We start from the raw sequence: 339,766 nt of genomic DNA, 5'->3' as shown, positions 1-339,766 counted from the left end.
GGCGTCGTCCTTGACCCCAGCGGCCTCCTGCGCCGCGGTGTCCTTCACGGCCCGGCCGGCGTCCTTGGCATCACCGGCCACGTCCTGGGCCGCACTCTTGGCCTGATCTGACTTGGCCTGATCTGACCTGCCCTGCTCGGATGAGCCCTGATCTGATGGGCTCTGGTCTGATGTGCTCTGGCCAGTGCTGGGCCGGCTCGCGCTGGCCGGACCGGACCGGAACTGGTCGGTCGTGCCCGTGGTCTGTCGCGATGCGTGGGGTATGCCGGAGCGGGGGGTGACGTCGCCCGCGCTCTCCGGGAATTGGCGGTTCTGTGAAGTGTTGGTGGAGTCAGTCATGACTGCCTTTCGTTGTGATCTTCGACGAGGCGATGAGCGGGGTGGGGCTCAGACTGGGCGTACCTGGTGCCTCAGTGTGCAGCTTTGGCGCCGCGGATGTGATCATGGGTGCGATCGTTGTCGTCGCCCTCGATCTCCTTGGCCAACAGACCCGAGCCGATCGCCCAGATGGCTGCGCCGATCAGTCCCAGCCACACGCCGAGCTCGATGGAGAGGTTGTCACCGCGTTCCAGCGCTCCCATGGGTTCCATGGCGAAGGCCAGGCACTGCGCAGCAGCTGCGATGCCGACGGCCATCGAGACCAAGGTCAGACCGCGGTGTTGGCCGCGTCGAGCACGTCCGCGGGCAAGGAACAGGGCGACCAGCAGACCCACCCCCAGGTAGGCGATGAACGGAATCAGGGAGTCCGTCTCATAACCGCTGTAGGACTCGGAGTCTTCGGTGGTCACCCAGTCCAGGAACGGCGCGATGTTGAAGAGGAGCACGCCCACCACGGTGACGATCAGGCCGGTCGCGGCGGCGCGCCGCTGCTTGGGGGCCGGAGCATGATCGGTGCGATCGGTTTTGGGCCGGTTCGCAGCCGGAGTGTTGGGGCGGGATTCAGGGGTGTACGAGTTCTGCGTCATTGGGGATTCCTTCGTGTAGGGGGGGGGATTGAACCAGGGAAATCGTGGTGTCACGGCTCGCCGGACAAGCCGAGGTTCCAGTCGGGCATGTCTCCTCTGCTGGCCAGAGCGGCTAGCTCTTCCAGGACCGCCGGCCGGTGCTGTGCGCACCATGGGAAGACCGTGGTGGGTTCGAGAACACCGATGAGTTCTCCCTCGTCGCGGACCAGCAGGGGTCGGACTCCGTGAACCTGGAGCGTCGAGACATCGACGTCGAAGGAGTCTTCTGGGTGCAGAGAGGGAACGGGGATCTCGATCAAGTCCACACATCTCGTCGATGACGAGACCTCCGGGCTCAGCGGGCGAAGGGAGTCGCGGAGGTTCTGTTCGGTGCCGCTGACCAGCGGAATCACCGTGCGGCTTCGCGATGGAGCGCCCGGATCCAGCCCTACGTCTGCCTCGGTGAGTGTCATGAGACACCTGCCATGTCCGAGGACGTGGGGAGGATTGACGGGGGATGGTCCGCGTGCTTCTCGAACGGGGACGGCTCATGTCCGACGAAAGGGGCGTCCCGGCGCGGAGACGGCGAAGCTTGCTCGTCGCCTCGGGAAGGAAGCTGGATGCGGTCCTGGGTCAGACAACCATCAAGATCGATGGGGAGAGGACCGGGAAGAAGTTCGACGGCTATACCGGTACGTAGCGTGTGCTCCATCATTACCTAAACAGATCGGTAGGAGGAGTCCGCTACTTGAACTCTGCTCCGAGACTACGGGCTATTCCCTCAGAAGCAAACCGTTCGCAGCGACTGAAACTCGAAAGACCTCGCACAGACAGCTCGCGTGGAAACTCATCTCAGCGACAGAGAGGCGAGAGCGAACTGTGTGCTGCATGCGGCGATGGATCGGTGAGCTACGCTGTGGCCATAGCTCAAGAAGATGGGTTCTTGTTTCTTCAGACAAGGGTGCCCCATGGAGCACATTTCCCGAGTAGTCATCAGCACCTCCGGGCTGTCTGGACCGATCACCGTGGAGGTCGTGGGATGCCTGACCTTGGAAAGCTTCTCGGCAGCGTCTGCAGTCCTTGACCAGTTGCTGGCCGTCCGTTCGTTTCCGGATCTGATCGTCGACCTGCGGGGCACGGCGCATATCGAGCCCGTGGGGCTGGCGGCGTTGGAGATGTACTTCGCTGGCCACCGTGTTCCCCAAGGTCTTCCAGAGATATCTCTGGCGACACCGCGTTTTCCGCGGCCGTGCGTGGCCGATGAGTCTGCTGCCATGAGAACTCGGGACCCGCACTGGGACTCCCGCTCGCGCTCGGAACCGCGGTCTGAGAACACCTACGAACGGCGCCCGTTCCTTCGCTGGCGTTCATCGAAGAGTGCTGTTCTGCGCAGTCAAGAGGACCTTCACCCCGTTTGAGTAAGCAAGAAGCATCCCGTAGCTGCTGACATGAGGCCCGCAGCCCAGGGGCTGCCAGGTGGTCCATGGCGCATACTGCCCGTCGTTGGGAACATGTTCAGGTATCCGGACCAGCCAGAAGAAGCCTCATGGTTCTGCAGAACAAGCTCTGCGTACTACGCAACGCCCGAGAAGCCAGACGCCGTCTACGCCCGCAAACTCCAGGAAGTCATAGGTGGTCAGTACGGAGAGATCACCGTGGCCATGCAGTACAGCCTTCCAGGCATGAAACGCCCGCATTCCCGGAAAGTACCGGGACCTGCTATGGCTGACGGTTCGTGGGCCTCGGGACCCAGCCCGGACGGACTCGGTGAGTTCAGCTATGTGGAGACCCCGCCACCGAGGTGCCGAACATCGTGGAGAAGACGGCCGGTGCGGTGGCAGGACAAGCTGAGGAAGGAGTAGCCACGACCTGCTCACGCGAGGCGAGATCGCGCCATGGGTGGGGCCCCGCCTTGTGCGGACCGCACAGGTTGAAGGCGTATGGTTGCCCTCACGGAGGAGGGCCGTCGAGTGGTTGCAGGACAGGGCGCAGAGCAGCCGGATCGATTTCACAGTGGCGCAACAATGACCGCAGGTCAGGTGCGTCCGGTGAGTTCCGTGCCATTCCCACATCCACCCGTGAGCAGGACTCCACGCTCACGTGTGAAGCTCTCTTCGAGCCGGGGACTGGATCAAATCTTGTCGGTGTTGCGTTCTGCGCGCGTCACCGGTGCCGCCACAGGGAGATGATGATGCCAACCGAACTGCCACTGGACGAATTGTCGCTGGTGTTCGCCCGCGTCAATGGCATGTTGCTCAGTGAAGAAACCGTCGAACGCGCGGTTGAACTCCTCGCCCAGGCGGCGAAAAGCACTGTTCCGGGCGCGATCGGCGCCGGTGTGACGTTGATCAGCGATGCAGGGAGCAAGGAGAGCGCCGGCAGCACTGACCGGGTGGTCCGCGAGGCCGATGATCTCCAATACGTGACAGGGGAGGGCCCCTGCCTGAGTGCTTGGGCATCGCGCATGGTTGTCAACGTCCAAGACGTCCAGTCCGATCCCCGCTGGCCTGACTGGTCCGCGGCCGTCGTCGGGCTGCCAATTCGGTCTGTGCTCAGCGCGCCGCTGCAGCATCAGGAGATCGCCGTCGGCGCCATGAAGGTCTACTCCGCCGCGGACTCCGCCTTCACCTCGGAGACCGAACGGCTGTTGACGATGTTCGCCGTTCCGGCCGCTGCGCTCTTGTCTCATGTGCAGACCAAGGACCTTCCGGTGAAGCTCAGCGGATCCTTGCGGAACGCCATGGGCCGGCGCGACATGATCAATATCGGCAAAGGCATCCTCATGGCCCAATCCGGGTTCGACGAGGAAGCCGCGACCCTGCGCCTGATTCAGGTCGCCCGCGCCGAACGCATCACTGTGCTGGAGGTCGCCGAACACATCATCGCAGACGGCCAGCGCCAGGGCGGTAATCAGTTGTGAAGGATCCCAATCCACCGAAGCCTTCACGGCCTGAGGGCGACCTGCCCTCCGGTGGTTCGGGGGAGTCGCAGCGCCGAATCCTTGGCCGGGCGGTGCGCCATTCGGCGCTTCCACTGAAAGGGCTGTGGCTGCACTACTTCAGCATGGGCGGCACGGCCGGTGAGTACGAGCTCGATGCCTACATCAACGCCTCGTACTCGTTGCCTGATCTTCAGCAGGACATCTTGGCCCAGGCCGTGAACGAGATGATCGACATGCTCCCGCCGCCGCCCCGGGCGTCATACAGCGATGACACGGACGACGGCGGCCCGCCGACGAAAGAACTTCAGGGGTAAGACATCATGCAGAGCGTAGAAGAAATCCGGACGCAGGCGAACACAGAACAGGGACAGCCTTCCGCGCACGACCAAGGAAGCTCTGCCGGGGCGCATCAGCTGGCCTCACAGCTCGGCGATCTGGCCCGATCCCTCAACCAGGAGAGTCCGGAGGCCGTTCTCGAGCTCGTGGTGGCCGCCGCCATCGAACTCATCCCCGGCGTCGAAGAGGCCTCTCTGAGCATCGTGACCGGGCGCAAGGAGGTCGAGACGGTGGCTCCCTCCAGCGAGCTGCTCAGACGATTGGACGATCTGCAGGTGGAATTGACCGAAGGTCCTTGCCTCGAGGCGATCTACTCGGAACGAACCATCCGCGTGCGCGACATGGCGACCGAGACCCGGTGGCCCAGCTTCGCCCGGAAGGCGACCGAAGCCGGAGTGGGCAGCATGTTGGCCTTCCAGCTCTTCGTGGTGGGAGACAACCTGGGCGCGCTGAACCTGTACTCCAGTCAGGTCGACGCGTTCGACGATGACTCTGAGCATGTCGGGCTGATCGTCGCCTCACATGCCGCGGTTGCCCTCGCCGACGCCCAGCAGGTCAGCCAGCTCCACGAGGCGGTGCAGAGCCGGGACGTGATCGGACAGGCCAAGGGAATCCTGATGGAGCGCTACAAGATCACTGGACATCAGGCCTTTCTGCTGCTGGCCAAGGCCAGTCAGCACACCAACAAGAAGCTGCAGGTCCTTGCCGAAGACCTGGTCAACAGCGGAGAACTTACCGGCGGCAAGACCTGAGCGGAAGCGCAAGATGGGGAGCTTCGACTCGCCTGCTTGACGCCAGCTGCGCTCCGGGATGTCGAGAGATCGACATCCCGGAGTCGCTGGACGCGGTATTCGCCAGGGGGTTCCGTCGTTCTCCTTTGAACGGCAGGGGTCACCCCTGAAGCGAATCAGTTCTTGATGTAGCCGTTGGGATTGAGCACGAACTTCTTCGCCGCGCCTGCGTCGAACTCTGCGTATGCAGCCGGCGCCTCATCAAGTGGTATCGCAGTGGCGCTGACGGCCTTGGCGATCTGCACCTTCTCTTGAAGGATCGCCTGCATGAGGTGACGGTTGTACTTCATCACCGGGCACTGACCGGTGGCGAAGGACAGGGACTTGGCCCAGCCCAATCCCAGACGGATCGAGAGGGATCCTACTTGGGCTGCCTCGTCGACTCCGCCTGGATCTCCGGTGACGTACAGGCCGGGAATTCCGAGCGCGCCGCCCGCTTCGGTGAGGTCCATCAGCGAGTTCAAGACGGTTGCAGGTGCCTCCTGTGCTGAACCAGCGCCGTGTCCACGGGCCTCGAAGCCGACTGCGTCAACGCCGCACTCGACCTCCGGCACCCCGAGGATCTGCTCGATCTGGTCGCGGGGATCGCCCTTGGAGACATCGACGGTTTCGCACCCGAAGGAACGGGCTTGAGCCAATCGCTCCTCATTGAGGTCACCGACTATCACCGCACCTGCGCCCAGCAGCTGTGCACCGACGGCAGCGGCCAGTCCGACGGGGCCAGCACCGGCGATGTACACGGTAGATCCGGGTCCGACACCGGCAGAGTAGGCGCCGTGGAAGCCGGTCGGAAAGATGTCCGAGAGCATGGTCAGATCAAGGATCTTCTCCAATGCCTGGTCCCGGTCTGGGAATTTCAGCAGGTTCCAATCGGCATAGGGCGTCAGCACATACTCCGCCTGCCCTCCGACCCACCCTCCCATGTCCACGTATCCGTAGGCGCTGCCAGGGCGGTCTGGATTCACATTGAGACAGATTCCGGTCTTGCGTTCCTTGCAGTTGCGGCACCGCCCACAGGAGATGTTGAACGGCACTGAGACGATGTCGCCGACCTTGATGAATTCAACATCAGGGCCTACCTCCACCACTTCACCGGTGATCTCATGTCCGAGAACGAGCCCCGCGGGGGCGGTGGTCCGGCCTCGCACCATGTGCTGGTCGGAGCCACAGATATTCGTGGCCACTGTCCGGAGGATGGCGCCGTGCGGAACTTTGCGTCCGATGTTGGCGGGATTGACGCCTGGCCCGTCCTTGAGCTCGAACTCGGGATAAGGAGTATCTACGACCTCCACCACACCCGGACTCTTGTACGCGATTGCACTGTTTGCAGACATTGCTATCCTCTCGTTGGACCATGGCGGGTGGGTTCCGCCACATGCATCAAGTCTCTATTTGGGCGTGAGTCTTCTCAATGACCCTTGAGGTTGGTTACACCTCTACCTTCGGGTAGGTCACATCAGTAGTATTCGGAATATGGAACGCGTCACATTTTCCGACGATCTGCTCCACCGGCTCTTCGAAGTTCTCGGCTCGCCGCTCGGCTCGATCGCTCGCGGGCTCTCTGAGCTGCTGGGCCCGCTGGTGTCGCACTCAGCATTGGTCATGTTCACCGCCGACATCAGTGGCGGCCGTTCTCAGTATTCTGGCGATCCGGCTGTTCACCGCGGTGTGCGTGGACTGGACCTTGATCAGATCCGGAGAACGATCGGCAGTGTCGAGGGCGTCCACCAGACCACGCTGCGGGTCGGGGAGGATGAGCGCTCGACACTGCAGGTTCTGGCCCGCAACGGTGCGCTCTTGGTCATCACTGATCCAGGCCCGGTGTCTGATGTCGAGCGACTGCTGGACATCTGGAACATCGTCTCGCTGCACGTGCAGGAGCGCGCAGACGAAGCCGCGCCGGACTATCTCCGCCATGCACGGTCGACTGCGGGGGTCCGTCTCCAGGCGCTGAGCGAGATCAGAGACGAGTACTCGGCGATTTTGGACAGCATCCTTGTTCCGCTCAGATCAGGACAGCTTTCTGATGCCTCAGCGCGAGACGCTGCCATTGCCCGATCCGCCGCAGGACTGACTCGACTTCACACCATGACCGGGCAGGCGCGCACCGTAGCAGAGGAGCCGGTGGCCAGGTCCTTCGCGCGTCTGAAAGAAGAACTTTGGTCCGCCGCGCGCTACTGGCACGTTGAACTCGAGTTCATAGAACCGCCTGAGGGTGACCACCTGGTCTCCGATGACATCGCTCGTGGAGCCAGGGCCGTGGTCCACCGAGTCATTCTCAGCCGGATGGAGAGTTCTGAGATCAGCCGTGTGCGCGTGCAGTGGGACTGCGACGGCACCGATCTCATCGTCAATGTTCGCGATGATGGCGATGGTGGGACCGCCGATGCAGATACCTTGCTGCAGATTGCTCAGCAGCGCGTCCATGCACTCAGGGGGCAGATTTCGGTGAATTCGACATCAGGTTGGGGTGCAGAGCTCAAGGTGGTCCTTCCGCTGGATCCTCCCCCGGTTCTGCCGTCCACGGCAGCGATCGCCGGCCTCCGGCCACGGGAGATGCAAGTAGCGAACCTTCTGGCGTCAGGAAGCAGGAATCGTGCCATCGCTGATGAGCTGGGGATCAGCGAGAACACGGTGAAGTTTCACATCTCTCGGATTCTGCACACGCTGAAGGCCGACTCCCGCGCGGAGGCCATCGCCGCGCTCCTGGCTGAACAACGGGCCTGAGGAACCCATAGATCGTGGAGTTCGCTCGTACGAGATTTCGCCCTGGACTATTCCGCCAGCGCCTCATCGAGGATCTGCGCCTGGGGCAGCGAGAAGTGGTCCTCTCCCTCCGGATACTCGGCCCGCACCTGCTCGAACCCCTGTTGGCGATACCAGGCTGAGCCTTTCTGGGCGGCCGTCACTGCGTCGAATGGTGCGTAGGCGACAGTGCCGTCATCCAAGGTGCCCGTCACCCAGAGCAGTTCAAGGGACTCCCGCTGCGCCGATGTGGGTTCTGCGACGGCGGCCTGTGGAGCTCCTCCGCCGCCGATCATCACGGCGCCCCCGGTCACAGCTTCAGGGGTCCGGGGGAGCACGCCATAGGTGATCATCTCGGCACCCCCCGAGTACCCCATCCACCAGACGCGCCCGGCGTCGACGGCGTAGGGTTCCAGCACGCGTTCGTTGAGCAGATCGCGCAGCCAGGGAAGGTTCGTCGAGATGTCGTTCCACCAGGTCACTTCGCCTTGCGCATCCGGGGTGAGCGGTGCCAGCAACATCATGTTGTGCGATGCGGCGACGGCGGCGAGACAGTTCAGCAGCCCGTCGGGGTCCTGATGTTCGGCCCCGCCGTCGCCATGGAGCCTGACCACCACGCCTACCGGCTCGTCGAAATTCACGCCCCTGGTGTAAAGGTGGTAGCTGCTGGTCGAATAGCCCGAGGTGAACTCGCGAGCGAGCTGCACAGAGTCCACTGCATCCCCAGACTCGCCGCCGCTGACGGGATCGGGGTTCGCCCGCGGGTCGGGTGGCGCGATCCCGTGTGCTTCACATCTGGCAGGGGACTCCTCAGCGGCCTCCGTGTCCTCCTCTTCACCCAAGAGCATGCTCAGCATGAAGAACCCGACGAGCACGGCGAGCACGGCTACCCCCATTCCGGACAACAATGCCCAACGCTTCGTCATAGCTGCATTCCTCGTGGTTGCGCCGGGCGTCGGCTCCGAGGGTTCTTCGGAGACGCCGGACGGTGGATCTGATGGGGTTCGTGCATCGGCATGAGTGGCTTCTGCGAAGAGTGTATGAGATACGGGGCCGCAGTTGAGCGCAAATGCGTGAGGAACCCGGTGTCCACTGATGGAAGCGCTGCTCAGGGCAGGCGGGGGAGTCGCGGTTCGAACAGCCAGGCGTGCAGCAGTGACCGTATCGGCTGGCCTGAGACTCGCTCGGCGTGGTCGAGAAAACCAGCGGTGGACACCGTGCGGTATCGGTTCTCTGCCGTCCATGAGCGCAGCACCCGGAAGAACACGTCATCCCCCGTGAGGGAACGCAGGGCGTGCAGCGTGAGCGCACCGCGCATGTAGACACGGTCGTCGAACATGCCCGGGCCGCCGGGATCGGTGAGCACGATGTTCTGCGGCAGGGTCGCCAGTCGATCGTGCGCCTCGCGTGCGTGGGTGTCGATGCCGCGCTGGCCGGAGTCCTCCGACCACAGCCACTCCGCGTAGGTCGCGAAGCCTTCGTTGAGCCAGATGTCAGCCCATCGATGCGGGGTCACCGAATTGCCGAACCATTGGTGAGCGAGCTCGTGGGCGACCAGGCGCTCCCTGCTCCAACCAGGCCTGAGATGATTCGAGCCGAGTATCGACAGCGGCTGGGATTCCAGCGGCATCTCCAGCGCCTCGTCGGTCACGACGACCGTGTAGGAGCCGAAGGGGTATTCCCCGAAACGCCGATCGAAGACCGTCATCATCGCGTGCTGCTTGCCCAGAGAGTCCTGCGCCTGCTTCCACAGATGATCCCCGCAGGCCAGCCACAGGGGAACTCGTGCGGGCGCGTGTCCGGCGGGTGAGATCCGGTCGCGTCGATACGCGCCGATCTGCACCGTCGCGAGGTAGGTGGCCAGCGGGTGTGCGGATTCCCAGGTCCATGCCGTCCGGCTGCCATGACGGGTCACCTCCAGCAGCTCGCCGTTGCTGATCGCCGTGTAGTCCGAATCGACCAGAACTGTGCAGCGGTAGGTGGCCTTGTGGCTGGGGTGGTCGTTGCACGGAAACCAGGTGGCCGCTCCATTCGGCTGGCCTGCCACCAGCACGCCGTCGGAGAGCTCCTCCCAACCGACGTCGCCCCAGGTGCCGCGCTGTGGTCGGGGTTTTCCGGCATAGCGCACGTCGATGATGATCGGCTCATCCGCGGCGAAGTGTGAGTGCAGCACCAGCTTGGTGCGAGTCTGCTTGAACCGGGTCTTGGTGTCGTTGAGCAGCACCTGGCTGACCTTCAGCCCGCACAGATCAAGTTCGATGGTGGACGCCTCGGCGAGCACCCGGCCGTGGAGCACTGCTCGGCCGGTGAGTCGGTTCGGCCGGATCTCGTAGTCCAGATCGAGGTCGTAGTGGTCGATCTGGAGATCCGTCGATCCAGAGGTCGGAGTATAGGAATCGAGCTGGCTCATGGGAGAAACACACGTCCTTCTGCAAGATCGTCCGATTTCGGTTCGCGACCCTCGTGCGCAGTGAAACGGTGTGAGAATGAGCTGATTCGATCAGGTTCAGTGTTCACCGCGAGTCAGGGTTTCGGGAGGTGGTTCGGTGGAGTGGACGTATCGTTTCGGCAGCGAGGTGGACTCGGTCGTCCGCGCCCTGGTTGCCGAAACCTATGGTGTCGAGCCGGCACGGGTGGAACTGCCGCGCAAGCGTGGAGCACCGGAGGCCAGGATCGAGGGGCAGCGGATAGAGGTCTCCAGGTCCCGCTCGCAGGGATATGTCGCGGCGGCCTGTGCCGGTCCAAGTGAGAAGTTCTCCTTGGGGATCGACATCGAGGCGGTGAGGCCATTTCTGGCTTCGGCGACAGAGCCACGCCGTTTTGCGGAGGTGGTGCTGGCGCCGGAGGAGATCCGGTGGTTCCTCGCGACCAGACGTGTCGCTGAGGCGCAGCGACTGTCCTGGCTGTTGCGAACCTGGGTGCGCAAGGAGGCGGTGCTGAAGTCGTTGCATACGGGCTTCGACACCAGCCGCGGCGGCATGCCGCCCACTGCCGTGGTGCTGAACGAGCCCTGGGAAGCCCCCGCGTGTCTCAGCCACGCCCTGGTGACGTTGACCGACCTGCCCACCCGGGACGACGTCGGGGACTCTGGGCCCGTGATGCTGGCTCTGGCCCAGAACACAGGCCCGGTCAGGCGCCCGCGCCGGTGAATCCTCGGGCGGAAGACGGCCCGATCCGACGATGCTACCTGCGTCGGCCCTCGGAGGACCGCCCGGGCTCGGCGGCGTCACCGGGCGTTCCGGCGCTGTCGCACTTGCGCCGCCATCGTTCCTTCACGTCCTCGGGCAGATCTTCCCATGGCTCAGCCTCCGACATCATCAGACCGGCAAGCATCTTCCTTCGTTCGTCGTACAAGGATTTGCCCGCCTCGTCCCGGTTACTGCGCACGTACCCCTCCAGCACCGTGGAAAACAAAAGACAAGAAGGCGTGCGCATATGGCAACGCCTGATTCTCGGAGACAGTCTAGTGGACCGAGAACTGCAGGCGTCTCTGCATCGCTACCCCGGTGTCCTTCCCCGCAGCCGAGTCTCGACCCGGCCCCGCACGATCCGGGCGGCCGTCGAGACCCCCCGCTCCAGCGGGCCCGGCCCCTTGAAGTGCAGCCAGACTACGGCGAACGCGATGGCCGCCATCGTCTGGACGATGAGCGAGACCCAGGGCGCGTCCGCAAGGAATCCGGTGGCCAGCAGGAGCAGATGCGCGCAGTACAGCGTCAGCGTCATGCCTCCGATCGCCGCCAACGGGTGCAACATCCGCCTCGCCGATCGAGCGATCAGCAGCATGGCTCCGAGCACCGCCACCGCGATGCCGAGTGAATGGAACACCTCGAACGGCGTCGATGTATAGGGGGCCAGAACAGTCAGCCACCACCATGTCGTCGTCGGAAGGTCCGGGGGCGGACCCCAGGTGAGGAACTCAGTCATCTCCCGTGCTGACCACGGGGTCGCCGCGAGCAGCCGTTCCCGGCCTCCCAGCGGTCCCTGGAGCAGAGATGAGGTCAACCAGGCGCCGACGGCGATCAGTGTGCCGGTGAGGAACAGTCGAAGCCCGGTGCGCCGGTTCCTCAGGTCCAGGCGACCGATAGCCAGACCTGCGCATACGTACGCCATCCACGGGATGACAGGGAAGCTGCCGGTGAACAGCACGACGCTGACGAACGTGATCGGCTCGGTGAGAAGGGTGGTGAAGGTGGGATCGTAGCCGTCGAGGTTCGGCAGGGCGTTCTGCGTCAGATGGACCATGACCGGACCCAGCACCGCGATGCCGACTGCGACGCCCACCAGTGCCCTGACGGAGAGCCGGAGCAGCGGGATGGCCAGGAGGAACATGACGCCGTAGTAGACCAGGATGATGGATGCCGGCGGATCGACGTAGGCGATCAGAAGTCCAAGGACGGCGATCAGCGCCGCCCGGACGCCCAGCGCCGCCCGGGAGGCGGTCAGCGCGGGGCCGTGCGGCGGACGAGTGCCGCCCGTCATGAATGCCAGAGCCAAGCCTGCCAGCAGGGCGAAGAGCGTGGCCGACACACCTGAGAATGCAGTCCAGATGAAGGTCGGCTCACCATTGTCCGTCCAGGATGGAAGGATATGGATGGCCATCATGCTGATCAGCGCAAGGCCTCGTGCTGCATCGACCCCGATCAGACGACGTCTGCGCGTGTCCCCGGGTGCGGATGTCTGCGGCGAAGTGCCGGAGACGGAAGCTCTGAGGACACCCCTCACGGCAGCCGCAGGCTCAGAACAGGTCGCGACTGACCGGACTGCGACACCGTGGCCTCGGCTGACACCAAGCGTCGGCTCGGCATCGATCGATCCGGGATGCCGGATGCCGTCAGGTCCTGAGACAGCTGCTCCCGCTGCGCTTCGTCGAGCTCCACCAGGGGCATCCGCACCGGACCGGCGGGCAGCCCCCGCATCGCCAACGCCGCCTTGACCGAAGCGGCTGCGGGCGAGCGGAACATGCCCTCATAGATGGCGAGCAGCTGACGGTGGATTCCGGCAGCCTGTGCCGTTCTTCCCTGCTGGTGGCAGCGGTGCAGATGGCGCAGCAGATCCGCGGCGACGTGCCCGACTACTGAGACGAAACCCGTCGCCCCGATCGAAAGCAGCGGCAGGTTCAACACATCATCGCCTGAGTAGTAGGCGAGATCGGTGTGCCTCATGACCCAGGAGCTCGAGGCCAGATCACCCTTGGCATCCTTGACCGCGACGATCTGCGGGTGTTCCGCGGCCGCGACGAGAGTCTCCCGGCGGATCTCAACGCCGGTGCGCTTCGGGATGTCATAGAGCATGACGGGCAGCGAGGTGCTGTCCGCGATGGCCGTGAAATGCCGCAGCAGGCCCGCTTGGTCGGGACGGCAGTAATAGGGCGCGACCACCATCAATCCATCGGCGCCGGCCGCCGCGGCAGCCTGGGCCAGCTCGATGCTGTGCTGGGTGTCGGCCACCCCGACTCCTGCGATCACTGTCGCCGTGCCGCCGACCGCGGCGGACACCGTCCTGATGATGGCTGTCTTCTCGGCGTCGGTGGTGGTGATCGACTCGCCGGTGGTGCCGTTGACGACGAGTCCGTCGTTCCAGCCGTCACGGGTGAGCCAGCGGGCCAGGTCTCTGACCCCTTCGAAGTCCAGCTGCCCGGATTTGTCGAAGGGTGTCACCATGGCCGTCATCACTGTGCCGAACTGGGGTGTGATCCGAAACCTGAAGTCTTGTGCCGAGTCCATTGTGTCTCCTTCTTCTGGGTTCTCAACCTTGTGCCGTCTCAACGGAGCGTTTCGGCGGTTTCGAAAGACTTTCGGGTGTCTGCAGCGTCGTGGGTCCGCCGAATGGGGTTGCCGTTCCACGTGGTTGATGCAGGGATGCTCTCCGAACGCATCACCAGTGAGCCGGCGCCGACGATCGCATGCGCCCCCAGGGAGCTGCCGGGGAGCACGATGCTGTTCGCCCCGAGCGAGGAGCCCTCCTCGAGACGGACCCGATCCAGCCGCATGATGCGGTCATGGAAGAGGTGTGTCTGCAGGACGGTCCCGCGATTGACCGATGCGCCTTTGTCGAGCTGGATCAGATCGAACTCGGGCAGCCACCAGGTTTCGCACCAGACTCCTCGACCGATTCGCGCTCCCATGGCGCGCAGCCAGAGGTTCAGCAGCGGAGTGCCCAGGCTCATTCGGATCAGCCCCGGCACGGCGAGGGCTTCGGAGAAGCAGTCGGCCAGCTCGTTGCGCCAGACGAACGAGCTCCACAACGGGCGTTCGGATGCTTTGAATCGACCGACGAGCAGCCACTTGGCGGTCACCGCGATCAGCGCGGCGACGATCCCGCTTGCCAGCAGCACGGGCCCGGAGAGCAGCACTGCGAGCCCGAATCCGTAGTTGGTGTACACCATCGCGAGCACCCAGACCGTGACCAGCGCCAGCCAAGCGGTGATGAACATCGGCAATATGCGGCACAGTTCGATCGTTGCCCGGGCGACCTTGAGCCTGCGGGGCGGATTGAAGGTCAATGATGTGTCGACCTCCTCCACGGCTCGCGGCAGCTCGATCGGAGGGTTGCCCAGCCACAGGGAGTTCAGCGGCATGTCCTTCGGTGCCGAAGACAGCACGGCGACGAGTGAGTTGGAGGGCATTCTCTGGTTCGGACCGAGGATCGCCGAATTGCCCAGGAAGGCCTTCTGGCCGACGCTGCCGCTTTCGAGTTTCAGCCAGCCGCGACGAACGTACTTGGAGGAGGCCAGCGAATGGTCGGCCAGGAAGGACTTGTCACCGACGCTGGTCAGATGTGGGATGGCCTCAACGGTGGCCGCCTCGACGTCCTTCCCCACGTGGGCACCGAGCAGGCGAAGCCAGACGGGGGTGAGCATGCTGCTGTAGAGCGGATACATGTTGGTCAGCGATTTCGACATCAGCTGACCGGACATCCAGGCGGCCCACGCGGGAACACTGTGCACCGAATAGGTGCCGCGAGGCATCAGTCGGCCCATCAGCCGGACGGAACCCGCCAGCAGGCCGAGGTATGCAATCACCGAGATGATGATGAACACCGGTGTCCAGGCGGCGAGCGTCCACAGCGCAGGGACCAGTGCTTCGTAGTCTGAGATCAGGTAGAGCATGAGTGCCGCTCCGGGCAGAGATGCCAGCAGCCCCAGCAGCCCCAGCAGGACGAGCCCGAGCGGGTACAGCAGATCGATGCCGCGGGAGCGGTGCTCCTTGGCCTCCTCAGTGTCCGGCCAGTCCTGTCCGGAGACGCCGACCAGTTCCAGCGGGGAACCCGCCCAGTGCTCATTCGCCGGGACCATGCCGGTGACCACGCTGGCGGGGGCGATCTCTGCGTTGTCACCGATCACTGCCCCGCCGAGCAGGGTCGACCTGGTGCCCACGCGGGCGTCCTGGCCGATTCGGACCACGCCGATGTGCAGCTCGTCGCCCTCCAGCCAGTGGCCGGCAAGGTCGACGTCGTGTTCGATGGAGGCGCCGGACTCAATCGCGGCGAGGCCGGTGACCGGCGGGAGCGCGTCCAGGTGGACGTCCTTGCCGACCCCGGAACCCATGGCGCGGGCAAGTGCCGGGGCGAAAGGAGTCCCCATCAGCCCGTCCAACTGGCAGAAGGTCATGATCCGTTCCGCGGCCCAGAGACGGACGTGTATCTGCCCGCCTCGCGGGTAGATGCCCGGTCTGACCTTGAAAAGCAGCAAGCGGGCAGAGCCGATCGCGGCCACCGCCCTGGCGGGCAGGCTGAACAGGACCAGCCAGGCGATCAGTGTCGGCACCAGCGGCGGGTTCGGGACCCAGGGTGTTTCACCGATCTGGAAGAGCACCAGGCAGACGATCGCGATGCCGGTCACGTAGCGAAGGCCAGTGATGCTGTAGAGGCCCGCGATCAGCGGCATCTGCAGGAAGCCGGTCCATCGTGGCGTGGGACGAGTCGTGCGTTCCACGGCGCTTGCCGGATCCAGCTGTCGAAGGTGTGAGGACATCGCGGAAAGTGTGGGATGAGCGTAGAGGTCAGCGATAGAGACGTCCGGGTAGCGCTTGCGCAGCGTCGAGACGAGCTGTGCTGCGGTCAGGCTCGATCCGCCCATGGCGAAGAAGTCGCTGTCCGCGCTCAGCGGGACCGGTCCCAGCAGGCTGGTCCACTTCTCTGCCAGCCAGACGAAGTCGGTGTGCAGCGCGGTGGCTGCGGCTGCTGCGCTCGGGTCGGCGGGCAGGGGCCAGGGCAGCGCCTTGCGATCGACCTTGCCGGAGGTCTTCACCGGCAGTTCATCGATCACCGCGAGTGCGGGGATGAGCCGCCCTGGCAGCTGCTCGCTGAGCTGGGCGCGGGCCTCGACAAGGTCGATGGTTCGGCCCGCTGCCGGCACAAGGTATCCCGCGAGGATGCCATTGCCGTCCGGGCTGCTCTGCACCGCGCTGGCACCCGCGGCAACGTTCGGCAGGTGACTGAGGGCCTCATCAACCTCGCCCAGCTCAACACGCTGACCTGCAAGCTTGACCTGATCATCAGACCTGCCCACGAACATCAGCCCCTCGATCTCGGCTCGGACCAGATCGCCGCTGCGGTAGGCCCGAGGCCAGCCGAGCGTCGTCATCGGAGCGTACTTCTCGGCATCCTTCTGCGGGTCCAGGTAGCGTCCCAGCCCGACCCCGCTGATCACCAGTTCTCCGACTTCGCCCCAGGCGACAGGCTGATCCTCGGCATCCACCACGGCCAGCTGCCAGCCCGGAAGGGGGAGGCCGATGCGCACCGGCATGGACTCGTTGACCAGAGCGGCGGTGGAGACCACGGTGGCCTCGGTTGGGCCGTAGGTGTTCCAGACCTCCCGGCCGGAGGTGGCCAGGCGGGCCACAAGTTCCGGAGGGCAGGCCTCGCCTCCAAAGATCAGAAGTCGGATGTCTTTCAGGAACTTCGCCGGCCACAGCGCAGCCAGCGTCGGAACGGTCGACACGACAGTGATGCCGCGTTCAGTCAGCCAGGGACCGAGGTCTTCGCCGGAGCGGACGACGTCGCGTGGTGCAGGCACCAGGCAGGCTCCGTAGCGCCAGGCCAGCCACATCTCCTCGCAGGAGGCGTCGAAGCTGACGGAAAGGCCTCCCAGTACTCGATCCCCGGGTCCAAGCGGTGAATCGACCCAGTACACAGAGGCCTCGGCATCCACGAACGCCGCCGCCGAGCGGTGCGAGATGGCGACGCCCTTGGGCTTGCCGGTGGAGCCGGAGGTGAAGATGATCCAGGCATCGTCATCACCGGTGGGAGGACGATCCGCTCCACGCGGGGGTGACTCGGGCCTGAGGTGAACATTCAGTCCAGATTCCACCACGGCGGTGACGTCGGCCTCTGTCCACACCAGCCTGGCGCGATCCTCCGGTTCGTCGTGGTCCACCGGAACGTAGGCGGCGCCGCGGATGAGGGCCGCAAGAATGGCGATGTAGAGGTCCGCAGTTCCTGACGGCACCCGGATGCCTACGCGGTCACCCGTGCCGATGCCGGATTCCCTCATGGTCAGCGCCACCGATTCGATGCGGCCCAGGAGATCCATGTAGGTCAGCGCGACGACACCGTCGTCGATTGCGATTGCATCGGGATAGTTGTCCACGGTGTGGAAGAAGATGTCCAACAGGGTGCGCGGAGCGGGCACAGTCCCGCCGGAGTACACGGCGGTCGACGGCGCGAAATTGCCTCTGTACTTGGAGGAGCCTGCCGGAGCGGTCAGTGCCAAGACCTCATGGGGTGTCTCTTCTCGGCGGACTGGGACTGAGGAAGTCTTGAGTGCAAGGTCCGGGGCCAGCGAGGGGAGGGCCTTCGGCGAGCCTTCGTATAGAACCATGAATCACCTTTTCGGATGGAAATGTCAGCGTCTCTTCGGTATCAGGGCGCGACCGATGGTTTCCGGTCCGTATGGCGGAACGGTTGTGAATAGGGATACGGGAGCATCCGTCGCAACGTTCAATGAAGTTTCAAAAAGACTGCGCACATGGATGCAGGGGGAGGTCGTGCACACAGGGTCAAATTGGTGAACAGGGCTGACGACGTCTTGGGTCACAGCGCGCGGCGAAGGGTGCAGCTCGACAGTGACTTGTTGCTCAGGGCGCGCGTCCCGGTTCATGTGCGGATCGCGTCCGGAACGCCGATGTGATGCGAATGCCAGCGTTCTGTAGAAGGGCAATCAAGCTCCTCACCCGCGGCGCAGGGGGGGGCAGGGGAGCAGGCGGGGCGCACGAGACGCTCTGCCGACAATGTGAGTTCAACCACATCTTGTGGAAACCAGGACTCCCCGGCTATTCTGCTAGAGGCTTCAGTACTTAAGGACCGTCCCCGGGTCACTTCCTTGCACCGGACGCGCTCGGGGACCAGGAAGGTGAGTTCTTATGCCTATCTCCCCAACCGTTCCACGCAGCACCGCTGGGAAGATGGTTTCCACCACGGCGCAGCCCCCTCGTGAGCCTGATTCGCCCTCGCTGACCCCTCTGGTACAGCGGCCTTCGGCGCTGGTGAGGGTGTTTGAGTCAGGCGTGAGCATCGCACCTCCATCTGGACGTCGCCAGCTGATCACGCGGACCTTTTCATTCGATGGCAGCTCATCCGTATTCCCGAGCCCTGGCTCGCGAGGGGGTGTCTTCGATGGACCCCGAGGATGACAAGCCCTTCGATGTACGGGAAGCCTTTGCCGAACACGGAGGAGCCCTCTTCTCCTTCGCCCTCAACGCGCTGGGTGATCGAGCCGAGGCGGAGGACTGCGTGCAGGAAGCGTTCATCCGAGCCTGGCGGAACCGAGAGCGATACAGCAGCTCGCGCGGCTCGGTGCGGACCTGGCTGTTCGCCATCGTGCGGAACCTCGTCATCGACTGCCTCCGGGCGCGCGCCCGGCGCCCGGCGCCCTCGGACGCGGAGAAGATCGAATGGGCGAGCGAGCCGGTGACGGAAGACCTGCTCATCGTGGAGCGGCTCGTCCTGTATGAGTCCCTGGCCACCCTCACCTTCGAGCACCGGGAGGTCATTGCCGCTGTTCAACTGGACGGCGTAGGCTATCAAGAGCTTTCGGAACAGACGGGGGTTCCGGTCGCGACCTTACGGACGCGGATGTACTACGGGCTCAGATCACTGCGGATGGCACTGGGGGGGAATGCTCACGATGGGGGAGATTCCTTCGCGGCGGGAGGAGCTCATCGCCGGGGCGCTGACGGGCGATCTCAGTGACGCTGAGTGGCAGGAGTTCGACCAGGCCCGGGCGGCAGACCCGTCGATCGACGTGGAGCTCGCGGAGCTTCGCGCAACGGCCGCTCGTCTTGATGCGGCGAACGTGACCTGGCAGGAGGAGGCCCCACCTCCAGGCCTTGAGGAACGGATCCGCAGATCAACCTTCGAAGCTGACCGAGATTCAGACGGCGAAGATGGACGGTCGAGGTCGTACTCGCCGTCCTGAAGCATGGCTGACGCCAGCCTCGTGTTTCATGGCCGATGGCGGCGTGATGCGAAGGCTGTTGAGCAACCCGAGATACCAGGCTGACCTGCGTAGATGATGATCGCCGGCTCAAGGTCTCTGCGCCCGATCCTCCACGTGGGGGATCAGGCGCCGTCGTCGTCCAAGCAGGTCTAGCGGTACCGCGTCAGTTCAGCTCGACCACCACGGGGGCGTGGTCGGAGGCGCCCTTGCCCTTGCGCTCCTCGCGGTCGATCGAGGCAGAGGTGACACGCTCGGTCAGGGCGGGTGAGCCGAGCACGAAGTCGATGCGCATGCCTTCCTTCTTCGGGAAGCGCAGCTTGGTGTAGTCCCAGTAGGTGTAGACCCCGGGGCCTGGGGTGTGCGGCCGCACGACCTCGGTGTAGCCGCTGTCCAGGAACCCCTGGAACGCCTCGCGCTCGGGGGCGGAGACGTGGGTCAGGCCCTGCTCGCGGAAGAAGTCGATGTCCCAGACATCCTCGTCCTGCGGGGCGATGTTGAAGTCGCCCATCAGCGCGATCTGGGCCTTGGGGTCCTCGCCCAGCCAGGACTCGGCGTGCTCGTTGAGCTGTCGCAGCCAGGCCAGCTTATAGCTCATGTGCTCGTCCTCTAGGGAGCGCCCGTTGGGCACGTAGAGGCTCCAGATGCGCACTCCGCCACAGGTGGCGGCGATGGCGCGGGCTTCCTGGATCGGGTCCTTGCCGCCCTTGCCGAAGACCGGCTGGTCCTGGAAGGTCCGCTCCACGTCCTTCATGCCGACCCGGGAGGCGATGGCGACGCCGTTCCACTGGCTGAGTCCGAAGTGGGCGACGTCGTAGCCGTTGGCCTCGAAGAGCTCCCAGGGGAAGTTCTCGTCCTTGCACTTGGTCTCCTGGATCGCCAGGACGTCCACCTCTGATCGATCCAGCCAGGCCTCGACCCGGTCGGCTCGCGCTCGCATCGAGTTCACATTCCATGTCGCAATCCGCATGGCCCAAAACTACCAGCGGCGCACTGATGCTCCCTGCGAGGTGCTCAGCCGTGGCGCCACCAGTCATCCTGGATGGACACCGGGACGGTGCGCTTGTGCCGGGTGCGCAGGTAGTGCTCTTCGAGGACCGCGGCCTCGCTGTCCGGGATCGCACGACCCTCGAGGTAGTCATCGATGTGGTCGTAGCTGATCCCGAGCTCGGTCTCATCGAGCTGACCGGGCTTGTCATCGAGCAGATCCGCGGTAGGCGCCTTGGACCAGAGCATCTCGGAGGCGCCGAGGTGCTTCAGCAGCTGCCGGACCTGGCGCTTGTTCAAGGTGAAGAGCGGCAGCACATCTGCGCCGCCGTCGCCGTACTTCGTGAAGAAGCCGGTGATGGATTCGGACCCGTGATCGGTGCCGGCGACCAGCAGGTTGTTCTCGCCGCCGATGGCGTACTGCACGGTCATCCGCAGCCGGGCCTTCACATTGCCGCGGTGATAATCCTGCATGGGGCGGCCCAGGGCCTCGTCGAAAGCGGCGTTCACTCCGGTCACGGCCTTCTCGATGTTGAAGGTGTGTGTCTGGTCTGGGGCGATGAAGTCCAGGGCGGCATCGGCGTCGTCGGCGTCGTGCTGAACACCGTGGGGCAGCCGCACCGCGTGGAACTCGGCCTCGTGGCCTTCCTCGCGCAGCTTCACCACCGCGAGCTGGCAGAGCTTGCCCGCCAGCGAGGAATCCACTCCGCCGGAGATGCCCAGCACGAAGCCCTTGGCCTTCGCGGTCTTGGCGTATTCCACCAGGAAGTCCACGCGCCGGCTGACCTCCTCTGCGGGATCGATCTCGGGCTTGACGCCCATCTCTTCCACAATGTCTGTCTGTAGCTCACGCATGATCCGAGTCTACTCAGGAGCAGGTTTCGGTCAGGTCACTGGAGCCTGTGTGTCCGCTGCACCGGGGCGCAGGCGCAGCAGGAGACCGACGCCGAGGCGGAGGCCGGCGGGGCGGCGAGTCGTGCGCAACCCTCCGGCGCTGAACCCTCCGGCCCGGCACCCTCCGGCCCGGGACCCTCCGGCCCGGGACCCTCCGGCCCGGAACCCTCCGGCCCGGGACCCTCCGGCCTGGCGGCTTCGAGAAGACCGTAGAAGGACCTTCCCGGGTGCGCGAGGCATGGCTGTCGAGATGGGCGGCTCGGTACGCTGAGGCGACACCACCCCGCAGGGCGAAGGGGGAACACTCTGATGGCACCAGAAGAGGCATCCGAACCCGTGGTCCTGGGAAGACGGGAGCGGTCCAAGGCTGACTTCGGGGCCCGTTATCAACGCTGGGACAAGGCCACGGAGCTGCCGATGGCGATCGTGGCGCTGGCCTTCCTCGTCGTGTATGCCTATCTGGTGCTCGCGAACACCAGGCCCACCGATGTCTCCTGGCCGCCGATCTTCCTCATCGGAGTCTGGGTCGTCTTCGCTCTGCACTACGTGATCAGCCTGGTGCTGGTGCGGAATCGAGGACGCTGGTTCGTCACCCACCTGCATGAACTCGCGATGGCGGCGCTCCCCTTCCTCCGTCCGCTTCAGCTGCTCCGTCTGGTCAAGGTGGTCGCGGTGATGCATCGGACGATGGGCTCTGCGCTGCGCGGAAAGGTGTCGGTCTACGTCGCCGGCGTCTCGGGGATGTTGGTGCTGGTGGCCGCGCTGGGAGTCCTCGATGCGGAGCAGAACGCCGAGGGCGCCAACATCACCAGCTTCTCAGATGCGCTCTGGTGGGCCTTCGTCACCATCAGCTCGGTCGGCTACGGCGACTACTATCCAGTCACCGGTCTGGGGAGGCTCATCGCGATAGGCCTCATGATCGCCGGCATCGCGCTCATCGGTTCGATCACCGCCACGATCGCCTCGTGGTTCGTGGAGCGGATCACCGAGGCCCAGCGCCAGGTCACCACCGGCCAGGAGAGCGGACCGGGCGGCCCGGCCGGACCGGGCGGCGGGGCTCGACCGAATCCCAAGGAGGCCGAGCCGCAGCCGGGCCCATAGCTAGGATGGTCACATGACTGAGACCGCCGCCGGAACCCCGCAGCCCGCCGACCATGCCGCCGATCGCCAGCGCCTCCAAGAACTCATCAGCGAGCTCGCCGTGGTGCGCGGCAAGGTCACTCTGTCTTCAGGCAAGGAAGCCGATTATTACATCGACCTGCGTCGGATCACCCTCCAGCATGAGGCCGCCCCGCTGGTCGGGCGGGTCATCCGGATGCTTCTCGCCGAAGCTGGCATCGACTACGTCGCCGCGGGCGGGCTGACCATGGGCGCGGACCCGGTGGGCACCGCCGTGATGCACGCTGCCGCGCAGGACGGTACCGCCACGGACGCCTTCGTGGTGCGCAAGGCGCAGAAGTCCCACGGCATGGGCCGCCAGGTCGAGGGCCCCAGCGTGGACGGAAAGAAGGTCGTCGTCCTGGAAGACACCTCCACCACCGGAGGCTCCGCGCTGACCGCCGTCGAGGCCGTGCGTGGCGCCGGCGGGATCGTGCAGGCGGTGGCGGTGATCGTCGATCGCGACACCGGCGCCAAGGAGCACATCGAAGCCACGGCCGGCGTGCCCTACCTGTTCGCGTACTCCAAGAACGACCTCGGACTGGACTGAGCCGGGCTGACCCCGGCCCGGCGCAGTCCGCGACACTGATCAGGTGCACCCCTCCAAACGGGCGGTCCTCCTCGGGCTGTGCCTCACCCAGATCACCTCCTGGGGGGGGCTCTTCTACGCGTTCCCGGTGCTGCAGCCGCGCATCGCTGCTGACACCGGCTGGTCCGCCACGGCGCTGACCGCGGCCTTCTCTGCAGCGCTGGTGATCTCTGGACTGCTCGGGATTCCACTTGGACGGGTGCTGGACCGACGCGGTCCCAGGCTGATCATGACCATGGGTGCGGCGCTCGCAGTCCCGGGGCTGCTGGCAGTGGCCGCCGCGCCGTCGTACTGGGTGTTCCTGCTGGGCTGGCTTCTCCTCGGCGTCGCGATGTCCGGGACGCTCTACCCGCCCGCCTTCGCAGCGCTGACCCGGTGGTACGGACGGCGGCGGATCTTCGCGCTGACCATGGTCACCCTCGCCGGCGGCCTGGCGAGCACGGTGTTCGCGCCGGTCACGGAGGCGCTGGCCACCCAGCTGAGCTGGCGAGAGACCTACGTGGTGCTGGCGGTGGTGCTCGGTGTGCTGGTGGTCCCGGTGCACGCGGTGGTGCTGAGCCGGCCCTGGCCGAAGGAGCAGACAGGTGAGTCCGCCGACGTCGTCCCGGGTGCCGCCGACGCTGCCGCCGCCCCCGTCAGCGCCACCGCTGCGGAGCTCCCGCCCCAGCCATCTCCGCGGGACTACGCCGCCACGATCATGCGCAGCCGCCCCTACATCCTGCTGGTGACCGGTATGGCACTGGGTGCGGTGGCGATGTATGCCGGGCTGATCAACCTGGTGCCGATGCTGGTGGAGCGCGGGGTCTCCCCGATGGTGGCCGCCTGGGTGCTCGGCCTCGGTGGGGTGGGGCAGGTCATCGGCCGCATCTTCTATGCCCGGCTGGATCGCGGGACCAGCGTGCGGCAGCGCAGCGTGCTCATCTACGCGCTGCTCGCCCTCACCACGGCGGCTCTGGCCTGGAACATCACCGCCGCGGTGCTGTTGATCATGATCTCGATGGCGGCCGGCGTCGCGCGCGGGATCGTCACGCTGCTTCAGGCCACCGCGGTCACCGACCGGTGGGGGATCAGGGATTACGGCCGCCTCTCAGGGGTGCTCAACGGGCCGATGATGCTCGCCGTGGCGGTCGCGCCCTTCGTGGGCGCGATCCTGGCCGACTGGCTGGGCAGCTACGAGGCGATGTTCGGCGTCCTGGCGGGACTGGCGGTGCTCGGCCTGGGTGCGATCGCGGCCAGCATCCCCGCGCAGGCGTCCCGCGGCTGAATCACGGATCGCCCTCTTCGACCCGTGTCCCCTCCCGCCCGCCATCTACTGTGCAATATGAGGGGAAATGGGGGCCGAAACGGAGGCAGAATTCCCTCAAATCGCCCAGTAGATGTGACGGTGTGGAAAACCAGAGGGTTGTTCGGGGACTTTGGGCACACTGACCCCATGTACCCGCTGCCGCAGGAGCTCACCGGAGGGGCGTTCACCGCGGCCGAGGCCCTGCGCAAGGGTGTGCCGCGAGAGCGACTGCGGCGCAAAGACGTGGTGGCGCTCGGGGCAGGCGTCTACGCAGTGCAGACGCTCGCAGATGCACGCACCCCACTGGAAACGCTCCAGCTCAAAGCGGCCGCACTCCTTCGCGAGCGCCCAGACGCGTGGATCTCCCACTCGAGCGCCGCACAGATCCATCGGCTATGGCTTCCCGGCGGGCCCTTGACGGATCAGCGCCTGCACCTCTCTCATCCACTGGAACCAGGCCTTTGGACTCGCCGACGGGGTGTCTGCGGACACCGGGTATCGCTGCGGCCCCAGGACATCACCACGCGTGAGGGCCTCCGGCTCAGCACCCCAGCGAGGACCTGGCTCGACGTCGCCAGGGTCTGCAGCGTGCGGGAGCTGATCATCATGGGAGACCTGCTCGTGCGCCACCCGTACCCGCGGTTCGACGCCCGAACCACCCCGCACACCACCATCGATGAACTGCGAGACCTCCTCCAGGCAACCCCTGGAGCAGCGGGACGACGACGCTGCCTCACGGCCCTGACCTGGATTCGGGTGGGCTCTGATTCCGTGCAGGAGACGCTGCTTCGACTCGCGCTGATCCGGGCGGGACTACCTGAACCTGAGCTGCAGGTACCCGCGCAGCCGGGATTTCGCTGGTCTCCCCGCGCGGATCTGGGCTACCCGGCCCTGAAGGTCGCGATCCAATACGAGGGTGACACCCATTTCACACCGCAGCAGCAGCGCGCGGATCAGCGACGCGACAACGTCTTTCTCACGGAGGGCTGGCGGGTGCTGCGGTTCAATGCAGAAGACTCCCGGGAAGGGTTCCAGCGGGCCGTGACGCAGGTTCGCGCGGCGCTCGCGGGAGGCTGAGCCGATGCGCGCCGGGTCTGCACCCGCAGCAGCAGCCCCCGACCTAGCTCCCCAGTGAGCGCTGCATCAGCACGGTGCTCAGCGTCTGCCCGCGCTTGACCCCGACATCGGCCAACCGCCCCACCTGGGTGAACCCGAGTTTCAGGTGCAGCGCGTAGGAGGCGCGGGTGGAGACGTCGTCGGTGAGCACCGCGATCACCTGCCGGTGCCCGGCGGCCTCGCACCGGGCCAGCAGCTCGGTGAGCAGCGCCCGCCCGACCCCACGGCCCTCCGCCCCGGGACGCAGATAGATCGTGTCCTCCACGGTGTACCCATAGGCGGATTTCCGCCGCCAGTGCCCGGCGTAGGCGAACCCGAGAACGACCCCGGCCTGCTCCGCAAGGAGGAACGGATGATTCGCCGCGCGCTTCTCCTCCAGGCTCTCAGCCCAAGCCGCCAGGCTCAGCGGCTCCTCGCTGAAGGTGGTGACCGTGTGGTGGGCGTAGTGGGTCTGGATCTCCACCACCGCGGGCAGATCGGGCAGCTCTGCATCGCGGATCCGCACCGGGGAGGCGGGGGATGCGAGGGAGTCGGCATCAGGCATAGCAGGAGCATAATCCCCGCTCCCGCCCCTCCTCAGGACACACGCCTCCTGGTGCCCAAGACCATTCCCGGCCTAGGGTGCTGGCATGGTCACAGCACACGATGATTTCGCAGCCGTCGACGCCTACCTGATCGATCACCTGGTGCACGAGGACCAGGCGCTCGCGGACACCCGGCTCAGCTCTGCGGAGACCGCCACCCCGGGGATCGATGTCACCGCGAACATGGGCGCCTTCCTCGCGCTGCTGGTGCAGATGACCGGCGCCACCCGCGTCCTGGAGTTCGGCACCCTCGCCGGGTATTCCAGCATCTGGATGGCCCGAGCCATGGACGACGACGGCGCCGTGGTCACCTTGGACATCGACCCGGCGGCAGCGCAGGTGGCCCGGCGGAACTTCCATGCCGCCGGCGTCGCAGAGCGCATCCAGCTGCGCATCGGCCCCGCATTGGAATCCGCGCACGCGCTGATCGATGAGGGAACCCACCCCTTCGACCTGGTGTTCATCGACGCCGACAAGGCGAACACCCCGCACTACCTTGAAGCTTCGCTGACGCTGTCGCACCCGGGCACGGTGATCGTCATCGACAACGTGGTGCGCTCCGGTGCGGTGCTCGAGCAGGACAGCGCCGACCCGGACATCCAAGGCATCCGCACCTTGATGGAGCTGATCCAGGCCGATGAGCGGCTCAGCGCCACCGCTCTGCAGACCGTGGGGCTCAAGGGTTGGGACGGGTTCCTCCTGGCGCGCGTGAACTGATCCTGCACGCCCCGCCACGCACACTCTGCTCGGCACGTTGAGCCCCGGACCCCCGCCCGCAGACCACCGAATCCTGACACCCCACCGGTGGGATAGCCTCGAATCCATGGATCAATCTGGGCAGCCCACCGAACGTGAGATCGGCCTGGGCCCGTGGGAGGGACCCTGGCCCTCAGGTGAGCACTACGACCCAGAGCTGCTGCGCGCGGGCGACCGCCGCAATGTGGTCGACGAGTACCGCTACTGGTCCCATGAGGCGATAGTCGCGGACCTTGATTCCCGCCGGCACGACTTTCACGTGGCCATCGAGAACTGGCAGCACGATTTCAACATCGGCACCGTGGTGCGCACCGCCAACGCGTTCATGGCCAAAGAGGTCCACATCATCGGGCGCCGCCGCTGGAACCGCCGCGGCGCGATGGTCACCGACCGCTACCAGCACGTCCGCCACCACGCATCGGTGGAGGACTTCGTGGCCTGGGCCGAGTCGGAGGGACTGCCGGTGCTCGGCGTCGACCTGTTCCCGGACTCGATGCCGATTGAGACCTATGAGCTGCCCAAGCGGTGCGTGCTGGTCTTCGGCCAGGAGGGTCCGGGGCTCAGCGACGAGGTGCGGGAGGCCGCGCTGGACACGCTGTCCATCGCGCAGTTCGGCTCCACCCGGTCGATCAATGCCGGCACCGCGGCCGGGATCGCGATGCACGCCTGGATCCGGCAGCACCGCTTCGACAGCTGACCGGCTCCGCAACGACATCACTTTCACCGCTGGAACCTACGACGTCTCACCGCGGCCGGCCTTGGTGGTGGCGGGGTCTGCGGCCCAGCGGCTGAGGAACTCAGCACCCGCTTCGTCATGGATCGCGCCGGTGGAAGAGGTGAGCACCTCATATGCGGTCTCGGGGATCCCGTCCTCGGGACGCACGTCCACGTGGGAGACGGGCAGGCCGCGCTCGTGCAGCCAGGTGGCCATGGCGTAGTCGGTGCGGGAGTCACCCATGGTGAACCAGGTCTCCGCGGTGATGCCGCGGGCCTTGAGCAGATTCAGGCAGCGCTCGGCGCCGAGGTCCTTGCCCACGCGTTCGTGCTCCACGTCGGTGGAGATGATGGTGGGGTCGATCCGCACATGTTCCAGCTGGTGCTTGCTCAGCAGGCCGGGGATCGCGGCGTCGAACTCCTTCTGCGCTTCGAGGTAGTCCTTGTTCTCGACCTCGGTGGACTGCTCCACAGAGATCATGGCGCGCTTGGTCTCATCGAAGAACATGTGCGCGCTGAAGCGTTCGGTGACCAGGGTCCGAACATCGTCGGAGAGGCCGGTGGTGAGCTTGAGCTCCTCGTCGATGTGGATCTCGCCGAGACCCTCAGGGGTGACCTCGGCCCACACCGCACCCTTCTCGCTGATGGTGAAGACCGGGGCGTCGGGGAGCAGGCCGGCGGCGCGCATCGGTGGGATCACCTGTCGGGCGATGAAGTCGTCGGATCGTCCGGTGTTGAAGATGACCGGGATGCCCTGGTTGGCCATCGCCGTGAGATCCCGGGCGATGGACTCGATGGCGACGGTGCGGCTGACCGGAGAGGCGATGGGCCCGTCCACGTCGAGCAGCAGACCGAAGGGCGGGGTGGGATTGAAGGCCGCAGCCTCAGCAGTGGAAGTCACGTGTCCATTATCCCGCAGTCGGTGACCCCGCGGGTCGGCGTGGCGGGGAGGTTCGGTTCTGACGCTGAGTGGTGGGCGCAGCAGCATTCGTTCTGCCGAGCGCTCTTGGAGCGACTCCTGGCCCTGCAGAGGACGGCACGCAGCAGAGCTACCCTCGCGGAGGCGGTGCGGGCGCGCCCTCGGGTGGGGCAATCTTTGGATACTGACCGTGGGCGTCTGCTGCGGGAGTGTCGATCGAGGCCCGTTCTCCCTGGTCGGGCCGATTGGGCGATGGGTCCCAGTTCCGGTCTACGACGCGACGCTGCACCAGGATCGCAGCACCAAGAATCACCAGGCCCAGGGCCGAGACGACCACGATGCCGGCGACAGAGCCGATGCCTGCTCCGTAGCCGACTAGAATCCCGAACCAGCCGAAGTCAGTATCTCCAAACGTCGTGTTGGCACTTCCAAAGTCTCCAAGGACCAGGAGCAGAAGTGCGGGCAAGAACGTGATGAGGAGCCCATTGACAAAGCCTCCTGCGATTGCTCCGCGCCGACCACCAGTCGCGTTGCCGTATACACCGGCTGCGCCGCCGGTGAAGAAGTGCGGCACCAACCCCGGCAGGATCAGGGCCAGTCCGAGTGCCGGGTTGAGCCAGAGGGTCAGCGCCGCGAGTCCCACCAATCCACCGGTGAAGCTCGAGAGGAAACCGATAAGCACTGCGTTCTGCGCGAACGGGAACACGATTGGAGCATCGAGGGCCGGCTTGGCGCCCGGCACGATCTTGGCTGCGATGCCCTGGAACGCGGGGACGATCTCTCCGAGGATGGTGCGGACACCGAAAAGTATCACTGCTACCGCAATGCCGAACTGCAGCCCCTGCGTCACCGAGAGCATGATGAAGTTGCCAAGATTCTCGGCTCCACCGTCGAATGCCTCGTAAGCCGCTTCACCTTCGCGGGCGAAGAAGATCAGTGCCACGACGACGTACATGATCACCATAGACAGAGCAGTCGCGACCATGGAGTCTCGGAGGAACCGCAGGCCTTCAGGCAGTTTCAGGTCTTCAGTGGATCGACTGGACTTGCCGCCGACCAGGCGACCCACGGTTCCTGCCGCGATGTAGCCAGCGGTGCCGAAGTGCCCCATGGCGATGCTGTCATCGCCGGTGATCTTGCGGGTGAAGGGCTGTGAGAAGGCCGGAAGAGAGACCATCAGGATGCCCAGCAGAGCCCCGCCGAGTCCTACGGTGAGTGGCCCGGAGTACCCGGCAGTGGCCAGCACGATAGTCAGCAGCGTCGCCATGAAGAGGATGTGGTGGCCAGTGAGGAAGACGTAGCTCAGCGGGGTGAAGCGCGCCAGCACCAGACTGATGGCGAATCCCAGGATCATCAGCCACGCCACCTGGGCGCCATAGGTCTCTTGGGCGATGCCGACGATCGCTTCGTTTGTGGGGATGACGCCCTGGGCGCCGGTGGCCCCCTGGATCATGATCCCCAGCGGGTCCAGAGATGCGACGACGAGCCCGGCTCCCGCACCGATGAGCAGAAATCCGAGTATCGCCTTCATCGCGCCACCGATGATCTGTCCGGTGGGTTTCTTGAGCGCGATCAGTCCCACGGCGACGATGATGCCGATCAGGAACGCCGGGACGGAGAGGATCTCGTTGACGAGGAATTCGGCTATTGCGACGAGCCAGTCCATGTGAGTTCCTCAGACGTTGTAGATTTCGCGCAAAGCGCCGTCGAGCTCGTCTTTGCTGGTGAAATTCTCGATGACCTTCACCGGGATGCCGACGTCGCCGAGGGACTTGGCGATCTCTCCGGAGGTGAGAATCGCCTTCGCCTCTGAAGCCCGTCCGCGAGCCGAGATGGTGTCGGTGGCTTCAACGTTGAGATACCGACCCCAGCCCCACGTGTCCAGAACACCTTCAAGAGTGTTCTTCAAGAACAACGAGGTCCCGAGGCCGTTGCCGCAGACGGTGAGAATCAGGTGCTGTTCGTTCCCGCCCGACGACCGGGTCGCCGGGCCTGCAGACTTAGGGGGCTCGTCTTCTCCTCGAAGGATGGCGGAGATGGCTGCGGGGGACGGGGCGGCGTCCAACGCGGCCCGGGTGTCCTCATCGCCCAGGACGCCACTGAGCTCGGCCAGGGCATGCGTGTGGTGCTTGGAATCTACGGCAGCAAGTGCCACGACCAAGGAGACCGGGTCGTTGTCCCCACTTCCGAAGTCGACCGGCTCCTTCAGCCGCACCCAGGACATGCCGGTGCGCTGGACAGCCTCGGAGGGGCGGGCATGCGCGAACGCGAAGCCGGGTGCGATCACGATATAGGGACCGTTGTCGACGACGTTGTCGATCATCGCCTGGGTGTATTGAGCAGACGCGACGCCTGCCTGTTCCAAGAGGCCACCTGCTAGGCGCACGGCGGATTTCCAGTCGGCTGCTTCCGCATCCAGCAGAATCGAGTCCTGGTGGATGAGTCCAGGGAGAGATGAGGACATTGTTGATCCGTTCTGCTCAGACCTGCTCGTGTCGCTGCTGGCGCAAGTGCTACGGAGGGTCAGAGACGTTACCACGGGCTGGGGTGGAGACCCTAGGGCGTGGGATCGGCGGCGGCAGCCTCAGCAGCCGGAGTCTCATGTCCATTATCCTGTAAGGGCCGACGCCGCGGGTCCAGATGGCCGGAGAAGTCTGGTCTGCAGCGCGGCGGCAGGGCGCGGGGCTATAGCTCAGCTGGTAGAGCGCGTCGTTCGCATCGACGAGGTCAGGGGTTCGACTCCCCTTAGCTCCACTCTTCGACGTCGAGGTGCAGCAGCTGCACGGGAGGGATCTGATGTGAAGCTGCTGGGTTCGCTGCGACGACGGTTCATCCACGCGCTCAGGGCACTTCTGCCCATCCTTCTGGTCGTCGTCCTCTTCCAGGCCGCGGTCTTCCGACAGGTCCCGGAGGGGGCCGGCTCCATCCTCATCGGGCTGTTGATCGTCGCCGCGGGGATCGCGCTCTTCCTCGAGGGACTGGAGCGCAGCGTCTTTCCGGTCGGGAAGTCGATCACCAACAAGCTGGTGAAGACGGCGTCGTTGTGGAAGCTTCTTCCCTTCTGCTTCTTCATCGGGTTCGCAGCGGTCATTGCCGAGCCGGCGCTGATCTCGGTCGCAGATCAGGCGGAGCTGGTCAGCGAGGGCCGGATCAACAGCATGACGCTGCGATTCGTGATCGCGCTGAGCGTGGGGCTTGTGATGGTGATCGGCGCGCTGCGCGTGTTCCTGGGCTGGGCCCTGCACAGAGTCCTGCTCATCGGCTACACCGTCGTCATCGGGCTGACCCTGATCTCACCGGAGGAGGTCGCCAGCCTGGCCTACGACTCCGGTGGGGTCACCACGAACATCGTCACGGTCCCGCTCATCGCGGCGATCGGCATCGGGATGGCTGCCTCTATCACCGGCAGGAGTCGCCTCGGAGACGGATTCGGTCTCGTGGCCCTGTGCGTGATGGTTCCGATGATCAGCGTCCAGCTCTACGGGATCGTGGTCTATCAGTTCGGAGATGCCGCGGCCGTCGTCTCGACTGACTCAGCGGATGAAGCGGCATGGTGGCTGGATCTGCTGGTGGGCCTGATGACCGTTGTTCGCGACGTGCTTCCGGTGATCGCCGTGGTGCTGTTCTTCCAGTTCGTGGTGCTGCGCAGGAGACTCGGAAATCCCATCGGGGTCACTGTCGGCTTCGCGATGGTCGTCCTCGGCCTCTACGGGTTCATCGTGGGGCTGCAGATCGGACTCCTGCCGATGGGCAGTCGGATGGCGGAGCAGCTCATCGAGACGGACCAGGTCCTGCTCATCGTCGCCTTCGGCGTGCTGATCGGGTTCGCCACGACCATGGCAGAGCCTGCGCTGATGGCCATCAGCGAGGAGGCACAGGAGATCTCCGAGAAGCGTCTGAGCGCGAACACGCTCAGGGTCCTGGTGGCCTGCGGCGTCGCGGTGGGCATCGGAGTAGGCGTGCTGCGGATCTTGACCGGGGGGTCATTCGTGGCGATCATCATCGGGCTGTACCTGCTCGCGCTGCTCCTGCTGCTGCTGGCGCCGAAGGACCTGGTTCCGCTCTCCTTCGACCTCGGTGGAGTCACCACCAGCGAGATCACCGTCCCGCTGATCACCGCTCTGGGAATCGGCCTGGCTACGGCGACGCCCGGCAGGGACATGCTCATGGACGGTTTCGGGCTCATCGCGTTCGCCTCGGTCGGTCCGGTCATCGCGGTCCTCGCCTATGCTTGCGTCGTGAGATTCGCCGCCACGGCGCAAGCTCGAAGATCCTCATCGACCGCCCCCAAGGAGACCTGATGCCGCACCGAGTCGTCTTCGTCGTGATCCCGGACGATCAGGAGGAGAGAGCCATCTCGTTGGTCGAGGACGCCGGAGCCACCGGCGTGACAGCACTGTCGGCCCGAGGCGTGGGCGCTCATCCGCACAAGACGTTCTTCGGGGTCCGCTTCACGGGCGCGCAGTCGGTGCTCATGATGGTCGTGCAGGAGGAAAAGGTGCAGCCCATCACGGACTCCCTGCATCAGGTCCTCTTCAAGCGCGGGGAGTCTCACGGCATCTGCTTCTCGGTCCCGGTGGATCAGATCTCGGTGCCGGGCCTCTCACACCACGAGTGAACACGAGGAGACCCGCGCGACTGAGGGAGACCCTCCTCCTCGAACCCCCAGCCCGGTAGGATCGCTCCAACGCCGCCACAATGAGGTGGCGGCGCCACGAAGTGAGGGAGACCGCAGTTATGTTCTCGAAGATCCTGGTCGCCAACCGCGGGGAGATCGCCATCCGCGCGTTCCGCGCCGGCGTCGAACTCGGCGCGCGCACCGTCGCCGTGTATCCGCATGAGGACCGCAACTCCTTCCACCGGCAGAAGGCCGACGAGGCCTACCGGATCGGCGAAGAGGGCCACGCCGTCCGCGCCTACCTGAACATCGAAGAGATCATCCGCGTCGCCAAGGACGCCGGCGTGGATGCCATCTACCCCGGCTACGGCTTCCTCTCCGAGAACCCTGACCTGGCCCGAGCCTGTGACGAGGCGGGCATCACCTTCATCGGTCCGCCTGCCGACGTCCTGGAATCCACCGGAGACAAGGTCAAGGCCCTGCGTGCCGCGAAGAAGGCCGGAGTCCCGGTGCTGCAGAGCTCCGAGCCCTCCAAGGACACCGAAGAGCTCATCAAGGCCGCCGAGGAGATCGGCTTCCCGATCTTCGTCAAGGCCGTCGCCGGCGGCGGCGGACGCGGCATGCGCCGGGTGGACAAGCGTGAAGACCTCGCCGAATCGCTGCGCTCGGCCATGCACGAGGCCGAGACCGCCTTCGGCAACCCCACCGTCTTCCTCGAACAGGCTGTCCTGCGTCCCCGCCACATCGAGGTCCAGATCCTGGCCGACGGCGAAGGCAACGTGGTCCACCTCTTCGAGCGCGACTGCTCGCTGCAGCGCCGCTACCAGAAGGTCGTGGAGATCGCCCCGGCCCCGCACCTGGACGAGGACATCCGCCAGGCGCTGCACCGCGACGCCGTCGCGTTCGCCAAGGCCATGAACTACCGCAACGCCGGCACGGTGGAGTTCCTCGTGGACACCGTCGGTGAGCGCGCCGGGCAGCACGTGTTCATCGAGATGAACCCGCGCATCCAGGTGGAGCACACCGTCACCGAAGAGATCACCGACATCGACCTGGTCTCCGCTCAGATGCGCATCGCCGCAGGGGAGACCCTCGAAGACCTCGACATCCGGCAGGAGGACCTGCGCGTGCGCGGCTCCGCCATGCAGTGCCGGATCACCACCGAGGACCCGGCCAACGAGTTCCGCCCGGACATCGGCACGGTCACCGTCTACCGCTCCGCCGGCGGCTCCGGCATCCGGCTCGACGGCGGCACCGTCTACGCCGGCGCCGAGATCAGCCCGCACTTCGACTCGATGCTGGTCAAGCTCACCGCCCGCGGCCGCAACCACCAGACCGCCATCGCCCGCGCCCGTCGCGCGCTCTCGGAATTCCGGATCCGCGGGGTCGCCACCAACATTCCGTTCCTGCTCAACGTGCTGGATTCGCCGGAGTTCCTCGCAGGGGACGTGGCCACCGACTTCATCGACGCCCACCCCGAGCTGGCCAAGATCAACCGCTCCCAGGACCGCGGCTCCAAGGCGCTGCAGTACCTGGCCGACATCACGGTGAACCAGCCCTACGGCCCCCGGGTCGAAGGCATCGACCCGCGCGACAAGCTCCCGCACTTCCCCGGCGACAAGCGCGACGAGCCGGACCGCAGTCCCTTCGACGGCCCCTCGGACCACCCCAAGCCCGACGGTTGGCGCCAGGTCCTCATCAGCGAGGGCCCCGAGGGCTTCGCCCGGAAGCTCCGCGAACAGACCGCGCTGGCGGTCACCGACACGACCTTCCGTGACGCGCACCAGTCGTTGCTGGCCACCCGGGTGCGCACCCGAGACCTGCTCGCCGCCGCGCCGGCGGTGGCCCATGTGACCCCGGGGCTGCTCTCGGTGGAGGCCTGGGGCGGTGCGACCTACGACGTCGCGCTGCGCTTCCTCTCCGAGGACCCGTGGGACCGGCTGCGTCTACTGCGTGCGGAGCTGCCGAACATTCCGATCCAGATGCTGCTGCGCGGGCGCAACACTGTGGGCTACACCCCCTACCCGCTGGAGGTCACCGATGCCTTCGTGGCCGAGGCCGCCGCGACCGGGGTGGACATCTTCCGGATCTTCGACGCGCTCAATGACGTGAACCAGATCGTCCCGGCCATCGAGGCGGTGCGCAAGACCGGCACCGCCGTGGCCGAGGCCGCCATCTGCTACACCGGCAACCTCACCGACCCGGATGAGGACCTCTACACCCTGGAGTACTACCTCGGCCTGGCGCAGCAGATGGTCGACGCCGGCGCGCACATCCTCGCAATCAAGGACATGGCCGGGCTCCTGCGTCCTTCCGCGGCGAAGACTCTGGTCACCGCTCTGCGTGAACGCTTCGAGGTGCCGGTGCACCTGCACACCCACGACACCGCCGGTGGACAGCTGGCCACGCTGCTGGCCGCCGCCGAGGCCGGGGTCGACGCCGTCGACGTCGCGGTGGCCTCGATGGCGGCGACCACCTCGCAGCCTCCGGCCTCGGCGCTGGTGGCGGCCCTGGAGCACACCGAGCGCGACACCGGGCTGGGCCTGGAAGCCGTGGCCTCCATGGAGCCCTACTGGGAGGCCGTGCGCTCGATCTACACGCCCTTCGAATCAGGGCTGACCAGCCCCACCGGCCGGGTCTACCGGCACGAGATCCCGGGTGGTCAGCTCTCGAACCTGCGCCAGCAGGCCATCGCGCTGGGCCTGGGGGAGCGGTTCGAGAACATCGAGGACATGTACCACGCAGCCGACACCATGCTGGGCCGGCTGGTGAAGGTCACCCCGTCATCGAAGGTGGTCGGGGACCTGGCGCTGCAGCTGGTCGGCATGGACGTCGACCCCAAGGAGTTCGAGGCGAACCCGCAGAGCTTCGACCTGCCGGATTCGGTGATCCAGTTCCTCGCCGGACAGCTCGGAGACCCGCCAGGCGGGTGGCCCGAGCCGTTCCGGTCCAAGGCGCTGGAAGGTCGCACGGTCAAGCCGCTGGATCAGGATCTCACCGAGGAGGACTCCGCAGCGTTGCGCTCCGAGGACGCCGCCGTGCGGCGTCGCACGCTGAACCGGCTGCTCTTCCCCGGCCCGACCAAGGACTTCGAGGCCGCCCGGGACAAGTACGGCGACGTCCAGGTGCTGCACACCCGGGACTTCCTCTACGGAATGCGCACCGGCTACGAACACGTCATCTCGCTGGGCAGAGGTGTGCGGCTGCTGGTCACGCTGCAGACCGTCTCAGACCCTGACCCCAAGGGTGTGCGGACCGTGATGTGCACGCTCAACGGGCAGGCCCGCCAGGTCGGCGCCCGGGATGACTCCGTGGAAGCCACCGTGGCGGTCGCCGAGAAGGCCGACGCCTCCAAGTCGGGCCATGTCGCCGCACCCTTCGCCGGAGCGGTCACGCTCACGGTCGAGGAGGGTGACACCGTGGAGGCCGGACAGAACGTGGCCACCATCGAGGCGATGAAGATGGAGGCCGGGATCACCACCCAGGTGGCGGGCACCGTGACCCGAGCGGTGATCAGCGGGGTGCAGCAGGTCGACGGCGGAGATCTGCTCGTCGTCGTCGAATAGTCAGCACGCGAGCACCTCACCCGCTGCTCGACGCCGCCGACCGCGCAGCGTCACCTGAGCCACCTCCGGGCCTACAGGTGACGCTGCGCGTGCCGCGTCTCCGCGTCCCGCGCGAAGCGAGCCGAGATGTGGGGGAGTCGACAGTCGCATCTCGCACGTCCACCCAAGCCTGGGAATCTGCTACAAATTAGAAATACTCGAGCGCAGTACAGTGTCTTCGTCAGATGTCTTCGACGCAGGGATCAACACCTGCCGGTGAAGGCCGAGGTTATGCCCGAACGGTGCAGCGTTTCGTGCCATGTGGCGCGGCGCAGCGTCTAGGTACGGCGGGAACGATAGCGAGAAGACGTGAAGAACAAGACTCAGCAGGGGCGCAGCCGCACCCAGCCCGGCTGGATCCGGATCCTGATCCCCGCGATTCTGGTGCTGGTCTGGCTCGGGGTGACCGCCGTGGGCGGTCAGACCTTCGGGAAGGTCAGCGAGGTCACCACCAATGATCAGACCACCTTCCTTCCCGCCGACGCGGAGTCCACCGAGGCGCTCGAACTCAGCCAGGGCTTCTCCGACGATGACTCCGTCCCGGCGACCCTCATCGGTGAACCCGCCGGCGGTGAGGTCGATGAGCAGGCGCTCGTCTCCCTGGAGGCTCTGGTGGGTGAGATCAACGAGCTCGGCGGCGTCGACCGCTCCCTGCCCCCGCAGGTCTCCCAAGATGGGGAGGCCTTCCAGGTGCTGGTCCTCATGGAAGAGGCCGCGGTCGAGGACGGTGCTGTCGAAGAGCTGCGCAACCTCGTCGATTCCGAGCTCACGGAAGATGAGTGGACCACCCACGTCACCGGACCGGCGGCGCTCTCCGATGACTTCGCCAACGCCTTCGCCGGGATCGACGGGCTGCTCCTGCTGGTCGCCGTGATCACGGTCTTCGTCATCCTGGTGGTGGTCTACCGCTCGGTGCTGCTGCCCTTCCTGGTGCTGCTCTCCTCCATCGCCGCGCTCTCCAGCGCCATCACCGTGATCTTCCAGATGGCCAAGTGGGAGTGGATCACGCTCAACGGCCAGGCCCAGGGCATCCTCTCGATCCTGGTCATCGGCGCCGCCACCGACTACTCGCTGCTGCTGGTCGCCCGCTACCGCGAAGAGCTGCTCGCCCGAGAGAACCGCTTCGATGCGCTCTGGGAAGCCTGGCGCCGCTCCACCCCTGCGATCCTCGCCTCCGGCGGCACCGTGGCCGCCGCGCTGCTCTGCCTGCTCTTCTCCGATCTGAACTCCAACCGGGCACTGGGCCCCGTGGCCAGCACCGGCATCGTCTTCGCGATGCTCGCCACGCTGACCTTCCTGCCCGCGATGCTCGCGCTCTTCGGCCGCCCGGTCTTCTGGCCCAAGGTCCCGCATGCGCCCAAGCCCGCCGTGGAGGAGGCCCTGGCCGCGAACCCAGACCTGGAGACGCGCCGCACGAAGCACACCTCGCGGCGTCGGACCCTCTGGGCCGTGGTCGCGGAGAAGGTCCGCGCCCGTCCCCGGTTCATCTGGCTCGTGGTCACCGGCCTGCTGCTCATCGCCTCGGTGGGCGTGCTGGATCTGCGCGCCGAGGGCGTCCCGCAGTCGGAACAGGTGCTGGGCCAGACCGACGCCAAAGATGGCCAGGCGATGCTCGAGGAGCATTTCGATGCCGGCACCGGCGCCCCCGCGAACGTCTTCGTGCCTGCGGATGAGCTTGCCGCGGCACTCGAGATCGTCGATGCCCGCGACGGCGTAGGCGAGGTCTACGCGGTGGCCGAGAACGGCGCACCGGCCCAGGGACCTGAGGATGCCAATGAGGTCGACGGCTACAACCAGCTCTCGGTCACGCTGACCGACTCCGGGGACTCCCTGGAGGCTGAGCGCACCATCGGGGAGCTCCGCGAGGAGCTCAACGCGCTCGACGGCGAAGCGCTGGTCGGCGGCACCACCGCCACCCAGCTGGACACCAACGAGACTGCCCAGCGTGACCTGATCACGATCATCCCGATCGTGCTGCTGGTCATCCTGGCCTTCCTGATCGTGCTGCTGCGCTCGGTGACTGCCCCGCTGATCCTGCTGGTCACCACGGTGCTCTCCTACACCGCAGCACTGGGCATCTCCGCGCTGGTGTTCAACTACATCTTCGGATTCCCAGGAGCCGACCCGACGGTGCCGCTGTTCGGCTTCGTCTTCCTCACCGCCCTGGGGGTGGACTACAACATCTTCCTGGCCACCCGAGCCCGGGAGGAGACCATCCGCCGCGGGCCGAAGGAGGGGCTGCTCTACTCACTGGTCATCACCGGCGGAGTCATCACCAGCGCCGGCATCGTGCTGGCCGCGACCTTCGCCGCTCTGGGCGTGCTGCCGCTGATGTTCATGGTGCAGCTGGCCTTCCTGGTCGCCCTGGGCGTGCTGATCGACACCTTCATCGTGCGTACCCTGCAGGTCCCGGCGATCGGCGTGGACCTCGGTCACCGGTTCTGGTGGCCCTCGAAGATCGGCAGAGGCGACCGCTGGAGCAACGACCCTGTGACCACGTCGGGACCTGAAGATTCTGCAGATCGAGCGAAAGATTCCTCGGCTCTGGCGGCTCAACCCCGATAGGATGACGGCAGCGCACCAATGACGTTGCCGTCTCTGACTTATGCAATAAGGAGCTCACACGTGGCTATCGCAACCCCGGACAAGTACAACCAGATGATCGATTCCGCGAAGGCTGGCGGCTACGCCTACCCCGCGGTGAACGTCACCAGCTCGCAGACCCTGAACGCCGCCATCCGCGGCTTCGCCGAGGCCGAGTCTGACGGCATCATCCAGGTCTCCACCGGCGGTGCCGCGTACTGGTCCGGCGCCAGCGTCAAGGACATGGTGGTCGGCTCCCTGGGCTTCGCCGCCTTCGCCAAGCAGGTCGCCAAGAGCTGCGGCGTCAACATCGCGCTGCACACCGACCACTGCCCCAAGGACAAGCTCGACGGGTTCGTGCTGCCGCTGCTCGAAGCCTCCGAGGCCGAGGTCAAGGCCGGACGCGACCCGATCTTCAACTCCCACATGTGGGACGGCTCCGCAGAGACGCTCGAGGAGAACCTGCGCATCGCCGCCGAGCTGCTTCCCCGCAGCGCGGCCGCCAAGCAGATCCTCGAGGTAGAGATCGGGACCGTCGGCGGCGAAGAGGACGGTGTGGAGAACGCGATCAATGAGAAGCTCTACACCACCATCGAAGACGCCACCGCGACCATCGAGGCGCTCGGCCTGGGCGAGCACGGCCGCTACATGACCGCGCTGACCTTCGGCAACGTCCACGGCGTGTACAAGCCCGGCGGCGTGAAGCTGCGCCCGGAGATCCTCAAGGCGATCCAGGAGGAGGCCGCCGTGAAGTACGGCAAGGCGGCACCCTTCGACCTGGTCTTCCACGGCGGTTCCGGCTCCTCCGAGCAGGAGATCTCCGACGCGGTCTCCTACGGCGTGATCAAGATGAACATCGACACCGACACCCAGTACGCCTTCACCCGCCCGGTGGCCGGTCACATGCTCGCCAACTACGACGGCGTGCTGAAGATCGACGGCGAGGTCGGGAACAAGAAGACCTACGACCCGCGCGTCTGGGGCGCCAAGGCCGAAGAGTCCATGGCCGCCCGCATCGTGGAGGCCTCCCAGCGCCTCGGCTCCGCCGGCAAGTCCATCAAGTAATACTTCTCGCTCAGCGTCCCGCGCCGAGCAACGACGACGACGGTGGCCGTCCCTTCTCGGCGAAGCGGCGGCCGCCGTCGTCGTTCCCAGCCGACCGGGCCGCTGACTGATCCCGAGCGTGGGAATGGCCGCGCCCTCGGTAGGGTTGAGCCTTGGGAAATCGTCTTCAACGGCCGCCGTCTCAGGCGGCCGGACGTCCCCAACAGGTCGGAGAACCTCATGAACATGTCCACGATCGCGCTGCGCACCGTCCCCGGTGCCTTCATCCTCAACGCCGGGATCGGCAAGCTCGGCCTTGATGCCGATTCCGCCGCCGGCATGCAGGGCATGGCCGCCACCGGCGTGCCCGCAGTCAAGCAGCTCTCGCCGGAGCAGTTCGGCAAGGCTCTGGCATGGGGAGAGATCGCCCTCGGCGGCGCGCTGCTGGCACCCTTCGTGAGCAACCGGGTCGCAGGTCTCGCACTCGGCACCTTCACCGCAGGCATGCTCAGCATGTATTTCCGCAATGACGGCATGACCCAGTCCGACGGCGTCCGCCCGACCCAGGACGGCACTCCGCTGGCAAAGGACGCCTGGCTCGCTGCGATCGCCATCGCCCTCGTCGACTCCGGCAAGAAGTCCAGCCGCAAGAAGAAGTGATCCGCGCAGCCACATCAGGCGGCGGCCCGCTGGAGTCCACGCGGGCCGTCGCCGGGCTCCGGCCGAGATCTTCACGTCGAGAGGGCCGCACAGCCCGTGCGGGAGCGGCTTTGGATGCGAATCCCGGTGAGGAATCTTGGCAGTAGGATGTGGCCATGAGCATCGTTGGTCAAAATTTGATGGAGCCGGAGCCCACGCTGCTTCCGGCTGAACCCGAAGTCTCCGAATCGCTGGCCACCGGCGAGGAGCCCGTGGATCTCGCGGCGAAACACCCGGAGTCCTCCCTGGTCTGGGCGCTGCTCGCAGAGGACGCGCTGGACCAGGGATACACCGTGGAGGGCTACGCGTACGCCCGGGTCGGCTACCACCGCGGCCTCGACGTGCTGCGCCGCTCCGGCTGGCGCGGTGCCGGCCCTGTGCCGTGGAGCCACGAGCCCAACCGCGGCTTCCTGCGTTCCCTGGGCGCGCTGGGCCAGGCTGCGGCCGCCATCGGCGAGACCGCCGAGGTTGAACGCATCACCAAGCTGCTGCGCGACTGCGACGCTTCCGCACCCGAGGCGATCAGCCGCCTGCGCTGAGCCCTGAGCTGTCAAAGCCGAAGGGTTCTTCTGAGAATGGCTAAGCTCTACTTCCGCTATGGCGCGATGAACTCGGGCAAGTCGACCGGGCTGCTGCAGGCCGCGTTCAACTATGAGGAGCGCGGTCAGCGGGTTCTGCTGGCGAAGCCCCAGGTAGACACCAAGGGCGAGGACGAGATCGTCTCCCGTCTCGGCGTGACCCGCAACGTGGACTTCCTGATCCCGCCGCAGGCTCCGCTGCGCGACCTGGTGGCACAGCATGCGGCGGGGACCACGCCGGGAACGTTGCTCGATGACATGGAAGCGGAGTCAGGGGCGCTGAACCGGCAGATCAAACCCGTGGCCTGTCTGCTCGTGGATGAGGCCCAGTTCCTCACCCCGGCGCAGGTGGAGGACCTGCTGCGCATCGCCGTGCTCGATGACGTTCCGGTGCTCGCCTACGGCATCCGCACGGATTTCCGGACGATGGCGTTCCCCGGGTCGGCGCGGCTGATGGACCTCGCCCATGCACTCGAGGAGCTCAAGACCATCTGCCGCTGCGGGCGCAAGGCGGTGTTCAACACCCGACGCGCCGGTGACGCGATCATCTTCGACGGTGATCAGGTCGCGATCGACGGCACCGACATCTGGTACGAATCCCTCTGCGCCGCCTGCTATCTCGAGGCTTCGGGCGGTCGACTGGGCTGACTGTGTCAGGACCAATCCTGGTTTCGGTCGACGTTGGTAGGATCTACAAGGACGCCTTTGCGGTTGCGGGTGCTCCCAGACCAGCTCAGCTCGGGAAAGGACTGCCATGCCAGCCATTGTGATCGTCGGAGCCCAGTGGGGCGACGAAGGTAAGGGCAAAGCCACGGACCTGCTCGGTTCCCGGGTCGACTACGTGGTGAAGCCCAATGGCGGCAACAACGCAGGTCACACCGTCGTCGTCGGCGGCGAGAAGTTCGAGCTCAAGCTCCTTCCGGCCGGGATACTGTCCCCGAACGCCGTGCCGGTGATCGGAAACGGCGTCGTCGTGAACCTGGAGGCGCTCTTCCACGAGATCGATGGCCTCGAGGCGCGCGGCGCCGACACCTCGAAGCTGAAGATCTCGGCCAATGCGCACCTCGTCGCGCCCTATCACCAGACCATGGACAAGGTCACCGAGCGGTTCCTCGGAAAGCGCGCCATCGGCACCACCGGTCGCGGCATCGGTCCCACGTACATGGACAAGGTCGCCCGCCTCGGCATTCGGGTCCAGGACATCTTTGACGAGTCGATCCTGCGGCAGAAGATCGAAGGGGCGCTGCGGCAGAAGAACGAGCTCCTGGTCAAGCTCTACAACCGCCGAGCCATCGCGGTCGATGAGATCGCCGAGTACTTCCTGGACTTCGCCGAGCGACTGCGGCCCATGGTCGTGGACACCACCATCCTGCTCAACGACGCGCTGGACCGCGGCGAAGTGGTGCTGATGGAGGGTGGTCAGGCGACCTACCTCGACGTCGACCACGGCACCTACCCGTTCGTGACCTCCTCCAACCCGACCGCGGGCGGCGCGTCCGTCGGGTCCGGCATCGGGCCGACCCGGATCACGCGCTCCATCGGCATCGTCAAGGCTTACACCACACGCGTCGGTGCCGGCCCGTTCCCGACCGAGCTCTTCGACGAGTGGGGCGAGTACCTGCAGAAGACCGGCGGCGAGTTCGGCGTCAACACCGGACGCCCGCGGCGCTGCGGCTGGTACGACGCGGTGATGGCGCGCTACGCCTCCCGCATCAACGGCTTCACCGACTTCTTCCTGACCAAGCTCGACGTGCTCACCGGCATCGAAGAGATCCCGGTCTGCGTGGCCTACGAGGTCGACGGCGTCCGTCAGGACGAGATGCCGATGACCCAGACCGAGTTCCACCACGCGAAGCCGGTCTTCGAGAACTACCCCGGCTGGACCGAGGACATCTCCGGCGCCCGCACGCTGGAGGACCTCCCGGAGAACGCACGGAACTACGTGCTCGCGCTGGAGAAGCTCAGCGGCTGCCGGATCTCGGGCGTGGGCGTGGGGCCTGGCCGCGACCAGGTGATCGCGATCCACGACCTCATCGAGGACTGAGCAAGACCGGTCAGCATCACTCCACTGAGGTATGGCGCGGCCGGTGCCGTGGAGGCGGTGAGGCGGGAGCAGGGGAAGGCGCAGCGGAGCTGCGCGGTCGATCTTCTTCTCGGGGCCAGAAGGTCCAGCCCACGCCAGCCGCCGCCACGACCGTGATCAGACCCAGCAGGTAGGGGTTGTTGAGCTGGTTGACCGCGTTGGCGATGTGCGGGATGTGGAACAGCGAGAGTCGCGCTTCGGTGATCGTGTACGGGTGAGGATCCTCCGTCTCGTTGGCGTCTCCCTGCATGCGGATGACGCGCTCAGCGGACCCGGCTCCGGGTTCGATGCTCGTCACACGGTGCGTCACTGGAAGCTGGTCGTCTCGGTCGACCGTCAGGATGTCGCCGACCTCCACCTCCTCGGCTGAGATCTCCTGGACGACGGCGACAGCTCCGGTGGGGATCGTCGGTTCCATCGACCCGGTGCGGAACATGATCAGTGAGATGTTCATGGCCCACCCGAGGACGACCAGCAGGATCGAGATTCCGCCGAGGACCGCAGCCAGCCACAGGAAGAGTTCGCCCAGAAGGTGGAGGGCGCGTTTCATGAAGCGCTGGACGCCCATCAGCAGTTGGGCTGCAGGTTGGCGCCCGCGGATCGACCGGGCAGCTGGACGCGAACGATGCCCCGATGGACCGGTGCATCGGCGCGAATGAGGTCGAACTCATCGTTTTGGGAAAGTCTGTAGGAGAACCGATGCCCGGAATCATCCAGGGCAGTCACCTCGCCGCCCTGCCAGCGGAGGGTCGCGTCGTCCAGGAACTCGGGGCAGACGATCTGGGACAGATCTATGGTGATCGCCCAGGGAATGTACGTCTCCACTGGAGTCTGCACGTCTGCGCTGATGCCAAGTGACCATCCGCCATCATTGCTCAAGTCCCAGGTGAACAGCGCTGTGTCAACCTCGGGGTATGGCACGGAATCGCGCAGCGTGCAGAAGCGGATTGCCATATCGGCCCCGGGCTCAATGGTGCGAGTGTCACCGAGCCAAGACTGCCGAGCGTCAGATCTGAAGTCTTGCCCGCGAATGCTCCAGATCGATGAGGTTGTATCGAAATCGCCGGTGAAGGCCCCCTGTCGAGGGTTTCCCTGGGTCTGGAAGCGTGGTTCCCCCGATGTGGCGTAGGGAGTCCAGCCCCAGAGCGGTGCCTGAGATGTGTCGAACTCCAGCTCCCATTCCACGGGCTCTTCAGAGGAGTTGCTGATTGTGAAGTCGTGGCAGAAGTCGAGTGTGCGTCCTCCGAGGGGGGTCACCGAGGTGGTCTGGAAGGTCAGCCCCATTGCGGCGAGGTCATTCTTGGGTTGCAGGGCGGGGAGTGTGTTGATCTCGTCGACGCGGGCTTGATCCACCTCGGCGCCACCGTCTGCGATGGGAACGTCGGGGGTCTCTGGTTCGCCCTCATCTGGGTCTTCTGGGTTTGGGGAGGAGTCGGGGTCTTCGGGGTCTCGGGGGTCTTCGGGTTCCGACGGATCAGCAGGGTCTTCGGTCTCGGAGGGATCCTCTGGCTCGGTGGGCGCGTCAGATTCCGGGGGCTCCTCCGTCTCCTCAGGCTCAGGAGCTTCATAGCGCAGCTCTGCCGCCGCATATTCGGAGTCGGTCCAGGACGCTTCGGTGAGCTCGGCCGGATGGTGCACGGAGGCCAGAGCCAGCGCGGCCACGCCGAGGATCGCGGCCCAGGCGCTGAGCATGCGGGGGTTCGATGTCATTGGTTGCTGCCAGTTCCATTCGCGGTTCCTGCCAGCTCCCACGAGGCCTCCACTGAGGTCGCGTCGGGGCTGGGGCTGATCTCGGGCGGCAGAGTGATGGCGAAGCAGAAGTCGACCTGGTCGGACCCCTGTGCCTGAAGTGCCTGTTCACTGCCCGGACCGCCGCCATCGGCCAAGGATGACCCGAGCGGGACGACCGCAGTCTCACTGGCTGTGAAGCTGTCGGCATTGCAGGAAGGGGGGCCGGCCGGACTCGGGGGGAGCCGCTGGACTCCGTAGGTCAGGTGCGCGCCCAGTCCCGTGATGTTGTCCGGGTGAGCCAGCAGGGCGACTGCGCCGCCGACCGAACCCTCATCAGTGCTCACGCTCAGCAGGGCGTAGACCGGAGATCCAGGGATCATGTCCACTTCTGCGGCATCGATGAACAGTGGAGCCGGGGCATCGGGGCTGTACTGAGAGAAGTCTTCACCATTGGTCGAACTGGTCAGTACGAACTCCCCCGCGGTCAGCGTGCCGGTGGCATCCTGTTGATCAGTCCAGGATGCCACCGTGGCGAACGCGCCCAGACCCAGAACGCTGCCGCTCGCCAGCAGGGCTCGCAGCTTCGCGAGACGCCTGCCACGTGGGAAACATGCGCGGTCATGCGTGGGGCCAGCGGCGGACATCTTCATTGACTGAGCTTATCGGGGCTCAGGTCAGTCTTCGACGGACTCGGTCTGCACCTTCCATGTGGCGGAAGCCTTCGCTTTGGGCTCCAGGATGTTCTCGTCAGCGGCGGTCACCTGGAAGCAGAGCTGAACGGAGGTGCCTGCGGTGTCGGACTCGCCGTTGACCAGACGGATTTGCTCATCCTTGCTAAGCGCGCCCTCGAGCTCTCCGAGGTGGGCTCCAGTCGCGATGACGTTGCCGGAATTGCTTCCTGCGGCGCAGGTGCCACCGGTCACTTCCAATACCCGGACATCGACGAAGTTCTCAACCTGGCCAGTGCCCACAGATGTGATGCCGGTGATCATGCCGTCAATTGTGGTTTCCTCATCAGTGCGAAGCCAGAGGGGGGCCGCAAACTTGTCGCCCGGGGCCGCGTTGGCCGCCGAGAACTGCAGCTGTGCGGGTTCGCCTTCGGGGTGCTCTGCAAAACCGTTGCCGTCTTCGGAGCTCTCTACGTTGTATGACCCGGCGCCGAACAGGCCTTGGGCGAATTCTGAGTCGTTCCAGGTCGCGAGGGTGGCCACGGCGCCGATGCCGAGGACGGTGCCTGCGGCGACGACGGCTTTGATCTTGCGGCGGCGTGAGTGAGCGCGGGTCTGGGATTCGAAGGTTTCTGGGCGTGAGACAGGGGGTGTTGCAGTCATGGATGATCTCCTGGGCGCAGGCATGCTGTACCGGATGAATCCACGGCACAGTGGACGGGAAAGTAAACGGACAAGGGTGGAGCGAAGTACTCGCGCATTCGCTGCTGGTGACAGATCCAAGCGGTGCAAGACGCTTAGACGTTCTAACTAAAACACAATCAAGTGCAGTATTCAAGGTTTTGAGGAAAATTACAGGTAACCGCAACGCGGTGTAGTGATATGACTCACAAGAGCTGCTGGCCATTCCGACTAGATCTCCCGCGCGGTAATGCGTACACGCGTCCGCATAAGGATGAAACCAGGTGGGGCGCAAGGGGGATTCTGGGTGATTGTCCGCAGTCTTCCGAAGAAAGTCTGGTGACTCGTCGAATCGTGCGCTCTCGAGGGTGTGATACGCACCAGTAACTTGTTGCTTATTTCAAGTATCTTCTAGTAGAAAGACTAGATTTTTGGCGCGGTAACTGGGACTGATATCAGTGAAGCGGATGGCCATATGTCGACGTTTCTCAGATTCCATGATCTATGCAATTCCATCAATGATCTATTTTCTCAGGCGACCAGAAGGTCTTTAGTAGCTGGGCATAGTGTCTAGATGTCGCGTGGTTGCATCGGGGCGACACCGTCGAGCATCGCGTGTAGGCCTTCAGGTGAGGCAGAAGAATGAGGCCCCGGCCTTCAGCGTCATCGGGGCCCGGGAAGATCCGCGAAGCAGAGGAAGACATCTCTCGCCAGCTGGGTGACCCCATCGCGGCCTTTGCCGATCTTTCCACTGCCGTGACAGTGTCCCCGGATGCGAGGATGCCGGGGTCTTTGTCGCGAACCTGACCTGGGCCTTGATTTCGATCAGTCGGAGCCAGTGCGACGACGCCGAGCCCATGATTGCCGAGATCACCGCCGTGCGCCGGGAATCCGGAGTGCTGGTCTCGGCCGGGCAAGAGCGATTCCATGCCTGGAGGCCATCGTGGAGCCGGGTCATAAGCAGGTCGTGAAGCACCTGTTGCGTCTTCGAGGCGAGTCCGGGGCGTGGTGGAACGTTGGAGCAGATTTGATGCTGCTCGTGGTGCGGGCCGCGCACTCAGCCGATCCATTCCGCGCAGCACGTCTCGGATTTCGGCGCCCACCGCGTATTTCGGGCGTTCAATTTCCTTGCCCTGGGAACCTTGGATCTCACGCGCGCAGGAGACGGCTCCGCTCCGACCCTCAGCGGTGAAATCCGTGGAGACGCCCCCGCAGGAAGCTTGCGCCGAGGTCGCTGTCGATGGGGCAGGAGTCTTGGAGGGGCTCTCGGCGTGAGAGCGCCAGGCCGCCGTGCTCATCACTGACGGCTGGACAAACAAGGAGATCATCGAGGCGCTGGGGGTTGTCCTTGCGCACCGTAGATTTCCATGTGCGCAATGCGATGACGAAGGTCTACGTCTCGTCCCGCTACGAGATTCGGCACCGACTGCGTGATGCCTCACCCGGCACGCGGCCGCTCGCGGCGGGCCCTGCGGGGAGCCTGCTGCCCCGCGCTCACGGGCAGCGCTTCTCTTGCAGCTCATTCATCTCTGCGGGGTCAAGACAAAACAGGTCGCCAGGCCGTGGACGAACCTGTCAAATCGTGACTGACCTTGGCTTCTCCCGCGAAAAACCCTTCTCGATTCGCATTCTGCACCGTAATCTAAGTCTGTAGCCGTCGTTTCTCTACAAGAGCAGGTTTCTCAATGGAGCTCCAGCAATATGTCCGAGTCCTCAAGCGAGGATGGCTGACCCTGGTCCTGGCCGTGGTCGTGACCGTCGGTGCCGCGGCCGCGCTGGTCGCGCTGCTGCCGGCGACCTACGAGGCGGAGACGCGCATCTACGTCGCGGTGGAGGATGCTGAGGCCTACGACCTGAGCCAGCGGTCGATCTACAGCCAGGAACTCGTAAGGAGCTTCGTCGAGCTCGCCCGGAGCTCAGCCGTTCTTGGACCTGTGGTGGAGGACCTGGAGCTTGAGGACACCCCGCGAGAGCTCGCCGAACAGATCACGGTGGCCGCGCAGACCGGCACGGTGATCCTGGAGGTCACCGTCGCCGACGAGGATCCTCAGCGGGCCGCCGCAATCGCGACGTCGATGACTGCTGCGCTCGATGATGTGGTCCAGGGTCTCACGACATCGACGGAGGGTGACGGAAACGTCACGTTGACCGCCGTGGAAGAACCTTTCGTCCCGGATGCTCCCAGCTTTCCGCAGCCGATCAGCATCCTGGGACTCGGACTGCTGGCCGGCTTCGCCATCGGGATCGTGATTCTGGCGCTGCGCGAAGTCCTCGACACGAAGGTCCGCAGCGAGCAGGACATCACGGAGGTCACCGATCAGGCAGTGCTGGGAGGCGTGCAGTTCGACCGGGAGCTGCAGAAGGGTCGGCTCATAGCCCAGGCAGATGTGGGCAGTCCGCTGACCGAATCCTTCAGCACGCTCGGGACCAATCTGCAGTTCCTGGCCGTGGGACAGTCGGCGCGCAGCTTCGTCGTCACCTCCTCGATCGAGGCGGAGGGGAAGTCATCGGTAGCGGTCAACCTCGCCATCAGCCTGCGCGCCGCAGGCCACCGGGTTCTGCTGGTCGATGCAGATCTGCGCAGGCCCATGGCCGCCCAGATGCTCGGACTCGAGGGCGCGGTGGGACTCACCGATGTGCTCAGCGGACGCGTGGAGCTGCCCGACGTCATCCAATTCTGGGGACCCGATAACCTGGAGATGCTGCCTGCCGGGACGGTGCCTCCGAACCCCATCGAGCTCCTTGGCTCCGAGGCCATGGAAGAGCTGGTCGCGGCGCTTCAGCGTGAGTACGAGATCATCATCTTCGACGCCCCGCCGCTGCTGCCGGTCAGCGACGCCCGCGTGCTGGGCGCCCTGTGTTCCGGAGTGCTTCTGGTGGTGGCGGTTGGCAGGGTGCACAAGCCGCAGCTGCAGAAGGCCATCGAGGCGATGCGCATAGTGGACGTGACGCTGTTCGGAGTGGTGCCCACAATGCTGCCCCCGAAGGCAGTCGACGGCTACAGCACTCCATACCGTCAGCAGGTGGGGGTGGTTCCGCGATGATGCCGGTCCGTGACGACCCGTTCAGGGTCCTGGTGGTCTGCACCGGGAACATCTGCCGCTCGCCCCAGACTGCGCAGCTGTTGCAGGCCGCGGTTGCGCAGGCCGGGGAGTCCTGGCGCTCGGCGGTGGTGATCGCCAGTGCGGGGACCCGAGCCTTGGAAGGAGCCCCCATGGATGAGCAGGCGGCAGCGCTCTCCGTGAGACTGGGAGCCGATGCCACCGGCCACACAGCCAGGCAGCTCACCCCGACCATGGTCGAGGAAGCCGATCTCGTCCTGGGCATGGCGCGTGAACACCGCAGTGAGGTGGTTCGCGCTGCACCACGGGCGTCACGCAAGGCATTCCTGCTGACCGAGTTTGCCGACCTTCTCGAAGGTGTCGAGCGGGCGTCGGCTCATCGGTTCCAGCCGCTGCCCTCACCTCGCTCGGGTCTCGCGTCGCCGCTGCTGCCGGACCAGCTGCGCCAGGGAGTCGAGCGTGCGGCTGCCCAGCGCGGGATGATTCCACCCCGTGATCCGGACACCATGGACGTGCTCGACCCCTACGGGCATGCCCCGAAGGTCTACCGAGCGTCCGCCGAACAGGTCCAGGAGTCGCTGGCGCGCATCCACGGATCGGTGCGGAAGCTCGCGCAGGGAGTGCCTTGGTGAGGTCGCTGCGGACCTGGTTCTTCTATGTCTACATCGCCTGCACCCTCGGGGCGAATGCCGTCATCCTGATCTCGTACGACCCCGCCGGTGGCGTCGTGGACAACTCGATCTTCTCCGCAAGCTGGGTCCTGCTTCACCTGATCTCGGTGCTGGTCCTGCTGACCTCACGGTCACTGAGCCCGGTGCCGATCACGATCGCCGTGAGTATCGGGGGACTCGTGGTCCTCAGCGCCGCCTGGTCCGTCTCTCCAACGGATTCACTGGTCTATGGAGTCATGGCCGCCGGAAACATCCTCGTCGCGTGCATGCTGGCCGCCGAATACTCATTGCAGCAGATTGCCCGGGTGTTCCTCCGAGTGCTGACCGTGCTGGTGCTGGCAGGCATGGCCTTCGCTCTCGTCGGCGTTGACCAGGTGCTGTACATCGATCCGCATGGCCGCGCTAACCTCCTCGGCGGAGATCCGATCCGCGGCTTCTTCCAGCACAACATCATGGCCGGCTTCTACGGGGCCACCGGCGCTGTCCTGGCCATGACGCTGCTGCGCGGTCTTCGCCGGGTGCTGGTGCTCGCGGCGTTCATCCTCTTCGTCCTCTGGGCCGGCTCCGCCACGGGGGTCCTGCTCGCGGGCGCCGCAGTGATCATCGTGCCGCTTGCCCAGCTGTTGGTCCCGCGCATCCCGCTGGGAGGCCTGCTCGCCGTCCTGGTGCCGGTGGGCGTGGCCGCTGGGGCGGTGCTGAACCAGGTCTGGGTGCCTCTGCTGGAGGCGATCGGGCGCGATCCGACGCTGACCGGACGCACGGTGCTCTGGGAATGGGGCTACCGCGCGATCGCCGAACGGCCGGTGACGGGGTGGGGCTTCACCGGCTACTTCCACTCGCCTGAGGGTGAAGTTCCCAGCCTGTATGTGCCGCAGTTCGACGACTACGCCATCGCGCACTTCCACAACTCCTATATCCAGACCGGCGTCGACCTGGGTCTGCTGGGCCTGCTGCTGCTGATCCTGGTGCTGGGCTGCACCACCGGCTGGGCGTATCTCTACGCCCGCAGCACAGACACGCGCACCGGTGTGGGACTGCTGATGGTGATGGTCATCTTCCTGATCGCGTCACCCACAGAGTTCCTCTTCATCAACTACAACCACTTCGGCAGCTTCGCGCTGTTCGCGCTGTTCTTCGGGCTGCTGCAGCACCGACGGACGAGGGCGCGGCACCCGGAGACGGAGTCCCTCAGTGCCGCGCCCTCGAAGCGTGTCTCACTCAGCGGTCGATGATCTGCCGCTTCGCAGAGATGACACCGGTGTTGAAGCCGGCGAGGTGAAGGTTGCCGTGGAAGCGGCCGTGCTCGATCTTCAGGCACCGGTTCTGCACCGCGTTGAGCCCGGCGTCCTGGGCCAGCTGCATGGCCTGCTCAGTCTCGATGCCGAGCTGGGCCCAGATGGTCTTGGCGCCGATCTCGGCAGCCTCCTGGGCGATGTCGGGAACATCCTCGGCTCGGCGGAAGATGTCCACGATGTCGGGGACCTCGGGGAGATCCTTCAGTGAGGCGTAGACCGGCTGGCCGAGCACCTCTTTGAGTCGCGGATTCACGAAGTAGACCGTGTAGCTCGAGGAGCTCAGCAGGTAGGTCGCCACGAAGTAGCTGGCCCGGGCTGGCTTGTCCGACATGCCCACGATCGCCACCGACTTGGCGCTGCGCAGCAGCTGCAGCCGGCGGGAGGGCGACGGCGCTTCCCAGCGGCCGTGGGGATGTTCGGCCGTGGCCTCGTCGTGGTGCTGCAGGGTCTGCTCGCTCATCACTTGTCTCCTTCGACTGCGGTGCTCAGCGCCTGGTCCAGGTCCCAGATGATGTCATCGACGTCTTCGATGCCGACCGAGATGCGGATCAGGTCCTCCGGGATCCCGGCTGCGGCCATCTGCTCCGGGGAAAGCTGCTGGTGGGTGGTTGATCCTGGGTGCAGGATCAAGGTGCGCACATCCCCCACATTAGCCAGGTGGCTGGCCAGCTGCAGGGACTCGATGAAGCGGGCGCCGGTCGCCCGGCCTCCGCGGATGCCGAAGCTGAACACCGAGCCCACACCCTTGGGCAGCATCTCCTTGGCCCGGTCATGATCGGCGTGGGAGGGCAGACCGGCGTAGTTGACGTAGACCACCCGGTCATCGGCTTCGAGCCATTCGGCGACCTTCTGGGCGTTGGCGACGTGCTCGTCGATACGCTGCGGCAGGGTCTCGATGCCCTGGATGAGGTTGAACGCGGCCTGCGGGCCCAGTGAGGGTCCGATGTCGCGCAGCTGCTCGGCGCGCAGCTTGGTCAGGAAGCCGTATTCGCCGAAGTTGCCCCACCAGGAGAGCCCGCCGTAGGAGGCCACCGGCTCGGTCATCGCGGGGAAGTTCCCGTTGTCCCAGGGGAACTCGCCGGATTCCACGATCACTCCACCCAGGGTGGTGCCGTGGCCACCCATGAACTTGGTGACCGAGTGGATCACGATGTCCGCGCCGTGTTCGAACGGGCGGATCAGGTACGGGGTGGTCAGGGTGGAGTCCACCACCAGCGGGACTCCGTGCTTGTGCGCGACCTCTGAGAGTCCGCGCAGGTCAGCGATGTCAGAGCTGGGGTTCGCGACGACCTCGGTGTAGAGAACCTTGGTGTTCTCCTGCATCGCGGCCTCGTAGTCCTCCGGTTCCAGGGAGTCCACGAAGGTGGTCTCGATCCCGAAGCGGCGCAGCGTGACGTCGAGCTGGGTGATCGTGCCGCCGTAGAGCTTCGAGCTCGCCACGATGTGGTCCCCGGAGCCGCAGAGTGCGGCGAAGACCAGGAACTCAGCACTCATCCCGGAGGCGGTGGCCACCGCGCCGATGCCGCCCTCCAGCGACGCGACGCGCTCCTCCAGCGCCGAGACGGTGGGGTTGCCGATCCGGGAGTAGATGTTCCCGTACTTCTGCAGCGCGAAGAGGTTCGCGGCGTCGTCGGTGTCCTTGAACACGAAGGAGGTGGACTGGTGGATGGGCACAGCACGCGATCCGTGGACGGCATCGGGGACGGCCCCGGCGTGCAGGGCGCGGGTGCGGAAGCCGAACTGGCGATCGCTCATGTAGCTACCTCTTCTCTTCTCGGCGCGGTTCCGCGCCGTTGGCAGATCTCTTCGATCTTCGGTACACAGGGTTCATTCTGCAGGCTTGTGGTGTCTCCCAGGGTCTCGCCGTCATGCAGCTGGGTCAGCAGCCGGCGCATGATCTTCCCGGAGCGGGTCTTGGGCACCTCGGGCACGGGGATCACCGTGCGTGGTTTGGCCACCGGGCCGATCACCTCGCCCACATGGCTGCGCAGCGTCCCGAGCAGCTCCCGCTCGGCCGCGCTGCCCGCACCCCCCGCGGCGTCGAGGCGCTCGCGGGCGGCGGTGGTCAGCACGGTGAACGCGACGGCCGCGTGACCGGTCATGGCATCGAAGACCGGGCAGACCCCGGCCTCGACCACATCGGGGTGGGAGATCAGCGCCGATTCGATCTCAATCGTGGAGAGCCGGTGTCCGGAGATGTTGATGACGTCATCGATCCGGCCCAGGATCCAGATGTCCCCGTCCTCGTCCTTCCGCGCCCCGTCCCCGGCGAGGAACCATCCCTGCTCCGCGTACTTCTCCCAGTAGGAGGTGAAGTACCGCTCCGGGTTGCCCCAGACGGTCCTGGCCATCGAGGGGCCGGTGTGGGTGAGCACGATGTTGCCCTGCGTGCCCGCGGGCACCTGCTGGCCGGCCTCATCGACGACGGCGGCGCCCCAGCCGGGAAGTGCACGGGTCGCGGCCCCGGGCTTGAGCCCTGGGTGCGTCGACCGGGCGTCCTCGGGCCGCGGGGAGAGCACCGTGGACCCGGATTCGGACTGCCACCAGGTGTCCACCATGGGAAGCGCCGGTCGGCCGGCGTCGTCGGTGGTGTCGCGGCCGATCTCGCGGCGGATCCAGTGCCAGGCCTCGGGGTTGACCGCCTCGCCCACGGTCCCGGCGAGCCGGATCGAGGAGAGGTCATACTGCGCCGGAACACCGTCGGGGAACCAGCCCATCAGGGAACGCACCAGCGTGGGGGCGGTGTAGTAGGTGGTGACCTGGTGGCGTTCGATGATCTCGAAGTGGCGGCCCTCATGCGGAGTGTTCGGCGTGCCCTCGAAGATCACCTGGGTGGCGCCGGCGGCCAGCGGGCCGTAGATCTCATAGGTGTGCGCGGTGACCCAGGCCAGGTCGGCGGTGCACCAGTGGACGTCCTGGGTGCGCCGCTCCGGGTCAGGGTGGGCGAAGAGCCGCAGGTAGGTGTACAGGGCCCCGGTGAGGTAGCCGCCGGTGGTGTGGACGAGTCCCTTGGGCTTGCCGGTGGTCCCGGAGGTGTACATGATGAACAGCTCGGTCTCGGCGTCGAAGAACTCCGGGGTGTGCTCGGGGGAGGCGGTCTCGACCACCTCGTGCCACCAGAGGTCCCGCTCCGGCGTCCATTCCACGGGGGAGTCTGTGCGGTTGATCACCAGGACGTGTTCGAGGTTGCCGCCGTGCTCGGCGGTGGCCTCGACGACGGCGGCATCAGCGTTGGCCTTCACCGGCACGGCCCTGCCGCGGCGGAACTGACCATCGGTGGTGACCAGCAGCTTCGCCCCGGTGTCCTCGACACGGAACTTCAGCGCCTCGGCGGAGAATCCGCCGAAGACCAGCGAGTGCACCGCGCCGACCCGGGCGCAGGCCAGCGTGATCACGATGGTCTCCACCAGCACCGGAAGGTAGATCACCACGCGGTCCCCGCGGGTGATGCCCATGCTGGTCAGCGCGTTCGCCGCCTGGTTGACCCGACGGCCCAGCTCGGCGTAGCTGACGTCCTCGCGGTCTCCGGGCTCGCCTTCGAAGTGCAGCGCGATCTTCTCCCCGCGTCCCGCGGCGACGTGGCGGTCCACGCAGTTCACCGCGGCGTTGAGCGTCCCGCCCTCATACCAGCCGATCTTCGGACCGCGCTGGGTGACCGGGTTCGGCGGGGTCCAGGAGTGGGTGGTCTCCCACGGGGTCGACCAGTCCAACAGGGTGGCGGCCGCGGACCAGAATGCCATGCGCTGGTCCTCGTCCTGCGGGTCCGTCCAGGCGTGCACGTCGGCGCTCAACGGATCCGAGGGCACGATCGCGGAGCGCTGGTCCTTGCACGAGGGTGTTGTTTCGGGGGTGTCGCGGTGCGTCGGGTCTTCGGGAGTGGCCGCGGCTGCGGGCACGGTGGATCGAGGGTGGATGCTCAACAAGGGTCCTTCGGGTCAGCTCAGGGTGGTCAGGGTCTTGAACTCGTGCTGGTGGAAGACCAGCCCAGGAGCGCCCTCGGTGAAGCCCAGGTCCAGGATCTCCAGCACGATGATGTCGTGGTCCCCGGCGCGGACCCGGTCGTAGATCCGGGTGCGCAGCCACATCGGGACCCCATCGAGCAGCAGCGCCGAGCCGTGGAGCTGGTAGTCCACCCCGGTGAATCGGTTGGCGCGGTCCTTGGACGCGATCTGCCTGCACAGCCCGTTCTGATCGCGGCCGAGCACCGAGATGCCCAGTTCGCCGCCGCTGCGCTCAAGCTTCGGCCAGGTGGAGGAATCGTGCTGCACCGCCAGGGTGACCAGGGGCGGCTCCAGCGAGACGCCCACCGTGAAGGTGGACGCGATGATCGCCTCAGGTGTCCCATCGACCTCCGCGCCGACGGCGACGACGCCCTGCGGAAACTGTGCCAGGGCGTGGCGCAGCGCAAAGGAGTCCACACGGGACGCGGCGGTGGGGTTCTCAAGGGTGCGAGCAGGAACAGACATGCAGATCAACTCCATCGGTCCTGGCGTTAGCACCCGGCGAATCCGGGTTGCTGCGGCGTCTCTGAGCCAGATCTCTCAGCCGCTCGGGATGGTGACACCTCAACGCTACGCGTCGTCTCGCCGACCAGCAAGAATCGTTCGCACTGTGAGACGCCATATGACATTCGGCGCTGGTGTCACCACCGAACGTGTCCTTGATCTGCTGGATGAACACACCTGGTCACAACGGAGGTCAGGGTGGACGACGTTCATGGATATGGTTCGCCCGGCTCGGCGCTGGTCCGTCAGTCGGAGTCTGGCTTCCGCCGTCGTCCGAACTTGACGGATGAGCCCCTGCATCCTCTATATTGAGCCTCATCACCATCCAGAGCGACCGAGGGATCTGGCCCGAAGACGTCGCAGCAACCCGGGCATGCCGGGTGCTACCGCCAGAATCGATGGAGGAAAGAATGAACATTAAGCTGCCTGTGCCCCAGAATCTGCGCGACGCCATTGAGCGTGTCGGCCTCTCCGCGCTCGACCGAGAGCGCAGCCGTGAGCTCGCCCGCGATGAGGTCACGGACCTCGTGGCAGGTGGCATCGGACGGCTTCGCGTGCCGGAGCCGGCTGGTGGATACGGCTTGGACTGGGTGCAGACCACCGAGGTCCTCCTGGAGCTCGCCGCCCAGGACAGCAACATCCCGCAGGTGCTGCGCGGCCACTTCGCGGTCCAGGAGGATCTGCTGTGGCGCTGCGACGCCCGACCTGACTCCGCCCCTGACTCCGCGCCTGACGCCCGGCCCGATGCCCAGCCCGATGCCCGGCGCGTCGTGCAGCGCTGGCTCGCCAGGTTGGCCGCAGGGGAGCTGGTCGGCAACGCCTGGACCGAACCGGGCAAGGGCGGCTTCCACCAGTCCGGCACCATGGTCAGCGAGACCGACGACGGGCCCAGGGTCACAGGGGTGAAGTACTACACCACCGGTGCGATCTTCGCGGACTGGCTCGACGTCACCGCCCGGGACGCCGCGGGCAATGAGCTCGCCGTGCTGGTGCGCCGGGACCAGCCCGGAGTGCAGATCGACGACGACTGGGACGGCTTTGGACAGCGCACCACCGGCTCCGGCACCGCGCGGCTGACCGACGCCGTGGTGGAGGAGTCGGAGCTGCGCGGACTGACCGATCGCTTCCCGTACCAGACTGCGCTCTACCAGCACTTCCTGCTGATCGTGCTCGCCGGCGTCGTCGAGGCCGCGGCACGGGACGCCGCAACGCTGCTGCATGAGCGCTCGAGGACCTTCTCCCACGCCAACACCCGCACCCCACGCACCGATCCGCAGCTGCTCCAGGCCGTCGGAGAGGTGGATGCCGTGGCGGCGCTGGCGCGTGCGCAGGTCCTCGCCACCGCCGCGAGCCTCGATGCCGCCTTCGCCGCGCGAAGCGCCACGGAACAAGCCCAGATCGAGGCGGCCAACGCGGTGGAGCTTGCCACCGGACGCGCCCAGGTGGCGCTGCATCGGCCCGTGCTGGAGGCGGTCACCCGGATCTTCGACGTCCTCGGCGCCTCCGGGGTGAGCCAGTCCCGGAGTCTCGACCGGCACTGGCGCAACGCCCGCACCGTCACCAGCCACAACCCCTGGGTCTACAAGGCCCGGATCGCCGGGGACCACCGGGTCAACGGCGCCGAGCCGGTCCGGCTGTGGAGCGTCGGCGAACCGGACACCGCGAGTCAGTCTGCGGTGGCCAGCCCGCCAGCGACCCCGATCGGCGCGTAGAAGAACGCCGCGAAGAACGCCTGAGAACCGGCCCCACCCGACGAGCTCCGATGCTGCACCTTACGCGCAGCCTCGACGCGCAGACATCGATGCCAACCACTGAGTCGAACCTCAAGGAGAACTGCACATGACCTACCCGACCACCGAGTCCGGCAAGCGCGAGATCCTGTTCAACGCCTTCGACATGAACTGCGTGGTGCACCAGTCCCCGGGGCTGTGGCGGCACCCGGAGGACCGCGCCCGGGAATACAACACGATCGGGTACTGGACCGAGGTCGCGCAGATCCTCGAGCGAGGCCTCTTCGACGGACTGTTCATCGCCGATGTGCTGGGCCCCTATGACGTCTTCGGCTCGAACCCGGAGGCCGCGCTGCGCTCCGGGGCGCAGATCCCGCTGCAGGACCCGTTCCTGCTGGTCTCGGCGATGGCCGCGGTCACCAAGAACCTGGGCTTCGGCATCACCGCCGGCACCGCCTACGAGCACCCCTACCCGTTCTCCCGACGGCTGGGCACCCTGGACCACCTCACCGGCGGCCGGGTGGGCTGGAACGTGGTCACCGGGTACCTGCCATCGGCCGCGCAGAACATGGGCCAGGACGATCAGATGGAGCACGATCGCCGCTACGACCATGCCGATGAGTACCTCGACGTCGTCTACAAGCTGCTCGAAGGATCCTGGGAGGACGACGCCGTCCTCGCCGACAAGGCCTCCGGGGTATTCACCGATCCGGCGAAGGTGCACCGGATCGAGCACCACGGCGAGTTCTTCAAGACCCCCGGGATCGGCGTGGTGGAGCCCTCCCCGCAGCGCACCCCGGTGATCTACCAGGCCGGGGCCTCCGCCCGCGGCCGGGCCTTCGCCGGCAAGCACGCCGAGGCGGTGTTCATCAATCCGCCCACCAAGGAGCTCGCCAAGGCCTCGGTGGCCAAGATCCGCCAGTCGGTGGCCGAGGCGGGACGGGACCCCTACTCGGTGAGGATCTTCGCGATGCAGACCATCGTCACCGGACCGGACGACGCCGCCGCGCAGGCCAAGTACGACGACCTGACCCAGTACATCGACGCCGAGGGCGGACTGGTGCTGATGTCGGGCTGGATGGGCATCGACCTGAGCCAGTTCGATCTCGACCAGCCCATCGGCGACGTGAAGTCCAACGCCATCCAGTCCACCGTGGAGACCTTCCAGAAGGCCTCCGGTCGGGAGGATGAGGTCTGGACCGTCCGGCAGCTGGCCGAATGGGTCGGTGTCGGCGGCTTCGGCCCGGTCATCATCGGTGGCGGCCCGACGGCGGCGCAGCAGCTGATCGAATGGCAGGAGGAGACCGATGTGGACGGCTTCAACCTGGCCTATCACATCACCCCTGGCACCTTCGTGGACGTGGTCGAACACGTGGTGCCCGAGCTGCAGAAGCTCGGCCGCTACAAGACCGAGTACGCCCCGGGCACATTGCGCAACAAGCTCTTCGGCGCCGGCGACCACCTGCCCACGGAGCACCACGGGGCGCAGTTCCAGCTCCGCCGCAGGAGCTGATCCCGCCGGCAGGAAAACTCAGCGTCCCGCAACACAGAGGACCGGGGCCTCCGCATGACACCTGGCCGATGATTTGGCCGGCGTGATGCGGAAGCCCCGGCAGAACCCCGAACTGGGGGAGCGGCTAGGCCCAGGTCTTGAGCGCCTTGCGCTCGAGCACCCCGAGCAGGGTGTCGGTGAGCTTGCCCAGCAGCGCCAGCAGCACGATCGCCAGCAGCAGCCGATCGGTGCGACCGTTGTTCTGCGACTCGGTGAGCAGGAAGCCCAGTCCCTCGGCGGCCGCGAGCAGCTCTGCGGCGACCAGGAAGAGCCAGGCCTGCGCCAGGCCGAGCCGGAGTCCGGAGAAGACGCTGGGCACCACGGCGGGCAGCTGGACGGTGCCCAGCAGCCGGAGGCCGTGGAACCCGAAGGCGCGGCCGGCTTCGACCAGCTGCGCGTCCACATGCCGCAGCGCGGAGTGGATCGCGGTGAACACCGGGAAGAACGCGCCGATGGCGATCAGGATGACCTTGGAGTCCTCACCGATCCCCACCCAGAGCAGCAGCAGCGGCACCCAGGCCAGCGACGGCACGGCGCGGAAGGCTCCCACCGTGGGGTTCAGCAGCTTGTCCGCGAGTCCGGAAAGCCCGAGCAGCGAACCCAGCGCCAGGCCGAGCCCGGCGCCGATGGCGAAGCCGATCAGCACGCGCTGCAGCGAGATCCCCATGTGCTCGAAGAGGTCACCGGACTCGAAGAGCCCGATCCCAGCGGTGAGGACCGCCTGCGGGGGAGGCAGCTGGACCGCGGTGAAGGTGCCGGTGACCTCGGTGACCAGCCACCACAGTGCCAGCAGCAGCACCGGGACGACGGCGCCGATCAACAGCCCGCCGCCGGGCAGCCCGCGCCGGGTGCGCCGCTCAGGGGAGCGCGCGGCCCCATCGGCGGGCTGTGCCGCCGTGGAGCTGAGTGCGGTGTCTGTCACTCTTCGACCTCCTCGATGTCAGCCTCGTCTGCGGCGTTCTCGGTGCCCTCGGCGTCGGTGGCCTCGCGGTTCTCGGCGAACTCGGTGTAGAAGAGGGACTCGAGCGCCTCATCCACCGCGTCCTGGCTGTCGACGTCGCCGTTCTCCACGAAGAACGGTCCGGCGGCCTCCATGGCGGCGTAGACGTCATCGCCGGGCACCGGGTCCACCTCGAAGTTGGTGCGCTCGGTGATGACCGCCTCGGCGATCTCCAGCTCGATCCCGGCGTACTCGGCGAGGATCTCCGCAGTTCCCTCGGGGTTCTCGTTGGCCCATTCGCGGGCCTGCTCGTAGACGTTGACCACGATCTGGGCCACATCGGGGTGGTTCTCCACGAAGTCCCCGGTGGCGTTGATGACCGAGTAGGTGTTGAAGTCCACGTTGCGGTAGAGCAGCTCCGCGCCCTCGGCCTCGGCGCCGGCCATGATCGGATCCAGTCCGGCCCAGGCGTCGACGTCGCCGTTCTCCAGCGCCTGGCGGCCGTCGGCGTGCTGCAGCGCCTGGACCTCGACGTCGTCCACGCTCAGCCCGGCCTCCTGCAGCGCGCGCGCCATGAAGAAGTAGGGGTCGGTGGCCAGGGTGGCGGCGATCGAAGCTCCCTCGAGATCCTCCACGGACTCGATGTCGGAGCCTTCCTGGGTGACCAGAGCGGACCACTCGGGCTGGTTCTCGATCATGATCGTGTGGGTGTCGGCGCCGACGGCGCGGTTCAGCAGCGCGGCCGAGCCGGCGGTGGAGCCCACGTGGATGTTGCCCGCGCGCAGGTTCTCGTTCGCGCGGTTCGAGCCCTGGGACTGCACCCACTGCACGTCGACGTCGAGCTCTTCGAGCTCTTCCTCCAGCCAGCCGTTCTCCAGGATGATCAGGCTCAGCGGGTTGTACGTGGCGAAGTCGATGTTCAGCGTCTCCAGCTGCTCGTCCTCGCCGCCATCACCGCCGCAGGCGGTGGCGAGCAGCGCGACGGCGGCGGCTGCGGAGACAGCTTTGACGGAGGTGCGGCGGGAGCGCGGGGAGCGGGAAGCGGAGGTGCTGGGCATGGGGAGGGCCTTTCGGTTCTTCAAGGATGGACATCGTGTTCGAGGTTCATGGTCGTGCGTGTCAGGCAGAAGCGGCAGAAGGCTCCTGGCATGTTCGGCATGTGGGGTCAGGCAGGAAATGGGCCCCGGAGGTGGTGATCCGGCAGTGCGGGGACCGCGTCGGCGGAGCCCCGCTGGTCAGGTCAGGACGAGCGGAGTCGGCCCGATCAGCTGCCGGGACGAGTCAGTGGCTGTGCGAGTCGACGCCGAGGCCGGAGAAGAGCTCCCCGCGCAGAGCGGCAAGCTCCGCGGAGGCGCGATCTCGCGGACGTCGCCCGGGCACGCTCAGCAGTCGGGCGATCGTGGCACCTTCGGCGGGATCGGGGTCCGCCGGGTCCTGCCCGAGGAGCAGCACGCGGTCTGCCAGCTGCAGCGCCTCATCCACGTCGTGGGTGACGAGCAGCACCGTGGTGCCGGTCTGCGCATGCAGATCCAGCAGCAGGTCCTGCATCTTCAGCCGGGTGAGCGCGTCCAGGGCGCCGAAGGGCTCGTCGAGCAGCAGCACGCCGGGGCGGCGAGCCAGTGCCCGGGCCAGCGACGCGCGCTGCGCCATGCCTCCGGAGATCTCCCGGGGTCGCAGCGACGCGCGGTCGTGCAGACCGACCAGCTCCAGGAGCTCGTCCACGCGTTCACGCCCCTCGGCCTTGGACAGGCTGCGCGGCAGCCCCAGGCTGACGTTCTTGTGGATCGAGCGCCAGGGCAGCAGTCGCGGCTCCTGGAATCCGACCGCGGTGCGCTCGTCGTAGCGCTGCACCGGGGAACCGTTGATCAGGATCTCGCCGGTGCTGCCGGTGTCGAGACCACCGACGGCGCGCAGCAGCGTGGACTTGCCGCAGCCGGAGGAACCCAGGATCGCGAGCACCTCACCGGGAGCGATCTGCAGGCTGACGTCGCGCAGCACGGTGCGCGATCCGAAGGCGCGGCCGACGCCGGAGAGCTGGACATCGAGTGACGTGTACTGCTGCCGGCCGTCAGGCTTGGCGGCAGCCACGGAGGTGGCGTCTGAGGGCACGGCAGGGCCGGCAGCGGTTGTTGCGGTGTAGTCGGTCAGGGTGGAGGCAGGCGAAATCATCAGAGGATACTCCCATCGATCCTGGCGGTAGCACCCGGCGAAAAGACACCCTTGCAAAGGTGCCCCTCCCTGGGTTGCTGCGGCGTCGACGAGCCAGATCTCTCGGCCGCTCGGGATGGTACGCGGATCAGACTACGCCCAGGCGGGGAATCCGATCAATGTCGCGTTCAGCAAATGAGACAAAACGCAACACATATCGCGACTTGACTTTCTGCCCACGTTCACCATTACAGTGAAGGCACTCAACCATCCAGAGCGACCGAGAGATCTGGCTCGAAGACGTCGCAGCAACCCGGAGGGCTTCACGGCCTCCGCCGGGTGCTAACGCCAGGACCGATGGAGTATGCCCCTTGATTTCCCTGTCCCATGTCTCGACGACCTTTGCCGCCCGCGGCCACGAGCCGCTGACCGCGGTCGATGACGTCAGCCTCGAGGTGCCGCGCGGCAGCATCCAAGGCATCATCGGGTTCTCCGGCGCCGGCAAGTCCACGCTGCTGCGCAACATCAATCTGCTCGAGCGCCCCACCTCGGGCCAGGTCAGCGTCGCCGGCACCGAGCTGACCGGCTTGGACGATGCGGCGCTGCGCCGGGCCCGGCACCAGATCGGCATGATCTTCCAGGGATTCAACCTGGTCAACAACCTCAGCGTCGCCCAGAACGTCGAGCTGTCGCTGAAGTTCGCCGGGGTCAAGGACCGCCGTGAACGTCTGCGGCGGGCGGCCGAGGCGCTGGAGATCGTGGACATCACCGACAAGGCCTCCGTGTATCCGGCTCAGCTCTCGGGTGGTCAGAAGCAGCGCGTGGCGATCGCTCGGGCACTGGCGACCAAGCCTGAGGTGCTGCTCTGCGATGAGCCGACCTCTGCGCTGGACCCCTTCACCACTGCCACCGTGCTGCAGTACCTCGCGGATGTGAACCGTGAATTCGGCATCACCGTGGTGATCGTGACCCACGAGATGGAAGTCATCAAGGCTCTCGCCGACAACGTCGCGGTGATGGAGGATGGGCGGGTCGTCGAGGAGTTCCCGGCGAGCGAGCTCCGCCGAGAAGGGTTCAATCCGCGGACCTCGATCGGAAAGTACCTGCTCAGCGATGGGATACGGCTGGACCGCAGCGGCCCGGCCGCGCATGGGTCGGAGTCCGGCGAGCAGAAGTCGGGTCAGTCCACGCGACGCTCCCCGCAGCACGCGGAGTCTCAGGATCAGGGTCAGACGCGCCGGTCAGAGCACGCCGCCCTGGCCGGCTCGGCAGGGGGTGTGCGCTGATGGACCTCGTCATCGAGCGGCTTCCCGAGATCAACCAGGCCATGCTGGAGACCTTCGCGATGATCGGGGTCGCCATCCCGGTGGCGGTCCTGCTGGGCACCCCGCTGGGGATCTGGCTCTTCGTCCACGCTCCCGACGGACTGGCGCCGCGGCCACGGTCTCATGCGATCGTCTCCGGGGTGGTGAACATGATCCGGTCCTTCCCGTTCCTGATCCTGCTCATCGCCATCATCCCGTTCACCCGGTTCGTGGTCGGCACCTCGGTGGGCACCGCCGCGGTGATCGTCCCGCTGACGATCAACGCCATCCCCTACTTCGCCCGTCTGGTGGAGCAGAACATCACCCAGCTGGGCTCCGGTGCGGTGGAGGCGTCCCGGGCGATGGGCGCCACGCGCGGGCAGATCATCCGCAACGTGCTGCTCGTCGACGCCAAGCCCGGACTGATCGGCTCCATCACCATCACCACGGTCAGCTTCATCTCCTATTCGGCGATGTCAGGGCTGGTCGGCGGCGGGGGCATCGGTGACCTGGCGATCCGCTACGGCTACTACCGCTATGAGACCCCCACCATGATCGCCGCCATCGTGCTGATGGTGCTGCTGGTGACCCTGGTGCAGTTCGCCGGCACCCGGCTCGCCCGCGCCTCGGACCGGCGCATCACCGCCTGACCGCGATCACCGCATGACCGAGATCCTCGCCTGACCGAGATCACCGTCTGAGCAGGATCTTCGCCTGACCCGCGCATCCGCGGAACGGCAACACCGCCCCGCATCACCTCACTCCGCTGCCAGGGCTGGCGTCCGACGTCGCGCCCTGGTCATTCCCGCACACCCTCTGGGCGCATGTCGCCCAGCCAGAGAAAGCAGCCCAAACCCATGAACGCTCTACGCCCCGCGATCCTCACCGGCGCAGTCCTCTCCGCCGCAGCCCTGAGCCTGACCGGCTGCGGGCTGGTGGAGGATGATTCCACCATCAGCATCGTGGTCACCGAATCCGCGCCCTTCCAAGAGCCCGCCGAGATCGCCGCCGAGCTGCTCGCGGAGCAGGGCTACGAGCTGGACATCACCTATATGACCGATATCGTCCAGCCCAACCAGGTGGTCAACCAGGGCGAGTTCGAGGGCAACTACTTCCAGCACCTGGCCTATCTGAACAACTTCAACCAGTCCAACGACACGCAGGTCGAGCCGCTGTTCTCGGTGTACTACGCCCCCGCCGGGCTGTTCTCACTGGAATACGACTCCCTCGAGGAGCTGCCCGACGGGGCCGAGATCAACCTGCCGGTGGATCCCTCGAACAACGGCCGGGCGCTGCAGCTGCTCGCCGATGAGGGCCTGATCGAGATCGACGAGTCCGTCTCGATCATCGAACTGACCCAGAACGACATCACGGAGAACCCCCGGGACTTCAAGTTCGTGGAGACCGACCAGCAGTCAGCTGCGCAGGTACTGCCCGACGTCGACGCCGGCTTCGCCTTCGTCCGGCTGATCGCCGAGGCCGACCTGGACCTCGAGGAGACCACGCTCAGCATCGAGGACGGACGCGAAGAGGTGCGCACCCCGTTCACCTGCGTGGTCGCCGTCGGACCGGACGGGGTCACCGATGAACAGGCCCAGGCGCTTCAGGACGCCTTCCAGTCCGAAGAGGTCGAACAGTGGTTCGAGGAGTACCAGGGCGGGGTCATCGACTTCGAGGACTTCATCACTATCGACAACGCCGAAGAGATCTGGGCGGACTTCAGCGCATGAGCACATCCAGCGCCCCCACGCTCTCCCGGCGTCGAGTATTGAGCGGTTCACTGGGCATGGCCGCTCTGCTCGGCGTCGGGAGCCTCACCTCGGGATGCGGCCTCGCCGGCGGGGCCGGCGCCGACCGCAGCCTGCGCCTGGTGGTCACCGAGAACGCCCCCTTCCAGGAGCCGACCCGCATCGCCCAGCGCATCCTGGAGGCCGATGGCTGGGAGTTCAACGCCACCTACGTCACCGACATCATCCAACCCAACCACGCGGTGAGCAACGGCGAATACGACGTCAACTTCTTCCAGAACATCAGCTATCTGCGCCAGTTCAACGCGGACAACGACCTCGACATCGAGCCGATCTTCTTCATGTTCGAGCAGCCCTCGGGGATCTACTCCGCGCAGCACGACTCGCTGGAGGAGCTCCCGGACGGCGCCCAGATCGCGCTGCCGGTGGACACCGCGAACAACGGGCGCGGGATCCGGCTGCTCGCCCGCGGAGGTCTGATCGAGATCGATGAGTCCAAGCCTGTCGCCGCGCTGAGCGTCCGGGACATCACCGCCAACCCCAAGGACCTGCAGTTCATCGAGGTGGACCAGCAGTCGGTGGGGCAGATCTACGCGGATGTCGACGCCGTCTTCGGCTTCGCCCGGCTGCTGGCCGAGATCGATGTGCTCCCCGACGAGGTGCTGATCATGGAATCAGCCGAGGAGGCGCTGCCCTTCGCGCTCGCGGTCTGCGCGCGCCCGGGCTTCCGCGAGGAACAGCCCGAGCGCTTCGAGGCGCTCAAGGCCGCCTACCACTCCGCGGAGGTGCGTGAGTGGTACGGCGAGTACCTCGACGGTCTGCTCAACCCCGCCTTCGACCGAGACATCGACGCCGCATGGAAACAGGTGAACGACGCATGAGCCGCACCATCCCTGAAGAGCTCCTGACCCGCATCCGAGAAGGCGCCGTACAGCGTGAGCTGGAGCGGATCCTGCCCTTCGAGCAGGTCGGCTGGCTCGACGACGTCGGCTTCGGCGCGCTGCGCGTGCCGACCGAGTTCGGCGGCGAGGAGCTCAGCATCGAGGGGCTCATCGCCGAGGTGATCGCGCTCGCCGAGGCAGATTCCAACATCGCCCACCTCTACCGCGGGCATTTCGGGTTCGTCGAGTCGCTGCGCTTCCAACCTGCGCCGGTGCGCGAGCTCTGGTACGCCCGGGTGCTCAAGGGCGGCACGGTGGGCAATGCCTCCACGGAGAAGGGCGGCAACGCGCTGGGCAGCCTGAACACCCGATTGGACCGCGACGAGCATGGCGCGGCGCTGCTCACGGGGGAGAAGTACTACTCCACCGGCACGATCTTCTCGACCTACACCCGCGTCTCAGCTTCTCAGGCCCAGGAAGGGGAGGGGCGACGCTTCGCTGTGGTGCCCACAGACGCCGCCGGGGTGACCCTGCTCGATGACTGGGACGGCTTCGGGCAGAAGCTCACCGGCACCGGCACCACGCGGCTGGACTCCGTGGCGGTGGAGGACCTCGCGGTGCTCGGACGCAGCCCGGGCGATCACGAATCCGTCCACGAGGCGGCGTTCTTCCAGCTCTACCTGCTCGCCGTCCAAGCAGGAATCGCGAAGGCGGCCCTGGCAGATGCCACGTCCACACTGGCCCGGCGCACCCGCACCTTCAACACCTCCACCGCCGGGCAGGCCTTCAGCCAGGATCCGCTGATCCAGCAGGTGGTCGGGACGATGTCCTCGAAGGCCTTCGTGGCCGAGGCCGCCGTGCTGCAGGCGGCCCGCACCCTGGACCGGGCACTGGCAGCGGGCCTGCAGGCCGGCACCGGCGGCCCCGAGTTCCATGGCGAACCACCGGTTGAGATCCATGATGCGGAGATCGCCGTGGAGAAGGCCCAGATCAGTGTGCCGGAGCTGGTCCTGGCGGTGACCTCGGAGCTGTTCCAGACCGTGGGCGCCTCCGCCACGCTGCGCACCAAGGCGCTGGACCGGCATTGGCGCAATGCGCAGACCATCGCCACCCACAACCCGGTCGTCTTTCGCGCCCGCTCACTGGGCGACCATGAGATCAACGGCACCCTGCCCCAGGGGCTCAACGCGATCGGCGAGGCCAAGGAGAAACCATGACCATCCATTTCAACGCCTTCGACATGCTGGTCCCGGTGCATCAGTCGCCGGGCCTGTGGCGCCACCCAGAGTCGCGGATCGCAGAGTTCGACACGCTCGAGTACTGGACCGAGCTGGCCCGCACCGTGGAGCGGGCAGGCTTCTCATCCTTGTTCCTGGCTGACATCCCCGGGGTCTACGACGTCTACGGCGGCACCGCCGAGGCAGCTGCCCGCGGTGGAGTGCAGTTCCCGCTGCTGGACCCGCAGGTCATCGTGCCGGCGCTCGCCGCGGCCACCACACACCTGGGATTCGGGCTGACCGCCTCGGTGACCTATGAGGCTCCGTACGCCCTTGCTCGGCGCTTCGCCACCCTGGATCACCTCACTCGGGGCAGGATCGCGTGGAACATCGTGACCAGCTATCAGGACTCCGCGGCGCGCAATCTCGGACTTGCCACACAGATCCCGCATGACGAGCGCTACGACCGCGCAGACGAGTACCTCGAAGTGATGTACAAGCTCTTCGAGCACTCCTTCGAAGACGACGCGGTCCTCGCGGACAAGTCCACCGGGGTCTTCGTGGATCCGGAGAAGGTCCACCCGATCGACCACCAGGGGGAGTGGTTCACCGTGCCCGGGGAGATGCTCACCCACCCAGGACCGCAGCGCACCCCGCTGCTCTTCCAGGCGGGGTCCTCCGCGCGGGGACAGAAGTTCGCGGTGGACCATGGCGAGGCGATCTTCGTGGTCAGCTCGTCCCCGCAGCGGCTGGCTGTTCAGGTCTCCGAGACCCGCAGGGCACTGTTGGAGGCCGGGCGTGATCCCGAATCTGTCCGGTTCTTCGCCATGGCCACGATCATCGTGGCCGAGACCGAGGAGCTGGCACAGGCGCGGCTTGCCGAATACCGCGAGTATGTGGACACCGCCTCGGCACTGACGCTCTTCGGCGGGTGGACCGGGGTGGATCTCTCGGATCTGCGCGAGGACGACGTCGTCGCCGATGTGCAGACCGAGGCCAATCAGTCGGCGCTGGCGATGTTCACCAAGGACCCGTCCAAGCACTGGACGGTGCGAGATGTCGCGGAGTTCATCTCCATCGGTGGGCGCGGGCCGCTGATCGTGGGAGACCCGGTGCAGGTCGTCGATGAGCTGGTCCGGTTCAAGGAGCTCTCCGGGGTGGATGGGTTCAACATCTCGGCCGCAGTGCGGCCCGCGGACTTTGAACGCTTCGAGACCTTCGTGACTCCGGAGCTGCGCCGACGAGGTCTGCTGCCCCAGCGCCCCGAGACCCCGGTGACGCTGCGCGAGGCGCTGTTCGAAGATGGACCGCACCTGCGCGCGGATCATCCCGCGCGCCGGGCTTCTCAGCGTGAGGCGCGCAGCAGGATCTCGTCGGCGATCGCGCCGGCGACGTCTCTCGGCTCTCCGTAGGCGGGCAGGTGGGCGCGGCTGATATCGGCGTCCGGCAGCACCGCCAGGACGACGGCGCCCTCGGCCGACTCGAGGTCCGGAACCCGCAGATCGACCGCGGCCGCGAAGAGTCCCGGCACCGCCATGACCGCCTCCACCGCAAGCTCGTGCAGAGCATCGGGCAGCACCGTGGTCACATCGATGGTCAGCCCGCCCGCCGAGATCTCCAGCGAGTCTTGCAGCTGCACGGGGACACCTCGTGCGGGCACGTCGTCGGGATCAAGGCCCCGGCTGCGCAGCTGGTCCTGCGCAGCGGGGGTCGAGCCGTCGGCAGGGACGGGCACCGCGGTGCCGGCGAGCAGCGCGTGCCGACTGCGCGCCTGGGCATCGGCCTGCATCAGCTGGCTCAATGTTGAGCTGCCGTCGCCGAGGACCGTGGCGGGCAGTCGCAGCAGGGAGGCGCAGACCCGCTCGCCGACGACGAAGGCGCGGATCGCGGAAGGCGCTGGGCGCACGACGGTCGTGCCAGGATCAGCGGCGCCCTGGTCGCCTGTGCGCTGGTCACCCGAGCCCGGATCAGCGTCAGCCTGATCTGTGTGAGTCTGATCGGCATCGTTCTGCTCCGCTGGCAGCGGCACCTCTTGGAGCTGCAGGTGCCGACGCAGGAGCTGCGGATCCGCAGTGATCCGGCGCGCGTGGGCGCTCACCAGTGTCGTCACCACCGAGTCCATCCCGCCGACGACCACGCCGCCGAAGACGAAGACCTGGCTGTGCTCGCCCACAGGCTTCAGCGTCACCCGCCTGCGCCGCAGGGCTCGGCGCAGAAGCTGGTCATGGCGCGGGGCCTCGGGGTGTTCGTTCAGTGTTCGGGTGCCGAGGGTCTCGACGATCAGTCGGGCGGCGGATGTCTCAGTCGGCATAGGTCTCAGGATATAGGTTGGCCGTGGGACCGCCCCCATTCTCAGAGGCGAGCACCCACGGCCGTCACTGCTTGTCAGTGCCTGAAGTCAGCGTCCGTTGCTCCCGGAGGGCTTGGTGGACGAGTCGGTGTTGCTGCTCGAGGACGAGTCGGTGTTGCTGCTCGAGGACGAGTCGGACGAGCCGGTGCCGCCGGAGGACTCGCGGGCCTTCTCATCCGCCGCGTCGGCCTGCTTCTCGACCTTCTCGGCGGCCTCATCGACCAGCTTCTCGGCGCTGCTGCCGGCCTTCTTCACGGTGTCTTCGGCGCGCGCGGCGGCGTCGATCGCCACGTCGGCCACCGGAGTGGCGGCGTCGTTGGCGTGCTTCTTGACCGAGTCGGCCACGGTGGAGACGTACTGCTTGGCAGTCTCTCCGGCCTTGGTCACGGTCTCCTGGACCTTGGGGTCCTTCCAGGTCTCCGCGGCGTTCTTCTTCACGGCGTTGAGGCTCCGCTCGAATTCTGCCTTGCCGCGCTTGCTGCCGATGATGTAGCCGATGGCTACGCCGGCGCCCAGTGTGAACAGTCGCATGGTCAACTCCGTTCTGACGGTGGATGAGTCTCTCGTGTCTTACGAGTCCCTTTAGAACTTAGTCTGCTTTGCACGCCGATGTCACGGTCATGACCCCTGATGGACCCTGATTCCACCCTGATTCAGCACCCGGCTCCATCCCTGGTTCGCGCCGCAGGGGTCGCCTGTTCGAGCTCAGACCGGAGCCTCGGATCGGCGGCTCAGCCGAGCGTCGCGGTGCGCGGGTCCAGCTGGTCCGTCGCGCCCGGCACCGGCTCGGCCGGGTCGTGGCCGAGCGCCACGATCCGGTTCTCACCGTCCACATGGACCACCTGCGGCTCGTGGGAGGCGAGCTCGAGCGCGTCCAGCATCACGTAGCTGATCAGGATGATCAGGTCCCCTGGATCCACCAGGTGGGCGGCGGCGCCGTTGATCCCGATGACACTCGATCCGCGCGGACCAGCGATGGTGTAGGTCTCCAGGCGTGCACCGTTGGTGATGTCGACCACCTGGACCTTCTCGCCCTCGACGATCCCTGCCGCGTCGAGCAGATCGGCGTCCACGGTGATGGACCCCACGTAGTGCAGGTCCGCGTGGGTCACGGTGGCGCGGTGGATCTTGCCGCCCATGACGGTCCTCAGCATGCTCGGCTCGCTTTCGACGAAGGAAGGGTGCTCATGACGTGGTCCATTATCCAGCGTCCGAGCCGAGCCCGGTATTCCCGGGCGCGGGCCGCCGTGTGGTCAGCGCCGTGACGGCCCGGCTCCCGACCTCGACGAGCCCGCAGCCCAGGATGCTGGAGACGATCGCCGCCACCAGCAGCTCGGTCGAGGGCATCACGAAGAGGTGGTACTGCACAGATATGGGGAGCAGAAGCACCGCGGCGAGGAGCAGGTACATGGTCCCGATCAGGGCCACCCGCGGCCACGTCAGCGGGCGCAGCGCCACATTGAGCACCCAGAGGCCCACCGCGGTCAGGCACAGCGTCGTGGCGGTCTGGATCGCCGCGGAGGGCGCTTCGAGGTAACGGCCGAAGGCGCTGACCGTGACCACTGCGAGCACGATCGCGATCGCCGTCGGGATGGAGAAGAGCATCGAGCGGCGGAGGAACCCCGGTCGGTAGAGCCGCGGATTGGGCATCAGGGCGAGGAAGAACGCCGGGAATCCGATCATGAGGAAGTCCACGGTCGAGAACTGACGGGGAAGGAACGGGAACTCCCAGAAGAGCAGCCCGTAGATCAGCCCGAGCAGGATCGCATAGGCGGTCTTGGACAGGAACAGGTGCGCCACCCGCTCGGTGTTGGCGATGACCTTGCGGCCCTGTTCCAGCACCGAGGGGAGCCGGTCGAAGCGACCGTCGAGCAGCACCATCCGAGAGACCGCCTTGGTGGCCGGTGCGCCGTCGCCCATGGCGATCCCCAGGTCAGCCTTCTTCATGGCCAGGGCGTCGTTGACTCCGTCGCCGGTCATCGCCACGACGTGTCCGGCAGACTTCAGCGCCTCCACCATGGTGCGCTTCTGCTCGGGGGAGACCCGGCCGAACACCGAATGGTGTTCCAACGTCTCGCGCAGCGCCACGGGGTCTTCTGGCAGCGCGGAGGCGTCCACGGCGTCGCCTTCGATGACCATGCCCACCTCGCGGGCCACCGCGGCGGCCGTCTTGGGGGAGTCGCCGGAGATCACCTTCAGCGCGATGTTCTGCTCACGGAAATACTGAAGCGTGGCGTGGGCCTCGGGACGGACGTTCTCCTTGAAGGTCAGCAGCGCCACCGGGACCATTCCCTGCGGCAGTCGCTGCCCCCGGCCGAGCGGCCCGGTGTCGCCGTCGATGATCGGGCCGTCCAAGGGCGCGTGGGCGAGCAGCATCGTGCGCAGTCCCCGGCTGGAGAGCTCCTCGGTGCGGTTCAGCAGCTGCTCCGTGCGCACCTGCGGGTCGGTGGAGTCCCCGCGGAGGATCTCCGGGGCGCCCAGCACCCAGTGCCCGGCGAGACCGCCGGCGTCCGCGGCGAAGCTCACGGCGGAGAAGCGCCTGGCCGAGGAGAACTGGACCTGACTGGCCACCCGGTGCCGAGGCAGGGCCGTGTAGGGTGCGCGCAGCGCCGCCGCGGTGGCGTTCGCGCCCTCATCGGCGCCGAAGAAGGCCAGCACCTGCTCCCACTCGGCGGTCCCCTCCAGCGCGGTGGACCCCGGGTCGCGGCGGGCCGGGGCGGGAAGCCCGCGCGGACTCAGCGCGGTGGCCCGGTGGAAGGCGATGGTGCCGTCGGTGAGCGTGCCGGTCTTGTCCAGACAGACCACATCCACCCGGGCCAGGATCTCCACGGCCGGCTGCTCCTGGAGCAGCACGTTCTCCCGGGAGAGCTTCACGGCGGCCACGGCGAAGGCGATGGTCGTCATCAGGGCCAGCCCCTGGGGGATCATCGCGGTGACCGAGGACACCGAGGTGACCAGCGCGTCCCGCCACTGGCCCGACTCCCAGGCGGTGTTCCAGCCGCCGAAGGCCTGCATCTGGCCGTTGAGCACCACCGCCACGATGGGCAGCAGCACCATGGAGAGCCAGAAGGCGATCTTCTCCATCGCGCGGCGCAGCTCCGAGTTGATCTTCTGATATCGCTTCGCCTCGGTGGCCAGCCTCACCGCATGGGCCCGTTCCCCCACGGCAGTCACCCGGAATCTTCCGGATCCCGCCACCACGGCGGTCCCGGAGAGGATCCGGTCGTCGCGGCGCTTGGCCACGGCATCGGACTCCCCGGTGAGCATCGATTCGTCCACGTCGAGCCCCTCGGAGCTGAGCACCGCGCCGTCGGCGGGGATCTCGTCGCCGCGGCGCAGCTCGACGACGTCGTCGAGCACGATCTGTTCGCGGTGGATCTGCAGGAGCATCCCGTCCCGCAGCACCCGCACATCGTCCTGGTGCAGCAGCGCGATGGCATCAAGCTTGCGCTTGGCGCTGTACTCCTGGAAGAGCCCGATGAAGACGTTGGCCACCGCTGCGACCGCGAAGAGCAGATCCAGCCAGCGTCCCAGCAGGATGATGGCCAGTGCACAGAGCCCGATGATGAGATTGAACAGCGTCATCAGGTGGGTGCGCAGAATGTCGGTGATCGAGCGCGAGGTGGTGCGCGGCTGGACGTTCGCCAGTCCCAGCCGGTTTCGCTCCAGCACCTGCACCGAGCTCAGACCAGCGGTTTCGAGCGTCTTGGGGTCCACGGCAGACCTTGTCTCCGCGGTGTCGCGGATCGCAGTCCTCTGGGCAGCCACAGGGCCAGAGTCTACAGTTCGGATCAATCGGAGCCGGAGACCGCGACGATCAGCTCCTCGCCGCTGGCACCGACCTCGATGCTGAGCGCGAAGTCGACCTGGTGGCTCTCTTCAAGGCTCGCCCCATCGTGGAAGTGCCGCGAGTCGAAGGTGACCGTGGCCGACATGTCGGCGCCGGGGGTCTCCCAGCCCTCCTCGGCGAAGTCGAGCGTGAGGCCCTCGGGCTCAGGCATCCGCCAGCTGATGGACTCGGTGACCACCTGGTTGGGGGTGTTGATGCCCATGGGGCATCCGGCGGGCATCAGCACCTGCTGATCGGCACAGCCGTCCAGATAGGCCCCGACCTCTTCCTGGAGCAGGTCCTGGGCGGCCTCGGAGGCCTGGAGCTCCAGCGTGATCTGGTGGGCCTGGCCGTCGTCGTCCCCCTCCCCGGCGTCCTGGACCACCACGTAGCGAGAGGCGCCGACCAGCCATTCGCTGTCCACGGCGATCTCCACCACGGCCGGGACATAGGTCCGCAGCGTCGCGGAGTCGTCTTCGAGGTTCACCGGCTCACCGTTCACGGTGATCTGCGCGATGCCGCCGGCCGCGGCGCCGGGCACATCGATCTGCAGCTGGCTCATCGACGCCGCCGTGAGCTCCCAGTCCGGGAAGAAGGCCAGCGTGTTCTGCTGGGATTCCATGGGCAGCTGGGTCTCGAAGCTCTCACCCTCGATGTCGAACTGCATCATCGCGCGTCCCTGCTGCCCGGGGTCTTCCTCGAACCTGGTGTTCTCGATGCCTGCGGCGCTGCGTGCAAGCGCGTCTCCGTCCAGCAGCAGGCTGTCCATCGGGGCGCCCTCCGCCGCGTCCAGCGCGGCGGGGTCGAAGAATCCCAGCGCCTCGGATCCGCTGCCTCGGGTGATCGAGTCCCAGTACTCCTGCGCGGTGTGACCCGGGGTGTAGATCCTCTCGCTGACCTGCCAGATGGCGACGCCGCCGGCCGCCAGCGCCAGGACCAGCGCCGCCGCCCACGCCACCAGCAGTCCGCGGCGGGAGCGGGTGCGCCCGGGCGCCCCGGGTGGGGGCGGCGGAGGGGAGTGGGGGGCCTGCGACATAGGGTTCAGCGTAGCAATGCCCTGACCCTCCGCCCGTCGCTCGGCTGCCGCCCCGCAGGGGCCGCCCCGGTCGCCGGTTCGGTGATCGGTCGGGTCTGCGCTGATCAGCCCAGCAGCACGGCGACCAGCACCACGGTGGGGATCGCCGCGATGGTGGTCAACAGGACGGTGTCGCGGGCGATGACCTCCCCGGCCTGATAGCGCACGGCAGTGACCAGCACGTTCTGCGCGGTCGGCAGGGCTGCCATGACCACCGCGACGAGCACCTGATGCGCATCGAGTCCGAAGACGAAGGACGCGAGCAGCCAGGCGAGCACCGGGTGCAGGATCAGCTTCAGGCCGGCGGCGAGGAACACGTCACGACGCCGGGCGGAGGCCCTGCTCAGCGGCCGGCTGCCGACCAGGGAGAGGCCGAAGGCCAGCAGCATCAGCGGGATCGAGGCGCCGGCGAGGAGCTCGATCGCCTCCTGCACAGGGGTGGGGAAGCTCAGTCCCTGCCAGGAGAAGAGCAGGCCGAGAGCGGCGCCGATGATCATCGGGTTCACCGCCGACTGCCCCAGGCTGCGCAGCACCGCGATGCGGGGGCGGGGCCGGACCTTCGGCGTCGTGCCCGCGTCGCGGGTCAGCAGGTCCAGTGCGGTGACGTAGATCGGGGTGTAGATCGCCAGCTGGAACATGATGATCGGCGCGGCGAGCGCGACGTCGCCGAGCACATAGGCCGCGATCGGGAAGCCGAGGTTGGCGCCGTTGACCAGCGACCCGCTCATTCCGCCGATCATCAGATCAGACCCGGCGCGGCCCTTGAGCAGCAGGAGTCGGCCGAGCAGGATGAACGCGACCAGGGTCATCAGCGCACCGATGGTCGCGATGGCGAACTGCGGCCCGAGCACCTCGCGCAGCGAGGATTCGGAGATGGTGACGAAGAGCAGGCAGGGGGAGGCCACGAAGAACGCGACGCGGCTCATCACCACGCGCGCATCGGGGCCGAGCACCCCGAACCTGCCGATGCTCCAGCCGACCGCGATGATCAGCCAGATGATGGTGAAGCCGGAGAGGACCGCGCCCACGACACTCCTCCCGGCTCCTGCAGCAGATTCAGCTCAACACTCTAGCCCCGGCGGGGGCGGTGCGAGCGCTGCCGCTCAGCGGAGGTCAGCTCATTGCTGGGCTTCGGCGTCCTCGGCAGGGCTGATGAAGTCGGTGCGGATCCGCTCCACGCCCTCGGCGGAGATCTGGAAGCCATGCTCCTGGCCGGCGTCGATCATGATGCCGGCGCCGGTGATCGACTGCACGATGGCGACCCCGGGGGCCTCCACGGCATGCGGAGCGTGCTCCTTGTAGTCATCGGGAATGTTCCCGCTGGTGCTGAACAGCGCGATCAACGGGTTGCCCTCGTTGTCCTGCAGCGTCAGCGGATTCACCGAACCGGTCTCGTCGTTGACCTCCTCGGGGCTGAGGAAGAAGACGCTGCTGGTCAGGAAGGTCCGGATGATCTCGCCGGCCTGCGCGGTGCCGTCCTTGCCCTCGATCAGGACCTGCTCGAGCGTGGCGGCGGGGCCGACCTGCTCGGCGGCTGCGTCGGTGGCGGGAGTCTGCTCTGGCTGGGTATTGGGAGTCTCGGTCATGTCTCTACGCGATCACGGACTCGCGCAGAATGCAATGCGAACGGGCCCGGCTCGTCTCCGGCAGTGCTGTGCTGAGGTACTTTGGGCGAGTGCTGCTATCTGACCGAGACATCCGAGCCGAGATCGACGCCGAGCGGATCAGGCTGGACCCGCTGGACATCTCGATGATCCAACCCTCAAGCGTGGATGTGCGCCTGGAGCGCATGTTCCGGCTCTTCGACAACCACAAGTACGCCCACATCGACCCGGCGGCGGACCAGCCGGATCTGACCCGGCTGGTGGAGGTGGATCCCGAGGAGCCCTTCATCCTGCATCCCGGGGAGTTCGTGCTCGGCGCCACCTATGAGTCGGTCACCCTGCCCGACGACGTCGCGGCCCGGCTGGAGGGCAAGAGCTCACTGGGCCGGCTGGGACTGCTGACCCACTCCACCGCAGGGTTCATCGACCCCGGGTTCTCCGGGCAGGTCACCCTGGAGCTCTCCAACATGGCCACGCTGCCGATCAAGCTGTGGCCCGGGTCGAAGATCGGTCAGCTCTGCTTCTTCCGGCTGAGCTCTCCGGCCGAGCACGGCTACGGCACCGGGGCGCATCAGTCCCGCTATCAGGGCCAGCGCGGACCCACGGCCTCGCGCAGCCACGCGAACTTCCACCGCACGATCATCAGGTAGCCCGAGGCCGGGTCAGCTCGGGGCCACTCCGCCCCGCCTCAGCCCTCAGCTGCGGTTCAGCACCCGATGATCGCGCATCTTCGCCGGACCGGTGGGGTTGTGCACCAGGGTCAGGGTGAGAAGCCCGATGCTCAGGATCACCACCACGCCGATGATGATCGCCTTGTCGCTGCCGCCCGCGCTCCACAGCAGCAGCGCGATCAGCCCCGGAGTCAGGAAGGACACGCTGCGCCCCGCCGTCGCGTAGAGCCCGAAGAGCTCACCGGCCCGGCTCGGCGGTGCCAGCCGGGCCAGGAACGCCCGGGAAGAGGACTGCGCCGGGCCCACGAACACGCAGAGCATCAGCCCGAAGACCCAGAAGGCGCCCGTCGGGGTGACCACGAAGCCGCCGAAGCTGCGCTCCACGTCGAGGAAGTACAGGATTGCGGCGGTGATGATCAGCGCGGTCACACAGGTGGCGATCACTCGGCGCGGACCGACCCGGTCGTCGAACCAGCCGCCGATGAACGCCCCCAGCGCCGCGGCCACATTGCCGGCGATGCCGAAGAGCAGGATGTCGGAGGTGGTGAACCCGAAGACCGTGACACCGAGGATCGCGCCGTAGGTGAACACCGCGGAGAGCCCATCACGATAGATCGCGGAGGAGACCAGGAACCAGAAGGTGTTCCGGTCCTCACGCCAGAGTCCGATGACCAGCCCGACGAGCCTGCGGTAGGACTCCAGGATGCTGACCCGTTCCTGAATGACCTCCTGGTCGGCGGTCTTGAGCGGCGTCAGCAGCAGCGGCAGCGAGAAGATCAGGAACCAGGCGGCAGCCACCAGCGCCACTGCCCGGACGTTGACCATCTCATCCTCTCCCAGTCCGAACAGGTGCGGCGGCTCGCCGGCGACCAGACCGAAGTAGACGATGGCGAGGATCACGATCCCGCCGAGGTAGCCCGAGCCCCAGCCGATGCCTGAGACTCGGCCCATCCGTGGCGAGTCAGCGATGTCGGTGATCATGGAGTTGTAGTTGAGGTTCGCGAACTCGTCGAAGAGCGTCATCGTGGCCATGAGGGTCACGCCCAGGACCAGGTAGGCCTGGTCGGGCTTCACGAAGAAGCATGCCGCGACCAGCGCGATGACGATCAGGGTGTTGACGGCGAGCCAGCGTCGTCGTCGGCCGCCGTTGTCCGCCCGCTGCCCGATGACCGGGGCGGTGAGCGCGATGACCAGCCCGGCGATGGTGTTCGCGGTGGTCAGATACTGCGTGCCCTGCCCGCCCGGCCCGACCGCGTCGGCGATGTAGGTGCCGAAGACGAAGGTCACCATCACCGCGCTCACCGTGGCATTGCCCCAGCTCCACAGGCTCCAGACCGCGATCAGCCGCTTCTTCAGCGGAGCGAGGGAGGAGGCCGCGACGGGCTCGATGCTGGTCATTGCGGCATAGTAACCCTGGTTTGTTAACATTGAGAGGATTGCCACCGCAGAACCTGGATCCAGGAACTCGCAGTGAGGCGTGTGAGGCTGATGACTGGAGAGGAGCGGGGTACATGATCATTGGGATGCTGGCTGTGCTGTTCGCGCTCAGCATCCTGACCCCCTTCCTGTACCACCGGTTCGGCCGCCGCACCTTCTTCTTCCTCGCCGCGGTCCTGGCTGTGGCCATGGTCGCGATCCTGAGCTATGTGCCCGCGGTGCTTGAGGCCGATCAGGCCGCCGGCATCGGCGAGCCCAACGCTCCTCCGGCCGAGGTGATCGAGTGGATCCCGCAGTTCGGCGTGGAGCTGGCGTTCCGCATCGACGCCCTGGCGCTGGCCATGTCGGTGCTGATCCTCGGCGTCGGGGCCCTGGTGATGCTCTACTGCGCCCGCTACTTCGCGTCCTCCGAGCGTGCGGCGGGCCCCTTCGCCGCGGAGCTCTTCGCCTTCGCCGCCTCGATGCTGGGTCTGGTGCTCGCCGATGACCTGGTCATGCTCTTCGTGTTCTGGGAGCTCACCACGATCCTGTCCTTCCTGCTGATCGGCTTCTCGGCACACCGGATCTATGCCCGCCGCTCAGCGATCCAGGCGCTGCTGGTGACCACCTTCGGCGGACTGGCGATGCTGGTGGGTCTGCTCTGGCTGGGCCAGCTCACCGGCAGCTACCGGCTCTCCGAGATCCTCGCCGCCGCCCCGGAGCTGGTCTCTGACCCCGCGACGGCGACCGCGGTGGACATCGCGGTGGCGCTGGTCCTGCTCGGCGCGCTCTCGAAGTCCGCGCTGGTCCCGTTCCACTTCTGGCTCCCCGCAGCGATGGCGGCGCCGACTCCGGTCTCGGCCTATCTGCATGCCGCCGCGATGGTCAAGGCCGGCGTCTACCTGGTGGCCCGGTTCGCCCCGGGCTTCCACGAGACCACCTTCTGGCTGCCGCTGGTGCTCGGGCTCGGGCTGCTCACCATGCTGGTCGGCGCCTGGCGGGCGCTGCGCCAGACCGACATCAAGCTGGTGCTCGCCTACGGCACGGTCTCCCAGCTGGGCTTCCTGATCATGATCAACGGGCTGGGCACCGAGGACGCGGCGCTGGCCGGACTCGCCATGCTGCTGGCCCACGGGTTGTTCAAGGCGGCGCTGTTCATGGTGGTCGGGATCATCGACCACCAGTCCGGCACCCGCGATCTGCGCAGGCTCTCCGGGCTGGCCCGGACCCAGCGCCCATTGTTCATCGTCGCGCTGATCGCCACCGCCTCCATGGCAGGCCTGCCGCCGCTCTTCGGCTTCGTGGCCAAGGAGGTCGTCTTCGAGTCGTTCTTCAGCTACGCCGAAGCCACCGACGGGGGCTCGGCGCTGACCTGGGGCTGGCTGGTGCTGGTCGGCGTCGTGCTGGGCTCCGCGCTGACCGTTGCCTACTCGGCCCGGTTCCTCTGGGGAGCCTTCGCCACCAAGCGCGAAGCCTCCGGCGCTGCGGCGGCGCCCATCGTCTTCAAGGGCCCGGTGCCGCGGGTCTTCCTCGCAGCTCCGATGATCCTCGCCGCGGCGACCGTGGGCCTGGCGCTGTTCCCGCAGCCGGTGCAGGCGCTGGTCGAACCCTGGGCCACCCTGTTCGCGCCGGTGGACCCCGCGGTCGAACCGACCTATCTCGCGCTCTGGCACGGACTGACCCCGGTGCTGGGACTCTCCGCGCTGACCTGGGTGCTGGGCTACGCGCTCTTCCGCCTCCGCGAGCCTTTCGCCCGCGTCCAGACGAAGGTGCCTCCGGTGTTCGACGCCGAGCGCGGCTACCGAGCCACGGTGCGCGGGGTCGACATGCTCTCCTCCTGGGTCACCGCCCGCACCCAGCGCGGTGCGCTGGGCTGGTACCTGTTCATCATCCTCGCCGTGGCGACGCTGGTGCCGCTCAGCGTGGTGATCTTCGGCGGCCCCGGAGGCGCCGGGGTCTCAGATCGCTGGATGGTGGACGACTTCATCATCGCCGAGCAGCCGCTGCAGGTGGTGCTCGCGCTGATCATCCTCGGCGGAGCCTCCGGCGCTATCTGGGCTCCCAAGCGCTTCATGGCGGTGCTGATGGTCTCGCTCTGCGGCTGGGGGATCGCCGGGATCTTCGCGCTGCAGGGCGCCCCGGACCTCGCGCTGACCCTGCTGCTGGTGGAGTCCATCGTGCTGGTGGTCTTCGTGCTCGCGCTGCGAAGCCTGCCGGCGGGCATCTGGACCCAGACCCCCACCCGGTTCAAGTTCGGCCGCGCGGCGCTGGGCATCGGCTTCGGCGTGGTCATGATGGCCGTCGCGGCGATGTCCATGAACGCCCGCACCGCCGATCCGGTGTCCGTGGAATACCCCTGGATGGCCTATGAGGTCGGTCAGGGCGCCAACATCGTCAACGTCACACTCGTGGACATCCGCGTCTGGGACACCTTCGGTGAGATCACCGTGCTCGCCGCCGCGGCCACCGGCGTCGCCTCGCTGATCTTCGTGAAACGCCGTGACGTGCAGCGCCGGGAGCTCCATGAGGTCCCCAGCGGCACCGTCGGACGGGTGCTCTCGGACAAGGCGCTCTCCCCGCGCCAGGTCCGCGAGATCAAGGTCGCCCGCTCCTTCGCCACCGTGGCCCGTGAGGCCTGGCTGGTGGCGGGCCGCACGGTGGCGCCGGAGCACCGCAGCATCGTCTTCGAGGTCATCACCCGGCTGATGTTCCACGGCATCATCATGATCTCGCTCTACCTGCTGCTGGCCGGACACAACCTGCCAGGCGGCGGCTTCGCCGGCGGCCTGCTGGCGGGACTCGCCTTCGTGCTGCGCTACCTGGCCGGCGGCCGCTACGAGCTCGAAGCCGCGATCCCGTTCTCCGCCGGCGCCATGATGGGCTGGGGCCTGGCCATCGCCTGCTTCACGGGCATCACCCCGCTGATCGCCGGCGGGCAGGCCTTCCAGTCCTTCGACTTCTACCTCACCCTCCCGATCTTCGGCGAGCACCACTTCGTCTCGGCGATCCTCTTCGACGTCGGGGTCTACCTGGTGGTCATCGGCCTGATCGTGGACATCCTGCGCAGCCTCGGCTCGGAGATCGATGTGCGCAGCGAACGTGAGGGCCAGCGCGCCACCACCACCGCGCACGGCATCCACGGCGAGACCTCTGCGGGGGTGGCCCGATGACCGTCAACCTGACCCTTCTGGTGCTCATGGGCGCGCTCTTCGCCATCGGCATCTACCTGCTCCTGGAGCGCTCACTGACCCGGGTGCTGCTCGGGATCATCCTGATCTCCAACGGGGTGAACCTGCTGCTGCTGCACACCGCCGGCCGCGCCGGACTCGCCCCGATCTATGATCCCGACATCTCCGCCGAGGAGTACCTGGACCCGCTGCCGCAGGCGCTGCTGCTCACCGCGATCGTGATCGCCTTCGCACTGGTCAGCTTCATGCTGGCGCTGATCTACCGGTCCTGGGTGCTCGCCCGGCAGGACGAGCTCGCCGACGACGAGGAAGACCGCCGCATCGCCTCCTACGCCAACGTCCATGACACCGAGGAAGACGCTGAGCTGGCCACCGAGACCACCGAGTTCGCCGATGACACCGACTCCTCGGGGCGCCAGCTGCTGAACCCGCGCCGCGGGGTGGATGAGGTGACTGGGACGGATGCCGCAGATGAGGCGCCCGCGTCCGGAGCGATGCACGCAGACCAGCTCGACGTCACCATCGGAGCCGGACGCGCCGACGGGCCGCCTCGGCAGGTCCCGGCAGATCCCGACGTCGAGCCGACGGCGGAACCTGACACCGATCCGGCTGAGGATCCAGACCCGACCGAAGGAGGTCAGCGCTGATGAACACCGAGTTCCTCAACTTCACCCCGCTGGCCGTGCTGATCCCGTTCTTCGGCGCGGGCTTCGCGTTCGCCTTCTACCGCAACAAGTCCGCCCAGCGGGCGATCACCATCGGCGCGCTCGTGCTCACCGTGATCCTCGAGGTCACGATGCTGAGCCACGTCTGGAACGGCGGCGCCCACGCCATCCACCTGGCCGGCTGGCCGGCGCCCTTCGGCATCGTGATGGTGATCGACCGGTTCGCGGCGCTGATGCTGGTGGTCTCCTCGATCATCACCCTGTGCGTGCTGCTCTACGCGGTGGGCCAGGGCGCCGCCGAGGAGAAGGACGACTCCGGTCCGGTCTCGATCTTCTACCCCACCTACCTGATCCTGGTGGCCGGCGTATCCAACGCGTTCCTCGCCGGTGACCTGTTCAACCTCTACGTGGGCTTCGAGATCTTCCTGACCGCCTCCTATGTGCTGCTGACCCTGGGCGGCGGTGAATCCCGGATCCGTGCGGGCGTCACCTACGTGGTGGTCTCGATCGTCTCCTCGATGCTGTTCCTGATCACGATCGGGATGATCTACGCCGCCACCGGCACGGTGAACCTGGCCGATCTCGCGCTGCGCCTGGCGGACCTTGATCCCAGCACCCAGCTGACCCTGCACGTGATGCTGCTGGTGGCCTTCGGGATCAAGGCCGCGGTGTTCCCGCTGGCCTTCTGGCTGCCCGACTCCTACCCCACGGCGCCGGCCCCGGTCACCGCGGTGTTCGCCGGGCTGCTCACCAAGGTCGGCATCTACGCGATGATCCGCACCGAGACGCTGCTCTTCCCGGGGGAGCGGATCAACACCGCGCTGATGATCGTCGCGGCGCTGACCATGATCGTGGGAATCCTCGGTGCGCTGGCGCAGGCGGACATCAAGCGCATGCTCTCCTTCACCTTGATCAGCCATATCGGCTATCTGGTCTTCGGGCTCGCGCTGAGCTCGATCATCGGCATGGCCGCCACCATCTACTACGTGGCCCACCACATCACCATCCAGACCACGCTGTTCCTGGTCACCGGACTGATCGAACGCCGGTCCGGGACCTCCAACGTGCTGCGCCTGGGCGGGCTGGCGAAGATCTCCCCGGTGCTGGGACTGCTGTTCTTCATCCCGGCGATGAACCTCGCCGGGATTCCACCGTTCTCCGGATTCGTCGGCAAGCTGGGCATGATGCAGGGCGGCATCGCGGAGAACACCTGGATCACCTGGACGCTGGTGATCGCCTCGGTGGTGACCTCCCTGCTCACCCTGATGGCGGTGGCCAGGATCTGGACCCGCGGCTTCTGGCGCAAGCCTGAGGACGCCGATGAGACTCCCGAGCGCCAGCTGATGTCCAAGACGCTGGCGCACTCCCGCGCGGCGAACAAGCGCTACCTGCCGATGTCGATGGTCGCCCCGACCGCGGCGCTGGTGGCGATGTCGCTGGCGTTCAGCGTCTTCGCCGGCCCGCTGATGGACTTCTCCCGGGCCGCCGCGCAGGATATGTATGAGCGCACCCCCTACCTGGAGGCCGTCTTCGGCCCCGACCGGACCGAGGGCGTGCGCGACGAGCTCGAGGAGTTCGCCGCCACCTTCCTGATCGACTATGAGCTCGACGACGGCGGCGCGGCCGAGCACGCTCCGGTGGAGACCTCCCTGCAGCCCGATGACGAAGCGGCCGACGTCGTCCCGGAGATCACCGACGGGGATGATCAGTGATGAAGAGACCCAAGACTCCGCTGAAGCTGGAGCTGCCGCTGATCGCGTTCCTCGGCTTCTTCTGGATGGCGATCTGGCAGGACTTCACGATCGGCACGTTCATCATCGGGGCGGTCTATGCCACGATCATCGTGCGGGTGTTCTACCTGCCGCCGCTGCGCGGCAGCGGACGGCTGAACCCCTGGTGGGGACTGGTCTTCACCGGTCGCTTCCTGGTGAAGATGGTCGCCGCCTCGTTCCAGGTCTCCTGGATCGCCGTCGTCGTCGGACCGAGGGTGAAGAACTCGATCATCTCGATCCAGCTGCGCAGCCATGACGACCTGATCGTCACCCTGACCGGGCATGCGCTTGCGCTGGTGCCGGGCTCCCTGGTCCTCGACGTCGACCGCACGACGGCGACGCTCTACCTGCACACTCTCGACATCAATTCCGATGAGGATGCCGAGAAGATCCGCCAGGACGCGCTGAAGACCGAGGCGCTGCTCATCCTGACCTGCGGGAATCGCTCGGACGTGGCCGTGGTCAAGGCGGAGAAGCGCCTGGGCAGGATGTCGGGCTTCTCCAAGACCGAGCGGGAGGCCCCGTTCATCCATCGCGGCGACGGTCCCAGCGAGGCCGAGCGGGACGCCGAACGTGCCGCGGGACGCGCCCCCGAGCGTACCGACATCGATGCCGGCGCCGATTCTCCTGAGCGGACCACGATCGAGGAGGTGGAGCACTGATGCTGGACATCGCCGTGCACATCACCCAGGTGCTGCTCGCCATCGGCGCCATCGGCAGCGTCTACCGCATCTATAAGGGCCCCTCCGTGCTGGACCGGGTGATCAGCCTCGACGTGATGCTCATCATCGTGGCCTCGATGATGATCGTGGACATGGTGGTCAACGACCACCAGGACTTCATCATGTTCGTCGTGATCACGGCCGTGATCGGCTTCCTCGGCGCGGTGGCCATCGCACGCTATGTGGTCGTGCGCTCTCCCGAAGAGGTGGCCAGCGAATCCTCCGAGCAGGACCCATACCCTGCGCCCCCGCTGGCCCCGGCCATCCCCGGTGCCGCTGCGGAGAGCGAGCCGGAGGCCCCGCACGACCCGGTGAGCACCCCCAGGATGCCCGGGATCGAGGTGGAGGAGGGCGAGGACGAGTCCACCTCCTGGTTCTCCGCCCTGACCCGCTCCGGGTTCACCCCGCGCCGCCACGACGACGCCCCCGCAGACGACGACGCCAGCGCCGACGCGGAGGAAGCCCCGAGTGCTGACACCGCTGCTCGCCCGCCCGCACAGAAGCCATCGAAGCAGGAGGATCGTGATGCTTGAGTCTCTCGACGCGGACCTGATCCTCGATGCGGTGGCCTCGGTGCTGCTGGTGATCGGTGGGCTGATGTCCCTGGCCGCCGGCGTCGGCCTGGTCCGGCTGCCCGATCTGCACTCGCGGATGCACGCAGCGACCAAGCCACAGGTGCTGGGGCTGCTCGCGCTGCTGCTGGCCGCGGCGATCAGCTGGCGGTCCTGGGAATGGGTCGCCATCGTGCTGCTCGCCTGGGGCCTGCAGCTGCTCACCGCGCCGGTCAGCGCGCACGTGGTGGGCCGCTCCGGCTACCGCACCAAGCACATGCGCCGGGATCTGCTCACCCATGACGAGCTCGCCAGCGCGGTCGAGCGGATCAGCCGGGACATCCCTCCCTCCCGCGGCTGAGCATGGACCCGCTCAGGTCCAGACGAAGTTCCATGCTCCGGCGAGGACCGCCGCGGTCACCGCCAGCGCCCCGATTCCGGCGCCGCCCAGGATCACCGGCAGATCCGCCGCGCTGAACCGCGCCGGGCGCGCCCAGCTGCGCGGTCCCGCGCCGAACCCGCGCGACTCCATGGTCACCGCGAGCCTGGTGGCCATCCGGATGGCCTGGACCAGCAGACCGAAGGCCTGCGAGGCCGTGCCGCGCATCCGTGCCGTGAGCCCGCCGTGCGCACCCACGCCGCGGGCTCGGCGGGCGTGCCCGATCGTTCTCCAATGCTCCGCCAGCAGACCGAGCAGCCGCATCGCCGCCAGCGCACTGAGCACGAAGCGCGCGGGCAGCCGCAGCTGCTGCGCCAGGGAGTCCGCCAGATCCGTCGGATCCGTGGTGGAGAAGACGATCACCGAAGGCAGCACGATCGCGAACGCACGGGCGCCCAGCGCGAGCCCCAGCGTGATCGATCCCTCGCTGATCGTGGTGAACCCCAGGTCAGCGAGCACACGACCGGACTCTTCGGCGGCGATCGCCGTGCCCCAGGCGGCCACCACCGCGCCCGCGGCGAAGGGCCAGACGCGTCGCAGGAAGCCGCCCGGTCTGATCCCGGCCAGCGGCAGCAGCGCGAGGCTGGCGAGGATCACGACGCCGGAGCTCACCGCGTCGATGGTCATCACCAGCGCCGCCGTGATCAGGAAGACCGCGATGAGCTTGGCCAGCGCATTGCGCCGGCCCAGCCAGGACAGCGACCGCTCAGGCCCGAAGAGCTCCCCACCCGGGGGGTCTGAGCGCTCCCCGCCCCGCTGCTCGTCCGGGGCGACCGGTTCTTCTCGCCGGACCTGGTGCTCACTCGCGTGAAGTCCGCGCAGGAAGGCGGCATCGTGGGTGACCGCCAGCACCGTTCCGCCGGAATCCACATGCTCGCGCAGCAGCGAGATGAGCTCTGCGAAGGTGCGGGCATCCTGGCCGAAGGTGGGCTCATCGAGCATCAGCACCTCAGGTCCCGCCGAGAGCACAGTGCCCACCGAGAGCCGGCGCTTCTCCCCGCCCGAGAGCGTGAACGGGTTGGCCTCGGCCAGCTCCGTGAGTCCGAGCCGCTCCAGCAGCCGGGCGACCCGGTCGTCGATCTGCTGCTCGTCGAACAATGGGTCCGTCGTGCCGGGGACCTCGGCCTGCTGCGCGCCCAGGGCGAGCTCCTCGCGGACGGTGCTGCGCACGAACTGGTGCTCCGGCTCTTGGAAGACCACCCCGATCCGGGCGACCAGGTCAGCGGAGCGCCACTTGTGCGGGTCCTCCGCCAGCAGCGCGCCAGCGCCCTTGAGCTCCGCAGTCGCCGAGACGCTGCCGGCGTGGGCGGGCAGCAGCCCCGCGAGGGTCAGCAGCAGCGTGGACTTCCCCGCGCCGTTGGCGCCGGTGATGCCCAGGGTCTGACCTCGGCGGATCACCAGATCGAGATCCTTCACGGTCGGCGGCGCCGGCTGCGCGCGCCGCCAGCCGGGTTTGGGGGAGTGGCGTCCGACGGCGAGGCCCTCGGCCAGCAGCAGCGGTTCGGCCTGCTTCCGCCCAGTCCCGCCCAGCCGCTCAGTCCCGCCCAGCCGCTCCGTACCACCCCTCCACACCGGCAGATCCTGCAGCGGATCCCGTCCGGGAACCCAGAGCCCCATGCCGGCCAGCTCCTCGCGAAGCGCAGCATCGGTGAAGATCTCCGCGGCGGGACTGCTCCTGCGGATCCCGCCGCCGGTCTCGAGCACCAGCAGGGTGTCCATGTGCTCCGCCCAGACCTCGAGACGATGCTCCACCAGGATGACCGTGGCGCCGGTGGCCTCGGCGGCGGCGAGCACCGCGTCACGTACCTGCCGGACGCCCTCGGGGTCCAGGTTTGCGGTGGGTTCATCGAGCAGCAACAGGCCGGGGCGCATCGCGAGGATCCCGGCCAGGGCCAGCCGCTGCTTCTGTCCTCCGGAGAGCTTCGCGCTGGGATGATCCAGGTCGAAGCTTTGCAGTCCGACATCGGTCAGTGCGGCCCGGACCCGCTGCCAGATCTGCTCCCGCGGCACGGCGAGGTTCTCGGCGGAGAAGGCCACGTCGTCGCCGATCCGCGAGAGCACCACCTGGGACTCCGGGTCCTGCTGCATCAGGCCGGCCCGGCCGCGGGCCTGCTCAGGGTCGACGCCGTCGAGCAGCAGCCGGCCGTGGACCTCGGCCTCATCATCATGCAGCACCGCGGCCAGCGCGTGCAGCAGGGTGGACTTCCCCGCCCCCGAGGGCCCCGCGAGGAGCACCTTCTCTCCCGGAGAGATCTGCAGGTCAAGGCCCGCCACAGCAGCACGCTCGCGTTCGGCATGGGTCCAGGACCATCGCTGCGCGGTGACGGCGACCCCGCGCGCAGGGTGCGCCCGGGTCGCGGAGCCGGGCTCAGGGACCGGGGTGCCGGCGAGATCACCAGCCCCGGCGTCGACCCGTTCACCCATGTGCTCGCCCGAGGCTCAGCCGTGGCTCCCGGTGCGCTCGCCGAGAGTTCAGCGGCCCCAGCACCGAGGCCGCCGCCAGTCCACGGGTGGCGAGCCAGGGGAGCACCCCGGCGATGATCGCCCCGGAGAGCGCGAAGCAGGTGATGTGGATGATGGTCTCGGTGGGGGCGTAGGCGTACATCGGGACGATCCAGTGATAGGTGATTCCGCCGGTGAGCCCGGAGGCGGCGCCGGCTGCCATCGCGAACTCCAGGGAGAAGCGGCGATAGGCCACCGCCAGGAAGATCAGCTCGGCGCCGAGGCCCTGCATGAACCCGGAGGAGAGCACCGTGAGTCCCCACTGGGAGCCCAGCAGGGCGGAGACCGCCGCGGCGACCATCTCGCAGTAGATCGCGGCGCCGGGCTTGCGGATCACCAGGGCCCCGAGGACGGCGGGGAAGAGCCACATCCCATGCACCAGGGTCTCCACCGGCGGGTAGAAGACGAAGAGGTTCCCGATCAGGTGGTAGCTGAGGTTCCAGCCCCAGAAGATGACTCCGGAGGCGACCGCGAGCACCGAGGCGACCACGATGTCGGAGACCGACCAGCGCCATGATCGGGCGGGGGAGTGTGCGCCTGTGCCGCGACCGGAGGTGGCCGCGCGTTTGCTGCTGCTCATGATGCTTCTCCCTGGATGAGGGCGGACCAGAAGCACGCAGGAGGAGAGCTCGAGCCGGAGCTCGAGCATCCGAGTGAAGATTCTCGACTTCCTTCGCAGGTCCTAACCTGATCAGGTGCGAGGGTCTGGGCCTTCAGCCCACTCTCAGCGCCCTGCCGGCGGAATCATGGCTTCTCAGCCGCGTTCTTCCGTCGAGGGGCGCTCCCCTGTCGTGTCTCAAATGACGTGCACTAGAGTAACACCAGGACATCGACCCACCCCCTGAGGAGAACATTGTGGACAAGCTTCTGGACAAGGGCATGGCCCTTGGCATCTCACTTGCAGGCGGCTTCGTCGCCACCCGAATCTTCGACTTCGTGTGGAAGAAGGCCACCGGCGACGACGCCCCGCGCGTGGGCAACGACGAGATGACGCTCAAGCGAGCCCTCGCCTTCTCCATCGGTTCCGCGGCCGTCTCTGCGACCGTGCAGGTGCTCTCCCAGCGGGGCGCAAGCTCTACGGTGAAGAAGCTCCGCAGCAAGGTCGGAGATCGCGCGGAGGTCTGATCGATGCGCATCGCTGCCGCTCAGATCACCACCGGCCCGGATCCTGAAGCCAACCTCGAACTGATCCGCGAATATGCCGCTCGCGCCGCGCAGGCCGGCGCCCGCGTCGTCGTGTTCCCCGAGGCGACCCAGCGAGCCTTCGGGCACCCGCTGCCACCTGTGGCCGAACCGGTCACCGGCCCCTGGGCCGAGGCGGTCCGCGCCCTGGCGCGCGAATTCCAGATCGTGATCGTCGCCGGGATGTTCACCCCCGGGGTTCCCAGCGGCGAGGGTCGACCGCGGGTGGTCAACACGCTCATTGCCGTGGGGCCGGCCGTTTCCGGCGAAGAGGTCGATGTCGCCTACGACAAGATCCATCTCTATGACGCCTTCGGCTTCAAGGAGTCCGACGGCGTCCAGCCCGGCCGCAGCCCCGCGCAGTTCGTGCTCGACGGGGTCACCTTCGGCCTGGCAACCTGTTATGACATCCGCTTCCCGAACCTGTTCACCGACCATGCCCGCTCCGGGGCGCAGGTGACCCTGGTGCCGGCCTCATGGGGAGCAGGGGAGGGCAAGCTGGAGCAGTGGCGGCTGCTCGCACAGGCCAGGGCGCTGGACTCCACGCAGTACATCCTCGCCTGCGGTCAGGCCGACCCCGCCGCCGCGGGGGTGGACGCGGTCCAGGGAGCGCCCACCGGAATCGGTCATTCGATGATCGTCTCCCCGCTGGGCGTCCCGCTCAGCGAGGCCGGCGGCGCACCCGAGCTGCTGGTCGCAGAGGTGGACCCGGAAGTGGTCAGCCAGACCCGAAAGATGGTCCCGGTGCTGAAGGACGCCCGCCAGCTGCAGAGCTGACGGGCGTTCTGCAGCACCGGCTGTGCCGGCGGGCTGTGGACGCGCTCAGTCCACCGGGTGATTGACCGGGAGGTCCTGGTCCAGGAAGCTGTTCAGCTGCGCGGTGAGTTCGGGGTCCACGGCGAGCTCGTGCTCATCGATCCGGTTCACCGGAGCGGCGAGCCGCACCGAGGACAGCAGCCACACGTGGTCTGCCGCGTAGAGATCCTCCGGGGTGAGCGGCCCATAGCCGAGCTTCCATCCCGCCCGCTCTGCAGCGGTGAAGATCGCGCCCTGCGTGGTGCCGGGCAGGATGCCGGTCTCCAGCACCGGGGTGATCAGCGTCGGGGGCTCGCCTGCGGCGCCCGCCTCGGCGATCAGTACCGTGGAGGTGGGCCCCTCGAGGACCTGGCCGTCGGAGGTGATGAAGATGACGTCGTCGAAGCCGCCGGCGTCGGCGTGGCGCAGCGCCGCCATGTTCACCGCGTAGCTCAGCGTCTTCGCCCCGAGCAGCAGCCAGGGCGCCCGCTCGGCGGCGGTGGAGTCATAGCCGCGGTCGAGCAGCGTCACGCCGAGCGGCTTTCCGCGGTTGGTCCGCATGCTCTCCGCCACCGGGGTCAGCATGAGCCAGTAGGTGCCGGCGAAGGCCGGATCCTCGGAGGCGGGCTCGTTCTCCACCCCGCGGGTGGCCACGAGCTTGATCGCGAGCTCCTCAGGCACTCCGCCCCGCGCGCGGTACTCCTCGAGGCCCAGCCCGACGGCGGCCTCCCAGGAGTCTCTCGGAGGGATGCCGATGTCGAGGATGCCGGCGGAGCGTCGCAGCCGGGCGAGGTGCGCGTCGAGCTTCCGCGGCGTCCCGTTGATGGCGTGCATCGTCTCGAATATCCCGTCCCCGCGAATGGCACCGAGATCGGTGATTCGCAGCTGGGGCTGGTGCGGGTCAAAGACCGCACCGGTGGGGTGTTCGGCGTCGATGCGTACGGCGACGGCGGCCACAGAGTCATCACGAAAGTGCTCAGCCATGGCTACAGCCTAGCTCCTGCGCGACCTGCCCGGGGCGATTGACGTGAGCGGACCCAGTAGGCTGTCTTGGAAGGATTGGGAGGGATGCGTTGCTGTGGCCATTTAGCGGGCTGGGACTTGACTCCCTGCCGCAGGGGATCTTCCTGAGCATCCTCGTGTTCGAGATCGGCGTACGGGTGGCTGTGATCGGCATCATCCCGTCGAACCGCCGTCCCAACACTGCGATGGCCTGGCTGCTCGCGATCTTCTTCATCCCCGCTATCGGGCTTCCGCTCTTCCTGCTCCTGGGTCGCAGCAAGCTCTCGGCTCGGCGGCAGGAGCGTCAGCAGCGGATGAACGCGGCGCTGCTGGAGGCCACCAGCCAGATGCAGCTCTCCGACCAGCTGCGCGAGCACGAGCAGCTCAGCGCCACCGTGGTGCTCAACCGCAACCTCGGCGCGTTCCCCATCCAGGAGGGGAACCAGCTCACCCTGATCACGGACTATAAGGCGTCCTTCACCTGGCTGGTCGATCAGATCGATGAGGCGCGGGAGTACGTCCACGTGCTCTTCTACATCGTCGGCGATGACCCCGAGTACACCGGCCCGGTCCTCGACGCCATGGAGCGCGCGGCCGAGCGCGGGGTCAAGGTGCGTTTCCTCTACGACCACCTCGGCACCGCCCGGGTCAGCGGCTACCGACGGCTCAAGCGCAGGCTGCGCAGCTCGAAGATCGAATGGTACCGGGTGCTGCCGATCCGCCCGCTGCGCCGTCGCTTCTCCCGCTTCGACCTGCGCAACCACCGCAAGATCGTCGTGATCGACGGCATCACCGCACTGACCGGCTCCACGAACCTGATCGAGCCGCACTACCAGCGCCCCGCGGCGGTGCGGATGGGTCGGCGCTGGGTCGAGCTCAACGTCGTGCTCACCGGTCCGGCCGTGACCGGGCTCGACATCGTCTTCGCCTCGGACTGGTATGCCGAGACCAACGAGAACCTCGGCGAGAAGCTGCTGGTGGACCTCGAGGCCGATGAGGCCGCCTCGGGCGGTTCGCTGGTCCAGGTCGTCCCCTCCGGCCCGGGATTCCCGGACGAGAACAACCTCCGACTCTTCAACGACCTGATCTACCAGGCCACCCATCGGATCATCATCTCCACGCCGTATCTGGTCCCCGACGATTCGCTGCTCTACGCGCTGACCAATGCCGCGCACCGCGATGTCGAGGTCCTGGTCCTGGTCTCCAAGAAGGCCGATCAGTTCACCATCCAGCACGCCCAGCAGTCCTACTATCAGATCCTGCTCGAGGCCGGGGTGCGGATCTTCCGCTACCCGGACCCCGATGTGCTGCACGCCAAGTTCATGATCATCGATGACCACGTCGCGGTGCTCGGCTCCTCGAACATGGACATGCGCTCCTTCTCGCTGAACCTGGAGGTCACGCTGATGATCGTCGACGCGGGCAAGGTGGCCGAGATCGAAGAGGTCTTCACCCGGTACCTGCTGCTCTCCACCGAGCTCGATCTTCAGGAGTGGGCCCGCCGGCCGTGGCACGTCCGATACCTGGACAACACGTTCCGACTGACCTCGGCTCTGCAGTAGAGCCCTTTCCGATGAGCGGATATACTCACTGCCCAGGGCGCCGGAGCGCACATTTCGGCCCCTCTCACCCTGCGCCGACGAGACCTGAGGAACCATGATCGGATTGCGTTCGACGGCTCACCGAGCCGTGCCCTGCGCGACTCGGGCCAGGGGTCTCCTTGCGCTGTCTGCGGCTGGAGCGCTCGCCGTGACTGCCACCGGCTGCTCCCCAGACGCCGAGGATGCGAGCTCGGCGCAGGATGTCGCATCCATGAGCTCCCTCCCGTCGGAGGCTGGCGAGCCTGATGGCAGCGCCGACGAGGATCCCGCTGAGGATGAGACCGGGACCGAAGAGTCAGCTGCGTCTGACGCAGACGAGCTGCTCACCCAGCGAGAGATCTCCCAGGTGCTGGTCACCGAGTCCGAGCTGCCCTTCGCCCCAGACAGCCACTCCACGCTGACCGGACTGAACTTCTTCAAGGACCAGCTCGGAGCGGCCGCAGAGGTCTATACCGAGAGCTTCGGCGAGGGCGAGTGCGCCTCGGCGATGGACCGGATCAATGCGGATCTCATCGGGGAGCGCCCGGAGCTCGGCGTGGTCCAGGAATACAAGCATGAGCTCGCCGACCGCACCGAGAGCCTCTACGTCTGGATGCTCGGTCTCGAGGACCCGCCGGAATCGGCTGTCATCTGGGACCGGGTCATCGAAGCCTGCACCGCCGAACCGCTGCGCGGTGAGACCGATTCGGTGGACGTCGAGGCCTTTGAGGCCCACGACTTCCGCGGCCTGGAGCTGAACATGAAGGTCCACGACGGGGAATCCATGGTGGAGGTCCTCGGCTTCTCGGCAAGCGTCGACTACGGCAGGCACCTGCTGATGGTCAGCGCCGCGAACATGGACGCCGAGACCTTCGATGCAATTGTGGAGCGCCAGGCAGGGAAGCTCGCGACCTTCGACCACCAGCGCACCGACTAGTTCTACTCAGCCCCGGCCGCCCGCCACAAGACGGCACGCATCGTGCGCAGGGCCCGGGTCCAGTGTTCAAACTGATGCGCCGTTGCCCGCGCCGCTGGCGCGATCCCGACCCGCACTTTGATCTGTGCTCGATCCGCGGTCGGATCTGGACGGTCGCCCTAGACGTGGCCACCCCGGGGTGCCAGCATTGAAGCGTTATCACCGGTGGATCCGGCGTCATGAAAGGACGTTGCCCATCGCACGGGTGGCACGTCCGTGGCTTACGAAGGAGTGATGGGCGATGGTGCGTCGAGGCGTTCTAGCCACATTCTTAGCAGCGGGGATCTTCGCAGGAAGCGTCACGGCCGCACAGGCCGCGCCCGTGAAACCGGACTTCCCCCTCATCACCGTCGGGTGCCCCGACGGCGAGGGCGGCTACGACATGCTACAGGTGAAGCCCCGCGGAGCTGTCGCCTTCGTCTTCGACGAGGCGGGAGTGGCCACGGGTGAGAAGCTGTTCATTCGCTCGATCGACGCCGCCCTCTTCTCCGACGCTGGCCAGCTCCTCTGGGAGTACAACAAGGCCTACGGCAAGCGGACCGGTCACGGCGAGCCGGTCTCCTGCTCCGGGTCCTTCAGGAAGGGCTCTGATGGGACGGTCTTCTTCGACGTCCTGGTGACACGCCGGTAGGAGGGACCGCTCACCCGCGATCCACTCTCGTGGATGCCCGCCGCCCCCGAGCGGACTGACCACCCTGAACTTCGAGGATTCCCCGGTCGCAGGCGAACTCTTCGGCTGGTGCAGCCACTGTGCCGGACGAGGGCCTCACTGCGGGCAGCATGGGCGCGGCATCTTCGAGACCGCCGGGTGCAGCGAGATCCCGCCGGAGACGGGGAGCAGTCGGGGCAGGTGCGCCGCGGCTTTGGTGTCGGTCTTGACCCGGTCTGCGGCTGGTCGCTGGAGCTTCGACGGGGCAGGAACCTCGCACCGGATTCCGGCCGCGAGGACTTCGTCCGGTGCCCCATGAATCTCTGTGAGTGGGGGCCCGGCCCGCAACCCCTCGCCGACCAAGGAGCTGCTATATATCGTCTAGTCCGAGGTCGCGGTCTCAGATTCCGGGAACCGGGCGCCCAGGGCCTCCAGCACCCCGCGCGACTTGGTGCGGATCTCCTCCCATTCCTCGGCAGGGTCGGAATCAGCGGTGATCGCTCCGCCCAGCCCCAGGTGGAAGCGGCGTGACTCACCCTCGCCGCTGAGCACCGCGGTGCGGATGAGCACTGCCAGGTCCGCAGCGCCGTTCGTGCTGAAATACCCCGCCACCCCGGAATAGGGCCCGCGCGGACCCGTCTCCAGCCGCTGCAGGATCTCCATGGTGGAGATCTTCGGCGCCCCGGTCATCGACCCCGGGGGGAATGCGTCAGCGACGACCCGGGCCCGCGGCACCGCATCCGGGATGCGGGCGCTGATCGTGGAGACCAGCTGGTGCACGCTGGGATAGGTCTCCACCGCGCAGAGCCGCTCGGTGCGCAGGCTTCCCGGGATCGCGTGGATGGAGAGGTCATTGCGGACCAGGTCCGCGATCATCACGTTCTCCGCCCGATCCTTGGGGTGGGTGCGCAGATCCTCGATCATGGCGCGGTCCTGCGCGGCGGTCACCCCGCGGGGTCTGGTGCCCTTGATGGGCTCCGAGCGCGCCGTGCCGCTCGCGCTGATGCTGAGAAAGCGTTCGGGCGAGGTGGAGAGGATCTCGGTCTCACCGATGCTCAGGAACTGGGTGAAGGGGGCTCGGTTGCGGGTGCGCAGGGCCGCGAAGAGCTCGATGCCGCGTGCGCGTCCCGGTGCCAGCGTCCCGGTGACCGCCGTGGTCAGGCAGATCTCATAGCTGTTGCCCTCGGTGATCTCCCGCTTCGCCCGCGCGATCGCGGCGAGATAGTCCCGGCGAGAGTCACGGACCGCGATCTCGCGGAGCAGTGCGGCGTCGGAGCCTCCTTCGTCGCAGCCTCCTTCGTCAGAGCCGTCCCTCAGCGCCAGGCCCTGCAACGTCTCGAACACCTGCTCCTTCCAAGCAGACTCCGCCGCTGCGTCCCAGCACTGAAGCTCCAGCTGCCCCTGGGCATGGTGGATGACCACGGCATGGGTGGCGCGGAACAGGCTGGCCTCCTGGGCCGGACGGTCTGCCGGCTCCAGGACCTTCTCCGCCGGGTCTTCAGCGCCGACCTCCCGCTTGAGCTCATAGCCCAGCCATCCCACCCAGCCGAGCGCGAACCGCGGGAGATCATGGCGGGTCGCGTCCGGTCCGTCAGGCTGTCCAGGTCGGTCAGACTCGGCAGGCTCGCGACCCTCGTCCGGCTGCTCTGCGGACCCGGTCCAGTTCTCCGCCAACCAGCTGAAGAACGGCTGGCGGCGCTCGATGGTCCCCTTGGGCGTGGTGACGCTGGTCTGGCCCTGATGGTGGCTGACCAGCACCGCATGGTCACCGAAGGAGAAGGCCAGGATGCTGTGGGCGCTGCGCGCGGGCTGATCGGTCCTGGCGTGATCGCTGCTGTCCAGCAGCGCAGCGGGAACCCCGGGCAGCTGCTCACACAGAGCGGCGAACAGCTGCGGTGCGAGGTCCTCGAGCGCGTCGCCCGCCACCTCGTCGAGACCTGGCAGGTGGCCCGCGGAGAGACCCGGCAGGTCCATGGGGCGGCTGGTCAACGCAGCCCTCGGGGAGTCCCGGGTGCAATGGTCATGGGTCAAGGATGGCACAGGCCGGGAATCGTCTCGGCGCGCTACGATGTCGCCCATGGCATCTGAGGCGCAGCGGGCCGAGACCGCAGAACCGCGACGGGGACGTCCGCGCAGCGAAGCCTCCCACCAGGCGGTGCTCGACGCCACGATCCGGCTGCTCCGCGTGAGCTCATATGAGGAGCTGACGGTGGAGGCCATCGCCTCCGAGGCCGGGGTGAGCAAGCAGACCATCTATCGATGGTGGAAGTCCAAGGCTGCAGTGGTGCTGGAGGTGATGCTCACCGGAGACGCCGAGATCGAGCTGGTGCCCATGCCGTCCACCGGTGATCTGCGTGCGGACTGCCTGACCTGGATCCGCGGCATGATCGTAGAGGCCTTCCGCGACACCCACGTCGGGATGGCGCGCAGTCTCGTGGTGGCAGGACTCCAGTGTGATCCCGGGACCGAGCGGCTGCTCCAGCAGGCGAGCATGTGGGATCACGGACAGCTGGCGGAACGACTGCGTGAAGCCGAGCGGGCGGGTGAGCTTCGCGCCGGAGTCGACATCTCAGCGGCCGCCTCGGCGATCGGCGACCCGCTGATCTTCCGGATGCTCATCGGCTCCGCACCGAGCCTGACCTGGGCGGAGAGCCTCGTCGACGTCGTGGTGACCGGGCTCCTGCGACCCGAGACGAACCAGACCCACAACCCGCCGCGGTGAGTTTCACCACAGTCGTCCTTCACAATCCTCTCGGTGAATTTCGAGACGCGGCGTTCCGTTTATGATCGTGTCATGGCAAAGCTCCTTTACCGCCTCGGCCTGTTCTCTGCGCGCCGAGCCAAGACCGTCGTCGCAGCCTGGTTCGCCGTGCTCGCCCTCGCCGTCAGCTCCTTCCTCGCCTTCGGCGGACAGCTGACGGATCAGATCACCCTTCCTGACCTGGAGACCACCGCGGTCGCCGATCGCCTGGCCGAGGAGATGCCAGACTCCGGCGGCGGCAACGCCTCGGCGATCATCCGCACCGACGACGGCGAGCCGTTCACCGGCGAGCAGGAGCAGCAGGTCGCCGAGTTCATCGAGGAGCTCGAGGCTGACGACATCGTCAGCAGCGTCACCGACCCCTTCGCCACCGAGGATCAGATCGCCGACGCGCGCAGCGAGATCTCCGCCGGTGAAGCTGAGCTGGAGTCCGGCCGCGAGGAGATCGAGACGAATCGCGAAGACATCGAGACCGGTCGTGAGGAGATCGAAGCCGGTCGTGAGGAGATCGAAGCGGGCCGTGGGGAGATCGAGTCCGGATTCGCCCAGCTCGACGAAGGTCAGGAGCAGCTCGACGAGGCCATCGCCGGCGCCCAGGAGCAGGGCATCTATGAGGCCGCGCGGCCTCAGTTCGAGGCTCAGCAGGCCGAGATCGATGCCAACCGGGCCGAGCTGGAAGCCGCAGAGCAGGAGCTCGAGGCCGGGGAAGAGGAGCTCAACGCCGGGGAAGAGAAGCTCAACGCCGGGGAGGAGGAGCTCAACGCCGGCGAAGATGAGCTCACCGAGGCGGCCGCCGAGCTGGAGCGCGGCGAGGCGCTTCTGGAGCTCTCCTCCGGCGCCCAGGTCGTCTCCGACGACGGCGACGTCGCCGTGCTGATGCTCAACTTCACCGAGCCGATGGAGAGCATCGGCACCGAAGACCTGGCCACCGTCTCGGCGGCCATCACCGACGCGGAGATCGACGGAGTCGAAGCACTGCCCGGCGGAGACCTCGACTTCGAGCTTCCCCACCTCTTCTCGGTTGCCGAGCTGATCGGCCTGATGATCGCCGCCGCCGTGCTGCTGATCATGCTCGGCACGCTCATCGGCGCAGGGTTGCCGCTGCTCAACGCCCTGATCGGCGTCGGAGTCGGCGTCGCCGGCGCGATGGCGCTCTCCGGCGTCGTCGAGATGATGTCGATGACCCCGATCCTGGGACTCATGCTGGGCCTGGCCGTGGGCATCGACTACTCGTTGTTCATCATCCACCGGCACCGCCGGCAGCTGAAGGACGGCATGGCCGTCCATAAGTCGATCGCCCTGGCCACCGGGACCGCTGGCAACGCCGTGGTCTTCGCGGGTGCCACCGTGGTGATCGCGCTGCTGGCGCTCAACGTCACCGGCCTGCCGTTCCTGGCCCTGATGGGCAGCGTCGCAGCCGCCTGTGTGGCCATCGCGGTGCTCATGGCGGTCACCATGACCCCGGCCATGCTCTCCCTGGTGGACCGCAGGATCCTTGCCCGCCGGGAACGACGCCACATCGGCGAGCGGCGCACCAAGGAGATCACCACCCAGATGGGCCACGGCAAGGCGATCGGCATCGCCGCCGCTGCGCTGATCGGCCTCGGCGTGCTCTCCATCCCGACCTTCGACCTGCGCCTCGGCCTTCCCGATGCCAGCTCCAATGCCGAGGACTCGGCCTCCTACCAGGCGTACTCCGCGACCGAGGAGGCCTTCGGCCAGGGTGTCAACGGGCCGCTCCTGGTCCTCGCCGACCTGCCCTCCGGGCTGGATGACACCCAGGCGCAGGACTACCAGATCGAGATCGGCACCTCGCTGCTGGAGAACGAGAACATCGCGGCAGCGGTCCCCGCCGCACTCAGCGAGGACAACACGCTCGGGGTCTTCCAGATCATCCCCGAGGAGGGGCCGGCTGCCGAGTCGACCGAGGCTCTGGTGCATGAGTTCCGCGACGGCGCTCCGCTGGCCGGCACGGACGCCGCCGATGTCGAGCTCTCCGTGGCGGGCATGACGGCCGCCCAGATCGACATGTCAGATGTGATCGCCGATGCGCTGCCGCTCTACCTGGCGCTGGTCATCGGGCTCTCGCTGCTGCTGATGATCATGGTGTTCCGCTCGATCCTGCTCCCGGTGATCGCCACCCTCGGGTTCGTCGGGTCCTTCGCCGCCGCCGTGGGCATCGTCGTGGCAGTGTTCCAGTGGGGCTGGTTCGCCGACATCGTCGGAGTCACCGAACCCGGGCCGATCGTGACCTTCCTGCCGGTGCTGATGGTCGGCATCCTCTTCGGACTGGCCATGGACTATCAGCTCTTCACCGCCTCGGGCATGCGCGAGGCCTACGCCCACGGCTCTGCGCCGCGGCTCGCCGTGCGCCAGGGACTGCATGCCGGGCGCTCCGTGGTCACCGCCGCGGCGCTGATCATGTCCTCGGTCTTCGCCGGATTTATCTTCACCGACGATCCGATGGTGGCCTCCATGGGCCTGGGGCTCTCCGTGGGCGTGCTGCTGGACGCCTTCGTGGTGCGACTGCTGCTGGTGCCCGCCCTGCTGCACCTGGCAGGTCCCGCCGCCTGGTGGCTGCCGAAGTGGATGGATCGCCTCATCCCTGACGTCGACGTCGAGGGCGCTCAGCTGGAGCGCGAGGTCCTGCCCGATGCGTCCGACCCCTCGGACGGGATCGAACCGCTGGCTCGCGAGCAGGAGCCGGCGCACCCGCGCTGACCGCTCTGCACACGCAAGAACGCCCGGCACCTCTGCGAAGGTGCCGGGCGTCTCTGCGTCTGGGTCCTACTGGGTGTCGTCGTCCCGATCTACCGGATCGTCGAGCAGCTCATAGACGCCGTCGATGATCCGATTCGGGCGGAACGGGAAGTCGGCGATGCTGGCGCGGCTGGAGAGTCCGGTCATCACCAGGATCGTGTGCATTCCGGCCTCCATGCCGGCCACGATGTCGGTGTCCATCCGGTCCCCGATCATGGCGGTCTCCATGGAGTGCGCCCCGAGGTGGTTCAGCGCCGACCGGAACATCATCGGATTCGGCTTGCCGACCACATAGGGCTTGCGACCGGTGGCCTTGGTGATCAGTGAGGCGATGGCGCCCGTGGCGGGCAGCACGCCCTCGGGGCTCGGGCCGGTGGCGTCGGGGTTGGTGAGGATGAACCGGGCACCGTTGTTGATCAGCCGGAGGGCCTTCGTGATGGCCTCGAAGCTATAGTTCCGCGTTTCACCGACGACCACATAGTCCGGATTGGTCTCGGTCATGATGAACCCTGCGGCGTGGATCGCGGTGGTGAGCCCGGCTTCGCCTATGACGTAGCAGCTGCCCTGCGCGTTGGACTCCGGGTCGATCTGGTTCGCCAGGAAGGTCGCGGTGGCCAGGGCGGAGGTCCAGATCCGCTCCTCGGGCACCACCAGTCCGGAGTTGCGCAGCCGAGCGCTGAGATCGCGGGCGGTGAAGATCGAGTTGTTCGTCAGCACAAGATAGGGGAGGTCCTGGCGCCGCCACTGTTCCAGCAGCTCTGCGGCGCCGGGCAGCGCCTCCTGCTCGCGGACGAGCACCCCGTCCATATCGGTCAGCCAACATTCGATGTTCTCACCGTTCATGTGCTGATCCTATGTCCTGAAGCTGGTGCCCTGCCAGAGGTGACCCTGGGGCCTCCCACACGCGGTGAGGCGTCGAACCTTGACCCAGCACTACCTCTATGGTTAATTAGTAGAGTAATTAACCATAGAGGTAGTGGACTCGGTATGCTGGAGCTGTTCCTCGATGAAGGGTGGATGGGTCCGTGGAAGAGGGTCGCGCACTGTTCGTGCAGATCGCTGAGCAGCTGGAGGCCTCCGTCCTGGACGGATCCCTGGCAGAAGGTGAGCGCGCCCCCTCGACCAACGAGCTCGCGTCCTTCCATCGGATCAATCCCGCCACCGCAGCCAAGGGTCTGAACCTGCTGGTGGATCGCGGGATCCTGCTCAAGCGTCGCGGCCTCGGCATGTTCGTGGCCCCGGGCGCCCGGGAGATCCTCATCGCGCAGCGCCGGCAGCAGTTCGCGACCCACTACCTCGATCCGATCATCACCGAGGCCCGTACCGTCGGGCTCTCGGTGGACACCATCATCGAGATGCTCCGCTCCAGAGCGTGAACAGCGCCCCGGGCGCTGAAGGAAGGAGGCGGTCATGGACGCCGCCATAGAACTGATCCGGGTCTCGCGTCGATACCGCAGCGCCACGGCGCTGCAGGACATTTCGCTGAGACTTGAAAAGGACGCCATCCACGGGCTTCTGGGCCGCAACGGTGCCGGCAAGACCACGCTGATGTCCATCGCGACAGCCCAGGACTGGCCCACCGCGGGCGAGGTGAAGATCCTAGGCATGCGCCCCCATGAGAACGAGCAGGTGCTCCCGAAGATCTGCTTCGTCCGTGAAGAGCAGCGCTACGTCGACGACGCGCTCGCCAAGCACGCCTTCAACGCCGCGGCCCAGGCGTTCCCTCGCTGGGACGAGGAACTGGCGGCCCAGCTTGCCCGCGAGTTCCGCGTCCCGGAGAAGACCCGGATCAAGAAGATGTCCCGCGGCCAGCGCTCCGCCGTGGGCGTGATCATCGGGATCGCCTCGCGCGCCGAGGTGACCTTCTTCGACGAGCCGTACATGGGACTCGACGCGGTGGCCCGGCAGCTGTTCTACGACCGGCTGCTCGAGGACTACGCTGCGCACCCGCGAACCATCGTGATCTCTTCGCACCTGATCGATGAGATCGCACACCTGATCGAGAATGTGGTGGTCATCGACCAGGGAAGCATCCTGCTGCAGGAGCCGGTGGAACAGCTGTGTGATCGTGCCGTCACCCTGGTGGGACGTGCAGATGCCGTGGCCGAGATCGCCGGCACCCGCGAGGTCCTGCAGCACGAGGCCATGGGCCGGATCGTGCGGACCACGGTGCTCGGGGCGCTCGATGAGGCTGAACGCAGGGCGCTTCAGGAGCGCGACGTGGAGGTCGTCCCAGTCTCGCTCCAGCAGCTCATCGTGCGGCTCACCGCACGCGAAGACACGTTGAAACAGACCACGATGGATCCATCCCAGGAGGTGGCCCGATGAGCAACGTCGCAGTTCACTCAATGGCGGCTCCGGCGGCACGGGAACAGGAAGCCCCACGTTCGAGCTTCGCCCGCGTCCCGTCCGCCTTCAAGCTGCAGTTCACCGTGCCATCGCAGATGATCTGGGTGCCGCTGAGCGTGTTCCTACTGTCATGGGCCGTGGCGATCGGCATCGGTCTCTGGCTGCGTCATGTCTCCGGCGATGGGCCGACGATCAACACCGGCGCCTCGCAGGCCACCATCTGGTGCCTGGCGTTCATCGCGGCCTATTCGGCATCTCACACGTTCCCCTTCTCCATGGCGCTGAGCTACAGCAGGCGGGTCTTCGTGCTGGGGGCCTTCTTGGCCTTCGCGACAGTCTCGGCCGGCTTCGGTGCACTCTTCTCGATCGCCATCCTGCTCGAGCGGGCCACCGGTGGATTCTGGGCCGAGAGCTACACCTTCGACATCCCAGCGGTCACGCAGAACGCAGGGGTCCTGGGGGCCGGGATCCTGGCGGGAGCGGTGTGCCTGTGGGCGATGATGTTCGGGTTCTTCTGGTCGATCCTCTACCGCCGGGTCAGCCTGGCGATGCTCTGGATCATCGCGCTGGGTCTCGTGGCCCTGCTGGCCGTCACCATCATGGTCGTCGCGCAGAACCAGTGGTGGCCCCATGTCGGGGACTGGCTGGCCGTGCAGAGCTCGTACTCCTTCGCCGGATGGGTGCTGCTGCTCACGCTGGTCCTGACTGCGGTGAACTATCTGGTGATCCGCCGGGCCGTACCCACTGCATGAGCGGCGGACCTCTCCAAGGCAGAAAGAAGGGAGCCCCAGATCGGCCAGCGTGAGGGGGACGCTGTATCGGCCGATCCGGGGCTCCCGAATCACTCGCACCTTGATGAGGTAGTCCTACCTTAGGACGTCTCCTTGGGCGGGCACTTGCGGTTTGCTGGTAAGTCACTGGAAATCGTGGCCCCAGTCCTGGCCATGAGAAGAGCCCCGAGTCGGCCAGCGTGAGGGGACGCTTTAAATGGCTGACTCGGGGCTCTGAATCACTCGCACCTTGATGAGGTAATAATGACTCTAGGCGACATTCTTGGCGTTTCCCCGTGCAGTTCCTGGGAGCTTCCTGAGTCTTAGTCTGCGACGCCTCACAGCTGCTCCGGTCAGGCGGCTGAGTCCTCGCTCGGGCGCGGTGTGCCGGGATGCAGCACCAGTCGATCTCCGTCGATCGTGACCTGATGCGTCTTCACCGGGCGCAGCGCTGGCAGCGTCTCCGGGACGCCGGTGCGCAGGCAGAAGGCTGAGGCGTGCATGGGGCACTCCAGAGTGTCTTCCTCGACATAGCCATCGGAGAGAGACACTGCCTCGTGGGAGCAGGTGTCGTCCAGGGCGTAGAAGCCGCCATCCTCGGCGTGGACCACCGCGATGTCGTCGTTCCACCCTGAGTCCTCTGCTGAGACTCGGAAGACCTCACCTTCTGGGTATTGGCTTGCGGGGCCGAGGTCGATCGGGGGGAGTGCGTCGGTGGCGGACATCTGTAGTGCCTCTCTAGCGGTGAGTATGTGCAGCCTGCATTCTTTCAGAAGCCGATCAGCCCGGGAGCTGGCCGCGGAGCTCCTCGAGCTTCCGACGTTCCCGTTTCGTCGGGCGCCCCGAGCCGCGCTCGCGCACCGGCAGGCCCACGTCGCGGGGCCTGATCCGCTCAGGCGAGTGGTCGCGGTAGGCCTTCTGGGCCACCGGGGGGCCGACTCGCTTCGACAGGGTGTGGACGACGTCGAGGATGAGCTCGTGCCCTGGACGGCGGATGTGGATCCGGGTGCCGGGAGTGACGCGCAGCGAGGCCTTCGCCGGGTTGCCATCGATCGTGACGTGCCCGGCGCGGCAGGCGGTCGTGGCCGCGGACCGGGTCTTGAAGAGTCGGACCGACCAGAGCCATGCGTCGATGCGGACCGGGCCGGTGGGGCCGGTGGGGGCGGTCTCTGTCATGGAATCAGTCTAGAGAACCGCTGTCTCGCCTGCGGCGGAGATGTCCCAGCGAATGCGCAGACCCCGCGTCCGGAGTGTGAGGGAACACTGTTCCGATACGCGGGGTCTGCTGAATCACTCGCACCTTCAAGAGGCAGTTCCTACATTAGAGAGGCTTCTTGGGCAGTCGATGGTCGTGACCTGTGAGCTGCCTGAAACTCTTGGGGCTCAGGCGTCGCCGCCTGAAGTCTGGTTGTGATATTCGCCTTCACAGAATTCAACCGTGAACCATCCGTCCACCGGTTCCGCCGCGACCAGGACTGCTTCCTCGTCGAGTGATTCAACATCGGTGTCGACCAGAGCAAGAATGTTTTCAAGCGGCTCGCGCAGTTCTACTGGGACGAGAATATAGTTCTGCTCGACCGCAGAATAGATCTCATCAAGAACCTCTTGATCTTCAACCCCTTCATTCATGTCAGTTTGCAGGCCTTCCATCATTGAACCGATGAACATGCAAGCCTCTTCTTCAGAGAAATAAGCACCTAGTTCCTCAGTTCTTTCGATGTCGATCTCATCGGGATCGGGAAGGTCGCCTCCCGGTCCTTCTCCCTGGGGAATCTCGCCAGAATCGCCGTCGTCCGGTGAGGTGTCGGGCTGCTCCTCCGGTTCCGGGGTCGACGTCTGCTGTGGCTCCTCGGACTCCTCCACGGGGGGCGCCGACTCCGAGCTCGGCTGCGTCGGAGAGCTCGGCTCCTCCTCGGCTGCGCATCCCAACAGTGCGAACGGCGTCATGGAAGCGAGTATCAGCATCCCTCGCACTCTGGTGCGGGCCATCTGGGTGCCCTGCACGGGGGCGAATTTCGAAGCTGGAGGCGGCGTCATGGGTCCAGTGTGGCACGCGCTGCGCGGCGTGAGTCACGAACGCATCACAATGGCGTGCCGCGCCGGGCGTCGGCTCGTTCCTGCTCTCCTGGAATGGGATACTTTTCCAGCGAGGGCAGTGCAGCGCCACGCGAGCATCCTGCGGTAGTGATGTTCGCCAGCTGCGCTGCCCTCCAATCATTCCCAGGCGCTCGCGGACGCCTGGACGTCGACTCGAACGCTGCTCTTGCGTCCTCCACCGTGTTCATCAACGTGTCGTGTTCTGTTCGTTTCCATGATCACAGCGTGGTTAAAGTTCAACTTGAAGCTTTTTTAAAAACTCTTGTCGCGGACAACTAATCATGGGTTACAGTTGTCCCGACTCGGCTTGCTGTACGCGTAGGTTTCCCATCTCTTAGTACGGTTCGCTGCTTCCCCAGTCGCCATATCTGCTTATGAATACTCCGCATGCACGTGTTTCGCGTGCTGGTCCTCACTCACCCCGCAAGGGGGCTCGACGGTCTCCCAGCCGATGAGCGCGAGGGTCCCAGTCGTCGACCTTCGTGCCTGGCGGGGCGTTCATGGAGCCGTTCTGTTCTGAACGACTAGTGAGGAAGCACCTGTGCCGAAGAAACTCTCGTCTGCCGTTGTCGGCACCCTGGCCGTAGGCCTGACCATGCCACTGACCGCGAATGCCGCCGCCGCGGACACCGCGCCTATGAATGTGGCCGCGCTGCCCACCGCGGGGGTGGAAGCCCCAGCGACGAATCTCTCCGGACTGAGCACGGTGGACATCTCCGCCACGCAGAACGCCACCCAGTTCCGGTACCCGCTGGCCCAGCGCTCCTATACCTACACCTCCCCGTACGGCTCGCGCTGCATGCCGACCCAGGGCGCCTCCACCGCCCACTTGGGACAGGACCTCGGTGCCGCCGACGGCAGCCCGATCTACTCTGTGGCCGCAGGCACCGTGGTGCGCGCCTTCAGCGGCAACCGGTACAACACCGGCTTCGTCGTCGTGCAGCACCAGATCAACGGCAGGACCTTCCACAGCGCCTACCTCCACATGTGGGATGCACACACCCATGTCCGCGTCGGGCAGGCGGTGCAGGCGGGTCAGACCATCTCACGGGTGGGAAGCTCGGGTGCATCCACCGGGCCTCACCTGCACCTGGAGATCTGGGAGGGTGCCTGGATGCACGGCACCTCGCACAATCCGACGACCTGGCTCGCACAGCGTGGTGTCGACCTGCGCGCCTCCGCCTCATTCGTGATGAACATCACCAACCCGTCTGCCTGCAACTACTGGACCGTGAACTCAACTCCGCTGCGCGCCACCGCGAGCAGCACCGGTTCCGTCATCATGCAGCTCGGAGCGGGCGCCACGCTGACCGCAGCCCCGGGTGACACCAGCAACGGCATGGTGCGGGTGAACGCAAACGGTCGTATCGGCTGGGTGGCGCACTCTTCACTGACGCCCTCCCGCCCGGCCGGAGGCGGCACTGTGCCTGCGGCCAACGTCCCCCAGGGCACCTCCATCACGCCCACCCAGTACCGGACCACCGCGGCGCTGAATGGCCGCAGCGGACCCGGTACCAACTACGCGGTTCTCCAGGGGCTCACCTCGGGCACCACGGTGACCGTCACCGCAACCCACGGCGGCTGGATGAAGTTCACCCGCAACGGCCAGTCGGTCTGGTCCCACAGCGACTTCCTGGACGAGGTCGTCGCTCCGACCGTTGCTGCCAGCGGGACCTACAAGGTGAAGAGCGGTGTGAGTCTTCGGGCGCGCAGCGGGGCGAGCACCTCGAGCTCGATCGTGAAGGTGCTCGATCCGGGGACCACGGTGAGCGTGACGGGCAGGAGCGGTGACTGGTTCAGCTACCGGGACGGGTCGCAGACGCTGTGGCTGCAGGGGAGCTTCCTGGATCAGGTCAGCTCTGCCAGCGCGTCGAACACGGTTTCGGCCAGTGGCACCTATCGGGTGAAGAGCGGTGTCAGTCTGCGGGCGCGCAGCGGGGCCAGCACCTCGAGCTCGATCGTGAAGGTCCTGAACCCGGGCACCCAGGTGTCCATCACCGGGCGCAACGGGATCTGGGTGAGCTACCGGGACGGGTCACAGACGCTGTGGCTGCAGGAGAGCTTCCTGGATCAGGTCAGCTCTGCCAGCGCGTCGAACACGGTTTCGGCCAGTGGCACCTATCGGGTGAAGAGCGGTGTGAGTCTGCGGGCGCGCAGCGGGGCCAGCACCTCGAGCTCGATCGTGAAGGTCCTGAACCCGGGCACCCAGGTGTCCATCACCGGGCGCAACGGGATCTGGGTGAGCTACCGGGACGGGTCACAGACGCTGTGGCTGCAGGAGAGCTTCCTGGATCAGGTCAGCTCTGCCAGCGCGTCGAACACGGTTTCGGCCAGTGGCACCTATCGGGTGAAGAGCGGTGTGAGTCTGCGGGCGCGCAGCGGGGCCAGCACCTCGAGCTCGATCGTGAAGGTCCTGAACCCGGGCACCCAGGTGTCCATCACCGGGCGCAACGGGATCTGGGTGAGCTACCGGGACGGGTCACAGACGCTGTGGCTGCAGGAGAGCTTCCTGGATCAGGTCAGCTCTGCCAGCGCGTCGAACACGGTTTCGGCCAGTGGCACCTACCAGGTGAAGAGCGGTGTGAGCCTGCGGGCGCGCAGCGGGGCCAGCACCTCGAGCTCGATCGTGAAGGTCCTGAACCCGGGCACCCAGGTGAACATCACCGGGCGCAACGGGATCTGGGTGAGCTACCGGGACGGGTCACAGACGCTGTGGCTGATGGAGAGCTTCCTCGCCCAGGCCCACAACGGGACCGGCTCAGGCCCCGAGTCCTCAAGCTCGACACCTGTCACCTCGTCCGGGATCTACACGGTCAACAGCGGGGTGAACCTCAATGCTCGCACGGGTGCCAGCACCACCAGCTCCAGTGTGAAGGTGCTCGCACCGGGCACGAGGATCACCGTCACCGGGGAGCAGAACGAGTGGGTCAGCTTCCGGGACGGCTCACGCACACTGTGGGTGCACTCGGACTATCTGACCCAGGTCACTGCGAGTGCGGACACTTCTTCCACCACCGCTGCCAGCGGCACCTATCAGGTGCAGAGCGGTGTGAGCCTGCGGGCTCGCAGCGGGGCCAGCACCTCGAGCTCGATCGTGAAGGTCCTGAACCCGGGCACCCAGGTGTCCATCACCGGGCGCGACGGGATCTGGGTGAGCTACCGCGACGGGTCACAGACCCTGTGGCTGATGGAGAGCTTCCTGACCCAGGCCGCGGCGAGCTCGGGCGCCGGCTCCAGCAGTGCGGACACTTCTTCCACCACCGCTGCCAGCGGCACCTATCAGGTGCAGAGCGGTGTGAGCCTGCGGGCGCGCAGCGGGGCCAGCACCTCGAGCTCGATCGTGAAGGTCCTGAACCCGGGCACCCAGGTGTCCATCACCGGGCGCGACGGGATCTGGGTGAGCTACCGCGACGGGTCACAGACCCTGTGGCTGATGGAGAGCTTCCTGACCCAGGCCACGGCGAGCTCGGGCACCGGCTCCAGCAGTGCGGACACTTCTTCCACCACGGCAGCCTCCGGCAGCTATGCGGTCAAGAGCGGGATCAATCTCAACGCCCGGACCGGCCCCAGCGCCACCAGCTCCAGCGCGCAGGTGCTCGCACCGGGAACTACGATCTCCATCACAGGCAAGAACGGTGAGTGGGTCAGCTACCAGGACGGCTCACGCACACTGTGGGTGCACTCGGACTATCTGACCCAGGTCACTGCGAGTGCGGACACTTCTTCCACCACCGCTGCCAGCGGCACCTATCAGGTGAAGAGCGGTGTGAGCCTGCGGGCGCGCAGCGGGGCCAGCACCTCGAGCTCGATCGTGAAGGTCCTGAACCCGGGCACCCAGGTGAACATCACCGGGCGCGACGGGATCTGGGTGAGCTACCGCGACGGGTCACAGACCCTGTGGCTGCAGGAGAGCTTCCTGGACCGGGTCACAGCATCCGCTTCAAGCGGTTCCACCACCGGGTCCACAGCGACCACGGCGGCAAGCGGCACCTTCGAGGTCAAGAGCGGCGTGAACCTGAACGCCCGGACCGGAGCGAGTGCCACCAGCTCCAGCGCGAAGGTCCTCGCGCCGGGCACGAAGATCACCATCACCGGCAAGAACGGTGAGTGGGTCAGCTTCCAGGACGGTTCCCGCACACTCTGGGTCCATTCCGCCTACCTGACCCAGGTCGCCGCATCCGCGCCCACCGGGAGCACCAGCGCGAACACCGGGACCACGGTTTCGGCAAGTGGCACCTATCGGGTGAAGAGTGGTGTGAGTCTGCGGGCGCGCAGCGGGGCGAGCACCTCGAGCTCGATCGTGAAGGTCTTGAACCCGGGCACTCAGGTGTCCATCACCGGGCGCGACGGGATCTGGGTGAGCTACCGGGACGGGTCACAGACGCTGTGGCTGCAGGAGAGCTTCCTGGATCGGGTCACCGCCTCTGCGGACACCAGCGCACCGACGAACACCGAGTCGTCTTCGAACACTTCGGGTTCGAGCACTTCCGCGAGCGGCACCTACCACGTCAAGCCCAACGTCTACCTGAATGCTCGCAGCGGCCCAGGCACCTCACATCAGGTGGTCCTGAACCTGAACCCGCTGCGCCAGTTCGAGATCACCGGGCGCAGCGGCGGCTGGGTGAGCTTCGTCTTCAGCGGGCAGACCGTCTGGGTCGACTCCACCTACATCAACGCCGGTGCCGCCGGCAGCTCCGGGTCCAGCAGCACGGGCTCCAGCAGCTCGACCCCCACCCTGGCGAACTCGACGAACAGCACGAGCAAGGTCGTCGGGACCGCCTTCACCACGGCCCAGGTGAACGTCCGGATGGGCCCGAGCACCGAGAACAGCACGATGTTCTCCGTGCGCACCGGGACGAAGGTCGAGCTGCTCGAGAAGAAGACGACCGGCTGGCAGGAGGTCAAGGTCAACGGTGCCACCGGCTGGATGTCGGCGCAGTTCCTGAGCACCTCAGCTCCGGCAACCTCCGGCTCGACCACCGGCGGCTCCACCACCGGGTCCTCCGGCAGCGGCACCTCCACCGCACCGTCGACCTCGAACATGCACAACAAGAGCTCTAACGGCCCGTACAGCTCGGCCTGGGACAAGCTGGCACAGTGTGAATCCGGTGGAAACTGGAAGATCAACACCGGCAACGGCTTCTACGGCGGCATCCAGTTCAGCCCTGAATCCTGGAAGGAAGTGGGCGGCTCCGGCTTCCCGCACCAGGCCACCAGAGCGGAACAGATCAAGCGGGGTCACATGCTCTGGAAGAAGCAGGGCTGGAACGCCTGGCCGCACTGCACCTCCCAGCTGGGCCTCAAGGGTGACCCGGGCGGCTACGGGGACGACTACTACAAGGTCCACCCCAGCGCGAAGACCGTCTCCTCGGTCTCGGCCGCAGGGACCTGGACTGCGAGCTACAGCGTGCCGCTGCGCGAAGAGGCCTCCACATCCAGCGACAAGCTCGTGCAGGTCCCGCGCGGCACGGAGCTCAAGCAGCTTCAGCGCGAGGGGTCCTGGCTCAAGGTCCAGCACAAGGTCGGCGGGGACAGCTACACCGGCTGGGTCAACACCAGCTACATCTCCCAGGCCTGAGCGTTCCGCTCAGAGCTGGTAGAGAACTCAACACGGCAGCTCGGGGAGCGGCGCCACCAGTGGTGCCGCCTCCCCGAGCTGCCGTGTTGAGGACCAAGACGCATCAGTAGGACGACGGCGGGCTCGACTCCCTCATTCGCGGGAGAGTCGCGTCCGCCGTCGTCGTCGGTAAGGCTGCCGGCGGCGGGTCAGCGGGTCAGCGAAACCGGGCCTGGACGGCGGCGCCGTGGGCCGGCAGCCCTTCGGCCTGGGCCAATGCCGAGACGTGACCCGCCACCGCGCGCAGCCCCTCCCGGTCGTACTGGATGACCTGCTGGGAGCGCAGGAAGCTGGAGACGTTCAACCCGGAGGAGTACGCGGAGGCGCCTCCGGTGGGAAGCACATGGTTCGATCCGGCGCAGTAGTCACCCAGTGACACCGGGGTGTGGGCGCCGACGAACACCGCGCCGGCGTTGTGGATCTGCTCCACGATTCCGGCATCATCGCTGGTCATCACCTCGAGGTGCTCCGCGCCGTATGCGTTGGCGATCTCCACGCCCTGCTCCATCGTGTCGACCACGAGCACCGCAGACTGGGTGCCGCTGAGCGCCTGCTTGACCCGATCCGCGTGCCGGGTGCTGCGCGCCTGCAGCTCGACCTGGGCTCCCACAGCCTCGGCGAGGGACATCGAGGGCGTCACCAGCACCGCGGCGGCCAGCGCATCATGCTCCGCCTGGGAGATCAGATCCGCCGCGATCAGATCCGCCGGCGCGGTCTCATCGGCGAGCACCATGATCTCGGTGGGGCCGGCCTCTGAATCGATGCCCACCACCCCCTGGACCGCGCGCTTGGCCGTGGCCACGAAGATGTTCCCGGGTCCGGTGATCAGCGAGACCGGAGGGCAGGCCTGCTCGCCCTGCTCGTCCCGGGCCCCATAGGCGAACATCGCCACGGCCTGGGCGCCGCCGACCGCGTAGACCTCTTCGATCCCGAGCAGGTGCGCCGCACCGAGGACAGTCGGGTGGGGAAGGCCCCCGAAGTCCGCCTGCGGGGGTGACGCGATCGCCAGCGATCGCACCCCGGCCACCTGCGCCGGAACGACGTTCATCACCACTGAGGAGGGGTAGACCGCCTGACCGCCGGGCACATACAGGCCCACCCGTCGGATCGGGGCCCAGCGGTTGATCACCCGGGCGCCGGGGCCGGGTGAGACCTCCGAGGCCTCCGGCAGCTGGGCCTCGTGCACCTGCCTGGCTCGGAGGATCAGCTCCTCGAGCGCCGCACGAACCTCAGGCTGAAGCTCCTCGGCGGCTTCGCGGAGCTTCTCCGCAGGAACCCGCAGCGAGGGCGGCCGGACGCCGTCGAACTTCTCTGAGTAGTCCAGCAGTGCGGAGACACCTTTCAGCCGCACATTCTCCAGGATCGGGGCCACGGCCTCGATGGTGGTCGAGATGTCCTGGGAGGCGCGCGGAAGCACGGAGGCGGCGTCGATCGCGCTGCCGCGCAGATCCTTGAGGGTCAGCATGGGTCTCCTAGGGGTGAGGCGATCGGGTGCTTGCCCGCTGGATCGAGGGTGAACACCCCTCTATTGTCTCCATTGCGGCAGCCTTGCGCCCACTTCGTGACGTGAGAGCCCACACACCGGACGCCCCGCGGTGTTTCAGTGCCCGTCCAGAACGGCGTGGCATGATGCTGGCCATGGTCTTTTCCCGGATGGATTTCTCGTCGAGCTTCCTGGCGCCCGCTGTGCCGCAGACCGCCGATCTCGCTCCCGAGGAGACGGCGCCCACCGAAGGGGTCGGTGACATCGTCGAGGAGAGCGTCCCTGAGGGGCTCGAAACCCTGATCGCCGAACAGGGCCCGTTCTTCGGCATCATCACCGGCCTGATCATCGCGGTGGTGATCGCCCTGGTGGTCACCGTGATGTCCTCGATGCTGCTGAAGCAGATCTTCCGGCACAACGATGGGGTCAAGCATGCGGTGAACCGGACCCGGACCCCGCTGTTCGTCACCCTGGTGCTGATCGGAACCTGGTTCACGCTGAACATCACGCTGCGCGCCGCCGAGTGGTTCCTGCCGGTCTCCTTCGTGCTGCTGGTCGCCGTGGTGATCGGGATCGCCTGGTGGGCGCTGCGGATCGTACGGATCGCCGAGGCGATGATCTATTCGAAGTACATCGGTCACTCCGAGGGTGAGCTGGATGTGGAGGACCGGCGCGGCCGCCGTCTGGCCACCCAGGTCTCCCTGATCCGGCGGATCCTCACCGCGGTCATCATCACCGTGGCGGTGGCGGCGATCCTGTTGATGATCCCGCAGGTGCGCGCACTCGGCGCCGGCCTGCTCGCCTCCGCCGGCGTGGCCTCGGTGGTGGTCGGCCTGGCGATGCAGTCGGTGCTCACCAACGTCTTCGCCGGCATCCAGCTGGCCTTCACCGATTCGATCCGCGCAGGAGACGTCGTCGTGGTCGAGGGCAACTTCGGCACAGTGGAGGACATCACGCTCACCGCCGTGGTCATCAAGTCCTGGGACGAGCGCAGGTTCATCTATCCCTCCAGCTACTTCGTGGCCACCCCCTTCGAGAACTGGACCCGGGTGGGCACCGACATCCTGGGCACCGTGGAGCTCGACGTCGACTGGCGCGTCCCGATGGATCCGCTGCGGGCCCGGCTGAAGCGGCTGCTCGATTCTGCCGACCTCTGGGACGGCAGGGACTACTCGCTGCAGGTCACCGACGCCGTGGGCGGCATGATCAAGGCACGGGTCGTGGTCTCCGCCCGGAACTCCGGGGAGCTCTGGGACCTGCGCTGCCTGATCCGTGAGGATCTGGTGAACTACCTGCGCGCCGAGCACCCCTATGCGGTGTTCACCCAGCGGATGCTGCTGACCAATGAGGAGGCGCTGGCGAAGGCTCCCGCGCCGGTGCGCACCGGACAGGTCGGCGTCGTCGATCCCGGCGCAGATTCTCAGCCGGTGACCCAGGCGGGGGAGGGGGCCTCGGTCTTCACCGGCTCGATCGCCGCCGTGCAGCGTAACCGAGAGTTCTCCGGCCCCGGAGCCGAGGCCTACCGCGAGCGGCTTGAACGGCAGGAGGAGCGTCAGGACGGCCATGAGCTCGACGCCGACGGCACCGCCTATCCCGAGGATGCCGCGCCCACGCCGGCGGTCAACCCGCTGAAGACTGATGCGCCGCAGGAACGGGACGTTTCGGCGACGCGGAAGGTGTCGGCGAACGAGGAGGGCGAGGATGCGGAGGAGGAGGCCTTCGGTGCTGCGGCGACACGGCGTCCGGGCGAGGCGCCGCCTCGGCCTGGTTCATCGCGCTGAGCTCCCGATCGCGCTGAGCTCCCGTCAGCGCTGAGGACGCCGCTGGGTTGAGGCTCCGACCGCAGGTCGGTCCTGCTCACTCCTTCGGCGGCTGGGACTCTCGGTTGGCGCTGCCCTTGGCGGAGCTCTTGGCCTTCGCCGACTTATAGGCGTTGACGGTCTTGATCGCGTCGGTGGTCGGCTCCGCGGTGCCGTCACCGGTCCCGTACTCCGCACTCACCGAGGAGCCGCGATTCGCAGCGCGGGAGTCGCTCGCCCCTGCGGTCTCGCCCTCTGAGTCCTCACCGTTTTCTGGAGACCCGGTGCGCTTGTCCACGGCCCACTGCACCACTGAGTCGGGCATGAAGCGCAGTCCGGCGGTGAGCATCTGGTAGCTGCGCGCCGGCACGCAGGTCGAGGCGCCCTGGGCATTGGCAGTCAGCGCCTGGCGGACGACGTCGTCGGCGTCCAGCCACATCCAGCGCTTGACGGACTTGATCTTGATCCCAGAACGCTGGTGGAACTCGGTGCGCACCAGGCCGGGCACGAGCGCGGTCACGGTCACCCCGCGCGAGCGCAGCTGCGAATGCAGCCCCTTGGAGAAGTTGATCACCCAGGACTTCGCCGCGGAGTAGGTCCCGGTGGAGATGTATCCGGCCGTCGAGGCCACATTGATGATCCGCCCGCCGCGGCGACGCACCATCGCGTTGGCCGCAGTGTGGGAGAGCTCCATGGTGGTCTGCACATGCAGGCGCAGCAGCTTGCGCTCGTCGTCGAGGTCCGAGTCGATGAAGTCTGTGGCCAGCCCGTGCCCGGCGTTGTTCACCAGCAGGTGCACCGGATTCGTTCGGTCGGCGAGCCGCTCCTGGACCGCCGCCACGCCGTCGTCGGTCACCAGGTCCGCGACGATGACCGAGGTCCTCACCCCGTATTGGGAGGACATGGACTCGGCCTGCATCCGCAGGCGCTTCCCGTCGCGGGCGACCAGGACGAGGTTGTAGCCCTGTGCAGCCAGCTGGCGCGCGAACGCTGCGCCGAGGCCGGCGGTGGAACCGGTGATGACGGCCGTATGGTTGCTCATGCTCGCTATCCTAGAGTGCAGAGATGTGCGGAGCGGTCAGCATTGCACGCGGCGTGCTCCGTCTGGCCTCCGCAGGAACACAACAGGAGGATCATTGCGCTGGAAGAAACGGGCCGCATGGGGTCGGCGTCCCTTGGCGGTCGAAGAGTGGGCGGTGCTCCATGCCGAGGTCATTGCCGAGGACCTGATAGCTGTGGACGACGCGGTGGAGGAGCTCACCGGGTTCATGGACCCCTTCCGTGCCGACGTCGAGGAGGGCCCCCTGGTGGGAGTCACCGACGGCCAGCTCTCTGTCGCCAAGAGAGAGTTCCACGACCAGCGGGGCCGCCGCGGGCTGAAGCTGAGCTTCTACGCCGCAGGGGCGGCGACCGGCACCGGGAACGACGCCTTCGACCGGTTGAACTCCGCGGCTTCGGCGCTGCTGGATCATCTCAATGCCGAGGGCATCACGGTGGAGTCGATCCGCTGGACCGAGGCGGACCACATGACGCGGCCGTTCTAGCGTTCAGCGTTCGCCCAGGTGTTGCAGATGCTGCAGCTGAGCCGCCGCGATCTTGGTCGTGATCCCGGCCGGAAGCCCGGCGCGTTCACCGTAGATCAGCTTTCCCAGGGTCGCCGCATCCAGCGAGGTTCCGTCATTCTCGGCGGTGCGCAGCAGCTCACGGACCTGCTCCAGGCGCTCGATCCGGTGGGCCAGATAGCGCCGAGCCGCCTCGGCCACACTGGGCTGAGCCGGACCATGAGCCGGAAGCAGCCTGGCCCGGGCGTGCTCGCTGAGCCTTCTCAGACTCTGCAGATAGTCAGTGAGCGTCCCGTCGGGGTGATCGAGCATCGTCGTGCCCTCACCCAGAATGGTGTCTCCGGTGAACATCGCCTGTTCATGGCGATCGGCGTCTCCATGCAGCCAGAAGCAGACCGAATCCGAGGTGTGCCCCGGGGTGTGCAGCACGCTCAGCCGCAGGCCGCCCAGCTCGATGATCTCGCCGTCGGTCAGCGCCGCGGCTGGCTGGTCGGGAAGCCCGATGCACTGTTCCCGGCTGTGGCCGCGCACCGGCGCCGCGAAGGCTTCGCTGAAGCTCGCGGCAGCCCCGGTGTGGTCAGCATGACGGTGTGTGACCAGGATCTGTGCGACCCGGCGAGGGCCGACGACGGCGCGCACCTGCGCCAGATGCTCCGGGTGACCGGCCGGCCCGGGATCGATGATCACCACCTGTTGCGCCAGATCGGCGCCCAGGACATAGGTGTTGGTCCCCTGCAGCGTCATCGGGGAGGGGTTCTCGCAGGTGATCCGCTGCACCGGGCTGGCCTGAGACATGATCTCAGCCTACCGATGCCGACGCGTAGGCTGAGCCCATGGCCCAGAACAGCGAATCCCACCAGCACGAGCCGCAGAAGACGGCAGGCACCGAGCACTCCACCAAGGGTGCGTATGTGACCGGGGGAGAGTTCACCCGCGACACCAACTACATCGAGGATCGTGTCGTCGCCGATCCGCAGGCCGCCCAGTCAGCGCCGCAGGAAGCGTCATCCTCCATCGGAGATCCGCGCCTGGCAGGACTCACCGAGGGCGGACAGGCCTGGCCGGTCGAACCGGGCCGCTACCGGCTCGTGGCCGCCCGCGCCTGCCCCTGGGCCCACCGCTCCATCATCATCCGCCGGCTGCTGGGCCTGGAGGACGCGATCTCACTGGGCGCCCCCGGACCCACCCATGACGCGCGCTCCTGGACCTTCGACCTCGACGAGGGCGGGGTGGACCCGGTGCTCGGCACCGAGCGGCTGCAGGAGAACTACTTCGCCCGCTTCCCGGACTACCCGCGCGGGATCACCGTCCCGGCGCTGGTCGATGTCCCCACCGGAGGGGTGGTCACCAACAACTATCCGCAGCTGACCTTCGACCTCTCCACGCAGTGGCGAGAGCACCACCGCACCGGCGCCCCGGACCTGCTCCCGGAGGACAAGCTCGACGAGATGCTGCCGGTGATCAAGCGGATCTTCACCGAGGTCAACAACGGCGTCTACCGCGCAGGCTTCGCCGGCTCACAGAGCGCCTACCAGGACGCCTACGATCGGCTCTTCACCGCACTGGACTGGCTCGAGTCCCACCTGTCCGAACGCCGCTATCTGATGGGCGAGCACATCACCGAGGCCGATGTGCGACTGTTCACCACACTGGTCCGCTTCGACCCGGTGTATCACGGGCACTTCAAGTGCAACCGGAACAAGCTCACCGAGATGCCGAACCTCTGGGCCTACGCCCGAGACCTGTTCCAGACTCCGGGCTTCGGGGACACGGTGGACTTCGACCAGATCAAGCGGCACTACTACGAGGTCCACGAGGACCTCAACCCGACCCAGATCGTCCCGGTCGGACCGGACCTGGGGAACTGGCTGGGCGAGCACGGTCGCGAGGCCCTCGGCGGTTCACCCTTCGGCACCGGTACGGCTCCGGGTCCGGTGGCCGCCTCGGAGCAGCCGGGCGGGGCCAACCCGCTCTACCGCTGATCGGTTGACGCCCATCTGGAGGTCGTCGTCCCACCTGGTGGCGTCGACCCCGCCAGGTTCAGTCCTGGCCAGCCCACCGGTAGGGTTGCTGCAGAGAGTACGCCAGCCGCATGCGAACGGGAGGGCTCAATGTCCGCATCAGATCAACTCGACGGTCCATTTCAGAAACGCTTCGTCGCCCTGGGGGACTCGTTCAGCGAGGGCGTGGCGGACATCGATCCGTCCAGCCCCAACGGGGTGCGCGGCTGGGCCGACCGGGTCGCCGGCCAGCTGATCTCCAACGACTCCTCCTGGGGCTACGCGAACCTCGCGGTGCGCGGCAAGAAGCTCCAGCAGGTCCTCGACGAGCAGCTGGACCCCGCGATCGGTCTGGGCCCCACCCTGGTGACCGTCTACGCCGGCGGCAATGACATCCTGCGCCCCACGGTCAACATCGACGCACTCATGGAGCGCTACCGCTGGGGTGTGGAGAAGCTCATCTCCAGCGGCGCCCGCGTGGTGCTGTTCACCGGGTTCGACTCCGGCCAGGCACCTCTGTTCAAGGCCACCCGCGGCCGGACCGCCATCTACAACGAGCACGTGCGCAAGATCGCCGCAGACCTCGATCTGGACCTGGTCGACTTCTGGCACATGCGGCAGTTCCAGGACTGGCGCTACTGGGACGAGGACCGGATGCACCTGGGCATCGCCGGGCACATGATGATGGCCAAGGAGGTGCTCAAGGTCCTCGGCGAGAAGGACGAGATCGAGGATCCCGAGGTCGACGACTCGCCTCTCGGTTCACTGCCTCAACGCGTCATCAGCGAGCTGACCTGGACCAAGGACTATCTCTACCCCTGGCTCAGGCGACGCGTCGCGCGCACCTCCTCGGGAGACGACATCTCACCGAAGTACCCGCAGCTGACCTCCCGGGTCTGGTAGCCGGAGGGCCGCCTCCGTCGCGCCTGAGTCTCAGGTGACGACGGCGGCCACGGCCTCCGACCACAGCGTCAGCGCCTGGTCCACCTCGGATTCCGAGACCACCAGCGCCGGGATGAAGCGGACCACCTCGCCCCAGGATCCGCAGATCAGCAGCAGCAGCCCACGACGGGCGGCCTCCTGCTGCACCGCCGTCGCGGTGGCAGGGTCCGGGGCGCCGTGCGCATCGCGGAACTCATTGCCCACCATCAGGCCCAGTCCACGCACCTCGGCGATGCGCTCCGCTGCGGCCCGGGCGTTCGCCTCGGCGGCGATCTCGCGCAGGCCCGCGCGCAGCTGCTCGCCGCGCGCCGCGCTGTTCTCCACCAGGCCCTCCTGTGCGATGACCTCCAGCGTGGCCACTGCCGCCGCGCAGGCCACTGCGTTCGCGCCATAGGTCCCGCCCTGGGAGCCCGGCCATGCCTTGCTCATCAGCTCCGCCGAGGCTGCGATCCCGGAGATCGGGAACCCCGAGGCGATGCCCTTGGCGAACATCATGATGTCCGGCAGTCGCGGCGAGCCCTCCGCCACGAAGTGGTCGTGCCCCCAGAACCTTCCGGTGCGCCCGAAGCCGGTCTGCACCTCGTCGATGATCACCAGGATTCCGTGCCGATCGGCACGTTCACGAAGTCCCGCGAAGAACCGCTCATTGCCCGGCACATAGCCGCCCTCACCCAGCACCGGCTCGACCAGGAACGCCGCGGTGTCTGCCGGGTTGGACTGTGTCTGAAGCAGCAGGTCCAGCTCATCGAGCGCGAAGTCAGTGGCCTGCTCCTGGTTCCAGCCGTACTTGCGGTAGTGGCTGGGATTGGGGAACGGCGCGACGACGACGCCGGACATCAACGGGCTGAACCCTGCCCGGAACTTCGTGCCGGAGGTGGTCATCGAGGCCGCCGCCACGGTGCGTCCGTGGAAGCCGCCCTGGAACACCACGATGTTCGGTCGTCCGGTGGCCTGGCGCGCCAGACGCAGCGCCGCCTCAGCCGCCTCGGATCCCGAGTTGGAGAAGAAGACCGAGTCCAGACCTTCCGGGAGCACCTCGGAGAGCCGCTCGGTGAGAGTCAACAGCGGCTGGTGCATGATCGTGGTGTATTGGCCGTGGATCAGGCTCCCCACCTGCGCCTGCGCGGCGGCGACCACATGCGGATGGCAGTGCCCGGTGCTGGTGACCCCGATGCCGGCGGTGAAGTCCAGATGCGGCTGGCCGGCCTCGTCGTAGAGCCACACGCCCTCACCCCGGGTCGCCACCACGGGAGTCGCCTGCTTCAACTGGGGAGACAGCGTCGCCATCGAGAACACCTTTCGGATTGTTGACAATCTTCTTGCAGTTCAGGCTAACGGTCATCGGGGCGCATTGCCAGATATGACGTCGCAGGCCGTGGCGCGCCGTGGCGCGGGACCGGTGGTCCGCCCGGTGCGACACATGGCAGCGGTGTACAGCCAGAACGCATGACCGCGTGCCGCCGGCGGCGTAGGCTGGCCTGCGAAGGCCCACGTCACGCCCATCGCACCCTCTCAAGGAGGACACATGGCAGAGCAGACCATCACCGCAGAACGCGAATCCAGCCTGATCGAGGCCGCTCCCAAGCGCCTCTACATCGGCGGTGAATGGGTGGACGCCGAAGGCGGGGCCACCCTGGATGTCAACGATCCCTCCACCGGCAGGCTGCTCTGCACCGTGGCCGACGCCTCCGCGCAGGACGGCTGGAACGCGCTGAAGGCCGCCGAGGCCGCGCAGCCCGGACTCGCCGCGATGCCGCCCCGGGAGCGCGCGAACATCCTGATGCGCGCGTTCGAGCTGATGCACGAGCGCAAGGATGATCTCGCCCTGCTGATGACCCTGGAGATGGGCAAGCCACTGAGTGACTCCTACGGCGAGGTCGCCTACGCCGCCGAGTTCTTCCGGCACTTCGCCGAGGAGGCCACCCGGATCAGCGGCAGCTACCAGACCGCCCCCGCCGGCGGCGCCCGCTTCCTGGTGACCAAGCAGCCGGTGGGCCCCGCGATCCTGATCACCCCCTGGAACTTCCCGCTCGCCATGGGGACCCGCAAGCTCGGTCCGGCCATCGCCGCCGGCTGCACCTCGGTGATCAAGCCTGCCGAGCTCACCCCGCTGTCGATGCTCGCGCTCGCCGACATCCTGCACGAGGCAGGCCTTCCCGCAGGTGCCGTCAATGTCCTGGTGACCTCCACCTCGGGCAAGGTGATGGAGCCGCTGATCCGCTCCGGCATCGCGCGCAAGCTCTCCTTCACCGGCTCCACCGGAGTCGGGCGCAAGCTGCTGGAGCAGGCCTCCGAGCGGGTGCTGCGCACTTCCATGGAGCTCGGCGGAAACGCAGGTTTCGTGGTCTTCGAGGACGCTGACCTCGACGCGGCCGTGGCCGGTGCGCTGCTGGCCAAGATGCGCAACACCGGCGAGGCCTGCACCGCCGCGAACCGGATCTTCGTCCACCGCTCCGTCATCGATGAGTTCGCGCAGAAGCTCTCCGCAGAGATGGAGAAGCTGCCACTGGGCCGGGGCGTGGAGGACGGTGTGCGCGTCGGGCCGCTGGTCGACGCCAAACAGCTGGACAAGGTCGATGAGCTGGTCACCGACGCGGTCGACGGCGGCGCCAAGGTCCTGATCGGGGGCACCCCGGTGGATCGCGAGGGCTACTTCTACCCGCCCACGGTGCTCACCGACGTGCCCGCCGGAGCGCGGATGCGTCAGGAGGAGATCTTCGGACCCGTCGCTCCGCTGACCCCCTTCGATACCGAGGACGAGGTGGTCGAGTGGATCAACTCCACCGAATACGGACTGGTCAACTACGTCTACACGGAGAGCCTGCGCCGCGGCATCCGCGTCGCCGAGGCCGTGGAGTCCGGCATGGTGGGGCTGAACCAGGGTGCGGTCTCGAACCCCGCGGCCCCGTTCGGCGGGATCAAGGAGTCGGGACTCGGTCGTGAGGGCGGCGACACCGGCATCGAGGAGTTCCTCGAGACCAAGTACATCGGCATCGCCATGTGAGCACCTTGTGGCTGCCTCTGCGGCGGCGCAGAACTCACGCGGGAATGGAATCTGTGAGGCTGTGGTTGGACCGGGAGTAGAAAGTTGAGTCACCTGCACTCAAGTCAGTTTGACACCACGTCGAGCGAGGACAAGACTTGAGTGCAGTTCACTCAACACCGCTCTCGAAAGGAGATCGCATGTCCCGCTCAGTAGGTATCGACCTCGGAACCACCAACTCGGTCGTCACAGTTCTCGAAGGTGGCGAGCCCACCGTCATCGCCAACGCCGAGGGTGCGCGCACCACCCCCTCGGTCGTCGGATTCTCCAAGTCCGGCGAGGTCCTCGTCGGCGAGGTGGCACGCCGCCAGGCCGTGTCCAACCCCGACCGCACCATCGCATCGGTCAAGCGCCACATGGGCACCGACTGGTCTACCGAGATCGACGGCAAGAAGTACACCGCGCAGGAGATCTCCGCCCGCACCCTGATGAAGCTCAAGCACGACGCCGAGTCCTACCTGGGCGAGGACGTCGCCGAAGCCGTCATCACCGTGCCGGCGTACTTCAACGACGCCGAGCGCCAGGCCACCAAGGAGGCCGGAGAGATCGCCGGCCTGAAGGTCTCCCGCATCGTCAACGAGCCCACCGCCGCGGCACTCGCCTACGGCCTGGACAAGGGCAAGGAAGACGAGCTCATCCTGGTCTTCGACCTGGGCGGCGGCACCTTCGACGTCTCCCTGCTCGAGGTCGGCAAGGATGAGGATGACTTCTCCACCATCCAGGTCCGCTCCACCTCCGGTGACAACCGCCTCGGCGGCGACGACTGGGACCAGCGGATCATGGACTGGCTCGTCGCGCAGGTCAAGGCCAAGGAGGGAGTCGACCTCTCCAAGGACAAGATCGCCGTGCCGCGTCTGAAGGAAGAGGCCGAGCGCGCCAAGAAGGAGCTCTCCTCCACCTCCAGCGCCAACATCAACATCCCCTACGCCACCCAGAACGACGGCGTCCCGGTGCACGTCAACGAGACCCTGTCTCGGGCGAAGTTCGTCGACATGACCTCGGACCTGCTGGACCGCACCAAGAAGCCGTTCAACGACGTCATCAAGGAGGCCGGGGTCAAGATCGCAGAGATCGACCACGTGATCCTCGTCGGCGGCTCCACCCGCATGCCCGCAGTCGCCGACCTGGTCAAGCAGCTCGCCGGCAAGGACGCCAACAAGGGCGTCAACCCGGACGAGGTCGTCGCCGTCGGCGCAGCCCTGCAGGCAGGCGTGCTCGCCGGTGAGCGCAAGGACGTGCTGCTCATCGACGTCACCCCGCTGTCCCTGGGCATCGAGACCAAGGGCGGAGTGATGACCAAGCTGATCGAGCGCAACACGGCCATCCCGTCGAAGCGCTCCGAGGTCTTCTCCACCGCCGAGGACAACCAGCCCTCCGTGGCGGTCCAGGTCTTCCAGGGAGAGCGCGAGTTCACCCGGGACAACAAGGCACTGGGCACCTTCGAGCTGACCGGCATCGCGCCGGCGCCCCGCGGCGTGCCCCAGGTCGAGGTCACCTTCGACATCGACGCCAACGGCATCGTCCACGTCTCCGCAAAGGACAAGGGCACCGGCACCGAGCAGTCGATGACCATCACCGGCGGCACCTCGCTGGAGAAGGAAGACATCGATCGCATGGTCGCCGACGCCGAGGCTCACGCTGAGGAGGACAAGGTCCGTCGCGAGGCCGCTGAGAAGCGCAACGCCGCCGAGTCCACCGCCTACTCCGTGGACAAGCTGCTCAAGGACAACGGCGACAAGCTGCCCGAGGAGGTCAAGACCGAGGTCCAGGCCGACGTCGACGAGCTCAAGAAGGCGCTCGAGGGCGAGGACAACGCCGACGAGGTCAACGCCGCGTACGAGAAGCTCCAGGCCTCCCAGGTCAAGATCGGCGAGGCGCTCTACGCGCAGGCCCCGGACGCCGCTGCCAATGGCACCGGCGAGCCCGCGCAGGACGAGGATGAGGACATCGTCGACGCAGAGGTCGTCGACGAAGAGGACGAAGCCGAGAAGAAGTAAGGGGGTCTGACACATGGCAGATCACAAGAACCCTGAGGTTCCCAGCGGCGAAGAGCCCGACGAGCAGGATCCCGTGCAGGACCCGCTGGCCCAGGCCGAGAAGATTCTGCAGGACCTCCCCGTGGAGGACGCCGACCCCCGTGTGGCCGAGGAGCCCGAGCTCACTCAGGCCTCCGCTGAGGACGGCATCACCGGGGGCGTCGAGACCGAGCCCGAAGAGCGGATCCAGGCGGCTGATGAGTTCCTCCGTGGCACGGAGGAGGAGACGATCGCTGACGCCGCCATGGCGATGGACCCGGAGGCGCTCCTGGCCGAGGACAGCATCCGCGAGGATGCTCCTGCCGAGGACGGCGTGCGCGAGGCCGAGCTGCAGGCTGACCTGCAGCGGCTTCAGGCCGAGTACATCAACTACCGCCGACGGGTGGAGCGCGACCGGGCGACCGAGCGCGACCGGACCAAGGGTCAGCTCATCACCGAGCTGATGCCGGTCCTGGACGACATCTCTTCGGCCCGCCAGGCCGGAGATCTCCAGGACGGCCCCTTCGCGCACATCGCCACCCGGCTGGAGTCGGTGCTGCAGAGCCAGGGTCTGGAGGTGTTGGGAGAGATCGGTGAAGCATTCGATCCCAACCAGCACGAGGCCATCATGGCTCAGCCCCATGAAGAGATCCCCGCCGACCACGTGGCCATCGTGCTGCGCGCCGGCTATCGCCACGGGAACCGCCTGCTCCGGGCGGCCCAGGTGATGGTCTCTTCCGGGCCCGAGCAGAGCTGAATCTCTAAGCAGCAGAAAGGAGGGAGGCGCCATGGCCTCACAGGACTGGATCGATAAAGATTTCTACGCAATCCTCGGCGTCTCCCGCGATGCCTCCGAGGAGGACGTCAAGAAGGCGTACCGAAAGCTCGCCCGGAAGCATCATCCCGACAAGAACCCCGGTGATGATGCTGCCGAGCAGAAGTTCAAGGACGTCGCTGAGGCTCACTCCGTGCTGGCTGACAAAGAGCAGCGCGAACAGTACGACGCCGTCCGCGCCATGGGCTCGGGCGCCCGGTTCTCGGGCGGCCCGGGCCCCGGTGGGGGAGGCGGCTTCGAAGATCTCTTCGGCAACCTCTTCAACGGAGGCGCCGGCGGTGCGCGCGGCGGCTCCGGCCGCGGCGGCGCCAGCGGCCCCGACCTCTCGGACCTCTTCGGGGGACCCGGCGGGTTCGGCGGCTCCGGCCGCTTCGGCGGAGGCGGAGCCCCTGCGAAGGGCGCCGACCGCACCGCGCGGACCACCATCTCCTTCGGTGGGGCCATCCGTGGCACCACCGTGGGTCTGCGCGAGCCCGATGGCGGCGTCATCGACGTCCGGATCCCCGCGGGGATCCGGACCGGCCAGAAGGTACGCGTGAAGGGCAAGGGTCAGCGCGGCTCCGGCGGCGCCGGTGACCTCCTGGTCGAGGTCGCCGTCTCCGGCCACAGGTTCTTCGAGCGCGAGGGCGACGACATCCGCATCCACCTGCCTGTGGCCTTCGACGAGGCGGCGCTGGGCACCGCGGTGCAGGTTCCGACGGTCCACGGCGAGAAGGTCAACATCAAGATTCCTGCCGGAGTGACCTCCGGGCGCGTGCTCCGGCTCAAGGGCCACGGCGTGCGCCGGAAGGAGAAGGGCCGCGAGGTCGCCGGCGACATGCTGGTCACGGTTCAGGTGGAGGTTCCCAAGGACCTCTCCGCCGAGGCGGTCGAGGCCGTGAAGGCCTATGCGGAAGCCACCAAGGGGCTCGATCCCCGGAAAGGCCTCGAGGCGAAGGCGGTGCTGTGATGGTGGACCCCCGGATGCGTGACCCCCGGATTCTGGACTCGCGGATGCTCGAGCCCGAACACCGGCACGCGCCGATGTTCGTCATCTCCGTGGCCGCCGAGCTCGCCGACATGCACCCGCAGACGCTGCGCCAGTATGACCGGATCGGTCTGGTCACCCCGCGGCGCCAGGGCGGGCGACATCGCAGATACTCTCCCTACAACATCGAGCAGCTCCGCCAGATCCAGCAGTTCTCCCAGGATGGGGTCTCGCTGGAGGGCATCCGCAGGATCCTCGATCTGCAGAACCGGGTGGAGGTGCTCGAAGAGACGGTGGACGCGCTGCGCCACGAGCTGCGCGAATCGCAGCGGCACTCCACCAAGCCGCGATTCTTCGCCGTGGGTCCGCACGGCGACGTCGTCACCGTCGCCCGTGGACGCCGCGCCAGGGCCAACACCCAGGCGCTGGTCCTCTGGGAGCCCGGCCCTCGTCGTCGCTGACCTGGAGACCCTTTGTGCACACCCCGCGAGTCCTGCCCGAGACGCGCCCACGGTGCCGCAATAATCAGGTCATGTCTGTCTCCTCTCGCTCCCGGCTGATCATTCCGAGCGCGGTGGGGGTCGCGGCTGTGATGGTGCTCACCAGCTGCAGCGTCGACCCGTCCGAGACCGTGGAAGAGGCCGCCGATGCGCTGGCCTCCGCGATCTCCAGCGGTGACTTCTCCGCGCTGAGCTTTGAATCCGGAGACCCCGAGACCATGACGGCGGCCGTGGAGAATCTCCACGCGCCCTTCGAGGAGCTCACCCCTGAGGTGAGCGCCGGCGAGGTCGTGCTCGATGAGCCGCCGGAGGATTCACCCCGCCCGGTCACCGCCACAGTCCCGCTTCAGCACAGCTGGGAACTGGAGGAGCTCGGCATCGAGGGCGAGGCCTGGACCTATGAGACCACCGCCGAACTGGTCTACGACCAGGAGACCGAGGTCTGGGCAGTGGAAGCCACGCCAGAGATCATCATGCCCGACTATGCCGGCACCGAGTCGATCAGCCTGGCCACCACCCCCGCCGACCGTGGCCGGATCATGGACGACGACGGACGGGCCATGGTCTACAACCGCGACGTCGTCCGGCTGGGCATCGACAAGGCCCAGCTCGCCCAGGACGGCGAGCCCGCCGATCAAGATACGCTGCGCTCCTCCGCCGAGGCGCTCGCCGAGCTGGTCGAGATCCCGGTGGACCCCTACGTCGAGAGCGTGCTCGGCGGCGGAGACCTGGCCTTCGTGGAGGCCATCACGCTGCGCCGATCCGAAGACGACGTGACCGCCACCGACGTCGAAGCGATCCCCGGCGCCTCAGGCATCTATGACCAGATGTCCTTGGCGGACTCCCGGGACTTCGCCCCGCTGCTGCTGGGCCGGGTGGGACCGGTGACCGCCGAGTCCCTGGAGGCAGACCCGAGCCTGAGCGTCGGCGACACCATCGGCACCTCCGGCATCCAGGCCTCCTACGAGCAGACCCTGCGCGGAGCTCCGGGGATGGCGATCCAGAAGGACGGCGAGCCCCTGTACTCGGTGGCCCCCGCCGACGGCGGAGACGTGGAGACCACGATGGTGCCGCGGCTGCAGAACCTCGCCCAGGAGATCGTCGAAGATCAGGACGCCTCTGGGGCGATCGTCGCCATCCGACCCTCCGACGGCGGCGTCCTGGCCGCCGCCAGCCACGACCCGGACGGCGGCCAGGTGGAGATCGCCACCCAATCCACCTACGCGCCCGGCTCCACCTTCAAGGTGGTCTCCTCGCTCGCCATGCTGCGCGACGGACTCACCCCCGACACCGATGTGAGCTGCTCGAACCAGACCACCGTGCACGGGCAGTCCTTCGGCAACTACACCGGGTTCCCCTCCGAGTACCTCGGAGACATCCCCTTCCGTGACGCGGTGGCAGTCTCCTGCAACACCGTCTTCGCCGACGCCTACGACGATGTGACCTCTGCGGAGGTCCACCAGGCCGCGCTCGACCTCGGCATCGTCGAGGAGACGCACCTGGGCGTGCCCGCACGGATGGGATCGGTGCCGCAGGACTCCGAGCTCAACCTCCATGCCTCCAATCTCTTCGGCCAGGGCGTGGTGGAGTCCTCCACCTTGGGCATGGCCACCGTGACCGCCTCGATCGCCACCGGCAGGACCGTCCATCCCCACCTGGTCGTGCCGGAGGAGTCGGAGACCCCGGAGAGCGGGATCACAGAAGCCGAGGCCGAGGACCTGCGCACGCTGATGACCGACACCGTGAACTTCGGCTCGCTGGAGTCGCTCGTGGACGTCCCGGGCGAGCGGATCTACGCCAAGACCGGCACCGCGGAGGCAGGGGACGGCGATGACTCCTACTCCCACACCTGGGTCATCGCGATGCAGGGAGACCTCGCCGTGGCGATCTTCCTCGAGGAGGGGGAGTTCGGCGGATCCACCAACGGACCGCTGCTGCAGGAGTTCCTAGAGGGGGCCTCCGCTATCCTGTAGCGGTGACTTCCCAGCCCGACATCTCCCAGCCTGACACCTCTGACCCCAAGAATTCTGACCCCGGGAACACCAATCCCGAGCACGCCGATCCCGAGCACACCGATCCCGGGGACTCCCGACCCCCGCTGCCCATGCGCCGACCGCTCTCCTTCGTCCGGCGCAGCAACCGGCTCAAGCCCAGCTACCAGCGGACCTGGGACGCGGCGCTGGGGGAGGAGCTGCTGGACATCCCGCACGGAGAGCGCGACACCTCCGTGGCCGAGGGCTTCCGCGTCGACTGGGCGGCCGAGTTCGGCCGCACCGCCCCGATCATCGTAGAGATCGGTTCGGGCTCCGGGGAGGCGGTGGCCCATGCCGCCGCCGCCAGTCCGGAGAAGGACTTCCTGGCCATCGAGGTCTACAAGCCCGGCGCCGCCCAGCTGGTCAGCAGGATCCGCCGCGAGGGGCTGAGCAACGTCCGGGTCGCCGTGGCCAATGCGCCCGAGGTCCTGGATCAGCTCTTCGCCCCCGGTCAGGTCGCCGAGGTCTGGATCTTCTTCCCCGACCCCTGGCACAAGAAGAAGCACAACAAGCGTCGGCTCGTCGATGCGGGGTTCATCGAGAGGGTCGCCAGAGTCCTGCCTGCCGGCGGAGTCTGGCGCCTGGCCACCGACTGGTCCGGCTACGCCGTGCAGATGCGCTCGCTGATCGGCGCCTCCTCCCAGTTCAGGAACCTCCATGCGGGGGAGCGGGCGGGGGATGACTCGCCGCTGACCGAGGTCCGCCTCCATGATCTGGACGCCATCTCGATGGGCAAGGAGCCGGCGCCGCTGGAGCTTCACCAGGCCCGGGACGACGACGGCGGCTGGGCTCCCCGGTTCGATGGGCGCGTCCAGACCGACTTCGAGACCAAAGCGCTGGCCGTCGGCCGCAGGATCTTTGACCTGACCTTCATCCGGGAGCCATAGCGCCAGCCCGGAACACCGAAGACGCTCGCGCCCAGTCACACCACGGCGTTCTGCCTGCCACCCTGCCTGGACCCAGGAGGAGTCACGCACGCGCTGCGGGAGAAATATGCCGCACCCGCCGGTGAGCAGCACGGTGAGCAACGTGGTGCTCGACGGCGTGCAGCGCTTCGACTTCGCCACCGGTGGGTGGGGCGGCGGCTGTGATCCGGAGACCGGCGGAGACGCTCTCGTGGGTCAGACCACCAGCCGGTAGCCGCGCTTGACCACGGTCTTGACCATCGACGGGTCAGGCAGTGATTGGCGCAGCCGCGAGACCCACATCTCAAGGGCGTGCTCTGAGCCGCAGTGCGGCAGCACCGCCAGCAGGTGTTCCCTGGAGAGCACGGCACCTTGGGCCTTCATCAGCGCGCGGAGCAGTGCCAGCGGACCCGGTGCCAGCTGGACCGGAGCCGCGTCACGATGCGGCAGGTGCAGAGTGTCGCCGCGGACCTTCATCTCCCCGGATCGGGTGTGCAGACGCAGCGCAGAGTCTCCCGCCACCGGCTGCTCGGCCGGAACCATCATCGCCGCTCCTCCCCGTGAGGCCTGGGGTCCAGGCAGCTGCTGGGCTGCCTGGACCCCAGGCTAGAGGGAGGGCGTTTCTCCGCGTTGTCGGCGGTGTGACGCTGATGTGTCCGGGACTCCTCAGCGACGCTCCTGTGAATTCTGCGGAAAGGCGCGGCGGGCGAAGATCAGCAGCCCCAGCAGCAGCAGCCCCGGCAGGATCCAGCCGGAGAGCCCCTGCAGCGTGGCCTGACGCAGGTCCACCATCTCGCCTGCGCTGGCGAACCAGAAGTGCAGGATCGCCGCGGCCGAGATCATCGACTGCGCGAACGCGGCGGGCCAGATCGAACCGGACTGCATCCGCAGCCAGGCGAGCACCCCGCCGATGATGATCGCGTAGCCGAGCATCAGCGCCAGCGCCTGGAACACCGGGGTCTGGTCATAGAAGAACCCAGCCGCCAGCAGCGGGGCGTACCAGAGCCCGGAGATCACCCCGGTGAGCACGACGGCGGCGCGAGGGCCCCAGCGCAGCTGCAGCCGGGGGAAGAGGTAGCCGCGCCAGCCCATCTCGATCCCGGCGTGGAGGAACACGCCCAGCACCGCGGCGGAGAAGATCACCCCGACCTCCACCAGCATGCCGGTGGCGATGAACTCGGTGGCGTCCTGGCCGAGCCGCGAGCTCAGGTCCTGCACGAAGATCGGCATCGAGGGGTCGAAGGGGTAGACCCCGAGCGCGCCGCCCAGCGGCAGCGCCGCGAAGCTGAAGGCGAAGAAGAGCAGCAGTCCCAGCACGGACCAGCTCAGGAGCCGGCGCACCGGGCGCAGCGGGGTGATTCCCAGCGCGTCGGTCACGCTCTGTGGTCTTAACACCCGGGCGGGCTGCGCAGTCTCCACAGAGACCGCATTCTCCCCGGGGGCCACATCCCCATGATGGCCGTAGAGCACGCCGAGCGGCTGACGGCGCTCCAGCACATAGGCGGTCACCGCGGCCAGCGCCGGGGTGAGCATGAAGAGGTTGTAGTACACACCGAGCGGTGCGCTGTTGCGCTCCTCCGGGCTCATCAGCACCATGGGCAGGGCGATCAGCCAGCCGAGCGTCAGCGCCACCAGCACGAAGGTGCTCAGGATGACGAGGGGAGTGCGCGGCGTCGTGGTCAGGGCGGAGGCAGGAACAGTCACGCGAGAACCCTACCGGCTCAGCCTGGAATGCTCAGCCGCGCCCGGTGCTGCGCCGGGCGATGAAGAACAGCCGCCGGAACGGCAGGATCGTGCCGATCCTGGTCGCCGGGTAGGCCTCGCGCAGCGCGGCCTTGTACTCCGTGATGAACTCCTCGCGCACATCGGCGGGGAGAGCCTCGAGCACCGGACGCGCCGCCGCCGCAGAGATCCAGTCGAACACCGGGTCCTCACCCTGCAGCACGTGGTGGTACCGGGTCTCCCAGGCCTCGACCTCCCATCCGGGCAGGGAGACGTCGAGCATGTACTCACTCAGCTCCGAGGTGGGCTTGAGCAGCGACTCCGGGTCGATGTGCGCGGCATAGGGGCTCTTCGCGGCGAACTGGGCGAGCAGCTGGTGGCTCGGGGCGTTGAAGTTGCCCGGAACCTGGACCGCCAGCGCGCCGCCGGCGGCCACATTGTCCATGATGGAGGGCAGCAGCTCGCGGTGCTCGGGGATCCACTGCAGCGCGGCATTGGAGACGATCAGATCCGCTTGTCGTTCAAGGTCCAGATCCCTGATGTCCGCGCGGGTATAGGAGATCCGATCGTCATCGGTCGCCTCGCCGGCTCGCTGAAGCATCTCCTCCGAGGAGTCGATTCCGGTGATCCATGCCTTGGGCCACATCCCGCGCAGCACCGGCATCCCGTTGCCGGGCCCGCATCCGAGGTCCACGATTCGGTCTGCCTGGGGGGCTCGCACACGCTGGAGCAGGTCGATGAAGGGCTGGGTTCGTTCGGAGGCGTAGGTCAGATACGCACCCGGGTTCCACTGGGTACTGGGCATGGTCCGAGTCTAAATCGGGGTGCTGGCGCGCCGCGCGGGGGTCGACACAATCCGACACCGGGTCGCGTTGGCCGCGGAGGGTGGTGTAGCCGGGAGGCGGCGTGACCCCGGCGGACAGTAATGCGAACGAGTTGCAATTAAGCTGGCTCTAAACAAGAATGATTCGCATGAACACCAGACGCCTCACTCTGCCCTCCGTCTTCATGATCTCCGCCCTGGCACTTGTCTCCTGCGCCGACGGTGCGTCCGGGGATGGCCAAGCCGCTGAGGGGGAGACCGCCGCATCCGCTGAGCCGACCGCGGCCTCCGATGTCGCCGACGACGCCGACGACACCTCCGACGGCGAGGACGAGGCGGCTGCTGAAGCTGCCGTCGTCGAGCCCTCCGACCGGGAGACCCTTGCCGCCGGCGGCCCCAGCCCACGCCTGGCGATCACCCACGACGGCGGGGTCTCGGTGCTCGACGGCGCGAGTCTGGAGGTGCTCAGCGAGCACCAGGCAGAAGGCTTTCTCCGAGTCAACCCTGCCGGCGATGGTCGGCACTTCTTCCTCAGCGAGGGTGAGACCTTCCGGCTGATCGACGGCGGCACCTGGGGCGAGCCGCATGGGGATCACAATGATTACTTCACCACCGATCCGCACCTCAGCGATGTGACCGTGGATGGTCCCGCTCCTGGGCACGTGGTCTCCCACGACGGTGTCGGCACGCTGTTCTTCGACGGCAGCGGCGAGATCCACAGCTATGAGCTCGCTGAGCTCTCCGACCTCGACCTCGGGGCTGACTCGGAGCTGGAGACCGAGGTGGCCGAGACGCAGGAGGCGCACCACGGCGTGGCCGCGGTCTTCGCCGACGGAGGTCGCTTCGAGACCCTGGGCGATGAAGATGGCAGCAACGGTGCGCGCGTGCTGGACGCCGACGGCGAGGAGGTCGCGCGCAGCGAGGAGTGCCCCGGGCTGCACGGCGAGGCGGCAGGCCCCGAGGGCATGATCGCGGTGGGCTGCGAGGACGGCGTGATGGTCTTCGACGGCGCCGAGTTCTCCAAGATCGCCGCCGCTGAAGAGTATGCGCGCATCGGCAACCTCTTCCCGGCCGAGGACTCCTCGATCTTCCTAGGGGACTACAACACGGATGAGGACGGCGAAGAGCCGATGACCCAGGTCGCACTCGTGGACGCCGCAGATGAGGAGATCTCCCTGGTCGACCTCGACGCCGCCTATAACTTCCGATCCCTCGCCCGCGGACCTGAGGGCGAAGCCCTCGTCCTCGCCGAGGACGGCCAGCTGCACGTGATCGATGCAGAGACCGGGGAGCACGCCGACCATCTGGAGATCATGGGGGAGTGGACCGAGCCGGAGGAGTGGCAGGAGCCGAGCCCGGCCATCCGCGTGGTGGGCGACATCGCCTACATCACCGAGCCCGACGCGCAGGCGCTGCACATGGTGGATCTCGGCTCGATGGAGATCATCAACTCAGCCGAGCTGGACTTCACCCCGAACGAGATCGCCGCGGTCGACGGTCGGCCGGCCGAGGGGGCGGCGGAACATGAGGGTGAACACGGGGAGGACGAGGCCCACGAGGGGCATGGCCACACCGACGACGAGCACGACGATGGTGAGCCCGCCGAAGGCGAGGATGCCGATGACGAGCACGCCGATCATGATCACGCTGAAGACCAGCCCGCCGATGACGAGCACGACGATCATGATCACTGATCCCTCAGTGTCGCGAACTCAGTCCGCTCTCCACGGCTGAGTCCACAGGAAGGGTCGGGGGCACCACGCCTCCGGCCCTTCTTCGTGCCGCCGCTGCGGTCCACCAGGCTCCGCCGATGATCATCGCGCAGCCCATCAGCTGCCAGGCGCTGGGGATGTCGGCGAAGAGCACCGCGGCCAGTGCCACCGCGAAGACCGCGGAGAGCAGCATCAGCGTGCTGGACGCGGTCTCGGAGATCGCGGTCATGGCGACGTTGAAGCACAGGTAGGTGAGCACCTGGCCCACGAAGGCCAGCGCAAGCATCGCCCCCCATCCGCCCAGCCCCTCCGGCACCTCCAGGCGACCAAGTCCGGTGGCGGCCAGCGCGGTGGTGACCCCTGCCGAGAGGCATACCAGGCTGAGGATCGTGAAGGGTGCGGACTTGTGGCGCCGAGACTCCTTGGGCGCGGTGCGCCGGATGATCGCCAGGTACAGCGCATACCCGGTGCCTGCCGCGAGTCCGGCCAGCACCCCCGCGAGCTGGACGTTCCCCAGATCCAGTGCGCCGGCGGTAAGCGCCACCCCGGCGAGCATCAGCGGGATGATCAGCGCCAGCTGGCGCATCGGCCGCACGCCCTCCATGGCCCACGCGATCAGCGGCAGGATCACGACCTGCACATTGATCAGCACGGTTGCGATGCCGGGCCCGATCATGTTGATCGAGGTGTTGTAGAAGCTGTAGTCCACGCCCAGCGCGACCCCGGCGATCAGCGCTCCGACCAGTGTGCGGCGCGAGAGCTTGGCCCTTCCCCTGCGGCGCAGCAGCTCCCAGGCCGCCAGCGGCAGCAGCATCGGCACCGCGAGCAGGCAGCGCCAGGCTGCGACGCTCAGCGGCTCGCCGTCGATCGCGGAGATCATCGCCGCAGAGGCGGCCATGGCGAGGGTGCCCACCACCATCAGGGCTACGCCGCGTGCGGGAGTCATCATAAGAGTGGTCAGGACTTCACGAGGCGGCGGATGGCTGCCGTGGCTTCCTGGATCTTCTCCTCGGCCTCATCCCCGCCGACGGCGACCGCGTCGGCCACGCAGTGCCGGAGGTGGTCTTCCAGCAGCGCCATCGCCACGTTCTCCAGCGCCGCCGTGGTGGCGCTGATCTGGGTGAGGATGTCGATGCAGTAGGTGTCCTGCTCCACCATCCGGTGGATCCCGCGGGCCTGCCCCTCGATCCGGCGCAGTCGCCCCAGGTAGCGGTCCTTCTGCGTCATATAGCCATGATGCTGCTCCTGGGTCGCAGTGTCGGCAGGGGCATTGGCAGGGATGTTGCCAGGGTCGTCGAGCGCTGCGCTGTCCATGGATCCTCCTCAGGTGGCCGAGGCCACCACTATATGAGCTGTGTTCCACAAATATACCCTGAGGGGGTATATTTGAGAATGTTCTTGCACCACCATTCGTCTGCCGAGGAGCCCATCATGACCGACACCCGCCGCTACAGCGTCACTGGAATGTCCTGTGGACATTGCGAGAGCGCCATCCGGGCAGAGGTCGAGCAGCTCCCCGGCGTCTCCGGCCTGGAGGTCAGCGCGGACACGGGGCGCCTGGAGATAGCTGTCACCGACGACGCAGTCCTCACCGACGAGACCGTCCTCGCCGCCGTGGACGAGGCCGGCTACGACGCCGTGCGCCAGCTGTGAGCTCGGTGAGCACCGGGCGCATCGAGCTCGAGATCGGCGGGATGACCTGCGCCGCCTGCGCGCAGCGCGTCGAACGAAAGCTCAACAAGCTCGACGGTGTCACGGCCACCGTCAACTACGCCACCGAGAAGGCTGCTGTCCAGATTGCGGATTCCGCAGACCGCGACGCCGCCGACCGCAGCTCCGTCGACCGCGACTCCACCGTCGCGGAGCTCATCGCGGCGGTGGAGAAGACCGGATACAGCGCCCAGGAGCCGGCGCCGCTCACCGAGGAGCCCTCCGCTGCGAGCCCGGCCGCGCGGGAGCTGGTCGGGCTGCGTCGTCGTCTGCTGATCTCCGCCGTGCTCACCGTGCCCGTGGTGCTGCTCGCCATGATCCCGGCGCTGCAGTTCCCCTGGTGGAACTGGGTCTCGCTGGCACTGACCCTGCCGGTGGTGCTCTGGGCCGGGTGGCCCTTCCACCGCGCCGCGGCGCTGAATGCGCGCGCCGGCGCCGCCACCATGGACACGCTCATCTCACTGGGCACGCTCGCGGCGCTGCTCTGGTCGCTCTACGCCATGATCTTCGGCGCTGCCGGTGACCCGCGGCTGCGGCACGAGTTCGTGTTCTTCGCCGAGCCGCCCTGGCTCTCCGACGCCGCCCACCACATGGGCGCTGCCAGCATCTACTACGAGGTCGCCGCTGCGGTGACCGTCTTCCTGCTGCTGGGCAGGTACTTCGAGAAGCGCTCCAAGTCCAGCGCCGGGCAGGCGCTGCGCTCGCTGCTCAACATGGGAGCCAAGGAGGTCTCGGTGCTGCGCGACGGCTCCGAGGTGCTCATCCCGGTGCGCGAACTCGCCGTCGGGGACGAGTTCATCGTGCGCCCAGGGGAGAAGATCGCCACCGACGGCACCGTGGTCACCGGCGCGTCCGCGGTGGACATGTCGATGCTCACCGGAGAATCGGTGCCGGTGGAGGTCACCCAGGGTGACAGCGTCACCGGGGCCACGATGAACTCCTCCGGACGACTGATCGTCCGTGCCTCGAGGGTCGGTTCCGACACCCAGCTGGCCCAGATGGCCCATCTGGTTGAGGAGGCGCAGTCGGGCAAGGCCCAGGTCCAGCGGCTGGCAGACCGGATCTCCGGGATCTTCGTGCCCATCGTGCTGGTCATCGCGCTGGTCACCCTGCTGATCTGGCTGTTCCTCGGCCCCTCTGCGGAGTTCGCGTTCACCGCCGCCGTGGCCGTGCTGATCATCGCCTGCCCCTGCGCGCTCGGGCTGGCCACACCCACCGCACTGCTGGTGGGCACCGGCCGCGGCGCGCAGCTGGGGATCCTCATCCGCGGCCCCGAGGTCCTCGAGGCCTCGCGCGGCATCGACACAGTGGTGCTGGACAAGACCGGCACGGTGACCACGGGGGCGATGAAGCTCGCCGCGATGCACTCGGCACGCGCCTGGAGCGCTCCGGATTCCGCTGACGACGACGCCGAGCTGCTCCGTCTCGCCGGCGCGCTGGAGTCAGCCTCCGAGCACCCGATCGCCCGCGCCGTGACCAATGCGGCGCGCGAGACCCTCGGCTCGACCTCCGGGAAGCTGTCTGAGGCGAGCGATTTCACGAACCACCAGGGGTATGGCGTCTCCGGGACGGTCTCCGGGCGCACGGTGACGGTGGGCCGCCGCGAGCTGCTGCGCCAGCAGGGGATCGAGCTTCCGGCCGAGGTCGCCGGGCTGCTCGCCCAGGCCGAGTCGCAGGGATCGACCCCGGTCCTGGTCGCAGTCGACGGCAGCTTCGCCGGGGTTCTGATCGTCTCGGATGCGGTCAAGGACACCTCCGCCGAGGCCGTGGCCCGCTTCTCTGCCATGGGACTCTCTACGGTGCTGCTCACCGGTGACAACGCCGGCGCCGCAGACCGGGTGGCCGCCGAGGTCGGCATCGATGAGGTCATCGCCGAGGCGCTGCCGCAGGACAAGGTGGCCGCGATCATCCGGCTCCAGGAGCAGGGACGGACAGTGGCCATGGTCGGCGACGGCGTCAACGACGCGGCCGCGCTGGCCCAGGCGGATCTGGGCATCGCCATGGGCACGGGCACCGATGTGGCGATCAACGCCGCGGGGATCACTGTCATGCGCGGAGACCTGCGCTCGGTCGTCGATGCTCTGGCGCTCTCGCGCCGGACACTTCGAGTGATCAAGTCCAACCTGTTCTGGGCCTTCGGCTACAACGTCGCCGCCATTCCGCTGGCCGCGCTGGGCCTGCTCAACCCGATGCTCGCCGGCGCCGCGATGGTGTTCTCCTCGCTCTCGGTGGTGGGCAACAGCCTGCGGCTGCGCGGGTTCAAGGGCGTCTGAGCAGAATCTCCGTGGCGTCAGGGTGCCGCGCCGCGGAACCCTGTCTAAGATGAGCCCATGTTGAAGCCATTTCGCCAGGTCGACGTCTTCGGCGACGGACCATTCATGGGCAATCCCGTCGCGGTGATCGCCGAGGCCGAGGGCCTCAGCGACGAGCAGATGCGCACCATCTCGCGCTGGACCAATCTCTCCGAGTGCACCTTCCTGCTGCCGCCGACCACGCCGGAGGCGGACTACCGGGTGCGGATCTTCGCCCTGGACAAGGAGCTGCCCTTTGCCGGGCACCCCACGCTGGGCTCGGCGCGCGCCTGGCTGGACCTCGGGCACGAGCCGCGATCAGCCGGCGTCGTCGTCCAGGAATGCGGTGTGGGTCTGGTTCCGGTGCAGATCGGCGATCACACGCTCTCCTTCGGCGCACCCGGCCTGGTGCGGTCGGGGCCGATCCCGAAGGCGGCCCGCGAGATGCTCACCGACGCGCTCGGCATCACCCCTGATCAGGTGCTGGACGCGGCCTGGGTGGACAACGGTCCCGGGTGGGTCGCACTGCTGCTGGACAGCGCCGAGACCGTGCTGGGCGTGACCCCGGATCTGGGCAGGATCACCGATCCGGAGTACCGCTTCCTCGGTGTGGTCGCCCGGCAGCCCGAGGGTGCGGACACCGCTCTCGAGCTGCGCGCCTTCTTCCCAGACGACACCGGCGCGCTGCGCGAGGATCCGGTCACCGGAAGCCTGAACGCCTCGGTGGCGCAGTGGCTGGAGTACTCGGGCAAGATGTCTCCGCCCTACGTGGCCAGCCAGGGCACGGTGCTGCAGCGTCGCGGCCGGGTGCACATCGAGGGCGAGGGCGAGTCGCTCTGGGTCGGCGGCCGGACCGATGTCGCGGTCAGCGGAACCATCGAGGTGGGGGAGCTCGGCCCATCGGTGTGATCCAGGCTCGCGGCGCGACGCTCATTCCGGGCAGGCTCGCGCTGATCGTCGGCCTGCTGGTCTATACGGGGGTGCTCGCCTGGATCGCGCTCGACGGACCAGATCCGCTGCCCGCGCATCTCGGCTTCGATGGGACACCTACACGCTGGGCGTCCAAGACCTGGGTTCTCAGCGCCGCGGCAGTCACAGGGGCGGTGGTGTTCGCGGTGGTCCTCGGCTGCCGAGTGCTGATCAGCCGCGTGAGCCCCGAGCTGCTTTCGCTGCCCTCGACCAGCGCCGAAGCGTACTGGACCACGCCGGAGCGCCGGCCGGAGCTGAACCGGCGGATGAGTTCGGATCTCGAGCTGATCTTCGGCGCCACCTACCTGCTGCTCGCCTGGATCGCCGCCGGGCTGGTGCGCGCGGCCGACGGTTCGGGTGATCCCACGCTGACCGTGGCGATCCTGGTCTACGCCGCGGTGCTCGTGGGGGTCACCCTGATGATGTTCAGGAGCCGGCGCTACCGAGCTCCGGAGGGCTGGGCTGATGACTGAGTCGACGGCGCCAGGGTCCCCGACCGCGCTGATCCGGCGGCTGCGCTGATCCGGCGGCCGCGGCGCGAGGAGGCGAATCACATCGCGGCGGCGCACGTGGCCACCTGGCAAGAGACTTACACGGACCTGCTCCCCGCCGAGTTCTTCGCCGAAGGGCATTCTCGTCAGCGCCGCGAGATGTGGGCACGGATCCTCTCCGAGCTGCGGGCCGAGTGGAGCGTCCGGGTCGCAGAGCCCGATGGCGAGATCATCGGCTTCGCGATGGCAGGGCCGGTCAGTCTCTGGGTGGCCAAGCAGAACCCGCGTGCCATGGCGTTCTACCGCCGCAATGGGTTCCGCTGCGACGGAACTGAGAAGCGGGATCCTGGCGCTTCCGCCATCACGGACATCCGGATGGTGCGTCCCTGACACGGGTCTCGCTGACCCCTCGACCCTCCTTCAAATACAACCAAAATGGCATGAACTGAACTATTGAATCTCACCCTATTAGAAGATATATTCGAATCATGCAGGTTGCACTCACTGATCCGAATGCAGAGCCGCTGCGGGAGTCCCAGCGGCAGCTGAATCGAGGTCAGGCGGAGCAGCTGCGCCTGCTTGTGGACTACGTGGAGTCCTTCCTGCGTGACACCGCGGTGATCGAGCCCGAGCTCATGCGCAGCGCTCGCGGTCATGCGACCGCCGAATCGGCGGCCATCATGAATGCGGCAGAGGCCCTGGGGGCCAGCGAGGGGCACGTGTACACCCAGTACCAACAGGCCTGTTTCGCCCGGCACCACCTGCCGCGAGTGTGGGGCGCGGTGCGTGCCGGAGATGTTCCCGTCCGTTCTCTGGTCCGTGTGATCTCAGCGGCTGAACGCCTCGTCGCTCCGGTGCACCGGGAACGCCTCGACGCCGAGGCCGCGACCTATGCACTGACCCATCGGCCGGCGCGGCTGAACGCCTGGTTGAACCGTTTTGTGGCTCGAATGGAGCCTGACCAGCATGTGCAGCGGTGTCGCCGCAGCCATGCCGAACGCCGGGTATGGCTGGAGCATCTGGAGGATGGAGTCAGCATCCTTCACGCGATGCTGCCCACTCTCACCGCTGAGGCCATCAAGAACCGGTTGGTGGATGTTGCCCGGAGCCCGAGGCAGGACGTCCCCTACGATCCCTGTGTCGAACGGCCGGTGGTGGGGAGGGTCGGCGCCGGGGGTATGACCAGCGCTGCTGGCGCTCCGGGTGGATTCGACTGGCTCGGCCTCCCGGGTGGCGGACCTGATGCTGGGTCGGACGCCGGGTGGGAGGCACCGAAGCTGGGACCCGCCGAGGACCCTGTCGGGGTGGCCGGTGACGATTCCTCAGAGCGCGCCGCAGCTCCGACGAACCGAGAAGCGGGGGATCCCAGGACCCAGGCCCAGCGGGAGGCAGATCTCGTCTCGCACTGGCTGCTCGCCGGTCAGAGTGAGTCCGGCACACCCATCAACGCCCACGTCGGAATTCTCATCGAGCCCGAGACCTTGCTGTCGGGTTCGGGCTGGGCCGCGGGCACGCCTCGGGGTGCTGGGCAGCCCGCGCTGAGCGGAAATCGGCGGCACGCCTATCCGGCAGAGATGATCCGGCGGATCATCCTCAGCGAAGAACATCAGATCACCTGGACCCCGGCGCCGGCGCCGGTCCCAGCCGCCCGGTCCGCCCCATCCGACGCCGCGCCCGCTCCACACGTGGCGGCGTTCGAGCCCCTGATGCGGGTCTATGAGAGCCGATTCGTGCCCAAGCTCCTTCGTCGGGCCATCGAGTTCCGCGATGGCACCTGCCAAGCGCCGGGATGCATGGTCGCAGCTGAGCACTGCGACATCGATCATCAGATCCCATGGCCCCACGGCCAGACCACGGCGGCCAACCTGTGGGCGCTGTGTCGCAAACATCATCGGCTCAAGACCGCAGGTTTCCTGGACGTTCCCGCCGACCGTCCACCCCCGGCGAGCCCGTAGGCCGGCCCTGATGACAGCACCCCTGGGGGAGTGTTGCCAGCGCGAAGATCCTGCCCAGGTTTCCGGTCTGCGGCCCTGTCCGATGCCCCGGTGTGGGGCTCCGTCGCCACGAAGGATCCCATGACCGACGAATATCGACATTCCGCCTCCGGCCTGACCTCCGGGTGCGAGGAGCGGCAGGTGCTGGAAAACATCAACCAGGTGCGGCGCTGCGCCTCGCATATCGTCGCGATGAAGGACGACTGCATCGCCGCCGAAGGCACCGCGTCTTCGATGTCGACTTGCGCGTGATCGAGGACCCAGGGGCCGGCGCCGCTGATGATTCCCATGGCGCCGGTGCACCGACTCACCGGCTGAGCGGCTACCGGCTCAGCCGCGACCACAGCTCAGCGTCGAAGGACTCCGGAGCCAGCGCAGACATGTGCCGTACGGCATTGTCGAGCTTCAACCGCCAGGCCCGCACTGCAGCTTCGGCGTCTCCGGCCAGCACCGCGGTCAGGATGCGCCGGTCATCGCTGACGATGCGCTCCACCGCGGGGCTGTAGTCCAGGCGCAGCACGGCGATGAACATCCGCACCCGCAGGGTCAGCGCGTGGAACCCCCGCGCGGACTGGCTCAACCCGGACGCCTCCGCCAGCTCCTGCTGAAACTGCAGATCCGCCAGACCGACATCGAACCGGGTGCCCTGAATCGCCGCCGCCTCCACCGCCCCCAGCGCCAGTCGGACCGGCAGCATCCGGTGCCGGGGCTGCACCGCGCAGGCCCTGAGCAGGACCATCCCGAGGTGCAGTCGGGCTGCGTACAGGTCGACGACGTCCGCCCCGGTCACTGCGGGAACCCTGAAGCTTCCCTGATGGAAGTCCAACAGCCCATCATCGACCAGTCGGCTCATCGCCGAGCGGACGGCGCTGCGGCCGAGTCCGAGTTGACTGCCGAGCACGTCAGGAGAGAGGCGGTCGCCCGCGAGGAAGCCCGAATTGGTGATCTCCCGGCGCAGTGCGATGGCGATCTGTTCAGTCACCGAGAGCTCCACCTGGGAGAACCAGCGGTTCCGCGGCGACCGCTCCGGGTCGGTGGGCAGCGCGGCATCTTCGGCGCCCAATTCGGAATCTGAGTCAGAAGAAAATTCGTTTTGCTGGGCCCCTCGCTGCCACTCTGTGCCGTGCAGTCCTCGTCCGGCACGTCGGGCCAGGAGATCCAGCAGGTCACCGGGAATCGCGTCGGCGGTCGGCGCACAGAGGCTGAGCAGTGCAGCTGTGCGGTCGAGGAACTGATCCCAATCGGGGGCATTGGCGTCCCAGCAGGCGCTCAGCTGGTCTGGGTCGTGAACGGCGACCTCTGCGGGGTGAGCCGCGCCGGCATCCCGGACCCGCCAGCGCGCGGCCTCCGAAGCGTGCAATGAGGCCATCAGGGCAGTGGCCCGACGTTCCGCGACGGTCTGCTGCCGGATGGCGGTTCTCGCCTGAGGGGCGAAGCGCAAGATGATTCGCGGGAACCTCACCTGCAGCTCCGTCACGACCAGGTCGCCGACCGCCGGATCCGGAGCCCCGCCGAGCAGTTCGTCCCCGCAGTCGCCATCGGTGCCCCCACCGGCCCCGCCTGCGCGGGCCCGCCGGATCCTCCGGCAGGCGCGGCTGACCAGCGTCTGGCTCAGTCCGGTGAGCTCGGCGATGCGCCGGGTGGAGAAGTCCGGTGTGCTCACCCTCGCCCCGGCCGTCGCGAGCACGCTGGCCACGATGTCATCAGCCGTGTCCTGGATCCGCGGGCGGCCCCGACCGGTGGTCTGCATGCTTGCCAGTCTCCACCATTTATGACTCAAAAGATACGGAGAAAACCCGTAATGGAGTGCTTCCCGAGTGTGTGACGACACACACTGGAAGTCAGTAGACCGAGCACTCCGACAGCTGAACCCGCATCCTTGCGTGAAATGAGGCCCCGATGTCCACTCAGAACACCGCCGAGCTCACCGACCTTTCCGAGGCCGCAGTCTCCAAGGTCACCCGCTGGCTGCAGCGCGGCCCCGGTGAGACGGGTTCCAGCAAGCCCAGCAAGCCCAGCAAGCAGAGCAAGAACCACGCCGCCGCGGACAAGTCCGCCCAGCGACTCTCCGCTGTGCTCTCCCACCCCAACGGCCTGGACTTCACGGTGGGATTCGTCGACCGGGTCATCCGCACCGAGGACACCAGGGCCGCCGCCTCCGCGCTCGCTGAGCTGGGCGGACTCGCCCCAGACACGCTCTCCTCGCTGGACCGGGCGCAGATCCGCGCCGGCAGCGCGCTGGCCAAGACGCTGCCCGACGTCGTCGTCCCCGCGGCCCGCGCGCGGATGCGGTCCATGGTCGGTCACATGGTCGTCGATGCCCGAGACAAGCCCTTCGGCAAGGCCGTGGCTTCGATCAAGCAGGACGGGCATCGGCTGAACATCAACCTCCTCGGCGAGGCGGTGCTCGGAGAGGCTGAGGCGGACAAGCACCTGCAGGACACCGTCGACCTGCTGCGCCGCGATGACGTCGACTACGTCTCCATCAAGGTCTCCTCCATCGCCTCGCAGATCTCCATGTGGGGCTTCGAGCAGACCGTGGACTATGTGGTCGCCCGGCTCATCCCGATGTACCAGGAAGCGGCCAAGGCTCCCGCGGGATCCAAGTTCATCAACCTGGACATGGAGGAGTACCGCGACCTCAACCTGACCATCGCGGTGTTCAAGACCCTGCTCTCGCGTCCCGAGCTGAAGCACTACGAGGGTGGCATCGTGCTGCAGGCCTACCTCCCGGATGCGCTCGGCGCGACCCAGGAGCTTGCTCAGTTTGCCAACGCCCGGGTCGCGGCAGGCGGAGCAGGGATCAAGATCCGCCTGGTCAAGGGCGCGAACCTGGCTGTGGAGAAGGTCCACGGCGAGATCGCCGGCTGGCCCCAGGTCACCTGTGAGTCCAAGGAGGCCACGGACGCGAACTACAAGCTCGTCCTGCACTGGCTGCTGACCGAGGAGAACATGGCAGGGGTGCGGATCGGAGTGGCCGGACACAACCTCTTCGACATCGCTTTCGCCCACCTGCTCGGCGCCGAGCGCGGTGTCACCGGGCAGATGGAATTCGAGATGCTCCAGGGCATGGCCACCGAGCAGGCCGAGGCGGTCAGCGCCGACGTCGGCCAGCTGCTGCTCTACGTCCCGGCAGTGCGCCCCGCCGAGTTCGACGTGGCCATCTCCTACCTGGTCCGCCGGCTCGAGGAGAACGCTGCCAGCGAGAACTTCATGTCAGGCATCTTCGAGCTGGAGGTGGACGGCTCCGGCCGCGGCAGCGAGGTCTTCGAGCGCGAGGCCCAGCGCTTCCGTGACTCGTTGGCGCTGCTGGAAGAGATCCTCAGCAAGCACGGCCACACCGCGCCCGGCCCGCAGCACACCCAGGATCGCAGTCTTGAAGAGCGGCAGGGTGCTGAAGTGCTGTCGAGCGCGGGCGAGCTGAAGAACGACGACGCCGCCGCCGCCCTCCCGCCCTTCGTGAACGAGCCCGATACCGATCCCGCGCTGCCGGCGAACCAGCGCTGGGCCGCGGACGCCGTTGCCCGCGCGTCACAGCCAGGCTGGCTGGAGGGTCAGTCGCTGCCGGAGAAGATCAGCGGCGAGCGCATCGATGAGCTGGTGGCCCAGGCGCGCGCGGCGGCCGAGCCGTGGGCGGCGCGCCCCGCCGTCGAACGGGCCCGCATCCTCTACCGGGCCGCAGACATCCTGGCCGCGCGCCGTGGACATCTTGTCTCGATCGCCGCGGCTGAAGTGGGCAAATCCGTGGCCCAGACGGATCCGGAGATCTCCGAGGCGATCGACTTCGCCCGCTACTACGCGCACAGTGCCCTGGAGATCGAGCAGGTCGAGCATGCCCGGTTCATCCCGGACCGCCTGGTGCTGATCACCCCGCCGTGGAACTTTCCGCTCGCCATCCCGGCAGGCGGCACCTTCGCCGCGCTGGCCGCCGGTGCCGCGGTGATCCACAAGCCCTCGAACCACACTCCGCACTGTTCGATGGCGATCCTGGATGCGCTCTGGGATGCGGGCGTTCCGCGCGAGGTGCTGCACGGGGTCTATCCCTTCGAGGGCGCGGACGGCAAGCGCCTGGTCTCCCACGACGGGATCGACCGGGTGATCCTCACCGGCGCCTCCGAGACCGCCGCGATGTTCCGCTCCTGGAAGCCCGCGCTGGCGATCAATGCCGAGACCTCCGGCAAGAACGCCCTGATCGTCACCCCCTCGGCGGACCGCGACCTGGCAGTGGCGGACCTGGTCACCTCGGCCTTCGGCCACGCCGGGCAGAAGTGCTCCGCCGCCTCGCTGGGCATCCTGGTGGGAAGCGTCTATGACTCGGAGCGGTTCCGCCGCCAGCTGGTGGACGCCGCCTCATCGATGGTCGTGGACTGGCCGAGCAGCCTTGCCGCCACCGTCGGCCCGCTGACCGAGGAGCCCAGCGAGAAGCTGCGCCGCGCGCTCACGACCCTTGAGCCCGGTGAGTCCTGGCTCCTGGAGCCCAGGCAGCTCGATGACACCGGCCTGCTGTGGTCCCCGGGAATCAAGGACGGCGTGAAGCCCGGATCCTTCTTCCACCTCACCGAGGTGTTCGGACCGGTGCTGGGGCTGATGGAGGCCACTGATCTGGACGAGGCCATCGCCGCGCAGAACCAGGTCGACTTCGGACTCACCGGTGGCATCCACTCGCTGGAGCCCGCGGAGGTGAGCACCTGGCTGGACAGGGTTCAAGTCGGCAACGCCTATGTCAACCGGGGCATCACCGGGGCGATCGTCCAGCGCCAGTCGTTCGGCGGCTGGAAGCAGTCCTCGGTGGGGCTGGGCTCCAAGGCCGGCGGCCCCAACTATGTCATGCTCTTCGGTCGCTGGGAAGATGACATGGTGGGTGCCGCGGCTCCTGCCGGAGGCTCCGCCAGGGCTGTGGTCGAGGAGAGTGTGGGGAGGCTCATGGACTCAGCCGTCAGCTCCGGGATCGTCTCCGGGGCTGATCGCTCCTGGCTCGCCGCGGCCGCCGCCGATGATCAGCGCTGGTGGGAGGCCGAGTTCGGTCAGCCCGCTGACCGCACCGGGTTGGAGAGCGAGGCGAACATCTTCCGGTACCTCGGTGAGGACGTGCTGCTGCGCGTGGGCGTGGACGCCACCGCGGTTCAGCTGCTGCGCGCGCTGGTCGCAGCCCAGCGCGCCGGGGCAGACGTGAGCATCTCGGCGTACCCCAAGCTGCCGCCCGCGACTGCGAAGGCGCTGGAGCTGGGGCGCAGGACGCTGAAGCTGACGGTGACCCAGGAGACCACGGGTCAGTTCTCCACGGCGCTTGCCGCCGGTGTGCATGACCGCGGAGTCGGGGTGCGGGTGCGTGTGCTCGGCGCCGTGGACTCCGAGCTGCGCATGCGGCTCGCGGAGCGCCCTGAGGTGGCGCTGATCGCCGATGAGGTCACCGCCTCCGGCCGTGTGGAGCTGCGCTATTGGCTCAAGGAGCAGGCGGTCTCGATGACCCTGCACCGCTTCGGAAACCCTGCGCGGGACTTCCACCGATTGGCGCAGGAGCTCAAGCGGCCGGTGGTCTGAGGCTTGACCAGGTCACTCGCCCAGGCGGATTCGCAAGGTGTACGCGGCCGACAGTTCTTCGGCCGCAGTCCGGGTCCTCGGTCCGTGCGCGCTGAGACTGCGCGCCCTGAGACTGCGTGCGCTGAGACTGCGCGGCCTGACCGAGCAGCGGCAGGAACGCCCCGCTGACGCGCAGCATCGGCGGCTCGGGCTCAGTGAACACGTCCAGCCCTGCACCGCGGGCGGCCCTGCCGTCCTGTCAAGGCTCTCCGCGCTGGTCAGCGGCTCCAGGGCGGTGAGCGCGCTGGTGTGCGTGAAGGGAGTCCTTCCACTTGGTGCGGCCGAGGCAGCTCCCTATCCTGGGGGGATGCGTCACAACCCGGATTACGCCCTCGAGGACCTCGAGGCCATCAAGGACCTGATCACTGCGCACCCCTGGTGCACCTTCGTGGCACACACCCCGGCGGGCCTCGTCGCCTCGCACTACCCGGTGATCCTCGAGGAGCAGGCCGACGACGACGGCGGGCTCGTCCTGCTCAGCCATGTCGGTCGGCCCGATGAGGCCAAGCTCGGGCTGGGTGGTGCTGGCGGGACCGAGCCGAGCGAGCTGCTCGCGATCATCCAAGGGCCGCACGGCTACATCTCACCGAGCTGGTACGGCAGCCGCCCGAATGTGCCCACCTGGAACTTCGCCGCGGCGCACCTCTATGGCGTGCCCGAGGTCCTCTCCGAGACCGAGAACCTCGCCGTGCTGCACCGCCTCGTGGAGCACTTCGAGCGCCCGCTCCCGGACCCGCACCTGCTCGACGCCACGGAGGAGAACAGCGAATACGCCCATCGGATCGTGCGCGGGACCGTCGGGTTCCGGCTGCGCGTCACCCGCATCGAGGCCAAGGAGAAGATGAGCCAGGACAAGTCCATGGAATCAGTGCGCAACATCATCGATGAGCTGCGCGGCACCGGCCCCTATGCGGACCCGGCGCTGGCAGATCGGATGTCCCGGGTGAATGAGGCGGCACTGAATGAGGCGGCACTGCGGGAGACCGCTGTGAAGGGAGATGCCCGATGAATCCAACGTCACGGCGTTCTGACTCGCTGATCCTGCGCAACGTCCGGCTCCCCGGTGGGGATGGCGCGCTGACCTCGGGCCCGGTCCTGCACGATGTGCACCTGGTGGATGGGCGGGTGGCGTCCCTGGCCCCCGCCGGGCCGGGGGCCCGGCGGGGAGGAGCTGCAGGCACCGACTCCCTGGACGCCGACGGCCGCTTCCTGATCCCCGGGCTGTGGGACCACCACGTGCACTTCACCCAGTGGGTGATCGCGCGGCGGCGCCTCGACCTCGCCGCGACCACCAGCGCGGCAGAGGTGCTGCAGCTGGTGCGCGGGGCGCTCAGCTCCGACCCGGCGCTCGCGGTGGAAGGTTCGGAACAGGCGGGCTCCGGCGTCGTCGGGTACGGGTTCCGGGATGGGCTCTGGCCCGACCTTCCCTCGCTGAGCAGCCTGGACGAGGCGACCGGTTCGGTGCCGGTGGGCCTGATCAGCGGCGATTTGCACTGCATGTGGCTCAACACCGCGCTGCAGACTCGACTGGGAGTCTCCACGGACGCCAGCGGGCTGCTGCGCGAGGCGGACTCCTTCGCCGTGATGGACCAGCTCCAGGACCCCGCCGCGCTGACCCCCGAGATCTACCGGCAGACCGCTCAGGCGGCGGCGAAGCGTGGGGTGGTGGGGATCGTCGAGTTCGAGAATGCCGACAACATCTCCCAGTGGCCGCTGCGCACCGCGGCCGGAGTGGACTCGTTGCGCGTGGAGGTGTCCGTCTGGCCCGACCGGCTGCAGTCGGCGCTGCTGGCGGGGATCTCCACCGGCGATGCGCTCGATGAGCGTGGACTGGTGACCATGGGGCCGCTGAAGGTGATCTCCGACGGTTCGCTGAACACGCGCACCGCCTGGTGCTGGGACCCCTATCCGGAGGTGGACCTGATGCATCCGCACAGCTGCGGGATGCAGACGGTGCCGATGGATGAGCTGCAGGATGTGATGCGTCAGGCCCGCGACGGGGGGATCGCCGCGGCGATCCACGCGATCGGGGACCGGGCGAACAGCGCCGTGCTCGACGCGTTCGAGGCGCTGGCCATGCCGGGAGTGATCGAACATGCCCAGCTGCTGCGCTGGGAGGACATCCCGCGCTTCGCCCGGCTCGGACTCACCGCCAGCGTGCAGCCCGAACATGCGATGGATGACCGTGACGTGGCCGATGCATATTGGGCCGGGCGCACCGATCGGGCCTTCCCGCTGGACGCGCTCACCCGCGCCGGGGTGCCGCTGCGGCTGGGCTCCGATGCGCCGGTCGCCCCGCTGGACCCGTGGGTGGCCATCGCCGCGGCGGTGAGTCGAAGCCGCGACGGCCGGGACGCGTGGCATCCGGAGCAGCGCCTGGACCCGGCCACCGCGCTCGCGGCAGCCACCCGCGGGGGCACCGCAAAGGGAAGTCACCAGGTCAGCGAGGGAGACGCGGCGGATCTGGTGCTCGTGGAGACCGATCCTCTCGCTGATCCTCAAGCCGTCGGTCTGCGTGAGATGGGCGTCTCCGCGACGCTGCTCGGCGGTCGGCTGACCTACGACGGGATCAGCTGAGCGGCTCGGAGTGAGCGAAGCGCGTCAGTCTCTCCGGGCCTGGTGCGCCAGCAGCGCCGCCAGGCAGCCGCCGTAGAGCACGATGGTGATCATCCCGACCGGGAGATCAGACTCAGGCGCAAGCAGGGCTCCTTCAGGGGCTGCTGGAAACCTGGTCGCGCCAGCTGAGCTCCGCCCGCCTGAGGGCAGTGTCAGCACCGGGCATACCGGTTCCACGCCGCCCATGGGACAATCAGTGCGATGTCATCTTCGAAGAACTCGCGCCCCGAACCGTCCAGCTCCGCGCCCAAGCAGGGGCCGGCCCGCAATGCCTCCGGGGCGCCGAAAACCGCAGCCGGCGGTCCGCCGAGAAGCTCCACGTCGGCTCCGCCCGCAGATGCCGCGCGTCCGCAGATCCGGCCCAAGGCAGAGGGCTGGAAGCAGCCCATGGACGCCGAGGGTCGACCGAAGCTTCAGTTCGCGCAGCCCAAGGTCAAGCAGCCGCCCAAGCACCTGGCGGACATGACCCTGGACGAGCGGATCGCCCGGGCCAAGGAGCTGGGCATCTCCGGCTTCCGCGCCAAGCAGCTCTCGGTGCACTACTTCCGGCACTACACCTCGGACCCGGAGCAGATGACCGATCTGCCCGCCGAGACCCGCGAACAGCTGGTCGAGGAGTTCCTGCCCCCGCTGCTCACCGAGGTCCGCCGGCTCAAGACCGACGACGGCGCCACGATCAAGTTCCTCTGGCGGCTCTTCGACGGCGCCATGATCGAGTCGGTGCTGATGCGCTACCGCAGCCGGATCACGCTGTGCATCTCCTCGCAGTGTGGCTGCGGGATGAACTGCCCCTTCTGCGCCACCGGCCAGAACGGACTGACCCGCAACATGTCTTCGGCTGAGATCGTGGACCAGATCGTCCAGGCCAACCGGGCCATCGCCGCCGGAGAGCTCGACGCGCCGAACGCCGCCGAGATCGCCGACGAGGCCGACCATGCGGCCCTGGGCGAGGAGACCGACTTCGCGGAGTCCGAGGAATCGGCAGCCGCGGGCAAGGGCGCGTCGTCGTCCCCAGGCGTGGGCCCGCAGCGGGTCTCCAACATCGTCTTCATGGGGATGGGCGAGCCGCTGGCGAACTACAAGCGGGTGATGAACGCCGTGCGCCGGATGGTGGATCCCGCGCCGGAGGGCCTCGGGATGAGCGCCCGCGGGATCACCATCTCCACCGTGGGGCTGGTCCCGGCGATCCGCAAGCTCGCCGATGAGAACCTGCCGATCACCTTCGCGCTGAGCCTGCACGCCCCCGACGACGAGCTGCGCGACGAGCTCATCCCGGTGAACTCGCGCTGGAAGGCCGATGAGGCCATCGACGCGGCGTACCACTACTACAAGACCACCGGCCGGCGGGTGTCCATCGAGTACGCGCTGATCAAGGACATGAACGATCACCAGTGGCGCGCCGAGCTGCTGGCCGAGAAGCTCAACGCCCGCGGCCGCGGCTGGGTGCACGTGAACCCGATCCCGCTGAACCCCACCCCGGGATCGATCTGGACCTCCTCGGAGCCCGACGTGATGCGAGCCTTCGTGAACCGGCTCGAGTCACTCGGGGTGCCCACCACGCTGCGCGACACCCGCGGCAAGGAGATCGACGGCGCCTGCGGCCAGCTCGCCGCCGCTGAGGACTGACACCTAAGGACTGTCTGCCCATGAACGAGTCCGCACGCCGCCACGACGTCATCGAGGTGATCGGTGCGCGGGAGAACAACCTCAAGGGCTTCAGTCTGCAGATCCCGAAGCGGGCGCTCACGGTCTTCACCGGGGTCTCCGGCTCGGGGAAGTCCTCACTGGTCTTCGGGACCATCGCCGCGGAGTCTCAACGGATGATCAACGAGACCTACAGCGCCTTCCTGCAGGGGTTCATGCCCAGCCTGAACCGGCCAGATGTCGAGGACCTGCAGGGCCTGACCGCGGCGATCGTGGTCAACCAGGAGCGCCTCGGCGCGAACATCCGCTCCACGGTGGGCACCGTGACCGATGTCAACACACTGCTGCGGATCCTCTTCAGCCGAATCGGGGAGCCGCACATCGGCTCCCCGCAGGCCTTCTCCTTCAACGTGGGAAGCATCAGCGGGGCCGGCGCGGTCAGCTTCGAACGCGGCGGAGAGACCACCAAGGAGCGCCGCGAATTCAGCGTCACCGGCGGCATGTGCCCGCGCTGTGACGGCCGCGGCCAGATCAACGACATCGACGTCGCCCAGCTCATCGATGACACCAGGTCGCTGAACGAGGGCGCCATCACCGTGCCCGGGTACAAGGCCGGCGGATGGTCGGTGCGGTACTACTCCGAGTCCGGCTTCTTCGATCCGGACAAGCCGGTGCGGGACTACACCGAGCAGGAACGTCACGACCTGCTGCACCGCGAGCCCGAGAAGGTCAGCATCGGCGGGATCAACATGACCTACCAGGGCCTGGTGCCGCAGGTGCGCAAGTCCATGCTCGCCAAGGACCGCGACGCGATGCAGCCCCATATCCGGGCCTTCGTGGACCGCGCGGTCACCTTCGTCACCTGCCCCGAATGTGACGGGACCAGGTTGAGCGCGCTCACCCGCTCGGTGACGGTCAGGGGCCGCAACATCGCCGAGGTCTGCGCGATGCAGCTCAGCGACCTCGCCGAGTGGCTGCGCGCACTGGAGGCGCCCGCCGTCGCGCCGCTGCGCGCCTCGCTGCTGGAGACCGTGGAACACTTCATCGACATCGGGCTGGGCTACCTGAGCCTGGATCGCCCCGCCGGCACGCTCTCCGGCGGGGAGGCGCAGCGGGTGAAGATGATCCGCCACCTCGGCTCGGCGCTGACCGACATCACCTATGTCTTCGACGAGCCCACCATCGGGCTGCACCCGCATGACATCGCCCGGATGAACACGATGCTGCTGCGGCTGCGCGACAAGGGCAACACCGTGTTGGTGGTCGAGCACAAGCCCGAGACCATCGAGATCGCCGATCATGTGGTGGACCTGGGCCCTCGGGCAGGGGAGGCCGGCGGTGAGCTCTGCTTCGAGGGCACCGTTGCGGCGCTGCGCGGCAGCGCGACGCTGACCGGCCGGCACCTCGGCTACCGGGCGCAGGTCAAGGACCAGGTCCGTGATTCCAGCGGAGCGCTGGAGATCCGGGGTGCGCGGACCAACAACCTGCGCGACGTCGACGTGGACATCCCCACCGGAGTGCTCACCGTGATCACCGGGGTGGCCGGATCGGGGAAGTCCACGCTGATCGAAGGCAGCCTCGCCGGACGCGAGGGGGTGGCCTTCATCGACCAGGCCGGGATCAAGGGCTCCAGCCGCTCGAACCCCGCCACCTACACGGGGCTCCTGGAGCCCATCCGCAAGGCCTTCGCCAAGGCCAACGGGGTCAAGCCCGCACTGTTCAGTGCGAACTCCGAAGGAGCCTGCCCCACCTGCGGCGGCGCCGGGGTCATCTATACCGAGCTGGGCGTGATGGAGACCGTGGCGAGTCCGTGTGAGGACTGCGAGGGCCGCCGCTTCCGCCGCGAGGTGCTTGCCTACACGCTGGGCGACCTGAACATCAGCCAGGTGCTCAACCTCTCGGTGGATCAGGCGCAAGAGTTCTTCTCCGCCGGAGCAGCCCGGCTGCCCGCCGCCACCAAGATCCTCACCCGACTCTCCGACGTCGGACTCGGCTACCTGCGGCTGGGGCAGCCGCTGAACACCCTCTCCGGAGGCGAGCGGCAGCGGATCAAGCTGGCCACGAAGATGTCCGACCCCGGCGGGGTCTACGTCCTGGACGAGCCCACCACCGGGCTGCACCTGGCCGATGTGGAGAACCTGCTGGGCCTGCTCGATCGGCTCGTGGACTCCGGCACCTCTGTGGTGGTGATCGAACACCACCAGGCGGTGATGGCCCATGCCGACTGGATCATCGATCTGGGTCCCGGCGCCGGCACCGACGGCGGGCGGGTGGTCTTCACCGGCACCCCGGCGCAGCTGATCCATGAGGCTGAGACGCTCACCGCTGAACACCTGGGGCGTTACGTGACCGGGTGAGCCCGAGTCAGGTTAGGATTTTGCAGCTGCTGTGAAGACTGTCCGATCTGGCCGCTGATACACCCATATACTCGTCACCATGACGCAGCTGCGAGTTTCACAGGTCGCCCGCCTTCTGGGAGTCAGCTCCGACACCGTGCGCCGGCTGATCAGCGCAGGGACCCTGAGTGGAGCACCTGACGCAGCCGGACGGACCGCCGTCAGCGGCGAGTCCGTGGCGGCCTACGCGCGGTCTCGTTCCGAGCCCGGCTCTGACGGGTCGCGCGTGTCCGCGAGGAACCGGCTCGAGGGCATCGTCACCGAGGTGAAGACCGACGGGGTGATGGCACAGGTCGAGGTCGCCGCAGGCGCATTCAGGCTGACCTCCCTGATGACCCGCGATGCCGCCGAGGAGATGCGCCTGGCCCCAGGCGTTCCCGCCACCGTCGTGGTCAAGGCCACCAACGCGGTGGTCGAACTGGGGGAGATCATCGATGAGCGGTAGAGGCCCGAGCGGCAGAAGGCCGCGTCGCCTGCGCGTCGGCGCAGGGGTGGGCGTCATGCTCGCGGTCACGGGCTGCGCGACGCCCGGGTCAGGCAGTTCAGGGCCGGAGACCGATCAGGGCGCTGCCGACGTGCGGGTGCAGGTCGCGGCCGCAGCCGATCTCAAGTACGCCCTCGACGAGGTGATCGATGAGTTCGCTGTCGATCATCCAGAGGTCGAGGTGGCAGTGACCTATGGCTCCTCCGGGAACTTTGCGGCGCAGATCCGCAACGGAGCTCCGTTCGACGTCTACCTCTCCGCAGACATCGAGCTGGCGCAGGATCTCGCCGAGGACGGATTCGGCGACCCGGACTCAGTCTTCGACTACGCCGTGGGCCGCCTGGTCGTCTGGGCGCCGCAGGATTCCCCCGCGGATGTCGAGGCTGGAATCGACGGGCTCGTCGCGGAGGAGGTGCGCACCGTGGCCATCGCGAATCCGGAGCACGCCCCCTACGGCGAGGCCGCCCAGGCCGCGATTCAGACAGCAGGTGCCACCGAGGAGCTGCAGAGCAAGCTCGTGCTCGGGGAGAACATCGCTCAGGCGGCGGAATTCGTGCTGAGCGGCAACGCCGATGCCGGCATCGTCGCCCTGTCACTGGCGCTCTCACCACCGATGACCGGCGCGGGCAGCCATGTCGAGGTTCCGCTGGACTCGTTCCCCACGCTGCGCCAGGGCGGGATGCTGCTCGATGATGCGACTGTGCAGGATGAAGACTTCGTGGCCTTCATCGGTTCCGAGGAGGGTCAGGCGATCCTTGTCGACTATGGGTTCTACCCGCCCTCGGGCGAGGACTGAGCAGGATGGACTGGGCAGCTGTTGAGCTGAGCATCCGTCTCGCCACGCTGACGACGCTGATCCTGCTCGTCCTGGCGGTGCCGTTGGCGGCGTGGCTGGCGTATTCGAGGCAGCGTTGGACCGCGCTCATCGAAGCGGTGGTGGCGCTGCCGCTGGTGCTGCCCCCCACGGTCCTGGGCTTCTACGTGCTGGTCGCGCTGGGGAACCGGTCGCCGATCGGGCGGTGGTGGGTGGAGCTGACCGGATCTCCGCTGGCGTTCTCCTTCAACGGGCTGCTCATCGCCTCGGTGATCTACAGCCTGCCCTTCGCCGTGCAGCCGATGGTGGCCGCCTTCGTGGGCGTGGATCGACGGCTGCTCGAGGCCTCCACCGTCCTGGGGCGCTCCTGGTCCTCGACGATCCTGCGCGTGGTCCTGCCGCTCTCACGCACCGGGATCACGACCGCCGCGGTGCTCACGTTCGCACACACCATCGGCGAGTTCGGCGTGGTGCTCATGGTCGGCGGCAACATCCCCGGTGAGACCCGGACCATCGCGATCTCCATCTATGACAGCGTCCAGGCCTTCGACTACGACACCGCGGCCACCACGAGCCTGTGGCTGCTGCTGTTCTCCGTCGTCGTCCTCGGGCTGACCTATGGGCTCAACAGCAGGGGGAGGACCATATGGCCGAGGATCTGAACGTGCGGATACGTCACCAGGTCCTCGATGTGGACCTGACCCTCCCGCTGGACGCGTGCGCACCGATCACCGGGGTGTTCGGACCTTCCGGGGCCGGCAAGACGACGCTCCTGCGCTGCATCGCCGGACTCGCCCACCCCGGAGCCGGCTCACGGGTCGCCCTGGGGGGAGAGGTCTGGCAGGGGGAACGACGCGCAGTTCCCGTCCGACGACGCGGGATCGGCTACCTGTTCCAGGACCATGCGCTGTTCCCGCACCTCTCCGTCGCCGCGAACGTCGCCTATGGGATCCCGAAGATGCCACGATCGCTGCGCGAGGAGCGGGTCCGAACGGCTCTGCAGAACGCGCGAGCCGGTCATCTCCTCGACCGGGACACCACGAGCCTCTCCGGCGGGGAGGCGCAGCGCGTGGCTCTGGCCCGCGCGCTGGCGTCCGCTCCGAAGCTGCTGCTCCTCGATGAGCCTTTCAGCGCGCTGGACGCCCCCACCCGCGACCAGCTGCGCGGAGAGCTGCGCGAGATCCTCCTCGCCACCGGCACCCCTGCGCTGCTGGTCACCCATGACCGCTCCGAGGCCTGGGCGCTGGCGGATCGAGTGCTCAGCCTCGCCGACGGCGGAGTCCAGCAGATCGGCTCCGTCGAGGAGGTCTTCAACCGTCCGAGCACGACCTCAGCCGCTCGGGCAGTGGGTGTGGAGAACATCATCCGCGGGGAGATCACCCGACGCAGCGGCGAGAACATCGAAGTCCGGGCGGGAGAGCTGGTGCTGGTCACCCGCAACCCGGAGGGGCTCGAGGTGGGGCAGTCTGCGGCGGTATGCGTTCGCGCGGAGAACATCTCCCTCACCGCGGAGGCACCCGCATCGGCGAAGGCCCCGAACCGCTTCACCGCGCAGGTGGCCGAGATCAGGGAGCGCGGATCCCTGCACCAGATCCGTCTGCAGACCGACCCGGTGATCACCGCCTATGCGCTGGGATCTGGCTCACGCAGCGCGATGCGGCCGGGTGCGCGGGTGAGCGTCGAGGTGCCGATCGAGGATTGCCACACGATCCGAACTGTTCACACGGAGCGAGTCGATAGGCTGGAGCGATGATGCCCTCGCAGAGATCACAGGTGCCCGGATTCGAGGTGATGAGCATCCTGGCCCGGATCGATGCGATGCGCGCCGCCGGTCGGGATGTCGTCTCGCTGACTGCGGGGGAGCCCGGCTCCGGCGCCCCGCCGGCGGTCAACCAGGCGGCCGCGGAGATCCACGCCGGCAACACCGTGCTGAACTACACCGCCGCGATGGGGATCGCCCCGCTGCGCGCGGCGATCGCGGATCACTATGCCCGCTGGTACGGGGTCACCGTGCCGCCGGCGCGGATCGCGATCACCACCGGCTCCTCGGGGGCCTTCATGCTGAGCTTCCTGGCGTCCTTCGACCCGGGTGACCGGGTCGCGCTGGCCCGGCCGGGGTATCCCGCCTACCGCAACATCCTCAGCGCGCTCGGCATCGAAGTGGTGGATCTGGACTGCGGGCCGCAGGAGCGCTTCCAGCCGACCGTCGCCCAGCTCAAGGAACAGCTCGACGCCGGCAACAGCCTGGCCGGCCTGATCCTCGCGTCCCCGGCGAACCCGACGGGCACCATGATCGAACGTGAGCAGCTGAGCGAGCTCTCCGACTGGTGCGCCGACCATGGGGTCCAGCTCATCAGCGACGAGATCTACCACGGCATCAGCTACGGCGCCGAGACCGTGAGCGCCACCGAGATGGGGGAGGAGGCCGTGGTGATCTCCTCGTTCTCCAAGTACTGGGGGATGCCCGGCTGGAGGCTCGGTTGGATGGTGCTGCCCGAACATCTGGTGGACCCGGTCTCCAGGCTCGCCGGAAACGTGGCGCTGTGTCCGCCGCACGCCACCCAGCTCGCAGCCGTGCAGGCCTTCACCCTCGAATCGCTGGACTTCGCCGCATCCCAGGTCAGCGGCTACGCAGCGGCACGCGAGCGGGTGCTGGGACTCATTCCGCAGCTCGGCTGGGGTGAGGTCGCGCCGGCGGACGGCGCCTTCTACGTCTACGCCCATCTGGGCGAGCAGCTCGAGCGGTTCGGGGACTCCCCGACCTACTGCGCGGCGCTGCTGGAAGGCGCCGGCGTCGCCGTCGTGCCGGGCACCGACTTCGATCCGGTGGCAGGGCATCACTGGGTCCGGCTCAGCCTGGCCCCCGGGGAGCAGGCTGTGGCAGAGGGGCTGCGCCGGATACTGGCGTTCCAGGCGGAGCAGGCGGAGCAGGCGGAGCAGACCGGATCAGTCTGACCACGATCACTCCACGCTGAACTCGATCCGGTGCTGCCCGGTCGCGGCGTTCGGGATCGGGTCGCGCCGCTCATCGGTCTGGGTCTCCCCGGCGGCGTTGATCGCGCGCACGGTCACCGAGTGCCGGCCGGAGTCGACGTCGGCGAAGGCATGTCGCCACTGCCGCCAGGTGTCGATGTTGACCTCGTCGCCCAGCTCCACGGCCTCCCAGTCGCCGTCGTCCAGGCGGACCTCGACGGCTTCGATGCCCTCATGCTGGGCCCAGGCGCTGCCGGCGACGACGAGCTCCTCCCCGCTGGCCACCCGGGCCAGCGGCCGAGGCACATCGATGCGTGAGGCGACCAGTATCGGTCCCTCGGCGTCCCAGCCGCGGTCGGTCCAGTAGGCGGTCTCGGCATCGAAGCGGGTGACCTCCAGCTCGGTGACCCACTTGGTCGCCGAGACATAGCCGTAGAGGCCCGGGACGACCATTCGAGCCGGGTAGCCGTGCTGTGCCGGCAGCGGCTCGCCGTTCATGCCCACCGCGAGCAGGCAGGCGCGGTCCTCGTCGGTGAGCACCTCCAGCGGGGTCGACGCCGTCCAGCCGTCGACCGAGCGGGAGAGCACCATGTCGGCCTCGCTCAGCGGTCGGGCCCGGGAGAGCAGCTCGCGGATCGGGTAGCCCAGCCAGGTGGCGTTGCCGAGCAGATCTCCGCCGACCGGGTTCGAGACGCAGGCCAGCGTGATGTGGTGCTCCTGAAGCGGCAGGTCGAGCAGCTCGTCCATGTCGATGGTGACCTCCTCCTCGACCAGGCCATGGATCCGCAGCGTCCAGTCCTGCGGGGCGAGCTCCGGCACCACAAGCGCGGTGTCGATCCGGTAGAAGTCGTTGTTCGGGGTGATGAACGCAGGCACCCCGTCCACGCCGACGCTGGCGCCGGCGGGGATCGCGGCAGCGCGCACCGCGGGGGAGGGGAGGACCAGCCGCGCCGCCGCCGACCCGGCCTCGCGACCGAGCGCGTTGACGGAGCGTCCGAAGGTGATCGAGCCCGCGGCGATGGCGGTGCCGGCGGCGGCCAGGCCCAGGAAACGACGCCGTGAATGGGCGCGCTCGTCCTCGGTGCTGGGGCGGGTGGCAGCGGCGCGCCGGGTATCTGCCGGTTGGTCGAGCGGAGCCGATCCGGCCCGATCCGCCTGAGCAGCCTCGGCGGCCCGGGTGAGCCCGGTGGCGGCGCCGCTGAGCAGCAGCAGGCTGAGGATCCCGAGCCCGGCGCCGACCAGCGTGGGCAGCGCATCAAGCGGGGAGCTCTCCGGGCGCAGCAGCACCACGATCAGCAGGAGCACCGCGACGGCGGAGAACAGGCCCACGGCCAGGCGCAGACTGCGTCGGGCCAGGGCCCCGATCAAGGCCGCCAGGATCATCCCGACGACGCCCATGCTCAGGTAGAGCACCAACTTGTTGTTGCTGCCGAAGTAGGAGATCGCAAAGTCCTGCAGCCAGCTGGGGGAGAGCGTGATGATCGTGGAGCCCAGCGAGACCAGCGGCGAGGAGGCGGGTCCGAAGAGCTGGGAGACCAGATCTGCCACGCCGAGGAAGATCGCGGCTGCGAGGACGCCGGCGAGCAGATGGGGGATCAGACGGCGTCGTCGTCTCGCCGGCCGGGAGGATCCGCGGCCGGCGGTTCCGGGGGTCTCGTGCACTGTCTCAGTCATATCTTCAGTTCGGAGCCGAGCCGCGGTTGGATGGGTGGACGGTGATCTCTGCAGGACCTGGGTCAGAGATCCGCGAGCACCACCGGATCGCTGGTCGGCTCTTCAGAGCCGCCCGCGGGCTCCACGGTGACTCCGAAGATCATGTCCTCATCCATCGCGAGGTCGGTCAGCAGCTCGGTGCTGGTGCCGGTCATCAGGCCGGCGCTGTGCGGGCCCTCCTCGTCGATCAGCCATAGCTGCATGGTCTGATCCGCGGGGAGCTCGGGCATGTCGTGCGGGGTCAGATGCAGCATCTGCTCGGAGACCGAGTAGGCCAGCGTGACGCGCCCGCCGCCGGTGGCCTCGGCCTCGGTGAAGGCCAGGTCCGAGGCGCTGAGCAGCCGCTGGGTGCGCTCGCGCTCAGCCTCGGCGACGGTCAGCGACTCCTGGATCTGGGTGGTGTCGTGCTGCTGGTTGATCAGCGCGCCGGCAAGCACCGCGGAGAGCAGCAGCAGCGTGGAGGCCGCTAGGGCGAAGAGCATGGTGGTCGGACGTCGAGTCTTTTCTGGGCCTGGGCCTGGGCCTGCGCTGGTGACGGGGGCCGAGGCCCCAGCCGCGGTGGGTGCAACAGGTTCCGCAGCGTGCTCAGGTGCAGTCCGCTCCGGTGCAGCCTGCTGGTGCAGCCGGGGGATGTTGAGGATCGCAGCCTCCGTCTCGGCGCTGGGGGCGACGGCATCGTCGGACCCGGCCAGCAGCCCCAGCGTCTCGCAGAAGGACTGGACCTCTTCGGCGAAGTCGGGATCAGCGGCTTCGAGGTCGAGGGCCTCGATCATCTCGGCTTCGGCCAGGGTCCCGAGGGCAAGGCCGGCTGCCAGGTATTCGCGATCGGCGTTCATCCGGCACCTCCTAGCTGAGCCCTGAGTCTTCGCATGCCGTCTCGTATTCTAGATTTCACTGTCCCGAGGGGGACATCGAGTCGCTGTGCGATCTCGGAATGGGAAAGTTCCTGGTAGTAGGCCATCGCGATGGCGGTGGCCTGCTCTTCGGGAAGCGTCTGCAGCGCTGTCTGCGCGCGGGCCGCCTCCACCTGAGTGAGGACTGAGTCCTGGACGTCGGGCTCATGTGCATGAGCCTCCTTCACCCCCTGGGTGAAGTCTCTGTTCTGCTGGGCCTGCACCGCTCTGACCCGGTCGATCGCTCGGCGCCGACACATGGTGGTCAGCCAGGCGCGTCCGCTTCCAGCCTGGACGCGGTAGCTGTGGCAGTTGACCCAGACCTCGGTGAAGATCTCTTGGAGAACCTCCTCCGCCAGTGATCTGTTCCGCAGCACCCGCAGCGCGGTGGCCAGCAGGATCGAGCTCTGTTCGCGGTAGAGCTGCTCGAAGGCCAGCTCATCGCCCTGCTGGATCTTCAGCAGCAGGGTGCCGCACGGGTCTGCGGGAGCACGCACGGGAAGCTGCGCGCGCCCCGCGGCTGACCCGGTACTTCCCGTCTCGTGCATTCCAACAGGATGCCACACCCCGAGGGGTGATTCCTGCACCGACCGACTCCTGCCGATATGCGACGGGAACCGACGAAGGCGGCGCCCCGCACCCCAACAGATGGGTGGGTGCCGAGCGCCGCCTTGGTCGTTCTTCAACTGCGCGGAAGGGTCAGCGGTGACCGTTCCCGCCGAGGATCACTCCTCCTCGGCTGCTGCCGGCATCAGGACGGCGTCGACCATGTAGACGGTGGCGTTGGAGGTCATCACGCCGCCACAGACGAGGCCGGCGTCGTCGAAGGTGAGGTCGTCGCCCTCGCCCTCGATGGTCACGGTCGCGCCGTTGACGGTCTCGTGCTCACCGGCGATCTCATCGGGAGACATCTGGCCGGGGATGACGTGGTAGGTCAGCACCTCGGTCAGCATGTCAGCGTCCTCGACCACTGCGTTGAGGTCTTCCTCGGGGATCTCGCCGAAGGCGTCATCGGTGGGGGCGATCACGGTGAACTCGTCACCGTTGAGCGTGTCGACCAGGTCGACATCGGGGTTCAGCTCGCCGGAGACTGCCGCGGTCAGCGTGGTCAGCATCGGGTTGTTCGAGGCTGCGGTGGCCACTGGATCCTGTGCCATGCCGCCGACGGAGCCGTCACCCTCGGGGACTTCCTCGGCGTAGGCCTCACAGGAGGCGCCGACCAGGTTCGCCGCGGGATCTGATTCGTCCATGGACTCTTCGTCATCCATCGACTCTTCCTCGTCCATGGACTCGGTCTCTTCGTCGGTGGCCTCGGTCTCGGTGCCCTCGGTCTCCTCGGTCATCTCCTGGTCGGTCTCTGCCGCCGGCTCCTCGGCGTTGTCGCCGCAGGCGCTGAGGCCCAGCAGGGCCACCATGCCGATTCCGAGCAGGGAAGTGGTTTTGCGCATCTCGGTCTTCATGACTGAATCTCCTGTTGGTCGCACGTTGGTCTGATTCACAGCCACTGATCGTGGTGTCGACCAGGCCATGTACGCAGAGTTCGGAACCAGAGCAGGATCGGATGGTGAAAATCTGAAAAACCTTTCCAGCCCCACCCGGACCGGGTCAGTCGTTGGCGCTCGCCTGCTCGGCATCGGCGAGGATCCGGGCCGCCATCTTCTTGAAGATGATGGCGTGGAACGGGGTGACCCCGAGCCAGTAGGCGCGTCCGGCGAGGCCGCGGGGGAAGAAGATCGCGCGCTGCCGGTAGCGGGAGCCGGTCCCCTCCGGCTCCACCGTGAATTCCAGCCACGCCTGGCCGGGCACCTTCATCTCGGCACGAAGGCGCAGCAGCCGACCGCGCTGAAGCTCCTCGACCCGCCACCAGTCCAGGGTGTCGCCCAGCGCGAGCTCGCCGCGGCTGCGCCGTCCCCGTCCCATCCCGACGCCGCCGACCAGCTTGTCGGCCAGTCCGCGCAGCGCCCAGGCGCGGGAGAGCGAGAAGTAGCCGGTCTCCCCGCCGATGCCTTCGATGACGGCGAAGACCGCTTCGGGGGAGGCGGTGGAGAGCCGCTCGCGCTCATCGACCAGCACCGAGCGTCCGGTCCATTCCGGGTCCGAGGGCAGTGACTCCGAGGGCACGTCCAGCGGATGGGCGGCGGCCCAGGTGGTCTCCACCCGGTCGGCGGAGATCTTGTCCAGGGCGAGCCGCACCGAGGTCTCGTAGTCGGTGAGTCCCCCTTCGGGGGGTTCGATGATGTCATTGATGATCTGGTCCTTGACCACGCAGTCGTGCTGGAGCGATTCCACCAGCGGGATCGCCAGGGTGCGCGGAATCGGGGTGACCAGATTGACCCACTGGGCGGCGAGCCAGGGGGTGAGCACCGGCAGCGCGATCACGTGGGGCTCGTTGAGCCCGGCGGTGCGGGCGTAGATCTTCATCAGCTGCGCGTAGGTGTGCACATCGGGCCCGCCGATGTCGGCGCGGACGCTGGAGCTCAGCTCGATGTCCATGGCGCGGGTCAGGTAGTGCAGCGCATCGCGCACCGCGATGGGCTGGATCTGGTTCAGCACCCATTTCGGGGCGGGCATGACCGGCAGCACGTCGGTGAGGTGGCGGATCATCTCGAAGCTGGCGGAGCCGGAGCCGATCACCAGTCCGGCCTGCAGGGTCAGCGTGGGGACGCCGCTGGACTCCAGCACCTCGCCCACGTGGACTCGGGAGCGCAGGTGCGCGCTGAGCTCACCTGCGCTGGTGTCGGGGTGGAGGCCGGCGAGGTAGACGATATGGTCGACGCCCGCTTCCTTCGCCGCGGTCCCCAGGACCTCGGCGCACCGCTCGTCGAGCTCTTCGAAGCTGCGGTCAGAGGTCATCGAATGGACCAGGTAGTAGGCGGTGTCAGCACCCTCGCAGAGGTCTCGGGCGGCCTCGGGGTCGGTGAGGTCCCCTTCTACGACGGTGACCTCGTCACGCCAGGGGACATCGCGCAGCGCCTCTGCCCGGCGCGTGAGCACCCGCACCTTGTGTCCTGCGCGGAGCAGCTGGGGCACCAGCCGCCCTCCGATATATCCAGTCGCTCCGGTCACCGCTGCTGTTGCCATCTGGCCCACGTCCTCGCTCGAAGATCTCCGCGGCTTCAACAGCGTGCAAGGCCGTGCCGCGGCACGTTGCGGTCAATCTAACACCGTCATCTGCGCGGACTCTGAGTAAGTCATACCGAGTCAGCTTCTGGTCATGGTCACGTCTTATCCGCGCGGCGACTGTGACGTGTCCCGCACGCGGGCGGCTTCTGTAGTTATGCTCGATCCATGACTTCAGGCTCGTCCTCGACAGAGGAACACGTTGTTCTCCTTTCGGAGGCCGGAGCGCCCGTGGGCTCCGCCCCCAAGGCCACGGTGCACACCGCTGACACCCCGCTGCATCTCGGGTTCTCCTGCTATCTCTTCGACGCCGCGGGCCAGCTGCTGCTCACCCGTCGGGCGCTGTCCAAGACCACCTGGCCGGGAGTGTGGACCAACAGCTTCTGCGGACACCCCGGCCTGGAGGAGGAGCTCACCGACGCCGTGCGCCGGCGGGCCCACGAGGAGCTCGGTGCGGAGCTGACCGAGATCCGTGCCGCGCTGCCGGAGTTCAGGTATCGCGCGGTGGACGCCAGCGGCGTCGTCGAGAACGAGATCTGCCCGGTCTTCACCGCGGTGCTGACCTCGGAGCTGGCGCCGGTGGATGACGAGGTCAGTGAGTGGCAGTTCTGCGAGCTGGACGCCGTGAAGCGCGCCGTGGCCGATGCGCCCTTCGCGTTCAGCCCCTGGATGGTCGAGCAGCTCGCCGCCCTGGAACATCTTGCCTCGTTCAAGCAGCCCGGCCGAGGTGCCACCGCGTGAGCGCCCCCGCTGATCCGGCAGAACACTTCACCTCCACCGCGCGTGCCGCCGCGGACCGGGTGATCTCCTCCTACTCCACCTCATTCGGGCTGGCCACCCGGCTTCTGGGTCCGCGTCACCGCAGCCACGTGCGCAGCATCTACGCCCTGGTCCGGGTCGCCGATGAGGTGGTCGACGGTGCCGCCAGCGCGGCCGGACTGGATTCGGCGCAGAAGGCCGAGGCGTTGGAGCACTATGCCGAGGAGACCCGACGCGCTCTGGCCCGCGGGTACAGCACCGATCTGGTGGTGCACGCCTTCGCCCGCACCGCCATCGAGGCGCAGATCGGGCTGGACCTGATCGATCCCTTCTTCGACTCGATGCGCGCGGATCTGGAACCGGCCTCCTATGGCGCCGCCGAGCACGCGAGCTATGTCTACGGCTCCGCCGAGGTGATCGGGCTGATGTGTCTGCAGGTGTTCCTGCGCGAAGTCCAGCGCACGCCCGCCGAGCGCGAGATCCTCATCAACGGGGCGCGTGCGCTGGGGGCGGCGTTCCAGAACATCAACTTTCTGCGCGACCTCGCCGAAGACACTGCGGAGCTCGGGCGCGACTACCTGGACGGCGGCGCGGGTCTCACCGAGGCCCAGCGCCAGGCGTGGGTGGACACGATCCGAGGCCAGCTCGCCGAGGCCCGGGCCGCGATGCCGCTGCTCCCGCGCGATGCGCGCACCGCGGTGCGCAGCGCCTGTGCACTCTTCGAGGCGCTGCTCGAGAAGATCGCGGTGACACCGGTGGAGGAGCTCTACCATTCAAGGGTCCGGGTCTCGAATGCCTGCAAAGCAGGGCTGGCCGCCCGGTCCGCCCTGACCACACGACTGGAGACCCACTGATGCCTCGCACCATTGTGATCGGCGCCGGAGTCGCCGGACTCGCCAGCGCCGCGCTGCTGGCCCGTGAAGGCCATGACGTCCTGGTCCTGGAGAAGGGCACCCGCACCGGCGGTCGGGCCGGGATGCTGGCCGAGGACGGCTTCCAGTTCGACACCGGCCCCTCCTGGTACCTGATGCCCTCGGTCTTCGAGCACTTCTACAACCTGATGGGCACGACGTCGGCGGAGCAGCTCACGCTGGTGGACCTGGACCCCGCCTACCGGGTCTACTCCGAGCCCGAACCCGGCCGGCCGCCGTCGGCTCCGGTGGACCTGCCCAAGGGTGCGGAGCGGGTCCGGGCGCTCTTCGAGGAGCTCGAACCAGGCAGCGGGCCGGCGCTGGACAAGTACATCGCGTCGGCCAAGCGCACCACCGAGATCGCCGAGCGGCGCTTCCTCTACAACCCCTTCAAGCGGCTGGACAACCTGGCAGTCCCCGAGGTGCTCAAGTGCGCCCCGGAGCTCGCGCGGCTGCTGCTGACCTCGTTGGAGCGCTTCGTGCAGCGTCGGTTCAAGCATCCGGTGCTGCGCCAGATCCTCGGCTACCCGGCGGTATTCCTGGGCACCCGGCCGCAGGACGCGCCCGCCATGTACCACCTGATGAGCGCCCTGGACCTCGACGACGGCGTGCGGTACCCGCTCGGCGGATTCTGGGAGGTCATCGCGAGCTTCCGGCGCCTCGCAGAAGGAGCTGGGGCCGAGATCACCACCGGCGCAGAGGTCCTCGAGATCCTCACCGAATCCGCACCTGGTTCCAGGTTCCGGACCGGCCCGCGCCGCACCGCCACCGGCGTCCGCTGGCGCGACGAGCAGGGCACGGTGCACACCGAGCGCGCCGATCACGTGGTCTCCGCGGCGGATCTGCACCACACCGAGACCGCCCTGCTCTCTGCCCAGGACCGCAACTACCCCGAGGCCTGGTGGGACAAGGTCACTTCCGGCCCCGGTGCGGTGCTGGTGATGCTCGGGGTGCGCGGGAAGCTCCCAGAGCTCGCCCACCATTCGCTGTTCTTCACCCGGGACTGGACCGCGAACTTCGAGTCCATCTTCGGAGCGAGCCCCTCCATCCCGACGCCAGCCTCCTCCTACGTCTGCCGGGCCAGCGCGAGCGAACCGGGACTGGCGCCGGAGGATCACGAGAACCTCTTCGTGCTGATCCCGGTCCCGGCTGACGTCTCCCTGGGCGCAGGCGGCCGCGACGGCGCCGGGGACCCGGCCGTGGAGCAGATCGCGCAGGCGGCCATCGAGCAGATCGGCGGCTGGGCCGGGATCGAGGACTTCGAGGACCGGATCGTGCTGCGTGAGACCGTCGGCCCCGCGGACTTCGCGGCGGACTACAACTCCTGGCGCGGCTCGGTGCTGGGCCAGGCGCACACGCTGCGGCAGTCCGCGATGTTCCGCCCGCAGAACGTCTCGCCCAAGGTGAGCGGGCTCTACTACGCCGGGGGCACCGTGGCGCCGGGAATCGGCGTGCCGATGTGTCTGATCAGCGCGGAGCTGGTGCTCAAGCACCTGCGCCGCGACTACAGCGCCGGACCGCTGAGTCCCGATTCGCTGCGTCCTGCGCGTGCAGGTGCGGCAGGCTGATCACGCGTGTCCTTCCTGTACCTGGCCGGGCTGCTGCTGGCCACCTTCAGCATGCTGCTCATCGATCGGCGCTTCCGGCTCTTCTTCTTCGCGGACCCGCGCGTGGCCGCGGTGGTGACCCTTCTCGGCGTCGTCTTCTTCCTGCTCTGGGACTTCGCCGGCATCGGGCTGGGGATCTTCCTGATGGGTCAGAGCCGCTATCTCACCGGGGTCGTGCTCGGGCCTGAGATGCCGCTGGAGGAGCCGGTGTTCCTGATGTTCCTGAGTCTGTGCACCATGATCATCTACACCGGTGCGGCCAGGTTCCTCGGCCACCGGGCCGAGCAGAGCCGACTCCGTGCGCGCAGCGGAGGGGGTTCCTAGATGGCGTATCTCTGGCTGAGCCTGGCCTTCATGGTCCCGGCGGTGCTCGCCGCGGTGCTGCTGCGCCGCACCATCCATTGGGGTGCAGCGGCGCTGACCACCGCGCTGCTGCTGGGCCTGACCGCGGTCTTCGACAATGTGATCATCGGACTGGACATCGTGCGCTACGGCCACGAACATCTGATGGGCCTCTACCTGGGACTGGCGCCGCTGGAGGACTTCAGCTATTCGCTGGCCGCGGTGCTTCTGCTCCCTGCCGCCTGGCACCTGCTGCGCCGGCGGAAGCCGACGCGCGCCGGGGGCAGCGTTGAAGCCGACCCGGGACGCGGCACGAACGAGTCGCGCGGATGAGCCTGATCCGTCAGCTGCTGCTGTCCTCGCGCCCCTTCAGCTGGATCAACACCGCGTTCCCCTTCGCCGCCGCCTATCTCTTCGCGGCGCGGGAGATCGACTGGGTGCTGGTGCTCGGCGCGCTGTTCTTCCTGATCCCCTACAACGTGGCGATGTATGGGATCAACGACGTCTTCGACTATGAATCGGATCTGCGCAATCCACGCAAGGGCGGCATCGAGGGCGCGCTGCTGGACCCGGAGCTGCACCCGACCGTGCTGTGGATCTCTGCGTTGAGCACCGTGCCGCCGGCGCTGCTGCTGATGCTCGGCGGTGGGCCCCTGACCTGGGCGGCGATGCTGGTGAGCCTCTTCGCCGTCGCCGCCTACTCGGTCAAGGGGCTGCGGTTCAAGGAGCGGCCGTTCCTGGACTCGCTGACCTCCAGCACCCACTTCGCCAGCCCCGCCGTGGTCGGATTCGCGCTCGCCCATGACCGGGTCGGCTTCACCCCGGGGCCCACTGAGCTGATCATCCTGGGCGCGTTCTTCCTCTGGGGCATGGCAGCCCACGCGTTCGGCGCCGTCCAGGACGTGGTGCCCGACCGCGAAGCCGGCATCTCCTCGGTGGCCACCGCGATCGGCGCGCGGTCCACCGTGCGGATGGCGGTGCTGCTCTGGGCCGGCGCCGGGGTGCTGCTTCTCCTCGGGCAATGGCCCACCCCGCTGGCCGCGCTGCTCGTGATCCCCTACATGGCGATCTCGCTGCCCTGGTTCAACGTCCCCGATGAGACCTCCGCCGCGGTGAACTCCGCCTGGCGGAAGTTCATCTGGCTGAACTACGGCTGCGGATTCCTGGCGACGATGATGCTGATCTGGTTCTGGTGAGGCTGCTCGTGGTGAGGCTGCGCGTGGTGCGGCTGCTCAGCGCGACGCATTGACCATCCAGGGGACCCCGAACCTGTCGGTGAGCATCCCGAAGGTGTCGCCCCAGGGGGACTTCGCCATCGGTTCGTTGATCTCCGCGCCCTCGGAGAGCTTCTCCCACCACTTCTCGAGCGTCGTGTGCTCGGCGTCGTCAGGGGCGCTGTTGCTCAGCGACACCGTGCCCAGCACGCTGGGCATGCCCGGAGGCGCATCGGCGGCCATCAGGTGGACCCCGCGCTCGATGAACAGCGACCCGTGCATGATCAGGTCCTTGGACTCATCCTCGGCGCCCATGCCCTGGGCGTAGGTCATCATCTCCAGGTCTCCGCCGAAGACCGAGTGGTAGAACTCCAGCGCGTGGCGGGCAGTCCCGGAGAACTGCAGGTAGGGGGTCAGGCCGATGGTCATGGCGAACCTTCCGTGATCAGAGTCAGGTGAACGTCGTCATTCTCACCTGACAGCGAGCACAGGGGAAGACCTGCAGCCCCCCCCTGCGCCGAGCCCCCGCGCCGAGACCCCGCGGGGGCTCGGCGCAGCGTGCTCAGCCGCAGCGTGTTCAGCCGCGGGGCGCGAACTCCACCGCCAGCTGGGCGGCCAGGCCGGTGTAGGCGCCGGGGGTCAGCTGGGCGAGCCGGGCTTCGGCGTCCTTGCTCAGGCCGAGTCCGGTGACGAACTCCTTGAGCTTCTCCGCGTCCACCCGACGACCGCGGGTGAGCTCCTTGAGCCGCTCGTACGGGTTCTGCATGTCGGCTACGCCGGCGATGGCCTCGGCGCGCATCACGGTCTGGATGGCCTCGCCGAGGACCTCCCAGTTCGCGTCGAGATCTGCCGCGATGACCTCCGCGGCGACGTCGAGCTGCTTGAGTCCCTTGCTCATATTGCTCAGTGCCAGCACCGAATGGCCCATCGCGGTGCCGATGTTGCGCTGGCCGGAGGAGTCGGTGAGATCGCGCTGCCAGCGGGACTCCACCAGCGTGGAGCCCAGCGCGTCGAGCAGCGCGTTGGAGATCTCCAGGTTGGCCTCGGCGTTCTCGAAGCGGATCGGGTTGACCTTGTGCGGCATGGTGGAGGAGCCGGTGGCGCCGGCGACCGGGATCTGCCGGAAGAACCCGATGGAGATGTAGCTCCACACATCCACGCAGAGCCCGTGCAGGATCCGGTTGAACCGGGCCATGTCCGCGTAGAGCTCGGCCTGATAGTCGTGGGACTCGATCTGGGTGGTCAGCGGGTTGAAGGTGAGGCCCAGCTTCTCCACGAACCGCTGCGCCAGAGCGGGCCAGTCGGCCTCGGGGGCGGCGGCGAGGTGCGCGGCGTAGGTGCCGGTGGCGCCGTTGATCTTGCCCAGGAACTCCTGGGACTCGATCCGGCGCAGCTGGCGACGCAGCCGATGGACGAAGACCGCGATCTCCTTGCCCAGCGTGGTCGGGGTGGCCGGCTGTCCGTGGGTGCGCGAGAGCATCGGCACCTCGGCGGCGTCCTGAGCCAGCTCAGCCAGCCCGTCCAGGGTCGTGCGGGCGGCAGGGAGCCAGACCTCGGCCACGGCGTCGCGGATCCCCAGAGCGTAGGAGAGGTTGTTGATGTCCTCGCTGGTGCAGGCGAAGTGCACCAGCGGGGTGAGCTCGCTGAGCCCCAGCCCCTCGAGCCGACGGGCGATGAAGTACTCCACGGCCTTCACATCGTGGTGGGTCTGCGCCTCGATGGCGCCGAGCTCGGAGAGCTGCTCAGGTCCGAACTCGGTGACGATGCTGCGCAGCCCGTTGACCTGCTCCGCCGTGAGGGTGGGGAGCCCGGAGAGCACCTGTTCGGAGCAGAGGTGGATGAACCATTCGACCTCCACATGGATCCGGTGCCGGTTCAGCGCCGCCTCGGAGAGGTGATCCACCAGCGGCGCCACCGCGCTGCGATACCGGCCGTCCAGGGCGCCCAGGGCGATCTGCGGCTGCGCATCAGCGAGCCGGACGCGGGTCGGAGAGACGGTGGGCGCAGCGGTGACATCAGTGGAGTGGGCCATGGCCTGATTCTTTCATGAGTTTTCCCCAGCACCGGCGACGACGACGCCGCGCGGCAGGGTGCTCCACGGGTCCCGTGACGGAGGATCACCCGCGGGTGCGGGTGCCTAGATTGGGAAGTGTCAACAGGGTCTCAGCAGGGCCGGCGCCGGCCCTCCTCTGCCAGCCCATGCAGAACAAGGATGTGAGCAAGCATGGTCTTCTCCCGGGCCGCCCAGCAGTTCGACGAGGCGGCGGAGCACTATGAGCAGGCGGCGATGCGGCTGGACGCCGTGGCCGAACGCTCCGAGGAGTGTGTGCAGGCGATCATCGCCGGGCGAGACGGGATCCACTGGCACTCTCCAGCCGGTCAGGCCTTCACCGCCGTGACCTTCCACCATGTAGGAGAATGCCGGAGACGGCAGTCCCGGCTCTTCGAGATGTCCGCGAGCGCCAGGATCATCGCAACAGACCTGCGCGAGCAGGCCCAGCGGGCGCGGCTGCTGGCCGCGGCCGTGGATGCCGCACTCGCTGCCGTCCCGGCGGCCGGCACCGAGCTCGCGACCCAGGCGCTGGTGCACGGCGCCCGGGGCGCCTCGGAGAGCGCCGAAGGTTTCCTTCGGTTCGTGGAGTCCCACGGCGGCCTTCCGCTGGCCCGCCTGGCGGCTGCGCAGGGGTGAGCTGCGGTGTTCGTCATCGCCGAGGATCACTACGGCGAACCCGCCCCGCGGAGGTATTCCGTGCAGGCCCACGGGGGGCCCACCGAGCTGAATCTGGTGCTGGAGAGTCTGCAGATGGCGGCCCAGGGGCTGACCCGCGCCGACGCCGTCGCTGAAGAGCAGCGCCGCGCACTGGGTGGCATCACGGCCGAGATCATCGGCTCGGTGGCCGGGCTCGCGCTGCATTGGCGGATCCCGATGCTGGGGGCGCAGCTGGGAATCAGCCTGGCCGAGACCTCGGTGGGGGCCTGGGCCATGGGGGAGACCGCGCGCGCCGTGCGCAGCGCGCACGATCGCTATCGGGACACCGAGGCGCTGCTGGCGCGCTCGATGGGCACCGCGAGGCATCTTGCACAGTATCCGCAGATCCACCCACACCTGATGGACCCACAGGGGGACAAGGTGCTCGCCGACGCCTGGGGTCGCACCGCCATGGTGAGCCTTGGCCAGGGGTCCCAGCTGGTGCTGAACCTGCTGGCCAGGAAGCACCCGGTGCTGCGGTCTTCCAAGGAGGCGTCCGGACTGGTGGCCCAGTCGCTGCTGGAGAGGGCCCGTCGGATCTCCCGCGAGAGCACCCAGACGCTGAAGCGGAAGACCCGTCCGCTCGCCGCGACCGAGGTGGACCTGCTCAGCGATCACCTCCAGGGCCAGTCCGAGGTCGCGACGCTCGGAGACTTCAGCATCTCCTCACGGCCCCAGCCGGGTGCGAGCACCCGGCATGTCATCCATATCCCAGGGCTTGAACTCCCCGCGGGGCTGGAAGACATGGACCTGGACGGTCTGGCGCAGGGCGAGCTGGATCTGAGTGCGGGGCGCGGGCTCAACAGTCTCCTGGACGCGGGGACCAACGAGTCGGCGCACCTGCAGGGGGTCATCGATCAGGCGCTGCAGGACTCCGGGGCCCGGCCCGGGGACGAGCTGATCATCACCGGGTACTCCCTGGGTGGGCTGCATGCACTGAACATCGCTGCCGGCGGCACGCTGGCAAGCAAGTACCGGATCTCCCAGGTCGCCACCGTGGCCGCTCCCGGCCGTGAGGGTCCGGCGCTCCCAGGAGTCAGGACCACCAGTTTCCAGGACGCCAATGACCCGGTCCCGCGGCTGCTCGGCGGGCCGAGCGAGCTCTCGGCGGATCGGGTGGAGATCACCTACGAGCATCAGGCTCCGAAGGCCGAGCCCGGGGGAGTCTTCGGCGCCAGCCACGGCTACGCGCACAACATCGACGCCATCCGGATCCTCGAGGGTCAGGCGACGGATCATCTGGATGAGGGGCAGCGTGCCCAGCTCGCGGAGCTCGACGAATCGCTGCGCGGAGCCCACGAGGCCACGGTCTATTCCACCGAATGGGACTCTGAGGGAGTGGAGAAGCTCGAGGAGGCCATCGCGGAGCTGGCGGGACGCATGGAGGAGCTTCCCTCCGGCTCAGGCCTCGAGCGGGCGCAGGATGAAGCGGTTGAGCAGCGCTGAGACCAGGGCCACCACGATGGAGCCGAACACCGCGCTCCAGAAGAAGTCCTCCACCACGAAGTGCACCGGGGTCCAGGAGGTCAGCCAGGCGGTGAGCACCAGCATTCCCGCATTGATGACCACGGCGAAGAGCCCCAGCGTCAGGCAGGTGATCGGCAGCGACAGCAGCGAGATGATCGGCTTGATGACCACGTTGACCAGACCGAAGACGGCTCCCACGAAGAGGAACGCGAGGATGGTCGCCCCGGTGCCCTGTTCGGCGCCGTCCACGTAGATTCCGGGAATGAGGAAGGCCGCCGCGGCGAGGGCCAGGGCATTCAAAATAATTGCCAGTAGGATTCTCACGATGACTATGTTCTCACGCGCCGGGTCGATCACCCCAAGGGAAAGCGTCAGCCTTCTGCCCGCCTATGCTGCAGGCAAGCCGCCACGGGCGGCCGAAGGCCTCACGCCGTACAAGCTCTCCTCCAACGAGAACCCGCTGGGGCCGGTCCCCGCGGTGGCTCACGCGATGGCCGCAGTGGACACGCTGCACCGCTACCCGCACCCCAATGCCGAGAGCCTGCGCGCCGGGCTCGCGAAGCTCCTGGACGTCCCGGTGGAAGACATCGTCGCCGGCACCGGCAGCCTGGGTGCGCTGACCCAGATCATCAACGCCTTCGCCGGCTCCAACAGCGACGGCAGCCAGGATGAGGTCATCTACGCGTGGCGCTCCTTCGAGGCCTACCCGATCGTGGTGCGCACCGCCGGCGCCAAGGACGTCACCGTTCCAGTGGCAGCAGACGGTCGCCACGACCTCGAGGCGATGCTCGCCGCGATCACCGAGCAGACCAAGGTGCTCCTGCTGTGCACCCCGAACAATCCCACCGGCCCCGCCCTGCGGCACAGCGAGGTCGAAGCCTTCCTGGCCAAGGTGCCCAGCGACGTCGTCGTCGTGATCGACGAGGCCTACCAGGAGTTCGTCCGCACCGAGGACCCGGTGGACGCGCTCGCCCTGTACCGCAGCCACCCCAATGTGGTGGTGCTGCGGACCTTCTCCAAGGCACACGGTCTGGCCGCGCTGCGCGTGGGCTACTCCATCGCCGGCCAGGAGATCACCCGCCACCTGCGCGTCGTCGCGGCGCCCTTCAGCGTCTCCACTCTGGCCGAGGTCGCGGCACTGGCCTCGCTGGAACACCTGGAGCAGGTCCACGAGCGGGTGGACTCCCTCGTCGCCGAGCGGGACCGGGTCACCTCGGCCCTGGCCGAGGCCGGCTGGAAGATCCCCGAGGCCCAGGGCAACTTCGTCTGGCTCCCGCTGGGTGAGAAGACCGCCGCCTTCGCCGAGGCGGCCGGACTCCAGGCGCTGGCCGTCCGCGGATTCCCCGGCGAGGGCGTACGGGTCACCATCGGTGAGGTCGAAGCCAATGATCGATTCATCGAGTTGTGCCGGACCTACAGATTCGAAGCCTGAGTCGAGCTGACACAATGAACGGTGGCCGTCCTCACCTGCAGGGCGGCCATCAGCGGTGCCACCGGAGAGGATCACACTGTGCAGCCACAAGAGGTGCAGCCCGTACAGCTGCTCACCCCGGATGGGAAGCTCGCTGAGAACGAGGTCTACAGCCCGTTCATCGCCGAGCTGAGCGCGGAGAAGCTGCGCGAGCTCTACCGCTACATGGCCATGGAGCGCCGGCTCGACGCCGAGGCCACCTCGCTGCAGCGCCAGGGCCAGCTCGCGCTCTGGGCGCCGGCGCTGGGCCAGGAGGCCGCCCAGGTGGGCACCATCGCGGCGATCAAGTCCTCCGACATGGTGTTTCCCACCTACCGCGAACATGCCATGGCGCTCTACCGGGGAATCTCCCCAGAGGAGCTGCTGACCATGTTCCGGGCCACCCGGCACACCGGATGGGACCCGCGCGACCACAACTTCCACGTCTACACCCTGGTGCTCGCCGCGCAGACCCTGCACGCCGCCGGCTGGGCCATGGGGATCAACCAGGACCTGCGGATGGGCAGCGTGCCCCGTGACCGCGCCGAGGACGAGATCGTCGTGGCCTGCATCGGCGACGGCGCCACCAGCCAGGGCGATGTCCACGAGTCCATGGTCTTCGCCTCCTCCTACGAGCTGCCGCTGCTCTACTTCATCCAGAACAACCACTGGGCGATCTCGGTGCCCACCCGCACCCAGTCCCGCGGCCCCCTGGTCAACCGGGCGCAGGGCTACGGGTTCGAAGGTGTGCGGGTGGACGGCAACGACGTGCTCGCCAGCTACGCGGTGGCCACCAAGCTCTCCGACGAGATCCGTGCCGGCAAGGGGCCCAAGCTGATCGAATCGGTCACCTACCGGATGGGCGCCCACACCACCGCAGATGATCCCACCAAGTACCGCAGCTCCGAAGAGGTGGAGCTCTGGGAGGGCCGCGACCCGATCCGGCGCTACCGCTCCTGGCTGAGCTCCGCGGACCACGCCGATGAGAGCTTCTTCGCCGAGGTGGACGCCGAATACAAGGACCTCGCCGCCGATATGCGCAGGTCCGTGCTGGCCATGGAGCCCATCGACCTCGAACGGGTATTCGACACCGTGTATTCGGAGCCGCACCGCCAGGTGGAGACCGAGAAGGCCTGGCTGAAGGACTACGAAGCAGGATTCGCGGAAGATCAGACGGAGGCGGGCACCGCACGATGAGCGCGATCAAAGAGATGGTCATGGCCAAGGCGATCACCGCGGCGCTGCGCGACGAACTCGCCGCAGACCAGAAGACGCTGCTGATCGGTGAGGACATCGGGGCGCTCGGCGGAGTCTTCCGCGTCACCGAGGGGCTGCAGGCCGAGTTCGGCACCCACCGCGTGATCGACTCTCCGCTGGCCGAGTCCGGCATCGTCGGAACCTGCATCGGCATGGCCATGCGCGGCTACCGTCCGGTGGCCGAGATCCAGTTCGACGGATTCGTCTTCCCCGCGTTCAACCAGATCACCACCCAGCTGGCCAAGATGCACAGCCGCACCGACGGGAACATCAAGGTGCCGGTGACGATCCGACTGCCCTATGGCGGGCACATCGGGTCGATCGAGCACCACTCCGAATCTCCCGAGGCGCTCTTCGCGCACACCGCGGGGCTGCGCATCCTCGCGCCGTCGAACCCGCAGGACGCCTACTGGATGACGCGCCAGGCCATCGTCAGCGATGATCCGGTGATCATCCTCGAGCCGAAGCGCCGGTACTGGCTCAAAGGGAAGGTCGACCTCGAGAACCCGGCGCCGGACGCATTCCGGGCCCAGGTGCTCCGTGCGGGCACCGACGCCACCATCGCCACCTACGGTCCGCTGGTGCCGGTGGCGCTGGCCGCGGCTGAGGCCGCCCGGGCGGAGAACCGCAGCATCGAAGTGGTGGACATCCGCTCGATCAGCCCGCTCGACGACGAGACCATCGCCCGCTCCGCCGCCAAGACCCAGCGGCTGATCGTTGCGCACGAGGCGCCGACCTTCGGCGGCATCGGCGGAGAGATCGCCGCACGCGTGGCCGAACGGGCCCACCATCGGCTGCTCTCCCCGGTGCTGCGTGTGGGTGGGTTCCACATGCCGTATCCACCGTCGGCCCAGGAGCATCGGTACCTTCCGGACATCGATCGGATGCTGGAAGCCGTGGACCGCAGCTTCAGCTACCAGAGGAGTGCCTGAGCATGGCTGAGACCTTCAACCTTCCCGACGTCGGCGAAGGACTGACCGAGGCCGAGATCGTCACCTGGCGGACCACCGTGGGGGCGACGGTCGAGGTCAACGACATCGTGGTCGAGATCGAGACCGCCAAGTCACTGGTCGAGCTGCCGGTGCCCTACGCCGGCATCGTCACCGAGCTCCTCGCCGCCGAGGGCGAGACCCTCGAGGTCGGGGCTCCGCTGATTCGGATCGCCGCCGAGGGGGAGGAGGTGCCCGATCCAGGTTCGGCGCCGGAGGCCGCCTCTGAGCCCGCTGAGCAGGAGAGTCCCGAGCAGCCCGCCGCCGAGGAGAAGCCAGGCCGCTCGCGCTCGGCGCGCGCGAAGAAGGCCGCAGCCCAGAAGCGTGAAGGCTCCGAACGGGGTGATCTCGAACGTGGGAACTCCCAGCGGGTCGGCTCTGCGCGAGACGAGCAGAATACCCCCACGCAGAATGAGGCCCTGGTCGGCTCTGGTCCCAAGGCGGACTCCGCCTCGAGGCGCGTCCGGACCCGTTCCACGGCACCGGACCTGGTCGACCTGGAGGGCCTTGAGATCGCCGCCCCCGCCTCGGCGTCCGGCACCTACACCGACATCGCCGACATCGTCGCGCGGGCCAGCCCTCCGGTGCGGGCCCTGGCCAAGCGCCTCGGTGTGGCCGTCTGGGAGCTCGTAGGCTCTGGCCGCAACGGACAGATCACGCGCGATGATGTGGAGCGACAGGCTCAGCAGAAGCGCGAACAGCGCGCCTCCGGCCAGATGCCGGCACCCGGGGCTCCGGCTCCGGGGCGCCGCAAGACCACTCCGGCCGAGGAGGGCCTGCTCTTCGACGGGCCGCGCGAGGAGAACATCCAGGTCCGTGGAGTGCGCAAGGCGACTGCGCGCAACGTGACTGCCTCGGCGACCACCGTGCCGCATGTCTCGGTGTTCAAGGAGGTCGACGTCACGCGCACCATGGAGCTGCGTCAGGCGTTGAAGAAGGACCCCTCCTATGCGGGGCTGAGCGTCTCACCGATGCTCTTCGCCGCCAAGGCCATCATCTGGGCGGTGCGGCGCAATCCGCAGGTCAACGCCACGTGGCATGACACGCACTACACCTTGAAGAACTACCTGAACCTCGGGGTCGCGGCCGCGACCCCGCGCGGACTGGTGGTTCCGGTCATCCATGAGGCCCATGCCTTCAACACCCGTGGTCTGGCCGCGGCGCTGACCCAGCTGGCCATCGACGCGCGCGAGGGCAGGACCACGCCGGGGGAGATGCAGGGCGGCACCGTCTCGATCACCAACATCGGCACCCTGGGACTCGACAGCGGAACTCCGATCCTGCCTCCGGGGCAGGCCTCGATCGTGGCGCTGGGCGCAGTGCGGAAGAAGCCCTGGGTCGTGGAGGGACAGATCGTGCCGCGCGATGTCATGGTGATCGGCGGGTCCTTCGATCATCGGCTGATCGACGGGGATCTCGCCGGGCGGTTCATCTCCGACGTCGCGGCGGTCATGGAGCAGCCGGGCCTGCTGATCGACTAGCGGCGCAGTCGGGCGGGGCCCGCAGGACGGGTCGGCCCTGCAGATCGGTCGGGCGCTCAGCGCTCGATCTCGTTGATCCGCAGCGGCTCCCGGTCCGCCGGGAGCCCGAGCAGCTCGGCCAGCGGCTGGCCGTCCACGGTGACCTCGCTGTAGGTGGCCCCGGTCGCGACACGGGCGGTGGTCTCGATCTGGGTCAGGATCTGCCAGGACTCGCATTCCCCGGTGGTGACCGGTTCGCCGCTCAGGGCGACGCGCACCATGTCCTGTTCAACCTCCACCGAGTCCACGCTGAGCTCTTCGGAGGCGGCGAGCGGGTTGGAGAATGCCGGCGAGCCATGGGAGAAGAGCTCGTCGTCGATCAGAAACTCCAGGGCGGCCACAGCTGGGTCCTCGGTCACCGTCGGCACGGACCGGATCACCGAGACGGTGTCGTCACAGCCGAAGGCGGCAGTCCGGGCGATCTCGATCTCCTGGGCCTGCTCGCCGTCGGGAGTCTCCTCCACCGGGCTGCCGGGCGCCTGCTCGTCCTCCAGGGTTCCCTCCCCGCTCAGCGGAGCCGCCTGGGCCTGCCCGTCAGGGCTCACCATGGCCAGCGGAAGCCGCACCGTGTCGTCGGCTTCGACCTCGGGCTGCGGGATCGTGTTGCTCGGCACCTCCGGCTCCTCCGGCTCCGGATCCGAGGAGCCGCAGCCGGCGAGCAGCACTGCGAGCCCGATGGAGCCCGCACTGACGAGCACGCGAGCGCGGGGCTGGTGGGTCGGAGTCATGGCACCAGAATAGGAGCTGCTCCCGCGCAGACCGAATCCGCGGCCGTCTGAGGAGCGCCGGGAATGCTCGGCGGTGACCGCAGAGTCGGGGGACGAGGCTCCGGGGGCACTCGCGGGCAGAAGGCGCTGTGCCGGGGGGCGGCCTTCTGCCCGCGGAATGGGATGAGGAAACCGGGTGCAGACGGGGGCGCTTGTCATGCACCCAGCCAGCAGTTCCTCCCCACAGGGCGACGACGGCCAGGAGAAACGGGGGCATCCTGAGACCGCGTCCGGAATTGACGTCCAAGCAAGGTATTTCAAACTTGAAGTGCAACCGAACTTCAGTCTGAAGCCCAGGCGGTTCGATGTCAACACCTCTGGTTCAATCGTTCGCCGGTGACCCAGAGCACCTGCCGCCTGCCGGACCGGGCTTCTCCGGTAGGCTGGAGGCATGCCCATCCGGAACCGTCGCGCGGCCGCGCTTCCCGCCAAACTCTCCCGCTCGTGGCTGCTGATCAACGCCGCCAAGGAGCAGGACTTCGCTCCCGGACTGGCCAGCGAGGCCGATTCTGTGATCTTCGACCTGGAGGCGTCGGTCCCCGATGACGGAAAGGTCGCCGCCCGAGAGGCGGTGCTGCGCGCGCTCAACGGCGGGATGACCGCCTGGGTCCGGGTCAGCCCCACCACCTCCGAGCACTGGGAAGACGACCTGGCGGCGCTCTCGCGGGCAGACGGGCTGCGCGGAGTGATGCTGGCTGAGACCGAGCATCCCGAGCAGGTCACCTACACCGCGATGCGCCTGCGCGCCGGAACCCCGGTCATCGCACTTGTGGAGTCCGCGCTCGGCGTGGAGAACGCCACCCAGATCGCGTCGGCCCCGGGCACCTTCCGGCTGGCCTTCGGCACCAATGACTTCCGCAAGGATGTTGGCGTCTCCGCCGATCCGATGGCGCTGGCCTATGCAAGGGCACGCCTGGTCATCGCCTCTCGCGTGGGTGGTCTCCCCGGGGCCATCGACGGCCCGACGGCGCCGGATGCGGACCCGCAGCAGACGGCCGAAGCCTGCCAGGTCACTGCCAGCATGGGCATGACCGGCAAGCTCTCGCTGAACCGCGCCCAGGTCGAGCACATCAACACCGGCCTGGCGCCGTCGGAGGATGAGCTGAACTGGGCCCGCGAGCTGATCGAGGCGCACGAGGCCGGCGGCTCCATCGGTGATGGCTCCTACCTCCCGCGCCTGGCGCGGGCGCAGAAGATCGCCTCCCTGGCGGACTCCTACGGTCTCTGGAACGCCTGACCTGCCTCTCCAGCGCCTGACCTGCCTCTCCAGCGTCTGATCCGGCGCCGGAGGGCTTCCCCGGCGCCGCTGTTGGGTCAGCCGCAGGGCCCCGTGTAACCTCTGTCACATGGGCAGGGAGACATATACCGGCGATGTGGCCTTTGAGCTGCGCGGACACCTCGGCATCATCACGCTGAATCGACCCCATGCGGTCAATGCGCTGACCCAGCTGATGTGTGAGTGCATCCTGGTGCAGCTGCAGGACTGGGCCGTCGATGATCGGGTGAGCCAGGTGCTCATCCGCGGCGCCGGAGACCGCGGGCTCTGTGCCGGCGGCGACGTCTCCAGCCTGTACCAGGAGATGGTCCAGCTTCAGGGGCTCGACGGCGGCGCCGTCCTCCCCGCCGGCGCCCCAGGCTACGAGGCCGAATTCACCAGCGAGACGTTCCTGGCGAATGAATATGCGCTCAACCGCACGATCGCCGAGTATCCCAAGCCCTATGTCGCACTGATGGACGGTCTGGTCCTCGGCGGCGGCATCGGGGTCTCCGCCCACGGATCCCACCGGATCGTCACCGAGCGCACCCGAGCCGGCATGCCCGAGACCACCATCGGATTCGCTCCTGATGTCGGAGGCACCTGGCTGCTGGGGCACGCCCCGGGTCGGCTGGGGCTGCACGCAGGCCTCACCGGCGCTCACCTCGACGCCGCCGATGCGATCACCCTGGGCCTGGCCGACGTCGAGGTCCCGAGTGACGTCCTCGCTGAACTGACCCAGGCACTGAGCACCGAACTCGTGGCGGATGCGCTCCCGCGCTTCACGCGCACCCCGGAAGCCTCGACGTTGGCGCGTTCGCGCAGCTGGATCGACCAGGCCTACGCCGCGCCGAATGTGGAGGCGGCGCTTAAGCGCCTGGACGAGCTGGCGCTCACCGAGGAGGCCGCCGCGGCGGCCGCCGAGTCCCTCCGGAAGAAGTCTCCGGTCTCGCTGAAGGTCGCGCACCGGGCCATCCTGGCCGCCCAGGAGCTCACGCTGCCCCAGGCGCTGGAGGCGGAGTTCACCGTTGCGGTGCACATGCTTCGCTCAGCAGACTTCAGAGAAGGCATCCGCGCGCAGATCATCGACAAGGACCGGGCCCCGCAGTGGAGCCCCGGCACGCTCGAAGCCGTGGACCTCGAGCTGGTGCAGACCTACTTCACCCCTGTCCCGGGGCACCGGCTCGCCGACCGCCAGAGCCTGTGAGCTGAGGCAGGCCGGCGACCCGGATCGTCGAAGGGTGGGACCGTCGAAGGGACCAGGCTGCCGATCAGGCCAGCACGTCGGCCGTCGCGCGATACTGCGCCCCCAGGGCCTCGGCCACCGGAGCGTTGGTGACGGCACCGGCGTGCACGTTCAGCCCGTTGGCCAGATGCGGGTCCTCACGCAGCGCCTGCTTCCAGCCCTTGTCCGCCAGGGCGAAGATGTAGCGCAGCGTGGAGTTCGTCAACGCTGCGGTGGAGGTGTGCGGCACCGCGCCGGGCATGTTCGCCACGCAGTAGTAGATCTGCTCCCCGATGGTGAAGGTGGGATCGGCATGGGTGGTGGGACGGGAGCCCTCGAAGCAGCCTCCCTGGTCGATGGCGATGTCCACCAGCACCGACCCTGGGCGCATCGCCGCGGCCATCTCGCGGGTCACCAGCTTCGGCGCGGTCGCTCCGGGGACCAGCACCGACCCGATCACCAGATCCGCGGCGGCCACCTCTTCGGTGAGGGTCAGCGTGTTCGAGGCGAGCGTGGTCAGACCGCGACCGGAGAGCGCGGAGAGCTCCCGGAGCCGTTCGATGTTCAGGTCCAGCACGGTGACATCGGCGCCCATGCCCTGCGCGGTCAGGGCCGCCTGCTCGCCGGCCTTGCCGCCGCCGATGACCACGACCTTTGCGGGCCGCGCCCCTGGAACGCCGCCGATGAGGATGCCGGGACCGCCCTGGGAGTGCATCAGGTGATAGGCGCCGACCTGGGGAGCCAGCCGTCCGGCGACCTCGCTCATCGGGGCCAGCAGCGGCAGCCCATGGGTGCCGGTGACCGTCTCGTAGGCGATCGCGGTGACGCCGCGCTCCTGCAGCGCGCGGGCGCAGTCGGGCTCCGCCGCGAGGTGGAGATAGGTGAAGAGCACCTGACCTGCGCGCATCCGCGGGAACTCCTCGGCCTGGGGCTCCTTGACCTTCAGGATCATCTCGGCGTGCTCCCAGACCTCATCGGCGCCGCCGAGGATCTCAGCCCCTGCCGCACGATAGTCCTGATCGGCGAAGCCGGATCCGGTGCCGGCGCCGCTCTCGATCAGCACCCGGTGTCCGCGGGCGGTGAGGTCCACCGTTCCGGCCGGTGTCAGGGCCACGCGGTACTCGTTGTTCTTCACTTCGGCGGGGACTCCGATGATCATGTGTTCTCCTCGGTAAATGCCAGGTGCGGCGGGTCGGCAGGGGTGAACCGGTGACGGACAAGGGGTGATGTCAGTCACCGCGGCCAGTCTTTCATGAAACCTCAGCTCGTTCTGAAGGACTGAGGGGCCGATCTGTTGTTGACTCTGGGGCTTCGCCCTAGGATCAGAGCTTGACAGTCTGTAGAGTTCCGGGATATCTGCCACGTCCTGATCAGGCAGTTCAGCAGACAGACCGGGGAGGTGCGATGGCGGGAGGAAACAGTGCCGGGCCACTGCATGAGTTCCCGATGGCCTCCGTGCACCCGGTGCTCGGGCCCGCGCTGATGATCTCCTCGCCGGTGCTCATCCTCGGCGGACCCTCCCCGGCGGCCTCGGAGCTGAGTCAGCGGCTGCGTGGGATCGATGTGAAGGTGCTGCTTGCCTCCAGCGCGGAGACCGCCCGGCAGGCGCTGCAGGTGGACGCCCCGGAGCTCTTCGTGGTGGACGCGCGCTCCAGCCGGCGAGTGGGTGACCTGGAGCGGGTCATGGAGGGTCTGCGCGCGAGCACCGAGCCGTCTGCGGTGCTGCACTGGTTCGACGCGGACGTCGAGCTGGAACGGCTGCTCGAGACCGTGCACCCGCAGGATGACCACATGGCGGGTTCAATCTCCGTTCAGGAGGCGCTGCGCCGGCTCCACCTCATCACGGCGCGGCTCCCGGAGCGGACCGAGGGTGAACGTCTGCTGGTCGGTGATCTCGAGCTGGACACCGCGGCACGCACGGTGCGCCGAGGCGGCCGAGACATAGACCTCTCCGACACGGAGTTTCGTCTGCTGCGCCTGCTGATGCGCCATGCCAGGACGGTCCTGCCCAAGGCCGAGATCCTGCAGCAGGTATGGGAGTACGAGTTCGCCGGACAGGCCAACATCGTGGAGCTCTACATCTCTTATGTGCGCAAGAAGATCGAGGCCGACATGCCCCGGATGATCCACACCGTCAGAGGGGCCGGATACGTGCTGCGCCCGGCGGATCATGGACCCTCCAGCCCGTCGTCGGCATCCTCGGCGGGCTCGCCCTGAGGGTCGAGCCCCAGGTCAACTTATTACTGACTGGTAGCTTGTGGCACACTGTGCCCATGCATGTGATATTCCGCACCCTGCTGGTGCTGCTCCAGGCCCGCCGTCGACCCACCATGACTCCCTGGGAATCCTCGGTGGTCACGATGCGCGCGCTGCCCACCGACGTCGACATCGCCCGCCACATCAACAACGGCCAGTACTTCTCACTCTTCGATCTCGGTCGGTTCGACCTCATGGCACGCTCCGGACTCTGGGCACAGATGCGTAAGCGCGGATGGTCACCGGTGGTCCAGTCCGAGCAGATCACCTTCCGACGCTCTGTGACGTTCATGACTCGGTTCGAGATTCACACCCGCATGATCGGCTTCGATGAGAAGTGCTTCTACTTCGAGCAGCGAGCCGTGGTCGACGGTGAGATCTACGTTCGGGCCCACGTCGCCGGCCGACTGCTCTCCAGCGCGGGCCCCGTGCCCAACGTCGAGATCCTCGGCGCGATCCGCGACCTCGGCCACGAGGTGCCGGAGGACCTCTCTGTCAGTGAGGAGCTCCAGACCTGGCGGCGCGATTCGGCGCTGCCGGCCGCCCGGAAGACGGCTCCCAACACCTGGTGAGGCGGCTCAGCCGGGGGAGTCGGACCGGCGAGCGGCCACGACCATCGCGGCGGCGCCAGCGAGGATCGCCACCAGCGCCAAGACGACCGCGTTGAAGGCCTGGAGGGTGTTCAGTCCGGTCGCCGCCAGCTCCGAGTCCTCGGCCAGCTCCGAAGGCGCGGCCTGCTCCGAGGCTTCGGTCGGCTGTGCGGCCGACGCGGAGGGGCTGGTGCCGGAGGCATCCCGCCCGGGCAGCGAATAGCCGGGCATTCCAGGAATCGGTGGGCCGCTGAAGGTCTCGGAGGCTTCTGCGGGGGTGCTCGCGGCGCTCGGGGTCTCGGCCGCCTCGGGAGTCTCCGGTGTGACAGGCGCCGGGATGTCCTCGCCCGCGTCGGGCTCCTGGGGTGGGGTCGGCTGCACCGCGTCGTCGGCACCCTCCGATGTGGACTGCAGACCGATGTTGCATCGGTCTGCGACCCGCTCCCCGCTCGGGGAGATTCCACGAACCGCGAAATCATCCTGTGCAGAACCAGGCGGCAGCGGTGAAGGGGCCTGATAGTAGACGACCCCGCCGTCGATCCAGATGGTGGCGCCGGTCAGGCTCGAGCCGACGGTGAGGTCGGTCAGTCCGCTGCTCATCTGCAGGCGCAGGGTCTCGGTCTGTCCCGGGGCGGTGAAGGCGGAGCCGCAGCGAAGGTAGTGCTCGCCCTCCGCGGGCGCCGAGATCTCCTCCTCCGGATCGGTCGAGAAGACCGGTGGGGACTCCTCGTCGGTGGGCTCGGGCTGGGGGAGCTCGGGGTCTGTGGACTCGGGCTCGGTAGGTCCAGGATCGGTGGGTCCAGGAGCGGTGGGCTCAGGATCGGTGGGCGCGGGGTCAGTCGGTCCAGGATCGACCGGCTCTGGCTCCGGCGTGTCCATGGGATCTGCCGGCAGGGTGGGGTCCGCCGGGGACTCGAGGGGATCCTCGCCGGGATCCTCGCTGGGATCGAGCGGCTCCGGGGCGGGCTCCGGCGAAGGTGCAGGACCCGGGTCCGCGACGTCATCGTTCGACTCCGAAGCGTCTCCATCGACCTGCTGGTCAACCGTGTCACCGGTGCCCGTGGTGGGAGCGGCGGAAGTCGACGGGGCATCGGGGGACGCGACGGCTGCGGTGGGGGCTGCGCCCACGAGCAGGGCGATGCTCACCAGGGCTGCGCCGCTGAGCGGGACCGCCCGCCGTGCTCCTCGCTTCATCCAGTCCTGCTCCCCGCGCCGGTGGTCAGCTGCGCCCATGTTCAGGCGGCTGTCCATGTCTTCAGTCCAGCGGCCAGTGTACGTTCCGGGCCACCATTTTCATAACGAAACGGTAAAGGTGACCGGATTCCGAGACGACTGCGGAGCGCGCCCGATGCGCTGCATCACCGGGCGCGCTCCGCATCGAGCCGGGGGGAGACGAGGGGTCTCTGGGGTCAGCTGATGCGCGTCTCCGGGGACTTCGTCAGGCTGGGATCCTGCTCGGCCAGATCCCCGAGCACCGCGTCGATGGCGTGCATCGCGGCGTCGTCAAGGGTGACTCCGGCGGCGGCGACGTTCCCGGAGATCTGCTCCGGACGGGACGCGCCGACCAGCGCGGAGGCGACGTTCGGGTTCTGCAGCACCCACGCCACGGCGAGCTGCGCGAGATCCAGGCCGTGGTCCGCGGCGATCGGCTTCAGGTTCTGCACCGCGGTGAGGATCTCCTGGTCCATGTACCGCTCGATGAACTTTCCTGCCTCCTTGTCCGAGGCGCGGGAACCCTCCGGAGCGGCCCGGCCCGGCAGATACTTTCCGGTGAGCACGCCCTGGGCGATGGGTGACCAGACGATCTGGGAGATGCCGAGATCCTCCGACGCCGGCACCACCTCGGGCTCGATGACCCGCCAGAGCATGTTGTACTGCGGCTGGTTGCTGATCAGCTGCACGCCGAGGTCCTTGGCCAGCGCGTGTCCCGCACGCAGCTGATCCGCGGTCCACTCGGAGACCCCGATGTAGAGCGCCTTGCCGGAGCGGACCACGTCGGCGAAGGCCTGCATGGTCTCCTCGAGCGGAGTCTCGTAGTCATAGCGGTGCGCCTGGTAGAGGTCGACGTATTCGGTGCCGAGTCGGGTCAGCGAACCGTTGATCGACTCCATGATGTGTTTGCGGGAGAGTCCGGTGTCATTGTGCCCCTTGGGGCCGGTCGGGAAATAGACCTTGGTGAAGATCTCCAGGGACTCACGGCGCTGCCCGGCCAGTGCGTCGCCGAGGACCTGTTCGGCCACGGTGTTGGCATAGACGTCCGCGGTGTCGAAGGTCGTGATCCCGGCGTCGAGCGCTGCGTGGACGCACTCGGTCGCGACATCGTTCTCGACCTGTGAGCCGTGGGTCAACCAGTTGCCGTAGGTGATCTCTGAGATTTTCAGGCCTGAATGTCCGAGATATCTGAATTCCATTCTTCGACCTTATCCCCGTCGGCCGCGCAGGACCATGGGGTGCGTGAGGAGTTCACCGAGAGGCTCTGACCAGGCGGTCCAGGGCTTCCTGCATGTGTTCCTCGATCTCCCGCACCAGCGCGGCATCGTCGCCGGAGGCGATGGCCTCGACGATGCGTGAATGCTCCGCGACCTGGTCCTCGGGATCGAAGTAGGTCCCCTGAAGCGCCGTCATGCACATCCTGGTCTCCACCATCAGGGTCTCGTGGACCCGGTGCAGCCGGGGGCTTCCGGCCAGACTCACCAGCTCCTCGTGAAAGGCGAAGTCTGCGTCCGCGAGCGCCTCAAGGTCCCCGGCTGCTGCGGCGGCGGCCATCGCGGCAGCTCGGGCGCGCAGGCGCTCGGTGCCCGGTATCACCGCCTCGCTGTGGGCCACCGCGCGGGCCGCGGCGGTCTCGATCGCGGTGCGGGTCAGGTAGAGATCACGGATCTCGGCCTCGTCCAGCTCCTTGACGAAGAGTCCGCGATTGAGCTCGCTGCGGACCAGGCCTTCCTGGACCAGGCGCTGCATGGCCTCGCGCAGCGGGCCCCGACTGACGCCGAACTCGGCCGCCAGGGCCACCTCGGAGAGCTGGGTGCCTGCGGGCAGGGCGCCTCTCATGATTCCCTCGCGCAGCTGGCGGGTGATCAGCGAGGAGGTGGACTCACGGGGGACGGGCTGAAAGCCTGACGCGGAACTCATGATATCTCCGGATTGTTGACAATCTTCACAGGTATTCATAGCATAGCCGCACTGAAGATGAAAGGTCGGCAGACCAGACATGGGCCGAGCAGGGCCGATACGACGGGCCAGGAATGAGCAGGTGAACATGACCCCAGCGAGACCGATCATCACGGTGCTGTGTCCCACTGCAGAGGCGGCACCGGAGGACGAATCACAGGACGCATCACAAGATTCAGCTCAGAATTCAGCCGAGCTCCAGCGACCCGCAGGGCTGGAGCCGATCGATCGCCTGGCCGAGGTCAGGTACACCGACGCCGCCGGGCTCGGCGCCGCACTCGAGGGCGCGCAGGCGCTCTTCCTCTGGGACTTCTTCTCCCCGGCGGTGCGACAGGCCTGGCCGCAGGCGGACGCGCTGAGATGGATCCATGTCGCCGCGGCCGGAGTGGACGCGCTGATGTTCGAGGAGCTGCGCAGCTCCGAGGTCACGGTGACCAACGCGCAGGGAATCTTCGACCGGCCGATCGCGGAATACGTGCTGGCAGCCATCTTCGCCCATGCCAAGGACTTCGCGGCAAGCCTGCGCCACCAGCAGCAGCGCCAGTGGGTGCACCGCGAGACGCTGCAGGTGCAGGGAACCTCCGCGCTGGTCATCGGCACCGGGGCGATCGGCCGGGAGACGGCGCGGCTGCTGCGCGCGGTCGGGATCACGGTCACCGGAGCCGGACGCACTGCCCGCGAGCAGGACCCAGACTTCGGCACGGTGGTCGACAGCGCGCAGCTGCCCCAGCACATCGGCGGCTTCGATCACATCATCAACGCCGCCCCGCTCACCGCGCAGACCACCGGGCTGATCGGCGCCCAGTCCCTGGCGGCCATGCGCAGCGGTGCGCACCTGATCAACATCGGTCGCGGAGAATCCGTGGACGAGCCCGCGCTGGTCGAGGCGCTGGAAGCGGGCCGCCTCGCCCACGCCACCCTCGACGTCTTCGCTCAGGAGCCGCTGCCGGTGGACTCGCCGCTCTGGACGATGGAGTCGGTGACGATCTCCGCCCACATGTCCGGAGACGTGATCGGCTGGCGCAGGGCGCTCGCGGAGCAGTTCGTGGACAACGCGCAGCGCTGGCTCGACGGGGCGGAGCTGAAGAACATCGTGGACACCGCCAAGGGATACGTCCCGCGACATTGAACTGAATCTGACCCAGCCGACGCTTCACCCACCCGACCTGCTGCACCAGACGAGTCCTCGGACTCCAGAGCTTGAGGAGGGGCGCATGACGCACCTTGCTGACCTGACCGCCGTCGAACTTCTCGCGGGCTACCGCACCGGCGACTTCACCCCGGTGGACGCCACAGAGGCCGCCCTGGAGCGGATCGAGGCGCACAACGGGGCGCTGAACGCCTTCGTGCTGGTGGACCGGGAGTCCGCCCTCGAGTCCGCCCGGGGCTCGGCACGGCGCTGGAGCTCCGGTGAGACGCTGGGCCCCGGAGACGGGGTGCCCACCTCGATCAAGGACATCTTCCCGACCGTGGGCTGGCCGACCCTGCGCGGCAGCAGGCTGATCGATGAGGCCGGCCCCTGGGATTTCGACGCACCCTGCGTGGCACGGCTGCGCGAGACCGGGGCGGTGCTGCTGGGCAAGACCGCGACGCCGGAGTTCGCCTGGAAGGGCACCACCGACTCGCTGCGGTTCGGCGCCACCACCAACCCCTGGAACCCCGCGCTGACCGCGGGCGGATCCTCCGGCGGCGCGGCCGCGGCGGTCGGGGCCGGGATGGGCCCCTGGGCGGTGGGCACCGACGGTGGCGGCTCGGTCAGGATCCCGGCCGCCTTCACCGGCACCGTGGCGATCAAGGCCACCTACGGCACCGTGCCGATGTACCCCGCAAGCCCCTTCGGGACCCTCGCCCATGCCGGGCCGATGGCGCGCACCGTCACCGACACCGCGCTGCTGCTCGATGTGATCGCCGGCTTCGACGCCCGCGACTGGTCCGCGCTGCCCTCACAGACGCGCCCCTTCTCGGCAGAGCTCGCCGAGCTCGAGGTCGACGGGGGCTCGCTCGCCGGAGTGCGGATCGGCTACTCGCCCACCCTTGGCCTCGGGAGCAATGATCCCGAGGTCGAGGCGCGGGTCGATGAGGCGGTCCAGGTGCTGGTCTCGCTGGGCGCCCAGGTGGAGCAGGTGGACCCCGATCTGGAGGATCTGATGGAGGCGTTCCACGTGCTCTGGTTCACCGGTGCGGCGAAGGTGCTCGAGGCCTATGGCCCCGGCGCGCTGGAGCATGTGGATCCAGGCCTGCGCGCGGGCATCGAGAAGTACGCCGATGCCTCGGCGCTGGACTATCTCAGCGCCACCGGGGTGCGCATGAACCTGGGGGTGCGCATGGGGGCGTTCCACCAGAAATACGATCTGCTGGTCACTCCCACCATGCCGATCCCTGCCTTCGACGCGAACTGGCAGGCTCCCGTCGGTTGGCCCTCGGACCTGTGGACCAGCTGGACCCCGTACACCATCCCGTTCAACATGACCCAGCAGCCCGCCATCTCGGTGCCCTGCGGGCTGACCAGCGCCGGGCTGCCGGTGGGGCTGCAGATCGTCGCCGCCAGGACGCGGGACCGCTCGGTGCTGCGCGCGGCCCGGGCCTATGAGCTGGCCAGCGGTGAGAAGTTCAGTGCGACGGTGGCGCCGGCCCGACAGGCCGCGCCGGTCGCCCGGGTCGACGGAGCTGTGCGATAGCCACACCGGTCAGCGTCACCGCGCCGCCGATGATCCCCAGCAGCGGCGGGATCTCTCCGAGAGTGAGCCAGGACATCACCACGACGACGGCGGGCACCGCCAGCGTGCTGGCGGCGACCTTGCCGGTGGGGAAGTGGTTCATCGCGTAGCCCCAGAACCAGAAGCCCAGCGCGGTGGGTCCGATGCCCATGTAGATGGCGCCGATGATCACCGGTGTCGAGGTGGTCTGCAGCTCTTCCCAGGTCGCGCCGAGGAAGGGCAGCAACGCGATGGTGCCCGCGGCGCAGGCCAACCAGGTGGCGGTCAACGGGTCGGTGTGGCGCAGTGCCAGCTTCTGGATCAGCATGCCGGCGGCGTAGAGGAACGCCGCGATCAGCGCGATGCCCAGCCCGATCAGGGCCAGCTGGCCGGTGGATCCGGCCACGGTGATCAGTCCGATGCCGCAGAGCGAGACCACCATCCCCATGAAGAGCCGGGTGGAGAAGGACTCCTTGAAGAACAGCACCGCGCCGACCCCGACCATCAGCGGGGCGAGATTGACCACCATCGCGATGGTCCCGGCGTCGAGGTAGTGCCCGGCGAGGTTGAACACCACGGTGTAGAGCGCGAACCAGATGACCCCGAAGAGCGCGGTGAGTCCGAGCGCAGCTCGGGTGGGCCGGTGCAGCCTCCCACGGCGGACCCAGAGCAGCAGCGCGCTCAGCGTCACCGCTCCGGCGAGCAGCCGCAGCAGCGCGAGCGGCCCGGGGGAGAGCTCCCCGGCCGACCATCGGATGAGGACGAAGGATGAGGCCCACATGAGCACCGTGGCGATGATGGCCGCCACCGGCAGTGCTGTGCGGGTGCGGGTGGCGTTCTGAGTCACGCCATGACTGTACCGCCGCCGCTCGAGCCCGATTCTCACCCGCTTTGCCGAATGGCCGAGCCCGGGCTAACATAGACAGTCGCAAGCCGTGCTGCGCTGTGCACATGCGTGTCCTCTTGGAGCGGGGGCTGTCATGGGTACCAGCGCCGGAAAGCAGCATGGCAGTTGTGAAGCCTGGATTCCAGAGCACCACATCAAGCACCACCGTCCGTTCAGCGTCTCGCTGGACGAATGAGAAGACACTTCGGTTGGATCTCACCCAGCCTGGTCCGTCCTCGCAAGTAACGGTGTCATAGCTGGTGGCGGGACCCAGAATCGGGGACCGCCCGTATACATTCACGTACTTACGCAAGAGGAGTGATCATGGCAGCACGTTGCCAGGTGACCGGAGTGGGGCCGCAGTTCGGCAACTCGATCTCCCACTCGCATCGGCGCACCAAGCGCCGGTTCGACCCGAACATCCAGAAGAAGCGCTACTGGGTTCCTTCATTGGGACGCAATGTGACGCTGACCTTGTCCGTCAAGGGCATCAAGACCATCGACGTCCGCGGCATCGACGTTGTCGTCGCCGAGCTGATCGAGAAGGGTGAGAAGCTCTAATGGCCAAGGACAAGGACGTACGTCCCATCATCAAGCTGAAGTCGACGGCAGGCACCGGGTTCACCTATGTGACCCGTAAGAACCGCCGCAACAACCCCGACCGCATCGTGCTCAAGAAGTACGACCCGGTCGTTCGCAAGCATGTCGACTTCCGAGAGGAGCGCTGATCATGGCTAAGAAATCCAAGATCGCAAAGAACGAACAGCGCAAGGTCATCGTTGAGCGCTACGCCGAGAAGCGTCTGCAGCTGAAGAAGACCCTCGTTGATCCCAACGCGTCGGACGAGGACCGCGAAGCAGCTCGCGTGGGTCTGCAGAAGCTTCCCCGCGATGCTTCCCCGATCCGCGTGCGCAACCGCGACTCCATCGATGGTCGCCCCCGCGGCACCTTCCAGAAGTTCGGGATCTCGCGCATCCGCTTCCGCGATATGGCTCACAAGGGTGAGCTGCCCGGTATCACCAAGTCTTCCTGGTGATCAGCCGCGGCTGAAGCAGAACCATCTCTGAAGGGGTGGGTCGCCTTCGGGCGGCCCGCCCCTTCGGTGGTTGTCCAATACACATTCTGCTGTAGATTGGACCCAGAGCCCGCTCGCCTCGGCGAACGAGCTCCACAAAGACCGCCACCCGTGCGGAGGCTCCTGTTCCTCACCCCCTGGAGGAACAGCATCAGTCCTCCCACGGGTGGCTTTTTGTTCGTGAGCTTTTTGTTCATATCACCCTCCCCGGCCGCCGTGCGGTGTGTTCGCGGAGCGGGAAATGCGTCGTTCTGGCCCAGGATCACGCGGTTCCATGCTGGTTCGGCCGGGCCTGCGTGGTAAGTTGCCGTTCTGAAAGCCCCACGCGGCATGACCGGTCCGGCGACGCAGAAGAGCGCGTCAATCGCGCGCATTGCGCAGGTCATGCCGGGGACTGCCACCGAATACGTCCAGGAGGACAAACACATGGCACTGAACCGCAGCGAGCTCGTCGCAGCAGTCGCAGAGAAGTCCGGAAACTCCCAGGCCGCCGTCAACGGCGTTCTGGATTCGGTCTTCGAGGTCTTCACCGAGCAGGTTTCCAAGGGCGAGAAGGTCAGCATTCCCGGTTGGCTGGCAGTGGAGCGCACCAAGCGCGCCGCCCGCACCGGACGCAACCCGCAGACCGGTGAGACCATCCAGATCCCGGAGGGCTACTCCGTGAAGCTCTCCGCAGGTTCCAAGCTGAAGGCTGCTGCCACCGGCAAATGAGCCCGATGAGCCGCGGCACTCTGTGAAGCAGAGTCGCCCCGGCCCAGCAGACGACGTCGGCCCCTCGCCCCGAGAAACGGGCGAGGGGCCGACGTCGTCTGCGCAGGCTCTTCCACACCGACTCTTCTACACGGCGTAGAATCGTTGGACGCCGAAGTCCCCAAAGACCCAAGGAAGGTGCAGCCCCGCCATGACAGCCTCACTCGCATTCACCGCGGCAGCACCTGCCGCCCCCGACCTGCCCGACTGGGCTCCGCTGGTCTTCGGCATCGGCAGCCTGCTCGTGCTGGTCCTGGTCATCGTGCTGGCCCGACGCAAGATGCAGGAGTCCGCGCGCTGGCGGCAGCGGTCCCAGGAGGACGTCGACGGCGATGACCCCCGGAAGAACCCCCGGCAGGGCCCGCAGCGGGATCCCCGGCAGGACCCGCCCAGGAACGACGACGCGTGAGCAGCTCTGTGACCTTGCCTGCCCGGCAGGCGCCGGCCCGGCTCTGGACCGCACCGCTGCCGCTGACCGCCGCCGCGCTCTGCACCGGGCTGCTGGCGCTGATCATCACCGGCGTGCTCACCGGCACCAACGACCCCAGCGAGCTCTCAGACCCCGGTGCGCTGACCCGATGGGGACTGCCGGTCGCCCGGTTCGTCCACCACCTCGCCATGGCCACCGCGATCGCCGCGGTGATCCTTGCCGCCGTGGCGGTGCCGCCGCAGGCCGGTCCGCGGCGACGCAGGAAGCTGCCGACCGACGACCCAGCCGCCGAGCATCCGCTGTTCGCCCGGACCCTGCAGATCGCCAGCCTGGCCGGGGTGGTCTGGACCGTGGCAGCGGTGGCCGTGCTGGTGCTGACCTTCTCCTCGCTCTCCGGGCTCGAGCTCTCCGCCTCGGACTCCTTCGCCGCCGGATTCTTCGGCTACGTGCAGTCCATCGCCACCGGCCAGGCCTGGGCCGCAGTGGTGCTGATCGCCGCGGTCTTCGCCACCCTGGTCACCGCCGTGCGCGCCCCGGCAGGACTGTTCTTCATCGCCGTGCTCGGACTCACCGCGATCCTCCCGATGGCGCTGGTCGGGCACTCCGCCTCCGGTGATGACCACTACGCGGCGGTCAACTCGCTGGGACTGCATCTGCTCGGCGTCGTCATCTGGTTCGGCGGGCTGGTGGTCCTGGCACTGCTGGGCCCCGCGCTGAGCCGGGAGGCCGCGGAGGCGCGCGAGCGCTCGGCCGCGACGTCGACCAGCGCCGCTCCAGCCAGCGCGAAACCGGCACCTGGGATGACCGAGACGCTGCTGCGGCGCTACTCGACCCTGGCCGGGCTGGCGCTGCTCACGGTGGCGGCCTCCGGGATCATCAACGCGAGCCTGCGCATCGAGTCGCTGGGGCAGCTCACCTCCACCAGCTATGGGCTGATGCTCTCCGCCAAGCTGCTGGCCACCCTGGCCCTGGCGGTCATCGGGTGGATGCACCGGTCCTGGATCATCCCGCGGCTGGGCAGCGGTGCGCGTCCCGCGGGGCTGCTCTTCCAGCTGATCCTCGTGGAGGTCGCAATCATGGCCGCGGTGATCGGGGTCAGCACGATCCTGGGACGCACCGCCCCTCCGGTGCCCGAGGAGCTTCCCCCCGACGCCACCCCGGCCCGGCTGCTCACCGGCTACGACCTGCCCCCCGAGCCCACCGGCAGCCTCTGGCTGACCCTCTGGCGCCCGGACTGGCTGTGGGTCGCCATCGTCGTCTTCCTCGCCGCCTGGTACGTGCTGGCGATGGTGCGGATGCGCCGGCGCGGGGACTCCTGGTCGGTGCTGCGCACGGCCAGCTGGCTCTTCGGGCTGCTGGTGCTGCTCTGGGTCACCTCCGGCGGGCCGGCGGTCTACGGGATGGTGCTGTTCTCCGGACACATGATCCAGCACATGACGCTGACCATGGTCGCCCCGATCTTCCTGGTGATGGGCTCTCCGGTGACCCTGGCGCTGCGCGCGCTGCCGGTGCGCACCGACGGGACCCGCGGCCCGCGGGAGTGGATCCTCTGGATCGTGCACTCGCGCTTCTCGCGGATCATCACCAACCCGATCGTCGCGGCGGTGAACTTCGCCGGCTCGCTGCTGATCTTCTACTACACCCCGATCTTCGGACTGGTGCTGGAATACCATGTGGGCCACGAGCTGATGATCTTCCACTTCCTGGCCACCGGGTACATCTTCGCGCTGGTGCTGATCGGCCAGGACCCGCTGCCCGCCCGGCCGGCGCACCCGATGCGGCTGATCATCCTGCTGGCCACCATGGTCTTCCACGCCTTTCTGGCGGTGGCGATGACCAGCTCGGACCAGCTGATCCAGGCTTCCTGGTTCGGCAACATGGGCTACGACTGGGGGTTCACCGCGCTGGAGGATCAGCGCAGCGGCGGTGAACTGATGTGGGCGCTGGGCGAGATCCCGGCGATCCTGATGTCCTTCGTGGCCGGGGTCATCTGGTCCCGGGAGGACAAGCGCGAGACCAGGCGACTGGACCGCGAGGCCGACCGCACCCAGAACGCGGAGCTCAACGACTACAACGACATGTTCGCCGAGATGGCCGAACGGGACGGACCACGATGAAGCCAGTGCCCCTTCCGGTGTTCGGAGCCGCCCTCGCCGCGGCGCTGCTGCTCAGCGCCTGCGGGTCAGCTCCCGACGAAGCCCCCGATGATGCCGACCACTCCGGGGTCGACGGGGATGAGGCTGCCGCCGACGGTGAGACTGACGGTGACGGTGACGGCGACGGCGAGGCGCAGGGCGACGGCGCGAGTGCCGCAGGCCTGAGCGCCCCCGACCGGCTGATCACCGCCGCCCAGGAGGGCGCCGGACGCGCGGCGAGCTTCGGCTTCACCGAGATGGGGTTCGTCTCCGACGAGGTGGCCGGCTCCTACCGCGAGCTGCTCGAGGAGAACTCCCTGGCCGGGGAGGACCCCGAGGCGCAGGTGAGCCCCGAGGCCTGCGCGCAGCCGCTGGCCGCCGTCGACTTCTCACCGCTGCTGCTCGGCGAGGAGACCGTGCGCGCCGACTACTTCGCAGACAGCTTCTCCGGGGCCGGCTCCATCGAGCTGGCCACCTTGGACGGCGAGGCCGACCAGGAGCGTGTCGCCGAGCACCTGGAGAATGTCGCGGCGCTGCTGGACTCCTGCCGGGACACCGAGTTCACCCTGGACGGGATCGACTACGAGCTGCGCATCGAGGAGCCGACGCTGCAGGACCAGGACGGGGTCTCCTCCGAGCAGGCGGAGAACACCGCGGCCTATTCCTGGGAGCGCAGCGGCGGTGAAGGAACAACTTTCGCGCAGATCCTGTTCACGCAGGTGGACGATGACATCATCATGGTCTCCTTCACCGGCGGTGAGGCGGCAGGCTCGGCGGAGTTCACCTCCATCGCCGAGGCCATCGCCGCGGAAGCATCCGCCGCGCTGGAGACCGCAGAATAGCCAGGCACGACTCAAGGGAGACCCCGCATGACTGAGACTGAGACGATTCGCCGCACCGAGCGGGTGCGCGCATCCGAGCTTCTCGGACGAGGCTGGCTGAACACCGGGGGCAAGGACGTCTCACTGGAGGACCTGCGCGGGAAGATCGTCATCCTGGACTTCTGGACCTTCTGCTGCATCAACTGCCTGCATGTGCTCGACGAGCTGCGCCCGCTGGAGCAGCGCTTCAGCGACGTCCTGGTCACCGTCGGCGTGCACTCCCCGAAGTTCGAGCACGAGGCTGACCCCGACGCGCTCGCCGCCGCCGTCGAGCGCTACGAGATCGCCCACCCGGTCCTGGACGACCCGAACCTGGTGACCTGGCAGGCCTACTCGGCCCGCGCCTGGCCGACCCTGGTGGTCATCGACCCGCAGGGCTACATCGCCGCGAACCTCGCCGGCGAGGGCCACGTGGCCGGACTGACCTCGCTGGTCGAGGAGCTCGTCACCGAGCATGAGGCCAAGGGCACGCTGCACCGCGGCGACGGCCCCTATGTCCCACCCGAGCCGGTCTCGCGCACGCTGCGCTTCCCCGGCAAAGCCGTCCCGGTCGGCCGCGAGCTCGGCGGATCCGACGCCGCACAGGGCCACTTCCTGGTCTCTGACACCGGCCACCACCGGATCGTGGAGCTCGACGCGGACTTGGCTACCGTGGTCCGTTCCTGGGGCGGGGGAGAGGACCTTCAGAAGGGCCACCACGACGGCGACCCCGCCGCCGCCCGGTTCAACGAGCCCCAGGGCCTGACCGTGCTCCCGGCCGAGCTGGCGCAGCAGGTCGGCTACGACATCGTGGTCGCCGACACGGTCAACCACCGGCTCCGCGGCATCAACGCCGAGACCGGAGAGGTCACCACCGTGGCCGGCAACGGCGTACAGCGCCTCCTCGACGCCGAGCGCGCCCGGGCCGGCGCGGTGGAGTCCGGCAGCCTGGGCACCGATCCGCTGAACGTCTCGCTGTCCTCCCCCTGGGACGTGCTCTGGTCCAACACCCTGGACCTGGTGGTCATCGCCATGGCCGGCACCCACCAGATCTTCACCTTCGACCCCGCCACCGGGGAGCTGTCGATCTTCGCCGGCACCGGCCTCGAAGGTCTCCTCGACGGCTCCGCCGAGACCGCCTGGTTCGCGCAGACCTCGGGACTCACCGAGGACGCCGCAGGCGACATCTGGATCGCTGACTCCGAGACCTCCGCGCTGCGCGTGATCCGCACCGGTGCCGCCAGCGCCGAGGACGCCACGGCGGCCGGAGCAGGCGGCACGGAAGCGCCGTCCCCGGTGGTGGAGACGCTCATCGGCGAGGGCCTCTTCGACTTCGGGTTCCGCGACGGAGCACCCGGGCAGGCCAGGCTGCAGCACCCGCTGGGGGTGACCGCGCTTCCGGACGGCTCGGTGCTGATGGCTGACACCTACAACGGTGCGATCCGCCGCTACCGCGGTGAGCACCTCGCCGCCGACGGCACCACCGTGGCGGCCAGCGTCTCGACCGTGGCGCGCGGGCTGAAGGAACCCTCCGACGTGCTGCTCGACGCCGACGGCACGAGCCTGCTCGTGGTGGAGACCAACGCGCACGAGCTGGTCCGCATCGCGGTGCCCAAGGAATACCTCACCGTGGACGAGGGCGCCACACAGAGCCAGCGCCCGTCCACCGCGGTGGCACCGGGAGAGTTCTCCCTCGCCATCGGCTTCACGGCCCCCACGGGTCAGAAGCTCGATGACCGCTGGGGCGATCCGACCCAGCTGAAGGTCTCTTCATCCCCGGAGAACCTGCTGCTCACCGGCGCCGGGAACTCCGAGGGGCTGCGCCGGACGCTGCAGCTGAACCCAGAGGTCAGCGAGGGAGTCCTGCACATCACCGCCCGGGCCGCCGCCTGCGACGGCGCACCCGGAGAAGAGATCCCGATGCACGCCGCCTGCCACCTCTACCAGCAGGACTGGGGCATCCCGGTCACGCTTGAAGTCGGCGCGCAGAGCGAGCTGACCCTGGACCTGCGCGGAGTCCGGTGATCGCGCATCTCGGTGATCCCGGCGCTCCCGCAGCGCGACCTGCGTTGATAGGCTCAGCCAAGAACATAAGTTTCTGCGAGAGGGCGGATGAACTATGACCACGATGGTCGTTGTCGCGAGCAAGCACGGGTCCACCGCGGAGATCGGCGAGCACATCGCCTCCACGCTGAAGAACCGGGGCGTCTCTGCCCACGTCAAGGATGTCTCCGAGGCTGGCCGGTGGCTCTTCGAGACCGACAACGTGGTCCTGGGCATCCCCGTCTACCGGGAGAAGCTGTGGGGCCCGGCGATGATGTTCCTCGACGCTCACCGGACCGAGCTGGGCGGCAAGCCGCTGTTCCTCTTCGCCTCCGGCGGCGGACCCAGCCTCAAGCCCGAGCTGGCCGAGACGCTGCGCAGCTACCCGCACCGCGAGGCCACCTACTTCCGCGGCGCCATCGACGCCGAGAAGCTCAGCTTCTTCGAGAAGCTTCAGCTCAAGGTGGTCAAGGCACCCGAGAACGCGGACTTCCGCGACTGGCCCGGGATCGAGGACTGGGCCGGCTCACTCATCGCCTACGGTCTGAGCTGATCCAAGCCCTTGATCCTGCTTCACCGATGATCGAATTCGATCGGGTCACCAAGAGCTACACCCGACCCGTTCGCCGAGGCGAGACGATCCACGCGCTGCACGAGGTCAGCCTCAGCGTCGGAGAGTCCGAGATCTTCGGCGTGGTGGGCGAGTCAGGCTCGGGCAAGTCCACCCTGCTGCGGATGGTCAACGCGCTGGAGATGCCCAGCTCGGGAGACGTCACCGTCAACGGGGTCAACCTCGCCGCGCTGCGCCCACGCGAGCGACGCGCCCAGCGCCGCCGGATCGGCATGGTCTTCCAGCAGTTCAACCTGCTCGCGAACAAGACCGTCGTGGCCAATGTGGCGCTGCCGCTGAACCTGCACCGGCGCCGCGGCGGCCTCGGAAGGCGCGGACCAGGATCAGCGAGATCCGGCTCCGAAGTCTCCCGATCCGAGGACCGGGCCCGCGAGATGCTCGACTTCGTGAACATGGGAGCCCACTCCCTGAAACATCCCGCCCAGCTCAGCGGCGGAGAGAAGCAGCGGGTGGCGATCGCGCGCGCGCTGGTCAACGAGCCCGACATCCTGCTCTGCGACGAGCCCACCTCCTCGCTGGACAGCCAGCACACCGACGAGGTCATGGCCACCCTGCTGCGCGTGCGCGCCGAGATGGGGACCTCCATCCTGCTGGTCAGCCATGAGCTCGAAGTCATCCGCGGCGCCTGCGACCGCGCCGCGATCCTGGAGTCCGGCCGGCTGACCGGCATCGCCGAGATCGCCCACCTGCAGGCACGCGAGAAGTTCGACAGCTATTCCGAGCGCGCCCGCCGATACCTCCAGGGGGAGCAGGAGTGAACGAGCTGGCGCGACGCCTGAGCGAATACCGGGGCGAGATCATCACCTCGATCGTGGAGACCGGCGCGATGCTGGGCTGGTCGCTGCTCGCCGCGGTGCTGGTCGGGCTGCCCATGGGCACCGGGATGTATCTGGCCCGCCGTGGCGGGCCCAAGGAGCGGGGCTGGGTCTACACCGGGCTCAACGGCTTCGTCAACGTGGTCCGCTCGGTGCCGTTCCTGCTCTTCGTGGTCGCGCTGATCCCGTTCACCCGCTGGGCGGTGGGCACCTCCTTCGGGACCACCGCCGCGGCGGTCCCGCTCTCCTTCGTCGCCGTCGCGCTCTACGCCCGCTGGGTGGAGCAGACCCTGGTGGACATCCCCCGCGACACCGTGGAGCTCGCCGACTCCCTCGGCGCCGACACGCTTCAGCTGGTCACCCGGTTCCTCTACCCGGAGGCACGCTCCGGGCTCGTGCTCTCGATGACCACGGTCACCATCTCGATGATCTCCTACTCCACGATCATGGGCGTCGTGGGCGGCGGCGGCGTCGGTGACTTCGCCATCCGCTACGGCTACCAGCGGTATGAGTACGACATCATGTACGTGACCATCGCGGTGATCGTGGTGCTGGTGATGCTGATCCAGACCTTCGGCACCAGACTCTCCATGGCGCTGGACCACCGGTCACGCTGACGCCGCACGCTTGATTCCGCCGCACCACTGACTCCGCCGCACCGGCGTGCCTGGCATAACCGGCGCGCCGACGTCGTTGAAACCATCGGGCCCGGCACGGGTCCGCCCATCCGAACGAGGAGCATCTTGACTGCCCAACTGCAGAACCGTCCCGTCCGCGCACTCAGCGGGGCCGCCGTCGTCCTTGCACTCTTCGCCACCGCGGCCTGCTCCTCGGAGCCGGGCGACGCGGAAGGTGATGACACGCTGATCCAGGTCGCCTCGCACACCACGCCGATGACCGACGTGGTCGAAGCCGCCGCCGAGGTCGCCGAGGAGGATGGCTACACCATCGAGCTCGTCGAGGTCAGCGACAACGTCCAGTACAACCGGCTGCTCGCCGACGGCGAGGTCGACGCGAACTTCGCGCAGCACCAGCCGTATATGGAGGCCTACAACGCTGAGCACGACGCCGAGCTCGCCGTCGTCCAGCCGATCTACAACGCCCGCGTGGGCTTCTACTCCCGGGACTACGACTCCATGGAGGAGATCCCCGACGGCGCCCAGGTCGCGCTGCCCAACGATGAGTCCAACGAGGGCCGCGCGCTGGCGATCCTCGCCGACCAGGGGCTGATCACCCTGGCCGAGGGCGTCGGCTTCGAAGGCACGCTCAACGACATCGAGGAGAACCCGAAGGACCTCGAGTGGGTCCAGGTGGACCTGTTGAACCTGACCTCGGCCTATGAGGAGGACGGCATCGCCGCGGTCTTCAACTACCCGACCTACATCGCCAGCCTCGGGCTGACCCCTCAGGACGCCATCGCGGTGGAGGAGAACATCGACGAGCGCTTCGCGATCTCGCTGGTGGCCCGCGAGGGCGACCTCGACTCCGAGAAGATCGAGGCCCTCGAGCGCGCCATGACCAGCGACGAGGTCCGCGAGTTCCTCATCGAGGAGCACGACGAGACGCTGATGCCGGCCTTCTGAGGCTGATCCGCCGGGCGGGCCCCGGGCTCAGGCTCGGGGCTCAGCCCGGCTCCGCGCGCTCCCAGGGCTCGATCCCGCCCGGGATGACCCGCATCATCGGGTGCGCGGCGGGGACGGCCGTCTCCCCGGTCGAGGCACGCAGGGCACGCAGCGCCTGCAGGTTCTGCTGCGCCTTCTGCGGGGAACGGGTTCGCAGCTTCGCGCCCAGGTGATCCCATTCCAGCAGCAGCTGGCCCGTCGTCACCGGCATCAGCTCCTGCTCACCGGTGCTGCTGATCTTGGTCGCGTCGAAGCGGTAGCCGCGCGCGCTCGCCTCGCTCAGCACGCCCTGCAGATACGCGCCGATCGCGATCAGCGGGTCAGCCTGCGCGCGAAAGCGCACCAGCTGCGGGTGACTCATGTACCCCTTCGTCCGGCCCTGCAGCACCGCCTGGGCGAGCAGCGTCTCCCGCCAGCAGGCGACGAGCCCCTGCCGGTCCAGATAGCCGGGGTCCAGGCTCCAGATACGCATCCCTCCAGGCTAACCGGGTTGCGCGACGTCTGGCGTAACAGAGCACGCTGACCCGGGCATCGCGGATGCTACCGTTCTGTGCCTGTCCATGACCGGACCATTGCGCGCCGGCACTCTCCGACGCTTCACCCTAGGGGCACCACCTATGACCACACGCCTGCTCTCCACCCTCGCCATCTCTGCCGCCGCGGCCCTGACGCTGGCCTCCTGCGGCGGAGGCGACGAGGCGCAGGAGGACGGTGCACCGGCCGAGGAGTCGGCCGCGGGACTCACCCTCGAAGAGGTGCAGGAGACCGGGGTGCTCACCGTGGGCACCGAGGGGACCTACCGTCCGTTCAGCTTCCATGAGGGCGGCGCCGGAGAGCTGACCGGCTACGACGTCGAGATCGTCACCGCCGTCGCCGAGGAGCTCGGCGTGGAGGCGGACTTCGAGGAGACCCAGTGGGACGCGATGTTCGCCGGCCTGGAGTCCGAGCGCTTCGACGTGATCGCCAACCAGGTCTCGATCACCGAGGAGCGCGAGGAGAGCTACCTGTTCTCGGCGCCCTACACCGTGTCCAACGGCGTGATCGTCACCCTGGCGGAGAACGAGGAGATCTCCAGCTTCGAGGATCTCGACGGCGCCACGACTGCGCAGTCGCTGACCTCCAACTGGAACGACCTGGCCACCGAATCCGGCGCGAACGTCGAGGCCGTGGAGGGCTGGGCACAGTCGGTGACCCTGCTCGAGCAGGGACGCGTCGACGCGACCATCAACGACAAGCTCACCTACCTGGACTACCAGGAGACCGAGGGCAACGAGAACATCAAGATCGCCGCCGAGACCGAGGATCAGTCGCAGGCGGCACTGACCTTCCGGCAGGGCAGCGAATCCCTGGTCGAGGCAGTGGACGAGGCGCTGGCAGCCTTGGCCGAGGACGGCACGCTCACCGAGATCTCCGAGAAGTACTTCGGCGCCGACGTCACCGAATGATCGGTGACGCGCTGCGCCCGTGGGCGGCTCGGAACTGATGGAACTGATGGACATCAACTGGGAACTGGCGATCGACTCGTTCTGGCCGCTGCTGCGAGGGGGCCTGACCGGGACCATCCCGCTGACCCTTGCCAGCTTCACCGTCGGGCTCGCGCTCGCCCTGGTGCTCGCGCTGATGCGGATCAGTGGGAATCGGCTGCTTTCGGGGATCGCGAGGGCCTACATCTCGGTGATCCGCGGCACCCCGCTGCTGGTGCAGCTGTTCGTGATCTTCTTCGGCCTGCCCTCGATCGGGGTCACCATCGACCCCTGGCCCAGCGCGGTGATCGCGTTCTCGATGAACGTCGGCGGATACGCCGCCGAGGTCATCCGCGCGGCGATCCTCTCGGTGCCCAAGGGTCAGTGGGAGGCCGGGTACACGATCGGGATGTCCCGCAACCAGGCGCTGCGCCGGCTGATCCTGCCGCAGGCGGCCCGGGTCTCGGTGCCGCCGCTCTCGAACACCTTCATCTCCCTGGTCAAGGACACCTCACTGGCCTCGCTGATCCTGGTCACCGAGATGTTCCGGCAGGCCCAGCAGGTGGCCGCCTTCAGCCAGGAGTTCATGCTGCTCTACGTGGAGGCCGCAATGATCTACTGGGTCTTCTGCCTCGTGCTCTCCACCGTGCAGGACCGCCTGGAGCGCAGATTGGATCGCTATGTCGCCCACTGACCCCGCACAGAAGGACCCGCTGCTCCGCGTCTCCGGACTGAACAAGTCCTTCGGTGAGAACGAGGTGCTGCGCTCCATCGACCTGCAGGTGCAGCCCGGTCAGGTGCTCGCCCTCGTCGGGCCCTCCGGCTCCGGCAAGACCACCGTGCTGCGCTGCCTCAACGGCCTGGAGAAGCCCGACGCCGGCACCGTGGAATTCTCCGGCGGCCCGGCGGTGACCTTCACCGCGAAGACCACCCGCCGAGAGAAGGAGTCGCTGCGGACCCGCTCGGCGATGGTCTTCCAGGGCTACAACCTCTTCCCGCACAGGACCGTGCTGCAGAACGTCACCGAGGGCCCGATCCAGGTCCAGAAGCGCCCCAAGGCCGAGGCCATCGCGGAGGCCGAGCGGCTGCTGGCCCGGGTCGGTCTCGCCGAGAAGCGCGATGACTATCCGCACCAGCTCTCCGGTGGACAGCAGCAGCGGGTGGGCATCGTCCGGGCACTGGCCCAGCAGCCCGCGCTGCTGCTCTTCGACGAGCCCACCTCTGCGCTGGATCCCGAACTTGTGGGCGACGTGCTCACCGTGATCAAGGAGCTCGCCGAGGAGGGCTGGACCATGGTCCTGGTGACCCACGAGCTCGCCTTCGCCCGCGAGGTGGCCGACACGGTCGTCTTCATGGACGGCGGAGTCGTCGTCGAGCAGGGCCCCGCCGAGGACGTGCTGCGCGCGCCGACGCAGGAGCGCACCCGGCAGTTCGTGCACCGGCTGCTCAACCCGTTCTGAGCCCCGCGGGAACGGAGCTGGGCCGCCCTGGCCTGCCCCGAGCCGCCCCTGACCGGTCATCAGGCCCGGGCGCTGACCGAGGTCGTCGCGCTGTGGGCCGAGGTGCTGCGGATGGCCACCGGCGCGCAGCGCTTCAACGTCTACGCCGACCCCGCAGGACACCCGTCCTGTCTCTGCCGGCACTGACGCTCAGCTGAATCCGCGGTCCCGGGAACAGCCTCTGTTCGAGCGTCCGCTGCTGTGACAGGCTGAGCCCATGAGCGTCATCGAGAACTCCACCCTGGCCATCGTCGGAGCGGGAAGCGTCGGCACATCCACCGCCTATGCGGCCATGATCCGCGGCTCCGCACGGCATGTGCGCCTCTATGACATCGACGCCGCCCGGGTCGAAGCAGAGGTCCTCGACCTTGCCCACGGCAGCCAGTTTACCGGCGCCACGGACATCGACGGCGGCGCGGACCTCAGGCACGTGGAGGGCGCCGACGTCGTCGTCATCACGGCCGGGGCCAAACAGCACCCCGGACAGACCCGACTCGACCTGGCCGGCACCAATGTGGACATCCTGCGCAGCATGCTCCCGAAGCTGCTCGAGCGCGCTCCGGATGCGGTGTATCTGCTGGTCACCAATCCCTGCGACGTGCTGACCGTGGCCGCCCAGCAGATCACCGGGCTGCCCAGCAGTCGGGTGTTCTCCTCCGGGACCGTGCTGGACACCGCGCGACTGCGCTGGAAGCTGGCCCAGCGCGCCGGTGTCGCGCAGTCCAGCGTGCACGCCCACATCGTGGGGGAGCACGGCGACACCGAGTTCCCGCTCTGGTCCGCGGCCAGCATCGGGGTGACCCCGCTGCTGGACTGGGAGCGTGACGGGCTGCGGGTCTTCGACACCGAGGAGCTCGAGACCCTCTCCGATGAGGTGCGCAACGCCGCCTACAAGGTGATCGCCGGCAAGGGCGCCACGAACTACGCGATCGGGCTCTCCGCGGCACGGATCGTGGAGGCGGTGCTCAACGATGAGAACGCGATCCTTCCGGTCAGCAGCGTCCTCGACGGATTCCTCGACATCAGCGGGGTGGCGCTGTCCATCCCGACCGTGGTCTCCGCCAGCGGTGTGCAGCCGGTGACGACCACCCCCTTCGCGGCGAACGAGGCCCAGGCGCTGCGTGACTCCGCGCAGGCGCTGGCCCAGGTGCAGGCCTCGCTGGGGATCTGACCCGAGACGAAGAGACCACCCTGGCATCCGCCAGGGTGGTCTCTTCGTCTCGGCCGGCGCTGGTCTGCTCCAGCGGCCGTGCTCTACTTCTCCTGGCGGACCGCTTCGGTGGCCTCACCCAGGGTGGCGAAGCGCGAGGGGATGACCGCGCTCCATGCCTCGCGCAGCTCCTCCAGGCCCAGCGTGAAGCTGTCGCCCGCATAGGGTCCGGCGACCTCGAGGTCCCCGGAGCTCGCATCCACCACGCCGATGCGCAGCGCCGCGAAGCCCCGCGCCGTGGTCATATCGGTGAAGCGCAGCTCCTCCGACCGGGGCAGCGCGACCAGGGCGCGGGCCTGGGACTCGCTGAAGAGCGCGGTGAACGGGTCCACGCCGTCGCGCTCGCAGATCCCGTCCACGGCCACCCGGGCGCCCACGCCGAAGCGCAGGCCCATCTCGGCCAGTCCGGCGGCGAGCCCGCCCTCGGAGAGGTCGTGGGCGGCGTCGATCATGCCATCGCGGGAAGCGTTGATCAGGATCTCGCCGAGCATCTTCTCCGCGCCAAGGTCCACCTTCGGCGGCAGCCCGCCCAGGTGGTCGCGTCCGCGGGCGAACTCGGAGCCGTCGAGCTCATCGTGGGTGGTCCCGAGCAGGTAGATCGCCTGGCCGTCGGCCCAGCGCTCGAAGCCCGAGGGGGTGCGCCGGCTGACGTCGTCGAACTTGCCCAGCACGCCCACCACCGGGGTGGGGTGGATGGCCCGGCCGGCGGTCTGGTTATACAGCGAGACGTTTCCCCCGGTGACCGGCACGCCGAGCTCCTGGCAGCCGTCGGCGAGGCCGCGCACGGCCTCGGCGAACTGCCACATGACCTCCGGGTCCTCCGGGGAGCCGAAGTTCAGGCAGTCCGAGACCGCCATCGGGATGGCCCCGGTGGTGGCCACGTTGCGGTAGGACTCGGCCAGCGCCAGCTGCGCCCCGGTGTAGGGGTCCAGATAGGTGTAGCGCGCGTTGGCGTCGGTGGAGAGGGCGACGCCGAGCCCGGTCTCCTCGTCCACCCGGATCACACCGGAGTCATCGGGCTGGGAGAGCGCGGTGTTGCCGCCGACGAAGCGGTCGTACTGATCGGTGATCCAGGAGACGTCCGCCATGTTCGGGCTGGTCATCAGGTCCACGACGGCGCCGCCGAGCTCCTGCGCGGTCTGCGGCAGGTTCTCGCCTGCGGCTGATGAGCGGAAGGTGTCGGCCTGCAGGGCGTCCTGCCAGTCCGGTCGGTGGTAGGGCCGCTCGTAGACCGGGCCGTCATGGGCGACGGTGCGCGGGTCGACGTCGACGATGGTCTCGCCGTCCCATTCGATGATCAGCCGGCCGGTGTCGGTGACCTCGCCCAGCCAGGAGTATTCGACCTCCCACTTGGCCATGACGCGCTCGAACTCGGCTGCGTTGGCCGGGGTGACCACTGCCATCATGCGTTCCTGGGACTCTGACATCAGGATCTCTCCCGGGGTCAGCGAGGGATCGCGCAGCAGCACGTCGGTGAGCTCCACGTGCATGCCGCCCTCGCCGTTGGAGGCGAGCTCGGAGGTGGCGCAGGAGATGCCGGCGGCACCGAGGTCCTGGATGCCCTCGACCAGTTCGGCGTGGAAGAGCTCGAGGCAGCACTCGATGAGCACCTTCTCGGCGAAGGGGTCACCGACCTGCACCGCGGGACGCTTGGAGGGCTTGGAGTCGTCGAAGGACTCCGAGGCCAGCACCGAGGCTCCGCCGATCCCGTCGCCGCCGGTGCGGGCACCGAAGAGGACCACCTTGTTGCCCACGCCCGAGGCGTTGGCCAGGCGGAGGTCCTCATGGCGCATCACGCCCACGGCCAGCGCGTTGACCAGCGGGTTGTCCTGGTAGACGGAGTCGAAGACGACTTCGCCGCCGATGTTGGGCAGGCCCAGGGAGTTGCCGTAGCCGCCGATGCCGGAGACCACGCCGGGCAGCACCCGCAAGGTGTCAGGGTGATCGATGTCGCCGAAGCGCAGCGGATCCATCACCGCCACCGGGCGGGCGCCCATGGAGATGATGTCGCGCACGATTCCGCCCACACCGGTGGCAGCGCCCTGGTAGGGCTCCACGAAGCTGGGGTGGTTGTGCGACTCGATCTTGAAGGTGACGGCCCAGCCGTCGCCGAGGTCGGTGACGCCGGCGTTCTCGCCGATGCCGACCATCAGGTCCTTCTTCATCTCCTCGGTGACCTTTTCGCCGAACTGGCGCAGGTGGACCTTGGAGGACTTGTACGAGCAGTGCTCGGACCACATCACCGAGTACATGGCCAGCTCGGCCGCCGTCGGCCGCCGCCCCAGGATCTCGACGATCCGGTCATACTCGTCGGACTTCAGGCCGAGCTCGGCCCAGGGCAGGTCGGTGTCGGGGGTGGTGGAGGCGTGCTCCACGGTGTCGATGTTGAATTCTTTGTCTGTCACAGTCGGCTCGCTCACTGGGCACCTCCGGCAAGAGATGCGATCACGGAGGTGAAGATGGTCAGTCCGTCGGTGCCGCTGCGCATCCCGGTGGCGTCATCGGGACCGTAGCCGGCTTCCACGGCGTGCTCGGGGTGCGGCATCAGGCCCACCACGTTGTGAGTCTCGTTGGTCACGCCGGCGATGCGGTTGCGTGAACCGTTGGGGTTCTCGCCCACGTAGCGGAAGACCACGCGGCCCTCGGCCTCGAGCGCCTCCAGGGTGGCCGGGTCGGCGAGGTACTGGCCGTCCTGGTTCTTCAGCGGGATCGCGATGAGCTCCTCGGGGGTGAACTGTGAGGTCCACGGGGTGGAGGTGTTCTCCACACGCAGCACCTGGTCACGGCAGAGGAACTTCAGGTGATCGTTCTTCACCATCGAACCCGGCAGCAGGTGGGATTCGGTGAGCATCTGGAATCCGTTGCAGATGCCCAGCACCGGGAGTCGGGAGCCTGAGCTGGCGGTGGCTGCCTCGATGATCTTGTTCATCATCGGGGCGAAGCGGGCGATGGCGCCGGCGCGCAGGTAGTCCCCGTAGGAGAAGCCGCCGGGGAGCACGATGGCGTCCACATTCTGCAGCGACTCATCGGCGTGCCAGAGCGGGACGGCGGTGCCGCCGCCGAGGCGGACGGCGCGCGCGGCGTCGCGGTCATCGAGGGTGCCGGGGAAGGTGACGACGCCGATGCGCGCCCCGCTCAGCGGGTTCGCGGCGGGGGCCGCATGGAAGTCCCCGATCAGAGGAGTCTCCGTGCTCATGCAGCGCCCTCATCATCGACGCGCACGCTGATGACGTCTTCGATCACGGGGTTCGAGAGCATCTCTGCCGCGGCGGTTCGGGCGCTCTCCAAGACCTGCTCGGTGACAACACCCTCGAAGGTGAGCTCGAAGCGCTTGCCCTGGCGTACGCCGGAGAAGTCGGTGAATCCCAGGTGCGGCAGCGCGGAGGCGATGGCCTTGCCCTGGGGATCGAGAATCTCTGGCTTGGGCATGACCTCGACGATGATGCGCGGCATAGGGTCTCCTGTGCGATGGTGCGAGTGGATGAGCCCGCGGGACCGCTACGAGGTGCCGTCTCACGCACCGCGCGGGTCCAGATCAGCACGGCTGGGGACGACGGCGGCACGCTCCGCGAGCTTGCCGGATCAGTCTACCGGGTGCCCGCGCCAGGGATGACGGGTGAGCCTGATGAGATGCTGGAGCGATGACCGAGAACGCATCCGCCCAGCCCGGCGCCGAGCAGCCGGACACCGACCAGCCCGGCGCCGGCCCGTCGGACACCGAGCAGCGGCATGGCGACCCGCGCTGTCCCTGCGGATCCGGCGACGCCTACACCGCCTGCTGCGAGCGCTTCCACCTGGGCGCACCGGCTCCGACGGCGGAAGCATTGATGCGGTCCCGCTTCAGCGCGAACGCGCTGCTTCACCGCGATCCAGGACGCTTCGGCGGCTATCTGCACCGCACCTGGGCCGCCGAGACCCGGCCCGCGCTGAGCGACCTCACCGCGCCAGGCCCGGACTGGACCCGGTTGAGCATCCTGGGCACGACGGCGGGCGGCCCGTTCCACGACACCGGGACGGTGGAGTTCGTGGCCACCTACCTGGACCACGATCATCAGGGCGCCGGGGGGAGGCTGCGCGAGCTGAGCCGGTTCCGCCGCGAGTCCGGCCAGTGGCTCTACGTCGACGGTGACGTGAGCTGAACCCCTGACGTGCATCCGCGGGAGCGTCTACAGTGGGCGAACGTCAAGAGATCCAGCGGGCAGAGGACCGTGGCATGGCAGCGACACGAGTGGCAGTGCTGGGAGCCTCAGGGCTGGCCGGATCGCTGGTGATGCGGCGTCTGCCGAGCCGTGGGGTGGAGACCGTGGGCGTCAGCCGGCATCTCGGTGTAGACATCGGCGATCTTGCAGCGCTGCGGCGCGCGCTGGTGGGGGCTGAGGTCGTCGTGGACTGTCTGAATCACCAGAGCTTCACGGCGCGGGCCGCGGCAGGGTTCTTCGAGCCCGCTGCGCGGAACGTGGTGGCCGCCCTGGAGGGGACGCGGGCCCGCGTCGTCTGCCTCTCGATCGTCAATGCGGGCGACCGTCGCGTCAACCGCTGGCTCGGGCACTACCGCGGCAAGGCAGCCCAGGAGAGGGTCTACCGCGGAAGCGGGCTTCCGCTGAGCATCGTGGGCACGACCCAGTGGTTCGAACTGGCCGAACAGCTCCTGAGACAGACGCGGCTGGCGGGCACGGCGTTCGTCCCCGGCCTGCTCTCGCGTCCGATCGCGGTCGCAGAGGCCGCGGAACAGCTGGTGGAGCAGGCCCTGACCCAGCAGCCTGCCGAGGTCACCGAGGTCTGCGGTCCAGAGCAGGTCGACATGGCGGAGCTGGCCAGGGCGATCAACGAGCAGGATCATGTGGCCCGCCGGGTGGTGCGGATCCCGCTGGGAGGGACCGCGCTGGGCAGCGGGGCGCTGATCCCGCCCTCACCCACGGTCATCACCACCACGACGGCCGAGCAGTGGCTCTCGCAGAGGTGAGCCGTCCTGCCGCCGGGGGCTCAGCGGTGGGGAGCCAGTCACCCGGCGGGTGGAACAAAACCGCAGCCGCTCACGTTATGCCAGGCGAAATCTTACAGTTTTTGAAGAATCGGTCCACCGCTGGCCGAGGGACGGGATCACCATGACGCAGACGCCACTGACCATCGGAGTGCTCGGTGCTGGCCGGGTCGGCACCGCCGTCGCCCGTCAGGCCGTGCGGGCCGGTCATGCCGTGAAGATCGCGACCGCCAAGCCCGCTGCAGACATCGCGCTGCTCACCGAGGTGATCGTCCCCGGCGCCGCCGCCGTGGACCGCGAGCAGCTGAGCGGCGCCGACATCATCGTGCTGGCCGTGCCGCTGCACAAGTACCGCAGCATCGACACCTCGGTGCTGCGAGACCAGGTGGTGATCGACACCATGAACTACTGGGCGCCGGTGGACGGCTTCATGGACGAGTTCGAGAACGGCACCAGCACCAGCGAGGTCGTCGCGGAGTTCCTCGGCGGTGCGCGGATCGTCAAGACGCTGAACCACATCGGCTACGGCGATCTGGAGATCGATTCCTACCCGGCCGGGGACCCGCAGCGCCGGGCGCTCGCCGTCGCCGCCGATGACACCGCAGCCAAGGCCCTGGTCCAGGACTTCGTGGACTCCCTCGGCTACGACGCCGTGGACGCGGGACCGCTCGCGGCCGGCAGGGCCTTCGAGAACGGCACCGAGATCTTCAACGGCCGCCACGACGCCGCGCGGATGCAGGAGCTGCTCAGCGAATGCAGCCGGGTGCTCGCCAACGCCTGAGGCAGGCTGCTCAGCGGTCTGATCAGGCGTTATTGCATCCGCCTGATCAGACCGGAATAGGTCAGACCGGATCCACAGGGTCAGCCAGGCGGCTCAATCTCCTCCAGCACCGCGAGCAGCTTCCCACGCAGCACCTGGGACTCCTCCGCGAAGCCCTTCTGCGCCCGGGCGTAGGCCGATCGCCCCGCGGGAGTCTCGATCGGCACCGGCTCGTAGCCCCAGTCGCTCAAGTCGTAGGGGGAGGCGCGCATATCCAGCCGGCGGATCCGTGAGGCCAGATCGAAGCACTCGAGGAGCAGGTCGCTGCTGACCGCGGGAATGAGCTTATAGGCCCATTTATAGAGGTCCATATTGGCGTGCAGGCAGCCCGGCTGCTCCATCCGGGTCTGCGATTCCCGGGTCGGCTCGAGCGCATTGAGCGGCCGCGCCGAGGGCGTGTAGAAGCGGTAGGCGTCGAAATGGGTGCACCGGATGTTCGCGGCCTCCACCACCTCGTCGGTGCCGGCGGCGCCGAGCCGCAGCGGGACCTGGTCGTGGCGCTGGCCATGTTCCACCGACTTGTACACCATGGCCCACTCGTGCAGCCCGAAGCATCCCAGCTGGGCCGGCGCGGCCGCCGTCGTGCTCAACAGGCGCCGCGCGAAACCGATCATGGAGGCCCGATCTGTGCGGAAGCCCTCGACGTCGAGGGTCACCCCGGCGGGAGTGCTGCGGTAGTGCTTCCATTCGGTCCGCTCAGTCTCCGGCGAGTCCTCGAGCGCGAATCCCGCACCCGGGTGCCAGCGGGAGAGCTTGCCGGGGGAGTGGGAGTAGTAGGTGAAGAGGAAGTCCTCCACCGGGTGCTTGGTGCCGGCATGACGGCGTGCCAGGAAGTCCTCGGTGAGGCGGTTGACCACGGCCTGGTGGGCGGCAGCTCGCTGGCGGTGCTCCTGTTCAGGAATCACGGTCAGACCGTGTGTTGCCCCGAGCGGAGCTGGTGTTTCGGTTACCATCGGGTATATCACTCGTACCAAGTGCGCAGGCGGCAGGGAACCCGTAAAGGGTACACCTGCCGCCTGTGTGCTGGTGGCGCCGATATCGGGGGGAAGCCCCGCTCAGCCCAGCTCTCGGCGCATGATCCAGCGCGGCCGGTGTCCGCTGTGTGCGGTGGTGGGCCCGGCGACCTCGAACCCGTGGGCCTGGAAGAGCTCCGTGGTGCCGACATAGCCGCTGATCACATCGACCCGCGTGCCCTCTTCGAGCTCCATCGGATACCCCTCGAGAACTGCAGCCCCGTGAGCGGCGGCGTGCCCCACGGCGCCGTCGAGGAGATCATGCATCAGCCCGCGCCGTCGGAATCCGGCGCGGACCACGAAGCAGACCACCGACCAGGGGTCTCGGTCGTCGAGGAACGGGATCGTCCGCGAGTTCATCAGCCGCCGGTAGGTGCTGCGCGGCGCCACCGAGCACCATCCGGCCGGGGTGTCATCCACGAACGCGATGACTCCCGGGCCGGGCTCGGTGCGGCAGAGCTCCTCCATGAAGGCCGGCCGGTCCGGACCCGAGATCCGGGAGTCCCGGTAGGACATGCACCAGCACCCCAGACCGCCGGGTTTCCTCACCCCGACGACCTCACCGAAGTCATCGAAGCGCCCGACGGCGGGGCGCACCACGGTGCCCATGGTCGGGTTCAGCGGCCGGTGCCGGCGTAGACCGTCGCCTCTTCGTCGGAGTCCAGGCCGAAGGCGGTGTGGATCGCCGCCACCGCACGGTCCAGCAGCTCGACGTCGGTGATCACCGAGACGCGGATCTCGGAGGTGGAGATCAGGCCGATGTTGATCCCGGCGTCGCGCAGGGCGGTGAAGAACCGGGCCGAGACGCCGGGGTGGTTGCGCATCCCGCCGCCGATCAGCGAGACCTTGCCGACCTGGGGCACGAAGTCCAGGGACTCGAAGCCGATGATGGCCTTGTGCGCGTTGAGCATCTCCTGGGCGCGCTCGCCGTCCTCACCGGGGAGGGTGAAGGAGATGTTGGTGGTCTTGGTCGCCATGGAGACGTCCTGGACGATCATGTCGATGTTGATCGCACCCTCGGCGATGAGGTTGAAGATCTCCGCCGCCTTGCCCGGGACGTCCGGGACGCCGGTGATGGTGAGTTTTCCTTCGGATGCGTCGTGAGAGACGCCGGAGATGATCGGCTGTTCCAAGGGTTCGCCTTCCTGAATCTTGACGGTGTCTTTGGGGTCGGGGATGACCCAGGTGCCTTCGAGCTGGCTGAACGAGGAGCGGACGTGGAGCTTCACGCCGAACCGGCGGGCGTACTCCACCGAGCGCAGATGCAGCACCTTGGTGCCGGCGGCCGCCATCTCCAGCATCTCGTCGCTGGAGATCTCATCGATCTTCCGGGCGGTCTTGACCACGCGCGGATCTGCGGTGAAGACCCCGTCGACGTCGGTGTAGATCTCGCAGGCGTCGGCCTTCAGCGCGGCCGCCAGGGCGACGGCGGTGGTGTCGGAGCCGCCGCGTCCCATCGTGGTGATGTCTCGGGACTCCCGGCTCATGCCCTGGAACCCTGCGACGATGCCGACGTGGCCGGCGTCGAGGGATTCCTGCACGCGCAGCGGGGAGACCTCGATGATGCGGGCCTTGCCGTGGATGGCGTCGGTGATCATGCCGGCCTGGGAGCCGGTGAAGGACTGGGCGGACTCGCCCAGCTCGTGGATCGCCATCGCCAGCAGCGCCATGGACATGCGCTCACCGGAGGAGAGCAGGATGTCCATCTCGCGGGACGGCGGTGACGAGGTGAGCTGGCCTGCGAGGTCGAGCAGGTCATCGGTGGTGTCACCCATCGCGGACACGACCACCACGACCTGGTGCCCGGCGCGCTTGGTCTCGACGATCCGCTTCGCCACTCGTTTGATGCTTTCGGCGTCTGCAACGGATGATCCGCCGTACTTCTGAACGATCAGGCTCATGACAGGTTGTCTCACTCCTGGGGATGTTTGGGAAGGTAGGTCAATTCTAAATCTGATCAGGCGTCGCCGAGCACAGCGCTGAGGAACTGCTGGGTGCGCTGGTGGCTGGGGTCCGAGAAGATCTTCTCCGGCGCCCCCTCTTCGATGACGCGGCCGCCGTCGAACATCATCACCTTATGGGAGACGTCGCGGGCGAAGCTCATCTCATGCGTCACGATCAGCATGGTCACATTGGTGGTGTCCGCGACGTTGCGCAGGATGTTGAGCACGTCTCCGACGACCTCGGGGTCCAGTGCGGAGGTGACCTCGTCGAGCAGCAGGATCTCCGGGTCCATGGCCAGCGCCCGGGCGATGGCGACGCGCTGCTGCTGTCCACCCGAGAGGCTCAGCGGGTGCTGATCGGCCTTGTCGGGCAGGCCGACCTGTTCCAGCAGCGAATGTGCCTTCGCGGTGGCCTCGGCCTTGGACTGGCCCAGCACGTAGATGGGCGCCTCGATGATGTTCTCCAGCACGGTCATGTTGGGGAACAGGTTGAACTGCTGGAACACCATCCCGATCCGGGTGCGCAGCTTCTTCTGCTCCTTGGAGGAGACGGCGACGCGCTTGCCGTCCTTCTCCCGGTGGGTCAGCGGCTCGCCGTCGACGAAGATGTACCCGCCCGTGAGCTCCTCGAGTGTCATCACCAGGCGCAGGATGGTGGTCTTTCCCGAACCGGAGGGACCGATCAGGGTCACCCGTTCTCCGCGCCGGACCGAGAAGTTCAGGTCTTTGAGCACGATGTTGTCCCCGAAGCTCTTCTGAACATCGACGAACTCGATGACCGGGACCTCGGGGTCAGTTGGCGTAGGCAAGTCGCTTCTCCAGACGGTTGATCAGCAGTGCAGTGGGGTAGCTGGCGGCGAGGAAGATCAGGCCGGCGATGGTGATCGCCTCGGTGTAGCGGAAGGTCTGGGCGCCGATGGTCTGCGCGACCCGGACCATCTCGGCCACCGAGATCACGAAGAGGAACGGAGTGTCCTTGAACATCGAGATCGCGTAGTTGCCCAGCGAGGGGATGGTGGAGCGCAGCGCCTGCGGGATGACCACGCGGCGCCATGTCCGCCCGGCGCTCATCGAGAGCGCCTTGGTGGCCTCCCACTGACCCTTCGGCACCGAATCGATGCCGGCCCGGTAGACCTCCGACATGTAGGTCGCGTAGTGGATGCCGAACACGATGAAGCCTATGGTCAGCGGATCCATCCAGGTGAAGCCGTAGTAGAGGACCAGCAGCTGGACCACCAGCGGGGTCATCCGGATGAAGTTGGCCGCCCAGCGCAGGACGAAGGCGAGCGGGCGGGGGAGCACGCGCAGCAGGATGGCGATGACCAGGCCCAGAAGCGCCGCGATCACCGTGCCCACCACGGTCACCAGGAGGGTGACCTCGATGAATGCGCGCAGGATCGCCGGAAAGATCTCGATGGCGAAGTCCCAGTTCCAGACGTTGCCGGTGGCCCCTGTGGCGGGGGCCGGGTCTGCGGTGAATGGCATGACGGGGATCATGAGGCACCTCCCGGCTGGATGCCGGAGGTGGGCACCTTGGGTGCGGGGGAGAGGATCTCCCGCATGCTGAGCCCCTGGCCGAGTCGATGCTTGGCGCGAATCTCAAGCAGCCGCATCCCCTGGGTGAGCGCCAGTGCGAAGGCGAAGTATCCGATGAGACCGACGAAGGCGTAGGAGAACCAGGCGCTGGTCACGCGGCGCAGCTGATCCAGCTCGAAGTTGAAGTCATTGAGGCCGACGATGTAGACGATGGCCGAACCTTTCAGCAGGTGCACCAGCAGGTTGGCCAGTGAAGGGATCATCAGCGCCCAGGCCTGCGGGAAGATGACCCGGCGGATCTTATGGGTCCAGGACATGGAGAGCGCCACGGTGGCCTCCCACTGCCCGCTCGCCACGGAGGTCATCGAGGCGCGGACCGCTTCGGCGCCGTAGGCGCCGTAGTTCACGCCGAGCGCGATCACACCGACGGTGAAGGGGCTCTCCAGGGTCAGCCCGAAGAGGGGCAGCACGTAGTACACCCAGAACAGCTGCACCAGCAGCGAGGTGCCGCGGAAGAACTCGATGATGATGCGGGCGGGGGTGCGCAGCCACCATTTGGGGCTGCCGCCCATCAGGCCGAGGATCACGGCGATGACGAAGGCAAGGGCTGCACCGAGAAGGGTGAGCTGCACGGTGAGCAGGAATCCATCCCAGAGTCGGGGCCCGAAGTTCTGCAGCGACTCGAAGTTCTGCTGCTGTTGTTCTAACCAGTCCACGGTAGGAGGTGGTTCCTCTCTGCTGGAGGTCGTGTCACCGAAATGGTGTCACCGAAGCGGTGGTGGGGCCGGTTGGAGGGGCGACCACCGTGGGGTGTATGAGACTCTCAGCTCAGTCTTCGATGTCCTGGAGTGCTTCCAGGTCGCCTTCGCAGAGTGCCTCGGCGGTCAGGTCGGCGGGCGGGATCTCTGCCTCGGTGAAGCCGTATTCGCCGATGATCTCCAGCAGCTCGCCGCTCTCCTTGAGCTCTGCGAGGTGCTCGTTGTATTCCTCGAGAAGCTCCGAGCCCTGTGGGAAGACGGTGGAGCCGGCGCCGTACTGCATGACGCCGTCCATGTCGTGGACGAAGCCCTCGGTGACCTCGACGCCGTCCATCTCACCGGCCATCTCGCTCAGCGAGATCGCGGTCAGGGCGAACACGTCCGCGCGACCACCGGTGACCATGTCCACGCCGTCGTCCGCGGTGCCCACGCCTTCAGCGTTGATGCCCAGGGCGTCGACGTAGCCGGCTTCGACGCCGGAGGACAGGGTGGCCAGCGTGATGTCCTCGCCGGATTCAATCGCCTCGGCGACGTCGTTGAGATCTTCCACGCCGTAGGGGTTGCCCTCTTCCACCAGCAGTGCGGTGGTGTACATGATCTCGGGCTCGGCGAAGGCAGCCTCTTCACAACGCTCGGGAAGAATGGACATGCCCGCGGAGACGGCCTCGTAGCGATCCGCGTTGAGGCCCGGTATGAGGCTGTCCCAGTCGGTGACCTCGGCCTCGATCGTGTAGCCCATCTCGCCGAAGATCTCCTCGGCCAGGGCGATCGTCGCGCCTTCGGGCTCCGCGTCGTCATTGAGATACGAATAGGGCTCTTCGCCGGCGATGGCGACGGTGATGACGTCCTCGCCGCCGCCTTCGGCTTCGCCGTTCTCGGCCTCATCATCGCCGCCCCCACAGGCGGTCAGAACCAGCAGTGCGGCGGCGCTCACGGCGCCTGCGCGGACTGCCATGGAAGTCTTGTTCCTCATCAGTGCTTACCTCATCCTCTGGTGTGCGTCTGGTGCGAGTCAGTCCGGCACCATGCTGCAAAACAGCACAGAACCGCCCTGTCCCAATACGCTAGACCGGTAAAGAGGATTTGGAAACTGATTTCTTGCCAGACGACAACGCTCGGCGGCTTCCAGCGGACCGTGGAATGGTCGGAAGAATCCCTCACGGTGATCCGCTGATGACCCGCGCTTCCCAGACGTGACTAGGACAACAGGGCAGACGAAAACGAACGGAAATACGACGGCGAAGAAACCTGGGTATTACCTGATCACGCTTGCATAACTATCTGGATACGGGGTGTCGGACCCAGGTCAGGACATCACGGTGCGGCCTTCGAAGGCCCGCCCGAGGGTGACGTCATCGGCGTATTCCAGGTCTCCGCCCACCGGAAGCCCCGAGGCCAGACGGGTGAGCTTGATGCCGATGGAGCCGAGCATCCGGTAGAGATACGTGGCGGTCGCCTCGCCTTCGAGGTTCGGGTCGGTGGCCACGATGACCTCGGTGATGGTGTCGTCGGAGAGCCTGCTGAGCAGCTCGCGGATGTGCAGCTGGTCGGGGCCGATCCCGGCGATCGGATTGATGGAGCCGCCCAGCACGTGATACTTCCCGCGGAAGGACCGGGTGCGTTCGATCGCCATGACGTCCTTGGACTCTTCGACCACGCAGAGCAGGCTGGGATCGCGTCGGCTGTCCTGGCAGATCCGGCAGGTGGTCTCCTCGGAGACGTTGAAGCAGATCGCGCAGAACTTGACCTTCTCCTTGACCGTGGTGATCGCATCGGCCAGGCGCTTCATGTCCTCGCCGTCGGCCTCGAGGATGTGGAAGGCCACGCGCTGCGCCGACTTCGGACCGATGCCGGGAAGTCGCCCGAGTTCGTCGATCAGATCTTGGACTGCGCCTTCATACACGGTGTGGACGAGCCTTCCTTCAGGGGTGGAGATTCAGTCTAACCGGGCTCACTCGTTGAGTCGGCGTTCCTCCAGCAGGGTGGCTCCCAGGTGCTTCTCGAAGGCCTTGCGTCCGAAGACGCCGGAGTGCTCCAGCGGGACATCATCCTCACTGGCCACATCCTCCGGCTCAGCCTGAGCCCACGACGGCGGCGCGCTCTGGTCGTAGTCGCTCGGCGGGCCTGAGTCCCAGGCCGGGTCCGGGGGTGGAGCCGGCTGTGAGGGGTGGTCAGCAGGGGGTTCGGACGGCGGAGCCGACGGTGATCCGCCCCCGCCGCGCTGGGCCAGCCGACGGCGGATCTCCGCCGCACGACTGGGCGCACCCCCGCCGGGCGGGCCGGCGGCGCTCCCTGCGGCGGTGTGCTGCGCTGGCGCGCTGTCCTGTGCTGCTGCGCTGTCCTGCGGGTCGGCGCGCGAAGAGACTGTGCCAGGGGAGGCGTCCCCCGCTGCGAGCACGTCCGCCGGGGCGCTCCAGCGTGGGCCGGTTCCGGCGCGGCGGGCGAAGGCCGGGACCGGTGTCTTCTCGGCGAGGGGCCGATAGGCGTCTCCGGCGTCGGGCTTCAGCGCCGACGCGTCGCTGCTCAGGTGCGCAGCCGCTTCGGGGGAGACCGCGGAAGACGCAGCTGCGCGGGAGTCGGCCGCGGCCGATTCCTCGGGGTCGTTGGAATCGGGGTCGGTCGGGTCAAGATCGGCCGCATCGGGGTCGCTGGACCCGGCGGCTGTGGCGAGATCGGCGGAGGCGTTGGATTCGGCGGGGTGCTCAGAGGGCTGGTCTGCCGGCTGTTCCGGCGGGGCCTCGGCGAACCCGGGGTCGTAGGGCTCGGGCGGCTCCTCCTGGACCCAGGCAGGGGTGTCATCCCCAGGCTGGGCCTCTTGTGGAGCGGCCGCCGGGCTCAGCCGGCGGTCAGCTTTTGGGCCCCCACCACCGCCTGCCGAGGATGTGCCTCCGGTGACGAGCTTGAAGCGGACCTTCATGCCCAGCACGTCTTCGATCGCGGCGTTCATCGCCTGCTCGCCGTTGCGGTTGGCGAACGTGGTCCGTGCGCCCTCATTGGCGAAATCGAGGCTCAGGGCCTGCCCGTCGAAGCCGCCGACGCTCACATTGCCCTTGACCAGCATCCACAGCATGCGCGACTGGGACTTCAGCGAATCCACGATGTCGGGCCACGCCCGGCGCATCATCTCGTCCGTGGACCCTCCCGCAGCTGATGCGGGCGGCGACGCCGCAGCAGGTTCGCCAGCACCCGAGGGGGTCGGTGTCGCGGCCGGCGAGGCCGCAGGCTGGCGATCATGCGGCTGAGATGCTTCTGGCCGAGGCCCTTCCGGCTGAGGCGTGTCCGACTGACGCGTGTCTCCGGCAGGCGGGCCCGCCTGCCGCCCGGGGGGTGCGGCTGCGGGGCGAGGATCGGAGGCCGCTGCGCTCTGCGCGGGGGCGGCCCACTTCGGATCGGCCAGGGCCTGCGGCTCAGCACGATCTTTCGACCCTGAGCCGGCTTCCGGCGCTGAGCTTGCGTCCGGCGTCGAGCTGGCTGCGGTCGAGCTGGCGCTGCCGCTCTGACGCGGGGCGTCGCCGGCGTCGTCGCCGGCTGTGTCCGCCTCGGCGTCGGGCGTCACGCCGGCTCCGGCGGCGAAGTCGAGCCGACGTTCGACGCGTTCGAGCCGTGCGGCCACCGAGGCGTGGCCCTGCTCGGCATGGGGCAGCAGCAGTCGAGCCATCAGCAGTTCGAGGTGCAGCCGCGGGGAGGTGGCGCCGACCATGTCGGTGAGCGCCTGGGCGCTGATGTCGGCCGCCCGGGAGAGTTCTGCGGAGCCGAGCTGGCCGGCCTGGGTCTGCATCGAACGGATCTGGTCCTCGGGGACCCCGCGCAGGATCGCGCCGGGGTTCTCCGGCACCGACTTCACCACGATCAGATCGCGCAGCCGTTCCAGCAGGTCCTCGACGAAGCGTCGGGGGTCCTGTCCGGACTGGACGACTCGATCCACCACCGAGAAGGCGGTGGCACCGTCGAGCGCCGCCACGGACTGCACGACCTCGTCGAGCATGGTGGCGTGGGTGAAGCCCAGCAGCGCCGTCGCCCGGTCATAGTCCAGGGTGCGCTCGGCGGAACCGGCGATCAGCTGGTCCAGCACGGAGAGGGTGTCGCGCACCGAGCCGCCGCCGGCGCGGATCACCAGGGGCAGCACGCCGGGGGCGACGGTGACACCTTCCTGGTCGCAGAGCCGGTGCAGGTACTCCATCAGCGGCTCGGGCGGGACCAGTCGGAACGGGTAGTGGTGGGTGCGCGAGCGGATGGTCCCGATGACCTTGTCCGGCTCGGTGGTCGCGAAGATGAACTTGATGTGCTCCGGGGGCTCTTCGACGATCTTCAGCAGCGCATTGAAGCCCGCGGCGGTGACCATATGGGCCTCATCGATGATGAAGATCTTGTAGCGGTCGCGCACCGGTGCGAAGGTCGCGCGTTCGCGCAGATCACGGGCGTCATCGACGCCGCCATGGCTGGCGGCGTCGATCTCGATGACGTCCAGGGAGCCAGAGCCGCCCGTGGCGAGGTCCAGACAGGAGTCGCAGGTCCCGCAGGGGGTCCCGGTCGGGCCCTGTGCACAGTTCAGGCAGCGGGCCAGGATGCGGGCGGAGGTGGTCTTGCCACAGCCGCGCGGACCGGAGAAGAGGTAGGCGTGGGAGACCGCGTCCTTGCCCAGGGCCGTCATCAATGGTTCGGTGACGTGCTCCTGCCCGATCACCTCGGCGAAGGAGTCGGGACGATAGCGGCGATACAGGGCGGTGCTCACAGTGTGAAACCTTATCTGCTTGCTAGGACATGCGCATGCGGTCGGAGTCCTGATCTGAGCCGAGGTCCGGCACGCCGCCCCCAGCGAGCCCTGCGCGAGCGTCGGGATCGCGCTTCCGAGCGGCGAGGCGGGCGGTCACTCGCTGATTGCCCGGGACGATGTAGAGCCAGCTGGTCCATGGCCGCAGCCACACCACGACCAGGCTCAGCAGCAGCCCGCCCACCGTGCTGATCGCGACATGGAGCACCGGGTCCACGCCGACCTCGCTGAGTCCGCGGTGGATCAGGATGATGATCGGGAAGTGACAGACGTAGACCACGATGGAGTTGCGTCCGACCCATTGGAGAAAGCTGTTGACCTTGCCGGCGGGTATTCGCGGCGCCACCCATAGGATGACCGCGATGCCGATCACGGCGGTGGGGGCCGCATAGAGGCTGCCCGCCCGGAACTCCCGGCTCTCCAGCCCGTGATGGGCCAGCAGGGCCATCACCACGCCGAGCGCCGCGATCAGCAGCCAGGGTGCGGTGGCCCAGCGCTGCAGGATCCGCGCGCAGGCCGCACCGAGGAAGAAGAAGGCCCCGTAATAGAGCGTGCGGGTGACCAGCGAGTTGTCCACCTCGGTGAAATGCCGGGTGACGACCATGACCACGAACACGACGACGGCCAGTCCACTCAGCAGCTGCGGCCGGGACACCAGCGGCTTGAGCAGCATCCCGAAGATGTAGCAGAGCGTCAGCGCCATCAGGAACCAGAGATAGTCACCCGTCAGCCAGTACTGCAGCCTGCCGGGCCCGCCGCGGTAGATCAGCACGCCGAATCCGACCAGCCAGATCATCAGCGGCCAGATGATGCCGGCGAACTTCCCCCAGAGGTAGGCGGCTGAGGATTTTGTCAGCGAGCGCGGCAGCAGGGTTCCAGAGAGGAACATCAGCAGCGGCATCCGGAACGGCTCGAGGTAGAGGTTCAGCTGGATCCACTGATCCACGCCGAGCCCGTTGGCCCGAGGAATGTCGGACCCGTGGAGCACCACCACCAGCAGCACGGCGACGCCGCGCAGCAGATCCATCCACCGCATGCGAGGGGAGGTGTCAGTCAGTGGCTGGGACATGGTCCTGGGAACGGATCTCTCGTGAGGGGCCGGGTGCTGCATCGCCGCACCCTGGCGCGAGGAGACGGTGATTTCACTGTAACGGACGACGTTCGCACTGATCACCCCACTGACCAACCGTTCGGTCATTAATTCTGGTACATTAGCGCTCATGCCAGTGACCTGAGTCACAGGCATAACCCAGGAATCACTCGTGCGTCACCTGACGTGTTCAGCCTTTGGAGCAGATATGAGCCAGACCACCTATCTCAGCAGCGAGGGGCATGACCTGACTCGTGAAGAGAAGAAGGTCCTTGCGGGAACCCTCGTCGGCACCACCATCGAGTGGTACGACTTCTTCATCTATGCGCAGGCCGCTGGCTTCGTGCTGGCGGTGCTGTACTTCGAGCCGCTCGGCGAGGACAACGCCGCGCTGGCGCAGATCGTCGCCTGGGCCTCGGTCGGCATCTCCTTCCTCTTCCGCCCGCTCGGCGCGATCCTTGCCGGCATGGTCGGTGATAGGTACGGCCGCAAGGTGGTCCTGGTCATCACGTTGATGGGCATGGGCGGAGCCACCGTGCTCATCGGTCTGCTGCCCACCTATGCGAGCTGGGGCATCTTGGCGCCGGTCCTGCTCATCGTGCTTCGCGTGCTGCAGGGCCTCTCGGCCGGCGGCGAATGGGGCGGCGCGGCACTGCTCGCCGTCGAACACGCCCCCCGGCACAAGCGCGGACTCTTCGGCGCATACCCGCAGATCGGCGTCCCGCTGGGCATGCTGCTGGCCACCGGATTCATGTTCGCGCTCAACGCCATGACCACCGAGGAGCAGTTCCTCGAGTGGGGCTGGCGCGTGCCGTTCCTCTTCTCCTTCGTGCTGATCATCGTGGGCTTCCTCATCCGGCTGAAGGTCGACGAGTCCCCGGTCTTCCTGGAGATGAAGGAGCGCAAGAAGGAATCTTCGGCCCCGCTCAAGGAGCTGGTGACCACGCACAAGAAGTACACCTTCCTTGCCGCGCTGATCTTCGCCGCGAACAACGCCGCGGGCTATCTGGTGATCGCCTTCTTCGCCGCGTACGGCGTGAACACGCTGGGCATGGATCGCAACGACACTCTGATCGCCTCGCTGATCGGCGGCGTCGGCTGGTTCATCTTCACGCTCTTCGGCGGTTGGATCTCCGACCGCATCGGACGCGTCAAGACCTTCCAGATCGGCTACGGCATCATCATCGTCTGGGCGATCCCGATGTGGTTCCTGCTCGACACCGCATCGCTGCCGCTCTTCGCCCTGGCGATCTTCATCCTGACCATCGGTCTCGGCCCGTCCTACGGTCCGCAGTCGGCGCTCTACGCCGAGATGTTCCCGGTCAACATCCGCTTCTCCGGGGTGTCGATCGGCTACGCCCTGGGCTCGATCATCGGCGGCGCCTTCGCGGCCACCATCGCGCAGACGATCCTGAACACCACCGGACAGTCCTGGCTGATCGGCCTCTACATCGCGATCCTGGCGATCATCTCCTTCATCGCCGTCTCGATGGTTCCGAAGAAGCTCCAGGGGATCAATCTCAACGACGACAGCGAGCGCGAGGAATTCTCGGTCATGCCGGGATCGCGCTGACCTGCTGACTTATCAACCTGGAGCGGATAATCTCTGTTCCACACCGCGGAGACGCGGTGATCACTCGCAGCACCAGCAGCACCAGCAGCACCTGAATCACGCACAGCATCACACCGGTGAACCCCACCGGTGAATGACGCACCAAGATGAGGAGCAACTATGCGATCACGCAGCACAACCATGAGGCTCTCCGCGGCGGTTGCCGCCACGGCACTGATGCTCACCGCCTGCGGCGGGGACACCGAGGGCGAAGACACCGAGGGCGAGGCCGGCGAAGAAGCCGGCAGCTACTCGATCGGCATCACCCAGATCGTCGCCCACCCGTCCCTCGACGAGGCGCGCGACGGCTTCAAGGCGGCCTTCGAGGACGCCGGCGCCGAGGTGGAATGGGATGAGCAGAACGCCCAGGGCGAGCAGGCCACCGCCAGCAACATCGCCGGCACCTTCGCCACTTCGGACATGGACCTGATCCATGCGATCGCCACCCCGACCTCTCAGGCCGCGGCCCAGGCGATCACCGACAAGCCGATCGTGTTCTCCGCGGTCACCGACCCCGAAGAAGCCGGCCTGGTGGATTCCTGGGAAGAGCCCGGCGGCAACATCACCGGCGCCTCAGACCTGAACCCGGTGATGGAGCAGTTCGAGCTGCTCCAGGAGATCGCACCCGACGTCGAGACCGTGGGGATCGTCTACTCCTCCGGCGAGACGAACTCCGCCGTGCAGGTGGAGCTCGCCCAGGAGGCCGCCGACGAGCTCGGCCTGGAGATCCAGGAGGCGACCGTCTCGAACTCCTCCGAGGTCCAGCAGGGTGTGGAGTCGCTCAACGTCGACGCGATCTGGGTCCCGACCGACAACGCTGTCGTCTCGGCGCTGGAGTCCGTGCTGCAGTACGGACAGCAGAACAGCATCCCGGTGATCGCCTCCGAGGGTGACTCGGTCATCCGCGGCTCGGTGGCCACCTACGGCATCAACTACGCCGCCCTCGGCCGCCAGGCCGGCGAGATGGCGCTGCGGATCCTCGAAGACGGTGAGGACCCGGCAACCATGGCGGTGGAGACTCAGGAGACTCTGGAGCTCATCGTCAACCCTGAGGCAGCCGAGGCCATGGGCGTCGAGCTGGACCAGGAGCTGCTTGACCGCGCCGACGTCGTCGTCGGCGAGGACGTCGAAGCCGAGGACCCCGCTGAGGCCGACGAGGCCGAGGGTGACGAGGACGCAGAAGACGAGGACACAGAAGAGGAAGAGGACGAGTAGACCCGCACGGGTGACTCGACTCGACCCCCTACGGCCGCCTCAGGCGGCTATGACTGACAGATGACCACCAGGCCGGGCGCCGGAACAGCCGCACCAGGCTGCACCGGCGCCCGTCGCCTGAGTGGACGTGGACCCGCCGACGGCCGTTGATCCGGCTGCGACGACAAATGAGGACACATGATCACAGCATTCGAGCTCGGGCTGATCTACGCGATCATGGCCCTGGGCGTGTACCTGACCTTCAGGATTCTTAACTTCCCCGACCTGACCGTCGACGGGTCCTTCACCTCCGGTGCGGCGACGGCGGCGATCCTGATCACCAACGAGGTGGACCCGTTCCTGGCCACCGCCGCGGCCTTCGTGGTCGGCAGCCTCGCCGGGATGATCACCGGCCTGCTGCACACCAAGGGCAACATCAACGGGCTGCTGGCAGGCATCCTCACGATGATCGGGCTGTACTCGATCAACCTGCGCATCATGGACGGGGCGAACGTGCCCCTGCTGGGCCAGGACACCGTCATCTCCATGATGCGCGGATTCACCGGCGTGGGCTGGACCTCGGTGGCCGTGCTCGCCGCCGTCGCGCTGATCTTCAAGCTGATCATGGACTGGTACCTGCAGACGGACAACGGGCTGGCCCTGCGCGCCACCGGTGACAACGAGCAGATGATCAGCTCCTTCGCGGTCAGCACCGACCGGCAGAAGATCATCGGACTCATGCTCTCCAACGGGCTGGTCGGCATCGCCGGCGCCGTCGTCGCCCAGCACCAGGGATTCGCCGACATCGGCATGGGCATCGGTCTGATCCTGGTCGGACTGGCCTCGGTGATCGTCGGCCAGGCCATCTTCGGCAGCCGCAGCGTCATCCAGGCCACCCTCGCCGTGATCCTCGGCGCCGTGGTCTACCGCCTGGCGATCCAGCTCGCGCTCAACGTCGGACTCAACCCCAACGACATGAAGCTGATGTCCGCGGTGCTCGTCGTCGCGGCCCTGCTGCTGCCCCAGTGGAAGGGCTTCTCGAAGCTGAGCCTGCGCCGCAAGGGCCCCTCGCCGCTGGCCGACGCCGCCGCCCCGCTGACCACCTCAGATGCGCACCTGTCCAAGACTTCGGCAGAGAAGGGAGCCTGACATGTTGAACATCGCCTCAGTCTCCAAGACGTTCTTCCCCAACACCGTCAACGAGCGCCGCGCGCTGGTGGACGTGAACCTGGAGCTCAAGGAGGGTGACTTCGTCACCGTCATCGGCTCCAACGGCGCGGGCAAGTCCACCCTGCTCAACACCGTGGCCGGACGCATCCACCAGGACACCGGCGTGGTCTCCCTCGACGGCACCGACGTCAGCAGGCTCAAGGAGCACCAGCGGGCCGCGCAGGTCGGCCGGGTCTTCCAGGACCCGATGGCAGGCACCGCCCCTAACCTCAGCATCGAGGAGAACCTCTCCCTGGCGGACCGCCGCGGGCGTCCGCGCGGGCTCTCCCGCGGGGTGACCAAGTCGAAGCGCGATCGCTTCGCCGAGGCGCTGAAGCAGCTCGAGCTGGGCCTGGAAGGACGGCTGAAGACCAAGGTCGGGCTGCTCTCCGGCGGACAGCGCCAGGCGCTGAGCCTGCTCATGGCCACGTACTCCGACCCTCGCGTGCTGCTGCTCGATGAGCACACCGCGGCCCTGGACCCGCAGCGCGCGGAGCTCGTCACCCGGCTGACCAGGAGTGTGGTGGAGGACAAAGGTCTGACCACGCTGATGGTCACGCACAACATGGTGCAGGCGCTCGAGGTCGGCAACCGGCTGATCATGATGCACGAAGGCCGGATCATCCTCGACGTCGGCGCCGAGCAGAAGGCCCAGATGACCCCGCAGGACCTGCTCGCCGAGTTCGGCAAGCTCAAGGGTGCTGTGGTCGACGACAAGACGCTGCTGCAGTAGGGCGGCGCGCACACCGGATCGACCAGGCGCACACTGGGTCGACCAGGGACTGACACTGGGCTGAGGCCGGGCAGATGATGCTCAGCCTCAGCCCGGTGCTCGTTCCGGGCCCCTTCTTGGGATCAGCCGGCGCTCACTCGGCCCAGGGCGAGCTGCGGATGACCTCGACGAAGTCCCCGCGCTCGAAGCCGGGCATGAAATGGGCGAGCACATCGGCCTTCACGTTGCCGAAGGTGGTCTCCGGGCGGTCCTTGAGCCCCTCGGTGAACGCCGCGAGGATCTGATTCTTGAAGTCCGGCCGGGGATGGGCCTCGACGACGGCGGCCCGCTGCTCATCGGTGATCGCGTCATAGCCCAGGCCCAGCACGTCGAGCTCGACCCCACGGGTCACCAGCGCGACCTCCGGATCCATGTGAAGCGGGATCTCCGGGGTGGTGTGCAGCGCGATGCCGTTCCACACCTTCTGCGCGTCCTCCGCGGCGATGCCATGGCTGAGCAGGAAGCGGCGGGCCTCATCGGCGGCGTCGATCTCGAATCGCTGGTCGGTCCGCCGGTAGGTCTCGGTGAGCCCCAGATCGTGGAACATCGCGCCGATGTAGAGCAGCTCCGGGTCTGCGCTGGTGCCCAGCTCCTCGCCGCGCAGCGACCCGAAGAGGTAGACCCGGCGAGAGTGGTGGAAGACCAGCGGGACGGCCACGTCGCGGACCAGCTCGGTCGCCTCGCGCGCCATCGTGGAGTCGGGAATGGTGATGCCTGCAATGATTTCGCTCATGTTCCCCATTGTGGACCAGGGTGGGGGTCGGCCGGGGATCATGCTGTGATTGACCACACAGTGCACTCATGGAAGAGTGACAGGTGAACGATCGGTCAGTTATTCCTGTGAAAGGCGCATGACGTGGCGATCAGCCCTGTATATCTTGTCTCCGGCACCCGCACTCCCGTCGGCCGCTACGGCGGCGCTCTGTCCTCGGTACGTCCCGATGACCTCGCCGCCCTGGTGGTGCGCCAGGTGGTCGAGGAATCCGGCATCGACCCGGCCCACGTCGACGAGGTCATCCTCGGCAACGCCAACGGCGCCGGGGAGGAGAACCGCAACGTCGCGCGGATGGCGTGGCTGCTCGCCGGCTTCCCGGACAGCGTTCCGGGCATCACCGTGAACCGGCTCTGCGCCTCCGGGATGAGCGCGATCTCCCAGGCCCAGCACATGATCGCCGCCGGAGCCGCCGACATCGTCGTCGCCGGGGGAGTCGAATCCATGTCCCGCGCCCCCTGGGTGATGGCCAAGCCCACCACCGCCTTCGGCAAGCCCGGAGAGGTGGTCGACACCTCCATCGGCTGGCGGTTCCCCAACCCCAAGTTCCAGGCCATCGAGAAGCGCACCTTCTCCATGCCCGAGACCGCCGAGGAGGTCGCCCGGGTCGAAGGCGTCACCCGTGAAGACGCCGACGCCTTCGCCGTCGAGTCCCAGCGCCGCGCGCTCGCCGCGATCGACGCCGGCCGGCTGGCCCGGGAGATCACCCCGGTCGAGGTCCCCGGACGCAAGGGCGCGATCACCGTGGTGGACACCGACGAGGGCCCCCGACGCGGGATCACCGCCGAGACCCTCGCCGGGCTTCGCCCCGTGGTCGCCGGCGGCTCCGTGGTCACCGCGGGCAACGCCTCCTCGCTCAACGACGGCGCCTCCGCGGTGATCGTCGCCTCCGAGGCCGCCGTGGAGAAGTACGGGCTGACCCCGCGGGCGCGCATCGCCGGCGGTGCCAGCGCAGGACTCGCGCCGGAGATCATGGGCATGGGCCCGGTCCCGGCCACGGCTAAGGCGCTGGACCGCGCCGGCTGGGGGATCGCGGACCTCGGCGCCGTGGAGCTCAACGAGGCCTTCGCCACCCAGTCCCTTGCCAGCATGCGCCGGCTCGGCCTGGACCCCGGAATGGTCAACGCCGACGGCGGAGCGATCGCGCTGGGCCACCCGCTGGGCTCCTCCGGCTGCCGGATCGTGCTGACCCTGGCCCGGCGGATGGAGGACGAAGGCGTGGCCCGCGGGCTCGCCACCATGTGCGTGGGCGTCGGCCAGGGCGCCGCGCTGCTGCTGGAGAAGGCCTGAGCCCATGAGCGCACCAGATCCCACGCTGCTCGACGCAGCGGACTTCAGCACGCTGACGATCACCGAGTCCGCGGACCGGCTGCACGCCCAGCTGGACCGCCCCGAGGTCCGCAACGCTATCGACGCCACCATGATCACCGAGCTGCACGCGGTCTGCGCACACCTGGAGCACCACCCGAAGGTGCTGATCCTCTCCGGCACCGAGTCCGGCGGCAAAGGCATCTTCGCCTCCGGGGCTGACATCGGACAGCTCAGAGACCGACGACGCGCGGACGCGCTGCGCGGAGTCAACTCCACCGCCTTCGAACGCCTGGCCAAGCTGCCCATGCCGGTGATCGCCGCACTGGACGGCTACGCCCTCGGCGGCGGCGCGGAACTGGCCTGGGCCGCCGACTTTCGGCTCGGCACCCCTGCGGTGAAGATCGGCCAGCCCGAGACCGGGCTGGGCATCATCCCGGCCGCCGGGGCGCTCTGGCGGCTGCGTGAGCTCACCGGTGAGGGCGTCGCCAAGGAGATCCTGCTCGCCGGGCGCATCCTCGACGCCCAAGAGTCCCTGGACCACGGGCTGCTCAACGCGGTGCACCCCGCCGCAGAGCTGCTCGACGCCGCCCACGCCCTGGCGGACCGGATCGGCAGACAGGACCCGCTTGCGGTGCGAATCAGCAAGCAGGTCTTCTCCATGCCGCGCGAGGCCCACCCGCAGGTCGACAACCTCGCCCAGGCGATCCTGTTCGAGTCCGAGGCCAAGTTCGAACGCATGCAGGCCTTCCTGGACCGCCGCGAGGCCAAGACCGCGGCGAAGGACGCAGAGAAGACCGCGGCGAAGGCCGATCCCAAGCCAGCACAGACATCAGGAGACCACGGATGAGCACCTCGACCGCAGCGACACAGCCTTTCCCCGCCACCGTCGGAGTGCTCGGCGGAGGCCGCATGGGGGCTGGGATCGCCCACGCGTTCCTCATCGCCGGAGCCGAAGAGGTCGTCGTCGTCGATGTCTCAGAGGCAGCGGCCCAGACCGCCGCCGCGCGGATCACCAAGGATCTCCAGGCCTCGCTGAGCCGGGGGAAGATCGACGGCGAGCTTGCGAGCTGGGCAGACCGGCTCACCGCCACCGCCGATGTCACCGCGTTCACCCGCTGCGGCCTGGTGGTCGAAGCGGTGCCCGAGGATATGGCGCTCAAGGTCGATTCGCTGCGCCGGGCCGAGGCGCAGCTGACCCCGGAGGCCTGGCTGGCCACGAACACCTCCTCGCTGTCCATCACCGCGCTGGCGGAGCACCTGCAGCGGCCCGAGCGGTTCTGCGGGCTGCACTTCTTCAATCCGGTGCCGGCCTCGAAGCTGGTGGAGGTGGTGCTCGCCGAGCGCACCGGCGAAGAGCTCGCCGCGCTCAGCCCGCGCTGGGTCGAGGCCCTGGGCAAGACGCCCGTGGTGGTCAAGGACGCACCCGGCTTCGCCTCCTCCCGGCTGGGAGTGGCGATCGGGCTCGAAGCCATCCGGATGGTCGAAGAAGGCGTGGCCGCTCCGGCCGACATCGACAACGCGATGGTGCTCGGCTACAAGTTCCCGATCGGGCCGCTGGCGCTGACCGACATCGTCGGCCTCGACGTGCGGCTGGGGATCGCTGAATACCTGGAGTCCCAGCTGGGCGAGCGTTTCGCTCCGCCGCAGCTGATGCGCGAGATGGTGGCCCGAGGCGAGCTGGGACAGAAGTCCGGCAAGGGCTTCTACGACTATCCCGAGGCCTGATCCTCAGGTCCTGACCCTGCAGGTCCAGATCGCGAGCGGCGGGATCAGCGCGACGCATCCTGGACCAGCCATCGCGCCGTGGCCTCATCGAGGATGAGATCAGTGGGCAGCCCGGCAGCCAGGGCCCCGCGCAGGCCGCTGATCTTCGCCTCACCCGAGACGATGCAGATCCGCCGCGGCACCTGTCGCAGCAGCTCCAGGTCCGGTCCCGTGCTGCGCTGATTGATCAGCAGGTCACGGTGGCTGCCGTCGGCGCGGAAGAACATCGTCGCCACGTCTCCGACCACCCGCTCCGCGTCCAGCGCGCGCAGGTCCGCCTCATCGAGGTACCCGCCCGAGTACACGTGGCTGGGGATCCCGGAGTTGGTCGAGCCGACCCCGAAGATCGCCATGGTCATGCGTCGCTGGAGCTCGAGGATCCTCAGCACGCTGCGTTCGGCCCACATCGCGGTCTTGGTGTCGGCGTGATCGAAGAAGGCCGGGACCGGAAACTGCTCGACGCGGGCGCCATAGGCGTGACCGAATCGGCGCAGGATCTCACTGGCATAGGCGATCCCCGTGGTCTGGGTGTTCCCGGCCCCGTTGAGCTGCACGATCGTGCTGTCGTGGGTGATCCTCCGGCTCAGGTGCTGGCTCACGGCGCTGAGCGTGGAGCCCCAGGCCACGCCGATGATCGCATTGGAATCGACCAGGGGGCCTATGGTCCGGGCCGCCTGGATCGCCACCCGGTCCAGCGACTCTGAATCACTGACCAGATCCGAGACCGGCACGACATGGGCGTCCACTCCGAAGCGTCGCCGGATCTCGTTCTCCAGAGACGGTGCCCGGTGCGCCGGATTATTGACCTGAATCTCGACCAGACCGGTGTCACGCGCCATCGAGAGCAGGCGGGAGACCGTGGACCGCGAGGTCATGAGCTCCCGTGCGATGGCGTTCATCGTCAGGTCCTGAAGGTAGTACATCTGCGCCGCGCGCAGGGCATCGCCGCTCCTGGAGCGTGCGGACTCGGCGGTGGATGAACGTGCAGCGGGCTGAGATCTGTCGTCCCCTGGCGATGTGTTGATGATCAATCCTTCCGTAGATTCTGCACGTCTGTGCACCACCATTGACTATTTGTCCCGAAGTTTCAAGAGTGTACCTATACGCACGGTGACCCCGATGTAGCACCTGACACCCTGAGGAGAATGTGATGGCCGACACAATGGCGACCAATGGCGACACCCGGATCCCCGCTGAGAGAGCAGAGGTTCGGCAGCTCCGAGAGACCCCGCGGGCTTCGGTGCTGATCATCGGCGGCGGAATCAACGGTGTCGGCACCTTCCGAGACCTGGCGCTGCAGGGCGTGGACGTGGCGCTCGTGGAGCGCGGCGACTACTGCCAAGGAGCATCCGGGGCGTCCTCGCACATGATCCACGGTGGGATCCGCTACCTGGAGAACGGCGAGTTCAGGCTGGTCCGCGAATCGGTGGTCGAGCGCAATGGCCTGCTGAAGACCGCCCCGCACTACGTGAAGCCGCTTCAGACCACGATCCCCATCTTCAGCACCTTCTCCGGGGTCCTCGCCGCCCCGCTGCGGTTCATCACGCACCGCCAGCACGGGCAGCCTCGCGAACGGGGAGCATTCCTGATCAAGGCGGGCCTGACCATGTATGACTGGTTCTCCCGCGCAGGCGGCGCGGTCCCGCGGCACCGTTTCGCCGGTCGCCGCGCATCCCTCGCGCAGCTCCCGGATCTGCGTCCCGACGTGCGCTACACGGCCACCTACTTCGACGCCTCGGTGCACAACCCGGAGCGGATGACCCTGGATGTGCTGCGTGACGGTCTCAACGCCAACCCGGAGGTCCGGGCCACGAACTACGTCAGCGCGGTGAGCCGCAGCGGGGAGTCCGTGTTGCTCCGCGACGAGCTCACCGGAGCTGAGTTCCCGTTCACCGCCGACGTGATCGTCAACGCCACCGGGGCCTGGGTCGATGGGACCAACGAGTCCCTCGGTGAGCCCAGCGCCTTCATGGGCGGCACCAAGGGCTCCCACATCGTGCTCGATCACCCCGAGCTGCTGGCCGCCTGTGCGGGTCGCGAGATGTTCTTCGAGAACACCGACGGTCGCATCGTGCTGATCTACCCCATCGAGGACCGAGTGCTGGTGGGCACCACTGACATCGACGTCGACGTGAACGAACCCGCCGTGTGCACCCCCGAGGAGGTCGACTACTTCATCGACCTGGTCGGACAGGTGTTCCCCCGGATCGCAGTGGAGCCCGGGCACGTGGTCTACAGCTTCTCCGGCGTCAGGCCGCTGCCCCGCCACGACGCGACCCAGCCGGGCTTCGTCTCGCGGGACTACCGCATCGAGAAGCGCGAGGACCGGATCGCTGGACAGTCTGTGACCACGCTCAGCCTGGTCGGCGGGAAATGGACCACCTTCCGGGCGCTCTCCGAGCACCTGACCGATGATGTGCTCGAAGTCCTGGGCAAGCCCCGCACGGTCAGCACCGCCGGGCTCGCCATCGGCGGCGGCGCCGACTTCCCGAAGACACCCTCCGCAGAGAAGGCCTGGATCATGGCCCACGCCCGAGACGGCCTCTCCGCCGAGCGGGTGGAAGTGCTGCTGACCCGGTACGGGACCCGTGCCGCGGAGGTCATCGATCACCTCCGTGCCGGCGCGGACAAGGACCTCGACTCGACGCCTGAGCTGAGCCAGCGCGAGCTGGCCTACATGGTGGAGCACGAGCAGATCGGCCACCTGATCGACGTCCTGATCCGCCGCACCTCCCTGGCCTTCCGCGGGCTCGTCACCGCCGAGCTGCTCAGCGAGCTGGGTGAGAGCCTCGCGCCGCTGCTGGGCTGGGACGCAGAGACCATCGCCTCCGAGATCAAGGACGCACAACGAGTGCTGCGTGAATGGCACACCGTTGAGCTCAAGGATCTGGTGGCCTGACTCCGGCGGGCAGCAGCCCGACGGGAACCCCCTGAAAAATGAATAACGAAAGGAGCCAAAGATGTCTCTAGAAGCTTTCGTCGCCGAGACATTCGGCACCATGCTGCTGCTGCTGCTCGGTTGTGGCGTGGTCGCCAACGCCGTCCTGCGAGGCACCAAGGGCAACAACGGCGGATTTCTGATGATCAACTTCGGCTGGGGGCTCGGCGTCTTCGCCGGCGTCTACGTCGCGGCGCTCTCCGGAGCGCATCTGAACCCCGCCGTCACGGTCGGTCTGCTGGTCAACGGCGACATCGAGACGCTGGGCCCCGACATCGAGAAGTCGGCTCTCAACGTGGTGCTCTACTTCGCGGCGCAGCTGCTGGGCGCCATGATCGGAGCCTTCCTGTGCTACCTCTCTTATAAGAAGCACTTCGACGCGGAGCCTGACCCAGGGGCCAAGCTGGCCGTCTTCGCCACCGGCCCAGCCATCAGGTCCTCCCCCTGGAACCTCATGACCGAGATCATCGGCACCTTCGTGCTGGTGTTCGTCATCATCGCCTTCGCGGGTACACCTTCGGGTCTCGGACCCCTCGCGGTGGCACTGCTGGTGGTCGGTATCGGCGCCTCCCTCGGTGGGCCCACGGGCTACGCCATCAACCCGACTCGTGACCTTGGGCCCAGAATCGTCCATGCGCTGCTGCCCATCAAGGGCAAGGGCGGAAGCGACTGGTCCTACGCCTGGGTTCCGATTCTCGGCCCCCTGATCGGCGGTGCTCTGGGCGGTCTGCTGGCCATGATGGTCACCCTTCCCGTCGTGAACGGATAGCGCAGAAGCATCGCGGGCGGCTCGGCTGCTGCCCGTAATCGGAACTTTCACCGACTGCACACTCAACGAGGAGAACAACATGTCGAAGTACGTCATCGCGATCGACCAGGGCACCACCTCGAGTCGAGCCATCATCTTTGACCACAGCGGGAACATCGTGTCCTCGGGTCAGAAGGAGCACGAGCAGATCTTCCCCAAGGCGGGCTGGGTCGAGCACGACCCGATGGAGATCTGGAACAACACCAGGGAAGTCATCGGCAACGCACTCTCGAAGGTGAACCTGACCCGGCACGACATCGCCGCGGTGGGCATCACCAACCAGCGTGAGACCACGGTGGTGTGGGACAAGCACACCGGAGAGCCCGTCTACAACGCGATCGTCTGGCAGGACACTCGCACCCAGTCGATCGTGGACGAGCTCGCCGCCGACGGCGGGGTGGAGCGCTTCAAGACGAAGGTCGGTCTGCCGCTGGCGACCTACTTCTCCGGCACCAAGGTGAAGTGGATCCTGGACAACGTCGAAGGTGCCCGCGCCAGGGCCGAGGCCGGGGACCTCTACTTCGGGAACACCGACTCCTGGATCACCTGGCACCTCACCGGCGGCACCGAGGGCGGCGTGCACATCACCGATGTCACCAACGCCTCACGGACCATGTTCATGGACCTTGAGACCCTCTCATGGGATGACGAGCTCCTGAAGGCCTTCGGGGTGCCCCGCTCGATGCTGCCGGAGATCAAGTCCTCCTCGGAGGTCTACGGCACGGTCCACACCGCTCAGCTGCTGCGCGAGACGCCGGTGGCCGGGATCCTCGGTGACCAGCAGGCCGCGACGTTCGGTCAGGCCGCGTTCGAGAAGGGCGGGGCGAAGAACACCTATGGCACCGGCAACTTCCTGATCGTCAACACCGGTGAGGAGATCGTCCACTCGAAGAACGGGCTGCTCACCACCGTCTGCTACAAGCTGGGCGACGCCAAGCCGGTCTACGCCCTGGAGGGCGCGATCGCCGTGACCGGATCGCTGATCCAGTGGCTGCGCGACAACCTGGGGTTCATCAAGACGGCACCCGAGGTGGAGGAGCTGGCCAAGTCGGTGGAGGACAACGGCGGGGTCTACGTGGTGCCCGCCTTCTCCGGGTTGTTCGCTCCCTACTGGCGGGGCGAGGCGCGCGGGGTCATCGTGGGTCTCACCCGCTTCGTGAACAAGGGCCACATCGCCCGGGCCGCGCTGGAGGCCACGGCCTTCCAGACCCGCGAGGTGCTCGACGCGGCCAACGCCGACGCGGGGGTCGACATGGCGGACCTGCGGGTCGACGGCGGGATGGTGGCCAACGATGCGCTGATGCAGTTCCAGGCCGACATCCTTGGGATCCCGGTGATCCGGCCGAAGGTGGTCGAGACCACGGCGCTTGGTGCGGCCTATGCGGCGGGCCTGGCGGTGGGCTTCTGGAGCGACACCGATGAGCTGGCGACCAACTGGGCGGAGGACAAGCGCTGGCTGCCGTCGATGGACGACGCCGAGCGTGATCGCCAGATGCGTCTCTGGAAGAAGGCCGTGACCCGGACGTTCGACTGGGTGGACGAGGACGTCAAGTAGCACTCAAGCAGCCGACGTCGAGCGGCAGACAGCTGCGCGCAGCTGAACGGGCCCGTGCTGATCCCTTGAGATCGGTGCGGGCCCGTCTGCGTGTCAGGTGCGTCGGGTGAGGGGCGCCGCAGCGAGGGCGACGTGTCAGGGGAGTCTGGACCCTCGACCGGGATGTGGGGTGGCCACCAGCCCGTGACGCCCGCGTCTGCCGCGGTACGTCGCCGTCTCCGGGGGCCTCCAGGCGCCGAGCGCCTCCTCCTCGACGGCGAAGACCTGCACGCCCAGCGGGTGACAGTGCTCGAGCTGCTCTTCGGTGGTCGCCGCATCGGGTCCCCACATGTGCACCGAGAGGTCGCCCCCGGGGCAGGTGGAGAGCGCGCAGAGCAGATCGATCTCGGCGAAGAACTCGAAGTAGTCACCGGGCTGGGTGGGGCAGGCATCCATGAAGTACTCACGCTTCTCATTGAGGCCTGCGAACTGGAACACGTTGAGCACATCGTGGACGTCGTACTCGGTGAGGCCGTGACCGTGGATGGCCCGGGTGAGGTTGGAGTGGCAGTGGTAGTCGAAGTCCTCACCGGTGAGCATCCGATTGACATAGGGGTCACAGCGGGTGCCCAGCAGGTCGTGGATGACCTCGGCGTCGGGGTGCTCGGCCAGGGAGTCCCCGATCACCGTGGCCATCGGGCGCAGGTGGGGGAGTGTGGACCAGAAACGGTCATAGGTGGTCATCGAGGCGCGCTGCAGCTGCCGGGTCCGGGCGGCCCAGAACCGTTCGCGCGGGTTGTGCAGGTTCCACAGGTTCAGGTCACCGACCTGCGGACCCTCGATGGCGCTGATCCGCACGATCGACCCGGCACTGACCTCCCAGGCGTGACCGGAGCGGACTGGGATCTCGAACTCCCGGGTCAGCGTCCGCTCGGCGGAGGCCACGGCGTCATAGAAGCTGCGATCCGGGTCCAGCGGTCCTGAGGGCATCGACTGATACGCGGCGGGCTGATCGTAGGTGCGCGGCCTCGCTGTCCGTGCGCTCGCAGCGTCTGGGACGGCGGGGTCAGCGGTCGCGGGTTCTCCGCTGGTGAGGTCTCCGGTCATGCTGTCTCCTTCTCGCGGGGAAGGGTCCAGTCTAGGGAAGAGGCCGGGGCCGACATCTGTTGTCGGCCCCGGCCCGTTCTGCTCATCCCTCAATGGTGCAGCCTATTGATCCTCAGAGATCCGCCAGCGCGGAGGACGGGTCCTCCAAGCAGGTGGCCACGAAGTTCAGGAACCCGCCGGCGGTGCCGCCGTCGCACACCCGGTGATCGAAGGCGATGGTCAAGGTGGCGACCTTGCGGACTGCGAGCTCCCCGTTCACCGCCCAGGCGCGGTCGAGGATCCGGCCGATGCCGAGGATTCCGACCTCGGGGTGGTTGATGATCGGGGTGGCGCCGTCGGAGCCGAAGACCCCGTAGTTGTTCACCGTGAAGGTGCCTCCGGTGAGCTCCTTGCCCGAGATCTTGCCCTCGCGGGCCTCACCGACCAGCCGTGAGATCTCCCCGTGCAGCGCCCGGGCGGAGAGCCGCTCGGCGTGCCGGATCACCGGAACCACCAGCCCTGCCGGTGTCTGGGCCGCGAAGCCCAGGTTCACGCCGTCGTAGTGCACGATCTCCTGGGCGCCGTCTGCCGTGTCCTCGAGCCTGGTGGCCAGGTCCGGATAGCGGGAGAGCCCGGCCAGCACGAACCGGCTGAGCAGCGCCAGCAGCGACGGCGCGGTGGTGCCGTCCTTGGCGGCCTGCGCCTTGAGTCGGGAGCGCAGCGCGAGGACCTCGGTCATGTCCACGTCCTGCCAGACTGTGGCCTCCGGGATCTCTCGGCGCGAACGGGTCAGAGTGGTGGCCACAGCCTTGCGCATCCCCGACATCGGGACGCGTTCGCGGACCTCGAGGCCACCCGGTGCCGGTGCCGCTGCGGGTGCGCCGGTCTTCGACGAGCCCGCGGAGGGCGGTGTGGGACCGGACGCAGATGCCGAGGCAGGCGCAGAGCTGACCGCCTCGGCGGAGGCAGGGGCTGCCTGGGCGGAGGAGTCGATCGCGGCGAGCACGTCGGCGCGCAGGATCATCCCCTCCGGACCGGTGCCCGTGAGCTCGCCCAGGGTGAGGGCATGCTCGCGAGCCAGTCGGCGCACCAGTGGCGAGGACACCCGAGGGGCCTTCTGCGCTGGAGCTGTGACGGCTGGAGCGTCGCTCGCCGGGGAGGCGGCACCGCCGGCGGCTGCCGGGCGGGAGGCGCCGTTGCGTCGGCGGCGTCGCCCGCTGCTCTTCGAGGTGGAGGTGCCGTAGCCGATCAGGACATTGCCCGATCCTTCATCCTCCGCGGAGTCAGCGGCGGATTCGGGGGCCGTGACCGCTCCGGTGGCGGGCATCGTGCCGGCGCGCTCCTCCTCGCGGTAGCTCAGTGCTCCCGCGGAGGAGCCGTTGGAGGCGCCGTCTGCTCCGGCGCCGGCGGAGTCATCCGCGGCGGAGCCGCTTCCGGCTTCACCCTCGGCACCCACGCTGATCAGCGGTTCGTCCACGATCAGGGTCTCGCCCACGGCGCCGTGGAGCTTGGTGACCACTCCGGCGTAGGGGGTGGGCACCTCGATGGCGGACTTGGCGGTCTCGACCTCGGCGATGGGCTGATCCACCACGATCGTCTCGCCCTCGGCCACCAACCAGCTCAGCAGCGTGGCCTCGGTCAGTCCTTCGCCCAGGTCGGGCAGGTTGAAAGTGGTCATCTCAGTCCTCCCACTGCAGCTCGTCGAGCGCGTCCAGGATGCGGTCCACGCTGGGCAGGTGGTGCTCCTCGAGCTTCGGCGATGGATATGGAATGTCGAACCCGGTGACCCGCTTGACCGGGGAGGACAGTGAATGGAAGCTGCGCTCCTGGATCCGGGCCACGATCTCGGCGGCCACCGAGACGAAGCCCTGCGCCTCGGCGATCACCACTGCGCGACCGGTCTTGGTCACCGTGGCCTCCAAGGCGGCGTCGTCGAAGGGCACGATGCTGCGCAGGTCCAGGACCTCCGCAGAGATCCCGTCCTCGGCGGCGGCCGTGGCGGCCTTCAGCGCAGTGGACACGCTGGGCCCGTAGCTGATCAATGAGACGTCGGTGCCCTCACGGACGACGACGGCGCGGCCTTCAGCCCCGACCCCGGCCGCCGGTGTGGACTCATCGTTCGCAGCGGCCTCGTACTGGGTGCGCAGTGCGCTGAGGTCGACGGCCTCCTTGGTCCAGTAGAGCTTCTTCGGCTCGAAGAAGATCACCGGGTCCGGGGAGTCGATGGCCTCGCGCAGCATCAGGTAGGCGTCGCTGACCGTGGCCGGGGTGTAGATCTTCAGCCCCGGGGTGTGCGCGTAGTAGGCCTCGGAGGAGTCGCAGTGGTGCTCCACGCCGCCGACTCCGCCGCCGTAGGGGATCCGGATGACCATGGGCAGGCGGACCCGCCCGCGGGACCGGTTGGCGGTCTTGGCGATGTGGCTGAAGATCTGCTCCAGCGCCGGGTAGGCGAAGGCGTCGAACTGCATCTCGATCACCGGGCGCATCCCGTTGATCGCCATGCCCATGGCCATGCCGGCGATGCCTGATTCGGCCAGCGGGGTGTCGAAGCAGCGGTTCGCGCCGAAGCGCTGGGTCAGCCCGTCGGTGATCCGGAAGACTCCGCCGAGTGTGCCGACGTCCTCGCCGAAGACGCAGACCGAGCGGTCGCCCTCCATGGCGTCGGACATCGCGGTGTTCAGCGCTGCGGCGAAGGTGGTGGGCTTGGTGGTGGCGCCGGCCGGCGCGGGGGTGGTGGCAGTGGCCATGGGTCAGCCCTCCTGGCTTCGCTCGAGCTCATCGGCCAGCTTGGCGCGCTGTTCGCGCAGCTGGGCGGTCGGGGCGGCATAGACGTGGTCGAAGATCTCCAGCGGGTCCATGTCCGGTTCGGTGGTCATGGCCAGACGCAGTGCGGCCGCGACCTCCTCGGCCTTCCCGCTGATCCGGGTCTCGGCGTCGGAGTCGAGGACCCCGCGCTCGGTGAGGAAGGTGCGCATGCGCAGCAGCGGGTCACGCTGCTTCCACTGCTCGACCTCGGCGGACTCGCGGTAGCGGGAGTCGTCGTCGGCGTTGGTGTGGGCCTGCATCCGATAGGTGATGGCTTCGAGCAGCAGCGGCATCGAGTTCTTCCGGGCCAGCTCGACGGCGCGGCGCAGCGTGGCCAGCACGGCCACCATGTCGTTGCCGTCCACCTGCTCCCCGGCCATGCCGTAGCCGATGGCCTTGTGCGCCAGCGAAGGCGCAGCGGTCTGCGCCGAGAGCGGCACCGAGATGGCGTAGCCGTTGTTCTGCACGAAGAACACCACCGGGACCTCGAAGACCGCGGCGAAGTTCAGCGCCTCGTGGAAGTCGCCCTCGCTGGTGGCGCCGTCGCCGCACATCGCGAGCACCACGGTGTCCTCGCCGCGCAGCTTCGCCGCGTGGGCCACGCCGACGGCGTGGAGCAGCTGGGTGGTCAGCGGCGTCGACATGGCAGAGATCTTGTAGTCCAGCGGGTCATAGCCGCAGTGCCAGTCGCCGCGGAAGGAGACCATGACCTCCAGCGGGTCCACCCCGCGGGTGATCGTGGCGACGGTGTCGCGGTAGGTGGGGAACATCCAGTCTCCGGTGCCCAGTGCAAGGGCGGCACCGACCTGGCATGCCTCCTGGCCGTGGGAGGAGGGGTAGACCGCGAGCCGGCCCTGGCGGACCAGGGCATAGTTCTGGTCATTGACCCGGCGGCCCACCACCAGCGCCTCATAGGCGGCCAGCAGGGCGTCGTCCTCGGGGATCGGGTATTCGTGCCCGGGGCTGGTGCCCTGGGCCTCCTCGGCGATCAGCTGCCCGTCGGGTCCGAGCATCCGGATCTGCTGGGCGGCCGGGAGCATGTACTGCTCCGGGGTGATCCCGAAGCTGCTGCTCGTCTCCTTGATGTGGGAGCCCTGGATCGGGGTCCCGTCCCGTGTCTCGCTGGTCATCGCGAGTCCTCCTAAAAAAGTCTCTCGTGCAGGTGTCGTGCATCACACTCTTGGTACGAGTGTCACCCAGCTCGCCCGCGCGTGACCACTGCGCAGACACATCCAAGACGGCGTCCGTCCGGGGGTCCCCGGGGCTGGACGAACTGCTCGTGTGGGGTGCGCCACGGCTGGTATCGTCCAGAGCTATGGGCGATGAACGAGACGAGGCGGCGAGAGGTCAGATCTCGCTGGACTCCGTGGACCACCGAATCCTGCATGCGCTGAGTCAGGATGCCCGCCAATCGGTGAGCGCCCTGGCCTCCGGGCTGCACCTGTCCCGGGCCAACGCCTATGAGCGGATCTCCCGGCTGCGCGCCGCCGGAGTGCTGCAGGGCTATACCGCGGTGATCGATCCTCGGGCGGCCGGGATGTCCACGGCGGCCTACGTCTTTCTCACCCTGAAGCAGGATGACTGGGAGGTGCTGCGCGGGGCGCTCGCCGATGAGCCCGCGGTGCGGCATCTGGCGCTGGTCGGCGGACAGTACGACGCGGTGCTGCTGGTGCGCACCCGCACCGTGGAGGAGCTGCGCCGCGTGGTCTTCGAGCGGATCCAGTCGCTGGCCTGCGTACAGTCCTCCCAGACCGCCCTGATCTTCGACGACCACACCCAATACGAGCACCCGATGCCAAGGAGACCTTCATGACCTTTCGAGCAGCCCTGATCGAACAGACACTGGAGCGCGGACGCGTTCAGGATCACCAGGCGACCTTGCAGGACCTTCCCGAGGACTACCTCGACGGCGCCGGGGGAGACGCTCCGGTGGACATCGCTGTCCACTACTCCGGGATCAACTACAAGGACGGCCTCGCCCTGGCCGGCAAGCCCGGGGTGGCGCGGACCTCCCCGCTGATCCCGGGCATCGACCTGGTCGGCGAGGTCACCGCCTCCGCCGATCCGCAGTTCAGCCCGGGCGACGTCGTGGTGCTCACCGGCGGCGGAATCGGCGAGGCGGCCCACGGCGGCCTGGCCGAGCGAGCCCGGGTCTCCGCGAAATACCTGGTCAAACTCCCCGCGGGGCTGAGCCCACGGCGGGCCGCGGCGATCGGAACCGCAGGGTTCACCGCGATGCTCGCGGTGCTCGCGCTGGAGCGCGGCGGAGTGCGGCCCGAGTCAGGCGCCGTCGTCGTCAGCGGGGCGGCTGGAGGGGTCGGCTCGGTGGCGATCGCGGTGCTCAACCAGCTCGGCTATAAGGTCACCGCGGTGACCGGCCGGGTCCATGAGCAGGGCGAGTATCTGCGCCACCTCGGCGCCTCCGAGCTGCTGGACCGCCAGGACTTCGCCGAGGCCGGGTCTGCGCTGCAGAAGCGCCGCTGGGCGGGTGGGATCGACTCCGCCGGCTCGGCCACCCTGGCGAACATCCTCTCGCAGACCGACGACGACGGGACCGTCGCCAGCTGCGGGCTGGCCCAGGGCGTCGACCTGCCCACCACCGTGATGCCCTTCATCCTGCGCGGGGTCACCCTCGCCGGGATCAACTCCGTGACCGCGTCGCCTGAGCTGCGTTCACAGGCGTGGGCCCGACTGGCCAGCGACCTGCCCCTGGAGCTGCTCGATGAGATGACCCAGGAGATCCCGCTGGACGGGGTCTTCGAGCAGGCCGAGCAGATCCTCGCCGGCCAGGTCCGCGGCCGCACGGTGGTGAAGGTGAAGGGATGAAGCTGCAGCGGTGAACCTGGCGAGCTGAGTCGGCGAGCTGAGCTGGAGCAGCGGACGTGGCGCGGCGGATTCTGTGCGGGGTGTCACATTCTCGCCTCCCGGGCTAGGATGGGGTCAATTACCGACCGTTCGGTCAGTTCTACCTGTCGTTGAGAGGACCCCATGGCTGCCACTGACACATCTGCGGCTCCCCGTCTCCTGCCCAGCTACATCCAGGACTCCTGGTGGACCCCGGAGGCCCCGAGCAAGGTCAGCGAGATCCTTGACGCCTCCACCTCTGAGCCGGTCTGCCTGGTCTCCACCGAGGGACTGGACACCTCCGCCGCCGTCGCCCACGCCCGCTCGGTCGGCCAGGAGAGCCTGGGGCAGCTGACCATCCACCAGCGCGCACTGCGGCTGAAGCACCTGGCGGCCTACCTCCACGAGCACCGCGAGGAGCTCTACGAGCTCTCCGACCGCACCGGCTCCACCCGGCGTGACCACCTGATCGACGTGGACGGCGGCATCGGCACCATCCGCACCTTCTCCTCGAAGGGTCGGAAGGAGCTGCCCAACGCCAACGTCATCGTCGACGGGCAGGTGGAGCAGCTCTCCCGCGACGGCTCCTTCCTCGGTGAGCACATCTACACCCGGCTCACCGGGGTGGCCGTGCAGATCAACGCCTTCAACTTCCCGGTCTGGGGGATGCTGGAGAAGTTCGCCCCGAGCTTCATCGCCGGGGTGCCCACCATCGTGAAGCCCGCCTCGCAGACCGCCTACGTCACCCAGGCCTGTGTGCGGCTGATGATCGACTCGGGGCTGATCCCCACCGGTGCGCTGCAGCTGATCTCCGGCTCCGCCCGGGACCTGCTGGACCACCTGGATCACCGCGACCACGTGGCCTTCACCGGCTCGGCTAACACCGCGCAGCTGCTGCGCTCCCATGACAACGTGGCCAACCAGGGTGTGCGCTTCACCGCGGAGACCGATTCGCTCAACGCCGCCATCCTGGGTCCCGACGCCGGCCCGGACACGGTCGAGTTCGACGCCTTCATCAAGTCGGTGGCCCTGGAGATGACCGCGAAGACCGGCCAGAAGTGCACCGCGATCCGCCGCGTCATCGTGCCCTCGGCCCAGGTGGACCCGGTGGTCGAGGCGCTGCGGAAGCGGCTGGACTCCCGCGTGGTCCTGGGAGACCCGCGTGACGCCGACACCACGATGGGCCCGCTGGCCTCCACCGATCAGCGCGACGAGGTCGCCCGTGCGGTGGACACACTGGTCAGCGCCGGCGGCGCAGTGCGGGTGGGGGGCCCGGAGTCCGGCACCGGCTCGGCCGATGCCGCGCTCGGCGCGTACTTCCCGGCCACCGTGCTCTCCTTCGCCGAGGCCCGCACCCCTGAGGTGCACTCGGTGGAGGCCTTCGGTCCGGTCACCTCGGTGCTGGGCTACGCCGACATCGACGACGCCGTGGACCTCGCCGCCCTCGGCGGCGGGTCCCTCGTCGCCACCGTCTGCACCCATGACCCGGAGATCGCCGCCGAGTTCACCCGCGGCATCGCCTCCCACCATGGGCGCGTGCTCTTCCTGGACCGCGACGACGCCAAGACCTCCACCGGTCACGGCTCTCCGCTGCCCCACCTGGTCCACGGCGGCCCCGGACGGGCCGGCGGCGGCGAGGAGCTCGGTGGGATCCGCGCGGTCAAGCACTACATGCAGCGCACCGCCGTCCAGGGCTCCCCGGACCTGCTCACCGGGGTGACCGGGGTCTGGCACCGTGGCGCCAAGGCCATCACCGCGACCCCTGAGACGGTGGCCGACGGCACCGCCGTGCACCCGTTCCGCAAATCCCTGACCGAGCTGCGCATCGGGGACCAGTTCGCCTCGGGGCTGCGCACCGTGGCGTTGGAGGACATCACCTCCTTCGCCGAGTCCACTGGAGACACCTTCTACGCCCACACCAACGAGGAGGCGGCGACGGCGAACCCGTTCTTCCCGCGCCGAGTGGCCCACGGGTACCTGCTGGTGGCCTGGGCTGCCGGACTCTTCGTGGAGCCGGCTCCGGGGCCGGTGCTGGCCAACACCGGCCTGGAGAACCTCTCCTTCCAGACCCCGGTGACCTACGACGACTCGATCCGCGTGACGCTGACCGCGAAGCAGATCATCCCGCGCGAGACCGACGACTATGGCGAGGTCCGCTGGGACACCGTGCTGCACAACCAGCACGATGAGATCGTCGCGACCTATGACGTGCTGACCCGGGTGGCGAAGCAGAACAAGCCCGAGTGGGTGTGACGCCGTCGTCGGCTGACGTCAGCTGACGTCGGCTGCGCGCGCCTGACGCCCGCAGACCTCAGGCGCACGCAGGCACATGCTCGAGCAGTGAAGGGGCGGGGCCGGGGGAGAACCTCGGCTCCGCCCTCTGCCGTGTCCGACCTCCAGGCTCTCCTCGGGAACGGCGCGTAGCGTAAGGGGCTGAGTTTTCATCGCCCCTGAGTGGGCTCGAGGTCAGGCAAGGGGCGCACATGGTGGCAGCGGCAATGCCAAATGACCCTGCGCGCGCCCGGATTCCCCACGTGGCCCGGCGGTCTGGCGCGATCCTCGGCCGAATCACGCTCTTTCTGCTGGTCTGGATCGGGCTCGCCCTGCTGATCGCCGCAGCCATGATCCGCCTCCTCTGGGGAGAGATTACCGTGGGCCAGGTGCTGCTGAACCTGGTCTCCGTGGAGACCGACGGTGGAGGTGGAGCCCTGGTCTGGGTCGGCGTCCTGGGCATCGGAGTCCTCCCGCTGGTGATCACCGCCGGGATCGCGCTGTCGGTGCGATTCCGACGCCGCATACGCCGGTTGCGCGGGGATCACGACCGAGCCTGGCGCTCGCCGTGGCTGATGCGCGCCGTCGCGAGTGCGGCGGCCGCTTCAACAGTGGTCCTCGGGACTGCCTCCTTCGCCACAGCGGTGGGCCTCGCTGACCACATCAATGCGGGGAACTCCGAGTACGACCTCAGCGACCACTACCTTCAGCCGCGCATCACCGGCGACGAGCAGAAGCGCAACGTGGTGCTGATCTACCTTGAGGCCGGCGAGGCCACGCTCGAAGATGAGGCGCTCTTCGAGAAGGATGCGTTCGCCCCGCTCAAGGACGTGACCACGGCTGACGCGGGCTGGCAGAGCGTGGAAGATCTCCGGCAGTACGAGGGCGGCGGCTGGACCATGTCCGGTCTCACCTCGACCCAGTGCGGCATCCCGCTGGCGGGCGCCACCTCTGCCGCGAGCAGCGGCGCGCTCGGTGAGCTTCGCGAGGGCGATGAGGCCTACCTGGGTGGAACGACCTGCCTGGGTGATGTCTTGGACGATCACGGATACACCAATGTCTTCCTGGGCGGCGCCAGCTCCTCCTTCGCCGAGAAGGACAACTTTCTGGCCAGCCACGGCTACACGCAGATCAAGGGTCTCGCCGACTGGCGGGCCGCCGGCGAATCGGCGAGCAGCTTCCGCAGCGACTGGGGCCTGAGTGACCAGCGCCTGATGGCCCGGGCCAAGGACGAGCTCGATGAGCTCCATGCGGATTCCGTGCGGACCGGGGCGCCGTTCAACCTCTCAGTGCTGACCCTGGACACCCATGAACCGGTCCACGTGTTCGACTACTGCGACGTGGACACGCAGGACCAGGCCACCTCAGTGTTCTCCTGCTCCATGGCGCAGGTGGCGGGATTCGTGGAACACATGGAGGAGCAGGGATACCTCGAGGACACCGCCGTGGTGATCATGGGCGACCACCTCAAGCCGGTCAACACCGGCGACGCCTTCCAGGAGCAGCTCGAAGACCACCCGGACCGCAGCATCTTCAACCGGATCTGGATTCCAGGCGGAGGGGCGGACGCCACGCTGCGCAAGGGCGTGGACCAGCTGAGCATGTACCCCACGCTTCTGGAGGTCGCCGGGCTGACCCTCTCCGATGGTCAGGCCGGGGTGGGGGTGTCCGCGTTCTCCTCCCAGGTGCCAGAGGATTCAGCGCAGTCGCTGTCCCCGGCGGTGTATTCCGAGCTGCTGAGGTCGCGTTCCTCGGAGTTCTACTCCGAGGCGTGGGACGACGCCGCCACACCCGGCTCACCCGGCACACTGGACTGACCCGGCACAAGGGACTGACCCGGCTGGTCGAGCGTAATGAGGTCTGGGTGTGTTTCTGGGTGCCGGTCGGGAAGGGGCGCGATCACGGGTGAGACCGAGGATGATGGCCCCATGGCAAAGACCGTGATCTTCCTGTTCCATGACGACAACAGTTCACTCGAGGCTGGTTCCCATGTAGCGGAGAGGATCCGCCAGGTCGCCGCAGGCCAGGGCGTGGAGCTCGAGGTCTTCTGCTTCGGTCCCGCGCAGGCCGCCCTGACCGAGGAGAGCGACGACCCGGTCCGAGCAGGCTACCGGCACCAGATCGAGGCACTCACTCGAGACGGCGTCGAAGTGCATGCCTGCCTGAACGCGGCGCACGCCGTCGGTACGGCCGAGGCGCTCATCTCGCGCGGGGTGACTCTTGAATACGCACGCGACGCCTTTGTCCGCTACGCCCTCGAAGGTGCGGCGGTGATCAGCTTCTGACATGACGACACCGATTGATGACGCAGGTGAGGAGGCGTCCCACGAAGAGCGAGAGGAATCGCACTGGGAAGTCCCGTCGTGGCTGCGAGAAGCGACCGAGCTGCCGGGGTTCCAGGTTCTGGATACCAGGTCCGCGCAGGGTCGGATCGAATCTCGCGCCAAGAAGGTCACCCTCGCAGATCTGATCCTCTTCCACGGCCATGCCTGTGACGGGCTGCTTCGGGGTGCATACGCCTTCGCCGCACTGGTCCTCGACGCATTCCCAGGAGGGGTCATCGACCGCACCGACCTTCTGGTCGTCTCGAAGAACAGCCCATGCCTGGGTGACATCGCCGCGTACCTGACCGGTGGTCGGGTCAGGTACGGCACGCATCTGCTCGACGATTCCTTCGGGGTGCGATTCGTGGTCAAGCAGCTCTCCACCGGTGACGCCTGGGAAGTGCAAGAGGAGCCCGGCTTCTTTCCGCCGTTGATCGCAGATTGGGAAGCGGCCCTGCTCGACGACACGCTCACCGAGAATGGAACACTCAGCATTGCTGAGAAGGCGGACCTTGTGGCGGTCAATGAAGCTGTGCAATGGAACTGGGTGCGCACCGCGCTGCTGCCGAGTCGACCGTCCGAGCACTACAAGGTTCGTAGACTCCGCGATGCCGCGCTTCCCGCCCCGCTCTTGGAAGCGCGACGCACCGACGTCGCGAACCGAGACGTTCCGCCGTCTTCGCGGTTCCGCAGTCCCTATGGAGCGCGGACCGATCTCCCGAGCCCCAGCATTCCCGCAGACGTTCCTGAGCCTTGGGCCGCGCGGTATCTTCAGGGACCGCCGCCCGCCTGAGTTCACCGAGATCAGCTATGAGGTCCGTGTCGTCACCGAGGAGAGTCCCGGCCGCGTCGAGCTGCTGCCCAGCCGGAGGCCGACGCCCAGCGCGAGAAGGCAGTGGTTCACTGGGAGGACATATCGTCGAGCAGATGGGCCGTGCATGAGATCCGAGCAGCGTTTCACCCCTCCGTGCGGCCCGGTCATCGGACAGCGCGTCGGGCCGGTCCTCAAGGCATCTGGCATTCCCTACGCACGGGCCCAGCGATTCCAGCCGCCGCAGCCCGTAGATGACTGGTCTGAGCCGTACTCCGCACTCGATCCAGCACCGGCCTGTCCGCAGTGGCGGATCAGAGAACTGGAACCGGTGATGGGGAGCCAGACCGGAAGGCTTCCCCAGGACGAGCACTGCCAGAATCTCACGGTCACGACACCGGAGAACCGGCAGCAGGGAGAGCTCCTGCCGGTCATGGTGTGGATCCACGGCGGGTCCTATATCTCAGGTGCAGGAGACGCGCCGATCTACGACCCGAGTGCCCTGGTGAGTGAACAGCGCGTCGTCGTCGTCTCCGTGACGTACCGTCTCGGAGCCTTCGGATATCTCGGCGGCGAGGGTCGGCCTGCCAACCTCGGTCTGCTGGATCAGCTCAGCGCGCTGGAATGGGTGCAGCGCAACATCGGCGCCTTCGGCGGCGACCCGGACGGGGTCACCCTCTTCGGCCAGTCCGCCGGAGGCGACGCCATCGCTCATCTGATGGCCACACCGAGAGCGTCAGAGCTCTTCCGCCGGGCCATCATGCAGAGTCCGCCGCTGGGGATCTCACGGGGACGACACAAGATGACGGCAGCCATGGCCGCTGCCGGTTCCTCCCTGCCCGCAGACGCCCCGGTCAAGGAGGTGCTGCGCGTCCAGGAGAAGGCGCGGGCAGCGGCCGCCCCGTTCGGTCTGCGCGGACTCATGCCCTTCGGGACCCAGTACGGAGTCTGGCCGCTGCCTGAGGAATCCCAGATCGATCAGGCCTGGGACGCAGTCGCACCGCACATCGACATCATGATCACGCACACCGCAGACGAGACGAGGCTGTTCATACCGGTCGCGCATCCGGTGAAATGGCTTCGCGGGATTCCGCTGCTCGGTTCGGGCGCGACGACGCTGCTGAGCCGGCTTGCGACCAGGCAGGTCTACGTCAGGGGCATCCGCTCCTTCGTCAGGCGTCACCGTCGTGCCGGAGGCCGATCGCACTACTTCATCTTCGACTGGGCTGCGCCCGACAACTTCTATCGCTCGGCACACGGGATCGATGTGGCGCTGCTCTTCGGAACTCCGGCGAACACCGAAGGGCTGAAGCTGCTGCAGGGAGCGTCCTGGGAGGAGCTCGATGAAGCAGGCAAGGCCGTCCGGGCGCTCTGGGCCGGGTTTGCTCGGGGTGCGGAACTGCCAGCCAGGGGCCGCATCCCCGGCGTCCCGGTGTGACGGTTGCGAACGGCAAGACCCGGCCGGTGCGCTCAGCGGCTGATCACATGCGGCTGGGCGACCTCCTTGAGTCCCTGCAGGCCGAACTCCAGGCCGAAGCCTGACTGCTTGGCGCCGCCGAAGGGCACCCGCGGATCGATGGCGCCGTGCTTGTTGATCCAGGTGGTGCCCGCCTCGATCCGGGCGGCCACCTCGGTGGCGCGTTCGGGGTTCGAGGACCAGACCGAGGAGCCCAGCCCGACCTCGAGGCCGTTCGCCCACGCGATCGCCTGCTCCAGATCGGTGTAGCGGATGATCGGCAGCGCCGGACCGAACTGCTCCTCGATCACCAGCGGGTTCTGCGGATCGATGTCGGCCACCAGGGTGGCGGGATAGAAGAAGCCCGGGGCGTCTTCGTCGGGATCTGCCCCGATCAGCACGCGGGCGCCGGAGTCCTTCGCAGCGTCGACCAACCGGGCGACGATGTCGCGCTGCTTCGCGTTCTGCAGCGGTCCGAGCACGTTCTGCTCCTCGAGGCCGATGCCCATCGGCATCTTGGCGGCCACCTCGGTCAACGCATGGCAGACCTCGTCGTAGATGGAATCCGGCACGTAGAGCCGCTTCAGCGCCGCGCAGGTCTGCCCGGTGTTGATGAATGCGCCCCAGAAGAGGTCCTCGGCGATGGCCTGCGGGTCGGCGTCGTCCAGCACGATCCCTGCGTCGTTGCCGCCGAGCTCCATCGTCATCCGCTTCATGGTGTCCGCGGCGGTCTTGATGATCGCCTTGCCGGTGGTCGCCGAGCCGGTGAACATGATCTTCGCGATATCTGCATGCTCGGTGAGCTGCCTGCCCAGCGAACCGTCACCCGGGACCGCGATCAGCACATCGGCCGGCAGCGCGGAGTTGAGCACCTTGACCAGGGCCAGCACGCTCAGCGGAGTGTACTCCGAGGGTTTGATCACCACGGTGTTGCCCATTCGCAGGCTCGGCGCGATCTGCCAGATCGAGATCATCATCGGCCAGTTCCACGGACCGATGGCCCCGACGACGCCGAGCGGACGATAGTGCAGCTCCGCATAGCCGGACTCATCATCGACGAGCACCTCGGGCTCCACCGGGATCGACGCGGCGGTGCGCAGCCAGGCCACGCAGGCGCCGACCTCGAAGCGGGCGTTGGGTCCGTTCAGCGGCTTTCCCTGCTCCCGGGAGAGCAGCTGGGCGAGCTCCTCGGCGTGGGCCTCCACCGCGTCCGCTGCGGCATGCAGCGCGGCCTGACGTTCCCCGTCCGGGGTCGCGGCCCACGAGACCTGGGCGTGCAGGGCACGGGCGACGGCGTCGTCGAGGTCTGCGGCGGAGGTGAGCGGGGCATGGCCGATGAGCTCACCGGTGGCGGGGTCGTGGATCTCTTGGCCCTCGGAGGTTGTGATCTCCTCGAGCAGCGTGGTGGTGGTCATGATGTTCTCCTTGGTGGTGTCGTCAGGTCGTCAGGTCGTCTGGTCGTCTGGTCGTCAGGGTGGCCGAGGTCAGCCGTGGTCGGCTGTGGTCAGCTGTGCTGGGGTCAGATCGGCTCTGCGGCCCAGCAGCAGGTCAGCCGCCTTCTCGCCGATCATGATCGAGGGGGCGTTGGTGTTGCCGCTGGGCAGTGCCGGCATGATCGAGGCGTCGGCCACGCGCAGCCCGGCGACGCCGCGCACGCGAAGCTGCGGATCCACCACCGAGTGGTCATCGATGCCCATCCGGCAGGTGCCCGCCTGGTGGTGATAGGTGCCGGCCATCGCCCGGGCGTGGGCGCGCACCTGGTCGCGGGTCTCAAGCGGGGCCGAAGGATTGAACTCCGCCCTGCGGTAGGGGGCGAGCGCGTCCTGGGCACCGATCTCCCGGCACAGTTCGATGGCGTCACAGAGCGCCTCGAGGTCATGCTCCTCGGCCAGCAGGTTGGGGTCCAGCAGCGGAGCGAGCCGAGGGTCCGTGCTGGTCACCCGCAGCGTGCCGCGCGAGAGCGGGCGCACGATTCCGGCGTTGACGGTGAACCCTGCGGCGGGGACCGCACCGCCGTCGGTGGGGTAGGGGAAGTGCATGAAGAGCGGCTGGATGTCCGGCGCCTCCTCCTCGGTCTGCCGACTGTGTGCGAAGAGCTGGGCCTCGAGCAGATTGTGCCGCCCCTCGGCCAGGGGTTCCGGCGCCTCATAGATGACGCTGGCCAGGACATGGTCGTGCAGGTTCTTGCCCACTCCGGGAAGCTGAAGAACCGCGTCGATCCCGGCCTGGCGCAGGTCGGTGGGATCACCGATGCCGGAGCGCTGCAGGATGCTGGGGGAGCCGATCGCCCCTCCGCAGAGCACGATCTCCGCCGAGGCATGTGCGGTGTGCGTCCCGGTCCCGGTGCTGTACTCCACGCCGGTGGCGCGACCGGCTTCCACGGTGATCCGGTGCACCAGCGCATCGGTGGTGAGGGTGAGCCGCTCGTGGCCGAGGATCGGATGCATGAAGGCGCGCCAGGGGCTGTGCCGCTTCCCGTCCTTGGTGGTGGTGTGGTTGAATCCGGCGCCGGACATCTGTGCGCCGTTGAAGTCCTGGGTCTCGGAGATCCCCACAGCGCCCGCGGCCTGGACGAAGGCCTCTGAGCTGGCGTGGCGATTCATGATCTTCTCCACGTGCAGCGGCCCGCCGGCGCCGTGAAACTCGGATTCTCCGTCCTCATGGTCCTCGGAACGCTTGAACAGCGGCAGCACGTCGTCCCAGCCCCAGCCCTCACAGCCGGCCGCGGCCCACTTGTCGTAGTCCGAGCGGTGGCCGCGGATGTAGATCATGCCGTTCAGCGACCCGGAGCCGCCGAGCACCTTCCCTCGGGGCCAGGCGATGCTGCGGTGGTTCGCGTGGATCTGCGGCACCGTGGTCAGCGCCCAGTCCGAGGTTCCCTGCATCAGCATCGGCCAGCCCTGGGGACTGTGGATGTTGGGGTCCTCGTCGCGGCCGCCGGCCTCGATCAGGTGGACGCTGTGTCCGGCGTCGAGCAGTCTGCGGGTGATCACGGAACCGGCGGACCCGGCGCCGATGACGACGTAGTCGGTGGTCATGGCTTCATTCACGATGCTCATCTCTCCTTGGATCACAGTGCGTCTCGGAGCGCAGTTCTTTCGGCAGTGTTCCCAGCATCGTCACCGACGACGGCGCCGCCTTGATCGCAGGCGCACAGACCTGTGCATCAGGTGCACATGTTGTGGCGCGCGTCACAACAGGGTGGGAGACTGGAGCGATGCTGAGGAACAAGAGGCCCATCCGGTGAGCACGACGACGGGACAGGTGTCCTTCGATCCCGCCCAGCTGCCGCCTCAGGATCGCTTCGAGGCATGGAGACACGCGGTGAACACCGCGTTCGTGCCGCTGGATGCCAGCACCGAGGACCCGAGCCGGTTCAACGGCGCGCTCACGGGGTTGGCGCTGGGGTCGCTCAGCGTCGCCGGGGTGGGTGGTGATGCGGTCACCGTGCGGCGCAGCCGGCAGGCGATCGCCGCGGGGGATCCCGGGGTCTTCAAGTTTGCGCTGCAGGTTCAGGGCAGCTCGCTCACCCGGCAGGACGGCCGGGAGGCGCTGCTGTCTCCGGGCGATCTGGTCGTCTACGACACCCGGCGTCCCTATGACCTTGTCTTCGGCGGGGCGTACCGGATGTTCGTGGTGCAGATCGCGGTGGAGCACCTGGGGCTCTCGGCCGAGCAGGCCCGCGCCGTGGTGGCGCAGCGGATCCCCGGGTCCGCCGGTCTCGGTGCGCTGACGTCCTCGCTGCTGGGCAGCCTTGATGATCAGCTGCAGAAGGGTGAGATGGCTCCGGACCCGCGGGCGGCTTCGGCGGTGCTGCAGCTGGTCCAGGCGACGCTGCTCTCCCGGTTCCGGCCCGCCGCCGAGGTGCCGACTCGCGACGTGGTCTATCTGGAGGCGGTCAGGCACATCGACGACCACCTGGGGGACCCCGAACTCGGCGTCGGCGCCGTGGCGCGCGCGCTGCACGTGTCAGTCCGTTATCTGCAGGGGATCTTCGCGCAGGAGGGCACCACCATCAGTGACTGGGTCCGTCAGCGCAGGTTGGAACGGTGCCGGATGGAACTCGGGGACCCCTCCCAGGCGAATCGGTCGATCAGCGCGGTGGCCGCCCGCTGGGGGTATCCGGAGGCATCGAGCTTCAGCCGGGCATTCAAGCAGGAATACGGAGTCTCGCCCGGTTCGTTCCGGCGTGAGGTCGCCGGCGGCTGAACAGCGGCTGTGGAGACTCAGCGTCCGTGGAAGACCGGCTTCCGCTTCTGCTGGAAGGCGGCGAATCCCTCGGTGTAGTCCGCGGAATCGCACAGCCGGCCCTGGGCGTGGTTCTCCTCGTTCAGAGATTCCCAGAGGCCGATCCGCTGGTCCCGGACCGCGGCCACGAGGGCCTTGGATTCGCGGAAGGCCAGGGTCGCGCCGGCCGCGGCCACCGCGACCTTCGCCCGGGTGAAGTCGAGGAGCTCCTCGGCCGGCACCGCGCGGGAGAAGAGTCCCGCGGTCACGGCCTCCGCGCCTGACATCAGGTCAGCGGTGTAGATCAGATCCAGGGTCCGGTGCGCGCCGAGGCGCTCCACGAAGAGCGCATGTCCGCCGGAGTCCAGAGTGGCTCCGAGCGCGGCGAAGGGTGAGCCGATCTTGGCGTTCTCGGCCACGTAGACCACGTCGGTGGCGACGGCCAGGCCCAGTCCCACCCCGAGGCAGGCGCCCTGCACGGCGGCGAAGGTCGGGGCGGGGAACGCCGCCATCCGGCGCATCAGCGGGGTGACCTTGTCCTGCAGGTAGCCGAGCGCGTCGTCGGTGGCGGGCACCACGTCGGAGATGTCCCGGCCGGCGCAGAACCCCTTGCCCTCGCCACGCAGCAGCAGGGCGCGCACGCCCGCAGCTTCAGCCTCCCGGTAGGCGGCATCGAGGTCATCGAGGGCCTGCTCATCCAGGGAGTTGAGCTTCTTCGGGGCGTCCAGGACGATCTCGGCGATGTCGTCGGTGATGGTGAGGCTGATCATGGGGTCTCCAGGGTTGGGACGCGCTCAGGCGTCGTAGTCGACGACGAGCTGCTTGGAGGTGGGCCGGGTCTGGCAGGTCAGGATGTATCCGGCCTTGACCTCGTCGGACTCCAGCGCGAAGTTCTCCTCCATCTCGAAGTCGCCGGAGACGACCTTCGCGCGGCAGGTGCCGCAGACTCCGCCGGCGCAGGCGAAGGGCACATCGGGCCGGGCGCGCAGCGCGGCGTTGAGCACGGTCTCCCCGGAGCCAGCGGGGGACGCGATCTGGCCGGTGAGCCCGTCGAGGGTGAACTCGATCTGGACGTTGTCACCCTGCGGGTCGGCTTCGACCTTGCGGCCCTGCTGGCCCTCGGGGCGGTCGGGGCGTCCGGTGGTGAAGAGCTCGAAGCGGATGTCGCCCTCGTCGACCCCGCGGGCGGCCAGGGAGTCGCGCGCCATCTGGACCAGCTCGAAGGGTCCGCAGAGGAACCATTCGTCGGTGTCCTGCACGCGCAGGACCTTGTCCAGGAGGTCGCTGAGCTTCTCATCGTCGATCCGGCCGGTGAGCAGCGGGTTGATCCGCTGCTCGCGGCTGAGCACATGATGCACCGCGAGCCGGGCGGGGTAGCGGTCCTTGAGATCGCCGAGCTCCTCGGCGAACATCACGTCCCCGGCGGAGCGGTTGGCGTAGATCAGGTCGAAGGTGGAGTCCTTCGAGGCGGCCAGCACCGAACGGGCGATGGCCATGATCGGGGTGATCCCGGAGCCGGCGGCGAAGGCGACCAGGTGCACATCCGAGCGCAGCGCCACGGCCTCCTCGGCGAGCTTGGCCGGGTTGTTCATCGAAGTGATCGCAGTCTTGGAGACGAACGCCCCGGAGGGGTTCATCACCTCCATCTGGTCCCCGGGCTTGAGCGACTCATTGGCCCAGTTGGAGAACAGGCCACCGATGTCGCGCTTGATCGCCACCCGGATCTCCCCGGGGGTCGGCTCGGTGCAGATCGAATAGGAGCGGCGGATCTCCTGGCCCTCGAGCTCGGTGCGCAGCGCCACGTACTGGCCCGGCGCGTAGTCGAAGTCCTCCTGCAGCTCCGGGGGCACGGCGAAGGTGACCTCCACGGAGTCTGCGGTGAGCGGGCGCACCTCGGAGACGGTGAGGGTGGAGAAGGTCGCGCGGCGGCGTGTGGTCGTCGACATCAGTGCACCTTGAAGTGGTCGAAGGGCTCCAGGCAGTCGCGGCACTGGTACAGCGCCTTGCATGCGGTGGAGCCGAAGCGGGTCATCTCACGAGTATTGGGGGAGTCACAGCGGGGGCATTTCACGCTCAGGCCGACGCGGATGGGTCCTACGGCTGCCTTGCCGGTGGGCGGGGCGATGCCGTATTCGCGCAGCTTCACCTTGCCCTCCTCGGTCATCCAGTCGGTGGTCCACGCCGGATGGAGCACGGTCTCGATACGCACCTTCTGGTGCCCGGCGTGGCGCAGCGCGGCACTCACGTCGGCGTTGATCGTGTCCATGGCCGGGCAGCCGGAGTAGGTCGGGGTGATGACGACGACGGCGGTGCCGTCCTCGTCCACCCGTGCCTCGCGCAGGATCCCCAGGTCCGCGATGCTGAGCACCGGGATCTCTGGATCATTGACGCTGGCGGCGATCTCCCAGACCGTGGCATCGGCGGGCAGAGTCACGGATTCGGGTCCCATGACGGCCATGAGTGCTCCTCTCACCAGGTGGCCCCGGGGTGCTGGCGGGCCAGCACCTGCATCTCGGCCAGGATCAGTCCGCGCTGCTCGGAATGGCGCCCGGAGCGGTCGGCGCCGTGGGCGCCGGACATGTCGGGGATGCTCAGCCCGGCCTGCTCGATCACCTGGTGCAGCCGGGCCAGCGTGGCCTCGCGCAGCGAGGAGGGCAGCACGGCGATGTCGCCGAGCTCGGTGATCGGCTCGACGTCGGTGAAGAGCTCCTCGACATAGGACCAGACCGAGTCAAGGCCTGCCTGGACGCGCCGGGCGGACTCCTCGGTGCCGAGGCCCAGCCGCAGGATCCACTGGGCGGCGTGATCCTGGTGGTAGTCGACCTCCTTGAGCGCCTTCGCGGCGATCGCCGCGAGGGTGGTGTCCGTGGAGTTCACCAGTCGGCTGTAGAGCTCGTGCTGGTAGAAGCTGAAGATCAGCTGCCGGGCGATGGTCTTGCCGAAGTCGCCGTTCTCCTGCTCCACCAGCCGGCAGGAGCGGAACTCCTCCTCGCTGCGGAAGTACGCGAGGTCATCCTCGGACTTGCCCCAGGCGGTGCCGGCGTAGGTGAGCAGGAACCGGGCGTGGCCGAGCAGGTCCAGGGCGATGTTCGCCAGCGCGACATCTTCCTCAAGCTCGGGTGCCCGGGAGACCCAGGCGCCCAGGCGCTGGGAGAGGATCAGCGCGTCGTCGCCCAGCAGCAGGGCGTACCTGGCGGTGGCGTCGTCGGCCTTGGTGTCGGAGGCGGCGATCTCCTCGGCGGTGATCGCCTCGCCCTGGGACTGGCGGGTGGCGGAGTCATGCGATGCGAAGCTCACAGGTGCTTCACCCCTTCGGACTGGGTGTAATACGTGGCATGGCGGTAGCTCTTGCCCTGGGCGGACTCGAAGTAGGCGCCCTTGGAGTCGGGGTCCGAGGCCATGATCGCCGCGGCCGGCACGACCCACACCGAGGTGCCCTCATTGCGCCGGGTGTAGAGGTCCCGGGCGTTGCGGATCGCCATGGTGGCATCAGGTGCGTGCAGCGAGCCTGCGTGGACATGGGAGAGCCCGCGTGAGGACCGGATGAAGACCTCCCAGAGGGGCCAGGAGCTTGAATCTGCGCTGGAGGTCATGGCCTCGCCTTTCTAGCGGTGATGTCTTGGGGGTGCAGCGGGTGGGACTCAGGCGCCGATGAGGGCGGCCTGGTCCTGGGACTGACGGTTGGCGTAGGCGGTCGCGGCTTCGCGGACCCATGCCCCTTCGTCGCGGGCCTTGCGGTAGTGCTCCAGGCGTTGCCGGCTCAGCGGGCCGTTGCCCTTGATGACGGCGAAGAACTCGTCCCAGTCCAGGTCGCCGAAGTCGTAGTGGCCGCGCTCCTCGTTCCACTTCAGCTCGGGATCCGGAAGGGTGAGGCCGAGTGCCTCGACCTGGGGGACCAGCATGTCGACGAAGCGCTGGCGCAGCTCATCGTTGGTGAAGCGCTTGATCTTCCACGCCATGGACTGCTGGGAGTTCGGGGAGTCCCCGTCCGGGGGGCCGAACATCTGCAGCGCCGGACCGTAGAAGCGGTTCACGGCCTCCTGGGCCATCTGGTGCTGCGCCTCGGTGCCGTGGGAGAGCGAGTAGAGGATCTCCCAGCCCTGGCGCTGATGGAAGGATTCCTCCTTGCAGATGCGCACCATGGCGCGGCCATAGGGGCCATAGGAGGCGCGGCAGAGCGGCACCTGGTTGACGATCGCTGCGCCGTCGACCAGCCAGCCGATCGCGCCGATGTCCGCCCAGGTACGGGCCGGGTAGTTGAAGATCGACGAGTACTTGGCCTTGCCGCTGTAGAGCTGGTCATACATCTCTTCACGGGGGCGGCCGAGGGTCTCGGCGGCGGAGTAGAGGTAGAGCCCGTGGCCTGCCTCGTCCTGGACCTTGGCGATCAGGATCGCCTTGCGCTTCAGGCTGGGGGCGCGGGAGATCCAGTTGCCCTCAGGCTGCATGCCGATGATCTCGGAGTGCGCGTGCTGGGAGACTTGGCGCACCAGTGACTTCCGGTAGGACTCGGGCATCCAGTCCCGCGGTTCGACGCGGGAGTCCTCGGCGATGATCTCGTCGAAGCGGTTCTGCCCGGACTCTGCCTCGGCGAGCGCCGCAGCGGCGTCGCTCTCGTCGGCGAGGTGCAGGGGAGCGTGCTGGTGGTTCTCGGGTGACATGGTCATCCTCTATTCCGTCGCATTATTTACCGACCGTTCGTTCAGTATAGCACTGGAGATGTGACGGTCAACACTTGGCTGCGAGAAGGGTGAGATGGCTGGGGTCGGCGCGGTTGGAACAGGCGTTCTCGCCGCAGCCGGGCGAGTGCGCCGGACCGCGGCGCCGACGCCGTCTGGTCTTCTGGATCAACGCGTGTCCGTGTCGGGCGGGCGTCGGCGGATACGGATAGGCCCACGTGCGGTCGCGGGGTCGACCGCTGTGCCTCGTTGGGTGATCTCCACGACGCCGACGGCCTCGAGACGTCGAGCCGCTGCCCGTGCGGCGTCCATCTGGTCTCGCCAGTCCTCGCCGGCGACTGCGCGCGCAGCCTCGGAGGGGCAGATCGTCGCCGTCTCGGCCCGCTTCGCGAGCAGGTCGAGGATGGCGTTCTCCATATCGCGGTCTGACGCCGCGGGGCGGGGCTCGTCCATGGCCTCAGTCTCCCGCATCCATGGCGTCTGGGAGATCTGGCGCAGGCGGGCGGCGAAAAGCCCCGTCGATGCTCCGAAAAGCATGGACGGGGCTGCGCGCTTCTGTGACTACTGACTCTGGGCAGGCCCCTTGTGACTTGACTCGGCGATCGCCTCACCGATGGCCGCGCAGGCGGCGGCACTATGTCCTGGTGTGACTCAGCGCCGCTCGGCAGTGCGCAGTCCCCCGAGGATGATCTGCTTCACGGTCTCGGCCAGGGCCGCGTCCGGGGCGCCGCCGACAGGGCGGTACCAGTCCACGATCGAGTTGATCGTGCCCATGGCCAGACGCGAGGCGGTGCGGGCGTCGATGTCCTGACGCAGATCACCGTCGTTCTGGGCCTGCCTGATCAGGTCTGCGATGCGCAGGGTGATCTCGCGGCGCCGCTGCAGCGCCTTGACCTCCATCTCGGAGTTCCCGCGCAGCCGCAGCAGCAGCGTCACATAGGGCAATGAAGTGGTCAGCACCTTCACCGATTCGCTCAGGATCATCTCCAGCTCGGCCACCGCGGAGGCGTCCAGCGCCTCAGCCTCGGTGATCACCCGCTCCAGCTCGGCGAGTGATCGGTTCAGCGCGATGTCGAGGATCTCCTCTTTGGAGCTCACGTGGTGGTAGATCGCCGACTTGGAGATGCCCAGCTCGCGGGAGAGCGCGCCCATCGAGGTGGCCTCATAGCCATGGCGGTTGAAGGTCTCGACACAGACGGTGATGAGCCCCTCGCGGTCATAGCCGGGGCGGCCCCGGCGGGAGGCGGACGCCGTCGTCGAAGTGGGGGTCATGACTCCACCCTAGTCGGGTGACTATTGGGGCCGCTGATCATAGATCCGGCGCAGCTTGCCCGAGGAGCGACCCAGGGACCCTGGCTCCTCCACGCTGATCTTGCAGCTGGAGCCGACCTTGACCTTGATCTGCCGAGCCAGCACAGCTCCTGCTGTCTCGGCGTCCTCGGCGGAGGTCTCCGCGCGCCGCTCGATGTGCACGGTCATCTCATCCATCTTTCCCGGTCGGGCCAGACGCAGCTGGAAGTGCGGGGAGAGCTCCTTGATCTCCAGGGCGATCTCCTCGATCTGGGACGGGAAGAGGTTGACCCCGCGCAGGATGATCATGTCGTCGCTGCGTCCGGTGATCCGGCCCATCCGTCGGTGCCCGGGACGTTCGGAGCCCGGCAGCAGCCGGGTCAGGTCGTGGGTGCGATAGCGGATCATCGGCAGCGCCTGCTTTGTCAGCGTGGTGAAGACCAGCTCGCCGTGCTCGCCGGTGCGCAGCACCTCCTCGCTGATCGGATCGATGATCTCCGGGCGGAAATGGTCCTCCCAGATGGTCGAGCCGTCCTGGCGCTCCACTGATTCACCGGCGACGCCCGGGCCCATCACCTCGGAGAGTCCGTAGATGTCGCAGGCCTTCAACGCGAAGGTCTGCTCGATCTCGTGGCGCATCCTGTCCGTCCACGGTTCGGCGCCGAGCACGGCGACCTCCAGCGAGGTGTCCTTGGGGTCCACGCCAGCGGCGCGGAAGGAATCTGCCAGCGCCAACAGGTAGGTCGGAGTGCATAGGATCACCCGGGGCTTGAAGTCCTGGATGAGCTGGACCTGCTTCTCGCTCTGCCCCCCGGACATCGGGATCACGGTCGCCTTGAGCTTCTCGATCCCATAGTGGGCGCCCAGGCCGCCGGTGAACAGGCCGTAGCCGTAGGCGTTGTGCACCAGGTCTCCCGGGCGCACCCCGGAGTAGCGCAGGCAGCGGGCGAGCAGAGTCGCCCAGCTGTCGATGTCCGCATCGGTGTAGCCGACCACCGTCGGGCGCCCGGTGGTGCCGGAGGAGGCGTGCACCCGGCGGACCTGTTCCATCGGCACGGCGAAGGCCTTGAACGGGTAGGCCGCGCGCAGGAACTCCTTGTCCGTGAAGGGGAACTTGGCGAGGTCCTCGAGCGTCTGCAGGTCATCGGGGCCGACGCCGTGGGCGTCGTAGAGCTCGCGGTAGGCCGCGACGTTGTCGTAGGCATGGCGCAGGGTCTGCTGCAGCCGGGTGAGCTGGAGCGCCTCGATCTCCTCGCGGCTCATCAGCTCCTCGGTATCGGGCAGACCGGGGTCGGTTGCGGGGATCGCGGTGATTTCGGTGTTGAGGATGCTCATCGGGTCACTTCTTTCCGGGGGAGGCGATGGTGCGCGAGCGGCCGCGGAACACGCCGAGGAGGTCTTCTCCCCGGGTGATGGTCACGTCGTAGACGCCGCTGCGTCCTGTGTTGGCCACTCCGATCGCCTCGGCGATGATCGTCTCGCCGAGCAGAGCTGGTTTCAAGAAGTTGATGTCGACGCCGGAGGCCACGGTGATGGTGCCCTCATCGAGGCTCGGGTGGTTGCAGGCCATGGCGAAGCAGGTGTCGGCCAGGGCGAAGAGCATTCCCCCGTGGGCGATGTCGAAGCCGTTGGTCATGTCTTCGCGGATCACCATGCTGATCCGAGCGTGGCCTGGGTCAGCTGTGAGGACCACGATGCCGAGAGCCTCGGAGGCTCGATCGTTGTCCAGCATCCGATGTCGAGGGCGACCTGCGGTGCTCGAGTTCAGGCCCTCGGGGGCGAGTTGGGTGGACTCAGTCATCGGTGCTCCTCATCGCATTTCCAGACCGATTGGTCGGTAAGTCAACTGAAGCACCGGAACGGATGTGATGTCAAGCACAGCTCGGGTCGGTCCACCTGTTGGCCCGGCATGGGCGATGGAGGGTCCCCGTTGACCGGGTGCGGCTCGACGCCCGCCCGGGGTCCGCTACTCGCGCAGCGCGGCGGTGTAGCCCGAACGGAAATCGGGATGCAGCAGCTCGCCGAGCAGGCGGTGCAGCAGCGACCCGTCCAGCGCCTTGCCATGGCCCGCGCCGAGCAGCGCTGAGTCGAACAGGTCCTCCCCCGACGGGCTGGAATCGGTCAGGACGGAGCCAGACGGGGAGTCCGCGTGATGGCGGACCGGCGAGTTCAGCGGCACCGAATCCAGCACCTGGGGATCGAGCCTCGGATCGCTCCACGGGCGGGGGAGCTCGAGCTGGTCAGCCATCCAGTTGTGCACCACGCCCAGGGGCACCGGGAGCTTGTCCACGCCCAGCACCAGTTCCGGCGGGGCCGCGGAGGTCAACAGCTCGACGGCGGCCCGCGCGGCGTCGTCGGAATGGATCCGATTTGAGATTCTCCAGGCCTCATGGGCGTCCTGACCTGCGGCTTCACCCACGGAACCGGAGCGCAGCTGTTTGATGAGCCGATCTCGGCCCGGACCATAGATGCCGGAGAGTCGCAGGATCCCGCTGCGCGAGCGGGCCGAGGACTCAGCGCCGGCGTCCCGCCACTTCTGCAGAAGCTGCTCGGTGCGGGCAAGGACCTCACCCGTCGGGCCGGCAGGGGTCAGCGGCGCAGATTCGTCCAGTCGCCCCGAGGCGTCGCCGAGGACCGAGGTGGAGGACACCAGCAGCACCTGCACAGTCTCGGCGAGGTTTGCCTGCGTGATGCGGTCCAGCACCGTTTCGAGCCCGCGCAGGTAGACCTGCTCATAGCGCCGCGGATCGCGGCTGCCGGCGGCGGGCGAGAAGACCACCGCCGTGGTGTCGGCCGGCGGGGCCGGGACCGTGGATTCCTCGGTGAGGTCCACGGCCGTGCCGTCGAAGGAGGCGGGCAGACGCTCCGGGCTGCGGCGCCATCCCGAGACGTTCCAGCCCTGGTCCAGAAGTCGATGGCCGATCCGCGTGCCGACGTCGCCGCAGCCCACCAGCACGGCGCGCGGAGTTGGTGAGTCGGCGGGGAGCGGGGCGGCGGAGGCAGTCATGGTCCGAGCCTAGCGATTTCCCGCAGGATGCGGTGATCGACGCGGGCCACAAGTCTCGATGTCAGTGAGCACCTGCGGCGGACGCAGAAGAACCCCCGTCCGGATCTCTCCCGACGGGGGTTCTTCTCACAATGGCGGAGGCGGGGGGATTTGAACCCCCGGTCCGCTTTGAGGCGGACACTTCATTAGCAGTGAAGCCCATTCGGCCGCTCTGGCACGCCTCCTGTGCCCACGAACTCGGCGAACCGTTCTCATGCGCCCGTCTAGACTAGCGGTTCGGCTGGGAAACTGACAAAGCGTGCGCTCGCAGTACTCTGGACGGGACGAGACAGCCGAGGAATGCACCAGGAGAACACGCCACCCATGCCCCGCCAGACCGAGGAACGCAGAGTCGCGCTGATCGGTGCCGGGCCCCGCGGCACCTCCTTCCTGGAACGACTGCTGGCGGCGGTGGAGCGCGGCACGCCCGACGCCCAGGCATCCCGGTTGCGCGTCCTGGTCATAGACCCCGCCCCACACGGGCCCGGCCGCGTCTGGAACCCGCAGCAGTCCCCGTTGTACCTGATGAACACCCCCGCCAGCTTCCCCACCGCGGCGCCCGTCGGCGCGACTCAGGCCCAGCTGGCCTCGTCGTCGGTCTCCCGCTCCTTCGCCCAGTGGCGGCACGAGCATGAGGCCGAGGAGACCGCCACCTCGGTGCGCGCCGACGGCTTCGAGCCGCCCGTCTTGAAGGGGATCGACCATGGCGGGACCGACACCGACTACCCCACCCGCGCCGCCTACGGGCAGTACCTCACCTGGCTGCACACCGAGGTCTGCGCGGCACTTGCGCGCCATCCCGGGATCAGCGTCGAGCACATCTCCGCGGAGGTCGCCGAGCTGCGCCGCGCCGACTCCGGGTATGAGCTGAGGCTGCGCCCCGACGACGACGCCGATCCGCCCCGGGATGATCGGCTCCGCGCCGACCAGGTGGTGCTGGCGCTGGGTCACATACCTGCCGGGCTGAACGAGTCCGGCGAACACTTCACCGAGGTGGCCGAGCAGCTCGGGCTGCACTACCAGCCGCCGGCGATCCCCACCGAGGTGGACTACTACTCGCTGCCCGCCGGGGAGAACGTGCTGGTCCGCGGGATGGGGCTGAACTTCTTCGACCTGATGATCCAGGCCAGCGTGGGCCGCGGCGGAGTGTTCCACGAACACGCCGACCACCCCGCCGGGCAGCGCCTGGAATACCTCGCCACCGGCGACGAGCCGCACCTGGTGGCCGGGTCCCGGCGCGGCACCCCATATCGAGCCAAGTCCACCGCGCTCACCGAGGCGCCCGGGTTCGCGCCCGTCGGCATCACGCTGCACCACCTCAGCCCCGAGGCGGTGGCCGAGGCCGAACGGCGCCACGACCTGCTCGACTTCTCAGCCCACCTCTGGCCGCTGATCCAGCGCGACGTGCTGCGCACCTATTACCGGACCCTGGTGGAGCTCGCCCCGGAGCTCTTCCGCGCCGGTTTCGAAGCCGCGCTTCAGGAGCTGCTCGCGGACACCCACCTGGGCGAGGCGGTGCTGCAGACCCGTGGTCAGCGGCTGCTGCGCGAGCTCGCCCCGGATGTCCTCTGGTTCGACATCCGCTCGCTGGGCAGGCCCTTCGGCGGGCTGACCTTCGAGTCCGCCGAGCAGTACCAGCAGCACATGAGCGCCTACCTCGAGGATGACGCGGCCACCTCCGCCGCCGGAGCGCGCAGCCCGGTGAAGATGGCCATCGGTGCGCTGCACCTGGCCCGGATGGAGGTCAAGGCGCTGATCAGCCAGGGCCGGGTCTCCCAGTCCAGCCAGATCAGCGAGATCGAGGGCTGGTTCGAGTCCCTGGTGGAGGGCCTGGCCAGCGGCCCGCCGCTGCAGCGGATCGAGGAGCTCGCCGCCCTGACCCGCGCCGGGGTGGTGGAGTTCCTGGGACCCGACCCGATCTTCGACGTGGACCGCGAGACCGGCTTCTACACCGCCGAATCCCCGGCCGTGGCCGCGCCGGCGTACCAGGCGCGCTGGCTGCTTGAGGCGATGATGCCCGCCAATCGGATCCAGCTCTCGCGCTCGCCCCTGGTGGCGGGACTGCTGCGCAGCGGCCTCGCCCGGCCGCGCGAACTCGTGGACGCCTCCGGGGCGCCGCGGGCGGGCAAGGGCTTCGACGTCACGCGACTTCCACATCGGCTGATCCCGGCGGACCGCGCCGAGCCGGAAGAGATCTACGTGCTGGGCCTGCAGCTCAGCTCGGTCCAATGGGGCACCGCCATCGCCGCGGAGGCCGGCGGAGATGGCGATTCCTCCGCGCGATCCCTCGCCGACGCCGACGCCGCGGCCCGCGCGGTCCTTTTCGGTCCGGGCGGCGCGGCTACAGGATCGCCCGCCCAGGATTGAGCCGGCGCTCCGGATCGAACACGTCCTTGATCCGGCGCTGCAGCGCGATCACCTCGGCGGACTGCTCCCAGTCCAGCCAGCGCAGCTTATAGGTGCCGATCCCGTGCTCCCCGGTGATGGTCCCGCCCATCTCCAGTGCCAGCCGGACCGAACCGTCCAGGGCAGCATGCAGCCGCGAGACGGCCGAGGTCGGGAGGCCGCCCTCGGTGGCGTCGATCGTCACGGGGGCGGCCTCGGGCTGTGCGGGGGAGGCCGCGTCGTCGTCGGGTCTTGTCTCGGTGCCGGTGCCGGTGTCGGGGCCGAGCTCTGAGCTGGGGACGCTGAAGGTGGGGTGCAGGTTGCCGTCCCCGGCGTGCGCGACCACCTTGAGCTGGACCTGGTGCTCCTCGGCGAGGTCTTCGATGGCGCGGATGTAGTCCACCAGCCGCGACCGCGGGACCGCGACGTCTTCGCCCACGCGCACCTCGTTGACGATTCCGTCGCCGCGGGCGTGCCGGCGCAGCTCGATCAGCCGCTCGGACTCGGTGGAGCCGGGGTCGCTGACCAGGGCGCCGAGTGCTCGCAGCACCTCACGGATGATCTCGGCCTCGATGGCAGCACCGTGGCCGTCGGTCTGGATCAGCAGCAGCGTGTCTCCGCGCTGGGCCAGGTCCGAGCCCTGCGCCTCATCCAGGGCGAGCATGGTGCGGCGATCCAGCAGCTCCGTGATCGCCGGCTGCACCCGGGCCCTGCCGATGTCCAGGACCCCTTGGGCGGCGGTGGTCAGCTCGTCGAAGAACGCGGCGATGGTCTCGGTGTGCGCACTCAGGTGGCGCAGCCGCACGGTGACCCCGACGACGATGCCGAGGGTCCCCTCGGAGCCGACGAACAGGCTGGTCAGGTCATAGCCGGCGACGCCCTTGAAGGTGGCCTGTCCGGTGTGGATCAGCGTGCCGTCGGCGAGCACCACGTCCAGGGCAAGCACCGAATCGCGGGTCACCCCGTACTTCGCACAGCGCAGCCCGCCGGCGTTGGTGGCGACATTGCCGCCGATGGTGGAGGTGCGGTAGCTCGCCGGATCCGGGGCGTACATCAGCCCGTGTTCTGCGGCGGCGGCGTTGAGGTCGGCGTTGATCACGCCCGGTTCGACGACGGCGACCTCATCCTCGGGTCGCATCGCCAGGATCTGGTTCATCCGGGTCAGGTTCAGCACCACCGAACCCTCGGTGGAGTTCGCCCCGCCGGAGACGGAAGTCCCAGCCCCGCGGGTGATCAGCGCGAAGCCATGCTCGCAGGAGAGTCGCACCAGCAGTTGGACGTCCTGCGTCGATTCAGCAAAGACCACGGCGAGCGGCGGGTGCACCTGCCAATGCTCCAGCGGCCCCTGGTCGACCGCGTGGGCGTCGAGCTCCGCGGCGTCGGTGGTCAAGGTGCCCGGCGTGAAGGCGCTGCGCAGGGCTGTCAGGACGTCATTGTCGGAGGCACTCATGAAAGGTGAGTCTAGGTCAGGGTTGACCTCCGGATATGGCCTCCGACACACTGAGGCCCAGTTGGAGCCCAGGTTCGGTGAGAGGCCAGTCTGATGTGCACACGTGTGGTCTACCTGGGCGAGCAGGATCGTGTGCTGACGGCCCGTTCCATGGACTGGAACGCCGACCTGGGGACGAATCTGTGGGTCTTCCCCCGGGGGCTGCCGCGCGAGGGAGGAGCCGGGTCGGAGTCGCTGACCTGGACGTCCCGCTATGGCAGCGTGATCGCCTCCGGCTATGACATCTCGACCACCGATGGGATGAACGAGCGGGGGCTGGTCGCCAATGCCCTGTGGCTGGTCGAGTCGCGCTACCCGGGGCTCGACGATGCCCGGCCGAAGCTCTCCCTCGGCGCCTGGGCCCAGTACGTGCTGGACAGCTTCGCGACCGTGACGGAGGCGGTCGAATCACTCGCCCGTGAAGACTTCGCCGTGGTCACCGCCGGCGTGCCAGGGCAGCCGCGCCAGGCGACCATGCACCTGTCGATCTCGGATGCCTCCGGGGACAGCGCCATCTGTGAGTACCTGGACGGGACGCTGCAGATACACCACGACCGCACCCACCAGGTCATGACCAATTCACCGCCCTTCGCTCAACAGCTGGCGATCGACACCTACTGGCGCGGCATCGGCGGTACCGTCATGCTCCCGGGCACCAATCGCGCCGCCGACCGCTATGTCCGGGCAAGCTTCTACATCAACGCGGTGCCGCAGGTGGAAGACCGCACCATCGCGACCGCGTCGGTGTTCGGGGTGATCCGCAACGCGTCGGTCCCCTATGGGATCAGCACTCCGGGGCAGCCGAACATCTCCTCGACCCAGTGGCGCACCGTGGCGGACCACAAGGACCGTCGCTACTTCTTCGACTCCGCGCTGCGGCCCAGCGTCATCTGGGTGTCCCTGGACCGACTCGACCTGCGAGAAGGCTCAGGTGTCCGCCGCATGGATCTTGCTGATGGCCCGCCCGACGGCCACGCCGGCGACGTCAGTGATCTCTTCGAGCCCGCGGAGCCGTTCGCGTTCCTCGGGCCGGAGTGACTCGCGGCAGGGTGGCCGAACATGACGAACTGCGAACCCGACCCCTGGCCCGCACTTGCAAGGAAGCATTCCGCGATGCAGACTTGCTCCTAGGTCAAGAGTGCCAGCGCAAAACCCCGGTTTGCTGGCCGGCAACCCTCCAGTTCGCGGTGGGGTGCCCCGGGTGACGACCTGGCTGAAACAGTCAGTGAAGCAGTTCACCGACTCACTCAGCAAGCGCGGGCCACACACCAGTGCGGGCCCAACATCCCAGTCCTCAGGACAGGGCCGTACAGGATTCAGCGCCGGAAGCTCGACCACCGGCAGCGACGTTCACATCCGGCCCGGTTCCTGGGCCGCATTGAACGGAGAATCCTTTGAGCAACGAGAACACCTGGCAGTTCGAGACCCAGCAGATCCATGCCGGAGTCGCCCCCGACCCGGTCACCGGAGCACGGGCGCTGCCGATCCAGCAGACCACCTCCTTCGTCTTCCCGGACACCGCCGCCGCCGCGCGCCGCTTCGGACTCGAGGAGATCGCCCCGATCTACTCGCGCATCGGCAATCCCACCGTCCAGGCGGTGGAGGATAAGATCGCCGCCCTCGAAGGCGGAGTCGGGGCGCTCGCCGTCGGTTCCGGACAGGCTGCCACCACGCTGGCGCTGCTGAACATCGCTTCGGCCGGCAGCCACATCGTCGCCTCACCCACCCTCTACGGCGGCACACAGAACCTCTTCAAGCACACCCTGCCGAAGTTCGGCATCGAGGTCTCCTTCGTGGAGGACCCCGATGACCTGGAATCCTGGCGCGCCGCCACCCGGGAGAACACGGTCGCCTTCTTCGGCGAATCCGTGGCGAACCCGCGCGGGGACGTGCTGGACATCGAAGGCGTCGCCTCGGTGGCGCATGAGTTCGGGGCACCGCTGATCATCGACTCCACGCTGACCACCCCATACCTGATCAAGCCGATCGACTTCGGCGCCGACGTCGTCGTGCACTCGGCCACCAAATTCCTCGGCGGCCACGGCACGGCCATCGCCGGGGTGATCGTGGACTCCGGGCGCTTCGACTACTTCGCCCACCCGGAGCGCTTCCCCGGCTTCTCCACCCCGGACGAGAGCTACCACGGGCTGGTCTTCGGCCGGGATCTCGGCGCCGACGGGATCTTCGGGGTCAACCTCTCCTTCATCCTCAAGGCCCGGGTCCAGCTGCTGCGCGACCTCGGTCCGGCACTGTCCCCGCACAACGCCTTCGAGATCAACCTGGGGCTGGAGACCCTCTCGCTGCGGATCGAACGCCATGTCGAGAACGCGCAGAAGGTCGCCGAGTACCTGGAGGCCCATGACGCCGTGCGACGGGTCTACTACTCCGGTCTGCCCTCGAGCCCCTGCTTCGAGCGCGCTCAGAAGTACCTGCCCCGCGGATCCGGGGCGGTGCTGTCCTTCGAGCTCGCCGGAGGAGCAGCCCACGACGCTTCAGGTCAGGCCCGGGCGGGCCAGGCCTTCGTGGACGCGCTGGAGCTGCACTCGCTGGTGGCCAATGTCGGCGACGTCCGCTCCCTGGTGATCCACCCCGCCTCGACCACGCACAGCCAGCTCAGCGACGCCGAGCAGCGCGCCGCCGGAGTCAAGCCCGGACTGGTCCGGCTCTCGGTGGGCCTGGAGCATATCGACGACATCATCGCCGATCTGGACCAGGGCTTCGAGAAGGCCGCCCAGGGCGCTGTGAACGCGGCAGCGGAGGCCGGCGCGGACAATGTGACGAAGCAAGAAACCGCAGCGGCGGTCTGAGGTTAGGGTGATCAGGTGCTGAATGACTTTGGGAACAGGCCCGCCGGTGCGTTGAAGACCGCTGAGGTCGGCGCGTACACCTTCGAGGCCGGCGGGCGGCTGCCCGAAGTCACCCTCGCCTACGAGACCTGGGGCACGCTGAACGAGGACGGCAGCAACGCCGTCCTGGTCGCCCACGCCCTCACCGGTGACTCCCACGTCGCCGCCACCGCGGCGGATGCCTCCATCGGATGGTGGGAAGGGCTGCTCGGACCGGGCCGCCCGATCGACACCGAGCGCTGGTTCGTGATCGCCCCGGCCATGGTGGGTGGCTGCTACGGCTCCACCGGACCCGCCTCCCTGGATCCCGAGGGGAAGCCCTACGGCTCCCGATTCCCCTTCGTGACCATTCGCGACTCCGTGCATCTCGAAGCCCGGCTGGCTCATGCCCTGGGCATTCGGAAGTTCCACACGGTGATCGGCGGATCCATGGGAGGCGCCCGGGCGCTGGAATGGGCCGTGACCTACCCGGAGATGGTCGAAGGCGTGGCCGTCTTCGCCTGCGGAGCGGCCTCCACCGCGGAGCAGATCGCCTTCGGCCAGGCCCAGGTGCTGGCTGTGGAGAACGATCCCCATTTCGCCGGCGGCGACTATTACGGCGGCCCGGCGCCGCAGGCCGGGCTGGGACTGGCGCGCCGGATCGCGCACATCACCTACCGCGCGGAGTACGAGCTGGCGGTGCGCTTCGGCCGCTCCGCCCAGGGCATGGAAGACCCCGTCGGCTGGTCCCAGCGCAGGCGCGGGCGCTACCAGGTGGAGTCCTACCTGGACCACCAGGCCGAGAAGCTGCTCCAGCGCTTCGACCCCAACGCCTACATCGTCCTCGCCGAGGCCTTGATGAGCCACGACGTCGGCCGCGGACGCGGGGGAGTGGACCAGGCGCTCGCCGGGGTCACCGCGGCGCCATTCTTGGCGGCCGTGACCACGGACCGGCTGTACTTCCCGAAACAGTCCCAGGAGATCGCCGACGCGATCCCCGGGGACCATCAGGTGCACATGATCGACTCTCCGATCGGCCACGACGGATTCCTCACCAGCGCGGAGCAGCTCGGCGACGCCATGCGGGAGACTCTCCAGCTGGGGAGCCGCGCGCCCCTGCGCCTCTGAACCTCCGGCGGCTCTGAACCTCCGGCGGCTCAGGCGTCGTCGACGCCGCCACCCGGGGGCATGGACCCGCCGAAGAGCGGCTCGAAGGTCGGTCGCTTCGCGTAGATCCCATCCCCGGAGGACCTCCCGCGGAGCCGCCGGACCACCCAGGGGAAGAGGTGGTGGCGCGCCCAGACGGCGTCATCCACCCGGGCCGCACGCCAGCTCCGCACCGGAACCGGGCGCGGCTCCGAGGGCTTGAGATCGTGCTCGACGTTCATCGTCTCCAACACCATGCGGGCGATCGTGTGGTGGCCCAGCGCGGAGAAGTGCAGCCGGTCGTCGTCCCACATCTCCGGGCGGGTCAGCTCGCGCAGGGACCACATATCGGCGACCACGGCGTCATGCCGGGCCGCGATGGTGCGCACGTTCTCGTTGAAGATCGCCACCTTCCCGCGGATCGAGCCGACCACCGGGGTCTCGCGCACATCGGGGCCGTTGAACAGCACGATGGTGGCCCCAGTGGTGGTCAGGATCTGCACCAGGGTGTCCAGGATCCGGGCGGTCTCATCGGGGTCCCCGCCGGGCCGGATCACGTCATTGCCGCCGGCGCACAGGGTGATCAGGTCCGGGCGCAGCTCCAGGGCCGGGGCGAGCTGTTCGTCTCGGATCTGACCGATGAGCTTTCCGCGCACCGCCAGGTTGGCGTAGGAGAACTTGGGAGAACCTTCCACGGCGGCGGCACCGAGGGCCAGCTCCTCAGCCACTCGGTCCGCCCAGCCGCGGTGGTAGCCCGGTCGGGTCTGATCGGGATCCCCGATGCCTTCGGTGAAGGAGTCCCCCAGGGCCACGTAGCGGGTCCAGGGGTGCCGCGGAGTCTCAGCGATCTCGGCGTCGGCGGGCAGGTCTGGTGTTTCGAGGGTCTCATCAGTTTCGTTCACCCGGACATTGTCGCTGACCACCCCCTCTTCATGCATCCACCCATGGGCTGATTAGAGTGGGTCAGTCACCCTTCCCGTCACGCAAAGGTCATTTCATGTCTGCCTCACCGCACGTCGCCTGGTCCCGCGAACCCGAGGACCGCGCCGGCACCCCGCTGGTGGTGCTGCTCCACGGCTACGGCTCCCACGAGCAGGACCTGATGGGACTGGTCCCCGGGCTGCCCGCCGGCTTCACCTATGCCTCCGTGCGCGCGCCGGTGAAGATGGAGGTCGGCGGCTACACCTGGTTCGACCTGGATGTCGAGCGGCTGGCCTATTCGTCATCGGCCGCACGCGAGGCGGTGGAGGATCTCTGGGAGTGGATCGCCGCGGTCAAGGACCAGCACAGCTCGGTGAGCCTGCTCGGATTCTCCATGGGGATGGCGGTCGCCACCTCGCTGCTGCGCAGCCGGCCTGAGGAGTTCGCCACCGTCGTCGGGCTCTCCGGCTTCGCCGTGGACCCCACCCGAGGAGAGGGGATCGAGGACTACTTCGACGACGAGGCGCTGGCCTCCGCGAAGGTGCCGTTCTTCTGGGGCCGCGACCAGGAGGATCCGATCATTCCGGCGGAGCATGTGGAGTACACCCACGGCTGGGCGACCAAGTCGGTGAAGCTGACCAAGGTGCTCTACGCCGGGGCCGGGCACGGCGTCGTGCCGCAGGAGATCAGTCACGTGGGGGAGTTCCTGACCCACACGGTGCTCAACTCTCGCTGAGCACCCAGTCCTCACCGTCGCGCCGTACCAGCCCCAGCCGTTCGAACTCCTGCAGCCAGCCCTCCATCGGCCAGTGTCCCCACCGGTCCGCGAAGATGGCACCGTTGCGCAGGATGTCGGTGAGATGCTCCACCGGCGGCCGGGAGACCGGATGGTGCTGGTGGTAGGCGCAGGCCCCTCCCACCCAGGTCAGCTCGACTCCGCGAGCTCTGGCCCGCCAGGAGAAGTCGGTGTCCTCGGCGCCGTAGCCGGTATAGGCCTCGTCGAATCCGCCGATCCGTTCCCAGACGATCCGGCGCACCGCGAAGGACAATGACCAGAAGAGCGCATGCTCTCCATGGGTGAGGATCTCCCCGGGTGCCGGTGCCGGCCGTGCCGGATGCGGCGCGGCCCACTCGGTGAGCTGATCTGCCGTGGCCGCGTCGAGCACCTCCCCGGGGAGCTCGGGCAGATACGCCACCGGTCCGCAGAGCAGATCCTCGGGCCGCAGCCGCGAGGCCTCGATGTATGCGCTGATCAGTCCGGGGTCCGGGATGCAGTCCACATCCAGGAAGATCAGCAGGTCATCGGGTCCGCTGAGCTGCTCGAGGGCCCGTGCGGCGCCCAGATTCCGGGCCGCGGCGAGCGGCAGCCGGCCTGAGCTGCGCGGAATCTCCAGCACCTGGGTGGACAGCCCGGCGTCGGCCCGGGCCGCGCTGTCGCTGGCCGCGCTGTCGCTGGCCGTGCTGTCGCTGACCGGACTGTTGCTGGTCGGCTGATCCACTGCCAGCTGCGCGCTGATCTGCGGGTCCTCCATGGCCACCACCACGTGCGCCACCGGGGACTGATCGCTGAGTGCCAGCGCGGTGCGCTGACGGCGCAGATGGGTGTGCCGGGAATGGACGGCGGTGACCACGACGGCGCGCGGTGTCGTCCTGGGTCGGCTGGAAGGTCCCGGGGAGCTGGATGGTCCGGTGGGGCTGGGTGGTCCGGTGGGGCTGGGCCTGCTCATCGGGTCACCTCGGTGCCGTCGGCGAGGTCCTGCGCGTGGGGGCGAGCATCGAGTGAAGCAGCGCTGCGAACCGGTCCGCGGCAGCGCCGTCGCACCAGCTGGTCCAGTCCGCACCGTCGAGGCTGAGCGTATGCGCCACGGCCCGGTCCCAGCCGGCGTCGTCGTCGGGCGCGGGGGCGCGGACCGCCGGCCAGGGGCCGCGTTCGAGTGCGGCGAGCATATGGGCCTGTTCCTGGTGGGGACGGTCCAGCGCGGTGACCAGCGCGGGGGTGCGGCTGGCGGCGACCTCGGCGATGGAGTTCTGCCCGGCCGCAGTGAGCACCAGGTCGGCGCGCTTCAGCAGCGGCCAGGGGTCGGCCTCCCAGGAGGACTCGCCGCCCAGGATGCGCAGTCGCGCCTGCGGCAGGGTCCGGCGCAGCTGGGCGATCGCCGCGGCGCTCACCGCGCCGCCGCCGCCTCCGCTGAGCACCAGGACCTCGAGCTGCTGGTTCTCAACCGGGGTCCCGTCCGGGGTGAAGCGGGAGAGCCCGCCCAGCGCCTGGACGTCGGGTGCCTCGGCGAGGATCTCGGTGGCCTGCGCGGGCCACATGCCCACCACGGCCGAGGAGATCGAATAGCCCAGCCGATGCGCAGGATCGCTGCGGTCGCCGGGCAGCGCCACGGTGACCACCGGGATCCCGTGGAGCCGGGCGAGCAGTGCGATCTCCACCGAGACATCGGCCACGAGCAGCTCAGGTGCGGCGTGATCGATCCAGGCCGAGACCTGCGCGCTGCGCCGGCGCAGCCCGGAGTGGTGCAGGGGGGCCCAGTGCAGCGCGCCGGCGGCGGTGGGTTCGCGGAACCTGCCGCCGTCGTCCGGCTCGGGGGCGTCATCGCGGTCCAGCTGGAGCCAGTCCGCCGGCCAGTCGGCGGGCGGGGGCAGCGAGGAGACCCCCGTGATGCGGACCCCGCGCGCGGCGGCGGCATGAGCCACGGCGCTGGCGCGGTGAAGGTGTCCGCGGCCCTGATGGTGGATGTACCAGCCGATCATCGCGCTGATGCGCTGGGCTGCGGGGAGGCTTCCATAGCCATCTGGGTGTAGAGCTGCTCGTACTCGTCGACCATCCGCTCCAGCGAGAGATCTCGCTCGGCGCGCTGGCGGACCGGGGTGCGATCGCAGCGTGCGGCCCGGGTGATCGCCTCGGCGAGGGCGGCCACCGACCCGTCCGCGGCGAGGGCCCCGGAGGATTCGGTGACGATCTCTACCAGCCCGCCGCGCGGGAAGGCCGCGACAGGCGTCCCACAGGACATGGCTTCAGCCGCCACCAGGCCGTAGGGCTCATCCCACTGGGAGCTGACCACGGCCACTGCGGAGGAGCCCACGAGCTCGACCAGCTCAGCGTGGCGCAGATGCCCCACATGCACCGCGTCGTCGCCGAGCCGGGGCTCGACCTGACCCTCGAAGTAGCTGCGGTCCATGATGGGGCCCGCCAGGGTGATGCTGCGACCGGCGGCGCGCGCCGCGTCGATGGCCAGATGCGGGGCCTTCTCGGGCACCAGGCGCCCGGTCCAGACGCATCCGTCGCCGCCAGGGCCGGGATGCCACACGTCGGTGTCGACGCCGTTGGGGATCACGCTGGACACCACTGAGCTCGCCCAGGCCTTGGCCGTGGCGGAACTCACGGCGGTGAACACCGAGGAGGGCGCGGCGTAGTTCATCGCGGACTCCAGCCATGGGGTCGGTGGAGTGTGCAAGGTGGTGAGCACCGGCATCGGGATCAACGATGACAGCGCGACCGGAAGGTGGTGCAGCGAGTTGTTGTGGACCACGTCGAAGTCCTTGGACTCCGCCAGTCGCAGCATCAGGCCGAGATAGGCGTGGTGCTGCTGCATCCAGTCCGCCGGCATCGCGCCCACGTCAGAGCGGGCAGCGGCGGTCAGCTCCAGCCGCTCCGGGAGGAGCATCTGGGCGCCGAGCTCCGGGTCGCTGCCGCCTGCGGCGAACAGCGTCACCGAATGACCTCTGCCGATGAGCTTCTTTGCCACCGTGTGTGTAAAAGCCTCGAGCCCCCCGGCGAAGGGTTCCCGAATGGGAAACTGGCTCGAAGCGATGATGCAAATGCGCAACCGCACCCCTAGTTCACAGGGCGAGACGCAGCCCCCCGGCGCCGGTCATCTCAGACCGGCAGGCACCTCGCAGAAAATGTCATGTGAGGCCCGGCACACACGCGCGCACCCGGCCCATAGAGGCACTGTACACGCGGTTTCAGGGAGGCGGATTCAGCCCCGTCAGCCCTGAACGGGCATGAGTCGCGCGGCTGGCAGGCCGAAGGGCTCGCCGTCGAACTCCACGAGCTGTCCGCGCTTGATCTGAGCGCCGCGGCGGGTCTCCACCTCGCCGTCGACGCGGACACCGGAGGAGTCGATCACCTCGCGGGCGATCGCCCCGTTCTCGACCACCCCGGCCAGCTTCAACAGCTGACCCAGACGGATGGACTCATCGCGGATCGGGATCTCAGACACTTCTCGGCTCATGGCCCAAGTCTGTCATGCGCGCCCGGTGAAGCGTGGGGGAGTGGTCTGGATAAGGTGAGCCCATGAGTTCTGCCGAGCCCGCAGCGGGCCCCCGCTCCCCGCTGGTCTGGGTCTTCCTTCTTCTGCTGATGCTCGCCTCGGGTGCGGCGATCCCCGCCCAGGGGCGGGTCAATGCCGCGCTGACCACCGAGATCGGGGACCCGGTGCTCGCGGCGACCATCAGCTTCAGTGTGGGCAGCATCATCCTGGTCCTGGTGACCTTCGGCACAGGCCGTGGCCGACGGGCCATCGCCCGGGTGGCCCCGGCGGTGCGGGAGGGGCGGATTCGCTGGTGGTACTTCCTGGCCGGCTGCGTGGGCGCCTACTTCGTGCTCACCCAGACGCTGACCATCGGGCTGATCGGCGTGGCCGTGTTCACCGTGGCCGTGGTCACCGGACAGACCTTGGGCGGACTGCTCTGGGACCGGATCGGGCTGGGGCCTGCCGGGCGGATGCGGCTGAACCCGTTCCGGGTCGGCGGCGCGGCGCTGACCGTGCTGGCCGTGCTGTGGGCGGTCTCCCCGCAGCTGGCCGCCTCCGGGCAGGGGCCGGCCTGGCTGGCGCTGGTGCTGCTGCCGCTCTCCGGCGGCTTCCTGCAGGCGGCCCAGCAGGCGATCAACGGTCGCCATTCTGCGGCCTACGCCTCCCCGGCGCCGGGGACGCTGTTCAACTTCCTCGCCGGCACGCTGTTCCTGCTGCTGGTCTGGGCGGGCAAGGCCCTGGTCAGCGGGGTGGAGCCGGCCCTGTCGCTGACCTGGTGGCACTACCTGGGCGGGCCGCTGGGGATCATCTTCATCGCCCTGGGCGCGCTGCTGGTCACCCGCGTCGGGGTGCTGATCGCCGCGATGGGCATGATCGCCGGTCAGCTGCTGGGCTCGCTGCTGCTCGACGTGCTGCTGCCCACGCCCGGCTCGCTGGTCACCACCGCCACCGTGCTGGGCACCGGGCTGACCCTGATCGCGGTGATACTCGCGTCCCTGCCCGACATCCTGCGCGGGCGCCCGCGGCCGAAGTCCAGAGACTGACCCGCTTTCGGACCCGGTGCGTGCGCGCGATAAGCTGACGCAATCTGTGTTCATCCCCGTTCTACCTGAGGTGTATCTGCCACATGGCCAAAGAGACCGCACTCGACAAAGTCATCTCCCTGGCGAAGCGCCGCGGCTTCGTGTTCCAGTCGGGAGAGATCTACGGCGGCACCCGCTCTGCCTGGGACTACGGACCCCTGGGCACCGAGCTCAAGGAGAACATCAAGGCCGAATGGTGGCAGACCTTCATCCGCGGCCGCGGCGACATGGTCGGCCTGGACTCCGCGATCATCCTGCCGCAGGCCGTCTGGCACGCCTCGGGCCACGTCAAGACGTTCTCCGACCCGCTGGTCGAGTCGCTGCACACGCACCGCCGCTACCGCGCCGATCACCTGATCGAGGCCTATGAGGCCAAGCATGGACACCCGCCGGAGAACGGCCTCGCCGACATCCGCGACCCCGAGACCGGCCAGCCCGGCAAGTGGACCGAGCCGCAGCAGTTCTCCGGCCTGATGAAGACCTTCCTGGGCCCGGTGGATGACCAGGAGGGGCTGCACTACATGCGGCCCGAGACCGCCCAGGGCATCTTCGTGAACTTCAACAATGTGGTGACCTCGGCCCGGAAGAAGCCGCCCTTCGGCATCGGCCAGATCGGCAAGGCCTTCCGCAACGAGATCACCCCGGGCAACTTCATCTTCCGGACCCGCGAGTTCGAGCAGATGGAGATCGAGTACTTCACCCACCCGGATGAGGCCGATGAGTGGTTCAAGCACTGGGTGGACGCCTGCTACAACTGGTTCATCGACCTCGGTCTGAACCCGGAGAACCTGCGCAAGTTCGACGTGCCCGAAGATGAGCGCGCGCACTACTCGGCCGGCACCATCGACCTGGAATACCGCTTCGACTTCGCCGGCTCTGCCTGGGGCGAGCTCATGGGCGTGGCCAACCGCACCGACTATGACCTGAACTCCCACACCGAGGCCTCCGGCGCGAAGCTGCAGTACTTCGACCAGGCCAGCGGGACCCGCTACACCCCGTACGTGATCGAGCCGTCCTTCGGCCTGACCCGCGCGATGATGGCCTTCCTGGTGGACTCCTACACCGAGGACGAGGCGCCGAACACCAAGGGCGGAGTGGACACCCGCACCGTGCTCAAGCTGCACCCGAAGCTGGCCCCGGTGAAGGCCGCGGTGCTGCCGCTGTCGAAGAAGCCCGAGCTCGCCGGGGTCTCCCAGGACCTGGCCCAGCAGCTGCGCCAGCACTGGAACATCGACTTCGACGACTCCGGCGCCATCGGACGCCGCTACCGTCGCCAGGACGAGATCGGCACCCCGTTCTGTATCACGGTGGACTTCGACACCCTCGAGGATCAGGCGGTCACCATCCGCGACCGTGATGAGATGACCCAGGAGCGGGTCTCGCTGGACAAGGTCCAGTCCTACCTGGCGGTGAAGCTGCTCGGCTGAGTCGGCTGCGGCGTGGTCCGGTGGCTGGGACCATGCCGCGCTCAGCCCTGGGCTGAACGTCCGGGCGCTGAACAGCCGGTATGGCGGGCGGGTGAGGGGTGAGCTTTGTCCGGGCGCGGGTGCGGGACTACCATGGCTTGTTTGGTCTGAACGACACTTACCGTCTCGTCTAAGGAAATGTGATGAGTATTGAGCACGACGCCGCGGCTCGCCCGATGAACCCGGCCCGGCTGACCCTGGACTCCGGTCTCACCGTGCGCCCCTGGGCCGACGGCGATGACCTGAAGCTGCTCCAGGTCTGGGGCGACCCGGAGAACTCGATGCACCACCAGGACCGCAGCCTGCTGCGGCCCTCCTCGAACGAGCCCTGGTCCCGCTGCATCGTGGCCGAGGCCGCGGGCCTGCCCGTGGCCGCCGCGACGATCTTCCGCTCCTCGCTGCACCCGGACCGGCTCTCCTTCTACGCCGAGGTCGCCCCGGAGCACCGCCGCCGCGGCGTCGCCGCGCAGATGCTGGAGATCCTCGAGGCCGAGGTCCCCAACTGCGCGGTCCAGTCGCTGAAGGCCCGCGTGGCCAAGCGCTCCGCCGCCCAGTGCTTCCTCAAGGACAACGGCTTCACCAAGATCCAAGCCTCCAGGCAGGTGGTCGTCCAGCCGGGCGCCATCTCGCTGCCGGACCTGGACAGCGCGGGACTGGACCTCGAAGACCTCGCCACCGGATCGGTGGAGCTGACCCAGCTGGTCGCGGACTTCTACAACACCGTGCACGCCTGGGATCGCGCCGAGATGACCGTCGGCAAGGCCCAGCAGATGCTGCTCGGACCGGAGACCGGCGCCTCGGGTGCGGTGGTGCTGCGCGACACCAGCGCCGGCGGGAACAACGGCATCCTGGCCTTCGCGATCAGCTACACCTCCGAGCGCACCGATGAGCCCGCCGATGTGCTGCTGGGCTGGAACACCGGGTTGGAAGACTCCGACGCCGAGACCGCCTGCCGCGCCATGCTCGCGCTGCTCTCCGCGCACTTCCCGGTCAAGGTCGAGGTCGACGATGCGATGGTGCCGCTGAAGACCGTCACCGATGAGCTCATCGCCGCCGGCGAGGCCGAGTACGACTTCGAGGCGCTCATCTACGCCAAAGACGCAGCCTGAGCAGGCAGCCCATGACCGCTGAGGCCACCGACACCGCGGCGCTGGACACCGGCGCGCTCGAGAACGGCGCACCGAGGGCCGGCGGGCAGGGCACCGCGCTGCTGCCGCCGCTGACCCTGGGACCCATCACGGTGAAGACCCCGGTGGTGCTGGCCCCGATGGCTGGGATCACCAACACCGCCTTCCGTCGGCTCTGCCGCGACTACGGCGGCGGGCTCTTCGTCAACGAGATGGTCACCGCCCGCGCCCTGGTGGAGCGCCGGCCCGAATCGCTGCGGATCATCAAGCACGAGCCCGACGAGGTCCCGCGCTCGGTGCAGCTGTACTCGGTGGACCCGGTCACCACCGGCCACGCGGTGCGGATGCTGGTCGAAGAAGGCCGCGCCGATCACATCGACATGAACTTCGGCTGCCCGGTCCCCAAGGTCACCCGCAAGGGCGGCGGATCCGCGCTGCCCTGGAAGATCCGGCTCTTCGAGTCCATCGTCGCCACCGCCGTGCGAGAGGCGTCGAAGGCGAACATCCCGGTGACCGTGAAGATGCGCAAGGGCATCGACGAGGACCACCTCACCTACATAGAGGCCGGCAAGATCGCCCGCGACTCCGGGGTGGCCGCGGTCGCCCTGCACGGACGCACCGCCCGGCAGCACTACTCCGGGCAGGCCGACTGGTCCGCGATCGCCGCGCTGCGCGAATCCCTGCCCGACATCCCGGTGCTCGGCAACGGTGACATCTGGTCCGCAGAGGATGCCGTGGCGATGGTGGAGCAGACCGGGGTGGACGGCGTCGTCGTCGGCCGCGGCTGTCAGGGCCGGCCCTGGCTCTTCGGTGACCTCCAGGCCGCCTTCGAGGGCCGGACGGAGCGGCACCGCCCAGACCTGCCCATGGTCTCCGCCACCCTGCTTCGCCACGCGCAGATGCTGATCCCGTATTTCGACGGCGACGAGCGCAAGGCCATGCAGGACATCCGCAAGCATGTGGCCTGGTACTTCAAGGGCTACGCGGTGGGCTCGCACCTGCGCACCCAGCTGGTCGCGGTGGAATCCATGGCCCAGCTCGAGGACCTGCTCGGGCAGCTGGATCAGACCCTGAGCTACCCCGGCGCCGACGCCGAGGGCCCGCGCGGCCGCGCCGGCTCGCCCAAGAAGGTGCACCTGCCGCAGGACTGGCTGGAGTCCCAGGAGCTCGACGAGGCGCAGCGCGAGATGATCCAGGCCGCAGAGGTCGACATCTCCGGCGGTTAGGGTTGACCCCATGACTGCGCAGAACGTGGAGCGGGTGGAGGGCGGATACGCCGCCCTGCGACCGGGATACACCGAGGCCGACGAGGCCCGCTGGGTGCCCGAACACGGCAAGTCCGTCTACCGCTCCAGCTTCGAGCGCGACCGGGCCAGGCTGCTGCACTCCTCGGCGCTGCGCCGGCTCGGCGCGAAGACCCAGGTCGTCTCGCCCGACGTCGACGACTTCTCCCGCACCCGGCTGACCCACTCGCTGGAGGTCGCCCAGGTGGGCCGGGACCTCGGCCGGCTGCTGGGCTGTGATCCCGACGTCGTCGACGCCGCCTGCCTCTCCCACGACCTGGGCCACCCGCCCTTCGGGCACAACGGGGAGACCGTGCTCAACGACCTCGCCGCACCCCACGGCGGGTTCGAGGGCAACGCGCAGACGCTGCGGCTGCTGACCCGGCTGGAGACCAAGCGCTTCCACCCCGACGGCCGCTCGGCCGGGCTCAATCTCACCCGCGCCTCCCTCGACGCCGCGGTGAAATACCCCTGGCGCGCCCATGAGGCTCCGACCCTGCCCGACGGCAGCCGCAGCCAGAAGTTCGGTGCCTATGAGGACGACGTCGAGGTCTTCGACTGGATCCGACAGGGCGTCGAGGGCCGACGCCAGTCCATGGAGGCCCAGGTGATGGACGCCGCGGACGACATCGCCTACTCGGTGCATGACATCGAGGACGGCGTGGTCAACGGCCGGTTCCAGCTGAAGTTCCTCGCCGACCCGCTGCAGCGCCGCCGCGTGGTCCAGACCACCCACGAGTGGTACCTGCCCGAGACCGACCCGGCGCGGATCGAGGCCGCGCTCGAGCGGCTCTCCTCCGCCGGTGCCTGGGTGGGGGAGTCCGACGGCTCCCGCCAGGCGCTGGCAGCGCTGAAGAACATGACCAGCGAGCTGATCGGCAGGTTCTGCCACGCCATCTTCACCGCCACCCGCGAGGTCTACGGGGACCGTCCGCTGGTCCGCCACGAGGCCGACCTGGTGGTGCCGGTGGAGACGCTGGAGGAGGTCTCGCTGATGAAGGGCATCGCCGCGACCTACATCATGGCCTCACGCGAGCAGAAGCCGGTCTACGCCCGCCAGCGCGAGGTCATCGAGGGCCTGCACGGGCTGCTGACCGAGACCGGGGACCAGTTCCTCGAGCCGCCCTTCCAGGCCGACTTCCACGACGCCTCCGATGAGGCTGCCCGGCAGCGCGCGATCATCGACCAGATCGCCTCACTCACCGACGGTGCGGCGCTCGAGTGGTACGCCACCCTGGTCCACGGCCGCCCGGTCTTCAACCGCCTCTTCGCCTGATCCTCCGCCCCTCGACGCGGGAGGTGGGGTGTTACTTCCCGATGTCGCCGACGACGACGTCGAAGGCCTCGAACAGCTCGGCGGCCTCCACGAAGAGGTTGAGATCTGGTTCCCCGGCTCCCATGGCGATCCGCCCGGAGATCGATTCATCCGCGTAGACCGGCCACACCTGTCCCTCGGGGGTGCGGGCGCCGAAGGGGGTGATGGTGCCGGGGTGATACCCGGTGGCCGCCACGGCCTCGTCCGGCGCGGTCATCGACATCTTCTTCATCCCGGCCAGCCTGCGCAGCTTCGCCCAGTCCACCTGCTTGTCCCCGGGGATCAGCGCCACCACGTAGCTGTGCTCGGTGGCGGACTGGGTGAGCTTGGCCTTGGCGACGAGGGTCTTCACGATCTCCCGCGGCGCGACCCCGAGGTTCTCGGCGGCCTCCTCCAGCGAGGAGGAGGGTCCGCGCTGGACGAATTCAAGGGTCACCGCGCGGGAATCGGCGTCGGCCTGCACACGCTCACGTCCGGAAAGCTCAGTCATGATCCCAGCCTAGCCAGACTTGGTCCGCTCCGCCGCGCCACCACCTGCGCACACCCGAGCACCAGTCCCCGGCACCCTCCACAGGGCCGGGAACACCCGCTCGGCATTTGGCCGTGCCGAGTAGATTAGAGCCATGGCCGGACTGATCAAACGCGAAGACATCGACGCCGTCCGTGAGCGCGCAGACCTTCGCGAGGTGGTCGAGCAGTACGTGACGCTCAGGGGTGCCGGCATCGGCTCCTGGAAGGGCCTCTGCCCCTTCCACGACGAGCGCTCACCGAGCTTCCACATCCGACCGCAGGTCGGCACCTTCCACTGTTTCGGCTGCGGAGAATCCGGTGACGTGATCGCGTTCCTGATGGGCATGGAGCACACCAGCTTCCAGGAGACCGTGGAGAAGCTCGCCGGACGAATGGGCATCGAGCTGCGTTACGAGGACGGCGGCAAGGGCCCGGACAAGGCGGAGGTCGGGCGCCGGCAGCGGCTGCTGGACGCGCACAAGATCGCGGACGAGTTCTTCCAGGCCGCGCTGCAGAGCCCCGAGGCGCAGACCGCCCGCGAGATGCTCACCGGGCGCGGCTTCACCCGCGAACACGCCGCCCAGTTCTCCGTGGGCTACGCCCCCAAAGGCTGGGACAACCTGCTCAAACACCTGCGCTCCAAGGGCTTCTCCGACGAGGAGCTCACCGAGACCGGGATGTTCTCCTCCGGCGGACGCGGGATCTACGACCGCTTCCGCGGCCGGCTGATGTGGCCGATCCGCAATATGACCGGCAACACTGTGGGCTTCGGCGGCCGCCACCTCTACGAGGACGACAAGGGCCCGAAATACCTGAACTCGCCCGAGACCGCGATCTATAAGAAGTCGCAGGTGCTCTACGGGATCGAACACGCCAAGCGTCACGTCGCCAAGCAGCGCCAGCTGGTGGTCGTGGAGGGCTACACCGACGTCATGGCCTGTCACGTGGCAGGGGTGGAGACCGCGGTCGCGACCTGCGGCACCGCCTTCGGCGAGGGCCACATCAGGATCGCGCGCCGGCTGATCTCCGACGAGGGCGGCGTCGGCGAGGTGATCTTCACCTTCGACGGTGATGCGGCCGGCCAGCAGGCCGCGCTGAAGGCGTTCAAGGAGGACCACATGTTCCTCGCCAAGACCTTCATCGCCGTGGGCCCCGAAGGCATGGACCCCTGTGACATCCGTCAGCACCGCGGCGATGAGGCGGTGCGCGAGCTGATCAGCTCCAAGACCCCGCTCTTCGAGTTCGCGATCCGGGCGAAGCTGCGCGAATTCGACCTGAACACCATCGAGGGCAGGGTCGGCGCGCTGCGCGCCACCGCCCCGATCGTCGGCGCGATCAAGGACCCGGCGCTGCGCCCGGCCTACACCCGCGAACTGGCCGGCTGGCTGGGAGCCGAGATGGACGACGTCGCCCGGGCGGTGGCCTACGCGCAGAAGCACCAGCCCTCACCCCATCAGGAGGCCGAGAAGGCCGCCGCGAACAGCCAGGGCACAGGCAGTCAGCGGCAGGGGAATCAGCGTCAGGGCGAACCGGACGGGGAGCAGCTGCGCCGCAGCGCGCCGGGCTATCCGCGCCCGGACACCCGCGACCCGGCGGTGCTCATGGAGCGTCAGGCGCTGGAGGTGATCCTGCAGCACCCCACCCATCTGACCGCGGAGCAGTGGGAGGAGATCTTCACGGTGCGCTTCACCGCACCGGTGCACCAGGCCATCCACGACGGCGTGCGGATCGCCGCGGCCTCCGCCTCGGATCCGCGCAACTGGGTCCAGGCGGTGCGCGACGAGGTGCCGGAGCCGATCAAGTCCTTCGTCTCCGAGCTGGCCGTCACCTCGCTGCCCACCAACAGCGACGAGCATCTGGAGAAGTACTGCCAGTCCATCCTCAACCGGCTGGTGGAGCTCAAGATCACCCACCAGAAGGCCAATCTGCTGGGCCGGCTCCAGCGCATGGACGCCTCCCACAACCCAGAGGAGCACCAGGCGCTGAACCGTGAGCTGATGGAGCTGGAGCGTCGTCGTCGTTCGCTGCGGGAGGCCGAATGGGGCTGAGCCTGACGTTCTGTGAACCGTGGCCCGGCAGCACCGGACTTCGAAGCCGCCACCAGTCTTGATAACGTGTTGCCCCAGACGCAGTGAGCGCCGCCACATCGGGCGCCCCGGCAGTCCCTGAAGTTCAGAGTTCGATGAAGTGCAGCAGCAGGACAAGTTCATCAGCGTGACGATGGGGTCACGTGAAGCATCCGAGAAGGAGATTCACATGCCCCAGGAAACACCCGTCCCCGCGCAGGCGAGCTCGCCGGCCACCGGCAGCGTCACCCGCGTCGAAGCCACCCATGAGGTGCCCGAGGCGATGCGCCGCGACGTCAGCCTGCTCGGCGGCCTGCTCGGCCAGGTCCTCCAGGAATACGGCTCCGAGGGTCTGCTCGCCGACGTCGAGGCGCTGCGCGAACTGACCATCGCGGCACTGGAGGACTCCAGCGGCGAGATCCTGGAGCGCGCCGAGGAGCTGGTCTCCTCCTTCTCCGCCGAAAGGGCCAAAGAGGTCGCCCGCTCGTTCACCTCCTACTTCCTGCTGGCGAACCTCGCCGAGGAGCAGCACCGCGTGCGGACCCTGCGCACCCGTGACGGTGAGCTGCCGCTCGCCCAGCAGCAGCCCTCAGATTCGGTGGCCGCTGCGTTCACCCACCTCGCCGAAGAGGTCGGCGAGCGCGAGGCTGAGCGCCGGCTCAAGGAGCTGCGCTTCCACCCGGTGCTCACCGCCCACCCCACCGAGGCCCGCCGCAACGCGATCACCGCCTCGGTGCGCCGCATCGGAGCGCTGCTCGACGTGCGCGATGATCCGCGGATCGGCTTCACAGAGCTGGCCAAGAACCGGCGCGAGCTCCTCGAAGAGATCGACAACATGTGGCGCACCGCGCAGCTGCGCGTCTCCAGCCCCTCACCGCTGGACGAGGTGCGCACCGCGCTGGGGATCTTCGACTCCTCCTTCTCCTCGGTGTTCATCCAGGCCTACCGCCGGATGGACGACTGGCTCCAGGGCGAGGACTCCGGCGCGCAGGCGCCCAAGGCGCCGGCCTTCATCCGGCTGGGCTCGTGGATCGCCGGAGACCGGGACGGCAACCCCAACGTCACCGCCACGATCACCCGCAAGGCCGTGGCCCAGGCCGCCGACCGGGTCCTGGCCGACTTGGAAGATCGGTCCCGCCGCACCGGGATGTCGCTGACCCTCGATGACCGCTACACCCCGCCGAGCCGCAAGCTCGATGCGCTGTGGAACCGGCAGCGCCAGCTCTCCGAGGAGCTCGCCGAGCAGGCCTCCCAGCATTCCCCGGGAGAGCCGCACCGCCAGGTGCTGCTCGCCATCACCGGACGGATCCAGGCCACCCGGGAGCGCAACGCCGATCTGGCCTACGCCGTGCCCGCAGAGCTGATCGCGGACCTGCGGGTGGTGCAGGACTCCCTCGTGGAGGCCGGCGCGAACCGGGCCGCCTACGGTGACCTGCAGGACCTGATCTGGCAGGTCCAGACCTTCGGCTTCCACCTCGCCGAGCTCGAGGTCCGCCAGCACTCCAAGGTGCACGCCCAGACCCTGGCCTGGCTCGAGGACCCCGACTCGGTGGAGAAGATGGCCGTGCCGGGCGAGGAGGTGCTGGAGACCTTCCGCGCGATCGCCTCGGTGCAGCAGCGCTACGGAGTCGACGCCGCTCGGCGCTACATCGTCTCCTTCACCCAGTCCGCGCAGAACCTCGCCGATGTCTACACCCTCGCCGAGAAGGCGCTCGGTGGACCCGAGAACGCCCCGGTGCTCGACGTCATCCCGCTCTTCGAGACCTATGAGGACCTGCGCAACGCCCCGCAGATCCTCGAGGAGATGCTGACCAACCCGGCCGTGCAGGCCCGGCTGGAGCAGACCGGCCGGCGCATGGAGGTCATGCTGGGCTACTCCGACTCCGCCAAGGACGTCGGCCCGGTCTCCGCCACCCTCGCGCTCTATGAGGCGCAGGAGAAGATCTCCGCCTGGGGGATCAAGCACGAGATCACGCTGACCCAGTTCCACGGTCGCGGCGGCGCGCTGGGCCGCGGCGGCGGACCTGCGAACCGGGCGATCCTCGCGCAGCCCCCGCACTCGGTGGATCTGCGCTTCAAGGTCACCGAACAGGGGGAGGTCATCTCCGCCCGCTACGGCAACCCGGAGATCGCGCTGCGCCACATCGAGCAGGTCGCCGCCGCCACGCTGATGGCCTCGGCACCCTCGACCGAACGCCGCAACGCCGAGGCCGCCCGGCGCTACGCCGGACTCGCCGAGAAGATGGACGCCGTCTCCCGGGAACGCTTCCACGGCCTGGTCAACGCCGAGGGCTTCGCGCCCTGGTTCGCCGAGGTGACCCCGCAGGACGAGGTCGGGCTGCTCGCCATCGGCTCCCGCCCGGCCAAGCGCGGACTCTCGGTGGAATCCCTCGAAGACCTGCGCGCGATCCCGTGGAACTTCGCCTGGGGCCAGGCCCGGATCAACCTCACCGGCTGGTACGGGCTGGGCAGCGCGCTGGAATCGGTGCAGGACCTTGCGCAGCTGCGCCAGGCCTACGCCGAATGGCCGCTGTTCCGCGCGCTGATCGACAACATCGAGATGTCCCTGGCCAAGACCGACCGGCGCATCGCCGAGCGGTACCTGGCGCTGGGGGACCGCGAGGACCTCACCGCGGTGGTGCTCGAGGAGTTCGACCTGACCTCCAAATGGGTGCTCGCGATCACCGACCAGCGGCGGCTGCTGGAGAAGCACCAGGTCCTCGGCCGGGCGGTGCAGCTGCGTAACCCCTATGTGGATGCGCTCTCGCTGATCCAGCTGCGCGCCCTGCGGGTGCTGCGCTCGGGCAAGCTGGCCGATGATCAGATCGATGATCCGCGCAACCTGCTGCTGATCACGCTCAAGGGCGTGGCCGCCGGCCTGCAGAACACCGGCTGATCTCGCCAGAGCCGCGGCACGACGCAGGTGGCTAGGATTGGGGGATGACAGTCCCCTCGGTGAAACCCCTGATCAGTCCCGACCTCGATCCGGCGCAGGCCGATCCGCATCTCTGGCTCGAGGAGGTCACCGGGGAGCGGGCGCTTGCGTGGGTGCATCAGCGCAACGCCCGGGCCGAGGAGCGCATCCAGGACGAGGCGTTCGATCCGCTGCGCACCGAGCTGCGCGAGATCCTCGACGCCTCGGACCGGATCCCCGGGGTGACCAAGCGCGGAGAGCACCTCTATAACTTCTGGACCGACGCCGAGCACCCGCAGGGCCTGTGGCGGCGCACCACTGAGGACTCCTACCGCAGCGCGACCCCCGACTGGGAGGTCCTGCTGGATCTGGACGCGCTCAGCGCCGAGGAGGGGGTCACCTGGGTCTGGCATGGCGCCGAGGTGCTGCGTCCGCGCGGCGCCGGTGGTCAGAGCCCGCCAGCCGACACCGCCGGCCAGCCTGCCACGAACCCGTGGCGGCACACCCTGATCTCGCTGTCTCCGGGCGGCTCCGACGCCGACGTGACCCGCGAATTCGACCTGGTGACCCGGAGCTTCATCCCGGAGTCCGAGGGCGGGTTCCACCGTCCGCAGGGGAAGGGCGGGCTGAGCTGGATCGACGCCGACACCGTCTATCTCACCCACGACGACGGCGCCGATGCGGTCACCAGCTCCGGCTACCCGCGGGTGGCCCGCCGCTGGCATCGCGGCACCCCGCTCGCCGACGCTCAGGCGGTGCTCAGCGTCGAGACGGACCATATGACCGCCGTCGCAGGCTTCGACAGCACCCCCGGATTCGAGCGGCACTTCGGGGTGAGGCTGCTGGGCTTCTACGACCGTGAGACATACCTGATCGATCCCTCCGCGCAGGACGCGATGACGCTGATCGAGGTGCCCACCGACGTCTCCGTGGGCTTTCACCGGGACCTGATCGTGCTGCGCCCGCGCACCGACTTCACCCACCACGGCGTGGCCTACCGCGGCGGCAGCCTGATCGTCGGCGACGCCGAGCAGTTCATCGCCGGGGAGCCCGAGCTGCGGGTGCTCTTCGAACCCACCGAGTCGGCCGCGCTGCTGGGCGTGACGGTCACCCGTGAGACCATCCTGGTGACGATCATGGAAGACGTGATCCACCGGGTCGAGGCGCATTGGCGCGAGGCCGGCCGATGGCGGGCCAGCGCCGTCTTCGGCGAGCTCCACGGGTCCCTCGGCGTGGCAGCGGTGGACGAGGAGGAGTCCGAGGAGGTCTGGGTCACCAGCAACGACTGGGTCACCCCCACCAGCCTCTACCGCGGCACCCTGGAGGGTCTGCGCACCGGCGCGCCGGCGTCGCTGGAGCTGATCAAACAGGCGCCCGAACGCTTCGACTCCGACGGTCTCGCCTCGGTGCAGAGCTTCGCCACCAGCGCCGACGGCACCCGCATCCCGTACTTCCTGATCGGCCGGGCCGACGCCGTCCAGGCGGTGGAGGCCGCCGACCCCGAGACGGTTCCTGGCGCCGCCCAGATCGCCGGACCGGAGCCGCACCCGACGATCCTCTACGGCTACGGCGGGTTCCAGATCTCACAGACCCCGAGCTACCTCGGGCTGGCCGGCAAGGCCTGGCTGGAGGCCGGCGGAGTCTTCGCGGTGGCCAATATCCGCGGCGGCGGTGAATACGGTCCCGGCTGGCACCACGCCGCGCTGAAGGAGAACCGGCATCGCGCCTACGAGGACTTCGCCGCGGTCGCGCGGGACCTGGTGCGCACCGGGGTGACCACGGTTCAGAAGCTCGCCTGCCGCGGCGGCTCCAACGGCGGACTGCTCACCGGCAACATGCTCGCGAAGTATCCCGAGCTCTTCGGTGCGGTGGTCATCCAGGTGCCGCTGCTGGACATGCGCCGGTTCGCCCAGCTGCTCGCCGGGGCCTCCTGGCGCGCGGAATACGGCGACCCGGAGACCGCCGACTGGGAGTTCATGCAGAGCTTCTCGCCCTACCACCTGGTCAGCGAGGGCGTGGACTACCCGCCGGTGCTGCTGACCACCTCCACCCGTGATGACCGGGTGCACCCCGGGCACGCCCGGAAGATGACTGCGGCCCTGGAGGAGCTCGGCGCCGACGTCACCTATTGGGAGAACACCGAGGGCGGCCACGGCGGCGCGGCGAACCCCGCGCAGCAGGCGATGATGAATGCGCTGATCTACCGCTGGCTCTGGCAGCAGCTGGGCTGAGAGGGGTTCCCCTGCGCCGGCGGCGGACTAGACTGGAGCCGTGAAATCGGGCTTCACCGCGTGCAGCGGCGAGCTGATCACATCGAGCTTCTCAGCACCATTTCCAGGGGGATCGCTGCGCATGAGTGTGCCAGCCATTGAAACGCGCGGGCTGGTCAAACGGTTCGGCTCCACCGCCGCGGTGGACGGCATCGACTTGGACATCGCCCAGGGCGGCATCTACGGCGTGCTCGGCCCCAACGGGGCCGGGAAGACGACGGCGATCCGGATGCTGGCCACGTTGTTGCGCCCCGACGCGGGGGAGGCCCGGGTGCTGGGCCACGACGTCTTCACCGAGCCCAAGGCGATCCGTGAGAAGATCGCGCTCACCGGCCAGTTCGCCTCCCTCGATGAGGATCTCACCGGGATCGAGAACCTGATGCTGCTGGGCCGGCTGCTCGGCTACAACGCCCGCCAGGCCAAGGTCCGCGGAATGACGCTGCTCGATGCCTTCGGCCTCACCGAAGCGGCCGCCCGGCAGGTCAAGAAGTACTCCGGAGGCATGCGCCGCCGCCTCGACATCGCAGGCTCGCTCATCGTGACCCCGCAGCTGATGTTCCTGGACGAACCCACCACCGGGATCGATCCGCGCAGCCGCAACCAGGTCTGGGACATCATCCGAACCCTGGTGGCGGGCGGCACCACGATCCTGCTCACCACCCAGCACCTGGAGGAGGCCGATCAGCTCGCTGATCGGATCGCGGTCATCGACACCGGCAAGGTGATCGCCGAAGGAACCCCCGGGCAGCTCAAGGCCCAGGTCGGCACCGGCGCGCTGAAGGTCCGGGTGGCCGACCCGGCCCGCCGTGAAGAGGCCGCCGCGATCCTCGGCCGCACCCTGCTGGCCGAGGTCCTGCGCGAATCAGACCCGGCGGCGCTCACCGTCCGACTCGAAGACGAGTCCCGCGCGGCCGCCGCGCTCATCGCGCTGCAGGACTCCGCGCTCGCGGTGGAGACCTTCGCGCTGGGCCAGCCCAGCCTGGACGAGGTGTTCCTCGCCCTGACCGGCCACAAGACAGCACCCGAGGCGACTGACGGCGCGACCGCAGACGCACAGGAGGAGGCGGCGTGACCACCACGGCGCAGGACCAGAACCAGCGGATCAGGAGCGTCCTGGTCCCGGCAGATCAACGACCAGCCCCGGCGGGCGCGGTCAGCGCCTCGCTGACCTACGGGTGGCGGGCGCTGCTGAAGATCAAACACATCCCCGAGCAGCTATTCGACGTCACCGTCTTCCCGATCATGATGACCGTGATGTTCACCTACATCTTCGGCGGAGCGATCGCCGGATCGGTGGACGGCTACGTGCAGTGGCTGATCCCCGGGATCTTCGTGCAGACGATGATCATGATCACCATGTACACCGGCCTGACGCTGAACCGCGACATCTCCAAAGGTGTCTTCGACCGGTTCCGCTCGCTGCCCACCTGGCGTCCGGCTCAGCTGGTGGGCGCGCTGCTGGGAGACCAGGTCCGCTATGTCCTCGCCGGCACCATCATCCTGGGCGTGGGCTTCCTGATGGGCTTCCGGCCCGAGGGCGGCATGGTCGGGGTGCTGATGGCCTTCGTGCTGCTGCTGGTCTTCAGCTTCAGCCTCTCCTGGGTCTGGACGGTGATCTCGCTGCTGGTGCGCACCGAACAGGCCGCGATGGGCATCTCGATGTTCATCATGATGCCGCTGACCTTCGCCTCGAACATCTTCGTGGACCCCGCCACGATGCCGAGCTGGCTGCAGGGTGCGGTGGAGGTCAACCCGGTCTCGGTCGTGGTGACCGCGATCCGTGAGCTCATGGCCGGCGTCGGACAGTTCTCCAGCGTCACCCTGGTGCTGGTCTACTGCGCGGTGCTGATCGGGGTCTTCGGCCCGCTCTCGATGTACTTCTACAACCGCAAGAGCTGATCCGGCTGAGCTTCTGCGGGACCGGCTGGGTCAGCTCACCTGGAGCAGGCTCACTTGATGAAGCGGATCGTCAGCGGGTAGCGGTAGGGCCGACGATTGTAGGCGGCGACCGCGGCCAAGATGCTGAACACAACGGAGAGCACCCAGGCCAGGAACAGGATCAGGAAGCCGATCAGGATGATCGTCGTGGCCGCGCCGACGATATAGGCGATGAACAAGGTGATCTGGAAGTTCAGCGCCTCCTTGCCGTGATCATCGAGCATCCGGCTGCGCTCGCGGAACACCAGCCACAGCACCAGGGGCACCAGCCAGGAGAGAAAGACCCCGCCCAGGTGCATCGCCACGCCCCAGCCCTGCTCCTCGCCCGCACCCACCGGCACCCCGGGCTGAGCAGCGGGTCGAGCTGCAGGACCGCCCGCGGCACCCGATCCGCTGCCAGGAGGCGCCTGGCCGGGCGGAACCTGGCCCGGGGAGGTCTGGGCCGGTGGAGCCTGGCCGGGAGGCGCCTGGGCCGGCGGCACCGGACCTCCGGCTGCGTCCTGCTCCGGCGGCGCCTTGCGCCATTGTCCGTCGGGGCCCTGCTGCCATTCACCATCTGCACCTGAGGGGTGGGTGGGCTGACTCATCATTCCTCCGAAGTCGGCGGGGCGTGCCGGGCCATGGGGTTCACCGAGAACGCTCACGTGGTGACCAGCGTAGTCTTCACCGGCTGTGATCGATACGGTGGAGGACATGTGTGATCAGTCCGATGCTCCGCCCATTCCCGATGACGTCCTCACCCTCGCACGCGCCGCCCGTCACGTGGCCGTCTTCAGCGGCGCGGGGATCTCAGCCGAGTCCGGCGTGCCGACCTTCCGCGAGGTCCAGACCGGCCTGTGGGAACGCTTCTCCGCCCAGGACCTGGCCACCCCGGAAGCCTTCGAGAGCGACCCTGCCCTGGTGCACACCTGGTACCGGTGGCGCGCCGCGCTGATCCGACAGGTCTCGCCGAACCCCGGACATCAGGCCCTGGCGCAGTGGCAGCGGCAGCTCGGCGGAGCCGGAGGCAGACTGAGCATCGCGACCCAGAACGTCGATGACCTGCATGAACGTGCCGGCGCCGAGGTCCTCGCGCATCTGCATGGAAGCATCACGGCCCACCGCTGCGCTGAATGCGATGTGCCCGCCGAACTTGCGGCCCCCCAGTACGACGGCGCCGCCGCGCCCGCAGAGCCAGTGGATCCGCCGCTGTGCGAGGTCTGCGAGGAGGGGCTGATCCGGCCCGGAGTGGTCTGGTTCGGCGAGCCGCTGCCGATGGAGGCGTTCGACGCCGCTGCGGACGCGATGCGCGCCGCGGACCTGATCCTGGTCGTGGGCACCTCCGGGCTGGTCCAGCCGGCGGCCTCGCTGCCGCTGCTCGGCATGGAGCGCGGGACCCCGCTGATCGAGATCAATCCCGAGCCCACCGAGCTCAGCGACGCCATGCACCACCGGCTGCGCGGCCCGGCGGGGAAGCTTCTGCCGGTCCTCGTCCAGGCGGTCACCGGCGAGGCGCTTCCCGCGATGGACGGATCGGATGGGACCGACGAGACGGTGGAGCGCCGCGCTCGATGAGTCTGTGGGAATCGGTGCTCCTGGGAGCGATCCAGGGGCTGTTCATGTTCATTCCGGTGAGCTCCTCCAGCCACCTGGTGCTGGTGCAGCAATGGTTGGCGGCCGAGGGGTCGCCGCTGCCCTCCCCGGACACCCCGGAGATGATCCTCTACAACCTGGTGGTGCACCTGGGCACGATGGTCTCCGTCACGGTGGTGATGTGGCGACCGCTCAAGCGGCTGGTCAAAGGCATCTGGCGGGAGCTCGGGCTCTGGCGCCGACGCCGGACGCTGCGGCACCTGATCCACCTGCGGCTCGCGCTGCTGGGCCTGCTCACCACTGCCATCACCGGGGTCCTGGGACTGCTCATCCGCGCCTACGGCACCGACGTCTTCGCCACCCCCTGGGCGGTGGCGGTGATGCTGATGATCACCGGCGCGGTGCTGTGGTGGTCGGACTCGGTGAAGACCACCTGGCGCGGTGCCGCCCAGATGACGGTGCTGGTCGCCGTCGTGATCGGCCTGGCCCAGGCGGCGGCGCTGTTCCCAGGGCTGAGCCGCTCGGGGCTGACCATCGCCGCGGCGCTGGCGCTGGGCATGCACCGGCGCCTGGCGGCGCAGTTCAGCTTCTTCGTGGCGATTCCCACGATCGTCGCCGCCACCGGGCTGCAGTCGCTGAGCCTGCTCGACCCGGGCAGCTTCGAAGGTGGACTGTTCCTGAGCTGGCAGGACTACGCGCTGGGATTCGCGGTGGCCGCCGTCGTCGGCGCCGGCGCCCTGTGGATGGTGCTGCGCCTGCTCTACCGCGGGCACTTCAAGATCTTCGCGGTCTACGTGGTGGGACTGGCGCTGTTCGTGCTGATCACCCAGCCCGACATGAGCGACGCCCCACCGGTGGACGAGCTGCCCCTGGATCAGGACCAGCTGAACCTGCAGCAGCCCTGAGATTCGAGGCCGGGCTCCGAGCGTCGAACTCGCAGCGCTGCGCGCCGGGGGCGGGGGATAGGCTGACCCCATGCTCTGGCTATACCTGCTCGCCGTGGTCCTGCTCGCGCTGGTGGTGGCAGCCCTGCTGGGCCGCTGGGACGGCGCTTCGGCGCCCAGAGAGGAGACGGATCTGGGCGAGTCCGATGTGGATGATCTGCTGCGGCGCAGAGCCGAGAAGCACATCACCGCGGATGACCTGCAGGAGGTCCGTCTCGACTCTGCGGTGCGTGGATACCGGATGGATCAGGTGGACCGGCTCCTCGATGCGCTCGGGCAGCAGCTTCGGGAGCTTCAAGGAGGTCAGTCGCACCAGGCGCAGAGCGCGGCCGAGGCCCCGTCCAAGCCCCAGGAAAGCAGGTATCAAGTTACTGTAGAACCTGACACGGGTCCCTCGGATCGCGCTCATGCCGTGCCTGACAAGGATCTAAGGCTGCCCTCGCAGGCCGATCCGAAACCTGAATTTCCGCGGGTGGAGTGACATTCCTCGCAGATGCGAGATAATAGATTCAGTTCAGGCGCTGGATCTTTGCATCAGGCATGGACACGCACGCTAGAGAACTTCGGAAGGGATGCACTCGATGGCTGCAATGAAACCGCGCACTGGCGACGGTCCGATGGAGGTCACTCAGGAGGGCCGCAGCCTGATCATGCGGGTGCCGATCGACGGAGGGGGCCGTCTGGTGCTGGAGATCAACAACGAAGAGGCCCAGGCACTCAAGCAGTGCCTCATCAAGGCCGTCGGAGAATGAGCTTCGGTTCGGGCCGGTCGTGCACAGCGCGACCGGCCCGAACTGTATCGTCCGTCCCGCGCCGCAGCTGAGCCCCGCGCTTTCGCCGCTGGTCAGCGCCGTGCCGCCACCAGCAGTCCTGTCCCGGACCCGAGCATCGCTGTGCGCAGACGATCGTCCTCGAGCAGACGACGCTCCAGCTCCCGCATCCGCTGCGTGGACTCATCCCGCACCGCAGGGCGGGCCAGGCGATCATGGTCCAGCGCGTCGTTGATGATCAGCAGACCCGAGGGGCGCAGAAGCCTGACGCCTTGTTCGGCGTACTCCGCGGCATGCGTCGCCTCCGCATCGACGAACACCAGGTCATAGCCGCCAGTGGTCAGCCGTGCCAGCACCTGTTCCGCCCTTCCGGTGATCAGCCGCGTCCGCGCCGAGGGCAGCCGCGCGTCTCGGAAGGTCTCTCGGGCCGCCTGGATATGGTCGGCCTCGTAGTCGATGCTGGTCAGGACCGCATCCGGGGTTCCTCCCCGCAGCAGCGCGAGTGAAGAGACGCCGACGCCGGTGCCCACTTCGACCATGGCGTGAGCCTTGGTGCTCGCGGCGAGCACGGTCAGCAGCGAGGCCACCCCCTGGCTGACAGGCTGCACGCCCAGGCTTTCGCCGCGACGTCGCGCCTGAAGCAGCGCAGGCTCCTCCTCGGCGTGCTGTTCCGCGTACGCCCAGCTTGAATGCTTGGCCGACTGCTGGGGGTGCTGAGCTTTCATGGGACCTTCTCTGCGTGCGAGTGAATGAACCGGGCGCTCAGGTGCACGTGCACCTGCGGGTTGGCTGCATCTCGAGGTGCGGTTCGGCACCCTGAGGCGATTGATGTTCAGAAGAATTTCAGCTTCTGCCCAGTTCTACCCTTCATGATAGTCAGGATGACCAGGCACGATAGCAGCACTCCGTCTGCTCGCGGAGTCAGCAGCGGTGGCTCACACCGCGGCTGGCAGCGCGGAGCGGCCGCCCACGAAGCCACTCGGCCGCGCGCCGGGTGGCTTGTGGCGCTGACGCTGTTCGTGCTGGCGCTGCTCGGAGTTCTAGTCTTCGTCACCGCATGGGTCATCGGCGGACGCGCACTGCCGCAGATCAATTCGGTGCAGTCGCTGCTGCCGCAGGGCTCACAGTCCAGCCAGCAGCATGGCGAGGAGACTCTCGGCGACGGCGCCGCGAGCGTCCCGCTGACCAGCACCGACCTGAATCTGATTCCCGTGGACGCCTCCGACGCGACACTGCCGGGTGCCCCCGAGAGCACTCAGATCCAGCAGATCCCGCTGGACAGCCTGAACTCGCTCAAGAGCCTGGGCTGGTCCGTCCCGCATCTGTCGGGTTTCGGGCTGTCCACCGAGTACGCGGAGACCGGGGTGGTCGAGGGCATCCGCACGGTCCAGCTGAGGCTCACCGACGGTGAGCACCGGCTGGACATCTCGGAGACCCGCCCGGAGGAGACCGGGGTGGAGCTCGCCGCCCTGGAGTCGAAGCTCGATGGTGTCGTCGACACCTCGGCGACCCTTCGGGAGACCCTCACCCTGCGCACCGGAGATGCCTGTGAGCTGTACGTCTCCGAAGAGGCGGAGGAATGGACCGCCGCCATGGAGAGCGGACGGGTGCAGTACGTGGTCACCTCTGATCTTCCTGCGGATACCGCTGAGCAGATCTCGAACTGGGTGATGGCCACCGACCGCTCCCGGGTGCAGGTGCTGCCGATCGTCCCCACCGGCTCCGAGCGGCTTGAACGCGGCTTCGAGGAGCTGCTCGCCTGGCTCACCGACTGAGTCGACGCTGACGGTAGGGTTGAGCTGTGCCTGGTATCAACGCCTACGAGTTCGTGATCCTGATCGTTCTCGCGCTCGTCATCCTCGGACCCGAGCGGCTGCCGCAGTACGCCCGAAACCTGGCCCGCTGGGCGCGTCAGGCCCGGGACATGGCCGAAGATGCCAAGGGCCGGTTCAAGGACGAGACCGGCACCGACTTCGACGACGTCGACTGGAAGCGCTACGACCCCCGGCAATACGACCCGCGCCGCATCATTCGCGACGCGCTGAGCAACGAATACGGCGAGGACTTCCGCGAGACCCGCTCCGCGGTGGCCGGGACCCTGGACTCGGCTCGAGCCGCCACCGACCCGCGCGAACTCTTCCGCAGCAAGAACGGCTCCACCCCTGCGGCGCCCAGCGCGCCGAGCGGGGGAGTCCCTCCCGCGGCTGCGAAGCGAGCCTCAGGCGCCATCGCCGCCGGCATGGCCGGGGCGGCGACGAGTCAGAATCCCTCGTCGGACCTGGGGCCCTCGTCAGACGTGACCACGCGGGGGGCCAACGTCGAGCCTCCGGTGCGGAATGCCGACTCCGGAGACCAGCTGGACGCCGCCGCCCCCTTCGACACCGAAGCCACCTGAGGCCGCTCCGTTCCACCGGGCACTGCCCGATCGACCGGCCCGACCCTCCTTGCCGAAGCACACCTAAGCCCAGGTGACGCGTGCGGAGGCGTCAGGCGGGACTGACGGGCAGCTTGCGGCCGCTCATCCCGCGCGGCTGCACTGCCAGCCGGGCGGCGATCGCGCGCAGTGCGGCTCCGGCCGGTGAGTCAGGGGCCGAGAGCACCACCGGCTCGCCGTCGTCGCCGGCCTCGCGCAGATTCATGTCCAGCGGGACCGAGCCCAGCAGCGGAACCGTGCTCTCCAAGGATTCGCTGAGCCGGTCGGCCACCAGCTGACCTCCGCCGGAGCCGAAGAGCTCGAAGCTGGACCCGTCGGGCAGGGTCATCGGCCCCATGTTCTCGATCACCCCGGCCACCCGCTGCTTGGTCTGCGAGCTCAGCGCGCCGGCACGTTCGGCCACGCTCGACGCCGCGGCCTGGGGGGTGGTGACCACCAGCAGCTCGGAGCCGGGAAGCAGCTGCGCCACCGAGATCGCGATGTCGCCGGTGCCCGGGGGCAGGTCCAGCAGCAGCACGTCGAGATCGCCGAAGTGCACGTCGGTGAGGAACTGCTCCACCGCCCGGTGCAGCATCGGGCCGCGCCAGGCCACCGCCTGATTGCCCTCGACGAACATGCCGATCGAGATGGTCTTCACCCCATGGGCCACCGGCGGCAGGATCATCTCATCCAGCCGGGTGGGCTTGTCGGTGATGCCCATCAGGTCCGGGACGCTGAACCCGTGGATGTCCGCGTCGACGATGCCGACCTTGAGTCCCTGCGCGGCCATCGCGCAGGCCAGGTTCACCGTGACCGAGGATTTGCCCACCCCGCCCTTGCCGGAGGCGACGGCGTAGACCCGGGCCAGGTTCTCGGGCTGCGCGAAGCGATTGACCTTCCCGGTCTCACCGCCGCGAAGATGGTCCTTCAGGGCGGCGCGCTCCTCGGGAGTCATCACGCCCAGCTGGACCGAGGCCGTGGAGACCCCCTCGGCGCGCACGGCGGCGGCGGTGACGTCTTCGACGATCCGGCTGCGCATCGGGCAGGCCGCGATGGTCAGCTTGACCCCCACCTGGGCGGCGCCGGCGTCGTCGACGCTGATCTCACCCACCATGCCCAGCTGGGTGATGGGAAGGCGCAGCTCCGGATCGATGACCTCGTTGAGGCGCTGGCGGATGCGTTCGGTGATGGCGGGATCAGACACCGCCTCAGTCTACGAGCCAGGGCTGGCCCTGGCGTCGCCGGTCTCCTCAGGGCTCCGCCGCAGGGGCCGACCTGAGATGATGGGGGAATGTCGATGAATGCTGGGACCAATGCAGGCGGAATGAACAACGGGGGGCTGCCTCGTGGGGAGCTGCTGGGACGCTACCGCTCCTACGAGGATGCGCAGAAGGTCGTGGATCATCTCACCGCTGCCGAGGACTTCGACGTGAAGGCGCTGACGATCGTGGGCAACGACCTGCGTTCGGTGGAGCATATCCGCACCCGGCTCACCTACCCGCGCGTCGCGCTCGGGGGAGCCGCGCAGGGCGCGATGTTCGGCGCCTTCATCGGACTCCTGATCTACCTGTTCAGCCCGGAGGCCAGCATCTACAACCTGGCGTTCGCGGTGGTGCTGGGCACGGCGATCTGGATGATCATCGGGGTCATCGGCTTCGCCATGCGCAAGGGCAAGCGCGAGTATGCCTCCTCCTCTCAGCTGGTGGCGACCACCTTCGACGTGGTCTGCGAGTTCTCTGCCGCCCACCGGGCCCGGCAGCTGGTCCCCGGAGCCGGGGTGATGAGCCTCAACGCCTACAACGATCCGACCTCACAGTCCTCAGCGCGGCTGGCTCCTGCTCCGTCGGCCTCCACGTCGGCCCGGCCGGCGCCGGCGCCGGCGCAGCAGGCCTTCGCGCAGCAGGGATCAGCGCGGCAGGTGCCCGGAGAGCCCGCGCCAGGGCAGAACGCACCGGGTTCAGGCCAGGAGGCTCCAGGCCAGGAGACGACGGCGGCCGAATCGGCTCCCCAGCAGCCGGTCGCCGGGTACAACGACCTTCCCGATGGCCGTCCCCGCTACGGCGTGCGCATGCCTGCGACCGAAGAACCTGCCGAGGAGCCCACGGGCTCAGCTGAGCCGCAGTCAGCAGACCCCGCGGAGCAGACTGATGCCCCCGCGCCGCCCCACACACCTGAACAGGCTGGGACAGACACGCCCCGGACCCGCCCGGAGGACTCGCCGCGCAGCTGAGCTCAGCGCCTCAGTCCGCCCAGGAACTCTCCGGGACACACAGAAGCGCCCCGTCCATCCGACGCTCCAGTGGAGCTCGGACGTGCGGGGCGCTTCTGTAGCTGCCTCCAAGACAGTGCGGTGTCGGTTCAGTCAAGAACCGCGTCCCGCGCTGAAGTGGTTCAGACGGTCTTGCGACCGCGGCGACCGGTGATGGCCTGCCAGATGAAGGCGACGAGGATGCCGCCACCGATGGCGAAGAGCCATGTGGGCAGATCGAAGAACGAGTCATTGACGTTCACGTCGAAGACGGCGGAGGCGATGAAGCCACCGAGCATTGCGCCGAGCACACCCGTGATGAGTGCGGCGATCCAGCCACCGGGCTGGCTGCCGGGCAGGATGGCCCGAGCGATGGCGCCGGCGATGAGGCCCAGTACGAGCCAAGCAATAATTCCCATGATGTTCCTCCTATGGATTCTGAACCTGTCAGGTTCGACTTATTCCAGAGTAAACCCTGGAACGCAGGACTCTGCGTTCATTTGCGCCTGACAGAGATCGTCTACATCACAGTTCTATAGCCTCTGTATCACAGTTATTCATGGGTCAGGACCGCGGTCTTCACGAATTCCAGATGCCCTGCATCCAGCTTTCAATCTCCTGCGCCGTGCGCGGCAGTGATGCCGAGAGACTCTCCGCGCCGTCCTCGGTGACCAGCACATCATCTTCGATCCGAATTCCGATTCCACGGAACTCCGCAGGCGCGGCCAGATCCTCATTCTTGAAGTAGAGCCCGGGCTCGATGGTGAAGACCATTCCTGGTTCCAGCACTCCGTCGAGGTAGAGCTCACGCTTGGCCTGCGCGCAGTCATGGACGTCCAGGCCGAGGTGGTGGCTGGTGCCGTGCGGCATCCACCTGCGGTGATGCTGACCCGACTCGTCCAGGGCCTCCTCCAGGCTGACCGGCAGCAGCCCCCAGTCGTCGAGGTGTTCGGCGAGGACGCGCACCGCTGCGGTGTGGATGTCACGGAACCTGATCCCGGGGCGGACCACCGCGAAGGCGGCATCGGCAGCGGCCAGGACCGCGTCATAGATCTTCCGCTGGGTGGGTGAGAACTTACCGGTGACCGGAAGCGTGCGGGTGATGTCAGCGGTGTAGAGCGAGTCCGCTTCCACCCCGGCATCGAGCAGCAGCAGGTCCCCACGGCGCACTGCACCATGGTTGCGGATCCAGTGCAGCACGGTGGCGTTGTTTCCGGCGGCAGCGATCGTGTCGTAACCGAGATCGTTGCCCTCCAGGCGAGCGCGGGCGAAGAACGCTCCCTCCACGATCCGCTCACCGCGCGCATGGTCGGCCGCGCGAGGCAGGGTGGCGACGACGTCGTGGAAGCCAGCGATCGTGGCCTCCACCGAGACCCGCATCTGCGCGATCTCCCAGGCGTCCTTGACCAGTCGCAGCTCGGAGAGCGCCTCGGCGAGCTCGCCGTCGTAGGCGTCAGAGGTCTCCAGGTCCACGGTGGTGTTGATCCGTGAGGTGTCCACCAGGGCGTCCACGTCCAGATCGACCTCCCGCAGAAGCCGGATCCTGGTGCCGCCGAACTCAACCGGCCCGGCGTCCTTGGTCACGGCCACCTCCAGGGCGCCGGAGTCGGCGGTGCGCAGCCCGAGCCGCTGGGAGAACTCCTCCAATCCGGGCCGGGGACCGATCCAGAACTCGCCGTGCCGTGCGTCGGCGTAGAACTCCTGGGTGTCTCGACCGGCCATCGGCTTGAAGTAGAGCGTCACCTCATGGCGGGAGCCGTGATCGCCGGTGCCCTCGTCCACAGGTTCAAAGACCAGCACCGCACCTGGTTCGTGGTCCACGCCGAGGCCCGAGAGGTGGGCGAAGGCCGAATGTGGTCGGAACCGGTAGTCGGTGTCATTGGAGCGCACCTTGTGTGGGCCCGCGGGGATCACGAGGCGCTCATTCGGGAACTGGGCGGAGACCGCGCTGCGCCGTGCGGCGGCGTGGGTGGCGACCTCATCACGCTCGTGCTGCACCGGCTCGGCCGGCGCCCAGCTGGAGGCCATGAAATCCTTGAAAGCCTCGGAGGTGGGCCGCTGTGAGCGGTTGTTCACCCGGTCTCCGAGATCCTGCGCCTGCCCGGGGGTGAAGCCCGCGGCGGAGGCGGGGGAGACGACGTCGAACTCTTCGTGCTTCTCTGAACTGGTCATGAGATCCAGTCTAGGTGGGCACCCCTTCTCGGGTGGGCCCGCCGAGCCCGGCGTCACGGGTGCTGGCCGGTAGGCTGGAGCGCATGAGCGTGGACCTGCACACCCATTCACATGTCTCCGACGGCACCGAATCTCCTGCCGCGGTGATCGCCGCGGCGGCGGCCGCCGGACTGCAGGGGCTCGCGCTGACCGATCACGACACCACCTCCGGCTGGGACGAGGCGATCGCGGCTGCGCGCGAGCACCGGATCACCCTGCTGCCGGGCATGGAGATCACCACGCTGACCGAGAACGGGATCAGCGTCCATCTGCTCAGCTACCTCCACGACCCGCTGCACCCGGGACTCTCCACTGCCGTGGAGAAGGCCCGCGATGGCCGGCTGCACCGTGCTCGACGGATCGCCGACCGGCTTTCGGTGGATTTCCCGCTGACCTGGGAGACGGTGGAGCAGCATGTCAGCGCCGGCGCCACCGTCGGGCGGCCGCACCTGGCCGACGCCCTGGTCGGGATCGGCGCCGTGGCCGATCGGCAGGAGGCCTTCGATCACCTGCTGCACTCAGCGTCCCCCTATTACGTCAGCCAGGAGAACATGCACCCGGTGACCGCGATCCGACTGGTGCGCGCGGCCGGGGGAGTCCCGGTCCTGGCCCACGGCATGGCCTCGGCGCGCGGCCGCACGGTCAGCGCCGAGCAGCTCGAGGAGATGGTGGCCGCCGGCCTCGCCGGCGTGGAGGTCTATCACCGGGACAACGCCGAGTCGGGCCGCGAGGTGCTCCGCGAGCTGGCCGCGCGCCATGACCTGCTCGTCACCGGTTCCTCGGACTATCACGGCACCGGCAAGGCCAATCTGATCGGGGAGAACACCACCCCCTGGGGGACGGTCGAGGCGCTGTGCGAGATCGCGACCGGGATCGCGCCGATCCGCCCCTAGCGCCCAGGCGGTCCCAACGGTTTTGGAGCGGCAGTCGCGTCAGCGCGGCCCGGCAGCCGCATCCCCCGTCGGTCTCAGCGCCGTTGCGCGTGCTGCATGAGCACCGCGGCGCTGGCCGCCGACCACGCCTGCGGCCTGCACGCGGCCGGGTAGGGCACCGGCTCCTGGCCCACAGGCTCCCCGGCGATCAGCTCCGGGAAACGATGCCGACTGCGCGCACTGAGCCGCACCAGTGCGTCGAACACCTGGTCAGCCTGCTGGGTGTAGCCGCCCTGAGCCATTCCGCGCAGGATGATGGCGGTGTCGTGGACCCACACGGAGCCGGTGTGGTAACCGGTCGGGTTATAGGCGGGATTCTCGGCCGAGAGCGTCCCGATGCCGAAGCGGCGCAGCATGTCCGGTCGGGTGATCCGCTCGACGACCAGGTCCTCCTCCTGATTGGTGAGAAGCCCGGTGCCCAGCGCGTGGCCCATGTTGCTCCCCACACCATCGATGGGGGCTCCCTCCGCGTCGAGTCCCATCGCCAGGAAGCGCTCGCCGTCGTGGTCGACCCAGAAGTTCTCGCGCACTCGCTGCGCCAGCGACTCACCCCAGGCGCGCCAGCCTTGCGCCCCCGGCTCGCCCAGGGCGTCCAGAAGCTCGGCTGCTCCATAGGCGGCCTGCACCGCGTAGGCCTGTGCCTCCAGCAGGGCGATGGGCGCCGGAGCGATAGATCCATCGGCCCGGCGCATCGAATCACCGGAGTCCTTCCAACCCTGGTTGCTCAGACCCTTGCCGCTGTGATCGACGTAGCGCAGAAAGCCGTCAGGTGACGCGTCCACCGCGCCGGCCTGCCAGTCCAGAGCCGCCAGCAGATTCGGCAGCAGCTCGCGGACCTCACCGAGGTCGAGTCCCGCCTGCCAGGACTCGTGCAGCAGCACGATCCACAGCGGCGTCGCGTCGACGGTGCCGTAATAGACCGTCGGGAGCTCCATCTCGCCCTGGGCATAGATCTCCCGCCGCACCTCATGCAGCATCTTGCCGGGCTCGGCGGCCGTCACCGGGTCGGCCGATCGCGCCTGCCGACGTGCCAGGGTCCGGAGCGTGCCGCGCGCGAGCCGGGGGCTGTAGGGCAGCATCATGCGGGCCGCCCAGACCGAGTCGCGCCCGAAGAGGGTCAGGTACCAGGGGGTCCCGGCGGCGGCGTAGATGTCCTCAGGAGCCTCTGGGTCCTTCTGCAGCAGGTGCTTCAGATCGGTGAGGTTGGTGCGGACCAGGTCGCGCCAGGCGTCGTCCCCGGTGACCTCGAGATCATCCCAGTCACAGGCCATCACCCCGGAGTCGGCATCGTGGGCGCTGCGGCTGGTCCGGATCGCCTCGAAGCGCAGGCTCACGGTGCGGCTCTCACCCGGGCCGAGCTGCAGCGGCCAGGTCTGCCGGAAGCGACTGGCGTCCAGTCGCTCCACCGAGGCAGGTGCAGGACTCGGGTGCAGGGTGGTGCGGTGGCGCGCATCGCTCCACCAGATCTGCTCATCCATGACGATCTCGGGTGCCGCGCCGTCGGTGTGACCGCCCTTGACCTCTGAGAGGTCGATGCCGTCGGAACCCACCGACACCTGCAGTCCGGTGTTCACCGGGCTCGATGCGCGAGAGCTGACCGTGATCTCGATGAGCAGCTCATGCAGCCCGACCTGCGTCGACTGATGCACATCAACGGTCGGGTCGGCTCCCGGGTCTCCCAGATGCCGAGCTGCGCCCCAGAAGTCAGAGGTGGGCCCGGAGCTCGACGCCGCGATCGGCACCGTGTCTTCGTCCGAGAGGCAGACATACAGGCTGCGCAGGATCCGCCGGTCATCGACGATCCAGCCGGTGGCCCCCTCACCCATCCGGCCGGATCCGGCGCTCAGGGCAGTCGCCGGGCCGTTCACGGCGATCTCCAGATCGTGCAGCCAAGGTTGCTGTTCGGACATGAGAGCTCCAGATCTTTGCATCGTCTTGACAGGCGAACGTCGCCGGTCCATTATGACTTGGGACACATTATGAACGTTCAAATGAACGATCTAATGCTACCCACATCGACGTGAAGATCAAGAATCAAGGTGAGCTGATGCTGAATTCGCACCAACCGGCGCGGGCCACGATCGTTGATGTGGCGCGCGCGGCCGGCGTCTCTCGCCAGACCGTGAGCAATGCGATCAACAGCCCCGAGCGGGTGAGTCCGGACACCCTCGCGAGGGTGCTGAAGGTCGTCGATGAGCTGAACTACCGCCCCTCGAGCGCGGCTCGCACGCTGCGGCACCAACGGGCAGGTGCCGTGGGCACAGAGCTGAACGCCGTCACGGACATCCCGAGCGATGTGGCCCTGCCCTTCCTCACCGCGCTGACCCTCTCAGCCCCGCGCCACGCGTGCCATATGGTGCCCTTCGCCTCGCGCGAGGCGTTTCCGATGCTCGACGGCTACCAGGACATGGTTCGGCGGCGCCTCGTCGACGCATTCGTGCTCACCGACACCCACCCCGCGGACCCGCGCCCCGACTGGCTGGAGCAGGCAGGAATCCCGTACGCCTCCTTCGGGCGGATCTATGACGATTCATCCCGGGTGTGGTGGGCCGACGTCGACGGTTCCGCCGGCACCAGAACAGCCGTGGCGCACCTGGCCGAGTGCGGCTTCCGCGCCGTGGGCTTTCTCGGCTGGCCGGCAGGCTCCGCGGTCGGCGACGACCGCAGGCTCGGCTGGCTCGACGGCGTCGAGCGCCACGACGTCGTCCTCGGCCCCGAGGCAGCTGCCCCGCAGTCGCTGACCGAGGCGATCACCGCAGCGGAGGTCCTGCTGGATGGTCTTGCGATCGGGGACGCAGTGGTCTGCGCCTCCGACGTCCTCGCCCTCGGGGTGCAGCAGGCGGCCCTGGCCCGAGGGTGGAAACCCGGACGCGACCTCGGCATCACCGGCTTCGACGGCTCAGCGACCGCCCATCTGCACGGCATCACCTCCCTCGTCCAGCCGCTGGACGACATCGCCGAACACCTGCTCACGATCGTCCACGACCAGCTCGCCGGAGCTCCCGCTCCCACCCAGGGCACCCTGTTCCTCCCGACCCTCACTGTTGGTGCCAGCACCGTCACCACATCAACGAAAGGCACGCCATGAAGAACCAGAAGAACCGCTTCGCCGTCCCGTTCGCCGTCGGGCTCGCCAGCGCCCTCGCCCTCACCGCGTGCGGCGGCGACGGCTTCGAGGACCAGGAGACCGGTGGCGACGCCGAGGAGGCCACCTCCGCCGAGGGCTCAGCCGACCTGGTGATGCTCATCGCCTCCTCGGGTGAAGCGGAGACCGCGGCCGTTGAAGAGGCGGCGGCAGAGTGGGCCGAGGAGTCCGGCAACGAGGTTGAGGTCCGCGTCGCCGCGGACATGAACCAGGAGCTGGCCCAGGGGTTCGCCGGCGGCAACCCGCCGGACATCTTCTACCTCGATGCGGCCCAGGTCGCGCAGCAGGCCACGGACGGAAACCTCCACGCCTATGAGGCCGAGGACAACGAGGACTACTTCCCGGCCCTGCAGGAGGCGTTCACCTACGAGGACACGCAGTGGTGCGCGCCCAAGGACTTCTCCACCCTGGGGCTGCAGATCAACACCGAGATGTGGGAGGCCGCCGGTCTGACCGATGAGGACATCCCCACCACCTACGAGGAGCTCGCCGAGGTCGCCGAGACCCTGACTGAAGGCGACACCACCGGTCTGGTCTTCTCCCCCGGCGTCGATCGGGTCGGCGCCTTCGTCGTCGGCAACGGCGGCTGGTGGCTCAACGAGGACGCCACCGAACCCACCGGAGCCAGCGAAGAGGTGCTCTCAGGTCTGGAGTACGTGAAGGAGAACATGGCCGAGGGCAGCTTCGCCTATGCCGGTGACGTCGACGCCGGCTGGGGCGGCGAAGCCTTCGGCACCGAGCGCGCCGCGATGACCATCGAGGGAAACTGGATCCGCGGCGCCATGAGCAATGACTACCCGGACGTCGACTACACCGTCGCCGAGCTCCCCGAGGGCTCAGAAGGGCCAGGAACCCTGCTGTTCAGCCAGTGCTGGGGCGTCGCATCCGACTCCGAGGCGCAGGCCGAGGCGGTCGAGCTGGTGAACCACCTTTCCACTCCTGAGCAGCAGCTGGAGTTCGCCGAGGCCTTCGGCGTGATGCCGTCACGCCAGGCGGCCACCGAGGACTACTCCTCGGCGTTCCCCGAGGACGCCCCGTTCATCGCCGGCGGCGACTACGGCCGCGGCCCGGTCAACGCCCCCGACATGACCCAGGTGGTGGCGGATCTGAACTCTCAGCTTGAAGGCATCAGCAGCGCGGACCTGCAGCAGATGATGGAGAGCTTCGACTCCAACGCGTCGGCGGTGCTGGAGCAGTGAAGTCTCGAGACCCACAGCGCCAACAGGGCGCGGGGTGGCTCTTCGTCAGCCCGGCGATCATCGTGCTGGGCGTGTTCCTGGTCGCCCCGATCGGTATGGCGCTGTGGGTCTCGCTCAGCGATTGGAGCGGCAGCGGCAGCCCGATCTCCGGTGATGTGAACTTCATCGGCACGGAGAACTACAACGCCCTGCTGGCTGATCCGGGACTGGCCCGCCAGGACCTGATGATCTCCTTCCGCAACACCTTCTACTACGTCCTGGGCGTCGTGCCGCTGCAGACCATGTTGGCGCTGAGCCTCGCGGTGCTGCTGAACAACAGGTTCCTCAGGGGCCGGACGTTCTTCCGCACCGCCTTCTACTTCCCCTCGGTGGTGTCCTCGGTCGCCATCTCGCTGCTGTTCCTCTTCCTGTTCGCCGGCAGCGGGGCGATCAACAACGTGCTCGGCTGGTTCGGTGTCAACGGCCCCAACTGGTTCCAGGATTCTCGCGGTCTGATCCATATCTTCGGTGACGCGGTCGGCCTGTGGAGCATCGCGAGTCCGCCGTCGTGGATGACGAGTCCGTCTGTGATGGGGCTCTCCTTCTGGGAGTGGTTCTCGGGGCCGTCGGTGGCGCTGAGCGCGATCATGATGCAGGTCATCTGGACGACCGCCGGCACCTTCATGCTGCTCTTCCTCGCCGGCCTGCAGGACCTGCCCGTCGAGGTCGAAGAGGCGGCGATGGTCGACGGCGCCAACAAGTGGCAGCGATTCATGAACGTCACGGTGCCGCATCTGCGCCCGACCATCCTGCTGGTGGTGACGCTCGGCTTCATCGGGACCTGGCAGGTCTTCGACCAGATGTATGTCATGACCCAGGGCGGGCCCGCCAAGACCACGCTGACCCCGGCGTATCTGTCCTACCAGGCGGCCTTCACCAATGGCGACTGGGGCCAGGGCGCGGCCATCGCGTTCATCCTCTTCGCGATCATCTTCATCCTGACCACGACCCAGCGCTGGCTCATGCGGGACAAGGACGCCTCCGCGCAGAAGCGGGCCGACCGCGGCGTCAGGCGGCAGCGACGGCGCCCGACCCGAGTAATCGTCGAAGAGACCCAGCGAAAGGCCCAGAGCTCATGAGCGCACCCCCCAAAGACGACGGCGTCCCGGTCACTCCCGAGCTCGCAGCGGTGGGGGAGTCTCGGCCCTCGCGGGTGAAGAAGTACTGGTTCTACGGGATGCTGCTCTTCTTCGCACTCCTCTACATCTACCCCTTCATCATCCAGCTGGTCACCTCTTTCAAGACCGATCCCGATGCGACCGGCAACGCCCTGTCGCTGACTCCCGACCCCTTCACCACCGGAGCGTGGGAGACGCTGTTCAGCTCCAACTATCCGACCTGGTTCACCAACAGTGTGATCGTCACGCTCTGCGTCACGGTCGGGCGGGTGTTCTTCTGCTCCCTCGCCGGCTACGCGCTGGCCCGGCTGAAGTTCACCGGTCGGATCGCGCTGTTCACCGGTCTGCTCGCGGTCATGGCAGTGCCCGGGATCGTTCTGCTGATCCCGAAGTTCCTGATCCTCAACTATGTCGGGATCTACAACACCTACCCTGCGCTGATCGTGCCGCTGATGATCGACGCGGCGGGCATCTTCATCATGAAGCAGTTCTTCGAGACCATCCCCGAGTCGGTGGAGGAGGCGGCCCGCATCGACGGGGCAGGGACATTCAGGACCTTCTGGTCGGTGGTGCTGCCGATGGCCAAGCCGGCGCTGATCACGCTGACGATCCTGTCCTTCCAGGGATCGTGGAACGAGCTGGGGCATTTCATCGTGGCCACCAACAACCCGGACCTGTACACGCTGACGCGCGGCGTCGCAGGCTTCACCACGGGTGGGCTGGGCTCCGGCAACCAGTATCCGGTCGCCATGGCGGCGGCGCTGCTGATGACGATCCCGACGGCGCTGGTGTTCATCGTGTTCCAGCGCTACTTCACCCAGGGGGCGAACGCGGGAGCGGAGAAGGGCTGAGCGCCCCACGGCATGCAAGCCCCGGGTCCCGGCCCGGGCGCCGGTGGCCTCTGCGCGACCCCTGAATAGACTGTCCCCATGAGCCAGAGCATCAGAGACCCCGCCGGCATCGTGCGGGCCAAGCGGCTGCCCCGGGAGCAGCGCCGCACCCAGCTGCTGGAGTGCGCGCTGCAGGTCTTCGTGGCCAAGGGATATCACGGGGCTTCGATGGATGACATCGCCGAGAGCGCCCAGGTCTCCAAGCCGGTGCTCTATCAGCACTTCCCCGGCAAGCACGAGCTGTTCCTCGGGCTGCTGGACACCCACCTGGGCGCCCTGGAGCATGAGCTCACCCAGGCGCTGTCGACGGCTGAGAACAACAAGGACCGGGTGCAGGCCACGATGGGGGCCTTCTACGAGTTCATCTCCCGCAAGGACGAGGCCTACCGGCTGGTCTTCACCTCGGGGATGGACAACGACGAAGAGGTCGAGGACCGGCTCGAGCGCTTCCACGACGGCATGGCCGGCGCGATCGCCGAGGTCATCGCCGATGACACCGGCCAGCCGATGGCCGAGGCCACGATGCTCGGTCACGGTCTGATCGGCATGGCCCTCTCCGCGGCCCGGCACTGGAGCCGACTCTCCGAGCGCCCGGACCGCGAGGTCTCGGCCGAGCTGACCGCGCGTTTGGCTTGGCGCGGAATCTCCGGCTTCCCGAAAGAGTCTGAAAGCACAGAAAGCACAAGGTAGGTAGACTCGGGGGCAGGTAAACCCGCCCGCTTCTCTGCACGCGCCCGCATACGGGCACCTGCGGAACTCTTCGAAGTGGGCGCAGCCCATAGATTCAAGGAGTTGGCATGGAAGTACGTATCGGCATTCAGCACGTCTCTCGCGAGATCGTCATCGAGACCGACGCCAAGCCCGAAGAGATCGAGCAGGCCGTGGCCGCCGCCATCGAAGGCGCGCAGCCGCTGCTCAGCCTGGAGGACCGCCGCGGCAAGAAGATCGTCGTGCCCGTCGCGTCCATCGGCTATGTGGAGATCGGCTCCGACACCAAACAGACCGTGGGCTTCGCAGCCGCAGTCGCCTAATGAAAGTACCCATGACTGAACAGACCACCGAGTCCTCAGCCGCCGAGATTGACGCCACCATCTCCGCCGTTGACCCCGAGCTCGTCGAGGCCGTCGAAGCCTCCAGCCTCACCTTCGCAGACTTCAATGTGCGCCCCGAGATCGTCGAGGCCCTCGCCGCCAAGGGGATCACCACCCCCTTCCCGATCCAGGCGGAGACCCTGCCGATCGCGCTGGGCGGCTATGACATCATCGGTCAGGCCAAGACCGGCACCGGCAAGACGCTGGGCTTCGGCATCCCCGCCATCCAGCGCGTGACCAGCCCCGACGACGCCGGCTATGACGACCTTCCGGCCCCCGGAGCGCCCCAGGCGCTGATCGTGGCTCCGACGCGCGAGCTCGCCGTGCAGGTGGCCTCCGACATCAAGGTCGCCGCCGCCCGCCGCGGCATCCGCGTGGCCACCATCTACGGCGGCCGCGCCTACGAGCCGCAGATCGAAGAGCTGGATCGCGGCGTCGAGATCGTCGTCGGCACCCCCGGCCGACTGATCGACCTGCACCGGCAGCGCCACCTGAAGCTGAAGAACGTCAACATCGTGGTCCTCGACGAGGCCGACGAGATGCTGGACCTCGGCTTCCTCCCCGACGTGGAGACCCTGCTCTCGGCCGTCCCGGAGATCGGTCGCCAGACCATGCTCTTCTCCGCGACCATGCCCGGCCCCGTGGTCGCCATGGCCCGCCGCTACATGACCAAGCCCACCCACATCTCGGCCGCAGATCCGCTGGATGAGGGCATCACCAAGAAGGACATCCGGCAGCTGGTCTACCGCGCGCACCACCTGGACAAGGACGAGGTCATCGCCCGTCTGCTCCAGGCTGAGGGCCGCGGCCGCACCATCGTCTTCACCCGGACCAAGCGCCAGGCCGACCGGCTCTCCGCGGAGCTGCAGTCCCGCGGCTTTGCCGCCGGCGCCATCCACGGCGACCTCGGCCAGGGCGCCCGCGAGCAGGCCCTGCGCGCCTTCCGCAACGAGAAGATCGACGTGCTGGTCGCCACCGACGTCGCCGCCCGCGGGATCGACGTCACCGACATCACCCACGTCATCAACCTCACCGCCCCCGATGACGAGAAGGCCTACCTGCACCGCGTGGGCCGCACCGGCCGCGCCGGCAAGACCGGCATCGCCGTGACCTTCGTGGACTGGGAGGACATGCCCAAGTGGAAGCTCATCGACAAGGCCCTCGGCCTGGGCATCCCGGAACCCATCGAGACCTACTCCTCCTCGCCGCACCTCTACGAGGACCTCGACATCCCCAAGGGCACCAAGGGGCGCCTGCCGCGGCATAAGCGCTCCAAGGCCGGCCTGGACGCCGAGGAGCTCGAAGACCTCGGCGGCCCCGAGAAGCGCAGGTCCAGCGGCGGACGCGGTGACCGCGATGCCGGTCGCGGCGGACGCTCCGGCGACCGTGACGGCGGTCGCGGCGGTCGTTCCGGCGACCGTGACGGCGGTCGCGGCGGTCGTTCCGGCGATCGCGACTCTTCACGCGGCGGACGCTCCGGCGGCCGGGACTCCGGCCGCGGTGGCAGCCGCACGGAAGATTCGAACCGGGGCTCCTCCACGGACTCCGCTCCGGCGGCCGAGGGCGCAGCTGCCCCGCGCAGCCGCAACCGTCGCCGCACCCGCGGCGGCGAGGACTCCGGCTCAGCCGCGCAGACCCAGCAGGGTCAGCCAGCTGAGTCCGCGGCGTCGGCTGAGGGCTCAGACTCGGCCACGCAGCCAAGGCGTCGGCGGCGTCGTCGTGGTGGCTCCGGCTCAGGCGGCGACACCACCTCCAGCGAGAGCTGAACGGCCCCGATGTGAGTATCGGGGAGAAGGCTGCGGCGAGCAGCGGCAGCTTCGACCCCAGCGGTGGATCCCAGGTGCTCGAGGGCGAGAACCTCGAGCTCCTGCCGGACCTGCCTGACGGTGCCTTCACGGTGATCTACCTGGACCCGCCCTTCAACACGGGGCGGGCCCAGCGGGCCACCAAGACCACCAACACCCGGCGCCCCGACGGCGAGGGCAACCGGGTGGGCTTCGCCGGGCGCAGCTATGACACGGTCCGCCGCGCGCTGGCCGAGTACGACGACTCCTTCACCGATTACTGGGAGTTCCTCGAGCCCCGGCTGCTCCATGCCTGGCGGCTGCTCGCCGATGAGGGCACGCTCTACCTGCACCTGGACTACCGCGAGGTCCACTACGCGAAGGTCCTCTGCGATGCGATCTTCGGGCGGGAGTCCTTCCTCAACGAGATCATCTGGGCCTATGACTACGGTGGGCGGACCAAGAAGCGCTGGCCCACCAAGCACGACACCATCCTGGTCTACGTGAAGAACCCCTCGGGCTACATCTTCAACGCCGAGGCCGTGGACCGCGAGCCCTATATGGCCCCCGGGCTGGTCACCGCGGAGAAGGTCGCGCTGGGCAAGCTGCCCACCGACGTCTGGTGGCACACCATCGTCTCGCCCACCGGGAGGGAGAAGACCGGGTATCCCACGCAGAAGCCGGTCGGACTCATCCGCCGGATGGTCCAGGCCTCCTCGAACCCGGGGGACTGGGTGCTCGACTTCTTCGCCGGCTCTGGAACCCTGGGTGCGGTGGCCGTGGAGACCGGGCGCCGCTTCATCTGCATCGACTCCTCCCCGCAGGCCCTGGATGTGATGGAGAATCGTCTGGGTGAGCATGCGCAGGTCCACCGACAGGCATTGATGGAGGCGTCATGATCGAATTTCGGCAGGTCACCAAGACCTACCCGGACGGGACCCCCGCGGTCCAGGACTTCAGCCTCATCGTGCCCTCGCACACCACCACCGTGCTGCTGGGCTCCTCCGGCTGCGGGAAGACCACGCTGCTGCGCATGGTCAACCGGATGGTGGACCCCAGCTCCGGGGCCGTGCTCATCGACGATGAAGATGTGGCCGACGCCGAGCCGGTCGCCCTGCGTCGCCGCATCGGCTACGTGATGCAGCACTCCGGGCTGCTGCCGCACCGCCGGGTCATCGACAACATCGCCACCGTGCCGCGGCTCAACGGCGCCTCCCGGGCCGATTCTCGGGCACGCGGCTACGAGCTGATGGAGATCGTCGGTCTCGACGCCTCCCTGGGCACCCGCTACCCCGGCCAGCTCTCAGGCGGCCAGCAGCAGCGCGTCGGGGTGGCCCGCGGACTCGCCGCCGACCCCAACATCCTGCTCATGGACGAGCCCTTCGGCGCCGTGGACCCGCTGGTGCGCGTCGAGCTGCAGCGCGAGCTCTCCCGGGTCCAGGCGGACCTGAAGAAGACCATCATCTTCGTCACCCACGACATCGACGAGGCGCTGACCCTCGGCGACCAGATCGTGGTGCTCAAGGCCGGTGGCGAGGTCGCCGCCGCAGGCACCCCAGCGGAGCTGGTGCAGAACCAGCAGGACGATTTCGTCTCGCGCTTCCTGGGCCTGGACTCGGGCCGGCGATCGCTGACCGCCGCCACGGCCGACGACGGCGGCTGGCTCATCTCCGACGCCCAGGGCCGACCCCTGGGTGTGGTGGACTCCCAGCCGGATGGTGTTCAGCCCGGGGGCGGCCAGCCCGGCGGCGCCCAGCCCGACGGGGCCCATCCCAACGGCGCCCAGCCCGACGGTGTCCGAGCCGATCCCGTCCAGCACCCATGACCTGGGTCCTGGACAACCTCCCCCGCATCGGGGAGCTCACGCTGGCGCATCTGGCGCTGAGCCTGCCCGCCGTGATCATCGCCTTCGTGCTCTCGATCCCGCTGGCCTGGGGTGCGAACCGGGTGCGGGTGCTGCGCGAGCCGGTGCTCACCGGCACCGGGCTGCTCTACGCGGTGCCCTCGCTGCCCTTGTTCATCCTGCTGCCCGCGCTGATCGGCACCTCGGTGCGTGACCCGCTCAACGTGGTCATCGCCCTGTCCATCTTCGGACTGGCCCTGATGGTGCGCTCCGCCGCGGAGGCGCTGGACGCGGTCACCGACGACGTGCGCACCTCCGCCACCGCCATCGGGTTCTCCGGAGTCGGACGATTCTTCACCGTGGAGCTCCCGCTCGCCGGCCCCGCCCTGCTCGCCGGGGTGCGTGTGGTCTGCGTGAGCTCGATCAGCCTGGTCTCGGTCAGCGCCGTGCTCGGGGTCAGCTCGCTGGGCTCGCTGTTCACCGACGGATTCGCCCGCAACATCATCGGTTCCATCGTGGCCGGGATCCTGATGACCGTGGTGCTCGCGCTGATCTGCGACCTGCTGCTGGTCCTGGCCGGGCGCATGCTGATGCCGTGGCAGCAGCCGAGCCGCCGTCGTCGTCCGCTGCCGGCCCGGGCTCGTGAGGTCTCCGCATGACCAACATCCTCGAAGCCCTGGACTGGCTGCTCACCGCCGAGGCCTGGGCCGGGCCCGGCGGGCTCTGGGCGCGTTCCCTCGAGCACCTCGGCTACACCCTGCTTGCGCTGGGAATCTCCGCGGTGATCGCGCTGCCGCTGGGCCTGGCGATCGGACACACCCGCAAGGGTCGCGGACTCGCGATCGTGGCCACCGGGGCCGCCCGCGCGCTGCCCACGCTGGGGCTGCTCACCCTGGTGGCGCTGTTCACCGGGATCGGGCTGACCGCCCCCATGGTGGCGCTGGTGATCCTCGCCGCGCCCTCGGTGCTGGCCGGCGCCTACGCCGGGGTGGAATCGGTGAACCAGGCCACCGTGGACGCCGCGCGCGCCCAGGGGATGAGCGGCTGGCAGATCCTCACCCGGGTGGAGATCCCGCTGGGCCTGCCGCTGATCCTGAGCGGGCTGCGGCTCGCCGCGCTGCAGATCATCGCCACCGCGACGCTCGCGGCCTATGTCGGGGCCGGCGGGCTCGGACGTCAGCTGTTCCTGGGGCTGCAGACCTACGATTACTCCGTGATGCTCGGCGCCTCACTGGTGGTGATCCTGCTCGCCATCCTGGTGGACGCGGCCTTCGGTGTCACCCAGCGGCTGCTCCGCCGGGTCCCGGGGCTCGCCGGACCGCAGCGCGTCTCCGGCTCCCGCCGAGACCCCCGGAGTCGGCGCGCAAACGGGCGCCCGGAGGCCTCGAATCCTGAAGCACCGCACCAGAATCGCGCGAATGTGACTGCGCACTGAGCACCCTCTGCCGGTGAGCTGGTGTTTCTGCGAAGATTTCGCCTAGGACAAGTTGCCGCTGAAGTGGGAGCTGCCGAGAGAAAGAGGACGACAGATGAGGACCACCGGATTTTGGGTCACAGGAACGATCGCCGCTCTGGCGCTGACCGGCTGCGGCGGCGGAGACCCGCTCGCCGAGGATGGTGAGGGCGAGGCCGAACAGGGCGAGGCCCTGGTGATCGGATCCCAGCAGTACTACTCCAACACCATCATCGCCGAGCTCTACGCGCAGGCGCTGGAAGCCGAGGGCATCGAGGTCGAGCGCGAGTTCGAGATCGGTCAGCGGGAGGTCTATGTCTCGGAGATCGAATCCGGCGCCATCGACGTCTTCCCCGAGTATGCGGGCAACTTCCTGCAGTACTACGACGAGGCAGCCGAAGCGGCGACCCTCGAGGAGATCACCGCCGCGCTCGGGGAGGCGCTGCCCGAGGGTCTGCGCGTGCTCGAGCCGGCCGAGGCCACCGACCAGGACAGCTTCGTGGTCACCTCCGAGTTCGCGCAGGAGAATGACCTCACCGAGGTGTCCGACCTGGCCGGGATCGAGGATCTGCGCATCGCGGCGAACTCCGAGTTCGAGACCAGGCCCTACGGACCCGAGGGGCTCCAGGACGTCTACGGCGTGGAGATCAGCGTGGTCACGGTCCAGGACTCCGGCGGGCCGCTGACCGTGGACGCGCTGCTGAGCGGGGACGTGGAGGTCGCCGACATCTACAGCGCCGATCCGATCATCAAGTCGGAGAACCTCGTGGTGCTCGAGGACCCCGAGGAGCTGGTGCTGCCGCAGAACCTGATCCCGGTGGTCTCCGAACGGGTCGACGAGGCCGCCGCCGCGGTGCTCGACGAGGTCAACGCCGCGCTGACCAGCGAGGAGCTGATCTCACTGAACAGCCAGAGCGTCGATGACCAGGCCGATCCCGCCGACGTCGCCGCCGACTGGCTCAGTGAACAGGGCCTCGACTGATCTGAACCATCGGGAAGCCCCTCCCTGGGGTGAAGAGATCGTAGACCTGTGGCGAACCGTGGGGCTGAAGCCCTGCGACAGACCCTCAGGTCTACGATCTCTTCTCCCGACCACCACGCGCATGCGACCTGCTGCACGGAGTGAGAACACTTCCACGTCAAGACCGTCTGCAGACTGGAGCGCCGCGACCGGGTCGACCTCCGCGGCGTGGACGAGCTGCTCTGCCCGCAGTTCCTCAGCGAGGTCAAGCTTCGCCGCGGGGGAGAGGCGGCTCAGCTGGCGCGGCGGATGTGGATGTGGCGCACGGCGTCGATGCGTTCGATCTCGAACTCGCCGGGGCGATGGTGCTGGCAGAACCCGCCGACGGGGACCTTCGTGAGGTAGCTGGCCATCTGGGCGAGCTCCGCGGCGGAGAAGTCCTCGGCCCGGCGGCGCTTCGCCGGGGTGGCGCGCGTGGTCTCCTGGCGGACCGTGACCTCGATGCCGTGCAGGTCCTGGAGCGCGCGCACATAGTCTTCGGTGCGCCCCTCGGCGGCCATCTCGCGGGCTCGCACGGTGGGTGCGTGCAGCATCTTGCGCACGATCCGGCGCACCGCGAACTCCACCTCTTCGGTGGCTCCGGTGCAGCCGTGCTGCTTGCGGACTCTGTCCATCTCTTCGTCCAGCAGCGACTGGGTGTGCCGGCGCAGCGCCACGATGGCGTCGTCGGCGGTGCGTTCGCGACGCTCGGTGAGGTACTGGTTCACCGCCGAGCGCACGACGTCGCGCGCCTCCTGAACCGAGTCCTCGGTCTCCCCGGGGGCGGCCATCTTCACCGATTCCAGGGTGATCAGGTCCACTCCGTCGAGCTCGGCGACATCGGGATCGAAGTCATGGGACAGTGCGAGATCGATGACGGTCAGCGGCTTCTCCCGCCGGGTGTCTCCGGAGAGTCCGGCCAGGTTCTCGACCTCTTTGGCGGTGATCCGCCGGTTGCCGCCGGAGCAGCCGATGATCACATCGGCGTTGCGGAAGGCCCCGGGCAGTTCCTGCATCTGCAGCGCCCGGGCGCCGCCGACACGCTCGGCCACGAAGTCCTCGGCGCGGCCGGAGCCGGAGAAGACCCCGATGTCGGTGACCCCGCGCTCGACCAGCTGGGCCAGCGATGTCCCGGAGTAGGCGCCGGTGCCGATCAGCACGATCTTGGCGCCGGGGTAGAACGTGGAGCCGTCGCCGCGCATGTCCCCGGCGATGTCCAGGGCCACCGAGACGATGGAACGTCCGCGGGAGCCCAGCGCGGTGCGGGTGCCGACATCCTTGGCGGTCCGCGACGCGGTCTCGAAGAGCTTGGTGAGGCTTCCGGAGATGGTCCCGGCGTGCTGGGCGTCGGCCAGGGATTTGCGCACCTGGCCGGCGATCTCGCGCTCCCCGATCACGGCGGAGTCCAGACCGGCGCCGACTTCGAAGAGGTGAGAGACGGCGTCGTCCTCCACCAGGGTGCGGAACGAGCGGCCGACCAGCTCGCGGTCCAGGCCGGAGGTCTCTGCGACAGCGTCGAGCAGCTGTTCGCGGGTCGTCTGCACGTCATCATGGGAGCCGCCGGTGGACTCGGCGTAGATCTCCATGCGGTTGCACGTCGCCAGCGTCACGGCAGGCATGTGTACGGAACCGGCCAGTTCGGCCGCTCCTGAGCTGAGAGTGCCCACCGTCTCGAGGTCCAGCTCCGAGTGGGTGGCAACGAGTGAAATAAGTACCACGACGTCATTGATTCTACAGCGGGTCGAAGTGTGGCGCGGAAAAGTGGAGAATGTGGCATATGACTTCTGGATCTTTCGCCGGCATGGCCGCGTCCTCCCCGGCCACCGGCTCCGTCACCGCGATCCCGCGGGCGGCCGTTCGTTCTCAGGGTTCCACCGCGCAGCTGCCGCAGGACCACCCGCTGCTCACCGGGCTCACCGCCGACTCCGCTCTGCTGAATCAGTATCGCGGCGGGCGTAACAGTGCGGGGGAGATCACACGTCCGCACCGCCGCCCGGTGTGGTTCATGCGGCAGGCCGGCCGTTCGCTGCCCGAATACCGGGCGCTGCGCGAGGGCACCACGATGCTGGACAGCTGCCTGGACCCCGCGCTGGCCTCGGAGATCACGCTGCAGCCGGTGCGTCGGCACGACGTCGACGCCGCGATCTTCTTCTCCGACATCGTCATCCCGCTGCGCCTGGCCGGGATCGACGTCGAGATCCAGCCCGGTGTGGGCCCGGTGCTGGGCTCCCCGGTGCGCACCCGCGCCGACGTCGAGGCGCTGCCCACGCTCGACGACGCCGCCTTCGCGCCGATCACCGAGGCCGTGAGGCGCACCGTGGCCGAGCTCGGCTCCACCCCGCTGATCGGCTTCGCCGGTGCCCCGTTCACCCTGGCCGCCTACATGGTGGAGGGCAAGCCCTCCCGGGACCACCTGGGACCGCGCACCATGATGCACGCTGACCCCGACACCTGGAACGCCCTCGCCGCCTGGGCCGCAGAGGTCTCCGGCCGGTTCATGCGCGCCCAGCTGATGGCCGGCGCCTCCGCCGCGCAGCTCTTCGACTCCTGGGCCGGATCACTGGGCCGCGAGGACTATGCCCGCCACGTGCTGAGCCACTCCGCCGAAGCCTTCACCCATGTCCAGGACCTCGGCGGCACCACGCCTGCGGGTCACCGGGTCACCGCCCCGCTGATCCACTTCGGCACCGGCACCGGGGAGATCCTGGACCTGCTGCGCGTGGCCGGCGCCGACGTCGTCGGAGTCGACTACCGGCTGAACCTCGCCGAGGCCACCCGTCGGGTGGGTGCGGAGACGCCGCTGCAGGGCAACATCGACCCGGCGCTGCTGCCCGCCGACTGGCCCGTGCTGGAGAAGCACGTGCGCGCGGTCATCGCGGCCGGCTCCGGCGCCGCCGGGCACGTGCTCAACCTGGGTCACGGGGTGCCCCCGGAGACCGACCCGGAGGTGCTCACCCGCGTGGTCAGCCTGATCCACGAGATCGGCTACGAGGACTGAGCTCCGCCTGAATGAACGCCCAGATCAACGCTTCGTTGAGTGAACCCGTCAACGCACAGGTCAGCGCCCCGGTGAGCGAACGGTCGAGCGCCCCGGCCTCGCCGCCCCATGTCGCCGTGGTCGGCGGGGGCATCGCCGGGCTGATCGCCGCCTGGGATCTGGCCCGCGCCGGCGCCACGGTGGAGATCTTCGAGGCCGATGACCGGCTGGGCGGGGCGATCGGCGCCCACGTCATGGGGGGCGTCGCCTACGACGCCGGAGCTGAGGCCTTCGCGACCCGCTCACCCGTGGTGCCCCGGCTGCTCAAGGAGCTCGGCCTGGACGAGCAGGTGGTCGCCCCGCAGCATTCCGCGGCGTGGCTGCAGCTGCCTGATCTTGCCGCTCCGCTGCCGGCCACCGGAATCCTCGGAATCCCGGCCGATCCGCTGTCCCCGGACGTGGTGGCCATCCTCGGAGAGGCCGAAGCTCGCCGCGCCGCCGAGGATCTCACTGCTTCCATGGAGAACTGGGCCGAGGCCCATGAGGCTCGGGCCGGGCAGATCACCCTCGGCGAGGTGGTCCGGGACCGGATGGGCCAGGCCGCGCTGGATCGGCTGGTCACCCCGATCGTGTCGGGGGTGCATTCGGCTGACCCCGACGACCTGGACATGAACAACGCCGCCCCCGGACTCTTCGAGGCGATGCTGCGCGAGGGCTCGCTGGCCCGCGCGGTGGCGCTGGTGAAGTCCAAGGCCCCTCCCGGCTCGGCGGTGAACTCGCTGCACGGGGGACTCAACCGCCTCGTCGGCGCGCTCGAGGCGCAGCTGCTCCAGCTCGGCGCGGAGATCCGGCTCAACACGGAGGTCACCGACCTGGCCGCCCTGGCCGCCGGGACTGAAGCGAGTGGAGGGACACGACCGGACCACGTGATCCTCGCCCTGGACGCCCCTGCCGCTGTGCAGCTGATCTCTTCAGTGGTGGACCTGAGCGGACTGGACCTGACCGGACTGACCCCGGCCGGAGGTCCAGATGACGGCACTCAGGCCGCCGGCGCGCCGGACCCGGGCCGCGGCGTCGCCCTGGTCTCGATGATCCTCGACGCCCCCGAGCTCGACGACCACCCGCGCGGCACCGGGGTGCTGGTGGCGCCGCAGGTGAGGGACATCGCCGCCAAGGCGATGACGCACATCAGCTCCAAATGGGAATGGGCGGACACCGCCGTCACCCACGCCCACGGACCCGGTCACCACGTGGTGCGCCTCTCCTATGGACGGGTGGGGCAGACCCACCAGGACGCGCTCGGCGCTGAGTCCAGCGACGAGGCGCTGCTGCAGGCCGCCGCCGTCGACGTCGGTGCGCTCTTCGGGCTGCCGATCGAACCCGAGCAGATACTCGAGGCCAGCGTGATCCGCTGGCGCAAGGCGCTTCCGCAGAGCTCCGCCGGGCACGCCGAACGGATCGCCGCGCTGCGCGAGCGGCTGGCTGATGCCTCCGGCGGGGCGGCAGCGGGGGAGCAGCCGGGGCTCCATATGATCGGCGCCTGGTTCGCCGGCACCGGACTGGCCCGGGTGGTGCCCGACGCCCGCGCGGCGGCCGCAGCGATCCTCAGCGTCCGCTCCTGAGCCGTCCGTCACTTTTTTCGACGTCATGTAGAAAACCGTGGAAGTCCGGGCGATAAGCTGGATGCGGGACATCGTCACCTGAGGTCCCGCACGGACGATCAATGCTGATGGAGGCATCTGTGAGCTACGGCAGCAACGCCCAGCGCACGCCCGAAGAGGTCAACACCTCGGGCAAAGACTGGTTCACCCTCTACACCGTCTTCGCGCGGACCGGACCCGCTCCGCAGGGCGCCGACGTGGAGGTCGAGTTCGACCAGCTTGCCGGAGCGTTCGCCGAGCAGGAGGTCAGCTTCCGCGGCACCTACGACGTCTCCGCCATGCGCGACGAGGCCGACATCCTCACCTGGGTCACCGGCCCCTCGGCCGAGGACCTGCAGGCCGCGGTGCGCCGCATCCGCCGCACCGCGATGTTCTCGCAGACCCGGATCGCGTTCTCCGCCATGGGCGTGCACCGCACCGCCGAGTTCGCCCGCAGCCACGTCCCGGCCTATGCCCTCGGGGTGCCGCCGGAGGACTGGCTGGTCATCTACCCGTTCAACCGCTCCTATGACTGGTACCTGCTGGACCCGGCCAAGCGCGGGAAGATGCTGCGCGAGCACGGAATGCTCGGCCAGGAGTTCCCCTCGGTGCTGGCCAACACCACCTCGGCCTTCGCGCTGAACGACTGGGAGTGGCTGCTCGCGCTGGAGGCGCCGAAGCTCACCGATCTGGTCGACATGATGCGCAAGCTGCGCGAGTCCGAGACCCGCTATCACGTACGCGATGAGATTCCCTTCTACACCGGACGCCGCCTGAAGGCCGCGTCGGAGATCGCTGAGGTTCTGCTGTGACGATCACCCCCGACAACACCGAATCGGCCGAGAACACCGACTCAGCCGGGAACGCCGGACCGGCGCACCCGACCGAGACCTCCGATCACCCCACCGAGGCGCAGGCCGCCTCGGCAGTCGCGGACTCCTCCCAGGCCACGCCCACCCCGGGCACCGAGACCAGCCCCGACGCCGCCGAGGCGCCGGCTCCGCTTCCGGTGGACTATGCCGAGGGTTCCACCAAGGACCAGCCGGGCAACTATGACGCGATCCTGCTCGCCTCCTTCGGCGGCCCCGAGGGTCAGGATGACGTGCTCCCATTTCTGCGCAACGTCACCCGAGGTCGCGGCATCCCGGATGAGCGGCTCGAAGAGGTCGCCACGCACTACCGCGCCAACGGCGGGATCAGCCCGATCAACCAGCAGAACCGGGACCTCAAGGGGGCGCTGGAGGCCGAGGTCGCCGCCCGGCAGCTGAACATCCCGATCTACTGGGGCAACCGCAACTGGAACCCCTTCTTCACCGAGACCTTCCGCGAGATGCACGCTGCCGGACACCGCCGGATCCTGGCGCTGGTCACCTCCGCGTACAACGGCTATTCCTCCTGCGGGCAGTACCGCGAGGACTTCTCACTCACCCTGGATGAGACCGGGCTGCGCGAGGAGATGAGCGTGGTGAAGGTTCGTCAGTTCTTCATGGACAAGGCGTTCATCGACCCGTTCAAGGACGCCCTGGCCGCCGGCATCGCCGATGTCCGGGCGCAGCTCGAGCAGGCCGGCAAGGCCGAGGCGAAGCCGAAGATCGTCTTCGTCACCCACTCCATCCCCAGCCGCAACGCCGAGGCCATGGGCCCGGACCGGGTGATCGAGGAATACGGCACCGACGTCTACTCGGCCGAGCACCTCGCCGTCGCGCGCCACCTGATGGCCAGCGTCGAAGAGGCCGAGGGCCTGGAGCACTCACTGACCTTCCAGTCCCGATCCGGCAGCCCGAAGACCCCGTGGCTGGAGCCCGACATCAACGACGCCATCACCGAAGACGCCGAGGCCGGCGTCGCCGGTGTGGTGGTGATGCCCATCGGCTTCGTCTCCGATCACATGGAGGTGCTCTGGGACCTCGACACCGAGGCCAAGGACACCGCCGCGGAGCTCGGCCTGGCCTACCACCGCGCCGCGACCCCTGGCATCCAGGAGAAGTTCGTCTCCGGACTGGTCGACGTGCTCAGCGAGTACCTGCAGGGCGTCAACGGTGAACCCGTCGGCTTCGGCGAGCAGGTCGTGCCCGGCAAGTGGTCCGGCATCTGTGGTCCCTGCAACTGCACCCGCTTCCGCAAAGATGTCGCAAGGAGCTAGATGCCCACCTTCACCGTAGGCACCCGCGGCAGCAAGCTCGCACTGACCCAGACGACGACGGCGGCCGAGGCGCTCGCCTCCCACGCCGACGCCGGATATGAGCTCATCACGGTCAAGACCGAGGGTGACATCCTCACCGGGCCGCTCGCGCAGATGGGCGGCACCGGAGTGTTCGCCTCCGCGCTGCGCCAGGCGCTGTTCGACAAGACCTGTGATGTGGCCGTGCACTCGCTCAAGGACCTGCCGGCCAAGGATCTCGAGGGGCTTGCGATCGCCTCGGTGCCTTCTCGCGAAGACGTGCGCGATGCGCTGTGCTCCGCCGATGACGTCCCGCTGGCCCAGCTGCCGCAGGGCGCGAAGGTCGGCACCGGCTCCCCGCGCCGGGCCGCACAGCTGCGCGCCGCCCGACCTGATCTGGAGATCGTGGACATCCGCGGCAACGTCGGCACCCGGCTGGCCCGGGTCCGCGGCCATGGGTCTGCGGCCGAGGCCTCACCGCAGGCACCGAATGCCGCCCGGGGTGACCTGGACGCCGTCGTGCTCGCCGGGGCGGGGCTGAAGCGGCTCGGCCTGGAGCACCACATCGCCGAGCTGATCCCCACCGACGTCATGCTCCCCGCCCCCGGACAGGGAGCCCTGGCCGTGGAGGTCCGCGCCGAGGATGCCGAGCCCACGGCGCCGCTCGGCATGGCGCTGGCGCTCTATGACGACATCCCGGCCCGGCTGGAGACCTCCGCCGAACGGGGACTGCTGGCGAAGCTCAACGCCGGCTGCTCGGCGCCGATCGGCGGGCTCGCCCGCTATGACGACAATCCCGACGGCGGCGCCACACTGCGGCTGGACTCGGTGATCTGCGCGCCCGACGGCACCAAGGTGCAGCGCGCCGGGGCCGAGATCTCGATCGAGGCCGGGGCTGATCGTCGGGTTTCGGTGGACCGGGCGATCCAGCTCGGCACTCATGTCGCCGAGCAGCTGCTCGCCGAGGACTTCGGGCTGTTGCAGCACGTCGTGGATTCCTAGAAGCTGGCACCATGCGCATCGCCCTGACCCGAGACCCCGCACAGGCGGGCCCGCTGGAGGCAGGGCTGCGCGCCGCCGGACTGCAGGTCCAGTTCCTGCCGGTCACCGAACAGCGACTGCCCGCCGACACCACCGAGCTGACGACGGCGCTCGAGCGGCTCTCACACGGCGACTTCGCGTGGGTGCTGTTCACCAGCGCCAACACCGTCCGGGCCCTGGTCAAGCTGGGCTGGGACGGCACCGTTCCGGCACAGGGACGCGTCGGCGTCGTCGGCCCCGGCACTGCCCGGGTGCTGCGCACGCTGACCGGCATCACCTCCCCATGGATGCCTGAGGCGGAGAAGAGTGCGGCCGGGATGATCCAGGAGATCCCCGAGCCGGCCCCGGGTGCGAACACGGAGCTGCTGCTGCCGCAGTCGGCCCAGGCCCGGTCCCAGCTGCGCGACGGTCTCAGCGCCATCGGCTGGCAGGTCACCCAGGTCAGCGCCTATGAGACCGACTGCCTGGTGGTCGACGGAGCGCTCGCGCCCGGCGACTCGGACCGGCGGCTGCTCCCGCAGCCCGCCCGCGAAGACCTCCTGGACCTCGATCAGCTCGCCGCGGACCTGCGCCGCGACCGGCTGACCCACGTGGACCCCACGGTTCTGCTGGTCACCAGCTCCTCGGCCGCCGACGGACTCGCGGACCTCGGGGTCCCGGAGCGGGTCCGGCTGCTGGCCATCGGCCGGCCCACCGCCAAGACCCTCTCTCGCCGCGGCATCCCCGCCGCCAGTGTTCTCTCTGAGCCGAGCGCCGACGCTGTGATGGCCGCCCTGGGTCGCTGAGAACTAGACTGACCGGCGGCGACACGCTTGAGCTGGACCGGCTGCGCAGTGACGCGCCGCCAGCCCGAGCGCACCGACCGTCATCCCCCTGATCACCAGGAGTCGAACGTGAGTTTCCCCGAACAGCGCCCCCGCCGGCTGCGCCGCAGCCCCGCCATGCGCCGGATGGTGGCCGAGACCCGGCTGCACCCGGCCGACCTGATCCTGCCGGTCTTCGTCCGCGAGGGCCTCACCGAACCGGTGCCGATCAGCTCCATGCCGGGAGTGGTGCAGCACACCGAAGCCTCCCTGCTCACCGCCGCCGAAGAGGCCCGCGACCTCGGCCTGGCCGGGATCATGCTCTTCGGCATCCCCACCACCCGCGACGCCCAGGGCAGCGCCGGCCTGGACCCGCAAGGCATCCTCAACCGCTCCATCCGCGCTGTGAAGGACCGGGTCGGCGAGGACCTGGTCGTGATGAGCGACCTGTGCCTGGACGAGTTCACCGATCACGGGCACTGCGGGCTCGTCGACGAGGCCGGCGAGGTGGACAACGACGCCACCCTGGAGGTCTACGCCGAGATGGGCGTGGCCCAGGCCGAGGCGGGCGCCGACGTCGTCGCACCCTCGGGCATGATGGACGGCCAGGTCGCGGTGATCCGCCAGGCCCTGGACGAGGCCGGACACCAGCACGTGCCGATCCTCGCCTACGCCGCGAAATACGCCTCCGGCTTCTACGGCCCGTTCCGCGAGGCCGTGGACTCCCAGCTGAAGGGTGACCGCAAGCAGTACCAGATGGACGCTCCGAACCGCACCGAGGCGCTGCGCGAGGTCGAGCTGGATCTCGCCGAAGGCGCGGACATGGTGATGGTCAAGCCTGCCAGCGCCTACCTCGACATCCTCTCCGACACCGCCGCGATCAGCGACGTCCCGGTCTCGGCCTACCAGGTCTCCGGGGAGTACGCGATGATCGAGGCCGCCGCCGCCAACGGGTGGATCGACCGGCGCACCGTGATCACCGAATCGCTGATCGCGATCCGCCGCGCGGGCGCCACCAACGTGCTGACCTACTACGCCGCCGAGGTGGCCGGATGGCTGCGCGAGGAGCTGGCCGGGTCACGCGGGAGTGCCTCGGCGTCCAGTGCGCAGACGCCGCCGAGCGCGCCCGCGCACCCGCCGATCGAGCCCCGTCGGCCCACAGCCTCGACCCGCCCTGCCGACCAACCCCGCACCGACGCCGGCTTCCCGCCGGTCAGCTGAAAGGACCCTCCTCCGCGATGACCACGAACCAGGAACTCTTCGACACCGCCCGCGAGCTCATGCCCGGGGGAGTGAACTCCCCGGTCCGCGCCTTCGGCTCGGTGGGAGGAACCCCTGCGTTCATGGTCTCCGCCGACGGGCCCTACCTGCGCGACGCCGAGGGCACCGAGTACGTGGACCTCGTCGGGTCCTGGGGGCCGGCGCTGCTGGGGCACAGGCATCCTGCGGTGATCGCCGCCGTGCACGCCGCGGTGGACGCCGGACTCGGCTTCGGCACCTCCCACCCCTCCGAGGCGCGGCTCGCCGAACTGGTCCGCGGCCGGGTCCCCGGGGCGCAGATGATCCGGATGGTCTCCACCGGCACCGAAGCCACCATGACCGCGATCCGGCTGGCCCGCGGGGTCACCGGTCGCAACATCGTGGTGAAGTTCGCCGGCTGCTATCACGGGCACTCCGACGGGCTGCTCGCCGCCGCCGGCTCCGGGGTCGCCACGCTCGGGCTGCCCGGATCCGCGGGGGTCACCGAGGCGCAGGCCTCGGAGACCATCGTGGTGGAGTACAACGACCGCGCCGGACTGGAAGCCGTCTTCGCCGAACACGGCGAGCGCATCGCCGCGGTGATCACCGAGGCCACCCCGGCCAACATGGGCGTGGTGGTCCCGGAAGAGGGCTTCAACGCGTTCATCCGGGAGATCACCCAGCGCCACGGGGCACTGATGATCTTCGACGAGGTGATGACCGGATTCCGGATCACCGAGGCCGGCTACTGGGGCGCCTCCGGGCGCGTGGAAGGCTGGGAGCCGGACCTGTTCACCTTCGGCAAGGTCATCGGCGGCGGGCTGCCCACCGCCGCGCTGGCCGGGCGCCGCGAGATCATGGAACACCTCGCGCCCACCGGACCGGTCTATCACGCCGGCACGCTGTCGGGGAACCCTGTCGCGATGGCCGCCGGGGTGGCCACCCTGGAGCACGCCACCGCCGGGGTCTACGGGCACGTGGATTCCAAGGCGCAGGTCGTGGCCGACGCACTCACGGCTGCGCTGCACGACGCCGGGGTGGACCATTCCCTGCAGAAGGTCGGCTCGCTGTTCTCGGTGGCCTTCGGCACCTCCGCCACCGGGGTGCACAACTACGCCCACGCCCAGGCCCAGGAGACCTTCCGCTACGGACCGTTCTTCCACGCGATGCTCGACGCCGGGGTCTACCTGCCGCCGAGCGTGTTCGAGGCGTGGTTCCTGTCCTCAGCCCACGACGACGCCGCCATCGGCCGCATCCTGGATGCGCTGCCTTCCGCCGCGAAGGCCGCCGCGCAGGCCAAGCCCTGAGAGGTCAGCCTTAAGGTTCAAGGGCCGAGGGTCACGGGTGAGACGTCAGCCTTGACCCTCGGCGGCCAGCGTTGATCACGCGAGCCTGGGGTTGATCATCGTCATCCCCGGGGTCGCGGACCGCTGCATCGCGGGCAGCAGGGTGGCCGCCTCCTCGAGCCCGACCACGCGTTCGATGAGGTCCTGCGGGCGCAGCGTGCCCTCAGCGATCAGGGCCAGCATCCCGGGGTAGTCGGTCGCGGCCATGCCGTGGCTTCCCAGCAGGTCGAGCTCCCAGGCGATGGCGCGGGCCATCGGGACCGCGGAGAGTCCGGTCTCGGTGGGCAGCAGACCGATCTGGACGTGGCGGCCGCGGCGGCGCAGGCTCAGGACCGCCGCCGCGCAGGTCTGTTCGCTGCCGACCGCGTCCACGGAGATATCGCTGCCCTCACCGGTGATCTCGCGAACCGCTGCCGGGACATCGCGCCCGTCGGCGAGGATCCCATGATCGGCGCCGAGGTCCCGGGCCGCCTGCAAGGCCTCGGGGCTGCGGTCCACCGCGATCACCTGGGCGCCGATCGCCTTGGCGATCATCACCGCGCTCAGCCCCACACCTCCGGCGCCCACCACGGTGACCCATTCCCCGGCGCGCACACCGGCTCGGGCGGTCAGCGCCCGGTAGGCGGTGGCGAACCGGCAGCCCAGCGCGGCCGCGGCCTCGAAGGAGACACCCTCGGGGATGGCCACCAGGTTCGTGTCGGCGGCGTGGAGAGCGACGTGTTCGGCAAAGGAACCTGCGTGGGTGAAGCCGGGCTGCTGCTGATCGGGACACACCTGGGCGTTGCCGGAGCGGCACCAGTCGCAGGCCCCGCAGCCGCACACGAAGGGCACCGTCACGCGGTCGCCCACGTGCCAGTTCCGCACCCCAGGGTCCACCGCGGAGATGACCCCGGCGAGCTCATGACCGGGCACATGGGGGAGGGTGAGCTTCTCGTGTCCGGCCCAGGCATGCCAGTCGCTGCCACACAGGCCGGTCGCATGGACCTCCACGACGACCCCGCCTGCGGGCGGGGCGGGGTCGGGCACGTCCCGGACGTCCAGGGGCCCTGCGATCTCATCCATCACCATTGCGCGCATGAGGATGGATCTTACCTGTGCGCCCGGCACCGTCACGTGCCTGCACCGTTTGGGCACTGACGGGTGGAACGCTACAGTCTTTCGCCGGTCGTTCCACCCTTCGAGTCAGGAAGGTCCGCCCTCAACAACACCATCGGTGACGTCGGAGGAGGTCGCCTCGGCGTTCACACCGGCCATGCCGGACTGACCACGGCGTCGGGACGGGTGCGGCGCAGATACTCCTGCAGGTCCGCCGACTGCCCGACCTTCCATCCGGCCTGGAGCCGGTGCAGCTCGGGCGCCGGGATCTGCAGCTGCGGGAAGCGCTGCGCCTGCGCGCAGGCCACCTCTACCGCGGCCCAGGCGTCCGGGGTCGCCGAGTGGGCGGCGTCGAGCTCGACCTCATAGTGCAGGCACATCTGGCTCAGCGTGCGTTTTCCGCGACGGTACTTGTCCACCTGCTTGTCGATCACCAGCGGGTCGATGACCCCGACCGGCTCGGTGAACTCCACCCCATGGCGCAGCGCCTCCTGCTGCAAGACAGTGAAGTCATAGGGAGCGTTCATCACCACCACGGCGCTGCCGGCGGCGAACTCCTGCGCCAGCGCGGTGGTGATCTGGGCGACCGCCTCAGCCGCCGGCTGCCCGTTGGCCTGGGCGTATTCGGTGGAGATGCCGTGGATGGCGGTGGTCTCGGCGGGGATCTCCACCCCGGGATCCACCAGCCATTCCCGAGTGCGCACGCGCTGCGCGCCCGGACCGGCGGGCTCGACCGCACCGGCTTCAGCGCCGCTGCCGGCTGCCGTGTCGGCGCTGACCTCTGCGTCGTCGAAGATCACCAGCGCCGCGGAGACGATCCGCGCCACACGTGGATCCCGGGAGGTGGTCTCCAGGTCGAAGCCGACCCGGCGGCGGGTGTGCCAGGACTCGCTGCTGGGAGTGATCTCGAAGAGGGTGGGGGTCTCGGCCATGGCACTACGGTAGCGCGCCGGTGGGACATGACCGCGGACATCACCCTGCGCCGCCGGTGCGTGGTCGCGCTGGGTTGCGCCGTGTCATGTCCGGGGGCTCTGATTGAATGATCCCCATGGAGTTCGATCAGTCCCAGCATCAGGTGCTCGCCGCCGCCGAACGCCCCGGACATGGGCCGATCCTGAGTTTCGGTGGTCCCGGCAGCGGCAAGTCGACGCTGGCGGCGGAGCTTGCGCTGCGTCATCTCGAATCCGGACAGGACTCCTCCCGGCTGCTGCTGCTCTCACCCACCCGCGCCACCTCTGCAGTGCTGCGCGACCAGGTCGAAGCTGCCTGGGCCGCCCGGGACGCCAGTTCCCGGGGTGGGTCGATCTCGGAGCAGCCCTCCCGATCCTTCGCGTCCTACGCCTTCTGGCTGCTCGGGGAGGCTCGGCGCCGGGAGATCCTCAGCTTCACCGCGCGTCGGCCCCGGCTGCTCTCCGGAGCCGAGCAGGACAGCATCATCCGTGAGCTGTTGGCCGTGGATCCCGCCAGCGGTCTGCCGCCGATCATCTGGCCGACCTCGTTGGAGGAGGCCGCCGGCACCGATGGTTTCCGTAAGGAGATCCGTGAGCTCTTCGACCGCGCCGCCGAGTACGGGGTGTCTCCCTATCAGCTTCGCGGCCTGGCCGAGCAGTGCCGGCGCCCGGAGTGGGCGGCCGCCGCGGAGCTCTACCAGCGCTACCGTGAGGATCTCGACGCCGGGGCCAACGCCGACGCGTTCGACCCCGCGGGATTGATCAACGAGGCCTGCAACCTGCTCGAGGAGAACCCCGAGTTCCTCGCGACCGAACGAGAGCGACTGCGCCGCATCATCGTCGATGATCTGCAGGAGGCCACCCCCTCGGTGTATCGGCTGCTGCGTCTGATCGGCGCCGGCGCCGACGTGCTCGCCTTCGCCAGCCCCGAGACCGCGGTCCAGGGCTTTCGCGGCGCACGGCCGGACAAGCTGCGCAGCTGGACCGTGGCCCCGCGCCGGGTCACCGCGCAGAGCGTGTTGAGCCTGAATCCCGAGACCGACGCCGAGATCGAGGGCATCGTCCGGCGCAGCATCTCCGGGGCGATGACCCCAGATCCCCACGGCGGTCTGCCAGGGGTCGAGCCCAGCGTCATGGTGCTCGAGGGCAATCACCGGATCACCCCCGAGGTGGGCCGGGCCTACGCCCGCGCCCTGCGCCGGATCGCCCCGGCCGGACCCCAACAGCCTCGCCAGCGCTGGCTGCAGCTGCTCAGCGAGACCACCGCTGAACGGGCCGACGCGGCGCAGGGTGCTGCTGCACAGGCCTCCGCTGCGGAAACCTCCAATGGACAGCCGACGCTCGACCAGCCGCTGACGGAACAGCCCGCACCCGCGCCGGCGGACGCCGGATCCTGCGCGGTGGAGATCGTGCCCGGGGACTACCTGGCCGAGCAGTTCGTCCTGCAGGAGGTCCTGGACCGGCACCACCGACATGGGGTGCCCTTCGATCAGATCGCCGTCATCGCGCGCAACGGCGCGCTGCTGAAACGGCTGGTGCGGATGTTCCAGACCCAGGGCGTCCCGGTGCGCCAATCCATGAGCGATGTCATCCTCAACCAGGAGTCCGCGGTGGCCCCGCTGCTGCGGGTGCTGCGCCTGGTCACCGTCCAGTCCAGTCCTGCGCAAGATCCGGAGCAGGCTCCCGACCCGCTGCCCGTTCCGACGGACACCGTCGCGCTGCCCGAGGTGCTCGCACTGCTGACCAGCCGCTATGGCGAGACCGATTCGATGACGCTGCGCAGCCTGCGCCAGGTGCTGCGCAGCCAGGAGCGCCGCCGGCTGCGTGCAGACGCAGACCCCGCCGAACCGCGCAGCTCCGACGAGCTGCTTGTCGCCGCCGCGAACAATGCGGCCGACCCGGTCTTTGAGGCGGTCCGCACTCAGTCGCGCTTCCAACACCTGACCCGCGGACTGGAGCGGGTGGCCGCCATGCTCGCCGCCGGGCACGCCGCCGCCGGGCCCTCCAGCGGACCCGAGGAGCTGCTCTGGGAGATCTGGAACGCCGCCGACGTCAGCCGCCACTGGGCCGGGCTGACCCGCTGGTCCAGCGCCGAGGGACGCCGCGCCGACCATGATCTCGATGCGGTCATGGCGCTCTTCCAGGCTGCCGAACGTTTCTCCGACCAGAACCCCGGGGCCTCCGCGATCGCGTTCGTGGACCACATCGAACGCCTCGAACTCCCCATGGACACCCTGGCCAAGACCTCCGCCGTCGATGCGGCGATCGAAGTCCTGACCCCGGCCAGCGCGGCAGGTCGGGAGTTTGACACCGTCATCCTGACCGGGCTCCAGGAAGGGGCCTGGCCGAACCTCAACCCACGCGGACAGCTGCTGGGCAGCGGTCACCTGGTGGACGTCGTCGAAGGTCGCGCCGACGCCTCCGCCCAGTCGCTGCTGGTCAAACGGATGAACGTGCTCCAGGACGAGTACCGGCTCTTCGCCTCCGCGGTCTCCCGAGCCAAGAACCGTCTCTACGCGGTGGCCGTGCACGCCCAGGAGGAGAGCCCCTCAATGCTCCTGGACCTCGTGGTGCCTCCAGGGGAGCGCGAAGCCCGCAGCGGCGCCATCCCTCGCCCGATCACCGCCCACCGGCTGATCGCCGAGCTGCGCCGGCACCTGGAGATCAGCATCCAGGCCGAGCTCGACGACGACCCCGCGGATTCCCCCAAACACAGTGACGATGCCGCCCTTCTCACCGAGCCCAGCATCGATGAGACCACTGAGACTCAGCGCCGGGCAGCGGCCCGGGCGCTCGCGGTCCTCGCTGAGGGCGGACTCATCGGCGCGGAGCCGAACACCTGGTGGGGGCTGCCCGAGCTCAGCACCACCGCACCGCTGCTCGAGGCTGAGGACACCGTGAGGGTCTCCCCGTCCTCGGTGCAGAGCGCCATCGATTCACCGCTGCAATGGTTCACCGGCGCCGCCGGAGGCGTCGAGGCCACCGATTTCAGCCGGATGCTCGGATCCCTGATCCACGAGATCGCCGAGCACCACCCGGCCGAGACCGACCGCGAGGTGCTCACGGCCGAGCTCGACGCACGCTGGGACAGCCTGGGACGCGAGGAGGGCTGGGAGACCGAGAAGGACCGCTCCCGTGCCCGGGTCATGCTCAAGAAGCTCGCGGGCTACTTCGGCCACGTCGAAGGCCAAGGCCGCCAGGTCATCGCCCGCGAGCTGCAGGTCGAAGCCAGCCTGGAGATCCCACTGCCGCCGGAAGAAACCGGTGGTCCGGTGCAGACTCGATCCGTGCTGATCCGCGGCGTGATCGACCGCGTGGAACGCACCGAGGCCGGCGAGCTCTTCGTCATCGACCTCAAGACCGGCCGGCACAAACCCGCTCAGATCGAGATCCCCACCCACGGGCAGCTCGGTTCCTATCAGCTGCTGGTCGCGCTTGGGGCGGTGGACCGCGCCCTGCAGGACGCGGAGGAAGGGCCAACTCCAGAGACGGCCGACGAGAAGCGCCCCGACCCCGATGCCGACGTGGAAGCCGTTCAGCCCAACCCCGCGCCGTCACCGGGCAGAGGTGCCGCGCTGCTGCATGTCGGGACCACCGTGTCGAAGACCGACCTTCAAGAACAGCCCCCGCTCGGACCGGAGGACACCTGGCCGCTGGAACAGCTGACCCAGGCCGCCCAAGTGATGAGCGGCCGCGTGTTCTCCGCCTACCACTCCCCGAATCAACAGCGCTGCCTGGTCGGATCGCTCTGCCCGCTCTGCGAGAACACGAAACAGGTGACCCAGCCATGATGACCCTGGAGACCATGCGCTACAGCGCCCGAGACATCGCCGACGCGCTCCAGCGAGACACCCCCGCCCAGGACCGGCATTACCCCACCGCCGAACAGCAGGCCGTCATCGAATCCGGTTTGGACCCCATGCTCGTCGTCGCAGGCGCCGGCTCTGGCAAGACCGCCACCATGGCGGACCGGGTCGTCTGGCTGGTCGCCAACGGTATCGTGCGCCCGGACCAGATCCTCGGCGTGACCTTCACCAAGAAGGCCGCCGGGGAGCTGCGCGAGCGGATCACACGGAAGCTCGAGCAGCTGCTCGAGGCGGAGCTGATCTCCCCGGCCGATGTGGTGCCCGTGGAGGTCTCCGACACCGTGGAACACGCGGACATCTCCGAGCTGCTCGCCCCGGCGGTCTCCACCTATCACTCCTATGCGAACACGCTGGTGACCGAATACGGTCTGCAGATCGGACTGGAACCGGAGACCCAGCTCATCGGGGAGGCCAAGGCCTGGCAGCTGGTGCACCGGCTGGTCAGCGCCTATGACCGCGCCGAGGTGCTGGTGGAGGCCGAACAGTCGGCCGGGAGCCTCGCCGGATATGTGATGCGTCTGGCGGGGGACTGCGCCGAGCATCTGCAGTCCCCGGACGCGGTGGAAGCGCACCTCGACGTCGAACTGGCCCGGGTGGACGCCTGGCAGGAAGCCGGCGCGGCCTTGAGCAAGGACCAGACCTCATTGGTCCGCGCGCTGCGGGTGCGCCGCGAGATGGCCGAGCTGGTCCGCCGCTACCAGGAGAAGAAGCTCACCGAGGGGCTCATGGACTACGGGGACCTGCTGCGCTTCGCCGCGCAGATCGCCCAGGACGTCCCCAGTGCAGGGGAGTCCGAGCGGGAGAAGTACAAGGTGGTGCTCCTCGATGAGTTCCAGGACACCTCCTACGCGCAGCTCGCGCTCTTCAGCAGCCTCTACGGCGCCAGCGGCTCCGGCGGCGGGATGGGCCACGCGGTCACCGCCGTGGGAGACCCCAACCAGTCCATCTACGGGTTCCGCGGCGCCTCCGCCGGTCAGCTCTTCGACTTCCCCCAGTCCTTCCCCGCGGTGGACCCTGCCTCAGGCCAGCGCCGGCCCGCAGCACTGCTGCAGCTCACCATCGCCTGGCGCAACGGAGAGCGGATCCTCGATGTCGCCAACCGGCTGGTGACTCCCTTCGCCCCAGACGCTGCAGACTCCCTGGACAAGCCGTGGCGCGCGCACAACGCGCACCTGCGCGGGCAGCTCAAACCGCTGAGCCCACCTGACGGCGCCCACACAGCCACCGTGCGCTACGGCTGGTACACCTCAGACATCGAGGAGTCCCAGGCGATCACCGAACAGCTCAGCGCCGCGCTTCAGCCCGACCCGCAGCGCGACCCGCATCGGGAGGCCCCGAGCTGTGCCGTGCTGGCCCGGACCCGGGCCCAGCTGGAGACCATCGCCGAACAGCTGCGCCTCGCAGGACTGGACTACGAGCTGGTCGGACTCTCCGGGCTGCTGAGCACCTCGGAGGTGGCCGAAGTACTCGCCTACCTGCGGGTCATCGCCGACCCCGGCCGCTCCGACGCGCTGATCCGGATCCTCGCCGGAGCCCGCTACCGGATCGGGCCCCGCGACCTGCTGCAGCTGCAGCGCTCAGCCCGCGACCTCGAGGGGCTGCGGCTGCGCGCGCCGATCTCCGAGCGTCACGAGGGCAGCGCACAGTCGGGGGAGGGGGTGACCGACGCCGAGGACCGGTACGAGTCCACCGAACTCGAGATGGACGAACGCGCCTCACTGGTCGAAGCGTTGGAACGGCTCAAGGACTCCCCGGACCATGCCGAGCAGCTCGGCCTGTCCGCCGAGGGGCACCGCCGGCTGCTGCTGGCCAAGGAACAGATCCGCCGGCTGCGCCAGTGGGCCACCCTGGACCTGGGCGTGCTGATCCAGCGCATCGTCAGCGACACCGGCCTCGACATCGAAGTTGCGGCCCGGCCGTGGGAGGAGCAGCACTACGCCGCCCGCCAGCTCGACGCGCTGATCGACCAGGCCGAGAGCTACGCGGCCACCGAGACCACTCCGGACCTGCGCAGCTTCCTGGACTGGCTGGACGCCGCCGAGGAGAAGGAACGCGGCCTGGAACAGGCCGATGTCGAACCGACCCCCGGCGCGATCCAGCTGATGACCATCCATGCGTCCAAGGGACTCGAATGGGACGTGGTCGCCGTGGCCGGTCTGCGCGAGGACAAGTTCCCCAGCGCGAAGGCCGACCGCTGGACCGGCAGCAACGGCATGCTCCCGGCCCGACTGCGCGGAGATCGCCGCAGCATCCCGCAGTGGGAGTCCGAACAGCCTGATCTGCGCTCCTGGGCAGTGTCGGCCGGGGTGGGCGGCTGGAAGCAGTTCGCCGAAGACAACCGGGTCTTCACCGATGACGTGAAGGACTTCAGCCGAGAGGAAGAACGGCGGCTGGCGTACGTCGCGGTGACGCGGGCGAAGAAGCTGCTGCTGTGTACCGGCGCCTGCTTCTACGGCACCTCCGCCGGCAAGGAGCCCTCGGAGTTTCTCGAGGAGATCCGCGAGGTGGCCGATGGCTTCGGCGACGCCTCGGCTGCGTTGGAGTGGGCAGAGGTCATCGATATGAAGAACAACCCGGTGGGCAATGACCTCTTCGGCGCCCAGTGGCCCTATGACCCGCTGGCTCCGCTGCCGATGGGGCGCTACCGGCGACAGGTCGCAGAGGGCGAGCAGACCACGCTGCCCCAGATCAACACGGTGGAGTCACCGAAGGTGCAGCCCGGTCGCCGGGCCGCGCTGACCCGGGCCGCCCAGCTGGTGGAACAAGCCATCACCGACCGCGCGCAGTCTCGCGCGACGTCGGCAGAAGCTGGTGCGGCGGCGCTGCCGCTGACTCCGTGGGAACAAGAGGCCGAATGGGTCGTGGACCGTGCGCGCGAGCAGCAGCGCGGCACCGGAAAACCTCATTTCCCGGCGCACATCAGCGTCTCCAGCGTGGTGGGCATGGCCCGCAACGCCGAGTCTATGGCCGAGTTCGCCCGGCGTCCCGTGCCGGTGAAGCCCTCACAGGCTGCACGCCGCGGCACCGTCATGCACGAATGGATCGAAGAGTTCTACGAGACCCGGAGCAGGCTGCCCGGGATCGAAGAGCCGCACCGCGGCGATGAGGACCTGGACGACACCTTCGACCTCTCCACGGTCAAGGAACGGTTCACCCAGACCGAATGGGCGCAGCGACGCCTATACGCAGCGGAGATCCCGGTCGAGACATCCCTGGACGGTGTCGTGGTCCGCGGCCGGATCGACGCCATCTTTGGGAAGGACGACGCCGGCCAGGACCTTACCGCTGCTGACTTCGAGCGCTGGGAGCTGAAGTCAGCGGAGGACCGGAATGCTCAGATGCAGCAGTGCAGCTGGGACCTGGTCGACTGGAAGACCGGCATGGTGCCCACCGGCAAGGACCTTCGCGAGAAGCAGATCCAGCTGGCGGTCTACCGGTTGGCCTTCCACCGGCTCTATGGGGTGTCGCTGGAAAAGATCGGAGCATCCTTCTTCTACGTGGAGCATGGCGTGACGGTGCCTGGGACGGATCTTCCGGAGGAGGAAGCGCTGAGGCAGTACATCTACGCGGCTCGGCAACACTTCGGGGGATGAACGGAAAATTTCAATAGGATGATCAGACTACTGTGGATGGTAATTAGTGGGGTTGCGTGAAAAGGGAAATCAGCGTTGTAGGCGCAGTGATCGTCGATGACGGGAAGATACTCTGCGCCCAGCGGGGTCCAAACGGTAGCTTGCCTGACATGTGGGAGTTTCCAGGCGGGAAGATCGAGTCTAGCGAAACTCCACGTGAAGCCCTTCAGCGTGAAATCAGCGAAGAACTTGAGTGCACTGTCGAGGTGGGCGATGAGGTCACCACCACGACCTATGAGTATGACTTTGGTGTCGTCACCCTGACGACTTTCTTTTGTGAGCTCACGTCGGGAACACCGCGGCTGACAGAACACGCTGACGTGATTTGGCTCAGCCCGAGTGACCTCGGAGTCCTCAGGTGGGCGCCCGCTGACATCCCAGCGATCGAGATCATCCGAGGAGCCCTCACCTCATGAGCGCTCGCCCCGATCTGTTCTACGCGGAGAATCAACTAGCGCGCGACATCAATCGAGGGTTCATTAGCGCGGACGGCACAGTGTTGGGGAGATACTCTCCGGAACTGGTTCTGAATGATCGTCAAAGAGGAAGCACTGTCCTGCGGACCATTCGGGAGCAACTCCGCCTGAGTCGTTCGTTCTTCTTCTCAGTTGCCTTTGTTACCCCTGGCGCGTTGGCGATGCTAAAACAAGATTTGCTCGACTTTGACGGCCATGGACGGATCGTCACCTCCAATTACCTGAACTTCAACGCTCCCAACACTTTCGAGGACCTCCTGCACTTGAAGGAGCTTGGGATCGACGTGGAAGTGGGGCTCCACAGGTCCCGGGCATTCCATCCCAAGGGGTACGTGTTTCAGCATCACAAGAGCGTGACGGCCCTTGTAGGAAGTGCGAATCTCACAGAATCCGCGTTGACTCGAAACCACGAGTGGAACATGAAGGTTTCTGCAGGCCCGAACAGTGAGCTGGCCGCCCAGCTTTCCACCCTTGTGGCCAACGAGTTCGCTTCTACGAGTCCCCTCAGTTCCGCCTGGATCGAGGTATACCGCAAGACGTTCGACGCAAAAAAAGTGCAGGCGCGATCCACCTCTCGGATCGACCCTCGTGCAGACGAGGAACCAACGGATTCTGAAACCACCGACGCTGGTCGCACGGAGGTTCAGCCCAACGCTATGCAAACTAAGGCGCTGGAGGCCATTGAAGCCATGAGAGTGGCCGGGCATGATCGAGCACTCGTCATCTCGGCGACAGGGACGGGCAAGACCATCTTGTCCGCCTTGGATGTACGGGCCGCTTCTCCCCGAAGGCTGCTGTTCGTCGCGCACCGTGAACAAATCCTTGACAAGGCGATCGACGAATACAAACGCGTTCTGGGTGGACCCAGCGATGACTACGGCAAGCTCGCCGGCAACGTCAAGCAACTCGACAGGCGGTACGTGTTCGCCACCGTCCAGTCGCTCGCCAAACCAGACGCCCTGCGACAGCTGTCGCCCACCGACTTCGACTACCTGCTCATCGACGAAGTGCATCGCGCCGGGGCGGCGTCATATCGCCGCGTCCTCGATTACCTCAACCCAGAGTTCGCGCTCGGTATGACCGCAACCCCGGAGCGCAACGATGGGACGGACGTTTACGAGCTCTTCAATTACAACGTTGCCTACGAGATTCGACTCGATGATGCACTAGAGGCAGACATGCTCAGTCCTTTTCACTACTTCGGTGTTCCTGACGCCGTCTTCCACGACGGCTCAACAGTGTCTGACCGCACTGAGTTGCACCGACTCTCTGGAGCAGAGCGGGCATTGCACATTATTGATGCCATCAATAAGTACTCCCAGCAAGGCGTTCCAACCCGTGGTCTCATGTTCTGTAGCCGGAAGGATGAGGCCCATGCTCTCTCGGCAGAGTTGAACCTGCGTTCCATCAGCGGTCACTACTTGCGAACTGCCGCGTTGACCGGCGAGGACTCGATCGAGACGCGCGAGAACGCTGTGAGGCAGTTGGAACTGGGGAAGCTCGACTATCTACTCACTGTCGACATCTTCAACGAGGGAGTTGATATTCCGTCCATCAACCAAGTCATCATGCTGCGACAGACGCAGTCAGCAATTGTATTCGTTCAACAACTCGGCAGAGGTTTAAGAAAAGCTCCAGATAAAGATTACCTAACTGTCATCGACTTCATCGGAAATTATGCGAATAATTACCTTATTCCCATCGCTCTTTTCGGGGACAAGTCCATGAATAAAGAGTCTCTGCGAAAAAACCTCAATGCCGCCGAGGAGGGTGGCGTCCTGCCTGGGATGTCGAGTGTTCGGTTTGACGAAATTGCACGGGAGCGAGTGCTTCGGTCAATCGCCGACGCCAAGATGGACCATCTGCGTCGTCTACGGGAAGAAATCGAGTTGCTCCAACAGCGACTGGGTCGGACACCCCGGCTCTGGGACTTCGTTGAGAATCGCTCCGTGGATCCGGTTGTGCTTGCCACTCGTCTTGAGCACTTTCCGGCACTCATGGCGAAGACGCTCAAGATTGCTCCAGGACTTACTCCGGCTGAGTCGCGTGCCCTGAGTCTGCTGTCCCATGAGGTCCTGCCAGCCAAGCGATTGCATGAGGCTCTCCTGCTGCGCGAGCTCCTGATTAGACGCGAGGTAACGGAAGACGAACTGCGCCAGCTATTCGCCGATCAGGGACTCTCGTCGGAGCCTGCCCTGCTCGACAGCGTCCAGGCGACGTTCACGCTCGAGGGCTACAACCAGGGAGATCGGAAACGCTACGACGCGCCACTCGCGGAACGCACATCCGACGGGGTCGTACGACTTCTTCCGACGGTAGCTCAGGCGTACGGAGGTGATTCCCGCTTCAGTGACTACGTGGACGATGTTCTGGAGACGGCGATACACGTCAACCAGGATTACTCGAGGGATCGTCCCTTCACACCCGGCATGAGGTACTCGCGTCGAGACGTGGCCCGCTTGCTGGGCTGGGACCGGACAAACGCATCGACAATGTATGGCTACCGCACGAATGTGAATTCTGGTCACTGCCCCATCTTTGTGACTTTGCACAAGGATGACGAAGTTGAGGAAAGCATTGCCTACGAGGACGAGTTGATCGACCCTAGTGTCATGCGGTGGTTCACCCGTCGTCAACTCACTCTGGCCAGCGGAGAGGTGCGTCCCATAGTCGAGAATTCTGTGGAACTGCAC

General features: G+C 67.9%; 299 protein-coding genes, 2 tRNA genes, 2 pseudogenes and 6 riboswitches (1 of these 309 only partly in view). Of the genes and pseudogenes, 185 read left to right on the top strand and 118 right to left on the bottom strand.

Annotated elements, in window-relative coordinates; genetic code table 11:
* From LTH93_RS05630 to LTH93_RS05620, 3 genes are all read right to left on the bottom strand, one after another.
* On the bottom strand, positions 1–339 hold a 339-nt coding region (locus tag LTH93_RS05630), incomplete at its 3' end, for a hypothetical protein (protein ID WP_241470335.1).
* Positions 340–410: 71 nt separating this feature from the next.
* Positions 411–965 (bottom strand): hypothetical protein, encoded by a 555-nt coding sequence (locus LTH93_RS05625; protein ID WP_241463567.1) that lies wholly within the window; start codon positions 963–965, stop codon positions 411–413.
* 50 nt (positions 966–1,015) lie between these two features.
* Complete coding sequence (locus LTH93_RS05620) at positions 1,016–1,417, bottom strand: hypothetical protein (RefSeq protein ID WP_241470334.1); 402 nt, start codon at positions 1,415–1,417, stop codon at positions 1,016–1,018.
* A 495-nt stretch (positions 1,418–1,912) separates the two neighbouring features.
* Here LTH93_RS05620 and LTH93_RS05615 point away from each other — a divergent pair, with 495 nt between their 5' ends.
* From LTH93_RS05615 to LTH93_RS05595, 5 genes and pseudogenes are all read left to right on the top strand, one after another.
* Positions 1,913–2,362: a hypothetical protein gene (locus tag LTH93_RS05615; RefSeq protein WP_241470333.1), complete on the top strand. Its 450-nt coding sequence runs from the start codon at positions 1,913–1,915 to the stop codon at positions 2,360–2,362.
* Positions 2,363–2,521: 159 nt separating this feature from the next.
* Positions 2,522–2,669, top strand: a pseudogene (locus tag LTH93_RS13430) (manganese catalase family protein); the annotation flags it as partial.
* Positions 2,670–3,129: 460 nt separating this feature from the next.
* Positions 3,130–3,864, top strand: coding sequence for a GAF and ANTAR domain-containing protein (locus LTH93_RS05605; protein WP_241463570.1), 735 nt, complete (start codon positions 3,130–3,132; stop codon positions 3,862–3,864).
* A complete protein-coding gene (locus tag LTH93_RS05600; protein WP_241463571.1) occupies positions 3,861–4,199 on the top strand; it encodes a hypothetical protein in 339 nt (112 codons plus the stop codon). Before LTH93_RS05605 ends, LTH93_RS05600 begins: the two co-directional genes overlap by 4 nt.
* 6 nt (positions 4,200–4,205) lie before the next feature.
* The gene (locus LTH93_RS05595; protein ID WP_241470332.1) at positions 4,206–4,973 is read left to right on the top strand and encodes a GAF and ANTAR domain-containing protein; all 768 of its coding nucleotides are present in this window, start codon (positions 4,206–4,208) and stop codon (positions 4,971–4,973) included.
* A gap of 155 nt (positions 4,974–5,128) precedes the next feature.
* Here LTH93_RS05595 and fdhA read toward each other — a convergent pair whose 3' ends face one another.
* Positions 5,129–6,346, bottom strand: a complete 1,218-nt coding sequence (gene fdhA / locus LTH93_RS05590; RefSeq protein ID WP_241463573.1) for a formaldehyde dehydrogenase, glutathione-independent — start codon at positions 6,344–6,346, stop codon at positions 5,129–5,131.
* 139 nt (positions 6,347–6,485) lie between these two features.
* On the opposite strand from fdhA, the gene LTH93_RS05585 reads away from it, so the two are divergent.
* A complete protein-coding gene (locus tag LTH93_RS05585; protein ID WP_241470331.1) occupies positions 6,486–7,739 on the top strand; it encodes a helix-turn-helix transcriptional regulator in 1,254 nt (417 codons plus the stop codon).
* Positions 7,740–7,786: 47 nt separating this feature from the next.
* Here the strand turns inward: LTH93_RS05585 and LTH93_RS05580 are convergent, their stop codons facing one another.
* The gene (locus LTH93_RS05580; RefSeq protein WP_241470330.1) at positions 7,787–8,683 is read right to left on the bottom strand and encodes a hypothetical protein; all 897 of its coding nucleotides are present in this window, start codon (positions 8,681–8,683) and stop codon (positions 7,787–7,789) included.
* A 182-nt stretch (positions 8,684–8,865) separates the two neighbouring features.
* Positions 8,866–10,167: a M1 family metallopeptidase gene (locus tag LTH93_RS05575; RefSeq protein ID WP_241470329.1), complete on the bottom strand. Its 1,302-nt coding sequence runs from the start codon at positions 10,165–10,167 to the stop codon at positions 8,866–8,868.
* 136 nt (positions 10,168–10,303) lie between these two features.
* On the opposite strand from LTH93_RS05575, the gene LTH93_RS13425 reads away from it, so the two are divergent.
* Positions 10,304–10,906 (top strand): 4'-phosphopantetheinyl transferase family protein, encoded by a 603-nt coding sequence (locus LTH93_RS13425; protein WP_241470328.1) that lies wholly within the window; start codon positions 10,304–10,306, stop codon positions 10,904–10,906.
* A gap of 34 nt (positions 10,907–10,940) precedes the next feature.
* Here LTH93_RS13425 and LTH93_RS05565 read toward each other — a convergent pair whose 3' ends face one another.
* From LTH93_RS05565 to LTH93_RS05550, 4 genes are all read right to left on the bottom strand, one after another.
* The gene (locus tag LTH93_RS05565) at positions 10,941–11,192 is read right to left on the bottom strand and encodes a hypothetical protein (protein ID WP_241463578.1); all 252 of its coding nucleotides are present in this window, start codon (positions 11,190–11,192) and stop codon (positions 10,941–10,943) included.
* A gap of 63 nt (positions 11,193–11,255) precedes the next feature.
* Entirely contained in the window at positions 11,256–12,479 is a 1,224-nt protein-coding gene (locus LTH93_RS05560; protein ID WP_370642686.1) for a heparan-alpha-glucosaminide N-acetyltransferase domain-containing protein, read from the bottom strand.
* Complete coding sequence (gene dapA, locus LTH93_RS05555) at positions 12,476–13,480, bottom strand: 4-hydroxy-tetrahydrodipicolinate synthase (RefSeq protein WP_241470326.1); 1,005 nt, start codon at positions 13,478–13,480, stop codon at positions 12,476–12,478. Before dapA ends, LTH93_RS05560 begins: the two co-directional genes overlap by 4 nt.
* Positions 13,481–13,518: 38 nt before the next feature.
* Positions 13,519–17,577, bottom strand: a complete 4,059-nt coding sequence (locus LTH93_RS05550; protein WP_241470325.1) for a Pls/PosA family non-ribosomal peptide synthetase — start codon at positions 17,575–17,577, stop codon at positions 13,519–13,521.
* Positions 17,578–18,320: 743 nt separating this feature from the next.
* Between LTH93_RS05550 and LTH93_RS05545 the strand changes: the two genes are divergently transcribed.
* Positions 18,321–18,947, top strand: a complete 627-nt coding sequence (locus LTH93_RS05545; RefSeq protein ID WP_241470324.1) for a sigma-70 family RNA polymerase sigma factor — start codon at positions 18,321–18,323, stop codon at positions 18,945–18,947.
* A 410-nt stretch (positions 18,948–19,357) separates the two neighbouring features.
* Here LTH93_RS05545 and LTH93_RS05540 read toward each other — a convergent pair whose 3' ends face one another.
* Positions 19,358–20,161, bottom strand: coding sequence for an exodeoxyribonuclease III (locus LTH93_RS05540; protein WP_241463583.1), 804 nt, complete (start codon positions 20,159–20,161; stop codon positions 19,358–19,360).
* A gap of 44 nt (positions 20,162–20,205) precedes the next feature.
* On the bottom strand, positions 20,206–21,033 hold the full coding sequence (gene nadE / locus LTH93_RS05535; RefSeq protein ID WP_241463584.1) for an ammonia-dependent NAD(+) synthetase: 828 nt from the start codon (positions 21,031–21,033) through the stop codon (positions 20,206–20,208).
* Between the two features lie 348 nt (positions 21,034–21,381).
* Here nadE and LTH93_RS05530 point away from each other — a divergent pair, with 348 nt between their 5' ends.
* From LTH93_RS05530 to LTH93_RS05515, 4 genes are all read left to right on the top strand, one after another.
* Positions 21,382–22,173 (top strand): potassium channel family protein, encoded by a 792-nt coding sequence (locus LTH93_RS05530; RefSeq protein WP_241463585.1) that lies wholly within the window; start codon positions 21,382–21,384, stop codon positions 22,171–22,173.
* A gap of 13 nt (positions 22,174–22,186) precedes the next feature.
* Complete coding sequence (gene pyrE, locus LTH93_RS05525; protein WP_241463586.1) at positions 22,187–22,780, top strand: orotate phosphoribosyltransferase; 594 nt, start codon at positions 22,187–22,189, stop codon at positions 22,778–22,780.
* A gap of 43 nt (positions 22,781–22,823) precedes the next feature.
* Complete coding sequence (locus LTH93_RS05520) at positions 22,824–24,083, top strand: MFS transporter (protein WP_241470323.1); 1,260 nt, start codon at positions 22,824–22,826, stop codon at positions 24,081–24,083.
* Between the two features lie 168 nt (positions 24,084–24,251).
* The gene (locus tag LTH93_RS05515) at positions 24,252–25,181 is read left to right on the top strand and encodes an endonuclease domain-containing protein (protein WP_241463588.1); all 930 of its coding nucleotides are present in this window, start codon (positions 24,252–24,254) and stop codon (positions 25,179–25,181) included.
* 43 nt (positions 25,182–25,224) lie between these two features.
* Here LTH93_RS05515 and LTH93_RS05510 read toward each other — a convergent pair whose 3' ends face one another.
* Positions 25,225–25,764 carry a GNAT family N-acetyltransferase gene (locus tag LTH93_RS05510; RefSeq protein WP_241470322.1) on the bottom strand — a complete coding sequence of 180 codons (540 nt, stop codon included), beginning with the start codon at positions 25,762–25,764 and terminating at the stop codon, positions 25,225–25,227.
* An 85-nt stretch (positions 25,765–25,849) separates the two neighbouring features.
* On the opposite strand from LTH93_RS05510, the gene LTH93_RS05505 reads away from it, so the two are divergent.
* Positions 25,850–26,521 carry an O-methyltransferase gene (locus tag LTH93_RS05505; protein WP_241470321.1) on the top strand — a complete coding sequence of 224 codons (672 nt, stop codon included), beginning with the start codon at positions 25,850–25,852 and terminating at the stop codon, positions 26,519–26,521.
* A gap of 106 nt (positions 26,522–26,627) precedes the next feature.
* Positions 26,628–27,257: a TrmH family RNA methyltransferase gene (locus LTH93_RS05500; RefSeq protein ID WP_241470320.1), complete on the top strand. Its 630-nt coding sequence runs from the start codon at positions 26,628–26,630 to the stop codon at positions 27,255–27,257.
* A 36-nt stretch (positions 27,258–27,293) separates the two neighbouring features.
* Here the strand turns inward: LTH93_RS05500 and LTH93_RS05495 are convergent, their stop codons facing one another.
* From LTH93_RS05495 to LTH93_RS05485, 3 genes are all read right to left on the bottom strand, one after another.
* Positions 27,294–28,175 (bottom strand): hypothetical protein, encoded by an 882-nt coding sequence (locus tag LTH93_RS05495; RefSeq protein WP_241470319.1) that lies wholly within the window; start codon positions 28,173–28,175, stop codon positions 27,294–27,296.
* 148 nt (positions 28,176–28,323) lie between these two features.
* On the bottom strand, positions 28,324–29,859 hold the full coding sequence (locus LTH93_RS05490) for a PTS ascorbate transporter subunit IIC (RefSeq protein ID WP_241470318.1): 1,536 nt from the start codon (positions 29,857–29,859) through the stop codon (positions 28,324–28,326).
* Between the two features lie 9 nt (positions 29,860–29,868).
* The gene (locus LTH93_RS05485; RefSeq protein ID WP_241470317.1) at positions 29,869–30,657 is read right to left on the bottom strand and encodes a PTS sugar transporter subunit IIA; all 789 of its coding nucleotides are present in this window, start codon (positions 30,655–30,657) and stop codon (positions 29,869–29,871) included.
* Between the two features lie 217 nt (positions 30,658–30,874).
* Between LTH93_RS05485 and LTH93_RS05480 the strand changes: the two genes are divergently transcribed.
* The 10 genes from LTH93_RS05480 (at position 30,875) to LTH93_RS05435 (ending at position 43,364) form a co-directional block, all read left to right on the top strand.
* Positions 30,875–30,947, top strand: a tRNA-Ala gene (locus tag LTH93_RS05480).
* A 44-nt stretch (positions 30,948–30,991) separates the two neighbouring features.
* On the top strand, positions 30,992–32,494 hold the full coding sequence (locus LTH93_RS05475) for a DUF1538 family protein (RefSeq protein WP_241470316.1): 1,503 nt from the start codon (positions 30,992–30,994) through the stop codon (positions 32,492–32,494).
* Positions 32,494–32,811 carry a P-II family nitrogen regulator gene (locus LTH93_RS05470; RefSeq protein ID WP_241463596.1) on the top strand — a complete coding sequence of 106 codons (318 nt, stop codon included), beginning with the start codon at positions 32,494–32,496 and terminating at the stop codon, positions 32,809–32,811. Before LTH93_RS05475 ends, LTH93_RS05470 begins: the two co-directional genes overlap by 1 nt.
* Positions 32,812–32,930: 119 nt before the next feature.
* Positions 32,931–36,377, top strand: coding sequence for a pyruvate carboxylase (locus LTH93_RS05465; protein WP_241470315.1), 3,447 nt, complete (start codon positions 32,931–32,933; stop codon positions 36,375–36,377).
* A 348-nt stretch (positions 36,378–36,725) separates the two neighbouring features.
* Positions 36,726–38,981, top strand: coding sequence for an MMPL family transporter (locus LTH93_RS05460; RefSeq protein WP_241470314.1), 2,256 nt, complete (start codon positions 36,726–36,728; stop codon positions 38,979–38,981).
* A 60-nt stretch (positions 38,982–39,041) separates the two neighbouring features.
* On the top strand, positions 39,042–40,064 hold the full coding sequence (gene fbaA, locus LTH93_RS05455) for a class II fructose-bisphosphate aldolase (RefSeq protein WP_241463599.1): 1,023 nt from the start codon (positions 39,042–39,044) through the stop codon (positions 40,062–40,064).
* A 219-nt stretch (positions 40,065–40,283) separates the two neighbouring features.
* Positions 40,284–40,703, top strand: coding sequence for a hypothetical protein (locus LTH93_RS05450; RefSeq protein WP_241470313.1), 420 nt, complete (start codon positions 40,284–40,286; stop codon positions 40,701–40,703).
* 155 nt (positions 40,704–40,858) lie between these two features.
* Positions 40,859–41,281 (top strand): DUF3151 domain-containing protein, encoded by a 423-nt coding sequence (locus tag LTH93_RS05445; protein WP_241463601.1) that lies wholly within the window; start codon positions 40,859–40,861, stop codon positions 41,279–41,281.
* A 36-nt stretch (positions 41,282–41,317) separates the two neighbouring features.
* Positions 41,318–41,968, top strand: a complete 651-nt coding sequence (locus LTH93_RS05440; protein ID WP_241470312.1) for a thymidine kinase — start codon at positions 41,318–41,320, stop codon at positions 41,966–41,968.
* A 106-nt stretch (positions 41,969–42,074) separates the two neighbouring features.
* Positions 42,075–43,364, top strand: coding sequence for an adenylosuccinate synthase (locus LTH93_RS05435; protein ID WP_241463603.1), 1,290 nt, complete (start codon positions 42,075–42,077; stop codon positions 43,362–43,364).
* A gap of 16 nt (positions 43,365–43,380) precedes the next feature.
* Here the strand turns inward: LTH93_RS05435 and LTH93_RS05430 are convergent, their stop codons facing one another.
* The 4 genes from LTH93_RS05430 to LTH93_RS05415 are packed head-to-tail and all read right to left on the bottom strand — an operon-like array spanning position 43,381 to position 46,465.
* Positions 43,381–43,953 carry a signal peptidase I gene (locus LTH93_RS05430; RefSeq protein WP_241470311.1) on the bottom strand — a complete coding sequence of 191 codons (573 nt, stop codon included), beginning with the start codon at positions 43,951–43,953 and terminating at the stop codon, positions 43,381–43,383.
* A 17-nt stretch (positions 43,954–43,970) separates the two neighbouring features.
* Complete coding sequence (locus tag LTH93_RS05425; RefSeq protein ID WP_241463605.1) at positions 43,971–45,113, bottom strand: hypothetical protein; 1,143 nt, start codon at positions 45,111–45,113, stop codon at positions 43,971–43,973.
* Positions 45,110–45,784: a SipW-dependent-type signal peptide-containing protein gene (locus tag LTH93_RS05420; protein WP_241470310.1), complete on the bottom strand. Its 675-nt coding sequence runs from the start codon at positions 45,782–45,784 to the stop codon at positions 45,110–45,112. Before LTH93_RS05420 ends, LTH93_RS05425 begins: the two co-directional genes overlap by 4 nt.
* A 24-nt stretch (positions 45,785–45,808) precedes the next feature.
* Complete coding sequence (locus LTH93_RS05415) at positions 45,809–46,465, bottom strand: SipW-dependent-type signal peptide-containing protein (protein ID WP_241470309.1); 657 nt, start codon at positions 46,463–46,465, stop codon at positions 45,809–45,811.
* Between the two features lie 1,703 nt (positions 46,466–48,168).
* Between LTH93_RS05415 and LTH93_RS05410 the strand changes: the two genes are divergently transcribed.
* The 3 genes from LTH93_RS05410 to LTH93_RS05400 are packed head-to-tail and all read left to right on the top strand — an operon-like array spanning position 48,169 to position 51,448.
* Positions 48,169–49,527 (top strand): polysaccharide biosynthesis tyrosine autokinase, encoded by a 1,359-nt coding sequence (locus LTH93_RS05410; protein WP_241470308.1) that lies wholly within the window; start codon positions 48,169–48,171, stop codon positions 49,525–49,527.
* Positions 49,524–50,177 carry an arsenate reductase/protein-tyrosine-phosphatase family protein gene (locus LTH93_RS05405; RefSeq protein WP_241470307.1) on the top strand — a complete coding sequence of 218 codons (654 nt, stop codon included), beginning with the start codon at positions 49,524–49,526 and terminating at the stop codon, positions 50,175–50,177. Before LTH93_RS05410 ends, LTH93_RS05405 begins: the two co-directional genes overlap by 4 nt.
* Entirely contained in the window at positions 50,174–51,448 is a 1,275-nt protein-coding gene (locus LTH93_RS05400; RefSeq protein ID WP_241463610.1) for an O-antigen ligase family protein, read from the top strand. Before LTH93_RS05405 ends, LTH93_RS05400 begins: the two co-directional genes overlap by 4 nt.
* On the opposite strand, the gene LTH93_RS05395 is transcribed toward LTH93_RS05400, so the two are convergent.
* The 4 genes from LTH93_RS05395 to LTH93_RS05380 form a co-directional block, all read right to left on the bottom strand.
* Positions 51,435–51,971 carry a CoA-binding protein gene (locus tag LTH93_RS05395; protein ID WP_241463611.1) on the bottom strand — a complete coding sequence of 179 codons (537 nt, stop codon included), beginning with the start codon at positions 51,969–51,971 and terminating at the stop codon, positions 51,435–51,437. The two genes, LTH93_RS05400 and LTH93_RS05395, sit on opposite strands and share 14 nt — an antisense overlap.
* Positions 51,971–53,266 carry an O-acetylhomoserine aminocarboxypropyltransferase/cysteine synthase family protein gene (locus LTH93_RS05390; protein ID WP_241463612.1) on the bottom strand — a complete coding sequence of 432 codons (1,296 nt, stop codon included), beginning with the start codon at positions 53,264–53,266 and terminating at the stop codon, positions 51,971–51,973. Before LTH93_RS05390 ends, LTH93_RS05395 begins: the two co-directional genes overlap by 1 nt.
* Positions 53,263–55,302: an acetate--CoA ligase gene (acs, locus tag LTH93_RS05385; protein ID WP_255727349.1), complete on the bottom strand. Its 2,040-nt coding sequence runs from the start codon at positions 55,300–55,302 to the stop codon at positions 53,263–53,265. The genes LTH93_RS05390 and acs overlap by 4 nt, the downstream gene beginning before the upstream one ends.
* 144 nt (positions 55,303–55,446) lie before the next feature.
* Entirely contained in the window at positions 55,447–55,977 is a 531-nt protein-coding gene (locus LTH93_RS05380) for a flavin reductase family protein (protein WP_241463613.1), read from the bottom strand.
* An 8-nt stretch (positions 55,978–55,985) separates the two neighbouring features.
* Positions 55,986–56,072, bottom strand: a riboswitch (SAM riboswitch).
* Positions 56,073–56,334: 262 nt separating this feature from the next.
* Positions 56,335–56,421, top strand: a riboswitch (SAM riboswitch).
* A 5-nt stretch (positions 56,422–56,426) separates the two neighbouring features.
* Here LTH93_RS05380 and LTH93_RS05375 point away from each other — a divergent pair.
* Both LTH93_RS05375 and LTH93_RS05370 read left to right on the top strand, forming a co-directional pair.
* Positions 56,427–57,728, top strand: coding sequence for an acyl-CoA dehydrogenase family protein (locus LTH93_RS05375; RefSeq protein ID WP_241470306.1), 1,302 nt, complete (start codon positions 56,427–56,429; stop codon positions 57,726–57,728).
* A gap of 127 nt (positions 57,729–57,855) precedes the next feature.
* Positions 57,856–59,259 carry an LLM class flavin-dependent oxidoreductase gene (locus LTH93_RS05370; protein WP_241470305.1) on the top strand — a complete coding sequence of 468 codons (1,404 nt, stop codon included), beginning with the start codon at positions 57,856–57,858 and terminating at the stop codon, positions 59,257–59,259.
* A gap of 124 nt (positions 59,260–59,383) precedes the next feature.
* Here the strand turns inward: LTH93_RS05370 and LTH93_RS05365 are convergent, their stop codons facing one another.
* The 3 genes from LTH93_RS05365 to LTH93_RS05355 form a co-directional block, all read right to left on the bottom strand.
* Positions 59,384–60,220 (bottom strand): ABC transporter permease, encoded by an 837-nt coding sequence (locus LTH93_RS05365; protein ID WP_241470304.1) that lies wholly within the window; start codon positions 60,218–60,220, stop codon positions 59,384–59,386.
* On the bottom strand, positions 60,217–61,296 hold the full coding sequence (locus LTH93_RS05360; RefSeq protein ID WP_241470303.1) for an aliphatic sulfonate ABC transporter substrate-binding protein: 1,080 nt from the start codon (positions 61,294–61,296) through the stop codon (positions 60,217–60,219). Before LTH93_RS05360 ends, LTH93_RS05365 begins: the two co-directional genes overlap by 4 nt.
* A 223-nt stretch (positions 61,297–61,519) precedes the next feature.
* Positions 61,520–62,407, bottom strand: coding sequence for an ABC transporter ATP-binding protein (locus tag LTH93_RS05355; RefSeq protein ID WP_241470302.1), 888 nt, complete (start codon positions 62,405–62,407; stop codon positions 61,520–61,522).
* A gap of 9 nt (positions 62,408–62,416) precedes the next feature.
* Positions 62,417–62,529, bottom strand: a riboswitch (SAM riboswitch).
* A 121-nt stretch (positions 62,530–62,650) separates the two neighbouring features.
* A riboswitch (SAM riboswitch) is annotated at positions 62,651–62,750 on the top strand.
* A 7-nt stretch (positions 62,751–62,757) separates the two neighbouring features.
* Here LTH93_RS05355 and LTH93_RS05350 point away from each other — a divergent pair.
* From LTH93_RS05350 to LTH93_RS05325, 6 genes are all read left to right on the top strand, one after another.
* Positions 62,758–63,672: a methionine ABC transporter ATP-binding protein gene (locus tag LTH93_RS05350; protein ID WP_241463619.1), complete on the top strand. Its 915-nt coding sequence runs from the start codon at positions 62,758–62,760 to the stop codon at positions 63,670–63,672.
* Positions 63,672–64,340, top strand: coding sequence for a methionine ABC transporter permease (locus LTH93_RS05345; RefSeq protein WP_241470301.1), 669 nt, complete (start codon positions 63,672–63,674; stop codon positions 64,338–64,340). Before LTH93_RS05350 ends, LTH93_RS05345 begins: the two co-directional genes overlap by 1 nt.
* Positions 64,341–64,547: 207 nt before the next feature.
* Positions 64,548–65,420 carry a MetQ/NlpA family ABC transporter substrate-binding protein gene (locus LTH93_RS05340; RefSeq protein ID WP_241463621.1) on the top strand — a complete coding sequence of 291 codons (873 nt, stop codon included), beginning with the start codon at positions 64,548–64,550 and terminating at the stop codon, positions 65,418–65,420.
* On the top strand, positions 65,417–66,319 hold the full coding sequence (locus LTH93_RS05335; RefSeq protein WP_241463622.1) for a MetQ/NlpA family ABC transporter substrate-binding protein: 903 nt from the start codon (positions 65,417–65,419) through the stop codon (positions 66,317–66,319). Before LTH93_RS05340 ends, LTH93_RS05335 begins: the two co-directional genes overlap by 4 nt.
* On the top strand, positions 66,316–67,536 hold the full coding sequence (locus tag LTH93_RS05330) for an acyl-CoA dehydrogenase family protein (protein ID WP_241470300.1): 1,221 nt from the start codon (positions 66,316–66,318) through the stop codon (positions 67,534–67,536). Before LTH93_RS05335 ends, LTH93_RS05330 begins: the two co-directional genes overlap by 4 nt.
* Positions 67,533–68,948, top strand: coding sequence for an LLM class flavin-dependent oxidoreductase (locus LTH93_RS05325; RefSeq protein WP_241470299.1), 1,416 nt, complete (start codon positions 67,533–67,535; stop codon positions 68,946–68,948). Before LTH93_RS05330 ends, LTH93_RS05325 begins: the two co-directional genes overlap by 4 nt.
* On the opposite strand, the gene LTH93_RS05320 is transcribed toward LTH93_RS05325, so the two are convergent.
* The 7 genes from LTH93_RS05320 to LTH93_RS05290 all read right to left on the bottom strand — a co-directional run bounded on the left by LTH93_RS05320 (position 68,882) and on the right by LTH93_RS05290 (position 76,376).
* Positions 68,882–69,847 carry a hypothetical protein gene (locus tag LTH93_RS05320; RefSeq protein WP_241470298.1) on the bottom strand — a complete coding sequence of 322 codons (966 nt, stop codon included), beginning with the start codon at positions 69,845–69,847 and terminating at the stop codon, positions 68,882–68,884. The genes LTH93_RS05325 and LTH93_RS05320 overlap by 67 nt on opposite strands.
* Before the next feature lie 87 nt (positions 69,848–69,934).
* On the bottom strand, positions 69,935–70,417 hold the full coding sequence (locus LTH93_RS05315; RefSeq protein WP_241470297.1) for a hypothetical protein: 483 nt from the start codon (positions 70,415–70,417) through the stop codon (positions 69,935–69,937).
* 200 nt (positions 70,418–70,617) lie between these two features.
* Positions 70,618–71,040: an aspartate 1-decarboxylase gene (gene panD / locus LTH93_RS05310; protein WP_241463627.1), complete on the bottom strand. Its 423-nt coding sequence runs from the start codon at positions 71,038–71,040 to the stop codon at positions 70,618–70,620.
* A gap of 46 nt (positions 71,041–71,086) precedes the next feature.
* Positions 71,087–73,654, bottom strand: coding sequence for an HAD-IC family P-type ATPase (locus LTH93_RS05305; RefSeq protein WP_241470296.1), 2,568 nt, complete (start codon positions 73,652–73,654; stop codon positions 71,087–71,089).
* Positions 73,655–73,677: 23 nt separating this feature from the next.
* Positions 73,678–74,751, bottom strand: a complete 1,074-nt coding sequence (locus LTH93_RS05300; protein ID WP_241470295.1) for a hypothetical protein — start codon at positions 74,749–74,751, stop codon at positions 73,678–73,680.
* Between the two features lie 104 nt (positions 74,752–74,855).
* Complete coding sequence (locus LTH93_RS05295) at positions 74,856–75,818, bottom strand: AEC family transporter (protein WP_241463630.1); 963 nt, start codon at positions 75,816–75,818, stop codon at positions 74,856–74,858.
* Between the two features lie 90 nt (positions 75,819–75,908).
* Complete coding sequence (locus tag LTH93_RS05290; RefSeq protein ID WP_241463631.1) at positions 75,909–76,376, bottom strand: SseB family protein; 468 nt, start codon at positions 76,374–76,376, stop codon at positions 75,909–75,911.
* A gap of 89 nt (positions 76,377–76,465) precedes the next feature.
* Here LTH93_RS05290 and dcd point away from each other — a divergent pair, with 89 nt between their 5' ends.
* The gene (gene dcd / locus LTH93_RS05285) at positions 76,466–77,044 is read left to right on the top strand and encodes a dCTP deaminase (RefSeq protein ID WP_241470294.1); all 579 of its coding nucleotides are present in this window, start codon (positions 76,466–76,468) and stop codon (positions 77,042–77,044) included.
* 45 nt (positions 77,045–77,089) lie between these two features.
* On the opposite strand, the gene LTH93_RS05280 is transcribed toward dcd, so the two are convergent.
* Positions 77,090–78,463 (bottom strand): MFS transporter, encoded by a 1,374-nt coding sequence (locus LTH93_RS05280; protein ID WP_241470293.1) that lies wholly within the window; start codon positions 78,461–78,463, stop codon positions 77,090–77,092.
* A gap of 113 nt (positions 78,464–78,576) precedes the next feature.
* On the opposite strand from LTH93_RS05280, the gene LTH93_RS05275 reads away from it, so the two are divergent.
* The 6 genes from LTH93_RS05275 to mnhG are packed head-to-tail and all read left to right on the top strand — an operon-like array spanning position 78,577 to position 85,740.
* Positions 78,577–81,651: a Na+/H+ antiporter subunit A gene (locus tag LTH93_RS05275; protein ID WP_241470292.1), complete on the top strand. Its 3,075-nt coding sequence runs from the start codon at positions 78,577–78,579 to the stop codon at positions 81,649–81,651.
* Positions 81,648–82,316: a Na(+)/H(+) antiporter subunit C gene (locus LTH93_RS05270; protein ID WP_241470291.1), complete on the top strand. Its 669-nt coding sequence runs from the start codon at positions 81,648–81,650 to the stop codon at positions 82,314–82,316. The genes LTH93_RS05275 and LTH93_RS05270 overlap by 4 nt, the downstream gene beginning before the upstream one ends.
* The gene (locus LTH93_RS05265) at positions 82,316–84,046 is read left to right on the top strand and encodes a Na+/H+ antiporter subunit D (protein WP_241463635.1); all 1,731 of its coding nucleotides are present in this window, start codon (positions 82,316–82,318) and stop codon (positions 84,044–84,046) included. Before LTH93_RS05270 ends, LTH93_RS05265 begins: the two co-directional genes overlap by 1 nt.
* On the top strand, positions 84,046–84,768 hold the full coding sequence (locus LTH93_RS05260) for a Na+/H+ antiporter subunit E (RefSeq protein ID WP_241470290.1): 723 nt from the start codon (positions 84,046–84,048) through the stop codon (positions 84,766–84,768). The genes LTH93_RS05265 and LTH93_RS05260 overlap by 1 nt, the downstream gene beginning before the upstream one ends.
* Positions 84,768–85,361, top strand: a complete 594-nt coding sequence (locus LTH93_RS05255) for a monovalent cation/H+ antiporter complex subunit F (protein WP_241463637.1) — start codon at positions 84,768–84,770, stop codon at positions 85,359–85,361. The genes LTH93_RS05260 and LTH93_RS05255 overlap by 1 nt, the downstream gene beginning before the upstream one ends.
* Entirely contained in the window at positions 85,354–85,740 is a 387-nt protein-coding gene (gene mnhG, locus LTH93_RS05250; protein ID WP_241463638.1) for a monovalent cation/H(+) antiporter subunit G, read from the top strand. The genes LTH93_RS05255 and mnhG overlap by 8 nt, the downstream gene beginning before the upstream one ends.
* 12 nt (positions 85,741–85,752) lie before the next feature.
* Here the strand turns inward: mnhG and LTH93_RS05245 are convergent, their stop codons facing one another.
* A complete protein-coding gene (locus LTH93_RS05245; RefSeq protein WP_241470289.1) occupies positions 85,753–88,242 on the bottom strand; it encodes an ATP-binding cassette domain-containing protein in 2,490 nt (829 codons plus the stop codon).
* Positions 88,235–88,900, bottom strand: a complete 666-nt coding sequence (locus tag LTH93_RS05240) for an ECF transporter S component (protein WP_241470288.1) — start codon at positions 88,898–88,900, stop codon at positions 88,235–88,237. Before LTH93_RS05240 ends, LTH93_RS05245 begins: the two co-directional genes overlap by 8 nt.
* 71 nt (positions 88,901–88,971) lie before the next feature.
* Positions 88,972–89,118: riboswitch (TPP riboswitch) on the bottom strand.
* A gap of 57 nt (positions 89,119–89,175) precedes the next feature.
* On the opposite strand from LTH93_RS05240, the gene LTH93_RS05235 reads away from it, so the two are divergent.
* A complete protein-coding gene (locus LTH93_RS05235) occupies positions 89,176–89,445 on the top strand; it encodes a DUF4235 domain-containing protein (protein ID WP_241463641.1) in 270 nt (89 codons plus the stop codon).
* Between the two features lie 3 nt (positions 89,446–89,448).
* Positions 89,449–90,279, top strand: a complete 831-nt coding sequence (locus LTH93_RS05230; protein ID WP_241470287.1) for a carbon-nitrogen hydrolase family protein — start codon at positions 89,449–89,451, stop codon at positions 90,277–90,279.
* A gap of 45 nt (positions 90,280–90,324) precedes the next feature.
* On the opposite strand, the gene LTH93_RS05225 is transcribed toward LTH93_RS05230, so the two are convergent.
* Complete coding sequence (locus LTH93_RS05225; protein ID WP_241463643.1) at positions 90,325–91,281, bottom strand: aminodeoxychorismate lyase; 957 nt, start codon at positions 91,279–91,281, stop codon at positions 90,325–90,327.
* Positions 91,282–91,370: 89 nt separating this feature from the next.
* On the opposite strand from LTH93_RS05225, the gene cls reads away from it, so the two are divergent.
* The 3 genes from cls to LTH93_RS05210 all read left to right on the top strand — a co-directional run bounded on the left by cls (position 91,371) and on the right by LTH93_RS05210 (position 94,486).
* Positions 91,371–92,861: a cardiolipin synthase gene (gene cls, locus LTH93_RS05220; RefSeq protein ID WP_241463644.1), complete on the top strand. Its 1,491-nt coding sequence runs from the start codon at positions 91,371–91,373 to the stop codon at positions 92,859–92,861.
* A 250-nt stretch (positions 92,862–93,111) separates the two neighbouring features.
* Complete coding sequence (locus LTH93_RS05215) at positions 93,112–93,816, top strand: hypothetical protein (protein ID WP_241470286.1); 705 nt, start codon at positions 93,112–93,114, stop codon at positions 93,814–93,816.
* Between the two features lie 280 nt (positions 93,817–94,096).
* Positions 94,097–94,486, top strand: coding sequence for a hypothetical protein (locus LTH93_RS05210; protein WP_241470285.1), 390 nt, complete (start codon positions 94,097–94,099; stop codon positions 94,484–94,486).
* Between the two features lie 204 nt (positions 94,487–94,690).
* On the opposite strand, the pseudogene LTH93_RS13545 reads toward LTH93_RS05210, so the two are convergent.
* Positions 94,691–94,804, bottom strand: a pseudogene (locus tag LTH93_RS13545) (IS110 family transposase); the annotation flags it as partial.
* An 81-nt stretch (positions 94,805–94,885) separates the two neighbouring features.
* Positions 94,886–96,493, bottom strand: a complete 1,608-nt coding sequence (locus LTH93_RS05205; protein WP_241470284.1) for an anthranilate synthase component I family protein — start codon at positions 96,491–96,493, stop codon at positions 94,886–94,888.
* Between the two features lie 88 nt (positions 96,494–96,581).
* Here LTH93_RS05205 and LTH93_RS05200 point away from each other — a divergent pair, with 88 nt between their 5' ends.
* Positions 96,582–97,226 carry a TetR/AcrR family transcriptional regulator gene (locus LTH93_RS05200; protein ID WP_241463648.1) on the top strand — a complete coding sequence of 215 codons (645 nt, stop codon included), beginning with the start codon at positions 96,582–96,584 and terminating at the stop codon, positions 97,224–97,226.
* A gap of 72 nt (positions 97,227–97,298) precedes the next feature.
* The gene (locus LTH93_RS05195) at positions 97,299–99,986 is read left to right on the top strand and encodes an MMPL family transporter (RefSeq protein ID WP_241470283.1); all 2,688 of its coding nucleotides are present in this window, start codon (positions 97,299–97,301) and stop codon (positions 99,984–99,986) included.
* Positions 99,987–100,052: 66 nt separating this feature from the next.
* Here the strand turns inward: LTH93_RS05195 and LTH93_RS05190 are convergent, their stop codons facing one another.
* Positions 100,053–100,868, bottom strand: a complete 816-nt coding sequence (locus tag LTH93_RS05190) for an HAD-IIA family hydrolase (protein WP_241463650.1) — start codon at positions 100,866–100,868, stop codon at positions 100,053–100,055.
* A 182-nt stretch (positions 100,869–101,050) separates the two neighbouring features.
* Here LTH93_RS05190 and LTH93_RS05185 point away from each other — a divergent pair, with 182 nt between their 5' ends.
* Genes LTH93_RS05185 through LTH93_RS05175 form a run of 3 tightly spaced genes read left to right on the top strand, consistent with a single transcriptional unit; the run spans position 101,051 to position 103,126 of the window.
* Positions 101,051–101,401 carry a GntR family transcriptional regulator gene (locus LTH93_RS05185; RefSeq protein WP_241463651.1) on the top strand — a complete coding sequence of 117 codons (351 nt, stop codon included), beginning with the start codon at positions 101,051–101,053 and terminating at the stop codon, positions 101,399–101,401.
* Positions 101,402–101,435: 34 nt separating this feature from the next.
* Positions 101,436–102,353, top strand: coding sequence for an ATP-binding cassette domain-containing protein (locus tag LTH93_RS05180; protein WP_241470282.1), 918 nt, complete (start codon positions 101,436–101,438; stop codon positions 102,351–102,353).
* Positions 102,350–103,126, top strand: coding sequence for a hypothetical protein (locus LTH93_RS05175; RefSeq protein ID WP_241470281.1), 777 nt, complete (start codon positions 102,350–102,352; stop codon positions 103,124–103,126). Before LTH93_RS05180 ends, LTH93_RS05175 begins: the two co-directional genes overlap by 4 nt.
* A 371-nt stretch (positions 103,127–103,497) precedes the next feature.
* Here the strand turns inward: LTH93_RS05175 and LTH93_RS05170 are convergent, their stop codons facing one another.
* From LTH93_RS05170 to LTH93_RS05160, 3 genes are all read right to left on the bottom strand, one after another.
* On the bottom strand, positions 103,498–103,869 hold the full coding sequence (locus LTH93_RS05170; RefSeq protein WP_241470280.1) for a non-heme iron oxygenase ferredoxin subunit: 372 nt from the start codon (positions 103,867–103,869) through the stop codon (positions 103,498–103,500).
* Positions 103,870–103,924: 55 nt separating this feature from the next.
* Positions 103,925–104,320 (bottom strand): RNA-binding S4 domain-containing protein, encoded by a 396-nt coding sequence (locus LTH93_RS05165; protein WP_241463655.1) that lies wholly within the window; start codon positions 104,318–104,320, stop codon positions 103,925–103,927.
* Between the two features lie 207 nt (positions 104,321–104,527).
* Positions 104,528–105,007: a hypothetical protein gene (locus tag LTH93_RS05160; RefSeq protein WP_133725593.1), complete on the bottom strand. Its 480-nt coding sequence runs from the start codon at positions 105,005–105,007 to the stop codon at positions 104,528–104,530.
* Between the two features lie 775 nt (positions 105,008–105,782).
* Here LTH93_RS05160 and LTH93_RS05155 point away from each other — a divergent pair.
* Complete coding sequence (locus LTH93_RS05155) at positions 105,783–110,819, top strand: SH3 domain-containing protein (RefSeq protein ID WP_370642681.1); 5,037 nt, start codon at positions 105,783–105,785, stop codon at positions 110,817–110,819.
* Between the two features lie 196 nt (positions 110,820–111,015).
* Here the strand turns inward: LTH93_RS05155 and hisD are convergent, their stop codons facing one another.
* A complete protein-coding gene (hisD, locus tag LTH93_RS05140) occupies positions 111,016–112,323 on the bottom strand; it encodes a histidinol dehydrogenase (RefSeq protein WP_241470279.1) in 1,308 nt (435 codons plus the stop codon).
* Between the two features lie 188 nt (positions 112,324–112,511).
* Here hisD and LTH93_RS05135 point away from each other — a divergent pair, with 188 nt between their 5' ends.
* Entirely contained in the window at positions 112,512–114,122 is a 1,611-nt protein-coding gene (locus tag LTH93_RS05135) for a mechanosensitive ion channel domain-containing protein (protein WP_241470278.1), read from the top strand.
* Between the two features lie 76 nt (positions 114,123–114,198).
* Here LTH93_RS05135 and LTH93_RS05130 read toward each other — a convergent pair whose 3' ends face one another.
* Positions 114,199–115,182: an SDR family NAD(P)-dependent oxidoreductase gene (locus tag LTH93_RS05130; RefSeq protein WP_241470277.1), complete on the bottom strand. Its 984-nt coding sequence runs from the start codon at positions 115,180–115,182 to the stop codon at positions 114,199–114,201.
* 94 nt (positions 115,183–115,276) lie between these two features.
* On the opposite strand from LTH93_RS05130, the gene LTH93_RS05125 reads away from it, so the two are divergent.
* Positions 115,277–115,684: a hypothetical protein gene (locus LTH93_RS05125; RefSeq protein ID WP_241463662.1), complete on the top strand. Its 408-nt coding sequence runs from the start codon at positions 115,277–115,279 to the stop codon at positions 115,682–115,684.
* A gap of 3 nt (positions 115,685–115,687) precedes the next feature.
* Here LTH93_RS05125 and LTH93_RS05120 read toward each other — a convergent pair whose 3' ends face one another.
* Positions 115,688–116,497, bottom strand: a complete 810-nt coding sequence (locus LTH93_RS05120; RefSeq protein WP_241463663.1) for an MBL fold metallo-hydrolase — start codon at positions 116,495–116,497, stop codon at positions 115,688–115,690.
* A gap of 38 nt (positions 116,498–116,535) precedes the next feature.
* Here LTH93_RS05120 and LTH93_RS05115 point away from each other — a divergent pair, with 38 nt between their 5' ends.
* Both LTH93_RS05115 and LTH93_RS05110 read left to right on the top strand, forming a co-directional pair.
* A complete protein-coding gene (locus LTH93_RS05115) occupies positions 116,536–117,684 on the top strand; it encodes a glutathione S-transferase family protein (protein WP_241470276.1) in 1,149 nt (382 codons plus the stop codon).
* A gap of 129 nt (positions 117,685–117,813) precedes the next feature.
* Entirely contained in the window at positions 117,814–118,605 is a 792-nt protein-coding gene (locus tag LTH93_RS05110) for an SGNH/GDSL hydrolase family protein (protein WP_241470275.1), read from the top strand.
* A gap of 30 nt (positions 118,606–118,635) precedes the next feature.
* On the opposite strand, the gene LTH93_RS05105 is transcribed toward LTH93_RS05110, so the two are convergent.
* A complete protein-coding gene (locus LTH93_RS05105) occupies positions 118,636–119,931 on the bottom strand; it encodes an aspartate aminotransferase family protein (protein ID WP_241470274.1) in 1,296 nt (431 codons plus the stop codon).
* A 238-nt stretch (positions 119,932–120,169) separates the two neighbouring features.
* Between LTH93_RS05105 and LTH93_RS05100 the strand changes: the two genes are divergently transcribed.
* The 8 genes from LTH93_RS05100 to LTH93_RS05065 all read left to right on the top strand — a co-directional run bounded on the left by LTH93_RS05100 (position 120,170) and on the right by LTH93_RS05065 (position 129,177).
* Positions 120,170–121,648: an NAD-dependent succinate-semialdehyde dehydrogenase gene (locus LTH93_RS05100; protein WP_241470273.1), complete on the top strand. Its 1,479-nt coding sequence runs from the start codon at positions 120,170–120,172 to the stop codon at positions 121,646–121,648.
* 179 nt (positions 121,649–121,827) lie between these two features.
* The gene (gene dnaK / locus LTH93_RS05095; RefSeq protein WP_241470272.1) at positions 121,828–123,684 is read left to right on the top strand and encodes a molecular chaperone DnaK; all 1,857 of its coding nucleotides are present in this window, start codon (positions 121,828–121,830) and stop codon (positions 123,682–123,684) included.
* Between the two features lie 13 nt (positions 123,685–123,697).
* Positions 123,698–124,459: a nucleotide exchange factor GrpE gene (locus LTH93_RS05090; protein WP_241463669.1), complete on the top strand. Its 762-nt coding sequence runs from the start codon at positions 123,698–123,700 to the stop codon at positions 124,457–124,459.
* Positions 124,460–124,490: 31 nt separating this feature from the next.
* Positions 124,491–125,486 (top strand): DnaJ C-terminal domain-containing protein, encoded by a 996-nt coding sequence (locus tag LTH93_RS05085; protein ID WP_241470271.1) that lies wholly within the window; start codon positions 124,491–124,493, stop codon positions 125,484–125,486.
* A 44-nt stretch (positions 125,487–125,530) separates the two neighbouring features.
* On the top strand, positions 125,531–125,965 hold the full coding sequence (locus tag LTH93_RS05080; protein ID WP_241464414.1) for a heat shock protein transcriptional repressor HspR: 435 nt from the start codon (positions 125,531–125,533) through the stop codon (positions 125,963–125,965).
* A 71-nt stretch (positions 125,966–126,036) separates the two neighbouring features.
* The gene (locus LTH93_RS05075) at positions 126,037–127,977 is read left to right on the top strand and encodes a penicillin-binding transpeptidase domain-containing protein (RefSeq protein ID WP_241470270.1); all 1,941 of its coding nucleotides are present in this window, start codon (positions 126,037–126,039) and stop codon (positions 127,975–127,977) included.
* A gap of 2 nt (positions 127,978–127,979) precedes the next feature.
* Complete coding sequence (trmB, locus tag LTH93_RS05070) at positions 127,980–128,924, top strand: tRNA (guanosine(46)-N7)-methyltransferase TrmB (protein ID WP_241470269.1); 945 nt, start codon at positions 127,980–127,982, stop codon at positions 128,922–128,924.
* Positions 128,925–129,030: 106 nt separating this feature from the next.
* Positions 129,031–129,177 carry a hypothetical protein gene (locus tag LTH93_RS05065; RefSeq protein ID WP_241470268.1) on the top strand — a complete coding sequence of 49 codons (147 nt, stop codon included), beginning with the start codon at positions 129,031–129,033 and terminating at the stop codon, positions 129,175–129,177.
* On the opposite strand, the gene LTH93_RS05060 is transcribed toward LTH93_RS05065, so the two are convergent.
* The 3 genes from LTH93_RS05060 to LTH93_RS05050 form a co-directional block, all read right to left on the bottom strand.
* A complete protein-coding gene (locus tag LTH93_RS05060; RefSeq protein WP_370642680.1) occupies positions 129,159–129,488 on the bottom strand; it encodes a winged helix-turn-helix domain-containing protein in 330 nt (109 codons plus the stop codon). The genes LTH93_RS05065 and LTH93_RS05060 overlap by 19 nt on opposite strands.
* A 120-nt stretch (positions 129,489–129,608) precedes the next feature.
* Positions 129,609–130,646, bottom strand: coding sequence for a CPBP family intramembrane glutamic endopeptidase (locus LTH93_RS13420; RefSeq protein ID WP_241463674.1), 1,038 nt, complete (start codon positions 130,644–130,646; stop codon positions 129,609–129,611).
* A 31-nt stretch (positions 130,647–130,677) separates the two neighbouring features.
* Positions 130,678–131,469 carry a methyltransferase domain-containing protein gene (locus LTH93_RS05050; protein ID WP_241463675.1) on the bottom strand — a complete coding sequence of 264 codons (792 nt, stop codon included), beginning with the start codon at positions 131,467–131,469 and terminating at the stop codon, positions 130,678–130,680.
* Between the two features lie 167 nt (positions 131,470–131,636).
* On the opposite strand from LTH93_RS05050, the gene LTH93_RS05045 reads away from it, so the two are divergent.
* Positions 131,637–133,181 carry a hypothetical protein gene (locus LTH93_RS05045; protein ID WP_241470267.1) on the top strand — a complete coding sequence of 515 codons (1,545 nt, stop codon included), beginning with the start codon at positions 131,637–131,639 and terminating at the stop codon, positions 133,179–133,181.
* A gap of 4 nt (positions 133,182–133,185) precedes the next feature.
* On the opposite strand, the gene LTH93_RS05040 is transcribed toward LTH93_RS05045, so the two are convergent.
* A complete protein-coding gene (locus LTH93_RS05040) occupies positions 133,186–134,145 on the bottom strand; it encodes a DMT family transporter (RefSeq protein ID WP_241470266.1) in 960 nt (319 codons plus the stop codon).
* An 11-nt stretch (positions 134,146–134,156) separates the two neighbouring features.
* Complete coding sequence (locus LTH93_RS05035; RefSeq protein ID WP_370642679.1) at positions 134,157–134,513, bottom strand: metal-sensitive transcriptional regulator; 357 nt, start codon at positions 134,511–134,513, stop codon at positions 134,157–134,159.
* Between the two features lie 117 nt (positions 134,514–134,630).
* Here LTH93_RS05035 and LTH93_RS05030 point away from each other — a divergent pair, with 117 nt between their 5' ends.
* The 7 genes from LTH93_RS05030 to LTH93_RS05000 all read left to right on the top strand — a co-directional run bounded on the left by LTH93_RS05030 (position 134,631) and on the right by LTH93_RS05000 (position 140,906).
* Positions 134,631–134,852, top strand: coding sequence for a heavy-metal-associated domain-containing protein (locus LTH93_RS05030; protein ID WP_241463678.1), 222 nt, complete (start codon positions 134,631–134,633; stop codon positions 134,850–134,852).
* A 5-nt stretch (positions 134,853–134,857) separates the two neighbouring features.
* Positions 134,858–137,182: a heavy metal translocating P-type ATPase gene (locus LTH93_RS05025; RefSeq protein WP_370642678.1), complete on the top strand. Its 2,325-nt coding sequence runs from the start codon at positions 134,858–134,860 to the stop codon at positions 137,180–137,182.
* Between the two features lie 57 nt (positions 137,183–137,239).
* Positions 137,240–138,109, top strand: a complete 870-nt coding sequence (locus LTH93_RS05020; RefSeq protein WP_241470265.1) for a PhzF family phenazine biosynthesis protein — start codon at positions 137,240–137,242, stop codon at positions 138,107–138,109.
* Positions 138,106–138,642 (top strand): DUF1648 domain-containing protein, encoded by a 537-nt coding sequence (locus tag LTH93_RS05015; protein ID WP_241470264.1) that lies wholly within the window; start codon positions 138,106–138,108, stop codon positions 138,640–138,642. Before LTH93_RS05020 ends, LTH93_RS05015 begins: the two co-directional genes overlap by 4 nt.
* A 96-nt stretch (positions 138,643–138,738) precedes the next feature.
* Positions 138,739–139,050, top strand: coding sequence for a hypothetical protein (locus tag LTH93_RS05010; RefSeq protein WP_241470263.1), 312 nt, complete (start codon positions 138,739–138,741; stop codon positions 139,048–139,050).
* 98 nt (positions 139,051–139,148) lie between these two features.
* On the top strand, positions 139,149–140,615 hold the full coding sequence (locus LTH93_RS05005) for an HNH endonuclease signature motif containing protein (protein WP_241470262.1): 1,467 nt from the start codon (positions 139,149–139,151) through the stop codon (positions 140,613–140,615).
* A 120-nt stretch (positions 140,616–140,735) separates the two neighbouring features.
* On the top strand, positions 140,736–140,906 hold the full coding sequence (locus LTH93_RS05000; RefSeq protein ID WP_241470261.1) for a hypothetical protein: 171 nt from the start codon (positions 140,736–140,738) through the stop codon (positions 140,904–140,906).
* Positions 140,907–140,976: 70 nt separating this feature from the next.
* Here LTH93_RS05000 and LTH93_RS04995 read toward each other — a convergent pair whose 3' ends face one another.
* A complete protein-coding gene (locus LTH93_RS04995; protein WP_241470260.1) occupies positions 140,977–142,404 on the bottom strand; it encodes a GntR family transcriptional regulator in 1,428 nt (475 codons plus the stop codon).
* Between the two features lie 149 nt (positions 142,405–142,553).
* Between LTH93_RS04995 and LTH93_RS04990 the strand changes: the two genes are divergently transcribed.
* From LTH93_RS04990 to LTH93_RS04945, 10 genes are all read left to right on the top strand, one after another.
* Entirely contained in the window at positions 142,554–146,195 is a 3,642-nt protein-coding gene (locus LTH93_RS04990; protein ID WP_241470259.1) for a bifunctional proline dehydrogenase/L-glutamate gamma-semialdehyde dehydrogenase, read from the top strand.
* Between the two features lie 346 nt (positions 146,196–146,541).
* Complete coding sequence (locus LTH93_RS04985) at positions 146,542–147,243, top strand: FMN-binding negative transcriptional regulator (protein WP_241470258.1); 702 nt, start codon at positions 146,542–146,544, stop codon at positions 147,241–147,243.
* Entirely contained in the window at positions 147,240–148,811 is a 1,572-nt protein-coding gene (locus LTH93_RS04980; protein ID WP_241470257.1) for an amidohydrolase, read from the top strand. The genes LTH93_RS04985 and LTH93_RS04980 overlap by 4 nt, the downstream gene beginning before the upstream one ends.
* Before the next feature lie 240 nt (positions 148,812–149,051).
* Positions 149,052–150,476: a 23S rRNA (adenine(2503)-C(2))-methyltransferase RlmN gene (gene rlmN / locus LTH93_RS04975; RefSeq protein WP_370642675.1), complete on the top strand. Its 1,425-nt coding sequence runs from the start codon at positions 149,052–149,054 to the stop codon at positions 150,474–150,476.
* A gap of 20 nt (positions 150,477–150,496) precedes the next feature.
* Positions 150,497–152,851 (top strand): ATP-binding cassette domain-containing protein, encoded by a 2,355-nt coding sequence (locus LTH93_RS04970; protein WP_241470256.1) that lies wholly within the window; start codon positions 150,497–150,499, stop codon positions 152,849–152,851.
* 79 nt (positions 152,852–152,930) lie between these two features.
* The gene (locus LTH93_RS04965) at positions 152,931–153,335 is read left to right on the top strand and encodes a TOBE domain-containing protein (protein ID WP_241463689.1); all 405 of its coding nucleotides are present in this window, start codon (positions 152,931–152,933) and stop codon (positions 153,333–153,335) included.
* Complete coding sequence (modA, locus tag LTH93_RS04960) at positions 153,325–154,170, top strand: molybdate ABC transporter substrate-binding protein (RefSeq protein ID WP_241470255.1); 846 nt, start codon at positions 153,325–153,327, stop codon at positions 154,168–154,170. The genes LTH93_RS04965 and modA overlap by 11 nt, the downstream gene beginning before the upstream one ends.
* A 5-nt stretch (positions 154,171–154,175) precedes the next feature.
* Positions 154,176–154,850 (top strand): molybdate ABC transporter permease subunit, encoded by a 675-nt coding sequence (modB, locus tag LTH93_RS04955; protein ID WP_241470254.1) that lies wholly within the window; start codon positions 154,176–154,178, stop codon positions 154,848–154,850.
* Entirely contained in the window at positions 154,835–155,941 is a 1,107-nt protein-coding gene (locus LTH93_RS04950; protein WP_241470253.1) for an ABC transporter ATP-binding protein, read from the top strand. Before modB ends, LTH93_RS04950 begins: the two co-directional genes overlap by 16 nt.
* Positions 155,938–157,143 carry a pyridoxal phosphate-dependent aminotransferase gene (locus LTH93_RS04945; protein WP_241470252.1) on the top strand — a complete coding sequence of 402 codons (1,206 nt, stop codon included), beginning with the start codon at positions 155,938–155,940 and terminating at the stop codon, positions 157,141–157,143. The genes LTH93_RS04950 and LTH93_RS04945 overlap by 4 nt, the downstream gene beginning before the upstream one ends.
* A gap of 6 nt (positions 157,144–157,149) precedes the next feature.
* On the opposite strand, the gene LTH93_RS04940 is transcribed toward LTH93_RS04945, so the two are convergent.
* From LTH93_RS04940 to LTH93_RS04920, 5 genes are all read right to left on the bottom strand, one after another.
* A complete protein-coding gene (locus LTH93_RS04940) occupies positions 157,150–158,835 on the bottom strand; it encodes a molybdopterin-dependent oxidoreductase (protein ID WP_241470251.1) in 1,686 nt (561 codons plus the stop codon).
* Positions 158,836–158,897: 62 nt separating this feature from the next.
* Positions 158,898–159,710, bottom strand: a complete 813-nt coding sequence (locus LTH93_RS04935; RefSeq protein ID WP_241470250.1) for an anti-sigma factor — start codon at positions 159,708–159,710, stop codon at positions 158,898–158,900.
* Positions 159,707–160,264, bottom strand: a complete 558-nt coding sequence (locus LTH93_RS04930) for a sigma-70 family RNA polymerase sigma factor (protein ID WP_241463696.1) — start codon at positions 160,262–160,264, stop codon at positions 159,707–159,709. The genes LTH93_RS04935 and LTH93_RS04930 overlap by 4 nt, the downstream gene beginning before the upstream one ends.
* A 228-nt stretch (positions 160,265–160,492) precedes the next feature.
* Positions 160,493–161,227, bottom strand: a complete 735-nt coding sequence (locus LTH93_RS04925; protein ID WP_370642674.1) for a fasciclin domain-containing protein — start codon at positions 161,225–161,227, stop codon at positions 160,493–160,495.
* A 145-nt stretch (positions 161,228–161,372) separates the two neighbouring features.
* Positions 161,373–162,848, bottom strand: coding sequence for an SDR family oxidoreductase (locus LTH93_RS04920; protein ID WP_241463698.1), 1,476 nt, complete (start codon positions 162,846–162,848; stop codon positions 161,373–161,375).
* A 207-nt stretch (positions 162,849–163,055) separates the two neighbouring features.
* Here LTH93_RS04920 and idi point away from each other — a divergent pair, with 207 nt between their 5' ends.
* From idi to LTH93_RS04890, 6 genes are read left to right on the top strand one after another with little or no spacing between them, the layout of a single operon-like run.
* Positions 163,056–163,628 (top strand): isopentenyl-diphosphate Delta-isomerase, encoded by a 573-nt coding sequence (idi, locus tag LTH93_RS04915; RefSeq protein ID WP_241463699.1) that lies wholly within the window; start codon positions 163,056–163,058, stop codon positions 163,626–163,628.
* Positions 163,625–164,500: a phytoene/squalene synthase family protein gene (locus LTH93_RS04910; protein ID WP_241463700.1), complete on the top strand. Its 876-nt coding sequence runs from the start codon at positions 163,625–163,627 to the stop codon at positions 164,498–164,500. The genes idi and LTH93_RS04910 overlap by 4 nt, the downstream gene beginning before the upstream one ends.
* The gene (crtI, locus tag LTH93_RS04905; RefSeq protein ID WP_241470249.1) at positions 164,500–166,125 is read left to right on the top strand and encodes a phytoene desaturase family protein; all 1,626 of its coding nucleotides are present in this window, start codon (positions 164,500–164,502) and stop codon (positions 166,123–166,125) included. Before LTH93_RS04910 ends, crtI begins: the two co-directional genes overlap by 1 nt.
* Positions 166,126–166,131: 6 nt before the next feature.
* On the top strand, positions 166,132–166,488 hold the full coding sequence (locus tag LTH93_RS04900; protein WP_241470248.1) for a lycopene cyclase domain-containing protein: 357 nt from the start codon (positions 166,132–166,134) through the stop codon (positions 166,486–166,488).
* Positions 166,489–166,839: a lycopene cyclase domain-containing protein gene (locus tag LTH93_RS04895; protein WP_241470247.1), complete on the top strand. Its 351-nt coding sequence runs from the start codon at positions 166,489–166,491 to the stop codon at positions 166,837–166,839.
* Positions 166,836–167,702, top strand: coding sequence for a prenyltransferase (locus tag LTH93_RS04890; protein ID WP_241463704.1), 867 nt, complete (start codon positions 166,836–166,838; stop codon positions 167,700–167,702). Before LTH93_RS04895 ends, LTH93_RS04890 begins: the two co-directional genes overlap by 4 nt.
* 36 nt (positions 167,703–167,738) lie before the next feature.
* Here LTH93_RS04890 and LTH93_RS04885 read toward each other — a convergent pair whose 3' ends face one another.
* Together LTH93_RS04885 and purB are read right to left on the bottom strand one after the other, a co-directional pair.
* Complete coding sequence (locus LTH93_RS04885) at positions 167,739–168,149, bottom strand: VOC family protein (protein WP_241470246.1); 411 nt, start codon at positions 168,147–168,149, stop codon at positions 167,739–167,741.
* Between the two features lie 148 nt (positions 168,150–168,297).
* Complete coding sequence (gene purB / locus LTH93_RS04880; RefSeq protein WP_241470245.1) at positions 168,298–169,752, bottom strand: adenylosuccinate lyase; 1,455 nt, start codon at positions 169,750–169,752, stop codon at positions 168,298–168,300.
* 192 nt (positions 169,753–169,944) lie between these two features.
* Here purB and LTH93_RS04875 point away from each other — a divergent pair, with 192 nt between their 5' ends.
* Complete coding sequence (locus LTH93_RS04875; RefSeq protein WP_241463707.1) at positions 169,945–170,409, top strand: hypothetical protein; 465 nt, start codon at positions 169,945–169,947, stop codon at positions 170,407–170,409.
* Between the two features lie 6 nt (positions 170,410–170,415).
* On the top strand, positions 170,416–171,915 hold the full coding sequence (locus tag LTH93_RS04870) for a hypothetical protein (RefSeq protein ID WP_241470244.1): 1,500 nt from the start codon (positions 170,416–170,418) through the stop codon (positions 171,913–171,915).
* On the opposite strand, the gene LTH93_RS04865 is transcribed toward LTH93_RS04870, so the two are convergent.
* Positions 171,871–172,260 carry a phage holin family protein gene (locus LTH93_RS04865; RefSeq protein ID WP_241463709.1) on the bottom strand — a complete coding sequence of 130 codons (390 nt, stop codon included), beginning with the start codon at positions 172,258–172,260 and terminating at the stop codon, positions 171,871–171,873. The two genes, LTH93_RS04870 and LTH93_RS04865, sit on opposite strands and share 45 nt — an antisense overlap.
* Before the next feature lies 1 nt (position 172,261).
* Here LTH93_RS04865 and hisC point away from each other — a divergent pair, with 1 nt between their 5' ends.
* The 4 genes from hisC to LTH93_RS04845 all read left to right on the top strand — a co-directional run bounded on the left by hisC (position 172,262) and on the right by LTH93_RS04845 (position 177,113).
* On the top strand, positions 172,262–173,368 hold the full coding sequence (gene hisC / locus LTH93_RS04860; RefSeq protein ID WP_241463710.1) for a histidinol-phosphate transaminase: 1,107 nt from the start codon (positions 172,262–172,264) through the stop codon (positions 173,366–173,368).
* A gap of 78 nt (positions 173,369–173,446) precedes the next feature.
* Positions 173,447–174,583, top strand: a complete 1,137-nt coding sequence (locus tag LTH93_RS04855; RefSeq protein ID WP_241470243.1) for a thiamine pyrophosphate-dependent dehydrogenase E1 component subunit alpha — start codon at positions 173,447–173,449, stop codon at positions 174,581–174,583.
* 5 nt (positions 174,584–174,588) lie between these two features.
* Positions 174,589–175,575, top strand: coding sequence for an alpha-ketoacid dehydrogenase subunit beta (locus LTH93_RS04850; protein WP_241470372.1), 987 nt, complete (start codon positions 174,589–174,591; stop codon positions 175,573–175,575).
* Between the two features lie 2 nt (positions 175,576–175,577).
* Complete coding sequence (locus tag LTH93_RS04845; protein WP_241470242.1) at positions 175,578–177,113, top strand: dihydrolipoamide acetyltransferase family protein; 1,536 nt, start codon at positions 175,578–175,580, stop codon at positions 177,111–177,113.
* 56 nt (positions 177,114–177,169) lie between these two features.
* On the opposite strand, the gene LTH93_RS04840 is transcribed toward LTH93_RS04845, so the two are convergent.
* Entirely contained in the window at positions 177,170–177,880 is a 711-nt protein-coding gene (locus tag LTH93_RS04840; RefSeq protein ID WP_241470241.1) for a GerMN domain-containing protein, read from the bottom strand.
* A gap of 430 nt (positions 177,881–178,310) precedes the next feature.
* On the opposite strand from LTH93_RS04840, the gene LTH93_RS04835 reads away from it, so the two are divergent.
* On the top strand, positions 178,311–179,156 hold the full coding sequence (locus tag LTH93_RS04835; RefSeq protein ID WP_241463714.1) for an HpcH/HpaI aldolase/citrate lyase family protein: 846 nt from the start codon (positions 178,311–178,313) through the stop codon (positions 179,154–179,156).
* Between the two features lie 109 nt (positions 179,157–179,265).
* Positions 179,266–180,381 (top strand): 3-hydroxyisobutyryl-CoA hydrolase, encoded by a 1,116-nt coding sequence (locus LTH93_RS04830; protein WP_241470240.1) that lies wholly within the window; start codon positions 179,266–179,268, stop codon positions 180,379–180,381.
* 64 nt (positions 180,382–180,445) lie between these two features.
* Here the strand turns inward: LTH93_RS04830 and ald are convergent, their stop codons facing one another.
* Entirely contained in the window at positions 180,446–181,558 is a 1,113-nt protein-coding gene (ald, locus tag LTH93_RS04825; protein WP_241470239.1) for an alanine dehydrogenase, read from the bottom strand.
* A gap of 287 nt (positions 181,559–181,845) precedes the next feature.
* Here ald and LTH93_RS04820 point away from each other — a divergent pair, with 287 nt between their 5' ends.
* Both LTH93_RS04820 and LTH93_RS04815 read left to right on the top strand, forming a co-directional pair.
* Positions 181,846–182,616: a winged helix-turn-helix transcriptional regulator gene (locus LTH93_RS04820; protein WP_241463717.1), complete on the top strand. Its 771-nt coding sequence runs from the start codon at positions 181,846–181,848 to the stop codon at positions 182,614–182,616.
* Between the two features lie 56 nt (positions 182,617–182,672).
* Positions 182,673–183,227 (top strand): acyl-CoA thioesterase, encoded by a 555-nt coding sequence (locus LTH93_RS04815; protein ID WP_241463718.1) that lies wholly within the window; start codon positions 182,673–182,675, stop codon positions 183,225–183,227.
* Positions 183,228–183,233: 6 nt separating this feature from the next.
* Here LTH93_RS04815 and LTH93_RS04810 read toward each other — a convergent pair whose 3' ends face one another.
* The 3 genes from LTH93_RS04810 to LTH93_RS04800 form a co-directional block, all read right to left on the bottom strand.
* A complete protein-coding gene (locus tag LTH93_RS04810) occupies positions 183,234–184,496 on the bottom strand; it encodes a hypothetical protein (protein ID WP_241470238.1) in 1,263 nt (420 codons plus the stop codon).
* Positions 184,497–184,654: 158 nt separating this feature from the next.
* Positions 184,655–185,656, bottom strand: coding sequence for an aldo/keto reductase family protein (locus LTH93_RS04805; protein ID WP_241463719.1), 1,002 nt, complete (start codon positions 185,654–185,656; stop codon positions 184,655–184,657).
* A 52-nt stretch (positions 185,657–185,708) separates the two neighbouring features.
* Positions 185,709–186,377 (bottom strand): GntR family transcriptional regulator, encoded by a 669-nt coding sequence (locus LTH93_RS04800; RefSeq protein WP_241470237.1) that lies wholly within the window; start codon positions 186,375–186,377, stop codon positions 185,709–185,711.
* 127 nt (positions 186,378–186,504) lie between these two features.
* Here LTH93_RS04800 and LTH93_RS04795 point away from each other — a divergent pair, with 127 nt between their 5' ends.
* Together LTH93_RS04795 and LTH93_RS04790 are read left to right on the top strand one after the other, a co-directional pair.
* On the top strand, positions 186,505–187,545 hold the full coding sequence (locus tag LTH93_RS04795; RefSeq protein ID WP_241470236.1) for a D-2-hydroxyacid dehydrogenase: 1,041 nt from the start codon (positions 186,505–186,507) through the stop codon (positions 187,543–187,545).
* Positions 187,546–187,630: 85 nt separating this feature from the next.
* On the top strand, positions 187,631–189,094 hold the full coding sequence (locus tag LTH93_RS04790) for an amidase (RefSeq protein ID WP_241470235.1): 1,464 nt from the start codon (positions 187,631–187,633) through the stop codon (positions 189,092–189,094).
* Here the strand turns inward: LTH93_RS04790 and LTH93_RS04785 are convergent.
* Entirely contained in the window at positions 189,027–189,959 is a 933-nt protein-coding gene (locus tag LTH93_RS04785) for a DMT family transporter (protein ID WP_241470234.1), read from the bottom strand. The genes LTH93_RS04790 and LTH93_RS04785 overlap by 68 nt on opposite strands.
* A 363-nt stretch (positions 189,960–190,322) precedes the next feature.
* On the opposite strand from LTH93_RS04785, the gene rpmB reads away from it, so the two are divergent.
* From rpmB to LTH93_RS04725, 12 genes are all read left to right on the top strand, one after another.
* Positions 190,323–190,559 carry a 50S ribosomal protein L28 gene (gene rpmB, locus LTH93_RS04780; protein ID WP_036474464.1) on the top strand — a complete coding sequence of 79 codons (237 nt, stop codon included), beginning with the start codon at positions 190,323–190,325 and terminating at the stop codon, positions 190,557–190,559.
* Positions 190,559–190,726 carry a 50S ribosomal protein L33 gene (gene rpmG, locus LTH93_RS04775; RefSeq protein WP_022872124.1) on the top strand — a complete coding sequence of 56 codons (168 nt, stop codon included), beginning with the start codon at positions 190,559–190,561 and terminating at the stop codon, positions 190,724–190,726. Before rpmB ends, rpmG begins: the two co-directional genes overlap by 1 nt.
* Positions 190,727–190,728: 2 nt before the next feature.
* Positions 190,729–191,034: a 30S ribosomal protein S14 gene (gene rpsN / locus LTH93_RS04770; protein WP_036474463.1), complete on the top strand. Its 306-nt coding sequence runs from the start codon at positions 190,729–190,731 to the stop codon at positions 191,032–191,034.
* A gap of 465 nt (positions 191,035–191,499) precedes the next feature.
* Positions 191,500–191,784, top strand: a complete 285-nt coding sequence (locus LTH93_RS04765; RefSeq protein ID WP_241463724.1) for an HU family DNA-binding protein — start codon at positions 191,500–191,502, stop codon at positions 191,782–191,784.
* A 190-nt stretch (positions 191,785–191,974) separates the two neighbouring features.
* Positions 191,975–192,232: a hypothetical protein gene (locus tag LTH93_RS04760; RefSeq protein WP_241463725.1), complete on the top strand. Its 258-nt coding sequence runs from the start codon at positions 191,975–191,977 to the stop codon at positions 192,230–192,232.
* Positions 192,229–194,370: a cytochrome c oxidase assembly protein gene (locus LTH93_RS04755; protein ID WP_241470233.1), complete on the top strand. Its 2,142-nt coding sequence runs from the start codon at positions 192,229–192,231 to the stop codon at positions 194,368–194,370. Before LTH93_RS04760 ends, LTH93_RS04755 begins: the two co-directional genes overlap by 4 nt.
* Positions 194,367–195,230, top strand: a complete 864-nt coding sequence (locus LTH93_RS04750; protein ID WP_241470232.1) for a hypothetical protein — start codon at positions 194,367–194,369, stop codon at positions 195,228–195,230. The genes LTH93_RS04755 and LTH93_RS04750 overlap by 4 nt, the downstream gene beginning before the upstream one ends.
* A 27-nt stretch (positions 195,231–195,257) precedes the next feature.
* Positions 195,258–197,273: an NHL domain-containing thioredoxin family protein gene (locus tag LTH93_RS04745; RefSeq protein WP_241463728.1), complete on the top strand. Its 2,016-nt coding sequence runs from the start codon at positions 195,258–195,260 to the stop codon at positions 197,271–197,273.
* 94 nt (positions 197,274–197,367) lie between these two features.
* Positions 197,368–197,844, top strand: a complete 477-nt coding sequence (locus tag LTH93_RS04740) for a flavodoxin domain-containing protein (protein WP_241470231.1) — start codon at positions 197,368–197,370, stop codon at positions 197,842–197,844.
* A 26-nt stretch (positions 197,845–197,870) separates the two neighbouring features.
* The gene (locus LTH93_RS04735; protein WP_241470230.1) at positions 197,871–198,680 is read left to right on the top strand and encodes a methionine ABC transporter ATP-binding protein; all 810 of its coding nucleotides are present in this window, start codon (positions 197,871–197,873) and stop codon (positions 198,678–198,680) included.
* Positions 198,677–199,354 carry a methionine ABC transporter permease gene (locus LTH93_RS04730; RefSeq protein WP_241470229.1) on the top strand — a complete coding sequence of 226 codons (678 nt, stop codon included), beginning with the start codon at positions 198,677–198,679 and terminating at the stop codon, positions 199,352–199,354. Before LTH93_RS04735 ends, LTH93_RS04730 begins: the two co-directional genes overlap by 4 nt.
* Positions 199,355–199,480: 126 nt before the next feature.
* A complete protein-coding gene (locus LTH93_RS04725) occupies positions 199,481–200,320 on the top strand; it encodes a MetQ/NlpA family ABC transporter substrate-binding protein (protein WP_241470228.1) in 840 nt (279 codons plus the stop codon).
* 40 nt (positions 200,321–200,360) lie between these two features.
* Here LTH93_RS04725 and LTH93_RS04720 read toward each other — a convergent pair whose 3' ends face one another.
* Entirely contained in the window at positions 200,361–200,831 is a 471-nt protein-coding gene (locus LTH93_RS04720; RefSeq protein ID WP_241470227.1) for a pyrimidine dimer DNA glycosylase/endonuclease V, read from the bottom strand.
* A gap of 145 nt (positions 200,832–200,976) precedes the next feature.
* On the opposite strand from LTH93_RS04720, the gene LTH93_RS04715 reads away from it, so the two are divergent.
* The 4 genes from LTH93_RS04715 to LTH93_RS04700 all read left to right on the top strand — a co-directional run bounded on the left by LTH93_RS04715 (position 200,977) and on the right by LTH93_RS04700 (position 204,492).
* Entirely contained in the window at positions 200,977–201,804 is an 828-nt protein-coding gene (locus LTH93_RS04715) for an amino acid ABC transporter substrate-binding protein (RefSeq protein WP_241470226.1), read from the top strand.
* Between the two features lie 46 nt (positions 201,805–201,850).
* Positions 201,851–202,516, top strand: coding sequence for an amino acid ABC transporter permease (locus LTH93_RS04710; protein WP_241464419.1), 666 nt, complete (start codon positions 201,851–201,853; stop codon positions 202,514–202,516).
* Complete coding sequence (locus tag LTH93_RS04705; protein WP_304653867.1) at positions 202,503–203,282, top strand: amino acid ABC transporter ATP-binding protein; 780 nt, start codon at positions 202,503–202,505, stop codon at positions 203,280–203,282. The genes LTH93_RS04710 and LTH93_RS04705 overlap by 14 nt, the downstream gene beginning before the upstream one ends.
* A 256-nt stretch (positions 203,283–203,538) precedes the next feature.
* Complete coding sequence (locus tag LTH93_RS04700) at positions 203,539–204,492, top strand: L-lactate dehydrogenase (RefSeq protein WP_241470225.1); 954 nt, start codon at positions 203,539–203,541, stop codon at positions 204,490–204,492.
* 83 nt (positions 204,493–204,575) lie between these two features.
* Here the strand turns inward: LTH93_RS04700 and purL are convergent, their stop codons facing one another.
* Genes purL through purS form a run of 3 tightly spaced genes read right to left on the bottom strand, consistent with a single transcriptional unit; the run spans position 204,576 to position 207,984 of the window.
* Complete coding sequence (gene purL / locus LTH93_RS04695) at positions 204,576–206,936, bottom strand: phosphoribosylformylglycinamidine synthase subunit PurL (protein ID WP_241470224.1); 2,361 nt, start codon at positions 206,934–206,936, stop codon at positions 204,576–204,578.
* 11 nt (positions 206,937–206,947) lie between these two features.
* Positions 206,948–207,727, bottom strand: a complete 780-nt coding sequence (gene purQ / locus LTH93_RS04690) for a phosphoribosylformylglycinamidine synthase subunit PurQ (RefSeq protein ID WP_241470223.1) — start codon at positions 207,725–207,727, stop codon at positions 206,948–206,950.
* The gene (gene purS, locus LTH93_RS04685; protein ID WP_241463739.1) at positions 207,724–207,984 is read right to left on the bottom strand and encodes a phosphoribosylformylglycinamidine synthase subunit PurS; all 261 of its coding nucleotides are present in this window, start codon (positions 207,982–207,984) and stop codon (positions 207,724–207,726) included. The genes purQ and purS overlap by 4 nt, the downstream gene beginning before the upstream one ends.
* Positions 207,985–208,172: 188 nt before the next feature.
* Here purS and LTH93_RS04680 point away from each other — a divergent pair, with 188 nt between their 5' ends.
* The 3 genes from LTH93_RS04680 (at position 208,173) to LTH93_RS04670 (ending at position 210,293) form a co-directional block, all read left to right on the top strand.
* Positions 208,173–208,670, top strand: coding sequence for a YchJ family protein (locus LTH93_RS04680; protein WP_241477550.1), 498 nt, complete (start codon positions 208,173–208,175; stop codon positions 208,668–208,670).
* Positions 208,671–208,744: 74 nt separating this feature from the next.
* On the top strand, positions 208,745–209,494 hold the full coding sequence (locus LTH93_RS04675) for an SDR family oxidoreductase (RefSeq protein WP_241470222.1): 750 nt from the start codon (positions 208,745–208,747) through the stop codon (positions 209,492–209,494).
* A gap of 142 nt (positions 209,495–209,636) precedes the next feature.
* Positions 209,637–210,293, top strand: coding sequence for an NADPH-dependent F420 reductase (locus tag LTH93_RS04670; RefSeq protein ID WP_241470221.1), 657 nt, complete (start codon positions 209,637–209,639; stop codon positions 210,291–210,293).
* A gap of 80 nt (positions 210,294–210,373) precedes the next feature.
* On the opposite strand, the gene LTH93_RS04665 is transcribed toward LTH93_RS04670, so the two are convergent.
* From LTH93_RS04665 to LTH93_RS04620, 10 genes are all read right to left on the bottom strand, one after another.
* Positions 210,374–211,237, bottom strand: coding sequence for a 3-methyladenine DNA glycosylase (locus LTH93_RS04665; RefSeq protein WP_241470220.1), 864 nt, complete (start codon positions 211,235–211,237; stop codon positions 210,374–210,376).
* Positions 211,238–211,387: 150 nt separating this feature from the next.
* On the bottom strand, positions 211,388–211,954 hold the full coding sequence (locus tag LTH93_RS04660; protein ID WP_241470219.1) for a GNAT family N-acetyltransferase: 567 nt from the start codon (positions 211,952–211,954) through the stop codon (positions 211,388–211,390).
* Positions 211,955–211,962: 8 nt separating this feature from the next.
* Complete coding sequence (locus tag LTH93_RS04655) at positions 211,963–213,246, bottom strand: aspartate kinase (protein WP_241470218.1); 1,284 nt, start codon at positions 213,244–213,246, stop codon at positions 211,963–211,965.
* 56 nt (positions 213,247–213,302) lie between these two features.
* Positions 213,303–214,097 (bottom strand): amino acid ABC transporter ATP-binding protein, encoded by a 795-nt coding sequence (locus tag LTH93_RS04650; protein ID WP_241463747.1) that lies wholly within the window; start codon positions 214,095–214,097, stop codon positions 213,303–213,305.
* Entirely contained in the window at positions 214,081–214,773 is a 693-nt protein-coding gene (ehuD, locus tag LTH93_RS04645; protein WP_241470217.1) for an ectoine/hydroxyectoine ABC transporter permease subunit EhuD, read from the bottom strand. Before ehuD ends, LTH93_RS04650 begins: the two co-directional genes overlap by 17 nt.
* Before the next feature lie 8 nt (positions 214,774–214,781).
* Positions 214,782–215,540 carry an amino acid ABC transporter permease gene (locus LTH93_RS04640; protein WP_241463749.1) on the bottom strand — a complete coding sequence of 253 codons (759 nt, stop codon included), beginning with the start codon at positions 215,538–215,540 and terminating at the stop codon, positions 214,782–214,784.
* 112 nt (positions 215,541–215,652) lie between these two features.
* A complete protein-coding gene (locus tag LTH93_RS04635) occupies positions 215,653–216,555 on the bottom strand; it encodes a transporter substrate-binding domain-containing protein (protein WP_241470216.1) in 903 nt (300 codons plus the stop codon).
* A gap of 333 nt (positions 216,556–216,888) precedes the next feature.
* Positions 216,889–217,485 carry a recombination mediator RecR gene (recR, locus tag LTH93_RS04630; RefSeq protein ID WP_241470215.1) on the bottom strand — a complete coding sequence of 199 codons (597 nt, stop codon included), beginning with the start codon at positions 217,483–217,485 and terminating at the stop codon, positions 216,889–216,891.
* Positions 217,486–217,533: 48 nt separating this feature from the next.
* The gene (locus tag LTH93_RS04625; RefSeq protein WP_241470214.1) at positions 217,534–220,314 is read right to left on the bottom strand and encodes a DNA polymerase III subunit gamma and tau; all 2,781 of its coding nucleotides are present in this window, start codon (positions 220,312–220,314) and stop codon (positions 217,534–217,536) included.
* Positions 220,315–220,336: 22 nt separating this feature from the next.
* The gene (locus LTH93_RS04620) at positions 220,337–221,380 is read right to left on the bottom strand and encodes an acyltransferase family protein (RefSeq protein ID WP_241470213.1); all 1,044 of its coding nucleotides are present in this window, start codon (positions 221,378–221,380) and stop codon (positions 220,337–220,339) included.
* A gap of 271 nt (positions 221,381–221,651) precedes the next feature.
* Between LTH93_RS04620 and LTH93_RS04615 the strand changes: the two genes are divergently transcribed.
* The 4 genes from LTH93_RS04615 (at position 221,652) to LTH93_RS04600 (ending at position 226,191) form a co-directional block, all read left to right on the top strand.
* The gene (locus tag LTH93_RS04615; protein ID WP_241463754.1) at positions 221,652–223,016 is read left to right on the top strand and encodes an MFS transporter; all 1,365 of its coding nucleotides are present in this window, start codon (positions 221,652–221,654) and stop codon (positions 223,014–223,016) included.
* A 159-nt stretch (positions 223,017–223,175) separates the two neighbouring features.
* Positions 223,176–224,270 carry an ABC transporter substrate-binding protein gene (locus tag LTH93_RS04610; RefSeq protein ID WP_241463756.1) on the top strand — a complete coding sequence of 365 codons (1,095 nt, stop codon included), beginning with the start codon at positions 223,176–223,178 and terminating at the stop codon, positions 224,268–224,270.
* Positions 224,271–224,447: 177 nt separating this feature from the next.
* Complete coding sequence (locus tag LTH93_RS04605; RefSeq protein WP_241463757.1) at positions 224,448–225,398, top strand: ABC transporter permease; 951 nt, start codon at positions 224,448–224,450, stop codon at positions 225,396–225,398.
* A gap of 1 nt (position 225,399) precedes the next feature.
* Positions 225,400–226,191: an ABC transporter ATP-binding protein gene (locus tag LTH93_RS04600; RefSeq protein WP_241463758.1), complete on the top strand. Its 792-nt coding sequence runs from the start codon at positions 225,400–225,402 to the stop codon at positions 226,189–226,191.
* Between the two features lie 133 nt (positions 226,192–226,324).
* Here LTH93_RS04600 and LTH93_RS04595 read toward each other — a convergent pair whose 3' ends face one another.
* Positions 226,325–226,963: an HD domain-containing protein gene (locus LTH93_RS04595; protein ID WP_241470212.1), complete on the bottom strand. Its 639-nt coding sequence runs from the start codon at positions 226,961–226,963 to the stop codon at positions 226,325–226,327.
* 123 nt (positions 226,964–227,086) lie between these two features.
* Between LTH93_RS04595 and LTH93_RS04590 the strand changes: the two genes are divergently transcribed.
* Genes LTH93_RS04590 through LTH93_RS04580 form a run of 3 tightly spaced genes read left to right on the top strand, consistent with a single transcriptional unit; the run spans position 227,087 to position 230,038 of the window.
* Positions 227,087–228,292 (top strand): thiolase family protein, encoded by a 1,206-nt coding sequence (locus tag LTH93_RS04590; RefSeq protein ID WP_370642669.1) that lies wholly within the window; start codon positions 227,087–227,089, stop codon positions 228,290–228,292.
* Positions 228,293–228,296: 4 nt separating this feature from the next.
* A complete protein-coding gene (locus LTH93_RS04585) occupies positions 228,297–229,160 on the top strand; it encodes an enoyl-CoA hydratase/isomerase family protein (RefSeq protein ID WP_241463760.1) in 864 nt (287 codons plus the stop codon).
* Complete coding sequence (locus LTH93_RS04580) at positions 229,157–230,038, top strand: 3-hydroxyacyl-CoA dehydrogenase family protein (protein ID WP_241463761.1); 882 nt, start codon at positions 229,157–229,159, stop codon at positions 230,036–230,038. The genes LTH93_RS04585 and LTH93_RS04580 overlap by 4 nt, the downstream gene beginning before the upstream one ends.
* A gap of 44 nt (positions 230,039–230,082) precedes the next feature.
* Here LTH93_RS04580 and LTH93_RS04575 read toward each other — a convergent pair whose 3' ends face one another.
* Entirely contained in the window at positions 230,083–231,000 is a 918-nt protein-coding gene (locus tag LTH93_RS04575; RefSeq protein WP_241464422.1) for a sugar-binding transcriptional regulator, read from the bottom strand.
* A 227-nt stretch (positions 231,001–231,227) separates the two neighbouring features.
* Between LTH93_RS04575 and LTH93_RS04570 the strand changes: the two genes are divergently transcribed.
* The 3 genes from LTH93_RS04570 (at position 231,228) to glpK (ending at position 235,378) form a co-directional block, all read left to right on the top strand.
* Positions 231,228–232,976: a glycerol-3-phosphate dehydrogenase/oxidase gene (locus LTH93_RS04570; RefSeq protein WP_370642668.1), complete on the top strand. Its 1,749-nt coding sequence runs from the start codon at positions 231,228–231,230 to the stop codon at positions 232,974–232,976.
* A 61-nt stretch (positions 232,977–233,037) separates the two neighbouring features.
* Positions 233,038–233,784 (top strand): MIP/aquaporin family protein, encoded by a 747-nt coding sequence (locus LTH93_RS04565; protein ID WP_241463762.1) that lies wholly within the window; start codon positions 233,038–233,040, stop codon positions 233,782–233,784.
* Between the two features lie 79 nt (positions 233,785–233,863).
* Entirely contained in the window at positions 233,864–235,378 is a 1,515-nt protein-coding gene (glpK, locus tag LTH93_RS04560; RefSeq protein ID WP_241463763.1) for a glycerol kinase GlpK, read from the top strand.
* A 135-nt stretch (positions 235,379–235,513) separates the two neighbouring features.
* On the opposite strand, the gene LTH93_RS04555 is transcribed toward glpK, so the two are convergent.
* The 4 genes from LTH93_RS04555 to pdhA all read right to left on the bottom strand — a co-directional run bounded on the left by LTH93_RS04555 (position 235,514) and on the right by pdhA (position 240,378).
* The gene (locus LTH93_RS04555; RefSeq protein ID WP_241470211.1) at positions 235,514–236,464 is read right to left on the bottom strand and encodes an urea carboxylase-associated family protein; all 951 of its coding nucleotides are present in this window, start codon (positions 236,462–236,464) and stop codon (positions 235,514–235,516) included.
* Between the two features lie 112 nt (positions 236,465–236,576).
* Complete coding sequence (locus tag LTH93_RS04550) at positions 236,577–238,121, bottom strand: dihydrolipoamide acetyltransferase family protein (protein ID WP_241470210.1); 1,545 nt, start codon at positions 238,119–238,121, stop codon at positions 236,577–236,579.
* A gap of 1 nt (position 238,122) precedes the next feature.
* Positions 238,123–239,190 (bottom strand): alpha-ketoacid dehydrogenase subunit beta, encoded by a 1,068-nt coding sequence (locus LTH93_RS04545; RefSeq protein WP_241470209.1) that lies wholly within the window; start codon positions 239,188–239,190, stop codon positions 238,123–238,125.
* Positions 239,191–239,193: 3 nt separating this feature from the next.
* Positions 239,194–240,378 carry a pyruvate dehydrogenase (acetyl-transferring) E1 component subunit alpha gene (gene pdhA / locus LTH93_RS04540; protein WP_241463767.1) on the bottom strand — a complete coding sequence of 395 codons (1,185 nt, stop codon included), beginning with the start codon at positions 240,376–240,378 and terminating at the stop codon, positions 239,194–239,196.
* A gap of 185 nt (positions 240,379–240,563) precedes the next feature.
* Here pdhA and LTH93_RS04535 point away from each other — a divergent pair, with 185 nt between their 5' ends.
* The 7 genes from LTH93_RS04535 (at position 240,564) to LTH93_RS04505 (ending at position 248,936) form a co-directional block, all read left to right on the top strand.
* Positions 240,564–241,061: an Lrp/AsnC family transcriptional regulator gene (locus LTH93_RS04535; protein WP_241463768.1), complete on the top strand. Its 498-nt coding sequence runs from the start codon at positions 240,564–240,566 to the stop codon at positions 241,059–241,061.
* Positions 241,058–242,074 (top strand): MDR family oxidoreductase, encoded by a 1,017-nt coding sequence (locus tag LTH93_RS04530; protein WP_241463769.1) that lies wholly within the window; start codon positions 241,058–241,060, stop codon positions 242,072–242,074. Before LTH93_RS04535 ends, LTH93_RS04530 begins: the two co-directional genes overlap by 4 nt.
* 162 nt (positions 242,075–242,236) lie before the next feature.
* Positions 242,237–244,345: a phenylacetic acid degradation bifunctional protein PaaZ gene (paaZ, locus tag LTH93_RS04525; RefSeq protein ID WP_241463770.1), complete on the top strand. Its 2,109-nt coding sequence runs from the start codon at positions 242,237–242,239 to the stop codon at positions 244,343–244,345.
* A gap of 245 nt (positions 244,346–244,590) precedes the next feature.
* On the top strand, positions 244,591–246,180 hold the full coding sequence (locus LTH93_RS04520) for an LTA synthase family protein (protein ID WP_241470208.1): 1,590 nt from the start codon (positions 244,591–244,593) through the stop codon (positions 246,178–246,180).
* Between the two features lie 111 nt (positions 246,181–246,291).
* Positions 246,292–246,648 carry a DsrE family protein gene (locus LTH93_RS04515; RefSeq protein ID WP_241470207.1) on the top strand — a complete coding sequence of 119 codons (357 nt, stop codon included), beginning with the start codon at positions 246,292–246,294 and terminating at the stop codon, positions 246,646–246,648.
* Between the two features lies 1 nt (position 246,649).
* Positions 246,650–247,480, top strand: coding sequence for a formylmethanofuran dehydrogenase subunit E family protein (locus tag LTH93_RS04510; RefSeq protein WP_241470206.1), 831 nt, complete (start codon positions 246,650–246,652; stop codon positions 247,478–247,480).
* 145 nt (positions 247,481–247,625) lie between these two features.
* Positions 247,626–248,936, top strand: a complete 1,311-nt coding sequence (locus LTH93_RS04505; RefSeq protein WP_241470205.1) for a carboxylesterase family protein — start codon at positions 247,626–247,628, stop codon at positions 248,934–248,936.
* Between the two features lie 32 nt (positions 248,937–248,968).
* Here LTH93_RS04505 and LTH93_RS04500 read toward each other — a convergent pair whose 3' ends face one another.
* Together LTH93_RS04500 and LTH93_RS04495 are read right to left on the bottom strand one after the other, a co-directional pair.
* Positions 248,969–250,372, bottom strand: coding sequence for an aldehyde dehydrogenase family protein (locus LTH93_RS04500; RefSeq protein WP_370642694.1), 1,404 nt, complete (start codon positions 250,370–250,372; stop codon positions 248,969–248,971).
* A gap of 66 nt (positions 250,373–250,438) precedes the next feature.
* Positions 250,439–252,013 carry a GMC family oxidoreductase gene (locus LTH93_RS04495; RefSeq protein ID WP_241470203.1) on the bottom strand — a complete coding sequence of 525 codons (1,575 nt, stop codon included), beginning with the start codon at positions 252,011–252,013 and terminating at the stop codon, positions 250,439–250,441.
* Positions 252,014–252,197: 184 nt separating this feature from the next.
* Here LTH93_RS04495 and LTH93_RS04490 point away from each other — a divergent pair, with 184 nt between their 5' ends.
* Entirely contained in the window at positions 252,198–253,163 is a 966-nt protein-coding gene (locus tag LTH93_RS04490) for a helix-turn-helix domain-containing protein (RefSeq protein WP_241470202.1), read from the top strand.
* Between the two features lie 17 nt (positions 253,164–253,180).
* On the opposite strand, the gene LTH93_RS04485 is transcribed toward LTH93_RS04490, so the two are convergent.
* From LTH93_RS04485 to LTH93_RS04430, 12 genes are all read right to left on the bottom strand, one after another.
* Positions 253,181–253,951, bottom strand: a complete 771-nt coding sequence (locus tag LTH93_RS04485) for an enoyl-CoA hydratase/isomerase family protein (protein WP_241463778.1) — start codon at positions 253,949–253,951, stop codon at positions 253,181–253,183.
* Positions 253,952–253,975: 24 nt separating this feature from the next.
* Positions 253,976–255,127 carry a 1,2-phenylacetyl-CoA epoxidase subunit PaaE gene (paaE, locus tag LTH93_RS04480; RefSeq protein ID WP_241463779.1) on the bottom strand — a complete coding sequence of 384 codons (1,152 nt, stop codon included), beginning with the start codon at positions 255,125–255,127 and terminating at the stop codon, positions 253,976–253,978.
* Positions 255,127–255,639 carry a 1,2-phenylacetyl-CoA epoxidase subunit PaaD gene (paaD, locus tag LTH93_RS04475; RefSeq protein ID WP_241463780.1) on the bottom strand — a complete coding sequence of 171 codons (513 nt, stop codon included), beginning with the start codon at positions 255,637–255,639 and terminating at the stop codon, positions 255,127–255,129. The genes paaE and paaD overlap by 1 nt, the downstream gene beginning before the upstream one ends.
* 11 nt (positions 255,640–255,650) lie before the next feature.
* Positions 255,651–256,478: a 1,2-phenylacetyl-CoA epoxidase subunit PaaC gene (paaC, locus tag LTH93_RS04470; RefSeq protein ID WP_241470201.1), complete on the bottom strand. Its 828-nt coding sequence runs from the start codon at positions 256,476–256,478 to the stop codon at positions 255,651–255,653.
* The gene (paaB, locus tag LTH93_RS04465) at positions 256,475–256,774 is read right to left on the bottom strand and encodes a 1,2-phenylacetyl-CoA epoxidase subunit PaaB (protein WP_036474355.1); all 300 of its coding nucleotides are present in this window, start codon (positions 256,772–256,774) and stop codon (positions 256,475–256,477) included. The genes paaC and paaB overlap by 4 nt, the downstream gene beginning before the upstream one ends.
* A gap of 48 nt (positions 256,775–256,822) precedes the next feature.
* Entirely contained in the window at positions 256,823–257,842 is a 1,020-nt protein-coding gene (paaA, locus tag LTH93_RS04460; protein ID WP_241463782.1) for a 1,2-phenylacetyl-CoA epoxidase subunit PaaA, read from the bottom strand.
* Positions 257,843–258,028: 186 nt separating this feature from the next.
* Positions 258,029–258,313 (bottom strand): DUF3253 domain-containing protein, encoded by a 285-nt coding sequence (locus LTH93_RS04455; RefSeq protein ID WP_241470200.1) that lies wholly within the window; start codon positions 258,311–258,313, stop codon positions 258,029–258,031.
* A gap of 198 nt (positions 258,314–258,511) precedes the next feature.
* Positions 258,512–259,132, bottom strand: a complete 621-nt coding sequence (locus tag LTH93_RS04450; RefSeq protein WP_241470199.1) for a TetR/AcrR family transcriptional regulator — start codon at positions 259,130–259,132, stop codon at positions 258,512–258,514.
* A gap of 21 nt (positions 259,133–259,153) precedes the next feature.
* Entirely contained in the window at positions 259,154–260,485 is a 1,332-nt protein-coding gene (locus LTH93_RS04445; RefSeq protein ID WP_241463785.1) for an AMP-binding protein, read from the bottom strand.
* 4 nt (positions 260,486–260,489) lie between these two features.
* Positions 260,490–260,951 (bottom strand): hydroxyphenylacetyl-CoA thioesterase PaaI, encoded by a 462-nt coding sequence (gene paaI, locus LTH93_RS04440; protein ID WP_241463786.1) that lies wholly within the window; start codon positions 260,949–260,951, stop codon positions 260,490–260,492.
* Between the two features lie 165 nt (positions 260,952–261,116).
* Positions 261,117–262,157, bottom strand: a complete 1,041-nt coding sequence (locus tag LTH93_RS04435) for an NAD-dependent epimerase/dehydratase family protein (RefSeq protein ID WP_241470198.1) — start codon at positions 262,155–262,157, stop codon at positions 261,117–261,119.
* Positions 262,158–262,289: 132 nt separating this feature from the next.
* Positions 262,290–262,381: transfer RNA gene (locus tag LTH93_RS04430), tRNA-Ser, on the bottom strand.
* 139 nt (positions 262,382–262,520) lie between these two features.
* Here LTH93_RS04430 and LTH93_RS04425 point away from each other — a divergent pair.
* Entirely contained in the window at positions 262,521–264,563 is a 2,043-nt protein-coding gene (locus LTH93_RS04425; RefSeq protein WP_241470197.1) for an FAD/NAD(P)-binding protein, read from the top strand.
* Here the strand turns inward: LTH93_RS04425 and LTH93_RS04420 are convergent.
* Positions 264,538–266,031, bottom strand: coding sequence for an FAD-binding oxidoreductase (locus LTH93_RS04420; protein ID WP_241470196.1), 1,494 nt, complete (start codon positions 266,029–266,031; stop codon positions 264,538–264,540). The genes LTH93_RS04425 and LTH93_RS04420 overlap by 26 nt on opposite strands.
* A 93-nt stretch (positions 266,032–266,124) precedes the next feature.
* Between LTH93_RS04420 and LTH93_RS04415 the strand changes: the two genes are divergently transcribed.
* The 3 genes from LTH93_RS04415 (at position 266,125) to metX (ending at position 270,023) form a co-directional block, all read left to right on the top strand.
* Complete coding sequence (locus tag LTH93_RS04415) at positions 266,125–267,108, top strand: linear amide C-N hydrolase (RefSeq protein WP_241470195.1); 984 nt, start codon at positions 266,125–266,127, stop codon at positions 267,106–267,108.
* A gap of 92 nt (positions 267,109–267,200) precedes the next feature.
* A riboswitch (SAM riboswitch) is annotated at positions 267,201–267,333 on the top strand.
* 131 nt (positions 267,334–267,464) lie between these two features.
* Positions 267,465–268,877: an O-acetylhomoserine aminocarboxypropyltransferase/cysteine synthase family protein gene (locus tag LTH93_RS04410; protein ID WP_241470194.1), complete on the top strand. Its 1,413-nt coding sequence runs from the start codon at positions 267,465–267,467 to the stop codon at positions 268,875–268,877.
* A gap of 15 nt (positions 268,878–268,892) precedes the next feature.
* Entirely contained in the window at positions 268,893–270,023 is a 1,131-nt protein-coding gene (gene metX / locus LTH93_RS04405; RefSeq protein ID WP_370642665.1) for a homoserine O-acetyltransferase MetX, read from the top strand.
* Between the two features lie 29 nt (positions 270,024–270,052).
* On the opposite strand, the gene LTH93_RS04400 is transcribed toward metX, so the two are convergent.
* Entirely contained in the window at positions 270,053–270,943 is an 891-nt protein-coding gene (locus LTH93_RS04400; protein ID WP_370642664.1) for an SGNH/GDSL hydrolase family protein, read from the bottom strand.
* 95 nt (positions 270,944–271,038) lie between these two features.
* On the opposite strand from LTH93_RS04400, the gene LTH93_RS04395 reads away from it, so the two are divergent.
* On the top strand, positions 271,039–271,698 hold the full coding sequence (locus LTH93_RS04395; protein ID WP_241463792.1) for an alpha/beta hydrolase: 660 nt from the start codon (positions 271,039–271,041) through the stop codon (positions 271,696–271,698).
* On the opposite strand, the gene LTH93_RS04390 is transcribed toward LTH93_RS04395, so the two are convergent.
* The 4 genes from LTH93_RS04390 to LTH93_RS04375 all read right to left on the bottom strand — a co-directional run bounded on the left by LTH93_RS04390 (position 271,685) and on the right by LTH93_RS04375 (position 275,203).
* Complete coding sequence (locus LTH93_RS04390; RefSeq protein ID WP_241470193.1) at positions 271,685–272,689, bottom strand: glycosyltransferase family 2 protein; 1,005 nt, start codon at positions 272,687–272,689, stop codon at positions 271,685–271,687. The two genes, LTH93_RS04395 and LTH93_RS04390, sit on opposite strands and share 14 nt — an antisense overlap.
* Positions 272,690–272,693: 4 nt before the next feature.
* A complete protein-coding gene (locus LTH93_RS04385) occupies positions 272,694–273,719 on the bottom strand; it encodes a hypothetical protein (RefSeq protein ID WP_241470192.1) in 1,026 nt (341 codons plus the stop codon).
* Positions 273,716–274,801, bottom strand: a complete 1,086-nt coding sequence (locus LTH93_RS04380) for a glycosyltransferase family 4 protein (protein ID WP_370642662.1) — start codon at positions 274,799–274,801, stop codon at positions 273,716–273,718. The genes LTH93_RS04385 and LTH93_RS04380 overlap by 4 nt, the downstream gene beginning before the upstream one ends.
* Before the next feature lie 156 nt (positions 274,802–274,957).
* The gene (locus LTH93_RS04375; RefSeq protein WP_241463798.1) at positions 274,958–275,203 is read right to left on the bottom strand and encodes an RNA-binding S4 domain-containing protein; all 246 of its coding nucleotides are present in this window, start codon (positions 275,201–275,203) and stop codon (positions 274,958–274,960) included.
* Positions 275,204–275,265: 62 nt separating this feature from the next.
* Here LTH93_RS04375 and LTH93_RS04370 point away from each other — a divergent pair, with 62 nt between their 5' ends.
* From LTH93_RS04370 to LTH93_RS04350, 5 genes are all read left to right on the top strand, one after another.
* Positions 275,266–276,267 carry a DMT family transporter gene (locus LTH93_RS04370; protein WP_241463800.1) on the top strand — a complete coding sequence of 334 codons (1,002 nt, stop codon included), beginning with the start codon at positions 275,266–275,268 and terminating at the stop codon, positions 276,265–276,267.
* Positions 276,268–276,350: 83 nt separating this feature from the next.
* Positions 276,351–277,733, top strand: coding sequence for a glycine--tRNA ligase (locus LTH93_RS04365; protein ID WP_241463802.1), 1,383 nt, complete (start codon positions 276,351–276,353; stop codon positions 277,731–277,733).
* A gap of 182 nt (positions 277,734–277,915) precedes the next feature.
* Positions 277,916–278,881 carry a GNAT family N-acetyltransferase gene (locus tag LTH93_RS04360; RefSeq protein ID WP_241470190.1) on the top strand — a complete coding sequence of 322 codons (966 nt, stop codon included), beginning with the start codon at positions 277,916–277,918 and terminating at the stop codon, positions 278,879–278,881.
* Positions 278,882–278,892: 11 nt separating this feature from the next.
* A complete protein-coding gene (gene dusB / locus LTH93_RS04355) occupies positions 278,893–280,125 on the top strand; it encodes a tRNA dihydrouridine synthase DusB (RefSeq protein ID WP_241463805.1) in 1,233 nt (410 codons plus the stop codon).
* Positions 280,126–280,135: 10 nt separating this feature from the next.
* On the top strand, positions 280,136–281,458 hold the full coding sequence (locus tag LTH93_RS04350; protein ID WP_241470189.1) for a deoxyguanosinetriphosphate triphosphohydrolase: 1,323 nt from the start codon (positions 280,136–280,138) through the stop codon (positions 281,456–281,458).
* 31 nt (positions 281,459–281,489) lie between these two features.
* Here the strand turns inward: LTH93_RS04350 and LTH93_RS04345 are convergent, their stop codons facing one another.
* The gene (locus LTH93_RS04345) at positions 281,490–281,987 is read right to left on the bottom strand and encodes an aminoacyl-tRNA deacylase (RefSeq protein WP_241463809.1); all 498 of its coding nucleotides are present in this window, start codon (positions 281,985–281,987) and stop codon (positions 281,490–281,492) included.
* 133 nt (positions 281,988–282,120) lie between these two features.
* On the opposite strand from LTH93_RS04345, the gene dnaG reads away from it, so the two are divergent.
* From dnaG to LTH93_RS04320, 5 genes are all read left to right on the top strand, one after another.
* A complete protein-coding gene (gene dnaG, locus LTH93_RS04340) occupies positions 282,121–284,055 on the top strand; it encodes a DNA primase (RefSeq protein ID WP_241470188.1) in 1,935 nt (644 codons plus the stop codon).
* A gap of 208 nt (positions 284,056–284,263) precedes the next feature.
* On the top strand, positions 284,264–286,969 hold the full coding sequence (locus LTH93_RS04335) for a phosphoenolpyruvate carboxylase (protein ID WP_241470187.1): 2,706 nt from the start codon (positions 284,264–284,266) through the stop codon (positions 286,967–286,969).
* Between the two features lie 44 nt (positions 286,970–287,013).
* Positions 287,014–289,218 (top strand): prolyl oligopeptidase family serine peptidase, encoded by a 2,205-nt coding sequence (locus LTH93_RS04330; protein ID WP_241470186.1) that lies wholly within the window; start codon positions 287,014–287,016, stop codon positions 289,216–289,218.
* Between the two features lie 121 nt (positions 289,219–289,339).
* Entirely contained in the window at positions 289,340–290,329 is a 990-nt protein-coding gene (locus LTH93_RS04325; RefSeq protein ID WP_241470185.1) for an ATP-binding cassette domain-containing protein, read from the top strand.
* Positions 290,326–291,156 carry an ABC transporter permease gene (locus tag LTH93_RS04320; RefSeq protein ID WP_241463815.1) on the top strand — a complete coding sequence of 277 codons (831 nt, stop codon included), beginning with the start codon at positions 290,326–290,328 and terminating at the stop codon, positions 291,154–291,156. Before LTH93_RS04325 ends, LTH93_RS04320 begins: the two co-directional genes overlap by 4 nt.
* 50 nt (positions 291,157–291,206) lie before the next feature.
* Here the strand turns inward: LTH93_RS04320 and LTH93_RS04315 are convergent, their stop codons facing one another.
* Positions 291,207–291,839 carry a DUF4870 domain-containing protein gene (locus tag LTH93_RS04315; RefSeq protein WP_241470184.1) on the bottom strand — a complete coding sequence of 211 codons (633 nt, stop codon included), beginning with the start codon at positions 291,837–291,839 and terminating at the stop codon, positions 291,207–291,209.
* A gap of 49 nt (positions 291,840–291,888) precedes the next feature.
* Between LTH93_RS04315 and LTH93_RS04310 the strand changes: the two genes are divergently transcribed.
* From LTH93_RS04310 to LTH93_RS04295, 4 genes are all read left to right on the top strand, one after another.
* The gene (locus LTH93_RS04310; protein ID WP_241470183.1) at positions 291,889–292,749 is read left to right on the top strand and encodes an SIR2 family NAD-dependent protein deacylase; all 861 of its coding nucleotides are present in this window, start codon (positions 291,889–291,891) and stop codon (positions 292,747–292,749) included.
* Positions 292,746–293,672, top strand: coding sequence for an undecaprenyl-diphosphate phosphatase (locus LTH93_RS04305; protein ID WP_241470182.1), 927 nt, complete (start codon positions 292,746–292,748; stop codon positions 293,670–293,672). Before LTH93_RS04310 ends, LTH93_RS04305 begins: the two co-directional genes overlap by 4 nt.
* 70 nt (positions 293,673–293,742) lie before the next feature.
* Entirely contained in the window at positions 293,743–294,192 is a 450-nt protein-coding gene (locus LTH93_RS04300) for a DivIVA domain-containing protein (RefSeq protein WP_241470181.1), read from the top strand.
* Positions 294,193–294,292: 100 nt separating this feature from the next.
* The gene (locus LTH93_RS04295; RefSeq protein WP_084479395.1) at positions 294,293–294,463 is read left to right on the top strand and encodes a DUF3117 domain-containing protein; all 171 of its coding nucleotides are present in this window, start codon (positions 294,293–294,295) and stop codon (positions 294,461–294,463) included.
* 92 nt (positions 294,464–294,555) lie between these two features.
* Here the strand turns inward: LTH93_RS04295 and LTH93_RS04290 are convergent, their stop codons facing one another.
* Complete coding sequence (locus LTH93_RS04290) at positions 294,556–295,206, bottom strand: O-methyltransferase (protein WP_241470180.1); 651 nt, start codon at positions 295,204–295,206, stop codon at positions 294,556–294,558.
* A gap of 156 nt (positions 295,207–295,362) precedes the next feature.
* Between LTH93_RS04290 and LTH93_RS04285 the strand changes: the two genes are divergently transcribed.
* Positions 295,363–296,256 carry a hypothetical protein gene (locus tag LTH93_RS04285; RefSeq protein ID WP_241463823.1) on the top strand — a complete coding sequence of 298 codons (894 nt, stop codon included), beginning with the start codon at positions 295,363–295,365 and terminating at the stop codon, positions 296,254–296,256.
* Positions 296,257–296,282: 26 nt separating this feature from the next.
* Entirely contained in the window at positions 296,283–296,876 is a 594-nt protein-coding gene (locus LTH93_RS04280; protein WP_241470179.1) for a Sec-independent protein translocase TatB, read from the top strand.
* Between the two features lie 91 nt (positions 296,877–296,967).
* Here the strand turns inward: LTH93_RS04280 and LTH93_RS04275 are convergent, their stop codons facing one another.
* Positions 296,968–298,098 carry an Mrp/NBP35 family ATP-binding protein gene (locus tag LTH93_RS04275; RefSeq protein WP_241470178.1) on the bottom strand — a complete coding sequence of 377 codons (1,131 nt, stop codon included), beginning with the start codon at positions 298,096–298,098 and terminating at the stop codon, positions 296,968–296,970.
* A gap of 87 nt (positions 298,099–298,185) precedes the next feature.
* Here LTH93_RS04275 and LTH93_RS04270 point away from each other — a divergent pair, with 87 nt between their 5' ends.
* Positions 298,186–299,124, top strand: coding sequence for a general stress protein (locus LTH93_RS04270; protein WP_241470177.1), 939 nt, complete (start codon positions 298,186–298,188; stop codon positions 299,122–299,124).
* A 161-nt stretch (positions 299,125–299,285) separates the two neighbouring features.
* Here LTH93_RS04270 and LTH93_RS04265 read toward each other — a convergent pair whose 3' ends face one another.
* Together LTH93_RS04265 and LTH93_RS04260 are read right to left on the bottom strand one after the other, a co-directional pair.
* Entirely contained in the window at positions 299,286–299,561 is a 276-nt protein-coding gene (locus LTH93_RS04265) for a GlsB/YeaQ/YmgE family stress response membrane protein (RefSeq protein ID WP_241463831.1), read from the bottom strand.
* Positions 299,562–299,721: 160 nt separating this feature from the next.
* A complete protein-coding gene (locus LTH93_RS04260; protein WP_241470176.1) occupies positions 299,722–301,314 on the bottom strand; it encodes an aminopeptidase P family protein in 1,593 nt (530 codons plus the stop codon).
* Between the two features lie 83 nt (positions 301,315–301,397).
* Between LTH93_RS04260 and LTH93_RS04255 the strand changes: the two genes are divergently transcribed.
* Positions 301,398–302,246, top strand: coding sequence for a PHP domain-containing protein (locus LTH93_RS04255; RefSeq protein WP_241463834.1), 849 nt, complete (start codon positions 301,398–301,400; stop codon positions 302,244–302,246).
* A 74-nt stretch (positions 302,247–302,320) separates the two neighbouring features.
* On the opposite strand, the gene LTH93_RS04250 is transcribed toward LTH93_RS04255, so the two are convergent.
* The gene (locus LTH93_RS04250; protein ID WP_241470175.1) at positions 302,321–304,195 is read right to left on the bottom strand and encodes an MGH1-like glycoside hydrolase domain-containing protein; all 1,875 of its coding nucleotides are present in this window, start codon (positions 304,193–304,195) and stop codon (positions 302,321–302,323) included.
* 137 nt (positions 304,196–304,332) lie between these two features.
* On the opposite strand from LTH93_RS04250, the gene LTH93_RS04245 reads away from it, so the two are divergent.
* From LTH93_RS04245 to LTH93_RS04190, 12 genes are all read left to right on the top strand, one after another.
* Positions 304,333–305,373 carry a LacI family DNA-binding transcriptional regulator gene (locus LTH93_RS04245; protein WP_241470174.1) on the top strand — a complete coding sequence of 347 codons (1,041 nt, stop codon included), beginning with the start codon at positions 304,333–304,335 and terminating at the stop codon, positions 305,371–305,373.
* Complete coding sequence (locus LTH93_RS04240; protein ID WP_241470173.1) at positions 305,370–306,629, top strand: sugar ABC transporter substrate-binding protein; 1,260 nt, start codon at positions 305,370–305,372, stop codon at positions 306,627–306,629. The genes LTH93_RS04245 and LTH93_RS04240 overlap by 4 nt, the downstream gene beginning before the upstream one ends.
* On the top strand, positions 306,626–307,747 hold the full coding sequence (locus tag LTH93_RS04235) for a carbohydrate ABC transporter permease (protein WP_241463841.1): 1,122 nt from the start codon (positions 306,626–306,628) through the stop codon (positions 307,745–307,747). The genes LTH93_RS04240 and LTH93_RS04235 overlap by 4 nt, the downstream gene beginning before the upstream one ends.
* A 98-nt stretch (positions 307,748–307,845) precedes the next feature.
* Positions 307,846–308,637 carry a carbohydrate ABC transporter permease gene (locus tag LTH93_RS04230; protein ID WP_241464426.1) on the top strand — a complete coding sequence of 264 codons (792 nt, stop codon included), beginning with the start codon at positions 307,846–307,848 and terminating at the stop codon, positions 308,635–308,637.
* Between the two features lie 78 nt (positions 308,638–308,715).
* On the top strand, positions 308,716–309,366 hold the full coding sequence (locus LTH93_RS04225) for a TetR/AcrR family transcriptional regulator (RefSeq protein ID WP_241470172.1): 651 nt from the start codon (positions 308,716–308,718) through the stop codon (positions 309,364–309,366).
* 107 nt (positions 309,367–309,473) lie between these two features.
* The gene (locus LTH93_RS04220; protein WP_241463845.1) at positions 309,474–309,707 is read left to right on the top strand and encodes a DUF3107 domain-containing protein; all 234 of its coding nucleotides are present in this window, start codon (positions 309,474–309,476) and stop codon (positions 309,705–309,707) included.
* Between the two features lie 11 nt (positions 309,708–309,718).
* On the top strand, positions 309,719–311,533 hold the full coding sequence (locus tag LTH93_RS04215) for a DEAD/DEAH box helicase (protein WP_241470171.1): 1,815 nt from the start codon (positions 309,719–309,721) through the stop codon (positions 311,531–311,533).
* Positions 311,534–311,550: 17 nt separating this feature from the next.
* Entirely contained in the window at positions 311,551–312,450 is a 900-nt protein-coding gene (locus tag LTH93_RS04210) for a DNA-methyltransferase (RefSeq protein WP_370642693.1), read from the top strand.
* Complete coding sequence (locus LTH93_RS04205) at positions 312,447–313,376, top strand: ABC transporter ATP-binding protein (protein WP_241470169.1); 930 nt, start codon at positions 312,447–312,449, stop codon at positions 313,374–313,376. Before LTH93_RS04210 ends, LTH93_RS04205 begins: the two co-directional genes overlap by 4 nt.
* Positions 313,373–314,053 carry an ABC transporter permease gene (locus LTH93_RS04200; protein ID WP_241463852.1) on the top strand — a complete coding sequence of 227 codons (681 nt, stop codon included), beginning with the start codon at positions 313,373–313,375 and terminating at the stop codon, positions 314,051–314,053. The genes LTH93_RS04205 and LTH93_RS04200 overlap by 4 nt, the downstream gene beginning before the upstream one ends.
* The gene (locus tag LTH93_RS04195) at positions 314,050–314,829 is read left to right on the top strand and encodes an ABC transporter permease (protein ID WP_241470168.1); all 780 of its coding nucleotides are present in this window, start codon (positions 314,050–314,052) and stop codon (positions 314,827–314,829) included. Before LTH93_RS04200 ends, LTH93_RS04195 begins: the two co-directional genes overlap by 4 nt.
* Positions 314,830–314,923: 94 nt before the next feature.
* Entirely contained in the window at positions 314,924–315,829 is a 906-nt protein-coding gene (locus LTH93_RS04190) for an ABC transporter substrate-binding protein (RefSeq protein ID WP_241470167.1), read from the top strand.
* Between the two features lie 272 nt (positions 315,830–316,101).
* On the opposite strand, the gene LTH93_RS04185 is transcribed toward LTH93_RS04190, so the two are convergent.
* Positions 316,102–317,565: a glutamyl-tRNA reductase gene (locus LTH93_RS04185; RefSeq protein WP_241463857.1), complete on the bottom strand. Its 1,464-nt coding sequence runs from the start codon at positions 317,563–317,565 to the stop codon at positions 316,102–316,104.
* Positions 317,566–317,624: 59 nt separating this feature from the next.
* On the opposite strand from LTH93_RS04185, the gene hemE reads away from it, so the two are divergent.
* From hemE to hemL, 8 genes are all read left to right on the top strand, one after another.
* Complete coding sequence (gene hemE, locus LTH93_RS04180) at positions 317,625–318,845, top strand: uroporphyrinogen decarboxylase (RefSeq protein ID WP_241470166.1); 1,221 nt, start codon at positions 317,625–317,627, stop codon at positions 318,843–318,845.
* Positions 318,846–318,856: 11 nt separating this feature from the next.
* Positions 318,857–320,446: a protoporphyrinogen/coproporphyrinogen oxidase gene (locus tag LTH93_RS04175; RefSeq protein ID WP_241470165.1), complete on the top strand. Its 1,590-nt coding sequence runs from the start codon at positions 318,857–318,859 to the stop codon at positions 320,444–320,446.
* Between the two features lie 107 nt (positions 320,447–320,553).
* Positions 320,554–321,276 (top strand): hydrogen peroxide-dependent heme synthase, encoded by a 723-nt coding sequence (gene hemQ, locus LTH93_RS04170; RefSeq protein WP_241470164.1) that lies wholly within the window; start codon positions 320,554–320,556, stop codon positions 321,274–321,276.
* Positions 321,273–322,607, top strand: coding sequence for a ferrochelatase (locus LTH93_RS04165; RefSeq protein ID WP_370642661.1), 1,335 nt, complete (start codon positions 321,273–321,275; stop codon positions 322,605–322,607). Before hemQ ends, LTH93_RS04165 begins: the two co-directional genes overlap by 4 nt.
* On the top strand, positions 322,608–323,627 hold the full coding sequence (gene hemC, locus LTH93_RS04160; protein WP_241470163.1) for a hydroxymethylbilane synthase: 1,020 nt from the start codon (positions 322,608–322,610) through the stop codon (positions 323,625–323,627).
* An 11-nt stretch (positions 323,628–323,638) separates the two neighbouring features.
* On the top strand, positions 323,639–324,451 hold the full coding sequence (locus LTH93_RS04155; RefSeq protein WP_241463863.1) for a uroporphyrinogen-III synthase: 813 nt from the start codon (positions 323,639–323,641) through the stop codon (positions 324,449–324,451).
* Positions 324,452–324,559: 108 nt separating this feature from the next.
* A complete protein-coding gene (gene hemB / locus LTH93_RS04150; RefSeq protein WP_241470162.1) occupies positions 324,560–325,690 on the top strand; it encodes a porphobilinogen synthase in 1,131 nt (376 codons plus the stop codon).
* Positions 325,691–325,707: 17 nt separating this feature from the next.
* Positions 325,708–327,015, top strand: coding sequence for a glutamate-1-semialdehyde 2,1-aminomutase (gene hemL / locus LTH93_RS04145; RefSeq protein WP_241470161.1), 1,308 nt, complete (start codon positions 325,708–325,710; stop codon positions 327,013–327,015).
* A 75-nt stretch (positions 327,016–327,090) separates the two neighbouring features.
* Here hemL and LTH93_RS04140 read toward each other — a convergent pair whose 3' ends face one another.
* Positions 327,091–328,131 (bottom strand): zinc-dependent alcohol dehydrogenase family protein, encoded by a 1,041-nt coding sequence (locus LTH93_RS04140; RefSeq protein WP_241470160.1) that lies wholly within the window; start codon positions 328,129–328,131, stop codon positions 327,091–327,093.
* 164 nt (positions 328,132–328,295) lie between these two features.
* The gene (locus tag LTH93_RS04135; protein WP_241463869.1) at positions 328,296–329,081 is read right to left on the bottom strand and encodes a 3'-5' exonuclease; all 786 of its coding nucleotides are present in this window, start codon (positions 329,079–329,081) and stop codon (positions 328,296–328,298) included.
* Between the two features lie 116 nt (positions 329,082–329,197).
* Here LTH93_RS04135 and LTH93_RS04130 point away from each other — a divergent pair, with 116 nt between their 5' ends.
* The 4 genes in view from LTH93_RS04130 to LTH93_RS04115 are tightly spaced (at most 56 nt apart) and all read left to right on the top strand, a layout consistent with a single transcriptional unit that may run on beyond the window.
* Complete coding sequence (locus LTH93_RS04130; protein WP_241470159.1) at positions 329,198–332,890, top strand: ATP-dependent DNA helicase; 3,693 nt, start codon at positions 329,198–329,200, stop codon at positions 332,888–332,890.
* The gene (locus tag LTH93_RS04125) at positions 332,887–336,558 is read left to right on the top strand and encodes an ATP-dependent DNA helicase (protein WP_241470158.1); all 3,672 of its coding nucleotides are present in this window, start codon (positions 332,887–332,889) and stop codon (positions 336,556–336,558) included. The genes LTH93_RS04130 and LTH93_RS04125 overlap by 4 nt, the downstream gene beginning before the upstream one ends.
* A gap of 56 nt (positions 336,559–336,614) precedes the next feature.
* On the top strand, positions 336,615–337,013 hold the full coding sequence (locus tag LTH93_RS04120; protein WP_241470157.1) for a (deoxy)nucleoside triphosphate pyrophosphohydrolase: 399 nt from the start codon (positions 336,615–336,617) through the stop codon (positions 337,011–337,013).
* A protein-coding gene (locus LTH93_RS04115; protein ID WP_241470156.1) for a DUF3427 domain-containing protein crosses the window boundary here: on the top strand, positions 337,010–339,766 show its 5' portion. Its footprint extends 195 nt past the window's final position; 2,757 of the gene's 2,952 nt are visible here — the first part of the coding sequence; the start codon lies at positions 337,010–337,012; the stop codon falls past the right edge of the window. Before LTH93_RS04120 ends, LTH93_RS04115 begins: the two co-directional genes overlap by 4 nt.

Origin of the sequence: Nesterenkonia sp. DZ6, from assembly GCF_022565835.1 — a bacterium.
In the GTDB taxonomy this organism is placed as follows: Bacteria; Actinomycetota; Actinomycetes; order Actinomycetales; family Micrococcaceae; genus Nesterenkonia.
This window is presented reverse-complemented; position numbering and strand designations above follow the sequence as displayed.

What these genes read in the sequence shown, in the direction of transcription:
- LTH93_RS05625 (WP_241463567.1), bottom strand. Translation starts at nt 965, where the DNA reads ATGACGCAGAACTCGTACACCCCTGAATCCCGCCCCAACACTCCGGCT.
- LTH93_RS05620 (WP_241470334.1), bottom strand. Translation starts at nt 1,417, where the DNA reads ATGACACTCACCGAGGCAGACGTAGGGCTGGATCCGGGCGCTCCATCG.
- LTH93_RS05615 (WP_241470333.1), top strand. Translation starts at nt 1,913, where the DNA reads ATGGAGCACATTTCCCGAGTAGTCATCAGCACCTCCGGGCTGTCTGGA.
- LTH93_RS05605 (WP_241463570.1), top strand. Translation starts at nt 3,130, where the DNA reads ATGATGATGCCAACCGAACTGCCACTGGACGAATTGTCGCTGGTGTTC.
- LTH93_RS05595 (WP_241470332.1), top strand. Translation starts at nt 4,206, where the DNA reads ATGCAGAGCGTAGAAGAAATCCGGACGCAGGCGAACACAGAACAGGGA.
- fdhA (WP_241463573.1), bottom strand. Translation starts at nt 6,346, where the DNA reads ATGTCTGCAAACAGTGCAATCGCGTACAAGAGTCCGGGTGTGGTGGAG.
- LTH93_RS05585 (WP_241470331.1), top strand. Translation starts at nt 6,486, where the DNA reads ATGGAACGCGTCACATTTTCCGACGATCTGCTCCACCGGCTCTTCGAA.
- LTH93_RS05580 (WP_241470330.1), bottom strand. Translation starts at nt 8,683, where the DNA reads ATGACGAAGCGTTGGGCATTGTTGTCCGGAATGGGGGTAGCCGTGCTC.
- LTH93_RS05575 (WP_241470329.1), bottom strand. Translation starts at nt 10,167, where the DNA reads ATGAGCCAGCTCGATTCCTATACTCCGACCTCTGGATCGACGGATCTC.
- LTH93_RS05565 (WP_241463578.1), bottom strand. Translation starts at nt 11,192, where the DNA reads ATGCGCACGCCTTCTTGTCTTTTGTTTTCCACGGTGCTGGAGGGGTAC.
- dapA (WP_241470326.1), bottom strand. Translation starts at nt 13,480, where the DNA reads ATGGACTCGGCACAAGACTTCAGGTTTCGGATCACACCCCAGTTCGGC.
- LTH93_RS05550 (WP_241470325.1), bottom strand. Translation starts at nt 17,577, where the DNA reads ATGGTTCTATACGAAGGCTCGCCGAAGGCCCTCCCCTCGCTGGCCCCG.
- LTH93_RS05545 (WP_241470324.1), top strand. Translation starts at nt 18,321, where the DNA reads ATGGCAGCTCATCCGTATTCCCGAGCCCTGGCTCGCGAGGGGGTGTCT.
- LTH93_RS05540 (WP_241463583.1), bottom strand. Translation starts at nt 20,161, where the DNA reads ATGCGGATTGCGACATGGAATGTGAACTCGATGCGAGCGCGAGCCGAC.
- nadE (WP_241463584.1), bottom strand. Translation starts at nt 21,033, where the DNA reads ATGCGTGAGCTACAGACAGACATTGTGGAAGAGATGGGCGTCAAGCCC.
- LTH93_RS05530 (WP_241463585.1), top strand. Translation starts at nt 21,382, where the DNA reads ATGGCACCAGAAGAGGCATCCGAACCCGTGGTCCTGGGAAGACGGGAG.
- pyrE (WP_241463586.1), top strand. Translation starts at nt 22,187, where the DNA reads ATGACTGAGACCGCCGCCGGAACCCCGCAGCCCGCCGACCATGCCGCC.
- LTH93_RS05515 (WP_241463588.1), top strand. Translation starts at nt 24,252, where the DNA reads ATGTACCCGCTGCCGCAGGAGCTCACCGGAGGGGCGTTCACCGCGGCC.
- LTH93_RS05510 (WP_241470322.1), bottom strand. Translation starts at nt 25,764, where the DNA reads ATGCCTGATGCCGACTCCCTCGCATCCCCCGCCTCCCCGGTGCGGATC.
- LTH93_RS05505 (WP_241470321.1), top strand. Translation starts at nt 25,850, where the DNA reads ATGGTCACAGCACACGATGATTTCGCAGCCGTCGACGCCTACCTGATC.
- LTH93_RS05500 (WP_241470320.1), top strand. Translation starts at nt 26,628, where the DNA reads ATGGATCAATCTGGGCAGCCCACCGAACGTGAGATCGGCCTGGGCCCG.
- LTH93_RS05490 (WP_241470318.1), bottom strand. Translation starts at nt 29,859, where the DNA reads ATGGACTGGCTCGTCGCAATAGCCGAATTCCTCGTCAACGAGATCCTC.
- LTH93_RS05485 (WP_241470317.1), bottom strand. Translation starts at nt 30,657, where the DNA reads ATGTCCTCATCTCTCCCTGGACTCATCCACCAGGACTCGATTCTGCTG.
- LTH93_RS05470 (WP_241463596.1), top strand. Translation starts at nt 32,494, where the DNA reads ATGCCGCACCGAGTCGTCTTCGTCGTGATCCCGGACGATCAGGAGGAG.
- LTH93_RS05465 (WP_241470315.1), top strand. Translation starts at nt 32,931, where the DNA reads ATGTTCTCGAAGATCCTGGTCGCCAACCGCGGGGAGATCGCCATCCGC.
- LTH93_RS05450 (WP_241470313.1), top strand. Translation starts at nt 40,284, where the DNA reads ATGAACATGTCCACGATCGCGCTGCGCACCGTCCCCGGTGCCTTCATC.
- LTH93_RS05445 (WP_241463601.1), top strand. Translation starts at nt 40,859, where the DNA reads ATGAGCATCGTTGGTCAAAATTTGATGGAGCCGGAGCCCACGCTGCTT.
- LTH93_RS05440 (WP_241470312.1), top strand. Translation starts at nt 41,318, where the DNA reads ATGGCTAAGCTCTACTTCCGCTATGGCGCGATGAACTCGGGCAAGTCG.
- LTH93_RS05435 (WP_241463603.1), top strand. Translation starts at nt 42,075, where the DNA reads ATGCCAGCCATTGTGATCGTCGGAGCCCAGTGGGGCGACGAAGGTAAG.
- LTH93_RS05430 (WP_241470311.1), bottom strand. Translation starts at nt 43,953, where the DNA reads ATGAAACGCGCCCTCCACCTTCTGGGCGAACTCTTCCTGTGGCTGGCT.
- LTH93_RS05425 (WP_241463605.1), bottom strand. Translation starts at nt 45,113, where the DNA reads ATGACATCGAACCCCCGCATGCTCAGCGCCTGGGCCGCGATCCTCGGC.
- LTH93_RS05420 (WP_241470310.1), bottom strand. Translation starts at nt 45,784, where the DNA reads ATGAAGATGTCCGCCGCTGGCCCCACGCATGACCGCGCATGTTTCCCA.
- LTH93_RS05415 (WP_241470309.1), bottom strand. Translation starts at nt 46,465, where the DNA reads ATGACTGCAACACCCCCTGTCTCACGCCCAGAAACCTTCGAATCCCAG.
- LTH93_RS05410 (WP_241470308.1), top strand. Translation starts at nt 48,169, where the DNA reads ATGGAGCTCCAGCAATATGTCCGAGTCCTCAAGCGAGGATGGCTGACC.
- LTH93_RS05405 (WP_241470307.1), top strand. Translation starts at nt 49,524, where the DNA reads ATGATGCCGGTCCGTGACGACCCGTTCAGGGTCCTGGTGGTCTGCACC.
- LTH93_RS05395 (WP_241463611.1), bottom strand. Translation starts at nt 51,971, where the DNA reads ATGAGCGAGCAGACCCTGCAGCACCACGACGAGGCCACGGCCGAACAT.
- LTH93_RS05390 (WP_241463612.1), bottom strand. Translation starts at nt 53,266, where the DNA reads ATGAGCGATCGCCAGTTCGGCTTCCGCACCCGCGCCCTGCACGCCGGG.
- LTH93_RS05380 (WP_241463613.1), bottom strand. Translation starts at nt 55,977, where the DNA reads ATGTCTGTTCCTGCTCGCACCCTTGAGAACCCCACCGCCGCGTCCCGT.
- LTH93_RS05375 (WP_241470306.1), top strand. Translation starts at nt 56,427, where the DNA reads ATGAACATTAAGCTGCCTGTGCCCCAGAATCTGCGCGACGCCATTGAG.
- LTH93_RS05370 (WP_241470305.1), top strand. Translation starts at nt 57,856, where the DNA reads ATGACCTACCCGACCACCGAGTCCGGCAAGCGCGAGATCCTGTTCAAC.
- LTH93_RS05360 (WP_241470303.1), bottom strand. Translation starts at nt 61,296, where the DNA reads ATGCCCAGCACCTCCGCTTCCCGCTCCCCGCGCTCCCGCCGCACCTCC.
- LTH93_RS05355 (WP_241470302.1), bottom strand. Translation starts at nt 62,407, where the DNA reads ATGATTTCGCCTGCCTCCACCCTGACCGACTACACCGCAACAACCGCT.
- LTH93_RS05345 (WP_241470301.1), top strand. Translation starts at nt 63,672, where the DNA reads ATGGACCTCGTCATCGAGCGGCTTCCCGAGATCAACCAGGCCATGCTG.
- LTH93_RS05340 (WP_241463621.1), top strand. Translation starts at nt 64,548, where the DNA reads ATGAACGCTCTACGCCCCGCGATCCTCACCGGCGCAGTCCTCTCCGCC.
- LTH93_RS05335 (WP_241463622.1), top strand. Translation starts at nt 65,417, where the DNA reads ATGAGCACATCCAGCGCCCCCACGCTCTCCCGGCGTCGAGTATTGAGC.
- LTH93_RS05330 (WP_241470300.1), top strand. Translation starts at nt 66,316, where the DNA reads ATGAGCCGCACCATCCCTGAAGAGCTCCTGACCCGCATCCGAGAAGGC.
- LTH93_RS05325 (WP_241470299.1), top strand. Translation starts at nt 67,533, where the DNA reads ATGACCATCCATTTCAACGCCTTCGACATGCTGGTCCCGGTGCATCAG.
- LTH93_RS05320 (WP_241470298.1), bottom strand. Translation starts at nt 69,847, where the DNA reads ATGCCGACTGAGACATCCGCCGCCCGACTGATCGTCGAGACCCTCGGC.
- LTH93_RS05315 (WP_241470297.1), bottom strand. Translation starts at nt 70,417, where the DNA reads ATGCGACTGTTCACACTGGGCGCCGGCGTAGCCATCGGCTACATCATC.
- panD (WP_241463627.1), bottom strand. Translation starts at nt 71,040, where the DNA reads ATGCTGAGGACCGTCATGGGCGGCAAGATCCACCGCGCCACCGTGACC.
- LTH93_RS05300 (WP_241470295.1), bottom strand. Translation starts at nt 74,751, where the DNA reads ATGTCGCAGGCCCCCCACTCCCCTCCGCCGCCCCCACCCGGGGCGCCC.
- LTH93_RS05290 (WP_241463631.1), bottom strand. Translation starts at nt 76,376, where the DNA reads ATGACCGAGACTCCCAATACCCAGCCAGAGCAGACTCCCGCCACCGAC.
- LTH93_RS05280 (WP_241470293.1), bottom strand. Translation starts at nt 78,463, where the DNA reads ATGACCAGCATCGAGCCCGTCGCGGCCTCCTCCCTCGCTCCGCTGAAG.
- LTH93_RS05275 (WP_241470292.1), top strand. Translation starts at nt 78,577, where the DNA reads ATGATCATTGGGATGCTGGCTGTGCTGTTCGCGCTCAGCATCCTGACC.
- LTH93_RS05270 (WP_241470291.1), top strand. Translation starts at nt 81,648, where the DNA reads ATGACCGTCAACCTGACCCTTCTGGTGCTCATGGGCGCGCTCTTCGCC.
- LTH93_RS05265 (WP_241463635.1), top strand. Translation starts at nt 82,316, where the DNA reads ATGAACACCGAGTTCCTCAACTTCACCCCGCTGGCCGTGCTGATCCCG.
- LTH93_RS05260 (WP_241470290.1), top strand. Translation starts at nt 84,046, where the DNA reads ATGAAGAGACCCAAGACTCCGCTGAAGCTGGAGCTGCCGCTGATCGCG.
- LTH93_RS05255 (WP_241463637.1), top strand. Translation starts at nt 84,768, where the DNA reads ATGCTGGACATCGCCGTGCACATCACCCAGGTGCTGCTCGCCATCGGC.
- mnhG (WP_241463638.1), top strand. Translation starts at nt 85,354, where the DNA reads ATGCTTGAGTCTCTCGACGCGGACCTGATCCTCGATGCGGTGGCCTCG.
- LTH93_RS05245 (WP_241470289.1), bottom strand. Translation starts at nt 88,242, where the DNA reads ATGGGTGAACGGGTCGACGCCGGGGCTGGTGATCTCGCCGGCACCCCG.
- LTH93_RS05240 (WP_241470288.1), bottom strand. Translation starts at nt 88,900, where the DNA reads ATGAGCAGCAGCAAACGCGCGGCCACCTCCGGTCGCGGCACAGGCGCA.
- LTH93_RS05230 (WP_241470287.1), top strand. Translation starts at nt 89,449, where the DNA reads ATGCGCATCGCTGCCGCTCAGATCACCACCGGCCCGGATCCTGAAGCC.
- LTH93_RS05225 (WP_241463643.1), bottom strand. Translation starts at nt 91,281, where the DNA reads ATGGCTGAGCACTTTCGTGATGACTCTGTGGCCGCCGTCGCCGTACGC.
- LTH93_RS05215 (WP_241470286.1), top strand. Translation starts at nt 93,112, where the DNA reads ATGAGCTCCCTCCCGTCGGAGGCTGGCGAGCCTGATGGCAGCGCCGAC.
- LTH93_RS05210 (WP_241470285.1), top strand. Translation starts at nt 94,097, where the DNA reads ATGGTGCGTCGAGGCGTTCTAGCCACATTCTTAGCAGCGGGGATCTTC.
- LTH93_RS05200 (WP_241463648.1), top strand. Translation starts at nt 96,582, where the DNA reads ATGGCATCTGAGGCGCAGCGGGCCGAGACCGCAGAACCGCGACGGGGA.
- LTH93_RS05195 (WP_241470283.1), top strand. Translation starts at nt 97,299, where the DNA reads ATGGCAAAGCTCCTTTACCGCCTCGGCCTGTTCTCTGCGCGCCGAGCC.
- LTH93_RS05190 (WP_241463650.1), bottom strand. Translation starts at nt 100,868, where the DNA reads ATGAACGGTGAGAACATCGAATGTTGGCTGACCGATATGGACGGGGTG.
- LTH93_RS05180 (WP_241470282.1), top strand. Translation starts at nt 101,436, where the DNA reads ATGGACGCCGCCATAGAACTGATCCGGGTCTCGCGTCGATACCGCAGC.
- LTH93_RS05175 (WP_241470281.1), top strand. Translation starts at nt 102,350, where the DNA reads ATGAGCAACGTCGCAGTTCACTCAATGGCGGCTCCGGCGGCACGGGAA.
- LTH93_RS05170 (WP_241470280.1), bottom strand. Translation starts at nt 103,869, where the DNA reads ATGTCCGCCACCGACGCACTCCCCCCGATCGACCTCGGCCCCGCAAGC.
- LTH93_RS05165 (WP_241463655.1), bottom strand. Translation starts at nt 104,320, where the DNA reads ATGACAGAGACCGCCCCCACCGGCCCCACCGGCCCGGTCCGCATCGAC.
- hisD (WP_241470279.1), bottom strand. Translation starts at nt 112,323, where the DNA reads ATGCTGACCCTCAAGGATCTGCGCGGCAGCGCGATCGACGCCGCCTCC.
- LTH93_RS05135 (WP_241470278.1), top strand. Translation starts at nt 112,512, where the DNA reads ATGGATTTCTCGTCGAGCTTCCTGGCGCCCGCTGTGCCGCAGACCGCC.
- LTH93_RS05130 (WP_241470277.1), bottom strand. Translation starts at nt 115,182, where the DNA reads ATGAGCAACCATACGGCCGTCATCACCGGTTCCACCGCCGGCCTCGGC.
- LTH93_RS05120 (WP_241463663.1), bottom strand. Translation starts at nt 116,497, where the DNA reads ATGTCTCAGGCCAGCCCGGTGCAGCGGATCACCTGCGAGAACCCCTCC.
- LTH93_RS05115 (WP_241470276.1), top strand. Translation starts at nt 116,536, where the DNA reads ATGGCCCAGAACAGCGAATCCCACCAGCACGAGCCGCAGAAGACGGCA.
- LTH93_RS05110 (WP_241470275.1), top strand. Translation starts at nt 117,814, where the DNA reads ATGTCCGCATCAGATCAACTCGACGGTCCATTTCAGAAACGCTTCGTC.
- LTH93_RS05105 (WP_241470274.1), bottom strand. Translation starts at nt 119,931, where the DNA reads ATGGCGACGCTGTCTCCCCAGTTGAAGCAGGCGACTCCCGTGGTGGCG.
- LTH93_RS05100 (WP_241470273.1), top strand. Translation starts at nt 120,170, where the DNA reads ATGGCAGAGCAGACCATCACCGCAGAACGCGAATCCAGCCTGATCGAG.
- dnaK (WP_241470272.1), top strand. Translation starts at nt 121,828, where the DNA reads ATGTCCCGCTCAGTAGGTATCGACCTCGGAACCACCAACTCGGTCGTC.
- LTH93_RS05090 (WP_241463669.1), top strand. Translation starts at nt 123,698, where the DNA reads ATGGCAGATCACAAGAACCCTGAGGTTCCCAGCGGCGAAGAGCCCGAC.
- LTH93_RS05085 (WP_241470271.1), top strand. Translation starts at nt 124,491, where the DNA reads ATGGCCTCACAGGACTGGATCGATAAAGATTTCTACGCAATCCTCGGC.
- LTH93_RS05080 (WP_241464414.1), top strand. Translation starts at nt 125,531, where the DNA reads ATGCTCGAGCCCGAACACCGGCACGCGCCGATGTTCGTCATCTCCGTG.
- LTH93_RS05075 (WP_241470270.1), top strand. Translation starts at nt 126,037, where the DNA reads ATGTCTGTCTCCTCTCGCTCCCGGCTGATCATTCCGAGCGCGGTGGGG.
- LTH93_RS05065 (WP_241470268.1), top strand. Translation starts at nt 129,031, where the DNA reads ATGCCGCACCCGCCGGTGAGCAGCACGGTGAGCAACGTGGTGCTCGAC.
- LTH93_RS05060 (WP_370642680.1), bottom strand. Translation starts at nt 129,488, where the DNA reads ATGATGGTTCCGGCCGAGCAGCCGGTGGCGGGAGACTCTGCGCTGCGT.
- LTH93_RS05050 (WP_241463675.1), bottom strand. Translation starts at nt 131,469, where the DNA reads ATGCCCAGTACCCAGTGGAACCCGGGTGCGTATCTGACCTACGCCTCC.
- LTH93_RS05045 (WP_241470267.1), top strand. Translation starts at nt 131,637, where the DNA reads ATGAACACCAGACGCCTCACTCTGCCCTCCGTCTTCATGATCTCCGCC.
- LTH93_RS05040 (WP_241470266.1), bottom strand. Translation starts at nt 134,145, where the DNA reads ATGACTCCCGCACGCGGCGTAGCCCTGATGGTGGTGGGCACCCTCGCC.
- LTH93_RS05035 (WP_370642679.1), bottom strand. Translation starts at nt 134,513, where the DNA reads ATGGACAGCGCAGCGCTCGACGACCCTGGCAACATCCCTGCCAATGCC.
- LTH93_RS05030 (WP_241463678.1), top strand. Translation starts at nt 134,631, where the DNA reads ATGACCGACACCCGCCGCTACAGCGTCACTGGAATGTCCTGTGGACAT.
- LTH93_RS05020 (WP_241470265.1), top strand. Translation starts at nt 137,240, where the DNA reads ATGTTGAAGCCATTTCGCCAGGTCGACGTCTTCGGCGACGGACCATTC.
- LTH93_RS05005 (WP_241470262.1), top strand. Translation starts at nt 139,149, where the DNA reads ATGCAGGTTGCACTCACTGATCCGAATGCAGAGCCGCTGCGGGAGTCC.
- LTH93_RS05000 (WP_241470261.1), top strand. Translation starts at nt 140,736, where the DNA reads ATGACCGACGAATATCGACATTCCGCCTCCGGCCTGACCTCCGGGTGC.
- LTH93_RS04995 (WP_241470260.1), bottom strand. Translation starts at nt 142,404, where the DNA reads ATGCAGACCACCGGTCGGGGCCGCCCGCGGATCCAGGACACGGCTGAT.
- LTH93_RS04990 (WP_241470259.1), top strand. Translation starts at nt 142,554, where the DNA reads ATGTCCACTCAGAACACCGCCGAGCTCACCGACCTTTCCGAGGCCGCA.
- LTH93_RS04985 (WP_241470258.1), top strand. Translation starts at nt 146,542, where the DNA reads ATGCGTCACAACCCGGATTACGCCCTCGAGGACCTCGAGGCCATCAAG.
- LTH93_RS04980 (WP_241470257.1), top strand. Translation starts at nt 147,240, where the DNA reads ATGAATCCAACGTCACGGCGTTCTGACTCGCTGATCCTGCGCAACGTC.
- rlmN (WP_370642675.1), top strand. Translation starts at nt 149,052, where the DNA reads ATGTCATCTTCGAAGAACTCGCGCCCCGAACCGTCCAGCTCCGCGCCC.
- LTH93_RS04970 (WP_241470256.1), top strand. Translation starts at nt 150,497, where the DNA reads ATGAACGAGTCCGCACGCCGCCACGACGTCATCGAGGTGATCGGTGCG.
- LTH93_RS04965 (WP_241463689.1), top strand. Translation starts at nt 152,931, where the DNA reads ATGACGCAGCTGCGAGTTTCACAGGTCGCCCGCCTTCTGGGAGTCAGC.
- modA (WP_241470255.1), top strand. Translation starts at nt 153,325, where the DNA reads ATGAGCGGTAGAGGCCCGAGCGGCAGAAGGCCGCGTCGCCTGCGCGTC.
- modB (WP_241470254.1), top strand. Translation starts at nt 154,176, where the DNA reads ATGGACTGGGCAGCTGTTGAGCTGAGCATCCGTCTCGCCACGCTGACG.
- LTH93_RS04950 (WP_241470253.1), top strand. Translation starts at nt 154,835, where the DNA reads ATGGCCGAGGATCTGAACGTGCGGATACGTCACCAGGTCCTCGATGTG.
- LTH93_RS04945 (WP_241470252.1), top strand. Translation starts at nt 155,938, where the DNA reads ATGATGCCCTCGCAGAGATCACAGGTGCCCGGATTCGAGGTGATGAGC.
- LTH93_RS04940 (WP_241470251.1), bottom strand. Translation starts at nt 158,835, where the DNA reads ATGACTGAGACAGTGCACGAGACCCCCGGAACCGCCGGCCGCGGATCC.
- LTH93_RS04935 (WP_241470250.1), bottom strand. Translation starts at nt 159,710, where the DNA reads ATGAACGCCGATCGCGAATACCTGGCAGCCGGCCTTGCCCTCGGGACC.
- LTH93_RS04925 (WP_370642674.1), bottom strand. Translation starts at nt 161,227, where the DNA reads ATGAAGACCGAGATGCGCAAAACCACTTCCCTGCTCGGAATCGGCATG.
- LTH93_RS04920 (WP_241463698.1), bottom strand. Translation starts at nt 162,848, where the DNA reads ATGGCAACAGCAGCGGTGACCGGAGCGACTGGATATATCGGAGGGCGG.
- idi (WP_241463699.1), top strand. Translation starts at nt 163,056, where the DNA reads ATGACTTCAGGCTCGTCCTCGACAGAGGAACACGTTGTTCTCCTTTCG.
- crtI (WP_241470249.1), top strand. Translation starts at nt 164,500, where the DNA reads ATGCCTCGCACCATTGTGATCGGCGCCGGAGTCGCCGGACTCGCCAGC.
- LTH93_RS04895 (WP_241470247.1), top strand. Translation starts at nt 166,489, where the DNA reads ATGGCGTATCTCTGGCTGAGCCTGGCCTTCATGGTCCCGGCGGTGCTC.
- LTH93_RS04890 (WP_241463704.1), top strand. Translation starts at nt 166,836, where the DNA reads ATGAGCCTGATCCGTCAGCTGCTGCTGTCCTCGCGCCCCTTCAGCTGG.
- LTH93_RS04885 (WP_241470246.1), bottom strand. Translation starts at nt 168,149, where the DNA reads ATGACCATCGGCCTGACCCCCTACCTGCAGTTCTCCGGGACTGCCCGC.
- purB (WP_241470245.1), bottom strand. Translation starts at nt 169,752, where the DNA reads ATGGCCCACTCCACTGATGTCACCGCTGCGCCCACCGTCTCTCCGACC.
- LTH93_RS04875 (WP_241463707.1), top strand. Translation starts at nt 169,945, where the DNA reads ATGGTCTTCTCCCGGGCCGCCCAGCAGTTCGACGAGGCGGCGGAGCAC.
- hisC (WP_241463710.1), top strand. Translation starts at nt 172,262, where the DNA reads ATGACTATGTTCTCACGCGCCGGGTCGATCACCCCAAGGGAAAGCGTC.
- LTH93_RS04845 (WP_241470242.1), top strand. Translation starts at nt 175,578, where the DNA reads ATGGCTGAGACCTTCAACCTTCCCGACGTCGGCGAAGGACTGACCGAG.
- LTH93_RS04840 (WP_241470241.1), bottom strand. Translation starts at nt 177,880, where the DNA reads ATGACTCCGACCCACCAGCCCCGCGCTCGCGTGCTCGTCAGTGCGGGC.
- LTH93_RS04835 (WP_241463714.1), top strand. Translation starts at nt 178,311, where the DNA reads ATGCCCATCCGGAACCGTCGCGCGGCCGCGCTTCCCGCCAAACTCTCC.
- LTH93_RS04830 (WP_241470240.1), top strand. Translation starts at nt 179,266, where the DNA reads ATGGGCAGGGAGACATATACCGGCGATGTGGCCTTTGAGCTGCGCGGA.
- ald (WP_241470239.1), bottom strand. Translation starts at nt 181,558, where the DNA reads ATGATCATCGGAGTCCCCGCCGAAGTGAAGAACAACGAGTACCGCGTG.
- LTH93_RS04820 (WP_241463717.1), top strand. Translation starts at nt 181,846, where the DNA reads ATGGCCTCCGTGCACCCGGTGCTCGGGCCCGCGCTGATGATCTCCTCG.
- LTH93_RS04815 (WP_241463718.1), top strand. Translation starts at nt 182,673, where the DNA reads ATGCATGTGATATTCCGCACCCTGCTGGTGCTGCTCCAGGCCCGCCGT.
- LTH93_RS04810 (WP_241470238.1), bottom strand. Translation starts at nt 184,496, where the DNA reads ATGGACAGCCGCCTGAACATGGGCGCAGCTGACCACCGGCGCGGGGAG.
- LTH93_RS04805 (WP_241463719.1), bottom strand. Translation starts at nt 185,656, where the DNA reads ATGGAATTCAGATATCTCGGACATTCAGGCCTGAAAATCTCAGAGATC.
- LTH93_RS04800 (WP_241470237.1), bottom strand. Translation starts at nt 186,377, where the DNA reads ATGAGTTCCGCGTCAGGCTTTCAGCCCGTCCCCCGTGAGTCCACCTCC.
- LTH93_RS04795 (WP_241470236.1), top strand. Translation starts at nt 186,505, where the DNA reads ATGACCCCAGCGAGACCGATCATCACGGTGCTGTGTCCCACTGCAGAG.
- LTH93_RS04790 (WP_241470235.1), top strand. Translation starts at nt 187,631, where the DNA reads ATGACGCACCTTGCTGACCTGACCGCCGTCGAACTTCTCGCGGGCTAC.
- rpmB (WP_036474464.1), top strand. Translation starts at nt 190,323, where the DNA reads ATGGCAGCACGTTGCCAGGTGACCGGAGTGGGGCCGCAGTTCGGCAAC.
- rpmG (WP_022872124.1), top strand. Translation starts at nt 190,559, where the DNA reads ATGGCCAAGGACAAGGACGTACGTCCCATCATCAAGCTGAAGTCGACG.
- rpsN (WP_036474463.1), top strand. Translation starts at nt 190,729, where the DNA reads ATGGCTAAGAAATCCAAGATCGCAAAGAACGAACAGCGCAAGGTCATC.
- LTH93_RS04765 (WP_241463724.1), top strand. Translation starts at nt 191,500, where the DNA reads ATGGCACTGAACCGCAGCGAGCTCGTCGCAGCAGTCGCAGAGAAGTCC.
- LTH93_RS04760 (WP_241463725.1), top strand. Translation starts at nt 191,975, where the DNA reads ATGACAGCCTCACTCGCATTCACCGCGGCAGCACCTGCCGCCCCCGAC.
- LTH93_RS04750 (WP_241470232.1), top strand. Translation starts at nt 194,367, where the DNA reads ATGAAGCCAGTGCCCCTTCCGGTGTTCGGAGCCGCCCTCGCCGCGGCG.
- LTH93_RS04745 (WP_241463728.1), top strand. Translation starts at nt 195,258, where the DNA reads ATGACTGAGACTGAGACGATTCGCCGCACCGAGCGGGTGCGCGCATCC.
- LTH93_RS04740 (WP_241470231.1), top strand. Translation starts at nt 197,368, where the DNA reads ATGACCACGATGGTCGTTGTCGCGAGCAAGCACGGGTCCACCGCGGAG.
- LTH93_RS04735 (WP_241470230.1), top strand. Translation starts at nt 197,871, where the DNA reads ATGATCGAATTCGATCGGGTCACCAAGAGCTACACCCGACCCGTTCGC.
- LTH93_RS04720 (WP_241470227.1), bottom strand. Translation starts at nt 200,831, where the DNA reads ATGCGTATCTGGAGCCTGGACCCCGGCTATCTGGACCGGCAGGGGCTC.
- LTH93_RS04715 (WP_241470226.1), top strand. Translation starts at nt 200,977, where the DNA reads ATGACCACACGCCTGCTCTCCACCCTCGCCATCTCTGCCGCCGCGGCC.
- LTH93_RS04710 (WP_241464419.1), top strand. Translation starts at nt 201,851, where the DNA reads ATGGACATCAACTGGGAACTGGCGATCGACTCGTTCTGGCCGCTGCTG.
- LTH93_RS04705 (WP_304653867.1), top strand. Translation starts at nt 202,503, where the DNA reads ATGTCGCCCACTGACCCCGCACAGAAGGACCCGCTGCTCCGCGTCTCC.
- LTH93_RS04700 (WP_241470225.1), top strand. Translation starts at nt 203,539, where the DNA reads ATGAGCGTCATCGAGAACTCCACCCTGGCCATCGTCGGAGCGGGAAGC.
- purQ (WP_241470223.1), bottom strand. Translation starts at nt 207,727, where the DNA reads ATGAGCACGGAGACTCCTCTGATCGGGGACTTCCATGCGGCCCCCGCC.
- purS (WP_241463739.1), bottom strand. Translation starts at nt 207,984, where the DNA reads ATGCCGCGCATCATCGTCGAGGTCATGCCCAAGCCAGAGATTCTCGAT.
- LTH93_RS04680 (WP_241477550.1), top strand. Translation starts at nt 208,173, where the DNA reads ATGACCGAGAACGCATCCGCCCAGCCCGGCGCCGAGCAGCCGGACACC.
- LTH93_RS04675 (WP_241470222.1), top strand. Translation starts at nt 208,745, where the DNA reads ATGGCAGCGACACGAGTGGCAGTGCTGGGAGCCTCAGGGCTGGCCGGA.
- LTH93_RS04670 (WP_241470221.1), top strand. Translation starts at nt 209,637, where the DNA reads ATGACGCAGACGCCACTGACCATCGGAGTGCTCGGTGCTGGCCGGGTC.
- LTH93_RS04660 (WP_241470219.1), bottom strand. Translation starts at nt 211,954, where the DNA reads ATGGGCACCGTGGTGCGCCCCGCCGTCGGGCGCTTCGATGACTTCGGT.
- LTH93_RS04655 (WP_241470218.1), bottom strand. Translation starts at nt 213,246, where the DNA reads ATGAGCCTGATCGTTCAGAAGTACGGCGGATCATCCGTTGCAGACGCC.
- ehuD (WP_241470217.1), bottom strand. Translation starts at nt 214,773, where the DNA reads ATGCCATTCACCGCAGACCCGGCCCCCGCCACAGGGGCCACCGGCAAC.
- LTH93_RS04635 (WP_241470216.1), bottom strand. Translation starts at nt 216,555, where the DNA reads ATGAGGAACAAGACTTCCATGGCAGTCCGCGCAGGCGCCGTGAGCGCC.
- LTH93_RS04620 (WP_241470213.1), bottom strand. Translation starts at nt 221,380, where the DNA reads ATGGATCTGCTGCGCGGCGTCGCCGTGCTGCTGGTGGTGGTGCTCCAC.
- LTH93_RS04615 (WP_241463754.1), top strand. Translation starts at nt 221,652, where the DNA reads ATGAGCCAGACCACCTATCTCAGCAGCGAGGGGCATGACCTGACTCGT.
- LTH93_RS04610 (WP_241463756.1), top strand. Translation starts at nt 223,176, where the DNA reads ATGCGATCACGCAGCACAACCATGAGGCTCTCCGCGGCGGTTGCCGCC.
- LTH93_RS04605 (WP_241463757.1), top strand. Translation starts at nt 224,448, where the DNA reads ATGATCACAGCATTCGAGCTCGGGCTGATCTACGCGATCATGGCCCTG.
- LTH93_RS04600 (WP_241463758.1), top strand. Translation starts at nt 225,400, where the DNA reads ATGTTGAACATCGCCTCAGTCTCCAAGACGTTCTTCCCCAACACCGTC.
- LTH93_RS04595 (WP_241470212.1), bottom strand. Translation starts at nt 226,963, where the DNA reads ATGAGCGAAATCATTGCAGGCATCACCATTCCCGACTCCACGATGGCG.
- LTH93_RS04585 (WP_241463760.1), top strand. Translation starts at nt 228,297, where the DNA reads ATGAGCGCACCAGATCCCACGCTGCTCGACGCAGCGGACTTCAGCACG.
- LTH93_RS04580 (WP_241463761.1), top strand. Translation starts at nt 229,157, where the DNA reads ATGAGCACCTCGACCGCAGCGACACAGCCTTTCCCCGCCACCGTCGGA.
- LTH93_RS04575 (WP_241464422.1), bottom strand. Translation starts at nt 231,000, where the DNA reads ATGTACTACCTTCAGGACCTGACGATGAACGCCATCGCACGGGAGCTC.
- LTH93_RS04570 (WP_370642668.1), top strand. Translation starts at nt 231,228, where the DNA reads ATGGCCGACACAATGGCGACCAATGGCGACACCCGGATCCCCGCTGAG.
- LTH93_RS04565 (WP_241463762.1), top strand. Translation starts at nt 233,038, where the DNA reads ATGTCTCTAGAAGCTTTCGTCGCCGAGACATTCGGCACCATGCTGCTG.
- glpK (WP_241463763.1), top strand. Translation starts at nt 233,864, where the DNA reads ATGTCGAAGTACGTCATCGCGATCGACCAGGGCACCACCTCGAGTCGA.
- LTH93_RS04555 (WP_241470211.1), bottom strand. Translation starts at nt 236,464, where the DNA reads ATGACCGGAGACCTCACCAGCGGAGAACCCGCGACCGCTGACCCCGCC.
- LTH93_RS04550 (WP_241470210.1), bottom strand. Translation starts at nt 238,121, where the DNA reads ATGACCACTTTCAACCTGCCCGACCTGGGCGAAGGACTGACCGAGGCC.
- LTH93_RS04545 (WP_241470209.1), bottom strand. Translation starts at nt 239,190, where the DNA reads ATGGCCACTGCCACCACCCCCGCGCCGGCCGGCGCCACCACCAAGCCC.
- pdhA (WP_241463767.1), bottom strand. Translation starts at nt 240,378, where the DNA reads ATGACCAGCGAGACACGGGACGGGACCCCGATCCAGGGCTCCCACATC.
- LTH93_RS04535 (WP_241463768.1), top strand. Translation starts at nt 240,564, where the DNA reads ATGGGCGATGAACGAGACGAGGCGGCGAGAGGTCAGATCTCGCTGGAC.
- LTH93_RS04530 (WP_241463769.1), top strand. Translation starts at nt 241,058, where the DNA reads ATGACCTTTCGAGCAGCCCTGATCGAACAGACACTGGAGCGCGGACGC.
- paaZ (WP_241463770.1), top strand. Translation starts at nt 242,237, where the DNA reads ATGGCTGCCACTGACACATCTGCGGCTCCCCGTCTCCTGCCCAGCTAC.
- LTH93_RS04520 (WP_241470208.1), top strand. Translation starts at nt 244,591, where the DNA reads ATGCCAAATGACCCTGCGCGCGCCCGGATTCCCCACGTGGCCCGGCGG.
- LTH93_RS04515 (WP_241470207.1), top strand. Translation starts at nt 246,292, where the DNA reads ATGGCAAAGACCGTGATCTTCCTGTTCCATGACGACAACAGTTCACTC.
- LTH93_RS04510 (WP_241470206.1), top strand. Translation starts at nt 246,650, where the DNA reads ATGACGACACCGATTGATGACGCAGGTGAGGAGGCGTCCCACGAAGAG.
- LTH93_RS04505 (WP_241470205.1), top strand. Translation starts at nt 247,626, where the DNA reads ATGAGATCCGAGCAGCGTTTCACCCCTCCGTGCGGCCCGGTCATCGGA.
- LTH93_RS04495 (WP_241470203.1), bottom strand. Translation starts at nt 252,013, where the DNA reads ATGAGCATCGTGAATGAAGCCATGACCACCGACTACGTCGTCATCGGC.
- LTH93_RS04485 (WP_241463778.1), bottom strand. Translation starts at nt 253,951, where the DNA reads ATGATCAGCCTCACCATCACCGACGACATCGCCGAGATCGTCCTGGAC.
- paaE (WP_241463779.1), bottom strand. Translation starts at nt 255,127, where the DNA reads ATGTCGACGACCACACGCCGCCGCGCGACCTTCTCCACCCTCACCGTC.
- paaD (WP_241463780.1), bottom strand. Translation starts at nt 255,639, where the DNA reads ATGGCCGTCATGGGACCCGAATCCGTGACTCTGCCCGCCGATGCCACG.
- paaB (WP_036474355.1), bottom strand. Translation starts at nt 256,774, where the DNA reads ATGACCTCCAGCGCAGATTCAAGCTCCTGGCCCCTCTGGGAGGTCTTC.
- paaA (WP_241463782.1), bottom strand. Translation starts at nt 257,842, where the DNA reads ATGTCACCCGAGAACCACCAGCACGCTCCCCTGCACCTCGCCGACGAG.
- LTH93_RS04455 (WP_241470200.1), bottom strand. Translation starts at nt 258,313, where the DNA reads ATGGACGAGCCCCGCCCCGCGGCGTCAGACCGCGATATGGAGAACGCC.
- LTH93_RS04450 (WP_241470199.1), bottom strand. Translation starts at nt 259,132, where the DNA reads ATGACCCCCACTTCGACGACGGCGTCCGCCTCCCGCCGGGGCCGCCCC.
- LTH93_RS04445 (WP_241463785.1), bottom strand. Translation starts at nt 260,485, where the DNA reads ATGAGCATCCTCAACACCGAAATCACCGCGATCCCCGCAACCGACCCC.
- paaI (WP_241463786.1), bottom strand. Translation starts at nt 260,951, where the DNA reads ATGACTGAGTCCACCCAACTCGCCCCCGAGGGCCTGAACTCGAGCACC.
- LTH93_RS04435 (WP_241470198.1), bottom strand. Translation starts at nt 262,157, where the DNA reads ATGACTGCCTCCGCCGCCCCGCTCCCCGCCGACTCACCAACTCCGCGC.
- LTH93_RS04425 (WP_241470197.1), top strand. Translation starts at nt 262,521, where the DNA reads ATGCCCCGCCAGACCGAGGAACGCAGAGTCGCGCTGATCGGTGCCGGG.
- LTH93_RS04420 (WP_241470196.1), bottom strand. Translation starts at nt 266,031, where the DNA reads ATGAGTGCCTCCGACAATGACGTCCTGACAGCCCTGCGCAGCGCCTTC.
- LTH93_RS04415 (WP_241470195.1), top strand. Translation starts at nt 266,125, where the DNA reads ATGTGCACACGTGTGGTCTACCTGGGCGAGCAGGATCGTGTGCTGACG.
- LTH93_RS04395 (WP_241463792.1), top strand. Translation starts at nt 271,039, where the DNA reads ATGTCTGCCTCACCGCACGTCGCCTGGTCCCGCGAACCCGAGGACCGC.
- LTH93_RS04390 (WP_241470193.1), bottom strand. Translation starts at nt 272,689, where the DNA reads ATGAGCAGGCCCAGCCCCACCGGACCACCCAGCCCCACCGGACCATCC.
- LTH93_RS04385 (WP_241470192.1), bottom strand. Translation starts at nt 273,719, where the DNA reads ATGATCGGCTGGTACATCCACCATCAGGGCCGCGGACACCTTCACCGC.
- LTH93_RS04375 (WP_241463798.1), bottom strand. Translation starts at nt 275,203, where the DNA reads ATGAGCCGAGAAGTGTCTGAGATCCCGATCCGCGATGAGTCCATCCGT.
- LTH93_RS04370 (WP_241463800.1), top strand. Translation starts at nt 275,266, where the DNA reads ATGAGTTCTGCCGAGCCCGCAGCGGGCCCCCGCTCCCCGCTGGTCTGG.
- LTH93_RS04365 (WP_241463802.1), top strand. Translation starts at nt 276,351, where the DNA reads ATGGCCAAAGAGACCGCACTCGACAAAGTCATCTCCCTGGCGAAGCGC.
- LTH93_RS04360 (WP_241470190.1), top strand. Translation starts at nt 277,916, where the DNA reads ATGAGTATTGAGCACGACGCCGCGGCTCGCCCGATGAACCCGGCCCGG.
- dusB (WP_241463805.1), top strand. Translation starts at nt 278,893, where the DNA reads ATGACCGCTGAGGCCACCGACACCGCGGCGCTGGACACCGGCGCGCTC.
- LTH93_RS04350 (WP_241470189.1), top strand. Translation starts at nt 280,136, where the DNA reads ATGACTGCGCAGAACGTGGAGCGGGTGGAGGGCGGATACGCCGCCCTG.
- LTH93_RS04345 (WP_241463809.1), bottom strand. Translation starts at nt 281,987, where the DNA reads ATGACTGAGCTTTCCGGACGTGAGCGTGTGCAGGCCGACGCCGATTCC.
- dnaG (WP_241470188.1), top strand. Translation starts at nt 282,121, where the DNA reads ATGGCCGGACTGATCAAACGCGAAGACATCGACGCCGTCCGTGAGCGC.
- LTH93_RS04335 (WP_241470187.1), top strand. Translation starts at nt 284,264, where the DNA reads ATGCCCCAGGAAACACCCGTCCCCGCGCAGGCGAGCTCGCCGGCCACC.
- LTH93_RS04330 (WP_241470186.1), top strand. Translation starts at nt 287,014, where the DNA reads ATGACAGTCCCCTCGGTGAAACCCCTGATCAGTCCCGACCTCGATCCG.
- LTH93_RS04325 (WP_241470185.1), top strand. Translation starts at nt 289,340, where the DNA reads ATGAGTGTGCCAGCCATTGAAACGCGCGGGCTGGTCAAACGGTTCGGC.
- LTH93_RS04310 (WP_241470183.1), top strand. Translation starts at nt 291,889, where the DNA reads ATGTGTGATCAGTCCGATGCTCCGCCCATTCCCGATGACGTCCTCACC.
- LTH93_RS04305 (WP_241470182.1), top strand. Translation starts at nt 292,746, where the DNA reads ATGAGTCTGTGGGAATCGGTGCTCCTGGGAGCGATCCAGGGGCTGTTC.
- LTH93_RS04300 (WP_241470181.1), top strand. Translation starts at nt 293,743, where the DNA reads ATGCTCTGGCTATACCTGCTCGCCGTGGTCCTGCTCGCGCTGGTGGTG.
- LTH93_RS04295 (WP_084479395.1), top strand. Translation starts at nt 294,293, where the DNA reads ATGGCTGCAATGAAACCGCGCACTGGCGACGGTCCGATGGAGGTCACT.
- LTH93_RS04290 (WP_241470180.1), bottom strand. Translation starts at nt 295,206, where the DNA reads ATGAAAGCTCAGCACCCCCAGCAGTCGGCCAAGCATTCAAGCTGGGCG.
- LTH93_RS04285 (WP_241463823.1), top strand. Translation starts at nt 295,363, where the DNA reads ATGACCAGGCACGATAGCAGCACTCCGTCTGCTCGCGGAGTCAGCAGC.
- LTH93_RS04270 (WP_241470177.1), top strand. Translation starts at nt 298,186, where the DNA reads ATGTCGATGAATGCTGGGACCAATGCAGGCGGAATGAACAACGGGGGG.
- LTH93_RS04265 (WP_241463831.1), bottom strand. Translation starts at nt 299,561, where the DNA reads ATGGGAATTATTGCTTGGCTCGTACTGGGCCTCATCGCCGGCGCCATC.
- LTH93_RS04260 (WP_241470176.1), bottom strand. Translation starts at nt 301,314, where the DNA reads ATGACCAGTTCAGAGAAGCACGAAGAGTTCGACGTCGTCTCCCCCGCC.
- LTH93_RS04255 (WP_241463834.1), top strand. Translation starts at nt 301,398, where the DNA reads ATGAGCGTGGACCTGCACACCCATTCACATGTCTCCGACGGCACCGAA.
- LTH93_RS04250 (WP_241470175.1), bottom strand. Translation starts at nt 304,195, where the DNA reads ATGTCCGAACAGCAACCTTGGCTGCACGATCTGGAGATCGCCGTGAAC.
- LTH93_RS04245 (WP_241470174.1), top strand. Translation starts at nt 304,333, where the DNA reads ATGCTGAATTCGCACCAACCGGCGCGGGCCACGATCGTTGATGTGGCG.
- LTH93_RS04240 (WP_241470173.1), top strand. Translation starts at nt 305,370, where the DNA reads ATGAAGAACCAGAAGAACCGCTTCGCCGTCCCGTTCGCCGTCGGGCTC.
- LTH93_RS04230 (WP_241464426.1), top strand. Translation starts at nt 307,846, where the DNA reads ATGCTGCTCTTCTTCGCACTCCTCTACATCTACCCCTTCATCATCCAG.
- LTH93_RS04225 (WP_241470172.1), top strand. Translation starts at nt 308,716, where the DNA reads ATGAGCCAGAGCATCAGAGACCCCGCCGGCATCGTGCGGGCCAAGCGG.
- LTH93_RS04220 (WP_241463845.1), top strand. Translation starts at nt 309,474, where the DNA reads ATGGAAGTACGTATCGGCATTCAGCACGTCTCTCGCGAGATCGTCATC.
- LTH93_RS04215 (WP_241470171.1), top strand. Translation starts at nt 309,719, where the DNA reads ATGACTGAACAGACCACCGAGTCCTCAGCCGCCGAGATTGACGCCACC.
- LTH93_RS04205 (WP_241470169.1), top strand. Translation starts at nt 312,447, where the DNA reads ATGATCGAATTTCGGCAGGTCACCAAGACCTACCCGGACGGGACCCCC.
- LTH93_RS04200 (WP_241463852.1), top strand. Translation starts at nt 313,373, where the DNA reads ATGACCTGGGTCCTGGACAACCTCCCCCGCATCGGGGAGCTCACGCTG.
- LTH93_RS04195 (WP_241470168.1), top strand. Translation starts at nt 314,050, where the DNA reads ATGACCAACATCCTCGAAGCCCTGGACTGGCTGCTCACCGCCGAGGCC.
- LTH93_RS04190 (WP_241470167.1), top strand. Translation starts at nt 314,924, where the DNA reads ATGAGGACCACCGGATTTTGGGTCACAGGAACGATCGCCGCTCTGGCG.
- hemE (WP_241470166.1), top strand. Translation starts at nt 317,625, where the DNA reads ATGACTTCTGGATCTTTCGCCGGCATGGCCGCGTCCTCCCCGGCCACC.
- LTH93_RS04175 (WP_241470165.1), top strand. Translation starts at nt 318,857, where the DNA reads ATGAACGCCCAGATCAACGCTTCGTTGAGTGAACCCGTCAACGCACAG.
- hemQ (WP_241470164.1), top strand. Translation starts at nt 320,554, where the DNA reads ATGGAGGCATCTGTGAGCTACGGCAGCAACGCCCAGCGCACGCCCGAA.
- hemC (WP_241470163.1), top strand. Translation starts at nt 322,608, where the DNA reads ATGCCCACCTTCACCGTAGGCACCCGCGGCAGCAAGCTCGCACTGACC.
- LTH93_RS04155 (WP_241463863.1), top strand. Translation starts at nt 323,639, where the DNA reads ATGCGCATCGCCCTGACCCGAGACCCCGCACAGGCGGGCCCGCTGGAG.
- hemL (WP_241470161.1), top strand. Translation starts at nt 325,708, where the DNA reads ATGACCACGAACCAGGAACTCTTCGACACCGCCCGCGAGCTCATGCCC.
- LTH93_RS04140 (WP_241470160.1), bottom strand. Translation starts at nt 328,131, where the DNA reads ATGCGCGCAATGGTGATGGATGAGATCGCAGGGCCCCTGGACGTCCGG.
- LTH93_RS04135 (WP_241463869.1), bottom strand. Translation starts at nt 329,081, where the DNA reads ATGGCCGAGACCCCCACCCTCTTCGAGATCACTCCCAGCAGCGAGTCC.
- LTH93_RS04130 (WP_241470159.1), top strand. Translation starts at nt 329,198, where the DNA reads ATGGAGTTCGATCAGTCCCAGCATCAGGTGCTCGCCGCCGCCGAACGC.
- LTH93_RS04125 (WP_241470158.1), top strand. Translation starts at nt 332,887, where the DNA reads ATGATGACCCTGGAGACCATGCGCTACAGCGCCCGAGACATCGCCGAC.